Raw genomic sequence first — 455,980 nt, 5'->3', positions numbered from 1 at the left:
ATTTAAAGGTAAGTATATATATCCTCTATTCCCTTCCAGTTCTAATTTTCTCGCATACATTTGCAGTGTTGTTGTTTTTCCAGCCCCAGCGCTGCCATATACAGCTATATCATGCTGGCAATCAAAAAGTCTGAATGGTGATGTCGAGAGACCATCTATAAGTCCCATGCTATCCATAAGTATCTCTTTAGAAAATACCTTCTCACTATCCTCCAGTTTGTTTACAAGTATATCAAGTACATTTAATGTAGTTTGTGTGTCATTAAGAAACCGGAATATATCAATACTATTATTGCCAGAATTTATAGCTTGTATATCAAATTTATATTTTTTACATCTTTCACTCAACCATGAGTTGATCAGTTCACTATTAAATTCATACTCAATTTTAGGTTCTTCTTTATACTCATCTTTCAACTTACGTATTTCTATACTTTGCAACTGCGAGGCTTTGACCTTCTTAAAACACTCGACTATTTTTGGCAATAAACTTCTCGCATTCACTTTTGCAATCTCCTGAAGTTTACTTGCACTTACAAAGCTAGTAAAATCGTTGATAATTTTTTCTTGAAAGTTTGTTTCTAAACATTCTTTCAAGAAAGTCACGCTATTAATCATTATACCAAGGTTAGCGTTCTCTAACTTATATGTATTTATATTGTTAATGCTTGTATCTAGTTCTGAAATTACTTCCCTTATAAATGAGATATTGCCAGCCAACAACTGATTAGCTTGATTTATGCCACTCTTAATTTCCCTATTCTGTTTTGATGTAAAAACACTTAACTCATTGTTGTATTTTCTTAGGACCGAAGCGGCATCTTGCATTAGAGGTTCGATAGTAGTCAAAGACTTTAATGGCTTATATACTGTTCGCTCAAACCATTCCCATTTACTTTGAGTAACATAAAATCTCTCTGACTTGATAGTAAATCTACTATTTATCAATACGTTACTATCTATTGTCCCCATGAAAAATGCTAGATCGCTATAGCAATCAAGTTTGTGTATTGAATCTTTTTGATTTAAAGCAGACATCAGTTCTATATTGCACAATTGACTAGTGTCTTGTGTGCTGAATATATCATCTACAGACAGTAGTTTCTCAAGTAACGTTGGTTTATATTTTTTCAATAAGTTAATAACTAATGGGCCATCCAACACTTCAATTTTTTTACCATCTATTTTTAGCATCCCATGAATTTCATCAATTAAACGAATGCTTATTTGATATGGGCTTGCTAAATATACTTGATCAGGAATTATCTCTTCTCCATTATGCAACTTGATTGAATTTGTGAAACATTGTCTTAACTGAAAAACAAGCTCCCCAAGAATTGCTTTTTCTGATGTATTAGACTCTTCACCAATTTTTTTTGATTGGATGGCGTAACTCAATGTTTTGTTCACCGGGACTTCAACAAATGCTATTAAGTCTTTGCCTGATTCATAGGGCCCACCGTAGAAGTCAACACGGTAAAAACCCATAGATTCAAACAGTGGTTTTATAAGATATTTCGAAAAATCATCTTCCTTCATTTTTTGCATAGCTTTCAGGTACAGTTGCTGGCTAGTATCTTCCATATTCATTTACTCTGTATTTTTTGATGTAGACGATACTCCTCATACTAATCATAAAGTACGCTAATGGTCTATCTCTTTATGTGAGATGTATTAACAATCTCTATAAAAATTATACATTATTAAAATGTACGTTTGAAAAAGTAAACTTTCTGCGGTACGTTCTGACGGTATCATTTAGCCCGATTTTTCACGCAAAGCGCCGGACGGTTTCCGGTCAGGACGAAGTCCTGAATGACACTGATGCTTGATGATGATCCGGATCTGATCATGTCGTCAGCAGTCATTATGCTTGTAAGTATCCTTGCAAAACGAACCATCAATTTTTATAGAGTCTCTGGCCCCTCAACGTCCGCTACTGGCACAAAGCGGACGTCATGTTTTACCAGACAGCCTTAAATCAGGTGTCGCCATTTACTCATCAACATGAACTCGCTCGCAGAGCAAATCCCTTACGGGCGCTTAGCCATGCGAGAAACGCTAATCCGAGCGCGATAAACGACAGGATTGCCCCCGCCCAGTTTGGCGAAACCAGACCAAAACCGGCAGCAATAGTGGCTCCGCCAGCCCATGCGCCTAAGGCATTTCCCAGATTAAACATGCCGATATTCACGGAAGCGGCCATCGTCGGGGCTCCGGCCTGGCTGGCGCGATCCATGACCAGTTTCTGAATGGGTGAGACGGTAGCAAAACCGAATGCGGCCATCAGGAATACCGACGCGCCGGCAATGAACGGGTTTTCAACGCCAGTCCAGAAGACGAGCAGGACAATCCCTTGTGCAGCCAGCGTGACGAACAGGGTGCCAAACAGCGAGCGATCTGCGAAGCGCCCGCCAATCCAGTTGCCGACTGCCAGTCCCAGGCCAAAAAGAACCATTAACCATGCAATACCTGCATCTGAGAAACCTGCCAGCCTGGTCATCATCGGCGCGATGTAGGTGATTGAGGTAAAAAATGCCGCCGGACCAAAGACCGTAATGCCCATAACCAACAGAACCTGAGGGTCAACAAAAGCACGGAGTTCCGTCCGTAACGCTATGGGTTTTCCCTTTTCGATAGGTGGCACAAGCAGGGCGATAGCGGCGATCGTAAGCAGGCCTATACCGGCAATCACCCAGAAGACAAGCCGCCAGTTAAAGGCCTGAGCGAGCCAGGTTCCTGCGGGTACGCCAACCAGATTGGCCAGCGTCAGCCCGGAAAACATAAAGGCAATAGCGCTGGCCTGGCGACCAGGTGCAACCAGCGAGGCCGCGATAATGGATCCAATACCGAAGAAGGCGCCGTGATTAAAGGAGGTGATGATACGGCCTGTAACGGCAACAGCCAGTGACGGTGCTGTCGCGGTAACGAGGTTACCGAGGGTAAAAATTATCGCCAGCGTTATCAACATGGTCTTGCGAGGTATTCGTGCGCCTAACACCGTCATAAGCGGCGCGCCGACAAAAACACCCAGCGCATAGGACGTGGCCATGGTGCCGGCTGATGGGATACTGACGGCGAAATCATCGGCTAGCTGGGGGAGAATTCCGGCGATAACGAATTCGGTCAGACCGATACCGAATGCGCCGACGGCGAGTGCTAAAAGTGCGATGGGCATGGAAACTCCAGTTGCTGTTCTTGCTGAATTTTATTAGGTGAAATAAATTATATTCATACTTTTATTCAGTCAGGAAAGGCTTGTGAGTGCATTTGATAAAGAAAAAGATGGTATTAGGCAGGCAAGACATAAACCTGTTGAACTCGACGCGATTGACCGAAAAATATTAGGTGCACTGGCAGAGGATGCCGGTCGCAGTTACTCCGAACTGAGTGAGATTGTGAACCTATCGGCGCCGGCGGTGCACGATCGTGTAAAGCGGCTAAAACGTGATGGCGTCATAAAAAGGACGGTGGCGATACTCGACGGCTGCCGGCTTGGCAGAACATTGCTGACGTTTCTTGTGGTGGATACCAGCAGCTACCAGGCGACGCGCGCGCTGCTGCAATTTACCAACCGACGGGAAGTTGAAGAACTACATACCGTAGCAGGTGACGGATGCGTACTGATTAAGGTTCGTGCCGCAGATACCGAATCGCTGGAAAATTTTCTGATGGAAATTCAAAGCGTGGATGGGGTGCGATCGGTGCGAAGTTATATTGCACTCTCTACCTTTTTAGAACGTGGGCCATCGCCGGACTGAATCACGGGTCGAGCATAATATTTCAGTTATACGGACGGAGTGGTCATTAAAGGCGAGCGTGCTGGTTCCATGGATAGCCATAACACAGTCACGCCGGCCTGTTGTCCTGGCGTAGACCGCATGATATCAACACGTTAATCTGGGGGTAATTTAGGGGGACGGAGAAGGTATATGGAAATTATTTTAATGCGTCATGGAAAACCCAGCTTCATTGGCAATTCGAAAGTGACCAGCCGTGAAATGACAGACTGGATTACACAATATAACCTCTCTGAGATTGGTCGTGATACGCCGCCAGAATCAAGTGTTGCATTGGCCTTCAGTGCATTATGTGTCATCAGCAGCCCTCTGCCGAGAGCTATTTCATCACTCAATGCCTTGGGCTGTCATACAGGTTTAACCGATGACATATTCCGGGAAGCAGACCTGCCGGTATACTGTATTCCTGGGATGCGGTTATATCCTGCGCATTGGGCGATTTTATTTCGCATAATGTGGTTCTGCGGCATGTTCCGCGAGGTTGGAAGCCTGGCGATGGCGAAAAGGCGTGCCCGCCAGGCCGCCGATATACTGATAGATCTGGTGCATAAAAATAACGGCCCGGTATTGCTCATGGGCCACGGTATAATGAACCGGCTAATCGCGAGAGCCCTTATGTCGAAAGGCTGGAAGGAGCATCGCCGTGCCGGAAACGCATACTGGAATGCCGGTGTTTATCACATTGAGTGAATGAATAGCGTGTTGCGTCCGCCCCAGGCATGGTGCGGACATTCACCCTCATGCCACTCTCACTGCATTATTAACGAGCCTCAATCATCAGATCCAGATTCTGCACGGCGGCGCCGGAGGCCCCTTTGCCCAGGTTATCGAAGACCGCGGTCAGCAGTATTTGCCCGTTGTCGGGGTTTGAAAACACACCTAATTCCAAGTCGTTGGTGCCATTCAATCGCTCAGGATTGAGGCGCTGCGCGTCGTCGGCGCTAAAGGATTCCAGCACCCTGACGTGGCGGCTCTCGCGGTAATGCTGCGTGAGGCAGGCATGTATCGTGGCGGCATCGGCGTTTTTTGCCAGCAGGTGCTGTTGTAACGGCACGCTCAGGACGATCCCCTGGCGATAGGCGCCGTAGGCGGGCAGGAAGAAGGGCGGGGCAGAGAGCCCGGCGTAACGCGCGATTTCCGGCACGTGTTTATGCTTCAGGCCCAGGCCATACACCTGAAACGCAGGCCCGGCGGCCTCGCTTTCGTAACTGTCCACGGCGGCCCGTCCACCACCGGAATAGCCGGAAACCGCATGAATGCTGACAGGGTAATCGGCGGGCAGCAGTCCGGCGCTCACCAGCGGGAACAGCAGACCAATCGCACCGGTGGGATAACAGCCCGGATTAGTCACCCGTTTTGACGCCCTGATGCGATCCGGCTGGTCGGCGCTCAACTCCGGGAAACCATAGGTCCAGCCGGGCGTGACCCGGTGCGCTGAACTGGCGTCGATCACCCGGACATGCGGGTTCTCAATCATCGCCACTGACTCGCGCGCCGCCTCATCCGGTAGACAGAGGATCGCAATATCGCAGCTGTTCAACATCTCTGCCCGCAGACGCTTGTCTTTACGTTGCGAAACCGGGAGCGTCATGAGGGTGATGTCTGACCGGTGGCGCAGACGATCGTGGATTTGCAAGCCTGTCGTACCCTGCTCGCCATCAATAAACAGCTGGGTCATCGTTCACTCCTGTGATCGGGTTGTCGGTGAAAACCATGATGTTGTGCCCGCTTTAAGAATTGGTAAAGTTGAATTACTCTAACGTCAAATTCAGTTTTTCTGAGGTACGTGCATGCGTGAGATCAACCTCGATCAGCTCCGCACCCTGATGACCATTGCCGAGACCGGTTCGTTCAATGAGGCCGCCCAACGGCTGCACCTGTCGCCGCCGACGGTCAGCCTGCATATTTCTGAACTGGAGCAGCGGGTGGGGGCGAAACTGCTGTCACGCACTCGCGGAAATGTCAGGCCCACGGCCATTGGGGAAAATCTGGTCACCCATGCCCGCCGCCTGCTGGCGGACGCCGCCTACGTGCTTGAGGATATCTCGCGCCAGGCGAAAGGGTTAACCGGGCGCGTCAGATTTGGTGCGTCAACCGGCGCTATCGCCAACCTGTTGCCGCGGGCGATTGAAAAACTGGCGCAGTCGCACCCCGGTATCGATGTCCATATCGCCGTGCTTACGTCGCAGCAGACCCTTGAACAACTGAAGTCCGGGGCGCTGGATATCGGTATTGTGGCGCTGCCGCAACCGCGCTGTGCCGGCCTGAATATTGATGCGTGGCGTCGCGATCCGGTGGTCGCTTTTCTGCCGGAAAACTGGCCGGCGCCGGAGGTGGTGACACCTGCGTGGTTGAGCGAAAAACCCCTGATTTTGAACGGTTCTGGCACCCATTTATCGCAACTGACCGGGAACTGGTTTGCTGACTCGGGCCATCGACCTACGCCGCGGATCACGCTCGATTACAACGATGCGATCAAAAGCCTGGTGGGGGCCGGGTATGGCGCGACCTTGTTACCACTGGAGTCGGGGACGCCTGCTTCCGGGGATAGCCGCATCGTCACTCGCGCCTTAAAACCAGCACTATGGCGAGAATTAGGTCTGGCTTATCGCCAGAGCGATAACGAACAATCTACGCAGCATTTACTCAGCGTACTGCGTGAACTTACGCAAGCCTGACGAGAGCTAGACATGCAGTTCCTGCCGCGCCGCAGCGTGGACGCACTCGCTCAGCTGTTCTAATAACGTGAGTTTCAGGCTCCAGCGATGCCAGTACAGGCGAGTATCAACGCAATGATCCGCGGCGATGTCGACGAGGCGGCCCTGTTCACACAGCGGCGCCGAGAGATGTTCGGGGAGCATTCCCCAGCCCAGTCCGCGTGAAACGGCGAGAAGATAGGCGGAGGTCGAAGGGATAAATTGCGCAGGCGGCGTAATATCCGAGGAGAACAAGCTCTGAATAAATTTGTTCTGCAGGTCATCCTTATGATTAAACATAATCACCGGCGCATTTCTTAATGCGGCTTCGCTGACGCCGTTGCGAAAATAGTCCTGATAATAGTCGGGGGAGGCGTAGGCTTTATATTTCATGGTGCCGAGATACTCCACTTTGCATCCCTGAAGCAGGGCGTCATCGGCGCTCACCGCAGCCATCACTTCACCGCTCTGGAGCAATGAGGCGGAAAAATCCTGATCTTCGATTCTGACATCCACCACGATGCCATGTTCGTGAAAAGCGCTGGAAATGGCGGTTAAAAACCAGCCGTCAACGGAGTCGGCATTCACTGCTACCACGGCTTTACCCTGATGCTTTTTTTCCTGAACGGAGAAAAAGTCATTTTCCAGAAACTCTATTTTTTCCGCATAGCGGTACAGTTCTGTCCCCGATTGTGTTGGTCGGCACGGGCTGCCTCTGACGATGAGCACCTGGCCAATCTCTTCCTCAAGCGCGCGAATTCTCTGGCTTACGGCGGAAGGGGTGATATGCAACTTTCTGGACGCCATATCAAAACTGCCGCAGCGGATGATTTCCATAAACGTCTCTAAGAACGAGTAATTTAATTTCATATTAAGCAAAACTTACGTATCGTGATTTTAATTAATTTGCCTTACTTTGAAATATTCATCAACCTGTCTGCGGTGAATATCTGACAACACAGGACGGCATAATGACGACAACACTTACCTGTTTTCAGGGACGGGCGGGCGACCATAACGATCTGGCGATGCCGGGGGCCCGCTCGCTGGCAGATTGTCTCTCCCGCATCACGGATTTACCGCCGGTTGGGATTGGTGAGCCGGAACCGGCGCTGAACCGAGACTGGTCAACCGAACTCCAGGCGGCTTTACCGGCATTAAAAGAGATGCAAAACCATATGACGGCTATCTACGCCGCTGGTGGGCGTTCGCTCGCCGCCACCAGCCGCTGCGCGGTTTCGCTGGCGACCCTGCCGGTGGTGGCGCAGCACTATCCCGAGGCCTGCGTGGTCTGGTTTGATGCGCATGCCGACCTCAACACGCCGGCATCCAGCGCGTCGGGATATCTGGGGGGATTAGCGTTATCAGGCCCGGCTGGCCTGTGGCAGTCCGGGCTCGGTGACGGTCTGGCGCTGGGGTCGATTATTCTCGTCGGGCAGCGCGATCTCGATCCCTTTGAAAAACAGCTGATCGCTGAGCAGGCCATCACCTGTATTCCCTTCGCCGCCGGTTACCTTGAACGATTACGCGAGGCCATTAACCAGCGTCCCGTCTATATGCATCTGGATTGCGACGTGCTTGAACCGGGGATTGTGCCGACCGACTATAACCATCCGGGCGGCATGGGGCTTGGCGATCTGCAACAGGCCTGCGCGGTGCTGGCAGAGTCCGAAGTGGTCGGCGTGGAAATCGCTGAGTTTCAGAATGCCTGGGCAGGGCAATCGGAACCGGTTTCGCCTGCGGAGTTAATTCGCGCGCTACGACCGGTCATCGATAAACTGCTGGAGTAACGTGGGGAAGCGTTAGCTTACCTGGTTCATCCAGCGATAAATCGCACCCAGTTGATTAATCTGGTCACGGAGCGTCTGTTCATCAGCATTATTTAAGGCAAATGATGACCAGATGGTTAAATGAGGTGACACTTGCATGGTCCGTATCTGATGGCTGCCGTCTTTTTTGATAACGGTGACATCCTGCTGGTTGCGTTTTTGATAATGGTGCGTTTTATCCAGGCACTCCAGCGCCTCTTTTAATACACGTTGCCATTGCTCTGCGGTTAATTCGCTCAGCGTAAAGGATTTGCCGCCGATATATTTCTCTTTGATGTCAGGTCTTGAGGCAACCTGCCAGGCATCTCGCGCAAATGTCATCGACACTTCACTCGCAGAACCCAGTTCCTGGATAACGTTTAACAGCCGGGGCGTTGATAATTCTGACTGGATAAGCCGGGAGACAGGCCAGTTATTGTACATTAACCCTTCAAGATTCACGCCGACCCGGGCAATATTCTCCTGAGGCCGCAAAGAAATATTCCACTGGACGCCCTCATGACCATCGCTCATGCCAAAATACGGCTTATTCAACTGGCCAAAAGGCCGGCCTTTTATTCCCAGGATGGTGCAAAAAGACTGCAGTAAGGCGCTGTACTCGGTTGCATCATGCCGGCCGGAGAAGGCATGTTGCGGGCTCTTTTTCTTTTTGGTTTTCAGCCCAGGACGCTGTACTGCTGAGGTATCTGGGTCGGTGGGTGTGATGATTTTTATGTCTTGTTGAGACGCCAGGATCGACACCACTGCTTTACAGGCATCTTCAGCCCCGAGGTTAAAAAACTCTCTTCTCTTCTGGCGTAAGGGCGTTAGCTTGTGATGAATCAGGCTCTCAAATTTTTGGCAGTCATTAACCGCAAACGAATAGGCCACGGACCAAATAAAATCGCCGGTAGAGCTTTTATTTATTTCCTGACAGCGGGAAACCGGGTCTCTGGTGGTCATGCCAATTTTGCATACCGGTAAGTCTATATCCGCAACTTCGAGGATATAGACGTAACCACTGAGTTTATTCGTCATGTTATTCCGTGTTAATAGCGCGTTATATTCGCCTGCGTTTTTATTGTGCAATATAATAACAGCGTATTTTTCGCAAGTAAAAATCCTTTATTAACGGTCAGTGGCATTGGCGTATCTCGCCAGGGTCACCGATAGCGGCTGGCCAGCGCGGGAGACTGCCCCTTAAAAGCGGCCAGGATTGCGCTAAGGGCATTATCAATAAGCTGCTTATCTTCCACGCCGGGTGAGCAGATGACCTCGCCCAACTGCAACGAGTTAAGGCTGGCTTTGACCACGTCTTCAGCGCTCATGCGAGGAAATGCGCTCAAGTCCATGCCCTGGCGTTGATGAAACTCCGTTGCCACCACGCCCGGGCACAGCACCTGGAAGCGCACGGCGGACGATGCGTACTCTTCCTGCAAAGCCAGTGTGAGCGATACCAGATGAGAGAGCGTGGCGACATAGGTGGCGCGCCCGGCAGCCTGACCAAGTGACGCGGTGGCGCCAAACGCCAGCATACCCGCGACATTGACCACCGTTCCCTGACCCCGCGAGATCATTCCCGGCAACGCCGCCTGCGTCAGCAGGGTTGGGGCTAGCACTTTAACGCTCATCAATTCGCGCGCTTTATCAACGGGCAGGTCGGTAAACCCCATGTAGTGCGACACTCCGGCATTGTTGACCAGCAGCGTCAGTGGTTCGTTTTGACAGATCGTGGAGAGCGTCTGTATGCCTTCCATAGTGCTGAGATCGGCCACCACCGCCTCAACACGACGTTGTGGGAAGGCATCCACCAGCACCTGCAGACGCGCCTGCCGCCGACCCACGGCAATCAGATCATAACCTTGTTCCAGCAACGCGCGGGCATAGGCCATCCCGATACCCGAGGATGCGCCGGTGACCAGGGCTAATGCAGTAGATTTTTTCATGATTATTTTTCCTCAAAAGTGAACGTAGCTGCTCAGTGGGAGACATCTTACGTCCGGGATACGGCGCTGATAATCCAGCCAGTGGCGTACAGGTTGTACGTTAAAATGTACAATAAAGACGGTGACGTTCAGTCCCCGATGCATATATCGGGGCAGGTAACAGACAGCGCGGCGCGCTGAAGAGAGTGATGTGGTGAAAAAATTATCTGATGAACTTGGGGAACTGCGGGCATTTTCCATGGTGGCGACAAGCGGCGGTTTTCGTGAGGCCGCCAGGCACATGGCGGTGAGCGCATCTGGCCTGAGTGATGCGGTCAGGCGGCTGGAAAGTCGGCTTGGCGTCAGGCTGCTTCATCGCAATACCCGCAATATTCTGCTCACCGACCAGGGCCAGCACCTGCTTGAGCGAATTGCTCCCCTGATCGCCGAGCTGGATATTGCGCTGGCGATGACCATGAGCGGTGGCAATCAACCGGCCGGTACGCTGCGTCTCAATGTCCCGGTGAATACCGCCCGCCTGTGGCTGCCGAAAATACTCCCGGCATTTTTGCAGCGTTATCCGGCAATCAATGTTGAAATTATCGCCCAGACCGATGCCGTCGAGTTGTTTGCCATGAACTGCGATGCCGGCATTCGCTATGGCGAACTGCTGGAGCAGGACATGATTGCGGTTCCGGTCGGTCCGCGAGTGCAGCGCTTTGCCACTGCGGCATCTCCCGACTATCTTGCGCGCTACGGGCGCCCGACGCACCCATCAGAACTGCTTGAGCATGTCTGCATTCGCTCCCGGTTTGCCAAAGGCCGCCTTGAGCCATGGGTGTATGAGCAAGCGGGGGAGTCAGTCACAGTTGATCCGCCGGGAGGGATCATCGTCAGCGCCGGTACGGCAAGCGACCTGGCGGTGGCGTCGGCGCTGAGCGGGCTGGGGGTGATTTATCTGTTTGAAGAGTGGCTCGAACCCTATCTGAGCAGCCAGCAGTTGGAGCCGGTATTACAACCCTGGTGGCAACCTTTCCCTGGCCCATACCTGTATTATTCGGGCAGAAAACATGTGCCTCCGGCATTGCGCGCTTTTATCGATTTTGTAAAAGGTGCATAACCGATATCGACACCGGCCATTGCGAACAGAGGCATGCCACTGTCGTGTCCGGCAAGGCCACAACAGCAAATACGCGCGGTGCGTATTTGCTGCACCTTATTAGATGAATACCGGCTTGCGCCGTTGTTAGCCCAGATGGGGCCAGAGTAATATGGCCGCCATATAAACGACCCCCACCCACATCATCATGACCACGGTGTAGCCCATAATGCTCTGTAATTTCAGTCTGGAAATGGCCAGGGCTGGCAGCAGCCAGAACGGTTGAACCAGATCATTCCAGGCATTACCCAACATCACGGACATCGATGTCTGGGCCAGAGAGGCCTGCATCGACTGCGCCGCGTCAATCATAAATGGCCCTTGCACCACCCAGTGGCCGCCGCCGGAAGGGGCAAAGAAATTAATAAAGAAGGAGCTGATCAGACCCCAGAACGGCAATGTCTCCGGCGTTGAAATCTGGACAAACAGTTCCGCAATGGTTTTTACCAGTCCCGAAGCCGCCATAATCGCCATGATCCCGGCATAAAACGGGAACTGCAGAATAATGCCGCCAATTGTCCGGATACCTTCGTTGAGCTTTTCGACATAGTTGAGGGGCGTCCCCAGCAGGATCACGCCGAGGAACAGAATGAAGTAATTGATAATGTTCAGGTCCAGCACGCCGCCGCTGACGAAATGCCCGACCACATACACCATTCCCACCGTGCCGATGGTGTAGCTGGTGAGCTTGCTGTGGTTTAGCTTCGCCGCGAAAGTGGTATGGCCCGCCAGGTCGTCATGCATACTGCTTGTGGGGGCGGTTGGCGCTTCTGGCTCGTGGTATTCGGCGATCTTTTCCCCGTTACGCGGATGGAGTGATGCATTGAGCAGGGGCAGCGTCACGAGCAACACACCGGTGGTCAGCAACATCGGCAGTGAAAATATCGTTTCACGCAATGAAATGATGCCCATTTGCGCTTCCAGAGCGTGGCTCTGCGTCGATATCAGCAACGGGATGGTGGCGGAAAATCCCAGCCCATAAAAAGTGAATCCGCTGTAGGCGGCCGCAATAATCAATGGGTAGTGTACGCCAGGAATACTGCGGGCCAGCTTTTTGGCAATAATGCTGCCGATCACCAGACCGAATCCCCAGTTGAGATAGCTACCGATGGAGCCGACCAGGGTCGCAACAATGATTGCCGTGCGCGGGGTGTGAACGTGACTGACGATCCGGTTCAGAAAACGGTCCACCAGCGGGGCGGCAGCCAAAACGTAACCCATGGCCAGAATCACCGCCATTTGTGTGGTGAAGCTTAATAGCTGCCAGAAACCGTTGCCCCAGTCCATTGTGGTCTGAAAGGGCGTACGGCCTTCAACTACAAAAGCCAGCACCATGGTCAGCAGCGTTAACAGGATGGCAAAGACAAAAGGGTCGGGCAGATAACGGCGCATCAGTTCTGTGAAAAAGTGGGTTATTTTACTCATGTGTGTTTACCGGATTTCCCGGCGGCTCCTTGCAATATCAGGTGTTTTTATCTGCCAGGCAGGTCTGCCGGATAGCGGCCTGGTTGGCAGCGCGCATGGCGTTTCTTGTTGTGTTTGAGCTGCAGTCGCGATGAGTCCACGAGCGATGACGTCAGTCATTCATTTTCAGAGAGAGGGTGACTGACGCGGGTTTGCACCCGCGCCCAGGGCCCGGCGTTAACCTGTAGGGTAATGGGCTCAAAACCGGTACTGACAATAGGAGGGCGAGAGAGAGGTGGTCAATGGCGATAATCGAAAATACGTGCGATTATCGCCCTAAGTGACGGCTTTCACTGAAATCTGTGATCCGACAAGGACAATATGAATACGGTGGCCGGTTGGCGATGGTCTGTACCGAGCGCCGCTAAGATCGGTTTATGTTCCCGGCACAAAAGCTGATAAAATAAGGAAAACTTTAACGACCGTGAAGGCTTATGCTCAGGAAAAAATTGCATCTGCGCACTCTGATGCTGATGTTGTCAGTCGGAGGGATCCTGCTCACATCTATGCTGCTGCTCAGTGCCTTGACGCTTTTCCAGAAGGGTAACATCGAAGACCGGTTACTCGAGAATAACCTTGCATACGCCCGCAAACTGGCCGACACCACGGACCGCTACCTGGTGACCGCACAACGCGAACTGGGCTACAGCGCGAGCCAGATCAAAGGCCTCACTGATACGCAATATCTGAGAAACGAAGTAGACCGACTACGGTTGCAATCTGGTTTTTTCAACTCGGTGGTGATTGTGAACGCCAACGCGGTGATCGCCGCTGCATCTCCTGAAAGCCTGAAGCTGATAGGGGTGAAACTCCATTCTAACGCCAGCCTCAAAGCCATTGCGGAAAAGAAACTGTTTATTTCAGAGCCGTTCATTTCGGCCGCCGGTAACTATGTGGTGTTTGTTTCTCAGCCATTATTTAACCAGGCTGGCGAGTACATCGGGTTTATTGGCGGCAGTATTTATCTGCAAAAAGAAAGCATGCTCAGCGATATCCTCAGCATGCATTTTTATGACAAATCCACCGATGTCAGCGTGATTAATAATGACGGGAAGATAATCTTCAATCGTGATCCCAAATTAGTCGGGGGTGGCTATCAGTCGGTCCCCGGCCTGCAGGAGCAGGTGGTCAGGGAACAGAGTGGGCACTTTTTTGGCGATGATAAACGCGGCGGCAGCCTGGTCGGTTATGCCAGCCTGAAACAGGCCGACTGGAAGGTCGTGATTTCGGGCGCCTCTGAAAGCGTGTCGCGTATTCTGATGCAGACGGTGGTCAATGCCTTCTGGTTTACCCTGGCGATCGTCCTGCTGACGGCGACGGTGGTGACGCTGTTTGCGGCCAGAATCTCCACCCCTCTGGAGAAGCTGGCGGAGTTTACCCAAACAGACGACAGCGAAGCCACCCTGAAAAAACTGGCGAACATCAGCGTGTGGTACAAAGAGGCGGAGCGTCTTAAAGAGGCCCTTAGCCTGCATCTGCAGACCATGACCCGCAGGGTCAATGCCCTCAGCGATGAAACCATGACCGACCCGCTGACCGGGTTGTACAATCGCCGGGGTTTCAACGCGCTGCTTAAGCAGTTCAACCCGTCGGCGGAGCAGTGCATCATCGCCATTGATATCGACCATTTTAAAACCATCAATGACCAGTATGGGCATGATGGCGGCGATGCGGTACTGGTGACATTCAGTGAAACCTTACGCCAGCTCGCCACGCGCGGGCAGATTGTCAGCCGCTTTGGTGGTGAAGAATTTATCATCCTGCTGCCGGATACCGGGGTGGACGAGGCGGCCGAGGTGGCCGAACGTATCCGTACCGCGATCGAAAATGCCGACTTCCCGCATGGCGAAAAGGTCACTATTTCGCTGGGTGTCGCGGGATTCAATGACAATGGGAATGATGTTTACACCGTCCTGCGTAAAGCGGATCTCGCGTTGTACGAAGCCAAACGCAAGGGGCGAAATACCGTTGTCGTTAGTCTGGCGCAGAGGCTGTTCGACGTCTGATACGTCAGCGTGCGCAGGCCTGGTGTTGCAGAGCGCGCAGAAAAAAACTAACAGGAATGCTATGATCGACGCCCGATAATAAAGGCTGTCACGCACACCGGTAATAAACCAGGGGCTAGTTATGAATAATGAAATACCACTCAAATATTATGACATCGTTGACGAGTATTCGACGGAAACCGCCAACCCGGTCAGCGAGACGGAACGTGATTCCCTGGCGCGTTACTTTCAGTTGCTGCTCACCCGGCTAATGAATAACGAAGAGATCGATGAGGCGGCGCAGCATGAGATGGCCCTTGAAGCGACCATTGATGCAGCGCGTATCGATGAGATCGCGAACTTCCTCAATCAGTGGGGCAATGAGTAGCCGCTAACGGGGCACATCAGCATAGCCAATGAAAATCCTGTTGGTCAGACATGGCGAAACGGAATGGAATCGCGTCAATCGTCTCCAGGGCCAGCTTGATAGCCCGGTCACCGAGCGCGGACGCGGTCAAATTGCGGCGCTGATCGGCGCACTGGCTGATGAAAAAGTTGAGTGGATCGTCTCGTCCCCCTCTGGCCGCGCCGTGGCGGCGGCCAGACAGCTCGCCGACCATTTTTCCTGCCCTACGCGCCTTGATGCCCGGTTGAATGAACGGGGATTTGGCGTGCTGGAGGGGAAAAGCTACCCCCAGCTAAACCCGGAAGAGCGACGGTTGTTTGAGCGTATTTATTCTGCTGATCCTGATGTTACGCCGCTGCACGGCGAGTCTCTTGCGGCTGCGGCCAGCAGAACCCTGGCGGCGCTGCTGGCAACTGGCGAGTCGGCCGACCGCTGCGTCTGCGTGGTGTCCCACGGGCATGTGATTCAGGCGGCTATCTCCTGCCTGAACCATGCAGGCCCCGAACGCTTTCAACACTATGCCCATCCCAACGGCAGCTACTCGATTCTCGACTATGCCGAAGGGACGCTCTCTCTGGTGAAATGGGGCATTGCCACGCATTTGTTAAAACAGCGATAAATATCTATCGCCGTCTGGCCGTTATCCTGCTTTCAACATGCCGAAGCTGACGATTCGGGAACGCCCCTGTTCTTTGGCCCGGTACAGCGCCGCATCGGCGGCCCGTAGCAGGCTATCGCTCTGGGTATGCTGCGGGAAGCTGGCAATGCCAATGGAGACGTCCACCTGTCCAAGATCGGTCGGACCATAGCGCAAGGTCAGGCTGCGCACGTGGTTATAAATCTCCTGCGCGCAGGCCCGGGCGGACTCTTCATTGCTGCCGCCCAGCAGCACCAGAAACTCTTCGCCGCCATAGCGGAATGCCATGCCGATATCACGGACCTCACGTTGAATAATCGCGGCCACATTTTTGATCACCAGATCGCCGGCTTCATGGCCGTATTGATCGTTGATCGCTTTGAAATGATCGATATCGATCATCAGGCAGCTCAGCGGGGTATGGTTGTTCACCGCGAGGCTGATTTGCGTATGCAGGGCATCATCCAGATGGTGACGGTTGCGCAGCCCGGTGAGCGAGTCGAACAGCGCTTTTTCCAACAGCGCGCTGCGCAGGCGCTGGTTTGCCAGGGCCAGGCCCAGTGCTTCGGCCATCACTTCCAGATAGGCGCGAGACGGAGCGGATTCAGCCGTCACTTTACTAAACGTGAGCAGGCCGATGGCTTCCCCCTGGGCAATCAACGGTACACACAGCGACTGGCCGACAGACGACGCATGCAGGTGGTCGCAGGCGACATCAGGCTCACCGTTAACCGGAGGATGACTCTGGCCACGCCGCACTGCCCAGCAGTTGTCGGGATAGAACATTTCAGGTTCATCTGGCGGAGAAAGCCACTGCGCAGCACAGCGCAACTGCCAGGGATCGGTCTCCAGAATATACAGTCGCCCGGGGATCCCTGGGGCTACGTTAGGGGCAAACAGCTCGGCGACCTTAACCACATCGTCGAAAGACTCACAGCCCTGCAAACGTTGTGTCATACGGGCCAGAAGTTCTCTGATGGCCCAATCGGCATCGCGCTCTTGCTCAAGACGCTGACGTGCCAGACCATTTTCACGGAAGATGCGAATCGCCTGGGCCATGTCGCCAATTTCATCGATCTGAGAAAACTGAGGCGCTTCGACGGCGTAATCCTGTGAGGCAAGGCGCTGCACCACATCACTTAAGCGAACGACCGGATACAACACCCGCCGTTGCAGGATAAAACCAAGGACAAACAGAAACATCAATGCCGTCAGTGCGACCATCACTTCTGACAAGGTACGCCAGGTATGCGATTTTTCCGTCGCCTCGGCGATAGCGTTGTTGGCCCGCCCTTCGAGCATCAAGCGGAAATGATCGATCTGGGTCTGCACCCGATCCAGCTCCTGTTCAAAGGTGTTGCCGTAGAGCAGGTTGATCGCTTCTTTATCTGCCCCCCGGTCGATACTGGCAAGCGCGCTTTGCTGCTCGTCCTGAAGCTCATCGGCAATCTGTAGCCCCTCGCGCAACAACGCGAGTTCCTGGGCGGTAGCGCCCTGATCTTTCAGCTTCGTCAGGCGCTGCTCGATGGTGGTGAGCGCTTGCGCTTTCTGCCGATATTCTTGCAGCACTTCCGGGTCTTTGTTGATGACGAACGCGCGGGCGAGGTCAGAGAGGGCCCAGGTGTCGGTTTCCACCGCTTCGGTTAAGCGATCGAATTGTTGCCTTTGTTGAACGGCCTGGCGTTCGCTTTTCTCCGCGTTTGAGGCCATCAGCATGGCAATGCCGGAGGTAATAGTCAGACACACGGTGATCCCGTACGCCCAGTTGGTCATGGTGGCGATTCTCACCGGAATATTCCTTGCGTGCAGATGAATAAATGATTTTATTTATTATAGACCCCCGACCCATCCACTCGCGGGCAGGGGATTAGCGGCGCTGCTTACTGATAATATTACGATGCAGAGCGCCGGCATGCTGGCGTAAGGTGCAGAAGACATCCTTATCCAGCGCGCCCTTTATAACATCATTTTCGATCAGCTGTAACGCATCCTGGTAGCACATGGCGACGCGGTAGGGACGGTCTTCAGTCAGCGCGGTGAAAATATCGGCAACGGCGATGATTCGGTCTGGCAGATGCAGGTAATCCGCATTCAGGTGCAGGGGATAGCCACTGCCATCGAGTTTTTCATGATGGTTAGAGGCCCAGTTTATGATTTCGCCGAGTTCGCTAAAGGCGCTGAGAATGGCACCGGTCATATAGCTATGTTCACGAACCTGCAGGAGTTCATCGCCGGTTAGCTGGCCCTGTTTTTCCAGAATCGCCAGCGGGATATAAATTTTACCGATATCGTGCAGATAGCCCGCTACTTCGATTTTTTTACACTCAATTTCTGGCAACTGCATACAGGTAGCGAGCTGGCGGGATATTTCCCCAACCATAATACTGTGGCTGGCGGTGAAACTGCTGTAGGTATCGACAATTTTGGCAATTAATAAGCAAATATCTTTCAGGCCATCAATATCGATGTACAGCTCGTTAATCGGACCGATGATTTCCAGCATCCGCTGGATATGCCCGGGATGCAGGTGCAGCCAGAAATGCTCTTTCTCTGCAAGCTGACACAGGGTGTGACAGAGCATGGGGTCAATCTGATAATACAAGGCGCGGAAGGTATCGACGATCGTGTCGGGTCGCTGGTCGGTGGTGATATTGCTGGTGGATAACAGTCGTTCAAACGCATCGGCAAAAAAGACGATGTGCTCTTCCTGGCTCCCTTTGTGGTCAGGGCTAAAATGATGGTGGCGAACGATCGGCAGCAGCGGCGCAAGCGAGGCTAATCCTTCAAGCATCTCAGCCCCCCGGTGCTGGTGGGGATCTTCGATATTATCAATATCATTGAGGGTAGTGACGACCCGCTTGTCACCGAGCACCCCGATATCATGAAGCAATGCGGCACAGAAGATAGTTTGCTGCTGTGGACGCGGCAATTTTAATGCCAGCGACAGTTCAAGGGCAATTAAGGCCGTACGTTGCATATGCAGTTGCAATGCCGGGTTGATCACCTGGATAACGCGCGTGGTAAGCATTAACGCTGATTTTAAGGCGAGACGCATCGTTTTGCTCCCTTCGCGGGCCCCGGAAAAATAGCTTGGTTCTGGTTGTCAGTATCCTGATAACGTCGCTGTTGTGCAGGATGAAAGGCAAATGGGTGAATACCAGAGTGTGTACCTTTTCACCCACGCTCAATACCGACGCGCATTGTGCCAAAACGCGTGTCATGGCGAAAATCTGTGAAGGCCGCTAGTTAATCATTTTGTCCATAAAAAGAAAATAAACGGCGAGGGGTCATGGTATTAATTTAGCGTCACTTTGATACATATCTATTTTCACCATAAGCCCTTAGCTATTTTAGAACAGAATTGGCGATCGCTGCACACAGAATAACTATTTCAGATTCTTCGCGTGGCCCACGGATAATTAGTGCCGGCAGCGACAGCTGTTGGCTATTTCACCACACACATCGGGTGATGCGAAATCGGGTCGGGGTGGACTTCGGCATCGAGACTGAAAACGTCGCGTAGCATGGCGGGCGTCATGACTAACCCGGGCGAACCCTGGGCCTGCACTTTACCGCTGTTCAGCACTACCAGATGATCGCAGTAACGGCTGGCCTGATTCAGGTCGTGCAGTACGGTGACGACGGTTTTACCTGCCTGCTGTAGCTGGCGCATCAGCTTCATCAGTTCAATCTGGTGGTTGATATCCAGCCAGGTAGTCGGCTCATCCAGCAATACCAGCGGGGTATCCTGGGCGAGGATCAGCGCCAGAAACGCCCGCTGCCGCTGGCCGCCTGACAATGCGCTGAGCGGTTGTTCAGCAAACGACGCCATCCCGGTTTGCTCGAGGGCGTCGCTGACAAGACGCCGATCGCGCTCCGAGAGCCGTCCCCACAGCGGCAACCACGGGCTGCGACCATAGCCGACCAGTTCACGGACGGTGATCCCCTCAGGCACCTGATGTTGCTGGGGTAGTAGCGCCAGATGGCGAGCCAGTTGCCGGGAGCTTAAGGTTGTCAGCGGCTGTTCATCCAGCCATATTTTGCCTGTTGTCGGAGTCAGTAAGCGCGAAAAACACTTCAGTAGCGTCGATTTACCGCAGCCATTTGGCCCCAGCAGGGCGGTGATTTTCCCGCCAGGGAGCGTCAGATTGAGTCCGTTAAGGATCTGTTTTTCGCCATATGCGGCATGCAGATTTTCCGTTCTTAGTTCCATTTAGCGCATTCTCACCAGTAACCAGATAAACCATGGGGCGCCGATAATGGCGGTTAATACCCCGGCCGGAAGCTCCATTGGGGGATGAATCGTCCGCGCCAGCAGATCTGCCAGCAGTAGAACCAGCCCGCCCACCAGGGCGGAAAGGGGCAGCACAAAGCGATGGCTTCCCCCGGCCAGGCGACGGACCAGATGCGGCACTACCAGGCTAATAAAGGCAATGGGGCCGCATACCGCGACGCTCACCGAGGCCAGTGCCACTGCCAGCGTCAGGCCAAACCCGTTGATCTTCCAGATATTAACCCCCAGGGTGCCAGCGCGTTCGTTGCCCAGAGCCAACAGGTCCAGGTCACGACTTAGCAGCAGGCTCAGCGGCAGCAACAGCGCAAGAATCGGCAGAGCCACCATGACGAAGGTACTATCACGCGCCCATAAACTCCCCGTCAGCCATAACAGCGCATTGTTGATCTCCTGAGGCTGTGATAACAGCAGGTAATCGGTGATGCTGGCCCAGCACGCGGAGAGCGCGACCCCGGTTAACGCCAGGCGCATCGGACGAGCGAAACCCGCCAGGACAATCAGTACCAGCATGGCCGTCATGCCGCCGACAAAAGCCAGTACCGGCAGCCACAGCAGCGGCAGCGTCGGCAGGAAAGCGAGTGCCGCCACAGAGGTCAGGCTGGCCGCGTGGTTGACGCCAAGAATGTCCGGCGAGGCTAGCGGATTGCGCACGATCCCCTGAATCACTACCCCGGAGACGGCCAGCGCCGCACCGATAATCAGCGCCAGCACCACACGTGGCAGGCGATATTGGGTGAGGACATAATGGTACTCGCTGTTACTGCGCCAGCCGTCGAGCAGGGCATGCCAGGGCAGGGCAATCGCCCCCATCCGCAGCGACAGCACGGCTAAGATAACCAGCAGCAACAGCAGGCTGAACAGCCGTCGTTTCATCCCCGCCTCCTGACCAACCAGACAAAGCACGGCGCGCCAGCCAGCGCCAGCACCACTCCAGCCGGCAGCTCGCCGGGCCAGGCCAGGGCGCGGGCAATCACATCGGCCAGCAGCATAAACATCGCCCCGAGCACAGCGCTCATCGGAAGCAGGACCCGGCGATCGTGACCGACCCACAGGCGGGCCAGGTGGGGCATCAGCAGGCCAATAAACGCCACTGGACCGGCAACGCTCACGCAGGCGCCGGTCAACAGCAGCACCGCCACGTGAATGAGCAGCCGCAGACGCGGAAGATTTATGCCCAGCGAATGGGCGGTGGTATCGCTGACGTTGAGCAAGTTCAATGAATGGCCGAAGAGGCAGGTCAGAGGAATAATCAGCAGCGCAAAGGGAAACAGTTGCCAGAATTCCGCCCAGCGCACATGCGATACGCCACCGGCCAGCCAGTATAAAATGCCGTAGGCGTGATCCTCTGTCAGCAGAAGCGTGATGCGGGTGAGCGCCATAGACAGTGCCGACAGTGCGATCCCGGCCAGAATCAGGCGGTTGCGATCCAGCTCATGACGCCAGCCGCCGCCGGCGGTCATCACCAGCAGCCAGCTGACACCGCCGCCGCAGGCCGCGATAAACGCCAGCGAATAGCCGGTCAACGGCGCCGGGCTGAACGCACTGGTGAGGGCCATGGCCAGCGCCGCGCCGCTGTTAATACCCAGCAGCGACGGCGAGGCCAGCGGATTGTGGGTCAGCGTTTGCAGCAAGGTGCCGCACAGCGCCAGGTTGGCGCCTAACAACAGCGCGACCAGGCTGCGCGGCAGCCGAATATTCAGCACCAGCGCCTGGGGCAGGGAGGGTGATTCGGGAGCGAGCAACGCGCGCAGCGCATCCTGTGGCGTAATCGGGATCGCGGAATAGCAAAACAGGCTCAGCCAGAACAGGCCGGCCAGTATCAGCAGCGGCGCAAGCCAGCTGAACAGGACACCACGAGAACGCTTCATTGTTGCACGTCAACCGCCTGGTGGTGAACAACCTTAACTACATCGCTGGCAATGCGTTCGGCGGCAAAAATGCCGCGCATCCGCGCCCAACTGTTGCTGTCCACGGCGACGACCTGATGCTGCTGCTGCGCCTGTAGCATTTGCCATAGCGGGTCCTGCTGCCATTTGCGCACGATGCTTTCCGCCCGATAGTGGGCCACCAGCAGCCACTGTGGGTTAATCGCCAGCAGTTGCTCGAGGTTGATGGTCGCCATCGGTGCATCCTTGATGGCCTGTGGGACGTTTAGCCCCAGCGCAACCAGCACGCTGCCGGTATAGGTGTCGCGGGAGTGGAGCGTAAACTGCTGCTCGCGGGAGGTGCCAAAAAGGACGTTTGCCCCCGCCGGAAGTTGACGAGCAAAATCGGCCATCCGCTGATGGTGCAGCGTCAGACGCTGGGCCATGGCTGCGTCTTTACCAATCACTTTCCCGATAATGGCGGCTGCATGCAGGTTCTCTTCGTAGGTTTCGTTGCGGGATTTCAGCAACAACACCGGGGCAATTTTCCGCAGCGCGGCATAGATACCGCGGTGGCGGCTACTGTCAGCAATGATCAGGTCCGGGTGTAGGGCGCTGATGGCTTCCAGTGAAGGCTGCGCGCGGGTGCCGACCGACTGCCATGGTGTCAGGTGCGCGCGGACTTCCGGCAAAATACGTGATGGGTCGTTATCGTCGGCAATCCCGACAGGGGAGACATCCACCGCTGCCAGCGCATCGGCGAAGGAGAGCTCCAGCACCACGATACGCTGAGGAGTGCTATCGAAGGTTACGGTCCCATGTTCATCCTGAACCGTGACGGCGAAAGTCGGGCCGCTGAACACCAGCAGCATGGCGATGAAAAGGCGAAAAACGGACGTCATAGGTGCTCCTGTAAATGACAAGGCCCGGCGGAGGCCGGGCAAGCAAAAACACCCCGCAGCGCCGCAATATCACGACGCTGCGGGCGGTGGGTCAGAACTTCATTGACCCCTGCAGATACACCGTGCGCGGCTGACCGGCATAAATGCCTTTGTTGTTATCGTCGTAAGAGCGGGTGTAATAGTCGTGATCGAAGAGGTTTTTCACCCCCAACGCGAGGTTGAGATTGGCCATCTGTGGGCCAAAATCGTAGCCGACGCGCGCGCCCCACAGCATATAGCCGGGGATCCGCCCGGTACTGCCGTCGGCGCTCTCTTCCACGGTATTGGCGTTATCGGCAAACTGGCTGGACTGGAACTCGCTGTTGAGGTTAAAGGTCCAGTGGCCCGGTTGGTAGTCCACACCGAGAGTCCCTTTATGCTTCGGTGAAAACGGTACCTGGTTGCCGTAGGTGTCGCCCTTTTCCCGGATGACGGCGTTGACGTAGGCGTAACTGGCGTAGACCGACAGGTTTTCCAGACGCGGGCTGAGATCCCCAAGATCGTAGCGCGTCTGGGTTTCCAGGCCGCTGTGTCGGGTTTTGCCGCGGGCGGTTACGGTATCGTTGGTCTGGTTGGAGTCGTACTGATTATTAAAGTTAATCAGGAACAGCCCCATTTCAGCGCTTAACGCGCCGTTGTCGTAGCGGGTACCGAGCTCCCAGGTGCGGGCTTTTTCCGGCTCCACATTGCCGCTTTGCACAGCCTTGCCAATTTGGCTGTACTGTACGGTTCCGAACGATCCTTCTGTGTTGGCATAGAGATTCCAGCTGTCGTTGAGGTGATACAGCACGTTCAGGGCCGGCAGCGGTGCGTTGTAGCTGACCTGCTCGTGAGTACCTTTCAGGTTATTGTCCTGGTAGGATTCGATGTGCTCAAAGCGCATTCCAGGGGTGATGGTCCAGTTGCCAATATCAACACGATCGTCGATGTACCAGGCGTGCGCCTCGGTGCCGGAACGTGTATCGCGATCGTACGGGCTGGCGGTGGTCGGCAGTTCGCCACTGGCGGTGGTGGTGTAGTAGCGCATTTCGTGAGTGGCTTCATTCACGTAGCGGTAACCAACGCCGACTTCATGGGCGGAAGGGCCAATCATAAAGCTCTGGCTGTAGCGTGGCTCGATCCCGCGTACCCAGTATTCGCGCGGGGAGAGGGTGGTACGCTTTCCTTGCTCCAGATAGCCGCTGCGCAGGGTGTGGGTGTAGAAACCCTGAATATTAAATTTATGCTGGGCATCCGGCTGATACTGATAGCCGAGGCTGGCGAGCTGACGACGGCCCCAGAAACGGTCATAGGGGCGGGTAGACTGCCAGCGGTCGGCGTTATAGTCGGCGCGGGAGAGGCCGCCTGGCATATCCGCTTCGCCATCGTAGTATTGCAGCAGGCTGTTAAAGGTATGCACCTCGTTTGGTGCATATTTGCTTTTCAGCATCACGTCATCGATGCGGGTGGCGCTGTGTTCGCGCCAGTCGCTGCCGCGGGTGCCGGAATAAAGCAGGGCACTGCCGAAACCGTTATCTGCGGTGCCGCCGATCATCAGGTTGTGCGTCTCCTTCGGATTGTTTTGCGAAGAGGTCGGGCTGAGCTGACCTTCAACACCGGCCTCCATACCAAAATCCTGTGGAATGGCGCGGGTCACGAAGTTCACCACGCCGCCGACGCTCTGCGGCCCGTAGCGCACCGCGCCGCCGCCGCGTACCACATCGATAGCATCCATGTTGCCGAGCGACACCGGGGCCAGCGACAGCTGCGGCTGGCCGTAAGGGGCGAACGGAACCGGAATACCGTCCATCAGTACCGTGGAGCGACTGGCAAGGCGCGGGTTGAGCCCACGAATACCAAAGTTCATCGCCAGATCGTGGCTGCCGGTACCGTTGTTTTCCGGGGCGTTAACGCCAGGGATGCGGTTCAGCACCTCGCGCATGGTGGTGGCACCGGTTTTGGCGAAATCATCCCGACGAATAACGTCGCGGGCGCCGGCATGTTCAAACACATCGTTCTCCCGGGCGTCGCCCAGCCAGTCGCCGACCACCGTCAGCGTCGATTCCGTGCTGACGGGGGCGGGTTCCAGGGTCCAGGCATTATTGCCCAACGATTTAAACTGCAGGCCGCTGCCGTCGAGCAGGGTTTGTAGGCCCTCTTCAACGTCATAGCTGCCGTGCAGCCCGTTGCTGTGTTTTCCTCGCGTCAGGCCGGCATCTGCCGATAAGGCGATGCCACTGCGCGCGGCATATTGGTTCAGTGCATTGTCTAAATCCCCGGCGGCAATGTCATACTGGGCAGCGGCAAATGCCGGTGCCACGGTCAGCCCCACGAGCGGCAGCAAGCTTAAACGGATGGCCATCACCAGAGGCATCGGTTTGCGTAAAACGCGGAAAGGCGTCATGTGTTCTCCATGATCGTTTTTGGTTGTCTTCATCTGTTAAGTCGTACGAGAAGATGAAAAGGGACAATGGAGAATGAGAATTTTTTGTATTTTTTTTCTCAGGCGGCGACGACGGTGACCCAATAGCGGGTAGCAAACTGCAGTTTCACCGGCAGCGTTTGGGCAATGATGTGCAAAATCGTGTCGGTATTGCCCAGCGGGAAGGTACCGCTCAGCCGTAAATCGCCGACCGCAGGATCGCAGCGCAGAATGCCGGGCCGATAGCGGGAGAGGGTAGCGATGACCTCACGCAGCGGCCGGTCGCGGAAGCTGAGTACGCCGTCTGTCCAGCTCTCTTCGCTGTGGTTTACTGGTTGCAGGGGGGAGAAGCTCTGGCGGGTAAAGCGCTGGCTTTCGCCGGCGTGAATAATGGTGTTCAGGCCGTTGGGCAGGACGACTGCTACCGCGTGCTGTTGTACCGTCAGGCTTGTGTCGGCAGCAAACTGGCGGACGATAAACTCGGTCCCCAGCGCGGTGAGTAAACCATCGCGAGTCTGCACGCGAAACGGTCGCTGCAGTGTATCGCGGGCGGTGGTAATGGCAATTTCGCCGTAGCGCAGCTGGACCAGCCGCTGACCGGCATCAAAGCGGACATCGGCGGCGCTGTCGGTATTCAGCGTGAGCAGGGTGCCATCATCGAGAGTATGGCGCACCGGCATGCCTTTGGCCGTACGGTAATCGGCACGGTACCCGGTGGCCAGATCGCTGCGCCATATCTGCCAGCCGCTGCCGCCGGCAATCAGCAGCATCACACCTTTTAGTACCTGACGGCGGGTCAGACGACTGTCGTTGAGGGTGCGGTTGGCAAGCGTGCCGGGCAGTTGTCCCATCTGCTGGCGCAGGTTTTCCACCTGTTGCCACGCCCACTGGTGGTCGCGATCCTGTTCATACCACTGCTGCCAGCGCGCCTCCTGCTGAGGATTGGCCCGGCCATCGCTCAACACCGCGTACCACTGTGAAGCTGAACGTAGCGCCTGACGACGGGAGTCGGTTAATGACGTGTTCACAGGCCATTCTCCAGGCGGAAAAGCAGGCAGTGTTCGGTTGCTCTGGCGATATATTTTTTGATAGAGCTGACGGAGACCCCCAGCCGAACCGCAATCTCAGCGTAGGTCAGGCCCTCAAGCTGCGATAGCAAAAAAGCCTCGCGGGCTTTGCTGCTCAGACCATCGAGCATGGCATCGATCTGCTGCAAGGTTTCCAGCTGGCTTTGCTGTAATTCCGGGGAAGGGGCCAGCTCTTCAGGTAACTGGGCCATCATCTCCAGCCAGGCGCGTTCCAGTGCGTTACGGCGGAACAGATCGATCATCACCCGTTTAGCTACGGTACAGAGGAAGGATTTTGGATCGCGGATAGTGGCGAGCGCGTCGCCACCCATTACGCGTAAGAATGTATCCTGGGCAACATCGTCAGCGTCATGAGCGGATTGTAGCTTCCGGGTAAGCCAGTTTTTCAGCCAGCCGTGATGGGCCTGGTAAAGCGACGCAAGCGTCAAAGGTGTGCTGGTGGCGGAAAGCTGAGACATGACCGGGTTCGAAGCAAGTTATCAATAAGGTTTATGTTAATATGAGAATGGTTCTCATTACAATTAAAATAGGGCTAAAATGCCGCGAACGGGCAATAATTTCAATAAGTGATTGTTGCGATTGATAAATTGTCCTGCATTCGGTGTATCAGACCAGGAAGCGCAGCGTCAGCAGGGCATCATCGCTGGTTCAGGATAAAGAACGATAATTATTCGTTATAATAAGATGGTGAATCATTTATTTTGTGAAGGTAAAAGCATTAGTAAAATTTATAAAATTGAGTAGATTCTTATTTCATAGATTAAAAAAGAATGAAAAGATCGGTAGCCTGAAATTTTCAAATGTTATTGGTACGACGAGAACCCATCGCTATATTCTTCCGCCATTTGATGGCGACCCTTTATTGTTTTTATGATCTGGCGCATCGACAATGGTGAGGGCAAGGCGTTTCGCGCGTTAGCCTAGTAATAGCAGGGCCTGCGCCTGGGGGCCATCGCTGAAGATGCCCGTTGATTTAATAATGCGCAATCAGATTAACAGCATAATTAGCGGAAAAAGTATTGCCATGGTAAATAATTGTAATCAGCGCTTCTTTTTTATTTTACATTCTGTTACAGTTGTGGCGTTATTATGCTTTTTTCATGTCAGCGGCGTTTTTTACTTGCCCCAGTGAATTTAGCCGGATTACTATTGTCAAAGTTGCTATACGTACCGCCTAACGACTGATGAAGGGACTTCGTTTTTTCCTTAAGCGTTACCCCATTTATAGACGTTTACAGGAAAAATCATGCCTTGCGCTTTTAATAAAAGTCTACTGCACCCTCGCAACTGGGGGACCTGGTTTGGCCTCGCCATACTCTGGTTAATCGTGCAATTACCCTATCCACTTCTTCATACTATTGGTACCAGCGCGGGTAAGGCCTCACGCCGTTTTCTCAAGCGTCGGGAGCATATTGCCCGGCGTAACCTGGAACTGTGCTTCCCGGACATGTCCGCCGAAGCGCGGGAAAAAATGATTGAACAGAACTTCATGTCGTTGGGTATGGGACTTATCGAAACCGGCATGGCCTGGTTCTGGAGCGACGAGCGGGTTAAAAAATGGTTTGACGTTGAAGGTTTCGAGAATCTTAGCAAGGCGCTGAGTGCCGGGCAGGGCGTGATGGTGGTTGGCGTGCATTTTATGTCGCTGGAACTTGGCGGTCGTACTATGGGCCTGTGTCGGCCTATGATGGCGACCTATCGTCCGCACAACAGTCCGCTGATGGAGTGGGTACAGACGCGCGGACGACTGCGTTCGAATAAAGCGATGATCGATCGTCGTAATTTATCTGGCCTGGTGCATGCGCTGAAAGCCGGTGAAGCGGTGTGGTTTGCCCCTGATCAAGACTACGGCCCGAAAGGCAGCGTGTTTGCCCCGTTCTTCTCTGTCCCTCAGGCGGCTACCACTAACGGTACCTATGTCCTTTCTCGTCTGTCAGGGGCGAAGATGCTGAGCATCAGCATGGTGCGCAAAGCCGACAGAAAAGGTTACACCTTATATATCAGTGATGTGCTGAACGATTATCCTGGTGAAGATAAGCAGGATGCCGCCAGCTATATCAATAAAGTCATCGAAAAAGAGATTCTGCGCGCACCGGAGCAGTATCTGTGGGTGCACCGCCGTTTCAAAACACGTCCGCTGGGTGAAGGCTCGCTCTACTAATTCAACAAGCACCGTAAGCGCTTTCAAAATCGCAGCAGTTGCGTTAACGTGAGCGCGATCATGTTTTTTGTTGAAAGCGAAGGAGTGCAGCGTGTTCGCTGAGTTTGGTGTACTGAATTATTTGACCTACCTGGTCGGGGCTATTTTTATCATCCTGGTTCCCGGCCCTAATACCTTTTTTGTCCTGAAAACCGGTATTGCTCACGGCGTTAAAAAAGGTTACCTGGCGGCAGCTGGGGTGTTCATCGGTGATGCGGTGCTGATGATGCTGGCTTTTGCCGGTGTCGCGACGCTCATTAAGACCACGCCGGTGTTATTTAACATCGTTCGTTATCTGGGCGCGATTTACCTGCTATGGCTTGGTGGTAAAATGCTGTACGCCGTGCTGACCCAGCGGGACGGACATGCCAACACCAGCGCCGAGCCGAGGAGTGCGATCCTGAAACGCTCGCTGACATTGAGCCTGACCAATCCGAAAGCCATCCTCTTTTATGTCTCGTTTTTCGTGCAGTTTATTGACGTGAGCGCGAAAACGCCGGGACTGGCATTCTTTATTCTGGCGCTGACGCTGGAGGTCATTAGCTTTATGTATATGAGCTTCCTGATCCTCTCCGGTTCATTCGTGACGCGCTATGTGAAAACGAAAACCAAGCTGGCAAAAATCGGTAACAGCCTGATTGGCCTTGTTTTCGTCGGTTTTGCCGCGCGACTGGCAACCCTGCAATCCTGATCCGCTGGCCGGTAATCATTCCGGCCAGGCAGTGTTAATCACTGCGATGTAACAAAATCCCTTCAATTTTTATTGCATTGGTGTTACATATACAGCCGATTATCGGTCAGTGAAAAGGGAACCCGGATGATTCTGCAAAAACTCATCAGCAATAAAAACAGCAAGAAATTTTTCTTGTCGGTAGGGATTGTGTTTGCCATCGCGCTTACCGTGGTAGGACGCGCGACGTTCGGCGGCGTGGTCAGCGAATACAATATGCCGTATTCGGAATGGACAGTGTCGATGTTCTTCCTGCAAGGAGCGATGGTGACCGTTTACAGCACCGTGTTCACGCTGCTGTTTTCTATTCCGCTTGGGTTCTTCTTTTTAGGTTCTGACCGTCAGGACTGATGGACTGATCGTCAACTGCTATAAAACGGGGCGAACCGACGTTCGCCCAGCGTGATCCTTCGCTCGCCTAATCCCTCAATTACCACCCGCGGCCGTCATAATGATGGTGGTGGCGCCCGTGATGATAGCCATCATGCACGATACAACCCGATAACAGCGTGCATAGCGTAAGCAGCAACGTTAACACGATCGGTTTTTTCATTTCTCACTTCTCCACTGGTCCACCGTCCGCGGGCAAAGGGCCTGCGGAATCGGCTGATGAAGTGAGTGTATAGCGTTAAGTTATTGAGTGGATAAGACAACTCTGCAATTTTGGCATGGTCAACATTGCGCTTACCACCAGCCGAACTGTACGCCGGCCAGCGCAATAATGGCGACGATAAGCATAATAATGGTGCTTTTTTTCATCACGCGCCTCCCGGCGACGCGTAACCGCCGACAAAAAACCAACCGAGAAAAATAACGGCGACGATAAAGATGGCCACCGGGAAAAGAATACCCAATCTCATTGTGTTACCCCTGGGGCGAAACATGGTGCCCGCGATAAAAGAATCCATTACATATGCAGCTTGAAGTATGACGGGCATAAGCCTCGCTATCATACCGGATATTACCCGGCAGTTTTAATCAAGATGCAGGAAGGTTGCTTTGCGTCGGGATTTTTTATCCTGATACATAGCATCATCAGCGGCACGTAAAGCGCTTTCGACATCCTGGTGCTGAGGATTGACGTCAATGACGCCAAAGCTCGCCCCTGGATAGTTAATCCGGCGGCCGGCGAGATGATACACCCCGCTTATGGCCTGGCGCAGCGTGGCGACAAAGGCCTGCTGCTGTGCGGCATCCCGCTCGGCGCCAACCACTAAAAATTCATCACCGCCCAGCCGCCCCACCAGATCGCCAGGCTCAAGGTGAGCCGTTAAGCGTTCGCCAATCTGAATCAAGAAACTGTCGCCGCACTGGTGGCCGAAGCGATCGTTTATCGCTTTAAAATCGTCAAGGTCGATAAAGACCATCAGGATATTGCGCTGCAGCTCACGCGCGCGGGGAAATATCGACGTCAGGTGTTTAAATAGCGCGCGACGGTTTGCCAGGCCCGTGAGTTCATCGGTATAAGAGTGCATCTCTAACGCGACGTTGGCCTCACGCAGTTGGTCAACCAGCGTCTCTTTTTCAATATAGTGAGAGATTAAATTCGCAAACAGGCCCATGACCTGCTCGCCCTCGAGGTTGTAGGGCTGTTTATCACGGCTGGTGGCGCACAGCGTGCCGTACAGCGAGCCGTCGGCAAGGCGCACGGGGATGCTGAAAAAGGTCATGATCCCCAGATCCTGAGCGGCAATACATGAACGCCAGCGATGGTTGACATCATTGCTGAACTGGCAGTTATCGTCGATGGCCCGCTTGCACAATGAATCATTCCACGGCACGGAAAACCCTTCCGGGATCTGCATGACGCTGCTGTTATGCGCATACAGAATCAGCTGACGCTGTGCTTCAAAATCAATACGAGTCAGATAAGTCGACTCCATTCTGGTCACCAGCTCCAGCATCTCAAGCAGCTGCCGAACTAATAATTCCAGTGAATGTTCGTTGGCGAGTGTTTGCGAAACACGAGCAAGAATAAAATCTGACATGAATGTACGGCTCCCGATCGCGAGTGGAGACAACCAGCAGATCCGGCTGGGGACAGCTACTCACGAAAAGTAAACATAGATACGTCAAATTTAACACATTAATACTGGGAATACCTGTGATCTGTATATCTCCCGCGCAACGTGGAGCATTCACTTTCAGCGCTCCTCAGACACACTGAGCCTGTAACTGCAGCGTTGTGCCAGAAGGGCGTCACTTAAGGCGTCCCAATCACCCAGGGCCTATTCGGTATCGCCAATGGACAAAAAGAAAGGCACTGAATCTCAGTGCCTTTTTCATGATTAGCGTTTGTCCCGATAACTCATCGTGGGGCGCTATTTACTCGCTCGGCCCATTCTTCTTGTTCAACAACGCGCGAACATCGGAGACGGTAAATGAACCCGGCTCCTGACGCGGTGGGAAATCTTTAAAGCTGCTGAGCATATCCTTAGCATATTTTTGCGCACCGCCGAGCAGGAAGGCGTGGTCATGTAGCCACATACTGTAGCCCGCGCCCACATCACCGCGCTCATACGGATCCACTTCCAGGTCGAAAATCTTCGGTACGCGAAGTTTGGTGAACGGATATTGCCATACGTCCATGCCGGTATGTTCCTGGATCATGAAATGGGCTTTCCACCGGCCAAAGCGCATTGCGAGAAGATCGCCATCGTCGCTCCAGTAGAAGAACTCATTACGCTGGTCTTTGCCCTGGCCTTCAAGGAAGTTGAGCTGGTTATAGCCATCCAGGTGGACTTTATAAGTCATCGCTGTCGTTTTATAACCTTTCAGCAGTTCCTCTTTGACATTGTTATCACCTGCAGCAGCCACCAGTGTTGGGAACCAGTCGTAACTGGCAAACATATCGTTGATGGTGGTGCCCGGTTTGATATGGCCCGGCCATTTGACCATCGCTGGAACACGGAAACCGCCTTCCCAACCGGTAGCTTTTTCACCACGATACGGCGTCATACCTGAATCTGGCCACAGTGCCAGGCTTGGGCCATTGTCAGTGGTATAGATAACGATGGTGTTATTTTCAATGCCCAGATCTTTGATTTTCTTAAGTACTTCCCCGACCATTTTGTCGTGTTCGACCATGCCGTCCGCATACGTTCCTAAACCAGTCACGCCGACGCTGTCAGGTTTCAGGTGGGTTTTGAAATGCATGCGGGTGGTGTTAAACCAGGTAAAAAATGGTTTTCCGGCTTTAACCTGACGTTCCATAAAGTCATTATTTGCTGCCAGGAATTCTTCATCAACGGTTTCCATACGTTTTGACGTTAATGGGCCGGTGTCTTCAATTTTGCCATCAGCGGTGCTTTTAATGACGCCACGCGGGCCAAATTCTTTACGGAATTCTGGGTCTTTTGGATAATCCGGATGCTCTGGTTCTTCCTCTGCATTCAGGTGATAGAGATTACCGAGAAATTCATCAAACCCGTGTGCCGTTGGCAAAAACTCATCGCGGTCGCCGAGGTGGTTCTTACCGAACTGACCGGTGGCATAACCCAATTGCTTCAGAATATTGGCGAGGGTCGGGTCAGACTTCTGAATACCTTGTGGTGCACCCGGCATGCCGACTTTACTCAGGCCAGTACGGAAAGGCATTTGTCCGGTGATAAAGGCAGAGCGTCCTGCAGTTGAACTCTGTTCAGCATAGTAGGAGGTAAATTTCGCACCGTCATTCGCAATACTGTCAATGTTTGGGGTCTTATATCCCATCACACCTTGGTTGTAGGCGCTGATGTTGGAGTAACCGACATCATCACCGAAAATGACAACAATGTTGGGTTTGCCACCGTCTTGATTTGCGGGAGTCGTCGCTGCGTTGTCTGCTGCATGCACTGTGCCACACGCAATAGCCATTGCATTGGCAAGTAATGTCATGCAAAAAGCTCTGTTCTTCAGCATAGATTTACCATTGAGTAAAGTGGGGTTAAATAATTCTAGAACAAACGGTGTTGAGTGGGCTGCAGAAAGCATCGCATCAAATATCATCGTCTTTGAAGGTATGGCGATTATCTGTTTGATCATGTTATTTGATGAGAAACGACAGCCAGAAATCACGGCGCCAACATCTTCAACAAGCACCGGACACAACATTTTGCTCTGAAAAAAGCCGATGAATGGTAAAGCGGGGAATCAGTGCATGTCTGTGAGGAGTCCGTTAAAGGACTCCATTAAAGGACTCTGGCAGGGGGCGCATTTCGATAAGGTACTTTCTATGGAGCCTGGTGAGGTACGCAGTTGAGGCATATAAAAGGCAAAAAAAAGCCCCGTCGGGGGCGACGGGGAAAAACTCATTGATTATGGAATGATCTGTTCTCTGGTCAGTTCGAGAACAAGGGCTACTCTACCGGGCAAAAGTGTAGGTAAAATGGAGAAACCATGAAGAATCAGGGCGAATACGCGCTCTGTGCAAAGAAGGAACAGACATGAAGTGGATGACGATTATGCTGCCGCTGATCCTGGCCGGCTGTGCTCAGCAACAGGATGCGCCGCCACCGCCGCAACAGATTGGTATGGCCAACCCGGCAGCCGTTTACTGTACGCAGAAAGGGGGGGCGCTGATCCCGGTGCAAACCCCACAGGGCGTGCGTTCAGACTGTAAACTGCCTAGCGGTGAAACGATCGACGAATGGACGCTCTGGCGTCGCGATCATCCCACCAGGTCCTGATAAACCGCTTTCAGACCAGCGTCTCCAGCCACTGGGCCAGCACCAGCGCATGGTTTTGCCGGGTATCTTTGGCGCCATACAGCAAGGTTAGCGGCTGCTGGCGAGCCAGCGTGGCAAGGCGCAGTCCCTCGTCACGCTGGGCGTCGAGTTCTTCGCGATATTGCTGACTGAAATGGGTAAAGTCGATAGCCCCGCCGTGCAGCGCTTTACGCAACGCCGCGGACGGGGTTAGCGTTTTACACCACTCATCGTGCAGCAGGGCCTCTTTTTTGATCCCGCGTGGCCAGAGTCGGTCCACCAGCACACGATAACCATCGCTGGGGTCTGCCGGATCGTATACCCGTTTACAGTGGATCATTGCTGTGCTCTCTTGCTGTCATCCAGGCGAGGAGTTGCGGAACCTGCCTGTCGGAAAAAACCGTAATACCGTGCTCGCGCAGCAGGGCTGCGGCCACGCCTGAGCCCGCTTTTTGCTGTCCGCTAAAGGTACCATCATAGATAAACTGGCTGCCGCAGGTTGGGCTACCGTCGGTTAACAGCGCGGCGTCGCAACCGGATTCCTGGGCGGCCCGCAAAGCCAGCCAGGCGGCAAGCTGATAATGCGCCGTGACGTCCTGGCCGTTGCTTTCAACAATCTGCGCACGGCCTCGCATCACCTCGGCTCCCTGGGCGCTGACAATTTCTGCGGGAAGCCGCGGAACTGGCAGACCAGCGGCCAGCTCAGGGCAGTGGATCACCAGCCGGTTATCGCGCTGCCAGCGCGCCAGCATCCCGGCAAGCTGGGCCTTTTCACTGCCGTTATAACGCACCTGAAACCCCATCAGGCAGGCGCTGACCAGAATCTTGCTTTTCATATTCCGTCCGTCGGTGTTGCTCTGTGCTATACCATAGCGCCTTCAGGTGAAAATTACCCGCAGGAAAGCGCCGCAAAAACGGCAGGATCTCCCCGCAAAAATAGGGATTGTGTTCTGCACCGGAGATCGCTAACCTGAGCTTCCTTGTGTTACCCGAAAACCGCTATGACATAAGGAACCTGCTATGAACTCCCCCCTGCGTATTGCCCTGGTTGGCGACTACAATCCTGACGTGATTGCCCATAAAGCGATTCCCCTTGCTATCGATGATGCCGCCGCCGTACTGGAACTGCCGGTACGCTATGACTGGCTGGCAACTCGCGATATCCATGATGCCGATGCGCTCGCCGACTACGATGCGATTTGGGTGGTGCCCGCCAGCCCGTACCAACATGCCGAAGGGGCGTTTACCGCCATTCGCTATGCGCGTGAAAACAGCGTGCCGTTTCTCGGAACCTGCGGTGGTTTTCAGCACGCGATTATCGAATATGCCCGCAATGTCCTGGGCTGGCAGGACGCGGCGCATGCGGAAACCGACACCGAAGGGCGGATGGTCATTGCGCCATTAAGCTGCTCGCTGGTGGAAAAATCGGACACGATTGAATTGCGCGCCAACACCCTGATTGCGCGCGCCTATGGCCGCGATAATATCGAAGAGGGCTACCACTGCAACTATGGCATTTCTGAGAGCTTTGCGGCTGAACTCGAGCAGGGCGATCTGCGGGTTACCGGCTGGGATGACGAAGGAGAAATCCGGGCAGTAGAGCTGGTCACCCACCCGTTCTTCGTGGCGACCTTGTTCCAGCATGAACGTCATGCCCTGGAAGGCCGACCGTCGCCGCTGGTGCAGGCGTTATTATATGCGGCGAGCCATTAACACCGCCATCGGGTGTGAAGATGCCGCCAGCGTGCTGGCGGCGTAGCGGTGCAGTGGCAGGTTATCCGGCGATCTCCCGGTTACGGCCGGCGAGGGCGCCAAACACCGCCATCACCAGCGAAATCAGCGCCACGGCGAGCAGCGGGATCTGCCAGTTGCCATTGGCGTCATGTATTCTCCCCATCAACGGTGGTCCGCAGGCTGCCAGCAGATAGCCGACCGCTTGCGCCATACCCGACAGCGCCGCCGCCTGATGCGCGGAACTGGCGCGCAGGCCAATAAAAGTCAGTCCGAGGATCATCGTAGCACCCGAACCAAAGCCAAAGATCAGCGTCCACAATATCGCCTGTCCGGGCCAGAACCACAGACCGCCGGCGCTGATGGCGCACAGTAAAGCCACCAGAATTGCAATTCCGCGCTGGTCCTTCAGCCGATGGAGAATCAGCGGAATCGCCAGGCCTGGTACGGCGGTGGCCAGTTGCAGCAAGCCATGCAGGGAGCCTGCCTGTGCCTCGCTGTAGCCGAGGCTCTGCAAGATGGCGGGCAGCCAGCCAATAATCACGTAATACACCAGCGAGTTGATACCGAGGAAAAGCGTCACCTGCCACGCCAGGGCGGAGCGCCAGATCCCGCGATGATGTATCGCGCCAGAGCCGGTCAATGGTGAGACCGTAGGCTTACGCGATTGCGGTAGCCAGAACAGTAATGCCAGCAGCGGGAATACCATCAACATCAGGAGCGCACCGCGCCAGCCATAGCCGGCCATGGCCAGCGGAACCACCATCGCCGATCCCAGCGCCGCCGCGCCGCCCATGGTAAGTGAATAGGCGCCGGTCATTCGGGCAACATGCCCGGAGAAATCACGCTTGATTAAGCCCGGCAGCAGCACGTTGCCGAGGGCAATGCCGCAGCCGATGATTGCCGTCCCGCCAAACAGCAGGAAGGTTGAAGGTAGCGAACGCAGGCCGATACCGAGGCAAATCAGGATCAACGCGACCAGCAGGCTACGCTCAATGCCGAAGCGTCGGGCGACACCCGCCGCCAGCGGTGAGATCAGGCCAAAGGCCAGCAGCGGGAGCGTGGTGAGCATCCCGGTTTGCGCGGTTGTCAGCGCATATTCAGCGCGAATGGCATCCAGCAGCGGAGCAGTGCCGGTAAAGGTGACCCGCAGTGTGGCGGCAATCAATAAAATACCGGTAATCAGCAGCAGATTGCGGCGGCCGGTGGCAGAAGACAAAACAGAACTCATGGCGTTCTCTGACGAATAAACAGGGCGCTTACCATAACGCGTTTGTCCTCTGTTTAAATCAAGCTAAAATGACAGATTATCGCTAATATCGGACAAAATGATGATTGGACTCGGTCTTGACGGCTACGACCCCGACAGCGGTCACGAGGCGGCCCTCGCATTTCGCATTCAGGTAGTGGAAGACGAACAGTTCATTCCGTTGCATCAGCACCGTAAAGGCCAGCTGATTCTTGCGCTGCACGGCGCGCTCACCTGTGAGGTGGAAAACGCCATGCTGATGGTGCCGCCGCAGTATGCGGTATGGGTTCCCGGGCAGATGCCCCACAGCAATCGCGCGACGCCCGGGGCGCAAATCAGCTTTCTGTTTATTGAGCCCGAGGCGGCAGCGATGCCGCAGCATTGCTGTACGCTAAAAATCTCGCCGCTGGTCCGCGAGTTGATTCTGGCGCTTGCCGGTCGGAGTGGGGCGGAATTAACCCATCCGACGACGCAGCGGCTGGTACAGGTGTTGTTTGATGAGTTACCGCAACAGCCACAGGAGCATCTTCAGCTACCGGTTTCTGCCCACCCCCGGATCCGGCAAATGGCAGAGGTGATGGCGGTTGATCCGGCCCGCTGGCAGACACTGGGGCAGTGGGCCGCAGAGTTTGCCATGAGCGAACGCAATCTGGCACGGCTGGTGGTGCGTGAGACCGGGCTGAGCTTTCGCCGCTGGCGGCATCAGCTACAGCTGATTCTGGCTCTGCAAATGTTAATTCGCGGCCAGACGGTGCAGCAGACGGCGCAAACCCTGGGCTACGACTCGACCACCGCCTTTATTACCATGTTCAAAAAGGGGCTGGGGCAGACGCCAGGACGCTACCTGGCGAGTCTGACTACGACTTCCCGATAAACAGCGAGATAATCCCGGCGGCAATCAGCGGGCCAACCGGTACGCCGCGGAACAGCGCCACCCCCAGCACCGTACCGACCAGCAGACCGGCCACCAGCTGCGGCTGTGAGCCCATCAACGCAACGCCGCGCCCGCCGAGCCATGAAACAAATACCCCGACGGCAATGGCAAGCAGCGACTTCCAGTTTACGAAAGAGTGAAGGAGCGTAGACGGTGGCAGGGTGCCGCTGGCAATCGGTGCCATCACCCCGATGGTCAAAATGATAATGCCGATCGTCAGACCCTGTTTTTCAATCCACGGGAAAAAGACGTTGAGCGGCGTGACGCGGACAATAATTAACACGAGGATAGAAATGGCGACGGTGGTGTTATGGCTAACAAAACCCAACGCTGCCAGCCCCAGAAGAATAAACAGGGTGGTATCGAACATAAAAAGGGATCCTTGCCAACAGAATAAGCCTGTCTACTTTACGCGTAATAGCGTGAGTAAACAGGCTTTTTTTGCTTTCCGGCGGCGTATTCATGCATCTGCATAATAATCACCAGCGGCACGCCAGAGGCAAACGTCAGTCCTCGCGACGAAACGCCAGTAACTCCGGACGGGCAATGCGCAAATAGTCGGCGGTGTTGAGGATGATCGACTTCTCGAGCAGGCCGGCATTAAAGGCGATTTCAGCGTAGCGGTCGAACAGCAGCGGGTCGGCGATCAGCCGTAACGCAGGATGAAAGCTGAAAGGTGGAATGGCGCCAAAAACACAGGCGGTAAGGGTATCGACTTCGGCCGGGCTGGCCAGTGAGGCTTTGCGTGCGCCAAGATGCTGTGCCAGACGCGACAGGTCGGCCTGCTGGTCGGCGGCGAGGATCGCCAGCACATGTTGATTCACGCCGTTGCCTTTGACTTTGCAGACCAGCGCTTTTGCGCCCTGGCCCAGCGCGGTGCCGCGAATGTCTGAAACGGCTTCGCACTTGCCGACGGCCTCATGTTCTACCACGCGATAGTGCGCCTGATTGTTATCAAGCAGTTCGAGCAACTGACGATGGGTATCCTGTTTTTGCGGATCGTTCATCTTATGACTTCCACCATGGCAAAACTGTCAGCATAAGCTTCTTCTTAAGAGATGAAAACCGTTGGTGACGATGAATTGCCAGTCTGTGCAGGTCGGCGTTAATGACCTACGGTATTATCCGTAATTAATCCATAATTTACTCATTTTGTCTCCAAAGGAAAGTGCTGGAATGTTCCTGGTGTAAAGATTTATATTACGCAATCGAACTTTTCTTATTTTATTTAGTCCTTAACAAAACCAGCAGGAATGTTATTGATTGTGGTTACGAGGTTATGATGAAAGCAAACACCGCGGTGCGCGTATCCCCCCGAAAATTCAAAAAAATAAGGGAGTTGAACAGGCGCCGTAATTACTTTACTAAGAAAATCCGCAATGTTATGCGTGTTTATATTGCGAAAACATTATGGGACAACAACAAGCGCAGTGACACCGCGTTATCCTCGGCAAAAACGGTGCTGCTGATGCGCAATGAAGGTGCGATAGGCGATGTCGTCGTTGACTCGGCGCTGGTGAAATGCCTGCATGAGTCGGGTTATATCGTCGATTTTCTGCTGACCAAATCGAACAGCCTGGTCATGAAAAATCATCCAGGCATCCGCCGGATCTATGAAGCAGAGAATGTTTCCTCAAGCGATTTTCTGCGTAAATTTACCCATAACGTTCCTAAGTCTGTTATTAATGAGCTGGCGAATAATAAGTACGATATTGTTATTGACCCTTCGCTTTTCGATATGCCCATACACCGCATGTTGTTACTGCGACAAATAAAAGCAAAATCGGTGTTGGGCTTTAATAAATGGGCATCGATTAACCATTACACCAAATCTTTTGCATTTGATTGTGAACGCTGGCACGTCAGCAAAACCTTTACCTTTATTGCCGACTATCTGCATCTTGATGCCAGCCACCTTGAGGGATATGACCTGCATATTCCAGCGGATATTGATCAACAAGTCCGTGCCTATCTCGGCGGGTTGGCCGGGAGAAAGATCGTTATTAATATTTTTGCAGGCCATGCGGACCGCAGTTTGTCGCAGGAGCAACTGTCGACCATCATCGACAGGCTGCGCGAAGCCTACTCTGACGTGCACATTATTTTGCTCGATCACCGGAATGAAATCCGCCTCCCGTTACCGGAAGGGGTTAGCATCAACCCGTTTAAGACTCTGCATCATGCGATGGCACTCATTGCCGGTGCCGACCTGATTATCTCGCCTGATACCTCAGTTGTGCATATGGCGGCAGCGTGGAAGAAACCACTGATTGCCATCTATAAAGACGTGCTGTTGAATAACCGACTGTGGGCGCCGGGCTACGACAATGCACGACAGATCATTCTGCAGTGCGGCAAGGTGCATCAGCACGCCGACATCGCTGGCCTGGTGATGGCGGAGATGAAGACCGGGGTGCTACCAGAAAGCGCCTGTGTCGAAACGGCCTGACGCCCGGCGACTTCACTAACGGCTTGTGCTCCGTCGTCAACGGCTCGCGGTATTGCACCGTGGGCCGTTTTTGTTAATGGGGGTTCAGCGCGCTATAGAGTGAGCAGAGCTCCTGCAGGCTTTTCGTACCCGTGCGTTTCATCAGGCCATTGCGTTGGACGCTGACCGTGGTCGGGCTGACGCCCCGAATCCGGGCTATGTCTCCCAACGAGTGCCCGCGTACGAGCAGCCTCATGATCTGTTGCTCCGCGGTGGTAAATTTGAAGGGGCGGGGCAGATAGTCCGCCATTTTGTTTTGTTGCCCTAACAAGCGTATAACCCACAGTGCCTGCCGTAATGCTTCGACGCCCAGCCGCTCCGGCAGATATAATTTTATTAATCCCGGAAAAAGTTGGTTTATCGTATCCAAATAACGCTCAGATGTTATAAATACAGAGTGGTGCACCGGCGGCCTGGTCAATAACAAAGAGTATATTTCATGCACCTCCATGCCGGCGGTGACATACACATATGGTTGTTCACTATTATTTTTTGTATTCCCTTCAGGATGTAACTCTTTCAGAATTTTCTCTATCCCATAGAGGTAAAAACTGTCCTTTCCATAGATAGTCATCGTGAGACTCCAGCGGTCGTGATGCGGTTATTTTCTGCGTGCATCGCAGATGTTTCTCTGAGTGTTGTGTCGCGGTCCCAATAAATCAACCATGTCAGTAAATTGGTTTGTCTTTTGTTTAGCCTGCAGCCGCTGTCAGTCGCAAAATTACCCGGCAAGCTTACGGTATTTTATTGCTCACATCTTATCTTTTCTCCAGGTCGATTTTTAATTTACTTTGGGTTTATGGCCTGGTTTTTTCAGACAATTAAATGCTCAGTTGCCGGTGATTTTATATAACTTGTTGTATTTACTGGGGTGATTTTTTAGGAATTTCTTTAATAAATGTATTTTAATAAATTTTAATTTGTCGATAAATAATTGGATCTCGATCTCAAAACGATATTTCAATTTATGTGAAAGTGTAATCCATAAAATCATTTAATCATTAGTTGTTGTTTTTAATGCATGTGACGGAATTATGTGTGGTGAATCCCCCTATGCGGAGGGGTCATGCTGACATGAGAGTATCCTCTGATGATGTTTCTATTTTTATGGACGGATTGGTGTTTCAGCACCCAATTCACCGGGAGGCACCCGGCACCACACACCCATTATTAAAATGATTTTATTTATTCCCCGGCTATACCTTTCTTTCTTCAAGTTGATTGGGGATTGGCGGCCTTGTCGTCTACCAGCAACTTGAATTCTTTGGGGGGTAATGCGCAGGGAATTTCCTTACCTTTGGAATATAAAAATAGAGGGTTATATGTTACGTCCAATTTTATTACTTACAGCTTCACTTTTAAGCATTTCAGCTCAGGCGGTGACTTTCGATTATCGTCACGAAATTAACGACAGCGGCGGTAATAACCATAAAGACAGATTGCTAATGTCTCATCGCTTCGCCAATGGTTTTGGCCTGTCGCTGGAAGGCAAATGGAAGGGATCACAGAAGAAAGATAAGGCCTGGCATGAGACCGTCAGTAACGGGACAGAAGCGATCGCCAGCTATGTCTATAAAATCAATGACACCTTTCAGGTTGAACCGGGTTTTTCGCTGGATAGTAGCTCAACCTCAAACAACTATCGTCCTTATCTGCGTGGCAAGGTCAACCTGAGTAAGGATGTCAGCGCCACGCTGCGCTATCGCCCGTACTTCAAGCGTAACTCTACCAATATCGGCTCCAAAAAGGACACTTCAGAGAACGGCTATAACCTGACCAGCGTTCTGTCGTGGAAGTTCTTCAATGACTATCAGCTGGACTATGAGTTTGACTATAAAAAAGCCAACTCTGCTGGGGTGATTCTGTCAGACAATGAAAGCTATGAATGGACCCATGATTTCAAACTGACCTACAAAATCGATAAGAACTGGTCGCCGTATATGGCTATCGGCAATATCTCGGGCAGTAAAGTGACGGATGAGCGACAAACGCGTTATCGCGTCGGTGTGAAATACAACTTCTGATGCGCAATGCCGCATCAAGGCGTTAAATCCCATGGTCTGCCGGTGCAGGCCATGGGGCGTTCATCAAAGGTGAATGTTGCCGGGGGAAGGGGAAGGCAAAAAATCAGCCAGAAACGTCGCGTCGCTGACTGATTTATCTCTAAAACTCGTCCGCCAAACGATACGTAAAATATATCAGATGTGGTGTTATAACATTAAAAATTGGATAGTTAATGGTGTTATGAGCAGGTATTCATTGCCTTAATATTGATATTACTTAGCTGAGAGTCACTCCAATGGCATCACATCTTAGGCAAGTGAAGGGGAAAATGAGCATAAAAATCCCGCCGAAGCGGGATATGTTGACAGGAGTATATCCGATGAAATCAATTATGGGCGTCTCTTTCTGAAATTCTCATCGTTTTGGACATACTGTAAAGAATCAAGAATTAAACCCGAAATCCTTAACACATCCTCAGGGTTTTCTATGAAGATCCTATTGTTATCATATTCAAGACCAGCTCTTTTAATTTCATTGCCCGTTATCTCATTTATATCAATAGGCAATTGAATTGATGAACGACTCTTCTTGTCGTAGTAACGAACCAACCAGCGATTAGTCTTACCTTGAAAAAGTATAGAGTAATATGACTCTGTATCTTTTGCTTGCAGCTCGTATGCAGGGCCAGTTATTGAAGTGATTTTTTCAAGTAAAATCCGCTCATTGTAGGTTGTTACTATGTTCGGGTTTTCTGCATCAACAATATCTGCACGTTCATCAACTACAGTGTTCTCAGTGCTACTATCATTGTCGGAGGCTTCAACGTTAGCGGAAGATGTTCTCGATGATAGCCCAGAGACAACCATTTCACTTACTGATCTCTCAACTGCTTGCCTGACTAGAGGTGTGATGGTTTCAATAAATCTTTGATTTAACTGGCGGCCGATATTAGCACGTCCTGCAACATACCGGACGAATTCATGATCAACTTCACGAAGGCTAGCACTTACAACTTTTACAAAAGCAGATATATATACACTTTCTTCTGCCAGGGTTCTTAGTGCTTCTGGTTTGAATTTATCGTGTCGAAATCTGAATAGCTGTTCTGCGTCAGAGTCTTTTATATCATCCATCATGATACGCAGAAATGGCGTTGAATCCATTATGTTTTTTTCATTAAGATCTGTGAAAAAACGCCATTCAATGCCATTGGTGATAGCTGAGATTGTAACTTCTGGTGTAGAATTAAAATATCTTGATAGTTGCGGGCAATGGTTATCGATTTTCTCTTTACAGCCTTTGGCTTCAATAAACATGACGGGTACCCCTTGGCAGAACAACGCATAATCCACTCGTTCTCCAGATTTTACGCCAGGAAAGTCTGCACCATATTCTGCCTTAACCTTTTGTGGGTCATAGGCGTTAAAGCCTAATATGTCCAAAAAGGGAAGTATCAAAGCCTGTTTTGTTGTTTCTTCAGTAGTACAGTGCTCTCTAACGTTTTTAACGTGCTCTATATGATTTTTAAGACGCGCTTTGAAGTTTTCCATGTAATCTCCATGCAAAGATAAAACCTGCTGTTACATCAAAGAAAATCTGAATCCGAGATAGGTTAATGTAACCCGTCTCCCCACAGGGATTAAGATATGTGAATGATTTGGAGCTTAGGCCCGCATAGACGGAACATACAACATTTTTTCATTTGATCATATAAGTCTAAGCTCTGGATTTAGTCTGTTTATTTAAGTCATTTGTATGTTCTGACCATCTCCTTACTTTCATTTCAAGTGAGTCAACGTATGCTCTGGCATCGCTATCTGCCCAATCTGGGAAGTCATTTCCTTTTTTTAGAAGGATGAAGTCAACTATAGCTTTTTTTTCATCAGAAGCTTGGTTGTAGAGGTAAGAAAAAGATCCGTCATTGATAACTCCTTCGTCCGTTGGATTGTGTCCACTAGAGTCCGGGTATCCGTGTAACCCCCAATGCTCAGGACCGACTACATCGGAAAAGTAATTCCAAAGTTCAGGTAATTTATCCTTTGATATAGAACCCTTGTTGATCCAGTCGTGGATTGACGGGGGCTTGATTTTAAAATGGCGTGCAATTTCCGCCTTACTTTTGGCAGAGCCTGTTGAAAGCTTCTTGTTTATGGCCTGCTCAATGGCTCGGCCCAATACTTTACCGCTAAGCATTGCCTAATAATCCTCTTAACAATTAGCTTAGGCAATTCCTATTTTATTTTTGATAGGTGTAGCCTAATGCGTATGTGAGTCGAAACCATAGAAACTCTATTCATGGAACAAAAAAAGCCTTGAAGCGATCTGAGATGCTTGTTGGTTTTTTTGGGGCAAGTTGCAATATCCCAGAATCTAGACGTTTCGTCACTTACTGTTGAGTAATGGATCACTGGCACAAGGCAAACTCCACCTGAACGATATCCCGAGATAAAAAAATCACCACAGGGACCGTTACATGTAAAGAACTGAGGCCCGATATCGACTGTGCCTAATGAAAGGGTATGGGAATCGAGAAGGTTAATGGCTGAGCTTCAAACCTGTAACTATCAACAGAATTTTAAAGGGGTAAAAATAGCAAATACTATGGCATATGATGTGATTTTTTGGTAGCCAGGAGAGGATTAGTACCTCTGTTCCCTCACGTTATGGCCGGTATTTAGCAAGATGATGTCTACTCACTTTCCCCAAAATGAAATGCAACACATTGAAAGTAATGAAATAAATATAATATAGGAAACAAAAGAAAATCAGTCAGATACTGTAAGTAACTGACTGATTTAAATGAGTTAATCGGTTGTGGTGGTACCCTGCTTGTGGAACAGTTCACGGAAGACCGGGTAGATATCTTCCTGATCGCGGATATGCTGCATAGCGAAGTTATCGAACTTCTCCTGCAGATGCTCGTATTCACGCCACAGCGTCTGGTGCGCGCGGCGGGTTATCTCGATGTAGCTGTAGTAACGCACCACCGGCAGGATGTTTTTCGCCAGCAGTTCATGACACAGCGGTGAGTCATCGGCCCAGTTATCGCCATCGGACGCCTGTGCCGCATAGATATTCCACTGTGATGGGTCATAGCGCGCTTTCACTACCTCATCCATCAGCTTCAGGGCGCTTGAGACGATCGTGCCGCCGGTCTCCTGTGAATAGAAGAATTCATGCTCGTCGACCTCTTTGGCCTGGGTATGGTGGCGAATATAGACCACTTCGACGTTTTTATAAGTCCGGCTGAGGAACAGATACAGCAGGATGTAAAAACGTTTGGCCATATCCTTAGTCACCTGATCCATGGAACCCGACACGTCCATCAGGCAGAACATCACCGCCTGGCTGGAAGGTTCAGGCCGTTTTTCGTAGTTCTTATAGCGCAAATCAAAGGTATCGATAAACGGTACCCGGTCGATTTTGGCCCGCAGCTCGGCGATCTCCTGGCGTAAACGGTCTTCCTCCAGCAGTTGCGCCGGCTCACTTTTGCTGATGGTGTCGAGATCTTCTTCCAGAGCCCGTAGCTCGCGGCGTTTGCCGGCGGTCATGGCGGTACGCCGCGCCAGCGAATTCTGCAGCGAGCGGACGACGCTAATGTTGGCCGGCACCCCGTTAGCGGTAAAGCCGGCGCGGTGGGTTTTAAACTCGGTCAGCTGGCGTTGCTGGTTTTTTTTCAGATTCGGCAGGGCGAGGTCCTCAAATAGCAGGTCAAGGTACTCGTCTTTGGAGATCTGAAAAACAAACCCGTCCTGGCCTTCACCATCGGCGCTGGCTTGCCCCTGACCGCTTCCGCCGCCGCCCCCGCCGCCCTGAGGACGTTCGATACGGTCGTTCTGAACGAAGTGATCGTTGCCGGGATGCACGCGGCTGCGCAACCCCCCGCGACCCTGATGAAACATCGGTTCGTTGATATCGTCCGTTGGGATGGAGACGGACTCTCCGCTGTCAATATCGGTGACCGAGCGCTTGTTAATTGCCTCGGAGATCGACTGTTTTATCTGCGCCTTATAACGGCGCAAAAAGCGCTGGCGGTTCACCGCACTTTTATTTTTCCCGTTCAGGCGCCGGTCTATGAACCAGGTCATATGCCCTCCTGTACCGCAATTGCCAACTCTGCCGTTCATCACTCAAGCCATGGCGGTCTGCTTTGCAGGCCGCTGTCCCTGGGCTGTTCCCACGCCCATCGCCGACTGATTCGGGCATACGCAGTTGTTATATACCCGGCAGTGACCTCACTGCCGGGCTGCTCCGTCAGGACGATTTACGTACACGCAGATACCATTCGCACAGCAGACGGACCTGCTTGCGGGTATAGCCTTTCTCCATCATACGGTCGACAAAATCGTCGTGTTTTTTCTGCTCGTCGGTTGAGGTTTTGGCGTTGAACGAAATGACCGGCAACAGCTCTTCGGTATTCGAGAACATTTTCTTCTCGATAACCGTGCGCAGTTTTTCGTAGCTGGTCCAGTTTGGATTGCGGCCATTGTTGTTGGCCCTTGCACGCAGCACGAAGTTGACGATCTCGTTACGGAAGTCTTTCGGGTTGCTGATCCCGGCAGGCTTCTCAATTTTTTCCAGCTCCCCATTCAGGGACTCACGGTCGAACAGCTGACCGGTATCCGGGTCACGATACTCCTGATCCTGGATCCAGAAGTCCGCATAGGTGACATAACGGTCGAAAATGTTCTGCCCGTATTCGGAGTAGGACTCCAGGTAGGCGGTCTGGATCTCTTTACCGATAAACTCGGCGTATTTCGGGATCAGATAGCCTTTGAGGAACTCCAGATAGCGTTCCGCTTGCTCCTGCGGGAACTGCTCACGCTCAATCTGCTGCTCCAGCACATAGAACAGATGCACCGGGTTGGCGGCGACTTCTGCGTGGTCAAAGTTAAACACGCGTGACAATATTTTGAAGGCGAAGCGGGTGGACAGACCATTCATACCTTCATCAACGCCGGCGTAATCGCGATACTCCTGGTAGGATTTCGCTTTCGGGTCGGTGTCTTTCAGACTCTCACCGTCATAAACGCGCATTTTGGAGTAAATGCTCGAGTTTTCCGGTTCTTTCAGGCGCGAGAGAATAGAGAAGCGGGACAGCGTCTCCAGGGTGCCGGGCGCGCAAGGCGCATGGGTCAGCTCACTGTTATTGAGCAGTTTTTCGTAAATACGCATCTCTTCGGAAATGCGCAGGCAATAAGGCACCTTGACGATATACACACGGTCGAGGAAGGCCTCATTGTTTTTATTATTACGGAAGGTCACCCATTCCGATTCGTTCGAGTGGGCGAGAATAATGCCGTTGAACGGCAGGGCGGAAATACCTTCGGTACCGTTATAGTTACCTTCCTGGGTCGCCGTCAGCAGCGGATGCAGCACCTTAATTGGCGCTTTAAACATCTCGACGAACTCCATAATCCCCTGGTTGGCACGGCACAGGGCGCCGGAGTAGCCATAGGCGTCCGGATCGTTCTGGGCGTAGTGCTCCAGTTTACGAATGTCCACTTTACCGACCAGTGCCGAGATATCCTGGTTGTTTTCATCACCGGGTTCAGTTTTGGCGATGGCAATCTGCTCAAGGATGGAGGGCCAGACTTTGATGACGCGGAATTTGGTGATGTCGCCGCCGAACTCATGCAGACGTTTTGCCGCCCACGGCGACATAATGGTGCCGAGGTAGCGGGTCGGTACGCCATACTCTTTATCCAGAATCTGCGCATCTTCCTGCGGGTTAAACAGGCAAAGTGGATGGTCATTGACCGGGCTACGTTCACCGTTAGCGCTGAGGACGTAAATCGGTACACGCTGCATCAAGGACTTCAGCCGTTCGGCCAGCGATGATTTACCCCCCCCGACCGGCCCCAGCAGATACAGGATCTGTTTCTTCTCTTCCAGGCCTTGCGCGGCATGTTTCAGGTAAGAAACGATCTGCTCAATAGCATCTTCCATACCGTAAAACTCTTCAAATGCCGGATAGCGTGCGACTACCCGGTTTGAAAAGAGACGGGACAGCCGTGGCTCCAGGGCCGTATCGACCATAACTGGTTCACCAATAGCCATCAGTAGCCGTTCTGCCGCGTTGGCATAAGCACTGCGATCTTGCCGGCAGATGGTCAGAAATTCCTGCAGTGTGAACTCTTCGTCCTTGGCAGCTTCATAACGCTGGCGATAGTGATCGAATATATTCATGGCATGCCGTCCTTTCGTTTTTAGCACAAGTTGAGAGCCGTTCATATGAATAGTGGGAGCTCCCGGAAGAGGTAAACTGCACGACGTTCACTGATTCTCCAGCAACCCTTATGCCAGGTTGTTGGGGGGATAAAGATCGCGTGCGGCAGAAAGACGTCTTCTAAATTAAAGCGTAGATGCATTTAGAAAACTTGCATGCAGCCAAAATACAATTTCAATGACATATCAATAACTCATCCGGAAAAGCACGGCGATTTCGCATCTATTGCCAGGTGCTGTCACCGTGGTGTCATTTCACTGCAAGCGAATGGTCACAGGTTGCTGCCAGATTGGATGGTTTTATGTAATGACGGGTAAAGAATTTGAGGCATGAGGTCTACGACGTTAAACTGCCGGGGCGTATTATTTGACAAACGGGAAAATGGATTGTGAATAAGATCAAACCGCTGGCACTCAGTGTGTGCCTTGCAGCATCTGTTTCAGCGGCCCACGCTGAAGGGAAATTTACGTTAGGGGCCGGCGTGGGTATCGTCGAGAGCCCGTATAAACAATATGATGCCGATGTCTATCCGGTCCCGGCTATCAGCTATGAGAGCGACAGCTTTTGGTTTCACGGCTTAGGTGGCGGTTACTATTTATGGAATGACAACAGCGACAAACTGTCTATTACCGCCTACTGGTCGCCGATGTACTTCAAGCCGGGCGACAGCGACAGCGAGCAAATGCGCAAGCTGGACCGTCGTAAAACCACGATGATGGCCGGGCTGACCTATATCCACAACACGCAATATGGCTTTCTGCGCACCACTCTCGCGGGCGATACGCTGGATCAGAGCAACGGTATCACCTGGGATGCGGCCTGGTTGTATCGCTATACCAACGGCAACCTGACCGTGACGCCGGGCATTGGCCTCGAGTGGAACAGCGACAATCAGAACGAATACTACTACGGTGTGTCACAGCATGAGTCAAATCGTAGCGGTATGCGCAGCTACGACCCGGACAGCAGCTGGAATCCCTACCTTGAGCTGTCAGCAAACTATCGTTTCCTCGGTGACTGGAGCGTCTATGGCGTCGCGCGCTACACCCGCCTGGCCGATGAAATTACCGACAGCCCGATGGTGGACAAATCCTGGAGCGGCCTGATCTCTACCGGGATCACCTATACCTTCTGATTGGCAGTCGTTGTGCACCACAACGAAGAAATTCATGCATCATAACGGGGCGTTACGCCCCGTTTTGCATTACGGTGGTGCAACAACATAACCCGAGGAGTCGATGATGGGAAAAACAGTGTGTTTTGGCGAGGGTGCGGTGGTTCCGGCTATCGGGCAGGGCACCTGGTTTATGGGCGAAAACAGTGCCCGGCGCGCGCAGGAAGTCGCTGCACTACGTGCGGGCGTAGAGCAAGGGCTGACGTTGATCGATACCGCCGAAATGTACGCCGATGGCGGGGCAGAAGAGGTGGTGGGCGAGGCGATTCGTGGCCTGCGTGACCGGGTGATGCTGGTTTCCAAGGTCTATCCGTGGAATGCCGGCGGGCAAAAAATAGTGGCCGCCTGCGAGGCCAGCCTGCGCCGTCTGCACACCGACTATCTCGATATGTATCTGTTGCACTGGTGCGGGGAGTTCACCTTCGCCGAAACCGTTGAGGCAATGGAGAAGCTGGTCGCGCAGGGAAAAATACGCCGCTGGGGCGTCTCAAATCTCGATGTGGACGAGATGCAGGCGCTGTGGCAGGTGGCTGACGGCACCCGCTGTGCCACCAATCAGGTGCTCTATCACCTCGCGTCACGCGGCATTGAGCACGACCTGCTGCCGTGGTGCCAGCAACGGTCGCTACCGGTGATGGCCTACAGCCCGCTGGCCCAGGCAGGTCGCCTGCGCAATGGCTTAATGAGTCATCCTGTGTTGAACCAACTGGCGATACAAAAAGGCATCACCGTAGCCCAGCTGTTATTAGCGTGGGTCATCAGTCATCAGGGCGTGATCGCGATTCCAAAAGCCAGCAGTGTGTCCCACGTCGAAGAGAACGCCGCCGCGCTTGATGTGGTACTGGATGAGCACGATATCGCACTGATGGAACAGGCTTTTCCGGCGCCGGGCTATAAAACGCCGCTCGACATGGTGTAAAAGAGAACTATTTAGCCAAAAAAACGTTGGCGCTTTGTTGATGAGAATCATGGCTCAGTCGTGAGTATCCCCTTAAAGATACAAGAAAAAGGAGATGCATATGACTGAACCTACTCAGCCTCTGGATGTGAAGCTGGCTTTCCCGCTGTGGAAAGCCGTTCTGACAATACTCTTCGGTGTAATTATCTGGTATACGCCACCGCCCGATGGGCTCACCCTCCACGCCTGGCAGATGTTTGCCATTTTTGCCGCCACTATCTTTGCCATTATTCTGAAGGTGCTCCCGATGGGAGCGGTGACGATGATTGCGTTGATCGTCTCTGCCTTTTTGGGGGTGACGCCTCTCTCGCCGGGTAAGAGCGACAAAGTCGCGGCGTTATCCGGGTTTGCCAACGGCACTATCTGGCTGATTGGTATCGCGATGTTTATCTCCCGGGCGGTGATCAAGACCGGGCTGGGGAAACGGGTAGCGCTGTGGTTTATCTCTAAATGCGGATCCAGCATGCTGGGGGTAGCCTATGGCCTGGCCCTGTCGGACGTGGTGCTTGGGCCGGGGATTCCCTCGGCGTCTGCGCGAGGGGGCGGAATTATGTACCCCATTACCCAGTCCATCGCCACCGCCTACCAGTCCGAACCCGGGGCGACGGCGAGAAAAGCCGGGGCGTTCTTGATGATCTGCGTGTCGCAGATCGATGCTATCGTCTGTACGATGTTTTTAACGGCCATGGCCGGCAATCCGCTGGTGGCTGAGCTGGCGAGAAGTCAGGGAATCGAAATTACCTGGACGACCTGGTTTGTTGGGGCCATCGTGCCGGGGATTGCCTCACTGATCCTGCTGCCGCTGGTGATCTACGCGATTTATCCGCCGCAGCTGAAGAAAACGCCGGAGATCCCCGCCATTGCCCGCGATGAGTTGCGCAAAATGGGGCCGATGTCGCTGGCAGAGAAAATCCTCGCCTTTGATTTTGTGCTGCTGATTTTGCTCTGGACCGTCGGGGACATCTTCTTTTCCATTCCCGCCACGCTCTCGGCGTTTATTGGGCTGATGGTGCTGTTGATCAGCAACATCATGTCGTGGAAAAACATCATTGAAGAAAAAACCGCCTGGGACACCATGTTCTGGTTCGCGGTGCTGGTGATGATGGCTAACGCGCTCAACAAATATGGCATGATCAAATGGATATCGGAGCGCATTGTCGGGTATGTCGGGCACTTTGAATGGATCACCGTGTTCTTACTGCTGGTGGTGGTCTATTTTTATACCCGCTATTTCTTCGCCTCGGCGATGGCACATATTTCCGCGATGTATCTGGCTTTCCTGGCGGTAGCGGTTTCCGTCGGCGTACCGCCGCTTTTCGCCGCGCTGGTGCTTGGGTATACCTCTAATCTGTCTATGGGGCTGACGCAATACTCGGGTGGCCCGGGGCCGGCGCTGTTTGGTTCGGGCTATAACACCACCGGGCAGTGGTGGAGCGTCAGCTTTGTGGTTTCGCTGGCATCTATTGCTATCTGGTTAGTACTGGGCGGTGCGTGGATGAAGCTGGTGGGTTTCTGGTAACGGACGGTCGTCGGTTAAAAAAACAGGGCGCTAGCGCCCTGTTTTTGATCCGGCTTGTCCCGCCTCGCGGGAGGGCAGGGGTTATCCGCGTTTCACGACACGGATAGTTTGCGCCAGGCGAGAAGGCTTCTCTTCGCTGGTTTTCTGCGGTTCGGTAACGCAGCAGGTTTCCACGCAAACGAAGGTCTTGTAACCATCATCCGGCATATCGCCCATGCTCACGGACAGCGCCGGGCCTGGGTTCCAGCCCACCACGTTGCTGTGATGATGATGGACAACGTCGATATTACGGTTCAGCGCATCGTCGTGGATCACGCTGCAGGCTTCGGCATTGAGGTATACGCGGTCGGTACGATCCGGGAAGGTTTGTACGCCGTCGTTCAGCACGCCTTCTTCAGCGTTTTGTACTTTATCGATGTAGCGATCGCCCAGGCCGCTCACTTTAACGGCTGCGATATCGCCAACGTTGAAGTAAGTGTGCAGCGCGGAGGTGGTTTCAAACTCGCCGTGTGCTTCCAGTTCGATCTCGCAGGTTTTACCCAGTTTGAAGCGCGCATAGAGGGTGAAGTCATGCGGCCAGTATTGACGGGTCTCATCGCTGCTTTGCAGTTCGAAGGTCAGCATCACGCCACTGTCATCTTCATCATGGCCTTTCAGCGTCCACGCCAGGTTACGGGCGAAGCCGTGGGAAGGCAGACCTTGCTGTGCCGACGGGCCGAACCACGGCCAGCACACCGGTACGCCGCCGCGCAGCGCGACGCCGGTTTTGAACGGTGTATTCCCGCTCAGCCACAGGACTTCTTCTTCTCCGGCAGGTTTCCACGACAGCAGATGGGCGCCCTGGAAGGCGACGGAGGCTTTGACCTGCGGATGGTCAACAACGATCAGTTCCAGCTCATCGAGCTGACGGCGGGACAGAACAGGCGAGATTTCTTCAATAACCGGGAGAGCAAAAATTTTAGTAATCATGGTGCAATCCTTCGTTAGCGTGACACCCCCATCCCGTCGGCGGCATTCAGGCCCGGGATGTTTCGACAGTCGAGAAGGCAACTGACCGAAGCTCACCAGGGCAGCCAATGCACAGGCAGCGTGCGGGGTGGCGTGTACATAAAAAAAGGCGACCGAAGTCGCCTTTTTGGATCAGATTCTCATCTCAACTTATTTGGAGATGTGAGCGATCAGGTCCAGAACTTTGTTGGAGTAACCAGTTTCGTTGTCGTACCAGGAAACCAGTTTCACGAAGTTGTCGTTCAGTGCGATACCAGCTTTAGCATCGAACACGGAAGTGCAAACTTCACCGTTGAAATCGGTAGATACAACGTCGTCTTCGGTGTAGCCCAGAACGCCTTTCATTGCGCCTTCGGAAGCAGCTTTGATTGCTTTCTTAATTTCTTCATAAGAAGCAGCTTTTTCCAGACGAACGGTCAGGTCAACAACGGATACGTTCGGAGTAGGAACGCGGAACGCCATACCAGTCAGTTTGCCATTCAGTTCTGGCAGTACTTTACCTACTGCTTTAGCAGCACCGGTAGAGGACGGGATGATGTTCTGAGCTGCGCCGCGGCCGCCGCGCCAGTCTTTGTGAGACGGGCCATCAACGGTTTTCTGAGTTGCGGTGGTCGCGTGAACAGTTGTCATCAGACCTTCGATGATGCCGAAGTTGTCGTTGATAACTTTAGCCAGCGGAGCCAGGCAGTTGGTGGTGCAGGATGCGTTAGAAACGATGTCCTGGCCTTCGTATTTGTCAAAGTTAGCGCCTTTAACAAACATCGGAGTGTTGTCTTTGGACGGGCCAGTCAGAACGACTTTTTTCGCGCCAGCAGTGATGTGTTTACGAGCGGTTTCGTCAGTCAGGAACAGACCAGTTGCTTCTGCAACAACGTCAACACCTGCTTCGTTCCACTTCAGGTTAGCCGGATCACGTTCAGCGGTAACACGGATTTTTTTACCGTTAACGATCAGATGACCGTCTTTCACTTCAACGGTACCGTTGAAACGGCCGTGAGTGGAGTCATACTTCAGCATGTATGCCATGTAGTCAGCGTCTAACAGGTCGTTGATTGCAACGATCTCGATGTCAGAACGTTCCTGAGCAGCACGGAAAACAATGCGACCGATACGGCCAAAACCGTTGATACCTACTTTGATAGTCATATATTCCACCAGCTATTTGTTAGTGAATAAAAGGTTGCCTGTAAAATTACAAAAACCTTACGCAGCGTCAAGCGGAATCGTGTCAATCATTGCGACAAATCAATACTGAGCATACCTTCGCACCATTGATCTGCCTCACTCTCCCTTTGAGCCCAATTCCATATTGGGGCTGCGCGCGGAATTTTAAAGGTCGGGAAAGATAAAAATGTGATGTATATCACAATTATCTGGGCTGCCTTTTGGCATCGAATAAGTTTAGAACAAAAGTCCACGCTTCATTGTTAATGTTTTGTTAGAATCGCCCGATAACGTTGTCCTTTCACAGTGAGATGCATGCACATGGCGAATAAACCCTCCTCAGACGAACTCAAAAAAAACTTGAGTGAGATGCAGTTTTACGTGACGCAGAATCACGGTACTGAGCCGCCGTTCACCGGACGACTGCTCCACAACAAGCGCGACGGCATCTACCACTGCCTGGTATGCGATGCGGCGCTGTTTCGCTCGGATTCGAAGTACGACTCTGGTTGCGGCTGGCCGAGCTTCTACGAGCCGGTCAGCGATGAGGCAATTCGTTATCTGAACGACTACTCGCACGGTATGCAGCGCACCGAAATTCGCTGTGGAAATTGCGATGCCCACCTGGGGCATGTGTTCCCCGACGGTCCGCAACCTACCGGCGAGCGTTTTTGCGTAAATTCGGCGTCATTAAGCTTCAACGACGACGATAACGGCGAGCAAATTAAAGGTTAGAGAAACGATTCAGCAAATTATTCCAACGTGGAGTCGAGCGGACCATGGAAATCGAGCAAATGATAGACAGCATGACCCCCGAAGTTTACCAACGTCTGGTGACCGCGGTGGAGCTGGGAAAATGGCCGGATGGCGTGGCGTTAACCGAGGCACAGAAAGAGAACAGCCTGCAGCTGGTGATGCTCTATCAGGCGCGGCATAACAGCGACGCTCAGCATATGACCATCGATACCAACGGTCAGATGGTGATGAAGAGCAAGCAGCAGCTGAAAGAAGATTTCGGCATCGTACCCAAGCCGATCTCCACGTTTAAACTGCAGTAACCGCCCGAACGATCGGTTACGGTCTGCACAAGTCCACTCCCCGGTCGCGCGTTGCCTACCCGGGGTGGACTGATGAGCGCATTTTACTGTCAGGATTAAGGCTGCGTTTCCAGCCAGTCGTCAGCGGTATACAACGTGGCGCCAGCGGCCGCCATTTCCATAAAGGCGTGGGCGCTGTCCTGCGGCTCGAGGTTGACCCCGCGGCAGCCGTCAGCGATCACGTTTACCGTATAGCCAAGCGCCAGGGCGTCCAGCACGGTAAATTTGACGCAGTAATCGGTCGCCAGACCAAGGACGATGAGTTCGCGGATGTCACGTTCCCGCAGCCACGCATCGAGCAGGGTTTTGTGGCGATGTCCGTTATCAAAAAAGGCGCTGTAGCTGTCGATCGCCGGGTTTTCACCTTTATGGAACACCTCGCTGATAGCCTGCTGCTGAAGCAGCGGATGCAGCGCTGCACCTTCGCTGTTCTGCACGCAGTGATCTGGCCAGAACGTCTGCGCCAGGCCGTCAAGCTGGCCCTGTGAGTAGGGCTCGACCTGGTGTTGGCTGGCGAAGCTACCATGATTCGCCGGATGCCAGTCCTGGCTGGCGACGACTGCTTCACCCCGGGCCAGGCAAGCGTCGATCAGCCGGTTGGCGACATCAATCGTGCTGTCACCCTCCGGCACGGCCAACGCGCCGCCGGCGCAAAAATCATTCTGTAAATCAACCAACAAAAGTGCGCGATGGGTCATCGGTTCTCCTTACTCGTCAGGGGTCAGTTCGCCGCGCAGATTTTCCTGCATTAACTGGCGGATGGCCTCGACACTCAGATTCTGGCTCAGCAGGTAGTGTAGCTTAGTCAGCGTCGCTTCAACGGTCATATCAAAGCCGCTGATGACACCGGCCTGGGCGAGGGCGTTACCGGTGGCATAGCCGCCCATATTAACTTTACCCGACATGCATTGGGTCAGGTTGATCACCACGATCCCACGTTGACTGGCTTCCGCCAGTACCTGGATAAACTCGCCGTTTTGCGGGGCGTTACCGACGCCGTAAGAGCGCAGGATCAGTGCTTTAACCGGCTGGCGCAGGAAGTTACGCACCACATCGGCAGAAATACCCGGGTAGATGGTCACCACGCCGATGGGCTGCGGGGTGATCGGGTGGACAATCAGCTCCCCCTGGCCCTGTGGCGCAGGCGGCGTCCCGAGGCGTCGAATGTGGATCCCGGCTTCCAGCAGCGGGGCCAGGTTCGGGGAGGCGAAAGCATTGAAACCGTCGGCATGGGCTTTGGTGGTGCGGTTGCCGCGGTACAGTCGGTTGTTGAAAAACAGCGATACTTCATTGATGGGATAATTGGCGGCAACGTAGAGGGCATTCAACAGGTTGATTTGTCCGTCAGAACGCAGCTCGGCCAGCGGAATTTGTGACCCTGTCACAATAACCGGTTTCCCCAGATGCTCCAGCATGAACGACAGTGCCGACGCGGTGAACGCCATGGTATCGGTGCCGTGCAGAATCACGAAGCCATCGTACTCGTCATAATGGGCGCGAATATCGTCAGCAATATGCTGCCAGTCTTCCGGTGTCATATCGGAAGAGTCCATCAGCGGCTCATATTCATGAATCGTAAAATCCGGCATCTCCGGACGGTGGAACTCAGGCATCAGCGCAAGCTGGCGCTGCAGGTGGCCGGAAACGGGAATATAACCGTGTTCAGAGCGCTGCATACCGATGGTCCCACCGGTGTAGGCAACGTAAATCGATTTCTTTTGCATATCATCGCTTAGGTTGTACGTAGACAGGCGCAGTATAAAGTGACGTACCGAAAATTACACATACTTAAGGTCGCAGCTGCGTTGGCCGGGGGAGTTCTGACTAAGATTGTTGGAGCGGGTTCGCCCCGCTGACATCAACAACAACGTCAGCGGGGCGTATCTGCCGGGAAGGGATTAACGAATGTTGGCGCAGGTCAGGCAGAAGGCGTAACGGTTTTGTGGATCGTTGAACGCGGCAAGCTTATCGCTTTCCGCTTTGACCACATTGGCCGCGGCGGCGACTGGCGCCGGCAGCCAGGCCTGTATCGCGGCCGGCAGTGAAGCACGCACTGAACCGGTCAGGCTATCAACCACCATTGAGAAGAAGGTCGGGTCTTCCTGGTAGTAATCGATATGCCACTGCTTCAGCTTCGCCAGTTCAGCCGCTTTAGCCACCGCATCGTCAAAGTCGCCGAGGCTATCGACCAGCCCGTTGGCCTTCGCATCTTCACCCGTCCAGACGTGACCCTGAGCAATCTGATCGATTTTCTCCGGCGTACTGTTACGTGAGTTAGCCACCAGCGTGATAAAGCGCTTGTAACCGTTCTCGATGCTCAGCTGCATCAACTGCTGCACTTCAGGCGGCAGGGATTTGGTGGTGGACACATCCGCCAGCGCGGAGGTCGCCACGCCATCGGTATGCACGCCAATCGAATCCAGCGTATTTTCAACGGTGTTAATCACCCCGAAAATACCGATGGAGCCGGTGAGGGTGCTCGGGTTCGCCACGATGTAGTTAGCCGGCGTGGAGATCCAGTAACCACCTGATGCAGCCATGCCACCCATGGAGACCACTACCGGTTTACCGGCTGCTTTCACCGCCGCCAGCTCTTCACGAATGACTTCCGATGCGCTAACGCTACCGCCAGGGCTGTTCACCCGCAGGACGATCGCTTTCACTTTCGGATCGAGACGGGCATCGCGGATCTGTGCCGCGGTGGTGTCACCGCCGACGTTGCCTGGGGTCTCTTCGCCATCCATGATCGCGCCGTTAGCAAAGATCACCGCAATAGAGGCGCCCTGATCGGCCGGCGTTTTGACGTTGTAATCGTAATAGCTGATGGCGCGATAGTTATTATCCGCTTTGCTCCAGCCAAACTGTTTGGTGAGCGCTTTCTCCACCTCGGTGGAGGTGCCCAGTTCATCAACCAGTTTATTGTTCAGCGCGTATTGAGCGGTGTCGCCATCCACCTTACGCAGGCCGTCCAGCAGGCCCTGAGCGCCAGGGAACAGCTGCTGCGCCGTGATTTGACGGTTAGCCGCAATGGTGTTGAGGTAGTTCTGCCACAGTTCGCCAATCCAGCGGCTATCGGCTTCACGGGCGGCCGGTGACATATCGTCGCGGATAAACGGCTCAACCGCTGATTTATAGGTGCCGACGCGGAATACATGGGTCGACACTTTCAGCTTATCGAGCAGTGATTTGTAGTACAGCCCGTTGGTGGCAAAACCGTGCAGGTCGACTTCACCCTGTGGTGACAGCCAGATTTTATTGGCGAAACTCGCCAGATAATACTGCCCCTGGCTGTAGCTGCTGCCAATAGCATAAACCGGTTTACCGCTGTCGCGGAATTCGCGCAGGGCTTTACCGATGTACTGCATCGACGGTTGATCGCCGCCGGCAAAATTTTTCAGATCCAGCACGATACCGGTGATGTTGCGGTCATCTTTGGCCTGACGAATGGTTTGTACGATATCAAACAGTGAGTTTTCCTGCAGGCGGTCGGAGCTGGCACCAAAAATCTGACGACCGATAACGCCGAGCTTGCTGCTGGCGGATGGTTTATCCACCACCACGCCGGTAATATCCAACAGCAACGCGCCGCGTGCGGCATGTTCCGTTGTGGTGCTGCTGAACTGCGCCCAGATACCAACACACACCAGGACCAGCAGCAGGAATACCAGGTTCAGTGCGAGCTGGCGAATAAAGTTGAGTACCCGCCATGTACATTTAAAAAATCCGGCGAGCAGCCGCCAAAGAGTTCGCATGTATTCTCCCTAACATTGTTAAAAATGGGCTAACCGCTGGGGTTGCCGCGTCTGGTTATCCTAAAGAGACGACTGGCGGTTGTCAGCAGGAATCACCGGTCGTGCTGTAACAAAATTCTCGCGCATGTTAATTTTATGAAAAATGACATCACAGGAGTTATACAGATGGATGCTCTCGAACTACTGGTTAATCGCCGCAGCGCCTCACGCCTGGCCGAGCCGGCTCCGGCCGGTGAACAGCTGGAAAATATTCTCCGTGCTGGTCTGCGTGCCCCGGACCACGGCACGCTGCAGCCGTGGCGCTTTTATATTATTGCTGATGATGGTCGCGAACGCTTCAGCCAACTGCTGGAAAAAGGGGCGATTGCCGCCGGGCAGGATGAAAAAGGGATTGAAAAAGCCCGTAGCGCGCCGTTCCGTGCGCCGTTGATTATTACCGTCGTCGCCCGTTGCGAAGATCATCCGAAGGTGCCTAAGTGGGAGCAGGAGATGTCGGCGGGATGTGCGGTGATGGCCATGCAGATGGCGGCAGTCGCGCAGGGCTTTAACGGCATCTGGCGCAGCGGCGCCCTGACCGAAAGCCCGGTGGTTCGTGACGGGTTTGCCTGTCGCGAGCAGGATAAAATCGTCGGTTTTCTCTATCTCGGTACGCCACAGCTGAAAGCTTCAACCACCGTTTCGCAGCCTGATACCGCACCGTTTGTGATCCGTTTCTGATCGCCATCTGATAGCCCGGCAGGTATGACATGCCGGGAGAGTGTTGAAACGCTCTCTTCTGAATTGGCACGGAAAATGTGCCATTTGCGATAAATGCAGCAGAACTTGTATTTGTCACGCCCTCCAGCGGTAAAATCGGACTTTTGTCTGCTTAATGAGCAACCACTCGCGATTTAAGACTGACGGACTTACTACCTTGGCGTTTGAGCGCTACCATAGCGGGATTGCAATGACAGGAGATGTCCATGAGCGAGCAAGCTATTCGTTTAACGCAATACAGCCACGGAGCCGGTTGTGGTTGTAAAATTTCCCCTAAAGTGCTGGAAACGATCCTCAAGAGCGATCGGGCGAAGTTTATCGATCCGAACCTGCTGGTCGGCAATGAGACCAGCGATGACGCTGCGGTCTACGACCTGGGCAACGGCACGTCCATTATCAGCACCACCGACTTTTTTATGCCGATTGTCGATAATCCGTTCGACTTTGGGCGTATTGCCGCCACCAACGCCATCAGCGACATCTTCGCGATGGGTGGAAAACCGATCATGGCGATTGCCATTCTGGGCTGGCCGATCAATACCCTGGCGCCGGAAATTGCCCGCGAAGTGGTTGATGGTGGGCGTTTTGCCTGTCAGCAGGCCGGTATCTCTCTGGCAGGGGGCCACTCCATTGACGCCCCGGAACCTATTTTCGGCCTTGCGGTGACCGGTGTCGTACCAACGGAGCGAATCAAGAAAAACAGCACCGCCCAGGCGGGCTGCACCCTCTACCTCACCAAACCTCTCGGGATTGGCGTGTTGACCACGGCAGAGAAAAAATCGCTGCTGAAAGCCGAACACCAGGGACTGGCAACGGAAACCATGTGCCAGATGAACCTCGCCGGGGCGGCCTTTGCCAACATTGCAGGGGTCAAAGCGATGACCGACGTCACCGGTTTTGGTCTGTTGGGCCACCTGAGTGAAGTGTGCCGTGGTGCTGGCGTACAGGCGCTGCTGAACTACGCCGATATCCCGAAACTGCCGGGCGTGGAAGCATATATTGCGGCGGGCGCGGTGCCTGGCGGTACCGGTCGCAACTTTGCCAGCTACGGTCACCTGATGGGCGAAATGCCGGCTGAGTGGCGCGATCTGCTGTGCGATCCGCAAACCTCTGGCGGCCTGCTGCTGGCGGTGACGCCGGATGCGCAGGCCGAAGTCTGTGCCGCTGCGCAAGAGTTCGGCATTCAACTGGCCGCCATCGGCGAGCTGGTGACCGCCCGGGGCGGACGCCCAATGATCGAGATCCGTTGATTACATGCGGTTGTTTATAGCGGAAAAACCCAGCCTCGGGCGTGCCATCGCTGAAGTGCTACCCAAACCGCACCGGAAAGGTGATGGCTATATCGAGTGTGGCAACGGCCAGGTGGTCACCTGGTGTATCGGCCATCTGCTGGAGCAGGCACAACCGGACGTCTATGACGGCCGATATGCGCGCTGGAACCTGCTCGACCTGCCCATCGTGCCGGAAAAATGGCAGCTGCAACCAAAACCGTCGGTCACCAAACAGCTCAACGTGATCAAGCGTCTGCTTGGTGATGCGCAGGAGGTGATTCACGCTGGTGACCCGGACAGAGAGGGGCAGCTGCTGGTAGACGAAGTGCTCGACTACCTGCAGCTGGCGCCGGAAAAACGTCAGCAGGTGCAGCGCTGCCTGATTAACGACCTGAACCCACAGGCGGTAGAACGGGCGATTTCGCGTCTGCGCGCCAACAGCGAATTTATTCCGCTCTGCGTGTCGGCTCTGGCGCGTGCCCGTGCCGACTGGCTGTATGGCATCAATATGACCCGCGCCTATACGCTGCTGGGCCGTAATGCCGGCTATCAGGGCGTGCTATCGGTCGGTCGCGTACAGACGCCGGTGTTGGGGCTGGTGGTGCGGCGTGACGAAGAGATCGAGAACTTCGTGGCCAAAGATTTCTTTGACGTCAAAGCGCATATCGTGACGCCGAAAGAGGAACGTTTCGTCGCCACCTGGCAGCCAAGCGAGGCCTGCGAACCCTACCAGGATGAAGAGGGGCGTTTACTGCATCGTCCGTTGGCTGAGCACGTTGTGGCGCGCATTGAAGGCCAGCCGGCGCTGGTGACCGCCTATAACGATAAGCGGGACTCCGAACCAGCACCGCTGCCGTTTTCGCTCTCGGCGCTGCAGATTGAAGCCGCGAAACGCTTTGGTTTTAGTGCGCAGAACGTGCTGGATATCTGCCAGAAGTTGTATGAAACCCACAAGCTGATCACCTATCCGCGTTCAGACAGCCGCTACCTGCCGGAGGAGCATTTCGCCGGTCGTCATGCGGTACTGAATGCTATCGCGGTGCATGCCGCCGATCTGCTGCCGCAGCCGGTGGTTGACCCGGAGATCCGCAACCGCTGCTGGGATGACAAAAAGGTTGATGCCCACCATGCGATCATCCCGACCGCCCGTAGCAGCAAGGTGAAGCTGTCGGATAACGAAGAGAAGGTCTATGGCCTGATTGCCCGCCAGTATCTGATGCAGTTCTGTCCGGATGCGGTGTTCCGTAAGTGTCAGATCGATCTCGACATCGCTAACGGCAAATTTGTTGCCAAAGCGCGCTTCCTGGCGGAAGCCGGCTGGCGGACGTTGCTCGGCAACAAAGAGCGCGATGAAGAGAACGATGGTACGCCGCTGCCGGTCGTGGCGAAGGATGATGAACTGCTGTGTGAAAAGGGCGAAGTCGTCGAACGCCAGACCCAGCCGCCGCGCTACTTCACCGATGCGACGCTGCTGTCGGCGATGACCGGGATCGCCCGCTTTGTACAGGATAAAGATCTGAAAAAAATCCTGCGCGCGACCGACGGTCTGGGAACGGAGGCAACCCGAGCCGGGATCATCGAGCTGCTGTTTAAGCGCGGTTTTCTGGTTAAAAAGGGGCGCTATATTCACTCTTCCGACGCGGGGCGCGCGTTGATCCACTCGCTGCCGGAAATGGCGGCCCGTCCGGATATGACCGCCCACTGGGAGTCGGTGCTGACGCAAATCAGCGAAAAGCAGTGCCGTTATCAGGACTTTATGCAGCCGTTGGTCGGCACGCTGCACCAGCTGATTGAGCAGGCCCGAAGCTCGCCGGTGCGCCAGTTCCGCGGTATCGTCGCCCCAGGCGATGGCAAAAAGAACTTCAGCAAGGGTAAGGCTAAAGCTAAACCGAAAGCGCGAAAACCGGCGGCAGATCCGGCGCCTGACAATCCATAATGAAAAACCCCGGCTGTCCGGGGTTTTTCATAACGTTGATATCATTAACCGAAAGTATAAGTTATTGGCTTGTCTTATTACGATAAATGTCTGGTCGATTGATCTGCCAGACAAAATCTGTCCGGTTCAATGGGCTATACCCTAACTTCTGGTATAGCCAGGGCGCGCTGTCGGTGACCAGCATTATCCGTCGCAGACGTGACATCAATGGATGGGCATGACAGCATTCAATCAGCCAACGGCCAAGACCCCCTTTCTGATAATCGTTCAGTACGTAGACGTCGCACAGATAACCAAAGGTGGCATAGTCGGTGACCAGGCGGGCGAAGCCGATTTGTCTTGTTCCATCCAGAAGCGCAAAACAAAGGCTGTTCTGGACTGATAACCTGACCGTATCGATATCAATCCCAGGCGCCCATGACGATTGCGAGAGATAATCTTGAATGGCTTCCAGCTGGAAAAAAGAGGGATCGGTTGTGACAGTAAAATTATCTTTAGTAAAACGCAGATGCTGATTATTCACTGAAAATATCCTTCTGGACTTACTGGTGATGAGACAGCCTTACTGGTCAGGACTGGCCGCTATATTGGGTAACGCTCAGGACGCTTTTTCGTTTACTGTCATGATGAAAACCAGCGGCTGCTCCCCGCGGTTTTCATAGAAATGAGGAACGTCCGTTCTGGCGGTTGCCGAACAACCGGTCTTGACCAGATAGAGGTGATCCTGAACGCCGAGTGTGAGCGTGCCTGTTTGAACATAAAACAATTCAAGCGTCCCTTCCGTGTGGCCGGGCGAAGCAAATTTTTCCCCCGGTTGCATTTCCCACATCCAAAGCTCTGTCATATCAGGTCCACCGGACCCTGCGAGCAGCCTCGCTCTCCCGCCTTTTTCGCCTTCCCACAATTCAGGGATCTCATCTTCAGCAATGAGATGCACAGTCGGTTTTGAACTGACATCCACAAAGTCGGCCACTGAAACCCCCATCGCGGCAGCCAGGCGACATAGCAGGGCAATGCTGGGATTCGCCCGGCATCCCTCAATCTCAACCAGTGCCCCCTTACTGACGCCCGCCCTGCGGGACAGTTCATCGAGTGATATTTTCTTTTGCTTACGGTACAGCTTTATGCGCTGAGACACCGCTTCATTCACGGTGCTGACAATCGAACTGGCATCGGTCATTAAATTGACTTTTTTGGTCATCGGTCATTATCATGGAGTAAATTGGTCATTACAGGATTATCCCGTGTTCACAGTCTCTCCGTCAATTGCCCCTGAAATTTATCGTATCGCACCCGGCTTCCGGGCACTGAGTCTCTATGTAAAAGCCGCGCCGGTGCAGAACCCTGAGGTTGGAGAAACAGCGCTGCGAGAAGCATGCGCCGCGGTTCTGGCCGATAAGCCTGAATGGGCGGAGTCCCATCTGGCCGCATGGGCTGAGGTTTTTCAACAGTTTGGCGCTAAACCCAAACGCACTCCTTGTTCAGCAGATGCGTTACGTAAGCGCGTGTTACGTGACGGTTCCATGCCTGCGCTCGATCCAATCGTTGATCTTTATAACGCAGTTAGCCTCCGTTACGCCGTACCGGTGGGTGGCGAAAACATTGCTGTCTATCAGGGGGTACCACGTCTGGTTGTGGCAAAAGGGACTGAGCCTTTTGATACTGTGAAAGAGGGGAAAACCGTCGTTGAATATCCTTCACAAGGCGAAGTTATCTGGTGCGATGATTCAGGCGTAACCTGCCGCCGCTGGAACTGGCGACAGGGGATCAGAACTCGATTAAGTGTGGAGGCTCAGGAGATGTGGTTCATTCTGGAGAGTCTGCCGCAGATGCCGCTGGAGAAGCTTCACGAAGCCGGGGCGATGCTGACCGATGGTCTGGAAAAAATGATGCCAGGTCTGGGGTTTGACGTTGCGCTCATAGAAGAACAACACCAGTAATATCATTCAGGAGAAACACCATGTTTACCGGCCTGTCTGCGTTCCCATTAACCCCAATCACCGCCAGTGGCGTGGACGAAAAGGGTTTCAGTCGTATTCTTTCCCGTCTGACAAATGCCAGGGTTGATTCTATGGGGATCCTGGGATCAACCGGAAGCTACGCATACCTGACCCGCGAGCAACGCCAGCGCGTCGCTACTCTGGCAAAACAGCTTGCCGGGGATATTCCTGTCATGGTGTGCGTGGGGGCAGTCAGCACGGATGCCGTTCTGCAACTGGCTGACGATGCGCAAACCGCTGGCGCAGATGCCTTACTTGTTCCGGCGGTCAGCTATCAATCGCTTCGTGACGAAGAAGTCTTCGCACTATTTGAGACCGTTACCCGGCGCGTATCTGTACCGGTTTGCATCTACGATAATCCTGGCACCACGCATTTTACTTTTACGGATGAACTGCACGGTCTTCTCTCATCACTGAAGGGGGTTCATTCGGTTAAGATCCCTGGCGTCCTGGATAATCAGGCAGCAGCGACTCAGCGGGTGCAGGCATTACGCAAACAGCTTTGCCCAGGCGTCACCATCGGCATTAGTGGAGATGCTTATGCCGGACTGGGATTAAACGCTGGCTGTGAAGTCTGGTATTCCGTGTGCGGTGGTTTGTTCCCTGAGACGGCGAAACAGATCACTGAAGCAGCGGCGGCGAACGATCATGAGCGCGTTACGGCCCTGACAGACCGCCTTAAGCCTTTGTGGGCGCTTTTCCGTAAACATGGAGCAAGTATACGGGTTATTGCGGCTGCCGCCGGCGTACTTGGGCTGACTGATACAGATTGTTTACCTCGACCACTTCAGCCGCTCCCGGCAGGTGACATCGCGGAAATTGCCAGCGTGATTAACGCGCTGGAGCTGAAATAACCCCTCCAGACGGACTGTTAGATATGATTGCATGCGTGTAGAGCAATGAGTCAGACCGAATCTGAGCTAATCCCTGTAAGAGACAAAATATGCGGATAGCGGGAAAAACAATCCGTTAAAATTCACATGATTAAATGTCATAAAAAACCCCGGCTGTCCGGGGTTTTTTTATAGGTGCTACCCAGCGCCTTTTACAGCGGACGCCGGGCAAGCGGTGGGCGTTAGATAACGCCCTGCGCCAGCATGGCGTCAGCCACTTTGACGAACCCGGCGATGTTGGCTCCACGGACATAGTTGGTCTGCTGAGCTTCGCCACCATATTCAACACAGGCGTGGTGAATGTCGAGCATGATGTGATGCAGACGCGCGTCGACTTTCTCGGCTTTCCAGCTCATGCGCGCGGCGTTCTGCGCCATTTCGAGCCCCGAGGTAGCAACGCCGCCGGCGTTGGCCGCTTTACCCGGTGCGAACAGGACGCCGGCCTCGAGGAACAGGTCGGTGGCGGCGATAGTGGTCGGCATATTGGCGCCTTCAGCGACGGCCTTCACGCCGTTTGCAATCAGCACGCGCGCGGCATCGGTATCCAGTTCGTTCTGGGTGGCGCATGGCAGTGCGATATCAACCGGAACGGACCACGGCTGCTGGCCTTCGAGGTAAACCAGGCCGTATTCGCGCGCGTAATCGGCAACCCGACCGTCGCGGCTGGCTTTGATTTCGCACAGACGGGCCAGTTTTTCCGGCGTAAAGCCGGCTTCATCAACCACGGTACCGCTGGAGTCGGAGGCGGTGATGACACGAGCGCCCAGCTCCATCGCTTTTTCGATAGCGTACTGCGCTACGTTGCCGGAACCGGACACCGCAACGCGCATTCCTTCAAAGCCCAGACCGTGACGCTTGAGCATCGCGTCGGTGAAGTAGACCAGGCCGTAGCCGGTTGCTTCAGGGCGGATCAGGCTGCCGCCAAAGGAGAGACCTTTACCGGTGAAAACACAGGCGCTGTTGTTGGAGAGCTTACGCATCATCCCGGCCATAAAGCCGACTTCGCGACCGCCAACGCCAATATCACCCGCCGGAACGTCAGTATCCGGGCCTAAGTGGCGATACAGCTCGGTCATCAGCGCCTGGCAGAAGCGCATCACTTCACCATCACTTTTGCCTTTAGGATCGAAGTCGCTACCGCCTTTGCCGCCGCCCATTGGCAGCGTGGTGAGGGCATTCTTGAAAGTCTGTTCAAAGCCGAGGAACTTGAGAATCGACAGGTTAACCGACGGGTGGAAGCGCATCCCGCCTTTGTACGGGCCAATGGCGGAGTTGAACTGCACGCGCCAGGCACGGTTAACCTGAACCTGGTTGCGGTCATCGACCCAAACCACACGGAACTGAATAGCACGTTCTGGTTCAACCAGACGTTCCAGCAGCGAGAGCTGGCGATAGCGCGGATTTTCCTCAAGGAAAGGCCACAGCGTGGTCATGACCTCGCGGACGGCTTGAGCAAATTCGGTTTGCTGAGGATCGCGCTGTTGAACGCGGGTGAGAAAACTTTCCAGAGTGCACATCTGATCCATAGATATAATTTCCCCTTATGGTTGTGGTTGCATGTATTCGCGTCACATTTCAGATTGTCTCGTCACCAGCGTCAAAGCGTGTTAGCGGCCGTCACGCGGCAATCTGAATGATTTTGGGTCTGTTTTTTTATTATGCGGCCCTTGAAAAGGCCGGTTTTCCGACTATACCACCGGGAATCGTTAGGCAAGCAAGGAAAAATTAACCAGACAGGAAAATTTATAATCTGGCGCCTGTCATAACTAAAACCGATGACACCAGATGGAAGAATCAGCGAGGGAAATCGGTCGTGCGTTGAGCGATAAAGGCATGGAGCAGCGGAATATCCGCCGGGGCGAGGGGGAAGGTTAACGCTTCCTGCGAGGTGCACCAGTGCAGTTGCTGGTGGTAGCGCGCGGTGAGAAGCCCGCTAAAACGTGGCACCCACCAGGCGTGCAGGTGAATCAGGCGGCCGGAAACCTCACGCTGATGGCTGGCGATGTAGCGTTCCACCTCGGCGGTGATGCCGAGCTCCTCCTGCAGTTCGCGGACCAGCGCCTGGGGCTGGCTCTCCCCAGGCTCGACTTTGCCACCGGCAAACTCCCATAATCCAGGCTGATCGGCGTGGGCAGGGCGCTGCGCCAGCAGAATTTTGCCATCCTGTTCAATAATGGCTGCGACCACATCAAGCGTTTTTTGCATCTGAATCATCGTTCCTTGCGGGATAATGGCCTATTATCACCGTCTTTGTCTGTACCAGACAACCTTTAGCCCGCTGGAGATATGTCGTGCTCGATCGTCATCTGCACCCCCGCCTGAAACCGCTACTCAATGTCTGCGCCGCGCGTCTGGAGCGCATCGGTGTGACCGCCGATGGCGTCACGCTGACCGGCTTCGCTATTGGCGTGCTGGCACTGCCGTTTCTCGGGTTAGGCTGGTACGGCGCGGCACTGGTGGCGATTGTGCTGAACCGCCTGCTGGACGGCCTGGATGGCGCGCTGGCGCGTCGTCGGGGATTGACCGATGCCGGTGGGTTTCTTGATATCGCGCTCGATTTTCTGTTTTATGCGCTGGTGCCGTTTGGTTTTATTCTCGCCGATCCGGCACAGAACGCGGTGGCAGGCAGCTGGCTGCTGTTTGCCTTCATCGGCACCGGCAGCAGTTTCCTCGCCTTTGCTGCGCTGGCGGCAAAGCATCAGATTGATAACCCGGGCTACGCCCACAAATCTTTTTACTATCTGGGAGGGCTGACGGAAGGGAGTGAAACGATCCTGTTGTTTGTGCTCTGCTGCCTGTTTCCGGCGCACTTTGCGTGGCTGGCATGGCTTTTTGGTGCGCTGTGCTGGCTGACGACCGCCACCCGGATTTACAGTGGCTACCTGACGCTGAAGCAGCTTCAGCGTCAGGCGTAGAGGATTACAGGCTACTCTGGGGGCCGCGTTCGCCGCGCTGTACCGGGTTTTTCGGGTTGCTGCTCCATTCGTACCAGCCGCCATCGTACACCGAGACATTTTTCCAGCCCATGGCCCGGGCATACATGAAGGTTTCAGAGGCGCGCCAGCCGGTACCGCAGTAAAACGCCACCTGCTGATCCGGGCGGATGTTCCACTGCTGCCACATGGCGGCGATATCGTCGGCGCTGCGCATGGTGCCGTCCGGGTTATGGAAGTCTTCCATGTGGGTTGAGTCGCTTCCGGCGTGTCCCCAGCGGGCGCCCGCGATCTCACCTTTAGGCTTGATATAGCTGTAACCGCTGGTGGTGCCGACAAACTCGGGCCAGGAACGAATGCTGACCAGCGACGCGTCCTGGCGGTGCAGCAGCGCGCGCGCCTGCTGCTCATTGAGCATCAGCTGCGGCTGACCGGGAATCGGCGCGCCGAAGTCCGGCGCCGGCTTCGGCTCAGATGGCGTCCCTCGTTCTACCGGCAGGCCCGCGTCGGACCAGGTATTCCAGCCGCCATCGAGCAGGCGAACGTCTTTCACGCCGGCATACAGCAGAATCTGCGCCACGCGGGCCGCCGCATACACGTCACGGCCGTAGAGAATCACCGTGGTGTCGTGGCGAATCCCTTGTTTTGCCAGCAGTGCCTTCAGCTTGTCATCAGAGACCTTGTTCCACAGCGGTTCGCTCTCCACCTCGTTGGTGTCGATGTACCCGGCGCCGGGTATATGACTCAGCAGATAAAACTTCGGCGCCCCCCAGGCGGCCTCCAGCACTTTCCACTCTCCGGCCGGGGCAGCGGTGACCGCTTTGCCTTGCTGGAGATCGTGCAGCCACTGCGGGTAAACCAACTGCTCAAAATGCGGCAATTTCTGCAGGCGGTCGGCCTGGGTAAGCGCATCGCTCAGCGTACTGAGATGGGTAAATCCGGCGGCCTGCAGGCGAGTCGCCACTTTGCGGTTGTCCGCTTCGCTACCGTACAGCGCTACCGGGGAGGTCGCCCGCAGCTGGTGCTGTTTCGCCCAGGCGCTAAGCTGGTCGTCGCTCATGGCGCTGAGCCAGCTGGCGGAGAGGTTCAGCGCCTGGGGTTCATGGCCCTGGGGACCGTTAGCGGACTGGGGCCAGCCGTTGTAGAACGCGCTCAGACGGGTATCGATAGCGACACCGTGCTGTTGTTGCAAGGCGGAGAGCGTCAGCGTTGGCATGGTTTCAGCGGCGGAGGTGGTAGAAGCAGCAAGCCCAATCAGCAGGGCAAGTGCGGTCAATTGAGAAACACGTTTCATCGAAATGCCCGACAAGAGAAAATTGAGCGCACATTCTCCACTGCGGCGCTGGCGAATTCTTTGCGGTAACGCAGGTTAGCCGGGGTTTCATTGCCAGTCGCTCATTTTCAGACAGCGACCACGCTCGGGGATATCGTGGCTGTCGTGAGTCACCAGTACGGCGGGGATCGCCAGTCGCGCCAGCTCATCGAAGACCCACTGGCGAAAATCGGCGCGCAGTTCGGCATCCAGGCGGTTAAAGGGTTCGTCCAGCAGCAGCGCCAGCGGCCGGGCCAGCAGCGCCCGCAGCAGGCTCACTCGCGCACGCTGACCACCGGACAGGGTAGCTGGGTCGCGGGAAAAGAACCCGGCCAGCCCGGCCCGCTCCAGCGCTTGTTGCACCTGGTGTTTACGCTCGCCGCCGCGCACCTCAGCCGGCAGCGCCAGCAGCAGATTTTGCCCGACGCTGAAATGGTCAAACAGCAGCGCATCCTGAAATAAAATCCCGATTCGGCGACGCTCGGTGGGCAGCGTATCGCAGCGGCTGTCGGCCAGCCACAGCTCGCCGTGGGCCTGAAAATGTTCCGCCAGCGCGCCCACCATCCAGGCAAACAGCGTAGATTTCCCGCTGCCGGAGGGGCCCATCAGCGTCAGCACCTCTCCGGCACGCACGGAAAACCCGACCTCGCGCAGCAGCGGCTGATGGTGTTGTGTCAGAGTCAGATTTTTGACGGTGAGCACTAGCGTAATCCTCGGCGATAGCGGCCTGCCAGAAAAGCCAGCAGCGCCGTCAGGCTAAAACAAAATGCCGGCAGCAGCAGTTGCCATAAGGCTTGCGCGGCAAGGGTTTGTGTATCGCCACCAGCGCTAAGCGCCACGGCTTCACTGGTGAGGGTGGTCATCCGCCCGGCGCCTAGCCACAGCGTAGGCAGATATTGCGCGATGCTCACCGAAAAACCGACCGCCAGCGCGGCCAGCAGCGGGCGCAGCATCAACGGCAGCGTGACCCGGCAGAATATCTCCAGCGTCCCCAGCCAAGGGTGCGGGCGACCAGCACCATCCGCGGATCGCGCTGCCGCCACGCCGGTCGCAAAATAAAGAGCATCCATGGGATCACCCACAGCAGATGACCCCACAATACGGTCATCAGCTGGCCGTCCAGCCAGGCGTACAGCGCCAGTTGATACTGTCCGTCCGCCAGCGGAAGGGCGGGTAAGACCAGCGGCAACCAGACCCAGCTATCGCCGCGAGACGGCCCGCACTCCAGCCACAATAGGCAGAGCGCGCCGCCGATCACCGCGGCCAGCAGCGCCAGCGTCAGGCTGGTGGTGAGGCTGCCGCTGACCGGCGCGGCGCCGTATGCCAGCCAGACCAGAAACAATGCACAGCCCAGACCGCACAACGGCAGAAAGCCTGCCAGCAGCCGACCGGCGCGCGCTTTCGGCCGCGGACGACGAATACCGCGCAGATCCGGGGGCTGCCGCTGCCAGAGACGCCACAGACACCAGACGCCAGCGATCAGACCCACGAGGATCAGCAACAGGAGCAGGCTGGCGAGGGCCCCTTTTACCTGCTGGAGTTCATCGCCTTGATTTAACCATTGCCAGGCCAGCACCGCCAGCGTCGGCGGGTTTCCCGGGCCAATCACCAGCGCCACATCGACCACCGACAAACTCCACGCGGTGGTCGCAATCAGCACCAGCACCATCGCGGGCAGCAGCGTCGGCAGAATAAGCCATTTCAGACACTGCCAGCGGCCATAACCGAGGCTTTTCATCACCGTAACCTGCTCAGCCAGCCGCTTTTCTCCCAGCAGGCCGTACACCACCCACAGTAAAAAACCACTTTCTTTGACCGCGAGAGTGAGCCCCAGACCGATGCCGTAGCGGTCAGCGAAGGGCGAACACTGGGTGCAGACACGATAGAACCAACCGCCCTCGGCAAACAGCAGCAGCGCCGCGGTAGCGAATGCGACATGGGGCACAGCCAGCAGCAGCGGCAGACGGGATGCCAGCCGCTGCCAACTCCGAGAGGGCCACAGCGCGCTAACAATCGTCAGGGTGATCAGTGCCGCGCCCGCCACCGCCAGCAGCGTTGAAACCAGAGTGGCGGCCAACGCCTGCCACAGTTGTGGGTCAGCAAACAGCGTCTGCCAGTTGGTAAGCTGAAGCGCTGGGGCGATCATCAGCGCGATGCCGGGGAGCACGGGCAGATAAATCAGCACCATGCTTCCCCATGCCAGCAGGATCAGTGCGTACCGTAACGCCGCAGCCATTCCTGCTCCAGCGCATCAACCCAGGCCGCGTGGGGTTCCGCCAGCACCGGCGGTCTGTTTTGCGGCATCAGCACCTGCAATGCTTGCTGCTGCTGGGGGGAGAGCGATTCGGGATTTAACACGCTCGGATCGCCCCAGATAGCCGGGTCGGCTTTGCGCAACTGTGCCGCGGGCGAAAGCAGGAAATTGGCGACCACTTTGGCCCCGGCAGAGGCGCGGGCGCTGGCCGGGATCGCCACGAAGTGGACGTTGCCGAGCATGCCGCGTTTGAAGCCAAAGCTGTAGCTGTCAGGCGGCAGTTCGCCGCTGGCGGCTTTCTGCAGAGCGTGCAACGGGTTAAAGGTCATTGATAATGCGAGGGTGCCGTTAGTCAGCATCGCATCCATTCGCGAGGGGGACGCGGGGAAGTCCTGTCCTGCGCGCCATAGCTGAGGATGGAGCTGATCGAGATAGTGCCAGAGCGGCGCGGTGACCGCGGCATAGCTTTTGGCGTTCGGCGGTTGACGCAGCGCCTCCGGCCGTTCCGTCAGGTTAATCAGCAACTGTTCGAGAAAAGCGGTTCCGGTGAAGTCTGGCGGGCGCGGGTAAGTAATGGTGCCAGGATGCGCGGTGGCGAAGTCCAGCAGGGCCTGCGGATCGCCAGGCGGCATCGGCGTTTGTGTGCGGCGGGCAATAAAGGTCAGCTGCGCGCCACCCCATGGCGATTCGGCGCCATCGGTGGGGACGGAGAAGTCTTCCCGGACCGGCAGACGGGTATCGACGTAACGCCAGTTAGGCAGCGACTCAGCCCAGCCGGTTTGCAACAGCCTGGCGGCTTTCAGGCTATGAAAGTTTTCACCATTGATCCACACCAGATCCACCGAGCCGTTATGCTTGCGCCCGGCCCGGGCTTCGCTTTTCAGGCGTTTGACGGTATCGGCGGCATCGGCGATATGCACAATCCGTAGATCGACGGCATAGTCGCGTTTCACTTCGTCGCTGACCCAATCGAGGTAACGATTCACCGCCGGGTCACCGCCCCAGGCGTTAAACCACACGGTCTGGCCGCGAGCCTGCTCTTTGATGAGCTGCCAGCTTTCACCGGCGTTGGCGATGGTCGGCGCGAACAACAGCGCCGCCAGCCAGAGTAAACAATAGCGCATACCCATATCCTTATGATCTGGTGTCGGAAGAGGTGGCCGTGGGGATCTGACACAAACCTTGCGCCGGGATCGCCATGGCGGAATTAAAGCGGGCGGAGAGATTTTGTAAACCGATCAGCGCCGTCAGTTCGGTCAGGGCCTGAGGGTCGAAGCTGTCGGCCAGCCGGGCGCGCAGCGCATCGTCAACGGTGGGCGGCGTGAGGCTGGCGGCCTCGGCATAGCTCAGCGCCAGCCGCTCCTGCTCGCTAAACAGCGGGCTATGACGCCAGTCGGCTACCGCCTGTAGTTTATCGACGCTACCGGTGCGTTCCGCCAGCTTCATGCTGGTGATATCCACGCAGAATTCGCACAAGCACATCTGGGCAATGCGGGCACTGACCAGCGAGCGCAGCACCGGGTCGAGCGGCGAGCGTTTACGTTCCAGATAGCCGACGAACATCGATACCAGATAAAACACCAGCGGGATACGTCCCCACCAGCGGATGGGGCTGAGCACCTCGCCGTAGTGGCGACGATGGAGCCACGCCTGCGGGCGCAGGATCAGGGGGATAGTGTCGAGCGGCGGCAGTCGCATCAGGACTTCCTCTTATGTCGTTCGAGATAACAGGCTTTGGCGATAAAGATAATCAGCGCCAAAGCAATCAGAACCGATAGTGTGGTGACCAGCCAGAAGGTGCCTCCGGTCAGCATACTGCCCGCCCAGGAGTATACGATAGTTGCTGGCAACTGGCCGATGCCGGTGGCGAGCAAAAACGGGCGAAAGCGAATAGAAGTCAGGCCGGCCGCGTAGCTGATAGGATCAAAGGGGACGAACGGCAAAAGCCGGCAGATTAAAATCGTATGCTTGCCGTAGCGCTCGAAGAAGCTGTCCATCCCATGCAGTACCGTTTTGCCGGTGAGTTTTTCCACCGCTTCGCGACCGAGAATTCTGGCGATATAAAAACACAGTGCTGCGCCGGCCATGGCGCTGGTCCAGGAGAGTAGCCCGCCCCAGAAGGCGCCAAACAGCGAGGCGTTAGCAAAAGTGATCAGAAAGGCGGGCAGCGGGGCTACCACCGCCTGCAACAGCATTAAGGCGAAGGAGACCAGCGCCGCCTGAGCGCCATACGAGTCAATAAAGCGCTCAATAGCCTGCTGATCTAACGCGGAAAATGCCGCCAGGCTGTGCTCAATAAAGGCGTTGACGCCGGGGATCAGCCACCAGGCGAGCAGCGCAATTATCCCCGCGACGATGAGCGTGGTGCGCCCGTACCAGACTAAAGACCCGCTATTTTTCGCCATCGTTCACCTGTAACCCGTCGGCAGAAATCTGCCGCTGGCGGGCAAAGATTTTTGCCCCCTGAATGATGCCAAACAAGGCCAGACCGGCGAGGCTCAGCTTCAGCACGAACCCCAGGGTGATCCCCTCCCGGACAAGCTCGCTGGCCATCAGGGTGTAGATGAACAGCCCCGGCAGAGTGGTCAGCGCGGAGATCAGCGTGAATGACCAGAACGGAATAGCCGTCAGGCCATAAGCGTAGTTCTGGATATTGTAGGGAAACAGGGGAACCAGGCGGGTCAAAATTAAAAAGTCGCTGCCGTTACGGGCCATGCCGCGCTCGATTGCATGAAAGGTGGCGCTATGGCCGGCATATTTCAGCAGCAGATCGCGCCCCAGCCAGCGGGCCAGCAGGAAAGAGAGCGCCGATGCCGTCGTCGCCGCGCACAGCGAGAGCATCGTCCCCCAGAGCGGGCCAAAGATCACGCCGCCCACCATCACCAGAATACTGCCGGGGATCAGGCACAGGGTGGCGACGATAAACAAGGCGATGTACAGCGCCCAGCCCAGGGCACCGCTTTGACGGATGAGGGTTTGTAGATGATGAAAATGCGTAATCAGATCGGCGAAGCCGGAAAAGGTGATAACGACGGTCAGAACAGAGAGCAGAGCGATAATAATCAGCAGCTTATATTCTGCCGGGTAACGGCTTCTTTTGCATTGCGGAGTCTCCTGTATCAACCCTGTGTCGCGCGCGCTTTCCCACCGGGAAAAGTGGGCGAGACAGTATTACAAATGACGAATCACAACAATGTCTTACCACTGATTTATTGATGTTGCTCAGGAAAACGCGACTCTCCGCGACCGTCAGGGCCGGGAGAGTCGGTAGTGCGATGGCGTTACGGTTTAAAGGTGGCCCAGATCGGCGCATGATCCGATGGTTTTTCCATACCGCGGATCTCGTAATCGATGCCGGTTTCAACGCAGCGCTGGGCCAGTGGTTCGCTGGCCAGCAGCAGGTCAATACGCAGCCCACGGTTATCGTCGAAGCCTTTAGAGCGGTAGTCAAACCACGAGAAACGATCGTTAGTTTGTGGGTTGGCGTGGCGCCAGGTATCGACCAGCCCCCAGCCCATCAGGCGATCCATCCACTCACGCTCTTCCGGCAGGAACGAGCACTTGCCGGTGCGCAGCCAGCGCTTGCGGTTCTCTTCGCCGATACCGATGTCCAGATCGGTCGCGCTGATGTTCATGTCACCCATGATCAGCACCGGATTATCTTTATTCAGCGCGCTCTCGAGGTAGTTTTGCAGGTTCTGATAAAACGCTGCTTTGGCCGGGAATTTGGTTTCGTGGTCGCGGCTTTCCCCCTGCGGGAAGTAGCCGTTAATGACCGTTACGTTACCGAACGCCGAGGGAATCTCCGCCATGATAATGCGGCGCTGGGCTTCTTCGCCATCATCAGGGAAACCGCGACGCACCGAGACCGGTGTCTCTTTGGTCAGCAGCGCCACGCCGTAGTGGCCTTTTTGCCCATGGTAGAACACGTTGTAGCCGAGCTTTGCGACCTCTTCGAGAGGAAACATGTCGTCGTGCACTTTAGTTTCTTGTAAGCCGATCACGTCGGGCTGGTGCTTGTCGACGATGGCGGCCAGCTGGTGAGGACGGGCACGCAGGCCGTTGATATTAAAAGAGACAAATTTCATAGTCGCTGCCACTGTGCAAGGTGAATAGTGCAGGGATGGTAGCAGAATTTCGACGGGCTGGCTGCCGGAAGGCATTTTATTGTGCCTGTTAGTGTTATAGGCGCAGCGTGGGTTGCTATTGCGCACCATGCTGGCGCAAGTTGCGCCAAAAAAGGGCGTATTTTTACGATAAATTTCGTATACGATCACAAATGCAGAATTATATCTCCCTAATGCATAACACTCCTGTTTTATTCACTGCCTGTGGCGCTATGTAAGATAGTTATTCACTAAATATGCATTTAATGTGAATAACAAGCTTTTGTAACTCCTTGATATTCCGTTATCGACCCCGGTTTATGCACTTTTACTGCTGGCTGGCACGAAGTGTGCAATCTACATTTACAGCGTAACAACTCATAATATTTAACATTATTCATACTTTTTATTTACCGGAAGAGGTCGATATGTCTCAGTCAATTACGCGTAGCAACTTTGATGAATGGATGATGCCGGTCTACGCGCCGGCGGCTTTTATTCCGGTACGTGGTGAAGGGTCGCGCCTGTGGGATCAGCAGGGCAAAGAGTACATCGACTTTGCCGGCGGTATCGCGGTTAACGCGCTCGGCCATGCTCACCCGCGGCTGGTTAAGGCGCTGACGGAACAGGCCGGAAAATTCTGGCATACCGGCAACGGCTACACCAATGAGCCGGTCCTGCGTCTCGCGAAACAGCTTATCGACGCCACCTTCGCCGACCGGGTGTTCTTCTGTAACTCCGGCGCGGAGGCCAACGAGGCGGCGCTGAAGCTGGCGCGCAAATACGCCCACGATCGCTTTGGTAGCCAGAAAAGCGGCATCGTGGCGTTCAACAACGCTTTCCACGGTCGCACCTTGTTTACCGTCTCCGCCGGTGGACAACCGGCTTATTCTCAGGATTTCGCGCCGCTGCCGCCGCAGATCCAGCATGCCGCCTATAACGATCTCGACGCCGCCCGTGCGCTGATCGATGACAACACCTGCGCGGTGATTGTGGAACCGATGCAGGGTGAAGGTGGCGTGGTGCCCGCCGACCCGGCGTTTCTGCGCGGCCTGCGGGAGCTGTGCGATGCCCATCAGGCGCTGCTGATTTTTGATGAAGTCCAGACCGGCGTGGGGCGTACCGGCGAACTGTACGCCTACATGCACTATGGCGTGACGCCGGATCTGCTGTCGACGGCGAAAGCGCTGGGCGGTGGTTTCCCGATTGGCGCGCTGCTGGCGAGCGAAACCTGCGCCAGCGTCATGACGGTGGGGACCCACGGGACCACCTACGGCGGAAACCCGCTGGCCTGCGCGGTGGCGGGTGAAGTGCTGTCTATCGTCAATACGCCGGCGGTGCTGAACGGCGTTAAACAACGTCATCAGTGGTTTAGCGAACGACTGCATGCCATTAACGCCCGTTACGGCCTGTTCAAGGAGATCCGTGGCATGGGGTTGCTGATCGGCTGTGTGCTGAACGATGCCTGGGCCGGTAAGGCGAAAGCCATCAGTACGCAGGCGGCGGAAGACGGGCTGATGGTTTTGATTGCCGGTGCCAACGTGGTGCGTTTCGCCCCGGCGCTGATTGTGAGTGAGGAAGAGGTGAACATCGGGTTGGATCGCTTTGAGCTGGCCTGCCGCCACTTCCTTGCGGGAGCGTCATCATGATGGTGATCCGTCCGGTTGCGCCAGACGATCTGTCCGGTCTGATGACCCTCGCCGGGGAGACCGGCGGCGGGCTGACGTCGTTGCCGGCGGATGAAGCCACGCTGGCAGCGCGTATTGAGCGCTCAATGAAGACCTGGCGTGGGGAACTGCCGAAAAGTGAGCAGGGCTACGTGTTCGTGCTCGAAGACAGCGTCAGCGGCAAGGTGGTGGGGATCTGCGCCATTGAAGTAGCGGTAGGGCTGAACGATCCCTGGTACAACTACCGCGTGGGCACGCAGGTGCATGCCTCGAAAGAGCTTAACGTTTATAACGCGCTGCCGACGCTGTTTCTCAGCAACGATCACACCGGCAGTAGCGAGCTGTGCACGCTGTTCCTTGACCCCGCCTGGCGTAAAGAGGGCAACGGCTACCTGCTGTCGAAGTCGCGCTTTATGTTTATGGCCGCGTTTCGTGACCACTTTAATGAAAAAGTGGTGGCAGAAATGCGCGGCGTGATTGACGAGAATGGCTACTCGCCGTTCTGGGAAAGCCTCGGCAAACGCTTTTTCGCCATGGAGTTTTCCCGCGCCGACTATCTGTGCGGCACCGGGCAAAAAGCCTTTATCGCTGCCTTGATGCCGAAACATCCGCTGTATATCGACTTTTTATCCGACGAAGCGCGTGCGGTGATTGGTGAGGTGCACCCGCAAACCGCACCGGCTCGCGCGGTGCTGGAGAAAGAAGGGTTCCGTTACCGCAACTATATCGACATCTTCGACGGCGGGCCGACGCTGGAGTGCGACATTGAGCGGGTAAGGGCGATTCGTAAAAGCCGACTGGTGACTGTGGCTGAGGGACAACCTGCACCAGGGGAGTGGCCGCTTTGCCTGGTGGCCAATGAACAGTATCAACAGTTTCGCGCCATGCTGGTTCCGGCCGATCCACAGACCGATCGCCTGCTGTTAAGCGCCCGTCAACTGGATGTCCTGAAATGCCACGCCGGCGATCGGCTACGGCTGGTCCGGCTGATCCCAGAGGAGAAAAAATCATGAGTTTATGGATTAACGGCGACTGGCAGAGTGGGCGTGGCCCGGTGCGCACGAAAACCGACCCGGTGAGCCAGGTGCTGTTGTGGCAGGGTAATGACGCCGATGCACAACAGGTCGCCGAGGCGGTGGAGGCCGCTCGCCGCGCGTTCCCGACGTGGGCCAGACAGCCATTGAGCGCCCGGCAGGCGATCGTCGAAAAATTTGCCATGCTGCTGGAGACGCATAAAGCGGCGCTGACGGCGATTATCGCGGCGGAAACCGGCAAGCCGCAATGGGAGGCCGCCACGGAAATCGGCGCGATGATCAACAAGATTGCCATTTCACTGAAAGCCTACCATAGCCGTACCGGTGAAGCGCAGACCACTATGAGCGATGGTGCCGCGACGCTGCGCCATCGGCCGCACGGAGTGCTGGCGGTATTTGGCCCCTACAATTTCCCCGGCCATCTGCCCAATGGCCATATCGTGCCGGCACTGTTGGCCGGGAATACGCTGGTGTTCAAGCCCAGCGAACTGACGCCCCACAGCGGTGAGGCGGTGGTGAAACTGTGGGCCGAAGCGGGGCTGCCGCCGGGAGTGTTGAACCTGCTGCAGGGCGGTCGGGAAACCGGTGAAATGCTCAGCGCTAGGCCGGATATTGACGGACTGTTGTTCACCGGAAGTTCGGCGACCGGTTTTCAGCTGCATCGCCAGCTGGCCGGGCAGCCGGAGAAAATTCTGGCGCTCGAAATGGGGGGCAACAACCCGCTGATCGTTGATGAACCGCAGGATATTGATGCGGCGGTGCATCTGACGATTCAGTCGGCCTTTATCACCGCCGGGCAGCGCTGTACCTGCGCGCGTCGGCTGCTGGTGAAGCGGGGCGAAATCGGCGATCGTTTTCTTAGTCGATTGGTGACAGTGTCACAACATTTGATTCCTGGCGCCTGGGATGCGTCTCCCCAACCGTTCATGGGAGGATTGATCTCTGCCCAGGCGGCGCACAAGGTTCATCAGGCCTGGCTCAAACTGGTTGCCAGTGGCGGCATCACGCTGCTGGAACCCCGGCTGCTGCAGGCCGGTACCTCGCTGTTAACGCCGGGAATTATCGAGCTGACAGAGGTGGCTGATGTAGCCGATGAGGAGGTCTTCGGCCCGCTGCTTGGGGTCTGGCGTTATGACGATTTTGATCAGGCGATAGCGCTGGCAAACGCCACCCGCTTCGGCCTCTCATGCGGGTTGATTTCGGCCGACCGGGAGAAGTTTGACCGCTTGCTGCTGGAGGCGCGGGCCGGGATCGTCAACTGGAATAAACCCCTGACCGGCGCGGCCAGTACCGCGCCTTTTGGCGGAACCGGTGCCTCCGGCAACCATCGCCCGGGAGCGTGGTACGCTGCCGATTATTGCGCCTGGCCGATGGCCAGCCTCGAAACGCCCACGTTGACCATGCCGGAAACCCTCAGCCCTGGCCTCGACTTTTGGCGGAGTACGACACGATGAAAGCCTGGGAGCTGAACCTTGACGGGCTTCCGGGCCTGACCCATCACTATGCCGGGCTATCCTTTGGTAATGAGGCCTCGACCCGACACCGCTATCGGGTCTCCAGTCCGCTGCTGGCGGCACAGCAAGGGCTTAAGAAGATGAAAGCGTTAGCGGATGCCGGATATCCGCAGGCGGTAATGCCGCCGCAGGAGCGGCCGAATGTGCCGCTGTTGCGCCAGTTGGGGTTCAGCGGCAGCGACCCGCAGGTTATCGAGAAGGCAGCCCGGCAGGCACCGGATCTGCTATCTGCTGTCAGTTCAGCTTCCTCGATGTGGGTGGCTAACGCGGCCACGGTGTCGCCATCCGCCGATTCCCTCGACGGTCGCGTGCACCTGACGGTTGCCAATCTTAACGATAAATTCCATCGCGCCAGCGAAGCGCCGACCACGGAGGCGCTGCTGCGGGCGATATTTCCCGACCCGCAGCATTTTGCGGTCCATTCGGCGCTCCCGCAGGTAGCGCTGTTCGGTGATGAAGGGGCGGCAAACCATAACCGGCTGGGCGCGGAGTATGGCGCTCCTGGCCTGCAGCTCTTTATCTATGGCCGTCAGCAGGGTGGCAATGGCGATCGCCCACAGCGCTATCCGGCGCGACAGACCCGCGAAGCCAGTGAAGCAGTGGCGCGTCTGAATCAGGTTAACCCGCGACAGGTGATTTTTGCCCAACAGAACCCGACGATCATTGATAAAGGCGTGTTTCATAACGATGTGATTGCGGTCAGCAATCAACAGGTGCTGTTTTGCCATGAGCAAGCGTTTGTCGACCAGCCTCGGCTGATGCAGCAGCTGGCCGGGCAGGTGGTCGGTTTTATGCCGTTAGTGGTACCGACCCGCGCCGTCAGCGTCGAAGATGCGGTGGCGACCTATCTGTTTAACAGCCAGCTGCTGAGTAAGCCATCTGGCGCGATGCGATTGATTTTGCCTCAGGAGGCACAGGAGCATGCCGGGGTCTGGCGCTATCTGAACCAGTTGTTGGCGGAAGATAACCCGATTGATGAGCTGCAGGTGTACGACCTGCACGAAAGTATGGCCAACGGCGGCGGTCCGGCCTGTTTGCGGCTGCGAGTGGTGGTGTGCGAAGAGGAGCTACGGGCCGTCAACCCGGCGGTCATGATGAACGACGCGCTATTCGCCACCCTCAACGACTGGGCTGAGCGCTACTATCGCGACCGTCTGACCCAGGCGGATCTGGCGGATCCGCAGCTGCTGAGCGAAGGCCGCGAGGCGCTTGACCGGTTGACGCAAATCCTGCAGCTCGGCTCCGTCTACCCGTTCCAACAATAGCTGTAGTTGTGTTTATCTTTTCAAGGAGGCGTCGTGGACGACTTTCTGGCATTAACCCTGGCGGGGCGCCTGCCCCATCATTTTCATGGCGATACCGCCCATTTTCGCTGGCACTGGCTGGATTGCGGCGTGCTGCAGCTGACTCCACACGCCCGTTGTGAGCGTTCGCTGGTGCTCTCATCAGGCCTGCACGGCAATGAAACCGCGCCGGTAGAGATGACGCATGATCTGCTCCAGCAGCTGTTTACCGGCGAGCTACCGCTGCGCTGGCGGCTGCTGGTGGTTTTTGGTAATCCTGGCGCATTACGAGCGGATAAACGCTACCTCGATAGCGATATCAACCGGATGTTTGGTGGGCGCTGGCAGCAGTTTCCCGCCGGTGAGGAGACCCGCAGAGCGCGTCTGCTGGAAAAGACGCTGACCCGATTTTATGCCGCCTCTACGGGACTGCGCTGGCACCTGGATTTACATACGGCCATTCGCGGGTCGCGGCATACACGCTTTGGCGTGCTTCCGGCGCGGGAAACACCATGGGACGAGGGGTTCTTACACTGGCTCGCAGGAGCCGGGCTGGAGGCGCTGGTGTTCCATCAGCAGCCGGCGGGCACCTTCAGCCATTACAGCAGTGAACATTTTGATGCGCTCTCCTGCACGCTTGAACTGGGTAAGGCGCTGCCGTTTGGCGAGAATGACCTTACGCAATTCGCCGTCACTCGCACGGCCTTAATGCGTTTGCTGGTGGGGGATCTGACGGTGGTCGACAGCGCCGCGGCGCCGCTGCGCTACCGGGTGGTGCAGCAGATTATCCGTAAGAGTGAAAATTTCCAGCTGCATATGTCGGCGCAGACCCTCAACTTTACCGCCTTCACGGCGGGCACTCTGCTGGCAGAAGATGGCGAGACGCGTTACACGGTAGAGAAGGCTCTGGAGTACGTGCTGTTTCCTAACCCTACGGTGGCGACGGGCCTACGCGCTGGGCTGATGCTGGAGCGCATGACCTGAACCCGCGCCTGAATATCATCGCCGCTCAAGCGAGCGGCTTTGTTAATTGTCGGCAGCTATTTTTCATTTCCGTTCTTATTTTTTCGTGCTTTGAGATTTGATTGCGGATTATTCCTGGATAAATGCTTTGTTTTTAATCTGAGTTGCTTTATAGTTTTATCGAATGTCATTAAAAACAGCCTGTTAAATAACATTTGTTGCAATTATTTTCCTCCCTTCCTTATTTTCTCCATAATTGGCGAGAAACTGTTTTTTACACTTTCATTGTTTTACTCTTACTCTGACTAATTGACGATAAACGTCGTAAAGTTTATCTCGTCAACACGGCAAATCGCCGTAAGAATAACGTAAAGTAAGGACTGAATATGAAGAAGATTACTGCTCTGTTTGTTGCCTCTACGCTGGCTCTGGGTGCCGCTAACCTGGCCCACGCTGCCGATACCACTGCAACACAAACCGATAGCAAACCGATGATGCATCATAAAGGGATGCATGGCGGCCCGCATGAGATGATGTTCAAAGGTCTGAACCTGACCGATGCCCAGAAACAGCAGGTCCGCGACATTATGAAAGGCCAGCGCGACAACATGAAACGTCCGTCACTGGACGAGCGCCGCGCGATGCATGACCTGATTGCCAGCGATACCTTTGATAAAGCGAAGGCGGAAGCGCAGATTGACAAGATGGAAGCCCAGCACAAAGCAATGGCGCTTTCCCGTATGGAAACCCAGAACAAGATTTACAACATCCTGACGCCGGAACAGAAAAAACAGTTCAATGCGAATTTTGAGAAGCATCTGACAGATCGCAAAGCGCCAGAAGGTAAAATGCCTGCACCAGCTGAGTAATTCAGCGCCCTGAATGAAGACCGCCGGTCTTGCCCAACACTGCCGTATGGCTTTGGGCAGGACCGGCGGTTTTTTCGTTTATGCAGTGCATGGTTTCTGGTGTTTGCCACAAAAAATAACCCCGGCAGAGTCCGGGGTTACGTGGTAAACAGGGGCGGCGCTATTTTTTCCAGAAATCGTCGAAGACGGTGATCGGTGGGCGGCGTTTGTGCTCGGTTTTCAGATACCAGCCTTCAATAATGCCAGCGGTTTTTGCATCCAGCGTTTTGCCTTCCAGATAGTCGTCAATATTTTCGTAGGTCACACCAAGGGCTACTTCATCCGGCAGGGACGGGCGATTGTCTTCCAGATCGGCGGTAGGGAGTTTCTTATAGAGATGCTCCGGGCAGCCTAAGTGGGTCAGCAGCTGTTTACCCTGGCGTTTGTTGAGGCGGAAGATCGGGTTGATGTCCGTGCCGCCGTCACCGTATTTGGTGAAGAAGCCGGTAATCGCCTCTGCGGCGTGGTCGGTACCGACCACCACGCCGTGAGTCATGCCGGCAATGCTGTACTGGGCTTTCATGCGTTCACGGGCTTTCTCATTGCCGCGAACAAAGTCGCTAAGCTCGATGCCGGCTTCACGTAGTGCCTGCTCGCTGGCCAGTACCGCACCTTTAATATTCACCGTCAGCACGCGATCGGGCTGAATAAAGGCGATGGCGTCCTGACAGTCCTGCTCATCCGCCTGAACGCCGTAGGGCAGGCGCACGGCGATAAACTGCAGGTCCGTCTTTCCGGTTTCGGCACGCAGTTCATTGATAGCCTGCTGGCACAGTTTGCCGGTCAACGTTGAGTCCTGGCCGCCGCTGATACCCAACACCAGGGACTGTATAAAAGGATAGGTCTGCAAATAGGATTTCAAAAAATCCACGCTGCGGCGGATTTCGCCTTCAGCATCAATCTGGGGCTTAGCACCCAGCGCCTGAATAATTTCGTGTTGTAGCGTCATCGCGCCCTCCGGGAAGTGAATCTGTTTGGCTGCCAGTTAGGGTTTAAGCTACCTCTTTGACGGTAAAACGACAAGGATCACAGTTTTGACTGATGCAAAAGAAGGCAATCAACGACATAGGTATTTTTTATTAGAAAGATCTTAAATTTAGCCGATTTGGACCTTCAGCTTGAAAAATAACGGTTTTTATTCCAGGCTTATTAACACACGAATAAAAGAGGACGGAATATGAACAAGCATTTTGCAGGATTTTTAGGCGCAGCAGCAGTATTGACCATTCTGGCTGGTTGTACTGCCTACGATCGTACCGCTGACCAGTTCACGCAACCGGTGGTTAAAGATGTGAAAAAAGGCATGACGCGTTCACAGGTCCTGCAGATCGCAGGTAAACCAGCATCTGAGGTCACCATGATCCATGCTCGCGGAACCTGCCAGACCTACATCCTGGGTCAACGAGATGGTAAAATGGAGACCTACTTTGTCGCTCTCGATGAGACCGGTCACGTTATGAACTCTGGCTACCAGACCTGTGCCGAATACGATACCGACCCGCGCACCAGTAAGTAGTTCATCACGCTTAGATCTACGAAAGCCCGACCACCGGTCGGGCTTTTTCATGAGCGCTGATGCTTATTTAATTGCGCGAATTATTTGAGGGAAATGTGAAGGTTGTCAAAACGCGAGGTCAATGAGAGACAATTTTGATTAACCAGGAATTATCCAGGCCCCGAACGATGCCGTATACTCAATGCATAAACAATATTAATCGAATGACGACACGCCTTAGCCGGCTTTCAGACATAAGGTGGTTCTGAAGCCGTCAGGTCTTACAAATTGAGGAAGCGCTCATGGAAAAGAAACACATCTATTTGTTCTGTTCGGCTGGAATGTCTACATCACTGCTGGTCTCAAAAATGCGTGCACAGGCAGAAAAATATGAAGTGCCGGTCATCATTGAAGCCTATCCGGAAACCCTGGCCGGAGAAAAAGGCCCGCAAGCTGATGTCGTATTATTAGGCCCACAAATAGCGTATATGCTTCCAGAAATTCAGCGGCTGCTGTCGAATAAGCCGGTGGAAATTATCGACTCTACGCTGTATGGCAAAGTCGATGGTTTAGGTGTCCTGAAAGCGGCCGTTGCGGCCATTAAGAAAGCTGCTGCACAATAATTTTATTTTAAAACTCGATATCTTTTCGTGATTTCGCCGGGGAAATTGTCCGTTGCGGTAATATGGAACCTGCGAAAAATGAAAGGTGAGAGTTTATTTCCCGTCAAAGAGTAATTTCATACATCATGCCGTAATTATTCAATTACGGCTTTAAAGGGTATTTGATATGAGTAAAGTGATTGACTCGCTTGAAAAGGTACTCCTTCCTTTTGCTGTTAAAATAGGAAAGCAACCACACATCAATGCGATTAAAAACGGCTTTATTAAATTAATGCCGCTGACCCTTGCGGGGGCCATGTTCGTATTAATCAACAACGTATTTTTGAGTTTTGGTGAAGGTTCTTTCTTCTATTCAATGGGTATTCGCCTGGATGGCTCAACCATTGAAACATTAAACGGCTTTAAAGCCATCGGCGGTAACGTTTATAACGGTACGTTAGGCATTATGTCGCTGATGGCGCCGTTCTTTATCGGCATGGCGCTGGCCGAAGAGCGAAAAGTCGATCCGCTGGCGGCAGGCCTGCTGTCGGTCGCGGCATTTATGACAGTGACTCCCTACAGCGTGGGCGAAGCCTATGCGGTCGGTGCCAACTGGTTGGGTGGGGCGAACATTATCTCGGGCATGATTATTGGCCTGCTGGTGGCAGAAATGTTCACCTTTGTTATCCGTCGCAACTGGGTTATCACCCTGCCGGATAGCGTGCCGGCCTCGGTATCGCGTTCATTCTCGGCGTTGATTCCAGGTTTCCTGATCCTGTCCGTATTCGGCATTATCTCGTGGCTGCTGGCGAACCATGGCAGCAACTTCCACCAGATTATCATGGACTCCATCTCCAAACCGCTGGCGTCAATGGGCAGCGTGGTGGGCTGGGCTTACGTTATCTTCAACTCCCTGCTGTGGTTCTTTGGTGTACACGGTTCACTGGCGCTGACCGCGCTGGATAACGGCATCATGACCCCATGGGCGCTGGAAAACATCGCGCTGTACAACCAGTACGGTTCTGTTGAAGCCGCTATTGCCGCGGGTAAAGAGTTCCACTTCTGGGCTAAGCCGATGCTGGATTCCTACATCCTGCTGGGTGGTTCCGGGGCAACGCTCGGTCTGATTATCGCCATCTTCATCGGTTCACGCCGTGCGGATCACCGTCAGGTGGCTAAGCTGGCGCTGCCGTCAGGCATCTTCCAGATTAACGAACCGATTCTGTTTGGTCTGCCGATCATCATGAACCCGGTGATGTTCATCCCGTTCGTCCTGATTCAGCCGATTCTGGCGGCGATTACGCTTGCTGCCTACTCGATGGGGATTATCCCACCGGTGACCAACCTGGCACCGTGGACCATGCCTACCGGCCTCGGCGCGTTCTTTAACAGTAACGGTAGTATCGCTGCACTCTTCGTAGCGCTGTTCAACCTGGGTGTGTCGGTGCTGGTTTACCTGCCGTTCGTGGCGGTCTCCAACAAGGCGCAGGCGGTAATTGAAGAGCAGGAAAGCGAAGAAGATATCGCTAACGCACTGAAATTCTGATGTCGAGCGGTACGGGAGCACTCCCGTACCGCCTGAGAAACGAGGGAATAATTATGTTTGATCTGGACCATATCGACGCAGTTGCTGCACCTGAGAATGACCTCGAAGAGGTCGTGATGGGGCTGATTATCAATTCCGGACAGGCCCGCAGCCTGGCCTATGCGGCACTGAAGCAGGCAAAGCAGGGCGATTTCGCCGCCGCTAAAAACATGATGGAGCAGTCGCGCCTCGCGCTGAGTGAAGCACATCGTGTACAGACCCAACTGATTGAAAGCGATGAAGGTGAAGGCAAAATGAAAGTCAGCCTGGTGCTGGTTCATGCGCAAGATCATTTGATGACCTCAATGCTGGCACGTGAGCTGGTTGCCGAATTGATTGAGCTGCACGAGAAGGTACAATAGGCCATCTACACGATGAGGCAGCCAAAGATGATAACCACCGAGATCAGTACCGCCAGAGAACAGCAGCTTTTCAACGGCAAAGATTTTCATGTGGTTATCTACAACAAAACGGAAAGCGTAAGCGGGCTTCACCAGCATGATTATTACGAGTTCACCATCGTTTTAACCGGGCGGTATTACCAGGAAATCAACGGTAAACGGGTGCTGCTGGAGCGCGGGGATTTTGTCTTTATCCCGATGGGGTCGCATCATCAGAGCTTTTATGCTTTTGGCGCGACGCGCATTCTTAACGTGGGTATCAGCAAGCGATTCTTTGAGAAACACTATTTACCGCTGCTGCCGTTTGGACTGGTCGCTTCACAGGTCTACGCTGTCAAAAGCACCTTTCTTAGCTATATCGAGTCGGTGATTGCTTCGCTGAATTTTCGCGATACCGAATTTGACGAATTTATTGAGCTGGTGTCGTTTTATACCATTAACCGTTTACGGCATTACCGCGAAGAGCCGGTGCAGGATGTGATTCCGCAGTGGCTGAAAAATACCGTCGAGGACATGCACGATAAACTGAAGTTTGGCGAAGGGGCGCTCGAGAATATGGTCGAGCGTTCCGGGAAAACTCAGGAATATTTAACCCGGGCGACCCAGCGCTATTATGGTAAGACGCCGATGCAGATTATTAATGATATTCGCATCAACTTCGCAAAAAAACAGCTGGAAATCACCAACTATTCGGTCACTGATATTGCCTATGAGTCGGGATACAGTAGCCCAAGTCTGTTTATTAAAACATTCAAACGGCTGACCTCTTTTACCCCGAGCAATTATCGTAAAAAGCTGACCAGCATTAATTAATCCGGGGCGGAATGTTCCGCCTCCGACATTATTCAAGTTACTGTCCGTGTAGATGCGGAGGGTAGGCTACGTGCAATTCGCGATGCCATAAGGGAGAGTATAATGAGCCAGAAATTAAAAGTTGTCACGATCGGCGGCGGTAGCAGCTATACCCCAGAATTACTGGAAGGATTCCTGAAACGTTATCACGAACTGCCGATAACGGAACTGTGGTTGGTGGACGTGGCGGAAGGCCAGGAAAAACTCGATATTATTCATGCACTGTGCGAGCGCATGGTGGAAAAAGCCGGCGTGCCGATTAAAGTCTACAAAACGCTGGATCGCCGTGCCGCCCTCGAAGGCGCCCACTTTGTTACTACCCAGCTGCGCGTTGGCCAGCTTAAGGCCCGTGAAAAAGACGAGCGTATTCCGCTCAGCCACGGCTATCTGGGTCAGGAGACCAACGGCGCGGGCGGGTTGTTTAAAGGCCTGCGTACCATCCCGGTGATTTTTGATATCGTCAAAGACGTGCAGGAAATCTGCCCGGACGCATGGATTATCAACTTTACCAACCCGGCCGGTATGGTCACCGAAGCGGTCTATCGCCACACCGGCTTCAAACGCTTCATTGGCGTCTGCAACATTCCGATCGGCATGAAAATGTTCATCACCGACGTACTGCAGCTGAGCCCGAGCGATGAGCTGTCTATCGATCTGTTTGGTCTGAACCACCTGGTCTTCGTGCGCGATGTGCTGGTAAACGGCGTGTCACGTTTCGACGAACTGCTGGATGGTGTTGCTGCCGGTACCCTGAGCGCCAACTCGGTGAAAAACATCTTCGATCTGCCGTTCAGCGAGGGGCTGATTCGCTCTCTGCGCCTGATTCCGTGCTCCTATCTGCTGTACTACTTCAAGCCAAAAGAGATGCTGGCGATTGAAATGGGCGAGTATTACAAAGGCGGCGCCCGCGCCCAGGTGGTGCAGAAAGTCGAGAAACAGCTGTTCGAGCTGTATAAAAATCCGGATCTCAACGTCAAGCCGAAAGAGCTGGAGCTGCGCGGCGGGGCCTATTACTCCGACGCGGCCTGCGAAGTCATCAATGCCATCTACAATGACAAGCAGACCGAGCACTACGTCAACATTCCGCACCATGGCCATATCGATAACATCCCGGCCGACTGGGCGGTGGAAATGACCTGTACGCTGGGCCGTGAAGGGGCGACCCCGACGCCACGTATCACCCATTTCGATGAGAAAGTGCTGGGGCTGATTTATACCATCAAAGGGTTTGAAGTGGCTGCCAGCCAGGCGGCAATCAGTGGGGAGCTTAACGATGTGCTGCTGGCGCTGAATTTAAGCCCGCTGATTCATTCTGACCGCGATGCCGAACTGCTGGCACGTGAAATGATCCTGGCCCATGAAAAGTGGCTGCCAAACTTTGCGGCGACCATTGAAAAACTGAAACACTAACGGGAGCGGCCGATGGAACGCGTGTTAATCGTTAATGCCGACGATTTTGGCCTGAGCAAAGGCCAGAACTACGGGATTATTGAAGCCTGCAAAAATGGACTTGTCACGTCGACAACGGCGCTGGTCAACGGGGCGGCTATTGATCACGCCGCCCAGCTGAGCCGCAGCGTCCCGGAGCTGGGCATTGGGATGCATTTTGTCCTGACGTTGGGTGAGCCGTTATCGGCCATGCCGGGGCTGACTCGTGAAGGGCGCTTAGGCAAGTGGATCTGGCAGATGGCAGAAGAGGGTAGCCTGCCGCTGGACGAAATCGCGCATGAGCTGGCGTGCCAGTATAGCCGGTTTGTCGAGCTGTTTGGTTGCGAACCGACGCATATCGACAGTCACCACCACGTACATATGATTGCCGGGATTTACCCGATTGTCGCCGCGTTTGCCCGCGAAAAAGGGGTAGCGCTGCGTATTGACCGCCAGCTTGCTCAACGAGATGGCCTGGCGCAAGATGCGGCGCGCAGCAGCGATGGTTTCACCAGTGAGTTCTACGGTGAGGCCATTACTGAAGCACTGTTTTTGCAAACCCTGGATGACTCCATTCAACGAGATGAAGCATCGCTGGAAGTGATGTGTCACCCGGCATTTGTCGATAACACTATCATGGGGAGCGCCTATTGCTACCCGCGTCTGGCGGAGCTGGAGGTGCTGACGTCGGCGTCATTGAAATATGCAATTGCCGAACGCGGTTATCGTTTAGGCACCTATCGCGACGTGTAATCTGAAGCGTACAGGGGAGGCAAGTCCTCCCCTGATTTTATCTCTACCCACGCTCCGATCTTCCGCAAGCCGCACTGAACGCACACGTTAGGGGCGACGAAAGGGGCTGCAATCGGCTATCATAGCTGATTATGTCTCCCGCTTTGTTTAGTGAATCTATCGGTTATGAAAACACTTCGCCAACAAAATCGCCCTGTCATTAGCTACGTGCCTCGAGTGGAACCAGCCCCGCCGGAACACGCCGTCAAAATGGACGGTTTTCGTGATGTGTGGCTGTTGCGGGGGAAATATGTCGCGTTCGTGCTGATGGACGAGCACTTCCGGCGTTCACCGCCGTTCAGCCTGCCGGAGGCCGCACAGCGCTGGGCCGTGCAGATCCGCCAGGAAGGCGACATCGCCTCCTGACAGCCCGGTGAACCATAAAAAAAACCGCAGAGGGTTAACTCTGCGGTTTTTTTATACCTGCCCGGAACGAGCGGTTAGCGATGTGCCAGTTCGGCGTCTTCTTCGCTGTCGAGAATCGTTTTGTCGGTCTGGCGCAGCCACTGGCTGGTCAGGGTGCCGGCGGTCATCGAGCCGCTGACGTTGAGGGCGGTACGGCCCATATCGATCAGCGGTTCAACGGAGATCAGCAGTGCGACCAGGGTTACCGGCAGACCCATGGCTGGCAGCACGATCAGCGCGGCGAAGGTCGCGCCGCCACCGACGCCAGCAACGCCGGCGGAGCTGACGGTAACGATGCCAACCAGGGTGGCGATCCACAGCGGGTCAAGTGGGTTGATACCGACGGTTGGTGCAACCATGACTGCCAGCATCGCCGGGTACAGACCTGCACAGCCGTTCTGGCCGATAGTCGCCCCGAAGGAGGCGGAGAAGCTGGCGATAGATTCCGGTACGCCCAGACGACGGGTTTGCGCTTCGACGTTCAGCGGAATTGACGCGGCGCTGGAACGACTGGTAAAGGCAAAGGTCAGAACCGGCCACACCTTACGGAAGTATTTCAGCGGGCTCACGCCGTTGATCGCCAGCAGCAGACCGTGCACCACAAACATGATGCCGAGGCCAAGGTAAGAGGCCACCACAAAGCTGCCCAGCTTAACGATGTCCTGCAGATTGGAACCGGCCACGACTTTGGTCATCAACGCCAGCACGCCGTATGGCGTTAACTGCATCACCAGACGTACGAGCTTCATCACCCAGCCCTGCAGGGTATCGATGGCGGTCAGCACGCGTTGGCCTTTGGCGACGTCGTCTTTCAGCAATTTCAGCGCCGCGACGCCGAGGAACGCGGAGAAGATGACGATGCTGATGATCGAGGTCGGATTGGCACCGGTCAGATCGGCAAACGGGTTCTTCGGAATGAAAGAGAGGATCAGCTGCGGGACGCTGAGGTCAGCAACTTTACCTACGTAATTGCTCTGAATGGCGTTAAGGCGGGCGGTTTCCGCTGTACCCTGCACCAGACCTTCGGCAGTCAGGCCAAACAGGTTGGTCACCAGCACGCCGACCAGCGCGGCGATAAGCGTGGTGAACAGCAGCGTACCGATGCTCAGGAAGCTGATTTTGCCCAATTGAGAAGCGTTATGCAGACGCGCAACCGCACTCAGAATCGAGGCAAACACCAGCGGCATCACGATCATTTGCAGCAGCTGTACGTAGCCATTACCGACGATGTTAAACCATTGAATGGAGTCTTTCAGCACCTGGCTGTCAGAACCGTAAATCAGCTGCAGCGCCAGGCCGAAGACCACGCCGACCACGAGGCCGACCAGCACTTTTTTGGCGAGGCTCCACTGTTTATGCCGCGTTTGCCCCAGCGCAAACAGTAAAACCGCGAACACGATAACGTTCGCTATTAATGGAAAATTCATCCCCGTTCTCCTGATTTGTTTTTTTATCTGGCTGGTCTGTTACCAGCGCTATGGGCGCAAGGTTAGCAGAAGCGGAATTCATTACTTATATTCAAATGGAATTGATTATAACCAATCTGCGTTTTCCGCCTGTTTATCGTCCGCCCTGATGACTAATAAAGCGATTGAAGGTGATCTGCAGTGAATTAATCATCCCTGACGACCAGCGTACGGCGCTGTTTTCGGCGAAGGTTTGCGGCATCCAGACGGCATAAACAAACAGCGCCATACAGAGCGCGCGTTCCAACTGGTTGCCTTTACGTGGCGCGAGGATCGGCAGGCGAAAACGCCAGCGGCAGGGCCACAACAGCGGAACACCCGCCGGGGTCAGCATATCGGCAAGAATGTGGCTCAGATAACCTAGTACCAGCCCCTGTACCGCGTCGGCGGGTACAATCCAGCTTTCCGGCACTTTCAGATAAAACAGCGTCATGGCGCCGAAGACCGCCAGCAGGCTATGGGTAAATCCCCGATGGCCAAACGCCCGGGCAACCGGTTTGGCAATCCAGCTTAATCGCTGCCCGAGAAACGACTTCGGATGATCGATATCCGGCAGCAGGCAGGTCAGCACTGCGGAGGGGACAATATGCCACCAGTCACCCTGTGCCAGCACGGGAGTTAACTCTGCGTTTTTCGCAAATACCGCACAGGCGATAGAAAAGAGGAGATGGCCTTCCGCCGTCATGATAAAAACCCTAAACTGTCAATTCATACAGTATAGGGTTTTTATACAGTACACGGAAGAGGTGACGGTGTAACTCTATGTCACAAAAATGTCACCGTGCCAGCCAGCCGCCGTCGACCGCAAGGGTATAACCATTCACATAATCCGCCGCGCCGGAGGCCAGGAATACCACCGGGCCTTGCAGGTCATCGGCAACGCCCCAGCGACCGGCCGGAATACGGTCAAGGATCTCTTTACTGCGCTCGGCGTCATCCCGCAGTTGTTGGGTGTTATTGGTGGCCATGTAGCCCGGGGCAATGGCGTTGACGTTAATCTGATGCCCGGCCCATTCGTTGGCCATCAGGCGGGTTAGCCCGAGCACACCGCTCTTGGAGGCGGTATACGAGGGGACGCGGATGCCGCCCTGGAAAGAGAGCATTGAGGCGATGTTAATGATCTTGCCGCCGCGACCTTGCTGCATAAACTGTCTGGCGACCGCCTGCGATAAAAAGAACACCGACTTGAGGTTGAGGTTCAGCACATCATCCCAGTCCTGTTCGGTAAACGTCAGGGCGTCCGCACGGCGGATGGTACCGGCGTTATTGACCAGAATATCGATATGGCCCATGGCGGAGACCGCTTTGGCGACGATCCCGGTGATATCGTCCTGACGGCTGAGGTCTGCCTGAATGGCGGTGAACCGGCGGCCCAGCGCCTCGACTTTGGCGGCCGTTTTGTGGGGGATCTTCCGATTGACGCCGACGATATCACACCCGGCCTGCGCAAGGCCCAGGGTCATCCCCTGGCCCAGCCCCGTGTCACATCCCGTCACGATTGCGACCTTTCCCGTCAGGTCGAAGGCGTTTAGTACCATATTCACCTCTGTATGCCGATTGATATATACGTTAAACATCACCGTTAGGTTCAAGCATAGAGGCTGAGGCAGGAAAAAACAATGAAAAATGAAACGCTGTTTTATTTTTGTGATGGGCGGGTTGTTACCCGCTCATCACAAAGGGAGGCAAATCAGAGGCCGAGTTCAGCGGCGGTCAGCGAGGCCAGGGTGGTGAGGCGGACGTCAGCCAGCACAAAACGTGGGTCGTTGCGGTTTTCCTCTGCAGGTACCACGATTGAGCGCATCCGGGCGGCTTTGCTGGCGATCATACCGTTGACGGAGTCTTCCAGCGCGACGCAGGCCATGGGGTCGACGCCCAGGCTGGCAGCGCAGTTGAGATACACCTGAGGATGGGGTTTGCTGTAGGGTAACGATTCGGCGGAGGAAAGGGCATCGAACTGGTCGCGCAGATCAAACATGGCGAGCACTTTTTCCAGCATACGCAGCGGAGAGGCGGAGGCGAGGCCAATTTTCAGTCCCTGGGCTTTGCACAATGCAACGGCTTCACGGGCGCCCGGCAGTAACGGCTGTGAGGCTTCAACCAGCTGGATCGCGCGGTTGATAATCCGCGCGGTGACTTCGGCACGGTCCGGGCCTTGCCACGGCTGCTGGGCAAACCACAGGTCGACCACTAAATCGATACGCAGTCCCAGCATATCCGGCAGCTCATCGCGGCGGCCGATATCGACGCCAAGGCTGGCAATAACCTCCAGTTCCGCCTGATCCCATAGCGGCTCGGAGTCAATCAATAATCCATCCATATCAAAAATAGCGGCATGAATGTGTCGCTTTGCTGACATAAGTCCCTCTCCAGTAGCGTAAGTAGTATGAATATCTCCTCATGGTATATCATACCGCGCATTATTGGGCGAAATTCGCCACTGAAGGTAGACTTAGCAAGTGGTTAAGGCGTCTTAATTAAGGGGAATCGATGACGTATCAACAAGCTGGACGCATTGCAGTACTTAAACGCATTTTAGGGTGGGTGATTTTTATTCCCGCGGTGATTTCAACGCTGATTTCGGTACTGAAGTTTATGTACGAACACAGCGAAAAGAAGCCGGGCATTGATGCGGTACTGATGGATTTTGCCCACGTCATGATTGAAATGATACGTTTCAATACGCCGTTTCTTAACTTTTTCTGGTACAACTCGCCGCTCCCGGATTTTAGACATAGCCTGAATATCGGCTTCTGGATTATCTATATCCTCGTGTTTGTCGGCATGGCGTTACAGGCCTCGGGTGCGCGAATGAGTCGTCAGGCGAAGTTCCTGCGCGAAGGGGTTGAAGATCAGCTGCTGCTGGAGCAGGCCAAAGGGCCAGAAGGGCGCACCCGCGAGCAAATTGCGGGGAGTATCGTGGTGCCTCGTCATACCATCCTGGTGCAGTACTTTCCGCTGTATATTCTGCCGGTGATCGTGATTATTCTCGGCTATATTTTCTTTTCTCTGCTCGGTTTCCTGTAACAAAAACGGCCCGGTAATCCGGGCCGTTTTTGTTGTTACTCGCCAGGAATGGCGCGTGGTTTACCTTGGTTGTCGACCGCGACGTAGATAAACAGTGCTTCCGTAGCTTTATAGCGTTGACCAATCGGTTCCGAAGAGACTTTCTTCACCCACACTTCGATGTTGATGGTGATAGAGGTGTTGCCACGCTTCACGCAGCGCGCGTAACAGCACACCACGTCACCCACCGCGACCGGTCGTAAAAAGGTCATACCGTCCACGCGCACGGTCACCACGCGACCATGAGCGATCTCCTTGGCCATAATGGCACCGCCGATATCCATTTGCGACATCAACCAACCACCAAAAATATCGCCATTGGCGTTCGTGTCCGCCGGCATCGCCAGGGTGCGTAATACCATTTCGCCCTTCGGCGCGAGATCTGTTGTTGTCATTCTGTACTCTGTGCTGGTCAATGAAGATCAGCGCGATGCTACTATGAAAATGGCGGAGTGAAAACAGGGGAATGACCCGCTGGAGCGTGGGACGTCGTCGTGAGCATGAAGGCTCCCTCCTGAGGAGGTGTACGGCAGGAGGGAGGAAAGCGGAATGTTGTCACGCAAGAGCGTCTGAATATTTCATTAATTTCATTATCTTGTCTTTCATTATCCATTTCTGCTCAACGATTTTATCGTTAATCTGCGCCAGCCTTTTCTGGTCGGCACTGACGATGTTTGGCGTTAATTCGTTGATTCCAGAAGCTAAGTTTTTGTTGGTTTCGCATCGGTACCCACATTCATACAGTAACTCATTAAGCGCTTTTTCAGAGGCATTGAGATTTTCATAAGTACGTATGTAGGATGACACTTCAGCGGCACTGTTAAGCACAAAAAATCTTGATGGTACCGATGGGGATTTATCAATATCAATTGTGATTGAGTTATCAGGAAGAAACGTGGTGGCAAATGGTTTGTCCGAAACCGGCGATCTGGCCGTGACATCGAACAGCTCGCCATCGGCTGACATCAACACGGCATGATGAGTGGCCACGAGAAAACAGCCTGGCCAGCGATTTATTTCCCACCCCAGTGACATCTTACCGCCCACTTTTTTTATCGCTGCCGCGACGTTCCAGTAAGAATTCCCGTTCGGACCTGGCGTATCAATAACCGGTACCAATACCGGTTTTTGTGAAGGGCTCAGCAAGGACGAAAACTCCAGAAGCTGTGGATCATTTACAGGTACATGTTTATAGATAGAGCCGGACTTTACCATCTGTTTCTCCTCGCCATGTCGTGTCACATCATGTGTTTAGTGTATATCAGTAACCTGACAACACCAGGCGATATGGCCCATTATCGAAGTGACAGGAAGGAGGCAGGATCGATGATAAACAGGGACCTTTTACCTGGACGAAACCGGAGGAGGGGAAATGAACAAAGAGGGATGGCTATGATTTAACTTAGGGATTTAATGTTATTTATCTTCTGCGCGCTAAAAAAAAACACGCCTCGTGCTATACGGCCACGAAAGCGTGCTGTTTAGTTTACTTACCCACCTGGCCAGGACTGCGCATTGGCTGCCGTGAGGTTTTATTCTACGTCACTCACTTATCGTCCTGCGGCATATGGCGGTAGATATACACGCCGCTCAGCAGAGTGAAAACCAGCGTCAGCGCCGTCAGGCCGAAGACCTTGAAGTTGACCCAGATATTCTGTGGTAACCAGAACGCGATGTAGATATTTGCCAGCCCGCAGAGGATAAAGAACAGCGCCCAGGCAAGGTTCAGGCGCGACCACACCTGTTGCGGCAGGGTCAGTTCTTTACCCAGCATGCGCTGGATCAGCGGCTTTTTCATTACCCACTGGCTGAACAGCAGCGCACCGGCGAACAGCACATAGATGACGGTGACCTTCCATTTAATAAACTCATCGTTATGGAAGAAAATTGTCAGACCACCAAAAACGGCCACCAGCACAAAGGTGATCAGCGCCATTTTTTCAACTTTGCGATAGCGTACCCAGGTGTAGATCAACACGATAGCGGTAGCGACAATCAGCGCGGTGGTCGCGGCGTAGATATCATAGAGCTTGTAGAATGCAAAGAAGACTACCAGCGGTAAAAAATCCAGAAACTGCTTCATACATTGGATCCGTTGTTCAGATTTGGCCGGATGACTTCCGGCCAGGGTTAAATTTAGTGGCGAATAAGCATATACAAGCGGAACAAATAGATCAGCAGCAGGGCAGAAATCAGGTTGCTGATCGTATTGATGACCACTGCACCCACGTTTGGCGTCAGTACCGCGAAGCTGGATGCAAACAGCAGCAGCAGGGTTTTGGCCAGCAGCCAGCCGAGGATCACCGGTGCAACCAGACGCAAATTGGCCCACGCCAGACGAATACTGCTGCGCATGGCGTTGAAGATCCCCAGCTTATCCTGCACCAGCATGATGGGGGCAAAGGACAGCACGATGGCCAATAATACGCCAGGCACCAGAACCAGCATCATCCCCATCTGCACCACAAAGGTGGTGAACAGGATTAGCAGCAGCAGCTTTGGCATAACCGGCGCAGAAGCGCCAATCGCGCGCAGGGCGCTGACCCGCTGGCCTGCGGAAACCAGCTGAATCAACAGCAGCATGCCGCCGGCGAGAATCGCATTCCCGACCAGCCCGGAAAAGGTGGAGGCCGCCGAGGCCCGCAGCAGGATCTGCTGTTGCTCAGGGGTCATGTTCTGTACCAGTTCAAACAACCCAGCGCTACCCGCCAGATTGTCACCTTCACTCAGTATTGAGAGCTGCTCTTCACTGGGTGAAAAAGCATGGCCAAGGACTACCGTAATTAATGCGCACAACAAGGCAATCAGCAAAATGGTGACGAACTGATTACGAAAGAAATTTCCCGTGTCACGGTAGACGGACTTCGCCGTGATAGACATGCACTCTCCTTGAGTATTACTGGTGTTAGCTAGCCGGCGATTGTACCGCAAATCCCTTGCGCGTAGCACGCTCTGCTCACATCAGGCTAAGTATATCTTTGTAAAGACAGATGAAGAGAGAACCACCTGTGGGCGCGATTTTTTACCGCCGTTCGGTGAGTAAGCTGCCACTATCAACGCATCCGGGGTAAAACTGATGTAATCGGTAATGATTCAATTACAGTCATTTACAGAAAATTAATCTGGATCAATAAATGTTACATCTCATGACTTAGTGTGATCTATGTTGGATCAAATCTAACTCATTATGGGTATATTCACCGCGAAATAACCATAACGAGGAAGTGGATATGAAAAAATTAGCAGTGGCTGGCATTATTTTAAGTACCCTTTCTGGCAGCGTCTGGGCGCATGAAGCCGGGGAGTTCTTTATTCGTGCAGGTACGGCGACCGTTCGCCCGACGGAAGGCTCGGATAACGTGTTGGGGAGTCTGGGCGGGTTCAACGTCAACAATAATACGCAGTTGGGGTTAACCTTCACCTATATGGCGACGGATAACATCGGCGTTGAGCTGCTGGCCGCTACGCCGTTCCGTCATAAAGTCGGCACCGGTCCGACGGGCAACATCGCCACCGTCAATCTGCTCCCGCCAACGTTAATGGCCCAGTGGTATTTTGGCGACGCGCAGAGCAAAGTCCGTCCCTATATCGGTGCTGGTATCAACTACACCACCTTCTTTAATGAAGACTTTAACGATACCGGCAAAGACGCCGGGCTGTCGGATCTGAGCCTGAAGGATTCGTGGGGGGCGGCAGGTCAGGTGGGGCTGGACTACCTGATTAACCGTGACTGGCTGCTGAACATGTCGGTGTGGTACATGGATATCGACACCGACGTGAAATTCAAAGCCGGCGGCGTGGACCAGAAAGTCAGTACCCGCCTGGATCCGTGGGTGTTTATGTTCTCCGCCGGTTACCGGTTCTAAACGCGTCTGCACTGTCTGAGTGAAGCTGGTTGGCTATGACTAGCTTTGCTAATCCTGAGCCACGGGGCATGCCCGGCTAAGATAGTAGATGGCACAAGGCCAAAAAAAAGCCCGCACAAGTGCGGGCGAAAAATACTGGAAGCAATGTGAGCAATGTCGTACCGAATACCTGAGTGTTTTGCTCAACTATTCGGTAATGAGAAAGATAATAGTTCTCATCTAAGATATCAACCCCAACTTTTGTGCGGAAGCGATTTTTTTATTCGATCACAAAAACAGTGCGTTTCTGACTGTTATCTTGCGGCCAGGCGCTGGCCACGTCGGCTAACGGTAGCGGGGTGGTGGCGATAGTAAAACCACCCGTGGCGGCAGCCTGTAACATTTCGCCGGTGGCGGCAAGCAGCTGAGGCATCGACAGGCTGCCAATACCACTGCCCATCAGTTGCAACGGTGCGGAGCGCAGCACGGTGGCGTTAAGAGCAATATCGCTGCCGGCAAGAGAACCGACCTGAACATAGCGCACCGGCGCGCGGCCCGGGCTGTGTTTTGCCAGCGCGGGCAACATCACCTCAGCGCTGTGCCCCCATAAATAATCCACCACCACGTCTATTTGCTGCGCCGCCTGCTCGCTAAACCGGGCGTGTAACGTCGGCTCATCTTCCGTCAGGTTGATGCAGACATCGGCGTCGAGAGCGGCCAGCGCCTGCGCGTTGCGACCGGTGGCGATGATTTTTTTCGCCCCGAGAAAACGGGCAATTTGCACCGCCAACTGCCCGGCGCTGCCGGTGGCGCCATTAATCAAAACGGTCTCTCCAGCGGCCAGTCCGGCCCGCTTCACTAATGCGGCCCAGGCGGACATACCGGGATTTGCCATCGCAGCGGCGGTAATATCATCCAGCGCATCCGGTAAAGGCAGGCTATGTCTCAGCGCGACCGGGGCCCATTGTGCCATGCTCCCCCATGGCGCTGTCGGAAAGGCGAAGTAGACGCGCTGACCGTCGGCCAGGGTGCCGGTGCCATCGATACCGACGATAAACGGCAGTTGGCCATCATAACTGTAGTGCTTTCCGCTGGCACGGCTCTTCACCACGTGGCTGATGGCGGCAGCGTTCACCTTGACCAACGCATGCTGCGCATCGGCCTGAGGATCGTTAAAATCGGCCCATACGGGCCCTTGTTGCAGGTCAAAAACAACGGCGGCTTTCATAATGTTATCTCCTGAAGATGATTATGTGTAAAATGCACATATCTGATAACGGCACTATACCCGGTTAAAAAATATATGCAAGATGCACATAATAATTACGACATCACCGATTTCCACGGCGCACTGCTCGACATCATTAGCGTGATGAACCAGCCGGTGCGGGATGAGCAATTGCTGCAGGCGGCAGATGTCCAGCTCGATCACGTTCTGTTTCCACTGCTGGTGGCGATCAATCGCTACGGGCCAGTGGGGGTGGTGGAGCTGGCGGATGGCCTGGGGAGGGATTACACCACCGTCAGTCGCCAACTGAAAAAACTGGAAGCGCAAGGGCTGGCGATAAAGCAGCCGAATGCCAACGACCGACGGATCAGTGAAGTGTCGCTGAGCGAGCAGGGCATGGCGTTGATTGAACGGATTGCGGTAGCCAGAACGCGGCTGATGAATCAGGTACTGGCGGGGTGGGATGAAACAGATGTGCGGGCGTTATTTCGCCTGACGCGGCAATATGCCGATAGCCTGCAGCGAAAATAACCGCCTGGCGTGGTGCCAGGCGGCAGGTGCCGTTATGCCGCTTTGGTGGCGGCTTTCAGGCTCTGGACGAAGGTTTTCAGCTCGGCCAGCATGGTCTGCGGGTCGTTCAGGTTGCGTTCGATAATTTTGACGATCGCCGAGCCGGAAATGGCCCCGGCGGCGCCAGCGTCAAGCGCGGCAGTGACCTGATCCGGCGCGGAGATACCAAAGCCCTGCAGCGGCGGTGCGGCGTTGTATTCGGCCAGTTTAGCCACCAAATGATGCAGCGGCAGCGCGGCGCGGTTTTCCGCTCCGGTAACGCCGGCGCGCGACAGCAGGTAGGTATAGCCGCGTCCCCAGGAGGCGATCTGGCGTAACAGTTCGTCATCGGCGTTCGGCGGGCAGATGAAGATCGGCGCGATGTTATGACGCAGCGCGGCCTGACGGAAAGGCGCGGATTCTTCAATAGGAACGTCGGCGACCAGCACCGAATCGACGCCAACCCGCTGGCATTCGGCGTAAAACGCGTCGATCCCTGGGCTGAACACCAGATTAGCGTACATCAGCAGGCCAATCGGGATCGTCGGGTGCTTCTGGCGAATTGCCGCCAGCATCTCAAAACACTGCGCCGGGTTGACACCGGCGGCAAAGGCACGCAGGGTTGCTCCCTGGATGGTCGGACCGTCCGCCAGCGGGTCGGAGAAGGGGATCCCCAGCTCCAGCGCATCGGCGCCGGCTTCAATCAGCGTATCAATGATTTTTAACGACAGTTCCGGATTCGGGTCGCCGAGGGTGACGAAGGGAACAAACGCGCCTTCCTGGCGGCTTTTCAGTTGTGCAAACAGCGTCTCATAACGTTCCATCAGATTTCCCCTCGCGCTTTCAGAATGTCGTGTACGGTGAAGATGTCTTTATCGCCGCGACCGGACAGGTTAACCACCAGCAACTGCTCTTTTTCCGGGTTCTCACGCATCATTTTCAACGCATGGGCCAGCGCGTGGGAGGACTCCAGGGCCGGAATAATCCCTTCATGGCGGGAAAGGGCTTTAAAGGCGTCCAGCGCTTCGTTATCGGTGATTGAGACGTAATCGGCGCGCCCGGTGCTGTTGAGGAAGGCGTGCTGTGGGCCAACAGACGGGAAATCGAGACCGGCCGAAATGGAGTAGGACTCTTCAATCTGGCCGTCAGCGGTCTGCATCATCGGCGACTTCATGCCGAAATAGATTCCGACGCGTCCGTGTTTCAGCGGTGCGCCGTGTTCCCCGGTTTCAATCCCGTGACCAGCAGGCTCGACGCCGATCAGTCCGACGTTGGTTTCGTCGATAAAGTCAGCAAACATACCGATGGCGTTGGAACCGCCGCCGACGCAGGCGATAACCGCATCTGGCAGGCGTCCTTCTTTCTCCAGAATTTGCGCTTTGGTCTCTTCGCCAATCATCCGCTGGAACTCACGTACGATGGTCGGGAACGGGTGCGGGCCAGCCGCGGTACCGAGCATGTAGTGCGCGGTTTCGTAGCTGCCAGACCAGTCGCGCAGGGCTTCGTTACAGGCATCTTTCAGGGTAGCGGAACCGCTGTGCACCGGAATCACCTCTGCGCCCATTAAACGCATACGGAAGACGTTCGGCGACTGACGCTCAACGTCTTTTGCCCCCATATAGATGCGGCATTTCAGGCCGAGCAGGGCGCTGGCGAGTGCTGAGGCCACGCCGTGCTGACCGGCGCCGGTTTCGGCGATAATTTCGGTTTTACCCATGCGCTTAGCCAGCAGCGCCTGACCCAGGACCTGGTTGGTTTTATGCGCGCCGCCGTGCAGCAGGTCTTCACGCTTGAGGTACAACGTGGTGCGGGTACCTTCGGTCAGGTTACGGCATTTGGTCAGCGCCGTCGGACGACCGGCGTAGTTTTTCAGCAGATCGTTAAATTCGGCCTGAAACGCAGGATCTTTCTGCGCGCTGACGAACGCTTCTTCCAGCTGGCGCAGGGCAGGCATCAGGATCTGCGGGACGTACATACCGCCGAATTCACCAAAATAGGGGTTCAGTAAAGTACTCATTATTGCATTGCTCCTTAATATGCGCGCAGCGTCTGGAAAACCGAGGCCAGCTTGCTGGCATCTTTAATCCCCGGCTGCGACTCAACGCCTGAATTAAAATCGAGTCCGGCACAGCCGCTTTTGGCGGCGTCTACACAGTTATCGGCACCCAGACCGCCCGCCAGTATGACGTTACGCAGGTCCTGGCCTTGCAGCAGTGTCCAGTCGAAACGCTGGCCGCTACCGCCCTGGCCATTATCGAAAAGATACTTGTCGACGTGGTTGAGATTGCGCGGCGGCAGCGTGTCGCTGACGCTCAGGGCTTTCCAGATCTCAACGTTATCCGCCAGCGCCGCGCGCAGGGCGTCGATATAGGCCTGATCTTCATTGCCATGCAGTTGAATGGCGGCCAGTTGCAGATGCTCTGCCCGAGCTGCTACTTCGGCGATCGGTGCGTCGCGGAACACGCCAACGTAGCGCAGCGGCGCCGCCTGAATAATCTCTTTTGCCTGGGTTTCGTTGACCACGCGCGGCGAGGTAGGGACGAAGATCAGTCCGCCATAAATCGCACCGGATTCGCAGGCAATCTGCGCATCCTGCGGGCGGGTCAGGCCGCAGACTTTGTTTTCGCCAAGCAGTACGCGCTTCACTGCGCCATCGAGGTCGGCATGTTCCATCAGCGCGGAGCCGATCAGGAAGCCGTTGGCAAAATGGCTGAGCTCACGCACTTCGGCGTAGGTATGAATGCCGGATTCGCTGATCACCGTGACATCATGGCCCAGACGTGGTGCCAGCTGACGGGTGCGGTTCAGGTCGATCGACATATCGCGCAGGTCGCGGTTGTTAATTCCGACCACTTTGGCTTCCAGCGCAATGGCGCGCTCCAGCTCTTCTTCATTGCTGACTTCGGTCAGCACGCCCATATTCAGGCTGTGGGCGACGGCGGACAGCTGGCGATACTGTTCGTCATCCAGCACCGACAGCATCAGCAGACAGGCATCGGCCTGGTAGTAACGCGCCAGATAAATCTGGTAAGGATCGATGGTGAAATCCTTACACAGTATCGGCTGTGGCGCGATGGCGCTGACGATCGGTAGAAAATCGAAGCTGCCCTGGAAATATTTCTCATCACACAGTACGGAGATGGCTGAGGCGTAGTTTTTATAGACGCCGGCGATAGTTGCCGGGTCAAAATCCTGGCGAATCAGTCCTTTCGACGGAGACGCTTTTTTGCATTCCAGAATAAACGCGGTGCGGGTTCCGGCGAGCGCATCGTAAAAGTGGCGCTGTGTCGGAACGACCTCGTTCAGAAAACTGGCTAACGGTTGCTGTTGTTTGCGGGCTTCTACCCAAATCGCTTTGTCGGCAACGATTTTTGCTAAAACGGTCTGCATTATTTACCCTCTTGCCGCTAATGCGGTCACTCTGTCATAGGCCGCTCCGCTGCGCAGCACGTTGATTACCTGTTCAGCGTTGGCTTTCAGGTCTTCATGCCCGTGTAAACGCATCAGCATCGCAACGTTGGCGGCGACAGCGGCTTCATGAGCGGCTTCACCTTTACCTTGTAGCAAGCGCGTAAGAATGTCACGGTTTTCTTCCGGCGTGCCGCCAGCCAGTTGCTCCTGATGGTAAGGGGTCAGGCCGAAATCTGCTGCCGTCAGCTGATAGCTTTTGATTTCACCGTTGTTCAGCTCTGCGACTACCGTTGGCGCATGCAGCGACACTTCATCCATTCCGCCGCTGTGCACCACCGCTGCGCGTTGATAACCGAGCACCCGCAGGGTTTCGGCAATCGGCAGCACCAGTTCCGGGCTGTAGACGCCAATCAGCGCCAGCGGCGGATGCGCCGGGTTAATCAACGGCCCGAGCACGTTAAACAGCGTGCGGGTTTTCAACTGCTGACGGACCGGCATCGCGTGACGGAAACCGGTGTGATACTTCGGTGCGAACAGGAAGCAGACGCCCAGTTCATCCAGCGCGGCGCGGGATTTATCAGCATTCATGTCCAGGTTGATACCGAAGGCGGCCAGCAGGTCGGACGATCCCGATTTGCTGGAGACGCTACGGTTACCGTGTTTCGCTACCTTCAGGCCACAGGCCGCGGCGACAAAGGCGCTGGCGGTAGAAATATTGATGCTGTTGCTGCCGTCGCCGCCGGTGCCGACGATATCGGCAAACAGGTAATCCGGGCGTGGGAATGGCGCGGCATTTTCCAGCAGCGCGGTGGCGGCACCGGCAATCTCCTGCGGCTGCTCGCCACGCACTTTCATGCTCACCAGCGCAGCAGCCAGCTGCTCGGGCTTGACTTCACCGCGCACAACCGCGGAGAACAGCTGATGACTCTCCTGCTGGCTGAGGGGCTCAGCCTGATACAGTTTTTCCAGAATCGGCTGGATGGTGTTGGTTTGCTCCAGCTTCTGCAACGCCCATGCCAGCGTTTGTTCCAGCAGGCGTGCCCCCTGAGTGGTGAGAATAGATTCCGGATGGAACTGGAAACCGCAGACGCGATCCGCATCATGACGTACCGCCATCACCATGCCGTTAAAATTGGCGTTGATGGTCAATCCGGCGGGAATATTACTTCCGACCAGGGAGTGGTAGCGGGCAACCGGCAGCGGATTGCTCAGTCCGGCAAACATCGCCTGACCGTCATGCTCAATACTGGAGGCTTTACCGTGCAGGATCTCGCCGGCCTGGCCCACATAACCGCCGTAGGCTTCGACAATCGCCTGGTGACCGAGGCAGATACCGATGATCGGCAGCTTGCCGCGCATCCGGGTCAGCAGCTCTGGCATGCAGCCTGCTTCACTGGGAGTTCCAGGGCCTGGGGAAAGCATCAGTACCGGATTGTCCATGGTGCCGATACGCTCAATCAAGGTCTGAGCCGGGACGGAGTTACGGTAAATCACCACGTTATGGCCGTTAGCGCGCAGCTGGTCTGCCAGGTTATAGGTAAAAGAATCGATATTATCGAGCAGCAGAATGTCGGCCATCAGAAAGTCTCCTTAGCGTGGTGGGCCTGAGCGATTGCGCGCAGCACCGCGCGAGCTTTATTGCGGGTTTCATCCGCTTCGGACTGAGGCACGGAATCCAGAACGATACCGGCACCGGCCTGAACGGTGGCGATGCCATCCTGGACATAGGCAGAGCGAATGACGATGCAGGTATCGAGGTCTCCGTGGGCGGTAAAGTAGCCGACGGCACCACCGTAGCTGCCGCGACGCTTACCTTCGGCAGCGGCGATGAGCTGCATGGCGCGCACCTTTGGTGCTCCGCTAAGGGTGCCCATATTCATACAGGCGCGGTAGGCGTGCAGGACATCAAGGTCGCTACGCAGTTCACCGACCACCCGGGAAACCAGGTGCATGACGAAGGAGTAGCGGTCAACTTTGGTAAGGTCGGCCACGTAGCGGCTGCCCGGCGTACAAATGCGCGCCAGATCGTTACGTGCCAGGTCGACCAGCATCAGGTGCTCGGACATCTCTTTCTGGTCGGTACGCATTTCCAGTTCGATACGGCTGTCGAGATCGCGGTCCAGCGACCCGTCGGCACGACGACCACGCGGGCGGGTACCGGCAATCGGATAGATTTCAATCTGGCGGCTCAGCGCGTCATACTTCAGCGAGCTTTCCGGCGACGCGCCAAACAGCGAGAAGTCATTATCCTGCATAAAGAACATGTACGGGCTAGGGTTGCTCTTTTTCAACACATCATAGGCCGCCAGCGCCGACGGGCAGGGCAGTGAGAAGCGGCGTGATGGCACCACCTGGAAAATCTCACCGGCACGGATGGCGCGTTGCATTTTGCGCACCACCGCACCGTACTCCTCGTCGGTCTGATCGCAGTCGCAGGTCATCGTTTCGACTTTCGTGACCGGCAGCGGCGCAGGCGGCTCGTTAAGCTGCTGGCGCAGTTGGGCTATACGCTGTGTCAGGCGCTGTTTTTCACTCTCCAACGGGGTGAACAGGCTGGACTGAATGCGGGTGTTTTTGGTCTGGTGATCGATAACCAGCAGAGTTTCCGCTAAGTAGAAGCAGTAATCCGGGCAGGCGGTATCGCTCTCCAGCGGTGGCAGGTTTTCAAACCCGGCTACCAGGTCATAGGCAAACAGGCCGCCGAAGAACATCGCTTCACGCTCAGCTTGCGGAACGGTCACCAGCTCCTGCAGTAAGCGGAAGGCGTCAAAGACCGATAAAGAGCACAGGCGCGCGTCTTCATCCAGCAGTGCACTGATCGGCGGAAAGGTCAGAATTCTGCTGTTTGGCTGGCGCTGATTGTCGATGCCTGCGGGAAGTGCGTTATCCAGTAAGTCCAGCAGGGCCGCGCCGTTGGCGGAGAGCGCCTGAATAGTGACGGTGTCACTTAATGCGGTAATACGCAGCGCGCTGTCAACCAGCAGCAGGCTCTTTAAATCATCTTTACTATCAATATCTGCAGATTCCAGCAGCAGCGTGGCGGGACGCGCGCCGCACAGCTGGTGGAATAACGCCGTTGGGTTTTCGCGGTAGATGGCGTCGCTGGTGAGAAGCTCGAGTGCCGGTTTTGTGGTTTGCATTATTATTCTCGCCTTTCGGTATAATATTTTGTCCAATAAAAAGCCCGCTCATTGGCGGGCCGGGTATCTGTATGCTGAGTGCAAAACGCGATTACGCCGCCCGATATCAGGAGGTGCGCCACCAGCCGTGCAGAGTGATAGAGTGCGTTTTCATCGTGATACCCCTTCATGTGAACTTGCGTACTAGTTAACTAGTCCAGAGGAATAAAGTCAACCCTTGTTTGCAGATTTTCTCCGCGAGTCGGTATGATAATGCGCTAATTTAAGTCTATGTCCAGCAGGAGTCTCTTTGAGCGACAGTCAATACGCAGTGATTTACGATCTGCACAGCCATACCACCGCCTCTGACGGGCGGTTGACTCCAGAAGAACTGGTTCATCGCGCGCACCAGATGCGGGTCGGGACGCTGGCGATAACCGACCACGATACCGTCGCGGCGATCCCCGTGGCCCAGGCCGAGATTATCCGTGCCGGCCTGCCGCTGACGCTGGTGACCGGCGTCGAGATTTCCACCCTGTGGGAAAACCATGAAATTCACATCGTGGGCCTGAACATTGATATTGCCCATCCGGCGATGACCAGCCTCTTAGAGGAACAGAAAGCTCGCCGTATGCTGCGGGCACAGCTCATCGCCGAACGGCTCGATAAGGCACGGATCCCCGGAGCCTGGGAAGGGGCGCTCGCTCTTGCCGATGGCGGGGTGGTTACCCGCGGGCATTTTGCGCGTTTCCTGGTCGAAGCGGGACACGCCAGTAATATTGCCGATGTTTTCAAAAAATATCTCGCACGCGGGAAAACCGGTTACGTTCCTCCGCAGTGGTGTACAATAAAACAAGCGATTGATGTCATTCATCATTCTGGCGGCAAAGCGGTTATCGCCCATCCCGGGCGTTACGACCTCTCCGCCAAGTGGCTGAAACGGCTGTTGGCCCACTTTAGTGAGCAGGGTGGCGATGCGATGGAGCTGGCACAATGTCAGCAGGCGCCCCATGAACGTACGCAGCTTGCCGCGTACGCCGCACAGTTTGGTCTGCTGGGTTCGCAAGGCTCTGATTTTCATCAGCCTTGCCCGTGGATTGAGCTGGGCCGCAAGCTCTGGCTACCCGCGGGCGTAGAAGGGATCTGGCACAGTTGGGAAACGGCCGCAGAATAAAATTGAGAGGGAAATATGAGCCAGTTTTTTTATATTCATCCGGACAACCCGCAGGCTCGGTTGATTAACCAGGCGGTGGAAATTGTGCGTAAGGGTGGGGTGATTGTCTATCCCACAGATTCCGGTTACGCGCTGGGGTGTAAGATCGAAGATAAAGGCGCCATGGAGCGTATTTGCCGTATTCGTCAGCTGCCAGATGGCCACAATTTCACTCTGATGTGTCGCGATCTGTCTGAGCTGTCGACCTACGCGTTTGTCGATAACGTGGCCTTCCGACTGATTAAAAACAACACGCCGGGCAACTACACGTTTATCCTCAAAGGGACCAAAGAGGTACCGCGCCGTCTGTTGCAGGAAAAACGTAAGACTATCGGGATGCGTGTGCCGTCAAACCCGATAGCCCAGGCGCTGCTGGAGACGCTTGGCGAACCTATGTTGTCGACCTCGCTGATGCTGCCCGGCAGTGAATTCACCGAGTCCGATCCGGAAGAGATCAAAGACCGACTGGAGAAGCTGGTAGATTTGATTATTCATGGAGGCTATCTTGGGCAACAGCCGACGACCGTTATCGATCTGACCGAAGATGCGCCGGTGGTACTGCGTGAAGGCGTGGGCGATGTAAAACCCTTCCAGTAAATATCCTCGCCGGGCGGCATATTTCTGACCGCCCGGTATTCTGTCCCCACCATTGTTTATTTTAAGATAACTTTTTCATTGCGGCTGTTTTTTAACCTCGTTACTATCATTGCGCTTACGATGTCTGCTGAAGACAGCGCTTTAATAGAATCTTAATATTATGTATAAGCTGACAATTTATCCTTCTGATGGTTTTAAGAAGGATAACCCCCTGTTGAATACCGTTGCCCTTTTTAGTTTGACGGTGGCGCTGTATGCCGTTGGGCAATTTATTGGCCATCACGGTACGACGCTATTCTGGCCAATGAATGCAGTGCTGGCAGGACTATTCATTCGTCACCGGCCTCTGCGCCAGCCCTACTATTATACAATTTTTGTCCTTGCGGTTTTATTCGCTGGTTTGGTGCTTGATCACTATAATCTGATCGGCATTCTGATGAACATGTCTGATATTGCTTTCGTAGCGATATTAAGCTGGCTTATATTAAAAGAACGCCAGCCCGCTGAACCTCATTTAAAAATAACTATATTTCGGCTGTACAGTTATTGCTTATTGACCGGAATACTATGCGCCATTCCGGGCAGCTATTTTTACGCGCTGCTGCATCAGAGTGATTTCTGGCAAATCTATCCGGCCTGGTTGAGTGAAGAGTTTACTACCAGCGTGCTGGTATTGCCGGTCATCTTAATTCGTCGGGCGGAATGCACGCCGCGACGCATAACGCTGAGCCGGCCGTTACCGTTGGTCCTGCTGGTGTTGTCGCTGACGGTCTCGATCACCACCGGTACCCCGGAAAGTATGGGGACGCTGTCGATGATTCTGCCGGCATTAATCTGGTGCGCGATTGTTTACTCGCTACCGACGACCTGTGTCCTGACCTTGCTGGCCGGCGTTGTTGAAGTGCTGATGGTAAACCAAAAGGTCAGCGGGCTGCATCTGATGGGGCAAATCCCGCCGATCATTTCGGCGCGATTAGGTATCGCAGCCATTGCGCTTAGCCCGCTGATTGTGGCGGTCAGCGTTGAGGCGATAAATGCCCTCGTCAAACAGCTCTCGCATCAGGTCAGGTATGACTATTTGACCCGGGTCTATTCACGATTTGGCCTCTATGAACGGTTAAAAGAGTTGGATGGTAATGGCCATACTACCGCGCTCAACGTGTTGATTCTTGATATCGACCATTTCAAGCATATCAACGATACCTGGGGGCATGACTGCGGCGATCGCGTACTGACTGCCTTTGCGGGTCGAGTGAAGAGCGTCGTCGGTAAGCTCGGTATTGTCGCCCGTCTGGGAGGAGAAGAGTTTGCGGTCATTATGGCCGGCAAGCCCGGTGACGCGGGTTTACAGCTGGCGGAAGAGATCCGTCAGGCTGTTGAGGAGATGGAAGTCGAATGGGACAGTAAAAAGCTTTCGCTGACTGTCAGTATTGGACTGAGCTATGGAACAGCGATGCGGCAGAATATTGTCGATATCTTTGACAAGCTGCTATCAGAAGCAGATGGCTATTTATACCAATCGAAAAAAACGGGGCGCAATCGTACCAGTGCACCGTCTGCATTGGGAATTCGCTAGCCGATAGCTTCATTCTGATTGCCCTTGATGCGTCATTGTGGGGTGATATTTATTAAACGATTTCACCCACATGGGTATGATTAACGTAACGTGTCCTATGACCAAATCCGCTTATAAAACGTATCCGTTCACTTTATTAAAAAGTGTACTTCTGGTTTCTCTGATCTTATTGGTTATCATTATCGTCTGCCTGACGGGATTATTTAATTATCAGTCTCATCAGGTGGAAGAGGTGGTCAGTAAGCAATTGCTGCTGAGTAATAGCCAACTGGTGCAACACAAACTAGAAGATTTCTTCGAGCGCCCGCTGCAGGTTAGTAATCTGCTGCAGCAATATATTCAGGGTAGTGACGACAATATCCCTGAGCAGCAACTGGTGCCAGAGTTAGTCTATTTAACCGCTCATGCCCTGAATTCTACTCCGGCGTTCAAAAGCCTTTCCTGGGCTGAAACGAACGGCCGCTACTATTCCGTGGTGCGAAACGATCATAGCAATCAAATTTATTTACAACGCACGCTGGTCAATGAACCGCAACGGCTGGTGAGCTATAGCGGCATCACCAAAGATTCGACCATTGTCAAAGTTGACGAACATTTCGACCTTACCAGGCAGCCGTGGTTTGTGAAGGCGCGACAAAAAAATCAACCTTTCTGGAGTATCGAGCGTCTCTCAGGGAGCCCGACCATCATTTATCATCAGCCTGTTTTCAATAAGCAGGGGATGTTTCGCGGGCTGATCTCCAGTGGGACGATGCCTGCCGATATGAAAGGATATCTGCAAAGTATTCTTCCGGGCACCCGCTCAGCGCTGCTGATCGCTGATGAAGGCAACAATATCGTCGCCTCTTCAGGCGTCACTGCGGCGCTGCAACAAAGCTAGGCGGTGATTCACGAGATCCTGAAGACCAGTCGTCCACAGAATGTCACTTCCTTTGAGATTGATGGCCGTGAGTATCTGGCCACCGTCTTTGATGTCCAGGATCGCGATCGTGCATTGAAGTGGAAGGCGTTAATGATCGCGCCCTATAAGCAGGAGAATTCCGCGATGAACCAGCAGCGGCTGATGATGACTTTCAGCAATATGCTGTTCATCTTTGCGCTGATGGTCATTCTGGCGCTGATAATTTCTCACTTCACCGGCACGCTGAAAGAGGTGGCGGATAAAGTGCGTCCTGGCCTGATGCCGTGGACCAAACAACCGAAACGGCTGTTCCCGGAAATCGCCAATCTGGATGAGGCGCTGGATACCGTTTCGCAGACCCTGCCTGGGGCCTTCGAAAACAAGCGTAAGAAGTTAGAAGAAGATCCGGAAACCGGGTTTTTGAACCGCAACGGCCTGCTGCTGACCGAGTCGCTGTATGACAACCGCAACCTGCTAGCGATGGTGCATGTCAGTAACTATAACTCGGTGAAGAACGTGCTGGGCAATGAGCTGGCGCGCCAGTTTATTCGCCAGTTTGCCCTGCGCATCCGCGAGATCCTACCAGAAGGGGCGCTGTGCTGCCGCGATCGTGAAGATCTGTTTATCATCGCTTTTGCCGGCACCTATGAGAGCAAAGACGTGGCCTACTATAGCTCATTGCTCTCCTCCATTTTCCGCCTGGCGACAACCGAAGCATCTGGTGATGCGCATATTTTCACCGGCCACATCGGGATGGTTCAGGACACGCTGTCGCAGGAGAACATCAGTGAATGCCTGATGAACGTTAGTATTGCCTTGCAACATGCTCAACTCCAACGCAGCGGAGCCAGCGAACTGTTCACCTCACAAATGCGTGAAGAAGAAGTGAACAACCTTCGTCTGCACCAGGCGCTGTGCGATGACCTGCAAAGCGAAGGTTTCCACCTGGTATTACAGCCTATCGTCTCGTTTGAAGAAGGTAGCCACTGCAAGGAGGGCGAATGCCTGATCCGCTGGCAGTCTAACGTGCTGGGGTTTGTACCGCCGGATAAATTTATTGGTCTGGCCGAGCATACCGGCATGATTGTGCCGCTTGGCAAGTGGATCGTGGAAACCGCCTGTCGCGAGCTGGCGGCATTTATCGCCAATGGCGCCCCGCAAGACTTTAAACTGCATGTGAATATTTCTGCGGTGCAGCTACAACAGTCTGATTTCTCGACCCATTTGCTGGCTGCCATCCAGCGCTATGAACTGATGAACAGCAATATTTGTATCGAAATTACGGAGAGCGTCCTGCTGCATGACACCCACCGGGTGGTGAAAATCCTCGCCTATTTGCGCCGTCTGGGCGTGTCGGTGGCTATTGATGATTTTGGCTCAGGTTATTCCAGTCTCTCTTACCTGCACTCATTGCCGTTTGACTGCCTGAAAATCGATCGCGGGTTCGTGAAAAATGTGCTCGACGACAAGAAGAGTGAGGCGGTGATCGCATCCGTGCTGATGCTGGCGCAAAGCTTCGAGGTTCCTCTGGTTGCTGAAGGGGTTGAAACCGCCGAAATGGCGGCCAAGCTCAAAGCGATGGGATGTGACCTCGCCCAGGGCTATTACTATTCCCGACCGAAAGCCTTCGATCAATTCGCACCGGAAAACGGCATTTTGTTTGTCGAGCCGGACTAACGGCTGGACCTTCGGGGAGACTCGCTATGCAAATTCTCAAGAAACAGTTTTCGATCAAGAGCTATCCGTTGTCGCTGGCGCATATGATCCCGTTAACGCTGCTCGCCATGGTTATCGCAGTCCTACTGATCGTTTATACGTTTCTCTACTTCCAGGGGTCTGCTTTCATTGACGAAGTCAGTCAGAGCATTCTCAGCGCCAGGCGAATCGCGATCGAAGAGGCTATCCATAACTATATAGATGTGCCGATCCAGTCGAATGCGATTATTGTCCATGCCATTGGTCGCGAAGAAGACGATACCATTAAGGTACGTCATCTGGTCAACGATATTGCCAATACTCTCAACAACGTGTTTATCAACAAGCAGTACCTGAGCACCATTGAGTTCGGCGGAGTAAATGGTGACCTGGTTCAGGTGGCACATGATAAATTGCATTCGGATAATGACTATCTCTCGCTAAAGGATGCGCAAACGCAACATCAGCTGACGGTTTACAACCACCTCAGCGTGAACGCCAGCGTCGATAAAATTATCGCCAATGCGGATGTTTTGCAGAGCGCGTGGTTTAAGCCTGTCGCACAGAGCCAAAATGCTGGCTGGACAGCCCCTTTCCAGAACGATGAGCATCGGCAGGAGATTGCGGTCGCGTTCAGTTCCCCTGCGTTTAACCGTCAAGGGAAGTTTGTCGGCGTGGTCGCCAGCGAACTGCATCTGGAAGAACTCAATCAGCATCTGGAAAAGCTCAAACCATTTCCGGGCAGCGTTTTATTGATCGTCAACGAGCACCATCAATTAATCGCATCCTCCCTCCCGGCGCTGGCTCACGGCATGTTAAAAAGGCAAGGGCAGTCCACGCTGACGTTGCAAAAACTGGATTCTCTCGACAACCCGGTTATCGTCGCGGCGAATGACGCGATAAAACAGGCACAGCAACCGGGCCTGCAAGCAATAACGGTGAAGGGCAAAGATTATTACGTCGATGCTTTTCCGGTGCGGGACCGAGAGTCATTACTGCAATGGCAAGGGATCATCATCAGCCCGGCGAAGACCATTACCCACACGGTGGTGAAGTATTCGATGATGACGATGGCGGTCCTGTGTCTGGTCCTGATTACGGGTCTGCTGGTGGTGTTCTGGGTGTTGAAACGGGTCGCAAAGCCGCTGCAGGATATTGTCCGTAAGGCCGACCAGCTGGCGACACATCGCTGGACGCCGCCGGATAATAAGCGTCATTTCCCGGAGATTGTGTCCCTGGAAACCACCTTTATGGCGCTGTCGTACAAACTCGCGGAAAGCTTCGAAAGCCAGCGGCGGAAAATTGAAGAGGATGAAAGCACGGGGCTGTTTACCCGGGCGGGTCTGCTGCAACAAGATGCGCTCTACAGTCGCCGTAATCTGCTGGGGCTGGTGAGTATCAGCAACATGAACACCATTATTAACTCGTTAGGGGCCGAGTACGGCAATACCTTTATCAATGAGTTTATCCGCCGTCTGCAGACATTGCTGCCGACGGACACGCTACTTGCCCGCGATAAAGACGATAAGATCATTATTGTTTTCCCGGGGATAAATCAGCAAAAGGATTACCAACGCTACCGCGACATTTTGTCGTCACTGTTTATCAGCGAAGAGCTGGAACACTATCCGTCAGATAAAAAGTATGTCTATACCGGCAATGTCGGGATGGTGTTCACTGAGATCACGACGCTGAACGTGACTCAGGTGCTGCAGGAAGCGTGGATTACGTTGAAGCAGGCGCAAAAACAGGGCAATGGTGTGGTGGCGCTGTTCTCCAGCGACATGCGCGATCATGAACTGTTCAATATCCGCCTGCATGAGCACCTGAGCGATGCGATTCATCGCCAGGAGTTTCATCTGGTCCTGCAGCCAATAATCGATCAGGGTGATGAAGAACACTGCCGTGAAGGGGAGTGTCTGATCCGCTGGCATTCCGAGGTGTTAGGGGATGTTCCTCCCGACCGCTTTATTCCTCTGGCTGAAGAGACCGGGCTTATCATTCCGTTGGGTAAATGGATCATTGAGGAAGCATGCCGTGAGCTGGCGGCGATGATTGCCCGCGGTGCACCTGAAGATTTCGTTATCTATATTAATGTCTCGGCGATCCAAATTCTGCAGCAGGATTTTGCCTGGCACTTAATGGATTCTATTCGTCGCAATGGACTGTCAAATGCCAACGTCTGTATCGAGATAACCGAACGCGTGCTGGCCAATAACGTTGAACGTATTGGTAAGATGTTGAGCTACCTGCGTCGCCACGGCATATCCGTCTCGCTTGATGACTTTGGCGCCAATTTCTCCAGTCTGTCCTATTTGCATGCGCTGCCGTTTGACAGCATTAAAATCGACCAGCAGTTTATCAGTGATTATCTGGATGATGAGAAAGCGCAATCGGTGATTAACTCCCTGATCGTGCTGGCTCGCGGGTTTAAAGTGCCGCTGATTGCCGAAGGGATAGAAGATGAGGGCGTGAAGCAGCAGTTGCAAAAGCTGGGCTGCCAGAAGGCTCAGGGATACTATTTCCACCACCCGGCAGCCTTTTCCAGCTTCCGCTGTGAAACGGGGGCTTTCTATTACCAGGATGATTGCCCTGCGGAAGGCGAAAAAGAGGGTGAGCCGGCGTGAAATTGTGCGTAACAGAGAGGAGAAAGGCGGCAATCTGGCGCATAATCGATAAAGCCTGTACGGCGCTACAGCAGGCGAATGCAATGCAAAGAAGCATTCATTTTTTAGTTAGTGTAGAATAGCCGCCCACGTAGACGGGCGGGCCCGGCTTCTGTTGAAGATAACGCCCCCCTTTGATGTAAAAGCATCTACAAAACAATTGGTTATATATATCCGGTTGTTTTATAAAGTATACCAGACGCCTGGGAAGGCGACACCTTAAGGAAGCTCAATGAGCGAGAAACTACAGAAAGTGCTGGCCCGCGCCGGCCACGGCTCCCGCCGTGAGATTGAATCTAAAATCGAAGCTGGCCGTGTCAGCGTCGATGGTAAAATCGCCACCCTCGGCGATCGCGTTGAAGTTGTACCGGGTTTAAAAATTCGTATTGATGGTCATTTGATCTCGGTGAAAGAGTCTGCTGAGCAGATTTGCCGCGTCCTGGCGTACTACAAACCGGAAGGCGAACTCTGTACCCGTAACGATCCGGAAGGTCGCCCGACGGTGTTCGACCGTTTGCCGAAACTGCGCGGCGCGCGCTGGATTGCGGTGGGTCGTCTGGACGTCAACACCTGTGGTCTGCTGCTGTTTACCACCGATGGTGAACTGGCAAACCGACTGATGCACCCAAGCCGTGAAGTCGAACGTGAATACGCTGTGCGTGTGTTTGGTCAGGTCGATGATGACAAACTGCGTCAACTGTCTCGCGGCGTACAGCTGGAAGATGGCCCGGCGGCCTTTAAAACTATCAAGTTTGCCGGCGGGGAAGGGATCAACCAGTGGTATAACGTGACGCTGACCGAAGGGCGTAACCGTGAAGTCCGTCGCCTGTGGGAAGCCGTAGGTGTCCAGGTCAGCCGCCTGATCCGCGTGCGCTACGGCGATATTCCGCTGCCAAAAGGCCTGCCTCGTGGCGGCTATACCGAACTGGATCTGGCGCAGACCAACTACCTGCGTGAACTGGTTGAACTGCCTGCCGAAACCACGTCTAAAGTCGCGGTTGAGAAAGATCGCCGTCGCATGAAGGCCAATCAGATTCGTCGTGCGGTGAAACGCCACACTCAGGTCGGAAATAGCAGTAACCGCCGTTCTGGCGGCAGCCGTAACAACGGCTAATCTGATGCTGTCCGGCGGGCTCCCGCCGGACGCTGTTCCCACGCTTCTCCCTCATGTGACGCCTTTCACACTTCTGCATAAAGACAAAAAACAGGAAATGCCCGGACAAATAACGCAAAGTACCCTTGCTGCTAACGCCATATACTGTCGATACTGATTACAATAACAGGTAGCCAAAAATGGATACAGCAGGAAAATTATCGGCAAGCTATGTGGTTATCGGCGTGAAAGAGAAAATAGGTTACGGTTTCGGTGACTTTGCGTCCAATTTATCATTCGGGTTTGTTTCTCTTTTTTTACTGTTCTTTTATACCAATATTTATGGCATCAGCGCCGTACAGGCTAGCCTGATATTTGTCATTGCGCGGGTAGTTGATGCTATCTTTAATATTATTATCGGTTTTGCTATTGATAAAACTCACAGCAAATACGGGAAGTTACGCCCCTGGTTGTTATATGGGGCAGTGCCATTAGGATTTTTAACCGTATTGTGCTTTGTGCCGTTTGGCGGTGAGGCGAAGTTTTATTTTGCCTTGCTCTCTTATACCATCTACTGCCTGGCTTATACCGCAGTGAATACGCCATATTCGGCGTTAACTAATCGTCTGACGCAGCACGAAGCTTCCCGGTCATCGTTGTCGGTATATCGATTTGTGCTGGCGATTGTGGGCTATTTAATCGTTTCAACCACCGCCGACATGCTGATCTCGCCGTTTACGGATAAGCAGTCAGGCTATGTTTTTGCCGTCTCATGCTTTGCGCTGCTGGCGACGTTTCTGTTCCTTGCCTGCTTTGGGATGACCAAAGAGCGAGTGGGCGAAGAAGAGGAGGCCCCGGCACCAACGCTGCGAGAAATGCTGCGGGCGGTGATGGGGAATGCGCCGCTGCTTAATCTGTCGCTGTTTACGGTCTTCTTCTATATCGCCTACACCGTGTGGATGGCAATTGCGATCTACTTTATTAAATACATTATTGGCAGTGAAGGTTATACCGCAACATTTTTCCTGATTCAGTCTGCTGCATATATTGTCGGGACCGTTATTTCAGAAAAGGCGATCGCCCTGATGGGCAAAAAGAGAATGGCGCTGGTGGCGCTGCTGATTGGTATCCTGGGGGTGCTGATGCAGTATTTTGTGGCGGGGAATAATCTATGGCTCATTATGACCGGCGTGTGTCTTTATAGTATTACTCTGGGGATGGGGTTTGTTGCCATGTGGTCAATGATTGCCGATACGGTGGAGTATGCCGAATGGCATCACGGCGTGCGTACGGAAGGTGCAATTTATGGCTTCTTTAATTTTATCACCAAAATTGCGATGGCGATTGGTGGCGGCTGTGCGGGCTGGATGTTGGATTACTATCATTATGATGCGGCTAATATTACGGCCAGCGCAATTAACGGGATTAATATTTTGATGACGTTATTCCCAGGGGCCATGTTCACGATTAGCGCAATATTTGTGGCCTGTTATTCGCTGGATGAAAAAACCTATCGTGAGATTGTTCAGAAAATTAGCCTGCGTAAACAGAATGCGCTTTAGCCTCAGGGAGTCAGAGATGAATACTGAATTTAATACTTTAATTGCCGCGATGAGCGCAGAAGAGAAAGTGGCGTTGTTGACCGGAAACGGTCTGTGGCGAACGGCCTCGCTAGCGCAACATGGGATCAGCGATATCGTGATGACCGATGGCACCTACGGAGTGCGCTACAGCAGTGCGCAAATCGATGGCCACGAAAAGTGGAGCATGGACGACTTCATCTCGGTTATCACCCAGACGGCCGACCGGGCTGCGGTGGAAGAGCCGGTGGCGAAAGGTGGCAGTGAAGCCCTGTTCAGCGCCTCGCTGCCGGCAACCTGCTTTCCCAACGGTTCCAGCCTCGCCTGTAGCTGGGATGTGGAGTTGGTATTCCAGATGGGTCAGGCGCTGGGGCGCGAATGTCAGCAGATGGGGGTTGGCATTCTGTTGGGGCCTGGGATCAATATCCGTCGTACGCCGCTGGCCGGACGGGGTTATGAATATTACGCCGAGGACCCGGTGGTCAGCGGGGACATTGCCGCCGCGTTAATTAACGGGTTGCAGCAGGAGGGGGTAGGCGCCAGTCTGAAACATTTTGCGGCGAATAATTCAGAATACCGCCGCACGGAGATGGACTCGATCATCGATGAGCGGGCGCTGCGTGAAATCTATCTTGCCGGTTTCCAGCGGGCGATCGCTAAATCTCAGCCGTGGACCGTGATGTCATCCTACAACCGGCTTAATGGTGTTCAGACCTCGCAGGACCCCTTTTTACTCACTCAGGTTCTGCGTGAGGAGTGGGGCTACGACGGGCTGGTGATGTCCGACTGGTATGGCATCAAGGACCGTCCGGCTTCGTTGCTGGCGGGAAACGATCTGGCCATGCCGGAAACCCGTCGCGACAAGCAGACGCTGCTGGCAGCAATTAACGCCGGCGAGGTGCCGATGGCGGTGGTCGATCGCGCCTGTCAGCGGATGCTGGCGCTGCTGGATAAAGTTCAGCGCCACCGTCGCCCGCAGACTCAGGCTGATTTCCCGGGGCACCACGTGCTGGCGCAGCAGTTGGCGGCTGAATCTATCGTGCTGCTGAAAAACGAGGATAACCTGCTGCCGCTGCGGGCGGATCATACGCCACGGATTGCGGTGCTTGGTAAGCCAGCGCAGGAGCCGGTGATTCAAGGTTCTGGCTGTGCGACCACGGTTCCCTGGCTGCTGGATCGCCCGCTCGACGAAATTTTTGACCTTGCTGGGGATGATTTCAGTGTCTCCTGGGCCGTTGGCGCGCCGGACGATCTGCGCAGCGATCCGCAGGCGCTGGCTGAAGCCCGGGACGTAGCTCAGGCGGCGGACGTGGCCATTATCTTTGTCAGCACCGCCGTTGGTGAAGATGGGGAGAATGGCGATCGTCATGATCTGAATATTCTGGCGGTACATGAGCAACTGATTCGGGAAGTTGCAGCCGTTCAGCCTAATGTGGTGGTCGTACTGGCCAACAGCGATGCGGTGGTGATGCCCTGGCTTACGGATTGTAAAGCCCTTCTGGAGACCTTCTTTGCCGGGCAGGGCATGGGGCGGGCGGTAGCGGAGATTCTGTTCGGTAAGCGCAACCCGTGCGGCAAATTGACCGTGACGGTACCGAATACCCTTGAAGAGACTCCAGCCTGGCTTCACTATCCGGGGGAAAACCTGCGTCATCATTATGGCGAAGGGCTGTTTGTCGGCTACCGTTACTATGATAAACGCCGCCTGGCGCCGCAATTCCCGTTCGGTTTTGGCCTGAGCTATACCCGTTTTGTCTATCGTGATCTCCAGCTTTCCGCGCCGCGCGTGGGCGCCGACGAGACGCTGACCGTCTCATTCACACTCACTAATGCTGGCGATTACGCAGGGAAAGAAGTCGTTCAACTGTACGTCAGCGCGCCGGCCGGAGAGCTTATCCGCGAAGTCCGGGCGCTTAAAGCGTTTAGCAAAGTGTCGCTGGCCGCAGGCGAAACCCGCCACGTAAGCCTGCAACTGCCCATTGCGGAGCTGGCCTGTTATCATCCAGGGCTGGCCGACTGGGTTATTACGCCGGGATGCTGGCAGATTTGGGTGGGGAGTTCGTCCCGCGATCTGGCGCTGCAGGCTGAGGTCGAGGTAGATTGCCCGCCGCGCTACGTCCCGCTACGTGACGATAACTCGCTGCAGCAGTTGATTCAGCAGCCGGAAGCGCTCGAACGGGTTGTGGCCCTGATTGCCCGTAAAAGCCAACTGCCGTCGGCGCAAATCCGCGAACGGTTGATCCAACTGGCTCCCGATCTGTTCTGTGGGTTACTGATCGCGTTGACCGAGTTTTTAGCACTGGATATCGACCGCGACGAGCTCAATGATGTACTTGCCGGGCGTGAATAATCGTCCCGTCACAGGAGATGATGCGTGTTTCCATTTTCCGTTACTCATCCACGCCCGGCGACAGAGGCCGGGCGGCATATGGTAAACAGCGGCTATGAGCTGATTGCTTTTGATGCCGATAAGCTAAATGTCTTTGCCGCCGAAGTGCGCTATTGCGAACCCCACTGGCACCCGGCGCCAGAGTTAATCACCGTTCTGAGCGGGCGGTTTTCGATCGTCGTTGGCCAGCAGAACGTGGAATTGGTACAGGGAGACATGGTGTATATCAATGCCGAGGCGGTACATTCACTGTGTGCCGAAGAGCAGGGCAGTTCGTTGGTGACCGTCCAGTTCTCTCCCGGCCTGTTTGATGAACTGCACACCGCGCCGGAACTCCATTGGTGTACCCAGGGGCGTAGTAAAACCGTTGCGGACCAGCAGGTGTACCGGCGGCTCAGCGAACTGTTAGCACAGCTGATTGATAACCAGACCCCGTTCCAACGTATTGCGATGACTTACCTGCTGCTCGATGCGCTGGTACAGGCGGGAGAGCCGGCCCCGCACGTGGAAAGCTCATTGCGTGAAGAGGCGATGATCAAAAAAGGCATCGATTTTATTAACCAGCACTTCGATCAGCCGCTGACGCTGAGCGAGGTGGCAAACCATAGCGGTATGAGCTATTCGTGGTTTTCGCGGCTGTTCAAGAAGGTCAGCCGGCATAATTTTAAGGAGTATCTCACGCTGGTTCGGCTGAATAAGGCCAGAACGCTGCTGCGTGATACCCGTACGCCAATCACCGACATCAGCCACAGCTGCGGCTTTCAGGAACACAAATACCTGATTGCCGCCTTTAATAAATACTGTGGCCTGACGCCGACGGAATACCGCAAGCGTTTTGTCTCAAGGCAAAACAGGATGGAAAGCGCACTGGCATTGGGTGAGGACTGCCTGTGTTTACCGCTTAATCAGGTGCTGCTTGAGCGTCTGGCGCTTAGTAATCAATTCCCATCTGCGCTTTGATACCGGCATCGAAGGCGTGCTTTACCGGCCGCAGTTCGCTGACGGTATCGGCCAGCTCGATGATTTCACGATGACAGCCGCGCCCGGTGATAATCACCGTTTGCTGGGCTGGGCGGCTGCGCAGGGCAGACAGCACCTCTTCTAGCGGCAGATAATCGTAGGCCACCATGTAGGTCAGTTCATCAAGCAGAACCATGTCCAGCGTCGGGTCAGCCAGCATCCGTCGCGCGTGCTCCCAGACGGCGAGGCAGGCGGCGGTGTCGCTTTCACGATCCTGAGTATTCCAGGTAAAACCGGTCGCCATCACCTGAAATTCGACACCGTGGGGCTCCAGCAGGTTTCGCTCGCCATTAGGCCAGGTACCCTTAATAAACTGGATGACGCCGGCTTTTTTGCCATGCCCGATGGCCCGGGTGACGGTGCCAAAACCGGCGGTGGTTTTCCCTTTGCCATTACCGGTGAACACGATAACAATACCGCGTTCTTCCTGTGCTGCCGCCACCCGGGCGTCGACTTTATCTTTTACCCGCTGCTGGCGTTCACGGTAGCGTTCATCACTCATTGTGCAATTCCTGGTTTACGCCCGGGCTGGGCATCGAAGGTCATTCCCGTCTTACGACGGCTGTCATCGCCCATTAGCCATAAATAGACCGGCATGATATCGGCGGGAGTTTTCAGCTTTTGCGGATCTTCCGTCGGGAAGGCATTGGCGCGCATTTTGGTGCGCGTGCCACCTGGATTGATACAGTTTACCCGTAGGTGACGGCTCTGATACTCCTCGGCCAGCACCTGCATCATCCCTTCTGTCGCAAACTTGGAGGCTGCATAAGCGCCCCAGTTGGCGCGTCCCTGACGGCCAACGCTGGAGGAGGTGAAGACCAATGATCCCGATTCGGACTTCAGTAATAAAGGAAGCAGGGCCTGAGTCAGCATAAAGGTGCCGTTGACGTTGACCTGCATCACCTGCTGCCAGATTTCCGGTTTTTGCTGGTCCATCGGACATACGTCGCCCAGCAGGCCTGCGTTATGCAGTACGCCATCGAGACGCGGGTAGTGGACGCTTATCTGTTGCGCCAGTTGCTGACATGCCTGAGGGGTACAGGTGAGCAGATCCAGCGTAAACCACGGCGCGGGGATCCCACCGGCCTGTTGAATCTCGTGAGAGACGCTTTTCAGCTTCTCTTCGTTACGCCCGACGAGGATAACGCTGGCGTTGTAGCGCGCGTAGGTCAGCGCGGCTTCACGACCGATCCCATCGCTGGCGCCGGTAACCAGAATGATGCGATCTTTTAATAAATGACTCTGCGGCTGATAGTGCACGGCGACTCCTTGAGCAATCTACAGACGATCGCACGGTGTATTCGGTATCTCACTTTTGCGTTTTATGCCTGAAACAGGCGGCTATTGCAATCGGCGAAGGGGGAAACACGTATCGAAATGAATATCTTGCAACGTTTTCATCGTCGGCGAAAAAAAGAGGAAGGGGCGTCGTACCGCACACAAAGCTCAGAGACTTCCTGAATGCGGCTGATGTACACTGTGCTTCAACGTCAGTGGTTTACACAAGGTGAAAACGTGGAATTACTTGCTCAATATGGCCTGTTTTTGGCCAAAATCGTGACAGTGGTTGTCGCGATTGCGGCTATTGCCGCAATTATCGTTAACCAGGCTGTACGCAAGAAACAGCGCGGCGAGCTGCGGGTGACAAATCTTAGCGAGCAATACAAGGATATGCGGGAAGAGCTGGCGGTAGCGCTGCTGGATGGACCGCAGCAAAAGCTCTGGCATAAAGCGCAAAAGAAAAAGCTCAAGCAGGAGGCAAAAGGGGCCAAAGCGCGGGCGAAGCTTGGGTCCACGGAGCCAGACAGCAAACCGCGTGCCTGGGTGCTGGATTTTAAAGGCAGTATGGATGCACACGAAGTCGGTAGCCTGCGCGAAGAGATCACTGCAGTGCTGGCGGCGATAAAACCTCGCGACCAGGTTATTCTGCGTCTGGAAAGCCCCGGCGGTGTCGTCCACGGTTATGGCCTGGCTGCCTCGCAGCTGCAGCGTTTGCGTGACAAACAAATTCCGCTCACCGTAACGGTCGATAAAGTCGCGGCCAGCGGTGGCTATATGATGGCCTGTGTGGCGAACAAAATTGTTGCTGCTCCTTTTGCCATCCTTGGCTCGATCGGTGTTGTGGCACAGATCCCTAACCTCCACCGTTTCCTGAAGAGCAAAGAGATCGATATTGAACTGCATACCGCCGGGCAGTACAAACGGACCTTAACGTTGCTGGGGGAGAACACCGACGAAGGCCGGCGCAAATTCCGCGAAGACCTGAACGAGACCCATCAGCTGTTCAAAGATTTTGTCCATGAAATGCGGCCAACGCTGGATATTGAACAAGTGGCAACCGGTGAACACTGGTATGGCGTGCAGGCGCTGGAGAAGGGGCTGGTTGACGCGGTGAAAACCAGCGACGAGCTGCTTCTGGGCCTGATTGACAATCATGAAGTGATTGGCGTGCGTTACCAGCAGCGTAAAAAAATGCTCGACCGTTTTACCGGTAGCGCTGCGGAAAGCGCCGACCGGTTGCTGCTACGCTGGTGGCAGCGGGGACAAAAACCGTTGATGTAACCGGCTTATCAAAGAACAACGCGAGGCAAATGCCTCGCGTTGACATTATAGGCTTTGGATATACTACAAAGCTTAATCTGCCAGGTAGTATTTGTCTGACAGGGTATGCGCGAGATATTTGAACATATTAAATACTGCGGTGCTCTTAGGCGTTGGCAGACCTTGCTCATCAAGATAAAACTCGCCGCTGAAAACCAGTACGCCATTACGTTGAACAACGTCGGTCGCTTCGATTCCGGCGAGCGTGTCTTCATGTTCACGAATGAGTTTATTCGCTACTTCAAGTAGTGTCTGGCGATCGATAGGTTGGGTTGTATCTTGCATAACGGACTCCTGTGTTTCTTCTTGCGATAGTTTACGCCGCGTGGCGAGCGGGGGCAAATTTTCCATTTAGAATACAGGGATAATGGCAAGGGTCTAAGAAACATGACTTTACTGGCAGGATTTGCGTTTGCATGCTAATAAAGTTGCGTAACGAATTTTATCAGGTACAGTGTGACGCTTTCGGCGATCTGGCAACAGATTTGCTTGACATTCGGCCAAAAATTCTTCGTGCTATGTCACCTGACGGGCAAACGTCAGTAAACTCAGCTATCTGGTTTTATGGATGTGAAACCAGACGTGCAAAGGGTTGATATCCATCGACGGCGTCGCAACATTTGACGTACGCCACCCATGGATGGTGAATCAACATGTGCGATCTATTCCTGGATGAATCAAATTAGGTAAAGGTGAATATGGGTAAAGCTCTCGTTATCGTTGAGTCCCCGGCAAAAGCCAAAACGATCAATAAGTATCTGGGTAATGACTACGTGGTGAAATCCAGCGTTGGTCATATCCGCGATTTGCCGACCAGTGGCTCAGCCTCCAAAAAGAGCGCCGACTCTACCTCCACCAAAGGGGCTAAAAAGCCTAAAAAGGATGAACGTAGCGCTCTGGTCAATCGTATGGGCGTTGACCCATGGCATGACTGGGATGCACAGTACGAAGTACTTCCGGGTAAAGAAAAGGTAGTTTCAGAACTCAAACAGTTGGCTGAAAAAGCCGACCATATCTATCTCGCAACTGACCTTGACCGCGAAGGGGAAGCCATTGCATGGCACCTGCGGGAAGTTATCGGTGGAGATGAAAAACGCTATAGCCGCGTGGTGTTCAATGAAATCACTAAAAACGCGATCCGTCAGGCATTTGATAAGCCAGGCGAGCTAAATATCGATCGTGTTAACGCCCAGCAGGCGCGTCGCTTTATGGACCGCGTTGTGGGCTATATGGTTTCTCCGCTGCTGTGGAAAAAAATTGCGCGTGGCCTGTCTGCCGGCCGCGTCCAGTCCGTTGCTGTGCGTCTGGTGGTTGAACGCGAACGCGAAATTAAAGCCTTCGTCCCGGAAGAATTCTGGGAAATCGACGCCAGTACGACTACGCCGGGGGGCGATGCCTTACCGCTGGAAGTCACCCACAAGCACGACAAGCCATTCCGTCCGGTAAACCGTGACGAGACCATGGCCGCCGTTGCGTTGCTGGAAAAAGCCAGCTACAGCGTCCTTGAGCGTGAAGATAAACCGACCAGCAGCAAGCCGGGTGCGCCGTTTATCACCTCGACGTTGCAGCAGGCCGCCAGTACGCGCCTGGGGTTTGGGGTTAAGAAAACCATGATGATGGCGCAGCGTCTCTATGAGGCGGGCTACATCACCTACATGCGTACCGACTCCACCAACCTGAGCCAGGACGCGCTCAGCATGGTTCGCGGATATATCGACGATAACTTTGGTAAAAAGTATCTGCCGGAAAACGCCAACCAGTACACCAGCAAAGAAAACTCACAGGAAGCGCACGAAGCGATTCGTCCTTCTGACGTGAGCGTGATGGCTGAAGACCTGAAAGGGATGGAAGCGGATGCACTGAAACTGTATCAGCTGATCTGGCGCCAGTTTGTCGCCTGTCAGATGACGCCGGCGCAGTACGACTCCACCACGCTGACCGTGAAAGCCGGTGACTTCAAACTGAAAGCGCGTGGCCGTACGCTGCGCTTTGACGGTTGGACTAAAGTGATGCCGGCATTGCGTAAAGGCGATGAAGATCGCACCTTACCGGTAGTGAACCAGGGCGAGAGCCTGACGCTGGTTGAGCTGATGCCTGCGCAGCACTTTACCAAGCCGCCTGCACGCTTTAGTGAAGCCTCGCTGGTGAAAGAGCTGGAGAAACGCGGTATCGGCCGTCCGTCTACCTATGCGTCGATCATTTCGACCATTCAGGATCGTGGTTACGTGCGGGTGGAAAACCGTCGCTTCTATGCTGAAAAGATGGGTGAGATTGTCACCGATCGCCTCGAAGAGAACTTCCGCGATCTGATGAACTACGATTTCACCGCACAAATGGAAGACCGTCTTGACCAGGTGGCTAACCACCAGGCCGAGTGGCGTCAGGTGTTGGATCATTTCTTTGGCGACTTCACCACTCAGCTGGAAACGGCTGAGAAAGATCCGGAAGAGGGCGGCATGCAGCCGAACCCGATGGTGCTGACCAGCATCGACTGTCCGACCTGTGGCCGCAAAATGGGTATTCGTACCGCCAGCACCGGTGTGTTCCTTGGCTGCTCTGGCTACGCGCTGCCGCCGAAAGAACGCTGCAAAACCACCATTAACCTGGTGCCGGAAAACGAAGTGCTCAACGTGCTGGAAGGCGATGACGCCGAAACCAATGCGCTGCGTGCCAAACGTCGTTGCCAGAAATGCGGCACGGCGATGGACAGCTACCTGATCGATCCTAAGCGTAAGCTGCACGTTTGTGGTAACAACCCGACCTGCGACGGCTACGAGATTGAAGAGGGCGAATTCCGCATCAAGGGCTATGATGGCCCGGTTGTGGAGTGCGAAAAATGTGGTTCTGAAATGCACCTGAAAATGGGACGTTTTGGCAAGTACATGGCCTGCACCAACGACGAGTGTAAGAATACGCGTAAAATTCTGCGTAATGGCGAAGTGGCTCCACCGAAGGAAGATCCGGTCCCATTACCGGAACTGCCTTGCGAAAAATCGGATGCCTATTTTGTTCTGCGTGATGGTGCGGCAGGGGTCTTCCTCGCGGCTAACACCTTCCCGAAATCGCGTGAAACACGTGCGCCATTAGTTGAAGAACTGTATCGCTTCCGCGATCGTCTGGCTGAGAAGCTGCGTTACCTCGCCGATGCACCGCAGCAGGATCCTGAAGGCAATAAAACGCTGGTGCGTTTTAGCCGTAAGACCAAGCAGCAGTACGTGGCCTCAGAGAAAGATGGCAAAGCGACCGGTTGGTCGGCCTTCTATATTGACGGCAAATGGACTGAAGCGAAAAAGTAAGCGTATTACTCTCTTGAAAGGGCCGCATAGCGGCCCTTTTTCTTACTGATTTTCCAGCTAAAATGGCTTTTATTCTTCCGCCTGAACTCCGCCTTATAACCGGCTTATTATTTTTTGTTAGTGTCTATACACTGAAGGTATAAATGATATAGTGGTTATAGTTAATCTCTTTTTTATTATTAAATCGTCTTATACATCACCGTTTCAGCATGCCTGGTGGCGACATCTTTGCAATCCGCAGGGATCGTCGGGGCGCGCAACAGACCACAAGCGATTGAAACGTTCATGTATCAAGCTGGCTCATTTTACGCGTTAACGGATATCAGCCATGAAATTACAGCAGCTCCGCTACATCGTTGAGGTGGTTAACCATAATCTGAACGTCTCTTCTACTGCCGAAGGCCTGTATACCTCGCAGCCCGGCATTAGTAAGCAGGTTCGGATGCTGGAAGATGAACTTGGCATTCAGATTTTTGCCCGTAGCGGCAAACACTTAACTCAGGTCACTCCTGCTGGCCAGGAGATCATCCGTATTGCACGTGAAGTGCTGTCCAAGGTTGATGCGATTAAATCGGTGGCCGGAGAGCATACCTGGCCAGACAAAGGTTCATTGTACGTTGCGACCACACACACTCAGGCCCGCTATGCGCTCCCTGGCGTGATTAAGGGCTTTATTGAACGTTATCCTCGCGTCTCCCTGCATATGCACCAGGGATCGCCAACGCAGATTGCCGAAGCGGTCTCAAAAGGCAATGCCGATTTCGCCATCGCTACCGAGGCGCTGCATCTGTACGATGATCTGGTGATGCTGCCGTGTTATCACTGGAACCGTTCGATTGTGGTGACGCCGGAGCACCCGCTGGCATCCCGGGGCTCGGTGACGATTGAAGAGCTGGCGCAATATCCGCTGGTCACCTACACCTTTGGCTTTACCGGCCGCTCCGAACTGGATACCGCATTTAACCGTGCCGGGCTGACGCCGCGCATCGTCTTTACCGCCACCGACGCTGATGTCATCAAAACCTATGTGCGTCTTGGCCTTGGCGTTGGGGTGATTGCCAGCATGGCGGTCGATCCGGTCTCCGACCCGGATCTTGTTAAGCTGGATGCCAACGGCATCTTCAGCCACAGCACCACCAAGATAGGTTTCCGCCGCAGCACCTTCCTGCGCAGCTATATGTATGATTTTATTCAACGTTTTGCGCCGCATTTGACGCGTGATGTGGTTGATACCGCGGTGGCTTTACGTTCGAATGAAGACATTGAGGCGATGTTTAAAGATATTAAACTGCCTGAAAAGTGATAGCACTGCATATTTGGCATCCCCGGGTGGGATGCCAAATCCTATAATGGCCCCAAATTACAATTGTAAACCTCGTTCAAATCACAAAAATCATTATTCCTGGTAACACGAATGCAAATATACCCGGTGGGGTCAAAATATTAATCAATAACAACAAGCGAAGTGAGAATTTTCTGGATTAATTTATTATCACTAATTAAGCTTTAAGTGTACCTGATAATTTTAGCGATTGGTGGTGATAAAATGATTAGTGATATCGATTATATGAAGTTGGCGATGTCACAGGAAAGTGACAAAACGGAGATTGATCCTGTGTTGAGGAGTCGGGCCTGGAGTGCCGTACTCATTGGGTTAGCGATGTTCTGGAGTATCATCGCGCTCATCGTCTGTAACGTTTGGATCATCAGCTGAGCGTGCATTTTCTGGAAGGCGGTATGTTTCATTTTTATGACAGCGAAATCGTGAGAAATTATTATTAGCTAATAACCCGCGGCGACAAGGAGGATATATTTCGCGAGCAAATGTTTTAAACAATCATCCCTTCTGTTGAACTAATCGTCAGACACCTGGCGATTAGTTCTTTGTGTACTCATGTACTAATACGATTCCCTCCGACATATTCTCTTCTATCAATTTCATTCGACAATATACCCTGTCTTTATTCAGGTTTTTTGTTTTTAGCGCTTTTACCGATTTTAGCAATTTGGGTTGTTATCAAAGTGTTATGGCTGGGATGTGTTATCTTTATTATTAACCCTGAGGAGATTCAGGGCATGCCATCCCTGCAATAAAGGAGGAGCTATGTCGTCAACCCTACGAGCAGCCAGTAAGGATACGCTACAGGTCAAAAATAAAACCTACCATTACTACAGCCTACCGCTGGCCGCTAAACAACTGGGCGATCTGACCCGTTTACCCAAATCGCTCAAAGTACTACTGGAAAACCTTCTGCGCTGGCAGGACGGTGATTCCGTGACCGCCGAAGATATTCAGGCCCTCGCGGGCTGGCTTGAACACGCGCATGCTGACCGGGAAATTGCCTATCGCCCGGCGCGCGTGTTGATGCAAGATTTTACCGGCGTCCCGGCAGTGGTCGATTTAGCCGCCATGCGTGAAGCGGTAAAACGGCTGGGAGGAGATACGGCGAAGGTTAACCCGTTGTCGCCCGTCGATCTGGTGATTGACCACTCGGTGACGGTAGACCGCTTTGGCCATCAGTCGGCGTTCGAAGAAAACGTCAGCCTTGAAATGGAACGCAATCATGAACGTTATGTGTTCCTGCGCTGGGGTCAGCAGGCCTTCAGCCGCTTCAGCGTCGTGCCGCCGGGGACCGGTATTTGCCACCAGGTTAACCTCGAATACCTCGGTAAAGCGGTCTGGAGTGAAGAACAAAACGGCGAGTGGGTCGCCTGGCCTGATACCCTGGTGGGGACCGACTCTCATACCACGATGATCAACGGGCTGGGGGTACTTGGCTGGGGCGTCGGCGGTATTGAAGCGGAGGCCGCGATGTTGGGGCAGCCGGTCTCGATGCTGATCCCGGATGTAGTAGGCTTTAAGCTCAGCGGTAAACTGCGTGAAGGGATCACCGCCACTGACCTGGTGCTGACGGTAACCCAGATGCTGCGCCAGCATGGCGTGGTCGGTAAATTTGTCGAATTCTATGGCGATGGTCTGGATTCACTGCCTCTGGCTGACCGGGCTACCATCGCCAATATGGCGCCTGAATATGGAGCGACCTGCGGCTTCTTCCCGATTGACGCTGTTACCCTGAGCTATATGCGCCTGAGTGGCCGTAGCGACGAGCAGGTGGCGCTGGTTGAAGCCTATGCCAAAGCACAAGGTATGTGGCGCCAGACCGGGGATGAACCGGTGTTTACCAGCACGCTGGCGCTGGATATGGCTTCGGTGGAAGCCAGCCTCGCAGGGCCGAAGCGGCCGCAGGATCGGGTGGCGCTGGGCGATGTACCCAAGGCATTCGCCGCCAGCAGCGAGCTGGAAGTCAATCGGACACAGAACGCCCGTCAGCCAGTGGACTATACGCTGAACGGACACCATTACGCGTTGCCTGACGGCGCGGTGGCGATTGCCGCCATTACTTCGTGCACCAACACCTCCAACCCCAGCGTTCTGATGGCAGCCGGTCTGCTGGCGAAAAAAGCGGTGGAACGGGGTCTTAAGCCACAGCCGTGGGTCAAGGCATCGCTGGCGCCGGGTTCCAAAGTGGTATCTGATTACCTGGCGCATGCCGGACTGACGCCATATCTCGATGCGCTGGGTTTTAATCTCGTGGGCTATGGCTGTACCACCTGCATCGGTAACTCCGGGCCGCTGCCAGAACCGATCGAAGAGGCCATCAAAAAAGGTGATTTAACCGTCGGTGCGGTACTGTCGGGCAACCGTAACTTTGAAGGGCGCATTCATCCGCTGGTGAAAACCAACTGGCTGGCGTCGCCGCCGCTGGTGGTGGCCTACGCGCTGGCCGGGAATATGAATATCAACCTGACGAGCGACCCGCTGGGCACCAGCAAAGAGGGGCAGCCGGTCTATCTGAAAGATATCTGGCCGAGCGGTCATGAGATTGCACGCGCGGTGGAGCAGGTCTCTACCGAGATGTTCCATAAAGAGTATGCTGAGGTGTTTGAAGGCACGGCGGAGTGGAAAGCGATTGAGGTTGAGCGCTCCGACACCTATGACTGGCAGGACGACTCCACCTACATTCGCCTGTCGCCGTTTTTTGATGACATGGGGGTACAGCCGAAGCCAGTGGAGGATATTCACGGGGCGCGTATTCTGGCGATGCTCGGGGACTCGGTCACCACCGACCATATCTCCCCCGCGGGGAGTATCAAAGCCGACAGCCCGGCTGGACGCTATCTACAAGAGCACGGCGTGGCGCGTGCGGACTTCAACTCCTACGGTTCCCGTCGCGGTAACCACGAAGTGATGATGCGCGGTACCTTTGCCAACATTCGTATTCGCAACGAAATGGTGCCGGGCGTTGAGGGGGGAATGACCCGCCACCTGCCGGGCAGCGAGCCGATCGCTATCTATGACGCTGCTATGCAGTATAAACGTGAAGGCGTCCCGCTGGCAGTTGTGGCCGGGAAAGAGTACGGCTCCGGCTCCAGCCGCGACTGGGCAGCCAAAGGGCCGCGTCTGTTGGGCGTGCGGGTGGTGATTGCCGAATCCTTCGAGCGTATTCATCGTTCTAACCTGATTGGGATGGGGATCCTACCGCTGGAGTTCCCGCAGGGCGTCACGCGTAAAACGCTGGGACTGAGTGGCGAAGAGCGGCTCGACATCGGCAATCTTCAGGCGCTACAGCCTGGCGCGACGGTTGGGGTGGTCTTAACGCGCGCGGACGGCAGGCAGGAGGTGATTGACTGCCGCTGCCGCATCGATACCGCGACAGAGCTCACCTACTATCAGAACGATGGCATTCTGCATTACGTAATCCGCAATATGTTGTAAATGATATAAAAAAAGGGCCAGCAATCGCTGGCCCTCAATCTTTCCGACGCCTTACTTATTCAGCAGGTGCCCCATCTTCGCGGCTTTGGTATCCAGATAATGGGCATTCTTCGGGTTACGGCCCACAATCAGCGGCACGCGCTCGACGATATTGATACCGGCCTCGGTCAGAATTTCGACCTTCTTCGGGTTGTTGGTCAGCAGACGAACCTGGTCAACATGCAGAAGTTTGAACATATCGGCGCACAGCGTAAAGTCGCGCTCATCGGCGGCAAAACCCAACTGATGGTTGGCTTCAACCGTGTCGTAGCCCTGATCCTGTAAGGCATAGGCGCGGATCTTGTTCAGCAGACCAATATTACGGCCTTCCTGACGATGGTACAGCAGAATGCCGCGTCCTTCTTCGGCAATATGCGACAGAGCCGCTTCCAGCTGAAAACCGCAATCACAACGCAGACTAAAAAGGGCATCGCCCGTTAAGCACTCAGAGTGTACGCGAGCCAGGACGGGCTGCTGGCCCGAAATGTCGCCGAACACCAGCGCGACATGGTCCTGCCCGGTTGCCAGTTCTTCAAATCCCACCATCAGGAAATCGCCCCAGGGGGTTGGCAGTTTGGCTTCTGCCACACGTTTAAGCTGCATGTGATTCTCCAGATTCTGTCAGCACCTGAATGTGCTTTCTGTTTGCCGCTATTTTGCCACAATGCCGTGAGGTTCTCCTAATTACGCACGGCTGCCTGCGCGTAAAGCGCACAAACGAACCACTTTCCGTTATGATAGTCGGGAGATGAAATAAGGAGATAAGATGCTGTCGATAGCCAGACGAACTGCCGTTGCGGCGGCGCTGCTCATTGTTATGCCCGCTGTGGTCTGGATATCTGGCTGGAAGTGGCAGCCCGGTCTGCATGGTGCTGAGCTCAAGCTGCTGTACTGGGTGACCGAGAGCGTGACCCAGCCGTGGGGGATTATCACCCACACGCTGTTATGCGCCTGGTTCCTGTGGTGTTTGCGTTTTCGCCTGCGCGCGGCCGTCGTGCTGTTTATGATACTGGCGGCGGCAATATTGCTGGGGCAGGGCATTAAATCCTGGATTAAAGAGCAGGCGCAGGAGCCGCGTCCGTATGTGGTCTGGTTAGAAAAGAGCCAGCAGGTGCCCGTCGATCAATTCTACGCGTTAAAACGCAAAGAACGCGCTAAACTGGTGCATGAACAGCTGGCGCAGCAGCAGGATATTCCTAAATTTTTGCGTAAGCACTGGCAAAAAGAAACCGGCTTTGCGTTCCCTTCCGGTCACACTATGTTTGCCGCCAGCTGGGCGCTGCTCGGCGTGGGGCTGCTGTGGCCGCGCCGGCGTTGGTTCACCATGGCCGCTCTGCTGACGTGGGCGACGGCCGTGATGGGCAGCCGCCTGGCGCTGGGTATGCACTGGCCGCAGGACCTGATTGTTGCAACGCTTATTTCGTGGTTGTTGGTGACGCTGGCGACCTGGCTCACGCAGCGTCTGTGTGGCCCGCTCACGCCACCAGGCGAAGAGGCGCAGGATATTAAGAAACGGGCGATAAAACAGGAATAGCGTTGATTTTCGCACCAGCCGGACACATATCCTGACAGGGTGTCATGCTTTTCCATTTCACCACTGCAGCGAAAATGATACTTTATAGGGCTGAATGCGGGATTTTTTCGCTCAACCCACAAAACGGGAAGTAGTGTGAAATATTTACTTATTTTCTTACTGGTACTCGCCATCTTCGTCATCTCGGTGACGCTGGGCGCGCAAAATGACCAACAGGTCACCTTCAACTATCTGCTTGCGCAGGGTGAATTCCGTATTTCAACGTTGCTGGCGGTCCTTTTTGCCGCAGGTTTTGCGATTGGCTGGCTGATTTGCGGCCTTTTCTGGCTGCGGGTACGCGTTTCTCTGGTTCGCGCTGAACGTAAAATTAAGCGTCTCGAACATCAGATTGCTCCTGCCAGCACCACGCCGGCTGACGCAGCTGTTCCTGCGCTGAAGGAATAATCATTTATGCTGGAGTTGTTGTTTCTGCTTTTGCCCGTAGCCGCTGCTTATGGATGGTATATGGGGCGCAGAAGTGCACAACAGTCCAAACAGGACGATGCGAGCCGCCTGTCACGTGATTACGTGACCGGGGTGAACTTCCTGTTGAGCAATCAGCAGGATAAAGCCGTGGATCTGTTTCTCGACATGCTGAAAGAGGACACCGGCACCGTTGAGGCCCACTTGACGCTGGGTAACCTGTTCCGCTCCCGCGGCGAGGTAGACCGGGCAATTCGTATTCACCAGAGCCTGATGGAAAGCGCCTCGCTGACCTACGATCAGCGGCTGCTGGCCGTTCAGCAACTGGGCCGCGATTACATGGCCGCCGGCCTCTACGACCGTGCGGAAGATATGTTTAAGCAGCTGGTGGACGAGACTGATTTTCGCCTCAGCGCGCTACAGCAATTGCTGCAAATCTATCAGGCCACCAGCGACTGGCAGTCGGCTATTGATGTCGCCGAGCGGCTGGTCAAGCTGGGCAAAGAAAAACACCGGGGCGATATCGCCAACTTCTGGTGTGAGCTGGCGCTGCAGCAGATGGCGAACAGCGATATGGATAAAGCCATGACGCTGCTGAAAAAAGGCGCAGCGGCGGATCGCAACAGCGCTCGGGTATCGATCATGATGGGCCGGGTGTGGATGGAGAAGGGCGACTACGCGAAAGCGGTAGAAAGCCTCGAGCGGGTCATCAATCAGGATAAAGAGCTGGTGGGGGAAACCCTCGACATGCTGCAGACCTGCTACCAGCAGTTGGGTAAACTTGATGAGTGGGAGCAGTTCTTACGCCGTTGTGCTGATGAAAACACCGGCGCCACCGCAGAGTTGATGCTGGCGCAAATCCTTGAGCAGCGGGAAGGTATCGAATCTGCACAAAACTATGTGACCCGCCAGCTGGAACGTCATCCGACCATGCGGGTGTTCCATAAGTTAATGGATTATCACCTCAATGAAGCCGAAGAGGGGCGCGCGAAAGAGAGCCTAGGCGTGCTGCGCAATATGGTGGGTGAACAGGTGCGCAGTAAACCGCGTTATCGCTGTCAGAAATGTGGGTTCACGGCGCATACGCTCTACTGGCACTGCCCGTCCTGCCGCTCGTGGTCAACCATTAAACCCATTCGCGGCCTTGACGGACAATAACCGACGTTAAGGTCTAAAAAAACGCCCTTTTTAGTTACAACATACTAATGTGTTTTTCGCGTTTCGCCACTTCAGCTCCGTAGCTAACCTCGTCTGGCAGGGGACAAAAGCAGCCTGTCAATTTGTCGTTATCGCAGGTAGAATGCTGCCCGTTTACCTTTTTTGCGCCGGACGGCGCCTATCAACAATTAAGGTCTGGTCACGATGTCTACTGCTACCTCTTCTCCTCGCGTTGTTACATCCTCTCCGGTTGTTGTTGCGCTCGATTATGATAACCGCGACAAAGCGCTGGCATTTGTTGATCTCATCGACCCGCGCGATTGCCGCCTGAAGGTGGGCAAAGAGATGTTTACGCTGCTGGGGCCGCAGTTTGTACGCGACCTGCATCAGCGTGGCTTTGAGGTGTTCCTCGACCTGAAATTTCATGACATTCCGAATACTACCGCCCGCGCCGTGGCAGCGGCGGCAGAACTTGGCGTCTGGATGGTCAACGTACACGCCTCCGGCGGCGCGCGGATGATGACCGCGGCGCGTGAAGCGCTGCTGCCGTTTGGCAAAGATGCGCCGTTGCTGATTGCGGTCACCGTGCTGACCAGTATGGAAGCCAGCGATCTGCAGGATCTGGGGATCACCTTATCGCCTGCCGATCATGCGGCGAAGCTGGCGGCCTTAACCCAGCGCTGTGGTCTGGATGGTGTGGTGTGCTCAGCACAAGAAGCGGTGCGCTTCAAGCAGGAGCTGGGCCAGGCATTTAAGCTGGTCACGCCGGGTATCCGTCCGCAGGGTAGCGACGCAGGAGATCAGCGTCGTATTATGACCCCGGAACAGGCACAGGAAGCCGGCGTTGACTATATGGTTATTGGTCGCCCGGTCACCCAGTCTGCGGACCCGGCAGCGACCCTGCGCAGCATCAATGCATCACTGCACAAGGGGGCATAATGACTGATTCTAATAGCCGGCTGGTCTATTCGACCGACAGTGGCCGCATCGATGAACCCAAACAGGCCGTGGAACGCCCAAAAGGCGACGGCGTGGTGCGTATTCAGCGCCAGACCAGCGGTCGTAAAGGTAAGGGCGTATGCCTGATCACCGGTATCGACCTCGACGACGATGCGCTGGCGAAACTGGCGGCTGAGCTGAAAAAGAAATGCGGCTGCGGCGGTTCAGTTAAGGACGGTATTATTGAGATTCAGGGCGATAAGCGGGATCTGCTGAAATCGCTGCTGGAAGCCAAAGGCATGAAAGTGAAACTGGCTGGCGGTTAATATGACAAGGCCACGGTAAATACCGTGGCCTTGATACTTTGCAGGTGCGTAAGTCTGGTGATCTACATTATTTTTATAGGTTGTTCAGTTTAAAACTTATTTGCCAACCTGGTGGCCGATAATCCCGCCGACTGCTGCGCCACCCAGGGTACCCAGGGCGCTGCCATCGGTTAATACTGCGCCACCAATTGCACCCGCACCTGCACCAATAGCAGTATTACGATCGCGTTTTGACCAGTTAGAGCATGCGCTCAGAGACATTGCGACGGTGATAGCCAGTACTGCGGCAGCCATTTTTTTGCTCGTTGAAGTCATCATAATTTTTCTCCTGAATAATCTATTCATGGATCCAACTTCCCTTAAATCATAGCGTGATGCTCATGCTTTAGGGTTATTCCATGAAACTTAAGTTGCGCAGGTGTTACTTTAATCACGCGGGTGATAGTCACTTCCTGTTATATCGCTAACATTAATTCTACTTTTTTTAAATTTTACCGGCAGGTAAAAACTCTTAATTGCCGGCTCGGAAAACTCTCAGATAGGCCGCGTGGCGCCTGCGCCCACGACGGTGGGCGGCGAAAGGAGAAGCGAAGGAAGAAGGGGATGTCAGGGGTGAAATCAGCTGCAGCTGACGATATCAACGGTTAAACCATTGGCTGCCAGTTGCTGACGTGCGTCGTCATTAAGGTTTTCATCGGTGATAAGGCGGCTAAAGAGCGTCGTCGGGCCGAGCGGGTACGGATGCACCACGTTGAACTTCGAACTGTCGCTCAACACAATGGCTTCACAGCCCTTCGCCAGCACGGCGTTGACCACATCGGCGCGCATCATATCTTTCCCGGTAAACCCGGTCTCTGGCTGCCAGCCATCTATGCCGATAAATGCCTTGCCGAAATGCACCTGCTGAATAAATTGCCGGGTCAGGGGCCCGACCATGCTTTCGCTACGTTTCTGGTAAAGCCCGCCGAGCAGAATCACCTCGCCGGGGGTCTCTTTCAGCAGATGGGCAATATAGCTGCTGACGGTAATGATGGTGATATCACCACGTTCAGCCAGCGTACGGGCCAGCAGCGCGTTACAGCTGCCGTTTTCGATAAAGACCGTCTCTCCGGCATTGACCAGGCTGGCGGCCCGGCTGGCGAGCTCCCGCTTGATGGAGAAGTAGGTCATCATGCGGGTTTCGACATCTTCGCTATCCAGCGGAACGGCGAAACCATGGGTCCGGCGCAGATAGCTCTGCTTTTCCAGTAAATTTAAATCCTGGCGAATCGTAACTTCAGAAACACCGGTCATTTTGGCGAGATCGGCTACGCTCATGCGGCCTTTATCGATGACCATTTGCAAAATACTTTGTTGTCGGGCGTTCATAGCAACATCGCAGTTAGAGGACTATTTTGCCGACAATCGACTCCAGCGGATGATTGTGGCGATATGGACGTTCAGATTTCCCAGGGGGCTTTTGGCTGACCGGGCTTTGTTTCCGCTTGATCGTCAGTGAGCGCCTGAAGCTCTGCTTTCAGGATCTCCAGATTATGAATCGCAGAGTGATAATCTCCGGCAACCAGAATATCCAGCACGGTATCGATGCGTTGGGCGAGCAGGCGGGCATTCAATTCAGACATAGCATTATCCTGGTGACAAAAACGAATGAAATCAATGATGCAAAAAACGGAGGAAAAAGAGAAGTGAAAAAATAGCACAACATAATTCATCTGAGCATAAATGGCGGAGAAATGCGGTCAGATGCGGTGCTAAAAAGAGCGGCTCCTGGGGTCAGGAGCCGCTGAGGTGTGCTATCAGGCGAATGGACGCGCGATGACGCTGCGGGTTTCCATACGGACTTCAGCAATCTTGACGTCGATAACGTCAGTCACCTTGTAGACGGTCTCACCTTTGATCTGGACGGTGCCGTTTTCCTGGCTGCAGACCAGCTCATCGCGGACGGCGTGCAGGAACGGTGCCGGGATAAAGGCGACGGCGCCGTTATCCACCAGACGTACGCGCATACCGCCACGGCTGATATCAATGATTTCAGCGGCAAAACGGGTATCGGTTCCCGCCTGCGGATTGAGATAACGGGCATACAGCCAGTCACCGACATCGCGCTCGGCCATGCGGTTCAGGCGACGACGCTCGGCCATCTGAACGGCAACATCATCTTGCGGACGAGAGGCGTTTTCACCTTTGATTATCGCTTTCAGCAGGCGATGGTTAATCATGTCGCCATACTTACGGATCGGTGAAGTCCAGGTTGCATAGGCTTCCAGGCCAAGACCGAAGTGCGGGCCTGGTTCGGTGCTGATCTCTGCATAGGACTGGAAACGGCGAATGCGGCTGTCGAGGAAGCCTGACGGCTGGGCATCCAGCTCGCGACGCAGTTTGCAGAAACCGTCGAGGGTCAGGACTTCGACGGGATCAACATGCACGTCATGCGTTTTCAGCAGCGCAGCCAGCTGCTCGGTGTTCGCTGGATCAAAGCCGGTGTGGACGTTATAAACACCAAAGCCCAGCTTGTCGCGCAGAACGCGAGCGGCACAGATGTTTGCGGCAATCATTGACTCTTCGACGATACGGTTGGCGATGCGGCGCGGTTCGGCAACAATATCCAGCACTTCACCTTTTTCGCCCAGCACGAAACGGTAGTCCGGGCGGTCTTTGAACACCAGCGCATGGGTCTGACGCCATTGGCTGCGGCGCAGGCAAACATCCTGCAGCAGGTTAATCTGCTGTGCGATTGCGTCGCTTTCTGGCTGCCAGCTGCCGGTTTTTCCCAGCCAGTCGGAAACGTTGTCATAAGCCAGTTTCGCTTTGGACTCGATGGTCGCGGCGAAGAATTCGATGTCGTCTTCAATCGTGCCGTCGGCGGCCAGCGTCATGCGGCAAGCCAGAACCGGACGCACAACCTCGGGGCGCAGAGAGCACAGGTCGTCAGACAGTTCACGCGGCAGCATTGGGATGTTGAAGCCAGGCAGATAGTTGGTGAACGCGCGAGTTTTCGCGGTCTGATCCAGCTTGCTACCTTCGGCAATCCAGGCGGTCGGATCGGCAATCGCAACGGTCAGGTGCAGTTTGCCGTCTTCAGCGGTTTCGACATACAACGCATCATCCATATCTTCGGTGCTGGCGCTATCGATGGTGACGAAGTCCAGCGCCGTTAAATCACGACGTTCCAGACCTTCATCCTGCATCTCGGTAGCGACACCATCTGGGGCTTCTTTTTCCAGATTATGGCGTGCCAGCGTAACCCACCAGGGAACGAAATGGTCGTCACTGAAGGTAATGAACTGGGTTAATTCTGCATAAAAACCACGGTCGCCTTTCAGCGGGTGACGGCGCATTTCTGCTACGGCCCAGTCACCCTGTTGAAAATCATGGCTCACGCTACGATCGGCGCGGCAGGGGATGGCGTCTTTCAGCAGCGGATGATCGGGAACAATCGACAGGCGGTCATCTTTCTTATGCACTTTACCGACGAAACGCGTCAGGAAAGGCTCAATCAATGTTTCCGGCTCAGCGCTTTCGCGCTCTTTTTCTGTGTGGATCACGGCGCTGATACGGTCGCCATGCATCACTTTTTTCATTTGCGGCGGCGGAATAAAGTAGCTTTTCTGCGCATCAACTTCGAGGAAGCCAAAGCCTTTTTCCGTACCCTTTACGACCCCTTCAACACGAGGAGTCTGAGAATGCAGTTGCTGTTTAAGCTGCGCGAGCAGCGGGTTGTCCTGAAACATAATTAGGTATTTTCGTGGCTAAAAGAGCGGCTGACATTTTTACGCGATAATGCCTGTTGCAGCAAGCGATGTTTGGCATTTTAGGTCTGCTGATGCACATTCCCGAGCGCGATTTTCAGACGATTGATCCAGCCACACAAACCGCACCACGCCAGAATATCGATAATCTCTCGCGGCGAAAGCCCTTGCTCAATCAAAGGGGTTAATTGCGCAGCGCTTAACCGGGCGGGGGCGCGAGTCAAAAGCTGTGCCGCTTGCAGCAGCGCGTACTCATCGGGATGGATTTTCCCCCACTGTGCCAGCGCGTTATCATCGTGGCGCAGCAGTGCGGATAGTGCTGAGCTCTGTGCGTCCGTCTGCATCCAGGCGCTGAAACAGCTGGCGCTCCCGTTGATGCGGGCGGATAGCAATGCCATCGACGCGGCATGGGGTTGAAGGTCATGCAAGCGTCCCAACAGGGTATTCTGGGTTTTGAAGACCGCTTCGTGCGTCGCAAGCAGCGGCGCCAGTTCGGCAAAGCCAGAGTGTGGCTGACAGCTTGCTAACAGGGTCAGGCGCTCATCATCCGCATAACGCCATTCGGTTTCGTTTACATCGGGCTGCCAGCCGACCGGATCGGCAGAAAAAACCTCTGCCGGCGCATCGTCTTGCTGCGGCATTCCCGGCATCCAGCGCACCGGGAACCCTATTAGCGCATGAAATGTGGCAATGGTGCGCGCCTGAAAGCCGATAAAGCCAATAATTTGATTGATGAGGATGATATCACGCGGGGTTAATCCCACCTCATCAAGCTGGCTACGGGACAGCGCGGTAATCACCGACGGGGAACTGGCTAGCTGGCGGGCATATTGCGTAATTTGTGCCAGCCGGCGGTTGCTTTCTCGGGAGGAGTCCGGGCCAGACAGTGGCGCGAGGCGTGCGGCATAGTGATTGCACAGGCGCTGGACGCCATACACCTGGGCGACGGTCAGGGCGGTGCTCAGTCGGTCGTAGGCGCTCAGGGTATGTAATCGGTTGACCACCACGGAGGCGGGGAAAAAGGCATCGGCCAACCGACGTGCCGGGAGCAGCCAGCCCACATGCGCCTGGCACCATGCCTCCGGCAACGTCAGATCGAGTAAAAACCGGTCTTCGACATCGGCGGCTTCAGGGACGAGTGGCAGTACATCGACCGGGCAGATGGTTGACTGGGTTTCATGATACCAGTGGTTTTTGCCATAAACGCGGCGTTGCTCCATGGGCGTTCCTTGATAGGTATATGACTAGCCGCACTTTTGTGGGCCATATATGCATAACTATCCTGGCGTAACCCTGAGGCAGTAGAAAATATTGATCCGTGCTAACAAATAGCGGATTGGAATAACAGAAAGGGGAACAGGCGAGGGAGACCCCTCCTCAGAGACCCGAGGAGGGGAAGGAACTTATTTCAGTTCCAGCTCATTCATTGCCGCGATGCTGAAGCCACCATCGACGTGAACGACTTCACCGGAAATACCGGCAGACAGGTCAGAGCACAGGAAGGCTGCGCTGTTGCCGACGTCTTCGGTAGTGACGGTGCGACGAATCGGGGTAACCGCTTCGCAGTGGGCCAGCATTTTACGGAAATCTTTGATCCCGGATGCTGCCAGAGTACGGATAGGACCCGCAGAGATAGCGTTGACGCGCACGCCTTCCGGACCCATCGCGTTCGCCATATAGCGTACGTTAGCTTCCAGGGATGCTTTCGCCAGACCCATTACGTTGTAGTTCGGGATAGCGCGCTCTGCACCCAGATAGGACAGGGTCAGCAGGGCAGAACCCGGGTTCAGCATACCGCGACAGGCTTTCGCCATCGCAACGAAGCTGTAAGCGCTAATGTCGTGGGCAATTTTGAAGCCTTCACGGGTCACCGCGTTAACATAATCGCCGTCCAGCTGATCCGCCGGGGCGAAACCGATGGAGTGAACGAAACCGTCAAATTTCGGCCACACTTTGGTCAGTTCAGTGAACAGAGACTCGATGCTCTCATCTTCAGCCACGTCGCACGGCAGTACAATGTTGGAACCCAGTGCCGCAGCAAATTCTTCCACACGACCTTTCAGTTTTTCGTTCTGATAGGTGAACGCCAGTTCAGCCCCTTCACGGTGCATTGCTTGCGCAATACCGTAGGCAATGGACAGTTTGCTGGCAACGCCAGTCACCAGAATGCGCTTACCGGAAAGAAAACCCATAGCTTTAATCCTTATCGTTATTGCTTATTTTTACTTTAACAATCATGGGGTTAAGGTTGTTATTTCAAAATAACTCAAATTTAGCCGAGAATTATATCCCACTGACGACCCCTTGTGTCACGCTATTTTCGTGTCTTCACACGTAATGACGACCGGACACCCTCCAGTATATCACCGGATATCAGCCCCGTTTGACGTCATTCACCCGGTCAGTATCACTCGGGTGACGGGTGATTTGTGCCAGCAATAACAGGGCATCAGGGGAGTCCGGCGTCATGATGCCAGGCGACTGTCCCTGCCAGCCGACCCCTGAGCGGGCATCATAGCGCGCGCCAGCCATCAGCCAGCGTCCCTGCAGCACCCAGGCAATCCCTTCGCTGTCGGGCTGCTGTTGGTCGCTGACGATGCTAACCCTGGCGCTGGCCCGGCTGCGCTGGGTCATAATATTAAAATCCAACCCCGGAGCGGTGATGCCTTCGCTCCTGAGCGCCCATTCCCCGGGAAATGCCCACGGCTCCTGGTGTCTCAGCTGATGATGAATTCCGTCGCCCCGCAGCCACAGCGGCTCGCCCTCCAGCAGCATGATCACCCGATCGATGCCGATAAACTGGGAGAACGGACCGTCGCTTTGCAGCGTGGCGATGCTGGCGCGCCAGAGAAACGGCGCATCGGGATCGGGTGACGGAACGCAGAGGATTTCACGAGTCGTACCGCCGCCGTTTTTCCACGGCGTCATCGGCAAAGAAGAGAAGGTAAAGGAAGTCAGCATCGCAGTTTCACCATCAGGTCAGGGTATTTTTTGTGTCGCGCAGCGTCATCATTGTGAGCGATGGTGATCTTGTCAAGGCTTGTATAGACAAGCACTGTTGGCAAGTGGCGAACGCTCAAGGAAAATGCAGGGAAGAAAGGATAGTGAAGGGCGGTGCACTATCCCGGCAGCAGCGCCGCCGGGATAGCAAGACAGAAGGTTATTTCCCGTCTTTGCGCCAGGCATCGGCGGTGAGCGCTTCACCGAAGTGTCCGGCAATCAGACGTCTGGTGAGATCGTGCAGCGGCGAAGCCAGTACGTCGGCGGTGCTGCCGCGCTCGACCACTTCCCCCTGATGCATCACCAGCACCTGATCGCTGATATGTTTCATCATGCCGAGATGCTGGGTGACATAGATATATGAAATCCCCTGTTTTTCCTGAAGCTCAAGCATCAGATTAATCAGCTGCGAGCGCATCGACATATCCAGTGACGCGAGGGCTTCATCGCAGATGATCACCTTCGGGCGCAGGATCAGCGCCCGGGCCAGACCCAGACGCTGCTTCTGCCCCGGAGCCAGCATATGGGGGTAGTAGCTGACGTGATCCGGCAACAGGCCGACCATCCTCAGCGTTTCAATGATCTGCTTCTCCCGCGCCTCGGGTTCGAGGTCGGTGTTCAGGCGCAGCGGAAAGTCGAGGATCTGCGATATCCGCTGGCGCGGGTTAAGCGAAGTGGAGGGATCCTGGAAGATCATGCGAATACGCTGGCTTCGGAACGAGTAGTCGCCAAACTCCAGGGGGTGATCGTCGATCAGCAGATCGCCGGAGGTCGGTTCAATCATCCCCGCCAGCATTTTTGCCAGCGTTGATTTTCCTGACCCGTTCTCGCCGATGATCGCCAGGGTCTGGCGTTCACGCAGGGTAAAACTTAACGGTTTAACCGCCTCCACCGTCTGACGCCGAAACCAACCGGTACGGTAGCGAAAGGTCTTACTCAGATTGCGGACTTCGAGCAATGTTTCGACCATTTCACTCTTTCTCCATGTTCAACGGGAAATGACAGGCGTACAGATGCGTTCTGGCGCCGACCAGGCGCGGCGTCTCAATGCATTCACGTTGCGCGTACGGGCAGCGCGGCCCCAGGCGACAGCCGATCGGCAGTTGCTCAAGCAGGGGGATTGCGCCCGACAGGGTATTAAGACGGCTTTTATGCGGCAAGGCGCTGCCGAAATCGGGGATCGCGCGGATCAATGCCTGGGTGTACGGATGGTGAGGGGTGTTCACCAGCTCGTCGCTGAGTGCCGTTTCCACCGTTTGTCCGCAGTACATCACATTGATTTTATCCGCCCACTTGCTGAGCATCTGCATATCGTGGCTGATCAGCAAAATGGTGGTGTTATTGTTCTGGTTCAGGCGGGTGAGCAGACGGATGATCTGCGCCTGGGTCGTCGGCTCCATGGCGTTGGTCGGCTCATCGGCGATCAGCAGACGCGGCTGGTTGGCGAGGGCGATGGCAATCATCACCTTCTGACACTCCCCGTCGGTTAATTCGTAGGGAAAACTGCGCATCGCGTCTTTATGGTCTTTAATCCCGACGCGATGGAGCAGCTCGATGGCCCGGCGTTTTCGCCAGCCTATACGCTGCCACCAGTGGCCTTTAAAGGTCCAGCCGGGGATATTCTGCATCAACTGCAGACCGATGCGTTCAGACGGATCCAGACAGGATTGCGGCTCCTGGAAAATCATCGACACGTTGTGGCCAATAAGCTTGCGTCGTTCGCGGTTGGAGAGGCGCAGCAGGTCGATATCATCGAAGCGCATGCGGTCCGCGGTAACCCGCCAGTTATCTTTGGTCACGCCGCAGATCGCTTTGGCGATCAGGCTTTTGCCGGAGCCAGATTCCCCCACCAGACCACGAATTTCACCTTCTGCGAGGGTCAGGCTGACGCGGTCGACGGCTTTGACCCACCCTTCGTTGGTTTTGAACTCAATGGTTAAATTGCGAATATCGAGTAACGGCATTATTCCACCCCGGCGATGATTGCGCGGCGGATACCGTCGCCCAGCAGATTGACCAACAGCACGCTAATCATGATCGCCGCACCGGGCAGCATGACCGTCCACGGGGCCACGTAGATCAGCTCCAGGGCGTCGCCAAGCATCGCGCCCCATTCCGGGGAGGGGAGCTGGGCGCCAAGGTCGAGAAAACCGAGGGCAGCAATATCCAGAATCGCCATCGACAAGGCGCGGGTGATCTCCGTCACCAGCCCGGAGGCGATATTGGGCAGCACCGCAAACCACAAAATATTGAGGGTAGAGGCCCCGTCGAGACGAGCGGCAATGACGTACTCTTTTTCCAGCTCGTCATGCACCATGCTGTAGACCGAGCGGACGATGCGCGGCAGCAATGCCAGCCACACGGCAAACATCGCATGGCTCAGATGCGGTCCGGAAAAGGCGACGACGATAATCGCCAGCAGCAGCGACGGAATCGACAGCAGAGTGTCGAGGATGTGATTCAGCATCGCCGACAGCAGGCCGTGGGTCGAACCGGCGATGACCCCAAGCACCAGGCCGAACAACGTGGCCGCGAAGGTCACGACAAAAGCGCCGCCCACGGTGGGAGCCGCGCCGCTTAACAGCCGACTCAACACATCGCGACCGAGATCGTCGGTGCCGAGGAAGAACGACACTTCACCATAGCGCGACCATGATGGCGGCAGCAGCTGATAGCCGAGGAACTGCTGATCGATACCGTAGGGGGCAAACCAGCCGCCGAAAATACACAGCAGGATCAGACCGGCGCAGCCGTACAGGCCGATCATGGCGGTGGTATCGCCGTAAAATTTCCGCCATACGGTACGCAGCGCGCCAGGCGGGCGCTTTTCCAGATAGACGCTATCGTAGGGCATACCATTCCTTATGTTTCAACGGGTTAGCCATTGCTCCCAGAATATCTGATATCACGTTGACGGTAATCACCAGCGCGCCAATCACCATGACGCCCGCCGAAATTGCGGCGTAATCCTGCTGACGGATGGCATTAATCAGCCAGCGACCCAGACCCGGCCAGCTGAAGACCATTTCGGTGATCATCGCCAGGGTCAGCATGGTTGAAAACTGCAGGCCAAGACGCGGGATCACCGGCGGCAGGGCGTTGTGCAGTACGTGGCGGTGTAAAATAGTGCGTCGTGAAACGCCACGGGTGGCGGCGGCTTTAACGTAGTTGGTGTCGTACACCTCGCTGGTGCTGATGCGCATCAGGCGGATCACTTCGGTGGTGGGTGCCACCGCCAAAGTTAAGACCGGCAGGACCATATGGCGCGCGGCGCTCACGATCATCTCATGGCGCCACGGTGAATCGGAAAGCCAGGCGTCGATCAGTGCAAAACCGGTGACGGTTTTGACCTCATAGAGCAAATCGAAACGCCCGGAAACCGGGAACCAGCCGAGCGTCAGGGAGAAAAACAGCGTCAGCAGTAGCGCCAGCCAGAATACCGGGATTGAAAATCCCACCAGCGCGAGGGCGCTAATCAGGGTATCCGGCCACTTGTTGCGCATGATGCCCGCCAGCATGCCCACCGGGATACCGATTAACAGCGCAAAGCCAAACGCGAGGATGCACAGCTCCATCGTGGCCGGGAATACCTCTTTCAGTTGCTCTGAAATCAGCTGCCCGTTAATGCTGGAGACGCCGAAGTCCCAGTGCAGCAGTCCCGTGAACCAGAACTGCCAGGCATTCCACAACGAGGCGCCCTGTAGCGGGGCGTGAGGCGTGAAGTAGCTCAGGCTAAAGCCCACAAAGGTCAGGAAAAAAAGCGTGACCAGCAGGAGCAGCAGGCGGCGCAGGGTAAAAATAATCATGGTTTTTTCACCTCGTCTTTTTTCTCCCGCGAGACGCCCGCAAAAGAGGCGTTACCGAACGGACTCAGGATCAGACCTTTCATATCATAGCGGTAGGCCTGCAGGCGCAGCGATGATGCCAGCGGCAGCACCGGCAGGTCGCGAGCCAGGATATGCTGCGCTTCTTTATAGGCCTCAATACGCGAAGCCAGCTGCTGTGAGCGTAGCGCTTTTTGCAGCACCTCATCGAATTCGCGATTGCACCAGTGGGCAAAATTGGTCTGCGAGGCAATGGCCGCGCAGCTCAACAACGGGCGGAAAAAACTGTCCGGATCGTTACTGTCGGTAGCCCAACCGGAAAGGGTCAGATCGTGGTTCATGTCCATCAATCTGGCTTCCTGGAAACGGCCCTCCACCGGCACGATGATGACCTTCACGCCAATTTGCGCCATGTCCGCCTGGATAAGCTCTGCGGTTTTCAGTGGGCTGGGGTTCCAGGCCTGTGAGCTGGTCGGGACCCAGAGTTTCAGCGTCAGCTTTTCCAGCCCCAGCGCTTTAAGCTGGGCCCGGGCTTCCTTCGGATTGTATTCGGTAATTTTCGCGTCGTTATCGTAGGCCCAGGAGGCACGCGGCAGCATTGATGCTGCGGTTTCGGCGGTACCGTAATAAATGGACTGCATCAGACGCTGGTTATTAATGGCCAGCGCCAGCGCGTGGCGAACTTCGGGTTTATCCAGCGGCGGCCTGGCGGTATTAAACGCCAGCCAGGCGATGTTCATGCCCGGGCGCAGCGTCAGGCGCAGGCGCGGATCGTCGCGCAGGATCGTTAACTGGCTGGCAGCAGGCCAGGCCAGCACGTCGCATTCACCGGTTAATAGTTTCGACAAACGCCCCGTGCCGCCAGAGCCGAGATCGACCACCACCTGCGGCATCAGCGGCTTTCCGCGCCAGTAGCCGGGATGGCGCTGCAGGCGCACATATTGCCCCGCGCGGTACTCTTCTAGCTGGAATGGACCGGTACCAACCGGCTGGCGATCGAGCTGCTCCTGGCGATCGACTTTAGCCAACTGCGCGCCATATTCCGCCGACATCACCGAAGCATAGTGGGTCGCCAGGTGCCAGAGGAACGAGGCATCAGGTTGTTTCAGGCGAAATTCAACGGTTTGATTATCCAGCTTGCGCACGCTCTCAACGCTGTCGGCAAACTGCAAACTGTCGAAATAGGGGAAGCTGCTGCCGTTGACGTTGTGCCACGGATCGTCGCGATTGAAAATACGGTTGAAGGTGAAAATCACATCATCAGCATTAAAAGCACGGGAGGGTTTAAACCATGAGGTCGACTGGAAAGCGACGTGAGGACGTAGATGGAAGCGGTAAGTGGCACCGTTATCCAGCACTTCCCAGCTTTCTGCCAGCTGTGGCACCAGCCGGTAGGTATAAGGGTCGACATCCAGCAGGCGGTCGTAAAGCTGAGCCGCTAAAGTATCGACAATCAGCCCGCTGCTGACCTTCTGCGGGTTGAAGGTATTGACCTGGCCGCTCACACAGTAAACAAAACCACTGTCGCGGATGTCGGCATTTGGCGGCAACGTGGGCGCGGCCATTGCCTGCGTACACAGCAGCGATAGCGCCGCCAGCAGAGAGGAGAATTTCAGGCGCATAATATTTTTTGAGTTATAGAGCAGAGCTCTGTTTTATTAATGTTCAATGACATATTCCATCACCTTAAACGCTCACAGGGACCATCTCGTCAGTCGCTGCGTCATTGTGCGCGAGCACCACTCCTTCGAGTATACCTCGTAAACCCATCTGGCGTTTTTATCTGCCATTTCCCTGAATTAACGCGTAAAACCCACGGGGGCGCAAGCCGCGCCGATCGTGAGGCGTCCAAGGAGGTGATGGGTTGATATTCATCAAAAACCTGAGGGTATGGTGCTCTTTTAAACGCTTCTCAGCATATTCATGCGTTGTATGGAGAATAATGAAACATGGTATCTTTTTATGGCTGAATTCTCCAGTAAGCTTGGTGATTACAGCGGAAGCAGGCGGTTATAACGCCCGATATACTCCTTGGGTGTGATTTCAATTTCCGAGCCTTCACGATGGGTGGCTACGAAAGTCCGCAATACCATCCCGCTGCGTTTCTCGCTAATTTCCCAGCCTTGCTGGCGATAGGCATCAAGGGTTGAACGAATACACAGGTCTGAGAAAATCATCATCACCGACAGCGCGGGCGAATGATGATGCTTCATGGTGTAGGTTAAGCTGACATGGGCCGCATAGCGACTAAGAGTATGAATATTAACCGGAATCATGTGCGTTTTCAGTCCATTGAACGATGATGGCGCAGACTATAATTCACATTGACACATCTTGCCAGTTACAAATATTTAACCCCCAGAACGCTGAAAACACAGGGTAATCTGGCCCGCCAGGCTACGGTTGGTAAAATGCGGGTGACTGCTGCGAGTGACCCGCATGGCATTGCGAAGGCCGGAGTTATCAGTTGAGCGAATGGGCCAGCGTCGTCAGGGCAAACTGCAGTACTTTTTCGCCATCAAAGGCGGCGTAGGGCAGGCTTTCGATCACCGCAATCTGCTGGTTATTCTGCAACACGGCGGCAATCTCATCGGTCTTATATTGAATATGCGGCGCCACTAACACTGCGTGATAGGCGGGAGCTACGCTAAAGACATTCTCCAGACCGACGGCGCTAATCAGCATATTCATCCCCTGAGCATCCGCGATTTTTTGCATTTTCTTCGCTAAGAGGTTCGCGGTTTCCCCGAACAAGCAACATATCAGTAATTTTTTCACGGTGTGATCCTCGATGGAGTCCCGTGTCTACATTATGCCGCTGCGGTTGATGAAAATGCGCAGTGCATCAATTAGTGCAGCAATTAGTGCAGCAAATTGTCTGGTTAATCACCTAACGGGGTGAACTCGTAAAGCACCAGCGCATTGCTGTCCAGGGAGTCGACGATATGCCAGCCGCTCTCCGGAGTCTCTTGCGAAACGCTCAGCGCCGGGCGGGCCTTGTGCATCAGCCACTGATAATCTTCATCGTCCGGGCCGCTGTGGCTGCGAAAGGCTTCAAACAGTGGGAATAATGCCCCGTGATGCTGATCGAACAGATGCTGCTTCACCCGCCAGTGCCCCTCAAGTCCGGACAGCCGCACGCTGTAGGGCTGGCGAAAGCGCTGGATAAACGCCTCTTCGCTGGAGAGCCAGGGGTTGAACACCACCGTATTGCGCAACAAAAGCTGATACTGATTGCCGTGACGCAGCAGCAACATTTTTTTGTCGTTGACCAGCACGTCACCGCGCAATCGTCGCCAAAGCCACAGCACCCAGTAAACGGGACGAGGCAGGCCGTGGAGATAGTGCAACGCCAGGCTTGAGGTATCCAGCTTGCCGGTAACGCTCGATTCCCCTTGCAGACCAGAGTTGAGCCAGAAGCCCGCCAGCCATACCTGTTCCGCCAGCCCCAGCAGGTTATCCATCAGCAATGCGCCGCGGAAAAACCGGCCGTTGGTGTCGCGAGTGTTGCCGGTTAAGGTGTTCCATGACAATAGCCAGACCGGCAGCGACAGCTGACGCTGGCGTAGGGCGCTGTGGATCTGGCGCAGCTTATGTACCGGATAGTTTTCACTCGAGGCCAGCTTGCTGCTATCCAGTTGGGCCAGATCCAGCAGCTCATTGGTATCGGCCTGGCAGGCAAGAAAGCTTGCTTCGCTGAGAACAGGTGACTGCAGTAACGGGTCATCGCTAATGGCAAGCTCCGGGAAGCGGTGCCAGACTCCCAACTGCGGCTGTGGCAGATATGCCTGCAGCGTCTCACGCTGTTGCTGCCAGGCGTGCTGGCGGGCCGCTTCGGTCGCCTGGGGCGACCAGTGCCAGACAAATCGCCAGCTGGCCAGGGTTGCCGCCGGAAAATGGTTGGCCGCGAGGCGCAAAAAGCGCTGTAGTAAATCGCAACGGGTGGTCAGCCCGGTATGTAAGATCACCCCCCAGCCCATTTTCGCCAGCCAGCTGAAGATCTGTTGCAGGTTATACCAGCAGGCGTAGCCGGCCATTTGCGGATCGTCCCAACCGGTGGCGAACAGCCGGCTGCTGAGAAAGGGGTCGTTAATATCAATCGCGTAGACCGGCAGGCTGCGGTGCAGCTGCTCCAGCTCGCGTCGGACATCTTCCCGTAGTAAATCATCCAGTTCGCGGACGGTGACCACCATGCGGGTGTGGCGTAATGTGGCGACGCGGACCGGCAGCTGGCGCAGATCGATCTGCCGGGTTTGCTGTGGATTGAGCAACGGGGGCGGGTTGTCCCAGCCATTCTGTTCTGGCTCATTGAGCCGGGCATAGAGACGCTCGACGGCCACCGGCTGCCAGATATCCACCAGCCCGGCACGCGGGCGCCCGGATTCGCCGCTGGTTTGCGGGTGCTGCTGGCGAAACTGACGTGGCGTCACTTCATGAAAGCGTTTAAACAGATCGCTCATGATGCGGGTGCTGGCGAAGCCTTGCTCCTGGGCAATCTGCTGGACCGGTTTGCGGGTGGCGATCAGTTGCTCTGCCGCCTTGTTGAGGCGCAGGGCGGTAATGTACTGCACGAAGCTCATGCCCACTTCCTTGCGAAACAGGCGCGACAGCCAGGCTTCGGAGACAAACTCGGCGGCGGCGACATCGTGGAGCGAAAGCCGACGCTGGTAGTTCGCGTCAATACGTGCGACCACCCGTGCGATGCGTCGGCTCCATTTCTCGGCACCGCGTGCGGGGCTGGAAGCCAGCGGGCGGGAGAAGCGGGTGGAGAGCAGCAGGGCAATCTCGCTCAACCAGCGGTTGGCCTCTAGCCGGTAGCGGGCCTGATGATTCACCAGCTCTATCACCAGCAGCTGGCGCATTAACCGGCGCAGGTTGTCATCGGCGTCGCGGGTTTCGTCACTGACCTGGTAGCCCACGGCAAAGAACTCGCTATCGAGACGTGTCAGCCAGCTACAAGATAAGGTCAGGAGCATCACCGCGTTGCCGGCCGCCGCGTGCAGGTGCCACCGCCGGTTGCGATTCACGATGGCCAGCTCGTCAGGATGCAGGATCTGCTGCCCGTCACCGTCATGCAGCTCAACGCGGCCTTCCAGCACCCATATCAGAGTTAACAGCTCGCTCTCGGGTTGATTGAACTGCCGAATATCGCGGACCGCGACGCTAAAATCGCCTGAATGATGCTCCACCGTTACCTCTCTCCAGGACAAAAAGCAACATGTTGTTTTTTGTCATAACCGTTCAGTATGAAAAACACTCATGAATAATCCGTCAATATAAAACAAAAAACCGCACTTTAATGCTAATCGGACAGCATAAACTCGAAAGTGTCGCGCAAACACAATCAAGGAATAACAAAAATGACACATCCACTTATTGAGGCATTACAGGTTAAAGAAGCATCGTTTATTGAACTGCGCCGCCGATTCCACCAGCAGCCGGAAATTGGCTTCGAAGAACATAAAACCAGCGATGAGGTGGCTCGTCTGCTGACGGAGTGGGGTTATGAGGTACACCGCGGTCTGGCCGGAACCGGAGTGGTCGGAACCCTGAAGGTGGGCGAGGGTGAGCGTCGTCTGGGCCTGCGGGCGGACATGGACGCATTACCGATGCAGGAGGCCAGCGGCAAGGCCTGGGCCAGCCAGACCGATGGCCGTTTTCACGGCTGTGGCCATGACGGACATACCACCACGCTGCTCTACGCCGCCGAATATCTGGCGCGTACCCGGCAGTTCAACGGCACGCTGCATCTGATTTTCCAGCCGGCGGAAGAGCTGCTGTATGGCGGGCGGGTGATGGTTGAAGATGGCCTGTTCGATAAGTTCCCCTGCGATATCCTGTTTGGACTGCACAACATGCCGGGGCAGGCGCTGGGGAGAATTGGCCTGCGCGACGGCGCGATGATGGCCTCTTCCGATACGTTGCATATCGAAGTGAAAGGGGTTGGTGGACATGGGGCGGTACCGGAACACACCGTAGATGCGACGTTGGTCGCCTGCCATATCACCCTCGCGCTGCAATCTATTGTGTCGCGCAACATCACCCCCTTTGAACCGGCGGTGGTGACCGTAGGCAGTATCCAGGCCGGGCATGCGCCCAATATCATCAACGACAAAGTACTGATGAAGCTGACGGTGCGTACCCTCAACGAACAGGTGCGTGAAACGGTCCTCCAGCGGATCCACGACATTGCCGTCGCCCAGGCGGAAAGTTTTAACGCTACCGCCACCCTAAGCCACATCAACGGCAGCCCGGTGCTTAAAAACGATCCCGCTGCCAATGAGATGGTCCGCACAGTGGCAACCTCGCTGTTTGGCGAAGCGCTGGTGGGCGAGGTGAAACCCTTTATGGGCAGCGAAGATTTCGCCTTTATGCTGGAACATAATCCGCATGGTAGCTACTTCACCATCGGTGCCGGGGATGAAGCTGACCGCTGCATGGTGCATAACCCGGGCTACGACTTCAACGATGAGATCCTGCTCAAGGGGGCGGCGCTGTGGTGCGGCCTGACGGAACATTATCTGCGTTAACTACTCGCGCTGGGGAGGGCCCACTTATGAGTTCCGTATCTCTGACCGAAGCACCTTTTGTTGGTACCGACCGTCTGCTGGCAGGCATTGTGTTGAGCGTGTTGACCTTCTGGCTGTTTGCTCAGTCGGTGATTAACGTCGTACCGGCCATGAAAAACAGTCTTGATATCTCCCTTGAAACGTTGACGCTGGCGGTAAGCCTGAGCGCGTTGTTCAGCGGTTGCTTTGTGGTAGCCAGCGGCGGGCTGGCGGATAAATTTGGCCGGATGCGCATGACCCATATCGGCCTGGTGCTGAGTATTGGCGGCAGCGCTCTGCTGGTGCTGGCACAAGGGCCCTGGCTGTTTCTGGCCGGGCGCGTGCTGCAGGGGTTATCGGCGGCCTGCATTATGCCGGCCACCCTGGCGCTGATTAAAACCTGGTACGAAGGCAAAGCGCGCCAGCGGGCGGTGAGCTTCTGGGTGATCGGCTCGTGGGGCGGCAGCGGTTTATGCTCGTTTGTCGGCGGAGCTATTGCGACCGGACTGGGCTGGCGCTGGATCTTTGTCTTCTCCATTATCGTGGCGCTGGTGGCCTTGCTGCTGTTGCGCGGCACGCCGGAGAGTCGGAGCGCCAGCGCCCGGGAGCACAAGCTGGATATCAGCGGTTTGTTGAGTCTGATCGTCTCGCTGGTGCTGCTGAATTTGTTTATCAGCAAAGGCCACAGTTGGGGCTGGAGCAGCGGCCTGTCGCTGGCGATGCTCGCCGGCTCACTCGTATCGGGCGGGTATTTCATCCGCAGCGGGCTGCGTAAAGGGGAATCGGCGCTGATTGATTTTGCGCTGTTTCGCAACCGGGCCTACAGCGCCGCGGTACTGTCAAACTTTATGCTCAATGGCGCCGTCGGCACGATGATGATCACCAGCATCTGGCTGCAGAAAGGGCACAACCTGAGCCCGCTGGAAACCGGCGGAATGACGCTGGGCTATCTGGTCACCGTGCTGGCGATGATCCGCGTCGGTGAAAAGCTGCTGCAGCGCTACGGGGCCAGGCTGCCGATGATGACCGGGCCGGTCTTTACCGCAGTGGCGATCCTGCTTATCTCCTGCACCTTCCTCGATAAATCCGTCTATATCGTTACGGTCTTTCTCAGTAACGTGTTGTTTGGCCTTGGGCTGGGCTGCTACGCCACGCCGTCAACCGACACCGCGGTGGTGAACGCCCCGGAAAATAAAGTCGGTGTCGCTTCAGGGATTTACAAGATGGGCAGTTCGTTGGGCGGGGCGATGGGGATTGCCGTGACAGCGTCACTTTTCGCGCTGCTGTTACCGCTTGGCATGGCCAGCGCCGCGCAGTATGCCCTGTGGTTCAACGCGGCGATGTGCCTGGGCGCGACGGTAGTCAGCGCCCTGATGCTGCCACGTCTGACTCACAGTTGATGTTTTTTCAGCAGCGCCCGAAGCTGGTGGTAGGTTAAGCCGAGTAACTGTGCCGCCTGTTTCTGATTGAACTTCGCCTGCTGCAGGCTTGCCTGCAGCAGGTTTTTTTCTTGTTCATGCTGGAAGCTCCGCAGATCCAGCGGGAGCGCAGGCCCGGCCGTGTGCGGTTCGGCATCGGCGCGCTGAGGTGGCGGCGACGCCTGATGTTGATGAAAAGGGTTAATGATGATGTTGTCGAGTTCGCTGTCGCTGGAGCCATGGCGATACACCGAACGCTCCACCACGTTTTTCAGCTCACGGATATTCCCCGGCCAGCGATAGCCCAGCAGCGTGTCGCAGGCGTTTTCGCTGAAGCCCGGGAACAGTGGCAGGCCCAGCTCACGGCACATCTGAATGGCAAACTGATTCGCCAGCAGCATAATGTCGCTTTGCCGTTCGCGCAGCGGCGGCAGCTGCACCACATCAAAGGCCAGGCGGTCGAGGAGATCGGCGCGAAAATGGCCGCTTTCAACCATCGCAGGCAGGTCGGCGTTGGTGGCGCACACCAGCCGCACGTTGACCTGTAGCGGCTGGCTGCCGCCGACACGCTCAAGTTCACCATATTCAATGACCCGCAACAGTTTTTCCTGTACCAGCATCGGTGCCGTGGCCAGTTCATCAAGAAACAGCGTTCCGCCATCGGCGCGTTCAAAGCGGCCGGGATGACGTTTGCTGGCGCCGGTAAAAGCGCCGGCCTCATGGCCGAACAGCTCGCTATCCAGCAGGTTTTCATTTAACGCCGCGCAGTTGAGAGAGATAAACGGCCCCTGCCAGCGGGAAGAGAGAAAGTGCAGGCGGTTTGCGATGAGCTCTTTACCGGTACCGCGCTCGCCAATGACCAGCACCGGTTTATCGAGCGGTGCCAGCCGCGAAACCTGTTCCAGTACCTCGATAAAGCTGTTGGCTTCGCCGAGCAGGTTGTCCTTGTTATCCGCCATGATGAAATTCGCCATTTAATCGTGTGATTCACCAGGTTACTCTAGCAACCCGCTGTGCAGATAACAATCACTTCTTTTCAAATCAATAAGATAAAAAACTGGCACGCAACTTGTATTAGTACTCTCAGTATTGCCACAGGCCACCGCCTGATATCAGAACTATGAGGATTATTATTATGGGTATTTTTTCTCGTTTTGCCGACATCGTGAACGCCAACATCAACTCCCTGCTGGAGAAAGCGGAAGATCCGCAGAAGCTGGTTCGTCTGATGATTCAGGAGATGGAAGACACGCTGGTAGAAGTGCGTTCCACCTCGGCCCGCGCGCTGGCTGAAAAGAAACAGCTGAGCCGCCGTATCGAACAAGCCCTTGCCCAGCAGGCAGAGTGGCAGGAAAAAGCAGAACTGGCACTGCGCAAAGATAAAGAAGATCTGGCCCGTGCGGCACTGATCGAAAAACAGAAGCTGACCGACCTGATTGCCAGCCTCGAAAATGAAGCGCAGATGATCGATGAAACGCTGACGCGCATGAAGAAAGAGATTGGCGAGCTGGAAAACAAACTGAGCGAAACCCGCGCTCGTCAGCAGGCGTTAACCTTACGCCATCAGGCTGCCAGCTCATCCCGCGACGTGCGTCGCCAGCTGGACAGCGGTAAAATTGATGAAGCTATGGCGCGTTTTGAATCCTTCGAACGTCGTATCGACCATATGGAAGCGGAAGCAGAGAGCCATGGTTTCGGCAAACAGAAAACCCTGGACCAACAGTTTGCCGACCTGAAAGCGGACGACGAAATCAGCGAACAGCTGGCAGCGTTAAAAAGTAAAATGAACCAAAACAACTAATGGAATACGCCGACGCCTTCGGCCCATGCTGTGCAGTTCCAGCGGACTGAAGGCACAGGTGTTGCGGCGCGGTCATGCGCCGCCGTTCACTCACTGTAAGGAGTACACATGAGTACGCTTTTTATTGCCATTCCCCTGACGCTGTTTGTGCTGTTCGTATTACCGGTCTGGCTTTGGCTGCACTATAACAACCGCAGCGCCAGCGGCAGTTTATCGCAGAACGAACAGCAGCGTTTATTGCAGCTGACCGATGATGCGAAGCGCATGCGCGAACGTATCCAGACGCTGGAAGACATTCTTGATGCCGAACATCCGAACTGGAGAGAAAAATAATGGGCGGATTGGATCTGAACAAAAAACTCTGGCGCGTGCCGCAGCTTGGCATGGTCAAAGGGGTCTGCGCCGGTATTGCGCAGTACCTGGATGTACCGGTCAAACTGGTGCGCTTGATTACCGTGCTGGCGATGATATTTGGCCTGTTTTTCTTTGTGGTGGTGGCGTACATCATCCTGACTTTCGTTCTCGACCCGATGCCGGAAAGCGAGCTGCATGGCGAGAAAATGCCCACCAGCGGTGAACTGTTAGCTGTGGCGGACAGAGAGCTGGCAACCAGTGAACACCGCCTGCGGGAAATGGAACGTTACGTCACGTCAGATACTTTTACGCTGCGCAGTCGGTTCCGCCAGCTGTAGCTTAACGACGAGGTCACGCATGAACATCAAATGGCAGCAAACAGGACAAAAAATGAAGCCCGGTCTGAAAATCGTGGGCAAGCTGGTGCTGCTGACGGCGTTACGCTACGGGCCGGCCGGTGTTGCCGGCTGGGCGGTGAAGTCGGTGGCGCGCAGACCGTTAAAAATGCTGCTGGCGGTTGCCCTTGAGCCGGTGCTCAGTCGTCTGGCCCAGCGCTTTGCCCGCGGGATGAAATAAAAGGCCGGGCAGGCGTACCTGGCGTCTGCGGCACAGGCAGCAGAACTTTCTGCTTATCTTCACCTAATAGCTTATAATAAAAGCACTTTCCTTCAGCGCACGACAGGATGGCAATGAAGCGACTCAAAACAGAATTCAATGCGCTGGTCAACCGTGGGGTTGACCGGCATTTACGTCTGGCGGTTACTGGCCTGAGCCGAAGTGGTAAAACCGCCTTTATCACCGCCCTGGTAAACCAACTGCTCAATATTCACTCTGGCGCGCGGCTGCCGCTGCTCAGCGCGGTACGTGAAGAGCGTTTGCTTGGTGTCAAACGGGTGCCGCAACGTGATTTCGGCATTCCACGTTTTACCTATGATGAAGGGCTGGCGCAGCTGTATGGTTCACCGCCGGTCTGGCCGACGCCGACCCGCGGGGTTAGTGAAATTCGCCTGGCGCTGCGCTACCGCTCCAGCGAATCGCTGCTGCGCCACTTTAAAGAAACCTCCACGCTGTATCTGGAAATTGTCGACTATCCCGGCGAATGGCTGCTCGATTTACCGATGCTGGCCCAGGAATACCTTAGCTGGTCACGGCAGATGACCGGCCTGTTGCAGGGGGATCGTGCGGAGTGGTCAGCGCGCTGGCGTCAGCTGTGCGAAGGGCTGGATCCGCTGGCACCGGCGGATGAAAACCGCCTGGCGGAGATTGCCGCCGCGTGGACCGACTACCTGCACGCCTGCAAACGTGAAGGGCTGCACTTTATTCAGCCCGGCCGGTTTGTGCTGCCCGGCGACATGGCCGGAGCGCCCGCGCTGCAGTTTTTCCCGTGGCCGGATGTCGACGCGATCGGAGAAGCGAAGCTGGCGCAGGCCGACAGACACAGCAACGTCGGCATGTTGCGCGAGCGCTTTAAGTATTACTGCGAAAAAGTCGTGAAGGGCTTTTACAAAGATCACTTCCTGCGCTTTGACCGCCAGATCGTGCTGGTGGACTGCCTGCAGCCGTTGAACAGCGGGCCGCAGGCCTTCAACGATATGCGCCTGGCGCTGACCCAGTTGATGCAGAGTTTTCATTACGGCCAGCGGACCTTGTTCCGCCGCTTGTTTTCGCCGGTGATCGACAAACTGCTGTTTGCCGCCACCAAAGCTGACCACGTCACCGTCGATCAGCATGGCAATATGGTCTCTTTGCTGCAGCAGCTGATTCAGGATGCCTGGCAAAATGCTGCCTTCGAAGGCATCAGTATGGATTGCCTTGGGCTGGCATCGATTCAGGCGACGCAGAGTGGGTTAATCGAGGTTAACGGCGAGAAAATTCCCGCACTGCGCGGCGCTCGCCTGAGTGACGGTCAGCCCCTGACGGTCTATCCGGGCGAGGTGCCGGCCCGCCTGCCGGGTCAAGCGTTCTGGCAACAACAGGGGTTCCAGTTTGAGAATTTCCGTCCGCAGGTGATGGACGTTGATAAGCCGCTGCCGCATATCCGCATGGACGCAGCGCTTGAATTTTTGATTGGAGATAAGTTGCGATGAGCGAACCGATAAAACCGCGTATCGACTTCGACGGGCCGCTGGAAGCGGAGAAAATAGATGCTCTGAAATCGGCCCGCGCCTTTGATGGCGTCGAGGCGGAGAAATTTGCCCCGGCACGGATCGACGCGCTGGAAGAAGAAGAGGGCGCAGCAGAGGCGGTCGTTGAGTCGGTGCTGCGGCCAAAACGCAGCCTGTGGCGGCGGATGGTGAGCGCCGGGCTGGCGATCTTTGGCGTCAGCGTAGTGGCCCAAGGGGTACAGTGGACCATGACCGCCTGGCAGACGCAGGACTGGATCTCGCTTGGCGGTTGCGTCGCCGGGGCGTTGATTGTCGGCGCCGGCGTCGGCTCGGTAGCGACCGAATGGCGGCGCTTATGGCGTCTGCGCCAGCGCGCCCATGAGCGCGATGAGGCGCGAGACCTGATGCACAGCCATGCGGTTGGCAAAGGGCGCGCATTTTGCGAGAAGCTGGCCCAGCAGGCCGGCCTGGATCAGGCGCATCCGGCATTACAACGCTGGTATGCGGCCATCCACGAGACGCAGAATGACCGCGAGGTGGTCAGTCTGTACGCGCAGCTGGTGCAGCCGGTGCTCGACGCCCAGGCGCGTCGCGAAATCAGCCGTTCAGCGGCAGAATCGACGCTGATGATTGCCGTCAGCCCGCTGGCGTTGGTAGACATGGCGTTTATCGCCTGGCGTAATCTGCGGCTGATTAACCGCATTGCCACGCTGTACGGCATTGAACTGGGCTATTACAGCCGCCTGCGCCTGTTCCGCCTGGTGCTGTTGAATATCGCCTTCGCCGGGGCCAGCGAGCTGGTGCGAGAAGTGGGTATGGACTGGATGTCGCAGGATCTGGCGGCGCGGCTATCGGCGCGTGCGGCACAAGGGATCGGTGCCGGTTTGCTGACCGCACGGCTGGGGATTAAGGCCATGGAACTGTGTCGTCCGCTGCCGTGGATCGCTGACGATAAACCGCGGCTGGGGGATTTCCGCCGTGAGCTGATAGGCCAGCTCAAGGATACGTTGCAGAAGGGTAAACCTCAGACCTGATAGCAACGTCAATAGTCAGGGCCGTCGGGTAACCGGCGGCTTTTTTGTTTCCGCGCGCCGGCAAAGCGCCAGTGAGCGGATATCTTTACGCCATAACGGCGCTTTTTCCGCCATGCTGTCAATATTTGTTGACAGCTATCTTCACGCCAGCAAATAACTGTCCTATTATTCATCCGTCATTGGCCTTTTTAGGGTGAAAACTCCCATGCGTCTTGAAGTCTTTTGTGAAGACCGTCTTGGTCTGACCCGTGAATTACTGGATTTGCTGGTGCTACGCGGTATCGATTTACGCGGCATTGACATCGATCCTATTGGCCGAATTTACCTCAATTTCGCCGAGCTGGAGTTTGCCAACTTCAGCAGCCTGATGGCGGAAATCCGCCGTATTTCCGGCGTGACCGACGTGCGTACCGTGCCGTGGATGCCGTCGGAGCGTGAACACCTGGCGCTGAGCGCGCTGCTGGTGGCGATGCCGGAGCCGGTGCTGTCGCTGGATACTAAAGGCAAGGTTGAACTGGCGAACCCCGCCAGTTGCCAGCTGTTTGCGCAAAGCCCGGAGCGGCTGCGTAATCATCCGGTTGCGCAGCTAATTACCGATTTTAACGTCCAGCGCTGGCTGGAAAGCAGCCCGCAGGAGTCGCTGAGCGAACATGTGGTGGTGAACGGACAGAACTTCGTGCTGGAAATCACCCCGGTGTACCTCGAAGGTGAACACGGAGAACGGGTCCTGACCGGGGCGGTGGCGATGCTGCGTTCGACCGTGCGCATGGGGCGCCAGCTGCAAACCATGACCACCCAGGACACCAGCGCCTTCAGCCAGATTCTCGCCGTCGGCCCGAAAATGCGTCATGTCGTTGAGCAGGCCCGTAAGCTGGCGATGCTGAGCGCGCCGCTGCTGATTGTCGGCGATACCGGTACTGGCAAAGATTTACTGGCGCATGCCTGTCATCTGGCCAGCCCGCGGGCGGCTAAACCGTATCTGGCACTGAACTGCGGCTCGATTCCGGAAGATGCGGTGGAGAGCGAACTGTTTGGCGATGCCATTCAGGGCAAAAAAGGCTTCTTTGAGCAGGCCAACGGCGGCTCGGTGCTGCTGGATGAAATCGGCGAAATGTCGCCGCGGATGCAGACCAAACTGCTGCGTTTTCTCAACGACGGCACCTTCCGTCGCGTCGGTGAAGATCACGAAGTTCATGTTGATGTCCGGGTTATCTGCGCCACCCAGAAGAACCTGGTGGAGCTGGTACAGAAGGGGTTATTCCGCGAAGACCTCTACTATCGCCTGAATGTGCTGACCCTGAATCTCCCGCCGTTGCGCGACTGCCCGCAGGATATCATTCCGCTGACCGAACTGTTTGTCGCCCGTTTTGCTGATGAGCAGGGGATCCCGCGGCCGAAGCTCTCCGCCGATCTCAGTACCGTGTTGACCCGTTACAGCTGGCCAGGCAACGTTCGTCAGCTGAAGAATGCGGTCTACCGTGCGTTAACTCAGCTTGATGGCTACGAGATGCGTCCGCAGGATATTTTGCTGCCGGACCACGATGCGGCCTCCCTTCCGGTGGGCGAAGAAGCCATGGAGGGATCGCTGGACGATATTACCCGTCGTTTTGAGCGCTCCGTGCTGACCCAGCTGTACCGTAGCTTCCCGAGCACCCGTAAACTGGCGAAACGTCTTGGGGTATCGCACACGGCGATCGCCAATAAGCTGCGCGAATACGGTCTCAGCCAGAAAAAAGGCGAGGAGTAAGTCGGTCACCGGCTGCCCGGCAGCCGGTGAATGATGCCGAAGGGGCTGTCTTTCGCACCGTTCTGTATATACTCAGATTTTAATCATTTTATCAGGAATAGGGATGTCGACTTCGTCGGGTCATCTGCTTCAGTGGATGAAACTGCTGGCTCTCTCTGCCGGACTCTCATGGCTGCTGTTCTGGCTTCATCTGCCGGCGGCGCTGCTGCTGGGGCCGATGATCGCCGGGATCGCCCTGAGCCTGCGCGGGGCCAACATCCGGGTACCCCGTCCTTTTTTTATCGCCGCCCAGGCCGTTATCGGCTGTATGATCGCCCGCACGCTGACCCCCTCGATTTTTAGCGTGCTCATCGGGCACTGGCCGCTGGTGCTGTTCATTCTGTTCTCCACGCTTGCCGTCAGCGCCCTGACCGGCTGGCTGCTGGTACGTTATAGCTCACTCCCCGGCGCGACCGGAGCATGGGGTAGCTCGCCCGGCGGTGCCTCGGCGATGGTAGTGATGGCGCAGGATTACGGCGCCGACGTGCGGCTGGTGGCCTTAATGCAGTACCTGCGGGTGCTGTTTGTGGCCGGTGCCGCGGCGCTGGTGGTGCGCTTTACCCTCGGTGGAGAAGCGCAGGAGATGAGCCAGCAGATCGTCTGGTTTCCCCCCATTACGTGGCAACTGCCCTGTACGTTGTTGCTGACCGCCGCGGCAGGATGGCTGGGGCTGAAAATGCGTTTTCCTTCCGGTGCTATGCTCTTTCCGATGCTGGCTGGCGCGCTGGTGCAAGGTGAGGGCTGGTTGATGCTGGAGCTGCCGGAATGGCTATTGGCACTGGCTTATGCCGCGGTTGGCTGGAGCGTTGGTCTAAAGTTTAATAAGGCCATTTTTCTGCTGGCCCTCAAGACTCTGCCGCAGATTATTGCCTCGATTATTGGCCTGATTGTGGTCTGTGCGCTAATGGCGCTGGGGGTGACTCAGGTATTGCCGCTTGATTTTATGACCGCGTATCTGGCGACCAGCCCCGGTGGACTGGATACGGTGGCGATTATTGCTGCCGGTACGCGGGCCGATATGTCGTTTATTATGGCGATGCAGACCTTGCGATTGTTTACCATTTTGCTTGCTGGCCCGGCGATCGCGCGCTTTATTTCGCGCTATGCGCCGCAGAAATAGCGCCACAGAAACAAAAAAGCCCCCGTCACCGGAGGCTTGTGTTTCGCGGGCGATATTAGCCTTTCAGCGAAGCCAGCGCTGCATCGTAGTCCGGCTCTTCGGTGATTTCGTTCACCAGTTGGCTGTAGACAACCTGGTCATTTTCATCAACAACGACCACAGCACGAGCTGCCAGACCCGCCAGCGGACCGGCTGCAATGGCTACGCCATAATCAGCCAGGAACTGCGGAGCGCGCAGGGTGGAGAGGGTGACAACATTGTTCAGGCCTTCCGCGCCGCAGAAACGAGACTGGGCAAACGGCAGGTCGGCAGAGATGCATAACACAACGGTGTTATCCAGCTCGGACGCCAGTTGGTTGAATTTACGTACCGATGCCGCGCACACGCCGGTATCGATGCTCGGGAAAATATTCAGTACTTTACGTTTGCCGGCGAACTGGCTCAGCGCGACGTCAGAGAGATCTTTGGCGACCAGCGTAAACGGCTGCGCTGCGGCGCCTGCCTGAGGAATGGTGCCCTGAACAGAAACGGGGTTGCCCTGGAAATGCACGGTTTGTGACATGTTTATCTTCCTGTTTACATATAGTTAACGTCACCGGTAGTGTATGACATCCGTTATCGGCACGGCAAATCCTATTTACTGTTTCCCCTGGAGGAACCTGGGAATGCGAAATCTGCGAGTGTATGAAGAAGCCTGGCCCTTACACACCCCCTTTGTGATTGCCCGCGGCAGCCGCAGCGAGGCAAAAGTGGTGGTGGTGGAAGTGGAAGAGAACGGCGTGAAGGGCGTCGGGGAGTGCACCCCTTATCCACGCTATGGCGAAAGCATCGCTTCGGTGATGGCGCAGATCCTCGCCATTGGCGAGCAGCTGGAAAGCGGCGTCACCCGCGAACAGCTGCAGCAGCTATTGCCCGCCGGCGCGGCGCGTAATGCCGTGGATTGCGCCTTATGGGATTTGCAGGCCAGAAGCGTCGGGAAAACCATCCCGCAATTGTTGGGCGTGGGGCTGCCAAATCGGGTGGTTACGGCGCAAACCGTAGTGATTGGTAGTCCGGAGCAGATGGCGGCCAGCGCCGCTGCGCTGTGGGAAAACGGCGCCCGGCTGCTGAAGGTGAAGCTGGACAATCATCTGATCAGCGAACGACTGATTGCCATCCGTAATGCGGTCCCGCAGGCCACGCTGATTGTCGATGCCAACGAGTCCTGGCACAGTGACGGGCTGGCGGCACGTTGCCAGCTGCTGGCGGATATTGGCGTGGCGATGCTCGAGCAGCCGCTACCGGCGGACGACGATGCGGCACTGGAGAATTTTATTCACCCGTTACCTGTCTGTGCCGATGAAAGTTGCCATACCCGTGCCAGCCTGCCGCAGCTGCGCGGGCGCTATGAGATGGTGAATATCAAGCTGGATAAAACCGGTGGTCTGACCGAAGCGCTGTTTCTGGCTCAGGAAGCCGGGGAGCTTGGGTTTGAACGGATGCTGGGCTGCATGCTTTGCACGTCGCGAGCCATTTCTGCGGCGCTGCCGCTGGCACCGCTGGCGCGTTTTGCCGATCTGGATGGCCCAACCTGGCTGGCGGTAGATGTTGAGCCGGCGCTGCATTTCAGCACCGGCGTGCTTCACCTCTGAGGGTGCCAGTGCAGCAGGTCAGTCATCGCCGACAGATACTTTTCCGTCGCTTCGTCAGCTGAAACAGGCGGGAACTCGGCGGTAATGCAGGGCAGGCCGATATCGGCGCACCAGCTGCCAAAAGAGCCCGGCGTCTCGTAACCCACGCTGCTGACCAGCGGCAGCGTAAAGGCATCGGCCAACCATTGCCCCAGTTCACTGTGGCCGGGGTCTTCGATGCAGGCCAGCGGATCGTGAAACGAGACTACCCACGCCGGGTGGATCTGGTGGATCAGCTGGCACAGCGCCTGGGTTTCGGGTTCCGAACCGGGTTTTTCTCCGGTCAGTAGTACCACGTCACGCTGTTCCGCAGCGCTATTCCAGCGATACACCGTTTCCCCTTCTTTCCAGTTTGCCGCCGGGAAGTTACGGTTTAGATCGACGCCCCGGGCGTTGGCCCGCAGCCCCAACTGACAGCCGTCAGGGTTCACCGCCAGCACGACATGATGGCGCCGTAATTCTGGCTTTAGCGTGCGTAGCGCGCAGGAGAGCGTAACGATTGAAGCGTTTTCATCGCCATGGGTCCCGGCAAGAATCAACCCGCTGCGGCTCTCCGCCAGCGGGGCCGGGAACCAGAGCAGGGGCGCCCCAAGATGGGACTGGCCATAGCGTTGTGTGCCGGGCGGAAAGGCGCCGCGCAGTGGGCGAGGACGAGAAAGAGGCATAGGGCATCCTGTTAGCAGGTTATTTCCAGCAGTGTTGTGTAAAAGCGTCCCGGAATCAAATAGTTTCCTGTCGCCGTTAAAACAGAAGAGAGGTCAATTTTCTCTCATAAGCCGTTTGCAATTTTCGATGATGAAACAAATAATTATCGTTCTGCCAGCTTTGGTTCTTTTATTTTAAAGGGGATCTCATGAAGTATCCTGTCACATTGACATGCGGCGCGCTGTGGTTAGCCAGCGTTTCTTCTCTTGCCTGGGCGGCGGATGTCCCTCAGGGAACCGTATTAGCGGAAAAGCAGATGCTGGTACGGCACATTAAAGATGAGCCCGCGTCGCTAGATCCCGCCAAAGCCGTTGGTCTGCCGGAAATCCAGGTCATTCGCGATCTGTTTGAAGGTTTAGTCAACCAGGACGCAAAAGGCAATATTATCCCCGGCGTTGCAACCCGCTGGCAGAGCAACGACAACCGCGTCTGGACCTTTACCCTGCGTGATAATGCGCGCTGGTCCGATGGTTCGCCGGTTACCGCACAAGATTTTGTCTACAGCTGGCAGCGACTGGTCGACCCGAAAACCACGTCGCCATTCGCCTGGTTCGCCGCGCTGGCGGGGATCAGCAATGCCCAGAGTATTATCGACGGTAAGGCTGCGCCAGATACCCTGGGCGTCACCGCTGTCGATGCGCGTACCCTGCGCGTACAGCTCGACAAACCGCTGCCGTGGTTCAGTAATCTGACCGCCAGCTTCGCCTTCTATCCGGTTCAGAAAGCGAATGTTGAGAGCGGGGCCAACTGGACCCGGCCTGGCAGTTTGATCGGCAACGGTGCTTACGTTTTAAAAGATCGCGTGGTGAACGAGAAGCTGGTGGTCGTACCGAACAGCCATTATTGGGATAATGGCAAAACGGTGATCCAGCAGGTGACCTTTGTGCCGATCAACCAGGAGTCGTCGGCGACCAAGCGCTATCTGGCTGGGGATATTGATATCACCGAGTCCTTCCCGAAAAACATGTACCAGAAATTACTTAAAGATATTCCCGGTCAGGTGTACACCCCGCCTCAACTGGGGACCTACTATTACGCCTTCAATACCCAAAAGGGGCCGACTGCCGATGAGCGCGTACGTCTGGCGCTGAGTATGACCATCGATCGTCGTATCATGGCCGAGAAGGTGTTGGGGACCGGTGAAAAACCGGCATGGCACTTTACTCCGGACGTGACGGCTGGGTTTACCCCGCAGCCCTCGCAGATGGAAAGCATGAGCCAGGCCGAGCTGAACGCTCAGGCGAAAGCGCTGTTGCAGGCAGCAGGCTATGGTCCGGGTCGGCCGTTACAGCTGACGCTGCTGTATAACACCTCAGAAAACCACCAGAAAATTGCGATCGCGGTGGCGTCGATGTGGAAGAAAAACCTCGGCGTGGACGTGAAGCTACAGAACCAGGAGTGGAAAACCTACATCGATAGCCGTAACACCGGGAATTTTGATGTGATCCGCGCGTCGTGGGTGGGGGATTACAATGAGCCTTCCACCTTCTTGTCGCTGCTGACGTCGACCCATAGCGGCAATATTTCCCGCTTTAACGATCCGGCTTATGACAAAATTCTGAACCAGGCGGCGCTGGAAACCTCGGAAAAAGCGCGAAATGATGATTATAACGCGGCAGAAAAAATCATCATGAGTAAAGCGCCGATTGCGCCAATTTATCAGTACACCAACGGCCGCTTAATTAAGCCGTGGCTGAAAGGTTATCCGATCAACAACCCGGAAGACGTGGCCTATAGCCGCACGATGTATATCGAAAAGCATTAAGCTCAGGGTCAGCAGGGAATATCATAATGGCGCGATGAATCGCGCCATTTTTTTGCCTGTGTCGCCAGCGTGTTACCGCGCGGTCGCTCACACGGGCTTTGGTGTGGCAAAGCAGGGGGCTGGATCTGCAATGTAGAATTTATGGCGTCACTGTTCGGCGCAAACAGGTATTCTCCTGAGGTGCGGTAGCGGCCATTATTGTTTCCTGATGAAAGGAGAGAAAAATGGACACACTGTTTACACCCTTTACGGTGGGTGATACCACCCTGACTAACCGAATCGTCATGGCGCCCATGACGCGTTCGCGAGCGATGACTGATACTGCCGATGCGTTGACGGCAAGGTATTATCAGCAGCGGGCAAGCGCGGGATTAATTATCACCGAGGGCGCGCAGATCTCCGTACAGGGCAAGGGGTATCTGTTCACGCCGGGGATCTACAGTGATGAACAGGTCCGTGGCTGGGCGTTGACGACCAGGGCCGTCCACGACGCGGGGGGAAAAATATATATACAACTCTGGCATGTCGGGCGGATTTCCCATCCAGGGTTGCAAATTGATGGTCAGGATCCGGTCAGTTCCGTGGCAGTAGCGGCGCAAAACGCCACCTGTTACGCCTGGGATGAAAATGGTCATCCGGGGCCTGTTGCGGTGCAGAAACCGCGGGCGCTATCGATAGATGAGATTCAGGGTGTCATCGCTGATTATGTTCAGGCAGCAAAGAATGCCATCCGGGCGGGCTTTGATGGTGTTGAGATCCACGCAGCCAACGGGTATCTCCTTGAGCAATTTATCAATGGCGGGTTAAATACCCGTGATGATGCATACGGCGGGGAGAATCCACATCACCGTCTTCGTTTTGCACTGGAAGTCACCGATGCCATCGCCCAGGCCATTGGTAGTGGCAAAACAGGAATTCGTCTGGCGCCATTTGGCCGTCTTTTTGATATGCACGCCTTTCATGGTGAGGAGCAAACCTGGCTGCTGTTGGCGAAGGAACTCAGTCAACGCTCACTCTCCTACGTACACCTCAGCGATCAGAAAACATTAGGCGAACAGGCGATCCCTGCCGGATTCATTGACAAGTTTCGTGCAGTCTATGACGGCCCACTGATTATTGCTGGGGGATTTGACAAACCACGAGCCGAAACGTATCTCCAGCAAGGAAAGGCGGATTTAATTGGATTTGGCCGGCCCTATATCGCCAATCCAGACCTGGTGGAACGCCTGGCTAATCACTGGCCGCTCACGGAGATCGACCGGGCGACAATGTACGGGGGAGATGAAAAAGGCTATACCGACTACCCATTCTGGCCAGACAACTCACAAGGTCAGTAATCAGTCCAGCAAACCGTCCTCTGCTGCCTTAACCAGCGTATCCACCGCGTAGCGGATTTTGGGCAGTAGCTGGCGGTTTTTTGGCCATAGCGCATTGATTGGCATTTCTCCTCCGGAAAGGCCCGCCAGAACTTCTTGCAGTTCGCCGCGCTTGAGGTGTTCACTGACCAGCCATAGCGGCAACTGAGAAAGCCCACCTCCTTTCAACGTCGCGGCGAGCATTGCGTCGCCGTCGCCGAATTCATGTGTCGGTGGCGGTGTGAAGCGTACCAGTTGACCGTCGCTTTCTTTCAGCAACCATGAAATTGGCTGGTTTCGCCGAAAACCAACCACACACTGGTGCTGACTAAGCGCCTGCGTATTAACCGGCTCTCCGCGGAGTTTGAGATAATCAGGCGACGCGCAGATAACTAGCTTTTGTGTGGTCAGCCTTCTGGCGACCAGACCGCTGCTGTCTGCCAGTTCACCAATGCGAATGACCAGGTCGATACCCTCCTCGATAAGATCAACAAACCGTTCACTGAAGGTAACGGTCAGTGTCAGCTCAGGGTACTGCCGGGTAATTTCTAGCAGAATGGGAAGGATTCGCTGTCGACCAAAAGCTGCGGGCAAGTCAACTCTAAGCCGGCCTGAAGGCTGACGGATATGAGAGGTCAGTTCAGCTTCAGCCTGTTCCAGAATATCAATAGCGCTCTGACAACTTGCGAGAAACTTTTCACCATCGGGCGTCAGACTGAGGCGCCGGGTTGACCGTTGAAATAGCTTCAATCCCAGGCGGTCTTCCAGGCGTCCGACACTTTTCCCTACGGCAGATTTGGTGAGCCCCAGTTTTTCAGCCGCGGAAGTAAAACTCCCTTGCTGGGCGGTAGTGACGAAAGCGTTAATTCCGCCAAGGTGATCTGTTTTTCGCATAAATATCCATCTGATGAGTACGTGCCTTGCTCATAGGTAAGGGAAGATAGCGGATGCGCGCTCTGGTCTTTTCCTCCGCAGACCCACATGCAATGTGGTGCCGACCTGCATGATAAAGCCACTCAAAATAGCACAGCTATTGTTGAATTTAAGTCTACACACTGGCAATTAAAGGCGTATTTATCACTTAAAAGAAAACTCTCATACTCGCTGCCATCCTATTTACCCATCAGACTTACCGTTAAGGAATGAAAATGGCAGCAACAACAGGCTTTAAACATGTTGGTTTTCTTACCCGCAAAAAGGGACAAAGCTATGAGGCGTTCGTCAGACATTGGCAGGATATCCACACGGAAATCGCGCTGCAGCTTCCAGGCCTCAGAGGTTATGTTCTCAACCCTATCGATCGCGAAAAATACCCGGATTCTCCGGTAGATGGCTTCTCTGAACTATGGTTTGACTCCATCGAGGCTGCAGTGGCGGCTTTTGATTCCCCCATTGGGCAGGATGCTTACCGTGATGTGCCCAATTTTGTCGAACACGCGGCGATCGCCTATGTCACCGAAATCAGAAAACGCTAGTGTCCTGACTCCGTAATAGTGAACCGCAAGAACCCATAACGGATACACCATTTTCCTGGCTATCGAAGTTGCTACGGGTGGGCTACGCTGAATAAAGCCAGCATTTCAACATTGTTACTGACAGTATTTATCTCAACTCTTTAAAGTCAAAAGAGGGAACGGTATGAGATCATTGATATCACTTCCCCGAGTGTTCGTTATGGCGACTTTGTTGTTTTGCGCTTCATTTTCCCACGCAGCCGACACGGATCTGGGAAAATGTCTCGCTCCCCAGCGGGTCAAAGCGATGCTGGCGCATTTTAAGATCAGTGCGCAGGATGAAGAGGGCAAAGAGGTGAAGCAATACAGCGTTAAGGATAATTGCGATAAGGCCGATTTTGCCAAAGTTATTCTGGCGCTAGAGCAGATTAAAACCGTTTCAAAAATAAAGATCCCCTCAAAGAAACAGTCTGATACCGGCAAAGCACAGTCGTTTGAATATATTGCGAGCAGAATCAAAAATATTATTCTGTTGCCTCATAATGCGAACATCTGTGGGTTTCAGGAAGGCGGTGTGGTGTTGGATAGCGAAAAAGCGGACAAAACCATGCGCTTGTGCATATTAAATGGCGAGGCGTCGGTTTCAGGCCTCGCCATGACCCTTGTTCACGAAGCCCGCCATATGGATGGGTTTAAACATGTGAAATGTACCCATGGGATTTTCATGTCGTTATCCTATCCGGAGTGCGATAGCTCATTTGAAGAGCAGGGGAGTCATGCTTTTCAGCTTTCCTATTTATTAAAGCTCCACAGAACCTTAAAAAACGAGGGCGACAAATTTAAAGTGCGGATGCTGATCGTCCATACTCTGGAGTATGCTTTCAACGAAGCGCCCTTTGGCCTGAAGAAAGGCGGGTTGATTTTAGACAGCCAAAACAGAGTGCTGTTTTTTGACGGACAGCAGATGACGCTGATTAAAGCGTTCGACGATAACATCGTGGCGCTTGCTGTCTATAATGGCTACCCAGTTGCTTTTCATGAAAATGGTAAAGTCGAAGCCTATACCTTCTTACCCGCATGGGACTCGATAAAAGGGCCGATAGTCAGCCACTACCAGGAACTGTCGCCGCAGGAGCGTGCAGCCATCCTCGATGCTTACTTTGGTAATAAAGAACAGTGTTATCTGCTGCGGGCTAAGATAGCCTGCGTGCAGAAAGAAGCATTTAGCCACTTTGCTTTTGAAGGCATCACCCCGGTGGCGTTTTTTGACGAACCGGATATGAGTCAGTACTTTCTGATGCGAATAATGAGTGAGAGCGGAAGAATTTATAATATCCCGGGTTCAGTATTATTTACCAGCAAGGATAAAAACTTCAACTCGGCATTTGAGTTTAAGAAGGTGGTGTATCCGCAAGGGGTGTCATCTTATGCGGTGGATAATAGCGGTGGGCTTATCGGTATCAATCCGCAAGGTAGTGTAGTGTATAAAGCGAATAATGAGACAGGCTGGCTGGCAAGCCCGTTTTTTGACGGTATAACCGCCAAAAAGGTCATTCCTTATTACTGGTCACCACTGTTACAGGGGATGTTGAACTAATGCCGGAATGTAACTTGCAGACATCAGGTCATCGCCGTGTTCGGGATAAACAAACGTGATAGCGTATGACCTGATCCATTTTATTAGCCACCTGATAATTGAAAGCAAAATAATTTGGGCTGACGCAATAGACCGTACTTGACGCATCATAACGTCTCGAAGGTTCATAACGTGGCAGCACTATTATGTTATTAAATAGTTACTATGGTTGTTATATTATGTATTAGTCTTTCTTATGCTTTAACGTGTGATTAATGAGAAAAGTTTTTCCTGGTATGTCAGCGCTGTGGTTAACGACGCTTCTTGAACGTGAACTGCTGTTTTTTCCTGTCTCTGATATAAGAAACGAGAGAAAAAACAGCCACAAGAAGCAGTATTATTGCCAGAACTAAGAACAGTAAGTTCGCCATTGTTTTATTCCCCGAGATGTTCATGGATATTCTTGCTTTTATCAAATGCAATCTACTCCAGGGTTAAGAAAAATCCTAATTAAATATTTTGGGTTGTTTATAAAAATATGCTTTTATGCTGCATTGGAGGTTTTTTTAGAGATAAATACCAATAACAGATAAGTGGTATAGCATGTTATGGATACGATAGATGGATTTTTCACTTAAAAATTCCGGTCTAACTCGGCTTTAAGCAGCGTCAGTGCTGTACGATAAGCATTCAGGCTGGTTACGTATGTGCCTAAAAAATAACTAGAAATTGTCGTGTCACCAAACGCCTGCATTTGGGGCTAAAACGGGTGGTTGGCCGATGCTATAAGCCCCTCTGTAAGACGAATTGGGTAGCACGATACGCGCGTCGCTCGCGCTGATGATACCGAGGGGCTGCGATCATTGTCTGGGTAAAGCACCAGACGGTGCGAAAAAGCAGGATGGCGTTGCCGGGTGTTAATCCACGTTGTTGAAGTAGTCCCGGGCAACTACCTCGATGCCCTTAGCCTCGAGACCGGTCTTGTCGGCAATCATTTCAATGAACTGTTTGAATTTATCGGTCATCACGTTACCACCATCCCAGTGGGCGACGTAGAAGCGACATTGATAACGATAAAAGTGGAGGGTGGTATCTCCTAACGTGTAGTACATAAACATCTCCAGTTCAGTCTCTTGGAAAAACAGCCGTCGTAATAGCAATAACCTATACCGTGCAGGTTTGCCAGTCCATCCTCCTCCCAAATAGCGGAAATATCCAGAGATGTCTCTGGTGCAATAATAATTTATTACTCACGCGCGGATGAGTACGAACGTTCAATTTACGTTCAACAGGCTGGCGGCTAACAGAGGGCTAAAGAGGGGGAAAAGAGAATAACAAATGGCCTGCGAAGTGCGGCAGGCCATGAAATCAGACAAGGAAGATTACAGCGCAGCCCGCTCGTCGGCGGTCAGGGCGATGGTTTGCACCGTGCCAGATTCCGCTGACTGTACCGCCGCTTCTAATACTGCCATCACCGCGAGAGCCTGCAGCGGCGATACCGGGTTGTCAATCGCCCCGGTTAGGGCATCGCGCACGTTAATATAGTACTGACGCTGATCGCCGCGCGGCGTCTCGTGTTGCTGAGTCTGTCCGGCAGCGTCAAACGTCACCATCTTGTCGTCATCGTGGCCCCAGCTTTCGCTACCTGGGATCACCCCTGCCAGCAGCTGCGCTTCCTGCTGATCGGCTCTTTGTTTGACGACGCTGCCTTTATCGCCGTGCACGGTAAAGCGTGAAACGCCGCCGGCCACCAGCATGCTGCAATGCAGAATAACTTTGTGCTGCGGGTAATTCAGGACCACATGCGCCCAGTCGTTGATCTCCGCGCCTTCACGCAGGGTGGCGATATTGCCCTGTACCGACAGCGGCAGGCCGAAAAGCTGCAGCGCCTGGTCGATCATATGCGGCCCGAGATCAAACCATAAGCCGCTACCCGGGACGTTTTGCTCTCTCCAGCGCACGCGAACTTCCGGGCGGAAGCGGTCAAAATGCGATTCAAAGTGCTTCACCTTGCCGATCACCCCCTGCTCGATAACCTGTTTAATACCGAGGAAATCACTGTCCCAGCGGCGGTTATGGAACACCGACAGCAGCAGCTGCTTTTCCTGCGCCAGGGCGATCAGTTCGCGGGCCTCCAGCATATCCAGGGTAAAAGGCTTATCCACGACCACATGTTTGCCGGCATTCAGCGCCAGTTTGGCTAACGGCGCATGGGTAGCGTTCGGCGAGGCGATCACCACCACATCAACATCCGGGTGCTGAATAGCCTGCTCCGGTGAAGCGATGACCGTCACATCCGGCAGATCCTGCTTAACCTTCTGTTCATTACCGGAGGCGACCACTAACAGCTTCAGCCCGTCGACCGACTGGATGAGCGGGGCATGAAACGTTTTGCCGACGAAGCCATATCCGATCAACGCAATATTGATCTCTTTACTCCCACGAGCGATGACTTTATTCATTACCTTCTCCACGTTGTTGAGCGCCAACAATATTGACCTGCAGTGCGTTGTTGTCCCCCAGTTCTTCCCAGGGTCTGTCCAAAAAGAGTTGATCGATGTCGGCTAACCCGGCCACCAGATGTGGTTCACAGTGGTTTAGCTTCATATGATCGGCCACCAGCCAGTGTTCGGTGCTGGCGGCGAGCATCGCGCGTTTAATTTCCGCATCGGCTTCCTGGCTGGCGCTTAAGCCCAGCTGCGCATGGATGGCACAGGCTCCCAGGATAGCGATATCGGCGCGATAGCGGCCTAACAGCGCCAGAGTGGCGCTACCGGCAAACAGTCGTTGCTGGCAGTCCCAACTTCCCCCCAGCAGGATCAGCTGGATATCAGGGCGCGCACTGAAATGTGAAGCAATATCTAAAGAGGTGGTGATCACCGTCACCGGCACCGTAATCTGGCTGGCGACGGCCAGAATCGTACTGCCGGCGTCTAAAAAGAGCGTCGAGCCCGCCGGGATTTTGGCGGCGACCAGGCGGCCTAAACGTTGTTTGGTTTCCGACAGCAGGGCGTTTCTGCCCTGACGGTTCATCGCGGACAGGTCGAGGGCAATCGCGCCGCCGTGGTTCTTCTGCGCCAGCCCCTGTTTTTCGAGGTCACCAAGGTCGCGACGGATAGTGTCCGCGGAAACCTGCAGCTTCTCCACCAGCTCGCTGATGCTAACCTGTCCATTTTCACTAATAATATCAAGGAGATATTTTTGTCTGGCGGTTTTATGCATGATGTTGAAATCCAGCAAAATATTGCAATAAACAGCATAATACAGCAATTAGCAGCAAAGGGAACCTTGCAATACGCAGGGGTAACGGTGTGAAAGCGTAGGATAAAGCGAGCAGAAGCGGGGAACGGGCGCTGATCGTTATGGCTGGTGGAGGGGGAAATATAAAGCGGGATGGTGACATCCCGCTTCAGAGCCCGAGCGTCAGGCGTGGCTAGCGCATCACCCAGTGACGATCGCCCACCTGTTCGTAGCGGCGCTGAGGCGGCTGATACGCTTTATCGCGAAACGGCGAAGGCAGTTCGTCATTGCTGGCTTCACGCAACAAATGGCGGCGAGAGGGATCGGTTTTGGGGATCGCCGCAATTAATTTTTGCGTATACGGGTGCTGCGGATTGGCGAAAATCGCCTGGCGTGGACCGATTTCAACAATCTCCCCGAGGTACATCACCGCCACCCGGTGGCTGATGCGCTCAATGACCGCCATGTCATGAGAGATAAACAGAAAGGCGATCTGCAGGGTCCGCTGGAGTTCGATGATGAGATTCACCACCTGGGCCTTCACCGACACGTCAAGCGCCGATACCGACTCATCGGCAATAATCACTTTAGGGTTCATCGCCAGCGCGCGGGCAATGCAGATGCGCTGGCGTTGGCCACCGGAAAACTCGTGCGGGTAGCGGTTGAGCACCTGTACGCTAAGCCCAACTTTCTCGATCAGTTCCTGCGAGCGGGTCAGCGCCTGGCGGCGGGTGGCGAGGCCGTTTTCCAGCAGTGGTTCAATCAGTGCTTCCTGCACCTTCAGGCGCGGGTTCAGGCTGGCGAAAGGATCCTGAAAGATCATCTGAATATCCTGCCGCAGCCTTTTTTGCTGCGCCCGGCCGGCCTGCAGAACGTTATAGCCATCGAGCATGACCTCACCGGATTGCGCCTGAATCATGCGGATCAGGCTGCGTCCGGTGGTGGATTTGCCGCAGCCGGACTCGCCCACCAGCGAGAGCGTCTCCCCGGGCCACAAATCAAAACTGACGTTTTCAACGGCATGAATATGGCCGGTGAGCTGGTTAAAGAAGCCTTTTTTGACCGGAAAACGGGTCACCAGATTTTTGACCGACAGCACTGGCGGCGTGGTGGCATCGGCCAGCGGCGGCTCCGGTGGATAGCGCAGCGTCTCGCCGCTGTGCAGGTTGACCGACGGGAACTTGCACGGCGTGCTCATGGCGTCCATCTCTCCCGCCGCGGGCACTGACGCCAGCAGCGCACGGGTGTAGGGCTGCTGAGGTGAGGCAAACAGGGCGGTCGTCCGGGCGCACTCGATGGCATCGCCGCGATACATCACCAGCGTATGGTCTGCGGTTTCCGCCACCACCCCCATATCGTGGGTGATAAACAAGACCGCAGTATTGTTCTCCGCTTGCAGGGTTTTAATCAGATCGAGTATCTGCCCCTGGATCGTGACGTCCAGCGCGGTGGTTGGTTCATCGGCGATCAGCAGCTTGGGTTTGAGCGCCAGCGCCATAGCGATCATGGCGCGCTGACGCATGCCGCCGGAAAACTGATGGGGATATTCATCGAAGCGCTGCGCGGCATGGGGGATACGCACTTTCTCCAGCAGGGCGATGGTCTCCTGTCGGGCCTGACGTTTCGATAACCCCTGATGGTGAATAAAGACTTCTGCAATCTGCTGGCCGATGGTAAAGGCCGGGTTCAGGCTGGTCATCGGCTCCTGGAAGATCATCGCCACTTCCGAACCACGAATACGGCGCATGGCCTCTTCCGGCAGTGACAATAATGAGCGCCCGCAGAGTTCGACGCTGCCTTCGGTTCGGCTCTGGCGCGACGACAGCAGACGCATCACCGCCATGGCGGTGACGCTTTTCCCCGAACCCGATTCGCCGACAATGGCTAAGGTCTCGCCCGGATAGAGGCTAAAACTGATATTTCGTACCACTTTTTGCCAGCTTTCGCCGTGGCGAAAGGAGACCGATAAATTATCAACGCTTAGCACCGGAGAAGGGGTTGGGGTGATCATTAATCAGGACTCCTGGGAAAAAGGGGCTCTGGCGGAAACAAAAACCTGCGCCGTGAAGTCGAGGTCGCGGTCGAATGGCCAGGTGCGGGTCAGCATACGTTGACGTGGGACGCGTTCGATATCCTGATCGACCACGCCTTCCGAGAGCGCCATCAGATTTGGGTTGGCGATCGGCGCCAGCTCCGGGGAGAGATAGCCGGATTTGACCACCACAATCCTGAACGCCTGGGGATCTAACCCGAGCTGATGAAAATCGGCGATGTCGTGGTAGGGACGGCGGCGATCGGCGACCACCACGGTGATGCCCTCTATCTGCAATACCGCCTGACTGGCGCTGCTGTGTGGCCCGGCGGGCAGCAGGTTTTTCACGGTGAAGCGGCCGTTTACGCTTTCGCCCGCCGGGTCAAGCTGCCCACCGACGCTCAGCGTTAACTCCGCGCCGACGCCAGCGGCAAAGGCGGCCTGGGTTGCCGGCGCATCGGTAATCCCGGCAACGAGGGTCTCGGTTGCCCGTTGTCGCAGCAGTTCAGCAAGCACATCGCCACGATCGCCCACGCCGCCGCCGGTCGGGTTATCGCCAGAATCCGCTAGGATGACCGGGGAGGTGGGGCTGGCGATCGCCTCTTCGACACACTGGGCGACGCTGCCGGTACGGCAGCCGAAGACGAACGCTTCACGGGCGTCCCAGTAAGCCTGCGCCAGTTTCGCCGCCTGCTGTTTCAGGACTGCAACGTCGGTACCGGTGAAGATTGCCGCCGCAGTGGCGCGTGGCTCATCGGCCCAGACGTAGCCCACCATTAACGAACTGTCGAGCACCCCTGGGATCTGGTCGCTTTCCGCCAGAGTGGCGTAGAGGCTTTTAGCCGGTTCATCTTCGGTGCTGGTGCGCTCGCCGGGCAGGATCACCGGCACTGGCGCCCAGACCACGCCGGGGCGAACGCCACTTTGCAGGCTGTTTACCAGCATGGTGACCGCGCGGCGCATGGTCTCTTCGACATCAATATGCGGCGCGGTGCGGTAGGTCGAATACATGTCGATCGCGTCAATAATACGTTGCGTAACGTTACCGTGCAGGTCGTAGCTCACGGCGATCGGGCACTCCTCGCCAACGCAGGCTCTGGCGGCGGTGATCCAGTCACCTTCGGCATCTTCCAGTCCTTCAACATACATTGCGCCGTGCATTGCCAGATACAGGCCGTCGATGGGCAGCGAGGCCTGCAGGCGGGTCAGGAACTCGGCTTTAAAATTTTCGTAGGTCTCCCGGGCCACCGGGCCGCCCGGAATCGCGCGGGTATGCAGCGTTGGCAGAAACGTTGCCGGATAGTCGCCGAGAAACTGAAAGTAGGGCGCTGCCAGCAGGGCGTCACCTTTTACCGTTCGAAACTCGGCTTCGTGAGTCAATACGGGATTGAAAGTGCTGCATTCAATGTGTATTCCGCCAACGGCAATTCGCATAGAGACCTCGTTAATATCCGGGAAATAAAACGTGAGTAAGCGCCACGCTTGCGGCAGCGAGCGCCCAGCTGTCTTCGGCAAGGGGGCGATAAATAAGCGGCGTTTTGCCTGCCATACCGGGGAGCAGATAGGTTTCGATCGCCTGCTGCATCACGGTGTTCAACAGCCCCTGAAAACTCTCAGGTTGATGCGCCAGCATAATCGCCGCCGGATCGTTGTTCTGTATTTGGTGGGAGATGGCCATTCCCAGCGCATCGCCGGCCTGGTGCAGGATCTGGATCGCGCCGGAATGGCCTTTACGGGCCAGCGCTTCCAGTTCATTCAGGCTCCCAGCCTCAATGCCTTCCATGCGCGCCTGTTCAAAAATCGCGGTCAGTGAGGCAATGGTATCGAGGCAGCCGCGTTTGCCGCAGCGACAAGGTTTGCCGGCCGGGACGATGGTGCAGTGGGCTATTTCCCCGGCACCACCGTGGGCGCCGCGCCAGATGCGTCCGTAGATCACCGCCGCGCTACCAATACCGCTGCCGTGGGAGATAACCACCGCGCTCTCCTGTTTGCGCAGGTACCCGAAGGTTTTTTCGTAGGTTGCCAGCGCCCGGGTATCGTTTTCTACGATAACCGGGATCCCGCCGGTGGCCTCACTCAGCAGATGCGCTAACGGCACCTGATGCCAGCCCAGCAGTGCGGACTGCACGCAGACGGACTGGCCGGCATCGATAAAGGCCGAGAGAGCAAACCCGATCCCCACCAGACGCTGGCGATCGATAGCTGACTCCTCCAGCAGCAGGGCAACATCCTGCGCCAGCTGTGCAATCAGCTCCGGGATCTCGGTCGCCGGGCTGCGCTGGCGCTGACACACTTTGACGCCAATGGCGTTCATCAGTACCAGAACCAGCTGATGGTCGATCAGGGAAATACCGATGGCATATGCGGCATCCGGTGCCAGGGAGAGCGTGACGGACGGGCGCCCCTGGCCCACGGAGGCGGCAATATCGCTCTCCTGCAGGATGCCATCGCTCAGCAGTTCTTTGACCAGCGCGCCGATAGCCGCTTTGCTCATCCCGGTTAAGCGTGCGAGGTCAGCGCGGCTGGCCCCTTCTTCGCTACAGACCAGCTGGACGAGCTGTTGTTGGAGTTTGTTCAGCATAGTTACTCAGCCAGATGCTTTTTTTCTGAACATAATTGCGGGCTGGTGGTTTGGCAATCAGTTTCTTTCAAAAAATAACTAAATGCTCACATATAAGTTAAATTTATTACCTAATTAAGCGCTAACCATGGCTAATATCACATTTACGGAAATTTATTTTGGGTAAAAACAAAACTTAATAGCAACATAACAGCCACAACTGGCGACATAACATACAGGCAGGGGTTAGCAGATGAAGCGCTTTCTTTTGAATAAATATCGACTTGCCGTGCTGGCAGGCATGGTGGCAGCAAGCGGAACGATGTCATTGCAGGCCGCAACGCTCAACGTAATGCAGAACGAACCGCCGCGCAGTATGGATCCCGGCGATCAGACCGCGACCTTTACCGATACGGTCCTGCGACCGATGTATGAAGGGCTGGTCGGCCTGACGCCAGATAACAAAATCGCCCCCGCGCTGGCAACGGCCTGGCAGGTAAGCGATGACGGCAAAGTCTGGACCTTCACCCTGCGTCAACATGTCACCTTCCATGACGGCACGCCGTTTAACGCCGATGCGGTGGTGGCAAACATCCAGCGCCATATCGATCCCAAAGGCAGCCTGGCGGCCAGCTCGCGGATGCGCAACGTGATTGCCTCGGTGAAGAAAATCGACGACGGCAGCGTGGCGATCACCCTGAACAAAGTCTACCCCTCGTTCCTGAACCTGCTCACCGGCGGGGCGGCGAAAATGGTCAGCCCGGCGGCAGATAAAGCCGGCACCATTGGTCGCAAAGCCGACGGCACCGGTCCGTATATGCTGCAGGAGTATAAAACCGGGGAGTATGTGTTAGAGCAGAAGAACCCGCACTACTGGGGAGAGAATAAGGGCCCCGACCAGATTAAATGGACGTGGAGTTCTGAGCCCTCGGTGATGAACATGGCGCTGCTCTCCGGTCAGGTAGATGTGATTAACCCGGTCCCTCCGCAGTTTGGTCGCCAGCTGAAGAGCAATGCGCAGGTGACGCTGGAGCAGGGCGCAGGGGCCTCGGTGTTCTGGGTGGCGTTAAACGTCGATCGCAAACCGTTAAGCGATGTCCGGGTGCGCCAGGCGCTTAACCTGGCGACCGATAAAGAAGCGCTGCTGAAAGCGGTGATGTTCGGCTATGCCTCGGCGGCCAACTCGCCCCTCGCGCCGGTCAACGAAGGCTATGATAAGTCGTTGAATGAATACCCCTATAACCTTGATAAGGCCCGGGCGTTGCTGAAGGAGGCCGGTTATCCTGAAGGCTTTACTATGAACATTGCCGTGCAGGGGCCGGATGCCCGTACCGCTCAGATTTTGCAGGCCATGTGGGGCAAAGCCGGTATTAAACTCAATATCCAGCAGATGGAGAGCGGGGTGTGGAGTAAAGCGGCCTTTGCACCGGTAGCAGAAAAAGAGGCCAGCAAGACCGATGCAATACTCGCGTCATGGTCCTCCGGCCTGAACGGCTCAGACCTGCAGCTGCGTCCGCTGTACTACTCCCAGAGCGCGGCACCGGTTGGGGCGAATCTCGGTTTCTATAACAACCCGCAACTGGATCAACTGCTGGACAAAGCGGCCACCACGATGGACGACAAGACGCGTATTGCCGACTACGTGCAGGCGCAAAAAATCATTATGCAGGATGCCCCTCACGTCATGCTCTATTTCCAGGATGACCTCTATGCCACCCGCGCTGATATTAAAGGCGTACGCATGGAGCCGGGCGGTGAAATCATCGTGGTGGATGCGCAAAAACCGTAAAGCAGGGTCTTTTCTGGAGTCGTTATGAAAGCTTACGTCATCAAAAAACTGCTTTCTTTGCCGCTTATCCTGCTGGGCGCCTCCCTGATCGTCTTTCTGGCGATCAGGATGCTTCCGGGCGATCCCGCGCGTCTGATGGCAGGGCCTCAGGCAACGCAGGATGATGTGAGCCGGATGCACGCCCGCCTCGGGCTGGATGACCCGCTGGTGGTGCAGTACGGGCGTTTTGTCACCGGGATGCTGCAGGGGGATTTTGGCACCTCGCTGAAATCCGGCCAGCCGGTCTCCGCCGAGCTGGGCGAGCGAGCGCCGTACACCTTAGGGCTGGCGCTGCTGGCCTGGGTCATGGCGGTGGTGTTGGGGATCCCCATGGGCATGTGTGCGGCCATTTATCGTAACCATGTTGCCGACCATGTTCTGATGCTGGTGGCCATTGCCGGCGCGTCGATCGCCAACTTCTGGCTTGCGCTGATCGCCATGGACACCTTTTCGGTCAAGCTGGGCTGGCTGCCGTTACTGGGAGCCGATGGCTGGAAAAGCTACATCCTGCCGTCAATCTGCCTGGGGATTTTCCCTATGGCGGTGATGTCGCGCATGACGCGATCCAGCATGGTCGATGTCCTCGGAGAAGATTATATCCGCACTGCCAGAGCCAAGGGGTTGGCCCCGTTTTATATCTATTTCAAACACGCCTTACGTAATGCTCTGATTCCGATTGTGACCATCATCGCGCTGAACTTCGGTAGCCTGATTGGTGGGGCGGTGGTGACGGAGTCGGTGTTTAACTGGCCGGGCATCGGGCGCTATCTGGTGGATTCCGTGCGTTATCGTGATTATCCGGTGATTCAGGGGGTGACGATGATCACGGTCGCCAGCGTGGTGGTGATGAATCTGGTGGGCGAAATGATCATCGCCAGAATCAACCCGAAAATAAGGTTTGATTAATATGTCTGAACTCTCTCTCGCCAAATCGCGCAACAGCGTCATGCACAGTCTGCGCTGGGGGATGGCGCATCCCTCGGTGACCATCGGTGGACTCATCGTCGGCGTGATTATCCTGAGCGCCCTGTTCGCGCCGTGGATTAGCCACTATGACCCTTATGCTCAGGATCTGCTCAATATTCTGTCAGCGCCCTCGGCGGAACACTGGCTGGGTACCGATGACTACGGGCGCGATATTTTCTCCCGCATCCTGTATGGCGCCCGTATTTCATTAATTGAGGTGGTGGTCAGCGTGGCACTGTCGCTGCTGATGGGGCTGCCGTTGGGTATTATGGCGGCACTGTGCGGAAAAAGCGTCGACCACCTTATTATGTGGGTGATGGATGTCATCTTCGCTTTTCCCGGGATTGTGCTGGCGATTCTACTGGTGAGCGTGTTGGGGGCCGGGCTGATGAATATGCTGTTGGCGATCGCCATTTTCTCGGTGCCGGTGTACGCCCGGTTAAGCCGCAACCTGACGCTGGGCATTAAGAATATGGAGTATATGGAAGCGGCGCGGGCGTTAGGCATCGGCTACCGCCGGCAAATTATCCATTATATTCTGCGCAACACCCTTGGCCCAATTACGGTGCAGGCGACGCTGACCGGCGGGTCGGTGATTCTGGCGGCGGCCTCGCTCTCGTTCCTCGGCATGGGGGTTCAGCCGCCGATGCCGGAATGGGGCACGATGATGAGCGACGGGCGAAACTTCCTCGGCATTAGCCTTGGGATCTCCCTGTGGCCAGGACTGGCTATCGTCTTCTCGGTGCTGGGCTTTAACGTCCTCGGTGACGGGCTGCGTGACCTACTGGATACCCGCCTATGAGCCGCCGTGTGTTGTGTCTGGATATTGGTGGCTCGTTCATCAAAAGCGCGGTTTCTGTGGTGGCGGGGCGGATCGACGACATCCGCCAGCGACCGACTCCGACGCGTAGCTGGGACGATTTTAGCGCCGCAATTGTGCAGATTGTCGCCGGATATGGCGAGGCGCTGGCACCGGACAGCCCGGTAGCGCTCTCCTGTGCCGGGGTGGTGGATATCGCTACCGATCGCATTCTGGCCAGTAACGTGCCGCCGTTTCAGGGCGTCAATATTACCCGCACGCTCGGTGCAGCGCTGCGACGTCCGGTGGTGATGGCGAACGACGCTGACTGTTTTACCCTGGCGGAAGCCAGCTTCGGGGCTGCGAAAGATCTTCCCGTGGTGCTGGGAATTATTCTCGGCAGCGGCATTGGCGGCGGGATTGCCATCGCGGGGAACATTCATCATGGTCGCCAGGGCATCAGCGCCGAGTGGGGCCATGGCCCGATCCTCCAGACCACGCTGCAGGTGGGGCAGCAACACGTTAACATCCCGCGCCTGCCGTGCGGCTGCGGTCAATGCGGCTGTCTGGATACCTTAGGCGGGGCACGAGGCCTGGAGCGACTGCATCTGCTGCTGAGCGGGCAGGCCCTCGACAGCCGGAAAATTGTTGCCGCCGGCGTGCGCGGCAACGCCCAGCAGGCATTCACCTTAGCGGCGTGGGCTGAACTGGTCAGTGAGCCGCTGGCCCATACGGTTAATATTCTCGGACCGCATCGCATTGTGGCCGGTGGCGGGCTGGCCGCACAGCCGGAGCTGCTGACGTTACTGGACGAGGCGGTGCGGCGCAAGGTACTGATGAATACCGGGGAACCGCTGGTGGTGGCAGGCCAGTACGCTAGCGAGGGTGGTTTGATGGGGGCTTCGGTGCTGGGCCAAACGTTAGCGTAAATCAGGGTTGCAAAACGGCCGGCACGGTCTACGCTTATTCTGCTTATCACAATGGAGGAAATAAACATGTGTACCCATTTGCACGACTACGCGCGCCAGTACGCAGAAGAGAAAAAATGAACGGCTCCTGCCAGCCTGCCTGTCCGCCAGCACTCTTTCTGGCGGTGGTTAATCCGGCGGGTTGGACACACTATCGTTAAGCACACCCACGACCCGCCGCCGGCGGGTTCTTTATATCTGCCTTCGCTCCTTCCTCCCCACATTGCTTTTTCATCAGCAAATTCAGCACCCTGCTGCCATTAGCGCTTGATTAACCGAGGTGCCAGGCTAGACTAGCAAAAATACGTAATAACTGACGGAGGTCGGGTGGACGCCATTAAGGGAGCGGAGTTGAACGTACCGGATGCCGTTTTTGCATGGCAATTCGACGGGCAGGGCGGCGTTAAACCGCTGACTGACAGTGACGAGATTGATAAGGATCACCCTTGCTGGTTGCATCTGAACTATACCCACGCCGATAGCGCGCAATGGCTGACATCCACGCCGTTGTTGCCCAACAGCGTCCGGGACGCCTTAGCCGGCGAGAGTACCCGCCCGCGGGTGACCCGGGTAGGCGACGGCACCCTCATCACGCTGCGTTGCATCAACGGCAGTACCGATGAGCGGCCCGATCAGCTGGTGGCAATGCGTCTGTATATGGACGAGCGCTTAATCGTCTCGACCCGCCAGCGGCGGGTGCTGGCGCTGGATGACGTGCTTGGCGATCTGCGGGAGGGCACCGGCCCGGTGGATTGCGGCAGCTGGCTGGTGGAGATCTGCGATGCGTTAACTGACCACGCCAGTGAATTTATTGAGCAACTGCATGACCGGATTATCGATCTCGAAGACAACCTGCTGGACCAGCAGGTGCCGCCGCGCGGCTTCCTGGCACTGCTGCGCAAACAGCTGATCGTGATGCGCCGCTATATGGCCCCGCAGCGCGATGTGTACGCCCGTCTTGCCAGCGAGCGCCTGCCGTGGATGAATGACGATCATCGTCGGCGGATGCAGGATATTGCCGACCGGCTGGGGAGAGGGTTGGACGAAATCGACAGCTGTATTTCGCGTACGGCTATCATGAGCGATGAAATCGCGCAGATTATGCAGGAAGCGCTGTCGCGTCGTACCTATACCATGTCATTGATGGCGATGGTGTTTCTACCCAGCACCTTTTTAACTGGCCTGTTTGGCGTCAACCTGGGTGGGATCCCTGGTAACGCGTGGCATTTGGGGTTTTCTATATTCTGCATAATGTTAGTCGTTCTCATCGGCGGTGTTACGTGGTGGTTGCATCGTAGTAAATGGCTGTAAATAATCGTTTTTCATCGCCTGCCAGAACGTGAAAATCCGGTAATGTTTGAGCGAAATCAATAAACCATCTACCCATTCGGGGCAATATCTCTCTCGCAGGTGAATGCAACGTCAAGCGATGGGCGTTGCGCTCCATATTGTCTTACTTCCTTTTTTGAATTACTGCATAGCACAATTGATTCGTACGACGCCGACTTGATTAAGTCGGCTTTTTTTTGCTCTCTGGTTGCCAGCTTCTACGCTTAATGGGTACACCCGCACACAACCGGGAGAGTCGAAATGCAATACCAGCCCCTGACATCCATACCCATTTCACCTGAACCGAACGACCCGACACCGCAGCCCGATCCGCGCCCACGCCCGCATCCACTGCCAGACCCGCCGCCGGATGATGAACCGATTAAATTGTCGCATCAGAGCCGCAGATCTGCGAGGATACGCGCCTGCCCTTTATGTGCCCGTTAAATCGAGAAAACATTGTGACCGCTTTTTCTACATTGAATGCTTTACCTGCCGCCCAGCTCGCGAATCTCACGGAACTGGGTTATCTCGCGATGACGCCTGTTCAGGCCGCGGCCCTGCCCACCATTCTGGCGGGCAAAGATGTACGCGTGCAGGCAAAAACCGGCAGTGGTAAAACAGCGGCATTTGGTCTGGGGTTGCTTCAGCGTATTGAAGCGACTCTGTTCCAGACACAATCTCTGGTGCTGTGCCCGACCCGCGAACTGGCGGAACAGGTCGCGGGCGAGCTGCGTCGTCTGGCGCGCTTTCTGCCAAATACCAAGATTTTAACGCTGTGCGGCGGGCAACCCTTCGGTGCGCAACGTGATTCACTCCAGCATGCGCCACATATTATTGTCGCGACCCCTGGCCGCCTGCTGGACCACCTGCAAAAAGGCACCGTGTCGCTGGATGCCCTGCAGACGCTGGTGATGGACGAAGCCGACCGTATGCTGGATATGGGTTTTAGCGACGCCATCGATGAGGTGATCCGTTTTGCGCCCGCCGATCGCCAGACGCTGCTGTTTTCTGCCACCTGGCCACCGGCCATCGCGGCGATTAGCGGTCGCGTGCAACGCGATCCCCTCGCCATTGAGATCGACTCCGTCGATGCGCTGCCTGCCGTAGAACAGCAGTTCTTTGAAACGTCTCAACGCGGCAAGATCCCGCTGCTGCAGAAGCTGCTCAGTCAGCATCAACCGGCGTCCTGCGTGGTGTTCTGCAACACCAAAAAAGATTGCCAGTCCGTGTGTGATTCACTGAACGCCGCCGGACAGAGCGCGTTGTCGTTACATGGCGATCTTGAACAGCGCGATCGCGATCAGACGCTGGTGCGTTTTGCCAACGGTAGCTCGCGAGTACTGGTGGCTACTGACGTTGCCGCCCGCGGCCTTGATATTAAATCGCTGGAACTGGTTATTAACTATGAACTGGCGTGGGATCCGGAAGTTCACGTACACCGTATTGGCCGTACCGCCCGTGCGGGCGAGAGCGGTCTGGCGATCAGCCTGTGTGCGCCGGAAGAGGCACAGCGCGCGAACATTCTGTCCGAAATGCTGCAGCTGAAGCTCAACTGGATGACCGCGCCGGCAGGCGACAATATCACCCCGCTGCATGCAGAAATGGCGACGCTGTGTATTGATGGCGGCAAGAAGGCCAAAATGCGTGCTGGCGATGTGCTGGGGGCGTTAACCGGTGATATGGGCTTTGATGGTGCCGACATCGGCAAGATTAACGTTCATCCGGCGCATGTGTACGTGGCGATCCGTCAGGGCGTGGCGCAGAAAGCCTATAAACAACTGCTAAATGGCAAGATCAAAGGCAAAAATTGCCGGGTCCGTCTGCTGAAGTAAGTGGTATACCCAGCGCATCTGCAGCCTGAAGTATCACGGAGTTAAAAAAAACGCGTCTCAGCCACCAGGCCGAGACGCCGGTTTATTACTTCACTTCCACCACGTCTAGTCGCAGTTCTTCCAGCGGCGCAGCGTCTTCTTCCGGCTGCCAGCCCGCAGGCTGCAACGGAATATCTTCACGGTCAAAGGCCAGATCGCCGCCGTCTACTACCGCAGACTGGTGGTTAATCCCTTTAAAGTCGAACAGATTAATGTCGCTCAGATGAGACGGGACCACGTTTTGCATGGCGCTGAACATGGTCTCGATCCGACCCGGGTAGCGTTTATCCCAGTCGCGCAGCATATCGGCAATAACCTGACGCTGGAGGTTCGGCTGCGAACCGCACAGATTGCACGGGATAATCGGGTAGCCTTTCGCCTGGGCGAAACGCTCAATGTCTTTTTCGCGGCAGTAGGCCAGCGGGCGAATCACGATGTGTTTCCCGTCATCGCTCATCAGCTTCGGCGGCATGCCTTTCATTTTTCCGCCGTAGAACATGTTGAGGAACAGGGTTTGTAAAATGTCGTCGCGGTGGTGGCCGAGGGCAATCTTGGTTGCGCCCAGTTCGCTGGCGGTACGATAGAGGATCCCACGGCGAAGGCGAGAGCAGAGCGAGCAGGTGGTTTTGCCTTCAGGGATTTTCTCTTTCACAATCCCGTAGGTATTTTCTTCAACAATCTTGTACTCGACGCCCAGCTGCTCGAGATATTCCGGCAGAATATGTTCAGGGAAGCCCGGCTGTTTCTGGTCGAGGTTGACCGCCACCAGCGAGAATGAAATTGGCGCACTTTTCTGCAGATTGCGCAAAATTTCCAGCATGGTGTAGCTGTCTTTTCCGCCGGAAAGGCACACCATAATCCGGTCGCCGTCCTCAATCATGTTGAAGTCGGCAATCGCTTCACCTACGTTACGGCGCAGGCGCTTTTGCAGTTTATCGATGTTGTACTTTTCTTTTTTGCTAATATCTTGATTTTGCAGCATTTAATAGTGGCTCAATTCATAGTGTGACCCACGCACGATGCTTGCAGCATGGCGCGCGGGCGCAATTAATGATGTCTGACATTGATGAGTATATGCCCTAAATAATTCGAGTTGCGTGTAGGCGGCAAGGCCGTAAATCCCCAGCAGTTTACTCAGGTAAGTGACTGGGGTGAACGGGAGCAGCCAACACCCAGGCAACGTGAAGGATGAAGGGTATAAGTCTGTGGCGTGTATGGTACGGATTCACGGGGGGGATGTCAGCACATTTCCGGCGTTTAGCCCGACGGTAATGCAGATAAAAAACCCGCCGGGGAGGCGGGCTAATACATTAACGTACGACCAGCACCGAGCAGTCGGCGTGTCGTACGACGGCAGCGGCGTTAGAGCCGAGCAGATAGGTGGTGATGTCCGGACGGTGTGAGGCGATGATAACCAGATCCGCTGGCAGGGTTTTCGCCAGCTCCAGAATATTATCCTTCGGCGAGCCCTCTTTAACATGGAGATGCACCCGATCTTCCGGAATGGCAAACTGCGTCACGATCTCTTTCAGTCGCGTTTCCGACTCCGCCTTGAACTCATCCATCGGCGGCAGTTCAGTGGTGTAGGCCATCCCCAACGAAGCGTAATAGGGAAGGGATGGGATCACGGTCAGAAAATGCACCTCAGCATCATCAATACGCGCTTCTGCCTCAACGTGGCAAATAACGCGTTGAGTTAATTCTTTATCTGAAATATCAATGGGTACAAGAATTATTCTGGCCATAAAACCTCCTGTTTAAGTAACCGCTTAAAGTATATGCCATTACGAGGCGTCTTGTCTTATGACCGGGTCACACTTTGGGGTTAGTTCCCGCGACGTACGGTAAATTTTCCTTTGATCACGCCATCATAAAAACGCCCTTTAGAGACGACCTGCAGAAAATTATGGAATAAACGTTCTGGCACGTTCTCGTACTGCAGCGTGGAGTGGTCGCGAAAACGGATTTCGAGGGTGCCAGATGCATCGTCATAAGCGACGGAGGCGATTCGGGATGATCTCACAGGATGATGGTGCATGGCAGGCGTCCTTAACGACAGGCTTTACCGGTAATATATCATTCATCCGGTGACTATTTTAATACAGAAGATTTATTGTTTTGATTGGATGGCCGTTGTTGAAGATGCATTGAGCATACCCGTCATCGAACGGATACGGAATCGTGGCGTCGGACTGTTGTGCTGATATTGAGTCGGGCTGTTGATTGCGAGATATGTCTTCAGATATATTTTTTTGTCTCTGCCACACACGAATTTCATTTTAATTAAACGAACTATTAATACCGGATAAAAAGAGATTGTATAAGATATAAGACGTATTTAAATGAAGCTGTGAATTGGCGTTATGATGAATGATATGAATTCATCATGTTGATATATATGAAATAAAAATTATACACAACTGGATTTATGGCGTATTGTCTAGGTGTTAGATGCCTTTTAGTCGCTGCTGTTAATTATGACTGCCTTTTATTTAAGTACGATATTTTTGGTGGTGAAGGTGACAAGCCCGAATGGATATTCGGGCTTTTTTCTTAATGGGATTACGCGACGGTTATCTTAACTTTCACTGCCCGTCTTCTCCGCCTTGCCGGCCATTTGTGCCAGGAAGTCATAGCGTTTTTGCAGATCCGCCGCCGCATCTTTCCATAGCTGCTCTGCCACCTCCGGCTGCTGGGCGTTGAGGCGACGGAAGCGCTGCTCATTCAGCAGCGTTTCTGCCAGCGCATCTGACGGCGGGCGTGAGTCCAGCGCCAGCGGCAGTTTGCCTTCATCCTCACGACGTGGGTCAAAGCGGTACAGCGGCCAGAAGCCAGTGGCGGTGAGCTGCCGCATCTGGTCGTGACTCAGGGCCAGATCGTAGCCGTGTTCTTCACATGGGCTGTAGGCGATGATCAGCGACGGACCGGGGTAGGCCTCCGCCTCCTGAATCGCTTTCACCGTCTGATTGAACTGCGCGCCTAACGAGATTTGTGCCACATAAACATGCCCGTACATCATCATGCTGACGCCAAGATCCTTGCGCGCTTTACGCTTGCCATGCTCACCGAACTTGGTAACCGCCCCAAGCGGTGTCGCTTTCGATGCCTGGCCGCCGGTGTTGGAGTAACACTGGGTATCGAGGACCAGAATATTGACGTTTTCGGTCAGACTGAGCACGTGGTCAAGCCCGCCGAAACCAATGTCATAGGCCCAGCCATCGCCGCCGATAAGCCAGATGGATTTCTCCACCAGCGCGTCGGCATCGGTGAGCAGCTCCTGGGCGCCCTCAACGTTAGCCAGCGCCAGACGTAGCGCTGCAACCTGCTCACGGCGCTGTTCTGGGGTAGCCTCCGCCTGTAGCTCCTCGTTCAGCTCCGCCGGGAACTTATCGGCAAACTGCGTCAGCAGGCGCATTACCCGCTGGCGATGCTGATCGACAGAGAGCCGGAAACCGAGACCGAATTCGGCGTTATCTTCAAATAACGAGTTTGCCCACGCCGGGCCGCGACCGTTGGCGTCGGTGGTGTAGGGGGTCGAAGGCAGGTTGCCGCCATAAATCGACGAACAGCCGGTGGCGTTAGCAATCAGCATCCGGTCGCCGTACAGCTGGGTCAGCAGCTTAATATACGGCGTTTCGCCGCAGCCGGAGCAGGCCCCGGAGTATTCAAACAGCGGGCTGATCAGCTGCGAGGTGCGAATATCAATGCGTTCCAGTTTGCTACGGTCAATTTCCGGCAGGTCGAGGAAGTAGTCGTAATTGACTTTTTCTTCTTCGACGTGTTCAAGGCGCGACATCATGTTAATGGCCTTGACCTGCGGATCCTGACGGTCTTTCGCCGGGCACACTTCCACGCACAGATTACAGCCGGTGCAATCTTCCGGCGCGACCTGCAACACATATTTCTGTCCACGCATATCGCGGGATTTCACGTCAAGGGAGTGCAGGCTGGCAGGGGCATCAGCCATCGCTTCCGGGGAAACCACTTTGGCGCGGATTGCCGAATGCGGGCAGGCCGCTACGCAGTGGTTGCACTGGGTGCAAAGCGACTCTTTCCAGATAGGGATCGCTTCGGCGATATTGCGTTTTTCCCAGCGGGTTGTGCCCATCGGCCAGGTTCCGTCCGGCGGCAGCGCGGACACCGGAAGCGCATCGCCAAGTCCGGCCAGCATGGCGGCGGTAACGGTTTTAACGAAGTCCGGTGCGGCGTCAGAAACTACCGGCGGCCGGTTCGGGCTGGTGGCATCGACCGGCTGTAATGGCACTTCAGCCAGCGACTCGCGGGCCAGCGCCAGCGCCTGCCAGTTACGCTCAACCAGCTCCTGACCTTTGCTGCTGTAGCTTTTGGCGATTGCTCCCTGCAGCTCGCTCAATGCGCTGTCGCCAGGCAGAATGTGCGTTAAGTGGAAAAACGCCATCTGCATCACGGTGTTGATGCGCGCGCCCAGGCTGCAATCGCGGGCAATCTTCGCCGCGTTGATAATATAGAAGTGAGCTTTCTTCTGGTTTAGCGCCGCCTGGACTTCCTGTGGCAGGCGTGACCAGGCTTCATCTACCGCATAGGGTGTATTGAGCAGGAAGATGCCGCCGGGTTTGAGCCTTTCCACCATCTGATACTTATCAATAAACTGCAGCTGATGGCAGCCGACAAAATCGGCCTGGGAGATCAGATAGGAGGAGCGAATCGGTTTTTCACTCACCCGCAGGTGCGAGACCGTCAGTCCCCCGGCTTTTTTCGAGTCATAGACGAAATAGCCCTGCGAGAACCACGGAGTGGAGTTACCGATGATCTTAATATTGTTTTTGGTGGCCGACACGCTCCCGTCGCTGCCAAGGCCATAAAACAGCGCCTCGAGCTTGGCGTGCGACGGCAAAGTGTTCTCAACCAACGGCAGAGAAAGGTTGGTCACATCATCATAAATGCCGACGGTAAAACGCGGTTTAGGGCGGGCTTCATTCAACTCATTGAAAATAGCCAGCACGCAGTCCGGACCGAACTCTTTCGAGGACAGGCCATAGCGCCCGCCGATGGTCCGTGGCAGCGTTTCGCGCTCGCCGCGGTTAAAGGCTTCCGCCAACGCACTCATCACATCGAGATACAGTGGTTCTGCCTGGGCACCCGGCTCCTTGGTGCGATCCAGCACCGCGATGGCGCGGGCGCTCTCCGGCAGCACCGCCAGCAGATGCGCGGCGGAGAAGGGGCGATAGAGGCGCACTTTCAGAACCCCCACTTTTTCACCCCGGCTGAGCAGTTCGTCCACCACCTCTTCGCAGGTGCCGATGGCCGAGCCCATGATCACAATCACTCGTTCCGCCTGCGGATGGCCGTAGAACTCAAATGGCTTGTACTGGCGTCCGGTGGCGCTGGCGAAATCATCCATCGCCGTTTCGACATGGTCATAGACCGCGTCGTACCACGGGTTGGTCGCTTCGCGCGACTGGAAATAGGTATCCGGGTTTGCCGAAGTCCCACGGATCACCGGGTGTTCAGGATTCAGCGCGCGCAGACGGTGGGCGTCGATGTCGGCCTGCGGCAGCAGGCTACGCACGGTGTCATCCGCCAGCGGGATGATTTTGTTGATTTCGTGCGAGGTCCGAAAACCATCGAAGAAGTGAATAAACGGTACCCGACTTTTCAGGGTCGCAATATGGGAGATCAGCGCAAAGTCCTGCGCTTCCTGCACGCTGCTGGCGCACAGCATAGCGCAGCCGGTCTGGCGCACGGCCATCACGTCCGAATGGTCACCGAAGATAGAAAGCGCGTGGGTCGCCACGGTACGGGCGGCGACGTGCAGAACAAACGGCATCAGTTGCCCGGCCAGTTTGTACAGCGTCGGGATCATCAGCAGTAAGCCCTGCGATGAGGTAAACGAGGTCGACAGGGCACCGGTTTGCAGCGCACCGTGTACGGCCCCGATGGCCCCGGCTTCCGACTGCATCTCCACCACCCGAGGTACGTCACCCCATACGTTTTTTAGCCCGTTTCCCGCCCAGGCATCCGCCTGTTCCGCCATGGTTGAACTGGGCGTAATCGGGTAGATGGCGATAACCTCACTGGTGCGAAACGCGACTGAAGCGGCCGCGCCATTACCGTCGATAGTAATCATAAGAAGACACCCTAACATTGCGCAAAAGAAGGGACCCGACAAACAGCCACAGGTCCTGTAATTATAGTCGTTAGTATAAGAGCATTATCTATACCCTTGAAGTTATGAGGCTTTCGAGTGCACAAATTGATCCATGAAAAACAAGCGCAGCGGCAGGGAGCGCTGAGGTTATCGCTATGATCTTAAACCGGACTTGTCGTGGCCAACCGGTTCATCCGAGGGGCATGATCGCAGCGATAGTGTTGAGCGGTGAGGGGGTTCAGGCGCCTGGCGACATGACAAACCCGGTTGGGATCAAGGTTACGCCAGATATTTTGCTAAAAAATGTTAATGGGGCGCATAAATACGTATTTCGCCTCTCGACGTTCACGGCTGCGCTGCCTATTATTCTTGGGTTTGCTTATTTTTAGATATTGCTGAGGGGAAATCGATGCGAGCTGCGTTTTTAGTGGGGTGTGCCGCGTTATTATTGTCGGCCTGTAGTAGTGAACCGGTTCAACAGGCGACAGCGGCACACGTGCCGCCTGGCATGCGTGCCGCAATGAGCAGCACCGGGCAGGCGAACTGCGCGATGATTGGCGGCTCATTATCGGTGGCACGGCAGCTTGATGGTTCAGCGATTGGGATGTGCGCATTACCCAACGGTAAGCGTTGCAGCGAGCAAGCGTTAGCGGGCGGCAGCTGCGGGAACTACTAATTCACCAGATCCGCGAGTTTATAGACCAGCGTTTGATCGGCGGTGGCCAGCGTCAGCTGATTTTCCGTCAGGTCGACCTGCGCGCCGTCGCGTAGCATGGTGCTCAGCGTATGATCCAGCGTATTGCGCTGCGGATCGCTGCACAGCATACGGGTCATTGCCAGCGCTTTGACCTTCAGCTCGCCGCCGCTGATGCTGCCTTTGCCGCTAAAGCCGTTACACATATTGCCTGAGACATACATATTTTCGCCAAAACTCAGTTCCAGCGGCTTTCCTTGTGTGTTCAGCGCCTGGCCGTTGACGCTGGTCAACACAAAGCGGTGGTGCTGAAGTTGCTCGGCGCCCGTTGATACCTTGCTGTTATACACACATCCCGATAACAACATTCCCGTCGCCAGCAGTACAGCAAACTTATTCATTACTCCCCCAAATCATTAATGACGTTTATCCGATTTAGCCAACATTATTCGAGCCGCTTGCAGGCGGCAGGGCCATCAATCCCCATTGAGCTTACTCAGGTAAGCGACTGAGGTTAACGGATGCGGCCAACGCCGGGGCAACCTGAACGATGAATGGCATAAGCGATTGTTAACTTTACTGCGGACTTTTTCTGTGGGGGTTATCTGAAAGTGCCCCCCATGACAGGAGGGCACAAAAGGAAAAAGAAATCAGACCAGTGCGTTCGGGCAGGTTTCGCCGGCATCCACCTGGCGCAGGTTATCCAGCGTGGTTTGCGAAATACTGATCAGCGCTTCAGCGGTCAGGAACGCCTGGTGCCCGGTGAACAACACGTTGTGGCAGGCGGAGAGGCGACGGAATACGTCATCCTGAATCACGTCGTTGGATTTGTCTTCAAAGAACAAATCGCGCTCGTTCTCATACACGTCCATCCCCAAAGCGCCAATTTTCTGGTGTTTCAGGGCATCAATCGCCGCCTGAGAATCAATCAACGCGCCGCGACTGGTGTTGATCACCATCACGCCATCTTTCATCTGGTCGAACGCCGCATGGTTCAGCAGATGATAGTTCTCATCGGTCAGCGGGCAGTGCAGGGAGATCACATCAGACTGCGCGTACAGCGTCGGCAGGTCGACGTACTCTACCCCGAGGTCCAGCGCCGCTGCGCTCGGATAGGGATCAAACGCCAGCAGGCGCATGCCAAAGCCTTTCAGAATCCGCAGCGTAGCCACGCCAATTTTCCCGGTACCGATCACCCCGGCGGTTTTACCGTGCATGGTAAAGCCGGTTAACCCTTCGAGGGAGAAGTTGGCATCACGAGTACGCTGGTAGGCGCGGTGAATGCGACGGTTCAACGACATCATCATGCCGATGGCATGCTCGGCGACGGCTTCCGGCGAGTAGGCCGGTACGCGCACAACGCGCAGACCCAACTCTTTCGCCGCCTCGAGGTCGACGTTGTTGAAACCAGCGCAGCGCAGGGCGATGTACTTCACGCCGTGCGATTTTAACTCTTCCAGCACCGGGCGGCTTCCGTCATCGTTGACGAAGATGCACACAGCTTCACAGCCGTTGGCGGTTTTCGCCGTTTTTTCGGTTAACAGAAAGTCGAAAAATTCGAGTTCAAAGCCATATGCATCATTAACATGCTGAAGGTACTTTTTATCGTACTGCTTTGTACTATACACAGCGATTTTCATAAGACTTTTCTCCAGTGATTATACCGGCACGGTAGCATATTTAAAATAATCATACAAATATTAAAAATAAGTTTGCCTTAACGGTGATACAGATAATTCTAGAGCATATCGCGGTGTTGAGGTATCTCTTTAAAACACAATGTGTTTTACCAAAAACTGAGGCTAAACGCCCCGGGGGCCAGCAGCATCAGCGGCCACAGCAGTCCGGAACTGACGTTGGCCAGTTGAAATGGCCAGAACGCGGTGCCGCTGGCGCCGCTGGCCAGCGGAAGAGTGGCACGAAACGGCGAGAGAAAGCGGCCAAAAAACACCGCCCACGCCCCGTGGCGTTGCAGAAACACCAGGCTGCGGGCCAGCCGCTGGCCGCGCAGCCAGCGTATGTTCGTCAGGCGATGCCGGTTGCGCCGTCCCAGCCACCAGGAGAGCCAGAATCCGCCGATTGCCCCAAGGCTCGCACTGAGCCACATTAATAAGAAATGGTTAAGACTGCCGGAGGCCAGCGGGCCGAGCAACAACAATCCGGAGGTGCCCGGCACCAGCAGCGAAATCAGGGCGCAGGATTTACTCAGGGTCAGCAGAAACACCACGATCAGCAACCATGAATAGTGGCGCTGGGCGTGTTCAATAAGCAAAACAAAAAAATCCACGGGATCCACCGGCGTCGGGAACGAATACCTCGAGTGTGACAGGGGCCGATTAAATGGCGGCTTAACAGGCGAAAGGCATAAATTCACGGTGATGATGATGCCGAACCAACTATCCTTAGACTGGATAGAGCCTTTAACTCACTAGTCGAACGTGCCACAATATGCACATCTTTCGGCTTTTACTTTTGTTTAATCAGGATATTACTGCCCATGAAGGGTAAATATAAAGCCGCCATCGCGCTATTGTTAGCTCTTATTCTGTTACCGCTGGCCATGTTGTCGACGCTTACCCATTGGGTGCCAACGCTTGCAGGGATCTGGCTGCCAGAGGGCACCCGCATTGCGTTTTCCGACAGCCCGCGACTGACGCGTTCTGCTTTACGCATTCCCGAATTACGCTATCTGGTCGGCGATTGTGAGCTGGCCCGGATCACCAATGCCCAACTTTCTCATCCCAGCCGCTGGCGGCTGCACCTCGACGAACTTGATATCAATAGCGCCTGTCTGAGTAAACTGCCCGACAGTGAACCGACGGTAGGCGCGCCACGGACCCTGGCGGAGTGGCAGTCGATGCTGCCTTACAGCTGGCTGACCATTGAAAACCTGCGCCTCTCGCCATGGGAAAAGTGGCAGGGGCGATTGGTGATGTCGTTGACCCCGCAGCAGCAGGATATTGGCTATAGCGGCAAAGAGCTGACCTTGCAGGCGCGCCTGCGCGGGCAGGCGCTCACCGTCAGCCATTTTTCCGCCCAGCTGGTCGACGAGCAACCGCCGGTGAAACTGGCCGGCGAATTTCATATGCCGCTGGTCCCGGACGGCCTGCCGGTCGATGGCCACCTGCTGACCACCTTTGAATTTCCGCAAACCGGCGGGCTGGTTGACGCCGAGCTGGAGTGGCAGAAAAACCGCGGTCAGCTGGTGGTAACGCCACGCGGCGAAGTGCAGCCGATACTCGATCTCCCGTGGGAAGTGACCCCCGAACGCATTGCCATCAGCGATGGTCGCTGGAGCACCGAATACGCTGGCTATCCATTAAGTGGCCGTCTGGCGCTGTCGGTGGGCAACTGGCAGGAAGGCACTGAGCAGATGGAGGTGAGCGGTCGGCTCAACGTCCTGACCCAGGGGAAAGCCGGTAAAGGCAACGCTGTGCTGAATATCGGCCCCGGCAAACTGAGCATGGACAACAGCGACATGCCGCTGCAGCTGACCGGTGAGGCAAAGCTGGGGGATCTGATTGTTTATGCGGTACTGCCGGCTAGGCTCAGCGGCCCGCTGACCGCCCCGGCCCTGGCCTTCAACCCTGGTGCACTGCTGCGTTCCCGCGGACGGGTGGTTGATTCATTGAATATTGATGAAGTCCGTCTGCCGCTGGCGGGAGTCAAGGTGACCCAGCAGGGCGTGGACGGTCGCCTGCAGGCGATACTGCGCGCCCATGAACAGCAGATGGGTGACTTCACGCTGCACCTTGACGGCCAGGCCGATAACTTTTTGCCTGACAGCGGTCGCTGGCAATGGCGTTACTGGGGCGACGGTCACTTCACCCCGATGCAGGCGCGGTGGGACGTCAAAGGGGCGGGGGCATGGGTAGACAGTTCGATCGTCCTGAACAGCCTGTCGACGGGGTTCGATAAACTGCAATATGGCACCATGCTGGTGAGTGCGCCGCGCCTGACGCTGGATCAGCCGATCCACTGGTTGCGTAATGAGCAGCACCCGAAACTGACCGGCGCGCTGTCGCTGGATGCGGGGACCACCAGCTTTAGTCACGGCAGCGTGCTGCCACCCTCAACCTTAAAATTCACCATTGATGGCCGCGACCCGACCTGGTTTCAGTTTAACGGCGCGCTTCATGCCAACAAAATCGGTCCGGTTCGGGTCATCGGGCGCTGGGATGGCGAACGTCTGCGCGGCCAGGCATGGTGGCCGAAACAGTCTCTGACCGTGTTTCAGCCGCTGGTGCCGCCGGAGTGGAAAATGAACCTGCGTGAAGGAATGCTGTACGCGCAGGTGGCTTTCTCGGCGGCAGCCGGGCAGGGATTCGAAGCCGGGGGGCACGGCGTGTTAAAAGGCGGCAGCGCCTGGATGCCGGACAACCAAATCAACGGCGTCGATTTTGTTCTGCCCTTCCGCTTTAGCGAGGGGATCTGGCAACTGGGGACCCGCCGACCGGTTTCGCTGCGCATCGGCGAGATTGTCAACCAGGTGACGGCGAAAAACCTGACTGCCGATCTGCAGGGTGCCTGGCCGTGGAGCGAAAACCAGCCGCTGCAGCTGAGCAACGTCAGCATGGATATCCTCGGGGGCCAGGTGACCATGCAGCAGTTACGGATGCCGCAGCATGATCCGGCGCTGCTGCGGCTACAGCATATCTCCAGCAGCGAGCTGGTGAGCGCGGTCAATATCAAACAATTTGCCATGTCCGGCGCCTTTAACGGGGCGCTGCCGCTGTGGCTGAATAACGAAAAATGGATCATCAAAGATGGCTGGCTCGGCAACCCCGGCCCGATGACGCTTCGACTCGATAAGGACATGGCGGACGCGATGGTGAACGATAATATCTCCGCCGGCGCGGCAATCAACTGGCTGCGCTATATGGAGATCTCCCGCTCATGGACGCGCATCGACCTCGATAATCTCGGGATGTTAACTCTGAAAGCGACCATCAGCGGCACCAGCCGTGTTGGGGATCAGAGTAATACGGTGCATTTAAACTATTCTCATCAGGAGAATATTTTTGACCTGTGGCGCAGTTTACGTTTTGGCGACAATTTACAGGCATGGTTTGAGCAGAATGCCGTGCTCCCAGTGCGCAGCTGTACGGACAGTAAAAAGTGTAAGGAACAACAATGATGAAATTGCTAACGGCGGTGCTGGTGCCGATGCTGCTGGCGGGCTGTACGCCGCGCATTGAAATCGCGGCATCAAAGGAGCCGATCACCATCAATATGAATGTCAAAATTGAGCACGAGATTCATATCAAAGTGGATAAGGATGTTGAAGCGTTACTGAAGTCGCGCAGCGATCTATTCTGAGGTGGCGATGAGAAAACGACTGAAAATCGCGGCGCTGACGCTGGTTCTCCTCAGTACGCCGGCGCTGGCTCTGACGCTGAGCGAAGCCCGGGAACAGGGGCGGGTCGGCGAAACGCTGAAGGGCTATCTGGCGCCATTGCGGCAGGATCAGGAAACTCTGGCGCTGGTCGCACGGATCAATACGGCGCGCAGTGAAAGCTACCAGCAACTGGCGGATGAAAATAATCTGCCGGTGGATGAAGTGGCCAAAATGGCCGGGCAGAAGCTGGTCAACCGGGCGCAGCCTGGGGAGTATGTCCAGGGGCTGAACGGCAAATGGCTACGCAAATAATTAGCGGCAGCGCTTGCGGTATTCCCCCGGCGACACGCCAAAACGCTGCTTGAACGCGGTGGAGAAGTGGCTGTGGTCGCTGAATCCCCAGCTGTAGCCAATCCCCGCCAGCTTCTCATCGTCATGGGCGCTGCGCAGCGCCCGGGCGCAGAGGTCGAGCCGGCGGTTCTTAATATACTGAGCGACCACCAGTCCCTTGTCGGCAAACAGTCGGTACAGGCTGCGCAATGACATCCCGGTTTCGTTCGCCAGCCATTCCGGGCGCAGATGTTCTGCCTGAATCGACGCATCGATTAACTCAATAATTCTCTGGAACTGCTTCTCCCGGCGAGACGGCTGGGCTTCCTGCTGGTGCAGCATTGGGCGCAGCAGACAGACGATGGCCTCGAGCGCCGCTTCACTTTCGCTGTCCGACAGCTCCGGGCTGTTCATGCTTTCCTGCAGCAGGCGCTGGCTGAGCTGAACCATCGGCAGCGATTTTTGCAGGCGCGAGGCAATGCTGATTTCGCTGCCGCGCAGCTGGTGTTCGATCAGCTGCCGGGGCAGCAGCAGCGAGGCCTGGCGCGAGGTCTGCTGCCAGAAGATAGAGCAGGGGCGGGAGGCGTCAATCAGCGTGATATCGCCGGCTTCCAGCATCACCTGGCGATCGTCCTGCTCAATGGCCGCCTGGCCGGCGAGCTGGAAAACGGTATAAAACCAGTCGTCGTTGCTGCGCTTGATCTCGTTGCGGGTGCGGAACAAATTGACCCCGCAGGCGGTGACGGTGCTGACTTTCAGGTTCCCCGCGTAGCTGGCGTCAATCTCGCCGTGAAAGTTCCCCTCCAGCGGACGGGCGGCAAAATGGCCGCAGACCTGGTTGATTTTCGCCAACCAGCGTTGGTAATCCTGTCCGTGCTCCGCCGTCGCCATAATGATTCTCTTATCGATACAATGTTTCTGCATTGTTGCATTTACGTTGCGGCATACAAGAGCGGGAGCCGGAGTATATGAAAGAACTATTACCTGCGGCACACTTCTGGGTACGCAAAATGCTTAATTGCGGTGCCTGTCACAGCGGCACAAACGAATGTCACAGAGAAAAAAGCGCGGATGGCAACCTCGTCGTAGACTCAATTCACGACCCGAGAGGAATAAGGAAGCGATATGTCCACAGCACAGGTTGCGCTGCTCGCCAGCGTACAGCAGTTTTTAGACCGACAGCATGGTTTGTATATCGATGGTAGCCAGCAGCAATCGCAAAGCGAACAGCGGCTCACCGTCTGGAACCCGGCCACCGGTCAGGCCATTGCCAGCACGGCGGATGCCAATGCCGCTGATGTCGATCGTGCGGTGATGTCGGCCTGGCGGGCATTTGTTGCCCGCAGCTGGGCGGGGCGTACCCCTGCCGATCGTGAGCGGATCCTGCTGCGTTTTGCCGACCTGGTTGAGCAACATGGCGAAGAGCTGGCGCAGCTCGAAACCCTGGAACAAGGCAAATCCATCAATATTTCCCGCGCTTTTGAAGTGGGCTGCACGCTCAACTGGATGCGCTATACCGCCGGGCTGACGACCAAAATCAGCGGACGTACGCTCGATGTGTCGATTCCGTTCCCGCAGGGGGCACGTTACCAGGCGTGGACGAAGAAGGAGCCGGTTGGGGTTGTCGCCGGGATCGTCCCGTGGAACTTCCCGCTGATGATCGGCATGTGGAAGGTGATGCCGGCGCTGGCGGCCGGCTGTTCAATCGTGATTAAGCCGTCGGAAACGACCCCGCTAACCCTGTTGCGCGTTGCCGAACTGGCGACCGAAGCCGGGATCCCGGACGGGGTGTTTAACGTGGTGACCGGCAGCGGAAGCGAGTGCGGGGCGGCGTTAACGGCGCATCCGCAGGTGGCGAAGGTGAGCTTTACCGGCTCCACCGCCACGGGCAAGCATATTGCGCGGGTGGCTGCCGATCGCCTGACCCGGGTGACGCTGGAGCTGGGTGGCAAAAACCCGGCGATCGTCCTCAAAGATGCCAACCCGGAATGGGTGATTGAGGGGCTGATGACCGGGAGCTTCCTCAACCAGGGCCAGGTGTGCGCCGCCAGCTCGCGGATCTACATTGAAGCGCCGCTGTTCGATACGCTGGTGAGCGGATTTGAGCAGGCGGTGAAATCGCTGCAGGTCGGGCCTGGAATGCTGGAAACCACCCACATTAACCCGGTGGTTTCGAAGGCACACTGCGCCAAAGTGGCGGCCTATCTTGATGATGCCCGCCAGCACAATGCCGAACTGATCAGCGGACAGCTTGGGCCGGATAGCCAGGGCTACTACATTGCGCCAACTCTGGTGATTAACCCGGATGCCGGGCTGCGTCTGAGCCGCGAGGAGGTCTTCGGGCCGGTGGTGAATCTGGTGCGCGTTGCCGATGGTGAAGAAGCGCTGCGCCTCGCCAACGACAGCGATTTTGGTTTAACCGCCAGCGTCTGGACCGGCGATTTGACTCAGGCACTGAGCTACACCGAACGCCTGCAGGCGGGCACGGTATGGGTCAACAGCCATACGCTTATTGATGCCAACCTGCCGTTCGGCGGCATGAAGCAGTCCGGCACCGGGCGTGACTTCGGCCCGGACTGGCTGGATGACTGGTGCGAGACCAAATCGGTCTGCGTACGTTATTAATCGCTAAACCCAGCGCCTGGTTATGCTGTACCGGGCGCTGCTCCCACCTTTTCTGCTCATTCATTACCGTTTTGTCCATGCGGTTTTTTATTCATCAAAGAATCTAGCTGCTTAATGGACTCTGTTAACTGGGTTGACCATGATTGCGTTTCTTGTAGCTGTGCAAGGTGGATCGCATTAATAAACGCAGCAGCAATGTCGGTCGCCTGACGATAGTGCTCAGTTGGTTGCTGATGGAGAGTACCATCGTTTTTTATCCACTCCGCAATAAATCCCGCATGGCGTGTCTCGATGACCATCATGGTATTAATGTAATTCATCCATCCACCAGTAATACGAAATGCTCTGTCGGCAGTAAATAGCAATACGGCAAGCGTAAGTAGTCCGAGGGATATTTGGGTAAACAACAGCTTGTCTTTGATATCATGAATAAAAGGGAGCTTAAGGATCTGAATGCTACCGATGGCAACCATAATAACTAAAATTGCCGATAGCAGTAATATAGAGAGTATGCGTTTTCTCTTGACCTCTTTTTTATACCAGTTGGTAATATTTTGTTCATACAGGGTCGTAATGCGAAAAATAGTGCTCAGTTTTTGATCCGGGGGCAGTGAATGTAATTGAGCTAACTCGTTGAGAGCAAGGTGGTAGTGCGTATCGGTTATCATGATGATCCCCGTAATAACATTGACTTAAATATGGTACTCACCAAAAAAGTTCCACGAATGCCCACCAGCACCAGTTGATGCCGGGTATTACGGGCGTTTTTTCGTTTGAACTCCAGCTTCGATTACAGTCTGCTATTTTTAATCTGTCAATCCTGAGCGCTTTTAACGCAGCCTGTGAAGAGGTTCCTATGAACTTACTGGTGTTTTGCGACGGTACCTGGAATACACCGCAACAGCTTGATGACGGTAAACTGGCCCCGACGAATGTGGTGAAGCTGAGAAATGCGGTGGCAGAAAATAATAGCCAGCGCGTCTATTACCATACCGGAGTGGGCACCGACGGCGGGGCGGTCGAGCGCTACATCGGCGGCGGCATCGGTGAAGGTCTTGATAAGAATATCATTAGCGCTTATTACTGGCTGGCGACCAACTACCAGCCCAGCGATAAAATCTGGCTGTTTGGTTTTAGCCGTGGCGCCTATACCGTTCGCAGCCTCGGCGGAATGATTGCGCGCTGCGGTTTATTGAATGCTGCTCAGGCGGGAACCGGCGACGATAAAGTGTGGGAGGATATCAACACGCTGTTTGCCCATTATCGCCAGCCCGTTGGCAGCGTTCCTCCCATTATTGCCAGCGTGGGCCGTCCCTTTTATTCGGTGGCGACGGGGGACCCGACAAAAGGCAGTATCCCTGTCTATTTTATCGGCGTCTGGGAGACGGTAGGGGCGCTGGGTATTCCCGACGATATGGCGTTAGCAAATCAGCTGGACGATCCGAAAAAGTACGCCTTCCACGATACCTCCCTCAGTCCCATCGTGGAAAACGCCCGTCATGCTCTGGCGCTGGACGAACAGCGCCAGAGCTTTATCCCCACGCTTTGGGATAACGTGGAGGGTAACCCGCGGGTGAAGCAGCGCTGGTTTGTCGGCGTACATTCTGACGTTGGCGGTGGTTACGCACAATGCGGATTATCGGACATTCCCCTGCGCTGGATGATGTCAGAAGCCGAGGGCCTGGGCCTCGAACTGTTGCCGGGCATAGATTCACAGCTGGCACCCAACCCTCATGGATTACTGCACGATTCGGTGACCGGCGTGTTTACGCTGCTGCATACCTGCCCACGGGCGGTGCCACAGCTGGTGGCAGACGATCCCCGTGTCGATGACAGCGTGCTGCAACGTCAGAGTCTGCCCTCGCTGCTTAATGGGCGCTACCGCCCGGAGAAAACCTTGCTCGCAGGCCATTCGGCGACCGTTGACGTCTTTGCCCGTGAACGCTGGAATGCCACCGGCGTGTGGCTGGAGGCCGGCATTCAATATCGTTTTAGTGCTACGGGAAAATGGCTGGACAGCTCTATTCCCTGTGATGCGGGCGGCACCGATGACGGGAAATTTTATCCCGGTGAAGCGGCTCAGATTCTGGCTTCGGTCTCCGACAAACTGGAAACGTTGTGGAAAGGGGCCACCAAAAATCAGGATGTGGATTTTTGGCTGAGCAGACGTGTCGGCTCGGCACCCTGGTTCGCCCTCATCGGGGTGGTGGCAAATAGCGCCGCCGGCGCTTCTGCGGTACCTCAACAACAGCATCAGATTTTTGTTGTTGGTACCGAATGCCGTTTTACCCCGGCGAAAAGCGGCTATTTTTACGCCTGGGCCAACGACGCGTGGCAAATGTACGATAACAATCGGGGAAGCGTCTCCCTGACGATAACCCGCTGACGGCGCCCGGACTGCCGGGCTTGCCCAACGCTATCCTTTCTCGCTACTGTTGATTATTGCCCGCCAACGGGCGGAGACATCCTCAGGAGGCAGAAATGAGATCGCAAGAGCCAACCGTTGCCCTGATTGGGCCCGGCGCCATTGGTACCACCATTGCGGCGGCGCTGCATGAAGCCGGGCGTACGCCGCTGATCTGTGCCCGTACGCCCCATCCGCAACTGTCGCTGCGCTTTGACGGCGGTCAGATTAGCGTGCCTGGACCGCTGTTGTCCGATCCGGCGACGATATCCGGGCCGGTTGATGTGGTTTTTGTGGCGGTGAAGACCACCCAGATCCGCGCGATTGCGCCCTGGCTGGCGGTATTGTGCGATGACAATACGGTGGTGTGCGTCCTGCAGAACGGCGTAGAACAGCAGGAGCAGTTTGCCCTGTGGGTTGCCGGCTCCCCGGTGTTGCCCTCGGTGGTGTGGTTTCCGGCCTTGCGCGAATCGGAGACCTCGGTATGGCTACGGGCCGCGCCGCGCCTGACGCTACCTGATGTGCCGCAAGCCCAACGGATACAGCACGTGCTGCGGGGAACCCGCTGTGCGGTGGATCTGGCTGCCGATTTTACCTCCGTGGCATGGCGTAAGCTGCTGCAAAATGCCGTCGCCGGGCTGATGGTGCTAACCGGGCGCCGGGCCGGTATGTTCACCCGCGCCGATATCAGTGACGTTGCCCTGGCCTATTTGCATGAATGTCTGACCGTTGCCCGCGCCGAGGGGGCGTTACTGAACGACAGCGTCCCGCAGGAGATCCTCGATGGTTTCCACCGTGCGCCGCCCGACCTCAGCACCTCTATTCTGATTGACCGTGAAGCCGGGCATCCGCTGGAGTGGGAGATCCGCAACGCCGTGATACCGCGGCGAGCTCGCCGCCACGGTATTCCGACGCCGATGAGCGATCTGATCGTCCCGCTGCTGGCGGCCGCCAGCGATGGTCCCGGCTGATGGACCCGCTTTTGGCGGGAAATGGCCCCCTGAATCCTGTTATTATTGCGCTCCTGTTTTGCCGGAAGTGGTGAATTCGACGCTATGCTGAACCACGCGCTTTGCTATAACACGTACGGGGCGCCGACTGCAGCGCTCACGCTGCGTACCGCTCCCTTACCGCCGCTGGCGGCGGATAAGGTGCGGGTTGAGATGCGCTACGCGCCGGTCAATCCCTCGGATCTGATCCCCATCACCGGCGCCTACCGCCACCGCACCCGGCTGCCGGCGACGGCGGGTTATGAAGGCATTGGCGTCGTGGTGGAGGCGCCGTCCGGTGCCGGGTTTGCCCCCGGGCAGCGGGTGTTGCCCCTGCGCGGGGATGGCACCTGGCAGCATTATCTGGATATCCCCGAGCGCTGGCTGGTGCCGGTGCCTGACGCCATCGACGATCTGCTGGCCGCCCGCGCCTATATCAACCCGTTAACCGCGCTGCTGATGCTCAACCGCTGGCCGGTAGCCGGCTGCAATATTGTGCTGACCGCGGCGGGCTCCAGCTGCGCCAGCCTGCTGGCGCAGTGGGCACTGCTTAAAGGGGCGAGTTCGGTAAGCGGGGTTATCCGTTCGCCGCAGCATATTCACCGGCTGGAACAGTTGGGAGTTTACCCGCTGCTGGAAGCGGACCGACCGATGCTCGAACAGGTGGGGCAGAATGCCGACTGGGTGTTTGATGCAGTGGGCGGGGAACTGGCGAACACGCTGCTGTCGGTGCTGCCGGAGCGCGGCGGACTGATCTCCTACGGGCTGTTATCCGGACGGGCCTTGACCCAGACCCGGCTGCTTCCACGGGTGCATAAATTCCATCTGCGCGAGGCGCTGGCGACCCTGTCAGACGCGCAGTGGCAGGCGGCGTTCGCCGGGATCTGGCGTCTGTTGCCGACGACGACCTTACCGCCGGTGGAGGTGGTGCCGCTGCACCGCTGGCAGGAGGCTATCCGCGCCAGCAGCCACGGTAAATACCTTCTCGATTTCACCACCCTGTAGCCCGGATCAGGCGCTTGCGCCGCAATCCGGGGGGCGGCTAAAACGGCGGCTGGTCCGCCACTTGATCTATTGCACGAGATAACTACGCTAAATAAGAGCCTGCCCCATTAGGCTATTTTATTGTGGTTCTTCGTGCTCTCTATTTTTCTCCAGGCGCTGAATCTATAAATCGAGGAATAACATGATAACCCTTTTATGATGCTTATTTCTAAGGCAACTGTTTTGCGTTAAAAATAGCGAGCTAACATTCCTGGTTCTCAGGCGGTGACGTTAATTTTTTTATCTGTAATAGCCTGTAGTGCTTAGCATTACATTTATCGTGCGAATTGTTTCTTTATTAACTAACGTGAATATGACGGGGACGATATGCTTAAACTCGGTGATGAAGGCGGCGCGGTCGCGCAGCTGATAAATGATTTACGGAAATTATCTTTTGGCCTGGCAACCGGTAATAAATTTGACCAGGTGGTGAAAAAGTCGGTAGAAGCCTTTCAGGTAGCCAATCTTGATGCCTCGGGCCAGCCGCTGGTAGTCGATGGTAAAGTCGGTCCGCATACCCGCTGGGCGCTGGATGCGGCATTGGGCAAAAAACAGGTTGCGCCTGTGCCAGTAACGCCGCCGTTGGTGAACGTCAGCGGCGGCAGTCCCGCAGGCCAGGCGGCGCTCAAGGTCGCTCAGGGTGAGCTTGGCCACGGTGAGCAAGGCTCCGACAACCACGGGCCGGATATTATAAAGTATTTTTCCGGGCACGGTTCACAGGGCCAAAGCTGGTGTGCCGCCTTTGTCAGTTACTGTTTTAATCAGGCAGCACCGGCGGTATTTGGCTATCAAACATCCGCCCAGGCGCTGCATAATAAAATGAAATCATTGGGCTATGCCTATACCCCTTCATTAAACAACCCACCGCAACCGGGCGATATCATCTGCTGGCTCAGAGTGGATCCTAAAAACCCACAGAAGACCGCCTGGCAGGGCCATGTCGGTATTGTTCAACGCTATGCCGACGGTATTTTGTGGACTATCGAAGGTAATCGCGGCGCCTATCCATCGAAAGTGAATGTCTTTCATTATTCATGGTCAGTCTTAGTGGCGTCGGCAACCAATGATAAATATAAAGGGCTGTATGGCGTGTCTCGCCACCCATAATATACCCGTCGTCTTTCAACATGCAGGGGTGTTGGCTGCATCTTGAAATTCATTGATTATAAGCATAATAAATCTCAGGAAAATAAAAATGGCTAATAATAAAATGCCTTTTTTCCCTATTATTTACGTTCGTGGTTACGCGATGACGCAACGCGACGTTAATGAGACTACAGCAGATCCGTTTAATGGCTTTAATCTTGGGTCTACGATGCTACGTGCGTCGGCGAGCCAGAAAGATCGCCCCAGGAAATTTTTCTTCGAGTCCCCGGTGATTCGCCTCGCCACGGAGTTTGGCTATAGCGACGTGTTCGAGCAGGGCCTGGATATCATGGATGAGGGCTGGGAGACCGATCCGGAGGGGAAACCCACCGGCAATGTTCTGGATGATAAATCGGTGATCGTGTATCGCTATTATGATGACGCCTCCACGCTGCTCGGGTCCGGTAAGACGCCGTCAATCGAGGACGCGGCCATCGGGCTATCAAACCTGCTGGTCAAGGTGCGGACCTTACTGCTGGCGAATCCCAACAGCGGCGTGAAGGTGGCTGGTGATTTTCGTTGCTATCTGGTGGCGCACTCGATGGGCGGGCTGGTTTGCCGGGCGATGCTGCAAAATCCGGCGCTTGACCCGGGCAAGGTGGGGGCAACCGTCGATAAATTTTTCACCTATGCGACACCCCATAACGGGATTGAGTTCGCGGGGCTCAACGTGCCGGACCTGCCGTGGCAAAGTAGCGTCACCAATTTTAACCGCGATCGGATGGCGGGTTATCTTGACCTGCAACAGGCCTACCAACGCTATAACCGGGTTGATGTGATACCGGAATCCTGCCTGCCGTCCTCGCGGATTTTCACCATGGTCGGCACCAACCGCCTCGATTACGATGCCGCCGCCGCGCTATCGCGAACCTTTGTCGGCAACGGCAGCGATGGTCTGGTCAAAATCGAAAATGCGACCCTGAGCGGCCTGAATGCCGATGGTTCTCTCGGGGCGCCTTGTGCGAAAGCCTTCACCTACCGTTCGCACTCTGGTTATTTCGGCATTGTGAACAGCGAAGAGGCCTTCCAGAACCTGGCGCGTTTTCTGTTTGGCGATGTGCGGGTGGATATCTGGTTGGATATCGATGACATTCGCCTGCCGGAGGCGGCAATCAAAGCGGCGGGGGGCAATGCGTCGAAAATTGACGCCATCTATCAGATAGAGGCGATCGCGTCGCCGCGCGGCAAGCCGTGGTCTTTAACCCGTCGCGTCTCGGAGGAAGACTCCGTTGCCTGTCTGACGCAAAAAGAGTGGTCGGAGAAAAAACGTGCGTCGCAGTATCTCTCCAGCGTGTTCTTGTCGAAGAGCGCGCGCGTCAATAAAAACCGGCGTTCGCTGGCCTACAGCCTGATACTTGGGGTCAAAATGCCGGATTATGAAATTGAGAAGCGGTTCTGGTTCAACGAACATTATGAAGGCGGGTATCTGTTCCGTAATTCGCTGATCCTCGAGATTGTCCCGCCGGCCAACGATACCACTTCCTGGAAGATAAAATATGCCTGGCAGGACGCCGGATTTTCCAGCGCCGATATCGTTCTGCAACCGCAGCAAACGGCCGGTAAAGCCTGTGAGGTTATCATCCCTGTAGAAAGCGTCACGCTTGATGCCAACGGCAAAAAACGCCCTTCGGTACCGGGTATTTCGGGTCGGTTGCGCTTTGTGGTTCAGAGCTGGAACGATGCCTCGTGAAAACGCGAGCGCCACACGACGGATTGCCCTCGGTGGCGCTCACTTATCATACCATCACCGCACATCGTAGCCCGGACAGGGCGCTTCGCCGCTATCCGGGTTGACGCTCTGCAATGTGGCCTACTTTTTCTTCTCGCCGAGGGTCGGCGTTTCGTCAAAGAAGTTCCACGGTTTCAGCAGCGCGTGCGCCCATTCGGTCGGCATAATCGGCCACTCTTCGGCACGGGCCACGTGAGTGGTGCCGGTGGTGATCCACACGACGTCATCGTGATTGTTCAGCGACTCGTTATCCTTAGCGTAGGCGCCAAGACCAGTGTCATGGACCGAACGGTTCGGGTACTTGCCTTCAGGATAACGCTCTTCCTGATGATAACGGGTGACCCACAGCTGCTTATCCATAAAGCTCAGACGGTGATAGATCCACTCATCGGGGGCGAACTTGGCACCGGTTGCCGCCGGGTGAGTGCCGCCAGCATATGGGATTATCTGGTACGACACTGGGTTGCCCATCCGGTTTTCTTTAGTGGTGTTACTCAACAGGCGAATGGTGCCTGGGTCAAACTTCTGCGCCGCCTTCTGCTCGTTGTCGATGCTGTACTGATTCACCTGCATGGTACTGGTCCGCGGGCCACCGGCGGTATTTGGCTTCACTTCCGGGTCCATCGCCACCAGGCTGTTGTTCTCGCCATCGACATCAAGATCGAGGCGGAAGTTGTAGATATGCTGGTGGGTGGTGCCGACGATGTTATGGTCGATCAGCGTCCCGTAGCGGGTATCATCTTTGGCGCTCGGATCGTGCATGGTTTTCGCCATTACGCCTTTCACCGCTTCGATCCCGGTGGCACCCGCATCGATGCCGATGGTGCCGTTCTCGTGGAATACCCAGTCAAAGATATAGTCGTAGTTGCCCACGGTACTGATCCAGCGGACCACCAGTTCGCGGCGCTCGGTGCTGACGTTCGGCTGTCCCATTTCCTGGTGTTTGTACTCCGGCCCGGCATAGCGTTCAAAAATCGCAATGGCGTGCGGGATCGTGGTGGGTTTACCGGTGTAATCGGCGATGGTCTCATCCAGTAGCACCGAGTTTGCCGGCGCATCTTTGCCGCGCACGATAGGCGAGGTCAGGGTCCCCATGCCGTAATCGCCGGAGTCGAGATAGGCTTTAAAGTACCAGCCCACGTCCGGGTCACCGTAAGGCACGATCATGCCACCCAGCGAACCTTCATACATCACCTGGCGTTTCTTCCCGTTGTCGTTGTAGGTGACCGTCGAGAGGATCGGCCCGACGCGCGAGTTCAGACGCAGGTGGAAATCCCAGTTCTGCCAGTGAATGGTGTCGCCGGTGATGGTGTAGTTTTTGCCTTCCGGTTCGGTGATATCCAGTGGTTTCACCGCGGAGGCGACGCGGTCGCGGCCATCATACGGGCGCGCTTCCATCGGCACCGGGATCACCGGGCCTTCTTCGATTTTGATAATTTTCTTCTGCTCAAGGTCGACTACCGCCACCAGGTTTTCAATCGGGTGCGCCCAGTAGTTGCCATCGCCGGTATCCAGATAGCTCACCACTTTCAGCAGGCGCGAGTCCTGCTTCAGGCCATCTTTGCCGTCAAAGTAGCCCACGGTCAGCGGGGTGGTGATCACCTTTTTGGTATCGGTGATGCCGTGTTTTTTGAGGACCGCGGCAAACTCGTCGCTGGCGTTAATGATGTTCTGCACGCTGACGAAATCGTCAATCAGCACCATGCCGTGGGCATCTTTAATCGGCTGCCAGGAGAGGATTTTTTTGTTCTGTAAGTCGACTACGCTTTCAATAACGTGCTTGCCATCGAGCATGATGACGTCAGCGGTGCGCGGCGCCGACACGGCGGTGCCCTGCAACGCAAAGGCCCATACTGCGGCCTTATCCGGCTCGTGGAGCGAGATTTCGGTGAAGCGGGTATTGGGGCGGAACTCTGGCGACGCTTTGACGATGGTGACGGCTTCGCTGATTTCCGCCGCGGTCAATGAGTTGAGCGGGTGCGGGCGCTTCTCGACCTGGAAGGTCTGATCAAGCCCGGACTGGAAGACATCGTTGATAAAGGTCTCGGAGACCCACGCCTTGCCATTTTTCATCACCACCGGCACCTGCAGATTCAACGTTTTGCCGTTGACGATTGCCGTTTTGGCGCCGGGTTTCACTTTGACATAGGCCCCGTCCTTCATCAGGGTAAACATCTGGGCATAATCATCCCACTGCACATCGGCGCCAAATTCCTGCAGCGTTTTATCCATCGGAACCATATGCGCTTCACCGCCATGGGCGAAAACCGGGCTTTGCCAGGCGCAGAACAGGGCAACAGCCAGCGCCAGAGCCGTTTTGCGGGGGGAACGAATCGCCATTGTGACCTCACCTAATTGTTGTGTTGTGCTTCGCCGCTGCGAAAGTCGGCTTGTGTATCGTTAACCTAGCAGTGCGCGATGTCCGGGTGTTTGTCTGCTTATGCCAGGTTGTTTGTCAGTTTTGCCAGTTATAAAAAATGCCTCCGCAGAGGCATTGTGGTGGTGGCGATCGTGGCTGTGCCAACGAGGCTTACGCCGGGAAATCACCATGCTGGCGGGCTACCAGCGTCAGAATCGAGTAGAGCGCCACCGGCTGCTGATGCTGGTTCGCAATCTCGACCGCCCACTCCACGACGCCGGTCGCTTTTTCATCGGCGCTGCGCTGACGTTTCACGGTCTTGCGTTTACAGGTCAGGCGAACCTGGATGGTGTCGCCCGGCTTGACCGGTTCGATAAAGCGCAGATTTTCCATACCGTAGTTGGCGATGACCGGCCCGACGCCCGCATCGACGAACAGCCCGGCAGCGGCAGAAATCAGGAAATAACCATGCACCACGCGTTCGCCGAAAATCGACTCGGCGGCGGCGATTTTGTCCATGTGGGCGTAGAAGTGATCGCCGCTCAGACAGGCAAAATTAACGATATCCGCTTCGGTCAGGGTGCGGCGCGGCGTCAACAGGCTATCGCCGGGCTGGATCTCTTCGAAATATTTGCGGAACGGGTGGACCCGATCTTCGCTTACCTCGGCGCCGCGCACCCATTGCTGACCAATGGTCGCCAGCATCGTCGGGCTGCCCTGGATCGCGGTGCGCTGCATGTAGTGTTTAACCGCGCGCAGCCCGCCCAGCTCTTCACCGCCGCCGGCGCGGCCCGGTCCGCCATGGACCAGTTGCGGAAGCGGTGAGCCGTGGCCGGTGGACTCCACCGCCGACACCTGGTCGAGGACCTGGATACGGCCGTGGCAGCGGGCAGCCCCGAGAATAAATTCGCGCGCCAGTTCACCGCTGGCGGTGACCAGCGTGCCGACCAGGCTCCCTTCACCCGCGCGGGCCAGCGCCAGCGCGTGTTCGCGATGCTGATAGGGCATCAGGGTCGCTACCGGGCCGAACGCTTCGACGGCATGTACCGCCGGGGTTTCATCCGGCTGCGGGCAATACAACAGCGTCGGCGGGAAAAAGGCGCCGCTGGCGTTGAGATCGGCCTGACCGCCGAGCAGAACTTCACACCCGGCCTGAACCAGAGTATTAACCTTATCCTGAACGTCCTGCCGTTGGTCGTGGCTGACCAGCGCGCCCATCTTGACCCCTTCCTGTGACGGGTCGCCGACCACCACTTTTTGCAGGCGGGCAATCAGCGCCTCGCTGACGGCTTTCATCTGAGCCTGCGGCACGATAATCCGGCGGATAGCGGTACATTTCTGTCCTGCTTTGGTGGTCATTTCACGTACAACTTCACGGATAAACAGCGCGAACTCCGGCTGCTCCGGGGTGATGTCATCCCCGAGTACGCAGCAGTTCAGTGAATCGGCCTCCATGGTGAAGGGGATCGATTTTGCCACCAGATTCGGGTGTACACGTAGCTGTTGGCCGGTCTGGGCTGAACCGGTGAAGGTCACTACGTCCTGGCTATCAAGCTGGTCGAGCAAATCGCCCGCGCCGCCGCAAATCAGGCTGATTGCCCCCGGCGGTACCAGCCCGCTGTCGACAATGGATTTGACCATCGCCTGAGTCAACTGGGCCGTGGCGGTACCCGGTTTGACGATCGCCGGCATGCCGGCAAGCCAGGTAGGGGCCAGTTTTTCCAGCATCCCCCAGCACGGGAAGTTAAAGGCGTTGATGTGCACCGCGACGCCGGATTTTGACGTTAGCAGATGGCGGGCCGCGAAGCCGCCCTGTTTCGACAGGGGGATCAGTTCATCTTCCGGCCACAGCGTGTCGTCCGGCAGTTCCCGGCTGCCGAGGCTTGCGTAGGTAAACAGCGTACCAATCCCGCCTTCGATATCCACCCAGCTATCGGCTTTGGTCGCCCCGGTCTGCGCCGACAGCGCATAGAACGATGCTTTCTCTTCCAGCAGGTGCTTAGCCACCGCTTTCAACATTGCGCTGCGTTCAATAAAGGTCATGGCCTGCAACGCCTTGCCGCCGTGGTCGATGGCATAACGGCGCGCCTGCGCCATATCCAGCCCGTCGCTGGTGACTTCCCAAAGCACGTCACCGCTGATGGCGTGGCGAATAGTGCGGGCGCGGCCCCGGCCGGTCTGCCAGGTGCCGGATAAGAAGCTGGCTAACTGCTGCATTGCGACTCTCCAATGTGTTACGTGAAATCTCTATAAATAGTTATTTTATGAATCATAAAACGCAAGCTGATATTTAATAATTTATTAACATTGTGATCGTGGGCGCGAGACGGCACGGCGCTATGTCGTTGTCTTGCGGCGAATTTACGCAATATTTTGCGGTGGCTATCACAAAAAGAACAAACAAAATTTGTGGTTTTATTTAACCTGCATGTAACTTTTATAAAACAAAGTGATTCACAAATGATGATTTGTTGAATTTATCGGAATCATAAAGGTGATGACGTGACACAAGAACAACGCTTTGACCAGCGCATCGCGCAGGATACGGCCATCGAACCGCAGGACTGGATGCCGGAGGCCTACCGCAAAACGCTGATCCGCCAGATTGGCCAGCACGCGCACTCTGAAATTGTCGGCATGCTGCCAGAAGGTAACTGGATTACCCGTGCGCCGACGCTGCGCCGCAAGGCCATTCTGCTGGCTAAGGTGCAGGACGAGGCCGGGCATGGCCTGTATCTCTATAGCGCGGCGGAAACGCTCGGCTGCGCCCGGGAAGATCTGTATCAGAAAATGCTTGATGGCCAGATGAAGTACTCCTCGATCTTTAACTACCCGACCCTGAGCTGGGCCGATATCGGGGTGATCGGCTGGCTGGTTGATGGCGCGGCGATTGTCAATCAGGTGGCGCTGTGCCGGACGTCCTATGGCCCCTACGCCCGGGCGATGGTCAAAATTTGCAAAGAAGAGAGCTTCCATCAGCGCCAGGGTTTTGAAGCCTGCATGGCGCTGGCCCAGGGCAGCGAGGCGCAACGCCAGATGTTGCAGGATGCCATCAACCGTTTCTGGTGGCCGGCGCTGATGATGTTTGGCCCGAGCGACGATAACTCGCCGAACAGCGCCCGCAGCATGGCGTGGAAAATCAAACTGCACTCCAACGATGAACTGCGTCAGCGCTTTGTCGATAACACCGTACCGCAGGTCGCGATCCTCGGCATGACCGTCCCGGACGCCGATTTACAGCTGGATGAGGCCACCGGGCATTACCGTTTTGGCGCTATCGACTGGCAGGAACTCAATGAAGTGATTAACGGGCGCGGTATTTGTAACCACGAACGTCTGGCAGCCAAGCGTAAAGCCTGGGAAGAGGGGGCATGGGTGCGCGAAGCCGCCCTGGCGCATGCCCAAAAACAACACTCCCGCGACGCGGCATAAGGAGAAGCATGATGAGCAACGTTTACTGGCCGTTATATGAAGTGTTTGTCCGCAGCAAACAGGGGTTATCCCACCGTCACGTGGGCAGCCTGCATGCCGCAGATGACCAGATGGCTCTGGAAAATGCCCGCGATGTGTACACCCGTCGCAGCGAAGGCTGCTCGCTGTGGGTGGTGAAAGCCAGTCAGATCATCGCCTCACAGCCGGAGGACAGCGGCGAGTTTTTTGATCCGGCGGAGAGCAAAGTTTACCGCCATCCCACTTTCTATAACGTGCCGGACGGCATGGAACATATGTGAGGCAACGATGAATAACCTGAATCCCGTTGCAACCTATGCCCTGCGTCTCGGCGATAACGGCCTGGTGCTGGCCCAACGTTTAGGTGCGTGGTGCGGCCATGCGCCGGAGCTGGAAATCGACCTGGCGCTGGCCAATATCGGCCTCGACCTGCTGGGTCAGGCCCGTAATTTTCTCAGCTATGCGGCAGAGCTGGCGGGCAGTGGTGACGAAGACACCCTGGCCTTTGGTCGTGATGAACGGCAATACCGCAATTTGCTGCTGGTGGAACAACCCAACGGTAACTTCGCCGACACCATTGCCCGTCAGTGCTTTATTGATGCCTGGCACGTGGCGCTGTTTAGCCGTTTGACGGCGAGCCGTGATGCGCAGCTGGCCGCCATTGCCGCTAAGGGACTGAAAGAGGTGCGCTACCACCTGCGTTTTAGCCGCGGTTGGCTGGAGCGTCTGGGCAACGGCACGGCGGTATCGGCGCAGAAAATGCAGCAGGCGGTGGACGACCTGTGGCGCTTTACCGGCGAACTGTTCCATGCCGATGAACTGGAGCTTGCGCTGGTGGAACAGGGCATTGCCGTTGACCCGCGTGACCTGCAGGAAGAGTGGCAAAGCGCGATCCACACCGCGCTGCTTGAGGCCGGGCTGCAGATCCCGCAGGAAGCCGCGTTTCGTCACGGTGGCAAGCAGGGTTTGCACAGCGAACATCTCGGGCCGTTGCTGGCGGAAATGCAGTATCTGCAACGCGCTTATCCCGGTCAGCAGTGGTAACTGGAGGTGACTATGCAACGTCTCGCCGATATTGCTCCCGCCGAAATCCATGCGATTTGGGCGTTGCTCAGTGAGATCCCCGACCCAGAAGTGCCGGTACTGACCATTACCGACCTTGGCATGGTGCGCAGCGTCACGCCGCAGGGAGAAGGCTGGGTTATCGGTTTCACGCCGACCTACTCGGGCTGCCCGGCGACCGAGCATCTGCTGGGTGAGATCCGCGCGGCGATGACCCGCCACGGCTACACCCCGGTGCATATCGTCCTGCAGCTGGATCCGCCGTGGACCACCGACTGGATGAATCAGGACGCCCGCGAGCGCCTGCGCCAGTACGGCATCAGCCCGCCGCAGGGACACGCCTGCCATGCCGGGCTGCCGGGTGAGGTGGTTTGCCCGCGTTGCGGCAGCGTCCATACCACGCCGATCAGTGAATTCGGTTCCACGGCCTGCAAAGCGCTCTACCGCTGCGACAGCTGCCGTGAACCCTTTGATTACTTTAAATGTATTTGAGGTTGCCATGACGACGTTTCATTCGCTAACCGTGGCGAAAGTGGAGCCGGAAACCCGCGATGCGGTGACCATAACCTTCGCCATCCCCGACGCGCTACAGGCTGCTTATGCCTTCCGGCCGGGCCAGCATCTGACGCTCAAAACCCGCCTCGGCGGAGAAGAACTCAGACGTTGCTACTCTATCTGCCGCAGCCGCTCGCCGGCGGAAATCAGCGTGGCGGTCAAAGCCATCGACGGCGGTCGATTCTCCCGGTACGCGCAGAGCGATATCTGCCAGGGGATGGCGCTGGAGGTGATGGTGCCGCAGGGACACTTCGGCTACCAGCCGCAGGCCGGGCGCGAAGCCGACTACCTGGCCATTGCCGCCGGTTCCGGTATTACGCCGATGATGGCGATTATTGGCGCGACCCTCGCCACCGAAATGCAAAGCCGCTTCACCCTGATTTACGGCAACCGCAGCAGTAGCAGCATGATGTTTCGCCAGGCGCTGGCGGATCTGAAAGACCGCTATCCGCAGCGGCTGCAAGTGGTGCATCTGTTCAGCCAGGAGTCGATGGACAGCGACCTGCTGCAGGGGCGAATCGACGGCGACAAGTTGCATGCGCTCTCAGCAAAACTGCTCGATTTCAGCCGATTCGATGAGGCATTTATCTGCGGTCCGGCGGTGATGATGGACGAGGCAGAAGCCGCACTGCGTAAGCTGGGGATGGCGGATAACCATATTCATCTCGAACGTTTTAACACGCCGGGGAGCAGCGTTAAGCGGGCCACTGGCGTACAGGCCGAAGGCCGTACCGTGACGATTCGCCAGGACGGTCGCGACCGGTTGATTTCCCTCGGAGCGGACGATGACAGCATTCTCGATGCGGCGCTGCGCCAGGGGGCGGATTTACCCTTCGCCTGCAAAGGCGGCGTCTGCGCCACCTGCAAATGCAAAGTGCTGCGCGGTGAAGTGGCGATGGCGGCGAACTACAGCCTTGAAGCGGACGAGCTGGCGGCCGGGTATGTGCTGAGCTGCCAGGCGCTGCCGACCAGCGGCGATGTGGTGGTCGATTTTGATGCAAGGGGGATGGCATGAGCGATCTGCTGATAGCCCGCCAGCAGCATGTGCTGCACCTGACCCTCAACCGTCCGCAGGCGCGTAATGCCCTGAATAACGCGCTGCTGACCCAGCTTGCCGACGCGCTGGACGCGGCGGCCGTTGACCCGCAGATCAACGCCTGTGTGATTAGTGGCAACACGCGCTTCTTTGCCGCGGGCGCCGATCTCAACGAAATGGCAGAGAAAGATCTCCCCGCCACGCTGGACGATATTCGCCCTCGTCTGTGGGCGCGGATCGATGCCTTCCCGAAACCGCTGATTGCTGCCGTTAACGGCTATGCCCTTGGCGCGGGCTGCGAACTGGCGCTGCTGTGCGATGTGGTGGTGGCCGGTGATAACGCCCGTTTCGGCCTGCCGGAAATCACCCTCGGGCTGATGCCGGGAGCCGGTGGCACCCAGCGGCTGATCCGTAGCGTCGGCAAAGCGCTGGCCAACCGCATGGTGTTAAGCGGCGAAAGCATCGATGCCCAGCGGGCACAACAGGCTGGTCTGGTGAGCGACATCACGCCGGCGCTGTTAACCGACGAATACGCCCTGAAGCTGGCTGCGACGATGGCGAGCCATGCACCGCTGGCGCTGCGTGCCGCCAAGCAGGCGCTGCGTCAGGCCCAGGAAGTGAGTCTTCAGGCCGGGCTTCAGCAGGAGCGCCAGCTGTTTACGCTGCTGAGCGCCACTGACGACCGTCGCGAAGGGATTGCTGCCTTCTTACAAAAACGAACCCCGGAATTTAAAGGACGCTAATCGTGGACGCATTTATTCTCAGCGAAGTTGAACAGGGTGTGATGACGATTACCCTTAACCGCCCGGATCGTCTGAATAGCTTTAACGACCTGATGCATCAGCAACTGGCAGCCTGTCTGACCCAGGCCGAGCGCGACGACGCCGTGCGCTGCCTGCTGATTACCGGGGCCGGACGCGGCTTTTGCGCCGGTCAGGATCTCAATGACCGCAACGTCGACCCCAGCGGGCCGGCGCCGGATCTCGGCCTCTCCGTTGAGCGCTTCTATAACCCACTGGTGCGCCGCCTGGCGGCGCTGCCGAAGCCGGTGATTGCCGCCGTAAACGGCGTGGCAGCCGGGGCGGGCGCCACGCTGGCGCTGGGTTGCGATCTGGTACTCGCCGCGCGTTCAGCAAACTTTGTGATGGCTTTCAGCAAGCTGGGACTGGTGCCCGATTGCGGCGGTAGCTGGTTCCTGCCGCGGGTGGCCGGGCGCGCCCGGGCAATGGGGCTGGCGCTGCTGGGCGAAAAGCTCAGCGCCGAACAGGCCGCGCAATGGGGGATGATCTGGCAGCTGGTGGAAGATGCCGAACTGGCCGACACCAGCCGTCAGCTGGCGCGCCATCTGGCGACTCAGCCCACCTTTGGTCTTGGACTCATCAAGAAAGCGCTGCTGGCATCGGAAACGCAAGGTCTTGATGCACAGCTGGATCTTGAACGTGATTACCAGCGCCTGGCGGGACGCAGCGACGATTATCGCGAAGGGGTCAGCGCCTTCCTCGCCAAACGTCCACCACAGTTCAGCGGGAAATAAATCATGGGAAACGCACAACATACCGTCGCCGTGATTGGTGGCGGCACGATGGGGGCAGGGATTGCGGAAGTGGCCGCCGCCGCCGGGCATCAGGTTCTGCTTTACGATATCGCCGCCGACGCGCTGACCCGTGCCGTTGATGGCATTCGCCAGCGTCTGGCTTCCCGGGTGACGCGCGGCAAGCTGTCGGCAGCACAGGCCGAAGCGCTGATCGCGCGGATTGTACCGGTGACGGCCTTAACGGCGCTGTCTGATGCCTGGCTGGTGATTGAAGCCGCATCGGAGCGGCCGGACGTCAAAAAAGCGCTGTTCAGCCAGTTAGCGGAGATCTGCTCCCCGTCGACGCTGCTGACCAGCAACACTTCGTCGATCTCGATTACCGCTATTGCCGCCGACGTGAAACACCCTGAGCGCGTCGCCGGACTGCATTTCTTTAATCCGGCGCCGGTGATGAAACTGGTGGAAGTGGTCAGCGGGCTGGCCACCTCGCCGGAGGTGGTGGAACAACTGTGCCAGTGCGTCTCCGCCTGGGGCAAACAGCCGGTACGTTGCCGTTCAACGCCGGGCTTTATCGTCAACCGCGTGGCGCGCCCGTTCTATGCCGAGGCGTGGCGGGCGCTGGAAGAGCAGGTGGCGAGTGCAACGGTGATTGACGCTGCACTACGCGACGGCGGCGGCTTTCCGATGGGGCCGCTGGCTCTGACCGACCTGATTGGTCAGGACGTCAACTTTGCCGTGACCTGCTCGGTGTTTAATGCGTTCTGGCAGGATCGGCGCTATCTGCCGTCACTGCTCCAGCAGGAGCTGGCGCTGGCGGGGCGGCTGGGTAAAAAGAGCGGGCAGGGCGTCTATCGCTGGCCGGTCGAAGCGACATCTGACCCGGCGTGCGCCCTCGTGCCTGAAGCATGCGGAGCGCAAACCGTGCGCACAAAAGGTGACGGTGTCACCAACGTGGTGACAATTGAACTGGACGATGTCCGGCTGCTTGAAACCACCGGCGAAACTGCCCAGGCCCTGAGCGTGCAGTATGGCTGTCCGGTGGTGGTGTACGACTACTGCGCCGGCGAGACGGTGGTGCTGGCTGCGGCGGCTACCAACCCGGCGTCTGCGACCGACAAAGCAGTGCGCTATTTCCAGCAGCAGGGCAAAAAAGTACTGCTTGTTGCCGACTATCCCGGTCTGCTGGTCTGGCGCACCGTCGCCATGCTGGTCAATGAAGCGCTGGACGCGGTGCAAAAAGGGGTCGCCAGTCCGGCAGATATCGATACCGCGATGCGCCTCGGGGTTAACTACCCGCATGGCCCGCTGGCGTGGGGCGAAACGCTGGGCTGGCCGCGGGTGCTGCGCCTGCTGGAGAACCTGCAACAGCATTATGGCGAAGAGCGCTATCGTCCTTGTTCCTTGCTGCGCCAGAAGGCGCTGGAGAGTGCTCATGAGCAATGAGGCCTGGCGCATTGCGCGCGCGATGTACCAACACGACAGCTGTGCCAGAACCCTTGGCATCGAGATTATCGAAATGGACGACGGCTACGCGCAGATGAGCATGACCGTCTCGGCCGCGATGCTCAACGGGCATCAGACCTGCCACGGCGGGCAGTTGTTCTCGCTGGCCGATACCGCTTTCGCCTACGCCTGCAACAGCCAGGGGCTGGCGGCGGTAGCATCAGCGGCCAGCATCGATTTCCTGCGCCCGGCCTTTGCCGGCGACCGTCTGGTCGCCACTGCAAGGGTTAAGCAGCAGGGCAAACTGACCGGCGTCTACGACATTGAAATCGTTAACCAACAACAAAAGATTGTGGCCCTGTTTCGCGGCAAATCGCACCGCATCGGCGGCACAATCACGGGAGAAGTCTGATGCGTGACGCCTTTATCTGTGATGGGATTCGTACACCGATTGGCCGTTACGGCGGGGCGCTCGCTAGCGTTCGCGCCGATGATTTAGCCGCCATCCCACTGCGTGAGCTGTTAAGCCGTAACCCGGGGCTGGATCCGTCGTGTATCGATGACGTGATTTTCGGCTGTGCTAACCAGGCCGGGGAAGATAACCGCAACGTCGCGCATATGGCGACCTTGCTGGCGGGATACCCGACGTCGGTCTCCGGGACCACCATCAACCGCCTGTGCGGGTCCGGCCTCGATGCGATTGGCTTTGCTGCGCGGGCTATCAAAGCCGGCGATGCTGACCTGATGATCGCCGGTGGCGTGGAGTCGATGTCGCGGGCGCCGTTTGTCATGGGCAAGGCCAGCACGCCGTTCCAGCGCCAGGCTGACCTGTTTGATACCACCATTGGCTGGCGTTTTGTGAACCCGCTCATGCAGCAACAATTTGGCACTGACAGCATGCCAGAAACAGCAGAGAATGTAGCTGAATTGTTAAATATAAGCCGGGCCGATCAGGATGCCTTTGCCCTGCGCAGCCAGCGGTTGACGGCGCAAGCGCAGCGGGCGGGGATCCTGGCGCAGGAGATCGTCCCGGTACAGATCATCGGTAAGAAGGGGATGGTGAGCGCGGTGCGCGACGACGAGCACCCGCGCGCGGAGACCACGCTGGAGCAGCTGTCGCAGCTGAAGACGCCTTTCCGTAAAGGCGGCGTCGTGACCGCCGGCAACGCCTCCGGGGTGAACGATGGCGCAGCGGCGCTGATTATTGCCAGCCAGCAGCAGGCTGAGGCTCAGGGGTTAACCCCGCGGGCGCGCATTGTGGCGATGGCGACCGCAGGCGTTGAGCCGAAATTCATGGGGCTTGGGCCGGTGCCGGCGGTACGTAAAGTGCTGGAGCGCGCGGGTCTGAACATCAACGATATGGATGTCATCGAACTGAATGAAGCCTTTGCTGCCCAGGCGTTGGGCGTGCTCAGGCAACTGGGCGTCGCGGACGATGCCCCGCATGTTAACCCCAACGGCGGCGCCATCGCCTTAGGCCATCCGTTGGGCATGAGTGGCGCGCGGCTGGCGCTGAGCGCCACGCTGGAGTTGCAGCGTCGCAACGGGCGCTATGCGCTGTGTACGATGTGTATTGGCGTGGGTCAGGGCATTGCCATGATCCTCGAGCGAGTGTGAGCTAATTTACCTGCGAGTACCCTAAAATGATAACTACTACAAAATTAGATCCGATTGAAACTGCTTCTCGTGACGAATTACAGGCTCTGCAAACCCAGCGTCTGAAGTGGACGCTGAAACACGCCTACGACAATGTGCCAATGTACCGCCGTAAATTTGATGCGGCGGGCGTTCATCCCGACGATTTTCATGAACTGAGCGACCTGAGCAAGTTCCCGTGCACCACCAAACAGGATCTGCGCGATAACTATCCGTTTGATACCTTTGCGGTGCCGATGGAGCAAATTGTGCGCATCCACGCCTCTTCGGGTACCACCGGCAAACCGACGGTGGTGGGCTACACGCAAAATGACATCGACACCTGGGCCAATATTGTTGCCCGTTCCCTGCGTGCCGCAGGCGGGTCGGCAAAAGATAAAATTCACGTTGCCTACGGCTACGGCCTGTTCACCGGCGGTCTCGGCGCACACTACGGCGCGGAGCGCCTGGGGGCGACGGTGATCCCGATGTCCGGCGGCCAGACGGAGAAGCAGGCCCAGCTGATCCGCGATTTTAAGCCGGATATGATCATGGTGACGCCGTCTTACTGCCTCAATCTGATTGAAGAGCTCGAGCGCCAGATGGGCGGTGACGCCAGCGGTTGTTCTCTGCGGGTGGGCGTTTTCGGCGCCGAGCCGTGGACGCTGGCGATGCGCGCGGAGATCGAGCGTCGTCTGGGGATCTCGGCACTGGATATCTACGGCCTGTCGGAAGTGATGGGGCCGGGGGTGGCAATGGAGTGTCTGGAAACCGCCGATGGCCCGACTATCTGGGAAGATCACTTCTTCCCGGAAGTGGTTAACCCGAACGACGGCACGCCGCTGGCGGACGGAGAACACGGTGAACTGCTGTTTACCACGCTGACCAAAGAGGCGCTGCCGGTGATCCGCTACCGCACCCGTGACCTGACCCGTCTGCTGCCGGGGACCGCCCGCACCATGCGCCGCATGGATCGCATCAGCGGTCGCAGCGATGACATGCTGATTATCCGCGGGGTCAATGTCTTCCCGTCACAGCTGGAAGAAGAGATCCTCAAAGTGGAGCATCTGTCGCCGCATTATCAACTGGAGGTCAATCGTCGTGGCCATCTTGATTCGCTTTCGGTGCGCGTTGAGTTAAAAGAAAGCAGCTTATCGCTGAGCCATGAGCAGCGCTGCCAGATCTGCCATCATCTGCGTCACCGCATTAAGTCGATGGTGGGGATATCGACCGATATCAGCATCGTTAACTGCGGCAGCATTCCGCGCTCAGAAGGTAAAGCCTGTCGCGTATTCGATCTTCGCAAGGTTGCCGCCAACGGTTAATGTTTTACCCCGGTTTGCCGCGTTGTTCCCGGTGGCGCTTCGCTGACCGGGCTACAGAGAAGGTGGAATATTTACAGTCGCCAGCAGACCGGTAGCCCGGACAGGTGCGCAGCAGCGCCTGCGGGTTTTCCTGTGCTATGATTCGAAAAGGACAAAAACAACAACAGAATGAATCATATGAGTAAGCTTGACACCTTTATTCAACAGGCGGTCGAGGCGATGCCGATAAGCGGCACGTCGCTGATTGCTTCGCTGTACGGGGATTCACTGCTGCAACGCGGCGGGGAGGTCTGGCTCGGTAGCGTGGCCGCGCTACTGGAAGGCCTGGGGTTTGGCGAACGCTTTGTGCGCACCGCGCTGTTCCGTCTGAACAAAGAGGAGTGGCTGGATGTGGTGCGTATCGGCCGCCGCAGCTTCTACCGGCTGAGTGACAAAGGGCTGCGCCTGACGCGCCGGGCGGAGCATAAAATTTATCGCGCCAGCGCGCCGGAATGGGACGGCACCTGGCTGCTGTTGCTGTCGGAAGGGCTGGAAAAAAACCAGCTGGCAGAAGTCAAAAAACAGCTGCTGTGGCAAGGCTTCGGTGCGCTGGCTCCGAGCCTGCTGGCTTCGCCATCGCAAAAAATGGCCGACGTGCAGTCGTTGTTGCACGAAGCCGGGGTGGCGGAGAATGTGATTTGCTTTGAGGCGCATTCACCGCTGGCGCTCTCCCAGGCGGCGCTGCGCGCCCGGGTCGAAGAGTGCTGGCACTTAACCGAACAAAACGCGATGTATGAGACCTTTATTGCGCTGTTTCGCCCGCTGTTGCCGCTGCTGCGTGAGGCCGATGCCGACGAGCTGACGCCGGCGCGCTGTTTCCAGATCCAACTGCTACTCATCCATTTCTATCGCCGGGTGGTGCTGAAAGATCCGCTGCTGCCGGAGGAGCTGCTGCCTGCCCACTGGGCCGGGCAAACCGCCCGTCAGCTGTGTATCAATATTTATCAGCGGGTCGCGCCGGGTGCGCTGACCTTCGTCGGCGAAAAAGGCGAAAGCTCGGTGGGGGAACTGCCCGCGCCGGGACCGCTCTATTTTCAGCGTTTTGGCGGTTTGCCAGGCGCCTAAGGAGGCTCAATGCCGATTTATCAGATTGACGGTATGACCCCCGTCGTACCAGATGAAAGCTATGTCCATCCCACGGCGGTTCTGATTGGCGATGTGATCCTCGGCAAAGGAGTCTACATCGGTCCGAATGCCAGCCTGCGCGGTGATTTTGGCCGTATCGTGGTGAAAGATGGTGCCAACATTCAGGATAACTGCGTGATGCACGGTTTCCCCGGTCAGGACACGATCGTCGAAGAGGACGGGCATATTGGTCACGGGGCGATTCTGCACGGCTGCGTGATTGGCCGCAACGCGCTGGTCGGCATGAGTGCGGTGATTATCGACGGGGCGACGATTGGCGAAAACAGCATTGTTGGCGCGTCGGCGTTTGTCAAAGCCCGCGCGGAGATGCCGGCGAATCATCTGATTGTCGGCAGCCCGGCCAAAGCCATTCGTACTCTGAGCGAGCAGGAAATCGCGTGGAAAAAGCAGGGGACCCGCGAATATCAGGTGCTGGTGGAACGTTGCCAGCAGACAATGCATCAGGTGGAGCCATTAAAACAGCCGGAGCCAGACCGCAAACGGCTGGAGTTTGACGATAACCTGCGGCCAAAATCGCAGAGTTAATGCACTAAGCCCGTCTCGTCATCTCGCCCTGTAGCCCGGCTAAGCCTCGTGCCAGCCGGGATGTCGCACCTCATCGGGCAATCTGCATCTGCTGGGGCTTAATGCTCCGCCAGCACTTTTGCCGCCAGGCCTGTCGGGTTACGACGTCGGGATCCCCAGCTTTTGATCGTATCCACGCTGGCTCCCAGCGCTTTTGCTATTTCCGCCTGCGAAACGTTGAGCTGCGATCGAATGGCTTTCTTTAGAAGGCGGCGCGCAAACTGATGGTGAGAGGGATAAAAAAACTCCCACCGGGCGGTGGGAGTGAAATCTTATGCAGCGACGACGCTGTCGATGGCTGCTTTGGCGTCGGACTGGGCTTTCGCTGCCACTTCCGGACCATACGCGATGCCTTCGGCGAAGACAAAGTTCACGTCGGTGATGCCGATGAAGCCGAGGAAGGTAGACAGGTACGGGGTCACCAGGTCGGTCGGGGTATCTTTATGGATACCGCCACGGCTGGTCAGAACGACCGCACGTTTACCGGTCACCAGACCTTCTGGTCCTTTTTCGGTGTAGCGGAAGGTCACGCCAGCGCGAGCCACCAGGTCGAAGTAGTTCTTCAGCTGCGTCGGGATGTTGAAGTTGTACATCGGTGCGGCAATCACGATCACGTCATTGGCCTGCAGTTCAGCAATCAGCTCGTCAGACAGCGTCAGCGCTTCCTGCTGACGTGGGGTCAGCGGGGTGTCGCTCGGACGCAGCGCACCAACCAGTTCGCCATCCAGTACCGGGATTGGGTTCGCGGCCAGGTCACGCACGGTGATAACGTCATCAGCGTGCTGCTCACGCCATTGTTCAACAAAATAGTCGGACAGCTGACCGGATTGCGAGTAGCCTGCCAGAATACTGGATTTCAGAACTAATACTTTGCTCATGGGTGTTTCCTTATATGAGATTGACGGGTCAATGCCCTGGTGCTTGTTGACACTGTATTCACAATCATGCCGCAGAGAAAGCGCAATAAATCGAACCCTGTATTCAGTTTTTTTGAACAAGGCATGGGGTTCACAGATGTGGTAATATACAGCAATACATCAAAAGAGATTTTGCCCGGCAGTGCACTGCCCGATAACGCTATGACAGAACAACAAAAGTTCACCTTCTCTCAGCTATTCCAGCAGCTTGATGGCCTGATGCTGCGTGACAAATCACGCTTCTCCCGTCGCCTGCACGGCGTGAAAAAGGTTAAAAATCCTGAATCCCAACAGGCCATTCTTCAGGAGATGGCGCAAGAGATTGAACAAGCCGCAGGGAGAGTCCTGCTGCGTGAAGCCTCACGTCCGGCGATTACTTATCCGGAAAACCTGCCGGTCAGCCAGAAAAAACAGGAGATCCTGCAGGCCGTTCGCGACCACCAGGTGGTTATCGTCGCCGGGGAGACCGGTTCCGGTAAAACTACCCAGCTGCCGAAAATCTGCATGGAGCTGGGGCGCGGGGTGAAAGGGCTGATTGGCCATACGCAGCCGCGTCGTCTGGCGGCGCGTACCGTCGCTAACCGTATTGCCGAAGAGCTGCAAAGCGAGCCGGGCGGCTGCATCGGCTATAAAGTCCGCTTTAGCGATCACGTCAGCGACAACACCATGGTGAAGCTGATGACCGACGGTATTCTGCTGGCAGAAATCCAGCAGGACCGGATGCTGATGCAGTACGACACCATCATCATCGATGAGGCTCACGAACGCAGCCTCAATATCGACTTCCTGCTCGGCTATCTGCGCGAGCTGCTGCCGCGTCGTCCGGACCTGAAAGTGATCATCACCTCGGCGACCATCGACCCGGAACGCTTCTCGCGCCACTTTAACAATGCGCCGATTATTGAAGTTTCCGGGCGTACTTACCCGGTGGAAGTTCGTTACCGGCCGATTGTCGAAGAGGCGGACGATACCGACCGCGATCAGCTGCAGGCGATTTTTGATGCGGTGGATGAGCTGGGTCGCGAAAGCCCGGGCGATATTCTGATCTTTATGAGCGGCGAGCGCGAAATTCGCGACACCGCCGACGCGCTCAATAAGCTCAATTTGCGTCATACTGAAGTGCTGCCGCTGTATGCGCGGCTGTCGAACAGCGAGCAAAACCGCGTCTTCCAGTCCCATAGCGGGCGACGGATCGTGCTGGCGACCAACGTCGCCGAAACCTCGCTGACCGTACCGGGCATCAAGTACGTTATCGACCCCGGTACCGCGCGTATCAGCCGCTATAGCTTCCGCACCAAAGTGCAGCGCCTGCCGATTGAGCCGGTGTCTCAGGCCTCCGCCAACCAGCGTAAAGGCCGCTGTGGCCGTGTGTCGGAAGGGATCTGTATTCGCCTCTATTCCGAAGATGATTTCCTGTCGCGGCCGGAATTCACCGACCCGGAAATTCTGCGGACCAATCTGGCGTCGGTCATTTTGCAGATGACCGCCCTGGGGCTGGGCGACATTGCGGCGTTTCCGTTTGTTGAAGCGCCGGACAAACGCAATATCCAGGACGGCGTGCGTCTGCTGGAAGAACTCGGTGCCATCACCACCGATGAGCAGCTAAGCGCCTACAAGCTGACGCCGATGGGCCGTCAACTGAGCCAGCTCCCGGTGGATCCCCGTCTGGCGAGGATGGTGCTGGAAGCGCAAAAACATGGCTGCGTACGCGAAGCGATGATTATCACCTCGGCGCTGTCGATTCAGGATCCGCGTGAGCGTCCAATGGACAAACAGCAGGCTTCCGACGAGAAGCACCGCCGCTTCCATGATAAAGAGTCGGACTTCCTGGCGTTTGTGAACCTGTGGAACTACCTCGGCGAGCAGCAAAAGGCGCTCTCGTCGAACCAGTTCCGCCGCCAGTGCCGCACCGATTTCCTCAACTATTTGCGGGTACGCGAATGGCAGGATATCTATACCCAGCTGCGCCAGGTGGTGAAAGAGCTGGGGCTGCCGATTAACAGCGAGCCGGCGGAGTATCGCGAGATCCATACCGCGCTGCTGACCGGGCTGTTGTCGCATATCGGGATGAAAGACACCGACAAGCAGGAGTTTACCGGGGCGCGCAATGCGCGTTTCTCGATCTTCCCGGGTTCCGGTTTGTTCAAGAAGCCGCCGAAGTGGACGATGGTCGCCGAGCTGGTGGAAACCAGCCGTCTGTGGGGACGCATTGCCGCACGCATCGACCCGGAATGGGTCGAGCCGGTGGCCCAACATCTGATCAAACGTTCCTACAGTGAACCGCACTGGGAGCGGGCGCAGGGCGCGGTCATGGCCACGGAGAAAGTCACGGTTTACGGCCTGCCAATCGTTGCCGCCCGTAAAGTGAACTATAGCCAGATTGATCCGGCGCTGTGCCGCGAGCTGTTTATCCGCCACGCGCTGGTGGAAGGTGACTGGCAGACCCGGCATGCCTTCTTCCGCGACAACCTCAAGCTGCGCACGGAAATCGAAGAGCTGGAGCACAAGTCACGCCGCCGCGACATTCTGGTCGATGACGACACGATGTTTGAGTTCTACGACCAGCGCATCAGCCATGAAGTGATCTCGGCGCGCCACTTCGACAAGTGGTGGAAACAAGCCAGCCGCGAAACCCCGGATCTGCTCAACTTTGAAAAGAGCATGTTGATCAAAGAGGGGGCGGAGCAGGTCAGCAAGCTGGACTACCCGAACTTCTGGCACCAGGGCAACCTCAAGCTGCGGCTGAGCTATCAGTTTGAACCGGGCGCCGACGCCGATGGCGTGACGGTGCATATTCCGCTGCCGTTGCTGAACCAGGTGGAAGAGGCCGGGTTCGAGTGGCAGATCCCCGGCCTGCGTCGGGAGCTGATTATCGCGCTGATTAAATCGCTGCCGAAGCCGGTGCGCCGCAACTTTGTACCGGCGCCGAACTACGCCGAGGCCTTTTTAGGCCGCGTGACGCCGCTGGAGCTGCCGTTGCTGGATTCGCTGGAGCGCGAGCTGCGACGGATGAGCGGCGTGACCATCGACCGCGATGCCTGGCACTGGGATCAGGTGCCCGAGCACCTGAAAATTACCTTCCGCGTCGTGGATGACAAGAACAAGAAGCTGGCCGAAGGGCGTTCGCTGCAGGATTTAAAAGAGGCGCTGAAAGGCAAAGTACAGGAGACGCTTTCTGCCGTCGCCGATGACGGCATCGAGCAGAGCGGGCTGCATATCTGGAGCTTCGGGCAACTGCCGGAAAGCTATGAGCAGAAACGCGGTAACTATAAAGTGAAGGCGTGGCCGGCGCTGGTGGATGAACGTGACAGTGTCGCGATCAAGCTGTTTGATAACCCGCTGGAGCAGCAACAGGCGATGTGGCAGGGGCTGCGGCGCCTGCTGCTGTTGAATATTCCTTCGCCAATCAAATATCTGCACGAGAAGCTGCCGAATAAAGCCAAGCTGGGGCTCTACTTTAACCCTTACGGCAAAGTGTTGGATCTGATTGATGACTGTATCTCCTGCGGCGTGGATAAGCTTATCGACGAAGCGGGCGGCCCGGTGTGGAGCGAAGAAGCGTTCGCTAAGCTGCACGACAAGGTCCGCGCCGAGCTGAACGACACGGTGGTAGGGATTGCCAAACAGGTCGAACAGATTCTGACCGCGGTGTTCAACATCAATAAACGTCTGAAAGGGCGCGTGGATATGAGCATGGCGCTGGGCCTGTCGGATGTTAAAGCGCAGATGGGCGGGCTGGTGTATCGCGGCTTCGTCACCGGCAACGGTTTCCGACGACTCGGTGATACCCTGCGCTATCTCCAGGCCATTGAAAAACGGCTGGAAAAAATGGCGATTGATCCGCACCGCGACCGGGCGCAGATGCTGAAAGTGGAAAGCGTCCAGCAGGCCTGGCAGCAGTGGCTGAATAAGCTGCCGCCGGGGCGTCGTGGCGATGAGGATGTACAGGAGATCCGCTGGATGATCGAGGAGCTGCGCGTCAGTTTCTTCGCCCAACAGCTTGGCACACCGTATCCGATTTCCGACAAGCGGGTGCTGCAGGCGATGGAGCAAATCGTCGCGTAAGCGATGCCCGAAACCTGCGCACTTCCCCCGGTGGCGCTGCGCTGACCGGGCTACGGGTGCTGCATTGGCCTGTAGCCCGGACAGGTGCGAAGCACCGCCTCCGGGGCGCGTGGTGATGAGGAAGTGCAGGAGATCCGCTGGATGATTGAGGCGTTGCGCGTCAGCGATGCCCGAAACCTCCGCACTTCCCCCGGTGGCGCTGCGCTGACCGGACTACGGGTGCTGCATTGGCCTGTAGCCCGGACAGGTGCGAAGCACCGCCTCCGGGGCAAGGTTACTGAGCGTTCACCCACGCGAGGGTGAATCCGTCCCAGCCTTTGCTGCCTACCGTTTGCAGCGCAGTGACCGTCAGGCGCGGATCGCTGGCCATCATTTCAATAAAGCGCCGTACCCCCTGCACGCGATCGTCGTCGCTGTGCGGGTTCACCACCTCACCGTCGCGGACCACGTTATCCCCAATAATCAATGTCCCGGGCCGGGAATAATGTAGCGCCCAACGCAAGTAATCCGGATTACTGGGTTTGTCGGCATCGATAAAAATCACATCAAAAGGCGGACATTCCCCCAGCGACTCGAGGGTGTGCAGCGCCGGGCCTTCGCGCAGCGTGACCCGGTTATCGACCCCCGCCAGCCGCAGATTTTCCCGCGCCACCGCCGCATGGTGCGGGTCGGCTTCGAGCGTCAGCAGCTCACCATCTTCCGGCAGTTCGCGGGCCATCCAGATGGTGCTGTAACCCCCAAGCGTACCGATCTCCAGCACCCGCCGTGCCCGCACCATGCGCACCAGCAGCGCCAGGAACTGCCCCTGATTGGCAGCAACGTCGAAGGCGGGTAGCCCGGCGCGCTGGTTATTCTCAAGGACCTGCGCGAGCAGCGGATCGGTGGGAATTAAAGCATCAACAAGATAACTGTCTACGGCTGACCATTTTTGTTGCATAAGCGATTTCCTGCGTTACGTCCCTGATGAGTCAGACCAGCCACCTCCCAGTGCCCGGTACAAATCCACCTGTGCCAACAGCAGGTTGTTCTTCACCTGCACAACGCTAATCTGCGTGGCGAACAACGTTCGCTGGGCGTCCAGTACGTCAAGATATGAGGAGTAGCCGTTGCGGTAACGGTTCTGCGCAATACGGAGCGTTTCTTGCGCGACATCCTGTTGGCTGAGCAGCTCGGTTAACTGCTCGCCGTAGCGGGTGATGGCATCAAGGCTGTCATTCACTTCCCGAAATGCACCACGCACCGTTTTCTCATAACCGTACAGCGCCTGGTTGCGCTGCGCCATCGAAACATCCACCTGCGCATTCAGCGCCTGCCGGTTGAGCAACGGGGCGAGAATACTACCGCCGACGCTCCAGAGCCGCAGCGGGTTATCGAGCAGGTCCGGCAGCGTGCGGTCCTGCAGGCTCCCGGTGGCGGTCAAATTGATCGACGGCAGCAGCTGCGCCTGCGATGAGGCGAGCGTGGCATCGGCAGCAATCAGCTGTCGCTGGGCCTGGACGATATCCGGCCGACGGTTCAAAAGCGTAGACGGCAGCTGCGATGGCAGGACGAGGGGCGTCAGTTGGGCGAAAGTCTGCCGCTTAATGTTGCCGGGGTTGCTGCCGATCAGCACGCTCAGCGCATTCTCCTGCTGAGCAATCTGATGCTGTAGCGGCGGGATCTGCGAGCGTGTCGAACGCAGTTCCGAGTCGGCCTGCATCAATTCCAGGCGCGAGGTATAGCCGGTATCAAACTGGCGTTTAGCCAGCTTGTACGCATCTTCACGCGATTTCAGCGTCTGCTGCGTCACCTGCAGCTGATCGTCCAGCGATAGCAGGGTCAGATAGCCCACGGCCACCGAGGTGGCGACGGTGAGGTCGGCGGCCGCAGCGGCGGCTTTTTGCGCCTCCAGGCTCGCCTGTGCGGCGCTGGCTGCGTTGCGGTTAGCCCCCCAGAGATCAACATCGTAGCTGGCGGTTAACCCGCCTTTGTAGACCGTGCTGTGTATGGGCAGGCCGGTTGCTGCGGACTGCGCCCGCGCGCGGGTGCCGGTCAGTCCGGCATCCAGCGACGGAAACAGCGTGCTGTCGGCGGCATAGGCCCGGGCCTGATACTCGTTGACCCGTTCGCGGGCGATCAGGACATCGCTGTTGTAGCGCAGCGCCTGATCAACATAGTGGTTAAGCTGGCTGTCGTGAAAGTTGCGCCACCACACGCCTTCAACCAGGCTGGCTGGCCCGATAGCGGCGCGCCAGGCGGCCGGTATCTGTAATGACGGTTCGGCACGCTGAACGTCCGCTGATTGACAGCCGATCAGAGTGAGAGCCAGCGCGAGGGTGAGCGGGCGAATCATGGCTGCGTGCCCTCACGTGTATCAATAGTGACCTGCACCGACATCCCAGGGCGCAGCCGGGTGCTGTTTTTCTGCCCCTCACTCACGGCGATACGCACCGGAATTCGCTGCGCGATCTTGACGAAGTTACCGGTGGCGTTATCCGGGGAAATGGCGCTGAATTCAACCCCGGTCGCCGGGGAGATGCTCTGGACGGTGCCGTTGAACGTTTCGCCGTTTAGCGCATCAACGGTAAAGGTCGCGGCCTGGCCGATGCGAATTTGCGCCAGCTGCGTCTCTTTCATGTTGGCAATCACCCAGTGCTGCGGCGGCACCAGCGAGGTTAAGTGGGTACCGGCGCTGACGTAGGCGCCGAGGCGTACTGAAATCTGTCCGAGCTGGCCGGCGGTGGGCGCGACGATCCGGGTATTGTTCAGGTCGATCTCCGCCAGCTCCAGCGCGGCACGCGCGCTGGCAACATCGGCTGCCAGCGCATCGCGGTTCACGATGGTCGATTGCCGATCCTGGCGTGACATCTCCAGCGTCGCCTTTGCCTGTTCGATATCGGCGGTACCCTGCGCCGCGTTAGCCCTGGCGGAATCGCGTTCGCGAATGGATAACGAACCGTCGGCGGTCAAATCCTGGACGCGCTTTAAGTCTGCCTGGTTTTTCTGGTTCTGCGCCCGGGCATTTTGCAGCGCGGCTTCATTGCGCTGAATGACCGCCTCGGCACTTTTGCGTTGCTGAAGGTTGTTGTTTAACGCCGCCTCTTTCATCGCCAGCGTTGCCTGCGCCTGATGAACGCGTTGTTTATAGATCCGGTCATCAATCTGGAACAGCACCTGTCCCGGCTTAACGTATTCGAAATCCTGCACGTTGACCGCGGTCACATAGCCACTGACCTGAGGGCTGATAAAGGTAGTCTGCCCGCGAACATAGGCGTTATCGGTAAACTGACTGTGCCGGGTAAACGGCGGCAGTTGCCAGGCGTATAAAATCACCAGGACGCCGATGAGGCCGATGGCGGCGGCGGTAAAAATGGATACTACGCGGATATTGTTGCGGGTGTTGGCCTGTTGCCTGGCCGCATCCTGCTGACTCATAACGACTCCAGAGTAAAAATGATCGGTGTTATTTGCTTCCCGTTGCGCGTTTCAGCGCAATACGGGCGGTAATACGCAGTCTTATCAACCGCCAGAACACCCAGATTAGCGTCCCGGCGGAAATCGCTGCGGTCAAAAGATAGGTGTCATTGTAGGCAAGAATATTGGCCTGCAGCGTCGCGGCATTTTGCAGCAGCGTGCTGGCCTGTACGCTTAACAAGGTGCTGTCGCCAATCTGGTTTTGATACAGCTGGCTGTATTGCTGCAGGCGCTCGGTAATCAATGGATTCAGCGTGGTCAACTGGTCAGCCAACTGGCTGGAGTGAAATTTCTCCCGCCAGGTCTGAAAGGTCCCGAGAATTGCCGAGCCGAGCAGACCGCCGATGTTCTGACTCATACCAAACAGCACTGAAAAACTCACCAGGTTACGCGGGTCGGCAATGACGCCGCCGATCCCCGCCAGCATCGCCGGGGCGAGGAAAAAGGCGCTGCCGAAGCCGAGCAAGAACTGGCTGAACATCAGCTGCTCCGGGCGGGTCAGAATAGTGGACTGGCTGTCGAGCAGCGAAGCGACCATGATAAACGCCAGCGCGGTGGCGATGGGCCAGTAGAGCCGCTGCGGATTCAGGGTCAGGCAGCTGGCAACAATCCCGCTGAGAATACCGGCGAAAATCGACCAGGCGAGGGTGTTCATCTGCTCGTTTTGCAGACCTGCATACTGTAGCCAGCCGATAACCCCGGTGTTTTGCTCCGCCAGCACGATGCGAATCAGCAGCATAATCAGCCCCAGGCGCAGGATACTGCCGCTGGAGAGCCAGTGGGTGTTAAGCAGCGGGTTGCTGCGGTTGTGCTCAAAGACGATAGCCGAAACAATAAGCACCACCGCGCCGGCTAACGACCAGCCAATCCATGGGGCTTCAAACCACCAGTCAAGACGGCCCAGCGAGAGGACGGCGCAGACCAGTGCCATGCCGGGTGCCAGGAGCATAAAGGTGATGAAATCTTTTTTCTCAAACACCTTTTGGCGATCGCTGGGCGGCAGCTTCAGGGCGATGACGCAGGCAAGCGAGATCAGCGCCAGTCCCAGCTCAAAAAAGTAGAGCCCTCGCCATTCATCAATCTGTAGCAGCTCGGTAGAGAACAGGCGAGCAATAGGGATGGCCAGCGACGACCCGGTAATGCCAATCGTCAGCGCCTTCAGACGGTGGCGGGCGGGCCAGGCCTGAACCTGATAGTAGATGCCCAAAGAGCTAAGCGCCGCGGCCACCATGCCGTGGGCGGCCCGGACCATGATAGCCGAGCTGAGATCGTTAACGAAAAGGTGGAAAAAGGTCACCAGCACATAGAGCACCAGGAAGCCTTCGGTAAAGGCGCGCAGGCCGAACTGCTGGCGAAATTTCACCAGCAGCAGGTTGATCGATACGTTGGTCATAACGTAAACGGCGGGCAGCCAGGCTATCTCCGTCGACCAGGCGGCGAAAGTGCCCTGCAGGTTTTGCAGGTTGGCGGTGACCACCGCATTACCCAGAGCACCGGTCAGGCAGACCAGCAGCCCGACAATACCGTAGGCGACGCGCTTTGGGGTGCTGTGAATGGGCGTTGACGGCGAACCGAGCAGGGCGGGTTTTTCGTGCGCGGCCCAGTCGTGAGGCACATACGGGTTACTCTTGCGACGTGGCATTACTTTTTCTCCACTTCGCGCAGCAGTTTTTCCAGCACTCGCTGAGTTTGCTCGCGCTCCTCGGCGGTGAGGGTGCTGAGGATCTCTTCGCGCAACGCGTCCGCAACGGTCTTGACCTGGAGATAGACCTCCAGGCCTTTTTCCGTGGCGACCAGCAGACGCTTGCGTTTATCGCGCTCGGTGATGACGCGCTCGACCAGCCCCTGCTCGACAAGGCGATTGACCAGCGGGACCACGGTGGCGCTTTCTACGCCAAGCTCCTGGGCAAGCTCAATCTGCGAGAGCGGATCGGCGTTGCGGGCAATAGCCGCAACCGCGACCCAGCTCGCCTGGCTCATACCGAGGTCTTTTAAGCGACGATTGACCGCCAGTCGCCAGTGGTGGGCCGTGAGATACAGGAGATGGGAGAAGGTAAGCTGCCGGTTATCCATAGTGTCTTGATATCAGGTTATCGTAAAATCATTAGAGCTCTAACGATTCTATTCCTGATAGAAAGCGAAATTCAAGGGTGATGCTAAAAAATGGTTAACGCTGTGTGCGCTTAGCGGAAGGAATACACAATGACAGGGGGCAAAAAAAAGCCCGGGCCATGGCCCGGGCATTGATCAACGGGAGAACTTAACCCGGATAGATACCGCGATCTTTACGCGCCATCAGGATACGCTCACAGGCCACGATATAGGCCGCCGTACGCAGGGAACACTCTTTCTCAGACGCTTTCTCGCAAACGTGGATGATCGCATCGGTCATGATACGGTCCATTTTGGCGTTGATCTCTTCCTCGCTCCAGAAGAAGCTTGCCATGTCCTGCACCCACTCGAAATAGCTGACGGTCACGCCGCCGGCGTTACAGATAACGTCCGGCACGACGATCACGCCGCGTTCGGCCAGCACATCATCCGCTTCCGGATAGGTCGGGCCGTTTGCCCCTTCCAGTACCAGCTTACAGGTCAGCTTCTCGGCACGTTCGCGGGTGATCTGGCCTTCCAGCGCGGCCGGGATCAGAATATCCATCTGGGTGGTCCAGAAATCATCTTTATCGATTTCACGGGCGCCCGGGAATCCGGCAATCTGTTTCTTCTCGGCCTGCCATGCGGTCAGGGCCGCCATATCAATGCCGCCTTCGTTATACAGGGTGGCGGTGTGGTCCTGAATCACCACGATACGCGCGCCGACACCGGCAAACAGACGGGCGGCTTCGCTACCGACGTTACCGAAGCCCTGCAGCGCGACTTTTGCGCCTTCGATTTCAATGCCGAAACGACCGGCTACTTCGCGGCCGGTAATAAAGACGCCGCGGCCGGTGGCTTTTTCACGACCCAGGGAGCCGCCGAGGTGAATGGGCTTACCGGTGACTACGCCGGTAATCGTGGTGCCATGATTCATGGAGTAGGTATCCATCATCCACGCCATCACTTTACCGTTGGTGCCGACGTCCGGCGCCGGGATATCTTTCTGCGGCCCAATAATCAAACCGATCTCGCTGGTATAGCGGCGGGTCAGGCGTTCCAGCTCGCCTTCGGACAGGCTGAACGGGTCAACGCGAACGCCGCCTTTGGCTCCGCCATATGGAATATTGACTGCGGCACACTTGATGGTCATCCAGGCAGAAAGTGCCATCACTTCATTCAGGTCTACATCTGGATGGTAGCGAACACCACCTTTACCCGGTCCACGCGATAGATTGTGCTGTACGCGGTAGCCTTCGAAATGGCGGATGGAGCCATCATCCATCTGCACCGGGATATCGACGATCAGCGCGCGTTTTGGGTGGCGCAGGGTTTCAACCCAGTAGGCGAGATCGCCCAGGTAAGGCGCGACGCGGTCGATTTGGCGCAGGTAGGTTGTCCATGGAGATGTAGTACTTTCAGATGCGTAAGATAACTTTTCCATAAGAGTCCTGTTCTTAGTGTTATTTATACCTTCATTCTTCATGTTGCCTGGGTGTTGGCTACACCCGTTCACCCCGGTCACTTACCTGAGTAAGCTCCTGGGGATTTACGGCTTTGTCGCCTACACGCAACGCGAATTCTTTTGGGTATATGTCGTGTAAAACCGTGGAATGCATACAGCAGTAAACTCTGTGCAATGAATCTTATCACCAATTTTATAAACCGGTATTTGACCGCCGTTGCGAATTTTACATTTTTGTTAGAATTTTGGTTTTTTGATTGCATAAATAAGCACGGGAATGCACCACCATATCGTGCATTTATATGCATATTTTATGCAGTTAAGTGAATAGATAAATAATTTTTCTATATTTATCATTATCTTGATAGCTATCAAAAAGTGAATAAAATGCGGGTGGGTGTATTGACTTTATTGTGTGTCCCGGTCCAGCATGAGAGCACGCAACACACAAGGTATTAACTGTGAATTAACAAATGCCCACAAGTATAAAAAGGCTTTATTTGATTGCGGTGAATTTACATTCATCGCAACGGGCGCGCTCGTCATCAAATCAGGGCCGGGGAATTGTTAATGTCGACCATCCCTGACTGGCAAATAAATTCAGGCCAGTCATCGTTCCGGAGAATTGCTATGTCAGACTGTATGACTCGTGAAGATTTTAATGCGTATATGGTGCCCTGTTTTGCCCCGGCCCCGTTTATTCCGGTGAGGGCGGCGGGTTCAACCGTCTGGGATCAGCAGGGGAAAGACTATATCGATTTGGCGGGCGGGATTGCCGTGAACTCACTCGGTCATGCTAACCCGGCGCTGGTGGCGGCGCTGAAGTCGCAGCTCGATAACCTGTGGCACATCGGCAACGGTTACACCAACGAGCCGGTACTGCAGCTGGCCAAAACGCTGGTGGAGTCCACTTTTGCCGACAAAGTGTTCTTTTGTAATTCCGGGGCGGAAGCCAACGAAGCGGCGCTGAAGCTGGCGCGTAAATATGCCCACGATAAGTTTGGTGCTGATAAAAGCGAAATTATCGCCTTCCAGAATGCCTTCCACGGCCGCACGCTGTTTACCGTGACGGTCGGCGGCCAGCCAAAGTACTCCTGCGATTACGCGCCGCTGCCGCAGGACATTACCCATCTGCCGTATAACGATATTGCCGCCGTGAAAGCCGCGATCTCGGACCGCACCTGCGCGGTGATTGTGGAGCCGATTATCGGGGAAGGCGGTGTGAGACCGGCTGATCCGGCGTTCCTGCAGGCGTTGCGCGAGCTGTGCGATCGGCACAACGTCACCCTGATTTTTGATGAAGTTCAGACCGGCGCCGGACGTACCGGGTCGCTTTATGCCTACCAGCACTACAACGTGATCCCGGATATCCTCACCAGCGCGAAAGGGCTTGGCGGGGGCTTCCCGATTGGCGCGATGCTGACCAAAGAGGCCTGGGCGCAGGTTTTCCAGCCGGGCACCCACGGCACTACCTTTGGCGGTAACCCGCTGGCGGCCACGGTCGCCAATGGCGTGCTGGCGCAGATGGATGGCGAACTGCTGGCCGGGGTTAAGGTTCGTCACGATCTTATCGTTGAAAAGCTGAATGCCCTGAATACACGCTACGACCTCTTCAGCGCGGTACGCGGGATGGGGCTGTTGATTGGTGCTGGGCTTGCCAGCCACCTGCGCGGTCAGGCCAAAACGCTGACCAACCTCGCGGCGGAAGAGGGACTGATTGCGCTGATCGCCGGGCCTGATGTGCTGCGCTTTGCGCCGGCGCTCAATATTCCGCTGGCGGATATTGAGGAGGCTTTTGTGCGCCTTGAGCGCGCCGTCGCCCGCCTGACGGCCTGATCCGGGAGACGGTTTATGATGCTATTTCGTCCCGTTCGGGAAAATGATCTCGACGATATTATCCGCCTTGCGTCGCGGGCGGGTGTCGGTATGACCTCGTTACCCAACGATCCCGTGCGGCTGGCCGCACGGATCCAGCGCAGCGTGGAAACCTTTGACGGCAAACTGTCGCGGGGCCAGCAGGGGTTTCTGTTTGTGCTGGAAGATACCCTCATTGGGCGGGTGGTGGGCGTCAGCGCTATCGAGGTGGCGGTGGGGCTGGATGAGCCATTTTACAATTTCCGCCTGCAGCGCACCGTACGTGCCTCGAAAGAACTGGGAGTCTATAAAAACCAGGAACTGCTCAACCTGAGCTATGACCATACCGGCCATAGCGAACTGTGTACGTTGTTCCTCGACCCGGAATATCAGAAAAACCGTAATGGGCTGTTTCTTTCAAAGGCACGTTTCTTATTTATTGCCGCCTTCCGCGAGCTGTTCTCGCCCCATCTGTTTGCCGAGCTGCGCGGGCGCAGCGACGAGCAGGGCAATTCGCCGTTCTGGGACGCGCTGGGGCACCACTTTTTCGACATTCCGTTCGCCGATGCCGATCGTCTGACCGGCACCGGCATGAAGACCTTTATTGCCGAATTGATGCCGGCGTACCCGATCTATGTGTCGCTGCTGCCGGAAAATGCCCGGGCGGTGATTGGTGAAGTGCATGCTAACACCTCGCCAGCACGGGCGATTCTGGAAAAAGAGGGATTCAGCTGGCGCGGATCGGTGGATATTTTCGATGCCGGCCCGGTACTGGAGGCGGAAACCGACGCCATCAGAGCCGTCAGTGAGAGCCAGTTTATCCCGGCGATGCAGCTAAAGGCTTCGGGATCGTCGCCGCTGATTGTCGCCAATAACCAGTTTGCCCAGTTCCGCGCGGTGCTGTTATCGCCGGAAGACCACCCTGAACTTAACCAATCGATGCTGGATGCGCTGGCGGTCAATGATTCCGAGCGGGTCCATGCGGTGACTTTACACCCGGAGGCAAGAACATCATGGCGCTAAATGCACAGTTTATCGCAGGACAATGGTTGCAGGGCGCCGGCGCGCTGCTGACGAAACAAGCGCCAGATGACCAGTCGCTGTTGTGGCAGGCCGCCAGCGCGGGTGCAGCGGATGTTCAGGCCGTCTGTAGCGCCGCCCGAGGCGCATTTTACGCCTGGTCCCACCGGCCGGTGACGGAACGTATCGCCTGTGTTCAGCGCTTTGCGGCTCTGCTGGAGAGCGAAAAAGAGCGGCTGGCGACGCTGATTTCCCGTGAAACCAGCAAGCCGCTATGGGAAACCCGCACCGAAGTGCAGGCGATGATTGGCAAAGCCGCGATCTCGATTGAGGCCTACCACGAACGTACCGGTCAACGTGAAACGGCGATGCCGGACGGCAAAGCGCTGCTGCGCCATAAACCGCACGGCGTGATGGCGGTGTTTGGCCCCTATAACTTCCCCGGCCATCTGCCGAACGGCCACATTATCCCGGCGCTGATTGCCGGCAATACCGTGGTCTTCAAGCCAAGCGAACTGACGCCGGCCACCGCGGAACTGACGGTCCAGCTGTGGCAACAGGCCGGGATCCCGGACGGGGTAATCAACCTGATTCAGGGCGGTAAAGAGACCGGCCAGGCGCTGCTGGAAAACCGGGATATCGACGGCGTGTTGTTTACCGGTAGCGCCTCCGTCGGGTTCCATTTCCACCGCTACCTCGGCGGCCAGCCGGAGAAAATGCTGGCGCTGGAGATGGGCGGCAATAACGCACTGATCGTCGCCGACGTGACCGACAGCGACGCGGCGCTGCATGTCATTATCCAGTCGGCCTTTATCTCCGCCGGGCAGCGCTGCACCTGCGCACGCCGGTTGCTGATCCCACGGAATGCCGAAGGCGATGCGCTGCTACAGCGGTTGGTTGAGGCCAGCGCCCGTATTCGTGTCGGTAAATGGGATGCCGAACCGCAGCCGTTTATGGGCGGGGTGATCTCGCTGGCGGCGGCGCAGGGGATGCTGGCGGCGCAGGACAAGCTGGCCGGGTTGGGGGGGACGGTGTTACTGCGGATGCAGCAGCCGGATCCGCAATCGACAGCATTAACGCCGGGCATTATCGACGTCACCGGGATTAATGTTCCCGATGAAGAGTACTTCGGTCCACTGCTGACCGTTATCCGCTACGACGCGTTTGATGAGGCGATACGCATTGCCAACGACACCCGATACGGGCTGGCGGCGGGGCTGATCTCTGCCGACCCGGCGCTGTTTGAGCGCTTTGCTGATGAGGCGCGAGCCGGGATCGTCAACTGGAACAAGCCGCTAACCGGTGCCTCCAGTAAAGCGCCGTTTGGCGGCGTGGGCGCCTCGGGTAACCATCGCGCCTCGGCGTGGTATGCCGCCGATTACTGCGCCTGGCCGATGGCCTCGTTAGTCAGTGACACGCTGACGCTGCCGGCGACCACTTCGCCTGGCCTGCCATTCTGATAACGGATCCTGAGAGGACACTATGTCTGGTTTTGAAGCTAATTTTGATGGCCTGGTCGGGCCAACGCACCACTACGCCGGACTGTCGGTCGGTAATGAAGCCTCGCAAAACAACCGCGATGGGGAGTCAAACCCGAAGAAAGCGGCGTTGCAAGGGCTGTATAAAATGAAAACCCTGGCGGATAAGGGCTTTATTCAGGGGATTTTACCGCCACAGCCGCGACCGAATATGACCGCGCTGCGCGGTCTGGGTTTCCAGGGCAGCGACGCCGAGGTTATCCGAAGCGCTGCGGCACAAGCGCCGCAGCTGTTGTCCGCCTTTAGCTCTGCGTCATCGATGTGGACTGCCAACGCCGCGACGGTATCGCCTTCCGCCGATAGCGCCGACGGCAAGCTGCATTTTACGGTCGCCAACCTGAACAACAAACTGCATCGCTCGCAGGAAGCACCGACTACCGCGGCCATTCTGCGTGCCACCTTTGCCGATGAGGCTTGCTTCAGCCACCACGATGCGCTGCCGCAACATGAGTATCTGGGTGATGAAGGGGCGGCAAACCACAACCGTTTTTGCCGCGACTATGACCGTCAGGGCGTGCAGTTTTTCGTCTACGGTAAGCGCGCCAGCGGCGGCGTGGCACCGGTGAAATACCCGGCTCGTCAGACCCTGGAGGCCAGTGAGGCCATCGCCCGGCTGCATCAGCTGAACCCGGACTATACCGTTTTTGCCCAGCAGGACCCGGCGGCCATCGATCGCGGTGTGTTCCATAACGACGTGATTGCGGTCAGCAACCGTCACGTGCTGTTCCACCATCAGCACGCTTTTTTAAATCAGCAGGCCGTGCTGGATCAACTGCGGGAGAAAACGGCGCAGCTGGATATTCCGTTTACCAGTGTTGAAGTGCCGCAGGCGCAGGTCAGCCTCGACGATACCGTGGCCTCCTACCTGTTCAATAGCCAGTTGCTCAGTAAGGCAGACGGCAAAATGTTGATCGTCGTACCGGAGGAGTGCCGTCAGCGCAGCAACGTCTGGCAGTATCTGACTGAGCTGGTTAGCGATAGCGCGTCACCCATTAATGAAGTCGCGGTATTCGACCTGCGCGAAAGTATGCGTAACGGCGGTGGCCCGGCGTGTCTGCGTCTGCGGGTGGTGCTCAATCATCGCGAACTGGCGGCGGTCAACCCCCAGAGCCTGATGAATGATGAGCGTTACCAGCAGCTGACCCGTTGGGTGGAAAAACACTACCGCGACCGGCTTCATGCCCGGGACCTTGGCGATCCGCAGTTGTTGGGGGAGGTGTACCAGGCCCTTGATGAACTGACGCAAATTTTAGGTCTGGGGTCGGTCTATGACTTCCAGCGCTAAGGGGCCAGCAATGGAAAAGTGGGTAAACGATTTACGTCACTGCCGCCTGTCGAGATGGCCGTTTCCAGCAGATATCGAAGCGCGCTGGCTGGCGGATGGCGTACTTCAGTTGCTGCCGGTGAAGCCGTGGAGCCAGGCCACCGTGGTGTCGGCGGGGATCCATGGTAACGAAACCGCGCCGATTGAGATCCTGCTGCAGGTAATGCACGGTCTGAGCGAGGGCCAGCAGCCGCTACAGCATGCGCTGCTGCTGATCTTCGGTAACCTGCCGGCGATGCGCGCCAGCCGTCGCTACTGGCATAACGACCTGAACCGCCTGTTTGGCGGGCGACATCGGGCCGTGGCACCGGGCAACGAGTCGCGGCGCGCGCAGGAACTGGAAAGCGTCGTGGAGGCCTTTTTTAACACGGCCGATCGCCATGGCGCGGTTACGCGCCGGCATCTGGATTTGCATACCGCCATTCGCGGCTCGCGCTACCGGCAGTTCGCGCTGCTTCCGGCGCACGACGGCGACTACAGCGCCGATTTTTACCAGCTGTTGCAGGCCAGCGGGATGGATGCCATCGTGCGCCATACCGAACCGGGAGGCACCTTTACCCACTACACCAGCGAAGCATTCGGCGCGCAAAGCGCCACCCTGGAGCTGGGTAAGGTCATGCCGTTCGGCGAGAATGACCTCTCGCTGTTCGCCGCAACCGAAGCGGCGATCCGCGCGTTGATTGCCGATGCGCCGCTCCCCGCGAGGGCGAAAGCGCCGGCGGATTATTTTCTGGTGCAGGAGAGCATCATCAAGAGCGATCGCGAATTCACGCTCAACCTGGATCCGAAAATTGAAAACTTCACCGCGCTGCCCGCCGGGTATGAGATTGCCCGCCAGCCGGAAAAAACGTGGGTGGTTCAGGCTCACGCGCCGTACATCTTATTTCCGAATGCGGGAGTGGCGACCGGTCAACGTGCCGGGTTGTTACTGAAGTCTGCCGCGCCATGCCTTTCTTTGCCTGCCTGAAGGAATCGACATGACTCAACATCAACGCGAGGGGCAGACCACGTCTGCCATCGAGGGGGAGCGCCCGTCGCAGCTCAAACGCGGCCTTGGCGCCCGGCACATTCAGATGATTGCGCTGGGCGGGGCTATCGGGACCGGCCTGTTTATGGGGGCGGGAAGAAATATTGCCGTAGCGGGGACCTCGATCCTCGTCATCTATGTGCTGGTGGGCTTCTTTACCTATATGGTGATGCGGGCCATGGGCGAGGTATTGCTGACCCGGCTGGACTATCGCTCCTTCGCCGATTTTGTCGGCGAGTATCTTGGTCCGCAGGCCAGTTTCTATCTGGGCTGGACCTACTGGCTGAGCTGGGTGGTGACCTGCATCGCCGACGTGGTGGTCTGCGGCAGCTACATGCAGTACTGGTTTCCGGAGATGTCGGCCTGGATGCCGGCGCTCAGTACTCTCGGGATCCTGTTCCTGTTTAATCTGCTGTCGGTGAAAATGTTTGGCGAGGCCGAGTTTTGGTTTGCGCTGATCAAGGTGATTACGATTATTGCGCTGATCATCACCGGGGCGTGGATGATCGCCATTGGCTGGACGTCGCCCGACGGTGTGAAGGCCTCGCTGCACCATATCACCGACCCGGCCGTGTTTATGCCGCACGGCATCACCGGGTTCTTTGCCGGTTTCCAGATAGCCATTTTCTCCTTCACCGGGATTGAACTGCTCGGCACCATGACCGCCGAAACCCGCGATCCGCAGAAGATTTTACCGAAGGCGATCAACGCGCTGCCGCTGCGTATTATCATTTTTTATCTGCTGTCGATGGTGGTGATAATTGCTGTGGCCTCCTGGCCGGGCGTTTCGCCGGATGCCAGCCCCTTCGTGACGCTGTTTGCCAACGCCGGACTGCCGGCAGCGGCGGCGGTAATCAACTTTGTGGCGCTGACCTCGGCGATGTCGTCGGCCAACAGCGGGGTCTACTCCAGCACCCGTATGCTGTACGGTCTGTCGGTGGAAAAACATGCCCATGGCCAGTTCCGCATTCTGTCTCGCTCCACGCGGATTCCGGTGCGCAGCCTGCTGTTCTCCTGCTTCTGCATGCTCAGCGGTACGCTGCTGCTGTTCCTGGTGCCGAACGTGATGACCCTGTTCACCATTGTGTCGACGCTGGCGGCGATTATGGTGGTGTTCAGCTGGGGGATGATTCTGGTGGCCTATCTGGTGTATCGCCACAAGCGCCCGGATCTGCATCAGCAGTCGACCTTTAAGATGCCGGCGGGCGTGGTGATGAGCTGGGTAAGCCTGCTGTTTTTCGCTTTTGCCATATTCATCATGATTTTCGACCCGGATACGCTGAAAGCGTTGCTGGCGACGCCGCTGTGGTTTATCGCGCTGTGGCTGTGCTGGAAGATCAAGCATAAGCGGGAAGGGCAACGCCAGCTTGAGAGGCTTAACGCGTAGCGCAACGCCGGCAACAGAGGGACTGTTGCCGGCGTTTCTTTGATTCATTGATATTGTGTTATTGCCCTTGTGACAGCTGACCGGCCTGGGCAACCGGGGTAGCCGGGGTCTGCTTCAGACGACTGGCGCAGAAGATAGCGATCAGCGAAATCACCACCGTCCCGCTCAGATACCACGCCACCGGCACCCAGTCGCCGTCATATTTTGCCAGCAGTCCGGTAGCAATCAGCGGAGCCGTACCGCCCGCCAGCGCCGCGCCAAGCTGATAGCCCAGCGTAATCCCGGTGTAACGTACATTGGCACTGAAAATTTCTGAACACAGGGTTCCCAGAACCGCGGTCACCGGCGCCCACAGCACGCCGAAAGCAATCACCGTGGCTATCACAATGCCCCAGGTGGTTTGGGTATCCAGCAGCAGGAACCACGGAACAATAAATAACCCAAGCAGGAACACGCTGACGGAATACATCTTCTGACGACCGATCTTATCGGAAAGCAGCCCCATCAGCGGGATCATCACCGTTGCGACCAGCGCACCAAGGGTCACGGCCTCCAGTGCCTGGGATTTTTGGTAGGTCAGGGTGTTGGTGGCATAGCTGACAATAAAGGTGGAGAAAATATAGAACGGGGCGGTTTCGACGACTTTCAGACCAGCAGCAATCAGCACTTCGCGCCAGTGGAACCTGAGGGTATCGCGCAGCGGCGCTTTTGCCACCTGACCTGATTTTTTGACCTGTTTAAAGGCTGGTGTTTCATCGATATCTTTACGGATCCACAGGCCCAGCAGCACCAGCACTGAGCTTAACAGAAACGGAATGCGCCAGCCCCAGGAGAGGAACTGCTCTTCGCTAAACAGCGTCATCAGAGAAACGATAAAGGTCGCCATCAGCATACCGATGGTGACGCCGGCCTGCGGAATACTACCGAAAAAGCCTTTGCGCTTTTCCGGAGCATATTCGTAGGCCAGCAGCAACGCGCCGCCCCATTCACCGCCGATCCCCATCCCCTGGACGATACGCAGGGTAATCAGCAGCGCCGGCGCCCACAGGCCAATCATCTCATAGGTGGGCAGCAGTCCGATGGCCACCGTGGCGCCGCCCATCAATGATAGCGTCAGCACCAGCGTCTTTTTACGCCCAATCCGGTCACCAATGTGGGCGAAAAGCACCCCTCCGATAGGGCGAATAAAGAAGGTTAATGAGAACGAGAGCCATGAGAGAATCAGCCCGATGACCGGGTCGACCATCGGAAAGAAAATCTTATTGAACACCAGCGCTGCCGCGGTGCCATAAAGAAAATAGTCGAACCATTCAATGGCGCTACCCGTGAGGCTGGCAATCAGCACCTTCTTGTTTTTCTTGAGGATGGATGTGGTACTGCTATCGTGTATTGTCATTATTCACTCGACTCCGCCATGGTCATAACGTTCCAGGTAGCACCTGTGGTGATTTGGGTGCAACCTGGTACAAGAAAAGGTTGTGTAATTGTTAAGCAACTTAGGGTGGGGTGTTATTTTTGGCAAGTCATCAGATGAGTTAATTGAGTGAAAACAGCGGTTTTATGCCCTATATCACACGGTGTTTGCTCTGTATTGTGCGTGTTTACGCTAATTATTGGCATTATCGTGGTGAATTGTTCAGGTGCAACCCGATGATTTTTAGATGTTTCTTGTTATTTCTGTTTTGTTACACATTGCCGTCAATACACCGATGGCCCCAGGCAGGGTTTATGATGTGGTAACACGTCGTGACCCAATAAGTAGTCATAAAAAGGAGTGAGTATGACAGAGCAATTTCCAACCCTCTCGGAAGAGACACTCGCGGCGGCTAACCTTGTGGGACAATGGTTGGCGCTGGACGATTTCAGCGTGCAGCAACCGCAGCCCGCTGTTGATGTGGTGGTTCTCGCGGGTAATGCGGTGATCCCAACGATTGATACCGCCTGTCTCTTAGCGGTACAGAGTGGGGCGTCGCTGCTGATTAGCGGGGGGATCGGCCATTCAACATCCTTCCTCTATCACGCGGTACAGCAGGATCCGCGCTATCGCGAACTGCCGGTAGACGGTCGTCCGGAAGCGCATATCCTTGCCGATATCGCGCATCAGTTCTGGAACATTCCACGGGAACAACTGGTGGTTGAGGACCGCTCAACCAACTGCGGTGAGAACGCGCTATTTACCCGTCAGACCCTTGATGCACGCGGCATGAAGCCTCGTTGCGGCGTGGTGATTCAGGACCCGACCATGCAGCGACGCACCATGGCGACGTTTGCCCGCATCTGGCAGGGCGTACAGGCGGCACCGCGGTGGTTCAGCACGCCGGGGTTTACGCCGTGTCTGGGCAACACTCCACAAGGGGTTGCGTTTAGCCACGAGGCTGACGGCGTGTGGCCCGTCGGGCGCTACCTGTCGTTGATTCTCGGGGAACTGCCGCGCCTGCAGGATAACCCGCAAGGCTATGGCCCGCGCGGTAAAGGCTTTATCGTTCATGTGGATATCCCGGCGCCCATTCTGGCGGCCTGGGAACGTCTGCGGGCAGACAGCCTGCTGACTGACGCTCTGCAAGCGCGCACTCTGGCGTAATGACTGCCCGTTTGCGCGCGTTTTGTCGCAAACGGGCAGTTTTTGTTGCCAGAATGTAATTTTCTGGCCGTGGTGAACGGCCTTTTTCATGAACTGATTCACAAAATCGCGTACAGATGCTGGGTTTATCACGCTTCGTGGATAGATTTTTAACAAAACAATTACTTGTTAAAAACACTAAATCTACAGGAGCAGGCCATGACAGCACCCGTTCAGCATCAGATGTATATTGATGGTCAGTTTGTTGCCGGGAGCGGTGACGGCTGGATCGATGTGCACAACCCGGCGACCGAAACGCTGCTTTCGCGCATCCCTGACGGCACGGCTGACGATGCGCGCACAGCGATTGACGCCGCGGAACGAGCACAGCCGGCCTGGGAAGCGCTGCCGGCGATTGAACGTGCGGGCTGGCTGCGCAAAATTGCTGCCGGGATCCGTGAACGCGCCGACGACATTGCCGGGCTGATCGTCGCGGAAGGGGGCAAAATCCAGCAGCTGGCGGCGGTGGAAGTGGCGTTTACCGCCGATTACCTTGAATATATGGCCGAGTGGGCGCGCCGCTATGAAGGTGAAATCATCCAGAGCGACCGTCCGGGCGAGAATATCCTCGTATTCAAGCGCGCATTGGGGGTCACCACCGGAATTTTGCCGTGGAACTTCCCGTTTTTCCTGATTGCCCGCAAGCTGGCGCCGGCGCTAATTACCGGCAACACCATCGTCATTAAACCAAGCGAATTTACTCCCAATAACGCTATCGCCTTTGCACAGATCGTCGATCAGATTGGCCTGCCGAAAGGGGTCTTTAATCTGGTGCTGGGCCGCGGGGAAACCGTTGGCCAGGAGCTGGCGGCCAACCCGAAAGTGGCGATGGTCAGCATGACCGGCAGCGTCGGTGCCGGCGAAAAAATCATGGCCGCGGCGGCCAAAAATATCACCAAAGTGTGCCTTGAACTGGGCGGTAAAGCCCCGGCTATTGTGATGGATGACGCCGACCTCGAGCTGGCGGTAAAAGCGGTGGTCGATTCGCGGGTGATCAACAGCGGGCAGGTGTGCAACTGCGTTGAACGAGTGTATGTGCAAAAGGGGATTTACGATCGTTTCGTCAATCGTCTGGGCGAGGCGCTCAAAGCGGTAGCGTTTGGCGACCCGAGCGTGCGCAGCGATATCGCGATGGGACCACTGATCAATGCCGCCGCGCTGGAGCGCGTCGAGCAGAAAGTGGCGAAAGCGCTCTCTCAGGGTGCGCGTCTGGCACTGGGCGGCAAAGCTGTGGCGGGACAAGGCTACTTCTATCCGCCGACTCTGCTGCTGGACGTACGCCAGGAGATGGACATTATTCACGAAGAGACCTTTGGCCCGGTGCTGCCGGTGGTGGCGTTTGACACGCTGGAAGAGGCGCTGGCCATGGCTAATGACAGTGATTATGGCCTGACCTCATCTATCTATACCCGGGATCTGAGCGTCGCCATGAAAGCGATAAAAGGGCTGAAATTCGGCGAAACCTACATCAACCGCGAAAACTTTGAAGCGATGCAGGGCTTCCATGCGGGCTGGCGTAAATCGGGGATCGGCGGTGCAGACGGGCGTCATGGCCTGAATGAATACCTGCAAACTCAGGTGGTCTACCTGCAATCGTAAGCGTTGTGGGGTGGGAAAATAAAAGCGGATAGCCTGGCTATCCGCTTTTTGCTTTCAGGGCACGGCTAGCGGGCAAATTTATCCAGCACGCGAATCAACTGAGTGACAAAACCGTATTCGTTATCGTACCAGGCAACGGTTTTGACCAGCTGGACGTCGCCGGCTTCGGCGATTTCAAGCTGGGTGGCATCATAAATCGAGCCGAAATGGCTGCCGATAATATCGGACGAGACAATCTCTTCTTCGGTGTAGCCGAAAGAGTCGTTGTTCTCTGCCGCCTGCTTCATGGCCTGATTGACCTCCTCGGCGGTCACCTTTTTGCCGAGGATGGAGACCAGTTCAGTGACCGAGCCGGTTTTGGTCGGTACCCGCTGGGCGTGGCCTTTGAGCTTACCGCTGAGTGCCGGGATCACCAGCCCAATCGCTTTTGCCGCCCCGGTAGTGTGCGGAATGATGTTTTCTGCCGCCGCCCGTGAGGCGCGTAAATCTTTACCGCGTGGCCCGTCCACCAGAGACTGGGTGCCGGTATAGGCGTGAATCGTAGTCATGGTGCCAAGTTTGATACCAAAGGCATCGTCGAGCACTTTCGCCATCGGCGCCAGGCAGTTGGTGGTACAGGAGGCGACGGAAATAATCGTGTCATCGGCGGTCATGGTGTCATCGTTGACGTTAAAGACGATGGTTTTCATATCGCCGGCCGGGGCGGAGATCAGCACTTTTTTTGCGCCCGCGTCGAGGTGGGCCTGTGCTTTTTCGGTTGAGGTATAGAAACCGGTGCATTCGACAATCAGCTCTGCACCCACCGTTTTCCACGGAATATTCTTGGCCTCTTTTTCGGCATACACGGTGATGGTTTTACCGTTCACAATCAGGGCGCTATCCGTAAAATCAACGCTCCACGGGAACGGCCCGTAGTTCGAATCATGTTTTAACAAATAGGCCAGCACTTTCGGCGAGGTGAGATCGTTGATCGCCACCACCTCCAGCGGGCTGTCAACTTCCAGCAAACGGCGCAATACCAGACGTCCAATACGACCAAAGCCATTAATCCCAAGTTTGCTCATGTAAAGCCTCCTGACAGGATGGAGTGTGAGGTTGAGGGTATACAAGACACACCAGGCATACGCCAGGAATGACGAATCGGCAACCCGGCGCGTAAAGCGTTTGCCACCGTGCGAGGCTAAAGTGGCTGAATTTTCAGGGAAAGAGTCCATACGCGGGGCAGAAAATTTTTTTGTTGCCAGCTGAAACTCTGCTACCTGCTGGCGATCGTGACGGGGGAGGGCTGGGCCGCTTGCTAAGCGCCTGCTTCCCCCGTATTTTAAGTTTTTCCGGCCGCTTGCGGCATTGATGGTTGTGGTGAAGAGGGATAATGGAACGTTTATTTGTCTACGGGACGCTGCGTCCGGGTCACGAGAATGCCTTTATTCTGGAAAATATCGGCGGAGAATGGCTGGCGGGCCAGGTGAACGGCACTTTTTATGCGCGGGGATGGGGCGAGGCAGCAGATTTCCCTGGCATCGTGCTTGATGCCGACGGGATGCCCGTCGACGGCTATCTGTTTGTCTCCGATAATCTCACGGCGCACTGGCCGATGCTCGATGCATTCGAAGCGGGGTATGATCGTGTTGAGGTGCTGGTGACTACCCTAACAGGTGAGCAGGTGACCGCGTGGGTCTATCAGCTTCAGCCCCGGGTCGAATTTCCGCAGTAATAGTGAACGTTGCCTCCCGACGTGGCGTTGATGGCGGCAACGTCGCGTGGGTCCGTGAATACAATCATCATCAATGAGAATTTATTACCAACGTCCCATATAAAAAATAGATGGATATTGCTGTTTGCAGTATATAGCTCATCAACGTTAGCACAATTACTATCTGCACTATTCGAACGCCATGCTTACCACAACGGATGCAGTCCGAAATGTATTCTGAATAACCCATTTATCAATATAAAAATCATTGGGTGGCGTGACTGTTTTTAAATGTTGTATGCGTTAAATGAAGTTCGCAAATGTGCGTGCGCTGTTGAAAGGTTGTGATAACGTTAAATGCCTCTTTGTTTATTGATTGTGAGTGGATTCGGCTGGCTCACATTGTGCAAATTATTCACGTGGTTATTGGGAGAGGGGAAATTAGCCCCTTGTATCTTTGCATTTATATTTATTGTAATGGCCTGGTGCGTGTGGTTAGCCGATCCGGTTGCCGGGACGTTTATTTAAGGTAGTGATGAAATCATTAATGTTAACGCCTGAAGCCTCCGCGGCCTTTAGCTGGATGCTGGACAATATGCCCGACCGCTTATTCAACGTGTTTGCTCTGGAGCTGGAAGCATCGCTGCGCAATACGGCCCTACGATTTGGACTGAATGAGGAACTACTCAGGACTTTTAATGTGAATGCGCTGGTGGCGAGACGTGACGATCTGACGCTGGATGATGCCCACCAAACCCTTGAGGCAAATATCTACGCCGGCAGCAAACGCTACGCGGTCTTGAGCAGCGGCAGAGTTTACTGTCAGTGCCAGCGGGGCAGCTGGCGGCCTTCGCTGTTAACCCCCGATGATGTGAAAAAACAGAGCGTGACCTGCGAGTGTCTGCGCATAAAAATCAAACAAAAATATCTCTGAGTGGTCACTGAGCGCCATAGCTGCGGGTGTGTTAAACAAACATTTTTAGGAAATGGGTGACCGCTGGTGAACGTTCATTGGCTCTACTGACGATCGACAGCGGCACGTTGGCATTTTTATGGTTAATTTTCACAAAGGCGACATCAATTCCGGCGCTGGCGTTATTTTCCAGTGAAGAAGGGACGATTGAAATCCCAAGCCCCGCCGAGACCAGGTTGATAATCGAGGCCACCGTCGGGGTGGTGCGCTTGTAGGTAAGGGTAACGCCTTCCTCATCCGAGATGCGGCGGATGGTGTTGTGTAAAAAGCGGCTGCGCTCTTGCGGGCACATAATCAGCGGTTCTGAGGCGATTTCATGTAACGATATCTCGTTGCGTTGCGCCAGAGGATGGTCCATCGGTAATGCCACGACCAACGGCTCGTGCAGGATCACCTGCAGGCGCAACGCGGTTTCGGCAAGGTGTTCGGTTCTGACGAAAGCCACATCCAGCGTGCCATTGTTGACGCTGTTAATCAGCATATTGGTGTGGGTCTCTTCGAACTGCATTTCGAGCGACGGATACTTTTTGCTGAAGGTTTTCACGGACTGGGTGACCGCCCGGTTAAACACCGAAGAGGTCGTGAAACCCACTTTTAGGATCCCGGACTCACCGCGTGAGGCCTTGAGTGCTGCGGTTTTGGCGGTTTCTACCAGTCCGGGAATCGCTTTCACCACCTGATAGAACTCATTGCCGGCCGGGGTCAGCTCAACCCCACGGGCAACCCGGTGAAAAAGTTCGGTCCCGACCTCTTTTTCCAGATCGCGGATCTGCATACTGAGGGGCGGTTGACCAATGCCCAGGGCTTCTGCGGCGTGGGTAAAGCTTTTAGCATTGACTATCGCGAGAAAGTACCTGAGATGTCTGAGTTCCATTGTTTCCTCTAACACACTGAATCATGGGCAATAGATGGCAGCGACCCTGATAAGGGTGAAGCTCATAGATGAGCCGAATAATGAGCGCAGCCAACACCCAGGTAACTTGACGTATGACGGGTATATATATTTTATATATAACTTCTTACCTGGAAAGTGAATATCTCATCTCACGCCTCAGGAATATACTTTTTTATCGCGCTACATTGTACTTATTTTATTTTGGTGGTGCGGAAGGGCGAGCTGGCAACGGCGATGATGATGGTTATTACCGATCGGGCTTCTGGCTGATTAAATACGCATCAATTGTGCTCTTTTTTATAAGCAAGACTCACATTGTTTAACATATTAATAAACAGAATGCCCATTATTATGACGTTGTTAAATTCATTCACTCAGTTGAAAACCGTGCCCGGTTTACTGTTTCAGGAACTGGTTGACGGGGCGAGAAATAAAACCCGGGTGATTGATAGCGGTGAGGCGGTGGTCTCCGTGTTCTGCGCTATTTTTATGGCCCATCAACTCCAGCTTCCGCATGTTGGTTGGGCGGCATTCAGCGGCTATATGGTGATGCGCTCGCATGTCTGGATAAGCCTTGAACGCGGCGTGCTGCGGATTATGGGAACCCTTTCCGGGGCGCTGCTGGCTCAGTTTCTGGCCGTGGGCAGCCACGGCACGCTGTACAGCAGCCTGGTATTCGGTCTTGTGGCTACTGTAGGCCTCTATCTCGCGCTGACCACCCGACACGGCTATGCCTGGCTGTTTATGGGAATAACCTTCACCATGGTGAGTATGGACGGGATTGAGCATGGCATGCATACCGTTCGGTACTTTGCGCAGGCGCGTATTGTTGAAGTTAGCATCGGCACCGCCTGTTCTATAGTGGTGAGCGCGCTTTCCACCGCGCTGATCCGCCGGCGACTTTTTTCAGTGGCTGACGCGGGCAGGGTGCAAGCCAGCTCTGCCCCCTATTTTTGCTGGCATACAAAAGCCGGGTTTCATGCTTTGCAGGGCGGGATCGCGCTGGCGCTGGTGCCTCTCGCCTGGCGCGAGTTGAACATCGCCTCATTATCGCAAACGGTGATTACGATAATGGCGGTGATGACTATCCCACTCAACGCGGTCGATCGCTCCTGCCATCCTTCACGCATCAAAATTACCCATCGCTTTCTTGGCTGTCTGCTGGGGGCGAGCCTGGCGTTTATCGCCATTACCCTTGGTCAGATAAATCCCGGTTTGATATATGCGGTGCTGGTGTTGGGGATGTTTATCGGGCGTACGATTGAAAACAGCGGCACGCTGTCATTTAAGTATGTCGGCACGCAACTGACCCTGGCACTGTTGGTGTCATTGACCCCAGATCACTCGCATGTTATCAACGTCGACCCGGGGTTTAGCCGGCTGTCGGGGATCGTGATGGGGATAGTGCTGCTGGAGCCCACCCGGTTAATGACCCGTAAAGTGCGGGTGCTGTGCCGGAAATCTGGTTCGGGAGCGAGTGCAGAGTAACGCTCGTGATTGAAAATGCAGGGGTAAGCGCTGGTCATGATTGCGGCCGCAGGTTATCCCCCGGTACGAGTAGGGTAAACTTAGTGTTCTGAATCACACATATCTAACACTTCACCCACTTGATGTAACCTTTTGAGCATAAAAATGTATACTCTTATGAGTGATTTTTAGCTGGAAGAATTGAACGGATGCGATCGCCCGTTCAGGCCCTCAAAAGGATAAATGACATGCCCAGAACCAAAACCCCGTCTCGCTGGCAACATTCCGATCCCCGTTATCTTTATTCCTTAGTCGCCAGACGTTATTTCGCGGAGATGAAAACCAAGGTTGAAATCGCTGAGGAGCTGGGTGTATCGCGTTTCAAAGTCGCACGACTCATCGATGAAGCTATCCAGCAGGAGTATGTTAAATTCCTCTTTCCGAAGCAGCAGGCGCTGGATGAAGAGATTGCCCGGAATTTGTGTGAAAAATACCACCTGATGGAAGCAGTCGTCCTTCCGGCATCTGAATCCTGGTCGACGCAGGAACAGCTGAATGTGAAGCTGGGCGGGATCGCTGCGAATTATCTGAGCGAGACTCTGCAGGAAGGCATGAAATTTGGAATAGCGTGGGGAAGGGTATTATCCAGTACCGTCAGCCAGCTGGTTTCTTTACCGTCACTGGATGTTGTTCAGCTCTCAGGTGTTCATCCGGGGATTGAGTTCAGTCAGGGACCGGTGGATCTCATTCATAAAATTGCCGCTATCTCGCATGGTAAAGCCCATCCAATGTATGTCCCTATGTGGGTTGATGATGAAAGCCTGGCAGATAAATTATCGGGAGATCAGGCGGTCCTCGACACACAGAAATTTTATCCTGATATGGACGTGGTTATCACCGGTATTGGCGCCTGGAAAACCGGGTCGTCCAGCTTGTGTGATATCTTCCCAAAAGCCTGGCGTGAGTCGCTGATGAGCCAGGATATCACTGCGGACGTCTGTGTAACCCTGGTGAATAGCAACGGCGACGTTCTGGATTGTCCCCTCAATCGGTTGGGCTTTGGCATTACTACGGAACAGTTAAGAAACACCAAAAAATTGATAGGTGTTGCGGGTGGTGAAGAAAAATTCGAAGGCATTGTCGCTTCGTTAAAATCCGGGCTGCTTAAGGTGTTAATCACTGATTTTGATACGGCCATCAAGCTGCTGGAGTGATGGCCGTGCTAAACATATTCCGCGCCGACGTTACTCAATATCGGCGTGGCGTGCTTTCATCGTCAGGTTGGTTTGGTTGAGGTTTTCCATTAACGCTAACACCATGCTGTCGTATGTCAGTAGACTCGCCTGCTCAAAGAGAGAGCCCATAGGTTGCACGCTGTCATCGGTGGGGATGGTTAACACATAGTCAGCCAGGCTCGCCAGGGTTGAACCCGGTGCTGTCGTAATCAGGGCAATGTTTACTCCGTTCTTCTTAGCAATGTTAACCTGGTTGATAAGACGCTGCGTTTCTCCGGAGCCGGAACCCACGATCATCAGATCGTTTTGATGAGAATGAGGGGAGCTGATTTCACCCACCACGCTGACGGACAGACCCAGATGCATCAGCCTGTTGGTGAACGCGTTAATCATCTGTCCTGAACGGCCGGCGCCGGCAAGAAAAATATGGTTTGCGGTGGTCATCGCCTTGATGATGGCGTGAAATTCATGCTCATCAAATCTGTCGGCAAGCGAAGCTAATTCTTTTAAAACAAGAGTATAGTTTTTCATAGGGGCAAATCTTGTGTAAATAAAAGCAGATACTGAGGTATCTGCTTTTTGTTTATCAGGATGCGGAGAGCATCTCTTCAACATATTTCCCGACTTCATGCGTATGGAGATGGCGGCATGATTCGATGAACGTAATGTCCTGGAAAAGCGTGAAAAGACGACGCAGGACCGACATATGCTGATCGCTGGTTGCGAAGGCGAGGTTGAACATAATGCCGCATTCAACGGTCAGGTCAGCGTCCTCCATCTGACCGAAGAGCACTCCGTTGTCAAATCGCACGATGCTAATGCTGTTGGTCTTTACCAGGGTATAGTCCGCGTGAGGGATGGCAATACCCTGACCGTTAGCCATTAACAAGCCGGTTGGGTAAGTTTTCTCACGCGTCAGGCATGCCTGAATATACTCGGGTGTGATGTAGTCCTTCTCCAGCAGCTTCTGGCCAGCAAACTCAATAGCAGCATGCCAGTCAGCGATCGTACCCTCAACGTCGTTTACCAGAATCTCAAGTTTCATTGTTCACCTACTTCTGCATTTCTTCTTTAACAGCATCAAAGATTTCGTCTTCACCCAGCCCGGTTAACAGACCCGCACCCACGATGACACGGGTGGTGATGCCCGGATTGTCCAGTTTGGTGGATGACACGATGAGGTCGTAGCTGTTAAAGGTGTCAGTCGTGCAGGCCATTAAAGAGGATTTATCAACCTGAGCTTCAAGCTTCTGCTCTTTCAGATAGTCCTGCAGGACAGAAACCATGATGGAGGAAGAAGCAATACCATTACCGCAAACCACTAAGATCTTTTTCATTTTCAGTTACCTTATTGAATTATTAAGCCGTTTTTTCTGCTTCAGATTTTAACTGACGGCGTGACTTCTGTTTAAGCAAGTATCCCACTGATAACAGCAGAACAGCAGCAAGGGCATAACCTGCGATACCGACATGGCTGAGTGCGGCAAACAGGCCCGTGAATGGGTTAGCTGACGGGTTAAGTGATGAATACATCACGCTCGCATCAGGGTTAGTCCCGAATTTCTGGAATACTTCGTTGGTGGCCGGAGCCATCCAGGACGCGATATACAGGCCACCACCAAACAGGATGATTGACGTGACCCAGGTACGGATAATGTTGCCGTTGAAAACAGGCACCATGCACGCAATAAAGAAGACAAACTGCGACAGGTCACCCAGCGGCATAACGCGGTTACCAGGAAGTACCACCGCGAGGATGACAATGACCGGGATCAGCAGCAGGGCTGGGGCGATAACTGACGGGTGTCCGACAATCAGTGCCGTGTCCATACCGACGGTAATCTCACGATCTGGGAAGCGCTTAACCAGTTTCTTACGTGCGACGTTGGACAGCGGTACCAGGCCTTCCATCATAATGGAGGTCATGCGTGGCAGCAGAAGCATCACCGCAGCCAGATACATACCGAGCTGCAGGCTGGCGATGATCGTATGGTACGGTGATTCCCAACCATAACCGCAGAATCCAAGCAGAATACCGATGATGAAACCGACCATGGTTGGGTCGCCGAGAATACCAAAACGCTTTTGAATACTTTCAGCGGTGACGTTCAGATTGCGAAAACCTGGGATGCGATCGTAAACCCAGTTAAATGGATAGGCGAACAGCAGGTAGGTGTTGGCAACCGGGTGCGAGATAGCAACCCCTTTAGGCAAGTTGAAGAATTTTTCGTTATTCTTCGCGCCCAGGTCCGCCGCAATAAGCGCCCATACATGGAATAATGCCGCGGTCAGTACACCATATAAGAAACTGCCTGAGTAAACCCCGACAATTGCACCCATTGAGGCATTTTGGTGCAGGTTAAACACATCGACGTTCACGCAGTCCGTGAGGCGAGCAAACAGCATCGCGATGTTAACCGCCACGCACAGCGGAATGATAATCGCCCCCATGCTGGAGCCAAAACCCATGACTGCCGTTGCCGCACCGCCAACGTCAATAGCGCTGAGCGAAGAGCCTGTAGCCTCGGCAAGGCCGGTGACCGCAGGTTGCATTTTTTCAAGCATCAGCTTGATGGTCATGGTTAATGCAATAAAACCAATACCGACTTTGATGGCCGATGAAATACATTCGGATAACGGACGCCCCAGAAGTTTCATCAGTACAAGGAAGATAACCGGTATAAAAATAAAGTTACCCAGGTCATTGATAAACTGTGTGATCAGTTCCATTTTTTAGCCCTCAGAGCTCTCATCATCTGGTCTGAAACCCATATTCCAGCGAATATCATCCGGTTTTGTCAGCAGCAGGTTGTCACTGCGCTCAGCTTCCAGCAGGTTCTTTTTGGAATTCTCTCTTGCTGTTGCAAAGTCGAACGGATTGTCAAACCATGCATCGACGATCATTTTGGTGTACTCAAGATCATTCACCCGGCAGCCGAGACCAATGATCTGTGCATTGTTACTCAGCCGCGCGCGCTTTGCCGAATAGGGGTTAGTCACGGCGACAGCGCGTATACCCCAGTGTTTGTTCACCTGACAAGTAAATCCGATACCGGTACCACAGATGTAAATCCCCAGACGACACTCGTCACGTTGGATCACGCCAGCCATTTCGTCCGCCTGGCGAGCAAAATTATTGGCGCCGTCCTCTTTGCATTTCACAGGATCGTACACAATCTCGGCATTTTTCTCTGCCACGAGGTATTTTTTGATCTCCTCCTTACGATCAAATCCCACATCATCGCTTGCGATTGCAATCTTCGTCTTCATCTCAACTCACCTCATTAGTAACTTAAACCAAGTATGAGGTTGGTAAATGTTGGTTGTCAACTGAGATCGTCGTCACAAAATTCGTATATAATTGATATTTAAGAATTTAAAAACCAATAAAAACAAATAAAAGCTAACTAATCACAATAGTGGCTGGGTTTTGAAAGAGAAACGCCTCGATCGTTGGTCTGGATATTGGTTTGATTAAAAAAATTAAAAACCAATAAATATCATGTTGTTAGATTTGTTTTATTTAGCGGGAGGCTCTCTTGCTATCGTTCAAATGTCGTGCCCCACATTTGGCAGAGGTTTGCTTTTGTTTGCTTCTTCTGTGCTATGCTCTGTTCAAAATCACTCGCAATACGGTTCAGGAGGAAGGATGTACCTGGTTGAAGAAAGGAGAAAGCTAATACTTGAAGAGATTATTTCTGCAGGGACCGTGTATGTCAGCGACCTTGCGAAAAAGTATGAAGTTACCTACGAAACCATCAGAAAGGATCTGACTCATCTTGAACAAAAAGGATTGCTGGTTAAAAGCCATGGCGGCGCAACCTTAAAGCAGGGGGCAGTTGAGCATCCTTTTCAGGTCAGGGAAAAAGAGAACAGCTCCTTTAAACAAGCTATTGCCAGAAAGGCCCTCGAATTTATCCCGCCAAACAGCTCAATGATCATTGGTACAGGTAGCTCTAACTTTGAGCTGGCAAACCTGTTGTGTATGAAATCCGGCTTCAAAATTTTTACGGATTCGCTCCCGGTAGCCAGCGTACTCATCGAATCAGATAATCAGGTTTTCCTTTTTGGTGGGGAACTGAGGAAAAAAAGCTCTTCGGTGTTTGGTGGCTGGGCGGTATCAATGATTAACGATATCAACGTTGATCTGTGTTTTATCGGTACAGATGGCTTTAGCAAAATGAACGGTCCCTCGACACCTTCATCATCTGATGCGTTTCTGGACAGGACCATCATTGCCCGGTCGGAAAAAAAATACATTTTGGGTGACTACACCAAGTTCCAGCGCAGCAGCCTGTTCAAGATTTGCGACTGGTCGGAAATCACGGCTCTCATAACAAATGAGATCGCGGATAAAGACGGTATTGCAGAAGTCTCAAAGTTTACCACTGTCATAACGTGTTGAATCTGTTATCACTGACGGTGTGATATCGCACCGTCATGTCACATCGTATAACCCTCGCTGCTCATAAGAGCAATTAATGCAGATGCCATCAAAAACAGCACTCTGACGAGTTATTTCATCAAGTTTATTTTAATTCAATGAGTTAAATTGATTTCTTAGTGAGTCTTATTGGCGATATTGCTCATATGAGCGAAAAAGTATGTGCGCTAATGTGATTTATTGTGATCAAGTTATAACTTTTGAAACCTCTTCAGAATCCGACAAAAGCGATGTGCTATAAATGCTCACATGATAAATCGATAGCTCACATGAGCATATCATGTGTAGTGAGGAGAGGAAGACGTGAGCGCTATTACAGTCAAAGTCGCGGATGGTTCCGCATTCAAAAATTATGATGAGGTCCTGCAGCATATCCATGCAACACAAACTGCTGCGGGGATTGTGAAGGATTCCTACCTGAATGCCCTTCGTGAACGCGAAGCTGATTATCCTACCGGCATTCAGTTGGATGGCTACTCTGTCGCCATTCCGCATTGCGACAGTCAGCACGCAATTAAACCTGCCGTTTATATTATTCGTCTGCCTCAGGCCATTGAAGTTAATGAGGCCGATGGCGACGGAAAATTATGGGTAAACCTGGTCATTAATTTGGTTGTAACCGATCCGGCCGATCAGCTTCAGCTGCTGAAAGCTCTGTTTAACCATTTGCAGATAGTCGATTTTTACCATCAACTGCTGGCGCTTCCAATGGAAGAAGCAAAGGCTATGTTCATCAACAAAATAATTAAATAACAAGCATCCGGAGCCTTATTATGATTACTATCCTCGTAGCCTGCGGAAGTGGCGTTGCCACCTCAACCTTAGCCGCTGATGAAGTTAAATCGGTATGCGCTGAATATGGTATTGCAAACGTTAAAATCAATAAATGCAGCATGTCAGAGTTAGCATCTGAAATGCAAGGTGCTGACGTTGTGCTAACCACCAATAATTATAAAGGTGATATTGGAAAACCTCACATGAGCGTGGCTGGTTTTATTACTGGCATTAATGAAGCGGTGCTCCGGCAGAAATTAGGTGCATTATTAACTGAGATTTCCAAAAGCTAAAGTCTGAGAAACGACGGGGGTGGTTATATGGAAATGTTAAAAGATATTATCTTTACGATTACCAGCATGGGCGCCACAGCAATATTACCGCTGGTTATTTTTCTGTTAGGTTTGGTTTTCCGCATGAAAGTGGGGGCGGCCATTAAATCTGGTATCACCGTAGGTATCGGTTTTATCGGTCTGGGTCTGGTTGTTGGCCTGCTAAATACCTCACTGCATCCAGCCATCGAGTATTATTCAAAAATCGGTAGTGGATTCACGGTTGCTGATATTGGATGGCCTGCGGTAGGCGCTGCCGCATGGGTTGCGCCATTTGCGGCGATGGTTATCCCGATTGGTATCATTCTGAATCTGATACTTGTTCGCCTGAAACTGACCAAAACGCTGAATGTCGATATCTGGAACTACATGCACTTCCTGGTACCTGGTGCATTGGCATACTTTGTTTTCGACAGCTTTTTCCTTGGCCTGGGTATTGCTGTCGCACTGAGCGTTGTCGCGCTTTTTATTGGTGATCTGATTGCGCCAAGATGGCAGAAATACTATGGGCTGGAAGGCACGACCTGTACCACGATGATCCACATTGGCTGGACACTGCCATTTGCCTGGGTAGTTAACAAAATTATCGATTACATCCCTGGTTTAAATAAGCTGGATGTCGACCTGGAAAGTGTTCATAAACGGCTGGGGGTATTTGGCGAGCCAGCGATCATCGGCGTCATTGTCGGTTGCCTGCTGGGCCTGTTAACCAAACAGCCTGTCACCACGATCGTGCCGATGGCCATGGGGGTCGCTGGTGTGATGGTACTGTTGCCAAAAGTCGTTGGCGTGCTGATGGAAGGGCTCAATCCCATTGGTAAGAGCGCCAAAGAAATCATGCAAAAGCAGATGGGTAAAGATGCAGAACTGAATATCGGGATGGACTGCGCACTGGCGCTTGGCGACCCGGCGACGGTGACTGTCACGGTGATCACTATTCCACTGACTATGCTGTGTGCGCTGGTATTACCGGGGATTCAGATTTTCCCAATTGGTGTGCTGATGTCAATTATTTACATGACGACCATGACGGTCATGGTGAGTAACGGCAACGTTATCCGCTCGATTATCTCAACCTTACTGTTCTGTATTGTGGTGATGTACCTGGGTGGATATGTAGCCCCAGGCGCCACGCAATTCCTGAACGGTGCTGGCGTTGGCCTGAATGGTCAGGGTACGGACTTTGTATTAACCGGCCCATGGGAAATTCTGACCTACTGGATGAGTACAGTAACTCACTAATTAACGGAGTTGACGACAATGGCACAAATTTTACCTTCTATATTTGGAGCAAACTTCTTACGTTTGCAGGAAGAAATTCAGTTTCTGGAAACAGAAAAGACAGAAATTCTGCATGTTGATCTGATGGACGGAACCTACGTAAGCAATATCGCGTTCGGTCCTAACCAAATCGCCGCAATGAAAAAAGCAAGTTCGATGATTTTTGATGTGCATATGATGCTGGCAAATCCGGAAAGACATATTGATGATGTCATTAATACTGGTGCGGAAATGATTTCGGTGCACTATGAGTCCACGCCGCACGTGCATTATATTCTTCAGAAAATCAAAAAGGCTGGCCGTAAAGCCGGGGTGGTGCTTAATCCTGGCACCCCAGAAAGGGTGATTGAGTATCTCCTGGATGATATCGATTATATTCTCATTATGACCATCAATCCTGGCCAACCAGGTCAGACATTTATTGAAAAGAGTCTGGAGAAAATCAGGAATGCCAGAAAATTAGTCGCGGGACGTAATATCAAGATTGAAGTCGATGGTGGTGTGAACGCCGACATTGCGAAAAAGGTTAAAGAGGCCGGCGCTGATCTGATTGTTGTTGGTGGGGCACTATTTAATGCTGATCCAAAAGAAAGCTACCAGGCATTGAGAGCTTCAATTCAGTAAATATTAACGCACTGAATACCAGCCAGTATTTATTTAAAGTTTATGTAAATTACCACCTTGGGGAGGTCATCCTCCCCTTTGTTATAAGCTTTGAGGAGTAAATTAAGATGAGTAATTTTGCAGGTAAAGTCGCGTTAGTCACGGGCGGGGCACATGGAATTGGTAAAGGCATTGCCAGACAATTTGCGGAGCGTGGTGCTCATACGGTTATCGTCGATTACAACGAAGAAAATGGTAATAAAACGGCTGCAGAACTGACGTTTGGTCATGTGAAATCATTATTCGTTAAAACGGATGTCTCCGATCCCCAGGCGCTGGAAAACGTGCGTGAAAGGGTTATTGAAACGTTTGGCCGTATCGACATTTTAGTATTAAACGCCGGAGTGGCATTTGCCAATAAGGTCAATGACATAACATTTGAAGAATGGAATAAAACAATCGCAATCAATTTGACGGGGTTATTCAATACCGTTAAGGCGTTCTATAGCGATTTCACGACGAATAACGGCTCAATCGTGTATATCTCTTCTGGCTCGGCGCTTTCGGGTACCGGCGGTGGGGTCAGCTACCCGGCAAGTAAAGCGGGTGGCGAAGGGTTAATTCGTGGTCTGGCAAAAGAGCTGGGGCCAAAAGGCGTCAATGTTAACGCCATCGCGCCGCGTTTGATCGATACCGGTGAAATGATGCGAGTTAATTATCCGACTCAGGCCGACCTCGACGCGGTGCTGGAAAAAATCCCGGTGCGTCGCCTTGGCACTATTGATGATGTCGCGAACCTGGCGATCTTCCTGGCCGATAAGGACAACTCCTACATCCAGGGGCAGACAATTTTGATGGACGGTGGTCGCACCATCGCGTAAGAGGAGGGGAATCACATGAGCGTTCAACAGAACACCTTCGATATTCTGAGCGAGTTACAACAAAACGCCCTTAAAATTGACGATGCTCAGGCACAACAGTTTGTTGCGCAGATTAAGCAAGCAGGGCACATCTTTTTGCAGGGCGCTGGCCGAAGCGGCATTGCGATCCGTGGGTTCGCAAATCGGTTACTACACCTCGGCTTTTCGGTGAGCATCGTGGGTGAAATTTCATCCCCCCACACGAAGCCTGGCGATCTGGTGGTGATTGGCTCCGGTAGCGGGGAGACGGGGAGTCTGGTCAGTCTTGCGCAAAAAGCGGTTTCCAGTGGTGTTGACGTGGCGTTAGTCACCATGAAGGCGGAGTCTACCATCGGCAAGCTGGCCAAAAGTGTCCTGGTATTGCCCGGGACCGTGAAAGAAGATAACGACCGTGAGGAAGGGGCATTTTCTCAACCAATGGGGTCAGCCTTCGAACAGCTATGCTTTATTACCTATGATGCTATCGTACTTGAGCTGATGGCCCAGCTCGGCGAAACCAGCGACACGATGTTTAAGCGGCACGCTAATCTGGAGTAGCCGTCAGGAAGCGTCCCGTAAGGGGCGTTTCCTTTTCTCAATAAATCAGTGTGACTGTATGGCCCTCGTACGTTATCGACGTTCTCACTGCCGAGACACCATGAAGAACCTTTCCGAGTATTGCTGACGACTAAAAATCCCCCCCCTCATATATAAATAAATTTATATCAGATGAAATTTAGATTATTTTATTTATCGCTCTGACTTAATCAGACTGCATTCCTCACTTATATCAGGAGGCAGTCATGCCATTCGTTATTTATGTTTTCACTATCAGTGCCTTTGCGCTCGGGCTCGCTGAATTTGTCCCCATCGGGTTGACCGACGTCATGGCTGAGGGGTTAGGCGTGGGTGTGGAGCAGACCGGGGCAGCGGTTACCACCTATGCGCTTGGTGCGACCTTCGCCGCTCCGGTATTAGCTGCGCTGACAGCCAGCTGGAGTCGGAAGAATGTGATGCTTACAACCGCCGTTGTTTTTACCACAGGGAGTCTGGCGGCTGCATTTTCCGCAACATTACCTCAATTACTGTTGGCCCGCTTCATTGCCGGCCTGGGACATGGCCTGTTTCTGGCTGCCGCATCAAGCACAGCAGCTCGTTTGGCTGGTCCGGGTAAAGCTGGCAGAGCGGTTGCTGTGGTTTTTGGTGGCTTTACTCTGGCAATGGCGATAGGCGTGCCGCTGAGTACATGGCTGGGCGGTGTGGTGTCCTGGCGTCCGGTTCTCGGCGCGATTGCCGCTTTCGGCGCGCTGGGATTCTTTGGACTGCTGTTCGGCATGAAAGACCCGGTACGCAGCGTACCAGGCAAACATGGCGGCTCAGCCATGCAGAATATCAGCATGTTGTTTAACCGTAAGTTGCTTGCTGGTGCGCTGGTCACGGTGCTGGCGTATGCGGGTTCGTTTACCGCTTACACCTATATCGCGCCTGTTCTGACGCAGGTTACCGGGGTTTCTGGCAAGACGGTTAGTTTGTTTATGCTGGTATACGGGATAACCGCCGCAGTAGGTAATATTCTGGGTGGAAAACTTACCGATAGCATGGGGGTTAGTCGTGCAAATATTTTTATCATCAGCGGTATTGTTATTGTAGTGCTGGGTATGTGGCTGCTGGCATCTTCACCGGTAAGCATGGGTATTATGGTTGCGTTGCTGGGTATGCTGACGTTTGCCGCCGTGCCAGCGCTGCAGGCCCGTCTGATTGGCGTCGCTGAGGAACATGTACCTCATGCACAGGGCGTCGCTGCAGGTCTGAATATCGCGGGTTTCAACTCCGGCATCGCACTTGGTTCCGTGCTGGGTGGACTCACCATTACGCATGTTGGTATCGTGTATACCGGCATCAGCGGTGCGTTTGTTTCGCTGCTTGGCCTGCTGTTGTTACTTGCTCAAATCAAACGCAGCCAGAGCAGTAAATATCAGCAAGCTTAAATCGCGAGATGCGTGCGCAATACGGGTTGATTATGTGAGTGAGCGGACCCTGGTTCTGCAGGGGCTCACTTTAACCAAAAAACTTCATCAGCAAGGCGCTCCATTATGAGCCATCTTACCCATCTGCGAACGTTTCTTGAGGCCTATCGCTCTGGCTCCTTTTCAAAGGCAGCAGAGTTGCTGGGAATCACACAGCCGGCTGCGTCACAGCACATCCAGTCTCTTGAGGTGTTGGTTGGCAAACGCTTGTTCATCAGGCAGGCCAGAGGCGTATCAGCGACTGAAGCTGCAGATGAACTGGCACGTTCCGTTTCTCCTTTCATTGACGGTCTGGAAGAAAAGCTATCTTCCTTCCGTTCTGGCCCGGTTCATGGGGGGACCGTGAGCCTGGCCGGGCCACCTGATTTTATTCATTCCTGCCTTGGGGCAGTAATGGCTCCATTGATGGGGGAGGGATACCGCCTGCGTTTTCATACCGGTAATAAGCAGAGAATTTACTCGCTGCTACATGAAGGAAGCGTGGATCTTGCGGTAACCGCATCAATGCCCGATGAGCGCCTGTACGGCTACGCACATTTGCTGACAGAACGCATGCTTCTGGTTTATGCGCCCGCCATGTCGGAGGTGATCGGATCGTCGCCTGGCGCTGAAAAACTGGCCTCTTTACCGCTGATTGCTTACGACGAAGAGTTACCGTTGATCAGAGCGTTGTGGGCCGCCATGTTCCAGAAAGCACCTGAGATGCAGGCTGCATTCACCATTCCGGACTTGCGTATTATTCGCGATCTGGTCTGCGAGGGTCATGGGTGGACAGTGTTGCCGGATTACCACTGTAATGATGACCTTAAAAGTGGCCGCCTGGTTTCAGTCACACCTGCCGATCTTGCCCCGACTAATCATCTTTATCTGGCCTGGAATAAAAGGACGGCTAATAACAGTAGGACTGCCTACGTCCGGGATTTTATCCTTAAGGCGTTTCCGCGCTGAGGTATCGGCGGACAACCAGTTGTTGTGGGCCGGGCTGGCGGTAAGCCCTCCAGGGCTGTTTTGAGTGAGGAGGGGCTGTTCACAATTGGTGATGGCATTACTAACGTCGCGATGTATTAATCAACGGGGAACAGGCCAGACTTAACACAGTGGAATAACGAGTCATCGATTCCACGACACCCAACAACGGATTAAAGGACCAGGTCACGAAGCTGAAGGCCCGTTACGAGCGAAGAGCGGGCGTTTTCGTCTGGTGGACAGTCGTTCACTTAATTGTATACATCAGACCGCCTTTGTTCATAAGCTTGCCTGGTTTAATCGCAATGGCTTGTTTATCCGTCGTCATATCTGCCGTTTGCGCAATGTATTCTTTAAAGTGAGAGGTCAGGCGATGGGCCTGATACGCCTCTTCGCTGGCGTATATTTCATAGAAATACCAGCGATTAGGGTTATCTTTATCAATAGCGGCGTACATTGCCAGAACACCGTCTTCCTGCTTAATGGACTGTGCCATTTCGGGTAAAACAATATCGCGAAAAGCGTGCCCACACTCTGGCTTCACCACAACGATGACAAAGTTAGCGATCGTGCTATCACTCTGCACAATCTTTTTATCTGCCAGAAATTGCGGTACCACATCAATTCTGCGTTTTTGACTCGCTTCCAGAATATCTGGTGACTTGCGCAAAAACTCTTTATAGCTCGTTGAGTTCAGATGTTTGTCATAAGCATGGTTGTCAGCATAAATTTCAAAGACATAAGCAATTGCCGGGTTCGCTCTCTTGCTGGCTGAATACATCGCGAGCGTTCCTGGTTCGCCCGTTACCGACGCCGTAATATTCTTTTCAGCCAGGCTGTCGTATGCGGTATTGTTATCTTGCTTGATGGCGAGTTCAAAAATATTGAACACGGGCGCAACAGTTTCGTTTTGTCCGTGCGCAACAGCAGAACAACTCAGTGCCAACAGCAGTGGCAAAGCAACCCCGGCGTTCATCAATGACCTCTCTTTTTCGCTAACGTTAAAATTTATTTCACCATTCCTGATGAAGCGCATTAACCACGACATCATCACAATTTATTTCGTGACACCCGACTCCTGATTGATTCGCTGGCGTGTGAGCCGTGGCGCTTGTTCAGGCAGCGGCGGTACGATGCCATCAACAACATGAGGAACGTACGGTGCTTCCAGCGCGGCAATCTCTTGTGCTGATAATGTCAGGCTAAGTGCTTCCACTGCGGTGGAAAGGTGTTCCGCTTTTGTGGCACCGATTATCGGTGCGGTGATTGCAGATTTAGACAGTAGCCATGCAAGCGCAACATGTGCACGAGGAATGCAGCGCTCCGCGGCAATCTGCGCCACAACATCAACCACTTTTTGGTCCTGCCGCGCCGCATTTTCATACATTTTCAGTGCAAAACTGTCGTTCTGTGTTCGGGGGGTTGTTTCATTCCAGTCGCGCGTCAGCCTGCCTCGTGCCATCGGGCTCCAGGGAATAACGCCCACGCCCTGATCCTCACATAGCGGCAGCATTTCCCGCTCTTCTTCCCGATACAGTAAATTGTATTGCGGTTGCATAGAGACAAAGCGTGTCCAGCCATTACGTTCGGCCACATGCTGCATCTTCGCAAAACGCCAGGCCTCCATTGAGGACGCACCGATATAGCGAACTTTCCCGGCTTTCACTAAATCGTGAAGCGCTTCCATGGTTTCTTCAACAGGTGTGCCATGGTCAAAACGGTGAATTTGATACAGATCCACATAATCCATCCCCAGGCGGGTCAGGCTGTCATCGATGGACTGGAACAACGATTTTCGCGACAGGAAACCGGTGTTTGGTGAATTGCGCCATGGAAAGAAAGCTTTTGTTGCCACGACGATTTCATCCCGGTACGCCATATCGCGCAGCGCCCGACCGACGATTTCCTCTGAGCTTCCGCCGGAGTAAATATTGGCGGTATCAAAAAAATTTATTCCGGCTTCAAGTGCCTGATAAATCAACGGCCGAGACGCATCCTCATCCAACGACCACGGCTGAGGAAGACGTTCTGGCTGACCGTAACTCATGCATCCAAGGCATAGTCGTGAGACTTTCAGGCCGCTGCGCCCGAGGTTTACATATTGCATTGTTATCTCCTGACCTTGTTGTTGAATGGGAAATTGTCGCCACTTTTATTTATTGCCAGCTTCCCACCATTTTCGGGGTAAATTCGCGAATCTCATATTCAGCAAGATCAGGGTAATAGGCGTCCTCTCTCAGAATGCTTTCCAGCGTCTCCCGGTTTTCAGTCCGGGCAATGATTACCCCCGATCTTTTAGCATCGCTATAGGGGCCGATGAGAATAAACTTACCGGCGTCAAAATATTTCTGAAACCAATTTACGTGGTGCGTGAAAAGGGCTTCATGCTGCTCTGCCGTTATATCGTCATTCACTGTAATATTGATGAGATACATTTTTACCCTCTTTAGACAGCCATTTTTAAAGCTGGCGCATTATTCTTGATCGCGGTAATCAAGCGCCTGGCGTGATCTTTCGCCTGTATTATTTGTTCGCGAACTCTGGCTTCATCACGCCCTGCATAACTGAGCCCGAAGGTGTAAACCGGTTCCAGCATGTCCAGATTGCATAGCACTGCCAGCGTTTCAAACTGTGCCAGATACTGCTGAATATCGTGACCGAACAAGCCTTCAGGGGAATACAGGCTTTCCGGGGCACCGGCGGTAAATGACAGGAGTAATTTTTTGCCCCCCAGTTTGGCGGTGGAGCCATGGGCAAAACCGTGAACGAAAACGCGATCAATCCATAACTTCATTAGCCCCGGCACTGAATACCAGGAAAAAGGGAACTGCCAGACAATCACATCGGCGTTAAGTAAGGCTTCCTGTTCCTTTGTCACGTCGATCTGGTAGTCAGGATACAGCGCATCGAGAAAGCGAATTTTGGTTTCTGGCAGGGCTTTCGCGACTTCATCCAGGATAGTGGCATTGCCAATAGACTCATTAATATTGGGATGACCTGAAATAATCAGTACATTTTGCATTACTGGCCTCCTTCAACAGGGTGTTGTTTAACTGGATGTGAGTATAAACACCCTTGATTCTGATTTTTAGAGCAGTAATAGCTTATACACTATTAGCCAATAGCTAATAATATGGTTCTGTTTCTTTCCCAGGATGACGCCATGAACAATGCCATTTATAACCAGATCCGTATCTTTCAAAGCATCGCTCATGAGGGAAGCATCACTGCCGCTGCCAGAACGCTGGAGATAACACCGCCTTCCGTCAGCAAGGCGCTAAAACTTCTCGAACAACACATTGGCCAGCCTCTTTTTGTGCGTACCACGCGGCGTATTGAGCTGACGGATGCCGGGGAGCAGCTATTGCAGCAGACTTCGCTGGCCGTCGCGTCGTTGGAGAATGCGGTTGAAAGTCTCAAAGAGCTTCATCAGGAACCATCCGGGCTGGTCAGAATTACGCTGTCACGCTTTGCCTACCTGCTTATTTTAAAACCGGTCATGGCGGCGTTTTGTCAGAGCTACCCGGGAATACAGCTTGAAATATCCGTCTATGACGGGACCGTGAATATGATTGATGAACGTTTTGATTTGGGCATCCGTTTCGGCGATATCCTCGAAGAGAACGTTGTTGCTCGCCAGTTGTTGCAACCGTTTCGTGAGGGTTTGTATGCTTCTGCGGCCTATCTCGCAAAACACGGTATGCCTGAACGACCAACGGACCTGCATCAGCACCAGCTCATTGGCTATCGCTTTATCACTAATAACCGAATTCTCCCTCTGGTACTGGAAGATAAAGGAGAGCAATTAACCGTTGAGATGCCCGGGCAGATCATCAGCAATGATATTGATGTCATGGCTGATGGGATCCGCAGCGGCCTGGGAATCGGCAGATTGTTTGAGCCAGTATATGAGTTACAACCCGATAAAGCGCAGTTTATCCCGGTTATGGAATCTTACTGGAAGACCTATCCACCCGTTTATCTCTACTATCTGAAAAGCACGGGTAAAGCAAAGCGAGTCAAAGCACTGATTGATTTTTTAATAATGAACACGCCCGACATAACCTGTTAAACGTCTGCATCCGTAGATGCGCACCCTACTTATACTGGGAGGGGGGCATCCTCGCTTCATGGGAACGGCGAATGTTATCATGGGCCTCGCTTGATTTTCGCCATTGTGGCGGCTTTTGTTCATTTTCTTGTGGAGGAAATATGCACACAGTTGGCATATTCTGTGGCTCATCTGAGGGCAGTTCAGCAACTTACATGGATGCTGCTCGTCATACCGGTAAATGGTTGGCAGAGCAGGGGATACAAATCGTTTATGGTGGCGGACGTGTTGGTCTGATGGGTGCCATTGCTGATTCAGCTCTGGCGTGCGGTGGGCATGTCACGGGTGTGATTCCAAAATCGTTGCTGGAGCGTGAAATTGCCCATACCGGGTTGTCCGAGCTTCATGTCGTGGATAACATGCACCAGAGAAAAAACGTGATGGCAGAGTTATCGTCCAGTTTTATCGCGTTGCCGGGCGGGGCAGGAACTGCAGAGGAAATATTCGAACAATGGACCTGGGCGCAGTTAGGTATTCATCATAAACCCTGTGCGTTTCTGAACGTTAATCATTATTACAATCCACTAAGAGTGATGGTTCAGCAAATGGTAAGCGAAGGTTTTATGAAACAGAGCTACGCCGATATGCTGCTGTTTTCTGAAAATATACACGACATTATCGATTATTTTAATGCCTACACACCACCTGTTTCAAAATGGACAACCCTGAACGAGCCGCGCCATGACTGAATCCAAAACTATCCACATTGCTGCAGCCATCATTATGGATGGAAAAGGGCAGTTACTGTTGGTTAGAAAAAGAAACACCGTATATTTTATGCAACCTGGAGGGAAGATTGAACCAGGCGAAGACGCTAAATCTGCACTGATTCGGGAACTGAGGGAAGAGCTGAATCTTAAGCTAACGCCTGAGGAACTAACACCCTTTGGCGAATTTACGGATATAGCCGCTAATGAACCCGGTCATTTGCTACATGCCTGTCTGTTCAGCACAGAAAGATGCTTTGCAGACGTTCGACCCGCCGCTGAAATTGAGGAGATTCTCTGGTTATCTCCTGATGATATCGCTTCTAAACAACTGGCACCGCTAACCGCAAATAAAATTGTCCCACGCGTATGGTCATTGGCACGATAGAAAACCGGTTGCTGGCTGGTCGTTTGGCCCGTCCACTGACGGGGGAGTGACATAATTCTTATCATATTTTCCTGATAATGAACTTCCGGTCAGCTTCTGACACGAAGCAGACCGGAGTACAGGCCACCTATGCAATTGCTATAAACGCGCGCAGTCAGCGCTGCTTTTTTGGTATTTTTTGTTTTTATAAATAAACAGCGTGTTACATATTAATACGTTGTAGCAAGAATAGCGCATCTGCTTTACATATTGATTAACTGAATTTAAGAATGTGCAGAGAACCGGAGTCATTAACGATGAGCCTTGTTTCGGCGTTAATTTGAATAACGATATTGTTTGTGCTTTAATATCATTATATTAAGTTATTTCTCCGTAACTATTTCCATCGGGTATTATATTCAGGGCAAACCAGGAATTATCTATGTCAGAAAAGCATTGGTCGCAGGTCGAGTATCTCCATCAGACCGTCACTAATCCCAACATCCATATTAAAGGCACCCATAGTTATTATAGCCACTGCTGGGATCATGGTTTTGAGCGCTCCGTAGTCAGATATTTGCTTGGAGATCAGGTCAGCAGAGACTGGCAACCCTTGGGAGAGCTTGACCGCTTAATCATCGGCAATTTTGTCTGCATCGGAGCGGAGTCAGTGATCCTCATGGGAGGCAACAGTACCCATCGAATGGATTGGGTAAGCCTTTACCCTTTTATGGCATCAATAAAAGATGCATATCAATCTCGCGGCGACACGGTTTTGGGTGACGGTTGTTGGTTAGGGATGCGGGCAATGATAATGCCCGGAGTCACAATTGGAGAAGGGGCTGTTGTGGCGGCCGGTGCCGTGGTAACCAAAGATGTTCCTCCTTATGCCGTCGTTGGTGGTAATCCAGCAAAAATCATTAAATATCGTTTTGCTCACGCTGATGTGGACCGGATAAAATCATTGAATTTGTACGCGCTCCCTGAAAATAAATTAATTGAGTTACAACCACTGTTGTCATCAGGGGATATTTCAGCTCTCGAATCCATGTTGTTTTAATCATGCATACAAGATGAAACGAATTGCGCACCCGGTACCTCTCTCGGCTAACCGGCCTTGTGTGAGTCAGGAGATTTTGATTGCATGCAGATAGCGGTAATGACGTCGGAACTGAGCTGCACTAATCCCCTCCAGCCATAGTTATGCCCTGTTTTGTAGTGCCGTATTTTAATCTCGCGGATATGGCGGTTGGGGTTGTTATCCAGCATCTGCTGCGCCAGCGGCAAAATATCATCGCCGTAATCTTCGAACAGTTCACCGGTGGCAATGACCAGGCGAATATTGTGAATAGGCGCGGTGCAGCAAATGGCGAAATAGAGCGCACGAGCGGTCGCCTGTATACCGGTGGCAGCATTCGCCGGATCGACGTTAAATGCCGGTTCCAGCCCACCTTCATAGGGTAAGTGGACGATTTCTGGATAAAAACCGTTTTCACCCAGCCCCGGAATGCCGTTGGTACAGTAGCCGTAACCGAGGCTACCGAAGCCGGGCATAAACGCCACGTAAGAGCTCCCCGGCGAGCGTTTCGCCAGTAGATAATTGGTGCAGTGGGCGATGTTATAGATGCGAACCGGGATGCCGAGATGCTGTTCGAGCAGCGCCATCAGGTTGATATTGTTGTCGGCGAACAGCGGGCAATAGCGCACCACTCCGGTTGTATGTTCAATCCCGCCCTGCAGCGCCACGCTGACCACCTTAATTTGCGTCACCTTCAGTGAAGCCTGTTGGCATAGTGTCTGCAGACCTTCGGCAATGAACTGCGTCAACGTATCGGGGGTCATCTGCTCTGGCAGGCTGAACTGGTGGCTGGCCAGCGGCGCTTTCAGGGTATAGTAATCGTTGAGCGTGCCCTGGAAGCTGCCGCGACGCAGCATGATATTTACGCTCCAGGCATTGCCTTCTTTAACTGACAGACACTGCTGAGGCCGGCCAAAGGCCGCGTCTTTTATTTCTCGTTCTTCGATTAATTGCTCTTCCAGCAACCGGGCGGTGAGCTTGGTGGTATAGGCTTTAGTGACCCCGAGTCGCCGGGTCATCTCTGCCCGCGATTCGCTCTCGCTATGTAAAATATTGAGGATCTGCTGTCTGTAGTCCACGCCGTCACGCCCCTGTCACCGTTGAGTCAGGCGTTATCATACCATCCCGCCCGCGCAATTGCGGGCGGGAAAAGCGGCGGGTTACCACTCATGAGGATTATTTGACGTTGATAATGATACGTCGATAGGAGGTGAGTGACGGCGTGCCGTTATCGGTAATGGCGAGGATCAGGTGCTCGGTTCCCGTGCGCAGCGCCTTCACGTTAGCCTGGGATTGCGCGGCGTCGCTAAGCGCCAGCACCGCTGGTGCCTGCAGATTATCTTCGCCGCGACGGCCCTGCACGTCGCTAACCGCCACCGGCAGTGAGCTGGCGGAGCCCGCCTCCGGGTAGAGGAACCAACGATAGCTGAGCTGGTTGCCGTCAGGATCTTTACTGCCCTCGGCGCTGATTTTCAGCGTTTCACCGACGCTGGCATTCAAAAATAGTGCTTCTTGCCCGCTGTCGCCGTTCACCACCACCTGCGGATTGTGGTTGGCCGCAGCATAATCTTTAATCCCCCAGTCCATTCGTGCGGCGAAGTCGTGCTGGAAGGCCTCGCGCCAGCGCCAGATAGTGGCCTGGTTAGAAGTATACTGCTGGCCATCGATACCGGTGACCGTATCGGCGGCATTCGGGTTGCCCGGATAAAAATCGCCGCCGCTGCTCCAGAACGGGCGCGTCTCATGCTGCGGTTGACGAACAATGTAGCGTCCGCCCCAGCCGCCCCAGCCCGGATTGCGCTCGCTATTGAGGCCGTTGCGGATTAGCCCGAGGAACGCCGGCGTGTCGCCTTCCATAATGAACAGATACTGCAGATAGCCTTTACCCATCGGTCCCTTGCTGCGGATGTTGTCATCCAGCCAGTGCTGAGAAACGGTGGTGAAATCCGCGCCCGGGGCGTTGCGGTAGTAGCGATCGCCGCTGATGCCGGTCCAGGTGGCGCGGGCATAATCTTCACCGTTCTGGCTGGAAGGATCGCCAATCCAGGTGATCTGAGGATAGTTTTCTCGCACCCAGAACCCGGAATCGTCCTGATCGGAAATCGCGTATACCACCAGGTTTTGCGTTAACGCGTTCACCGTGCTTGCCGGATGTTTGGCGCTCAAGTCTTTCAATGCCTGCGCCAGGGTATTTGCGCCGCCCCACAGGTTGATGTACAGCGGCTGGCCGGCATCGGTGCTTCTCTCGATTGCTTTAACCAGCAGATCGGAACCGGCGGTATGTTTACCTGCGCCGGTCGCAGCCAGCCCATAACCCGCCACACCCGGCGCGACCACCGCGGCCAGTTGACTCCGTGTTGGGAAGCCGGCGGCGTGTTTGAGCAGGTTAGGCTGTACTTCACCGTAGTGGCTCAGCACCAGTTCAATCATATCGGTGTGCACTTTGTCCCGCTGCCAGGTAGACGTGGTCGCAACCAGTCCTTCGACGTTCATTTCATTGGCGTAAAGCAGAAAACGGGTCAGCGACATCTGGTCATCGGGTTCATTACCAATGTCGGTAAGAACGAAGACGCGCGGTTTAGCCTGATACGGTAGCGTTTTGGCCGCCATTTGCCCGATGGCGGTATCAGCATTGGCCGCCAGCGGTGCGGAGATAGCCAGCAGCCCGGCCATTGCCAGCCAGATGCCTTGAGCGAGCCTACTGCGTTGTGAATTGATCATGTTTATCTCGAGTATCCCTTGCCATAAAAGTGAATCCAATATAGTTAACTGTGGAAACAAAGTAAAAATAAAAACCAGCTGTGTGTGACAGGGCTCGTAGTTTCGCCTGTTTTGCGTAACGGTAAGACGGTAAGAAGCTAAATGGAGCTTGAATGACCAGAATGCTTTCTGACCCAGGGCGGTTGTTTGTTATAAGTACGTAAAAGTTAATGAATTTTTAATAAAAGGTCGTTATGTTGTCGACATCACTGTTTTATTAAGGGTTTATCATGCGCGATAAATATACTGGCCTGCAGATCGGCATCCACTGGCTGGTCTTTTTATTGGTTATTGGCGCCTATGCCAGCATGGAGCTGAGAGGCTTCTTCCCACGTAGCGACCGACCGCTCATCAACATGATCCACGTCTCCTGTGGCATCTCGATTCTGGTGCTGATGGTGGCGCGCCTGCTGGTGCGGTTGAAATACCCGGCGCCGCCGATTGTCCCGAAGCCTTCGCCAATGATGACCGGCTTTGCTCACCTCGGGCACCTGGTTATCTATCTGCTGTTTATTGCCCAGCCGATTATCGGCCTGGTGATGATGTATAACCGCGGCAACCCGTGGGTCGCCTTCGGCCTGACCATGCCTTTTGCCCCGGAAAGCAATTTTGAGCTGGTCGATACCCTGAAGGGCGTCCATAGCCTGCTGGCGAATGCCGGCTACTTTATTGTCGGGCTGCATGCCCTGGCCGCGCTGCTGCACCACTATCTGTGGAAGGACAATACCTTACTGCGGATGATGCCGCGCAAGCGCTAACCCCGGCACCATTGCTGCTTAAAACCCGCCTCCTGGCGGGTTTTTTTATCGCTTTTACCCTGGCCTGTGGTACATCTGGTAGGGACTGACACACAAGGAGCTCCGATGAATATCAGACTTGCCGTACCCGATGAAGCCCCCGCGCTGTGGGTCATCCGTAATCAGGCCATCCGCAGCGGCTGTCGCGAGAGCTATGGTGCCACCGTGGTCGATGCCTGGACACCGGACCGTATGCCGGAAGGCTATCGTGCGGCGGTGCAGGACAATCCTTTTTATGTGGTAGAAGACGAGGGCGGTAAACCGGTCGCCACCGGCTATCTCGATATCCATACCGCCAGCGTCGAAGCTATCTTTACGCTACCTGAATGGGGTGGGAAAGGCTGCGCCGGGATGATCATCAATGCGGTGATTGCCGAAGCACGCCGGCGCAAATTTCGGGTGATCACGCTGGAGGCCACGCCGAACGCGGCCGGTTTTTATCTGCGCCACGGTTTTGTCACGGTGCGCGAAAAGCTGCTGCCGTCAAAACTGGCGCAGGCGGAACTGCGCTGTGTGGAGATGGCGCTGGAGCTCGACTAAACTCAGTGACTGGACGCGTTACCACGGCGTTATACGACGTTTCAGTTTGCCTCATCCGTTAATAAAATATAGTATACCCCCCTATACGATATTGAGGGCAACGATGTGCCACATTCACCTGAAGACAAAAAACGCGCGCTGAGTCGCGTACGTCGTATTCGCGGGCAGGTTGAAGCCCTGGAAAGGGCGCTGGAGTCCGGCGAATCCTGCATGTCGATACTGCAGCAGATTGCTTCTATCCGCGGAGCCACCAACGGCCTGATGGGGGAGATGGTGGAAATCCATCTCCAGGATGAGCTGGTCAACGGCGAAACCACCCCGGACCAGCGTGCGGTCAGAATGGCGGAAGTGGGCCATCTGCTACGATCCTACTTAAAATAAATCACCACGAAGGAAGAGACGGTTATGAAATCACGTGCAGCTGTCGCGTTTGGCCCAGGCCAGCCGCTGAAGATTGTTGAGATTGATGTCGCACCGCCGAAAAAAGGCGAAGTGCTGGTCAAAATTACCCACACCGGCGTCTGCCATACGGATGCATTTACGCTCTCCGGCGACGATCCGGAAGGCGTGTTCCCGGCGGTGCTGGGTCACGAAGGCGGCGGTATCGTGGTGGAAGTCGGCGAAGGCGTTACCAGCCTGCAGCCGGGCGACCACGTGATCCCGCTGTATACCGCAGAGTGTCGCGAGTGCAAATTCTGTAAGTCCGGCAAAACCAACCTCTGCCAGGCGGTCCGCGCCACTCAGGGCAAAGGCCTGATGCCGGACGGCACCACCCGTTTCTCCTATAACGGCGAGCCTATCTATCATTACATGGGGACCAGCACCTTCAGCGAATACACCGTGTGCGCCGAGATTTCTCTGGCGAAGGTCAACCCGCAGGCGCCGCTGGATAAAGTCTGTCTGCTGGGCTGCGGCGTGACCACCGGTATCGGTGCTGTTCATAACACCGCGAAAGTTAAAGAGGGCGATACCGTTGCGGTCTTCGGCCTGGGCGGCATTGGTCTGGCGGTGATTCAGGGGGCGGTACAGGCGAAAGCCGGGCGTATTCTGGCGGTTGATACCAACCCGGAAAAATTCACCCTCGCAAAAGAGATGGGCGCGACCGATTTTATCAACCCGAAAGATTACGATAAGCCGGTGCAGGATGTGATCGTCGAACTGACCGACGGCGGCGTGGACTTTAGCTTTGAATGTATCGGCAACGTCAACGTCATGCGCGCGGCGCTGGAGTGCTGCCATAAAGGCTGGGGCGAAAGTGTGATTATTGGTGTTGCTGGTGCCGGGCAGGAGATTAAAACCCGTCCATTCCAGCTGGTGACCGGGCGCGTCTGGCGCGGGTCAGCGTTTGGCGGCGTGAAAGGCCGTACCCAACTGCCGGGGATGGTGGAAGACGCGATGGCCGGTAAAATTGACCTCGATCCGTTTATCACCCACCGCATGCCGCTGGAGCAGATCAACGAAGCCTTTGATCTGATGCACGACGGTAAATCCATCCGTACCGTGATTCACTTCGGCGACCAGTGATCGACAGGTGCTCAGTGCCGTCAGGCAGATGAGCACCGTTATCAATTCTGCTGAGCATACACCAGCGCAACCCTCTTACAGGTTGCGCTGGTTTTTTTACTTCTGGTCAGGCAGGGCGTAGGCGATGATGTAGTCGCCGCGGTCCGGAGACTGACGGGCGCCGCCGGCGTTGATGATAATGTACTGTTTGCCGGTTTTCGGCGAGACATAGGTCATCGGGCCAGACTGGCTACCAACCGGCAGACGCGATTTCCAGATCTCTTTCCCGTTAGCAGTATCAAACGCGCGCAGATAGAAATCCTGAGTACCGGCGAAGAACAGCAGGCCGGACTGGGTCGACAGCGACGCGCCGAGGGTTGGCATGCCGATAGGGATTGGCATATGCATACGGATCCCCAGCGGACCGGTGTCTTCTACGGTTCCCACCGGCACCTGCCACACCAGCTTACCGGTTTTCAGATCCACCGCGGACATGGTGCCGAACGGCGGTTTCTGGCACGGAATACCCAGCGGTGACAGGAAGCGCTCACGCATCGCGCCAAACGGCGTCCCTTCCATCGGGACAATCCCCATCTCAATGCCGCTGGCATTTTTGGCGACGTTTGCACGCGGAACCATATAGTTCGCCAGTCCCAGACGCATATCGTTGACAAACATCAGGCTGTTGTTCGGATCGACCGAGACGCTGCCCCAGTTCATGCCGCCCAGCGAGCCAGGATATTGCAGAGAACGGTCTTCGCCCGGCGGGGTGAAGATGCCCTGATGGCGCATGGCTTTAAAGGCGATCCGACACATCAGCAGATCCACCGGCGTGGCGCCCCACATATCCGACTCTTTCAGCGTATCGTTGCCGATCATCGGCATACCGACGGAGTAAGGCTGTGTCGGAGAGTAGCGCTCACCTTTAATATCACCAGCAGGTACCGGGCGTTCTTCCACTTTGGCCACCGGCTCACCGGTGGCGCGGTTGAGCATAAAGATCATGCCCTGTTTGCTGGTCTGCACCAGTACCGGCGTGGTGCCGCCTTTACCATCAGGCAGGTCATACAGCAGCGGCTGTGACGGCAGGTCGAAGTCCCACAGATCGTGGTGGGTGGTCTGGAAGTGCCAGCGCACCTGTCCGGTCGTGGCGTCAACGGCGACGATTGACGAGCTGTATTTATCATCCAACGCGGTACGTTCCCCACCGAAGAAGTCCGGGGTGGCGTTGCCGGTTGGCAGATAGATCAGATTAAGCTTCGCGTCATAGGACATGGCTGACCAGACGTTCGGTGTCCCGCGGGTATAGGTCTGGCCTTCCGGCGGCAGGCCAGTCAGCGCAGGGTTGCCCGGATCCCATGCCCATGCCAGCTTGCCGGTATGCACATCATAAGCGCGTACGACGCCCGGAGGCTCGCCGGTGGAGAAGTTATCCGCCACACGACCGCCGACGACCACGACGTTACCGGCCACCAGCGGCGTTGACGTTTGCTGGTAGTAGCCCGGTTTGATCTCGCCCATGCCGACGCTCAGGTCGACGGTACCGTGGTCACCAAAGTCTTCACAGGCTTTACCGGTGTCGGCGTCGATGGCGATCAGGCGGGCATCGGTGGTTGGCAGGAACAGACGGCGGGCGCAGGCGGCGGGCTGAGTCCCCGTCGTAGCTGCGGCCTGCAGGCTGTCTTCGGCATAGCCCAGACCCCGGCAGCGCTGCCAGTTTGGCGCGGTGGCTTTGGGATCGAAACGCCATTTTTCTTTACCGCTGTCGACATCCAGCGCCAGCACTTTGCTGTACGGCGTACAGACGTACAGGGTATCGCCGATTTGCAGCGGAGTGTTCTGGTCTTCCGCACCGGAGCCGTTGCTTTGCGGGATATCACCGGTATGGGCGATCCAGGCAACCTGCAGCTCGTTAATATTCTGCTTGTTAATCTGGTCCAGAGCGGCAAAACGATCGCCATGGGTGGTGTTACCCCAGTGCTCCCAGTTCTTCTGCTGCTCGCCAGGGGCGACCGGTTTAACCGGCACCGCTTCGGTGGCGCTCACCAACGGCTGCGATTTGAACATCCAGCCGAAGCTGGCAGCCAGCACCACGGCGAGGACCGCGGCCAGCGCAAAGGCCGGTCCTTTCTTCGCCGGCTGGGGCGAAAGGTAGGGCCAGACCAGCGCCGACAGGCAGGCCAGCGCGCCGAGAGCGAACAGGCGGGAGAACAGCGGCCAGTAGGTCCAGCCGGCGTCAGAGATCGCCCAGAAAATGGAGGCGATAAAGGCGATGGCGTACAGCACAATCCCGATCCGACGACGGCGGAAAATCAGCACCGAGGCGATGACCATCACCAGCCCCATGATGGCGAAATAGAGCGTACCGCCGAGCGTCGCCAGTTTAACCCCAAGAATTCCGATAGCCAGACCGATGATCAGCATCAGCCCGGCGAGCAGCCACTGCAGGATCCGGGGGAATCCGCGTGGTACAGCGAAAGTTGCCATTTTGTCTCCTTAACCATCTGTTGTCAGATGTGAACCAAATGAATCAATTGATAAAGTGTTATTCTTTGAGTGAAGGCAATCATGCCTTCGTTGTTGCAGCTTATGGGTGAGTTTCTGAATTGCGCGTGAACCATATGGTGAAATAAAGGCAATGATATGACTGTTAATGAACCTGATGCAATTGTTAAAAAATAATTGCGCATTAATTGATTGTTTTGATGGTTTCGCCATCACTTGTGGGCATGGGTTAAGGCAGTTTTAGGCGCGTTGGGGAAGCGCGAAGGGCAGGTTCGGAGAAGCCCGGATAAGGCGCAGAGCGCGTTATCCGGCGATCGTCAGGCAGGCATCGATTTGCGAATGGCGCTCAGTAAGGTTTGCGCGCCGGAGGAGAAGGTCGCGTCCACGCGGGTCAGAATACCAATGGGTTCCCCCGCCCCCTGGGTCGGGACAGGTAGGGAAGCCAGCAGGCCCCGGCGCAGGTCGTCTTTAACCGCACCAGAAGGGACGAACCAGATGTAGTCATAGTTGACGGTCAGCTGGCGCGATAGCGAAGCGGAGAGCGTCTCGATACAGCCGGCGGGGATTTTACACCCCTGGCTTTGAAGCAGGGTCTCGGCATTCTGACGCGGGATTGTGCCTTTTGGTGACACCACCACCGGCCACTCCATCACCCGACTAAGCGTAACCGTTTCCTGCAATAAAGGGTGTCCGGGACGCACCACCAGCTTCAGGGATTCGAGGAACAGCAGTTCATAGTTCAGGCCGCTCATCAGCTCCGGGTCAGACATCCGCCCGATACCAATGTCGATTTCACCGGATTTTAAGCCCGCCAGCAGCATGGTGTTATTCATGGTTGCGACCTGCAGGGTGATATCTTTTTGCTGCTGGTGGAACTGGCCAATCACCGTTGGCAGGATCCCCAGCGCGGCGGTGGGCAGCGCACCGATGCGCACCACGTCATTATTCAATCCCTCTTTACGATTGAGCGCCTGGCCCGCCGTATTGAGGGCGTCGAGGACTTTTACCGCATGGGTGAGGAACTGTTCACCGACCAGCGTTAGCTGAGCGCCTAACCGCCCGCGTTCAAACAGTCGCGTGCCGGTCAGCTGTTCCAGTTCATTGAGCGTTTTAGATAACGCAGGCTGGCTGAGATTGAGTGTTTCAGCCGCACGCCCCAGAGTTCCCTGTTGAGCGACGGCCACGAAGGTGTGTAGATGGCGCAAGCGAATGCGCTGACTGAAAAGACCATTTTTTTCCATAATCGATGTTAAAAACAGAGCAGCATAGGTGACAAGCGAAGTTATTGAATTTTGATAACCTGATAGCAAAATATTATTAACATTTCACCTTGATGTATTACAAGTTTTTTCATTTTGCACAAAAAACAGACGCCCCGACTGAGGTCGGGGCAAATCAGGCGGGTAATTGCTCAGAGATCAAAGAAGACCGTTTCGTTGTCACCCTGCAGGTGAATATCAAAACGGTAGACGATCTCGTTGCCGCGCACTTCGCGTTGAGCAATCAAGGTCTGGCGACGCACTTCCCACTCAATCAGATTGAGTACCGGGTCATTATGGTTGGCGTCCTGCTCGTCAGAGAAATAAAGCCGCGTGTTGAGGCCGATATTGATCCCGCGCGCCACTACCCAGACATTAATATGGGGTGCCATCATGCGGCCATCGCGACCGACCACGGCGCCGGGCTTGATGGTTTCAAAACGCCAGATCCCGCTGGCGAAGTCGGAGCAGCTGCGGCCCCAGCCGCGAAATGCCGGGTCGACCTTTTTGCTCTGCTGGCGGTCGTCAGGGTGGTGATAGCGCCCGGCGGCGTTGGCCTGCCAGATCTCCAGCAGCACGTCACGTACCGGGGTACCGGAACCGTCGATCACGCGCCCTTCAAGCGTAATACGTTCGCCTTCGGTATCGGCGGTAGTGAGGACCGGGCCGAAATTCTTTTCAAAGATATGAAACCCGGCGGCCTCGGGGGCCAGGCCAATATGCACGTACGGTCCGGCGGTCTGCGAGGCGGTTTCGGCTAAATATTCTTTCATCGGGCAGCCCCCTGAGTGCGGTTTTCGAACAGCGTGGCGCGGTGGCCGCGCAGCACAAGGTCAAAGCGATAGGCCAGGCAATCCAGCGGTACGGCGGCGTGGGTATCGAGTTCGGCAATCAGCGTGCGCACGGCGTCATCGTTATTAATGGTTTTGACGATCGGGCACTGCTTAATCAGCGGGTCGCCTTCGAAGTACATCTGGGTGATCAAGCGCTGCGCCCACGCATCCCCGGAGAGGGAAAAGTGGATATGGGCCGGACGCCAGTCGCTGACCTGGTTACGCCACGGATAGGGGCCGGGCTTGATGGTTCGGAAACAGTAATAACCGTTTTCATCCGTCAGCACTCGCCCGCAGCCGCCAAAGTTGGGATCGATGGGGGCCAGATACTGATCTTTTTTGTGCCGGTAGCGACCGCCGGCGTTCGCCTGCCAGACCTCCACCAGAGTATTTTTCATCGGCCGACCAAAGCCGTCGCGGACGTAGCCGTGAACGATAATGCGCTCGCCAATCGGCAGACCTTCTTTGGCATAGTTGAGGATCAGGTCATTATCCAGCGGACCGAGATCGTCATGGCTGAAGACCGGACCGGTAATTTCAGACAGCGAATTTTGCAACGAGATCAGGGCATTGCGCGGCGAGCGCAGTACGCTGGTTTTGTAGCCCGGTGCGTAAGCCGGGGGATGGTTATTATAGTCGCGATGAATAACCTCACGCGGTGACCATTTATCGTTCATAGGGTACGGACTCCGTATCTATCGGTAGAGGGGCTTCTTATTGTGTTATCGCCAGAAACAGTGTGTGTAAATGCATTGTTAATTTAAAGTGAAATTAAAGGGTGTTTAGCATAACTTTACGTTATGGAACAAAAGGCAGAAAAGCGGGAGGCAGGTTATCCTCATCACAATTTGTAAATTCTTCCCGCCGCCGCCATCGGCCTTCTCTACACTCCAGGAAGTATCCACTGGAGGTAAGGCATCATGGCGAACACCATCACGGCTGATGAGATTCGGGAAAACTTTTCGCAGGCAATGTCGGCGATGTACCAGCAGGAAGTTCCACAGTACGGGACGTTACTGGAGCTGGTGGCGGACGTAAATCTGGCGGTGCTGGAGCAGCATCCGAAACTCCATGAACAACTGGCTAACGCGGACGAACTAGCGCGGCTGAATGTGGAACGCCACGGCGCAATTCGCGTCGGCACGGCGGAGGAGCTGGCGACGTTGCGCCGGATGTTTGCCATTATGGGGATGTTCCCCGTGAGTTATTACGATTTATCGCAGGCGGGTGTACCGGTGCACTCTACGGCGTTTCGCCCGATTGATGATGCGGCGCTGGCGCGAAACCCATTTCGCATCTTCACCTCGCTGCTGCGCCTGGAGCTGATTGCCAGCGCCGAACTGCGTCAGCGTGCGGCGGAGATCCTGGCCCGACGCGACATTTTCACCCCGCGTTGCCGCGAGCTGATCGCCCGGCATGAACAGCAGGGCAGCTTTACCGCTACCGAAGCCCGGGAGTTTGTCCGCGAGGCGCTGGAGACCTTCCGCTGGCACAGCCATGCGACGGTCGATGCCGAGAGCTATCACGCGCTGAATAATGAACATCGCCTGATTGCCGATGTGGTGTGCTTCCCCGGCTGCCATATTAACCATCTGACGCCGCGTACTCTCGATATCGACCGGGTACAGTCGCTGATGCCCGAGTGTGGGATCGTCCCGAAAGCGTTGATCGAAGGGCCGCCGCGCCGCGAGGTGCCGATTTTACTGCGGCAGACCAGTTTTAAAGCCCTCGAAGAGCCGGTGATGTTTAACGGAGAGCAGCAGGGCACCCACACCGCACGCTTTGGCGAGATAGAGCAACGCGGGATCGCCTTAACGCCGAAGGGGCGCGCGCTGTATGACCGTCTGCTGAACGAAGCCGGGGTCGGCAAAGATAACCTGAACCACCAGCGCCACCTGCAGGAGGTGTTCAGCCAGTTCCCGGACAGCGAATTTCTGCTGCGTCAGCAGGGGCTGGCGTGGTTCCGCTACCGTCTGACGCCGGCGGGGGAAGCCCACCGTCAGGCATTCGGTCACGGTGACGATCCGCAACCGCTCATCGAACGCGGCTGGCTTATCGCCCAACCGATTATTTATGAAGATTTTTTACCGGTGAGCGCCGCCGGGATTTTTCAGTCGAATCTCGGCAATGAAACCCAGGCACGCAGCCACGGTAATGCCAGTCGCGAGGCCTTCGAAACGGCGCTCGGCTGCCCGGTGCTGGATGAATTTACCCTCTACCAACAGGCGGAGGAGCGCAGCAAACGCCGTTGCGGTCTGCTCTGAAACCGGTACTCTGCTGATATGAACCATTTACGACCGTAAAAGGAATCAGGTCATGCAGACGTTGTCGACTCCGCTGGTTAACACCCGGCAAGGGACGTTATCCGGAACCACCGAACAGGGGATCCACATCTGGCGCGGGATCCCCTTTGCCGCACCGCCGGTAGGCGCACTCCGCTGGCGCGCCCCGCAGCCTCCTGCGCGCTGGCAGGGCGTGCGCGATGCCACCACATTTTCTGCCGCCAGCTGGCAGGATATTGAATACTGCCGCGAGCTGGGCGGCGGCGATCCTGGCCGTTTCTCTGAAGACTGCCTGTACCTGAACGTCTGGGCGCCGGCGACGCGTTCGCAACCGCTGCCGGTCATGGTCTGGCTGCACGGCGGCGGCTTTACGATCGGCGCCGGCAGCCTGCCGCCGTACGATGGTGCCGCACTGGCGGGGCGCGACGTGGTAGTGGTGACCGTCAACTACCGACTGGGCCATCTGGGGTTCTTTGCCCACCCGGCGCTGGAAGGGGAAGATGGTGAGCGCGTCTATAATTTTGCCCTGCTCGATCAAATCGCGGCCCTGCAGTGGGTGCAGGAGAATATTCATGCCTTCGGCGGCGACGCCACTAACGTGACCCTGTTCGGTGAATCAGCCGGTGCGCGCAGCGTGCTGTCGCTGATGGTGTCGCCAAAATCCCGCGGCCTGTTCCATAAAGCCATTATTCAAAGCGGCTATACGCTACCGGATCTGCCGCGTGAAAAGGCGCTGGAGAAGGGGCAGCGGGTCGCCGAACACTTCTCGCTCCCTGATGCCAGCGCGCAACAGCTGCGGGCGATCCCGGCAGAGGCGTTCTGGTCGCTGACCGCGCCGTTGACCATCGGCCCTGCACCGATCGCCGGGGATGCGGTATTGCCCCAGCCGATGCTGGAGGCCTTTTTTGCCGGTCGCCAACATCCGCTGCCGGTGATGATTGGTTCGAACAGCGATGAAGCCAGCGTGATGGCAGTGTTTGGCGTCGATATCGCCGGGCAGATCCAAAAGCTGCGCCGCGAACGACGCCTGGGCCTGGGGCTGATCAAGCTGCTCTATCCTGGGGTAAAGGGGGATGAAAACCTCGGGCGTGAGGTGTGCCGCGATATGGCGTTCACCACACTGGGTTATGTGGTGATGCAGGCCCAGCAGCGCGTAGGTCAGCCGTGCTGGCGCTACTGGTTTGACTATGTTCCGCAGGCCGCCGAGGAAACCAGCCCGCACGGGGCCTGGCACGGCGATGAAGTACCGTATGTGTTTGATACCCTCAGGCTTTCCGAGCCGGTGCGTACCTATGCCAGCGATGACGATAACGCCTTTGCCGCCGAAGTTGCCAACTACTGGGTCAACTTTGCGCGCCTGGCGGGGCACCACTGTCGCGAACTGCCGGGTGTCGTGCGCTGGCCGGCCTGCCAGCGTGGGCGGGACCGACTGCTGCGCATCGGGCTGCATAAGCGCGCCGGTTTTAAACTGGAAAACCGTTTTATGCGCGCGCGGCTGGCGTTATTCCGCCGGGTCATGCGCCACCACGTTACGCTGGATTAAGCAACTCTTCACGAAAGCGCGTCAGCCCCTCGGCCTTACCTGGCACGTGGCGGAGTACCAGCCGGTAGCTGGCGCCGGTTTTCACACTTAAAGGGAAAGGGCGCGCCAGGCGACCCGCCCGCACATCTTCCGCTACCAGCGTGGCGTCCGCCATGGCAATCCCCAGCCCCTGCATGGCGGCGGTGATCGCCAGATCCATGGTGTCAAAGTGCTGATTTTTACGCATAGCCAGCGGCGTGTCCGGCGAAAAGGTGGTCAGCCACAGCGACCAGTCGGTCTTATCTCGCGTCGGGTGCAAAAAGGTGACGTCGCTGAGGGTGTTGTCGCAGGCAAGGTTACCGTTGCTCACCGGCGTCAACGCCTCCTCAAACAGCAGATCGCCAGCGCTGTGCTGGGTACCGAACACAATGGCCGCGTCGTAGGGTTCAGTTCTGAAGTTCACGCCATGTTCCGTGGTGGTAGTGAGCGCAATCTGCAGCTCCGGATGGCGCTGTTCGATAGCCACCAGCCGGGGAACCAACCAGCGAATGGCGCAGGTCGGTGCCTTCAGGCGCACCACGGTTTGTTGCTGCCGCGCCTGTTCCGCTACGGCTACCAGCTGGCTGAATGTCGACTGGAGTTCCGGGTAGAGGGCGCTGCCCTGGGGAGTCAGATGCAGCCCGCGGGCGTGGCGGGCAAAAAGCGCAAAGCCAAACCAGGCCTCCAGCGCGGCGATCTGGCGGCTGACCGCGCCCTGGGTCAGGCACAGCTCGCGCGCGGCGTGGGTCAAATTAAGATGCCGGGCGGTCACCAGAAAGGTTTCCACGGCATGAAAAGGCAGGGCGCTTCGCGACATCGTTGCTCCAGCTATGCAATTTGATCATAGGCAGTATGCCAGCTTCGTTCAGAGAATGGGACAATCCGTTCTGGTTTCGACGGCTAATCCTCCGCCAGTAACTGAACTATGATTTGCCATGAGTTGTAAGCATCTGCCAGCGCAGGAGTGCTGGCGGGGATAACCTGATAATTAGATGAGGAAGAGATCATGGCTAAACCCTACGTTCGTCTGGATAAAAATGATGCCGCTGTTCTGCTGGTGGATCATCAGGCCGGATTACTATCTTTGGTGCGCGATATCGACCCGGATAAATTCAAAAATAACGTACTGGCGCTGGGGGACATGGCGAAATACTTTGGCCTGCCGACCATCCTGACCACCAGTTTTGAAAACGGCCCCAATGGCCCGCTGGTGCCGGAGCTGAAAGCGCAGTTCCCGGATGCCCCTTATATTGCCCGCCCGGGAAATATTAACGCCTGGGATAACGAAGATTTCGTTAAGGCGGTAAAAGCCACCGGTAAAAAACAGCTGATTATCGCCGGGGTGGTCACCGAAGTTTGCGTGGCATTCCCCGCGTTGTCGGCGATTGAAGAGGGATATGAGGTCTTTGTTATCACCGATGCTTCCGGCACCTTTAACCCGATAACCCGTGACGCCGCCTGGGATCGTATGTCGCAGGCCGGGGTGCAGTTGATGTCATGGTTTGGTGCTGCCTGTGAGCTACATCGCGACTGGCGCAATGATGTGGAAGGGCTGGGGACACTTTTCTCTAACCATATTCCGGACTACCGCAACCTGATGACCAGCTTTAACACCTTAACCAGCAAGTAATTTTCCCCTCCGGCCAGCGTCTGCTGGCCGTCTCTTTTCTCAAGGTATGATCAAAATGCATGGCTACTATGACAACAATTCGTTTGTCGCCGGGTAGCGCTTTGGATTGAATGGTTATGCAATTAAAATGAGAAAGGATTAGCTATGAGTCTTACTTCCCCGGTGACAACCCGCTCCAAATTACCGGATGTTGGCACCACGATATTTACCGTGATCGGTCAACTTTCCGCCCAACATAAGGCCATTAACCTTTCTCAGGGCGCCCCCAATTTTGCCTGCGATGCCGGGCTGATCGCCGGCGTCACCCAGGCGATGGAAGCCGGGCACAACCAGTATGCGCCGATGACCGGCCTGCCGGTGCTCAAAGAGCGCATTGCCGAAAAAATCGCGACGCTGTACGGCACCCGCTACGATGTCGACAGTGAAGTCTTGATCACCGCCAGCGCCAGCCAGGGGATCTACTCGGCAATTGGCGGACTGGTGCATCCGGGTGATGAGGTTATCTACTTCGAGCCGTCTTTTGACAGCTATGCACCCATTGTTCGCCTGCAGGGGGCCACGCCGGTCGCCATCAAGCTGACGGTCCCGGATTTTAGCGTCAACTGGGATGAGGTGCGCGCCGCCATCACGCCGCGTACGCGGATGATTATCGTCAACACGCCGCACAACCCCAGCGGGCAGGTATTCTCCCGGGAGGATTTAAACCAGCTGGCGGCCCTGACGCGCAACACCGACATCGTGATTTTGTCCGATGAAGTGTACGAACATGTGGTCTTTGACGGCGAGCAACATCACGGGATGGCGACCCATCCGCAGCTGGCAGAGCGCAGCGTTATTATCTCTTCGTTTGGCAAAACCTATCACGTGACCGGCTGGCGCGTCGGGTACTGCGTGGCGCCGGCCGCGCTGATGGACGAGATCTGTAAAGTCCACCAGTTCCTGATGTTCTCCGCCGACACGCCAATGCAGTACGCTTTTGCCGGGCATATGACCGACCCGCAAAGCTGGCTGTCGCTGGCGGCGTTTTATCAGCAGAAACGTGATTTACTCCAGCGACTGCTGGCCGATTCGCCCTTCCGCCTGCTGCCGAGTGCGGGCTCGTTCTTCATGCTCGCCGATTACAGCCACTTCAGCGATGAAAGCGACAGCGAAATGGTCAAGCGACTGATCACCGATTATGGGGTGGCGACGATCCCCCTGTCAGCGTTTTATACTGATGGTACTGATAACAAACTGATTCGCCTCTCTTTTGCTAAAGATGAAGCCACATTACTGGCCGGTGCCCAGGCACTGTGTCACGTTAAGCCGCGTTAAGGAGCCCCACGATGAAATTTAAAGCCCTCACTCTTGCACTGGGGATGTTCTGTACCTTCTCTTCGCTGGCGGCCAGCGAGCTGCGCTACGGGGTGGAAGCCGAATACCCGCCGTTTGAAAGCCGTAACACGGCAGGGGAGCTGGTCGGTTTTGATATTGACCTCGGAAATGCGATTTGCCAGGCGGCCGGGCTGAAATGTCGCTGGGAAGAGACCTCGTTTGATGCACTGATCCCGGGGCTGGTGGCGAAAAAGTTCGACGCCATCAACTCGGCGATGAATATCACCGAGCAGCGGCGCAAAAGTATCGACTTCACCCAGCCGATTTACCGTATCCCTTCGCAACTGGTAGGCAAAGCGGATAGCGGTATGCAGGCCACGCCGGAAGGGCTGAAAGGCAAAACCATCGGCGTCCTGCAGGGGTCGATTCAGGAAACCTTCGCCAAAGAGCACTGGGAAAAACACGGCGTGACGGTGGTGTCGTACAAAGATCAGAACATGGCGTGGGCGGATCTGCTGAACGGTCGTATTGACGCCTCGCTGGTGATGTCTGCCGCCGGACAGGCCGGTTTCCTCAGTAAGCCGCAGGGCAAGGGGTTCGGCTTTATCGGTGAGCCAGTGGCTGACGACACCATTCTCGGCAGCGGAATCGGCTACGGTCTGCGTAAAGGCGATGAGGCCACTAAGAAGCAACTGGATGCGGCTATCGATAAGGTGCGTGCCGATGGCACCATCACCCGTCTGGCGGCCAAATATTTCCCGGGGATTGACGTCAGCGTCAAATAAACCGTCAGCCCCCGTGGCGTAAAAGCATCGGGGGCTTTGTCAGTTAAAATATTCATCATTTTTATACTTACAACAATTGGATTATCAATCGTTTTTGTCTAGAGTGGGCGAAATTCACGACGCATCTGTTTGTCGCGTTGCGTATCAATTGACACAACAGAAGGACGCTTTCTCAGGCATGAATCGCAGACGTTTTCTCAAATCTTCCATGGCTGTTGCCGCCGTATGCAGCACGTCAGGAGTTGCTTCACTTTTCTCTAACGCCGCGCTTGCCGAAGATTCGGGCATTGCTGATGGGATGACGCGCCGTTTTGACTTTTCCGTTTTGCAATCAATGGCGCACGATCTCTCTCGTCAGCCGTGGGGAGGCGCGCCGCGCGCGCTGCCGCCGACTTTGGCGAACCTGACTCCGCAGGCCTACAACAGCATCCAGTACGATGCGGGACATTCGTTGTGGAACAATATTGACGAGCGCAAACTGGACATTCAGTTTTTCCACGTTGGCATGGGCTTCCGTCGCCGCGTGCGCATGTTCTCGTTAGATACGCAGACCCAACAGGCGCGGGAAATTCACTTCCGCCCGGAGCTGTTTAACTATAACGACGCCGGCGTCGATACCTCGCAGCTGGTGGGACAGACCGACCTGGGCTTTGCCGGATTCCGTGCGTTTAAAGCACCGGAGCTGGCGCGTCGTGATATCGTCGCTTTCCTGGGGGCGAGCTACTTCCGTGCGGTTGACAGCACTTATCAGTATGGGCTCTCCGCACGTGGCCTGGCGGTCGATACCTTTACCGACACCCCGGAAGAGTTCCCGGACTTTACCTCCTTCTGGTTCGAAACGGTTAAACCGGGCGCCACGGTCTTTACCGTCTACGCGCTGCTTGATAGCCCGAGCGTCACCGGGGCCTATAAGTTCGTCATCAACTGCCAGGAGACGCAGGTGATTATGGATGTGGAAAACCACATCTATGCCCGCAAAGATATCAAACAGCTGGGCATCTCGCCGATGACCAGTATGTTTAGCTGCGGCAACAACGAGCGCCGGATGTGTGACACTATCCACCCACAGATCCACGACTCCGATCGCCTCGCGATGTGGCGTGGCAACGGCGAGTGGGTCTGCCGTCCGCTGAATAACCCGCAAAAGCTGCAGTTCAACGCCTTCCAGGACAAAAATCCGCGGGGCTTTGGCCTGCTGCAGCTCGACCGTGATTTCACGCATTATCAGGACATCATGGGCTGGTACAACAAACGTCCGAGCCTGTGGGTCGAGCCGCGCAACCAGTGGGGCAAAGGGGCCGTCTGTCTGATGGAGATCCCGACCACCGGTGAAACTCTCGATAATATCGTCTGCTTCTGGCAGCCGGAAAAAGCCATCAAAGCTGGCGATGAGCTGGACTTTAGCTACCGCCTGTACTGGAGCGCGCAGCCGCCGGTGCGTTCACCGCTGGCCCGCGTGATGGCGACGCGTACCGGCATGGGCGGTTTCCCGGAGGGCTGGGCGCCGGGCGAACATTACCCGGACAAGTGGGCGCGTCGTTTTGCCATCGACTTTGTCGGCGGTGACCTCAAAGCCGCGGCTCCTCGAGGCATTGAACCGGTCATTACGCTCTCTAACGGTGAAGCGAAGCAGGTTGAGATTCTGTACGTTGAGCCGTTCGACGGTTATCGCATTCAGTTTGACTGGTATCCTACCAATGACTCCACCGACCCGGTGGAAATGCGCATGTTCCTGCGCTGTCAGGGTGCGGCGATCAGTGAAACCTGGTTGTATCAGTATTTCCCGCCGGCACCGGATGAACGACGTTACGTTGATGACCGGGTCATGAAATAATCGCAGGTACCTCCGCTGCGGCGCGATGCCGTAGCGGAGGTACCTTGCCGTGAGAGAGCGCTATGTCTGACCAAACCCCTCCCATCCCTGAAGAAATCCCGGTAACTGACCAGCTGACGCTGCGCGCGGTGGATGAACGCTACGTCAGCGAATTACACCAGCTGGTTGAAAAAAATAAACACTGGTTGCAGCACGCTTTAAGCTGGCCCGCGGCGGTGAGCAGTGAGGATGAAACCCGCCGTCATGTGCAGGGTAACGTCATGCTGCATCAGCGTGGCTACGCCAAAATGTTCTTGCTGTTTGTCGGGAATGAGATGGTCGGCGTGCTGTCATTCAACCAGATTGAACCGCTGAATAAGACCGGCTATATCGGCTACTGGATTGATGAACATCACCAGGGACAGGGGCTGCTTTCGCAGGCGCTGGAGGCCTTTATCCAGCATTATGCGCGCCGCGGCGAAGTGCGGCGTTTTGTGATTAAGTGCCGGGTGGCGAACCACAAGAGCAATCAGGTGGCGCTGCGCAACGGTTTCAGCCTGGAAGGGTGTCTGAAGCAGGCGGAGTACCTGAACGGCGCCTACGACGACCAGAATATCTACGGGCGGATTGTCGATAGCCTCGGGGAGTGAGGGCGGTTTCCCCGGCTGGCGGCATGTTGCCTTCGCCGGGTGACTGACTATAGCGAGCCGAGCAACGGGGTGCGGGTGATGTGGCTGCTGCCGTTGATCACTTTGCGGCCGCGCAGGTGGATGGCATCGCCGTGGCGTGCGTCAATGTGGGCGCTGTCGCCAATTTCAACCTGGTGTTCGATCACCACATCGCCGCTGATGCAGGCGTGGCCCTGAATCAGCACCTCATCATCCAGCAGGATCGGGCCGCCGCAGAGCCTGGCGTGACCGCCCACCATTACCCGATGTTTCAGCACACAGTTTCCCTCGACCACCGCATTCTCCGCCACCTGTGAACTGTAACGCAGGGTTGGAATAGCATCGTCGTCGCGCCCGGCGATGATCCGCGCATGGTCATAAACCCGGGCGTTATCGCAGATCCAGACATCGTTGTCATCGTTACCTTCCAGCCGCGCATGGTCAAAAATCTCCGCCCGATGTTCGACAAAGGCGTGCTCGACAAAGGCATCTCCGTAAATTTGTGCCTGATGAACGATACGTGAGGCGCTGACGGTGGCCCGCTGATAAATTTGCAGATACTTGTCGCGGTCGGCGGTCAGACCCTGGGCGGCAACGATCAGGCAGTGGGGGAGAATACGTGCGCGATCGGCCAGACGACAGTAGCCGCGGATGTGCGAATGCTCAACCGTGACGTTGTCACTTATTTCTGCGTGATGGCTGACCTCGGCGTTATCAACCCACGCCTCGCCACGGATCCGCGCGCCATGGCTGACGATACAGGTGCCGGTGAGCCGCGCGTTGCCTTCCACCCGCGCCCCGGCAAATACCGCACTGTTGGGGTCATAGATCCAGCAGTGGCCCTCATGACTGAGTGCCGACTCCTCGTCCAGCCAGCCGCCTTCGCTTCCGGCCTGCACGTCGGCAAAATCACGTAAGGCCACAATTTGCCGTAGATTTACGCTATGTTTAATGCCGTCTTCTTGATAGTGAAACAGGCGAACGTGCTCGCTGAGTCGATATTTGTTCATCAAGGCTTCTCTTTACTTTTGCTTAACATAAACATAGCAAAAAATGCCGTAGCGCGTTTTATAAGGTTCTTTTAAAATGCACCTTAAAGATAAATTGAAAAATTAAACAAAATGAATAATAAACAGCAGGGGCAGCAGGCCCTGAATTTACCTGCAGGCTATTTCGGGATGGTACTGGGCATTATTGGGATGGGTTTCGCCTGGCGTTACGCCAGCACTATCTGGCCAGTGAGCCGGGCTGTCGGAGATGGCCTGGTGGCCCTGGCGGCGGCGATCTGGGCGCTGCTGGCGCTGGCATTTATTCTGCGCGCGCTGCGCTTTCCGTGGAGCGTCCTGCAGGAGGCCCGGCACCCGATCGCCGGCAGCTTCGTCAGCCTGTTCCCGGCCACCACCATGTTGGTGGCAATCGGCTTTGTGCCGTGGCTGCGCCCGCTCTCGCTGGTGCTGTTCGCCATCGGCGTGGTGCTGCAACTGGGGTACGCCGCGTGGCAAAGTGCCGGGCTATGGCGGGGCAAGCATCCGGCAGAAGCGACGACGCCGGGTCTTTATCTGCCGACGGTGGCCAACAATTTCATCAGTGCGATGGCCTGTGGCGCGCTGGGTTTTACCGACGCCGGACTGGTCTTTCTGGGCGCCGGCGTTTTCTCCTGGCTCAGTCTGGAGCCGGTAATCCTGCAACGATTGCGTAGCCACAACGAGTTGCCGGCCGCCCTGCGGACCTCGTTGGGTATTCAACTGGCCCCGGCACTGGTGGCCTGTAGCGCCTGGCTAAGCGTCAACGGCGGGGAGGCGGATACCTTCGCCAAACTGTTGTTCGGCTATGGACTGCTGCAGCTGCTGTTTATGCTGCGATTGATCCCATGGTATGTCCGGCAGCCGTTTAATGCCTCTTTCTGGAGCTTCTCATTTGGTATTTCCGCGCTGGCCAGCACCGGGTTGCATCTCGGGCATAGTCACCCGGACGGCTTTTTCCATTACCTGGCGATCCCGCTGTTTGTCTTCACCAATCTGGTGATTGGGCTGCTGCTTGTTCGCACCGCTCTGCTGCTGGTGCAGGGCAAACTGCTGATTCGCGTCGACCGGGCGAGCTTATTAAAAAACAAGGACTCATTATGATTATCCGTGACGAAAACTACTTTACTGACAAATACGGCCTGACCCGCACCCACTCGGAAGTGCTGTACGCCGCCAGCCAGGTTGCGCCTGGAAAGACGCTCGATCTGGGCTGTGGCAACGGGCGCAATAGCCTGTACCTGGCGGCCAACGGCTACGACGTGACCGCGTGGGATAAAAACGCCATGAGCATCAGCACGCTGGAGGGGATCCGCGAAGCGGAAGGGCTGAACAATTTACAGACTGCGGTGCAGGATCTTAATACCCTGAGTTTTGACGGCGAGTATGACTTTATTCTCTCCACCGTGGTGCTGATGTTCCTTCAGGCGGAAACCATCCCAGGCTTGATCGCTAACATGCAGCGCTGTACCAAACCGGGCGGCTCCAACCTGATCGTTGCGGCGATGGATACCGAGGATTATCCCTGCACCGTTGGCTTCCCGTTTGCCTTTAAATCCGAGGAACTGCGGCGCTATTACGCCGGCTGGACGTTCCTCAGATATAACGAAGAGGTGGGCGAACTGCACCGCACCGACGCCGACGGTAACCGCATCAAGCTGCGTTTTGCCACCATGCTGGCGCAAAAACCGGCTTAACGGGCCGCCAGCAGGCACAGCTGCATCGCGGTCTGGTATGACGCTTCGAAGGCGCGCAGCGGCAGAAACTCAAATTTTGAGTGGAAGTTATGCGCGCCAGTAAAAAAGTTTGGCGTGAGCAGGCCTTTGGCAGATAGCGCCGCACCGTCGGTGCCGCCGCGCATCGGCGTGGGCTTCGGCGTGACGCCAATGCTCTCCATCGCTTCAAACATCAGGTCAATGGCCCGGCGGTCGTCGCCAATGGCATTGCTGATATTGCTGTAGGTGTCGCTGATGGAGAATTCAACGTTGGCGGTCGGGTAGCGGGCGGCAATGATTTCGGCGACCTCGCCGATCTGCTGTTTACGGCGTAAAAAACTGTCACGGTCGAAATCACGGATGCTGGCCTGCAGCAGGGTGCGGTTTTGGTCACCCTGAATCCCATTGAACCACACGTAACCCTCGCGCCCGGCGGTATGCTCCGGCGTTTGCTGACGGTCAAAATGGCTGATGTAATCGGCGGCCATCAGCAGCGGGTTAACCAGCACGCCTTTCGCCGACATCGGATGGGCAGTCACGCCGGTAAAGCGGATCTCTGCCGCAGCGGCATTAAAGTTTTCATAGACAATTTCCCCGAGCTCGCAACAGTCGATGGTCCAGGCAAAATCGACAGCAAAACGTTGGAGGTCCAGCGCTTTCGCCCCCCGCAGCCCGACTTCTTCATCCGGCACAAAGGCTACCACGATATCGCCGTGGCGATGGTCTGCCGTCAGGTTTTCCAGCACCGTCATCACCACAGTCACCGCGGATTTATTATCGGCGCCCAGCACGCTGGTGCCGTCGCTGAAAATAATCTCTTCATTCGGGTAGGCGAGGATTTCCGGGTGCTCGCTCACGCGCAGCCAGATCTCTTTTTCAGCATTCAGGCACAGGTCTTCCCCAGTGAAACGCAATATTTGCGGATGGATATCTGGTGAGAGCCCAACGTCAACGGTGTCGATATGGGTAATAAAACCAATCCGCGGCGCGCCCGGAACATTGCCTTTTTTCACCGCCGTGACGGTGGCATGTTCATCGATCACGATATCGTCCAGTCCGAGACGCTGTAGCTCATCGGCCAGTTCGCGGGCCATCTCAAGTTGCCCCGGCGTGGTGGGCAGCGTGGTCGCGCGCGCATCGCTCTGGCTGCTGATGGCGAGATAGCGGAAGAAGCGCTGGGTCAGTTGGTGAGCGAGAGGAGATGACATAGTGATTCCTTCTTTATTTATATTTTCAGGTGTTTGCAATCTGGCTTTAGTGTTATGTATGGGATGGAAAACAACAAGCTATTCATTAGCTGACAAATTAAAAAAGGAAACGTTATGCAACGCAAACTCACCACGCTTGCTCTGACATTAACGGCGCTCACGTTCGGTTCCAGCGTGAGCGCAAAGACGCTGGTTTACTGCTCCGAAGGATCGCCGGAGAATTTCAATCCACAACTCTATACCTCGGGTACCAGCGTTGATGCTAGTGCGGTGCCGGTTTATAACCGCCTGGTCGACTTTAAGGTCGGCACCACCGAATTACAGCCGAGCCTCGCGGAAAGCTGGGAGGTGAGTGAAGACGGCAAGGTCTATACCTTTCATTTACGTAAAGGGGTGAAGTTTCAAAGCAATAAATATTTCACGCCCACTCGCGATTTTAATGCCGATGACGTGATTTTCTCTTTTATGCGGCAAAAAGATCCGCAGCACCCTTATCATAATGTCTCCAACGGTAACTATTCGAATTTCGAAAGCCTCGAGTTTGGTCAGTTAATTACCGCAATTGATAAGCCTGATGAATATACGGTGCGCTTCACCCTGGCCCGTCCTGAAGCACCGTTTGTCGCCGACCTGGCATGGTATTTCGCCTCTATTTTGTCTGCGGAATACGCTGATGCGATGCTAAAAGCCGGTACGCCGCAGCGTGTCGATTCCGACCCGATTGGTACCGGGCCGTTTAAGCTGGCGCAATACCAGAAAGATTCCCGTATTTTATTTACGGCCTTTCCCAATACTGGCAAGGGAAAGCGAAAATTGATCGCCTGATATTTAGCATTACCCCGGATGCATCGGTGCGTTACGCCAAACTGGAGAAGAACGAATGCCAGGTGATGCCGTTCCCGAACCCGGCCGATTTGCCGCGAATGAAAGAAAATACCAACATTACGCTGCTGAGTAAGGCGGGTCTGAATACCGGTTTCCTGGCATTTAATACCCAAAAACCGCCGCTGGATAATGTCAAAGTTCGTCAGGCGCTGGCGCTGGCGATCAATAAACCGGCAATCATTGAAGCGGTGTTCCACGGGACCGGCAGCGCCGCGAAAAACCTGCTGCCACCGGGGGTGTGGAGCGCCGATAGCGAGTTAAAAGACTACGATTACGATCCGCAAAAAGCGAAAGCGCTGCTGCAGGAAGCGGGTATTACGGGGCCTGTCACCATTGACCTGTGGGCGATGCCGGTGCAGCGTCCGTATAACCCCAATGCCAAACGTATGGCCGAGATGATTCAGGCCGATTGGGCTAAGATTGGCGTGCAGACTAAGATCACAACCTATGAGTGGGGTGAATACCTCAAGCGTGTCAAAGACGGTGAACACCAGGCGGCGCTGATGGGCTGGACGACCGCCACCGGCGATCCGGACAACTTCTTCGGACCGTTGTTTACCTGCCAGTCGGCGAACGGTGGATCGAATTCGGCAAAATGGTGCTATCCGCCATTTGACCATATTATTGCCGAAGCGAAATCGATTACCGATCGGCAAAAGCGAGAAGCGCTGTATAAACAGGCGCAGCAAATGATGCATGATCAAATGCCGGCGGTGATGATTGCTCATTCAACAATCTTTGAGCCGGTTCGCAATACGGTTTCTGACTATGAAATCGATCCTTTTGGCAAGCATATTTTCTATCAGGTCGATATAAAATAATCTGGAAATGTGAATCCGCCCACCGTGGCGGATTTATTTTTGCAAACGTTTGACGAACCCCTTTTTTTGTCACAAAACTTAGTCCGGTAGTTTGCTATAAATCGCGCCGACAACTGCATTTACAGGGATTCACACATGCGTACTCATTTCATTTTTAAAATAGCAGCCCTTGCTGGCCTGTTAGCACTGACGGGCTGTGCCTCAAAAATTGCCTCCCCGGAAAAATATTCTGGTTTCTTAAAAGACTATTCAAATTTAAAAGAAACAACGTCGGCTTCTGGTAAACCGGAACTGCGCTGGATTTCTCCGGATTACAATCCTAAAAACTATGACAACGTTGTCTATAACCCGATCACCTATTATCCGATTCCTAAACCGTCTACTCAGGTGGGAGAAAAAGCGCTGCGCGATATTCTCAATTACACCAACCAGCAGATGAAACAGGCGATTTCCGAGCGTAAGCCGTTGGTGACAAAACCTGGTCCGCGCAGCCTGATTTTCCGTGGCGCCATCACCGGTGTGGATTCGAGCAAAGAAGGGCTGCAGTTCTATGAAGTGATTCCGGTCGCCATGGTAGTGGCAGGTACGGAGATGGCCACCGGGCATCGCACGATGGATACCAGTCTCTATTTTGAAGGTGAGCTGATTGACCCGAAAACCAACAAACCGGTAGTTAAAGTGGTGCGTAAAGGCGAGGGGAAAGCGCTGGCTAACGAAAATACGCCGATGACAGCCGATACCCTGAAGCAGGTGATTGATGATATGGCGATCGACGCCGTGAAATTTGACCCGACACAGAAATAGAAATCCTGGCCTGACGGTCAAAAAGGCGCCTTTCGAGGCGCCTTTTTTCAGTCGAGAATCGCGAGATTACGCCAGCCTGCGGCGCAGGAACCACTGCTCGGGGCGGGCGAACATGACCAGATTACCCACCAGAATCAGCGCCAGCCCGACCACCGCGTTACCGTGCCAGACATAGCCTTCGTAAAAGGTTGAGATTGTCAGGGCAACCAGCGGGAACAGCAGCGTGCTGTAGGCGGCCTTACCGGCGCCAATCCGGCCAACAAGCGTGAAATAGGCGCCAAAAGCAATCACCGAGCCGAACAAGGCCAGGTACAGCAGCGCCCCCATATAGCTCAACGTCCACTGTGGGGTGAAATCATCACCACGCAGCAGGGCGATGGCGCCCATGACCAGCGTGCCGTACAGCATCGCCCAGCTGTTGGTAGTCAGGGTTTCCAGACCGCGACGCTGGTGGCGCATACTGAGCATATTTCCCAGCGAAAACCCGTAGGTCCCCAACGCGCTCAGGCCGATGCCCCACAGCAGCGATGCATTAAGCCCGTTGCGCAGCAGATCGTCCCAGAACAAGGTCACAATCCCGGCCAGACCGAGAACGGCGGCGAGCCAGAAACGTGCCGGAGGCTGCTGGCGGAAGAAAATAAAACCGTTTATGGCGTTAAACAGCACCGCCATGGAAAAAATGACTGACTCGAGGCCGGTATTGATGTGCGCGGCCGCAGTGTAAAAACACCAGAAGTTAAAGCAGAATACGCAGCAACCCTGCAACACGCAGAACAGGTGATCGCGTAGGGCCAGCGGACGCAGGCGACGGGTGACCAGCAGAATCGCCAGCATCGTGACGCTCGCGACAGCAAAGCGCCAGAAAATAGACACCGGGGCAGCGACAGGCCCTTGTTGTAAAAAGATGGCAATCCACGTGGTGCCCCAGATAATCACGACCAGTCCGTACAGTAATGCGTTCAACTTCTCTCTCCCGTAAACACGCCAGCGGGTAGTGTGTCACCGGTTTAGCGCCTGCGCTGTCATCTGTCGGGGAGCCACTTGCAAATTCTTGCGCTTATTTTTGCCCAGGGGCGGGAGAGATCTGGTATCTGGCGCCGACTCTTCATAGACTAGAGGTTTACGGAATCGGATGTGTAAAGGCTATGGCTTACGGGACTTTCGAAACATTACGTCGACAAAATGCCGTCCTGCGGGAGACGGTAGAGCTGAACTCCGGTATTCAGCTGGCGGCGTGGTATAACAATCTCGATACGGTGACCGTTCGCAGCAACCATCACACCCTGAGCCTGTACGTGGCCGACGGCTACGAAAGTTATCAAAAAACGCCGCAGGGCTGGAAAAACGGCGGCGGTCCGGATCGTTTCTGCCTGATGCCAAAAGGGGCGGAGAGCACCTGGGATATCCGCGGCGACCTCTCTTTCGTCCATCTCTACTGTACCGATGAGCATCTGCGTAAGGTCGGGGAGCAGATCTGGGATCGCAGCCCGGCGTCGTTTAGCCTGCAGGAACAGACCTTCTCGCAGGATGACAAAATTACCGCCGTCTATCGCCAGTTCCTGCTCGATTACGACTGGCAGCAGCAGGCTAACCAGCTGACGTTAAGTTCCGCCAGCACGCTGCTGCTAACCCACCTGATACAGCACTATTCAAATGTGCAGTGGCGTTTACCAACGGTCTCCGGTGGCCTGGCGCCGCACGTGCTGCGTAATCTGCTGGCGCGGATTGAAGAGCAGTTGGATCAGCCGCTCACCCTGGCGGACCTGGCGCAGGAGGCGGCGCTCAGTGAGTATCACTTCGCGCGAATGTTCCGCCAGTCAATGAACATGGCGCCGCATCAGTATGTGATGCAGCGGCGAATGATAAAGGCGCAGGAGCTGATCTGCCGTAGTGCCCGTTCGCTGACCGATATCGCTATGGCCTGTGGCTTTAGTTCTGCCAGCCATTTTAGCAACCGGGTGAAGCGCGCCACGGGCCTGACGCCGTCGCAGCTACGTGCGGCGCAGCGTTGACAGCAGGGCGAAGCTCACTCCCCCCAGCACCAGTCCCCAGAAGGCAGAGCCAATTCCAGCCAGGGTGATACCGCTGGCGGTCACCAGAAACGTCACCACCGCCGCATCCCGTTCATTCTCCTGATTGAGCGCCTGAAACAGGCTCCCGCCAATGGTGCCGAGCAGCGCCAGCCCGGCAAGCATCTGGATCCACGCCGTCGGAAGCGCCGCCATCAACGCGGTGATCGAACCGCCAAACAGTCCGGCAAGGAGATAAAAACCGCCTGCTGCTGCCGCAGCCAGCCAGCGTTGTTGCGGATCAGGATGTGCCTCGGGGCTTTGGCAGATGGCCGCCGTAATGGCGGCAATGCAGATTGAATAGACCCCAAAAGGCGACAGAATCAGCGCCAGCGCGCCGGTAGCGACAATCAGTGCAGACGTCGGGACCCGATAGCCGGAAGCCTGCATGGTGGCGAAACCGGGGGCATTTTGTGAGGCCATCGTGACCAGGAAGAAGGGCAGCCCGACGCTGAGCAGCAGAGAAGGGGTAAACTGCGGCGCGATATACTCCGGCAGGACCCACAGTTGTGTAATATGTCCGCCGACGATCTCACCGGACAACCCGGCGATAGCCCCACCAACCAGCAGCGCCGCAATCACCGCGAAGCGCGGGTACCAGGCTTTGCACAGCAGCCAGGCGGCGAGCATCCCGCCGCATAGCAGCAGGTGCCCCTCAAGGGTGGCGAAAGCCTGAAGACCAAAGCGCAGAAGGATCCCCGCCAGCATCGCTGCCGCCAGCGAATGCGGGATGATTTTCATCAGCCGGGCAAACAGACCGGTGATCCCACACAGCACAATCAACGCATTGGCAAAGATAAAGACGCCAACCGCCTGGTTCAGTGTGACCCCTTGCAGCCCGCTGACCAGCAGTGCCGCGCCGGGCGTCGACCAGGCGGTGAGGATCGGCACTTTGCGCCACAGGGTCAGGGCCAGCGTGCTGACCCCCATGCCCAGCCCCAGCGCCGTCATCCAGCCGGCTATCTGGTGGGCGTTGGCCCCGGCGGCGGCGGCGGCCTGCCAGATAATGGCGGCAGAGCTGGCATAGCCCACCAGCACGGCGATAAAACCGGCGAGCAGCGTCGGCAGAGGGAATGAAAACGAGCGCATAGTAACCTCTTGTGCGTTATAACATCCGAAATACTATAGCATTGGACGTTATAACGCACAATCGTCTTCCGACGGCTGTACTCATCCCGATGCTGACCGTTGAAAAATGTGATCGCTATCGACTCCCTATAGCGATAGCAGATTGCTCTATGTTGCTAGCAGCTAATTTCATCCGTTCCCGATGATTCTGCGTTATGTTTCCGGTAACACAGAGGAGCGGATAATGAATCAATTTTGGTATGGTGCAGCGTATTATCGGGAATATTTAGTAGCAGAGCGGTTGCAGGAAGATATTGCCTTAATGAAAGCGGCAGGTATTAACTATGTGCGTATCGCGGAAAGTACCTGGAGCACCTTTGAACCACGGGAAGGCGAGTTTGATTTTAGTTCGGTAACCACGGTGCTGGATGCGATGTACCACAATAATATTGCGGTAATTATCGGTACGCCGACCTATGCGATCCCCGCCTGGCTTGCCAAAAAATATCCCGATGTGATGGCAACGACCCCTCAGGGGAAAAATATGTATGGCCACAGACAAAAAATGGATATCACCCATCCGACCTATTTGTGGTATGCCGAGCGAATTATACGCCAGTTATTAAAGGCGACGGCACAGCATCCCGCTGTTATCGGCTTTCAAATTGATAATGAAACAAAATACTACGATACCTGCTCTGAAAATGTACAAATAGAATTTGTGCAAGCATTAAAAAAACGCTTTGCCAATAATCTTGATGAACTTAACTCTGCCTTTGGCCTTGATTACTGGAGTAACCGCATTGGCGCGTGGGAAGATTTTCCGTCGATGAACGGTACAATAAACGCCAGTCTCGGGAGCGCGTTTAAAGCGTTCCAGCGATCGCTGGTCACGCGTTTTCTTAGCTGGCAGGCTGAGCTGGTCAGAGAATATAAAAATGACCGACAGTTTATTACGCATAATTTTGATTTTGACTGGCGCAACTGGTCGTACGGGATCCGCGCAGAAGTCGACCATTTTAAAACCTCGGCGGTGGTCGATATTACCGGCGTGGATGTTTATCATCCCAGCCAGTTTCACCTGACGGGTGCCGAAATTGCCTTTAGCGGCGATATCGCGCGGGTGACAAAAGACCGCCGCTACATGGTGCTGGAAACTCAGGCTCAGGCATTTAAAGACTGGACGCCGTTCCCCGGCCAGCTACGGCTGCAGGCCTGGAGCCACGTCGCCAGCGGCGCCTGCCTGCTGGGGTACTGGCACTGGCACTCTCTGCATAATTCCTATGAAACCTACTGGAAAGGGATTTTGAGCCATGACCTGAAAGCCAATCCGATATATCAGGAAGTGTGCCAGACAGGGGCAGAGCTGCGGGACTTTGCGCCGCAGGTGATGGCCTATGCCCGCAAAAGCCGTATCGCCCTGGTGGTCAGTAATGAATGCCTGACGGCGATTGACTGGCACCCCTGGCGTGGGCATCAATTTAGCCGGGATACCCAGCATCAATATAATGATATTTTCCGCCAGTACTATGACACGTTGTACCGCATGAATATTGAAGTCGACATTCTGGCCATCGACGATCCACGAATATTCAGCTATGAAATGCTGATCTGCCCGCTGCTTTATACGGTCAGCGATGAGATTCTGCATCAGATTAATAATTACGTTAAAGCGGGTGGCCATGCCATTTTCTCCTTTAAATCGGCATTTGCGGATGAAAATATGAAGGTGAGAACCTGCGAGCAGCCGGGGATTATCTCTGCGGCGGTAGGGGCGAGTTATCAATTATTTGTTGAACCGGATCGCACGACGTTGACCTCGGACTGTTTATCGTTGTCCGGGCTGGATACCGTCGTTGACGACTGGATGGAATTACTGGTGCCGGAAGATAACGCGACAGTCCTGGCTCGCTACGAACATCCTTACTGGAATAAATATGCTGCCGCCACATTTAACCGTTATCAGCAGGGTAGTGCGGCGTATATCGGCTGTCATTTATCGACTGAGGTATTACGTGAAATGATGCGCTATATACTGCAAGAAACGCTGCCGACGGCAGTACCAGACGACAATATCACCTTCCCGATTATTATGCGTCATGGCGTTGATGAGAATAATAAGGAGCTGATCTATTTCTTTAATTATAGTGCGGAACCGCAACAGGTAACATTTAACTGGCCTCACGGGCGAATGCTCTTTAATGGCGATGAGATTAAGGCCGGAGATAACATTCTCTTAAGTGATTGGGATGTGCAAATTATTCTTCTGGAGAACAGAGCATGAGTTCCTTATCAATAACGCAGGTACAGACAACCAATGAACAGCCCGGTTTTCGTGAACGGTTGGCATTTGGTTTAGGGGATTACGGCACCAACCTGACCTATACCATGATGGTGACATTCCTGGCCTGGTTTTATACCGATATCGTCGGTATCTCGGCCGCCCTGATAGGCTCGTTAATGTTTTTTGCTCGCGTTGTGGACGGTGTGATCTGCGTATTCGTCGGGATCCGCATTGATAAAACCGATACCCGGCTAGGCAAAGCGCGGCCATGGGTGCTGTGGACCGCGGTGCCATTTGGCTTATCGGCGTTTTTGATGGCGACGGTTCCCGGCATTGGCGACAATGGCAAAATAATTTATGTCTGCGTAACCTACCTGCTGGCGAATATTTTCTTTACCGCCAACAATATTGCCTATGGCTCATTACTGGCACTGATCACCCGCGATACCTGGCAGCGTGGAGTGCTTAGCGTCTTTCGTAAAGGGCTGTCGACCTGTGGTTCGTTGACCGTCGGCGTCTTTACGCTGCCAATGGTGGCGGCATTGGGCAATAGCCAGACGGCGTGGATTATTGTCTTTGCTATTTTTGGCTTCTTCACCGCCTTGTGTTTGTTGCTCACCGGCGCCTGGACTCGTGAACGTATCAAACCGGTTAATCAGGAAAACCGTCACCATATCCAGACCCGGGAAGTGATCCGCTCGATAGCCGGTAATCGTTACTGGTTGATGATCTTCTTCTATCTGCTGATTACCTTTACCAGCCTGACCGCGCTTTCCACGGTAAGCGTCTACTACTCACGCTATATCCTGCAGGACGTCTCACTGATGTCGTGGATCAGTCTGGCGCAATATACTCCAGGGCTTATCACGCTGCTCATTATCCCGTGGCTTATCAGACGGCTGGGAAAACGTAACCTGGCGTTGCTGGGGTTGACGGTGTGCAGCATCGCCTATTTGCTGCCGTTATTTGATAAAACCAACTCGCTGTACATCATTCTGGCGACAGCAGTGCGCAGCGTCGGTTTCTGCGGTATCGGCGCGACGATGTTTGCCTTCCTCGCGGATACCATCGATTACGGTGAATGGAAAACCGGTTTGCGGATGGAAGGGATCCTGTTTAGCGCGGGTACGCTGGGGCAGACGCTGGGAATGGGACTGGGTAGCGCAAGTGTCGGCTGGATGCTGGGCGCTGCTGGTTTTGTCAGCGGCGGCAATGCGGTTCAGTCACCGCAGGTGATCGCGATGATTGAGTTCTTGTTTATCGCCTTTCCCTTTGCACTGGCGTTAATCAACATGGTCATCATGTATTTCTACCGGCTGGACGGGCTGTACGAGCAGGTCGCAGCCGATCTTTCACAAGGGAAGCTGGCGCAATAACCGGGCGGGCGCAATCCTGGGGTTGCGCCATCCACTCAACCAGGCAAAATGGCAGAATGGTCTAGAAAGCAATGTGGTTGCCAACAATGAATAGCGAAATGGCGGATGATGATCTGGTTATCTATTCGCCACTGATGCGCAGCTTTACCTTTAACGCCTGGCTGGTGGCAGGCTATACGCCGATCGTACAGGGCAATAAGCTGGACACCTTTATCCAGCGAGAGCTGGGCATGAAAGGCTATATCATTAATATCACGCTCCGTGGAGCCGGCGTCGTGCATCGCAATAATGAGACCTTTATTTGTCGTCCCAACGATGTCCTGCTGTTCCCTCCGGGCTGCCCTCATCATTATGGCCGCGAGCCGATGAGCGATAGCTGGCAGCATCTGTGGATCTATTTTATGCCCCGGCCGTACTGGATTGACTGGCTGAAGTGGGATCGACAGTGGCATGACGTGGGGATAACGCAAAGCGTCGATGATGAGTTTTTGCAGCGCTTAAAGGCTGACTTCAAAGAGGTTATTCGGCTGTACTCGTCGTCAGACCGCCTGGATGCCATTCTGGCGGTGAATTGCCTCGAGCGGATCCTGCTGCACTGCTTTAAATTGCAGCCGGGCAGTAACTGCGTCTCGCTTGACCCGCGGATCATCGCTATCTGTCAGTTTCTTGATGAGCACCTCGAAGAGAAAATCACCATTGATACGCTGGCGGCACGGGCATTTTTGTCGCCATCCCGGTTGGCGCATCTGTTCCGCCAGGAGACCGGCATGACGATTTTCGCATGGCGGGAAAAACAGCGAATGAACCGCGCCTCGCTGCTTTTACAGCATGCGCAACTGACGATAGCGCACATCGCCCAACTGGTGGGATATGACGATGCGCTCTATTTTTCACGTTTGTTTAATCAGCAGTTTGGCGTCGGGCCACGCGAGTACCGTAAACGGTTTTCGCAATTAAATGCCCTGTAGAATCATATCAATGTGCGTATAATTTCCCCTGAGATAATCTGGAGGTGGAATGAATATTGCGCAACATCTGGCGACAACCTTGAAATCACTGCGCCAACAGCGCGGCTGGAGCCTGTCGCGGTTGGCGGAAGAGACCAGCGTATCCAAAGCGATGCTGGGACAGATTGAGCGGAATGAGTCCAGCCCGACGGTAGCCACGTTGTGGAAAATCGCCACCGGCCTGAATGTGCCGTTCTCGACTTTTATTGTGGCTGACGAATCAACGACGCCGTCAGCTTTTGACCCGCAGCAGCAGGCGATGGTGGTAACCCCGGTTTTCCCGTGGGACCCGGAGCTGCGCTTTGACCATTTCTCGATAACCCTCGCCCCCGGCGCGCTGAGCGAATCAACGCCGCACGAAAAAGGGGTCATTGAACACGTGGTGGTGATCGACGGGGTGCTGGATCTGTGTCTGCTGGGCGAATGGCACACCTTAACGCCGGGAGAGGGACGTCGGTTTGCCGGCGATCTGGCGCATGCCTATCGCAACAGCGGCGGGCAAACCGCCCATTTTCATTCGCTGATCCATTACCCAAAAGAAAAAGCCGCAGGGGGTTAGCCTGCGGCCAATCAAAACGATCGATAATAACCACTCACAACGTGACGAGGAAAATCCGGAATACGTGATGAGCGTAACGTCGCTGGTTTTGAGAGGGAAATACCTTTTTCTTCAATGCTTTGCCGGGAAGTGAAAATTCACACACTGCGGGTGGTGGAAAATGTTTTCGTCTCCGCCCACTTCTGACTACAATAGCCGCCATTTCGACCCCCTATAACGGATAACAACGAGCGTATGCGCCTGCAAAACCATCATCTTGAACTTCTTAGCCCAGCCCGCGACGTCGGGATCGCCCGTGAAGCGATTTTACACGGTGCAGATGCGGTCTATATCGGGGGGCCGGGCTTCGGCGCGCGTCACAATGCCAGCAACAGCCTCAGCGATATCGCGGCGCTGGTGCCTTTCGCCCATCGCTATGGCGCGAAGATCTTTGTGACCCTGAACACGATCCTGCACGATGATGAACTGGAACCGGCGCAGCGTATGATTACCGACCTGTATGAAACCGGCGTTGATGCGCTGATCGTGCAGGACATGGGGGTGATGGAGCTGGATATTCCACCGATTGAGCTGCATGCCAGCACCCAGTGCGATATCCGCAGCGTGGAGAAAGCGAAGTTTCTCTCCGACGTGGGATTCAGCCAGATCGTGCTGGCGCGCGAGCTGAATCTGCAGCAGATCAAAGCGATTTACGACAATACCGATGCAACCATCGAGTTCTTTATTCACGGTGCGCTGTGCGTGGCTTATTCCGGGCAGTGTAATATTTCGCACGCGCAGACCGGGCGTAGCGCCAACCGCGGCGATTGCTCTCAGGCCTGTCGTTTGCCTTACACCCTGAAAGACGACCAGGGACGGGTGGTGGCCTATGAAAAGCACCTGCTGTCGATGAAAGACAACGATCAGACGGCCAACCTGGCGCAGCTGATTGATGCAGGCGTGCGTTCCTTCAAAATCGAAGGGCGCTACAAAGATATGAGCTACGTGAAAAATATCACCGCGCACTATCGCCAGATGCTCGATGCCATTATTGAAGATCGCGGCGACCTGGTGCGCTCGTCTGCCGGACGCACCGAACACTTCTTTGTGCCTTCAACCGATAAGACTTTCCATCGTGGCAGCACCGACTATTTTGTCAACGCGCGCAAAGGCGACATTGGCGCCTTTGACTCGCCGAAATTTATCGGCCTGCCGGTGGGGGAAGTACTGAAAGTGGGCAAAGACCATCTCGACGTTGAGGTGAGCGAAGCGCTGACCAACGGCGATGGTCTGAACGTGATGATTAAGCGCGAAATCGTGGGCTTCCGCGCCAATACGGTAGAAAAAACCGCTGAAAATCGCTATCGCGTGTGGCCAAACGAGATGCCGGCAGATCTGCATAAAGCGCGGCCGCATCAGGTGCTGAACCGAAACCTCGATCATAACTGGCAGCAGGCGCTGCAAAAAACCTCCAGCGAACGCCGAATTGCGGTGGATATTACCCTCAGCGGCTGGCAGGAGCAGCTGGTGCTGACCATGACCTGTGAGGACGGCGTCAGCGCGACCCACACTCTGGACGGCGAGTTTGCCGAGGCGACTCAGGCCGACAAAGCGCTGGCGAACCTGCGCGACGGAATCGCGAAGCTGGGCCAGACCATCTATTTTGCCCGCGATGTGCAGGTTAATCTGCCCGCTGCGCTGTTTGTGCCAAACAGTCTGTTGAACCAGTTGCGCCGGGAAACGGCAGAATTGCTCGATGAAGCACGTCTCAACGCCGCTCCGCGTGGCCAGCGTAAAGCCGTTTGCGTGCCGCCGCCGGTCTACCCTGAGACCCATCTGTCGTTTCTTGCCAACGTCTATAACCATAAAGCGCGTGAATTCTATCAGCGCTATGGCGTGAAGCTGATCGATGCGGCCTATGAAGCGCATGAAGAGAAGGGGGACGTGCCGGTGATGATCACCAAGCACTGCCTGCGTTTTGCCTTCAATCTGTGCCCGAAACAGGCAAAAGGTTCGATTAAGAGCTGGAAAGCCACGCCGATGCAGTTAATTCATGGCGATGAAGTATTAACGCTGAAATTTGATTGCCGTCCTTGCGAAATGCATGTGATCGGCAAGATGAAAAATCACATCCTCAAGATGCCGCTACCGGGAAGCATTGTGGCCTCCGTCAGTCCGGATGACCTGCTGAAGACCTTACCTAAGCGCAAAGGCGCGTGATCGCCGACGATCGCTACTGGGGAAAGAACGTTTGCGGCTTGCGCGCGTTCTGCCAGTGGTGACGTTCACGAAGATCGGCGGCGGCCTCGTCACACTGGCTGCGCAACTCATCACTATCGGCCTCGTGCAGCAATTGCTGTTCGAGGCTCTGCACCGGAAAGTATTCGTGTCCCTGTTGCCGGGCCAGCAGGTGGCCGGAAAATAACGCGCACATCAGTACCAACGTCGAAACGCATCTCTTAAGCATATCCTGTACCAGTGGCAGGTGAGTGAGGCTACTATGCCTCTGATTTTTTGAGCTTTATTGTTGGCTTATCAAAGAAGGGCAAAGATTTTGTCAGGTTGTACTGACGAAAGGCGAAAAAAAGCCCGGCGTTGTGAATTGCCGGGCAGAGCCGTTATTTTTTCGGCGGTAACGGTTTGCCGTTGTGCTGGCCGTCTTTGGGCGGCTGCTTGCCGTTGTGCTGGTTGTTTTTTGGTGGCTGTTTGCCGTTATGCTGGCCGTCTTTTGGTGGCTGCTTACCGTCGTGCTGACCGCCTTTTGGTGGCTGCTTGCCGTTGTGCTGGCCGTCTTTTGGTGGCTGCTTACCGTCATGATGCTGACTGTTTGCTGATTTTCCCGGCGGCGGCGGCGGGTTATCGGCCGCAAACGCAAAAGAAGAGAGCGCAAACGTCATCGCGGCAGATAACAAAACAATTTTTTTCATCACTACATCCTTTATTTTTATGTGCCTTAAGATTTCAGCAAAAAAATGTGGAGACAAAATGGAGGTTCTGTTATTCAGAATCGTCTCATTCGTACAGGATTAAACTTTCAGTCCTGCCGCAGTCATTAGCAGTCTAAAAAGCATGCTGATTGCCGCCAGCGCCAGTACGCTTCCTCCCCATAACGCGACCATCCATAATAATTGTTTGAGCCTGGATTGATTCATCAATGATACCCCTCACCATGTTGGACCTTGCCGCGAAAGACGTAATAACTCCAGAAGGTGTAGCCAAGGATCACCGGAATAATGAGCAGCGCGCCCACTAGCATAAAGCCCTGGCTTTGCGGCGGAGCGGCGGCCTGCCACAGCGTAATATTCGGTGGAATAATATAGGGCCAGATGCTGATCCCCAGGCCGCTGAACCCAAGGAACACCAGCCCCAGGGTCAGGATAAAGGGCCGGGCGTGGCTATTGCGGTTGCCCAGCGTTTGCCACAACCAGAATCCGATCGCCGCCACCAGCAGGGGGACCGGCAGCAGGAAAAACAGATCCGGCAGGCTGAACCAGCGGGCGGCGATGGCCGGCTGCGCTAGCGGGGTCCACAGGCTGATAATGGCGATGGTCGCCAGCAGTGCCAGCAGCAGGCCGCGCGAGGTGCGACGCATCTTGTCCTGCAGCGGATTTTCGCTTTTCATCACCAGCCACGTCGCGCCGAGCAGCGCATAGGCCACCGTCAGTCCCAGGCCGCAGAACAGAGTAAACGGCGTCAGCCAGTCGAACATCCCGCCGCTGAAGGCGCGTCCGCTCACTGAAAAACCGTTAATGACGGCCCCGACGACGATGCCCTGCGTAAAGGTGGCCAGCAGCGAACCGCCAAGGAAGGCCGAGTCCCAAAACGGGCGGTGCGACGGCGTGGCCTGGAAGCGAAACTCAAACGCCACGCCGCGGAAAATCAGGCCGATCAACATCAGCGTCAGCGGGATCGCCAGCGCATCGATAATCACCGCATAGGCCAGTGGAAAGGCCCCGAATAGCGCAGCGCCACCGAGCACCAGCCAGGTTTCGTTGCCATCCCAGACCGGCGCGACGCTATTGACCATCACGTCACGGTCTTCGCCATCACGGGTGGTGCTGAACAGGATGCCGATCCCTAAATCGAAACCATCCATTACGATATACATCAGGGTGGCGAAGACGATGATCACAAACCAGATAACCGATAAATCGATCCCCATTAGTGGGACTCCTTATGCTGAAAACCTTCCGTTGCGGCGGAGAGTGGGCGAGCCGGGGTGCCGGAATGCGGCGGATTGACCGCCTGCGGGCCTTTGCGGATCAGGCGCAGCATATAGCTGTAGCCGACGCCGAACACCGCGCTGTAGACCACGAAAAAGGTCAGCAGGCTGACGGTCATATGCAGGTCGCCGTGAGCGGAGACCGCATCAGCGGTTCGCTGTACGCCATAGACCACCCAGGGCTGGCGGCCCACTTCGGTGGTAACCCAGCCGGCCAGAATCGCGATAAGCCCGGATGGCCCCATCCAGAGCGCGAAGCGCAGGAACGGTTTTGACTGGTACAGACGATGGCGGTAGCGCAGCCACAGCGCCATTACCCCAAGCAGGATCATCAGCATGCCGAGGCCGGCCATCAGGCGAAATGACCAGAAGACGATGGTTGAGTTCGGGCGATCTTCCGGCGCGAACTCTTTCAGGGCGGGCACCTGTTTATCCAGACTGTGGGTCAGGATCAGACTGCCGAGCGCCGGTATTTCCAGGCCATAACGGGTACGTTCCTGCTCCATATCCGGCAGGCCAAACAGCAGCAGCGGGGTGGGTTCTCCCGGACGGTTTTCCCAGTGGCCTTCGATGGCTGCAATTTTCGCCGGCTGATGCTTCAGGGTGTTCAGGCCGTGCATATCGCCAATCATCGCCTGAATGGGGGCGACGATAAGCAGCATCCACAGGGCCATGGAGAACATCGCGCGGATCGCCGGGGTGTTATTACCGCGCAGCAGGTGCCACGCCGCCGAGGCGCCGACAAACAGCGCGCTGCTGAGAAAGGCGGCGACCGTCATGTGCAGCAGGCGATAAGGGAACGACGGGTTAAAGATAACTTTAAACCAGTCGACCGGGACCACCTGGCCGTTGACGATCTCGAAGCCCTGCGGGGTTTGCATCCAGCTGTTAGAGGCGAGTATCCAGAAGGTTGAAATGATCGTCCCGAGGGCCACCATGCAGGTGGCGAAAAAGTGCATTCCGGGGCTGACGCGGTTCCAGCCGAACAGCATGACCCCGAGGAAACCGGCTTCAAGAAAGAACGCGGTCAGGACTTCATAAGTCAGCAGTGGGCCGGTAATGCTGCCGGCAAATTCAGAAAAACCGCTCCAGTTGGTGCCAAACTGATAGGCCATGACGAGGCCTGACACCACGCCCATGCCAAAGTTGACGGCGAAAATCTTCGACCAGAAGTGATACAGCGAGCGCCAGACCGGATTTTTTGTTTTTAGCCATAATCCTTCCAGCACCGCCAGATAGCTGGCCAGCCCAATGGTGATGGCGGGAAAGATAATGTGAAAAGAGACGGTAAAGGCGAACTGGATTCGCGCAAGGTGGAATGCATCAAGACCGAACATGCAGTACTCCGCAAGAAAATTGATTCAGCGCAATTTTAAAGGGCAGCGGCAGGGGGTTGCAGAGGCAGAAGCGGGCTTTTTTATGATAACAGTTGTGTGACTGTTATGATTTTACGCGGGTGCTAACGGTGGCGGTGCGCCCGCGTCGGACGTGAGCGAGTAGGGCGTCAGACAGCGGCAGGGCCCCAGGCATATAGCCAGTATCCGCCCACCAGCACGACAATGTTCAGTACCACGCTGATCATAAAGTAGGTTTTAAAGGGCTGTTTTTGGGTTTTATGGCGAAAACACTGCTGACCCACGATTGCGCCGGGCCATCCCCCGACGAGGCCAAACACCAGCAAGGTGGATTCAGGGACCCGTCGCCAGGCCTTGCGGGCCGCGGTTTTATCCATCCCGTAGAGCGCCAGCGTCAGCAGATTGATCAGCAGGAACCACATGACGAGCGGGTGGGGCAGAAGCAGGCTGCCAGCCGCCGCGAGGCCCAGCAGAAGATAACAGAAGCGATTGAGTTTCATAGGCTGAAGCAATATGGGCCGAAGTGAAAGAGGGCCAGTATACCCGAATCTGGCGAGGCGGTGACGAGGGCCTGTCTGACAAAACTGCTCGGGTTATCTCGTTATACCCGAAAACGTATACTATACAGGTGGTGGTTTACAGGTGATGGTTTCGATATATGGGTCAGAACGTAGATATGTCAGGAATAGCGGAATCCCCGATGGCTGGCGACTGGATAGATTTTCGTCGCGATTCGGAGACCGGGATCGAGAGCGTCAACGCCCATTTCAAAGGGCACGCATACGATGACCACGATCATGAAGAACTGCTGCTCGGGGTGACCTTGCAGGGGTCGCAAAGGTTCAGTTGCCATCGGGCCGTCCATACCAGCACTCCCGGTAAAGCCATTTTGATTGAGCCGGGTGCCGTGCATGATGGTTATGCAGCACAGCCGACAGGGTTTACCTATGCCATGTTGTATATCCCACAGAAATACGTCGCGGATAGTCTTAACCGGTACGGAATGGGGGATATCTCGGTCGTTCAGGCCGCATTTCGCCATACGCTGACCGAGGATCGCGCACTGATCGTCGCTATTTCTCAGGCGTTTGACGCCATTCACAACAATGAAGGCCGGCTCGCGCGTGATGAAGGTCTGGATCGCCTGCTGGCGCACCTTATGCCGCATGTCGAACGGAAACCGGCCATCGAGCTCACTGAATCACTGCTGAAGATGAACCGGGTCCGGGACTATCTGCATGAACATCTTGCCTGGAACCCGGGGCTGGATGAACTGACCCACATCAGCGGTATCGATCGCTTCCGGCTCAGCAGGCAGTTTAAGGCCGCTTTCGGTCAATCACCCCATGCCTACCTGGTTCGGCTACGTTTGCGTACCGCCCGCCAGCTGTTAGCCAGCGGTCTCTCCCCGGTGCTGGTTGCCTCGCAAACTGGTTTTGCCGATCAGAGCCATTTGGGACGCTGGTTTAAACGCGCCTACCGGATCACGCCGGCCACCTTCCAGAGCAGCTGCACAAACGTTCTATACTGACCCCCGGTCCCTGAGCGAAGATATTTTTTCGTATGACAGACGGGACTTTTTAAACATGTTTGATACTAAGATTGCCTATATTCTGCGCGACGATTTGCCAACCTGGCAGCGTCTTAATGTGGTCGCTTTTCTGGCCACCGGGATCGCATCTGCGGCGCCGGAGATACTGGGTCAACCCTATATTGATTCTCTGGGACGGACCTACGGCAATATGTCCGGGCAGCCGATGCTGATATTTGAAGCGAACCTCGACAAGCTGAAAACGGTGCACCGTAAAGCACTTGAGCGCGGCGTAACCCTTATTCCTTACATTCATGCGATGTTTTCCACCGGCCATGATGAGGCTAACCGGGAAGTATTTCGCGCGGCAGATGGCGATAATCTGGATCTGGTAGGAATTGGTCTGCGTGGCCCCAAAAGAGAGGTCGATAAGGTGATTAAAGGGATCGCTCTGCACAAATAGTATTCCCACCCGGCGGAGTCTGACCGCCATATTTATCCTGGTCTTCTGTCTATTTTCAGAAGGCCAGCACCGCATACTTGCTTCGTTTCACTCCATCAGCTAATTTCCTCTGAGGCTAGTGCTGCCTGCCGCTCGCGTCCTCACGGAAAGGTGAAAGCACGTCATTATCCCGGTTTTGCTTTCTTCATCTTTTTTGACGATCGGGGTCTGGTAATGCGAGCACCGGTGTGCCCTGACGACAGGAGAGAACATGTTTTCTATTGCACAAGCAAAACTGATGGCCACAAAATTACGCGCTGAGCTGGCCTCACGCGACCTCACCATTTCCCACTCAGCCGCTCTCGAAATCGTATCTCAGCAACTGGGTTTTAAGGACTGGAATACAGCATCGGCAAGGCTAACGCCTCAGGTCGCGGACGCGGCGGTATCGTTTGAAAAGAACATTCCGATATTGCGCATGTTTGATGAACGCAAGGCCCGGGAGTTTTATCTCGATTTCCTTGGATTCACGGTGGAATTTGAACACCGTTTCGAAGCGGACCTGCCGCTGTATATGGGAATTAGCCGTAACGGCTTGCAGATCCACCTCAGCGAACATCACGGCGACGCCAGTCCGGGGGCCACGCTATTCGTCCCCATGCATCACATTGCGTTATTCCGGGATGAGCTAAATCTTAAACAATACGGCTACGGCCGGCCCGAAATCGTCCAGCAAGCGTGGGGCAAAATTCTCGAGGTGTACGATCCGTTTGGCAACAGAATACGTTTCTGCGAGAGCTGAATTAACGCCACCGCTGACGTGACTGCCCGCGACAGAGCGGGCAGTATTTAACCACTGGATTATTGGCAGCCAGCGCTACCCACCGTGTTCTCATCGCTGATATCTAACAGCGCGCTGCGGAAAGAAGCGGTGAACATCGGGCCATGGCCCAGACCGGGGAAATCCCAGTAGGCGCTATTGACGCCTTTATCTTTCAGCGTGGTGAGCGAAGCGTGAATTTTGGTCAGTATCCCGTCGAGGTGCTTTTCCCGGTTATCGTTCGGCATCGCCGATCCTTCCATGATCGACAGGTGTTTTGTGCAGTATTGTGACGGATTGACCGCCGTAATATGGCTCAGCAGGGCGTCATTGCCTCTGCCCAATGACGGGCTGGCGCTGTAGTACCGCTGAAACAGAGAGGACGACAGCCAGGCATCCAGGACGAACAGGCCGCCGAAGGAGTGCCCCCACAGGCCGCGGCGCTGGGGATCGATGTTCAGTCCTTGTTCTGCCTTCGCGACAATACGCGTTTCGAGTAACTGGCGGAAGTCGTTGCTACCGCCGCTCTTGCGATTCGCGCGCTCGCCGCTGGTACTGGCTTTGCCGCTTTGTACGCCTGCTGGCGTATAGTCGTAGGCGCGGGCGTTGAGGTCGAAGGGGAGATTGGTTTGATAGCCGACCGCCACGATCACCGGCGGTGATTTGTCTGCCAGCTGCCGGAGCAGGGCTTCATCCAGACGGTCCATGACCGCATTGCCGTCGAGCATATACAGCACCGGGTAGCCCGACGCCGGCGCGGCTTTGTTCGGCACGGCGGTCCAGACCCGGTAATGGCGGGAGCCATCGGCAGAATCGAACTGGTTGACGCTGAAGTGGTAAACCGCGGAGCCCTTATCAGCAATACTCGGTCCCAGCGGTTGCATATCTGGTCTTGCCAGACTTTGCGTGCTGACGACAAGGGTGAAACAAGAAACAAGAGAAAACAACGCCTTGCTCGGGCGTGTTGCACGATACTCACGGGCATACATCTGATGATTATTCCTTTTCCGCTGGTGGTATCGCCGTTCCGGCCATGTGGTGTTCCCCTGCGACGCCGGTATACCGTACCAGATAACGCATTAATGCAAATGATAATAATTACCAATATCATCAGATGATTGCAACCCTAATTAAAAATGCAACCACTAGGGAAGAGTGGCAGGACTGAACGTTGCCGGTGATATTGCCTTCACACCGCCAAATAAAACTGTGGCGCCGGGATAGCGTTACGCTACTCTCAGCAGGCAGAACCGAATTATTTGAACAGGGAAAATCATGACGCATCAGGAGATAGTGCAGCGCATATTGGCAGATGACCCGCTGAGAATGGCGGCCCTCCGCGCCGTGCAGGCGTTGCAACTGCCTGACGGCTGGATCGGCGCGGGGTTTGTGCGAGATGCCGTGTGGGATCATCTGCATGGATACGGGCAATGCCCGATCGCCGGGGATGTCGATGTGGTCTGGTTCGACGTGGCACAGCGCGATCCTGAGCAGGACTACGCCCTGGAAGCGCAGCTCAATCGGCAGCAGCCAACCTTTAACTGGTCGGTGAAAAACCAGGCCAGAATGCACCTACGCAACGGTCACGCTCCGTATCGCTCAACGCAACATGCCCTGCAGTTGTGGCCGGAGACCGCCACGGCGGTGGCGATCAGGCTCGGGGAGATGACAGGTATCGAGATGATTGCCCCCTACGGGCTCGACGATCTGTTTGCCCTGCGTCTACGGCCAACGCCGTCATTTGAACATGAGAAGCTGCCGGTTTTCAGGCAACGCGTCATCGCAAAGCGCTGGATGGAACGCTATCCTGAATTGCAGCTGCTCATCCCCCGTTAGAATTACTTATCCCGGCTTTAAGCCCCGCTTATTGGCTAAAAAACCAGCAGGCGATATCTTTCATAACATCAACTGCATGAGGTTATTTATGAAAGACACCTATTTTCAGGCGAAAGTCGAAATGGCAAAAACGTTGTGTACCCATGGCGTCGGCTTGCCGTTAATATCAACCGCAACGGGCCTGACGTTGCATCAAATTAAGTATGAATTAAAAAAAGCATCAAAATTTAAAAGACGCAGTCGCTAAATATTCTTCTTATTATTCTGACGGCTTATTTTAGCTATCTCTGTTTTCATTCTTCAGCCTGTCTGAAGGAGAGGGCCTTATTATGTACACTACTCCCACACCGCTATCGCCCGTTTCCGCTACAGAAAAAATGCGCAATACCATTGCGGATAAACTGACCTATGTTATTGGCAAAGATCCGGCGATTGCCACCCAGCGTGAATGGCTAAACGCCGCGCTCTATGCCGTACGCGATCGCATGGTTGAGCACTGGCATCGTTCGAATCGGGCGCAGTTTTCGCAAGACGATCGCCAGGTATATTACCTCTCAATGGAGTTTCTGATCGGCAGAACGCTGTCTAATGCGCTATTGTCGCTGGGTATTTATGATGAAGTGAAAGGCGCCCTTGATTTAATGGGCTTAGATCTCGAAGCGTTAATTGACGAGGAAAATGATCCCGGACTGGGTAATGGTGGCTTAGGACGCCTGGCGGCCTGTTATCTTGATTCGATGGCGACTCTGGGATTACCGGGCTGCGGTTATGGTATCCGTTACAATTACGGTATGTTCCGCCAGAATATCGTCGACGGACGGCAGAAAGAGACCCCAGACTACTGGCTGGAATATGGTAATCCATGGGAATTTAAACGCCACAATACCCATTATAAAATTCGGTTTGGTGGACGCGTACAGCAGGAAGGAAATAAAACCCGCTGGATTGATACCGAGGAGATCCTGGCGGTTGCCCATGACCAGATTATTCCGGGATACAATACCGAGACCACCAATACCCTGCGTCTGTGGAATGTGCAGATGAACAGTGAAGTTAATACTGCACGATTAAGTGTGGATGGTAGCGACCTGTCCGGGGGGAACCAATATCATTTTGAAAAGATCTCGCGGGTGTTATATCCGGACGACAGCACCAATGAAGGCCGCGAATTACGTCTGCGACAGGCCTGGTTTCTGGCGTCAGCAACAGTGCAGGACATTCTTAACCGTCACTATATGTTGCATCACACCTACGATAATCTGGCGGAGAAGGTGGCGATCCATCTGAATGATACCCATCCGGTGCTGGCCATTCCGGAATTAATGCGCTTGCTCATCGACGAACATCGCTTTAGCTGGGATGGGGCGTGGGATATTACCCGCCGGGTGTTCTCCTATACCAATCATACGTTGTTAAACGAGTCGCTTGAGACCTGGCCGGTGGCCATGCTCAGCCGTATTCTCCCGCGCCATCTGCAGATCATTTTCGAGATCAACGATCGCTTCCTGACCCGGGTGCATGAACAATTTGGTGATGTAAGCGGATTGCGTGAGCGGGTATCGCTCATTGATGAGTCTCATGGCCGCGTAGTGCGCATGGCGTGGCTGGCGGTGGTGGTGAGCGACAAAGTCAACGGCGTCTCCGAACTGCATTCAAATCTGATGGTACAGTCGCTGTTTGCTGATTTTGCGCGTCTCTTCCCGCAGCGTTTTACCAACGTGACCAATGGGGTGACCGCCCGACGCTGGCTGGCGTTAGCTAACCCGGCGCTGTCCCATGTGCTGGATGCCAATATTGGTAGCGAGTGGCGAACCGACTTAAGCCAGCTCAACGGTTTGCTGGACTATGCCGATTATCCGAGCGTCAACGAGGCGCTGCGTCGCGCAAAACAGGCCAATAAAGTACGCCTGGCACACTATATCGCGACACATTTTGGCGTGGTGATCGGCCCCCATGCATTATTCGATGTGCAGGTGAAACGCATTCATGAATATAAGCGCCAGCTGATGAATATTCTCCATGTGATCACCCGTTATAACCGCATCAAGGCCAACCCGGACGCGCATTGGGTTCCGCGGGTGAATATCTTCGCCGGGAAAGCCGCATCGTCCTATGCCATGGCGAAACAGATCATTCGCCTGATTAATGACGTGGCGGAAGTGGTCAATAATGATCCACACATTGGCGGCCGGCTCAAAGTGGTGTTTATCCCGGATTACAGCGTGAGTCTGGCGCAGTTGATCATTCCCGCGGCTGACCTCTCCGAGCAGATCTCGCTGGCGGGAACCGAGGCCTCAGGAACCAGTAATATGAAGTTTGCGCTCAATGGCGCACTGACTATCGGTACGCTGGATGGTGCGAATATTGAAATTCAGCAACGTGTCGGGGCAGAGAATATCTTTATTTTCGGCCATACCGCTGAACAGGTAGAGGCGCTGCGCGCGGGAAGCTATAACCCGCACGATCTCTTTATGCAGGATGACGAGCTGCATCAGGTGCTGACCCAAATCGGCACGGGGCTCTTCAGCCCGCAAGAACCCGGGCGTTACCATAACCTACTGGATGCGCTAATAAACTATGGCGACCATTACCAGGTGCTGGCGGATTATCGTAGCTATATCGACTGTCAGCAGCAGGTGGACGAACTCTATCAGCAGCCGCTGGCGTGGACCACAAAAGCGCTGCATAACATCGCCGCGATGGGACATTTCTCGGCGGATCGCGCGGTGCAGGAATACGCCGAACGGATCTGGCGTATTAGCAAGACTCGCCTGTAATGGCGTGGTGTCCCCGTCATCAGGTCGGGGATACCACCTGCAGATCGTCGAGTATCCGGGAGATCAGTTGCTGGCTCTCTTTCCTGAACGAAGCGTAGATACTGAACTGCGGCAGCGGGAAGGGGGCGGCCACCCGTTTTAGCTGATAGATCCCGGAGTAGGTTGCAAATGCGCTTTCCGGGATAATGCCCAGACAGCTCGATTTCGCGACAATCAGCAGTATTGAAGCAAACGAGGTGGTGAGCAGGCAGCGCTCGCGGGCGCGAAATCGTTTATCGACATGACTGCGGTGGTAGATGATTTTTTCATTTTTGGTGTTGTAGCCCACCAGGCTGGCATTTCTGAACTGCTCCTCGCTAATCGTATCGCCGTACAGCGCATTATCTTGCGCGGCAACCAGCACCAGCTTCATTTCACATATTTTCTGGCAGGTAATATTGCTGTGCTCCAGCGAAGAGGTGGAAAAAATGATATCGGCCTGGCGCATATTCAGCAACTCCGTGATGAATGGCGCGCTAAGATCCGCCGTGCGATGTAACAAACTGATCTCTGGGGTGGTTGCCATCAGCCTGGCGGTTAATTCCGGCACGATCAGCGGGGAGATGAAGGATTCGGTATAAAGGGTCAGTCTTTTCTTCACTGACGGTGCCAAACCCGGCAACAGGGTTGAAAGTCGGTCAATAATCGAAATGGTATTGTCGTAGAGTTCATCAGCGAGGACCGTGGGCTGCAGCATATTGCCGCTGCGAACGAAAAGATTATCTCCCATCAGTTCCCGCAGTTTTCGCAGCGACTGGCTAACCGCTGACGGCGAGATATCCAGCCTGTCCGCCACTTTTGAAATACTGCCCATGCTGTAGATCAGGCAGAAGAGGGTGAGTAAATTCAGATCAACCTTTGATAGCGAACATATTTTGTCTGAAATTGGCAGTGTAGACATACAACCCTCAGCGTCATTGACCTGTGAAAAAAGTAGCACAGATGGTATGCCTGCGCCGTGCTGGCGGCCAACTCATTGAGAGATAATATCTTTGCTTTCTTTTTCAAAGAGATGCTACGGGCAGCAATAAACGTGATGTAAACACAGTGGAGGGATAGCATTCAGCCATTTCTTGCCGGTCGCTCAGTTCATTTCATCGCCATATCATGTATAAGATTGTGGATATTGTTGCTGGCAAACAGGTGTCTTCACAATGAATGGCTATGAAAAGGAATATCGTCAATTGATAGCAAATGGGGCTATCGCGTGGGCAGGTGAAGGGTATCACCGGGCAAAACAACAACAGCAACTCATTTTTGAGTGGCTCAATGCAGCACAATATCTTCCGTCTCCGGGGGCGGCGGTACTTGAACTGGGGTGCGGAAATGGCGCAATGGCAGCGCAGCATCTCGCGCATCAGGGATATGCTGTGTGGGGAATTGATATATCAGAAACCGCGATTCGCTGGGCAGAAGAACGCTTTCGGCAAGCCGGTCTCCCGGCCCACTTTCTGGTCGGTGATGTCGGTCATATTGAACACTGCAAAGACGCCACCTTTGAACTCATCATGGACGGCAGCTGTTTACATTGTCTGATTGATGACGCCCGGGCTCGCTGCTTTACAGAGGTGAGAAGATTGCTAAAGCCTGGGGGACGGTTTGTGATCGGTTCCATGTGCGGTACCCCTCGGTATGCCCAGGATATTGCGGAGTACGATCCAGTCCGCCAGCATTTGCTGAAAAATGGGCAACCCTGGCGTACGCTGAAACCCCTTCAGGCGTTAATTGATGAGATAAAAGACGCTCAGTTTAACGTGCTGGCAGTCCGGGTGAATCACAATCCGTGGTGGGATCATGCCACTGTGGTCTGTACAGCCGCTTCATCGTCGGTGTGAGGGCGTTAGGGATAGCGTCTGAGCTATAACAGTTTTTATAAACGACTATTTTTTTATGGCTGATATACTATCAGGCATATTAGCTCTCCCGGACAACGCCATGAAAAAATACCAGCAGCTTGCGCAGCAGTTAACCGAACAGATGGCGCTTGGCGTCTGGCAACCCGGCGACCGTCTGCCGTCGCTGCGTGAACAGGTGGTCAGCAGTGGGATGAGTTTTATGACCGTCAGCCATGCTTATCAGTTGCTGGAGAGTCAGGGGCGAATTATTGCCCGGCCGCAGTCCGGTTACTATGTCGCACCAAAGCCGGTCAAGCTGCGCCAGCCGGCACCGCCTGCGCAGGTGACGCGTGACGAAGCGGTGGATATCAATACCTACATTTTTGAGGTGCTGCAGGCCAGCCGCCGGGCCTCGATGCTGCCGTTTGCTTCGGCCTTTCCCGACCCGCGCCTGTTCCCGCTCCAGCAGCTTAACCGCTCGCTGGCGCAGGTGAGTAAAACGGCGACGGCGATGAGCGTCATTGAAAATTTACCGCCGGGAAATAGCGAACTGCGCCACGCGATCGCTCGCCGCTATGCCCTGCAGGGGATGAATATCTCGCCGGATGATATTGTCATCACCGCCGGCGCCCTGGAGGCGCTTAATCTCAGCCTGCAGGCGGTGACCGAACCGGGCGACTGGGTGGTGGTGGAAAACCCCTGTTTCTACGGTGCATTGCAGGCGCTGGAGCGATTACGCTTAAAAGCGCTGTCGGTGGCGACGGACGTAAAAGAGGGCATCGATTTAGACGCCCTTGAGCAGGCGCTGCAGAACTACCCGGTCAAAGCCTGCTGGTTGATGACCAACGGGCAAAACCCGCTCGGCTTTACTCTCAGCGCTGACAAAAAAGCCCGACTGGTTGAGCTGCTGACGCGTTATAACGTGGTGCTGATCGAAGACGATGTCTACAGCGAGCTCTATTTCGGCCGGGAAAAACCGCTGCCGGCGAAATACTGGGACCACAATGAGATGACGCTGCACTGTAGCTCGTTTTCCAAATGTCTGGTGCCGGGCTTTCGTATTGGCTGGGTGGCCGCAGGTAAACACGCCCGACGCATTCAACAGTTGCAACTGATGAGTACCCTCTCAACCAGCTCGCCGATGCAGCTGGCGCTGGTGGATTATCTCTCTACCCGGCGCTATGACGCGCATCTTCGCCGTCTGCGCCGCCAGCTTGCCGAGCGCAAACAGCTGGCCTGGCAGGCGCTGCTGCGTCATTTACCCGCCGAAGTGAAAATTCATCATAGCGATAGCGGTTATTTTCTGTGGCTGGAGCTGCCGGAAGGCGCTGATGCCGGCGAGCTGAGCGCCCGTGCGCTGCAGGATAATATCAGCATTGCGCCGGGGAAAATGTTCTCCACCACCGCCAACTGGGCTTCATTCTTCCGTTTTAATACCGCGTGGGGATGGGGGGAAAGAGAAGAGCAAGGGGTGAAACGCCTCGGTGAACTTATTCGCGAGCTGCTGAGCTGAATCCCAGCCAACCCCCTGTGTTTTGAAAGACGAGGGGTATAAATAATATTATCAAAGCCTGCCGGTACATATTTTACCGGCACCAGCCATAGGAAATATGCATAGTCGTATTCTGTCCCTAACTCCTTGTCTATAATCCATATTGTTTCCCAGTATTCGCGGACTTTTTGCGGAATGCGCCCCTTGTCACAACCTGAATAAATTTCTCCAGGAGGCAGCAGGGCGCCGTCTAGTGTTATTAAGGGAGATATTTTTACGGCATGGCTGCCGCTAATTTTATTGTGACAGGAGTAACACCCAATGAGCAAAAAAATAGCCCGTGGCAGCCTTTATGCACTGGGTATGGCCTGCCTGACCGTGCAGGCCGCGCAACCACCTGCTTCGCTGGATAAAGGAGAAGGTCGGCTCGATATTATTGCCTGGCCGGGCTATATCGAGCGCGGTCAGACCGACAAAAACTATGACTGGGTGACCCAGTTTGAAAAAGAGAGCGGCTGCCAGGTGAATGTGAAAACCGCCGCGACCTCTGATGAAATGGTCAGCCTGATGGCGAAAGGGGGTTATGACCTGGTCACCGCCTCCGGTGACGCCTCTCTGCGCCTGATTATGGGCAAGCGAGTGCAGCCGATTAACACCACCCTAATCCCTAACTGGCACACCCTGGACCCACGGGTCGAAAAAGGCGCCTGGTTTAACGTCGACGGTAAAGTTTACGGCACGCCGTATCAGTGGGGGCCGAACCTGCTGATGTACAACACCCGGGTCTTCCCGACTCCGCCGGACAGCTGGAACGTCGTCTTCGTCAAACAGGATCTCTCTGACGGGAAAAGCAACAGCGGACGTGTTCAGGCCTACGACGGGCCGATCTATATCGCCGATGCGGCGCTGTTCGTCAAAGCGACGCAGCCGCAGCTGGGCATCACTGACCCCTACCAGTTAACCGAAGAACAATATCAGGCGGTGCTCAAGGTCCTGCGCGATCAACGCAAACTGATCCACCGCTACTGGCATGACACCACCGTGCAGATGAGCGACTTTAAAAACGAAGGTGTGGTCGCCTCCAGCGCCTGGCCGTATCAGGCCAATGGTTTAAAAAGTGAAGGTCAGCCGATCGCTACCGTGTTCCCGAAAGAGGGGGTAACCGGCTGGGCGGACACCACGATGTTGCACAGCGACGCCAAACACCCGGTGTGCGCCTATAAATGGATGAACTGGTCGCTGACACCGAAGGTGCAGGGCGACGTCGCGGCCTGGTTTGGCTCGCTGCCGGTGGTACCGCAGGGCTGCAAAGCCAGCACGCTATTGGGGGATAAAGGCTGTGAAACCAATGGCTACAACGAGTTTTCGAAAATCGCCTTCTGGAAAACACCGGTTGCCGAAGGGGGCAAATTTGTGCCTTACAGCCGCTGGACACAGGATTATATCGCCATTATGGGCGGTATTTGACTGGCCGGAGGCTGAGCATGACCTATGCAGTAGAGTTTCATAACGTCTCGCGTTTCTACGGCGATGTCCGCGCGGTGGATGGCGTCAGCATGGGGATCCGTGATGGCGAGTTTTTCTCAATGCTGGGGCCGTCAGGCTCCGGCAAAACCACTTGCTTGCGACTGATCGCCGGTTTCGAGCAGCTCTCCGGCGGGGAGATTTCAATTTTTGGCCACAAGGCCAGCGAGCTGCCGCCGTGGCAGCGTGATGTGAATACCGTCTTCCAGGATTACGCGCTGTTTCCCCATATGACCATCCTCGACAACGTCGCCTACGGGCTGATGGTGAAAGGGATCGGTAAAAAAGAACGTCATTTTCGTGCGCAGGAAGCGCTGGAAAAAGTTGCCCTCGGGTTCGTCCATACCCGTAAGCCTTCACAACTCTCCGGCGGCCAGCGCCAGCGGGTGGCGATTGCCCGGGCGCTGGTCAACGAGCCGCGGGTCCTGCTGCTTGATGAGCCACTGGGGGCGCTGGATTTAAAACTGCGTGAACAGATGCAGCTGGAGCTGAAAAAGCTCCAGCAGGCGCTAGGGATTACCTTTATTTTTGTCACCCACGATCAGGGTGAAGCGCTGTCGATGTCGGACCGGGTGGCGGTGTTTAACAACGGGCGCATCGAGCAGGTGGATGCACCGCACGACCTCTATTTACGCCCCAAAACTGCTTTTGTCGCCGGATTCGTCGGCACCGCCAACGTGTTTGATACCGAACTGGCTTCGCGGCTGTGTGGGATGCGCGGCGTCTGGTCTCTGCGCCCGGAACATATCTGCCTGAACCGGGAAGGGGAAGTGCAGGTAGAGGGGACGGTGCAGGCGGTACAGTACCAGGGCGCCGCCACGCGGATCGAACTGAAGCTGGCAGGCGGCGGTAAGCTGTTGGTCAGCCAGGCGAACAGCGATAGCAGCATGGCGCTCGGCGTGCCGCAGGCCGGGCAAACGGTACTGGCCTCGTGGTCGCGGGCGGCAATGGTGCCGCTGGAACGGGGAGGCTGATATGACGATGGTTATTCCGCGCCCCCCCTCAGGGCGCTTTTCCGGATTGTTCTGGCGCAAGCCGTCCCTTGGCCTGTTTTTGCTGCTGCTGGGGCCGCTGATGTGGTTCGGGATTGTCTATCTGGGATCGTTGCTGACGTTGCTGTGGCAAAGCTTCTATACCTTTGATGATTTCACCATGTCGGTCACCAGCGACCTGACCCTCGCGAACCTCAAGGCGCTATTTAACCCGGCAAACTACGACATCATTATCCGTACCCTGGTGATGGCCCTGTCGGTGACCGTTGCCAGTGCCGTGCTGGCATTGCCGATGTCGTGGTATATGGCACGCTATACTCACGGCAAAATGAAAGCCTTTTTTTACATCGCGGTGATGCTGCCGATGTGGGCGAGCTACATCGTTAAAGCCTACGCCTGGACGCTGCTGCTGGCGAAAGATGGCGTGGCGCAGTGGTTTCTCGGGCATTTGGGGCTGGAAGGGCTGCTGAATATGGTGCTGACGATCCCAGCCATCGGGGGCAATACGCTATCGACCTCCGGTCTGGGGCGCTTCCTGGTGTTCGTCTATATCTGGCTGCCGTTTATGATCCTGCCGGTACAGGCGGCGCTGGAGCGTTTGCCTCCCTCTTTACTGCAGGCATCCGCCGATCTTGGTGCCCGCCCGCGCCAGACCTTCCGATACGTGGTGCTGCCGCTGGCGATCCCCGGCATTGCCGCCGGTTCGATTTTCACCTTTTCGCTGACGTTGGGGGACTTTATCGTGCCCCAGCTGGTGGGGCCGCCCGGTTTTTTCATCGGCAACATGGTCTATTCACAACAAGGGGCAATAGGCAATATGCCGATGGCTGCCGCCTTTACCCTCGTCCCGATTGTGCTGATTGCCCTGTATCTGGCGTTCGTGAAACGCCTGGGAGCGTTTGATGCACTCTGAACGCGCACCGTTATTTCTGAAAATCGCCACCTGGGGCGGGGTGATCTTCCTGCATTTCCCGCTGGTGATCATCGCGCTGTACGCTTTCAATACGGAAGATGCCGCCTTTAGTTTTCCCCCGCAGGGGCTGACGCTACGTTGGTTCAGCGAGGCCGCCGGGCGCAGCGATATTATCGAATCTGTGACGTTGTCACTAAAAATTGCGGCGTTGTCTACCACCATCGCGCTGGTACTTGGCACGTTGGCTGCAGGAGCACTATGGCGCAGCACCTTTTTTGGCAAGAATGCCGTGTCGCTCTTGCTGCTGCTGCCGATTGCGCTGCCGGGCATTATTACGGGCCTCGCGCTGCTGACGGCGTTTAAGGCGGTTAATCTGGAACCCGGCCTGCTGACTATTGTGGTGGGGCATGCCACGTTTTGCGTGGTGGTCGTGTTCAACAATGTAATTGCCCGCTTTCGCCGGACCTCGTGGAGCCTGGTGGAGGCGTCAATGGATCTAGGGGCAACGGGCTGGCAGACCTTTCGCTATGTGGTGCTCCCCAATCTGGGGTCGGCGTTGCTGGCGGGCGGCATGTTGGCATTTGCTTTATCGTTTGATGAAATTATCGTCACCACCTTTACTGCCGGACACGAGCGTACGTTGCCACTGTGGCTGCTCAATCAACTGGGACGCCCGCGCGATGTCCCGATCACCAATGTGGTGGCGTTGTTGGTCATGCTGGTGACGATGATCCCTATTCTGGGGGCCTGGTGGCTCACCCGTGACGGCGATACTCATGCTGAAAACGGCAAATAACTCTCATGTACAGGATAATACTATGCAACATAACCTTTTGATTAACGGTGAGTTAGTGGCAGGTGAAGGCGAAATGGTGCCGGTATTCAATCCTGCCAGCGGCGAGGTGATCCTTGAGATCGCCGAAGCGACTGAAGCACAGGTCAATGCGGCAGTTGAGGCGGCGGACCGGGCTTTTGACAGCTGGAGCCAGACCACACCGAAGAGCCGGTCGGAATATCTGCTGAAGCTGGCGGATGCCATCGACGACCATGCCGAGACCCTGGCAAAACTGGAATCCTTAAACTGCGGCAAACCGCTGCACTGTGTCATTAACGACGAGCTGCCCGCCGTCGCCGATGTGTTCCGCTTTTTTGCCGGTGCAGCCCGCTGTTTGCCGGGGATGGCGGCCGGGGAATACCTCGAAGGACATACCTCGATGATCCGCCGCGACCCGGTTGGCGTCGTTGCCTCTATCGCGCCGTGGAACTACCCGCTGATGATGGCGGCGTGGAAACTGGCGCCCGCGCTGGCCGCCGGCAACTGCGTGGTGATCAAACCTTCAGAAATCACGCCATTAACGGCGCTGAAACTGGCGGAACTGACCAAAGACATTCTGCCGCCAGGCGTGCTGAACGTGCTGTTTGGCCGCGGACAAACCGTGGGCGACCCGCTAACCGCGCACCCGAAAGTGCGGATGGTGTCCTTGACCGGCTCGATCGCTACCGGGGCGCATATTATTGGCCATACCGCAGCGTCGATAAAACGCACCCATATGGAACTGGGTGGTAAAGCACCGGTGATTGTCTTCGACGACGCGGATATCGACGCGGTGGTGGAAGGGGTTCGCACCTTCGGTTTTTATAATGCCGGGCAGGACTGTACGGCCGCCTGTCGGATTTACGCCCAGCAGGGGATTTATGATCGTCTGGTCGAGAAACTGGGCGCCGCGGTAGCCAGCCTCAACGTTGGCCAGCCGGATGACCCGGCAACCGAACTGGGGCCGCTCAGCTCGCTGGCCCATCTGGAGCGGGTTAGCGCTGCCGTTGAGGCGGCACGCGGGCTGGCACACATTAACGTGGTGACGGGCGGTAGCAAGGTGGACGGAAAAGGCTACTTCTACCAGCCGACGCTGCTGGCCGGGGCAAAACAGGAAGATGCGATCGTCCAGCGGGAAGTCTTTGGTCCGGTGGTTAGCGTGACGTCATTTAGCGATGAAGATCAGGTTCTGGCATGGGCTAATGATTCGCAGTATGGCCTTGCCTCATCGGTGTGGACGCAGGATGTGGGAAGAGCCCACCGGTTGAGCGCGCGTTTACAGTACGGCTGTACCTGGGTAAACACCCACTTTATGCTGGTGAGCGAGATGCCGCACGGCGGGCAGAAGCTCTCCGGCTACGGCAAGGATATGTCGATGTATGGTCTGGAAGACTATACGGTGGTGCGCCACGTGATGATAAAACACTGATGAAGTGATAAGTGGCTGTAATGTGATGCATTGATATTTCAGCCGCTGCATTGCGTGGCATAAGTGGAGCACTGAAGCTAAGATCGCGCCGCAAGATCAACCGCAAAGAGTACCCGTCAGGCACCTGGCGGGTTTTTTGTTTATGAAAACAATTTTCGGAGGGGAAATGTAAACACTGATCTAAATCAAAATGATACGCATCCAACTTAAGGAAGATTAAGGAACGGTAAATATTCCTTATGAGTGGTGGCGTTATGGCAGTAAGAGACTTTTTTGTACAGACTGAACCTCGCAGACGGCGTTATGGTGTTGCGTTGTTTATTGGGCTTATCTCGGGCGTGGTGTCGGCATTTGTCAAATGGGGTGCTGAAGTTCCCCTTCCTCCGCGTAGTCCTGTGGACATATTTACGAGTGCGTGTGGGCCAGAATCATTAATTCGGGCTGCCGGACAAATCGATTGCTCCAGGAACTTCCTCAACCCTCCATATATTTTTCTACGCGACTGGCTGGGGCTCGCAGACCCTAATGCCGCGGTCTATACCTTTGCTGGGCATGTATTTAACTGGGTGGGCGTAACGCACATTATATTCTCCATAGTGTTCGCCGTTGGATATTGTGTCGTTGCTGAAGTGTTCCCTAAAATTAAGTTATGGCAGGGGCTGTTAGCGGGTGCACTTGCGCAACTGTTTGTCCATATGATTTCATTCCCGCTGATGGGCTTAACTCCGCCTCTTTTCGACCTTCCATGGTATGAAAACGTTTCAGAGATAGTGGGGCACTTAGTATGGTTTTGGTCTATTGAGATAATTCGCCGGGATCTCCGAAACAGAATTACGCATGAACCTGATGCAGAAGTTCCTGTTAACACTGCATTTAGATGAGCGAATAGTTTTGTTCATTATGGCTCGCATTAGCGGGCCATTTTTATCAATGACAGATAATCTGTTGCGGGACTTATTGTATAGTGGCGGTATCGCTAATTATCTTTTCCTACCGATCCTTATCATTCGTTATTTCGTCATCCTCGGCAGGAGGTGTGCGGTCTGTTTCATGGTCATTCACCGAGTAGCAACGGACTGGGGAGGTATCTGCTGGCCTGTCTTTATCAGATATGGTGCTTATTTTACACACCTCACCATCAGCGGTATTAAATAAAAGAACCTCAGTGACGTCGCCGTTGAGGTCTTTCTTTTTATCAATGAGTTGCCATGTTCCTGTTTGATTTTCGAATTTACTATGCAGTTCGTTTGGAAACGGTGGCGGGGATTGTCTGGCATCATCGCATCCAGAGACGCCAATAATGGCAAGAATCGGGAAAATAAATCTCATGAGATTAAACCTGCTTTGGTTGAGTTCATCGGTCAGACGTTAGATGCCCATGAAAGTTCACTGCACATGCCCCCAAATCTTTATAGGGCCAGCGCTGTTGCAGGATTTTGGCGTAGGGAGTAAGCGGTCGTGGCTGACGGGTTAGGTACAGACCCGTCAGTTCCGAAGATATCCCTGTTCTGGTTTACCGTGTATGAGCAGGAGGGTGACGACATGCCAGCAGGTGAGACAGGCTACATCGGCAGGACGCTCATCATCAGGTAGGCCATCAGAATACAGATCAGCGTCATATACCAGACAAAACTCATTTAATTACCTTAACTATCCATGATTCGCAGACGGCTAATGCTGCCGGGTCCGCACTACAGCGAGTGGCCAACGATCGTGTTAACGACGCCTGAAGCCATCAATACCCTACCTATGATAAGGCATGTTTGTTCTCATCTGAAAGCCCCCAGAACCAGCAACGTCACTGCAACTGAAAAAAGAGGGGAGCAATGATGCTGAAGGCGCGCAACAGACTTCCGGGCCAACATTTTGTCATTAGTGAGACTATCACACACCACGCTCATTAGCTTGCTAATAATCACAATGGCAGTTATTGCTAAAACAAATGTGAAGAGATATGAGATGATTCTTATGCCCCTTCAAGAGCTAAGCCAGAGTGAGTGCCGGAGATAAGCGCCGGGTGGGGCGCGTAACTTAATTCAAGGTTGCCAGAACTACGACCTGTATAAGAACCCTGCATATGCTGCAGGGTTTTTTTTGCCCTTCAGGAAGACCTGCTTTACGGGGATAGCGTCCCCTGAAAGGATGCTGACGCGAACAATGAGTAGAGCTTCATGGATAACGTTCTGATTTATTGTGGTTGAAGGGAACGAGGCAATATGAGCTCGCCAGGCGTGAGACAATAATAACGTTGTGGGTATTTCTCGCTAGCGTTTATGTTTTTTTGTCGGCAGACTGGAGTGACGACGATCGCGAATGTATGAATAAAGATTGTACACTGCAAGAACCAGCAATATTAGCGCCGCTACCAGCGCAATAATTCCTGACATGGACCACCTCAAAATAAAATGAACAATAAAGAAAATGCAAAAAGACGCATCCGAATATAAATTCACAAGTGGAATAACGCAAATATTATTTTGCGCTATTCTCATTACAACATTTGATTAATAAGGCGGTATTAACTTGTTGCTTTGTATGGTTTTTATTGTGATGGTTTGTATCACGATATCAACAGCGAGCGCCGCACGCGGTTATGGATACTAAATAACCCTTACATTTGTCATTGCCATTAGTTTGTGTCAACGTCCATGACGTTAATGTGGCGTAATTTAGAAATTACATACCCATTTTCATATTGCATCATGTTGACGCTATTGCTTTTAAACTAAAAAAACCAATAGCGCACAATTTCATTAAATCTTACAGATTATTCGCATTACATAATTAATTGAAAATGGCTAGCCGAGAGAAAATAGTGAGGGCGGTTGGGCACTGGGCAAAAAAGAAAATGTAGATGAAATGTTAAAAATATCTGGTCGGTGCGCTACTGTAGCGGAAAGAGCGCGTTTGAGGTTTGACTTTGTACGCACCCGCGTGCGACCATTTATCATAATTTGTTACTTTAACGTTGAACTTGTTTTGAAAAAGATAGTATTTCTCCTGTCGGTGGCCTGCGCCACGGCACTGCTATACGGTTATTCACCGGCACAGCATATTCGGGGTTGTGAACAGCAAGGGGCCAGTGAAGCCATTTGCGTTGCAGCGGAATGGGATAGCGAAAAAGTTAATTTGCTACCGGAATATGACCCTGATTATAACCGGGTTATTGCTGTGCAACAGACCCAGTCTCAGACCCGTATTGATAAAACAGCCGCGATAAAATCGTAAAAAAGCAGCCCATAGAGGCTGCTTTTTTAGGTTTCTTTGCTGAGTAAATCAGTAAAACCAACCAAAACGAACAGATAACAGGCTGATAAGCGCAAACGCTGCACCGACATTAATCAGAATTACGGTTTTGCTGGAAACATCCATAACGCCACCTTTATGAGTAAGCCTCTACAGGTATAGTACGAGGTGAAAGGAAGTGCTATCAGACAAGGATGAATTGGGCGTTAAATACCGTGGTTTTTATGTGGTGTTGTGAACTGTCTTGTACCGCTTTGAGAATATAAAGCAGGTACCTTGATGGGCTTGTCAGGGAAGGAATAAGAATGACCCTATACCAGAAAATGCTGGTTTTTTACGCAGTTATGGGATGTATCTGCGCAATAATAAGCTGGTTTTTAACCAAAGAAAGCCGACTTATCCGCCTGCTGGCGGCATTGTTGATCGGCGCCACATGGCCATTTAGTTTTCCTATGGCTCTGCTGGTCTCTCTGTTCTGACCTTATAAAGTCGCTGGCAATTGGTATATTGCTACTGTATAAAAACACAGTTAATGCTGATGGAGCGACGTTATGAATGGCTTTTTCTCCTCACTGGCTGGCGCGACCGTGCGCTGGCTCGATCTCCCTGGGCGCGGTGTACCGGTGGTCTTTATTCATGGCCTGGGCTGCGCGTCATCCTACGATTACCCGCGCGTGGTGACCGACCCGGCGTTTCATGGGCGACGGGCGCTACTCATCGATCTGCCGGGATACGGCTACAGCGATAAGCCTGCGCAGTATAGCTACAGCACCAGCCAGCAGGCTCAGGTGGTGGTTGAACTGCTCGAACATCTTCAACTGAGCCGCTGCTATCTGTACGACCATAGCATGGGCGGCAGCATCGCCATTGAAGTCGCTGAGTGTCCTGGCGATCGTATTCTGGCGCTGCTGGTGGCGGAGCCTAATCTGTATGCCGGGGGAGGAATGTACAGCCGGGCTATCGCCACTCAACCGGAGGCCGAATTTGTCGCCAGCGGTTATGCCGGGATGCTGGCAGCAGAGACCTCTCCCTGGGCCGGATGCCTGCAAAACAGCGCCCCCTGGGCAGTATGGCGCGGGGCCAGCAGCCTGGTCGCCGGCGTGGCACCGTCTTGGTTCAGCCGTTTTCAACAGTTAACCTGCCGCAAGGCCCTGATATACGGCGAGCTGTCATTACCCGCGCAGGAAGCCAATGACGTCCAGGCCGAGGGTATTGCGTTGCTGACGGTACCGGATGCCGGGCATTCGATGGCCTGGGAAAACCCCGCGGCGTTGGCTGACAGGATTGCCAGTTTCTGCGCACGGGTGGAAGCAGAAGCGTAAAGCGTGATCGTGGCATGATTAAAGAAACGGTATTTCATTATTATTGGTTTATCATTCCAATAACATGTGGTGCCCGATAAATGCCGAAGATCCCGATGCCTGCGCTTTCCCTGTTGCTTAGCATGTCATTCGTTATGCAAGGTTGTTCAACCCCGACACTACGCGGAAGTGAAAGTGGAGGTGGAAGTGGAGGTGGAAGTGAAACGCGTCCGTTACTCACGGCCGCAGAAGCGAGCACCTTTACCCAAGCGAACTATTTTTCGCGCGGTGGGTTATTAGCATCCCCTGACGGCCCGTGGACGCCGTCGGCGGAGATCCTGAAAACGCGCGACACACTATGGCGGGTGGCCCATAGCGGCGCCCCGTACACCAGCGTTCAGCAGGCGTTAAATGCGGCAATCCGCCAGCAGGCGGGGGATCGCCAGCGCATAATCATTCGGGTGGAGCCGGGCGTCTACCGGGAAACGGTGTACATTCCGGCCGATGCGCCGCCGGTGACTATTTACGGTAGCGGGGCCGATCCCGAAGCGGTGAGAATCGAACTGCCGCTGGATTCACAATTCTCGCCGCAACGCTATCGTCAGGTGGTGAACGCGCAGCAGCAATACCGTCCGGGAGATCCCGCCTGGTATCAGTACGCGCTGTGCGCCGGGCGTACCACCCCGATGATAGGGACCAACTGCGCAGCGGTGATGTGGGCGCAAAGCGCCGATTTTCACCTGGCGAACATCAGCATTGTGAACAGCCTGCTCGACAACGTGGATGGCGGGACCCATCAGGGCGTGGCGTTGCGCACCGATGGCGACCGGGTCCAGTTGCAGAACGTCCGCCTGCTTGGACGTCAGGATACCCTCTACCTTAATACCAGCGATCAACGTAACGCCGCCGTCACCGACCGCATCAGCCGGGTCTATATCAAAGACAGTTACGTCGAAGGGGATGTTGATTACGTCTTTGGGCGGGCGAACGCGGTGTTTGACCAGGTGCATTTCCATACCGTTTCTACGCGTCATTCAGCGGAAGCCTATGTGCTGGCTCCCAATACCTTGCCGGATAACCCCTATGGTTTCCTGGTGTTGAACAGCCGCTTTACCGGCGATAGTGGTTATCAGGGGCAGTTCAAAGCGAAGCTGGGGCGCGCCTGGGATCAAGGAGCGGGGAAGACCGGCTATCTGCCGGGCAACACGGCTAATGGCCAGTTGGTCATTGCGCACAGCACCATTGACGGCAGCTACGATAAGCTTGCGCCATGGGGCGCCGCCGCAACCACGTCGCGACCGTTCCGCGGCAATATCACCGCAGAACGCCAGCTGAATGATGTGGCCTATAACCGCTTATGGGAATTTGCTAACCATACGCAGCCATAATGATTAAAACGGCAGTTCGCGCGGGCGGGTCTGTAGGGTTATCCAGCGCAGTTCGGTAAACTCAGCGATGCCCGCCCGGCCGCCGAAGCGTCCGTAGCCCGAAGCTTTACAGCCGCCAAACGGCATCTGGGCTTCATCGTGTACGGTGGGGCCGTTAATGTGGCAGATACCGGTTTGCAGCGCCTGAGCCACGTTCCAGGCCCGGGCGCTATCACGGCTGTAGACCGCAGAGGAGAGCCCGTATTCGCTTTCATTAGCGACATCTAACGCCTCCTGTTCACCCTTGACGCGAATAATCGCTTTCACCGGCCCGAAGGATTCCTCCTGCCAGATGCGCATCTCGCGGGTGACCCCATCAAGCAGGGTGGCGTGCATCTGTGTCGAGTCAGCCTTGCCGCCGGTTAACAGCCGCGCGCCTTTTGCCAGCGCATCGTCAATCAGCGCATTACAGCGCACCACGGTTTTCATATCGACAACGGGGCCAATCAGTCCGGCGGGCAGCGTTGCCGCCCGGCGGCTTAATCGTGCGATAAACGCCTCGGCAATTGACTCATCAACGATGATCCGCTCGGTCGACATACAGATCTGCCCGGCGTTGGCAAAGGCGCCGAATATTGCCCCAGCCGCAGCCTGGTCGAGATCGGCATCGTCGAGCACCAGCAGCGGGGCTTTGCCCCCCAGTTCAAGTACCGCCGGTTTTAGATACTGACCGCAGGTGCGGGCGATAATACGGCCCACCGCGGTGGATCCGGTGAAGTTGACGCGGCGCACCGCCGGGTGGGCGATCAGCGATTCGACCAGCGCCGGGGCATCCGCCGGCGCGCAGGTCAGATAGTTCACCACCCCGGCCGGCAACCCGGCTGCCGCCAGCGCGTCGACGATCAGCGCCTGGCTGGCAGGTGATATTTCTGCGCCTTTAAGAATTACCGTGTTTCCGCACGCCAGCGGCGTGGCAATAGCGCGGGTGGCGAGGATCAACGGCGCGTTCCACGGCGCCATGCCCAGCACCACGCCAGCGCCCTGACGTACCGCCATCGCCAGGTTGTCCGGCACGTTCGAGGCAATAACCTGGCCCTCGATTTGGGTGGTGAGGGCGGCTGCTTCACGCAGAATATCGGCCGCCAGATGGACGTTAAAGCCGGACCAGTGGGCCGTGGCGCCGGTTTCTGCGGCCATGGCGGCGATAAACTTCGCCTCACGTAGTAGCAGCTGTTCCGCCGCCTCCAGCAGCAGGCGCCGCCGCTCTACGGGGGCCGTATCACGCCATTGCGGGAAGGCTGCCGCTGCGGCCTCGACGCTGCGTCGGGCGTCGGCAAGGCTTGCCGCAGAGGCAACGGAAGCCGCCTCTTCGTTCAGCGGATGGTGGCGACTAAAGGTGGCATGACCTTCGGCATCATGCCATTGGCCGTTGGTGTATAACGTGCAGGTTATTGTCATGGGAAGCCTCACTGGTCTGCGGTTTCCCGAGTGTACCGGGTGGCACAGGCGTGCGGTAAAAGCAGGGCGGTAATCGCACGTTTTTTTCCCGGTTTTGTAGGCAGTTCACAACTTCTGGGAGCGGGGGAGACGGGGTGCTGAATAAATCAACGAAAACACCCGTTTGCGCATAACCTGATGCTAATTGATTATTTGCCGGTTGAATCCTGCTGTGCTGTTATTAGTGCACATATAACAAATTGATAAGGTTTATAACCATGTCTACAGGGAAAACGTTACTTGCGCTGGCGTTAAGCGCATTACTGCCGGCAGGTGCCGCGTGGGCGGCCGGAAACGACACGCTGGTTTATTGCTCCGAGGCCTCACCGGAATCATTTAACCCGCAAATTGCCAGCTCCGGCCCCTCCTTTGTCGCCAGCTCTCAGGTGCTGTATAACCGCCTGATTACCTTCGATCCGCTGAAAAACACCCCGGTCCCGTCGCTGGCGACCGCGTGGAGCGTTTCTCCCGATGGCAAAACCTGGACCTTCACCCTGCGTCAAGGCGTGAAGTTCAACAGCAACAAATACTTCACGCCGACCCGCGATTTTAACGCCGATGACGTGCTGTTCTCCGTGCTGCGCCAGCAGGATGCCAAACATCCGTATCACAACGTGTCGCAGGGGCAGTATGAATATTTCCACGACGTCGGGCTGGATAAGCTGATTAAAGAGGTGAAAAAGCTCGACGATTACCACGTCCAGTTTGTGCTGGCGGAGCCGAATGCCGCCTTCCTCGCCGACTGGGGGATGGATTTTGCCTCTATTCTCTCGGCGGAATATGGCGATGCCATGCTGAAAAAAGGTACGCCGGAGTACGTTGATACCTGGCCAATAGGCACCGGGCCTTACGCGTTGCAGCAATATAAAGTCGACTCGCTGATTCGCTATATTGCTAACCCGCACTACTGGGAAGGCGAGGTGCCGACAAAACACCTGATCTTCTCCATTACCCCGAACGTCGAGACGCGTCTGGCGAAGCTGCAAACCAACGAATGCCAGATTATCCCGGCGCCTTCACCGGTTCAGTTCCCGGTGATCAAAGGGAATAAGGATCTGGCGCTACATGCAGTGGAAGCACTCAACGTCGGCTATCTGGCGTTTAATACCGAGAAAAAGCCGTTTGATAACGTGCTGGTGCGTCAGGCGCTGAATTACGCGACTGACAAACAGGCCATCGTCCGCGCGGTATTTATGGATTCCGGCGCCGTCGCCAAATCGCCGCTGCCGGCAAACATGCTCGGCTATAAAAAAGATCTGCCGGATTACGACTACGATCCGCAAAAAGCTAAAGCACTGCTGAAACAGGCAGGGCTGGAAAAAGGGGCTGAAGTGACCCTGTGGTCGATGCCGGTGCAACGCCCGTACAACCCCAATTCGCGGCGCATTGCTGAAATGATCCAGAGCGACTGGAGCAAAGTGGGGATCAAGGCCAACATCGTGACCTATGAATGGGGTGAATATCTCTCCGGCATGCGCAAAGGGGAGCACGACAGCGCGCTGTTTGGCTGGATGTCGGACAACGGCGACCCGGACAACTTTGCTGGTACCCTGCTGAGCTGTGATAATATTAAGACCGGCTCTAACGTTGCCCGCTGGTGTGATAAGTCCTATGACGCGCTGGTCAAAAAAGCGATTCTGGTCAGCGACCCGCAGCAGCGCGCCGCACTGTATGGCCAGGCGCAGGAGATCTTTTATCAGCAGGCACCATGGATCACCCTGGCCACCGGAAAAACCTTCTACGCCACGCGCAGCAACGTCACTGGCTATAGCGTGAGCCTGATGGGCAGCGATTTTTCTAAAGTAAAACTGAATTAAAGCGAAAGGAGAACAGAATGGCGCATCTGGATGACGTTATCGCCCGCGTGGACGCGGCGATTGCCGAAGGGGTAATAACCCATATGAATGAACTGCTGATCGCCCTTAGCGATGACGCTGAGCTGGGGCGCGACGAGCGCTTTACCCAGCAGCAGCGGTTACGCACCACCATTGCGCATCATGGTCGTCAGCACCATGAGGAGCAGGAGGCGCGCCGCGAGCAGTTAAACAAGGGTGGCGCCATTCTCTGACCGACCGCCTCAGAACTGGCGTCTGGCGACCAGCCAGGCGCCTGCTACCAGCATCACTGCGCCGCAGACCGGCCCCAGCAACGCCCGCCATGGCACCCCGTGTGCACGAATAATATCGATGACTAATCCGCCCACCAGCTGGCTGGCAATCAGCACCGCAATAGTGGTGGCCGCGCCCACGCTTTGGTAGCCGCTGATACTGGCGAAGACAAAAAATGACCCCAGCAGGCCCGGAATCAAGGTCCACCATTTGATGCTGATCGCCAGCTCCTGAAATCCTGCCGCTCCGTGGCGCAGCAACAGGATCGTCACGAAAATAACAATCCCGACCAGCGAGTTAAGCAGCATGGCAATCAGGATAGTCGACGCGGACTGGGTGATGCGCACCATCAGGGTATTCTGCACCACCAGCCCGATGCCCGCGGCAATCAGGCAGGCGAGGGTCAACGACTGGTTCATGCACGGCCATCCGGATCGCGGCGATCGTCAAGCTGTAGCTGCATAAAGGTCAGATCTAACCAGCGACCAAACTTAGTCCCGACCTGCGGCATCTGCCCGGTGGTGACAAACCCCAGCGTTTCATGGAGATGCAGCGAGGCCTGATTTTGTGCTTCGATCCCGGCTACCATTACATGTTTATTGAGCCGACGGGCTTCGTTAATCAGCGCCACCAGCAGGGCGCGCCCCAGCCCTTTACCCTGATGATCGGGGTGCACATAGACTGAATGCTCGACGGTATGACGAAAACCGTCAAAAGCGCGCCAGTCGCCAAACGAGGAGTAACCGGTGACAACGCCATCCTCTTCGCTGACCAGGATTGGAAAACCGGCAAGTTGTCTGGCTTCAAACCACGCGAGGCGGTTATGGGTATCGACGGTTTTGTCATTCCAGATAGCGGCGGTGTGCAGCACCGCGTGGTTGTAGATTTCGGCGATGGCGGCGCAATCTTCTTTACAGGCATGGCGAATGGACATAGCAGACCTCAGTAATTGTTCACTATAGTAGTACGATATTATTACAATAATGTACGTAACGCTGTCATCTGTTTTAGCGAAAAATTTATTATTCCCTGTTATGCGAGGAATTCTGCGGTGTTGAGCAGAGTGTGGATTTGCGGGCCATCTCCTTGTTGCAGGACGATTCATACACTATAGTACTACGCTATGAATACTATTGAAGACAATATGAATCAGCGCATTAGCGCACGCATACGCATCGAACGCGAATCTCGCGGCTGGTCCCTTAGCGACCTGGCCGAGCGCGCCGGCGCCTCTCGCGCGATGATCCACAAGATTGAACGCGGCGAAAGCAGCCCTACGGCCTCGATGCTCGGGCGGCTTTCCGGTGCCTTTGGCATCAGTATGTCCACCCTGATCGCCAGGGCCGAGATGCAGGAAGGGAAACTGTTGCGTTTTGCCCAGCAGCCGGTCTGGCGCGATCCGCAAAGCCACTATCTGCGGCGCCACGTCTCTCCGCGTAGCGATCTGCCGATCGATCTGGTGCAGGTAGAGCTGCCTGCGGGCAGCGATGTCCCGATGCCGGCATCGTCATATGTGCTGGCGCGTCAGCTTATCTGGCTGCAGCAGGGGGAGCTGGTGTTTGTCGAAGGCGCCACCCGGCATGAAATGCGGGCCGGAGACTGTCTTGAACTGGGGCCGCCAAACGACTGCCGGTTTATCAATGAATCCAGCGCATCGTGTACCTACCTGGTGGTGCGGTTAAATCAATCTGCCTCATAATGCCAATGTGCGTGGCGTCAATTGCGACTAGCCTTGGTACAGGCTTTTAACTGGAGGAGTTTGCTATGGCTTTTCATCCACAGCGTCATCGTCGACTGGTGTTGGCTTCCCGCCCACACGGCGAGCCGACCGGGGATAATTTCCGTCTGGAAGCGGGCGATGTGCCGACCCCAGGCCCGGGCCAGCTGCTGTTGCGCACGGTGTATCTCTCATTGGATCCCTATATGCGTGGCCGGATGAGCGATGCGCCATCCTACTCGCCGCCGGTGGAGATTGGCGCGGTGATGGTCGGCGGTACGGTGAGCCGGGTTGAAGTCTCCCATCACGCCGATTTCAAAGCTGGCGAATGGGTGCTGGGCTACAGCGGCTGGCAGGACTATGAGCTTTCCGACGGCAGCGGGCTGGTGAAGCTGGGCACCGACCCGCAGCATCCTTCCTGGGCGCTTGGAGTACTGGGAATGCCTGGGTTTACCGCCTATATGGGCCTACTGGATATCGGTCAGCCGAAAGCCGGTGAAACGCTGGTGGTGGCTGCCGCGACCGGGCCGGTCGGCGCCACGGTCGGGCAGATTGCCAAACTCAAAGACTGCCGTACAGTGGGGGTTGCCGGAGGCAGCGAGAAATGCCGCTACGCGGTAGAGACGCTCGGGTTTGATGTTTGCCTCGATCACCATGCGGATGATTTCGCCGCGCAGCTGGCGGCAGCCTGCCCACAGGGGATTGATATCTATTATGAAAACGTCGGTGGTAAGGTCTTTGATGCCGTTCTGCCGTTGCTTAATACCTCGGCGCGGGTGCCGGTCTGCGGCTTAGTCAGCGGCTATAACGCCACCAGCCTGCCGGAGGGACCGGATCGCCTGCCGCTGCTGATGGGGACGCTGCTGAAAAAACGCATCCGCATGCAGGGTTTTATCATCGGTCAGGACTACGGTCATCGTATTGCCGAGTTCCAGGCTGAAATGGGTTGCTGGGTGCAGGAAGGCAAAATCAAATATCGCGAGCAGCTAATTGATGAGCTGGAGCGTGCACCTGAGGCGCTAATCGGCCTGCTGAAGGGCAAGAACTTCGGTAAAGTGGTGGTCCGCGTTTCCCCTGACGATTAATTTCGCTCCAGGTTTTACTGAACCACGATAATTATCACCCGGATAGCGCATAGCTATCCGGGTTTTTTATGGGTATCGACGCGGGTACTTCACCCGGTGACAAAAGGCGTTACTCAAATCGCCAGGCGAGGTTCAGGCCGACGCCGTAGTTACGCCCAGGTGCTGGCTCGTAATAGCGGCCGTTGGACTCGTTGACGATAACCGAACCGACGTAACTGCGGTCAAACAGGTTGTCGATGCGGCCAAACAGATCCATATCCATCTTGCCGTAGCTCCATTTATAACCAGTGGTGAGACCGACTACCGTCCACGACGGTGCTTTGGCAGTGTTCTCATCGTTGGCCATAATATCGCTCATATACCGGATATCGCTGCCGGCGTACCAACCGCGATCCGGCTGATAGCCGAATGAGGCGTACCCCATATTGCGCGCGATGCCCGGAATACGATTGCCGTTGCAGTTACTGTCGTCACAGACGTTGGTCCGGTAGGTCGCGTCCAGCCACGTCCACGCGGCTTTCAGGCGCCAGTTCTCCGCAAACTGCTGATCCAGACCCAGTTCCATCCCCTGACGCCGCGTCTTACCGGCGTTCTTATAGCTGGTACGCCCGCCGCTGCTGGCATCCACCACAATCTCGTTATCGGTATTGGTCTGGAACAGGGCCGCGGTAAACAGGCCGTTGCCGATCCGCGTCTTGCTGCCAATTTCGACGGTTTCATTAGTCGATGGCTGCAGGCCGAAGTTCAGGCCGCTCTGATTATCCGAACGGTAGGAGAGCTCGTTAATGGTCGGGGTTTCAAAACCGCGTCCGGCAGAAAGATAGACGTTCCAGGCATCGGTCACCGCGTACTTCAACGAGCCTGCCGGCAGCCATTTGTGGTAGCTGGCCTCGCCGCTGTCATCGCCATTGCCAGTCGTAATGTACTGATCGTTTGAGTCAAACCACACCGAACTGTAGCGCACCCCGGCATCGAGGGAGAGCTTCTCCGTCAGCTGCCACTGGGTCTGCAGATAAGGGTCAAGGTTCCACATCAGATTACGTTCATTGCGACGCAGGCTGCCTTCTTCACCGTACTGCGGTGCGCCGTTGACCATCACATAGTTTTCGTATCCTTTACGGCGCTCGCTCATGTTTTCATAGTCGAGCCCGGTGGTGAAGGTGACCGGCACCAACAGTTCGCCGCGGTGGGTCCAGCGGGTATCAACGCCTTGATAATGGCGCGTCAGATCGATAACCCCACCCGCATGAGCGGGGTTAAGCTGCGGTGCCCGCGGAATCGACTGATATTGCGTGGTCTCGCGCTCTCCGGCGTACATCATGACGCTCAGGTCGTCCTGCTCGCTGAGCGCTCTTTCATAGCGCAGCCCCGCCTGGGTCTGTTTCGTCGACTTGCGAGTATTGTACTGATCGCCGCGAGGCGACTGGCGCGGATTACTCTGCCACTCATCGTAGCTCAGTCCACCGGCGTCATTGGCTTTGATATCTACGCTGTTAAACAGCAGGGTCAGTTTACTGACGTCATTGATGCGTACGCCCAGTTTGGCATTGGCCAGATTTTTGCGCGCGCCGCTGTGGTCGCGATAGCCGTGGGTAGTGAAACGGTTGGTCGACACGGTGTAATCGACGTCACCGGCGTGGGTTCCGTCGCCGACGGCCCCGGTGGCCTTCAGGCCGTAGTGCCAGGTCCCGAAACTGCCGTAATAACTGCTGGCTTCGATGGTCGGCGGCTGGCTGCCGGTCTGGGTCGAGACATTGATCACCCCGCCGGAGGAGTTACCGTACAGGGCAGAGAAGGGGCCGCGTAGAACTTCAAGGCTCTCCACGCTGCCAATATCTATATTCGAGGTTTGCCCCTGGCCGTCGGGCATGGTGGCCGGAATACCGTCAACGTAGATGCGCAGCCCGCGCACGCCATAGGTGGAGCGGGAACCAAAACCGCGAATCGACAATTGCAGATCCTGGGCGTAGTTCTGCCGGTTCTGCACCTGCAGCCCCGGCACCGCACCCAGCGATTCGGAAAGGTTCACCCGCGGGGCGGCCTGGCGCATCTCATCCCCGTTGACCACGCTGACGGCGGCGGGGGTATCAAGTTCGGACACCGTGGTAGGCGCGGCGGTCACGACCATGGTTTGCTCGTCGCTCTCGGCCATGGCAAAGAGAGGTAACAGAAGGGCAGGAAGCGCAACCGTGCGCACGGAAAGGATTTTCATGACAGCTACTCGTAAAACGAACCAAACGGAACATATGCGCACATGTTAATCCTTTTGTAATTTTTTGAAAATTATTAACAGCATTTTAGTTAAATAATGGCACCGAATGACTATTTTCGCGTCGTGGATGTAGAAATAGCGCTCCACTTTACCTGAAATAATGATTACTATTCGCATTTGAAAATAACGCAAAGCCATGACTTTGCGTCAAGGAAGCAATGTCGAGCAGGCACATAGTTGTTTTATCAAAGGGAGTCGTCATGTCATTACGTCATCTGTCCGCGCCGCGTCTGCGCCGTTCACTGTTATTAACCTCTTTACTGCTGGCGGGGAGCTTCAGTGCTCATGCGGCAGAAGAAATGTTGCGCAAGGCGGTCGGTAAGGGCGCATACGAAATGGCTTACAGCCAGCAGGAAAATGCGCTGTGGGTCGCTACTTCTCAAAGCCGTTCGCTGGATAAAGGCGGGATTGTTTATCGTCTTGATCCGACCACGCTGGAGGTGACTCAGGTTATTCATAACGATCTGAAACCGTTCGGCGCGACGATCAATAACGCGACGCAAACGCTGTGGTTTGGCAACACCACCGACAGCACCGTCACCGCCATTGACGCGAAAAGCGGCGCGGTGAAAGGCCGTCTGGTGCTCGACGATCGCAAACGCAGCGAAACCGTGCGCCCGCTGGCACCGCGTGAACTGGCGGTTAATGAAAAAACCAACACCGTCTATATCACCGGTCTGGGTAAAGAGAGCGTGATCTGGGTCGTGGATGGTGAAAAGCTGACGCTGAAAAATACCATCACCAATACCGGCGCGATGGCAACCGGTCTGGCGGTGGATGCTGATGCCAAACGTATTTACACCACCAATGCCGATGGCGAACTGCTGACCATCGACAGCGACAGCAACAAAATTATCAGCCGCAAAAAGCTGCAGGATGACGGGAAAGAGCACTTCTATCTGAACCTGAGCCTGGATACTGCCGGTCACCGCGCCTTTATCACCGATGGCAAACAGCCGGAAGTTCTGGTGGTCGATCTCCGCGATGGCAAAGTGCTGCAGAAAATTGCCGCCCCGGAATCGCTGGCGGTGTTGTTCAACCCGACGCGTAATGAAGCCTATGTGACGCATCGTAAAGCCGGTGAAGTGAGCGTGATTGACGGCAAAACCTACAAGGTCGTTAAAACCTTCAAAACCCCGACTCACCCGAATAGCCTGGCGCTCTCCGCCGACGGTAAAACGCTGTACGTCAGCGTGAAGCAGGAATCCAGCCGTCAGAAAGAAGCCACCCAGCCGGATGACGTTATCCGTATTGCGCTGTAAATCGTTTTTGAGGAGGGGGCGACCCCTCCCACCCGCCTGAATCACCCTCTGTTACAAACAGCGATTGGCCTGAAGAATGTAATGACATTACAATCAATACTTTCCCCGCCGTTGCGGGGCGATGGTAATCATTCCGGAGGATGTATGAATAAGCCATTTATGGTGCTGTGCGCTGGCGCGATGCTGGCACTGCTCGCAGGTTGTAGTTCAAACTACGTCATGACAACAAAAAGTGGGCAGACCATTGTGACTCAGGGCAAGCCGCGTCTGGATAAAGACACCGGTATGACCAGCTATGTCGATGAATCTGGCAACCATCGTCAGATTAACAGCAGCGACGTGTCGCAGCTGGTGGAAGATAATTAAGTGACAGCAGGTGGTTTGCCCGTTTCCGGGCAAACCACGATACGCTTACTTCTGTGACGTCTGCACGCCAGGCGCTTCACTATGAATGGCATGAACGCGTTTGCGTACGCCAAACCAGCCGGCCACCAGCAGCACGGCAATCAGCGGAATCGAACCGATGGTATAAGTACCGTTCGGGTAATCGAAAGCCATCAGTACCAGCACGCTGAGCAGGAACAGCAGGGTCAGCCAGGAGGTAAACGGCGCCCCTGGCATTTTGAAGCTCACATCCGCCGCTTTCCCTTCCTTAATCGCCTGACGCAGCTTCATCTGGCACACCACGATAAAGGCCCATGAGGCGATAATCCCCAGCGACGCCACGTTCAGTACGATCTCAAAGACCTGTGACGGCACCAGGTAGTTCAGAAACACCCCGAAGACATACACCACCAGCGTCGCCAGAATCCCGGCGTACGGCACGTGATGACGGCTCATCTTCGACATGAACTTCGGCGCAGAACCGCCCATCGACATCGAACGCAGAATACGTCCGGTGCAGTACAGGCCGGAGTTCAGGCTGGAGAGCGCGGCGGTCAGTACCACGATATTCATCACGCTACCGATGTACGGCACGCCCAGCTTGCTGAAGAAGGTGACAAACGGACTTTGCCCGGCCTGATAGGCATTCCACGGCAGCAGCAGCACCAGCAGCACGACTGAGCCGACGTAAAACAGACCAATACGCCAGATCACGCTGTTAATGGCGCGCGGCACCACGGTCTGCGGATCTTTACACTCACCGGCGGCGGTGCCCACCAGTTCGATAGAGGCAAAGGCGAACACCACGCCCTGAACCAGCACCAGCGCCGGCATCAGGCCGTGCGGGAACAGGCCGCCGTTATCGGTGATCAGATGGAAACCGGTGGCGTTGCCGTCCAGCGGTTTACCGCTGCCGAGGAACACCGTCCCCACCACCAGGAAGGCGACAATCGCCAGCACCTTGACCAGCGCAAACCAGAACTCCATTTCGGCGAACCACTTCACGCCGATCATGTTCATGGTGCCGACGATCGCCAGCGCGCCGAGGGCGAAGACCCACTGCGGGACATCGCCGAAGGCACCCCAGTAGTGCATATACAACGCCACGGCGGTGATATCGACAATCCCGGTCATCGCCCAGTTAACGAAGTACATCCATCCCGCCACGTAGGCCGCTTTTTCACCTAAGAATTCGCGGGCATAGGAGACGAAACTGCCGCTGGAGGGGCGATGCAATACCAGTTCGCCGAGGGCGCGTAAGATAAAGAATGAGAACAGGCCGCAGACCAGATACACCAGCGCCAGGGCGGGCCCGGCCATCTGTAAACGCGCACCTGCGCCGAGGAACAGACCGGTACCGATAGCCCCGCCGATGGCGATCATCTGTACCTGACGGTTACCCATCGCTTTGTGATATCCCGATTCTTGAGAGTTTAGCCAGTGACGCTTGGCGGCGTGGTGTTCCGCCGCTGTGTTTTGCTTAGTATTCATTGTGGTACCCATTTTCCTGTCAATGTCCATGAGTGGTTCTGCGCACTGCTGAGACGCAGTACGTTATGCTGGCTTTCCCATCATTCTGACGTAGGAGATAAGCAGAGCATGGCGCAGCATCCTACACGTAACGAGATAGTCACGCACGTAAAACATCACTGCACCGCACTTGCTTATATATCAATGAGTTCAATGACGAAGGTGGGCTAACAACAGGCTAAAGGCGGTGGTATGCTGCCGACGCCCAGGGTAATAGAGGTGATAACCGGAGAACGACGGGGTCCAGCTCTCGAGCACCCGAACCAGTCGTCCCTTCGCCAGCGCCTCTTCGATGCTGTCCTCAGGAACGTAGGCCAGACCCAGCCCGGATTCAGCGGCATCGATACGCTGCGGTAGGCTGTTTAAAATGATTTGCCCCTCAACGCGCACGCGGACTTCGCGACCATCCTGCTCAAACTCCCAGGCATAAAGCCCGCCAAGCGTCGGCAGACGCATATTGATGCAGCGATGCTGTTCAAGATCGTAGGGCGTCTGCGGCGTACCATAGCGCTGTAAATAGCCCGGGGAGCCGATTACCGCCATGCGCATATCGGGGGCGATACGCACGGCAATCATATCTTTGGCCACCTGTTCGCCGAGGCGAACCCCAGCGTCAAAGCGGCCATCAACGATATCGGTCAGGCCGTTATCCACGGTAATTTCGATATTGATATCCGGGTATTGCAACATAAAGGTTTTCAGCGCCGGCCACAGCAGGGCGCTGGTGGCATGCTCGCCAGCGGTCAGGCGAATATTACCTGCCGGCTGGTCCCGGGTATCGCGCAGGGCGGCCAGCTCCTGCTCAATCTCCATCAGGTGCGGGCTCAGGCGCTGGAACAGTCTTTCTCCCGCTTCCGTTGGGGCGACGCTGCGGGTTGTGCGGGAAAGTAGACGCACGTCGAGGCGGGCTTCAAGATTGCGCATCGCGTGGCTGAGGGCCGACTGCGACACGCCAAGCTGGGCAGCTGCGCGGGTAAAACTGCGTTCGCGGGCCACCACCATAAACGACAGCAGGTCGTTAACGTTATCTTTTAACATCGGTTTTCCAGATTAATGAATTTTGCTCATGGTTACTTTCTTATTTAGTAGTCTAATCAGCGTCGTGATTTTGCGCTACTTTCAACACACACCCTATGTTGAGAGGAACGATCATGAATATTATTCGCAGCGGTTCACTGCCATCCCGCAAAGGCCCGGATACCTGGTTTACCGGCGATGTTCGCATTGATGCACCGTTTCAGGCCACCGAACCGGCTAAGGTGGGCGGCGCCACGGTGACGTTTGCACCCGGCGCCCGTACCGCCTGGCATACCCATCCGCTCGGCCAGACGCTGATTGTCACTCAGGGACGCGGCTGGCTGCAGGAGTGGGGTCAGGCGCCGCAGGTGCTGAATCAGGGCGATATCGCTTGGATCCCGCCGGGAGTGAAACACTGGCACGGTGCCTGCGCCCAGACGGCGATGGTCCATATCGCGATTGCCGAATCTGAAAACGGCAGCCCGGTTACCTGGCTTGAACAGGTCAGTGACGAGCAGTACCCCGCCAGCTAATCGCGTCTCGCCCGGTGAATACCAACCAGCACGGTATTTCTGCGGGCGAGGTAATAGCGCATATTTCCCTGCCAGGCTAAAATATCCGGCCCCAAAATGGCCGGGAGACAGCCATGAAGATCAACATAGTGGGCACCAGTGGTTCAGGCAAAACGACCCTGGCGCGCCGACTGGCGCAGATGCTATCCGTTCCCTGTATTGAGATGGACACCCTGTACTGGCAGCCGCACTGGCAGGGCACGCCGGATGAGGCTTTCTTTGCCAAACTGGCGGCGGCCATCGACCGACCCGGCTGGGTGCTCGACGGCAACTACAATCGCAGCCGTCCGGTGAAGTGGCGTGACGTCGACATGGTCATCTGGGTCGACTACGGCTTCTGGCGGACCCTCAGGCAGGCCGTTTGCCGGGCCGTCGCGCGCGCGCGTTCACAGCAGGAGCTGTGGCCCGGTACCGGCAACCGCGAAAGCTTCCGCCGCTCCTTTTTTAGCCGCGAATCCATTCTCTGGTGGACCATCACCACCTGGAGAAAGAACCGCCTGCGTTATCAAATGGATATGGCCGACCCGAGCTGGCAGCACATCCGCTTTATTCGTCTGCGCAATCAGCAGCAGACCGAGGCCTTCATACATCAGCTGCAGCAGCAGGTTGCTTCGCCCCCGGCGCCAGAGTGATCCGCCGACTGAGACAGGTGCGACGCGGCATATCTATTTTCCGGCAGAGCACATGTAAATAAATTGTTTCTCAACGGCCGCGGCTGATTCTAATAATGCAGGCATGTTTGTTAATACGAGCCTGCGAAATGTCTTATCGAATCAGTATTCTGGATAAAAGTCCGCTGGCGGCGGGGGAAACCGCTGCACAGGCGCTGACGCGTACATTAACGTTGGCGCAACAGGCCGAAACCTGGGGCTATCACCGCTTCTGGGTTGCCGAACATCACAACACCGATCAACTTGCCAGCCCGTCACCGGAAGTGGTGATCGCCTGGATCCTCGGCCAGACCCGACAGATTCGCGTCGGTTCCGGCGGCGTCATGCTGCAACACTACAGTCCGTATAAAGTGGCGGAAAACTTTAACCTGCTGGCCTCGCTTGCGCCGGGCCGGGTAGACCTGGGAGTAGGTAAGGCGCCGGGCGGCCTGCCGCTGTCGACCCGGGCGTTACAGCAAGGGGTTCACGCCGAAGAGAAAGGGACCTTTGCCGATAGCCTCGCCCAACTGGATAACTGGCTGTCGCTGACCGAGGACACTGGCGAAGAGAGCCTGCGTGCGACGCCGGTTCCACCGCGTCGCGCTGACGGCTTTCTGCTGGGCGCCAGCCTCGAAAGCGCGGAACTGGCCGCCCGGCTGGACTGGCATTTCGTGTTTGCCGCCCACCTGAACGGAGACAAAACCCTGCTGCGCGATGTGCTGACCCGCTGGCGGACGCTGAGCCGCCGCCAGACTATCGTGGCGGTGCAGGCGATCGTCGCCGCAGACCGCTCCACGGCGCTGGCGCTGGCAAAACAGGTCGAGGTCTGGGGCGTGGCGCTGGAAAACGGCCAACGGGTAACCGTCGGGAGCGAGGCCCAGGCGCTGGCCTTTGCCCGCCAGGCCGGAAGTCCGCCGACGCACATTGCCCGTCGCGAATCATCGCTGCTGGCCGGCACCGCCGACGAGGTGAAAGCCCAGCTCGATGCGCTGCATGCCGCCTGGCAGATTGACGAATTTATTATTGATACCCCGGTGAGTGAAGGGCAGGCCCGGCTGGATTCGTTACGCCTGCTGGCTCAGGCCCACCACCGCGCGGAGGTGCTGTCATGAGTTTTGAACAACAGCTGATTGGCTGGCGCCGCGAACTGCATCAGTTCCCGGAGCTTTCGCTGCAGGAGGTGGCCACCACCGCCCGCATTCGTGACTGGCTGGAAAGCGGTGGCCTGCGGGTGCTGCCCTATGAACTGAAAACCGGACTGGTGGTGGAGGTGGGCAGCGGCGACAACATTGTCGCCCTGCGGGCCGATATCGACGCCTTGCCCATCGAGGAGAACACCGGGCTACCTTACCGCTCGCAGCACGAAGGCGTGATGCATGCCTGTGGCCACGATATTCACACCAGCGTGATGCTCGGTGCCGCACTGCTGCTGAAAGAGGCTGAAGCACAGCTGCCAGGTCGGGTGCGGATCCTGTTTCAGCCCGCAGAGGAGAACTTCGGCGGCGCGAAAACGTTGATTCGTGCCGGGGCGCTGGAAGGTGTGAGGGCGATTTTCGGCATGCACAATGAACCCGGCTTGCCGCTGGGCGAATTTGCCACCCGCGGCGGCGCTTTCTACGCCAACGTCGATCGTTTTGTCTTTAAGGTGACCGGCAAAGGTGCTCACGCCGCCCGTCCCCATGAAGGCAAAGACGCAATTCTACTGGCCAGCCAGCTGGTCACCGTGTTGCAAAGCGTCGCCAGTCGCGAGGTGAATACCCTCGATTCGGTGGTGCTCAGCGTGACGCGGATTCAGGGAGGCAATACCTGGAACGTGCTGCCGGAAAGCGTGGAGCTCGAGGGTACCCTACGGACCCACAGCAGTGAGGTACAGCAGCGCGTGAAGGCGCGAGTCAGCGAGATCGCCGCCGGGTTTGCCAGCGCTTTTGGCGCCCAGATTGATGTGTTCTGGTATGCCGGTCCGACGGCACTGGTCAATGATGCCGGTTGGGCGGCGTTTGCCAGCGAGGTTGCCGCAGAGTCCGGTTATCGTACTCATGACGCCGACTTACATATGGGGGGCGAAGATTTCGCCGTCTATTTGCAGCATATTCCCGGCGCCTTTGTCAGCATCGGTAGCGCCAGTGAATATGGCCTTCACCACCCGGCCTATAACCCGGATGACCGCTTAATTGCCCCGGCGGCCCGTTATTTCGCGGCGCTGGCACAACGGGCGCTCCAGCAGATTTAAACGTTATTTACCGCGCCCTGTCAGGGCGCGGCCCAGGATGGGCTGGGGTATATAGCCAGAGTTCATGCAGCTTGCAGTATGGCGGGTAGATTATTATTTTCGGCAAGAGAAGGGGTTATTATGTCTGAAAAACGACAGTTGCGTCTGGGAACCATATTACATGGCGCATCAGGGAATATGTCCGCGTGGCGTCATCCGGCCGCTCAGGCCGATGCCAGTATTAATTTTGACTTCGTCAAACAAACGGCATTAAAAGCGGAAGAGGGGAAACTGGACTTTATATTTGTCGCCGACGGTTTATATATTAATGAAAAATCTATTCCGCATTTTTTAAACCGTTTCGAACCCCTGACGGTATTATCGACGCTGGCGGCGGTGACCCGACATCTCGGGCTGGTCGGGACTTTATCGACCTCCTACAGCGAGCCTTTCACCACCGCGCGGCAGTTTGCCAGCCTCGACCATCTGAGCCAGGGACGAGCCGGCTGGAACGTGGTGACCTCGCCGCTGGAAGGCTCGGCAAAGAACTTCTCGCGCGCGCAGCATCCTGACCATGCGCTGCGCTATCGTATCGCCGATGAATATTTACGGGTGGTGAAAGGGCTCTGGGACTCCTGGGAGCAGGACGCTTTTATCCGCAACAAAGCCACCGGACAGTTCTTTGATAACGCCAAACTGCACACCCTTGACCATCACGGTGATTTTTTCCAGGTCGCCGGGCCGTTAAATATTGCCCGTACGCCGCAAGGCCGTCCGATTATCTTTCAGGCCGGCGCTTCGGATGACGGGAAAAAACTGGCGGCAAGCCACGCCGACGCCATCTTCACCCATCAGGCCACCCTGGCGGAAGCCCAGCTGTTTTATCGCGATGTTAAACGTCAGTTGGTGGAGCACGGGCGGCAGGCGGACCAGCTGCACATCTTCCAGGGCGTCAGCGTGATTGTCGGCGATGACGCCGATGACGTGGAACAGCAGTACCAGACTACCGCCGCGCTGGTGTCGATCGATGATGCCCTGAACTATCTCGGGCGCTATTTCGAACACCACGACTTTAGCCAATACCCGCTGGATGAACCGTTCCCGGATATCGGCGAGCTGGGTAAAAACAGCTTCCGCAGCACCACCGATGAGATCAAACGCAACGCCCGCGAACGGCATTTGACCCTGCGCCAGGTGGCGCTGGAAGCAGCCAGCCCGCGCCCGCTGTTCTCTGGTACGCCAGACGAGGTCGCCGACGGCCTGCAGCAGTGGTTTGAACAGCATGCGGCGGACGGTTTTATCATCCAGGGCGGTACGCCGGATACCTTCCCGCGCTTTGTTGACCAGGTGGTGCCGGTGCTGCAGGCTCGCGGGCTGTTCCGTGATGAATATCCCGGCACGACCCTGCGCGACAGCCTGGGGCTGGCGCAGCCCGTTAACCAATTCCAACAATAAAAACAGAGAACACCGCTATGCAGAAAAAGTCACTTTTACTGGCGCTGGCGCTGGCCTTTAGCGCCCCGTCATGGGCACAGGATGTTAATATCAACGGCACCGGCGTGAGCCTGGCCGCCAATAAAGCGCCGATTCATACGGCGAAAAACCCGCAGGCGATTGCGCAACTGCCTGCAAATTATCACTTCGCGGTGCCGGGAAAACTGACCGTGGCGGTGGCGGCGCTGAACTCTCCGCCGTTGACGGTGTTTTCCGACGATAACAAAACCCTGCTCGGCAGCGAGGTGGATATCGCCCGCCTGGTGGCCGACAGTCTGGGACTGGAGCTGAACGTTGTCCCGACCTCCTGGGAAGACTGGCCGCTGGGAGTGGCCTCCGGCAAATATGATGCCGCGATCAGCAATATTACTGTTACCAAAGAGCGCAAAGAGAAGTTCGATTTTGCCACCTACCGTAAGGATTCGCTGGGCTTTTACGTCAAAAGCACCAGCCCGCTGCAGCACATCGACAAAGCGGAAGATATTGCCGGGCTGCGCATTATCGTCGGCTCGGGTACCAACCAGGAGGCCATCCTGCTGGCGTGGAATGCTGAAAACCTGAAAAAAGGGCTGAAGCCTTTTACCCCGGTCTACACCAAAGATGATGCCGCCCAGACGCTGGCGATTCAGTCCGGTCGCGCTGACGCCTTCTTTGGCCCCAACGTAATTGGTGCATGGAAAGCGGCGCTGACCGGCAAAACCAAACTGGTGGGCAGCGTGGATGGCGGCTGGCCGAAAGCGGCGCATATCGCGGTCACCCTGAAAAAGGGTAGCGGCCTGGTGGAGCCAGTGCAGACGGCGTTGAACGGCGTTATCAGCAACGGCGATTATGCCAAAGTCCTGAACCGCTGGGGCGAAGGGGTCGAGAGCATCCCGCAATCAGAAGTTAACCCGGCCGGTCTGGGCGATTAACAGGAGGCAACATGAGCGACGCATTCCGCGATATCTCTCCCGAAGCACCGGAACTTCAGCCGATTATTAACGGCCTGTTCGCTGAATATGCCTCGCGCTATGGCGACTACTTTTCCCGTGACGCGGAGGTTGAACTGACCGAATGGTATCTGGCGCCACAGGGGCTGTTTATCGTCCTTGAACGCGACGGCGAGATCATCGCCACCGGGGCCTATAAACCGAAAGATACTCACACCGCCGAGATCAAACGTATCTGGACCCACCACCGCCTGCGCCAGCAGGGGCTGGCGGCGAAAGTGGTGCAGGAGCTGGAACGGCGGGCCGTACTGGCGGGTTACAGCCATATTTATCTGACGACCGGCTTTCGCCAGCCGGAAGCCGTGAAGCTCTATCTGAGCCAGGGCTATGACGCGCAATTTGATCTGACGCGCAACCCGGAAGAGTACAGCCAGCCGCCGTTTGACGGACGGCTGCGCTTCAGCAAAGCGCTGTCGGTCAGCGCCCTGAGCCAAAGCGCCTGAGGAGGCCACATGACGCATTCCGAAACGATTAAGGTGGTTCCGGCGCGCTACCCGCTGCGCGCCATCGGGGCGCTGCTGGCCCTGCTGGTGCTGGCGGGTGTGGTGCAGTCGGTGGCTTTTAACCCCCGCTGGGAGTGGTCAGTGTTCGCCCGTTGGTTCTTCGATCCGGTGATCCTGGAAGGGCTAGGGCATACTCTGCTGTTGACACTGATCGGTACCGTTCTGAGCGTGCTGTTTGGTGGCGTACTGGCGCTGGCCAGGCTCTCTTCCTCCTGGCTGTTGAGCAGCCTTGCCTGGGGCTATATCTGGCTGTTCCGTTCGCTGCCGCTGATTGTGGTGCTGATCATCCTCTACAACTTTTCCTATCTGTACGACACGCTGTCGATTGGCATCCCGTTTACCACCTTCAGTTGGGGGAGCTACCAGACCATCAACGTGCTGGGGCAATTTTCGACGGCGGTGGTTGGTCTGACGCTGGTGCAGAGTGCCTACACCGCCGAGATTATTCGCGGTGGTTTTCTTGGGGTCGATCACGGGCAGTATGAGGCGGCAGCGGCGCTGGGGCTGCCGGCATGGCGCCGGACGCTACGGATTATTCTGCCGCAGGCGCTGCGCACGATTTTACCCGCCGGCTTTAACGAAATTATCAGCCTCGCCAAAGGTACGGCGATGGTTTACGTGCTGGCGATGCCGGAGCTGTTTTACACCATTCAGATGATCTACAACCGCACCCAGGAGGTGATCCCGCTGCTGATGGTCGGTGCCGTCTGGTACCTGGTGATCACCAGCGTGCTGTCACTGATCCAGTATCTGGTGGAACGCGCTCTGGCCCGCAGCGAACGCCGCTCTGCGGTGAACTCGCCGCGTCGTCGTCAGCTTCAGGAAACCGAAACCCAGCCGCAGCAGAAACCGCAGGAGGCCATTCATGCCCAACTCTCTTAACGGCCATATTTCGATTACCGGGGTGAGTAAATACTTCGGTCGCCATAAGGCGCTGGACGATGTATCGCTGGAGATCCCCCCCGGCACCGTCACGGTGATCCTCGGCCCTTCCGGCTCGGGCAAGTCCACGCTGCTGCGCACCATAAACCATCTGGAGCGGGTGGATGAAGGGTTTATCCAGATTGACGGGGATTACATTGGCTATCGCCGCGAGGGCGACAAACTGTATGAGCTGAAAGAGAAAGCGATCCTGCGCCAGCGCGTCAACGTCGGTTATGTCTTCCAGAACTTCAATCTGTTCCCGCACCTGACGGTGCTGGAAAACCTGATTGAAGCGCCCATTGCTCACAAGCAGGCGACCCGCAAAGAGGCGATAGCCCGTGCCTATGATCTGCTCGATGTCGTCGGCCTGCGGCACAAGGCTGATGCCTGGTCGCGGCATCTGTCCGGCGGGCAGCAGCAGCGCATCGCCATTGCCCGGGCGCTGGCCCTTAACCCGAGGGTGATCCTGTTCGATGAACCGACCTCGGCGCTCGATCCTGAGCTGGTGGGTGAAGTACTGGACGTGATTAAAAAGCTGGCGCGCTCCGGCACTACGCTGGTGGTGGTAACCCACGAAATCGGCTTCGCCCGTGAAGTGGCCGACAAAGTGGTGTTTATGGTCGAGGGCAAAATCATCGAGCAGGGCAGCAGCGACGAGGTGCTCAACCATCCGCAACATCCGCGAACGCGGCAATTTTTATCGAAGGTGCTGGCATGAAACTAAGGATAACGGGGCTGGCATTCGCCGCCATTTCAGCGGTTATGACCCCCGACGCACAGGCAGACATCGACCTGAAGGCCAACGAAACGCCGCTGCCGGTGACGGCGGATCCTGCGGCGATTGCCAGGATCCCTGCCAACTACCGTTTTGTGGAGCCCGGCACGCTGACGGTGGCGATTTCAGCGCTGAATTCACCGCCGCTGGCGCTGCTGGCAAGCGACAACCGCACGCGCATCGGCAGTGACCCGGATATCGCTCGCCTGCTGGCAGGAAGCTTAGGGCTGAAGCTTAAACTGGTGCCTACGGCATGGGAAGACTGGCCGCTAGGGATCACCTCCGGGCGCTATGACGTGGCGCTGGTCAATATTGCCGTCACCGAACAGCGTAAAACAAAATTCGACTTCGCGACTTACCGCGTCGATTCCCTGGCGTTTTCCGTGAAATCGACCAGTAATATTGCGCAAATCAGCGGTCCGGCGGACCTCTCGGGTCGCAAGGTAATCGTCGGTTCTGGTACTAATCAGGAGCGTATTTTACTGGGCTGGAACGAGGAAAACAAAACGGCAGGGCGTCCGCCGGCGCTGCCGGTTTATCTGACCGATGATGCCTCCGGCAATCTCTATATCCAGTCCGGGCGCGCCGATGTCTTCTTTGGCCCGCAGTCGACGGCGGCTTACAAAGCGGCGCTGAGCGGCACCACCAAAGTGGTGGGGCTGGGGCCGAAAAAAGCCTGGGTGGCGACCACCACTAAAAAAGGCAACGGCCTGGTGTATGCGCTACAGGCAGCGCTGGACGGCGCCATCACGCGCGGGGAGTACCAGCAGGTGCTGGCGCGTTGGGGAGAGCAGGGAGAGGCGGTGGCACAATCAGCGGTGAATCCGCCGGGTATTACCTACTAAAAAACCGCTGCTTCGCAGGAGTGTGTTGCGAAACAGCGGAGGCGATATTCGCCAGGGATTGACCATCAGGCAATGCGTGGCGTGAGGGTAATACGGTCCAGCGGACCGACCACAAACAGGTAGGAGAACAGCCCCAGTACGCCCATGGAACCGACATACAAAATGGCGTAATCGAACGACTGGGTGTTGGCAAGGATCACGCCAATCACCAGCGGGGTTATGATGCTTGCCAGGTTACCGCACATGTTAAACACGCCGCCGGCAATGCCGAGCATCTCTTTCGGCGAGGTATCGCTGAGAATGCACCAGCCAAGGTTGCCAAAACCCTTGGCGAAAAAGGCCAGGCTCATGGCGGCGATGACGACCACTTCCGAACCGGTATAGTTAGCCACGACAATGACGCAGGAGAGCAACATGCCGCAGATCACCGGCAGTTTGCGGGCGGTGGTCAGGCTGTAGCCCTGTTTCAGCAGCCAGTCGGAAAAGACGCCCCCCAGCAGGCCGCCGATAAATCCGGCTATCGCCGGGATACTGGCGACGAAGCCGACCTTCAGAATCGACATCCCCTTGGCCTGATACAGATAGGTGGGAAACCAGGTCAGGAAGAACCAGGTAATCGAGGTTACGCAGAACTGACCGATATAAACGCCGATCATCATCCGGTTGACGCAGACGCTTTTGACCTGCGCGAGGGTTAATTTCTGCTGCATTTTACGACTACCCAGCTCCGGTTCGCCGCCGCCGTCACGGATATAATCGATTTCCTGTTGATTGATTCCTGGGTGTTGCAGCGGATCTCTGACTTTAATCAGCCAGAATATCCCCAGCACGACCCCGATGGCACCAATATAATAAAAGACGTAATGCCAGCTCAAATTATGCAAAATAATGGTCATCAGCGGCGTAATAATACCCAGAGAGATATATTGTGCCGCCTGGTAAACCGAGGTGACGAACCCGCGCTCTTTATTCGGGAACCACTGGACGCTCAGGCGGCTATTGGCAGGAAACGCCGGGGCTTCAATGGCACCCATCATCAGGCGCAGAATAATCAACACGATCAGCGGACTGGCGTACAGGTAGATGGTGCCCTGAAACATGGTGACCACCGACCAGCCAATTAATGCAAAGCCGTAGACCAGACGGGAGCCATATTTATCGAGCAGCCAGCCGCCGGGGATTTGCATGACCACATACGAGATCCCGAATACCGAAAAAGCCAGCCCCATAGCTTCGGGGTCGAAACCTAATTCTTGACTCATCATCGGCGCGACGACGGACAACGTTGCCCGGTCGGCATAATTAAACACGGTGGCGAGAAACAGAAATATCAAAATACCATAACGCACATTGCTTGGTTTTATTGACGTTGTCATGTTATTCAACTCCTTTGCAGGGTTGTATTGTGGGTACAGCGGATTTCAGCCGTGCATCGGCCGGTAGCCCGGATACGGCGCTTGCGCCGCAATCCGGGGCAATCGATTAAGGGCGCTGACCAAACTCGCAGCTGTGTTGGGTCCAGCGGCGGGCCTGTTCGCTGAGGGTGAAGCCCAGACCGTGGCGTTCAGATACCCACATCCGTCCGTCGCGCAGCTCCAGCTGTTCGTTAAACAGCGGGTTCAGCCATTCGAAATGCTCCAGCCACGGCTCCAGCGGGTAGGCGGCGGCCAGATGCAGGTGGACTTCCATGGCAAAATGCGGTGCCAGCTTGCGGCCATGCTTCGCGGCGAGATCCATAATTTTGAGGAACGGCGAGATACCGCCCACGCGCGGGGCGTCGGGCTGAACCACGTCGCTGGCGTTACCGAGGATCAGCTGTTCATGTTCACGGAAGCTGGTCAGCATTTCACCGGTGGCGATAGGGGTGTCCAGCGCCGCGGCAAGCTGGGCGTGGCCTTCGACATCGTAGGCGTCCAGCGGCTCCTCAATCCACACCAGATTGAACCCCTCCATTTTGCGCCCCATACGGATGGCGGTTTCACGATCCCACTGCTGATTGGCGTCGACCATCAGCGGGAAATCATCCCCCAGCACCTCCCGCACTGCCGTCAGACGGCGAATGTCTTCGGCGGTGTTGGGCTGGCCGACTTTGAGTTTGATCCCGCCAATGCCGTTTTCCCGCGAGATAGCGACGTTCTTCAGTACCTGATCCAGCGGGGTATGCAGGAATCCACCCGAGGTGTTGTAGCACTGCACGGAATCACGGTGGGCGCCGAGGAGTTTGGCTAGCGGCAGCCCGGCGCGTTTGGCTTTCATATCCCACAGCGCAATATCAATAGGCGAGATAGCCTGCACCGCCATGCCGCTGCGGCCTACGGAGGCGCCGGCCCACAGCAGTTTGGTGTAGATCTTATCGATATCATTCGGATCTTCGCCGAGCAGGTTATCGGCAATCTCTTTGGCGTGGGCGTAGATCCCCTGGCCGCCGGCACGTTTCGAGTAGCTAAAGCCAACGCCTTCATAGCCATCACGGGAGCGGATTTCGGCAACGATAATTGCCACTTCGGTCAGCGGTTTTTGTCGGCCGGTAAGTACCTTGGCATCGCTGACCGGCGTGGCCAGTGGTAAAAAGGCCAGCGACAGTTTGACGTGGGCAATACGGTCGCCGGTTTCAGCCGCGGTTTTTGCGCCGAGGGTTTTGGCGTAGCTCACGGACTCAGAATTTGCGCTAAAGGTCATGGTGGGTTCCTTTCAGGTTATAAAATGTTTGCGCTAACATTTCTAATCCTGAACGCCGTCTTGCGCCATCACGCTGGCTTTAATTTGTACAAACGATCACAACTGGCGATTATTTAGGGTGAAATTATGCAGGTAGCATCACGATCCAAACAGGTTTGTGAAAAAGCACAATAATGAATGATAGCGATAACATTTGGTGATCCACAATACTGATTGTCAGGGGCTGAGCGCGGCAGAGGCTGGCAATTGCGTGGGGCATCATCAATAATGCCCACAGGAAAACGACTCAACACAGGGGCTTCGTCGTGAAAAGCAGAAAACCGTCGCGGGCGCCGACGCTGGATGATGTCGCGCGTAGCGCTGGGTTATCATCGATGACGGTCAGCCGGGCGCTGAACACGCCGCAGCTGGTGCGCCCGAAAACGGTAGATAAAGTGATGCAGGCGGTGCAGGCCACCGGCTATATCCCCAATGCACTGGCGGGCGGACTGGCGTCCCGGCGAAGCAAACTGATTGCGGTGGTGGTGCCGCAGATTAACAACAATATGTTTGTCGATACCATCCAGGCGCTCAGCGATACCCTGGCGGCGCGCGGCTATCATATGCTGCTGTGCGTGGCGGGCTACAGTCGCCAGACCGAAGCAGAACTGGTGGCGACCTTACTCTCACGACGCCCGGACGGCGTGGTGTTGACCGGCATTCAACACGCTGCGGCGCTGAAAAAAACCATCCTTAACGCTGCCATTCCGGTGGTGGAAATCTGGGACCTTACTCCCACGCCGCTGGATATGCTGGTGGGTTTTTCGCATGAGAAAGTGGGCGAAACGATCGGCGAGTTTCTGCTGCAGCAAGGCTACCGACGTCCGGGACTGCTGTGGGCCGGGGATGCGCGTGCGGCACTGCGTAAACAGGGGTTGTGCGCCACGCTCCGTAAAAATGGTATATCCGCGGCGCCGCAGAGTGAAGTGCCGCTGCCGGCGTCACTGGCGCTGGGACGTCACGGCCTGGCGCAGCTGCTGGATGCAGCCTCGTTTGATGTGATCGTCTGTAGCTCGGACACGCTGGCACAGGGGGCAATCATGGAAGCAGAAAGCCGCGGCCTGCGCGTGCCGCACGATCTGGCGGTGATCGGCTTTGGCGATCTGGATTTCGCCGCCAGCAATCGCCCGGCGATCACTACGGTCAGCGTTGACCGCCACGCCATAGGCGAACAGGCGGCGACGCTGCTGGCCGACCGCATCGAAGGCTGCGGGGAAGGCGAGGTGATTATCGATATCGGTTTTCAACTGGTGGTGCGCGAATCGGCATAAACGAGAGCGCAATGCTTCAGGAACTGCGGGGTGGATTTTGTATCCGCCACCGCAATATATATTGCTACGCAACTCTGTTTTATACATTCCTAATTGGAAAAGAGTCATGGCTATCTTGATTTTTATCAAAATGCTATCTTTTGTTATGCGATTAATATTTGCGCGCAACGATTAAATAAAACTATCTTTAAGCATCATATATTATCAAGGGACCGTAGTGAAAATATTATCAGAAGTGATTATCCCCGTATCGGGTGTGGTTGTACCTGTTCTTGTTATGGTAGTTAAAACACTTTATAGCCGCTGGGTAGAGGGCCGTAAGAACCGTCGTGATAGTCAGTTTGATAAACTCAGTGCCGAAAAACGCCTGGCTACCTTTCGGCGTATCAATCAACTGAACAATAAGGATAATATTACGACCTTTGATTTACTGGCCATCAAGGCTCTGTATGAAGGGATTGGTATAAGATATCCGATTGCTGTCAGTCACAAAGTTCTGGAATATATTGCAACTAACAATATTTCCTTCAACGATCCTGCTATGAATAGCTTTCTTCGAAAGATTAAGCTGCTGGAAATTACTGATTCTGGTATAACGCAACCGTCCAGTAAAAGGAAAAAAGCGCGCCGGGACATTTCTGTTTTTGCCATAATTATGATTGCGGCCATCATTTACGGATTTTTTATGTCGGTGCCCGATCTCGTCGTCGAAATGTCAGGTGTGGCAGCAGTAGCCAGTTTTGTGGTTTTATTCCTCGCTTATTTCGGGATGTTTGTCCTGGTTATCAATGCGCTGGTTAACGAGTTATATGATATCCAGTATGCCAAAAAATTCTGGCAGGGATTCTCGCCATTTATCAACCGGCCAGACACCGATAATGCAGACAGCGCCACCGGGGAATGACGCCGAACCGCCAGTTTGTGCCTACACTTAGCGTTTAACGTGGAGGCTGAATATGATCACCGTTTATGGCGCACCCGGCTGGGGCTCGGCAATTAGCGAGCTGATGCTGACGCTGGCCGGGATGCCTTACCAGTTTGTTAACGTTGCAGGCTTTGATCAACCCGGCCCGCAACGTGAGCGCCTCAAACAGATAAACCCGCTGTGTCAGGTACCAACGCTGACGCTCGATGACGGTAGCGTGATGACCGAGTCCGCGGCGATCGCCCTGATGATCCTTGACCAGCATCCGGAGCTGGCTCCCGGACCAGGTATGCCGCAGCGCCACCAGTTTCAGCGCCTGCTAATCTGGCTGGTAGCGAATGTTTATCCCACCTTTACCTACGCCGACTATCCGCAGCGCTGGGCCGCCGATGCGCCCGGGCAACTGCAGGAAAACTGCATTCAGTATCGACAATCACTCTATTTGTGGCTGGAGCAGCAGCTGGCCGCTGCGCCGTACGCGCTGGGGGCGGAGATAACCCTGCTGGACTGCTATATTGCGGCAATGTATTCGTGGGGGCCCCGGCAGGCGTGGTTTGCCGGACATACGCCGAAGTTTGCCGCGGTGGCGGAAAAGGTCTATCAACGGTCTGAGCTTCAGCAGGTGCTGCGTGACAACGGATTGATTTAAGGCACAAATAGCGAACCGACACCTCGGGGCTATGCTAATTTATCGCACTGACACTAAGGAGCCTGCTATGCCACATGTTGATATTAAATGTTTTCCCCGTGAACTGACCGATGAACAAAAAACCGCGCTGGCGAGCGACATCACCGAGGTGCTGATTCGCCACCTCAGCAGCAAGGACAGCGCGGTGAGCGTTGCTCTGAACCAGGTTGAACCTGGCGACTGGCAGCAGGTCTGGGACAGCGAAATCGCCCCGCAGATGGAACAGCTGATTAAAAAGCCCGGTTACAGCATGTAATCATCGCCCGATCCCGGATAGCGGCGCGGTGCGCCTTATCCGGGCTACGGGATTGTGCGGCGTGTATCCCCGGCAAACGCCACCGGGGACAGGTGCCTGACTTAGAACCAAATCTCCGTCTGTACGCCGAAGTTCCAGTTCCCCCCGGCGGTAAAGCCTTTGCTGCCAAAATCATCGTTAATCGCGTAACGGTCCAGGTCTTTATCCCAGTTCATCCAGGTGACAAAGAAACGGATTTCCGGCCGCGCTTTGATATCAAAGACGTCGCCAACTTTAAACGTCGGGGCGAAGGTTAGCTTGTAGAAATCACCGCTCACCGCCTGGTACTGATAGACATTACTGTCATAACGGTAGCTTCGTCCGTTCGGATTCAGGTCCATATACTGCCAGGACGCCTCATACAGCAGGGCAAAGTTGCGGGTGATGGCCTGAGAAACCCGCAGGTTGAAGGTCGCCCAATCGTAACGGTCGCCGTCACGATAGCGGTCTTCGCTGTGCTGGGCGATAACCGATGGCGCCAGTTCCCAGTTTTTCCCCAATGGTAAAATACCGTAGGAGGCAAAGCGCAGAGATTTAGCGTTCTCGGTCAGGTCGCCATCGCTGCCGGGCTGGCGGGCTTCAGCACCCAGTCCGTGGCCGTACTGCAGGGCACTTTCCGATACGCCAGGCGCCAGGCCATAAAACTGCTGTTTGTCGTGCAGGGCCAGCATCGCGTAATAACCACTCTTCGCGGTATTGTCGCTACGTAGCGCGTAGCTGCCGGTGGTCGAGGTATTATCCTTCAGATCGTCGTTGCCTTGAGCGGTCATGGCGGTGGTCATTAACTGCCAGCGGTCCCAGAAGTGGTTGGCGGTGAACATCAGATTCTGAACATCGTTATCTTCATAGTTATCGCTCCCCAGATCGCCGAAGTTACGCGCATAAACCGAGTAATCGCCGCGCAGGCTGTTGTTCCAGTTGACGTCGTTGATCCCACCCCCGGTGCCGCCAAGGAACATAATATCGCTGTCGGTAAAATGAATATCAAAGTTATCCCGGTCGAAACGCTTACCTGCCCAGACAGAAGCGTCTTTAAACGGCCCGTTGAAGTCGGCGAAATTACCCATTTCAACATACAGCTGGCGCACGTTCAGATGGTGGCTGTCGTTATCCTGTACCCACGGGTCCGGATTGGTGGCGCCGTCGGCAAGCATGGTTTTAAAGTGCGCCCATGAGCCGTCGCTGAAGGTCATCTTTTTGCCGAAGCTCAGTTCCACATAGTTATCTTTCTCGTTGCCGAGACGGCCAACATGGGCATCGCCGTTGAGTGAACTGGCAGGGGAGATCCCCGGTCCGCCACGCGCGCCTTTACCGTGGCTATCCACCAACATCCCGGAGCGGGCATAGGCATTAAATTCAAAGCCGTCGCTGAGGCTGGATTTTGCCAGCTGCTGGTCGGTCGCCTGCTGTTTTTGTTCGGTCACGGTGGTTCGTTGGCTCAGGGTCTGGACCTGTTTTTCTGCTGCCGCCGCGCGTTGTTCTGCCGCGCTGGTACGTTGCTCCGCCTGCTGCGCACGACGCTTAGCGTCTCCCGCTTCTTGCTCGGCATGGTTAAGCCGGGCCTCCAGTTGTGCCAGCCGTTGTTCCACGCTGAGCTGTGCGGCGCTCGCTCCGTAAGCCGAAAAAAGGGCGCAGCAAACCGCTGCGCTAATCAAAGAGATACGCATATCAATCCTTATTATTTCATCGGTAAATACCCGTCAGACTTCAAGCTGTATGAGCGTTGGCTTGCCTCGTTCACCCCAGTCACTTACTTCAGTAAGTTCCTGGAGATTCACTGCGTCGCCGCCTTCCTGCAACTCGAATTATTTAGGGTATTAAGAGGGGGACTGCACCTTACAGGGCGTGGTTTTCTCCAGCGACTGACGACGTGTCCGGCGGTGCGCGGCGCCCGGCGTCGAGGTCGGCGCGGATGTGCTCGTAGTGGTCATCGAGGCGGTAGAAGCGGCCAATCCACAACATTGAGGCGACAATCAGCAGCGCCGGGATATAGAGATAGCAGGCTTTAATCGCCAGCATCGCGCTCTCGCTTTGGCTCTGGTTTGCGATATAGCCGCCGGAAGAGAGCAGGATGCCGGTAATCGCCCCTGCGCCGGCCATGGCGACTTTGCCCAGGAAGCCGTTGATCGAGGTTAAAATCCCGGCGGTATTGATACCGGTTTTCCACACCCCGTAATCCACCGGGTCGGCCTGCATCGAGAAGTAAATGGCCGTCCGTTGCCCGGCGCCCAGCGATAAGACAATGGCACCGGCAATCAGCCCCCAGCTATTGACGCCTGCCGCCATCATCATGCCCATGCCGACAAGGTTTATGGCGCTGGCGATCAGATAGACGTGGCGCTTTTTCAGGCGGCTGGCGAGCAGTGGCACGGTGAGGGTGCCGAGCAGCGGCACAAAGGTGGAGATCCCGGCGACGATCGCCGTCAGATCGTTGTTACCGACGTAATAATGGAAGAAGTAAACCAGCGCACCGGTCTGGAAAAAGAACGCTCCCCACATCAGGAAAATATTGATAGCGAAGACCAACCACGGTCGGTTAGCGCGCAGGCTGACCCACGCGCGTTTCAAGGTCATTCGCTCCTGGGTGATGCTGATATTTTCTTTGACGTTACGGAAACTCACCAGCAGAAAGAAAGTGGCGATCGCGCCGAAAATGACTGCGGTATAGAAGAAGCCATGCTGCTGATGGCCTTTCCCCAGGGCGCCGACTAACGGCAGGGTAGCGACGGCGACAATGGTCGCGCCTAATGAACCGAGCAGAATGCGCACCGCAGAAAGAGTGGTGCGCTCCCGCGAGTCGTTCGTCAAAAACGGCAGCATCGCGCAGAACGGAATGTTGACGATGGTATAGAGAAACGACAGACACAGGTAGGTGATAAAGGCGTAAATCAGCTTACCGGTGGTGCCAAAATCCGGTACGTAGAAGGCCAGAACACATAGCAGGCCGAAGGGGATCGCCCCGATCAGCAGGTAGGGACGACAGCGCCCCCAGCGGGTGCTGGTATTATCGATTACCAGCCCCATCAGCACATCGGCGACGCCGTCAACCAGGCGGGTGACGAGAAACATCAAACCAACGTAATAGGCGGGCAGGCCCATGACGTCGGTGTAAAAGAACATCAGATAAAGAGAGATCATCTGCCACACAAGGTTGCAGGAGAGGTCGGCGATGCCATAGCCAAGGCGCTGCCGCCAGAGAGTAAAAGTTGTATCTGCCATAAAATTACGCTCGCTTATTGTTGTTGTTACAGTCCGTACTGGCGAATAAACCAGGCCGGGGTGCAGCTCCACGCATGGCAGTAACTGTTTATCAGTTTGCTGCCATAAGGGGAAAAGTCAGGCTGTTGCGGGTCGAAAATTTCCCAGAAGGTATCGGCACCGTAATCCACCATTGCCCCCCAGTAGGCTTTGATCTGCGCAATCGCCTCGTCGCGTAGCCCACACTGCAGCAGGGCGGCAATATAGTGGTGACGCAGATACGGCGTGTTCATGGCGACGGCGGGGGGATTGGTGGCCAGGTTATGCATGATCTCGCGACGCTGCTGAGGGCCGCCGACTTCCGCCAGTACCAGCCAGATTTGCGAGGCCCAGGAGACCTGACGCTGCTCACCGCTGACGTAAAAGCCCTGCTGGCCATCCCATAACGCCTCTGCTGCCGCTTTGCAGTGCTGTAGCGCGCTGCGCCAGGTGGCCACCCGCTCAGGTTCAAACCGTTCGGCCAGCCAGATTGCCCGTTGCAGGCAGTAAATCAGTACCCCCTGGGCTGCAGCCTGCTTATTCAGCGATTCTTGCCAGTCGATAAACACCCACCAGTCTTCGCTGTCGCGCACCAGGCCATTCTCATCGCAGCGGGTTAATGCCAGCTCGACCTGACGCCGCGCCGTGGGCCAGAGCTCACGGGCGCTCTCAACATCCTCGGCGCTCTGCAAATAGTTGTAGAGGACATCGGTAAAAAACAGCGAATAATCAAACAGAAACGTGTCATCTGCAAGCACATCTGGCTGAACGAAAACGTTAGCCGACACCATGCCATCTTCGCGGGTGTGACCGGCGAAGAGATACAGGCAGCGGCGGACCAGATCGTGATGCGCGAAAGTGACATCGTTCACCAGCGCCTGCAGGCGTAAATCACCGAGCCACAGCCGGCGGTCACGCTTGGGACCATCTTCAAAAACCTCCTGCATGCAGTTTTGCAGGGTCAGGACCGATACCTTGTCGATGGCCTGGAGCTGCGGATCGCGCGTTGTGGTCGGCGGGCAGGCGTTGCTGGCGGAGGTCACGGCATTCACCCGAATCTGGTCGAGTTGCAGGCGGAACTTGCTTGAAACGGCTTTGACTTCCACTTTGAGATAGCGGAAGCAGTAGCGTCTTGGCAGGTCAATCTGCGCAGGCAATACATCCAGCCACAGGTCCTGCTGCTGTAACCAGCTGCTGCTGAGCCAGCCCCGATAATCGCTGAACGGCTCGCAGACTTCACTGAGCGTCTCGCCGAAGGTCAGCTGCAGGTGTGCCGGGGCGTCAGGTGGACTCCCGGCGCTGTGGCAGACGAAATGCAGGTAGCCCACATAGTGACTGCCAAAATCGATAATCACGCTATCGCCGCTGGTCAGTTCCCGTCGGGATAGCGCGGCCAGGGTGCTCACCGGTTCGGCGCGCCAGCCAAACACCGCGTCGGCATCGGCAAATACCTCCACTACCGCCAACGGTGAGTGGGGCTGGCTGCGCAGCTCAGGTCGGAGTGCCTCCGCGGTGCGTAAAAATGCCGGGTGGCGGGTCATCGAGATGTGCATATTCTGCTGAATAGCTTGTGACATACTGCGTCCTCTGTGTTTATTTGTGCGCAGCATAAGACGCCGCTTTGTACGTCAACCACTCTGGCAATGCCAATGCATTTGCCAAAATGGCAGTGATGAAGGGATGGGCCGGTTGGCGATCACAAATCCATAAATCTTGTTCGTGGCGGTCAGTAAAATGGATTATCGTGCCACTGCGCCGTATGTCGTTTTGGACTGAAGAAATGATGATGTTGACCGTTGAGTATTATTTCACCGACCCGCAGGATAAGCTGGGGATGTACGCCAGTGACCCCGAAGATAATAGCCATGAACATAGCCACGAGTTTGCTGAGCTGGTGATTGTTGAAGAGGGGCACGGACTGCACGTTATTAATGGCCGCCCATTATATATCCAACAGGGAGACGTTTTTTACGTCCAGCCGGGTGATGTGCATTATTATGACGAGCTCGGAACGCTCAAGTTAATTAATGTGCTGATTAATCCGCAGGTGGAATTTCATTATTTACGCCATCTTGAGGCGCTATTACAAAAATTCTCAGCCCGGCAGGCCTCTTGCTACGGGTGGCTTGCCCCGGACCCCCGACATCTCTGCAAAGAGCTGGTGGATAAAATATTTTCTCCCGAGCTTCAGCAGGCGCAAAATAGCGCCCTGCGTGAAGCCGCTTTTTTCCAGTTGATCACCACGATCCTCCATGCCGAGACCGAAGCCGAATATAGCAACACCAAATATAAGCTGCATAAACTGTTGACCTGGTTACAGGAGCACTGTTTTGAGGAGCATAACTGGGGGCAGCTGGCGGAGAAATTCCATCTGACTACCCGCACTGCCTTTCGCCATATTAAAGAAGCCACCGGGCTGACGCCGGATAATTATTTAAAACGCCTGCGTTTAGTATCGGCACGGGTAAAATTACGCGAAACCGATATGACGATCACCGAGGTGGCGTATTTATGTGGTTTTGCCAATAGCAATCACTTCACCACCTTATATAAAAAGGTGTTTGGCCTGACCCCCAGCGAAGACCGGCGCCGGGTACAGCGTTAGGAGACCCCCGGGCTACAATATTGTGCGGTGGATGACTCCCGGATGGCGGCGCAGGACGCCTTATCCGGGCTACAGTATTGTGCGGTATGTAGCCCGGTCAGCGCAGCGCCACCGGGGAATACCCCAATATATCCCTCGCAAAAGTTGCCGCGTCGCTGGGGAGATTATTTCAAGGGAATATTCTGCTCTTTTGCCCATTTACGCAATCGGACACAAGCGTTAGCGTAGGGTGACGAGGTGTTTAGTGAAATCATCCGCCCAAGCGTCCATTTGCCGTACCACGGGCGACCGTACAGTGCCTCGTCGTCACCGGTCGCGATTTGGACCATTATCTTCTGCTTAACCTCATGTAGGTCAGCCAGTAAACAAGTGAAGTCCCGCGAAGGATAATCGCCATAAAACTTTTGTGCCAGATGCCCAAGCTGATTCCATTTAAAACCGGTTTCTGGAAGGTCTACAGGCGTTTGCGCTTTGTCGAGAGTAATCCATTTAAGCACCAGTTCATTCCATCCCAACAGATAACAGACCAGATCGCGTACGCTCATGACTGTGCCTTGCGCATGACCCGGTAAGTTTTTTTCAGCTGCTTTTTCCTTGGGGACATGCGCAAGGTAATTGGCTAATGTGGTGAAGTTTTTGTCAATGGCTTGCAGAAGCTGAATCTGGGTTTGCGGTATGCTCATCGTGAGTTCCTTTCTGAGATGATATGGATGACTCCCGGATGGCGGCGCAGGACGCCTTATCCGGGCTACAGTATTGTGCGGTATTTAGCCCGGTCAGCGCAGCGCCACCGGGGAGTTGGCCGCAGGATATTATCCCGCCAGCGCCTGCAGATGCTGCTGCATATTACCAGTCTCTGCGGCGGCATTAATGTGGTCAAAATAACCATACCAGCCACTGGCGGCAATGCCGGCCAGCAGCGCGTCGCGGGCCTGGGCGTCAGGAAAACGCCAGATCCCCAAAAAACGATGCGAGGCGGCGTTGTCGATGGTCGTATCGGTTTCCGCCAGCGTCAGCAGTTCAACTCCCCATTGCGCAAGGCTGCCCATACCGGACTGAATGCCCTGAATAAACGCGCTACGTTGCGCCTCTGATAGCGCGTGCCAGGCGGCGTTAGGGGTGTAGAGTTCGACTAAATAATGAGGCATGTTTGTAGCTCCTTTACGTTGTTTTTTAACACGAATCAGATGCGGCTTTTCCCAGCCAGCGTACCGGCGGACACCTTCTCCAGCAGGCCAGCCAGTTGGCTGCGCTCTGACGCTGAGAGATGACTGAACAGGCCGGCAATCCAGCGACTGTGCTGGGTAAAAACCTTGCCAATAAGCTGTTTGCCTTCAGGGGTTAATCCAATACGCATCGCCCGGCCATCAAGGTGGTCGGCATGACGTTCAATTAACTGGTCGCGCTCGAGGCCGTTAAGCAGGCCGGTAATTGTCGCTCGGGTGACGCCGGCCCTTTCCGCCAGCACGTTTGGAGCCAGACCGTCAGATGCGGCATCAAGCAAAAACAGTAGTACGAAACGCCCCTCGGATAACCCCCAGGGCGCCAGTAACGTTGCGCAATCGCGATCGATCGCAGCGGCTAACGACAAGGTCTGAAAACAGAGGCGGATATTGTCCACATCGGCAAGCTGATGGCGTTCGGCTTCCTGCAGTAGCGATAGGTATTTTTGTTCGAGCTCCATAGTGGCCTCTTTCAGATAGTATGGCGGCTAACTATATGTCTGAAGCAATGAACGGTCAACCTGCTAAAAAGAGTGAGAACCGCGGGGGATAAGGCAGGCTTAGTGCCTGCCTCGGTAAAGAAAGGTTACTCTTCCGGCATATTAGCCTGCACGTGGCGGCCGCTGGCAACAAAATTACCGGTGCCAAGATGATGCAGAGTATTGAGCTTATCGTCGTCGAACTGCCAGCGACCGGTGGCGAATGCGCGCTCATCGGCAGCGGCAGAAACCACCTCACCAAACAGAGTGTCGTACTGCTCCTGGGCTATCCCTGACGGCAGCAGGCGGCACTCCATCCACGCCAGACATTTCTCTTCGATTAACGGTAATCCCAGGGCCGGGCCGGTGACCACCGGGATACCGTAGGCATTGAATTTATCCTCGTCGCGCCCGCTGATGCTGCCAACGGCGTAGGTCCAGCTGGCTGCCGCCACCCCGGGAACCACGATGCCGAAGGTGCCGTTGTGCTCGATAATTTCCCGCGTCCAGGCGCTTTTATCCACCACGATCGCCAGACGGGGCGGTGCGAATTCGACGGGCATCGACCATGCGGCGGCCATCACATTGCGGCGTTGCGTCTGGGCGTCATAACTGGTGATCAGAATGGTTGGGCCATGATTAAGCAGGCGACTGGCGTACTGGAGTTCCACGTGGCGAAAACGGCTCATAAGCGTTCCTTGGTAAATGGGTCTGATGCCTGACAACACGTTAATCCGCAATGAAAACGTAATCAATACGTCATACAGGCTCCCTATAGTCGGCACCACTAAATCCCAAAGAGGATCACAACATGGTAGCTCTCCTGTCTTTATCACAGGTGAGCGCGGCCCGTCAGGTGTTGACCGCGGGCAGAGCATCGCTTTCCCAACGGGGAGGGCGATAATGCACGCGCTGACCAGCATCACACTCGATGGCGTCTCGTTCGCCTTCGGTCCCCAGACCATTCTTCATCAGATAGACCTGCAGATCGACGCGGGCAGCATTGTGGCGCTTTTAGGGCCATCAGGCTGCGGAAAAAGCACCTTGCTGCGTCTGCTGGCCGGGCTCACCGTGCCTGCCAGCGGCGAAATTCGCTTCGGCGACCGGCTGGTGGCAAAACGCGGTTGGGCAATGCCACCGGAACAGCGTGATATCGGCATGGTGTTTCAGGATTATGCCCTGTGGCCGCATATGACGGCGGAGCAAAACGTCGCCTTTCCGCTGCGCATGCGCGGCGTACCGCGTCAGGACCGGCAAAAGCGGGTTGCTGAGGCGCTGGCGCTGGTGGGCCTCAGCGGTTTCGCCGGGCGTAAACCTTCCGGGCTGTCCGGCGGGCAGCAGCAGCGCGTCGCCCTGGCGCGCGCTATTGTCGCTGAACCTCGGGTTCTGTTATTCGATGAGCCGCTCTCCAATCTCGATAGCGAACTGCGGGAATCACTCTGCGTGGAAATGAGCCGACTCCTGCGACAGTTGGGGATCACCGCCGTGTACGTCACTCACGATCGCCGCGAAGCCGAGCTGCTGGCCGACAGAATTGTTCATCTCTCGGCGGGCGCCATCGCCGCCGTGCGCACCGTTACTTCATCCTCAGGGGAACTTGCATGAAAACCGTTATGACCATTAAGAAAGGAGCTGTGCTCGCGATGCTGTTGTCCGCCACCATGATGTCCAGCGCCCACGCGCTGACCGTATATACCGCCGGTCCCGGCTCGCTGGCGAAGAGCCTTGCCAGCGGCTATGAAAAGAAAACCGGGGTGAAGGTCAATATTTTCCAGGCCACCACCGGCAAAGTGATGGCCCGTCTCGAAGCCGAGCAGGCCAACCCGCAGGCAGATGTGCTGATCTCCGCCTCCTGGGACACCGCTGAGGATTTACATCACCGCGGCTGGCTGCTGCCGTATCAGAGTGCCAACGCCGATAAGGTCCCGGCGAACCTGAAAACGGCGGATTATGTTGCGCAGGGGATCTCGGCGCTGGGGATCGTCTGGAATACCAAAAGCGGGACCCCGGAGCCGAAAGAGTGGCGTGATCTGACCGAAGCGGCGTTCAAAGACAAAGTGACCACGCCGGACCCGGCGCTCTCCGGCGCATCGCTGGATTTGCTGATCGGGTTACAAAATGGCATGGGCGATAAAGCCTGGGCGCTGTTTGACGACCTGAAGCGCAATGGCATGGTGGTCAGCGGGCCGAACGCCCAGGCCGTCACCCCGGTGATGCAGGGGGCGAAGGCGGCGGTATTCGGTGCGGTGGATTATGTCTCCTACGGCAACATCCATCAGGGCGAATCTCTGAAGGTGATTTTCCCCGCCAGCGGCACGGTCATTGCGCCGCGTCCGATGATGATCCTCAAGACCAGCCAGCATGCTGACGATGCGAAAGCCTTCGTTGATTATGTCCTGTCGCCAGAAGGTCAGGCGCTGGTTGCCGACGCCTGGCTGATGCCGGCGCGAAGCGATGTCCAGGCCAAACGTCCGTTGCTTAATGAGCTGAAGATCCTGCCAACCACCAGCGATGGAAACAGTGAACGTAGTGCGGTGCTGTCCCGCTTCAATACGCTGTTCGTACAGTAAATCGATCTTGCCCGGGGGATGGCTTGCGCCTAACCCGGGCGACAGGACCGCCGATAGATCGCGGGCGGTGGTTTTTCAGGAAAATGTCGTGAAACAAACACTGATATCCGGGTTTACGCTGACAGCGCTGCTGGTGCTGGTGGCGTTACCGCTGTTATTTATCGTCCTGCAGGCAGTCTTTCCGCACTTCAGCGCCGGTTCGCTGGACGGGGCATTGAGCGGCGTATCGACGCTGGCTCACGACCCGCAGCTACTGTCGATGCTCGGCGGCACCTTGTGGGTCGCCGGTGGCGTGGCGCTGATGAGCGTGCTGATTGGCCTGCCGCTGGGGGTATTGCGCGGTCTGTTTACGCTGCCGATGCCGCGCCTGTGGGATCTGCTGTTGCTGATCCCGTTTCTGACGCCGCCCTATATTTCGGCCCTGTCGTGGATGCTGGTGCTGCAACGTAACGGCTACCTGCAACAGCTCACGGGCTGGGATCTTAACGATCTGCTGTTCAGCCGCAGCGGGATCGTGCTGGTGATGACCTTTAACATCTTCCCGGTGGTCTACTTTGCTGTTTCCCGCAGCCTGCTGGCGAGCGGACAACGGTTGGCTATGGTGGCGCGAGTGCACGGCGCCAGCGCCTTGCGGGCCTTCTGGCATATCACGCTGCCGATGCTTTCGCCAGCGCTGGCGGCAGGGATGCTGCTGGCGTTTACGTTGGCGATTGAAGAGTACGGCGTTCCGGCCGCGCTGGGCTCGCGGGCCGGGCTGACGATGCTCACCGTCGGTATTGAGAAAAAACTCGCCGACTGGCCGATTGATTTGCCCGGCGCCTCGCTGCTGTCGCTGCTGCTGATCGCGGTCGCGCTGCTGGCCTGGTGGCTGCAAAAACGACTCACTGGCGATAAAGAGGTCACCAGCGTGACCGGCAAGCCGGGAGAGAACAGCGGTACCAGCCTTGGCTGGCTGGCAGCGCCTGCGGTGCTGCTGATGGCCGGTATCGGTGGACTGGCGGTGCTGCTGCCGGGGGCCTCAATGGTGCTGACCAGCCTGATGGGCACGCTGTCCGGCGGTCTTCACAGTGATAATTTTACCTTGCGTCATTTTTCCGCACTGTTTGCCCAGCAGGGCGATGCGCTGTCGGCGCTGGGAACCAGCCTGTCGCTGGCGCTGGCGTCGGCATTGATTGTCGGGCTGATTGGACTGCTGGCGGCCTGGCTGGTATTGGTGCAGAAAATCAAGGGCAGCGCTCTGGTTGATGCTTTATCGCTGATGCCAGCGGCGCTCCCGGGCGTGGTGGTGGGCGTGGGGTTGATTCTGCTGTGGAACCAGCCGTTCTGGCCGGTTTCGCCCTATAACAGCTGGTTTATGCTGCTACTCTCCTATTGTTGTCTGCTGCTGCCGTGGCCGGTGCGCTATGTCGGCAGCGCGCTGCGCCAGCTTGGCCATAACCTCGAGCCAGCCGCACGGGTGCACGGCGCCACGCCTTTGCAGGCGCTGCGGTTGATTGTTCTGCCGCTGGTGTTTCCGGCGCTGCTGGCCGCCATGCTGATGGTGTTTGCGGTGGCGTCGCGCGAGCTGGTGACCTCGCTGCTGCTGGCACCGGCGGGTACCCAGACCGTAGCGGTGTTTATCTGGCGCCAGTTTGAGCAGGGCTCGGTCGGGCAGGGAATGGCGATGGCTTCGCTGACGCTGTTGACCGGATTGGTATTGATGCTCAGCGCGCTGGCGTTAATGCAGCGGAGCACACGCGAATAAATACGACCGCACAAAATAGACGGTCAAACGGCAAAAATAGGCTATAAATGTCGGACACCGATTGCTGGAGGCATTGATGAGTCCATTTTTAAGCGCCTATTTTTCCCGTCTGGGTTGGACGGGAACCCCTGATGTTACGATCGACACCTTGCGCGACCTGCATATTCACCACAACAGCGCCATCCCGTTTGAAAATCTGGATGTGTTGTTGCCCCGGGAGATCCACCTCGACGATCGGACGCTGGAAGACAAGCTGGTGAACGGTCGGCGTGGCGGCTACTGCTTTGAGCAAAACGGCCTGCTGGAAAGAGCGCTGCGCGAGCTGGGCTTTACAGTCCGTAGCCTGTTGGGAAGAGTGGTGCTGGCGAATCCGCCGCAGATGCCGCCGCGTACTCACCGTTTGCTGCTGGTGGAAGTAGAAGGCGAGCGCTGGATTGCCGATGTCGGTTTCGGCGGGCAGACGCTAACCGCGCCGATCCGTCTGCTGGCTGATGTAGAGCAAGCCACCCCGCACGGTGAATATCGCCTGCTGTGTGAAGGAGAGACCTGGACGCTGCAGTTCAGCCACCATGGTCACTGGCAGTCTATGTATCATTTTGACCTCGGGCATCAGTATGCGTCCGACTATATAATGGGCAATTTCTGGTCAGCCCACTGGCCGCAGTCGCATTTTCGTCACCATCTGCTGATGTGCCGTCATCTGCCTGACGGCGGCAAAATGACCTTAACCAACTTCCACTTCACCCACTGGGATAAGCACCATGTGGTCGAGAAGGTTGATTTCCCGGACGTTCCGGCACTGTATGCTGCGCTGCAGTCCCGCTTCGGCCTTGGCGTCACGGATGCCAAATATGGCTTCAGCGAAGCGGAGCTGGCGGCGGTAATGGCGGCGTTTGATACCCATCCGGAAGCGGGTAAGTAGCGCAATACGGTACACCCACATAGCGGCTGACCGTGTAGATGGAGCGCATGTCACGCATCGGCGGGCTCAGGCATCGCCGATGCGGGTTAGCTGCCGCATCTGAAGTTCTCTCCGAGCTTTTCTCCCACAGAGTAGTAGTGACGAAAAATATAGTAGAGCGGCTGCCATTTCTCGGCCCTAAAGCGGGGGGACCCGCAGCGGCTGTCCAGAAGCTCTTCCGCTATGTGGACCCGTAAGATACGTGCTTCCATCGCCGTCAGCTCATCACCCGACTCTCCCAGGGACATCTGTCGGCTCACTCTGGCCTCGATTTGTACCGGACACTCTTTTACGCGTCCCGGTGAGACGCAGATACTCTCCATTTCATTGAGGTGACTTCGTGAAAATTTGTCTTTTTCAAAGTCATAGCCCATCTTTTTCTTCTGCTCCGGAAGCGGGTTTTTCGCACTGGTGGCCGCTATCGCCTCAATGTTTTTCCACAGGCGACTGTCCGGAATGTTAAGCACGAGTTCGGATTGATTAATGAGGTTCTCGTAACATTGATTCATGGTGCCAATCCCGAAAACAAGGCTTTTATCGAGGATCCACCATGAGGATATGGGGCTCAGGTTGGTGGTGCCGTCCGGGTTGCGGGTGGATAATATGGCGACAGGTGTACCAAAATATAATGATGAAAAATTGACTGGTTGCATGTCCAATAACTCTCCTTGTGCCTGGTCGGAGTCAGTACTGTGTTCCTTTCTGCTGGGTTATGCTTCGCTATACGGCGAAGTGTCGGTGTAGTGTGCGGGTATTTATCAAGGGAGAGGGCCGGCAAGCTATCAATTGACCCTCTCGTATTCATTACGGTCGCGTTACCGCGCGGGAGGAATATCCTTTAAACAGAACATCTTGCCGCCGCTAAATGACCAGTCTTCCGGCTCGGTAAAGCCGATCACCACCATCACCTCATGCGGGCTGATGCCCAGCGACTGCTCAAGTCGCGTCACTAAATCCTGATAAAAACGCTGCTTTTGCAGACGGCTGCGCGGCTTACCGGCGGTTATCTGAAACAGCAGGAAATCATCGCTGCGCCCGGCTTCAGCCGCGCAGAGATAGTGCGGGTTAACGAGCCGCCGCCCCTGGCTGTAACAATCGAACAGCTGAAAGCAGTCACCGGCCGGGACCGAAAAATGGCCTTCCAGCGCCTGCTGTAACGCGGCGCTTATGGCGGCGTGCCAGGGGTCGAAGCGTTGCTCAGAAATCGCAATGCGGGTCACAGGCATCGTCGTCTCCTTATTCTGCGTTGAGCTGGTGCAGTACGTTTAACGCCGACACCGCGGCAGGCCAGCCGGCATAGAACGCCAGATGGGTCATCAACTCGGTGATTTCGCTCTGGCTGACGCCGTTTTTTTCAGCAAACTGCAGATGCCAGCTGAGCTGTTCCGGGCGGTACAGGGCGACCAGCGCGCTCAGGGTGATCAAACTTCTGTCGCGCGCAGAGAGCGCCGGGCGCTGCCAGATATCGTTAAACAGCACCTCTTCGCTTAGTGACGCCAGTTTTGGTGCCAGTTGCGCCAGGTTTTCCCGTGTCAGATGATCGTTACTCATGTTCTTTGCCTTTATTGTGAAATCCAGTGGGGTGTCACAGGGACGATATCCGGTTATGATGATTTCGATAATCATATAATTCATGACTAATGGTCCTGAAAAACGGGATGATTGATGATGACCAGACGACCACTGACTTTTGATGCTGATGCACTGCGGGCTTTTGTCACCGGAATGGAGCTTGGCAGTTTTGCCCTCGCGGCGGAGCGCCTCGGGCGTTCAACCTCGGCAGTCAGCGCGCAGCTAAAAAAGCTGGAGCAGCAGGCTGGTATGGCGCTGGTGCAGAAGGCGGGCCGCCATCTGGCATTGACGCCTGAAGGTGAAATCATGCTGGGTTACGCGCGACGGATCCTGAGTCTCAATGACGAAGCCAGTGCCGCGTTGCAGGCCAGAGGGGTGAGCGGCGAGGTGCGCCTCGGGCTGCAGGAGGATTTTGGTGAGGTGCTCCTGCCGACGATCCTTGGGCAGTTTGCCCGGGCCTGCCCGGAGGTCGAGATCGCCGTGACCGTGACCCGAAACGCGCCGCTGCAAGAGGCGATGCTGCACCAGGAGCTTGACCTGGCGTTGAGCTGGGAAGGGCGCGAACAACCGGCCTTTGACCGGACGCTGGGGAGGGTGCCGCTGCGCTGGATTGCGGTGCCAGAGTTTGAACTCGCCACGTATCTTGCCAAAAAACAGCCGTTACCGCTGCTGGCGTTTGAAGCGCCGTGTGTGATGCGTACGGCCGCCACGACGGCGTTAGATAATGCGGGTATTCCGTGGCGCATCGCGTTTACCAGCCGCAGCCTGAATGGCATCTGGGCCGCCGCTACTGCCGGGTTAGGGGTCGCGCTGCGCACCACCATGGGCATGCCGGCGACATTGCAGGTCATCCAGGCCACAACGCTGCCCGACGCAGGAGATATTGGCGTCGGGCTATATGGCGATGAACGTCGCCTTTCTGCGCCGGCAAAGTTGCTGCTTGATACCATTATTGACTGCTTTGCGCTGCATCTGCCGCCGACTCAGGCCACGCTATAGCAGCCGAAGTGGCAATGGCCACGTAATACCGATGGGCTAAGGTTCGGTTCACCGAACGGCCAGTTTGCTGAAAAGTTTTCAGCAATGATATTGCGACAGAACAGCCACGGTATGACAGCGCGGGGGTTAAGGCGCGTCAGGAAAACGGGCGGGAACGCAGGTGCACATCCAGGACTGACCACCAGGACGGTGGTCAGAGGGTCGGTCGAGACAGGGACGTCGAGTCCGGCCCGGTCCGCCAGATGAAGCCGGAGTGGAGCATACCGCGCAGCGGCCGTTTTCAGCGCAATGCCGGGGGTCATGGGGGGCGAGCGAAACGCCCCCCGTGCCGTTCACCCGCTGCGGGTGTGAGAGAAGTGGCGGATTGATCGTGAACGGAACATTCCACCGCTCAGGCAACACGAAATATTCGCGAAAACCACGGTCTACCGGTATCATGCCGACGGGTGATAACCCATAAACTCATGGTTACTGGTATTTGTATTCATCCGGCGCTATCAGTCCCTATATTCATGCAAACAGCCAAATAATAAAACCGAACAACATGATGACGCCGACAAATATAATGTTGCCGGTATAGTCTTTTACTTCCTGCATATATTCATCATTAAATTGATTTAACGCCATAACGGCCTGGGTCTCGTTCTCGGCGTCCACTTCAATATGATGTTTTCTAAAGCCTTTATCCTTCATATCATTGATCAATGCACGCGTAACCTGTTCTTTTGGAAACGCTTTACCACCGCTGGTGCTGATAAAAATGACATATTTACTCATGGTTCCCTCACAGGAAAAATCGCTTCCGTTGGCGTCAATGGCGTTAAGGCAAATACGGCAATAATGCGAGAAGAGTATAAAGCATGGCGTGGATTGACGACAGATTAACCGCTGTCTTGTGGTGCAATAAATACGCCCGGTTCCAGAACTGGAGGCCGGGCGCTTGTTTTTAACAATGAGTCAAAGCGGGCAGGGATGAAATCCGTCACGTCCTCAACGCCGGGACCGCACCAGCTGATAGCGACGGGTTAAATATTCGATCGGTGCGCTCCAGACGTGCACCAGGCGGGTGAAGGGGAAGATCAGGAAAATGGTCATCCCGAGCACCAGGTGGACGCGGTAGATAAACGCCACGCCATCAAGATGCGCCGAGGCGCCGCCGTGGAAGGTCACTACCGCCTGGGCCCAGTCCACCAGCTTTAACATCTCGCTGCCGTCGGGATGCTGGGCCGAGAAGGGAATAGTGGTTAAGCCCAGAATGCACTGAATCAGCAAAATGCTGAGGATCACAATATCCGCCGTCGATGAGGTGGCGCGAATACGCGGGTTGGTCAGACGACGGATCAACAGCCCGGCGCCGCCCACTAACGTCAGTACGCCACAGACGCCGCCGAGGATCATCGCCATCAGCTGCTTCTGTGACATCGGCAGGAACCATGAGTAGACCCAGTGCGGGGTCAGCATGCCAAAGAGGTGGCCGAAGAAAATCCCCAGAATGCCGATATGGAAAAGATTCGACCACAGTACCATGCCACGCTTGTCGAGCATCTGACTGGAGGAGGCGCGCCAGCTGTACTGCCCGTAGTCATAGCGCAGCCAGCTGCCGATGAGAAACACCGTCCCGCAGACGTAGGGGTAGATGTCGTAAAAAAAGACGTTCAGGTATTGTATCATTTCGGGCCTCCGGCACGGACGTCAACGTACTGCGGCGCGACGTCCTGGCTAAAGCGTCGTTGATAATGTTGCATCGGCGAACTGTCGCAGGCGGTGGCATTATCTTCGATAAATTTCACCTGCTCCTCTTCCCACACGGCATCCAGCGCCTGGCGGGTATCATCGCGTTTCTCACCTGCCACCTGTTTTGTGACACTGTCACTATTGAGCAGGCTGCCGGCCAGCGCCAGCAACGTGTCAAACAGCTGATAGTAATCGCACTGTCGTTGTTTCAGACGGCCGCCCAGCAGGGCAAGGATCGGCGCGACGTTTTGCAATCCCTCCCTGGCCGCGTCCGCCTCGAGCGTGCTGAGGTACTCGAGATAGAGCGGCAGATGGTCCGGCAGTTCCCGACAGTCGAGCTGCAGCCCGGCCTGCTCGTACTGGTTCATCAGATTAACCATCGCCTGGCCGCGATCGCGGGACTCCGCATGCACATGTTCAAACAGCAGTAGCGAGGTTGCGCGCCCGCGCTCAAACACCTCGCACCATTCGGCCTGGCGGTCGAGCAGCGGCGCGGCCAGCAGCGGGGCGGCAAACGGCAGCAGCGGCGGCGCATCGGCGCGGACCAGCGCCAGCGCCTCCTCGCGGTTGTCCCACAGCAGGGCGTCCGGGTACTCCAGCAGCAGACCAATGACTTTAAGAATCCGCATTAGTCCTTCTCCCCGATGTTGATCGCATCGATTCGCTGGCTGTTAAACAGGTTGAATTTGGTATCCGACCCATGGCAACCGTCGCCGAAAGTAAACCCGCAGCCGTTGCGTTCCGGGAAGGCATCTTCCGCCATTTCACGGTGACTGGTCGGGATCACAAAGCGGTCTTCATAGTTGGCGATAGCCAGATAGCGGTACATCTCTTCAACCTGCTCGACGCTTAAACCTACTTCCTCGATCGCCCGGGTATCGGTGACCCCTTCGACGGTCTGAGAGCGTTTATAGTGGCGCATCGCCATCATTCGTTTCAGGGCGCGCAGCACCGGGCCGGTGTCGCCGGCGCTGAGCAGGTTCGCCAGGTATTGCACCGGAATGCGCAGGCTCTCCACCGCAGGCAGGATCGTGCCTTTATTCGGCAAACCGCCGGCATCGGCGACCGACTGAATCGGCGACAGCGGCGGCACGTACCAGACCATTGGCAGGGTGCGGTATTCCGGGTGCAGCGGCAGCGCCAGCTTCCAGTCCATCGCCAGTTTATACACCGGCGATTTTTGCGCCGCGTCGATGACGTTATGAGGAATGCCCTGTTTCAGCGCCTCTTCAATCACCGCCGGGTCGTGCGGGTCGAGGAACACATCGCACTGGCGTTCATAGAGGTCGGTTTCATGTTCGGTGCTGGCCGCTTCCTCAATCCGGTCGGCGTCATACAGCAGGACGCCGAGGTAGCGAATGCGCCCGACGCAGGTTTCCGAACACACCGTCGGCTGGCCAGATTCGATGCGCGGATAGCAGAAGATGCACTTCTCCGATTTGCCGCTTTTCCAGTTAAAGTAGATTTTTTTGTACGGACAGCCGCTGATGCACATGCGCCAGCCGCGACACTTATCCTGATCGATCAGCACAATGCCATCTTCTTCGCGCTTATAGATGGCGCCGCTCGGGCAGGTGGCGACGCAGCTCGGGTTGAGGCAGTGTTCGCACAGGCGTGGCAGATACATCATGAAGGTGTTTTCAAACTGGCCGTACATCTCTTTCTGCATCGCTTCGAAGTTACGGTCATGGGCGCGTTTTTCAAATTCGCCGCCCAGCAGCTCCTCCCAGTTTGGCCCCCAGCTGATTTTATCCATTCGCTTACCGCTGATCAGTGAACGCGGGCGTGCGGTCGGTAGATGCTCACTTTCCGGCGCGGTGTGCAGATGTTGATAATCGAAGGTGAAGGGTTCGTAATAGTCGTCGATGCCCGGCAGCTGCGGGTTGGCGAAGATTTTTGATAGCACGCCCACTCGGTTGCCGAGGCGCGGCGTCAGCTTGCCGGTGATCCCACGGATCCAGCCGCCTTGCCACTCTTCCTGATCCTCCCAGTTTTTTGGATAGCCGATGCCGGGTTTGGTTTCCACGTTATTAAACCAGGCGTATTCCATCCCTTCGCGCCCGGTCCAGACGTTCTTACAGGTGACCGAACAGGTATGACAGCCGATGCATTTGTCGAGATTTAGCACCATCCCGACCTGTGAGCGTATTTTCATTTTTTCGCCTCCTGTACCTGATCGCGACCTTCGTCATCCAGCCAGCTGATGTTTTTCATTTTACGAATCATGATGAACTCATCGCGGTTGGAGCCGACGGTACCGTAATAGTTAAAGCCGTAGGCCAGCTGCGCATAGCCGCCAATCATATGGGTCGGTTTGGGGCAAATACGGGTCACGGAGTTATGGATCCCGCCGCGACGACCGGTCACTTCGGAGCCGGGAATATTCATGATGCGTTCCTGCGCGTGGTACATCATGGTCATCCCCGGAGGAACGCGCTGGCTCACCACCGCGCGGGCGGTAAGGGCGCCGTTGGCATTAAAGGCTTCGATCCAGTCGTTATCTTCAATGCCGAGCTCTTTGGCGTCGGTTTCGCTGAGCCAGACGATTGGCCCACCGCGCGACAGGGTCAGCATCAGCAGGTTTTCACTGTAGGTGGAGTGAATCCCCCATTTCTGATGCGGCGTGAGGAAGTTGAGCGCCTTTTCCGGGAAACCGTTGGGCGGGATTTCGCGCATGTGGCTGACGCTGCGGGTATCTATCGGCGGACGGTAGACCACCAGACTTTCGCCGAAGTCGCGCATCCACGGATGGTCCTGATACAGCTGCTGGCGGCCGGAGAGGGTACGCCACGGGATCAGCTCATGGACGTTGGTGTAGCCGGCGTTATAGGAGACGTGTTCGCTCTCGAGACCGGACCACGTCGGGCTGGAGATGATTTTGCGCGGCTGCGCCTGGATATCGCGAAAACGAATCTTCTCGTCTTCTTTGTTGATCGCCAGATGGGTATGGTCGCGCCCGGTAAACTCGCCGAGCGCTTGCCAGGCTTTGACTGCGACCTGACCATTGGTTTCCGGCGCCAGGCTGAGGATCACCTCGGTGGCGTCGATGGCGCTGTCGATACGCGGGCGTCCTTTGGCCGGGCCGTCGGGCTTGACGTAATTGAGTTTGCCAAGGAATTCGACCTCATCCTCGGTTTTCCAGTTGATGCCTTTGCTACCGTTGCCAAGTTTATCCAGCAGCGGCCCCAGCGAGGTAAAGCGCTCGTAGGTCGCCGGATAATCACGCTCCACCACCGCGATGGTTGGCGCGGTTTTTCCGGGGATCAGATCGCATTCGCCTTTATGCCAGTCCTTCACCTCAAATGGCTGGGACAGCTCGCCCGCCGAATCGTGCTGCAGCGGCAGGAGCACCACATCCGTTTCGCTATCGAGATGCCCCACGCAGACCGTCGAGAAGACGCGGGCAATTTCTTTATAAATCTCCCAGTCGCTTTTGGCTTCCCAGGCCGGGTCAACCGCGGCGGAAAGCGGGTGGATAAACGGATGCATATCCGAGGTGTTCATATCGTCTTTTTCATACCAGGTGGCGGTCGGCAGAACGATATCGGAGAACAGGCAGGTGCTGGACATACGGAAATCGAGGGTCACCAGCAGGTCGAGCTTGCCTTCGATGGCGGCGGTCTGCCATTCCACCTCTTCCGGTTTCACCTCGTCCGTGGCCCCCAGTTCATCGCCCTGAATGCCGCTGTCGGTGCCCAACAGGTATTTGAGCATGTACTCATGCCCCTTACCGGAGGAGCCCAGTAGGTTAGAGCGCCAGATAAACATATTGCGTGGATGGTTTTTCCCGTTATCCGGCTGCTCGCAGGCGAAGCGAATAGTGCCGGATTTTAGCGCCTGGACGGTGTAGTCGGCCGGTGAGAGTCCGGCGGCGTCGGCCTGCTGTTTGATGGTCAGCGGGTTAACGCTGAGCTGGGGGGCGGAGGGCAGCCAGCCCATTCGTTCTGCCCGGACGTTAAAATCAATCAGGTGGCCGGTATAGCGGCTGGCATCCGCCAGCGGAGAGAGCAGTTCCTGCGCGGTGAGCTTCTCGTAACGCCACTGGCTGGAGTGGTTGTAAAAATAGGAGGTGCTGTTCATCTGCCGCGGAGGACGGTTCCAGTCAGTGGCAAAGGCCAGCGGCAGCCAGCCGGTCTGCGGACGCAGCTTCTCCTGGCCGACATAGTGCGACCAGCCACCGCCGCTCTGTCCGACGCAACCGCAGAACACCAGCATATTGATCATCCCGCGGTAGTTCATGTCCATGTGATACCAGTGGTTCACCCCGGCGCCGAGGATGATCATCGACCGGCCGTGGGTCTTATGCGCGGTGTCGGCAAACTCCCAGGCAATTTGCTCAATGTGCTGGCGCGGGACGCCGGTGATCTGCTCCGCCCAGGCCGGGGTATAGGCTTTGATTTCGCTAAAATCGCTGGCCGCATTGCTGTCATCAAGACCGCGGTCGAGCCCGTAGTTAGCCAGCACCAGGTCATAGACGCTGACCACCAGGGCGCTGTCGCCGTTCGCCAGCGCCAGCCGTTTTGCCGGCAGTTGGTGAATGATTACCGGTTGCTGGGCCACGCTGCGGAAGTGGGGGTTCTCATTGCCGCCGAAGTAGGGGAAACCCACGGGGACCACGGCGTCGTTAAAGGGCAGCAGGGAGAGCGCCAGTTCGGTCTCTTTTCCGGCGGCCAGCGATTCGAGGTTCCATTTGCCTTTTTCACCCCAGCGAAAACCAATGGAGCCATTGGGGGCCACCAGTTCACCGGCGCTGCTGAACGCCACGGTTTTCCACTCCGGGTTGTTACTTTCACCCAGCCCGTCCAGCAGGTCGGAGGCGCGGACCATCCGGCCCGGTACCAGACTGCCGTCAGCGCGCTCCTCGAGCATCACCAGCATCGGCATGTCGGTATAGTGGCGACAGTAGTTGAGGAAGTAATCGCTTGGGTTATCGAGGTGGAAACGCTTTAAAATCACATGGCCCATGGCCATGGCCAGCGCGCTGTCGGTACCCTGTTTCGGCGCCAGCCACTGGTCGCACAGTTTCGCCACTTCCGAATAGTCCGGCGTGATGGCGATGGTTTTGGTGCCTTTGTAACGGACCTCGGTAAAAAAGTGAGCGTCCGGGGTGCGGGTCTGCGGTACGTTCGACCCCCAGGCGATGATGTAGCTCGAGTTATACCAGTCGGCGGATTCCGGAACATCGGTCTGCTCGCCCCAGGTCATCGGCGAGGCCGGCGGCAGGTCGCAGTACCAGTCGTAGAAGCTCAGGCAGGTGCCGCCAATCAGCGACAGATAACGGGTGCCGGCAGCATAGGAGACCATCGACATCGCCGGGATCGGCGAGAAACCCACGATGCGGTCCGGGCCATACTGTTTGATGGTCCAGACGTTGGCGGCGGCAATCAGCTGGTTCAGCTCTTTCCAGGTTGAGCGAATAAACCCGCCTTTGCCGCGCATCTGTTTGTAGCTGAGGCATTTCTGCCGGTCCTGCATGATGCTGTCCCAGGCATCGACCGGGTCCGGATGCCGCGCCAGCGCTTCGCGCCAGAGCTCAATCAAGCGCTTGCGCGCCAGCGGGTATTTCAGCCGGTTGGCGCTATAGAGATACCACGAGTAGCTGGCGCCGCGCGGGCAGCCCCGCGGCTCGTGGTTGGGCAGATCCGGGCGGGTGCGCGGGTAGTCTGTCTGCTGAGTTTCCCAGGTCACCAGCCCGTTTTTGACATAAATTTTCCAGCTGCAGGATCCGGTACAGTTTACCCCGTGCGTTGAGCGGACGATCTTGTCGAACTGCCAGCGCTGACGGTAGCTATCTTCCCAGTCGCGGTTGGTGTCCAGCACCTGACCGTGGCCGTTGGCAAAGGTCTCGCGTTTCTGCTTAAAGTAGCGAAAGCGATCCAGTAGTTTGCTCATGACATTATCTCCTGACGGAGGCAGGCGCCTCCGTGGTTACCGTGCTCAGCATGGTTGTGATTATTTTGTGGCGGGCTTGCGACGGCCGTAGACCAGCCAGGTCACCAGTACGCAGACGACATAAAAGACAAAGAACACCTTCATGGCGCCGACCGGGGAGCCGGTCATGGCAAGCGAAGTACCGAAGGCTTTGGGAATGAAAAAGCCGCCGACCGCGCCGATGGCGGAGATAAACCCGAGCGCGGCGGCGGTATCGGTTACCGCTTCATGCTGGGCTTGCTCATCGCTACCGCCACGCTTCTTGACGCTGTCGATGGTGATCTGGCGGAAGATGACGGCGATCATCTGGAAGGTGGAGCCGCTGCCAAGACCGGCGGTGAGGAACAGCCCCATAAACACGATGTAGAAGGCGAAAAAACTACCGGAGCCGGAGCCCGGCAGGGTCAGAAACAGCAGGCCGGTAAACAGCGCCATCAGGATAAAATTCACCAGCGTCACTTTGACACCGCCCAACCGGTCGGAAATGATGCCGCCGAATGAGCGCGCCAGCGCCCCGATAAACGGCCCGAAGAAGGCCAGCTTGAGGATGTTAACGTCGGGAAACTGGGTCTTCGCCAGCATGGCGAAGCCGGCAGAAAAGCCGATAAAAGAGCCGAAGGTGGCAAGATAGAGCAGACTCAGCAGCCACATATGCGGGCGTTTTAATACCGGCAGCTGATCGCGGATCGCCGTTTTCGAACCGGCGATATCGTTCATGCCGAACCACGCGGCCAGGGTGGCCGCCAGCAGCAGCGGCACCCAGATCAGTGGGGAGTTACCCAACCACAAGGTGGATCCATCCCCTTGATCGACGCCGCGTACGCCGAGGAAGGTGAAGATCGGCAAAAAAATCACCACCGGCGACAGCAGTTGCATCACGCTGACGCCGAGGTTGCCCAGACCACCGTTGACGCCAAGGGCGCTGCCTTGCTTCGCTTTGGGGTAGAAAAAGCTGATGTTGCCCATGCTGGAAGCAAAGTTTGCTCCGGCAAAACCGCAGAGCAGGGCGATGATGATAAACATCCAGAACGGCGTCGCTGGGTTTTGTACCGCTATCCCAAGCCACAGGCAGGGGATCACTAATATCACCGTGCTGATCACCGTCCAGTAGCGCCCGCCAAATATCGGCACCATAAACGAATAGGGCACTCGTAATATTGCCCCAGACAGCGAAGGGAGCGCGGTTAATAAAAACAGCTGATCGGTAGTGAAATTAAATCCGACTTTATTAAGATTGACCGCAACGGCGCTGAATAACATCCAGACGCAGAAGGCCAGAAGAAGGCAACTGACTGATATACAAAGATTCCTCCGTGCTATAGCCTTCCCTTTATTTTCCCAGAATGCCGGGTTTTCTGGTCGCCACTCTTTTAAAAGGTAATGATTGTCTTTCTCATTTTCTCTCGACATATTGCCCTCGAATACCCAGTAACCAAAGGAAAATTAAATTTGAGAAAACAGCAAATTAATCAGAAGAGGTGATTCAGGATGGCAGATCTTATTATTGTCGTGATTGAAGAATAGATAAAAAAATAGCCGAGGCAGAATGCCCGCTGCGAATAGGGTTTTATTATTTGTTACTAAATGTAAATGAGGGAGGCCGTGACGGCGAAGAAAACGTTGCTGTTTGTAACAGCTCAGCGCCCGACAGGCGGGGCTTGAGCAGGGTTCTGCCGTGCTCGGTAATAGCTGGGTTCAGGGGCGTAATAGCTCCATCGCTATATTATTATTTATATAGCGGGTAAAGGTGCTATCGTCAATGACATCCATTCCCAACACATAAATCCCGTCCAGACCGCAAACCAGCGAAATTAAGCGCCAGGCAATATCTTCAGGGCTATCGGCAGGGTGGAATTCGCCGCTGTCGACGCCGTCGCGAATAATATTCACGGTCTCCGTGTGCCACATCGTCATGGTCAGCAGATAGGCCGCTTTGATATCACTATCGCTACCGGCAAGCAGTTGCCCCTCGCGCCACAGGCGGATATAGGGTTCCAGCCGGCGGTCTTCGCTGCCGAGCACCGCGAACAATCGTTCCTGGCAACTGCTCTGCGGGGGCACCAGCTGAATATCCATCATCTCGCGGATGAGACGGACAAAAACCTGGGCTTTCAGCTCACCGGTAGAGCTGAAATGGTGATGGAGCTGGCCGGTGGAAACTTGTGCCTCTGCGGCGATCTGCCGCACGGTCATGGCCGCCAGTCCGCCCTGCAGCGCCACGCGCATGGCCGCCTGCATGATCACTTCCCGCCGTGCTTCCCGATTTAAGTAATGCATATTTCCCCGCTGAACCGTGGTGTCGATGGATAGTAACAAAAAGTTGGACAGTCGTTCAACAATCCGGCAGGATCGCATTCCTGAACAACTGTTCAATTTGGAAATGTGAGGAAGAAAGAGATGTCCCGGCAATGGTTAACGCTCGTGGCGATTCTGTTGGTTTATCTGCCGGTGGCGATCGATGCCACCGTGCTGCATGTCGCTGCACCTACGCTCAGCATGTCGCTGGGCACCAGCAGCAATGAGCTGCTGTGGATCATTGATATTTACTCGCTGGTGATGGCCGGCATGGTGCTGCCGATGGGAGCGCTTGGCGACAAAATCGGCTTTAAACGCTTGTTGCTGCTTGGAAGCGCTATTTTTGGCGTCTCATCGCTGGCGGCGGCATTTGCACCTAACGCACCGGCGCTGATTGCTGCCCGGGCGCTGCTGGCGATTGGCGCGGCGATGATTGTCCCGGCGACCCTGGCCGGCATCCGCAACACCTTTTCTGAGGCCCGTCATCGCAATATGGCGCTCGGCCTGTGGGCGGCTATCGGCTCCGGCGGCGCCGCCTTTGGTCCGCTGGTGGGGGGGATCCTGCTGGAACATTTTTACTGGGGGTCGGTGTTCCTGATCAATGTACCGATCGTGCTGGCGGTGATTGCCTTCTGCGCCCGGATGGTGCCATCGCAGCCCGCGCGGCGCGAACAGAAGCTCAATATTACCCAGGCGTTAATGCTGATTGCGGCGATCCTGATGCTGATTTTCAGCGCTAAATCCGCGCTGAAAGGCCAGATAGAGCTGTGGATCACCGGGCTGGTGGCGCTGGCGGGTGCGGCGTTGCTGACCTGGTTCGTACGCCAGCAGCTCTCCAGCAGCAACCCGATGGTCGATATGCGGTTGTTTACCCATCGCATTATATTGAGCGGGGTAATGATGGCGATGACCGCGCTGATCACCCTGGTGGGCTTTGAACTGTTGATGGCCCAGGAGCTGCAGTTTGTCCACGGTAAAACGCCGTTTGAAGCCGGGCTGTTTATGTTGCCGCTGATGCTGGCGAGCGGGTTTAGCGGGCCGATAGCCGGGATGATGGTGTCGCGTCTCGGTCTTAGACAGGTGGCAACCGGCGGCATGCTGCTCAGCGCATTCAGTTTCCTTGGATTATCGGTCACGGATTTCAGCACTCAACAGTGGCAGGCGTGGGGGCTGATGATCCTGCTGGGCTTCAGCGTCGCCAGCGCGCTGCTGGCATCCGGCGCGGCGATTATGGCGGCAGCGCCGAAAGAGAAAGCGGCAGCCGCGGGGGCCATTGAAACCATGGCCTATGAACTGGGAGCGGGTCTGGGGATCGCGCTGTTTGGCCTGATCCTGACCCGCAGCTACAGTTCATCGATTGTGCTGCCCGCCGGGGTGGAAGGCCAGGCGGCGATCCAGGCCGCATCGTCCATCAGCGAGGCCATTGCGCTGGCCCAATCAATGCCCGCCATTCCGGCTCATTCGCTGATTGAGGCCGCCAAAACCGCGTTTATCAGCGCCCACAGCGTGGTGCTGTTGACCGCCGGGGTGCTGCTGCTTTTGCTGGCGACCGGTATCTGGCGCAGCCTGGCAAAAGCGCCGGAGATGCAATAAGCCTACAGCTGGAGAGACAGCTCCATCGCCGCCCGCCGCAGCGGGGCCAGCGCTTTCTCCCGCAGCGCGGCGGCGCTCATGGCGGGGGCGGGGGCGCCAACGTTCAGCGCCGCCACCACCTGACCGCTGCGCGACAGCAGCGGGACCGCCAGCGAACAGAGTCCTACCTCAATTTGCCGGTCGGCCAGGGCATAACCCTGCATCCTGACCCTGGCAATTTCCTCGCGTAATCCCGGTAAATCGCAGACGGTGTGCGGGGTGTAGCGTATTAAATTAGCACGTGACAATGTCACTTCTAGTTGATCTTCCGGCAGAGCGCTGAGCAGCACGCGACCCATCGACGTGGCCCACGCGGGAAGGCGACTGCCGCGCCCGATGTCGACGCTGAGCAGATTGTTGACCGCCGCTCTGGCGATATACAACACGTTATCCCCGTCGAGGGTTGCCGCAGAGCAGGATTCGCCTAGCGACTTGCCGAGAGTATCCAGCGCGGTTTGCGCCACCTTTGCCAGCGGCGTGCCGGCCAGATAGGCGTGACCTACCGCCAGCACCCGCGGCAGCAGTTCGTAACTCCGTCCGTCCGGGCTGTGCACCATCCCGAGCGCCGCCAGGGTGTACAGGCAGCGACGGACAGCGGCGCGGGAAATTTGCGTTTTCTGACTGAGCTGCGAGATGGTCAGCCGCTGACGCTGGGGAGTAAAGGCATTGAGAACTTCCAGCCCGCGCGCCAGCGACAGCATAAAATTGGGGTCATGTTCGGCCTGCCTGGCGCTGAGGGTGGTTGGCGGTGTAGCGCTCATTGAATTCCTCTCCATTCGAAGACAAAAGCTCACGGGGCACCACTATACCGCGCGTAAAAATGGCGGTGATGGAATGTGCCTGTTTTCCCACTCGGATCACATTATTAACCTCAATTTAACAAGCGCGTCGATAATCGCACAACATTTCGATTATCGCCGTTGACCATTTCACTGGCTCCCCCCTATTGTCAAAGGCATCGTCACCCCTCGTTATGAATGGGGGTACAAAAAGTTATGTATTTAACTCTCAGGAACAGAACATGAGCGCAACCGTAGAACGCATTGAAAGCTGGCTGGTTGACCTGCCGACCATTCGTCCGCACAAACTCTCCATGACCACCATGGGTTGCCAGACGCTGGTGATTGTCCGCATTACGCGTTCTGACGGCATATGTGGGATCGGCGAAGCGACCACCATCGGCGGCCTGAGCTACGGCGTAGAAAGCCCGGAGGGGATTGCCTCGGCCATCACTCATTACCTGACGCCGCTGCTCAAGGGCCAACCGGCAGATAACCTCAACGCTCTGACGCAGCGTATGAACGCCGCCATCAAAGGTAACACCTTTGCCAAATCAGCGATTGAAACCGCGCTGCTGGATGCCCAGGGCAAGGCGCTGGGGCTGCCGGTGTCGGCGCTGTTAGGTGGCGCGTTGCAGACCTCGCTGCCGGTGCTGTGGACCCTGGCGAGCGGCAATACCGATAACGACATTGCCGAAGGTGAAAGACTGCTGGCCGAGCGCCGTCACCAGGCGTTTAAGTTAAAGATTGGCGCCAGAGATCTCGCGACCGATCTGCGTCACACCCGGGCGATCGTCGAAGCGCTGGGCGACCGTGCCAGCATCCGCGTCGATGTCAATCAGGCCTGGGACGCCACCGCGGCGGCGAAAGGCTGTCGTGAGCTGGCGGCCATGGGAATCGATTTAATTGAGCAACCGGTCAGCGCGCAGGACAACGCGGCGCTGGTGCGCCTCAGCCATCATGTTGAAACCGCGATCCTCGCGGATGAAGCGGTGGCGACCCATTACGATGGTTATCAGCTGGCGCAGCAGGGCTTTAGCGGCGCCTACGCGTTGAAAATCGCCAAAGCGGGCGGCCCGGCCAGCGTATTAGCGCTGGCACGTGTGGCGCAGGCGGCGGGTATCGGCCTGTACGGCGGCACCATGCTGGAAGGGACTGTCGGCACGGTGGCCTCGCTCCACGCCTGGTCGACGCTGCCGCTGCAGTGGGGCACCGAAATGTTTGGCCCGCTGCTGCTGAAAGACGACATCGTCAGCGTACCGCTCTCGTTTGTGGACGGTCAGGTCGCGCTGCCGCAGACCCCAGGTCTGGGCGTCACGCTGGATGAAGATAAATTGCAGTTCTACGCCCGCAAAGCGTAGCGCATCACAGGAGAAAACCGATGCTGTTTAAAGTGGATATGACCGTCAATATTCCGCTGGGCTATCCGGCCGATGAAATTGACGACATTAAGCAACGTGAAAAAGCCTATTCGCAGCAATTACAGCGTGAGGGCAAGTGGCGCCATATCTGGCGAGTGGCAGGGCTGTACGCCAACGTCAGTATATTTGATGTGCGTGACGCCGAAGAATTGCACCAGATTTTAATGGGTTTGCCGCTATACCCGTTTATGGAAATACGCGTCGAGGCATTGTGTCGCCATCCCTCCTCAGTACGCGAAGACGATAGCTAATAAATAATAAGAAACCTCACGCCGGTTATTCCGGCGTATACCCTACAAGCAACCTGCAAGCAATAAGTGAGAATCACAATGAAAAATTCTTTCGTACAACAAGACGCCGTGCAGAAATTATTACGTGAAAGTGCCGGGTTAAATGTACCTGGTGGTAATGAGCGCTTTAAAGCCATTGTGCACCGGGTGCTGGAAGATATGTGTAGCCTGATCGACGATTATAATGTTACCCAGGAAGAGTTCTGGCATGCGGTGAATTATCTGCATGAGCTGGGTGGTCGTCAGGAGGCCGCACTGCTGGCGGCGGGTCTGGGTCTGGAGCATTTCCTCGATCTGCGTCAGGATGCCATTGAAGCCGCTGCGCACCAGGAAACCGGCACGCCGCGGACCATCGAAGGGCCGCTGTATGTGGCCAACGCTCCGCTGGCCGACGGGCACACGCGGATGGATGACGGCAGCGATGCCGGCGAAGTGATGTGGCTCCACGGCCAGGTGCGTGATACCCAGGGGCGCCCGGTCGCTAACGCGATCGTTGATATCTGGCACGCCAACACCCTCGGCAACTATTCATTCTTCGATCAAAGCCAGGGGGAATATAACCTGCGCCGCCGGATCCGCACCGGTGCCGATGGCCGCTACAGCGTGCGCAGCATTATGCCTTCCGGCTACGGCTGCCCACCGGACGGCCCGACCCAGAAGCTGCTCGACCAGCTGGGGCGTCACGGTAACCGCCCGGCACATATTCACTTCTTCGTCTCCGCGCCGGGCCACAAGCATTTAACCAGCCAGATTAACCTGAATGGTGATAAGTACCTGTGGGACGACTTTGCCTTTGCGACCCGCGACGGCCTGATTGCCGACCCGGTGAAAATCACCGACCGTGAGCTGATTTCCCAGCGCAAACTCGACGGCGAGCATACCGAAGTGTGCTTCGACTTTACGCTGTGCAAGGCGCAAAACGCCGACCAGGAACAGCGTATTAGCCGCCTGCGCGCGCAGGAGTAACTGCCGGCACACCCCGGGCCGCTGCGCCCGCTGGTGAATCTTGTTATCGCCCGGCCCATATTGCGCGGCCGGGGATATTCCCGAATGAATTATTCTCTCTGAACTCATTGATTCCTGAATTCTGCAGGAGGGCGAAGCTCATGCAAAAAACATTCACCCTGTTAAAAGATAAAATCAGCAACGCTTTAATTGTTGACCGCCACAATCATATATATCGCTGCCACCGTTCGATCTTTACCGACGAGCAATTATTTGATTTTGAAATGAAGCATATATTCGAAGGCAACTGGGTCTTTCTCGCCCATGAAAGCCAGATCCCGGAGCCGGGCGATTATTTCACCCTGACGCTGGGGCGCCAGCCGGTGATTATTACCCGGGATAAAAAGGATCAGCTGCATGCTTTAATTAACAGCTGCGCCCACCGTGGCGCGATGTTATGCCGGCGCAAAACCGGCAATAAAAACTCGTTTACCTGTCCATTCCACGGCTGGACCTTCAGCAATAACGGCAAATTGCTGAAAGCCAAAGATGAAAATACCGGCGGCTATCCCGACAGCTTTAAACATGAAGGATCGCACGATCTTAAAGCCTTGCCGCGCTTCCAGTCGTATCGCGGTTTCTTATTCGGTAGCCTCAGCGAGGACGTGCAGCCGCTGGAGCAGTATCTCGGCGAAACCTGCAAAATTATCGACCTGATGGTTGACCAGGCCGAAGAAGGGCTGGAGGTCCTGAAAGGCTCCTCGAGCTATGTCTACGAGGGCAACTGGAAGCTGGGCGCGGAAAACGGCGCCGATGGCTATCACGTCAGCGTGGTCCACTGGAACTACGCTTCCACCATGTCGCGCCGCAACTACGAGGCGGAAGGTACCCATTCCGTCGATGCCAACGGCTGGTCGAAGAGCCTTGGTGGCGGTTACGGCTTTGAAAACGGCCATATGTTGCTGTGGACCCGGGCGCTGAACCCGGAAGTGCGTCCGGTGTTTGCCCATCAGGCCCGCTTACAGGCTGAATTTGGCGAGCTTCGCGCCGACCAGATGGTCAATGAAACCCGCAACCTGTGCCTCTATCCCAACGTCTATTTAATGGATCAGTTCTCGACGCAGATCCGCGTGATCCGCCCGATTGCCGTCGATAAAACCGAAGTCACCATCTGGTGTTTCGCCCCCAAAGGGGAGTCGGACCAGGCGCGGGCGTTGCGTATCCGCCAGTACGAAGATTTCTTCAACGTCAGCGGTATGGGTACGCCGGACGACCTCGAAGAGTTCAGCGCCTGCCAGCGCGGCTATCTTGGCGAGAACCTGGCGTGGAGTGACCTCAGCCGCGGGGCGCTGCACTGGGTCGATGGCCCGGATGAGCACGCACAGCACGCCGGCTTTACCCCGCTGCTGAGCGGCGTCAAATCGGAGGATGAAGCGTTGTATATCGCCCATCATCACCACTGGCAAAACGTGATGCTGGCGGCGCTGGATAAAGAACAGCAGCGCTACGAGCAATCCATTACCCAACGCGTGGAGGTGGTGTGATGTTGAGCCTCGAACAAGTACGCCAGTTCCTCTATTACGAAGCCCGATTACTGGACGACCGTCAGTGGGACGAGTGGCTGACCTGCTACAGCCCGAAAGTGGTGTTCTGGATGCCGGCCTGGGGCGACGACGATAAGTTGACCCGCGACCCGCAGCGCGAAATCTCGCTGATCTACTACCCGAACCGTGACGGGCTGGAAGACCGCGTGTACCGCATTAAAACCGAGCGCTCCGGCGCCAGCACGCCGGAACCGCGGACCACCCATATGATCAGCAACGTGGAGCTCCTTGGCGAGAATCCGCAGGGCATCGAGGTGCGCTACAACTGGGTGACCTACAGCCACCGCTACCAGCACACCGATGCCTATTTTGGCTCGACCTGCTGCACCCTGACGGAAGTGGACGGCAAACCGCAGATCCTGCGCAAAACGGTACGTCTCAACAACGACTACATCCGCCAGGTGATTGACGTTTACCATATTTAAGAGGTGGTTATGTTTACTATCGCACTCAATTTTGAAGATGGCATCACCCGCTTTATCCACTGCAATGCCGGGGAAAAGGTGTTGGATGCCGCCTATCGTCAGAAGGTCAATCTGCCGATGGACTGCTCCGACGGGGTCTGCGGCACCTGTAAATGCCATTGCGCCAGCGGCGAGTACGGCATGGGCGATGACTATCTGGAGGAGGCGCTGAGCGAGGACGAGGCTGATGCTCGTCAGGTGCTGACCTGCCAGATGGTGCCCACCAGTGACTGCATCATTGATGTCCCGGTGGCGGCGGCGCAGTGCAAAACTGCCCTGACCAGCACCGGCGCTGAGGTTGTAGAGGTCAGTCTGCTGTCGGATACCGCCATTGAACTGGTGGTGCAGCTGGACGAGGCGCTGGCCTTTTTACCGGGGCAATACGTGTCGATTCAGGTGCCGGGGACGCCCCACAGTCGCGCCTATTCCTTCAGTTCGCTGGCCGGGGAACGTGAAGGGCGCTTCCTGATCCGTAATGTGCCCGGCGGCATGATGAGCCAGTGGTTGACCCAAAAGGCACAGCCGGGCGATCGCCTGACCCTGAGCGGCCCGATGGGCAGTTTCTACCTGCGCAACGGCGAGCGTCCGCTGCTGCTGCTGGCGGGCGGTACCGGCCTGGCGCCGCTACTGTCAATGCTGCACACCCTGGCGCTGCAAGGTAATCCCCGCCCGGTGACGCTGCTGTACGGCGTGACCCGGGACTGTGACCTGGTGAAAACCGAGGCGCTGGAGGCGTTTGTCGGCCAGCTTCCGGGCTACCGTTGGCTGCCGGTCGTGGCCGATGAGCACAGCGCATGCCCGCAGCGTGGCTTCGTCACCGAGCATCTTGATGACGGGCTCCTCAACGATGGCGATGTGGATATTTACCTGTGTGGCCCGCCGCCGATGGTTAACGCGGTGTCCACCGCGCTGCGTGAACGAGGGATTAACCCTGCCGGTTTCTGGTACGAGAAATTTAACGCCAGCCAGAGTGCGGCGGCATAAGGAGTGGGTATGCGTTTTGAAGATAAAGTGGTGGCGATCACCGGCGCCGCTCAGGGTATCGGGCGCCAGACCGCCGAGCAGGCCGCTCGCGAAGGGGCGAAATTGTTGCTGATTGACCGTTCGGGCTATGTCCACGAGCTGGCGGCCACGTTGGCACAGCAGGGCAGCGAGGTGCTGGCCCTGGAGGCAGACCTTGAGCAGTGGGAGAGCACCGAACAGGCCTTTTCCAGCGGCGTCGCCCATTTCGGTCGCCTCGACGTGGTGATCAACAACATCGGCGGCACGATTTGGGCGCGACCGTTTGCCGAGTACCAGCCGGAACAGATCGAAAAAGAGATTCGTCGTTCGCTGTTTCCCACATTATGGGGCTGTCGGGCTGCGCTACCGTGGATGCTAAAACAGGGGAAAGGCAGCATCGTCAACGTGTCGTCTGTGGCCACGGCCGGGGTTAACCGGGTGCCATACTCCGCGGCGAAAGGCGGCGTGAACGCGCTGACCCGATCCATTGCTATGGAGTACAGCCACCGCGGGATCCGTATCAACGCCGTGGCGCCGGGCGGTACCGATGCCCCGGCGCGGGTGACGCCGCGCAACAGCGAAACGCCGACGGCGCAGGAGCAGGCATGGTATCAGCAGGTGGTCGATCAGACCGTCGACAGCAGCCTGATGCATCGCTACGGAACGCTGGCGGAACAGGCTAACGCGATCCTGTTTCTCGCCAGCGATGAGGCCAGCTATATCACCGGCGTGACGCTTCCGGTGGCCGGTGGCGACCTCGGCTAGCGCCGGGTGGCGGACCAGCAGAGCAGGGAGCCGGCGCAGACCATGCCGGCCCCTTGCCAGAATGACCAGGATAACGCCGCGCTGAGCAGCACCGCCGCCAGCGCCGACGAAAGCACCGGTGTGAAATAGGAGGCGGCGGCCAGCAGGCTGACGTTGCCATTGAGGATCCCGACATTCCAGGCCGCATAGCCGAAGCCCAACGCCACGGCACACATCACCAGCTTAATCACCACCGGCCAGCTGAACAGCATCGGTGGCTGATCGCTGAACAGAAATTTCAGCCACAGGGTCAGGGCGGTTAATAAGACAAACAGGGTAATGCCGTTGTGACCTTCCGCATATTTGGCGGTGACCGTGCAATAGGTCGCCCAGATAAAGGCGCCAATAAACGCCAGAATATAGCTCAGGGGGCTGGAAATCACGTTGCGGGAAATTTCATCAAGATTCAGGCCGTGCTCACCGCCTAATACCCAGACAACCCCAAGTAGCGCCAGGAGTAAGCCGGGCAGAATCAACCAGTTTGTTTTTTGGCGGTTAAACAGGATGGCGAATAAAATGGTCAGGCTCGGCCAGAGATAATTCACCATGCCCACTTCAATGGCCTGCTGGCGGCTGCCGGCAAAGCCCAGTGACAGTGCCAGACACAGCTCATAGCTGACGAAAAGCACGCTGCCAGCCAGCAGATAAGGGCGCGGGATCTGCCGCAGTCGGGGAAAACCGACGGTCACCAACAACAATAATCCGCTCAGCGTATAAATCATTGCTGCACCGCCCACCGGGCCTAACCCTTCGCTGACCCCACGAATTAAACCGACCATCGTACTCCATAGCACAATGGCGGCCAGGCCAATCAGCGTTGCTTTTTTCTTTTCCATGTCCAACCAGACAGCAATATTTATCAAGAGTCGATTTATAACATTTTTTTATTCGCGGTGGTCCCTATTTTCCATTCGGCGTAATACCTAGGGAGTAAGCAACTCCGACGCCCCTGACTATTAAGGGGGCGTCGCTTTTCGACATTGATTTGACGCAAAAAAAACGCCGGCATTGCTGTTAATTTCCCTGGCGATAAATATGCATCCTGAAGGGAGAAAACCAATGGACGTCAGCCGCAGAAGGTTTTTCAAAATCTGCGCAGGCGGTATGGCCGGAACCACCGCTGCTGCGCTGGGCTTTGCACCCAAAATGGCACTGGCTCAGGCGCGAAATTATAAATTATTGCGCGCTAAAGAGATCCGCAACACCTGCACATACTGCTCCGTGGGCTGCGGGCTATTAATGTATAGCCTGGGCGACGGCGCGAAAAACGCCAAAGAAGCGATTTACCATATCGAAGGGGACCCGGATCATCCGGTCAGCCGGGGTGCGCTCTGTCCGAAAGGTGCGGGGCTGCTCGATTACGTGCACAGCGAAAACCGTCTGCGTTACCCGGAATATCGCGCGCCAGGCTCAGATAAATGGCAGCGTATTTCGTGGAATGAAGCTTTCGATCGCATCGCAAAATTGATGAAGGCCGATCGCGACGCCCACTTTATTGAGAAAAACGAGCAGGGCGTGACGGTCAACCGCTGGCTGTCTACCGGGATGCTGTGCGCCTCGGCGGCCAGTAATGAAACCGGCATGCTGACGCAGAAGTTTGTGCGTTCGCTCGGCATGCTGGCGGTAGACAACCAGGCGCGCGTCTGACACGGACCAACGGTAGCAAGTCTTGCTCCAACATTTGGTCGCGGTGCGATGACCAACCACTGGGTTGATATCAAAAACGCTAACGTCGTGATGGTGATGGGCGGCAACGCCGCTGAAGCCCATCCGGTAGGATTCCGCTGGGCGATGGAAGCGAAGAACAATAACGATGCCACGCTTATCGTCATCGACCCGCGCTATACCCGCACGGCTTCGGTCGCCGATATCTATGCGCCCATTCGCTCCGGTACCGACATTACCTTCCTGTCGGGGGTGTTGCTGTACCTGATTGAAAATAACGCCATCAATGCCGAGTACGTCAGACATTACACCAACGCCAGCCTGCTGGTGCGCGATGATTTTGCCTTCGACGATGGCCTGTTCAGCGGCTATGACGCGGAAAAACGCCAGTACGACAAAGCCTCATGGAACTATCAGTTCGATGAAAACGGCTATGCCAGACGCGATGACACCCTGACGCATCCACGCTGCGTGTGGAACCTGCTGAAAACGCACGTTTCCCGCTACACGCCAGAGGTGGTGGAAAACATCTGCGGCACGCCAAAAGCCGATTTCCTTAAAGTGTGCGAAGTGCTGGCCTCCACCAGTGCGGCGGATCGGACGACCACCTTCCTGTATGCCCTTGGCTGGACGCAGCATACCGTCGGGGCGCAGAACATCCGCACCATGGCGATGATCCAGCTGCTGCTAGGCAACATGGGGATGGCGGGGGGCGGCGTCAACGCGCTGCGCGGACACTCCAATATTCAGGGTTTAACCGACCTCGGTCTGCTGTCGACCAGCCTGCCGGGCTACCTGACGCTGCCGTCGGAAAAACAGACCGATCTGCACAGCTGGCTGACGGCCAATACCCCCACCGCAACCCGGGCCGATCAGGTGAACTACTGGAGCAACTATCCGAAGTTTGCGGTCAGTCTGATGAAATCGTTCTACGGCGATGCGGCGCAGAAAGACAACGACTGGGGCTTTAACTGGCTGCCGAAATGGGACCAGGCCTACGACGTTATCAAGTACTTCAACATGATGGATAACGGCGACGTGTCGGGATATATCTGCCAGGGCTTTAACCCAGTGGCTTCCTTCCCGGACAAAAACAAGGTTGTGCGCAGCCTGAGCAAGCTGAAGTTCATGGTGGTTATCGACCCGCTGGTGACCGAAACCTCAACCTTCTGGCAGAACCACGGTGAGATGAACGATGTGGACACGGCGGCGATTCAGACCGAAGTGTTCCGTCTGCCTTCCACCTGTTTTGCCGAAGAGGACGGTTCGATTGCCAACTCCGGTCGCTGGCTACAGTGGCACAGGAAAGGTCAGGATGCACCGGGCGAAGCACGCAACGACGGCGAGATTCTGGCCGGTATTTACCACCGTCTGCGCGAGATGTATCGCCATGAAGGCGGCAAAGGCGCCGAACCGCTGCTGAAGATGAGCTGGAACTATCACCAGCCGGATCATCCGCAATCGGAAGAGGTGGCGAAAGAGAACAACGGCTACGCCCTGGCAGACCTCTACGACAGCAACGGCACGCTGTTGGCGAAAAAAGGCCAGTTGCTGAACAGCTTCGCGCTACTGCGTGATGATGGCACTACTGCGTCATCATGCTGGATTTATAGCGGCAGCTGGACGGCGCAGGGCAACCAGATGGCGAACCGCGATAACGCCGACCCGTCGGGACTGGGCAATACTCTGGGCTGGGCGTGGGCCTGGCCGCTCAATCGTCGGGTGCTCTACAACCGCGCCTCGGCGGATATCAACGGCAAGCCGTGGGACGCCAAACGGATGCTGATCCAGTGGGACGGCAGCCGCTGGAGCGGCAACGATATTCCGGACTTCAATAACGCCGCGCCGGGCAGCAACACCGGGCCGTTTATCATGCAGCCGGAAGGGCTGGGGCGTCTGTTTGCTCTCGATAAACTGGCAGAAGGGCCGTTCCCGGAACACTACGAGCCGATGGAGACGCCGCTGGGCACCAACCCGCTGCATCCGCAGGTGGTCTCCAGTCCGGTGGTGCGTCTGTATGAGGAAGATGCCCGACGGCTAGGCAAGAAGGATCGCTTCCCGTATGTCGGGACTACCTATCGCCTGACCGAGCATTTCCACACCTGGACCAAGCATGCGCGGCTCAACGCTATTGCCCAGCCGCAGCAGTTCGTGGAAATCAGCGAAGGCCTGGCGAAAGCGAAGGGGATTGCCAACGGCGATCGTGTGACGGTCAGCAGCCAGCGTGGCTTTATTCGCGCGGTAGCGGTGGTGACCCGGCGTCTGCGGACGTTGCAGGTCCACGGTCAGGAGGTCGAAACCGTCGGCATCCCGCTGCACTGGGGTTATGAAGGGGTGGCGCAAAAAGGCTATATCGCCAATACCCTGACGCCAAACGTCGGCGATGCCAACTCACAAACGCCGGAGTATAAGGCGTTTCTGGTCAACATCGAGAAAGCGTAAGGAGCGACTTTATGGCGATGGAAACACAAGACATTCTCAAACGCTCCGCCACCAACCCGATAACGCCCGCGCCTCGTGCGCGGGACGATAAGGCGGAAGTGGCCAAGCTCATCGATGTGTCCTCCTGCGTGGGCTGCAAAGCCTGCCAGGTGGCCTGCTCGGAGTGGAACGATATCCGCGATGAGGTGGGGCACTGCGTCGGGGTATACGATAACCCCGCCGATCTGAGCGCCAAATCCTGGACGGTGATGCGTTTTAGCGAAACCGAGCAGAACGGCAAGCTGGAGTGGCTGATCCGCAAAGACGGTTGCATGCACTGCGAGGATCCCGGCTGCCTGAAAGCTTGCCCGTCCGCCGGGGCGATCGTGCAATACGCCAACGGCATTGTCGATTTTCAGCAGGATAACTGTATCGGCTGCGGCTACTGCATTGCCGGCTGCCCGTTCAACGTGCCGCGCCTGAATAAGGCCGATAACCGGGTCTATAAATGTACCCTCTGCGTGGATCGCGTCAGCGTCGGTCAGGAGCCGGCCTGCGTGAAAACCTGCCCGACCGGAGCCATTCATTTCGGCAGCAAAACAGAGATGCTGGAGGTGGCGCAGGCGCGGGTCGATAAGCTTAAAAAACGCGGCTATTTGCAGGCCGGGCTGTACAACCCGCCCGGAGTGGGCGGTACGCACGTGATGTATGTGCTGCACCACGCCGACCAGCCGGAGCTGTACCACAACCTGCCGAAAGACCCGCAGATTGATACCAGCATCAACCTGTGGAAAGGGGCGCTTAAGCCGCTGTCGGCGGCGGGCTTTATCGCCACCTTCGCCGGGCTTATCTATCACTACATCGGCATCGGCCCCAACAAGGAAGTGGACGACGATGAGGAGGAACATGATGCATAAATCGAAAATGATAGTGCGCACGAAATTTATCGACCGCGCCTGTCACTGGACGGTGGTGATCTGCTTCTTTCTGGTCGCGCTGTCGGGAATTTCGTTCTTTTTCCCGACGCTACAGTGGCTGACGGAAACCTTCGGGACGCCGCAGATGGGGCGCATTTTGCATCCTTTCTTCGGGGTGGCGATCTTCCTGGCGCTGATGCTGATGTTCGTGCGCTTTGTGCAGCATAACATTCCAGACAAGCAGGATATCCCGTGGCTCAAGGGTATCGTCGAGGTGTTAAAGGGCAATGAGCATAAGGTGGCTCGCGTAGGCAAATATAACGCCGGCCAGAAGATGATGTTCTGGACCATCATGAGCATGATCTTCGTGCTGCTGGTGACCGGGGTGATTATCTGGCGGCCTTATTTTGCCGCTTATTTCCCGATCCAACTGATCCGCTACTGCCTGTTGATCCATGCGACCTCGGCGATTATTTTGATTCATGCCATTCTGATCCATATGTATATGGCGTTCTGGGTCAAAGGGTCGATTAAGGGAATGGTTGAAGGGAAGGTGAGCCGCCGCTGGGCGCAGAAGCACCACCCGCGCTGGTACCGTGACGTCGAACGTCTGGAGGCGAAAAAAGAGAGCAGCGAAGGGATCGCCCGGCGTTCCTGATATTTCTGCTTCGGCTTCTCCGCCGCGCGTCCCGCCTCAGGTGCTAACCTTGAGGCGGGACGTCGTCGCGGAAACCGTCAAAAAGTCTCGCGAATAAAGCGGAAAGGATAGTCGGCGGTTTTCACTTTGCCGATTTTGCGTTTGGGTAATTTTACCGGTTCCGGATGCAGGCTTTTGTAGGGGATCTGCGACAACAAATGGGTGATGATATTCAGCCGGACGCGCTTTTTCTCTTCCGAGCGGGCGACAAACCACGGCGCCCAGGCGGTGTCGGTGGCGGCAAACATCGCATCCCGGGCCAGGGTATATTCGTCCCAGCGGTTAAACGACTTGATATCCATCGGCGACAGCTTCCAGATTTTACGCCCGTCATCGATGCGGTCGCGTAGCCGACGCTCCTGCTCTTCCGGGGTCACCTCCAGCCAGTACTTCAACAGGATAATCCCTGATTCCACCATCGACCGTTCTACCAGCGGCGCGCCCTGCAGAAACTTCTCCACCTCCTCGTCCGTACAAAAGCCCATCACTCGCTCGACGCCCGCCCGGTTGTACCAACTGCGGTCGAAAATCACGATTTCCCCGGCGGCCGGCAGGTGTGGAATATAGCGTTGAAAATAGAGCTGGGTTTTTTCTTTGTCAGTCGGTGCCGGGAGCGCCACCACCCTAAACACGCGCGGGCTAACCCGTTCGGTGATTGCCTTAATGGTGCCGCCTTTACCGGCGCCGTCACGGCCTTCAAAGACGATACAAACCTTGAGACCCTGGCTGACCACCCATTGCTGCAGTTTAACCAGCTCAACGTGAAGTTTCCGCAGCGCCTTTTCATAGGTTTTGTCGTCGAGAGGTTTCATGTTGCTGGCGCCGGCAACGCCTTCGGTCTTCTTTTTGTTTCCCATGGTTATCGCTCCATCAGGTGAGGGAATGGGACAGGTATTGTGTAAAGTGTAAACAGCAATGGCGATTTGCGCGGACTTTATTAGATTTCCGCAGCTTAGCCTACATGCCGGACCCACAACGACGGGTGTGAAAGTCCAGAATTGGACAAGTTAGTGCTTTTTATTGGTCTGGACGGCGCATACCGTGAGCATGACGTATTGATTGTGGATCGCACTAATAAGGAACTGACTGATGAAATCAGCACAAGGTATGGCTATTTTTCTGGGTTGTGCACTGGCCTTTTCCGCCAGCGCTATGGACAAAACGGCCGGTGGCGCCGCAGCAGGTGCCGCCGTCGGGGCATTAACCGGTAAAAGCGTGCGTTCGACGCTGCAGGGGGCGGTGGTCGGCGGCGGCGTCGGTGCGATGACCGAGCACGGCGACAAAGGCAAAGCGGCGCGTACCGGTGGAGCCATCGGGGCGGCGGTTGGTGCGGGTGCCGCAGTGGCAACCGGCAACAGTGCGCTGAAAGGCGCGGCGCTGGGCGCCGGTGCCGGCGGGATGATTGGTAAAGCCTCCGATTAATTCGACTCCAGCCGTATGGCTTCGGCGATACGGTTGCCTGGTCTGTTTCCCCGCCTTATTTCCTCACCGTTCGATCTTTACGGGCCACTGCGTGCATGCAGGGATTGGGCCATTTGATGGACAATCGGGTCACTACGTGTTTTTGTCTGGTCTGCCACTACGCGATGGTCAATAATGCCGGTCGCAAATCCAAAAACATGTGATGACCTGAATGAAAAAGACGATTTTTTCGCTGGCGCTGGGCACCTTTGGCCTGGGGATGGCGGAATTTGGCATTATGGGCGTGCTGCCAGAAATTGCCCATGATGTCGGGATATCGATTCCCGCTGCCGGGAATATGATTTCGTATTATGCGTTTGGCGTGGTTATTGGCGCCCCGGTAATGGCGCTATTTTCCAGCCGTTACTCCTTAAAGTCGGTCATGCTGTTCCTCGCCGCGCTGTGCATTATAGGGAATACTCTGTTTACCTTCTCTTCCAGCTATCCAATGCTGGCGCTGGGTCGTCTGGTGTCGGGCTTCCCGCACGGCGCCTTTTTTGGCGTCGGCGCGATTATTCTGTCGAAGGTCGCACCGCCGGGTAAAGTGACCGCGGCGGTTGCCGGGATGATTGCCGGGATGACGGTGGCCAACCTGATCGGCGTGCCTGCCGGTACCTGGCTCGGGCATCAGTTCAGCTGGCGCTATACGTTTATGGCCATTGCCCTGTTTAACGTGGCGGTGCTGGTGTCGATCCTCTGGTGGGTTCCGACTATTTTCGACCGCTCGACGGCGCGGCTGCGGGAACAATTTCATTTTCTTAAATCACCGGCACCGTGGTTGATCTTTGCCGCAACCATGTTCGGTAACGCCGGGGTATTCGCGTGGTTCAGCTATATCAAGCCGTTTATGATCAACGTCGCCGGGTTCTCTGAAAACGCGATGATCGCCATCATGATGCTGGTGGGGCTGGGGATGGTTATCGGCAACCTGCTGAGCGGTAAAATATCCGGCCGCTTCAGCCCACTGCAGATTGCCACCGTCACCGACGGCGGTATTGTCTTACTGCTGTTGCTGATCTTCCTGTTCGGCGGCGTGAAAACCGCCTCGCTGCTGTTGGCCTTCCTGTGCTGCGCCGGGTTGTTTGCGCTGGCCGCACCGCTGCAAATCTTGCTGCTGCAAAACGCGCGCGGCGGCGAAATGCTCGGCGCCGCCGGTGGGCAAATCGCCTTTAATCTCGGTAGCGCCATCGGCGCATTCTGCGGCGGGATAATGATCACCTATGGCTATGGCTGGAACGCGGTGACGCTACCGGCGGCCTTGCTGTCATTCCTGGCGATGACCTCGTTGCTGATTTACGCCCGCTACCAGCGGGTACGCCTTGCGGCGGGCGCGGTAGGTTAAGCCGTCTTCCACGGTTCGCCGAGGGTCAGCATCAACCGGTTGGCCCAGGCGAAAAACGCCGCCGATTGCAGCACATCCAGCTGAGCCAGGGTGTCCAGACCTTGCTGCTCCAGACCCTGAAGATGCGCAGCGCTCAGGGCCGGTGGCGTCACGGAAATGGCGGCAGCAAACTCGATTTGCGCCTGCCAGCGCGGCGACTGACCGTCGCTCAACCGTTCCCCCGGCGTCACCGCCAGCAGAGTGTCAATCGCCGTCTCTTCTTTTGCCAGCTGCGCCGCCTTGCGGGCATGTACCGACGCGCAATAGATACAGCCGTTCACCTTACTGGCGACCGCGGCGGCCAGCTCACGTTCCGCACGCGGAAGGCCGCCTGGGGTATAGAAGATGCCTTTGTCGGTCAGGGTGCGCTGCTCCAGCACCGGCTGATTGCGCGCCAGCAGGCAAAAATAAGGGGAGTCGGTATGGCCGAATTTCGCCAGCGTTTGCTGCTCGGCATCGCTGAACTCCGCCAGCGGTTTGGCGTCCAGCCAGGGTTCCCAGTTAAGTTCCTCGCGAGTGAAACGCACCGGTGCCGGTTTGCCGCTGACAGTGTGTGGCGTGGTGTGCCAGAAACCGGCGGCTACCGGGGTCACTGCGCTGGCACTGGTTTTGCCGTTCAGCAAGCGCAGGCCGTTAAGCAGCCGGCTCTGGAAACTGACGAATGCAATCAGCTGGGCGAGAGTCACGATACCACGCGGGGTCCAGCCGGCGCGGGTTAGCGCCTGTAGCGCCGCGGGCGTGGCCTCTACTGGCGTGAAGGTTAGCAAGCGGGCGAACGCCAGCGCCGGCGTCAACCGTGCCGAGGTGGGGTCGGCGAGGCCAAACCCGGCATAGTGGGCGGCCAGCGCATCGGCCTGATGCAGCTTCGCCACTTTGGCCGCGATGGCGAAGCGCTCGTCTGGCGGAAAATCTTCATCCTGCTGGCTGAATAACACTTCATAGCTGCCCTGGGCGTGGCGGGTTGCGGCATCGCGCGCGGCCCGGGCCTCGGCTAATGGGGAATGCGGGGCGATCTCTGCCAGTTCGGCCAAAATATCCTGACTCAGTGTCATGGTGACTCCTACCTTAGTTGCGGGGCGATATGCTGAGCGATCAGCTCAATGGAACGCAGGGTGTCGCGGTGCGATGGCTCAACGGAGTGCACCTGGAACGAAATATCGGTTACGCGAGCCAGGACACTGTCCTGTGCCAGCGATGCCTGAACATGGTCGACATCACCGACGTGGGCGTCGAACTGTGACAGATGTTCTGTGACAGTGTCACCAATGACCTGGTGGCCCGCAGCGCGATGGGCCGCCGCCTGCTGGCGCAATCCCGGTTCGGCGACCTGCAGGGCGTAGTCCTGGCTGTCGGCCACAAAGGCGGTGCGCGAGGCGAGGATCCGCGGCGCGATACCGGCGGGCAGCGCCGCAAGATAGGCATCGATCAGCGGATTCTGGATCGCATCCAACGTTAAGTCCGGCTGTCCGGGCGGGCGTGGCTGGGTCCGGGAGAGCATCAAACCGTGACCTGCCTTGCCGGCACGAACGGCGCCGTCTACAGAAAAGGTAGCTATCCAGATCCGTTGTGCCAGCTGTGGTGCGGGCGGATAGAGATGATTATCGGGATGGGCGAGAGAGTCGCCGCGCCAGGCGCTGAGGATTTGATGCAGGTTATCGGCAAAGGCCGCCCCGCGCTGTTCGCTGGTTAAGCCGAATGGCAGAAATGAGGTTGGCGTACCGCCGGAACCAAAACCAATTTCAAGGCGCCCGTCGGCTAATAAATCCAGCACCGCCGCGTCCTCGGCGACCCGCAGCGCATTTTCCATCGGTAGCGTAATAATGGCGGTGCCCAGACGGATCCGTTCGGTCTGTGCCGCAACATGGGCGAGAAAAACCAGCGGTGAAGGCAGGCCACCTTCCTGTTCGTGGAAGTGGTGCTGCGCCACCCACGCGCTGTCAAAACCGAGGCGCTCGGCGTGACGAATCTGCTCGGTTGCCAGCCGGTAGCGCGCTTGCGGGGTGGCATGGTCCAGCAGGCGGGTGAAAAAACCCAGGCGTTTACGCGTCATGCGATCTCCTTGCTGAGGGTGGATACGTGTGGAATGGCGGCGATGAGCTCGCGGGTATAGTCGTGCTGGGGCTGGCTGAACAGGCGGCTGACCTCGCCGGATTCCACCACCTGACCGGCGCGCAGCACCGTGACGCTCTGGGCGATGCGGCGTACCGTCGCCAGGTCGTGGGTGATAAACAGGTAGCTCAGCCCCAGCTGTTGTTGTAATTGCTGAAGCAGGGCGAGGATCTGCGCCTGCACCGTGACGTCCAGCGCCGACGTCGCTTCATCGAGGACCAGAATCGTCGGCTCCAGCACCAGCGCACGGGCAATGGCCACCCGCTGGCGCTGGCCGCCGGAGAGTTCGCGGGCGGTTCGCGTCAGCAGTTCCGGAGCCAGCGCGACCCGGGCGGCAACCGCCTCGACCCGGGCTCGGCGAAGCGCCGGCGGCAGCGGCTCAAAATTCTTCAGCGGTTCTTCGATAATCGCAAACAGCGTCTGGCGCGGGTCGAGCGAGGCGAACGGGTTCTGATAGACGAACTGAATTTTGCGTCGTAGCTGACGCTGCGCCTCGCGGCTTAAATGACCGGCGTCGATCCCGTCAATGGCGATGTGACCGCTGTCGGCGTGCTCAAAACCCAGCAGGATCCGCGCCAGCGTGGTTTTGCCGGAACCGGATTCGCCCACCAGGGCGTGAGTCGTACCGCGTGTGACCACGAAGCTGACCGCATCCAGCGCCTGCAGCTGTCCGTTCCCGAGCGCAAAACGTTTACTGATATCAACAGCGCGGATCGCCGGGGTGCCCAGCGTATGGCGGCCCTTCGCGCCGGTGGTCAACCGTTCGCCCTGCAGGTCGCTCAACAGCTGGCGAGTGTAGGCGTGCTGCGGGGTGCGTACCACATCCGTCGTCAGCCCTTGTTCCTGAATTTCCCCGTGGCGAAAGACCAGCAGTCGGTCGGCGCGCTGGGCCGCCAGCGCCAGATCGTGGGTGACAAACAGCACCGCCGTCCCGGACTCCCGGCGCAGGGCATCAAGCAGGTCGAGAATGCGCTTTTGTACGGTCACATCCAGGGCGCTGGTCGGTTCATCGGCAATAATCAAATCCGGTTTAAGGGCCACGGCGATGGCGATTAACACCCGTTGCTTCATGCCGCCGGAGAGCTGGTGCGGATACTGATTGAAGCGTTGTTCGGGGTGACTGAGGCCAACTTTCGTTAACAGCGCCAGAACCTGCTGTTTGCGCTCGGCGGCGCTGGTTTTCTGATGCAGACTCAGAATTTCAGCGACCTGTGTCCCGATGGTTTGTACCGGGTTCAGGGCATTACCGGGGTCCTGCGGGATCAGGCTGATACGCGCGCCGCGCAGGCTATCGAGCCGCTTGCCTGACCAGCGGCTGATATCCTCGCCGTTGATCTCAATGCGCCCGCTGTCGCGCCGGGCGTTGTCTGCCAGCAGGCCGATAATCGCCTGGGCGGTGGTGGTTTTACCGGAACCGGATTCACCGACCAGGGCCAGCATTTCGCCGGGGTTGAGGGTGAAGCTGACGTTATGCACCACTTCCTGCCAGCGTTGGTGTGAACGGTAGCTGATGCGCAGATTTTCCACGCGTAATACGTTCATGGGCGTTCTCCGGTGAATTGACGGCTGATGCGGTTTGCCGCCAGTACCACGGCGATCACCGCCACGCCGGGGAAGGTGGTCAGCCACCAGGCGGTTGACAGATAGTTCCGTCCTTCGGCAATCAGCAGGCCCCATTCCGGCACAGGCGGTGGCGTGCCGTAGCCGAGAAAGCTCAGGGTGGAGAGGGCGAGGATCGCCTGACCAAACTGCAGGGTCGCGAAGGCCAGCACGGCGGTCAGGGAGTTGGGCAAAATATGCCGCCAGAAGACGGCAAAGAAGGTGCCGCCGCTGCCGAAGGCCGCTTCGACGTAGTCGCTGTGGCGCACGCGGACCACTTCCGCGCGCGCCAGACGGGCAAAACTGGCCACGCTGGCGATCCCGACGGCCACCGCTGCGTTGACGGTACCGAAGCCAAGCAGAATGATCACCGTTAATGACAGCAGCAGCGATGGGATTGCCAGCAGCACGTCTACCAGGCGCATCACCAGCGATTCAACACGTCCGGCCGCAGCGCCGGCCAGGGTGCCGAGGGTCGTGCCGATCAGCAGCCCAATGGCGACCGCCGCCAGCGCGGCGGAAAGGGATTGCACCGCGCCGTAGACAATTCGCGTCCACAGGTCGCGCCCGAGCTGGTCAGTGCCCAGCCAGTGCGCCGCCTGCGGTGGCAGGCGCTGGGCACCTGCTATGCCCTCCAGCGGATTTCCGGTGCTGAACCACTGTGGTGCCAGCGCCATCAACAACGCAACGATCATCACGCTCCAGGCCAGCCATAATCCCGGACGCCAGCGTAGAGGCTGGCGGTGAGGCGCCCGTCGACGGGCGGCAGTGGCGTAATCAACAAGGCTCATATCGCCCCTCCGGTAACGGTGTTCAGACGAGGATCGAGCAGCGGCATCAGCAGATCCACCAACAGGTTAATCAATACAAAGGCGAGGGCGGAAATCATCACCACCGCCTGTAGCACGGCAATATCCTGATTGTTGACCGCCTGCTGGGTCAGTTGACCGAGGCCGCCGCGGCCAAATACGGTTTCGGTGATTAAGGCACCGGCAATCAGCTCTCCCAGCAGCAATCCGGCAATATTTAACACCGGCAGCAGGGCGTTGCCGGTGACATGTCGCCACAGGACGGCGGTTTCGCTCATTCCTTTGGCGCGGGCGACGGCGACAAACGGCAGGGCGGCTACCTGATCCATACTGCGCATCAGGATCTGCGCCAGCGGGGCTGAAATGGGCACCGCGACGGCGATAACCGGCAGAATCAACCCCTGCAACGGCCCCGGGTTGATCACCGGGATCCAACGCAACTGGAAGGAGAAGAGCTGAATCAGCGCGATGCCTAACCAGAAGGTCGGCAGCGAGATAAACAGCACCGGTAAGGATTGCAGGGCATTGCTCAGCCAGCGCAAACCCGGCAGGCGGGCGGCAAAGGCCAGACTAAATGCCAGCGCGATGGCGAGGATAAACGCCGGGACCGCCAGGCTCAGCGTATCCGGCAGGTTGCTGGCAAGCAGCGTGCTGACCGCAATCCCCGCCTGTAACGAATAGCCGAAATCCCCCTGCAACATCGCCGTTAAGGTGTGAAAATACTGGGTCCAGAGCGGGCTGTCGGCCCCGTAGGCCATGCGCATTTCGGCGATTTGTGCCGGGCTGAGGCCGAGATCCGGATTCTGGAACTTGATCAGCACCGCGTCACCCGGCAGCACCTGCAGCAGCACGAAGGAGAGGGTAAACGCCGCCCATAGCACCAGTAAACCGGAGCCGAGACGCCGCAGGAGATGGTAGCTCATTCGCGGCTCCTTAGTGCTTTTCCAGCCACGCGCCATAGAACGACGGGCGACCTACGGCTTCGAAACTGACACCTTGTACCCAGGGCGCACCGGCAAAGACCTGCGGCTCTTCAAAGATTGGGATCACGTAGGCGTTATCCAACAGATAGCGTTGGGCATCTCCGGTCAGCTGTAGCCGTTTTGGCGTATCGACTTCGGCGGAAATGGCGCTCAGCAGATCGTTGAGCTTATCGTCACGGAACTGTTGCACTTTGTCGCTGGAGCCACCCCGTTGCAGCAGGGCGTCGCGGTTGGCCGGGAAGAACATGCTTTTCACCACGTCCGGGTCCGCGCGGCCGACTTCCGAGACGGTCAGCGGGGTCTTCAGCGGGTCAAGATTATCGATAACCCGACTGCCGGCGTCGCCGGCTTTCACGCTCAGCGCGACGCCGACCTGACGCCACTGCTGGGCAATCAGCTGTAGCACCTCTTTGTTTTGCGGCTGCGGCAAAGATTCATAGACCGTCAGCGCCAGGCGCTGGCCCGCTTTCTCCCGGATGCCGTCGGCAGCCGGTTTCCAGCCAGCGTCATCAAGCAGTTGTCGGGATTTGGCCTGATCGAAGGTCAATTTGTCGCTGAGGTTAACGTAGCCCGCCGCCGTGCTGGCGAGCACCGAGGTCGCCTGCGGATAGTTAGCTGAGAACAGGGTATCGACCACCTGTCTGGCGTTGGTGGCGTGCAGTAACGCCTGACGCACGCGCAGGTCTGAAACCAGCGGGTTATCAGGGCGGAAGCTCAGGCTGTCGTTAACCCCGCGGGTTGGCGCGGCGTACACCCGCAGGCCCTGATCGGTGGTCTGTTTCTCATCGTAGGCCTGAACCTGACGGATAAAACCTGCCTGGCCCGCCAGCAAGGCGCCAATACGTACGCTGTCTTCCGGCGTGACGATAATGGTGATGCCGTCGAGGTTGGCTGGCCCTTGTTGCGCGAGGTTTTTCGGCCCCCACTGATAATCTTTGCGCGCAACCAGCGTCAGTTCGCGGCCCGGTTTTTCATCTTTGACCACAAAGGGCCCGGACCCAATGATATGGCGCGCATCGCCAAGCTCGTCGAAATTGCGCTGTAGGGTGCTAAGGGAAACCAGCCCGGAGCCGATAGTGGCGGTGCCCTGCAGGAAACCGGGTGACGGTTTTTTGAAGTAGAACCTGACCGTCAGCGGATCGATAACTTCACTGTGGTCATAATTGTTGATGACTTCAGAGACCGGCAGGCGCTGGGCCTTATTGCCGAGGCCGTAGGTATCGAAATTTTTGGCGACCGCGTTAGCGTCCAGCGGCGTGCCGTCGGAGAAGGTCACGCCGGGGCGCAGGGTAAAGGTATATTCGGTTTTGTCGGCGTTGGTGACCCAGCTTTGTGCGATCCACGGTTCGACTTCCAGGGTCTTCGGGTTTTGCCAGGTCAGCTTATCGGTTATCTGGTTCAGGATCCCGCCGTTGGGGTAGAAACCACCGGCTGGCGGATAGAGATTGGTATGCGGCTGTTGCTCCAGATAGACTAATGTTCCCCCTTTGACCGGTGTATCGGCGCCCCAGGCGGAAAAAGCAGCGGAGAAAATAAGGGCTGCCAACGCGGGCAGGCGAACACGGCTTTGCATGGTGAATTCCTTTGTTATCTATTGTGTTGCCATCATCAGGTGCGGCTAAAAACAAAGGAACCAAGGAATTGCGCTAAGCATTTGCGGAAAAGGCATTTGCCGTGCCGGGGAAAAATCTGCGGTGAGGTAGGAACGACGCTGTGGGGTAAAACGGCCCCTCCCGAAGGGAGAGGCGCGAGGATTAGCGGCGGAAGTCGATGACCATACGGCCGCGGATCTGTCCCTGTTCCATCTCTTTAAAGATAGCGTTGATATCGCCCAGCGGGCGCAGGGTCACTTTCGGTACCACTTTGCCTTCGGCGGCGAACTGGAAGGCTTCGGTCAGATCCTGACGGGTGCCGACCAGCGAACCAACCACTTCAATACCATCCAGTACCAGGCGCGGAATATTCAGGCTCATGGCTTCCGGCGGCAGGCCGACGGCGACCACGCGGCCACCGGCGCGTACCGCGTCAACGGCGGAGTTAAACGCCGCTTTGGCCACGGCGGTGACGACCGCAGCCTGCGCGCCACCGGTTTTTTCCTGAATGATCTTCGCCGCATCTTCATTGCGGGAGTTGATGGTCAGGTCTGCGCCCATCTCGGATGCCAGCGCCAGCTGCGCATCGTTAACGTCGATGGCGATAACTTTGGCATTAAACACGTTTTTCGCATACTGCAGCGCCAGGTTGCCGAGGCCGCCGAGGCCGTAGATTGCGATCCATTGGCCCGGTTTAATGTGGGACACTTTCACCGCTTTATAGGTGGTGACGCCCGCGCAGGTGATGCTGCTGGCGGCAGCAGAGTCGAGACCGTCCGGTACTTTGACAGCATAGTTAGCGGTCACGATGCACTCTTCGGCCATCCCGCCATCGACGCTGTAACCGGCATTTTTTACCGAGCGACACAGCGTTTCGTTGCCGCTGTTACAGTAATCACAGTGTCCACAGCCTTCGAAGAACCACGCCACGCTGGCACGGTCGCCTGGTTTCAGGGAGGTGACGCCTGGTCCTACCTGCTGAACCACCCCGACCCCTTCATGGCCGAGAATGATCCCGGTGGTATCGCCAAAATCGCCGTTTTTCACGTGCAGGTCGGTGTGGCACACGCCACAGCACTCCATTTTCAGCAAAGCCTCTCCGTGTTGCAGAGGGCGCAGTGTTTTTTCCGTTACATTGACCTGATGATCGTGGGTGACAACGGCTGCCTTCATATCTACTCCTTGAAATTTGAGGAAAAAATTGTGGTATTACCTAAGAATAATACTCATTAAGGATTAACCCATATGGCAAGGAATGCAAGTGAGGTAGTCAAATGTGTGGAGTTTGTCAGCACGGATAGTGAAAAAGATGGTTATATTCCGCTCGCATGGCTGTTAATAATGGTGAAACACAAATGTCATTATTCTTTCATGGCTTATCGGCACGCTGTCAGCGACAAATTTCTTATAACGACAGAGTGATACAACAATGCATCTGGTAAAAACCATCTTCAGCGCCGCACTTTTCCTGTCTGCTGCCGTTCAGGCTGACAACGTCCTTGATTTTCCACAGCCGGATAACAACCCGGAAGAGTTCTACGCGGTCACTGAGATCCCGACGGGTGGGATTATCAAGTACGAGACCGACGCCAAAACCGGTTTTATTATTGCCGACCGTTTCCAGTCAATGCCGGTAGCCTATCCGGCTAACTATGGTTCACTGACCCAGTCGCTGGCGGGGGATGGCGATCCGCTGGACGTGGTGTTCTACACCCGCGCACCGATGGCACCAGGGACGCTGATCAAACTGCGGGCCATCGGCGTGCTGAAAATGATCGATGGTGGGGAGAAGGACGATAAGATCATTGCGGTCCCGGCCAGTAAAATCGACCCGACCTACGACGATATCAAAAACATCAGCGACCTGCCGAAAATTGAGCAGGAACGCCTGCAGGCTTTTTTCCGCGTCTATAAGCAGTTACCGGATGGCCGCAAAAAAGTGGAGCTGAACGGTTTTAATGATGCTGACGTGGCGAAGCAGGAAATTAAACAGGCCTGGGATGCCTGGAAAGCCAAAAAAGCGCAATAAGATAAAAACAGGCGTCAGACGGCGCCTGTTAACCTCTCAATCTGCAAAGATTACCGCCTGCCATTTTTTCTCCTGACTCGTTGGCGATAAGCCAGCATTTCCCGCCAGTGCTGGGCCTGGCGTCATCAGGCCCGGCGGTTGACAGGGCAATATAAATAATGGTTGTATTGTGCAACTATCAATTGCCTTGCCACTACGCCAATGACCAATACACCGCTGATCGATGATATCCGCCGCGCGTCCCGCTTGATGGTTCGCGAACTCGGCTTTATGAATTCCACCCTTGCGGCAACCGAGTATTCACCCTCCGCCGTCCACACGTTGCTGGAAATCGCCGGACACGGGGCGATGACCGCCGCGCAGCTGGTACAGATTCTGGGCCTTGAGAAATCGAGCGTCAGCCGCATGCTATCGCGGCTACTGGCGGCGGGGGAAATCGAGGAGAAAACCGCCGATAACGATGCCCGCTATAAGCAGCTTGAGCTAACGGACAAGGGCCGGGCAACGGTGGTCAGGATCAACGAATACGGCGCGATGCGGGTGGTTGATGCGCTGGCGCATCTCGATGCCGAACAGCAGGCCAGCGTGGCGCAGGGGCTCAACGCCTACGCGCAGGCGCTGGCACAATGCCGCGACCGGCCGCTGCCGGAGGCGGGAAAGCGCATTGAGATCGTCACCGGCTATCATCCCGGGATGATTGGCCGTATCGCGCAGATGCACGGTGAGTACTACGCCCGGAACTATCAGTTTGGTCATTTTTTTGAGGGCAAAGTCGCCAGCGGCGTGGCGGAGTTTGCCCCACGGCTTAGCGCCGAGCGCAATCAAATCTGGCTGGCGCTACACAACGGCACTATTGTCGGCTCGGTGGCCATCGATGGTGAAGATCTCGGCGACAACCAGGCCCATCTGCGCTGGTTTATCCTTGATGACAGCTGCCGGGGCAGCGGCGTCGGACGGCGCCTGTTGGCGGAGGCCATGGCCTTCTGCGATCGCCACGCCTTTGCGGGGGTACAGCTATGGACCTTCAGCGGTCTGAACGCCGCGCGCAAGCTGTATGAATCCTTTGGATTTACGCTGTCTAAAGAGTGGCAGGGCGATCAGTGGGGGATGATGATGACCGAACAGCAGTTCAGCAGAATAACCCCTTCAATCGTTGCTGATGAAAAGCCGGCTAAGGGGTGACCTTAGCCGGCGGTCGTGCGGGATTATTGCAGTCTGGCATGAAGCGCTGCGATAGCCTCTCGCCATTGTGCCTGAAGCTGGGGCTTCTGGTGCTTCGGTTTGCGCGACAGATCTTCCGCCAGCCGTTGCTCCAGCACAATCAGCTGTTCCAGCAGCTTGTCCTCATCTTCAGCAGGCGCCGCGGGTGCCGTCGCGCTATCAACGTGCATGACGGGCTGGCGCGTCGTCTCGCGTAGCTGCGCGTAAATCTCGTCCGCGCTGTACCATTCGCTCAGTCCGTTTTCGTCAATCAACCAGAAGCGGTTACAGCTCTGGTCAATCAGCTGACGGTCGTGACTGACCAACAGCAGGCCGCCGGGATAGTCCCGCAGGCAGCCTGCCAGCGCCTCTTTACCTTCCATATCCAGATGGTTGGTCGGTTCATCCAGCAACAACAGACTGTAGCGAGCCAGCGACAGGCCGACAAACAGCAGCCGCGATCGCTCGCCGCCGCTGAGGGTACTGACCTTTTGTCCGTGACGACTCCAGCCAAATCCGGCGCCGATCAGCGCCCGTTTGCGGGATTCCGCGGCGGGTTCAAAAGGTTCCAGCGCCTCCAGCAAAGTGGCGGTATCCGGTAGCTGATGCAACGACTGGTCATAGTAGCCGGGCTTCAGCCGGGGATGCAGACAGAGTCCGTCAACCACAACCGTCTCCTGCATCTGCCGCCACAGCAGGCGCAGCAGCGACGATTTACCGCCGCCGTTACGCCCCATGATGGCCACCCGGTCGCCGCTGCGCAGGCGCGCGTGTTCGGCGGTGAACAGAGCAGGCAGGCCAGGGGCCGGAGCGACCGGGAGCTGGTAGATCTCAAGCAACCGGTCAGCGCGCAGGGCATCGCCGTTTAACGCCAGTCGCCACGGGGTGCCGCTGGTCAGTTCGGTCTGGCTCTCCTTCAGGCGGGTGACCTGCTTTTCCATCTGCTTGGCTTTGCGCGAGAGATCTTCGTTGTCATAGACCTGTCCCCAGGTCGCCAGCCGTTTGGCGCTGGCGCTGACGCGGTCAATTTCTCGTTGTTCAGCCTTATGACGCAGCGCGTCACTTTCATCCCGTTCCGCCAGCGCCTGACGGGCGGCGGTGCAGGGCAGAGAGAAGGCATGCAGGGTGTTGTCGCGCAGGATCCAACTGGTATTAGTTACAGCATCCAGTAAGAGGTTATCGTGCGACACCACAACGAAGCTCCCCTGCCAGGTTTGCAAGAAGCTTTCCAGCCACAGCAAGGTCGGGAGATCGAGATGGTTGCCCGGCTCGTCCAGCAGCAACAGGTCCGGTTGTTGAATCAACGCCCGGGCCAGCAGCAGGCGAGTATGCTGACCGCCGCTCAGCGTCGCGGCGCACTGGCTGAATTCCGCGGCGACAAACCCCATCTCCGCCAGCAGTCGTTCGGCCTGCCAGCGCTGGCGTTCGCGTTCGGCGGCGGGCAGGCGTGCCAGCACCACCTCAACCAGAGGATGTTGCAGCAGATCGGCGGCGATATGTTGTTCAACCCGCGCCAGCAGGCAATGGTGCGCCAGCGCCACGCTGCCGGAATTTGGCGTCATTGTGCCGTCCAGCACCTGTAGCAGGGTGCTTTTGCCACAACCGTTGTGGCCTATCAGGCCGATGCGGTCGCCTTTTTTCAGCGTAAAAGAGAGGTCGATGAAAAGCGGCCCGAATGCCGTTTCAACATGCAGGGATTGTGCGGTAAATAATGTACTCATCGTGAACTTACTCAAGAGTTACAGGCATAGAAATGCCTCGTCAAACATCGCTGACGATAACCCGGTAAGCCCGAGGGAAGGGAGTTAGTCTCTGGTGTCTTCGCTCAAGCCGAAGTTATCGCAGCACGATATCGATAACGCTTGAGCGGGTACGATGACCAAATGTCAGTGAAAAAGTCGATATTTCACGTAACAGCATGGGGTCCTCCTTATTTTATCCAGTAGGTTGATGGGTACAGGCAGTGTAGAACCCTTGCCGGGATTTGGCTAGCAACAAAAGATGGTGGGGGCGGGCACAAAAAAAGGGCCTGCAAGCAGGCCCGTTAGGCTTATCGAACGAGTTCAGCCAACAATCAGATCGAGGTCCGGCGGTAGTTACGGTACTCCGGCAGCCAGAAGTTATCGCTGATTGACTGCAGCAGCGCTTCGGCCGAGGTCTTGACCGCAACACCTTGCTCCTGGGCGACTTTCCCGACCGCAAAGGCGATGGCGCGCGAAACGGTCTGGATATCTTTCAGCTCCGGCAGCACCGGGCCTTCGCCGTTATTCACCAGCGGCGAGTGTTTTGCCAGGGTTTCGCTGGCGGCCATCAGCATATCTTCCGTGACCCTGGAAGCGCCCGAGGCAATAACCCCAAGACCGATACCCGGGAAGATATAGGAGTTGTTGCACTGGGCAATCACATACTGCTTGCCTTTCAGGGTGACCGGCGCAAACGGGCTGCCGGTGGCAACCAGCGCTTCGCCGTCGGTCCAGCTCAGGATGTTCTGCGGCGTCGCTTCCACCCGTGAAGTCGGGTTCGACAGCGGCATCACGATTGGACGCGGGCAGTGCTTATGCATCTCGCGAATAATCTCTTCGGTGAACAGGCCCGGTTGGCCAGACACGCCGATCAGAATATTTGGTTTGACGTTGCGCACCACATCGAGCAGGGACAGGACTTCGTTGGTGGTATCCCACTGCTGTAGGTTGTCGCGCTTTTGCACCAGCTTGCTCTGGAACGGCAGCAGATTAGGCATCGCGTCGGTCAGCAGGCCGAAACGGTCAACCATAAACACGCGCTGGCGTGCTTCTTCTTCGCTGAGTCCTTCACGCTGGATCTGCGCGATGATCTGCTCGGCGATACCGCAACCGGCAGAACCGGCGCCGAGGAAGACAATTTTCTGTTCGCTCAGCTGGCTTCCTGCGCCGCGGCTGGCGGCAATCAGCGTTCCGACGGTAACCGAGGCAGTACCCTGAATATCATCGTTGAATGAGCAAATTTCATTACGATAGCGGTTAAGCAGCGGCATGGCGTTCTTCTGCGCGAAATCTTCGAACTGCAGCAGTACGTCCGGCCAGCGGTGTTTAATCGCCTGGATCACGTCATCGACAAACTGGTAATAGTCGTCGTCGGTAATACGCGGATGACGCCAGCCCATATACAGCGGATCGTCGAGCAGCTGCTGGTTGTTGGTGCCGACATCCAGCACGATCGGCAGCGTATAGGCCGGGCTGATACCGCCGCAGGTGGTATACAGCGACAGTTTGCCGATTGGGATCCCCATCCCGCCAATACCCTGATCGCCAAGACCGAGGATACGTTCACCGTCGGTGACGACGATAACTTTGACGTTGTGGTTGGGGACGTTTTGCAGGATGTCGTCAAGGTTGTGGCGGTTCTGATAGGAGATGAACACCCCGCGTGAGCGGCGGTAGATCTCGGAGAAACGTTCACAGGCCGCGCCGACGGTCGGGGTATAGATAACCGGCATCATCTCGTCGAGATGGTTGCCAATCAGGCGGTAAAACAGCGTTTCGTTGGTGTCCTGAATGTTGCGCAGGTAAATGTGTTTATCGATCTCAGTTTTAAATCCCTGGTACTGGATCCAGGCACGTTCAGCTTGCTCTTCGATGGTCTCAACGACTTCTGGCAGCAGGCCCAGCAGGTTAAAGCTGCTGCGCTCTTCCATACTGAAGGCGCTACCTTTGTTGAGAAGAGGGAATTCGAGCAGAACGGGGCCAGCGTAAGGGATATACAGAGAACGGTTTTTCTTATGGGTGAATTGCATCGCACTAACTCCTTGATGTTCACTTCAGACCGGGCGCGGCGATAAGCGTGCGGGCTGGCAGGGAAAGCAGCGGGGCAGATTATAGAGCAGATGCTATCAAAGAGGGGGAATTGTGTTAAAAAAACACCATCCTGACGAAAGGACGGTGTTTTTATCATCACTCAGCTGAAGAGTTAGCCAGCGCGGCGTTTGCGTCCGGTGGCATGAGCATGGTTAATGGTGGTTTCACTCTCGCCGTCCAGCACCACTTTTTTCTGCTGGGAGAGCTTATAGTTCAGGCCGAGAAGATGACGTGCATGGTGGTTCGATTTCATTCTTACTCCTTAATCCACTTCTGTTTCAAGGACAAGCCCGGCGTTACCGGACGAAATGTAACCCTAAGAACGGCACCCGTTGGATACCGTGCTATCTATCGTGGTCTATTTTGGCGGCAATGGCAACCTCATCAGTCTGAATGTGGGCACCAACAGCCCAAAGGCAAACAGAGGCTCAGATATAGGGATGCAGGGCAGAAATGAGGAGACCTGCAGCAAAACACATGAACACCATCCCGCCGGTTTTATTGAGTTTGCGAAAGAGGTTACCGGAAGACATCTTCTTCTTTACCGAGTGCGCGAAAAGGGCGTAAAGAGAATGGATGGTCATTACCAGCAGGCAGAAGATCCCAGACAGCAGCGAAAACTGGGGAACAAAGGGCTGCTGCGGATTAATGAACTGGGGAAACAGCGCCATAAAGAAGACGATAGGCTTGGGATTGAGCAAGGAAACCAGCACTCCCTGGCGAAAGCGCTGAGTGGTGGACGGCGGGGTGACTGCCTCTGGCGTATTGGTGTGCTGGTTCAACACCCGCGGAGCGGAACGATATAATTTGATCCCAAGATAAATCAGGTAAGCGGCCCCGACGATCTTCACGGCCAACAAGGCGAAGGGTGACGTCGTAATGAGCACGCCGACACTGCTGGCCGCGATAATCGATATCACACCCATGCCAACGGCGACGCCGACGATCCCGGCCATGGCATTGCGAAGGTTATAATTAAGAGTGTTGGTCAGGGTGAGTAACACGCCCGGTCCAGGGCTGGCAATGGTCAGGCTGGCAATAAGAATATAAAACGCAATTTGTTGCATCTGGGATATCCTGTAAGTCAGCGAGCGCACCCGGCGTACAGCAAAACAGTACGCAAAACGGTCTGCGCTATCTCCTTCAGTTTCAGTGATATTTTACTTTATAGTCCCATTTAATTATTGTCATTAATTATTGCCGCGTTTTTAATATCAATTAAAAGAGCCGAAGCCGTCTTAATTAACCACAATAATATTATGGCTTCAGGTTCATCCAGCATCAGAATAACCTTGGCTTTTCAGGTTAATTCTCTTAGCCCCTCCGTTTGCGCAACCATCTGCTTTCCGGGTTAATCCCCGACCATGAAAATGGCTCATGTTGTGATGAAATTAAGTCGCTTTCTCTGCTCTAAGGGCTCTGGCATAAAATATAACTCATCAACGGTAGCCAAAATGAAAGCCCCTAAATGGGAAAGCCCGCAGATAATAAGTGGTTATTCCCGTTGTTCAAGCAATAACTTCAGCTTTCATCGCAGAACGCAGGTACAAGACATCATGAGCAAAGACTTCAGCTTCACCATTAAAAGCAGTTGTTTCGATGAGAATTATAACCCTTCGGACAATACGCGTATTACCACTAACTTCGCCAATTTGGCCCGGGGAGAGAATCGTCAGGAGAACCTGCGTAACACCCTGGTGATGATGAACAATCGTTTTAATACCCTGGCGTACTGGGATAATCTTAAAGGCGACCGTTATTCTGTTGAGCTGGAAATCATCTCGGTTGATATGAGCGTTGAAGCGCAGGGCGATGCGTTCCCGGTCATTGAAATACTGAAAACCAATATTATTGATAAAAAAACCAACGAACGTATTGAAGGCATCGTCGGCAATAATTTCTCGTCTTATGTCCGTGACTATGACTTCAGCGTGTTGCTGCTGGAACACAATAAAAACAAGCCTGAGTTTAGTATTCCTGAAAACTTTGGCGAGCTACACGGCAATATCTTCAAGCATTTTGTCAATTCAAATGAATACCGCCAGCAGTTCAGCAAAGCGCCGGTGATCTGCCTGAGCGTGTCCAGCAAAGATATCTATCATCGCACCGGGAATCAGCATCCGGTACTGGGAGATGAATATCAGCAGCAGGACTCTTCGCTGACTGAGCAGTATTTTAAGAAAATGGGCTTGCAGGTTCGTTATTTCATGCCGAAAAATAGCGTTGCGCCGTTGGCATTCTATTTCGCCGGTGATTTACTGAGTGATTACACCAGTCTGGAACTGATCGGTACCATCAGTACCATGGAGACCTTCCAGAAAATTTACCGTCCGGAAATTTACAATGCCAACACCGCCGCCGGGCAATACTATCAGCCAAACCTGAGTAACCAGGATCATTCGTTAACCAAAATTGTTTACGACCGCGAAGAGCGGAGTCACCTGGCGATTGAGCAGGGCAAGTTTACGGAACAGAACTTCATCCAGCCCTATAAAAAAATTCTTGAACAATGGTCCGCTAGCTGCGCGCTGTAATTAACAAAATAACAAGGCTCTCTATTATGAAAATATTATTACCAACGTCAACAGCGGGCAGTTTACCGAAACCTTCGTGGCTTGCGCAGCCCGAGACTCTGTGGTCGCCGTGGAAATTGCAGGATGAGATCTTAGTTGAGGGGAAACAGGACGCCCTGCGTTTGGCGCTGCAGGAACAACAGCTGGCGGGTATTGATATCGTCAGCGATGGCGAGCAAACGCGCCAGCATTTTGTCACCACCTTTATTGAACACCTTGATGGCGTGGATTTTGAGAACCGTCAGGTGGTTAAAATCCGTAACCGCTATGAGGCCAGCGTACCGAGCGTGGTGGGTGAAGTTGCCCGTAAAAAGCCGGTATTTGTCGACGACGCGCGCTATTTACGTCAGCTCACCGACCAGCCGATTAAATGGGCCTTGCCGGGGCCGATGACGATGATCGATACGCTGTATGATAACCACTATAAAAGCCGCGAAAAACTGGCATGGGAATTTGCGAAGATCCTCAATCAGGAAGCCAAAGAGTTAGAAGCGGCCGGGGTGGATATTATCCAGTTTGATGAGCCAGCATTTAATGTGTTTTTCGATGAGGTTAATGACTGGGGTATCGCCGCGCTGGAAAGAGCGGTCGAAGGGCTGAAATGTGAAACCGCGGTGCATATCTGCTACGGATACGGCATTAAGGCTAACACCGACTGGAAAAAGACGCTGGGTTCAGAGTGGCGGCAATATGAAGAAGCGTTCCCGAAACTGCAAACCTCAAAAATCGATATTATCTCGCTGGAGTGCCATAACTCGCGGGTGCCGATGGATCTGCTGGAGCTGATTCGCGGTAAAAAAGTGATGGTCGGGGCAATTGACGTGGCAACCAACGCCATTGAAACGCCGGAAGAAGTGGCCAACACTCTGCGCAAAGCATTGCAGTTTGTTGATGCCGACAAACTCTATCCGTCAACCAACTGTGGCATGGCGCCGCTATCGCGTCAGGTCGCCAGAGGCAAGCTGCAGGCGTTAAGCGCCGGCGCCGAGATAATCCGCAAGGAACTGTTGGCGAAATAATCCCGAATAACGTTGACCTGCAAGGTTAAGCTATCCGAAGAAGGCGATCTCAACGATCGCCTTTTTTTATTTTTGACTGTTTTTGTTCATCATCTCTTTAAGCTCACTCTCTTTCATCTTTTTGTCCATGACATAAATAAAAGAGCGGAACATAAAACCGCTGACGAATGTGGCGAGGGTGATGGTGAAAAACAGAGTAATAACGAGGTCAATATAAATATTACCACTGCTGATAATCAGCGGGCGATAAATGAGAACCCCGGCAAGGACTACCCAGTGACTCATGCAATAAAAACAGTGGAACAGATAGCCGGTCATATGGCCGATTTTATTGGCAAAATTACGCAGCGGAACAAAAAGTTCGGTCTGGGTGATGGTAAATGAAATGCTGGCAGCAGCAACGCTGAGCACGATGCAGGACCATAACGCCTGAAGGGTAGATGGATCAATAATCTGTTGCACAATAACTCCTGATAGTGTGAGTAACTCATGTAACAACAAAAGGTACGATCTAAATCAGACAAAATCAACACGACGCTCTGGGCATCGTGAAAACGAAAGCACATATCGATAAATGTCGGGTGGGGAAACGCTGGTGAATAACGCGCTTAGCGATTGTTTTCTTTAAACTTATCGCAAAGGAAGCTGAGTGTTATTTCATTCAGGCGGTTCATGAGCAGTAATTCTGCCTGGTTTAAGGCGTCGTCCAGTTCTGCATTAACGGTATTTTCAATCAGACAATGGGGGTTATCCCGGCTAATTCCAAGGTTATAAAGATGGGTAATCCCCAGGGCTTTATAAATATCCAGCAGGGTGACCTGGTGCGGGTCGCAACTTAATGACCAGCCGCCGTTATGCCCTTTTTCAGAACGTACATAACCGGCTTCGCGCAGCCCGGCCATAGTCCTGCGCACCAGAACGGCATTGGTATCCAGCATGTCAGCCAGCTGTTGCGAGGTATAGTTTGCGGAGTCACAGGCCAGATGAACCAGTATGTGCAAAACGCGTGATAACCGTGTGTCGCTTCTCAAGTTTCCTCCGACGGGCGGTGTGCGGTGGCCGTCTGTACTCGACAGCCACCTGAAGCCTGGCATCATAACGCAACCCGGCAGGATACTGAACTGCCTGATGAACGATCCTCATGATGCTCGTCGCCGGTGCAGAATGACGGCGCGATTGCCCCGTCAGCCTGGGGCCTGTTACCACTTCATCTCGCCGGTATTCACCTTCGCGCTCAGCTCCAGCGAACTCTCTTCCGCCAGCCCAGGCCAGCGCTGTTTCATTTCGCCGATCACGCCAGCGGAATCGTGATGCGTCTTCAATGCCTGCTCAAACTGCTGCAGATAGTCGTGGGTGAAGGTAATCGCGCGGTCACCGGCCGGTAGTGGACCGAGGTAGTGGCCCGGGATCACCCGCTGCGGATGCAGAGCGGCCATATCGTTGAGGGTTTGACGCCATTGCTGGCGGCTTTCTGCGCTTTGGGTATCTGCGGTCCACACGTGCATCCCCCAGGCAACGCCGGTTCCCCCGAGGAGGGTCTTGTTGCCCGGGATCCAGACGAAAGCAGCATAGTGCTGCGGCTGGCGGAGCTCCACTTTTTCGCCGTCAATGGTGAAGGTGGTGGCGTCGATCACCTGCGGGGTGTACAGCTGCTTCGGCGCGCCATCTTTCATCTGCGGACCCCACCAGGCGAGCTTCGCCGCTTTGGTGGCGTTAATATGGTTCACCACTTCGGCGGTGGCGACTACTTTCGCCTGCGGGAAGGCCTTCACCAGCGGCTCCAGACCAAAATAAAAATCCGGGTCACCGGACGTTATCACGATACGGGTCAACGGTTTGCCGTTGCTGCGGATCATCTCGACCAGTTTTTCACCGTCCTTCACGCTAAATTGCGCATCAAACAGCACCGCTTCATGGGGGCCAGAGACCAGCGTCGAGTTAACGGCGAAAATCCCTTTATCCTGCGGGTTGTAGGTCTCGAGGGTTAAGGGCGCGGCAAACGCGGCGCTGCTGAACAGGGCGGTGGCAATAGCAAGGGCAGATAATTTCATGGTGGTTTTCTCAGTATCAGGTGAATGACGCTATTTTACGGATTTCCTGATTTGCGAAAATTCCTGAAAAAAGAGATGCTGAGTTTCATAAATCGTGCAGATGGAAGTGTCAGATGGACAGAATTATCGCCGCGCAGGTCTACATGCGGATCTGCGAACTGGGTAGCCTGAGCGCCGCCGCCCGCGCGCTGGGCATGTCGCGGCCTATGGTCAGCCGCTATCTGGAACAGATGGAGCACTGGGCGGGGACCCGGCTGATCCACCGTTCAACCCGTAAACTGACGTTAACCGCCGCCGGTGAGAAAGTGCTGCAAAAAACCCGCAGCCTGACCCAGCTTTCGGACGAAATTGCCGGTCAAACCGAACGGGCGGTGCCCAGCGGGACGCTGCGTGTTGCCTGCGCTCACTTTACGGCAATGCAGCTGATTTCGCCGCTGTTGCCAGATTTTCTCGCCCGTTACCCGCAGCTTCGCCTGGAGCTTGATATCAATAACCATCCGGTGAGCCTGATTGGCGAGCGTATTGACGTGGCCATTCGCATTACCGACAACCCGGAGCCTGGCGCCATTGCTCGCCGTCTCGGAGTCTGTCGCTCGGTCCTGTGTGCCTCCCCGCGCTGGCTACAGCTGCACGGACAGCCGCAGACTCTGGCAGAGTTGAGCCAGCACAACTGCCTGCATTACAGCCATTTTGCCGCCCCGCAGTGGCAGTTTACCGACCCCGAGGGGGAGGCGGTGTCGGTGGCGGTCTCCGGTAATCTCAGCGCCGGGATCTCTTCATTACTGCTGGACGCGGCGGTGGCCGGATGCGGCATTGCGATGCTGCCGGTACTGGAGGCGCAGCGCGCCCTGAACAGCGGGGCGCTCAAGCCGGTACTGCCCGCCTGGACCCCGAAAGCGCTGAGCGTCTACGGCATTTACCTTTCCCGGGATTACCAGCCCAGCGCGCTGCCGCTGTTCCTCGATGAGATCCAGCAGCAGCTGGCGCAAATCAGTTAACCACAGCTTCTCCCTCACCCCGAACCTGATAATACCCTGCGGACCCCACATCATGCGGTCTGCAGGCCGGTTCCTGTCCGCAATCTGGTGTAACGGGTATTTTCTGTACGGTTCTCTTTCGTGAGCCATCTCCGACTTTCATTCTAATCCTCCCGGCAAATCTAGACATATCGCAATTTGAGATATATCAATATATGTACATTATTTTACCAATGATTAACATTCAGGAGCGGAGAATGGATCTGGGGATTGCCGGCAGGCTGGCGTTTGTCTGCGCATCATCACAGGGGTTGGGGCTTGCCTGTGCGACGGCGCTGGCGGCGGAAGGGGTAAACGTCGTTCTTAACGGGCGTCATGAAGAGAAACTGGCGCGCGCGGCGGCGGCGCTGTGCGCGCGTTTTCCGCAAATCGCGGTAACGACGATCGTCGCCGACCTGACGCAGCAGGAAGGCAGGGCAGCGATCCTTGCGGCTTACCCGCAGATTGACATTCTGGTCACCAACAACGCCGGGCCGCTGCCCGGGGCGCTCACCGACTGGCATGAAGAGGCGCTGCTGTCGGCGATGGCGGCCAATTTCATTCCAGCGGTGCAGCTGATCCGGGCCTGGCTGCCGGGAATGCAGCAGCGGCGCTTCGGACGGATCGTCAATATCACCTCGGCCATGGTTAAGGCACCGCACTACATGATGGGGCTTTCCACCTCGGCACGCACCGCGCTGACGGCGATCTGTAAAGCGATTAGTCGTGAGGTGGTCGCCGACAACGTGACCATTAATAACCTGCTGCCGGAGCGTATCGATACGCCACGCCAGGCATTTATGCTGGAGCGGCTGATGGCCAAAGAGGGCATTAGCCTGGAAGAGGCGCGCCGCCGTAATGAAGCCACCATCGCCGCCGGTCGTTTCGGTCGCCCGGACGAGTTTGCTGCCGCCTGCGCCTTTTTGTGTAGCCATCAGGCCTCCTACATTTCCGGGCAAAACCTGCAGCTCGACGGCGGATCCTACGAGGGGCTGCTATGAACGCCGATATCCAGGCGTTGCTGGCGCTGGAGACGGAACGCCAGCGGGCATTGGTTGCCGGCGATCGTGAACGTCTCGCACCGCTGCTGGCTGACGATCTGTTGCATATTCACAGCACCGGGATGGCGCACAGTAAAGACGCTTTCCTCGAACATGTGGCCAGAATGGGTGGTTTTGTCGCTATTGAGCGGCCAACGCCGGAGATCCGGCTGCTGGGCGATATTGCCATTATCAGCGGTGAAACCTGCAATATCGTGCGTTCGTTGAGCGATGGCACCGAACGGGTTCGCCACGGTTTTTCCACGCTGGTGCTGCGTCGTACCCCGCAGGGCTGGCAGATTGTGCTGTCACAAATGACGCCCTTTGCGGCATAAAAAGGAGTGATATGAAGCTCGTGCGCTATACCCACCAGGGGCGAACTCGTCTCGGAAAAGTTGTCGGTTCCACGGTTGTCGATCTGTCCGAAGTTGCCGGTATCGAGCATTCGATGCGCCAGTTGCTCAACGATCTGCCGGCGCTCCGCGCACGGCTCGAACAGGCGAGCGGCCCGGCGGTGGCGCTGGAGGATGTCCACCTCGAAGCGCCAATTATCGATCCGCAAAAATTTCTCGGCATCGGCATGAACTACCGCAAGCATGCTGAGGAGGCGCGGCAGGCGGGCATTGCTATCCCGTCGTCGCAGCTGTGGTTTAACAAGCAGGTGTCCTGCATCAACGGCCCCTTCGACCCGGTGGTGAAGCCGCGGCTAAGCGAGCAGATGGATTATGAAATCGAACTTGGTGTCGTTATCGGTCGGCGCTGTCGCCACGTCCGCGCCAGTGAGGCGCAGGGGGTGATTGCCGGCTACCTGATCGTCAACGATCTCTCTGCCCGGGACTGGCTGAAAAAATCGCCGACCTTCACGCTGGGGAAATCCTTTGATACGCACGGCCCGCTGGGCCCGTGGCTGACCACCGCCGATGAGATCGCCGACCCGATGGCGCTGAACATGACGCTGACGGTGAACGGTGAATGCCGCCAGCAGGCCACCACTGGAGATATGATTTACGATATCTATCAACAAATTGAATATCTTTCCTCGGTGATGACGCTGGAGCCGGGTGACGTGCTTGCCACCGGAACGCCTTCCGGTATTGGCGCGCCGTGCGGCTGTTTTTTGCAGCCGGGAGATGTGATGCAGCTGACCATCGATGGCCTGGGGTCAATGAGCCATCGCGTTGTCGCCGACGATAGCGCCGACGATAGCGCTGGCGATGACGTCGCGGCAGGAGGGGCAAGATGAGTCGACACCCGTTTCGCGACTATCTTCTGCCCGCCGACGCGCCACGGATCCTGGCGGCCCGCAATGTCGACGTTGCCACCTACGGCGCAAGAATGCTGGCGACGGACAAAGCCCGCGACCTGCAGGCCCAGTGGCAGGCGAAACTGAATGAGACGTTTCGCGGGATCACCACTGACGGGGCAGTTCGCGAGGGATTGTTCCCGTTAGCGGATGAAGGTTTTGCCGTGGAAGATGCTGTTGCCGCCGCCACATTGCTGCTGGAGACACTGGATGCTAGCGCCCGGCAGCGCGTCTGTCAGCCCATTGACGCCCCGCAGTGGAGAGCGTGGTACAACCCGGAAATTCCGTTCAATGACTATGGCGTGCGCCTCGAAGATACCGGCCCGGCGACGCGCGAGGCGTTTCTCGGACTGCTGGGAGCCTGTACCAGCGACAGTGGGTTTAGCAAAGTCACCCGGCTGATGGATGCCAACCATTTTCTCGGCGAGCTGTACGATCTTAACAACATCATGAATCGCTGGAGCTTTCACTTCATGCTGTTTGGCGAACCTTCCGTCTATAAGCCCTGGGGCTGGAATATATACGGCCACCACGTCGCCTTTTGCTGCTTTATCATCGGACGTCAGTTGACCATTGCTCCGACCTTTATGGGCGTGGAACCCAACGTTATCGACCGCGGCGATGACAGCGACGGGGCGTTGTTTACCGAAGAGGAACGCTGCGGCCTGCAATTAATGCAGGCACTGACGCCAGACCAGCAGGCACGGGCGACCATTTTCCAGCACATGGAAGACCCGGCGATGCCGGCGGAACGCTTTAATTTTGCCGACCAGCGTCATCTTGGCGGCGCATTCCAGGATAACCGCATTATTCCCTATGAAGGGATTTGCGCGGCGGAATTTACCCCATCACAGCGGGCGCTGTTAATGGCGACGGTGGCCTGTTTCCTGGATTTTCTACCCGATGCCCCTGCAGAGCACCGGCTGGCCTTAATCGAGCAGCACCTGGCGGACACCTGGTGGTGCTGGATCGGCGGCTGCGGCGATGACGACGTTTTTTATTACCGCATCCAGAGTCCGGTGGTGATGCTGGAGTTCGACCACCATAGCGGCATGTGGCTGACCAACGAACAGCCGGCGCGTTTTCATATCCATACGATCACACGTATTCCTAATGGTAATGATTATGGCAAAGCATTATTGAAACAGATTCCGCCCTCGTCCATATAACGTAAAGTATGACGGGTATAGTTTATTTCAGTCAATATCACCTGTCGCCGTGACGTTTATTCACGGCGCGGGTGGGCGCACTGACGCGCCACTCACTAAGCGGTAATAAGCGGTAAATAAAAATATCTCTGTCCCCTGTAATGAGGTTATCTGGCAATGGAATTAAACGGTTCATTCAGAGTCCCGACGCGGGCGTTATTTCCGTTGGCGTTATTATGCAGTAGCGCTTACGCTAACACCGCCCCCATCGGCAATGATTCTGATTCATTCAACGACTGGCTCGCGCAAGGTAATATCTATGGCGAAGTCAAAACCATGCAATTTTTTAAGGAGTATAGTGGCACCGTCGCCGACAAACAAACCCACGCCTTCGGTGGTGATATTCAATATGTCAGCCCCGAGTTTTATGGTTTTAGTTTTGGCGTCGCGGAATATGGTTCATGGAACCTGGGGTTGAATCCCGATAATAGTGAAAAAACTGAAGGCTATTTGCCAGCGGATAATATTAATGTGCTGGGTAAAGCCTATTTACGCTACCGCGGATATGGTTTTAATCTGCAGGGCGGGCGCATCGCCCTGGATACGCCTTTTGCCAACGGCGGTGAAGGCCGGACGATGATCCCGGCATTGTATGAAGGCTTTGGCGGCGATTACAGCTTGTTGGATAAGCAGCAGCTGAAGCTGTATGGCTACCGGATATATCGCTTCAAGCCCTTTAGTTCCGATACCTTTGGCAAAGGCGATACCGGCGCGCCTGAAGTCGATGACACCACCATCCCGTCGGTGGACAGCGATGGTTTTTCCACCTTCGGGCTGCGTTATGGTCATCTGTATGATGCTCAGGCCGAAGCCTGGTATTATCATTTCGATAAGCGGGCGCAGATGGCGTTCGCCGGGACGGAACTGCCGGTACGTGGCTTGAGCATCGGCGACTGGACGCCGTTTTTCGGTGCGCAGTATCTGCATGAATGGGATGCCTCCGATCAATCCTGGCCGTATAAAAACATTGATACCGACCTCTATTCCGCGCGCATCGGTATTCGTTCACGACAGCACAGTTTCTCGATAATTGCGACTCATGTGCCCAGCAAAGATGACGCCTTTTTAAATGGTGCCTATTTTGCGCCGTATAATTTCGGTATTTATGACACCACGCCCATCGAGGCCGGGCAGCCATTGGCATCGATGATCACCAGTAATCAGCCCGGCGATGGGTTGGCACTGCGCTATGTTTATCATAATCAAAATGCGCTGGCGGTTATCGGCTATACGCGGCTGGATTTAAAAGACTCCAGCGGTATTTATTATCCGATTGCCGCCAAGGACATTAATGCCGGATTTATGATTTTAGGCTATAACCTGACGCCGCGTTTACATGCCGAGTTTGAATTTGATTATATTGACTCACCGTCGCCGGTTACCGGTGATTATCATGCCGAACGTCTGCGCCTGGTCTATAAATTCGGGGCGATGATGCCGGATAACGATTATTAATTGTCAACAGGATCTGCCGGTGCGGCAGATCCTGACAGGAGAATAAACATGAGTGACCGAACCAGTATTTATAGCCAGGGCTTTGTGCACAGTAATCCCGTGCCGGCGGCCTGTCGGATTGGCAATATGGTGTTTTCCGGCGTGATTTATGGCCGCGATCCGCAAAGCCGGGTCGTCCCGGACGATATCGATGCCCAGTGCGCGTTGATGTTCGCTAATCTCAAAACCGTGATTGAGGACGCCGGCGGCTCGTTGGACAATATCGCCCGGCTGACGCTATGGATGGCGGATAAAAGCGAGCGGGAGCGGGTTAACCCGCATTGGCTACGCTATTTTCCTGATCCGGCATCGCGCCCGGCCCGCTACGCCATTGATGCTGTACTCAGCGGCAACATTCGCGTGCAGTGCGATTTTATTGCCGTACTTTAACCACCTTATCACTGACATTTTCTCCGCAGGACCCACTCTTATTCCGTACGCGAACAAAATTCAGACCGGCATCATCGCTTTACGATATATTTAAAGTTTAGTTATGTTGCAGTGGATGAAAAAATGGAGTCGACGATGGAACAAACACAACGCTCCGGAAAAAAGTCCGCCGATACCAAAACCTCGGCTGTCCCGCAGAATGCGGGGCAGACCGGGCGTCGTGGGCGGGTATTCGATTACGGTGAGCTACGCGTGCTGCTCCTGGCGATGCTGTCTGAACAGCCGAGCCATGGGTATGAACTCATTCATGATATTAAAGAACGTTTCGGCGGGTTGTATAAACCAAGCCCTGGCGTTATCTATCCGACTCTGACCTGGTTGTACGACCGTAACTATGCGGTGATCGACCTGGAAAAGGGCGGTCGCAAACGCTACAGCATCACCGATGAAGGGCAGGCCTGGCTGACCGCCAATCAGTCGGTGATGGATATGCTTAAGTCGCGGGTGGCGCCGCAGGCCAGCCGCGAATCACCGCCGGCGATGGTTGAAGCGATGGATCATCTGAAGCGGGCGCTGAGCCTGCGGATTAAGTATGAGCCGCTGCCTGCCGGGATGATTGACAGCCTGGCGCAGGCTATTCATCTGGCCGCCGAGCGGATTGAGCATCTGCTCACTACCCCGGTACCTGCTGAGGGGCTGCATTCGAGTATTGCCCATATCACGACGCCAAATGCGCCGCGCTTTATGCGCCGACTGTGCAGCCATTTTCAGCACCGTACGCCGGTGGTCAGCGATGAGAACAGCGGGCAGTTTCGCCTGAGCATCGGCGATGTGCGGCTGGATGTGCTGGATAATGCACTGCAGATTACGCTGACCGCCTCGGAGACCGACGATCTCGCGGAGATGGAAACCATTCTGGAACGCCATCTGGCAGAGGCGGCGGTGCGTGAGGCCTTAGATATTCGCTGGCAGCGGAGCTGATGTTAGCGGTGTAGCCTGATCGTCGCGCACGTAAAAGGGTTCATATTGTTGATGAACCCTTTTTTTATGGTGTGGTGTAGGGACCGGTGGTTTGGTTGAAAATGGCGGGTCCAGGATGGTCTGTGGGGTATTCCGTTCACGATAAGTTCTGCGTCATTTCTCAATGTCGTTGTGGGTGAACGGCCTGGGGGGCGTTTCGCTCGCCCCCAGGACCCCCGGCATTGCGCTGAAAATTGCCGCTTCGCGGTGTGCTCCACTCCGGCTTCATCTGGCGGACCGGGCCGGACTCGACATCCCTGTCTCGACCAGCCCTCTGACGGCCGTCGTGGCCGTCAGTCCTGGATGCGCACCTGCGTTCCCGCCAATTTTCTTGATGCGCCTAACCCCCTTGCTGCCAGCCCGTTGTCGACAGAACCTTCTGCTGTAGCGAAGCAGATCTATGGTGAACGATTAGTCGAGATGGAACATCCGCGCCGCATTACCGCCGAGGATATTGGCTTTATCTTCCGCTGAAATATCCAGGCTCTGAATGGTATCTACCCCCTGGAAGAACCAGTCTTTACGGATCGGGTAGGAGCTACCATAGATAATATTTTTGCCGCCGATCACCTTCACTGCGGCTTCCAGCTGGGCTTTACCCCATTGCGGTGCGCCGGAAGTGTCAAAGAAGATATTGTTGCTTAACTGCGCGCGCAGATTGCCGGTCCCGGTCTGGAAACGATCCACCGCATCGTTGAACTGATGCTGCGGCGGCACCAGCATATCGGCGAAGGCGTAGAATGCGCCACCCAGCATGGAGTGGATAAAGCGCAGGTTCGGCAGCTCATCAAACATACCGCTGAACAGTTCGCGCCCGACGGCGGTGGCCTGGTCGATACAGCGGCCAAACTGGCGACGCTGGTTGGTGTACGGCAGCACGGAATTGTAGTCCACCGGCAGCGGCGTATGGTGAACCACCACCGGCACTTCCAGCGAGTTCAGGTAGCGCAGGTAAGGGCGGAATGCCGGATCGTCAAGGTAGATTTGCCCGTAGTGTGCGACAATCTGCGCCCCGCGAAAACCCAGTTCATTCAGGCAGCGATCTACTTCACGCAGGCAATCTTCGGTGCCCCATGGCGGAACCACTGCCAGCGCTGACATCTTGCCGCCGCTGCGTTTTACATACTCGGCCATCCGGTCGTTGACCTTTTTGCAGGTCTCAAGATCCAGCCACTCCTGCCACACCGGCAGACGGAAAATCGCATGGTCAATACCCGCTTTTTCCATGTCCGCCAGCTGGCTTTCAAGGGTGTACTGGCCTTCGGCGTAGTTAAGGTTCACGTAGCCTTTAGGCTGTTCGATGATCAGCTGGCGCAGCGGTTTGCCTTCAATCTGCTCAACCCGGGTGTGCACGCCGTACTGTTTCGGCACGCAGTCGAGAAACGCGTTCAGCAGTTTCTGGTCAGAAAACAGGTCGCCTGGCAGCCAGTGCATGTTGGCATCGATAATTTTACTCATCTGTACTTTCCTTTTGTTTTTGATATGACGTTGGGGTGTTGTTATTTCTGTTCTGTTGCAAAAACGGACTGATATTTTCCGGGCGCCGCGTTCTCTTTCTGTCCGGGGATCCGCATCCCGGCTTTGGCGTGATATTCGCTAAAAATCGCCAGTGCCTCTTCATGGGGGAAAATAGCTTCGATATCGTCAAACGGCTTACCGCCGCTGCGTTCCTCGACAATCCGGCGTACCACTTCCGGACCTTCGCCACGGGAAGCCAGCACCAGCCAGTTCACTTTTTCGCGGCGCTCTTGTTCGTAGGCCTGAAGGGCGGCGACCGGGTCGCTGATGGCGCTCAGTTTTTCCGCCAGCACCCGGGCGTCTACGAACGCCTGGCACACGCTGTTACCGCCGCGTGGATACATCGCATGGGCGGCATCGCCGAGCAGAGTGATCCGGCCAAACGACCACTGGGGGAGTGGGTCATGATCGATCAGCGGGAACAGGTAGCATTCACGGGCCTGGCGGATCATCTCGCTGACGTTGAGAAAACCGAGCTGGCAGTCGTCGAACACATGCTCAATCTCTTTCACGCCGGTTTGCTGGTTCCAGTCCTCTTCGCTTTGCGGTTTTTCCGCCTGCTCAATCACCCAGTTGACCAGTTGATTGCCCTGACCATCGACGTTGTCCTGAATGGGGTAGACGATCAGGGTGCCCTGACGGATCGGGTCGCCAATGTGCAAAATTGAACCACCGGTTTTGATTGGTGGCATCACCGTGACGCCGCGATACAGCGTCAGGCCGGAAAAGTGGCTGCGCTCGGATGCCGGCAGCAGCTGGCTGCGTACCACAGAACGAATGCCGTCGACGCCAATCACCACATCGGCGCGTACCTGTTGCGGCGCGGCGGGGTTGTGGCGGTTATCGAAGTTCACCGTCACGCCGTGATCGTCCTGGGTGAAATCCACACAGCGGCAACCGAGGGTAATGGCGTCGGGGCCCAGACGTTCTTGCACCGCACGGTAGAGCATCATCTGCAGATGACCGCGGTGAACAAAACGCTGGTCATGCTCATAACCCATATGGCGACCGCACTGTTCACCGAAAATCTGCTGACCGTAGCCGGTGTAGAAAATGGACTCCTGGGCCTCGACGGAGATCGCGCAAAACTCCTCGTAAAGCCCCAGCTCTGTTAACTCTTTCACCGCATAAGGTTTGATATCCACGCCAACGCCCAGCGGTTTAATTTCCGGTACGGCTTCAAATAAACGTGGGGTAAATCCCTGCTGGTGTAAGCGCAGGGCTGCAGCCAGCCCTGCCGGACCGGCACCAATAATGACGATATCCAACATAATGACTTCCTCAGTGTGTTTTATCGGCAGGCCTGATGGCCTGCCATCGTTAGTTCACAAACGGTTAGTTCACGGACGATTTGTTAATGCCTGCGCTTTCGGTGGCGCGATGTTCAACGGTGGATTTATGGTTCGGATCGCGTAGCCAGACGGGGATACCGACCAGGCACACCACTAATCCCCCCATTACCAGCAATGAAAGCGAGTGACCGGTATGGTTGTGCAGCGCATTGAAGAACAGCGGCGGGCCGAGAAAGACGCCGATTAATGTCAACTGCGTAATCAGCCCGCTGGTTGCGCCTATGCTGTCCCGCGAAGGGGCCACCACCGGAGCCAGCGCCCACATGCCCACCAGCAGCCCGCTGCCGAAGGTAAAGACCCACGACGCCACCAGCGAGGGCCACAGCCCCAACTGCAGGCTGAAGATCATCAGCGCCGGTAGCCCCGTGAGGACGATCCCCAGCGCGCCGATCAGCGTCGCCCGGACCCCGCGATTGAGCAGGGCGCCAACCATCAGGCAGCCGATACCGTTACAGACCATCGCCGCCACGTTCCAGCGCGATACCGCCAGTACATCCACGCCATAACTCTTCGCCAGCCATGGTGCGAGGGTGGTGATAACGCCCGTTTGCAAAAATGCATCAGCACCGAAGGAGATCCCCAGCAGCCACGGCAGCGGGCTTTTCAGAACATCGCGCAGGCCCCGGGTGCGGGAGAACATGACCTTTTCTTCCGCACTGCGTCGCGGCAGGCACAGTTGCGCCAGTACTACCAGCAGCAGCGTCAGTATCGAGTGGGCCAGGAACGCCGCCCGCCAGTCAGCAAAGTGCTCAGCCAGGCCGGCGGTCAGAAACGGCAGCAGGAAACTGGCGGGGACAAAAGTCGACCACAGCGCCATGGCCATCGTTCGCTGTTTGCCGGTGGTAATACGGATCAGCAACGTCACTGCGGCCACCGCCGTCAGGACGTAGCCGACGCCGGTAATTGCGCGGCAGATAAGCAACAGCTTGAAGGTGGGAGAGGCAACCACCAGCAGATCGCCGGTGACGATCGCCAGTGCACCAATCAGCAGTACAGCCCGGTCACCGAAACGGTCGACGGTGTAGCCCGCCAGCAACGCGCCGAGGGCGACCATTAAGGAAGGGAGTGACATGATAAGCCCCACCTGGCCGTGCCCGTTGATCTGAAACTCTCTGGCAATGGCGCCCAGTTCGGTTACCGCCTCGCTGACGGTCATTGCCGCCATCACGCCGAGGGCGTAGGTCACCAGAATTCTGAGGTAAGCATTTTGAAAAAATGTAGCCACAATCGTACTCCTGGATGCTGTTAAGTTTGCTCTCAGGCCGCGTGCGGCGCCGGGAGCGATGAGGTACAGCGTGTGACGATGTGCAAAATCAGGCGTCGTTGGCCATGGCCAGGAAGCGTTCCAGGTCCGGCGGCTCCACCCGCAGGCGCGGCGGCTGCGGGGTGACCCCAACGAAGGTGGTAGCTTCGGTAAACCACTTGTTCTGTGCCGGCAGCCCCCACTGGTCGGCCCGTTTCGGGTCGGCGAGATCCCAGCCGATCGCCGGTTCAGGATCGATATGCTGGTAGTGGGTGTTGAACAGCTCGATGCGATGGCCGTCGGGGTCGCGGAAATAGATAAACAGCGCGCCGCTGATCCCGTGGCGTCCTGGGCCGCGCTCCAGCTGCGGGGCATAACCCAGCGCGCCGGCCACATCACAGGCGCGGATCATGTCGTTGGTGTCCGGGATGGTGTAGGCAAAGTGGTGCAGACGCGGGCCGACGCCGTTGGTAAAGACGATGTCGTGCGGATTGCCTTTGCGCTGCATCCAGACGCCCCACAGCTGCGTTTCACCTTCCAGTTCGGACCAGGTGTATTCGCTGGTGCGAAATCCCAGGCGCTGATAGAAGTCGAAGGCGGTACGCACGTTGCTGGCCTGCAGCTGATAGTGGTCGAGCCGCTGAGCGCAGGCGCCGCGATAGCGATCGTACTGTTTGAACATCCGCTCCCGCGGCTCCATGCTGGCGCAAAATTCCAGCGGGACACCGATGCTGTCATTGACGTGCAGCGTTAATCCCTGCCAGGGCACATCCACCAGTCGGGCCTCGATGCCCTGGTCGTTGAAATAGGCCATTGCCCGCAGGATATCGTCATCGCTATGGACCCGCATGCCGATACGCGCGCAGCCCGGTTGCGTACTTTTACGCAGTACCAGACTGTGGTGACCGCGCTCTTCCAGGCCACGTAACCAGACGGTGGATGCATCTTCATCGCTGACGATCAGGCCAACCAGCTCGCTATAGAAATGTTTACTTGCCTCCAGGTCCCGTACGTTCAGAACCACATGGCTGGCCCGCGTCACGTTGAAGGGGGGCTGGCCGACGATCTCATTTATGTGCTGCATTGTAGGGTTCTCTCTTTCAGTCATCACTTCAGGTATCGGATACGTGGCGACTCTGCGGTCGCCTGTGCTGATCAAGACAATGCTCAATTGAGATATATCTTTTATTACGATATATCGCGTAATGAACTGATAGTAGATGAGCGGAAAAAATTCGCTATCTCGCAATGATGAAAATGTGATCTGTTGCGCGAATGTTAATCATTGTCATTAGTCTGTTAAAACCTGGCCCGCGGCGTGCGCTGAGTTAACGTTTTGTTTTAGAAGGAATTGTCTGAATCGGGACCCAGGTTCGCCCACGCCATCTATACTGAGGTTTCGACATCTCAACAGGAGCGAATAGATGGCAATCCATAAGAAAGGTCAGGCGCACTGGGAAGGGGATTTAAAAAACGGGAAAGGGACGGTATCGACCGAAAGCGGTGCGTTGCACCAGCAGCCTTACGGTTTTAATACCCGTTTTGAAGGGGTGAAGGGGACCAACCCCGAAGAGCTGATTGGCGCGGCGCATGCCGCCTGTTTCTCAATGGCGCTGTCGCTGATGCTGAGCGAAGTAGGGTATACGGCCACGTCGATCGACACGGTTGCCGTGGTGACCCTGGATAAATCCGGCGGTGGTTTTGCCATTACTCAGGTGGCGTTACAAAGCAAGATAGTCCTGCCGGGCGTTGATGCTGCAGCCTTTGATGGCATTATTCAGAAAGCGAAAGCCGGCTGCCCGGTATCGCAGGTGCTCAACGCCGAAATTAGCCTCGACTACCAGCTCAATCCTTGAGCCTCAGGTGCCCGTTTTCCGCGGGCACTCTCTTCACCGCGTTTCACAGAATATCTTCATTCGGGTTAAATTTCGGGCCAGTTTCGGGCCAGATAATGGTATCTTTTGCCGTCACGGACAGCATCAGGCATAGCATCAGGCAAAGCAATGACCCGCATACGAGAAACGATCGAAGCCCAGGTTCTGGGTCTTACCGGTATGGCATTAAAAGAGATTGATTTTGAGAAGCCGAAAGGGGAGCCGGGGCTGTTCGGTCCGTCCTCTGCCATCTGGCAGGTACACGGTGATTTCACGTCAATGCTGTGTGGCGGCATCAGCGCCTTGCTGTTACAGATGCTGCACCCGCTGGCGCTGGCCGGCGTCTGGGATCACTCCAACTTTCGTGACGATATCTTTGGCCGCCTGCGGCGCACCAGCCAGTTTATTTCTGCCACCACCTTTGGCACCACGCCTGACGCCGAGCGCCTGATTGCCAAAGTGCGCGGCATTCATCTGCGGGTCAGCGGCTGGGACAAAGACGGTACCGCGTATGAAGCCAGCGATCCGGCGCTGCTGACCTGGGTGCATGTGGCAGAGTGCAGCAGTTTTATGGCCTCGCACCTGCGCTATAAGCGCACCGTGGTCAGCGAGGCGCAGCAGACGCAATATTTTCATGAGGCGGCGGAAATAGCCCGTCGTCTGGGGGCGCGGGATATTCCGTTGACCCCGCGCCAGGTGGCGGAGTATCTGCAGGATATGCGCCCGTCGCTGCGCTGCGATGAACGCACGCGGGAAGTGGCAGAGGTATTGCTGAACACCCGATTACCCAGCCGCCTGAGCCAGCCGGTGGGGCAGTTGCTAATGCGTGCCGGGATAGACCTGCTGCCGCCCTGGGCGCAGGAGATGCTGTCGCTGCGCCAGCATCCTCTGCAGCGACACACCGCAAGGATGGCGGTGCATGGGGTGGCTAAAGTCTTGCGCGCGTCGGTGCGCAATGGGGCTTATCATTGCGCGATGCGCCGCATGAACAACTAATTTCCTTCATCCTGCAAGCTGTCTGGGTGTTGGCTGCACTCAGGCACCCCAGTCGCTAACCTGAGCAAGCTTCGGTGGATGATGAGGCTCAGGCTTCGGGCCAGCGCTTGCCACCTACAAGCAACTCGAATTATTTTGGGCATATAACGGAATATATTTATTGTCCACAGACGGTTATTTTCTGGCGTGGACCGTACCATTGTGATGCTATTTTTCCGGTGCCGTGCTTTATTTCGTTAGCATATATTTCGGGCGCCTGGGGAATAATATTCCAGGTGCCGCAGTGCGCGCTTGGTGTATTTTCTGCACCGGGTAAAAAATAGCCGTTCATTCCTGCCTGTCGCTAACACGGCGCCCGATGCCGCATGATAGCTGTTCCCACGTGCTGCTGGCGGAGGATTGCCTGAAAGTGAAAAAAGGACCATACTTGATTCGCCATTATTCCATCGCTGGTTTATGGTTATTCACCAACGCGCATGCAACGTGCAGTATGCCGGGTATCTGTCAATACAATAAGCCAATCGGTTAATAGCATCAGGCTATTACCAGAATCGGCATTCAGGAAGTTATCTCATGATCATCAGACCAGAACAACACTGGTTTCTTCGCCTGTTTGACTGGCATGGTTCCGTGCTGTCAAAAATCGTTTTTCGCCTGCTGCTTAATGTCCTGATGTCGATTACCGCCATCATCAGCTATCAGTGGTATGAACAACTGGGGATCCACCTGACCGTGGCGCCGTTTAGCTTGCTGGGGATTGCCATCGCCATTTTCCTCGGCTTTCGTAACAGCGCCGGCTACAACCGTTTTGTCGAAGCGCGTAATCTGTGGGGCACGGTCTTGATCGCCGAGCGCACCCTGATACGGCAGCTGAAAAACATCCTGCCGGCAGAGCATCAAACCCATCAGAAAATCGCCAGCTATCTGGTTGCCTTCGGCTGGAGCCTGAAACACCAGCTACGGAAAACCAATCCCCAGGCCGATCTCAACCGGCTGCTGCCCCCGGAGACGGTCGCGGAGATCCTCCGCAGCGCAATGCCGACTAACCGCATCCTGGTACTGGTGGGGCACGAGCTGGGCCAGTTGCGGGCCGCGGGTCAGGTGAGCGATATCACTTACGGCCTGATGGACAATAAGCTCGACGAGCTGGCCCATGTGCTCGGCGGTTGTGAGCGGTTGGCCGGTACGCCGGTGCCGTTTGCTTACACCCTGATTTTGCAACGTACCGTGTATCTGTTCTGCTCGTTGCTGCCGTTCGCCCTGGTGGGGGATCTGCACTACATGACCCCGTTTGTCTCGGTATTTATCTCGTATACCTTCCTGTCCTGGGATTCACTGGCGGAAGAGCTGGAAGATCCCTTTGGCACTGCGGCGAACGATTTACCGCTCAACGCCATATGTAACACCATTGAGCGTAACCTGCTGGATATGACCGACCAGGGGCCGCTGCCGGAGCCGCTGCGTCCCGACCGCTACTACAACCTGACCTGATCGTCTGCCGGGCGCGGCTGTTAAATAAGTTAAATCTAACGCGTGATAGATAACATTGATTATACAGTTCTGCGCCTGATTGTTATGCTTTCGTTAACAAAACGTCCGCCTGCGGTTATCGCGGCGGACGTATCGTTTTTACGTCGACCCGCCGTTCGACGGGCATTCAGGAGCAGATATGAACATGAAAAGACGCGCAGTGCCTGGCGTGCATCCCTATGACGGTCCGGCCGGCGGCTGGGGCGCGCTGAAAGCGACCGCCATCGCTGTACGTACTCAAATGGATGCCCTCGTTGCGCCGCAAACCCTGCTTCGCACAAACCAACCGGATGGTTTTGATTGCCCCGGCTGCGCGTGGCCGGACAAAGAACACAAGTCAACTTTCCAGTTTTGTGAAAACGGCGCCAAAGCGGTGACCTGGGAAGCGACCAGCAAGCGCGTGACTCCGGCGTTTCTGGCGGCGAACACGGTCAGTTCGCTGCTGGCAAAAAGTGATTTTGAACTGGAAGGCTACGGGCGTATCACCACGCCGTTGGTCTACGACCGGGACAGCGATACGCTGCGTCCGACCTCGTGGGAGCAGGCTTTCGCGCGTATCGGCGAGGTGGTCAGCACCATGGCGCCGGACGAGGTGGAGTTCTATACCTCCGGCCGTGCCTCCAACGAAGCGGCGTATCTGTTCCAGCTGTTTGCCCGCGAACTGGGTACCAACAACTTCCCGGATTGCTCCAATATGTGCCATGAATCGACCAGCGTCGGGCTGCCGCAGTCGATCGGGATTGGCAAGGGAACGGTATCGCTGGATGATTTTGACACTACCGAACTGGTGATTTCTATCGGTCATAATCCCGGCACCAACCACCCGCGGATGATGGGGACACTGCATGAGCTGTCGCGTCGTGGGGTGCCGATTATCGTCTTTAACCCGTTGAAAGAACGCGCGCTGGAGCGCTTTGCCGATCCGCAAAACGTTATCGAAATGGCGACCTACGGCTCCACGGATATCGCCTCAACCTATTTCCAGGTCAAAGCAGGCGGTGACGCCGCAGCACTGAAGGGCATTGCCCGGGCGCTGCTGGAGATGGAAGAGGCGCAGGGTAACGTTCTCGACCGCCAGTTTATCGCCGAACATACCCAAAACTTTCAGGCCTTTGCCGACGATTTACTCGCCACCCGGTGGCAGGATATCGAGCGTGAATCTGGCCTGACCCAGGCGGACCTGCAGCGGGTGGCGCAAGCCTATGCAGCGTCGAAGGCGACGATCGTTACCTACGGCATGGGGATCACCCAGCACAATAAAGGGACCTCAAACGTCCGGCTGATCGCCGACCTGCTGCTGATGCGCGGCAATATCGGTAAGCCCGGCGCCGGGATTTGCCCGTTACGCGGTCACTCAAACGTTCAGGGAAACCGCACCGTTGGCATTACCGAGAAACCGAGCGCCAGCTTCCTTGCGAAGTTGCAGGCGGAATTTGGTTTCGTGCCGCCGCAGGAACATGGCCATGATGCGGTGAAAGCGCTGCAGGCGATGATCGAGGGTAAATCGAAGGTGCTGTTGTGCCTCGGCGGTAATTTTGCGGTGGCGATGCCCGATCATGAGCGGGCCTTCCCGGCGATGCGCGGGCTGGATCTCAGCGTACATGTTGGCACCAAACTTAACCGCTCGCATCTGCTGGTGGCAAAAGAGACCTTTATTCTGCCGTGCCTGGGGCGTACCGAGCTGGATGAGCAGGAGAGCGGGCGTCAGTCGATCACCGTGGAAGATTCGATGTCGATGGTCCACGCCTCGTCGGGCAAGCTGAAACCGGCCTCGCCGCACCTGCGTTCGGAGCCGGCGATTGTGGCGGGCATGGCGATGGCGGTGCTGCCCGCCAGCAAAATCGACTGGCTTGCACTGGTGGCGGATTACGACCGTATCCGCGATCTGATCGAACGGACCATCCCCGGTTTTGATAACTACAACCAGCGGATTCGCCACCCGGGTGGTTTCCGGATGCCGTTGCCGCCAACGGAGCGTATCTGGCCGACCCCAAGCGGTAAAGCAATGTTCTCAGTATTCCACGGGGTCCATGAAAATGTGCAGGTCGAAGGCGAAGAGGTCATGCGGCTGGTGACCTTGCGCAGCCACGACCAGTACAACACCACCATTTACGCTATGGATGACCGCTACCGCGGTATTTTCGGTCGCCGCGACGTGCTGTTTATGAACGAGCAGGATATGGCAAAGCAGGGGCTGGAGCATGGCGACCGGGTGGATATCACCACTGCCTTGCCGGACAGCGATCTGCGGCTGGAGGATATTACGCTGGTGGCCTACAGTATCGCTCCCGGTACCGTCGGTGCCTATTATCCGGAAGCTAACGTGTTGGTTCCGCTGGACTATATCGATCAGGAAAGCGGCACGCCGTCTTATAAGTCGGTGCCGATTCGTCTGACTCTGCGTTCGAAAGAGATCCTGCCGCTTGCCGGTGTGCGTTAACCCCTTACGTCCGGCCGCCGGGAGACACCGGCGGCCGGATGGTCACTGTTTTACGCCCGCACTCAACTTCCCCAATCACCGAACTGCTGCCATTCCCGAATGGCACTGCATCGCATGACCGGCGTGTCTTGTATTTGCCCGATGCGGAACGTAACATTTAGCTAACATGTTTTTTCCGCGACGAACGAGGTCTGCATCGTCGCGAGGTTCGTCATTAGCGGACGGTTCTACACCGGGTCAACCATGGATATCAAACAGCTCAAATACCTGATCGCTCTCGATCAAACCCGTCATTTTGGCCAGGCCGCGGCGCTTTGCCATATCACGCAACCCACCTTGTCCATGCGTATTCGCAGTCTGGAAGAGGAGCTGAATCTGGTACTGATTCAGCGAGGACAGCGCTTCGAGGGCTTTACGGCGGAGGGCGAGCGCATTCTGGCGTGGGCGCGGGCGCTGCTGGCGGCCCATGACGGGCTGGAAGCGGAGGCAGCGATTTGCCGCGGTCAGATGGTGGGGCAATTGCGGGTCGGGATGGTGCCGCTGGCCAGCCTTAACCCGATGCAGTTGATTAAACCGCTCAGCGAGAAATACCCTGAGCTGCAGTTCAGCCTGCTGTCGCTGACTTCTGAGCAGATTATCGACGGCGTGAGCCGCAACCAGCTCGATCTTGGGATCTGTTATCTGCACCATGTCGACAGCCAGCTTTTCCATGTGCAGTGGCTCCCGACCACGCGGATGGGGTTGCTGCACGATAAACGCCACTTTCAGTTTGCCCAGGGCACCCCGGACTGGGAGGCGCTGGCCGCGTTGCCGCTCGGTTTTCTTACCAAAGGGATGTACTACCGCGAATCTATCGAGATGAGCTTTAAGGGCAAAGGACTGACGCCGAAAACGGTGTTTGAAAGCGACTCGACCTTTCAGATAATCCAGGCGGTACAGGCCGGGATCTGCTGTGCGATTATGCCGCTCAACAATGGGCTGGAGGCGCTAAGCGATAATCTCGACATTATTCCCATCGCCGAGACAGAAGTGGATTCCATGCTGGCGCTGATTATGCGTAATAAAGAGCCGGTATCGTCGCTGGCGGAAAAATGTTTTGCCGATGCCCGGCAGATTTTTAAGGTGTAGCCTTTAGCATACCGACGACCTATTTGCAGCCATCCTGATTGAGACGGGTAAATAACGTTTCAAAGGATCCTTCATGCAGAATATCGCCTTGCAGTACCGAGACCCTGAGAGTAAATGAGGGCGCAAACAGGGCGTTGAGATCGGGGTAGTTGAGCTGGCGCAACCCGCAGGCGGCGTACAGTTTGCCGGCTGGCGTGGTGGATCCGCTCCGGGCCACCGTCTCCAGAGTATTGACGGCATCAGCAGACGCAACGATGGAGGCCAGCGCCTGTTGTTCATCATTGTTATGCGCCATAAAACCGTTAGCACCGCGGGAGAAATAAACGGCGGCACTGATTATATCGCTCGGCAGCGGTGCTGATTGTGCCGCGAGAGCAGGCGTTGACAGAATGGCGATTAACGCCAGAACCAGCCGGTTGGGAAGTGTGGCGGACTTTCTTTTTCCATTGATAAACATGATGACGCTCCTTGTCATGGGGATAAAACAGCTGACAGGAGTAATAACATGGGGATCGGTATCGCGCAATGAAGCTACTTTGCTTTCTGGCAGCGCGCCGCCAGGAATTACCCGGCGGCACGGCACGCGGTTATCAGATATCTTCCAGCTGAATGCCGCGGGTTTTCGGGCCAAAAATACCCACCGACAGCATTACCATCAGCATGCTGACCACGATAAAGCTAATCACCCCCGGCGCCCCGGCGTATTGCAGAATAATACCGATCAGAATGCTGGTTATCGCCGTTGACAGGCGGCTGAAGGAGTAGCAGAAGCCAACCGCGCGGGCGCGAATATGGGTCGGGAACACCTCGGCCTGATAGGCGTGGTAGCTGATGGTCAACCAGGCGTTAGACCAGGTGATCATAAAGCCGCAGATCACCAGCATCACCGGGTTGTTCTGCAGGGCAAACAGGGTACCGAACACCACCGTCATCAGGGCCGAAAGCACGATTTGCCATTTGTTCTCAAAGCGGTGAACAAAACGGGTGCAGAACAGGCAGCCAATCGGGTAGGCGAGGGTGATGAAAAAGGCGTACAGCAGGCTGTGGGTAATGCTGGCGCCCTGGCCGGACAGCAGCGCCGGCAGCCAGTTGCCGAAACCAAAGAAGCCAATCGCCTGGAAGAAGTTCATCACCATGAGCATGATTGTGCGTCGGCGATACTCCGGCGCCCAGATGGCTTTAAAGGAGCCGGTTGTGCGCTGGGTCTGGCTGGTGTCGGGTTGATGCCGTGCCGAAGGGGCGATGCCGCAGCGTTGTTCCATTTCACTCATCACCGCGTGGGCGTCCTGATGGCGGCCTTTGACCTCCAGCCAGCGGGCGGACTCCGGCAGTTTTTTGCGAATCACCCAGATGATCAGCGAACACAGGGCGCCGAAAATAATCACCCAGCGCCAGCCGGTCAGGCCGAAGAGGGTGATAGGCACCAGCATCCACGACATTAACGCCACGGCGGGCACCGACAGAAACTGAATAAAGAAGGCGAAGGCAAAGGCTTTGTTGCGCAGGTGCGTCGGCACCCATTCGCTCAGGTAGGTATCGATGGTGACCAACTCAATGCCCAGCCCGATGCCCACCAGGAAGCGGCAGAAGATGACCCCTTCGGCGCTGTTCTGAAAGGCCATCAGCAGCGAAAACACGCCATACCACGCCAGCGCAAACATAAAGGTCAGGCGGCGGCCTAATTTGTCCGCCAGCGGTGCCAGCAGGCTGGCGCCGATAAACAATCCGAAGAAGGTGGCTGAGGCAAACGCGGCCTGATCCGAGATACCAAAAATCCCCTGTTGGCCGGTATGGAAGATGTTTTCGGCCAGCAGTCCGGTACTGATGTAGCCGGTCTGGAACAGATCGTAGAGTTCAAAGAAGCCGCCCAGCGCCAGGAGCGTAATAAACGACCACAGGCCAAATGAGGCAGGCAGGGCATCAATACGCTGGGTTAAGCTGGTGTGGGAGTGTCCTGGGGACGCAAAAGGCGCATCTCCCAGAACCTGGGTGGTAGACATATTATTATTTTCCTCAGATAAAATGTTTGCCTGCTAATGTTATTGGATTGTTAATGGTTTTAAATTTTTAATTCGGGCTTCCAGCGGAGTTGTTCAGCAAAAAATCTCGCACATGAAAAAAGCGCCTGTTAAAAAAACTGGTTTTCACCGCAGGCAGGCGCAGGATCTGAAGTAAATGACCATGCCATAAGATTCAGGAATGATTGCAGGTGAGTTCGCGGAGACGCAAAGGGCTTTAATCCTGAGGGTATAAATGTGGGCAGAGAAATTGCCTGATGGCGCTGACAGCTGACCGATAGTAATAACGTGGGGGATGACTATCGGCCTGCTAACGGGTTGAACGTATAAACAAAATTTGCGTTAAAAATTAACCCGGCGTAGATTGTGGACGAAATAACAAGAACGCGTAATTTATACCTGACATGGCGGAACACCAGTAATGCAGACGGTATTTATCGTCGGACCGGAAGGGGAATTGACCCCCGTTACTCCCCCCGACGAAGTGGTTTTAATTGAGGGTTTTTACAGCCTTCTGAATTCATTGACAATGAACAACACGGGGCCGATCACGGAAGATAAAGGGGCATTAACGGAGGGAATCGCCGGGTCATCAGACTGAAGCAGGCAGGTATCAGGCTCAACCCCTTCCTTGAAACGCCAGACCGACACTCGATGATGGCGTTCCACCACCACATAATCATTCATCCCCGGCACTTTGCTGGTGTCAATCACCACGATTGACCCTATGGGTGCCACATTCACCATACCATCCCGGTCCATAATATAGGCGCGCCACTCGGGTTCTGAGCGGGTTACCGGTGAAGTAATCACGTCCCCGGTTTTGCCATCGACATCATAAACCGGCACGATTTTGGACTGATCAAGCGCCTCTGTTTCGCCGTTCTCACGGCCGGTAATGGGTTCAGTGCCGTTGGCCAGCCAGGCGAAGTTCACCCCCAACGCCTGGGCGATAGCGGGCAGTTCGCGCGACTTCTTAGAGTGGCCGTTGATGATCTTCCAGATGGTGGGTTGGCTGACACCTGCACGTGTGGCCAGTTGCGTCTGGGTTACCTGTTTCATGTCCATTATGTAGGTCAAACGTTCTGAGACCGTTTTCATCAATACTCTTCCTTTGTTCAATTCACCACGCACCCACGCTATCGCCGCGTTGACGCCTGACGGGGATATGCACGGCCCACGACCAGGTCGTATCCAGCGAAGGAACGGTCTTAACCTACCGGCCCCGATGATGTGTCTGACACCGAAAATCTCAATTCATTACCAAGGTATAAAATAACAACCTGAAATTAACAATGATGCATCAAACAAGCTGAATTATGCCTGATATAGTCTACAGGGAAACTAACGGGTATGACACAGGGGAATGTCCGATTATGAGGGTGGGAATGATACATCGGCGTTATTGATGTCAGGAATAACGAACCTGCTTGTCATGTTTTGTTTTCCTGCTGGTAAGCAGAATGTTACATCCGCACCGAGCGGAAAAAGGCATTGCAGCAGGCAGATACGATATTTTTTAACACAGCATACGTTATACAACATCGTGGGTGCTTCTGAGATGCAAAAAGCTGCTTCGGTAGTTCAGCCGCATTCCGTGGGTCTTTTTTTTGTCAAAATACTCATTCTATTGAGTAAGCAAGCATAACGTCTTTCAGGCATCATCCCGTCACTCTCAGTGCATCGACTTTACCCACGACCAGCCGCATTGTGTTTGCTCACCGCGCGCCGATTTATACCCAAATGCATAACAAACACACTACAGGAAAAACAAGTTCATTGATCAAAATGAGGCTTTCTGACGAAAAAACAACAATTGAAAACAGGCTTCAAACAATTAAATAGAATAATAAAAACAAATAAATGACCTGTTTCGGACCAGCGTTTCAATGTACGGTAAATGCCGCCTTTATTTGTCATACAAATAATTCAGAATAAATCAAAGACATAGAATAATAACCGATAGAATCCAAATAATTATTCTTTACAGAATAATTGTATGTTTGTATCTTGCAGCGGTCCTCAACGAGACGGGGACACCGGGTTTCAGGGGATCACTATGCAATACACCCAGAAAAATGCGTCCGGTGGAAACGATGGACTGGTGAAATTACAGGCGAGAGTTGCAAAAGATTCTGCCGAATACGTCAGACGATTGGCCTTTCATCGGGAACAGAAAAAGCAGGATTTAGTCAACCAGATTATTCAGGACTATATGAGTCGCAATCCGCTTCCCATATAAAAAGAATAGGTGGCGTGAAAGTTTGCAGACCTTCACGCCGGTACTACTCACGGGGTTGCAGCCCCGCAAAACTCACTTACAAGGGTATTTTAGATGTCTAAGAAAATTTTTGCATTAACAGTTTGCGCTTTACTGGTTTCATCCGTAAGTGCCGCCAATGCCTCCAGTACTTTTGGTCGTCAGTACATCGACGCTAAAAACGAAGTCACTACCGTTGACGGCCCGACCACGTCTGATGCCGATAATGCTACGCTGTATCGCAGCAATGTGAATGCCGCCGTTGCCGCTCAGGTGCAGCAGCAGAGCCACCTGCTTTCTCACCCGGTGAACAGCGTTCCGGCGAACTTTGGCCAGTCCTATATTGATGCAAAAAACGAACAACAGGCTCATACCATCGGTGAGCACCTCGACGCACCATCCCATATCGTCAGCGAACCGGGCGCACATCTTGATGCAACCAGCCATGTTGCGATTGAACCCGGTTCACACCTCGATAGTTCCAGTGCAGATCGTAAAGCGAGCCAGCGCGCAGAAGGTGAAGCCCGCATTGCCGCTGAACGCATTCGTACCAACAGCCAGGTGAGCGCGCTGCAGCAGGCAGAAGGCGAGGCAAAAGTGATTGCCAACCAGCGTCGTACCGCTTCGCAGCAGGCAAATCCTGAGCAATCCGTTCTGGATGTGCGTAGTGATTTAGCGGCTTCTCAGGCTGCTATCGATGCCAACAGCCAGGCAGTGGCGGATGCTAATCAGAATCTGGCGGCCAATCGTCAGGCGCTGGCGGAATCCAACCAGCGGGTAGCAGCGAACAGCAAAGCGATTGCCGATCAGGATCAGAAGATCTCCAGCCTCAGCAAGCATTACGATGACCTGAATAAAACCGTTAATGACAACCGCAAAGATGCTTCTGCCGGTATCGCTGGTGTGGCGGCAATGGCTAACATCCCGCAGGTTACTCAGGGGCAAACGTTCGCGGTCGGCGCGGGCGTTGGTAACCATGACAGCGAATCAGCGCTGGCGGTGGGTGCTTCCGCTCGTATCAATGATAACTGGGTGGTTAAAGCGTCCGTCTCTGATGATACTCAGTCCAACTTCACCGTCGGTGCAGGCGCATCCTACGGTTGGTAATGTCTCCCACCTGATGTGCCTTTAACTTTCATTTTGACAGACTGATTTGATTGATTTGCCCGGGTCGCCCGGGCTTTTTTCCCCTCCGCCATGCTAACCCGCATACGCCTGATCATGTATTCGCAGGGGAAACCTGAATGCTGTGTTATGACGTAGGGTGCGTGCAAAGAGAGAGAAACCCCGGCGGGCAAGGCGCCGGCCGGGGAGGGAGATTACAGATCGTAACGGTCGAGGTTCATCACTTTGGTCCAGGCGGCAACAAAGTCTTTCACCAGTTTCTGCTGTGCATCCTGGCAGGCGTAAACTTCCGCCAGGGCGCGCAGTACCGAGTTGGAGCCGAAGACCAGATCGGCACGTGTCGCGGTGTACTTGCTTTCACCGCTCTTACGATCGCGACCTTCAAACAGTTCACCCTGTTCGTCGGTGGCGTTCCAGACGGTCGACATGCTGAGTAAGTTCACGAAGAAGTCGTTGCTCAGAACGCCGACGCGGTCGGTAAAGACCCCATGCTGACCGCCGTCATAGTTGGCACCCAGCACCCGCAGGCCGCCGACCAGTACCGTCATTTCCGGCGCGGTCAGGGTTAACTGCTGTGCTTTATCCAGCAGTAAGGTTTCGGTCGATACACCACCTTCAATGCGGCGATAGTTACGGAAACCATCCGCCAGCGGCTCCAGCAGATCGAAAGATTCGATATCGGTCTGATCCTGACGAGCATCTACGCGACCCGGTGCAAAAGGTACGCTGACCTGAACCCCGGCGGCTGCCGCCGCTTGTTCAACGCCCACCACACCGGCCAGCACGATGATATCCGCCAGCGACGCTTTGCCTGAGGCTTTCTGAATCGCCTGCAGTGTCGGCAGTACGCGTGCCGCAACGGCGTTGACCGGCCAGTCTTTTTGCGGTGCCAGTGCCAGACGCGCGCCGTTGGCTCCGCCACGTTTATCACCACCACGGAAGGTGGAAGCGGAGGCCCAGGCCACGGATACCAACTCGCTCACCGACAGATTCGCATCAGCGATAGCGGTTTTCAGCGTCGCAATATCTGCCGGCGTTGGGTTATGGCTGGCTGCCGGTAACGGGTCTTGCCAGATCAGATCTTCTTTCGGAACTTCCGGGCCGAGGTAACGGGATTTTGGCCCCATATCACGGTGGATCAGTTTGAACCAGGCGCGGGCAAAGGCTTCATTGAAGGCCTGCGGATCGTTCAGGAAACGGCGGGAAATCTTGCCAAATTCCGGGTCGAAGCGCAGCGTCAGGTCGGTGACCAGCATCGTCGGCTTACGTTTTTTCTCCGGATCGAACGGATCGGGGATCAGATCCGGCGCGTCTTTGGCTTCGAACTGGATAGCGCCAGCCGGGCTACGGGTCTGGACCCACTCGTATTTGAACAGGTTCTCGAAGAAGTAGTTGCTCCACTGGGTCGGGGTCTGGGTCCAGACCACTTCAAGACCCGAGGTGATGGCATCGGCACCTGCGCCGCTACCGAAGCTGCTGCTCCAGCCGAGGCCCTGGGCCTCAATCGGTGCGGCTTCCGGCTCCGCGCCTACGTGGCTGGTTACCGCGGCACCGTGGGTTTTACCCAGGGTATGACCGCCGGCGATCAGGGCGACGATCTCTTCATCATCCATCGCCATGTTGCCAAAGGTTGCACGAATGGCGGCGGCGGCGGAGAGTGGGTCACCGCTGGCGTTCGGGCCTTCCGGGTTAACGTAGATCAGCCCCATC

The 455,980-nt window shown here is 55.7% G+C and carries 422 protein-coding genes, 5 pseudogenes and 1 other annotated feature (2 of these 428 only partly in view); of the genes and pseudogenes, 231 read left to right on the top strand and 196 right to left on the bottom strand.

What is annotated here, in order from left to right; genetic code table 11:
- Both ACMYSP_RS02360 and ACMYSP_RS02355 read right to left on the bottom strand, forming a co-directional pair.
- On the bottom strand, nt 1-1,584 hold the 5' portion of the coding sequence (locus tag ACMYSP_RS02360; RefSeq protein ID WP_434585368.1) for an NACHT domain-containing protein. The gene continues 1,125 nt to the left of window position 1, outside the view; only the first 1,584 of its 2,709 coding nucleotides appear in the window; it begins with the start codon at nt 1,582-1,584; its stop codon lies off the left edge, out of view.
- Nucleotides 1,585-2,002: 418 nt separating this feature from the next.
- Nucleotides 2,003-3,178 carry an MFS transporter gene (locus ACMYSP_RS02355; protein WP_434585367.1) on the bottom strand — a complete coding sequence of 392 codons (1,176 nt, stop codon included), beginning with the start codon at nt 3,176-3,178 and terminating at the stop codon, nt 2,003-2,005.
- Between the two features lie 82 nt (nt 3,179-3,260).
- On the opposite strand from ACMYSP_RS02355, the gene ACMYSP_RS02350 reads away from it, so the two are divergent.
- Entirely contained in the window at nt 3,261-3,761 is a 501-nt protein-coding gene (locus tag ACMYSP_RS02350; RefSeq protein WP_434585366.1) for an Lrp/AsnC family transcriptional regulator, read from the top strand.
- 171 nt (nt 3,762-3,932) lie between these two features.
- Nucleotides 3,933-4,490, top strand: a complete 558-nt coding sequence (locus tag ACMYSP_RS02345) for a histidine phosphatase family protein (RefSeq protein WP_434585364.1) — start codon at nt 3,933-3,935, stop codon at nt 4,488-4,490.
- Between the two features lie 70 nt (nt 4,491-4,560).
- Here ACMYSP_RS02345 and argC read toward each other — a convergent pair whose 3' ends face one another.
- Nucleotides 4,561-5,478, bottom strand: a complete 918-nt coding sequence (gene argC / locus ACMYSP_RS02340; RefSeq protein WP_434585362.1) for an N-acetyl-gamma-glutamyl-phosphate reductase — start codon at nt 5,476-5,478, stop codon at nt 4,561-4,563.
- A gap of 112 nt (nt 5,479-5,590) precedes the next feature.
- Between argC and ACMYSP_RS02335 the strand changes: the two genes are divergently transcribed.
- The gene (locus ACMYSP_RS02335; RefSeq protein ID WP_434585360.1) at nt 5,591-6,478 is read left to right on the top strand and encodes a LysR family transcriptional regulator; all 888 of its coding nucleotides are present in this window, start codon (nt 5,591-5,593) and stop codon (nt 6,476-6,478) included.
- Nucleotides 6,479-6,484: 6 nt separating this feature from the next.
- Here ACMYSP_RS02335 and ACMYSP_RS02330 read toward each other — a convergent pair whose 3' ends face one another.
- A complete protein-coding gene (locus ACMYSP_RS02330) occupies nt 6,485-7,333 on the bottom strand; it encodes a LysR family transcriptional regulator ArgP (RefSeq protein ID WP_434585359.1) in 849 nt (282 codons plus the stop codon).
- 134 nt (nt 7,334-7,467) lie between these two features.
- On the opposite strand from ACMYSP_RS02330, the gene ACMYSP_RS02325 reads away from it, so the two are divergent.
- A complete protein-coding gene (locus ACMYSP_RS02325) occupies nt 7,468-8,286 on the top strand; it encodes an arginase family protein (protein ID WP_434585358.1) in 819 nt (272 codons plus the stop codon).
- 12 nt (nt 8,287-8,298) lie between these two features.
- On the opposite strand, the gene ACMYSP_RS02320 is transcribed toward ACMYSP_RS02325, so the two are convergent.
- Nucleotides 8,299-9,342 (bottom strand): GIY-YIG nuclease family protein, encoded by a 1,044-nt coding sequence (locus tag ACMYSP_RS02320; protein ID WP_434585357.1) that lies wholly within the window; start codon nt 9,340-9,342, stop codon nt 8,299-8,301.
- A gap of 125 nt (nt 9,343-9,467) precedes the next feature.
- Entirely contained in the window at nt 9,468-10,250 is a 783-nt protein-coding gene (locus ACMYSP_RS02315; protein ID WP_434585356.1) for an SDR family NAD(P)-dependent oxidoreductase, read from the bottom strand.
- Nucleotides 10,251-10,443: 193 nt separating this feature from the next.
- Here ACMYSP_RS02315 and ACMYSP_RS02310 point away from each other — a divergent pair, with 193 nt between their 5' ends.
- A complete protein-coding gene (locus ACMYSP_RS02310) occupies nt 10,444-11,349 on the top strand; it encodes a LysR family transcriptional regulator (RefSeq protein ID WP_434585355.1) in 906 nt (301 codons plus the stop codon).
- 126 nt (nt 11,350-11,475) lie between these two features.
- On the opposite strand, the gene ACMYSP_RS02305 is transcribed toward ACMYSP_RS02310, so the two are convergent.
- Nucleotides 11,476-12,813 (bottom strand): short-chain fatty acid transporter, encoded by a 1,338-nt coding sequence (locus ACMYSP_RS02305; protein ID WP_434585354.1) that lies wholly within the window; start codon nt 12,811-12,813, stop codon nt 11,476-11,478.
- 473 nt (nt 12,814-13,286) lie between these two features.
- On the opposite strand from ACMYSP_RS02305, the gene ACMYSP_RS02300 reads away from it, so the two are divergent.
- From ACMYSP_RS02300 to ACMYSP_RS02290, 3 genes are all read left to right on the top strand, one after another.
- A complete protein-coding gene (locus ACMYSP_RS02300) occupies nt 13,287-14,858 on the top strand; it encodes a sensor domain-containing diguanylate cyclase (protein WP_434585353.1) in 1,572 nt (523 codons plus the stop codon).
- Between the two features lie 121 nt (nt 14,859-14,979).
- Nucleotides 14,980-15,225: a DUF2543 family protein gene (locus ACMYSP_RS02295; protein ID WP_434585351.1), complete on the top strand. Its 246-nt coding sequence runs from the start codon at nt 14,980-14,982 to the stop codon at nt 15,223-15,225.
- Between the two features lie 28 nt (nt 15,226-15,253).
- The gene (locus ACMYSP_RS02290) at nt 15,254-15,862 is read left to right on the top strand and encodes a histidine phosphatase family protein (protein WP_434585350.1); all 609 of its coding nucleotides are present in this window, start codon (nt 15,254-15,256) and stop codon (nt 15,860-15,862) included.
- A gap of 21 nt (nt 15,863-15,883) precedes the next feature.
- On the opposite strand, the gene ACMYSP_RS02285 is transcribed toward ACMYSP_RS02290, so the two are convergent.
- The 9 genes from ACMYSP_RS02285 to fecI form a co-directional block, all read right to left on the bottom strand.
- On the bottom strand, nt 15,884-17,668 hold the full coding sequence (locus ACMYSP_RS02285; protein ID WP_434585348.1) for a diguanylate cyclase: 1,785 nt from the start codon (nt 17,666-17,668) through the stop codon (nt 15,884-15,886).
- Between the two features lie 79 nt (nt 17,669-17,747).
- Entirely contained in the window at nt 17,748-18,935 is a 1,188-nt protein-coding gene (locus ACMYSP_RS02280; protein WP_434585347.1) for an HD domain-containing phosphohydrolase, read from the bottom strand.
- A gap of 390 nt (nt 18,936-19,325) precedes the next feature.
- Nucleotides 19,326-20,093 carry a Fe(3+) dicitrate ABC transporter ATP-binding protein FecE gene (fecE, locus tag ACMYSP_RS02275; RefSeq protein ID WP_434585346.1) on the bottom strand — a complete coding sequence of 256 codons (768 nt, stop codon included), beginning with the start codon at nt 20,091-20,093 and terminating at the stop codon, nt 19,326-19,328.
- Nucleotides 20,094-21,047 (bottom strand): Fe(3+) dicitrate ABC transporter permease subunit FecD, encoded by a 954-nt coding sequence (fecD, locus tag ACMYSP_RS02270; protein ID WP_434585345.1) that lies wholly within the window; start codon nt 21,045-21,047, stop codon nt 20,094-20,096.
- Complete coding sequence (gene fecC, locus ACMYSP_RS02265; protein WP_434585343.1) at nt 21,044-22,042, bottom strand: iron-dicitrate ABC transporter permease FecC; 999 nt, start codon at nt 22,040-22,042, stop codon at nt 21,044-21,046. Before fecC ends, fecD begins: the two co-directional genes overlap by 4 nt.
- Nucleotides 22,039-22,941 (bottom strand): Fe(3+) dicitrate ABC transporter substrate-binding protein, encoded by a 903-nt coding sequence (locus ACMYSP_RS02260; protein ID WP_434585342.1) that lies wholly within the window; start codon nt 22,939-22,941, stop codon nt 22,039-22,041. The genes fecC and ACMYSP_RS02260 overlap by 4 nt, the downstream gene beginning before the upstream one ends.
- A 91-nt stretch (nt 22,942-23,032) precedes the next feature.
- On the bottom strand, nt 23,033-25,363 hold the full coding sequence (gene fecA / locus ACMYSP_RS02255) for a TonB-dependent Fe(3+) dicitrate receptor FecA (RefSeq protein ID WP_434585341.1): 2,331 nt from the start codon (nt 25,361-25,363) through the stop codon (nt 23,033-23,035).
- A gap of 98 nt (nt 25,364-25,461) precedes the next feature.
- Entirely contained in the window at nt 25,462-26,409 is a 948-nt protein-coding gene (fecR, locus tag ACMYSP_RS02250) for a ferric citrate uptake sigma factor regulator FecR (RefSeq protein WP_434585340.1), read from the bottom strand.
- Nucleotides 26,406-26,927 (bottom strand): ferric citrate uptake sigma factor FecI, encoded by a 522-nt coding sequence (gene fecI, locus ACMYSP_RS02245; RefSeq protein ID WP_434585339.1) that lies wholly within the window; start codon nt 26,925-26,927, stop codon nt 26,406-26,408. The genes fecR and fecI overlap by 4 nt, the downstream gene beginning before the upstream one ends.
- A 788-nt stretch (nt 26,928-27,715) precedes the next feature.
- Between fecI and lpxP the strand changes: the two genes are divergently transcribed.
- The 3 genes from lpxP to ACMYSP_RS02230 all read left to right on the top strand — a co-directional run bounded on the left by lpxP (nt 27,716) and on the right by ACMYSP_RS02230 (nt 29,750).
- Entirely contained in the window at nt 27,716-28,630 is a 915-nt protein-coding gene (gene lpxP, locus ACMYSP_RS02240) for a kdo(2)-lipid IV(A) palmitoleoyltransferase (RefSeq protein WP_434585338.1), read from the top strand.
- Between the two features lie 91 nt (nt 28,631-28,721).
- On the top strand, nt 28,722-29,360 hold the full coding sequence (gene leuE / locus ACMYSP_RS02235) for a leucine efflux protein LeuE (RefSeq protein ID WP_434585337.1): 639 nt from the start codon (nt 28,722-28,724) through the stop codon (nt 29,358-29,360).
- Between the two features lie 126 nt (nt 29,361-29,486).
- The gene (locus tag ACMYSP_RS02230) at nt 29,487-29,750 is read left to right on the top strand and encodes a DUF2534 family protein (RefSeq protein WP_434585336.1); all 264 of its coding nucleotides are present in this window, start codon (nt 29,487-29,489) and stop codon (nt 29,748-29,750) included.
- Nucleotides 29,751-29,829: 79 nt separating this feature from the next.
- Here the strand turns inward: ACMYSP_RS02230 and ACMYSP_RS02225 are convergent, their stop codons facing one another.
- The 4 genes from ACMYSP_RS02225 to ACMYSP_RS02210 all read right to left on the bottom strand — a co-directional run bounded on the left by ACMYSP_RS02225 (nt 29,830) and on the right by ACMYSP_RS02210 (nt 33,299).
- Nucleotides 29,830-29,952 (bottom strand): hypothetical protein, encoded by a 123-nt coding sequence (locus ACMYSP_RS02225; RefSeq protein WP_227540094.1) that lies wholly within the window; start codon nt 29,950-29,952, stop codon nt 29,830-29,832.
- Between the two features lie 205 nt (nt 29,953-30,157).
- A complete protein-coding gene (locus ACMYSP_RS02220) occupies nt 30,158-30,259 on the bottom strand; it encodes a YoaK family small membrane protein (protein WP_123755447.1) in 102 nt (33 codons plus the stop codon).
- A gap of 114 nt (nt 30,260-30,373) precedes the next feature.
- Nucleotides 30,374-31,387 (bottom strand): sensor domain-containing diguanylate cyclase, encoded by a 1,014-nt coding sequence (locus ACMYSP_RS02215; RefSeq protein WP_434585335.1) that lies wholly within the window; start codon nt 31,385-31,387, stop codon nt 30,374-30,376.
- A gap of 337 nt (nt 31,388-31,724) precedes the next feature.
- Nucleotides 31,725-33,299, bottom strand: a complete 1,575-nt coding sequence (locus ACMYSP_RS02210; RefSeq protein ID WP_434586997.1) for an arylsulfatase — start codon at nt 33,297-33,299, stop codon at nt 31,725-31,727.
- 524 nt (nt 33,300-33,823) lie between these two features.
- Here ACMYSP_RS02210 and ACMYSP_RS02205 point away from each other — a divergent pair.
- Nucleotides 33,824-34,066 carry a putative hemolysin gene (locus ACMYSP_RS02205; RefSeq protein ID WP_434585333.1) on the top strand — a complete coding sequence of 81 codons (243 nt, stop codon included), beginning with the start codon at nt 33,824-33,826 and terminating at the stop codon, nt 34,064-34,066.
- Nucleotides 34,067-34,076: 10 nt separating this feature from the next.
- Here ACMYSP_RS02205 and ACMYSP_RS02200 read toward each other — a convergent pair whose 3' ends face one another.
- Both ACMYSP_RS02200 and ACMYSP_RS02195 read right to left on the bottom strand, forming a co-directional pair.
- Nucleotides 34,077-34,424 carry a DUF488 domain-containing protein gene (locus tag ACMYSP_RS02200; RefSeq protein ID WP_434585331.1) on the bottom strand — a complete coding sequence of 116 codons (348 nt, stop codon included), beginning with the start codon at nt 34,422-34,424 and terminating at the stop codon, nt 34,077-34,079.
- Nucleotides 34,411-34,920 carry a DUF523 domain-containing protein gene (locus tag ACMYSP_RS02195; protein WP_434585330.1) on the bottom strand — a complete coding sequence of 170 codons (510 nt, stop codon included), beginning with the start codon at nt 34,918-34,920 and terminating at the stop codon, nt 34,411-34,413. The genes ACMYSP_RS02200 and ACMYSP_RS02195 overlap by 14 nt, the downstream gene beginning before the upstream one ends.
- A gap of 184 nt (nt 34,921-35,104) precedes the next feature.
- Here ACMYSP_RS02195 and ACMYSP_RS02190 point away from each other — a divergent pair, with 184 nt between their 5' ends.
- Entirely contained in the window at nt 35,105-35,797 is a 693-nt protein-coding gene (locus ACMYSP_RS02190) for a CTP synthase C-terminal region-related (seleno)protein (protein ID WP_434585329.1), read from the top strand.
- Between the two features lie 61 nt (nt 35,798-35,858).
- Here ACMYSP_RS02190 and ACMYSP_RS02185 read toward each other — a convergent pair whose 3' ends face one another.
- Entirely contained in the window at nt 35,859-37,046 is a 1,188-nt protein-coding gene (locus ACMYSP_RS02185; protein WP_434585327.1) for a CynX/NimT family MFS transporter, read from the bottom strand.
- Nucleotides 37,047-37,143: 97 nt separating this feature from the next.
- On the opposite strand from ACMYSP_RS02185, the gene ACMYSP_RS02180 reads away from it, so the two are divergent.
- Entirely contained in the window at nt 37,144-37,938 is a 795-nt protein-coding gene (locus tag ACMYSP_RS02180) for an AraC family transcriptional regulator (protein ID WP_434585326.1), read from the top strand.
- Here ACMYSP_RS02180 and ACMYSP_RS02175 read toward each other — a convergent pair.
- The gene (locus ACMYSP_RS02175) at nt 37,922-38,368 is read right to left on the bottom strand and encodes a DUF441 domain-containing protein (protein ID WP_123753972.1); all 447 of its coding nucleotides are present in this window, start codon (nt 38,366-38,368) and stop codon (nt 37,922-37,924) included. The genes ACMYSP_RS02180 and ACMYSP_RS02175 overlap by 17 nt on opposite strands.
- A 136-nt stretch (nt 38,369-38,504) precedes the next feature.
- Complete coding sequence (locus ACMYSP_RS02170; RefSeq protein ID WP_434585324.1) at nt 38,505-39,005, bottom strand: YbaK/prolyl-tRNA synthetase associated domain-containing protein; 501 nt, start codon at nt 39,003-39,005, stop codon at nt 38,505-38,507.
- Nucleotides 39,006-39,280: 275 nt separating this feature from the next.
- On the opposite strand from ACMYSP_RS02170, the gene ACMYSP_RS02165 reads away from it, so the two are divergent.
- Entirely contained in the window at nt 39,281-40,447 is a 1,167-nt protein-coding gene (locus ACMYSP_RS02165) for a glycosyltransferase family 9 protein (protein WP_434586996.1), read from the top strand.
- Between the two features lie 73 nt (nt 40,448-40,520).
- Here the strand turns inward: ACMYSP_RS02165 and ACMYSP_RS02160 are convergent, their stop codons facing one another.
- The gene (locus tag ACMYSP_RS02160; RefSeq protein WP_434585323.1) at nt 40,521-41,060 is read right to left on the bottom strand and encodes a helix-turn-helix transcriptional regulator; all 540 of its coding nucleotides are present in this window, start codon (nt 41,058-41,060) and stop codon (nt 40,521-40,523) included.
- 748 nt (nt 41,061-41,808) lie between these two features.
- Here ACMYSP_RS02160 and ACMYSP_RS02155 point away from each other — a divergent pair.
- Nucleotides 41,809-42,510: an oligogalacturonate-specific porin KdgM family protein gene (locus tag ACMYSP_RS02155; RefSeq protein WP_434585322.1), complete on the top strand. Its 702-nt coding sequence runs from the start codon at nt 41,809-41,811 to the stop codon at nt 42,508-42,510.
- A gap of 369 nt (nt 42,511-42,879) precedes the next feature.
- On the opposite strand, the gene ACMYSP_RS02150 is transcribed toward ACMYSP_RS02155, so the two are convergent.
- The 4 genes from ACMYSP_RS02150 to yeaG form a co-directional block, all read right to left on the bottom strand.
- Nucleotides 42,880-44,040 (bottom strand): type I restriction endonuclease, encoded by a 1,161-nt coding sequence (locus tag ACMYSP_RS02150; protein ID WP_434585321.1) that lies wholly within the window; start codon nt 44,038-44,040, stop codon nt 42,880-42,882.
- A gap of 166 nt (nt 44,041-44,206) precedes the next feature.
- On the bottom strand, nt 44,207-44,683 hold the full coding sequence (gene racR / locus ACMYSP_RS02145) for a DNA-binding transcriptional repressor RacR (protein WP_434585320.1): 477 nt from the start codon (nt 44,681-44,683) through the stop codon (nt 44,207-44,209).
- 611 nt (nt 44,684-45,294) lie between these two features.
- Nucleotides 45,295-46,578: a YeaH/YhbH family protein gene (locus ACMYSP_RS02140; RefSeq protein WP_434585319.1), complete on the bottom strand. Its 1,284-nt coding sequence runs from the start codon at nt 46,576-46,578 to the stop codon at nt 45,295-45,297.
- A gap of 166 nt (nt 46,579-46,744) precedes the next feature.
- The gene (gene yeaG, locus ACMYSP_RS02135; RefSeq protein WP_123753978.1) at nt 46,745-48,679 is read right to left on the bottom strand and encodes a protein kinase YeaG; all 1,935 of its coding nucleotides are present in this window, start codon (nt 48,677-48,679) and stop codon (nt 46,745-46,747) included.
- Nucleotides 48,680-49,107: 428 nt separating this feature from the next.
- On the opposite strand from yeaG, the gene ACMYSP_RS02130 reads away from it, so the two are divergent.
- The 3 genes from ACMYSP_RS02130 (at nt 49,108) to ACMYSP_RS02120 (ending at nt 52,370) form a co-directional block, all read left to right on the top strand.
- Nucleotides 49,108-49,854: a MipA/OmpV family protein gene (locus ACMYSP_RS02130; protein WP_434585318.1), complete on the top strand. Its 747-nt coding sequence runs from the start codon at nt 49,108-49,110 to the stop codon at nt 49,852-49,854.
- Nucleotides 49,855-49,957: 103 nt separating this feature from the next.
- Nucleotides 49,958-50,812 (top strand): aldo/keto reductase, encoded by an 855-nt coding sequence (locus ACMYSP_RS02125; RefSeq protein ID WP_434585317.1) that lies wholly within the window; start codon nt 49,958-49,960, stop codon nt 50,810-50,812.
- A gap of 100 nt (nt 50,813-50,912) precedes the next feature.
- On the top strand, nt 50,913-52,370 hold the full coding sequence (locus ACMYSP_RS02120; RefSeq protein WP_434585315.1) for an anion permease: 1,458 nt from the start codon (nt 50,913-50,915) through the stop codon (nt 52,368-52,370).
- An 81-nt stretch (nt 52,371-52,451) separates the two neighbouring features.
- Here ACMYSP_RS02120 and ACMYSP_RS02115 read toward each other — a convergent pair whose 3' ends face one another.
- Together ACMYSP_RS02115 and gapA are read right to left on the bottom strand one after the other, a co-directional pair.
- Nucleotides 52,452-53,339 carry a D-hexose-6-phosphate mutarotase gene (locus ACMYSP_RS02115; RefSeq protein ID WP_434585314.1) on the bottom strand — a complete coding sequence of 296 codons (888 nt, stop codon included), beginning with the start codon at nt 53,337-53,339 and terminating at the stop codon, nt 52,452-52,454.
- A 189-nt stretch (nt 53,340-53,528) separates the two neighbouring features.
- Complete coding sequence (gene gapA / locus ACMYSP_RS02110; protein WP_004860805.1) at nt 53,529-54,524, bottom strand: glyceraldehyde-3-phosphate dehydrogenase; 996 nt, start codon at nt 54,522-54,524, stop codon at nt 53,529-53,531.
- Between the two features lie 339 nt (nt 54,525-54,863).
- On the opposite strand from gapA, the gene msrB reads away from it, so the two are divergent.
- Nucleotides 54,864-55,277 (top strand): peptide-methionine (R)-S-oxide reductase MsrB, encoded by a 414-nt coding sequence (gene msrB, locus ACMYSP_RS02105; RefSeq protein WP_123753983.1) that lies wholly within the window; start codon nt 54,864-54,866, stop codon nt 55,275-55,277.
- 44 nt (nt 55,278-55,321) lie between these two features.
- Nucleotides 55,322-55,600: a YeaC family protein gene (locus ACMYSP_RS02100; RefSeq protein ID WP_434585312.1), complete on the top strand. Its 279-nt coding sequence runs from the start codon at nt 55,322-55,324 to the stop codon at nt 55,598-55,600.
- 95 nt (nt 55,601-55,695) lie between these two features.
- On the opposite strand, the gene pncA is transcribed toward ACMYSP_RS02100, so the two are convergent.
- From pncA to sppA, 3 genes are all read right to left on the bottom strand, one after another.
- The gene (gene pncA, locus ACMYSP_RS02095; RefSeq protein WP_434585311.1) at nt 55,696-56,337 is read right to left on the bottom strand and encodes a bifunctional nicotinamidase/pyrazinamidase; all 642 of its coding nucleotides are present in this window, start codon (nt 56,335-56,337) and stop codon (nt 55,696-55,698) included.
- Nucleotides 56,338-56,346: 9 nt separating this feature from the next.
- On the bottom strand, nt 56,347-57,363 hold the full coding sequence (gene ansA, locus ACMYSP_RS02090; protein WP_434585309.1) for an asparaginase: 1,017 nt from the start codon (nt 57,361-57,363) through the stop codon (nt 56,347-56,349).
- A 174-nt stretch (nt 57,364-57,537) separates the two neighbouring features.
- A complete protein-coding gene (sppA, locus tag ACMYSP_RS02085; RefSeq protein WP_434585308.1) occupies nt 57,538-59,391 on the bottom strand; it encodes a signal peptide peptidase SppA in 1,854 nt (617 codons plus the stop codon).
- 165 nt (nt 59,392-59,556) lie between these two features.
- On the opposite strand from sppA, the gene ACMYSP_RS02080 reads away from it, so the two are divergent.
- The 3 genes from ACMYSP_RS02080 to ACMYSP_RS02070 all read left to right on the top strand — a co-directional run bounded on the left by ACMYSP_RS02080 (nt 59,557) and on the right by ACMYSP_RS02070 (nt 63,354).
- The gene (locus ACMYSP_RS02080; protein WP_434585306.1) at nt 59,557-60,108 is read left to right on the top strand and encodes an NAD(P)H nitroreductase; all 552 of its coding nucleotides are present in this window, start codon (nt 59,557-59,559) and stop codon (nt 60,106-60,108) included.
- 245 nt (nt 60,109-60,353) lie between these two features.
- The gene (gene selD, locus ACMYSP_RS02075) at nt 60,354-61,397 is read left to right on the top strand and encodes a selenide, water dikinase SelD (protein ID WP_434585305.1); all 1,044 of its coding nucleotides are present in this window, start codon (nt 60,354-60,356) and stop codon (nt 61,395-61,397) included.
- A 4-nt stretch (nt 61,398-61,401) separates the two neighbouring features.
- Nucleotides 61,402-63,354: a DNA topoisomerase III gene (locus tag ACMYSP_RS02070; protein WP_434585303.1), complete on the top strand. Its 1,953-nt coding sequence runs from the start codon at nt 61,402-61,404 to the stop codon at nt 63,352-63,354.
- 61 nt (nt 63,355-63,415) lie between these two features.
- Here the strand turns inward: ACMYSP_RS02070 and ACMYSP_RS02065 are convergent, their stop codons facing one another.
- Together ACMYSP_RS02065 and ACMYSP_RS02060 are read right to left on the bottom strand one after the other, a co-directional pair.
- The gene (locus ACMYSP_RS02065; RefSeq protein WP_434585301.1) at nt 63,416-63,877 is read right to left on the bottom strand and encodes a GNAT family N-acetyltransferase; all 462 of its coding nucleotides are present in this window, start codon (nt 63,875-63,877) and stop codon (nt 63,416-63,418) included.
- 75 nt (nt 63,878-63,952) lie between these two features.
- On the bottom strand, nt 63,953-64,555 hold the full coding sequence (locus ACMYSP_RS02060; RefSeq protein ID WP_434585300.1) for a helix-turn-helix domain-containing protein: 603 nt from the start codon (nt 64,553-64,555) through the stop codon (nt 63,953-63,955).
- Nucleotides 64,556-64,598: 43 nt separating this feature from the next.
- Here ACMYSP_RS02060 and ACMYSP_RS02055 point away from each other — a divergent pair, with 43 nt between their 5' ends.
- The gene (locus ACMYSP_RS02055) at nt 64,599-65,294 is read left to right on the top strand and encodes a B3/B4 domain-containing protein (protein ID WP_434586995.1); all 696 of its coding nucleotides are present in this window, start codon (nt 64,599-64,601) and stop codon (nt 65,292-65,294) included.
- Between the two features lie 20 nt (nt 65,295-65,314).
- Complete coding sequence (locus ACMYSP_RS02050) at nt 65,315-66,208, top strand: dihydrodipicolinate synthase family protein (RefSeq protein WP_434585299.1); 894 nt, start codon at nt 65,315-65,317, stop codon at nt 66,206-66,208.
- Nucleotides 66,209-66,429: 221 nt separating this feature from the next.
- On the opposite strand, the gene gdhA is transcribed toward ACMYSP_RS02050, so the two are convergent.
- Nucleotides 66,430-67,773, bottom strand: a complete 1,344-nt coding sequence (gene gdhA, locus ACMYSP_RS02045; RefSeq protein ID WP_123753991.1) for an NADP-specific glutamate dehydrogenase — start codon at nt 67,771-67,773, stop codon at nt 66,430-66,432.
- A gap of 268 nt (nt 67,774-68,041) precedes the next feature.
- On the bottom strand, nt 68,042-68,452 hold the full coding sequence (locus ACMYSP_RS02040; RefSeq protein ID WP_434585298.1) for a pyrimidine (deoxy)nucleoside triphosphate diphosphatase: 411 nt from the start codon (nt 68,450-68,452) through the stop codon (nt 68,042-68,044).
- 86 nt (nt 68,453-68,538) lie between these two features.
- On the opposite strand from ACMYSP_RS02040, the gene ACMYSP_RS02035 reads away from it, so the two are divergent.
- Nucleotides 68,539-69,162: a CDP-alcohol phosphatidyltransferase family protein gene (locus ACMYSP_RS02035; RefSeq protein ID WP_434585297.1), complete on the top strand. Its 624-nt coding sequence runs from the start codon at nt 68,539-68,541 to the stop codon at nt 69,160-69,162.
- A gap of 4 nt (nt 69,163-69,166) precedes the next feature.
- Here the strand turns inward: ACMYSP_RS02035 and ACMYSP_RS02030 are convergent, their stop codons facing one another.
- The 8 genes and pseudogenes from ACMYSP_RS02030 to xthA all read right to left on the bottom strand — a co-directional run bounded on the left by ACMYSP_RS02030 (nt 69,167) and on the right by xthA (nt 76,834).
- Nucleotides 69,167-70,474, bottom strand: coding sequence for a sulfurtransferase (locus ACMYSP_RS02030; protein ID WP_434585295.1), 1,308 nt, complete (start codon nt 70,472-70,474; stop codon nt 69,167-69,169).
- A gap of 87 nt (nt 70,475-70,561) precedes the next feature.
- Nucleotides 70,562-71,194, bottom strand: coding sequence for an ATP-binding cassette domain-containing protein (locus ACMYSP_RS02025; protein WP_434585293.1), 633 nt, complete (start codon nt 71,192-71,194; stop codon nt 70,562-70,564).
- Nucleotides 71,194-72,728 (bottom strand): annotated as a pseudogene (locus ACMYSP_RS02020) (ABC transporter permease subunit). Before ACMYSP_RS02020 ends, ACMYSP_RS02025 begins: the two are co-directional and overlap by 1 nt.
- Nucleotides 72,701-73,870 (bottom strand): ABC transporter substrate-binding protein, encoded by a 1,170-nt coding sequence (locus ACMYSP_RS02015; RefSeq protein WP_434585291.1) that lies wholly within the window; start codon nt 73,868-73,870, stop codon nt 72,701-72,703. Before ACMYSP_RS02015 ends, ACMYSP_RS02020 begins: the two are co-directional and overlap by 28 nt.
- A 10-nt stretch (nt 73,871-73,880) precedes the next feature.
- A complete protein-coding gene (locus ACMYSP_RS02010; RefSeq protein ID WP_434585290.1) occupies nt 73,881-74,444 on the bottom strand; it encodes a carboxymuconolactone decarboxylase family protein in 564 nt (187 codons plus the stop codon).
- Nucleotides 74,444-75,151 (bottom strand): TVP38/TMEM64 family protein, encoded by a 708-nt coding sequence (locus ACMYSP_RS02005; protein WP_434585289.1) that lies wholly within the window; start codon nt 75,149-75,151, stop codon nt 74,444-74,446. The genes ACMYSP_RS02010 and ACMYSP_RS02005 overlap by 1 nt, the downstream gene beginning before the upstream one ends.
- Nucleotides 75,138-75,803 (bottom strand): TVP38/TMEM64 family protein, encoded by a 666-nt coding sequence (locus tag ACMYSP_RS02000; protein WP_434586994.1) that lies wholly within the window; start codon nt 75,801-75,803, stop codon nt 75,138-75,140. Before ACMYSP_RS02000 ends, ACMYSP_RS02005 begins: the two co-directional genes overlap by 14 nt.
- A 224-nt stretch (nt 75,804-76,027) precedes the next feature.
- Nucleotides 76,028-76,834, bottom strand: a complete 807-nt coding sequence (gene xthA, locus ACMYSP_RS01995; protein WP_123753999.1) for an exodeoxyribonuclease III — start codon at nt 76,832-76,834, stop codon at nt 76,028-76,030.
- A gap of 446 nt (nt 76,835-77,280) precedes the next feature.
- Between xthA and astC the strand changes: the two genes are divergently transcribed.
- The 6 genes from astC to spy all read left to right on the top strand — a co-directional run bounded on the left by astC (nt 77,281) and on the right by spy (nt 84,182).
- Nucleotides 77,281-78,501, top strand: a complete 1,221-nt coding sequence (gene astC, locus ACMYSP_RS01990; protein WP_434585287.1) for a succinylornithine/acetylornithine transaminase — start codon at nt 77,281-77,283, stop codon at nt 78,499-78,501.
- Nucleotides 78,498-79,532 carry an arginine N-succinyltransferase gene (gene astA / locus ACMYSP_RS01985; protein WP_434585286.1) on the top strand — a complete coding sequence of 345 codons (1,035 nt, stop codon included), beginning with the start codon at nt 78,498-78,500 and terminating at the stop codon, nt 79,530-79,532. The genes astC and astA (ACMYSP_RS01985) overlap by 4 nt, the downstream gene beginning before the upstream one ends.
- Nucleotides 79,529-81,007 (top strand): succinylglutamate-semialdehyde dehydrogenase, encoded by a 1,479-nt coding sequence (gene astD / locus ACMYSP_RS01980; protein WP_434585285.1) that lies wholly within the window; start codon nt 79,529-79,531, stop codon nt 81,005-81,007. The genes astA (ACMYSP_RS01985) and astD (ACMYSP_RS01980) overlap by 4 nt, the downstream gene beginning before the upstream one ends.
- Complete coding sequence (gene astB, locus ACMYSP_RS01975) at nt 81,004-82,332, top strand: N-succinylarginine dihydrolase (protein WP_434585283.1); 1,329 nt, start codon at nt 81,004-81,006, stop codon at nt 82,330-82,332. The genes astD (ACMYSP_RS01980) and astB (ACMYSP_RS01975) overlap by 4 nt, the downstream gene beginning before the upstream one ends.
- 33 nt (nt 82,333-82,365) lie before the next feature.
- Complete coding sequence (gene astE, locus ACMYSP_RS01970) at nt 82,366-83,334, top strand: succinylglutamate desuccinylase (protein ID WP_434585281.1); 969 nt, start codon at nt 82,366-82,368, stop codon at nt 83,332-83,334.
- A 365-nt stretch (nt 83,335-83,699) separates the two neighbouring features.
- Nucleotides 83,700-84,182: an ATP-independent periplasmic protein-refolding chaperone Spy gene (spy, locus tag ACMYSP_RS01965; RefSeq protein WP_434585279.1), complete on the top strand. Its 483-nt coding sequence runs from the start codon at nt 83,700-83,702 to the stop codon at nt 84,180-84,182.
- Between the two features lie 160 nt (nt 84,183-84,342).
- Here spy and nadE read toward each other — a convergent pair whose 3' ends face one another.
- Nucleotides 84,343-85,170 (bottom strand): ammonia-dependent NAD(+) synthetase, encoded by an 828-nt coding sequence (gene nadE, locus ACMYSP_RS01960; protein ID WP_434585277.1) that lies wholly within the window; start codon nt 85,168-85,170, stop codon nt 84,343-84,345.
- 228 nt (nt 85,171-85,398) lie between these two features.
- Between nadE and osmE the strand changes: the two genes are divergently transcribed.
- From osmE to cedA, 8 genes are all read left to right on the top strand, one after another.
- Nucleotides 85,399-85,737 (top strand): osmotically-inducible lipoprotein OsmE, encoded by a 339-nt coding sequence (gene osmE, locus ACMYSP_RS01955; protein ID WP_434585275.1) that lies wholly within the window; start codon nt 85,399-85,401, stop codon nt 85,735-85,737.
- Nucleotides 85,738-86,018: 281 nt separating this feature from the next.
- On the top strand, nt 86,019-86,339 hold the full coding sequence (gene chbB, locus ACMYSP_RS01950; protein ID WP_434585274.1) for a PTS N,N'-diacetylchitobiose transporter subunit IIB: 321 nt from the start codon (nt 86,019-86,021) through the stop codon (nt 86,337-86,339).
- Between the two features lie 166 nt (nt 86,340-86,505).
- Nucleotides 86,506-87,864, top strand: coding sequence for a PTS N,N'-diacetylchitobiose transporter subunit IIC (gene chbC / locus ACMYSP_RS01945; protein WP_123754009.1), 1,359 nt, complete (start codon nt 86,506-86,508; stop codon nt 87,862-87,864).
- A gap of 53 nt (nt 87,865-87,917) precedes the next feature.
- Nucleotides 87,918-88,265 carry a PTS N,N'-diacetylchitobiose transporter subunit IIA gene (gene chbA, locus ACMYSP_RS01940; protein ID WP_123754010.1) on the top strand — a complete coding sequence of 116 codons (348 nt, stop codon included), beginning with the start codon at nt 87,918-87,920 and terminating at the stop codon, nt 88,263-88,265.
- Nucleotides 88,266-88,292: 27 nt separating this feature from the next.
- A complete protein-coding gene (chbR, locus tag ACMYSP_RS01935) occupies nt 88,293-89,117 on the top strand; it encodes a transcriptional regulator ChbR (protein ID WP_434585273.1) in 825 nt (274 codons plus the stop codon).
- 102 nt (nt 89,118-89,219) lie between these two features.
- Entirely contained in the window at nt 89,220-90,566 is a 1,347-nt protein-coding gene (locus ACMYSP_RS01930) for a 6-phospho-beta-glucosidase (RefSeq protein ID WP_434585271.1), read from the top strand.
- A 12-nt stretch (nt 90,567-90,578) separates the two neighbouring features.
- Nucleotides 90,579-91,337: a chitin disaccharide deacetylase gene (chbG, locus tag ACMYSP_RS01925; protein WP_434585269.1), complete on the top strand. Its 759-nt coding sequence runs from the start codon at nt 90,579-90,581 to the stop codon at nt 91,335-91,337.
- A 165-nt stretch (nt 91,338-91,502) separates the two neighbouring features.
- Nucleotides 91,503-91,742 carry a cell division activator CedA gene (gene cedA / locus ACMYSP_RS01920; protein WP_434585267.1) on the top strand — a complete coding sequence of 80 codons (240 nt, stop codon included), beginning with the start codon at nt 91,503-91,505 and terminating at the stop codon, nt 91,740-91,742.
- A 74-nt stretch (nt 91,743-91,816) separates the two neighbouring features.
- On the opposite strand, the gene ACMYSP_RS01915 is transcribed toward cedA, so the two are convergent.
- From ACMYSP_RS01915 to hxpB, 4 genes are all read right to left on the bottom strand, one after another.
- Nucleotides 91,817-93,208 (bottom strand): L-cystine transporter, encoded by a 1,392-nt coding sequence (locus tag ACMYSP_RS01915; protein WP_434585265.1) that lies wholly within the window; start codon nt 93,206-93,208, stop codon nt 91,817-91,819.
- Between the two features lie 133 nt (nt 93,209-93,341).
- Complete coding sequence (locus ACMYSP_RS01910) at nt 93,342-93,932, bottom strand: metal-dependent hydrolase (protein ID WP_174508930.1); 591 nt, start codon at nt 93,930-93,932, stop codon at nt 93,342-93,344.
- Between the two features lie 91 nt (nt 93,933-94,023).
- Nucleotides 94,024-94,785, bottom strand: a complete 762-nt coding sequence (kduD, locus tag ACMYSP_RS01905) for a 2-dehydro-3-deoxy-D-gluconate 5-dehydrogenase KduD (protein ID WP_434585263.1) — start codon at nt 94,783-94,785, stop codon at nt 94,024-94,026.
- A 152-nt stretch (nt 94,786-94,937) separates the two neighbouring features.
- Nucleotides 94,938-95,606: a hexitol phosphatase HxpB gene (gene hxpB / locus ACMYSP_RS01900; protein ID WP_434585261.1), complete on the bottom strand. Its 669-nt coding sequence runs from the start codon at nt 95,604-95,606 to the stop codon at nt 94,938-94,940.
- A 131-nt stretch (nt 95,607-95,737) separates the two neighbouring features.
- On the opposite strand from hxpB, the gene ACMYSP_RS01895 reads away from it, so the two are divergent.
- Nucleotides 95,738-96,274, top strand: coding sequence for a YniB family protein (locus ACMYSP_RS01895; RefSeq protein WP_434585259.1), 537 nt, complete (start codon nt 95,738-95,740; stop codon nt 96,272-96,274).
- Between the two features lie 35 nt (nt 96,275-96,309).
- On the opposite strand, the gene yciA is transcribed toward ACMYSP_RS01895, so the two are convergent.
- The 4 genes from yciA to ACMYSP_RS01875 form a co-directional block, all read right to left on the bottom strand.
- Complete coding sequence (yciA, locus tag ACMYSP_RS01890; RefSeq protein ID WP_095096945.1) at nt 96,310-96,708, bottom strand: acyl-CoA thioester hydrolase YciA; 399 nt, start codon at nt 96,706-96,708, stop codon at nt 96,310-96,312.
- A 160-nt stretch (nt 96,709-96,868) separates the two neighbouring features.
- Nucleotides 96,869-97,528 (bottom strand): hypothetical protein, encoded by a 660-nt coding sequence (locus ACMYSP_RS01885; RefSeq protein ID WP_434585257.1) that lies wholly within the window; start codon nt 97,526-97,528, stop codon nt 96,869-96,871.
- 331 nt (nt 97,529-97,859) lie between these two features.
- Nucleotides 97,860-98,396 (bottom strand): septation protein A, encoded by a 537-nt coding sequence (locus tag ACMYSP_RS01880; protein WP_123754020.1) that lies wholly within the window; start codon nt 98,394-98,396, stop codon nt 97,860-97,862.
- A 53-nt stretch (nt 98,397-98,449) separates the two neighbouring features.
- Complete coding sequence (locus ACMYSP_RS01875) at nt 98,450-99,193, bottom strand: YciC family protein (RefSeq protein WP_123754021.1); 744 nt, start codon at nt 99,191-99,193, stop codon at nt 98,450-98,452.
- A gap of 350 nt (nt 99,194-99,543) precedes the next feature.
- On the opposite strand from ACMYSP_RS01875, the gene ompW reads away from it, so the two are divergent.
- Nucleotides 99,544-100,179, top strand: coding sequence for an outer membrane protein OmpW (ompW, locus tag ACMYSP_RS01870; RefSeq protein ID WP_123754022.1), 636 nt, complete (start codon nt 99,544-99,546; stop codon nt 100,177-100,179).
- Nucleotides 100,180-100,438: 259 nt separating this feature from the next.
- Here the strand turns inward: ompW and ACMYSP_RS01865 are convergent, their stop codons facing one another.
- Nucleotides 100,439-101,386 carry a quinone oxidoreductase family protein gene (locus tag ACMYSP_RS01865; protein WP_434585254.1) on the bottom strand — a complete coding sequence of 316 codons (948 nt, stop codon included), beginning with the start codon at nt 101,384-101,386 and terminating at the stop codon, nt 100,439-100,441.
- Between the two features lie 75 nt (nt 101,387-101,461).
- On the opposite strand from ACMYSP_RS01865, the gene ACMYSP_RS01860 reads away from it, so the two are divergent.
- Nucleotides 101,462-101,917, top strand: coding sequence for a MarR family winged helix-turn-helix transcriptional regulator (locus tag ACMYSP_RS01860; protein ID WP_434585252.1), 456 nt, complete (start codon nt 101,462-101,464; stop codon nt 101,915-101,917).
- 32 nt (nt 101,918-101,949) lie between these two features.
- Here the strand turns inward: ACMYSP_RS01860 and trpA are convergent, their stop codons facing one another.
- The 5 genes from trpA to ACMYSP_RS01835 are packed head-to-tail and all read right to left on the bottom strand — an operon-like array spanning nt 101,950 to nt 108,486.
- Nucleotides 101,950-102,759, bottom strand: a complete 810-nt coding sequence (gene trpA, locus ACMYSP_RS01855; RefSeq protein WP_434585250.1) for a tryptophan synthase subunit alpha — start codon at nt 102,757-102,759, stop codon at nt 101,950-101,952.
- Entirely contained in the window at nt 102,759-103,952 is a 1,194-nt protein-coding gene (gene trpB / locus ACMYSP_RS01850; protein WP_434585248.1) for a tryptophan synthase subunit beta, read from the bottom strand. Before trpB ends, trpA begins: the two co-directional genes overlap by 1 nt.
- Nucleotides 103,953-103,966: 14 nt before the next feature.
- Nucleotides 103,967-105,325 carry a bifunctional indole-3-glycerol-phosphate synthase TrpC/phosphoribosylanthranilate isomerase TrpF gene (gene trpCF / locus ACMYSP_RS01845; protein ID WP_434585246.1) on the bottom strand — a complete coding sequence of 453 codons (1,359 nt, stop codon included), beginning with the start codon at nt 105,323-105,325 and terminating at the stop codon, nt 103,967-103,969.
- A gap of 3 nt (nt 105,326-105,328) precedes the next feature.
- Complete coding sequence (gene trpD, locus ACMYSP_RS01840) at nt 105,329-106,924, bottom strand: bifunctional anthranilate synthase glutamate amidotransferase component TrpG/anthranilate phosphoribosyltransferase TrpD (protein WP_434585243.1); 1,596 nt, start codon at nt 106,922-106,924, stop codon at nt 105,329-105,331.
- Nucleotides 106,924-108,486, bottom strand: a complete 1,563-nt coding sequence (locus ACMYSP_RS01835; RefSeq protein WP_434585241.1) for an anthranilate synthase component 1 — start codon at nt 108,484-108,486, stop codon at nt 106,924-106,926. Before ACMYSP_RS01835 ends, trpD begins: the two co-directional genes overlap by 1 nt.
- Before the next feature lie 34 nt (nt 108,487-108,520).
- Nucleotides 108,521-108,616 (bottom strand) — a sequence feature (Trp leader region).
- Nucleotides 108,617-108,775: 159 nt separating this feature from the next.
- Between ACMYSP_RS01835 and rnm the strand changes: the two genes are divergently transcribed.
- The 10 genes from rnm (at nt 108,776) to ACMYSP_RS01785 (ending at nt 123,135) form a co-directional block, all read left to right on the top strand.
- Nucleotides 108,776-109,639 carry an RNase RNM gene (gene rnm, locus ACMYSP_RS01830; RefSeq protein WP_434585239.1) on the top strand — a complete coding sequence of 288 codons (864 nt, stop codon included), beginning with the start codon at nt 108,776-108,778 and terminating at the stop codon, nt 109,637-109,639.
- A gap of 15 nt (nt 109,640-109,654) precedes the next feature.
- A complete protein-coding gene (locus ACMYSP_RS01825) occupies nt 109,655-110,275 on the top strand; it encodes an L-threonylcarbamoyladenylate synthase (RefSeq protein WP_032695873.1) in 621 nt (206 codons plus the stop codon).
- Between the two features lie 553 nt (nt 110,276-110,828).
- On the top strand, nt 110,829-111,851 hold the full coding sequence (locus ACMYSP_RS01820; RefSeq protein ID WP_434585236.1) for a GGDEF domain-containing protein: 1,023 nt from the start codon (nt 110,829-110,831) through the stop codon (nt 111,849-111,851).
- A 97-nt stretch (nt 111,852-111,948) separates the two neighbouring features.
- A complete protein-coding gene (locus ACMYSP_RS01815; RefSeq protein ID WP_434585234.1) occupies nt 111,949-112,731 on the top strand; it encodes a PDC sensor domain-containing protein in 783 nt (260 codons plus the stop codon).
- A 3-nt stretch (nt 112,732-112,734) separates the two neighbouring features.
- Complete coding sequence (locus ACMYSP_RS01810; protein ID WP_434585232.1) at nt 112,735-114,429, top strand: EAL domain-containing protein; 1,695 nt, start codon at nt 112,735-112,737, stop codon at nt 114,427-114,429.
- A gap of 26 nt (nt 114,430-114,455) precedes the next feature.
- Entirely contained in the window at nt 114,456-117,074 is a 2,619-nt protein-coding gene (locus tag ACMYSP_RS01805) for an EAL domain-containing protein (RefSeq protein WP_434585231.1), read from the top strand.
- Nucleotides 117,075-117,345: 271 nt separating this feature from the next.
- Nucleotides 117,346-118,227, top strand: coding sequence for a 23S rRNA pseudouridine(2605) synthase RluB (gene rluB, locus ACMYSP_RS01800; protein WP_434585229.1), 882 nt, complete (start codon nt 117,346-117,348; stop codon nt 118,225-118,227).
- Nucleotides 118,228-118,406: 179 nt separating this feature from the next.
- Nucleotides 118,407-119,768, top strand: a complete 1,362-nt coding sequence (locus tag ACMYSP_RS01795; protein ID WP_434585227.1) for an MFS transporter — start codon at nt 118,407-118,409, stop codon at nt 119,766-119,768.
- Between the two features lie 16 nt (nt 119,769-119,784).
- Nucleotides 119,785-122,136 (top strand): beta-glucosidase, encoded by a 2,352-nt coding sequence (locus ACMYSP_RS01790; RefSeq protein WP_434585225.1) that lies wholly within the window; start codon nt 119,785-119,787, stop codon nt 122,134-122,136.
- Between the two features lie 24 nt (nt 122,137-122,160).
- Complete coding sequence (locus ACMYSP_RS01785; protein WP_434585223.1) at nt 122,161-123,135, top strand: AraC family transcriptional regulator; 975 nt, start codon at nt 122,161-122,163, stop codon at nt 123,133-123,135.
- Here the strand turns inward: ACMYSP_RS01785 and cobO are convergent.
- On the bottom strand, nt 123,107-123,697 hold the full coding sequence (cobO, locus tag ACMYSP_RS01780) for a cob(I)yrinic acid a,c-diamide adenosyltransferase (RefSeq protein ID WP_434585221.1): 591 nt from the start codon (nt 123,695-123,697) through the stop codon (nt 123,107-123,109). The two genes, ACMYSP_RS01785 and cobO, sit on opposite strands and share 29 nt — an antisense overlap.
- Nucleotides 123,694-124,455, bottom strand: coding sequence for a YciK family oxidoreductase (locus tag ACMYSP_RS01775; RefSeq protein WP_434585219.1), 762 nt, complete (start codon nt 124,453-124,455; stop codon nt 123,694-123,696). Before ACMYSP_RS01775 ends, cobO begins: the two co-directional genes overlap by 4 nt.
- A gap of 255 nt (nt 124,456-124,710) precedes the next feature.
- Here ACMYSP_RS01775 and sohB point away from each other — a divergent pair, with 255 nt between their 5' ends.
- Nucleotides 124,711-125,757: a protease SohB gene (gene sohB / locus ACMYSP_RS01770; RefSeq protein ID WP_434585217.1), complete on the top strand. Its 1,047-nt coding sequence runs from the start codon at nt 124,711-124,713 to the stop codon at nt 125,755-125,757.
- A 72-nt stretch (nt 125,758-125,829) separates the two neighbouring features.
- On the opposite strand, the gene ACMYSP_RS01765 is transcribed toward sohB, so the two are convergent.
- On the bottom strand, nt 125,830-126,081 hold the full coding sequence (locus ACMYSP_RS01765) for a YciN family protein (protein WP_434585216.1): 252 nt from the start codon (nt 126,079-126,081) through the stop codon (nt 125,830-125,832).
- A gap of 413 nt (nt 126,082-126,494) precedes the next feature.
- Between ACMYSP_RS01765 and topA the strand changes: the two genes are divergently transcribed.
- The 4 genes from topA to acnA all read left to right on the top strand — a co-directional run bounded on the left by topA (nt 126,495) and on the right by acnA (nt 133,869).
- Nucleotides 126,495-129,092, top strand: coding sequence for a type I DNA topoisomerase (gene topA / locus ACMYSP_RS01760; RefSeq protein ID WP_434585215.1), 2,598 nt, complete (start codon nt 126,495-126,497; stop codon nt 129,090-129,092).
- Nucleotides 129,093-129,420: 328 nt separating this feature from the next.
- Nucleotides 129,421-130,395, top strand: a complete 975-nt coding sequence (cysB, locus tag ACMYSP_RS01755) for an HTH-type transcriptional regulator CysB (protein WP_004861036.1) — start codon at nt 129,421-129,423, stop codon at nt 130,393-130,395.
- Nucleotides 130,396-130,638: 243 nt separating this feature from the next.
- On the top strand, nt 130,639-130,806 hold the full coding sequence (locus tag ACMYSP_RS01750; protein ID WP_434585214.1) for a YmiA family putative membrane protein: 168 nt from the start codon (nt 130,639-130,641) through the stop codon (nt 130,804-130,806).
- 390 nt (nt 130,807-131,196) lie between these two features.
- Nucleotides 131,197-133,869, top strand: a complete 2,673-nt coding sequence (acnA, locus tag ACMYSP_RS01745; protein WP_434585212.1) for an aconitate hydratase AcnA — start codon at nt 131,197-131,199, stop codon at nt 133,867-133,869.
- Between the two features lie 51 nt (nt 133,870-133,920).
- Here the strand turns inward: acnA and ribA are convergent, their stop codons facing one another.
- Nucleotides 133,921-134,511: a GTP cyclohydrolase II gene (ribA, locus tag ACMYSP_RS01740; protein WP_123754042.1), complete on the bottom strand. Its 591-nt coding sequence runs from the start codon at nt 134,509-134,511 to the stop codon at nt 133,921-133,923.
- Nucleotides 134,512-134,674: 163 nt separating this feature from the next.
- On the opposite strand from ribA, the gene pgpB reads away from it, so the two are divergent.
- The 5 genes from pgpB (at nt 134,675) to yciH (ending at nt 138,327) form a co-directional block, all read left to right on the top strand.
- Nucleotides 134,675-135,442 carry a phosphatidylglycerophosphatase B gene (pgpB, locus tag ACMYSP_RS01735; RefSeq protein WP_434585210.1) on the top strand — a complete coding sequence of 256 codons (768 nt, stop codon included), beginning with the start codon at nt 134,675-134,677 and terminating at the stop codon, nt 135,440-135,442.
- Nucleotides 135,443-135,577: 135 nt separating this feature from the next.
- Nucleotides 135,578-135,886 (top strand): LapA family protein, encoded by a 309-nt coding sequence (locus tag ACMYSP_RS01730; RefSeq protein ID WP_434585209.1) that lies wholly within the window; start codon nt 135,578-135,580, stop codon nt 135,884-135,886.
- Between the two features lie 6 nt (nt 135,887-135,892).
- Nucleotides 135,893-137,062 carry a lipopolysaccharide assembly protein LapB gene (lapB, locus tag ACMYSP_RS01725; protein ID WP_434585208.1) on the top strand — a complete coding sequence of 390 codons (1,170 nt, stop codon included), beginning with the start codon at nt 135,893-135,895 and terminating at the stop codon, nt 137,060-137,062.
- 204 nt (nt 137,063-137,266) lie between these two features.
- A complete protein-coding gene (pyrF, locus tag ACMYSP_RS01720; RefSeq protein WP_434585207.1) occupies nt 137,267-138,001 on the top strand; it encodes an orotidine-5'-phosphate decarboxylase in 735 nt (244 codons plus the stop codon).
- Complete coding sequence (gene yciH, locus ACMYSP_RS01715) at nt 138,001-138,327, top strand: stress response translation initiation inhibitor YciH (RefSeq protein ID WP_434585206.1); 327 nt, start codon at nt 138,001-138,003, stop codon at nt 138,325-138,327. Before pyrF ends, yciH begins: the two co-directional genes overlap by 1 nt.
- Nucleotides 138,328-138,423: 96 nt before the next feature.
- Here the strand turns inward: yciH and osmB are convergent, their stop codons facing one another.
- The 15 genes from osmB to ACMYSP_RS01640 form a co-directional block, all read right to left on the bottom strand.
- Nucleotides 138,424-138,642 carry an osmotically-inducible lipoprotein OsmB gene (osmB, locus tag ACMYSP_RS01710; protein ID WP_434586993.1) on the bottom strand — a complete coding sequence of 73 codons (219 nt, stop codon included), beginning with the start codon at nt 138,640-138,642 and terminating at the stop codon, nt 138,424-138,426.
- 303 nt (nt 138,643-138,945) lie between these two features.
- On the bottom strand, nt 138,946-139,695 hold the full coding sequence (gene yciT / locus ACMYSP_RS01705; protein WP_434585205.1) for a DNA-binding transcriptional regulator YciT: 750 nt from the start codon (nt 139,693-139,695) through the stop codon (nt 138,946-138,948).
- A 71-nt stretch (nt 139,696-139,766) separates the two neighbouring features.
- The gene (locus ACMYSP_RS01700; protein ID WP_123754050.1) at nt 139,767-139,949 is read right to left on the bottom strand and encodes a YciZ family protein; all 183 of its coding nucleotides are present in this window, start codon (nt 139,947-139,949) and stop codon (nt 139,767-139,769) included.
- 174 nt (nt 139,950-140,123) lie between these two features.
- Nucleotides 140,124-142,058, bottom strand: a complete 1,935-nt coding sequence (locus ACMYSP_RS01695; protein WP_434585204.1) for an exoribonuclease II — start codon at nt 142,056-142,058, stop codon at nt 140,124-140,126.
- 80 nt (nt 142,059-142,138) lie between these two features.
- Entirely contained in the window at nt 142,139-143,296 is a 1,158-nt protein-coding gene (locus tag ACMYSP_RS01690) for a CMD domain-containing protein (RefSeq protein WP_434585203.1), read from the bottom strand.
- 183 nt (nt 143,297-143,479) lie between these two features.
- The gene (gene fabI, locus ACMYSP_RS01685; protein ID WP_434585202.1) at nt 143,480-144,268 is read right to left on the bottom strand and encodes an enoyl-ACP reductase FabI; all 789 of its coding nucleotides are present in this window, start codon (nt 144,266-144,268) and stop codon (nt 143,480-143,482) included.
- Nucleotides 144,269-144,449: 181 nt separating this feature from the next.
- Nucleotides 144,450-145,037: a HutD/Ves family protein gene (locus ACMYSP_RS01680; protein WP_434585201.1), complete on the bottom strand. Its 588-nt coding sequence runs from the start codon at nt 145,035-145,037 to the stop codon at nt 144,450-144,452.
- Between the two features lie 199 nt (nt 145,038-145,236).
- Nucleotides 145,237-146,046, bottom strand: a complete 810-nt coding sequence (gene sapF, locus ACMYSP_RS01675; protein WP_434585200.1) for a peptide ABC transporter ATP-binding protein SapF — start codon at nt 146,044-146,046, stop codon at nt 145,237-145,239.
- A 1-nt stretch (nt 146,047) separates the two neighbouring features.
- The gene (gene sapD, locus ACMYSP_RS01670; protein ID WP_434585199.1) at nt 146,048-147,040 is read right to left on the bottom strand and encodes a putrescine export ABC transporter ATP-binding protein SapD; all 993 of its coding nucleotides are present in this window, start codon (nt 147,038-147,040) and stop codon (nt 146,048-146,050) included.
- Complete coding sequence (sapC, locus tag ACMYSP_RS01665; RefSeq protein WP_434585197.1) at nt 147,040-147,930, bottom strand: putrescine export ABC transporter permease SapC; 891 nt, start codon at nt 147,928-147,930, stop codon at nt 147,040-147,042. Before sapC ends, sapD begins: the two co-directional genes overlap by 1 nt.
- Nucleotides 147,917-148,882: a putrescine export ABC transporter permease SapB gene (gene sapB, locus ACMYSP_RS01660; protein WP_123754060.1), complete on the bottom strand. Its 966-nt coding sequence runs from the start codon at nt 148,880-148,882 to the stop codon at nt 147,917-147,919. Before sapB ends, sapC begins: the two co-directional genes overlap by 14 nt.
- Nucleotides 148,879-150,522: an ABC transporter substrate-binding protein SapA gene (gene sapA, locus ACMYSP_RS01655; RefSeq protein ID WP_434585196.1), complete on the bottom strand. Its 1,644-nt coding sequence runs from the start codon at nt 150,520-150,522 to the stop codon at nt 148,879-148,881. The genes sapB and sapA overlap by 4 nt, the downstream gene beginning before the upstream one ends.
- Before the next feature lie 369 nt (nt 150,523-150,891).
- Nucleotides 150,892-151,176, bottom strand: coding sequence for a hypothetical protein (locus ACMYSP_RS01650; protein WP_434585195.1), 285 nt, complete (start codon nt 151,174-151,176; stop codon nt 150,892-150,894).
- Nucleotides 151,177-151,363: 187 nt separating this feature from the next.
- Nucleotides 151,364-151,678 carry a PTS sugar transporter subunit IIB gene (locus ACMYSP_RS01645; protein WP_434585194.1) on the bottom strand — a complete coding sequence of 105 codons (315 nt, stop codon included), beginning with the start codon at nt 151,676-151,678 and terminating at the stop codon, nt 151,364-151,366.
- 104 nt (nt 151,679-151,782) lie between these two features.
- Nucleotides 151,783-154,089 (bottom strand): helix-turn-helix domain-containing protein, encoded by a 2,307-nt coding sequence (locus ACMYSP_RS01640; protein WP_434585193.1) that lies wholly within the window; start codon nt 154,087-154,089, stop codon nt 151,783-151,785.
- A gap of 171 nt (nt 154,090-154,260) precedes the next feature.
- Between ACMYSP_RS01640 and ACMYSP_RS01635 the strand changes: the two genes are divergently transcribed.
- Together ACMYSP_RS01635 and ACMYSP_RS01630 are read left to right on the top strand one after the other, a co-directional pair.
- Nucleotides 154,261-155,430: a M20 aminoacylase family protein gene (locus ACMYSP_RS01635; protein WP_434585192.1), complete on the top strand. Its 1,170-nt coding sequence runs from the start codon at nt 154,261-154,263 to the stop codon at nt 155,428-155,430.
- Between the two features lie 26 nt (nt 155,431-155,456).
- Complete coding sequence (locus ACMYSP_RS01630; protein ID WP_434585191.1) at nt 155,457-156,848, top strand: MFS transporter; 1,392 nt, start codon at nt 155,457-155,459, stop codon at nt 156,846-156,848.
- Here ACMYSP_RS01630 and pspF read toward each other — a convergent pair.
- The gene (gene pspF / locus ACMYSP_RS01625; RefSeq protein WP_434585190.1) at nt 156,839-157,840 is read right to left on the bottom strand and encodes a phage shock protein operon transcriptional activator; all 1,002 of its coding nucleotides are present in this window, start codon (nt 157,838-157,840) and stop codon (nt 156,839-156,841) included. The two genes, ACMYSP_RS01630 and pspF, sit on opposite strands and share 10 nt — an antisense overlap.
- Before the next feature lie 161 nt (nt 157,841-158,001).
- Between pspF and pspA the strand changes: the two genes are divergently transcribed.
- The 8 genes from pspA to ACMYSP_RS01585 all read left to right on the top strand — a co-directional run bounded on the left by pspA (nt 158,002) and on the right by ACMYSP_RS01585 (nt 165,066).
- A complete protein-coding gene (gene pspA / locus ACMYSP_RS01620) occupies nt 158,002-158,667 on the top strand; it encodes a phage shock protein PspA (protein ID WP_123754066.1) in 666 nt (221 codons plus the stop codon).
- 108 nt (nt 158,668-158,775) lie between these two features.
- Nucleotides 158,776-159,000 (top strand): envelope stress response membrane protein PspB, encoded by a 225-nt coding sequence (pspB, locus tag ACMYSP_RS01615; protein ID WP_123707669.1) that lies wholly within the window; start codon nt 158,776-158,778, stop codon nt 158,998-159,000.
- Nucleotides 159,000-159,359, top strand: a complete 360-nt coding sequence (pspC, locus tag ACMYSP_RS01610) for an envelope stress response membrane protein PspC (protein ID WP_434585188.1) — start codon at nt 159,000-159,002, stop codon at nt 159,357-159,359. Before pspB ends, pspC begins: the two co-directional genes overlap by 1 nt.
- A 19-nt stretch (nt 159,360-159,378) precedes the next feature.
- Nucleotides 159,379-159,597: a phage shock protein PspD gene (gene pspD, locus ACMYSP_RS01605; RefSeq protein WP_174508883.1), complete on the top strand. Its 219-nt coding sequence runs from the start codon at nt 159,379-159,381 to the stop codon at nt 159,595-159,597.
- 113 nt (nt 159,598-159,710) lie between these two features.
- Nucleotides 159,711-161,108 carry a YcjX family protein gene (locus ACMYSP_RS01600; RefSeq protein ID WP_434585187.1) on the top strand — a complete coding sequence of 466 codons (1,398 nt, stop codon included), beginning with the start codon at nt 159,711-159,713 and terminating at the stop codon, nt 161,106-161,108.
- Nucleotides 161,105-162,160 (top strand): TIGR01620 family protein, encoded by a 1,056-nt coding sequence (locus ACMYSP_RS01595; RefSeq protein WP_434585186.1) that lies wholly within the window; start codon nt 161,105-161,107, stop codon nt 162,158-162,160. Before ACMYSP_RS01600 ends, ACMYSP_RS01595 begins: the two co-directional genes overlap by 4 nt.
- Before the next feature lie 205 nt (nt 162,161-162,365).
- Nucleotides 162,366-163,907: a transcriptional regulator TyrR gene (gene tyrR / locus ACMYSP_RS01590; protein ID WP_123754071.1), complete on the top strand. Its 1,542-nt coding sequence runs from the start codon at nt 162,366-162,368 to the stop codon at nt 163,905-163,907.
- 103 nt (nt 163,908-164,010) lie between these two features.
- The gene (locus ACMYSP_RS01585; RefSeq protein ID WP_434585184.1) at nt 164,011-165,066 is read left to right on the top strand and encodes an AbrB family transcriptional regulator; all 1,056 of its coding nucleotides are present in this window, start codon (nt 164,011-164,013) and stop codon (nt 165,064-165,066) included.
- Between the two features lie 55 nt (nt 165,067-165,121).
- On the opposite strand, the gene tpx is transcribed toward ACMYSP_RS01585, so the two are convergent.
- Complete coding sequence (tpx, locus tag ACMYSP_RS01580; protein WP_123754072.1) at nt 165,122-165,628, bottom strand: thiol peroxidase; 507 nt, start codon at nt 165,626-165,628, stop codon at nt 165,122-165,124.
- 103 nt (nt 165,629-165,731) lie between these two features.
- Between tpx and ycjG the strand changes: the two genes are divergently transcribed.
- On the top strand, nt 165,732-166,697 hold the full coding sequence (ycjG, locus tag ACMYSP_RS01575; protein ID WP_434585182.1) for an L-Ala-D/L-Glu epimerase: 966 nt from the start codon (nt 165,732-165,734) through the stop codon (nt 166,695-166,697).
- Here the strand turns inward: ycjG and mpaA are convergent.
- Entirely contained in the window at nt 166,688-167,401 is a 714-nt protein-coding gene (mpaA, locus tag ACMYSP_RS01570) for a murein tripeptide amidase MpaA (protein WP_434585181.1), read from the bottom strand. The two genes, ycjG and mpaA, sit on opposite strands and share 10 nt — an antisense overlap.
- A gap of 188 nt (nt 167,402-167,589) precedes the next feature.
- On the opposite strand from mpaA, the gene ACMYSP_RS01565 reads away from it, so the two are divergent.
- Both ACMYSP_RS01565 and ACMYSP_RS01560 read left to right on the top strand, forming a co-directional pair.
- Nucleotides 167,590-169,206: a peptide ABC transporter substrate-binding protein gene (locus ACMYSP_RS01565; protein WP_434585179.1), complete on the top strand. Its 1,617-nt coding sequence runs from the start codon at nt 167,590-167,592 to the stop codon at nt 169,204-169,206.
- Between the two features lie 224 nt (nt 169,207-169,430).
- Entirely contained in the window at nt 169,431-170,543 is a 1,113-nt protein-coding gene (locus tag ACMYSP_RS01560; RefSeq protein ID WP_434585177.1) for an alkene reductase, read from the top strand.
- On the opposite strand, the gene ACMYSP_RS01555 is transcribed toward ACMYSP_RS01560, so the two are convergent.
- The gene (locus tag ACMYSP_RS01555) at nt 170,544-171,455 is read right to left on the bottom strand and encodes a LysR family transcriptional regulator (protein WP_434585175.1); all 912 of its coding nucleotides are present in this window, start codon (nt 171,453-171,455) and stop codon (nt 170,544-170,546) included.
- Nucleotides 171,456-171,709: 254 nt separating this feature from the next.
- On the opposite strand from ACMYSP_RS01555, the gene ACMYSP_RS01550 reads away from it, so the two are divergent.
- Nucleotides 171,710-172,036 carry an EthD family reductase gene (locus ACMYSP_RS01550; RefSeq protein ID WP_434585173.1) on the top strand — a complete coding sequence of 109 codons (327 nt, stop codon included), beginning with the start codon at nt 171,710-171,712 and terminating at the stop codon, nt 172,034-172,036.
- 199 nt (nt 172,037-172,235) lie between these two features.
- Entirely contained in the window at nt 172,236-173,612 is a 1,377-nt protein-coding gene (locus ACMYSP_RS01545) for a hypothetical protein (protein ID WP_434585171.1), read from the top strand.
- Nucleotides 173,613-173,902: 290 nt separating this feature from the next.
- Here the strand turns inward: ACMYSP_RS01545 and ACMYSP_RS01540 are convergent, their stop codons facing one another.
- The 7 genes from ACMYSP_RS01540 to ACMYSP_RS01510 form a co-directional block, all read right to left on the bottom strand.
- Complete coding sequence (locus ACMYSP_RS01540; protein WP_174508874.1) at nt 173,903-174,022, bottom strand: small membrane protein; 120 nt, start codon at nt 174,020-174,022, stop codon at nt 173,903-173,905.
- Nucleotides 174,023-174,508: 486 nt separating this feature from the next.
- Nucleotides 174,509-174,703, bottom strand: a complete 195-nt coding sequence (locus ACMYSP_RS01535; protein ID WP_174508873.1) for a hypothetical protein — start codon at nt 174,701-174,703, stop codon at nt 174,509-174,511.
- Between the two features lie 270 nt (nt 174,704-174,973).
- The gene (locus ACMYSP_RS01530; RefSeq protein WP_434585169.1) at nt 174,974-176,053 is read right to left on the bottom strand and encodes an oxidoreductase; all 1,080 of its coding nucleotides are present in this window, start codon (nt 176,051-176,053) and stop codon (nt 174,974-174,976) included.
- Nucleotides 176,046-176,813, bottom strand: coding sequence for a DeoR/GlpR family DNA-binding transcription regulator (locus tag ACMYSP_RS01525; protein WP_434585167.1), 768 nt, complete (start codon nt 176,811-176,813; stop codon nt 176,046-176,048). Before ACMYSP_RS01525 ends, ACMYSP_RS01530 begins: the two co-directional genes overlap by 8 nt.
- A gap of 211 nt (nt 176,814-177,024) precedes the next feature.
- Nucleotides 177,025-178,842 (bottom strand): ABC transporter ATP-binding protein, encoded by a 1,818-nt coding sequence (locus tag ACMYSP_RS01520; protein ID WP_434585165.1) that lies wholly within the window; start codon nt 178,840-178,842, stop codon nt 177,025-177,027.
- 3 nt (nt 178,843-178,845) lie between these two features.
- A complete protein-coding gene (locus tag ACMYSP_RS01515) occupies nt 178,846-180,297 on the bottom strand; it encodes a M81 family metallopeptidase (RefSeq protein ID WP_434585163.1) in 1,452 nt (483 codons plus the stop codon).
- Nucleotides 180,298-180,307: 10 nt separating this feature from the next.
- A complete protein-coding gene (locus ACMYSP_RS01510) occupies nt 180,308-181,444 on the bottom strand; it encodes an ROK family protein (protein WP_434585161.1) in 1,137 nt (378 codons plus the stop codon).
- A gap of 232 nt (nt 181,445-181,676) precedes the next feature.
- Here ACMYSP_RS01510 and ACMYSP_RS01505 point away from each other — a divergent pair, with 232 nt between their 5' ends.
- From ACMYSP_RS01505 to dbpA, 7 genes are all read left to right on the top strand, one after another.
- Nucleotides 181,677-183,212 carry an ABC transporter substrate-binding protein gene (locus ACMYSP_RS01505; protein ID WP_434585160.1) on the top strand — a complete coding sequence of 512 codons (1,536 nt, stop codon included), beginning with the start codon at nt 181,677-181,679 and terminating at the stop codon, nt 183,210-183,212.
- 24 nt (nt 183,213-183,236) lie between these two features.
- A complete protein-coding gene (locus tag ACMYSP_RS01500; RefSeq protein WP_434585158.1) occupies nt 183,237-184,157 on the top strand; it encodes an ABC transporter permease in 921 nt (306 codons plus the stop codon).
- 1 nt (nt 184,158) lies between these two features.
- Nucleotides 184,159-185,019, top strand: a complete 861-nt coding sequence (locus tag ACMYSP_RS01495) for an ABC transporter permease (protein ID WP_434585156.1) — start codon at nt 184,159-184,161, stop codon at nt 185,017-185,019.
- Complete coding sequence (locus ACMYSP_RS01490; RefSeq protein WP_434585154.1) at nt 185,016-185,945, top strand: ROK family protein; 930 nt, start codon at nt 185,016-185,018, stop codon at nt 185,943-185,945. The genes ACMYSP_RS01495 and ACMYSP_RS01490 overlap by 4 nt, the downstream gene beginning before the upstream one ends.
- A 366-nt stretch (nt 185,946-186,311) precedes the next feature.
- Entirely contained in the window at nt 186,312-187,295 is a 984-nt protein-coding gene (zntB, locus tag ACMYSP_RS01485) for a zinc transporter ZntB (protein WP_434585152.1), read from the top strand.
- A gap of 279 nt (nt 187,296-187,574) precedes the next feature.
- A complete protein-coding gene (gene ynaL, locus ACMYSP_RS01480) occupies nt 187,575-187,760 on the top strand; it encodes a proline-rich small protein YnaL (protein ID WP_434585150.1) in 186 nt (61 codons plus the stop codon).
- Nucleotides 187,761-187,774: 14 nt separating this feature from the next.
- Nucleotides 187,775-189,148 carry an ATP-dependent RNA helicase DbpA gene (gene dbpA, locus ACMYSP_RS01475; protein WP_434585148.1) on the top strand — a complete coding sequence of 458 codons (1,374 nt, stop codon included), beginning with the start codon at nt 187,775-187,777 and terminating at the stop codon, nt 189,146-189,148.
- 85 nt (nt 189,149-189,233) lie between these two features.
- Here dbpA and ttcA read toward each other — a convergent pair whose 3' ends face one another.
- From ttcA to nifJ, 4 genes are all read right to left on the bottom strand, one after another.
- A complete protein-coding gene (ttcA, locus tag ACMYSP_RS01470) occupies nt 189,234-190,169 on the bottom strand; it encodes a tRNA 2-thiocytidine(32) synthetase TtcA (protein WP_123754087.1) in 936 nt (311 codons plus the stop codon).
- A 328-nt stretch (nt 190,170-190,497) separates the two neighbouring features.
- Complete coding sequence (gene uspF, locus ACMYSP_RS01465) at nt 190,498-190,932, bottom strand: universal stress protein UspF (RefSeq protein WP_434585146.1); 435 nt, start codon at nt 190,930-190,932, stop codon at nt 190,498-190,500.
- Between the two features lie 80 nt (nt 190,933-191,012).
- Nucleotides 191,013-191,225 carry a KTSC domain-containing protein gene (locus ACMYSP_RS01460; protein ID WP_434585144.1) on the bottom strand — a complete coding sequence of 71 codons (213 nt, stop codon included), beginning with the start codon at nt 191,223-191,225 and terminating at the stop codon, nt 191,013-191,015.
- Between the two features lie 540 nt (nt 191,226-191,765).
- The gene (gene nifJ, locus ACMYSP_RS01455) at nt 191,766-195,293 is read right to left on the bottom strand and encodes a pyruvate:ferredoxin (flavodoxin) oxidoreductase (protein WP_434585143.1); all 3,528 of its coding nucleotides are present in this window, start codon (nt 195,291-195,293) and stop codon (nt 191,766-191,768) included.
- Nucleotides 195,294-195,723: 430 nt separating this feature from the next.
- Here nifJ and ACMYSP_RS01450 point away from each other — a divergent pair, with 430 nt between their 5' ends.
- A complete protein-coding gene (locus ACMYSP_RS01450; RefSeq protein ID WP_123754092.1) occupies nt 195,724-195,990 on the top strand; it encodes a putative hemolysin in 267 nt (88 codons plus the stop codon).
- Here the strand turns inward: ACMYSP_RS01450 and hslJ are convergent.
- The 3 genes from hslJ to ACMYSP_RS01435 all read right to left on the bottom strand — a co-directional run bounded on the left by hslJ (nt 195,987) and on the right by ACMYSP_RS01435 (nt 198,295).
- On the bottom strand, nt 195,987-196,409 hold the full coding sequence (gene hslJ, locus ACMYSP_RS01445; RefSeq protein WP_434585141.1) for a heat shock protein HslJ: 423 nt from the start codon (nt 196,407-196,409) through the stop codon (nt 195,987-195,989). The genes ACMYSP_RS01450 and hslJ overlap by 4 nt on opposite strands.
- 249 nt (nt 196,410-196,658) lie before the next feature.
- Complete coding sequence (locus ACMYSP_RS01440; RefSeq protein WP_434585139.1) at nt 196,659-197,648, bottom strand: 2-hydroxyacid dehydrogenase; 990 nt, start codon at nt 197,646-197,648, stop codon at nt 196,659-196,661.
- Between the two features lie 146 nt (nt 197,649-197,794).
- Nucleotides 197,795-198,295 (bottom strand): DedA family protein, encoded by a 501-nt coding sequence (locus tag ACMYSP_RS01435; protein WP_434585136.1) that lies wholly within the window; start codon nt 198,293-198,295, stop codon nt 197,795-197,797.
- A gap of 210 nt (nt 198,296-198,505) precedes the next feature.
- Between ACMYSP_RS01435 and ACMYSP_RS01430 the strand changes: the two genes are divergently transcribed.
- The 3 genes from ACMYSP_RS01430 to ACMYSP_RS01420 are packed head-to-tail and all read left to right on the top strand — an operon-like array spanning nt 198,506 to nt 201,658.
- Nucleotides 198,506-201,145, top strand: coding sequence for a YdbH family protein (locus ACMYSP_RS01430; RefSeq protein ID WP_434585134.1), 2,640 nt, complete (start codon nt 198,506-198,508; stop codon nt 201,143-201,145).
- On the top strand, nt 201,142-201,327 hold the full coding sequence (locus ACMYSP_RS01425; protein ID WP_123754097.1) for a YnbE family lipoprotein: 186 nt from the start codon (nt 201,142-201,144) through the stop codon (nt 201,325-201,327). The genes ACMYSP_RS01430 and ACMYSP_RS01425 overlap by 4 nt, the downstream gene beginning before the upstream one ends.
- A gap of 7 nt (nt 201,328-201,334) precedes the next feature.
- Nucleotides 201,335-201,658 carry a YdbL family protein gene (locus ACMYSP_RS01420; RefSeq protein WP_123754098.1) on the top strand — a complete coding sequence of 108 codons (324 nt, stop codon included), beginning with the start codon at nt 201,335-201,337 and terminating at the stop codon, nt 201,656-201,658.
- Here ACMYSP_RS01420 and feaR read toward each other — a convergent pair whose 3' ends face one another.
- Nucleotides 201,659-202,570 (bottom strand): transcriptional regulator FeaR, encoded by a 912-nt coding sequence (feaR, locus tag ACMYSP_RS01415; RefSeq protein ID WP_370462485.1) that lies wholly within the window; start codon nt 202,568-202,570, stop codon nt 201,659-201,661.
- Between the two features lie 231 nt (nt 202,571-202,801).
- Between feaR and ACMYSP_RS01410 the strand changes: the two genes are divergently transcribed.
- Nucleotides 202,802-204,301, top strand: coding sequence for an aldehyde dehydrogenase family protein (locus tag ACMYSP_RS01410; RefSeq protein ID WP_434585132.1), 1,500 nt, complete (start codon nt 202,802-202,804; stop codon nt 204,299-204,301).
- A gap of 56 nt (nt 204,302-204,357) precedes the next feature.
- Here ACMYSP_RS01410 and ACMYSP_RS01405 read toward each other — a convergent pair whose 3' ends face one another.
- Nucleotides 204,358-204,969, bottom strand: coding sequence for an SLATT domain-containing protein (locus tag ACMYSP_RS01405; RefSeq protein ID WP_434585130.1), 612 nt, complete (start codon nt 204,967-204,969; stop codon nt 204,358-204,360).
- 188 nt (nt 204,970-205,157) lie between these two features.
- On the opposite strand from ACMYSP_RS01405, the gene ACMYSP_RS01400 reads away from it, so the two are divergent.
- From ACMYSP_RS01400 to ACMYSP_RS01380, 5 genes are all read left to right on the top strand, one after another.
- A complete protein-coding gene (locus ACMYSP_RS01400) occupies nt 205,158-206,687 on the top strand; it encodes a DUF2235 domain-containing protein (RefSeq protein WP_434585128.1) in 1,530 nt (509 codons plus the stop codon).
- Nucleotides 206,688-206,782: 95 nt separating this feature from the next.
- Nucleotides 206,783-207,676, top strand: a complete 894-nt coding sequence (locus tag ACMYSP_RS01395) for an oxidoreductase (RefSeq protein ID WP_434585126.1) — start codon at nt 206,783-206,785, stop codon at nt 207,674-207,676.
- An 84-nt stretch (nt 207,677-207,760) separates the two neighbouring features.
- Nucleotides 207,761-208,699, top strand: a complete 939-nt coding sequence (locus tag ACMYSP_RS01390; protein WP_434585124.1) for a zinc-dependent alcohol dehydrogenase family protein — start codon at nt 207,761-207,763, stop codon at nt 208,697-208,699.
- 366 nt (nt 208,700-209,065) lie between these two features.
- A complete protein-coding gene (locus tag ACMYSP_RS01385; RefSeq protein WP_434585122.1) occupies nt 209,066-209,845 on the top strand; it encodes a CHAP domain-containing protein in 780 nt (259 codons plus the stop codon).
- Nucleotides 209,846-209,933: 88 nt separating this feature from the next.
- Nucleotides 209,934-211,574, top strand: a complete 1,641-nt coding sequence (locus ACMYSP_RS01380; RefSeq protein WP_434585120.1) for an esterase/lipase family protein — start codon at nt 209,934-209,936, stop codon at nt 211,572-211,574.
- A 120-nt stretch (nt 211,575-211,694) separates the two neighbouring features.
- Here the strand turns inward: ACMYSP_RS01380 and tynA are convergent, their stop codons facing one another.
- Both tynA and paaZ read right to left on the bottom strand, forming a co-directional pair.
- Complete coding sequence (tynA, locus tag ACMYSP_RS01375) at nt 211,695-213,953, bottom strand: primary-amine oxidase (protein ID WP_434585118.1); 2,259 nt, start codon at nt 213,951-213,953, stop codon at nt 211,695-211,697.
- A gap of 190 nt (nt 213,954-214,143) precedes the next feature.
- Nucleotides 214,144-216,189: a phenylacetic acid degradation bifunctional protein PaaZ gene (gene paaZ, locus ACMYSP_RS01370; RefSeq protein ID WP_434585116.1), complete on the bottom strand. Its 2,046-nt coding sequence runs from the start codon at nt 216,187-216,189 to the stop codon at nt 214,144-214,146.
- 285 nt (nt 216,190-216,474) lie between these two features.
- On the opposite strand from paaZ, the gene paaA reads away from it, so the two are divergent.
- The 13 genes from paaA to paaY all read left to right on the top strand — a co-directional run bounded on the left by paaA (nt 216,475) and on the right by paaY (nt 227,722).
- On the top strand, nt 216,475-217,404 hold the full coding sequence (gene paaA / locus ACMYSP_RS01365) for a 1,2-phenylacetyl-CoA epoxidase subunit PaaA (RefSeq protein ID WP_434585114.1): 930 nt from the start codon (nt 216,475-216,477) through the stop codon (nt 217,402-217,404).
- An 11-nt stretch (nt 217,405-217,415) separates the two neighbouring features.
- A complete protein-coding gene (paaB, locus tag ACMYSP_RS01360; RefSeq protein WP_434586992.1) occupies nt 217,416-217,703 on the top strand; it encodes a 1,2-phenylacetyl-CoA epoxidase subunit PaaB in 288 nt (95 codons plus the stop codon).
- Between the two features lie 7 nt (nt 217,704-217,710).
- Nucleotides 217,711-218,466 carry a 1,2-phenylacetyl-CoA epoxidase subunit PaaC gene (gene paaC / locus ACMYSP_RS01355; RefSeq protein WP_434585113.1) on the top strand — a complete coding sequence of 252 codons (756 nt, stop codon included), beginning with the start codon at nt 217,711-217,713 and terminating at the stop codon, nt 218,464-218,466.
- Between the two features lie 12 nt (nt 218,467-218,478).
- Nucleotides 218,479-218,976, top strand: a complete 498-nt coding sequence (gene paaD / locus ACMYSP_RS01350) for a 1,2-phenylacetyl-CoA epoxidase subunit PaaD (protein ID WP_434585111.1) — start codon at nt 218,479-218,481, stop codon at nt 218,974-218,976.
- Between the two features lie 7 nt (nt 218,977-218,983).
- Complete coding sequence (paaE, locus tag ACMYSP_RS01345) at nt 218,984-220,054, top strand: 1,2-phenylacetyl-CoA epoxidase subunit PaaE (RefSeq protein ID WP_434585109.1); 1,071 nt, start codon at nt 218,984-218,986, stop codon at nt 220,052-220,054.
- Complete coding sequence (gene paaF / locus ACMYSP_RS01340; RefSeq protein ID WP_434585107.1) at nt 220,051-220,818, top strand: 2,3-dehydroadipyl-CoA hydratase PaaF; 768 nt, start codon at nt 220,051-220,053, stop codon at nt 220,816-220,818. The genes paaE and paaF overlap by 4 nt, the downstream gene beginning before the upstream one ends.
- Nucleotides 220,819-220,820: 2 nt before the next feature.
- A complete protein-coding gene (paaG, locus tag ACMYSP_RS01335; protein ID WP_174508848.1) occupies nt 220,821-221,609 on the top strand; it encodes a 2-(1,2-epoxy-1,2-dihydrophenyl)acetyl-CoA isomerase PaaG in 789 nt (262 codons plus the stop codon).
- A 3-nt stretch (nt 221,610-221,612) separates the two neighbouring features.
- Entirely contained in the window at nt 221,613-223,052 is a 1,440-nt protein-coding gene (gene paaH, locus ACMYSP_RS01330; RefSeq protein ID WP_434585105.1) for a 3-hydroxyacyl-CoA dehydrogenase PaaH, read from the top strand.
- Nucleotides 223,042-223,464, top strand: coding sequence for a hydroxyphenylacetyl-CoA thioesterase PaaI (gene paaI, locus ACMYSP_RS01325; protein WP_434585103.1), 423 nt, complete (start codon nt 223,042-223,044; stop codon nt 223,462-223,464). Before paaH ends, paaI begins: the two co-directional genes overlap by 11 nt.
- Nucleotides 223,464-224,669, top strand: coding sequence for a 3-oxoadipyl-CoA thiolase (gene pcaF, locus ACMYSP_RS01320; RefSeq protein ID WP_434585101.1), 1,206 nt, complete (start codon nt 223,464-223,466; stop codon nt 224,667-224,669). The genes paaI and pcaF overlap by 1 nt, the downstream gene beginning before the upstream one ends.
- 26 nt (nt 224,670-224,695) lie before the next feature.
- A complete protein-coding gene (paaK, locus tag ACMYSP_RS01315) occupies nt 224,696-226,012 on the top strand; it encodes a phenylacetate--CoA ligase PaaK (RefSeq protein ID WP_434585099.1) in 1,317 nt (438 codons plus the stop codon).
- A 177-nt stretch (nt 226,013-226,189) separates the two neighbouring features.
- Nucleotides 226,190-227,116, top strand: coding sequence for a phenylacetic acid degradation operon negative regulatory protein PaaX (gene paaX, locus ACMYSP_RS01310; protein WP_434585098.1), 927 nt, complete (start codon nt 226,190-226,192; stop codon nt 227,114-227,116).
- A 9-nt stretch (nt 227,117-227,125) separates the two neighbouring features.
- Complete coding sequence (paaY, locus tag ACMYSP_RS01305) at nt 227,126-227,722, top strand: phenylacetic acid degradation protein PaaY (protein ID WP_434585096.1); 597 nt, start codon at nt 227,126-227,128, stop codon at nt 227,720-227,722.
- 98 nt (nt 227,723-227,820) lie between these two features.
- Here paaY and nadS read toward each other — a convergent pair.
- Both nadS and azoR read right to left on the bottom strand, forming a co-directional pair.
- Nucleotides 227,821-227,961, bottom strand: a pseudogene (gene nadS / locus ACMYSP_RS01300) (NadS family protein); the annotation flags it as partial.
- A gap of 72 nt (nt 227,962-228,033) precedes the next feature.
- Nucleotides 228,034-228,639, bottom strand: coding sequence for an FMN-dependent NADH-azoreductase (gene azoR / locus ACMYSP_RS01295; protein ID WP_100685176.1), 606 nt, complete (start codon nt 228,637-228,639; stop codon nt 228,034-228,036).
- A gap of 258 nt (nt 228,640-228,897) precedes the next feature.
- Here azoR and hrpA point away from each other — a divergent pair, with 258 nt between their 5' ends.
- A complete protein-coding gene (gene hrpA / locus ACMYSP_RS01290) occupies nt 228,898-232,743 on the top strand; it encodes an ATP-dependent RNA helicase HrpA (protein WP_434586991.1) in 3,846 nt (1,281 codons plus the stop codon).
- Nucleotides 232,744-233,017: 274 nt separating this feature from the next.
- Here hrpA and ACMYSP_RS01285 read toward each other — a convergent pair whose 3' ends face one another.
- From ACMYSP_RS01285 to ACMYSP_RS01260, 6 genes are all read right to left on the bottom strand, one after another.
- Nucleotides 233,018-233,680: an O-methyltransferase gene (locus ACMYSP_RS01285; protein ID WP_434585094.1), complete on the bottom strand. Its 663-nt coding sequence runs from the start codon at nt 233,678-233,680 to the stop codon at nt 233,018-233,020.
- Nucleotides 233,681-233,695: 15 nt separating this feature from the next.
- Nucleotides 233,696-235,075 (bottom strand): efflux transporter outer membrane subunit, encoded by a 1,380-nt coding sequence (locus tag ACMYSP_RS01280; RefSeq protein ID WP_434585092.1) that lies wholly within the window; start codon nt 235,073-235,075, stop codon nt 233,696-233,698.
- On the bottom strand, nt 235,072-236,157 hold the full coding sequence (locus ACMYSP_RS01275; protein WP_434585090.1) for an HlyD family secretion protein: 1,086 nt from the start codon (nt 236,155-236,157) through the stop codon (nt 235,072-235,074). Before ACMYSP_RS01275 ends, ACMYSP_RS01280 begins: the two co-directional genes overlap by 4 nt.
- A 28-nt stretch (nt 236,158-236,185) precedes the next feature.
- Complete coding sequence (locus tag ACMYSP_RS01270; protein WP_434585088.1) at nt 236,186-237,838, bottom strand: MFS transporter; 1,653 nt, start codon at nt 237,836-237,838, stop codon at nt 236,186-236,188.
- On the bottom strand, nt 237,838-238,269 hold the full coding sequence (locus ACMYSP_RS01265) for a MarR family winged helix-turn-helix transcriptional regulator (protein WP_434585086.1): 432 nt from the start codon (nt 238,267-238,269) through the stop codon (nt 237,838-237,840). Before ACMYSP_RS01265 ends, ACMYSP_RS01270 begins: the two co-directional genes overlap by 1 nt.
- A 187-nt stretch (nt 238,270-238,456) precedes the next feature.
- Nucleotides 238,457-239,731, bottom strand: coding sequence for a Glu/Leu/Phe/Val family dehydrogenase (locus ACMYSP_RS01260; RefSeq protein WP_434585084.1), 1,275 nt, complete (start codon nt 239,729-239,731; stop codon nt 238,457-238,459).
- Nucleotides 239,732-240,382: 651 nt separating this feature from the next.
- On the opposite strand from ACMYSP_RS01260, the gene ACMYSP_RS01255 reads away from it, so the two are divergent.
- Genes ACMYSP_RS01255 through ACMYSP_RS01230 form a run of 6 tightly spaced genes read left to right on the top strand, consistent with a single transcriptional unit; the run spans nt 240,383 to nt 247,902 of the window.
- A complete protein-coding gene (locus tag ACMYSP_RS01255) occupies nt 240,383-241,588 on the top strand; it encodes a bifunctional succinylornithine transaminase/acetylornithine transaminase (protein WP_434585082.1) in 1,206 nt (401 codons plus the stop codon).
- Between the two features lie 18 nt (nt 241,589-241,606).
- Nucleotides 241,607-242,629, top strand: a complete 1,023-nt coding sequence (gene astA / locus ACMYSP_RS01250; protein WP_434586990.1) for an arginine N-succinyltransferase — start codon at nt 241,607-241,609, stop codon at nt 242,627-242,629.
- Nucleotides 242,620-244,086: a succinylglutamate-semialdehyde dehydrogenase gene (astD, locus tag ACMYSP_RS01245; RefSeq protein ID WP_434585080.1), complete on the top strand. Its 1,467-nt coding sequence runs from the start codon at nt 242,620-242,622 to the stop codon at nt 244,084-244,086. The genes astA (ACMYSP_RS01250) and astD (ACMYSP_RS01245) overlap by 10 nt, the downstream gene beginning before the upstream one ends.
- A gap of 22 nt (nt 244,087-244,108) precedes the next feature.
- Complete coding sequence (gene astB / locus ACMYSP_RS01240; RefSeq protein WP_434585078.1) at nt 244,109-245,449, top strand: N-succinylarginine dihydrolase; 1,341 nt, start codon at nt 244,109-244,111, stop codon at nt 245,447-245,449.
- Nucleotides 245,450-245,459: 10 nt separating this feature from the next.
- Complete coding sequence (astE, locus tag ACMYSP_RS01235) at nt 245,460-246,455, top strand: succinylglutamate desuccinylase (RefSeq protein ID WP_434585076.1); 996 nt, start codon at nt 245,460-245,462, stop codon at nt 246,453-246,455.
- A gap of 10 nt (nt 246,456-246,465) precedes the next feature.
- The gene (locus ACMYSP_RS01230) at nt 246,466-247,902 is read left to right on the top strand and encodes an amino acid permease (RefSeq protein WP_434585074.1); all 1,437 of its coding nucleotides are present in this window, start codon (nt 246,466-246,468) and stop codon (nt 247,900-247,902) included.
- Between the two features lie 58 nt (nt 247,903-247,960).
- On the opposite strand, the gene ACMYSP_RS01225 is transcribed toward ACMYSP_RS01230, so the two are convergent.
- Complete coding sequence (locus ACMYSP_RS01225) at nt 247,961-249,298, bottom strand: MFS transporter (protein WP_434585072.1); 1,338 nt, start codon at nt 249,296-249,298, stop codon at nt 247,961-247,963.
- 384 nt (nt 249,299-249,682) lie between these two features.
- Here ACMYSP_RS01225 and ACMYSP_RS01220 point away from each other — a divergent pair, with 384 nt between their 5' ends.
- Both ACMYSP_RS01220 and aldA read left to right on the top strand, forming a co-directional pair.
- Nucleotides 249,683-250,483, top strand: a complete 801-nt coding sequence (locus tag ACMYSP_RS01220; protein WP_434585070.1) for a YdcF family protein — start codon at nt 249,683-249,685, stop codon at nt 250,481-250,483.
- A gap of 198 nt (nt 250,484-250,681) precedes the next feature.
- Complete coding sequence (gene aldA, locus ACMYSP_RS01215) at nt 250,682-252,121, top strand: aldehyde dehydrogenase (protein ID WP_434585068.1); 1,440 nt, start codon at nt 250,682-250,684, stop codon at nt 252,119-252,121.
- 65 nt (nt 252,122-252,186) lie between these two features.
- Here the strand turns inward: aldA and gap are convergent, their stop codons facing one another.
- Complete coding sequence (gene gap, locus ACMYSP_RS01210; RefSeq protein WP_434585067.1) at nt 252,187-253,185, bottom strand: type I glyceraldehyde-3-phosphate dehydrogenase; 999 nt, start codon at nt 253,183-253,185, stop codon at nt 252,187-252,189.
- 308 nt (nt 253,186-253,493) lie between these two features.
- Here gap and ACMYSP_RS01205 point away from each other — a divergent pair, with 308 nt between their 5' ends.
- Together ACMYSP_RS01205 and ACMYSP_RS01200 are read left to right on the top strand one after the other, a co-directional pair.
- Nucleotides 253,494-253,835 carry a gamma-glutamylcyclotransferase family protein gene (locus ACMYSP_RS01205; protein ID WP_434585065.1) on the top strand — a complete coding sequence of 114 codons (342 nt, stop codon included), beginning with the start codon at nt 253,494-253,496 and terminating at the stop codon, nt 253,833-253,835.
- Between the two features lie 514 nt (nt 253,836-254,349).
- Entirely contained in the window at nt 254,350-254,748 is a 399-nt protein-coding gene (locus ACMYSP_RS01200; RefSeq protein ID WP_434585064.1) for a hypothetical protein, read from the top strand.
- Between the two features lie 31 nt (nt 254,749-254,779).
- Here ACMYSP_RS01200 and ACMYSP_RS01195 read toward each other — a convergent pair whose 3' ends face one another.
- The gene (locus ACMYSP_RS01195) at nt 254,780-255,661 is read right to left on the bottom strand and encodes a LysR family transcriptional regulator (RefSeq protein WP_434585062.1); all 882 of its coding nucleotides are present in this window, start codon (nt 255,659-255,661) and stop codon (nt 254,780-254,782) included.
- Between the two features lie 372 nt (nt 255,662-256,033).
- Here ACMYSP_RS01195 and ACMYSP_RS01190 point away from each other — a divergent pair, with 372 nt between their 5' ends.
- Nucleotides 256,034-257,170: an FUSC family protein gene (locus ACMYSP_RS01190; RefSeq protein WP_434585060.1), complete on the top strand. Its 1,137-nt coding sequence runs from the start codon at nt 256,034-256,036 to the stop codon at nt 257,168-257,170.
- Nucleotides 257,171-257,397: 227 nt separating this feature from the next.
- Nucleotides 257,398-258,363, top strand: a complete 966-nt coding sequence (locus ACMYSP_RS01185; RefSeq protein WP_434586989.1) for a sugar-binding transcriptional regulator — start codon at nt 257,398-257,400, stop codon at nt 258,361-258,363.
- A 30-nt stretch (nt 258,364-258,393) separates the two neighbouring features.
- Here ACMYSP_RS01185 and hxlB (ACMYSP_RS01180) read toward each other — a convergent pair whose 3' ends face one another.
- The 5 genes from hxlB (ACMYSP_RS01180) to ACMYSP_RS01160 are packed head-to-tail and all read right to left on the bottom strand — an operon-like array spanning nt 258,394 to nt 261,654.
- On the bottom strand, nt 258,394-258,915 hold the full coding sequence (gene hxlB, locus ACMYSP_RS01180) for a 6-phospho-3-hexuloisomerase (protein WP_434585058.1): 522 nt from the start codon (nt 258,913-258,915) through the stop codon (nt 258,394-258,396).
- A gap of 55 nt (nt 258,916-258,970) precedes the next feature.
- Nucleotides 258,971-259,429: a PTS sugar transporter subunit IIA gene (locus ACMYSP_RS01175; RefSeq protein WP_434585057.1), complete on the bottom strand. Its 459-nt coding sequence runs from the start codon at nt 259,427-259,429 to the stop codon at nt 258,971-258,973.
- 7 nt (nt 259,430-259,436) lie between these two features.
- The gene (locus ACMYSP_RS01170) at nt 259,437-259,721 is read right to left on the bottom strand and encodes a PTS sugar transporter subunit IIB (protein WP_434585055.1); all 285 of its coding nucleotides are present in this window, start codon (nt 259,719-259,721) and stop codon (nt 259,437-259,439) included.
- Nucleotides 259,722-259,743: 22 nt separating this feature from the next.
- Nucleotides 259,744-261,114, bottom strand: a complete 1,371-nt coding sequence (locus ACMYSP_RS01165) for a PTS galactitol transporter subunit IIC (protein ID WP_434585053.1) — start codon at nt 261,112-261,114, stop codon at nt 259,744-259,746.
- Between the two features lie 3 nt (nt 261,115-261,117).
- On the bottom strand, nt 261,118-261,654 hold the full coding sequence (locus tag ACMYSP_RS01160; RefSeq protein ID WP_434585051.1) for an RpiB/LacA/LacB family sugar-phosphate isomerase: 537 nt from the start codon (nt 261,652-261,654) through the stop codon (nt 261,118-261,120).
- A gap of 379 nt (nt 261,655-262,033) precedes the next feature.
- Here ACMYSP_RS01160 and ACMYSP_RS01155 point away from each other — a divergent pair, with 379 nt between their 5' ends.
- The 9 genes from ACMYSP_RS01155 (at nt 262,034) to ACMYSP_RS01115 (ending at nt 269,692) form a co-directional block, all read left to right on the top strand.
- A complete protein-coding gene (locus ACMYSP_RS01155; protein ID WP_434585049.1) occupies nt 262,034-262,789 on the top strand; it encodes a DeoR/GlpR family DNA-binding transcription regulator in 756 nt (251 codons plus the stop codon).
- Between the two features lie 342 nt (nt 262,790-263,131).
- Complete coding sequence (gatA, locus tag ACMYSP_RS01150) at nt 263,132-263,581, top strand: PTS galactitol transporter subunit IIA (RefSeq protein WP_434585048.1); 450 nt, start codon at nt 263,132-263,134, stop codon at nt 263,579-263,581.
- A 20-nt stretch (nt 263,582-263,601) separates the two neighbouring features.
- Complete coding sequence (locus tag ACMYSP_RS01145; protein ID WP_434585046.1) at nt 263,602-263,895, top strand: PTS sugar transporter subunit IIB; 294 nt, start codon at nt 263,602-263,604, stop codon at nt 263,893-263,895.
- Between the two features lie 27 nt (nt 263,896-263,922).
- On the top strand, nt 263,923-265,176 hold the full coding sequence (locus tag ACMYSP_RS01140; RefSeq protein WP_434585044.1) for a PTS transporter subunit IIC: 1,254 nt from the start codon (nt 263,923-263,925) through the stop codon (nt 265,174-265,176).
- 18 nt (nt 265,177-265,194) lie between these two features.
- Nucleotides 265,195-265,839 carry a ribulose-phosphate 3-epimerase gene (gene rpe / locus ACMYSP_RS01135; RefSeq protein WP_434585042.1) on the top strand — a complete coding sequence of 215 codons (645 nt, stop codon included), beginning with the start codon at nt 265,195-265,197 and terminating at the stop codon, nt 265,837-265,839.
- A gap of 107 nt (nt 265,840-265,946) precedes the next feature.
- Complete coding sequence (locus ACMYSP_RS01130; RefSeq protein WP_434585040.1) at nt 265,947-266,699, top strand: SDR family NAD(P)-dependent oxidoreductase; 753 nt, start codon at nt 265,947-265,949, stop codon at nt 266,697-266,699.
- Nucleotides 266,700-266,714: 15 nt separating this feature from the next.
- Nucleotides 266,715-267,275, top strand: a complete 561-nt coding sequence (hxlB, locus tag ACMYSP_RS01125; RefSeq protein ID WP_434585038.1) for a 6-phospho-3-hexuloisomerase — start codon at nt 266,715-266,717, stop codon at nt 267,273-267,275.
- A gap of 245 nt (nt 267,276-267,520) precedes the next feature.
- Nucleotides 267,521-268,705 (top strand): MFS transporter, encoded by a 1,185-nt coding sequence (locus ACMYSP_RS01120; protein ID WP_434585037.1) that lies wholly within the window; start codon nt 267,521-267,523, stop codon nt 268,703-268,705.
- Nucleotides 268,706-268,810: 105 nt separating this feature from the next.
- A complete protein-coding gene (locus tag ACMYSP_RS01115) occupies nt 268,811-269,692 on the top strand; it encodes a LysR family transcriptional regulator (protein WP_434585036.1) in 882 nt (293 codons plus the stop codon).
- Between the two features lie 265 nt (nt 269,693-269,957).
- Here ACMYSP_RS01115 and ACMYSP_RS01110 read toward each other — a convergent pair whose 3' ends face one another.
- The 4 genes from ACMYSP_RS01110 to ACMYSP_RS01095 are packed head-to-tail and all read right to left on the bottom strand — an operon-like array spanning nt 269,958 to nt 272,732.
- Nucleotides 269,958-270,761, bottom strand: coding sequence for a putative quinol monooxygenase (locus tag ACMYSP_RS01110; protein ID WP_434586988.1), 804 nt, complete (start codon nt 270,759-270,761; stop codon nt 269,958-269,960).
- A gap of 6 nt (nt 270,762-270,767) precedes the next feature.
- A complete protein-coding gene (locus ACMYSP_RS01105; protein ID WP_434585035.1) occupies nt 270,768-271,817 on the bottom strand; it encodes an aldo/keto reductase in 1,050 nt (349 codons plus the stop codon).
- A gap of 49 nt (nt 271,818-271,866) precedes the next feature.
- Entirely contained in the window at nt 271,867-272,145 is a 279-nt protein-coding gene (locus tag ACMYSP_RS01100) for a YciI family protein (RefSeq protein WP_434585033.1), read from the bottom strand.
- 11 nt (nt 272,146-272,156) lie between these two features.
- Nucleotides 272,157-272,732, bottom strand: a complete 576-nt coding sequence (locus tag ACMYSP_RS01095) for an NAD(P)H-dependent oxidoreductase (protein ID WP_434585032.1) — start codon at nt 272,730-272,732, stop codon at nt 272,157-272,159.
- Nucleotides 272,733-272,873: 141 nt separating this feature from the next.
- Here ACMYSP_RS01095 and ACMYSP_RS01090 point away from each other — a divergent pair, with 141 nt between their 5' ends.
- From ACMYSP_RS01090 to ACMYSP_RS01075, 4 genes are all read left to right on the top strand, one after another.
- On the top strand, nt 272,874-273,782 hold the full coding sequence (locus tag ACMYSP_RS01090; protein WP_434585030.1) for a LysR family transcriptional regulator: 909 nt from the start codon (nt 272,874-272,876) through the stop codon (nt 273,780-273,782).
- A gap of 140 nt (nt 273,783-273,922) precedes the next feature.
- A complete protein-coding gene (locus ACMYSP_RS01085; protein WP_434586987.1) occupies nt 273,923-274,510 on the top strand; it encodes a TIGR00730 family Rossman fold protein in 588 nt (195 codons plus the stop codon).
- Complete coding sequence (locus ACMYSP_RS01080) at nt 274,503-274,916, top strand: NUDIX hydrolase (RefSeq protein WP_434585028.1); 414 nt, start codon at nt 274,503-274,505, stop codon at nt 274,914-274,916. The genes ACMYSP_RS01085 and ACMYSP_RS01080 overlap by 8 nt, the downstream gene beginning before the upstream one ends.
- Before the next feature lie 421 nt (nt 274,917-275,337).
- Nucleotides 275,338-275,955: a CatB-related O-acetyltransferase gene (locus ACMYSP_RS01075; RefSeq protein ID WP_434585026.1), complete on the top strand. Its 618-nt coding sequence runs from the start codon at nt 275,338-275,340 to the stop codon at nt 275,953-275,955.
- Nucleotides 275,956-276,002: 47 nt separating this feature from the next.
- On the opposite strand, the gene ACMYSP_RS01070 is transcribed toward ACMYSP_RS01075, so the two are convergent.
- Together ACMYSP_RS01070 and ACMYSP_RS01065 are read right to left on the bottom strand one after the other, a co-directional pair.
- Complete coding sequence (locus ACMYSP_RS01070) at nt 276,003-277,052, bottom strand: ROK family protein (protein WP_434585024.1); 1,050 nt, start codon at nt 277,050-277,052, stop codon at nt 276,003-276,005.
- Nucleotides 277,053-277,149: 97 nt separating this feature from the next.
- The gene (locus ACMYSP_RS01065; protein WP_434585022.1) at nt 277,150-278,694 is read right to left on the bottom strand and encodes a DUF1593 domain-containing protein; all 1,545 of its coding nucleotides are present in this window, start codon (nt 278,692-278,694) and stop codon (nt 277,150-277,152) included.
- 269 nt (nt 278,695-278,963) lie between these two features.
- Between ACMYSP_RS01065 and cybB the strand changes: the two genes are divergently transcribed.
- The 4 genes from cybB to ACMYSP_RS01045 all read left to right on the top strand — a co-directional run bounded on the left by cybB (nt 278,964) and on the right by ACMYSP_RS01045 (nt 281,594).
- Nucleotides 278,964-279,491, top strand: a complete 528-nt coding sequence (gene cybB, locus ACMYSP_RS01060) for a cytochrome b561 (RefSeq protein WP_434585020.1) — start codon at nt 278,964-278,966, stop codon at nt 279,489-279,491.
- 105 nt (nt 279,492-279,596) lie between these two features.
- Complete coding sequence (locus ACMYSP_RS01055; protein WP_434585019.1) at nt 279,597-280,070, top strand: GNAT family N-acetyltransferase; 474 nt, start codon at nt 279,597-279,599, stop codon at nt 280,068-280,070.
- Nucleotides 280,071-280,175: 105 nt separating this feature from the next.
- Nucleotides 280,176-280,451 (top strand): metal/formaldehyde-sensitive transcriptional repressor, encoded by a 276-nt coding sequence (locus tag ACMYSP_RS01050; protein ID WP_123754148.1) that lies wholly within the window; start codon nt 280,176-280,178, stop codon nt 280,449-280,451.
- A gap of 24 nt (nt 280,452-280,475) precedes the next feature.
- Nucleotides 280,476-281,594 (top strand): S-(hydroxymethyl)glutathione dehydrogenase/class III alcohol dehydrogenase, encoded by a 1,119-nt coding sequence (locus tag ACMYSP_RS01045; RefSeq protein ID WP_434585018.1) that lies wholly within the window; start codon nt 280,476-280,478, stop codon nt 281,592-281,594.
- Nucleotides 281,595-281,690: 96 nt separating this feature from the next.
- On the opposite strand, the gene ACMYSP_RS01040 is transcribed toward ACMYSP_RS01045, so the two are convergent.
- From ACMYSP_RS01040 to pcaH, 4 genes are all read right to left on the bottom strand, one after another.
- Nucleotides 281,691-284,060, bottom strand: a complete 2,370-nt coding sequence (locus tag ACMYSP_RS01040) for a membrane-bound PQQ-dependent dehydrogenase, glucose/quinate/shikimate family (RefSeq protein WP_434585017.1) — start codon at nt 284,058-284,060, stop codon at nt 281,691-281,693.
- A gap of 335 nt (nt 284,061-284,395) precedes the next feature.
- Complete coding sequence (locus tag ACMYSP_RS01035; protein WP_434585016.1) at nt 284,396-285,319, bottom strand: LysR substrate-binding domain-containing protein; 924 nt, start codon at nt 285,317-285,319, stop codon at nt 284,396-284,398.
- Between the two features lie 170 nt (nt 285,320-285,489).
- Nucleotides 285,490-286,110, bottom strand: a complete 621-nt coding sequence (pcaG, locus tag ACMYSP_RS01030) for a protocatechuate 3,4-dioxygenase subunit alpha (RefSeq protein WP_434585015.1) — start codon at nt 286,108-286,110, stop codon at nt 285,490-285,492.
- The gene (gene pcaH / locus ACMYSP_RS01025) at nt 286,107-286,847 is read right to left on the bottom strand and encodes a protocatechuate 3,4-dioxygenase subunit beta (RefSeq protein ID WP_174508820.1); all 741 of its coding nucleotides are present in this window, start codon (nt 286,845-286,847) and stop codon (nt 286,107-286,109) included. Before pcaH ends, pcaG begins: the two co-directional genes overlap by 4 nt.
- Nucleotides 286,848-287,090: 243 nt before the next feature.
- On the opposite strand from pcaH, the gene hglS reads away from it, so the two are divergent.
- Nucleotides 287,091-288,434, top strand: coding sequence for a 2-oxoadipate dioxygenase/decarboxylase HglS (gene hglS, locus ACMYSP_RS01020; protein WP_434585014.1), 1,344 nt, complete (start codon nt 287,091-287,093; stop codon nt 288,432-288,434).
- A gap of 52 nt (nt 288,435-288,486) precedes the next feature.
- Nucleotides 288,487-289,995, top strand: a complete 1,509-nt coding sequence (locus ACMYSP_RS01015) for a carboxylesterase/lipase family protein (RefSeq protein WP_434585013.1) — start codon at nt 288,487-288,489, stop codon at nt 289,993-289,995.
- Here the strand turns inward: ACMYSP_RS01015 and ACMYSP_RS01010 are convergent.
- Nucleotides 289,982-290,830: a LysR family transcriptional regulator gene (locus tag ACMYSP_RS01010; protein WP_434585012.1), complete on the bottom strand. Its 849-nt coding sequence runs from the start codon at nt 290,828-290,830 to the stop codon at nt 289,982-289,984. The two genes, ACMYSP_RS01015 and ACMYSP_RS01010, sit on opposite strands and share 14 nt — an antisense overlap.
- 189 nt (nt 290,831-291,019) lie before the next feature.
- Between ACMYSP_RS01010 and ycaC the strand changes: the two genes are divergently transcribed.
- From ycaC to rimL, 5 genes are all read left to right on the top strand, one after another.
- On the top strand, nt 291,020-291,643 hold the full coding sequence (gene ycaC, locus ACMYSP_RS01005) for an isochorismate family cysteine hydrolase YcaC (RefSeq protein WP_123754157.1): 624 nt from the start codon (nt 291,020-291,022) through the stop codon (nt 291,641-291,643).
- Nucleotides 291,644-291,787: 144 nt separating this feature from the next.
- Nucleotides 291,788-292,957, top strand: coding sequence for a pyridoxal phosphate-dependent aminotransferase (locus ACMYSP_RS01000; protein WP_123754158.1), 1,170 nt, complete (start codon nt 291,788-291,790; stop codon nt 292,955-292,957).
- Nucleotides 292,958-292,968: 11 nt separating this feature from the next.
- Nucleotides 292,969-293,742, top strand: coding sequence for an ABC transporter substrate-binding protein (locus ACMYSP_RS00995; RefSeq protein ID WP_434585011.1), 774 nt, complete (start codon nt 292,969-292,971; stop codon nt 293,740-293,742).
- A 178-nt stretch (nt 293,743-293,920) separates the two neighbouring features.
- Complete coding sequence (locus tag ACMYSP_RS00990; protein ID WP_123754160.1) at nt 293,921-295,576, top strand: glucan biosynthesis protein D; 1,656 nt, start codon at nt 293,921-293,923, stop codon at nt 295,574-295,576.
- Nucleotides 295,577-295,638: 62 nt separating this feature from the next.
- Nucleotides 295,639-296,205, top strand: coding sequence for a 50S ribosomal protein L7/L12-serine acetyltransferase (rimL, locus tag ACMYSP_RS00985; RefSeq protein ID WP_434585010.1), 567 nt, complete (start codon nt 295,639-295,641; stop codon nt 296,203-296,205).
- A gap of 47 nt (nt 296,206-296,252) precedes the next feature.
- Here rimL and ydcK read toward each other — a convergent pair whose 3' ends face one another.
- Nucleotides 296,253-297,233, bottom strand: coding sequence for a YdcK family protein (gene ydcK, locus ACMYSP_RS00980; protein WP_434585009.1), 981 nt, complete (start codon nt 297,231-297,233; stop codon nt 296,253-296,255).
- 111 nt (nt 297,234-297,344) lie between these two features.
- Between ydcK and tehA the strand changes: the two genes are divergently transcribed.
- Nucleotides 297,345-298,349, top strand: a complete 1,005-nt coding sequence (tehA, locus tag ACMYSP_RS00975) for a dicarboxylate transporter/tellurite-resistance protein TehA (RefSeq protein ID WP_434585008.1) — start codon at nt 297,345-297,347, stop codon at nt 298,347-298,349.
- Nucleotides 298,346-298,942: a tellurite resistance methyltransferase TehB gene (gene tehB / locus ACMYSP_RS00970; RefSeq protein WP_434585007.1), complete on the top strand. Its 597-nt coding sequence runs from the start codon at nt 298,346-298,348 to the stop codon at nt 298,940-298,942. Before tehA ends, tehB begins: the two co-directional genes overlap by 4 nt.
- Here the strand turns inward: tehB and pepT are convergent.
- Nucleotides 298,939-300,168 (bottom strand): peptidase T, encoded by a 1,230-nt coding sequence (gene pepT / locus ACMYSP_RS00965; protein ID WP_434585006.1) that lies wholly within the window; start codon nt 300,166-300,168, stop codon nt 298,939-298,941. The two genes, tehB and pepT, sit on opposite strands and share 4 nt — an antisense overlap.
- A 114-nt stretch (nt 300,169-300,282) precedes the next feature.
- On the opposite strand from pepT, the pseudogene ACMYSP_RS00960 reads away from it, so the two are divergent.
- Nucleotides 300,283-301,874 (top strand): annotated as a pseudogene (locus tag ACMYSP_RS00960) (ABC transporter substrate-binding protein).
- A 135-nt stretch (nt 301,875-302,009) separates the two neighbouring features.
- Nucleotides 302,010-302,678 (top strand): DUF3313 domain-containing protein, encoded by a 669-nt coding sequence (locus ACMYSP_RS00955; protein WP_434585005.1) that lies wholly within the window; start codon nt 302,010-302,012, stop codon nt 302,676-302,678.
- A 66-nt stretch (nt 302,679-302,744) separates the two neighbouring features.
- On the opposite strand, the gene ACMYSP_RS00950 is transcribed toward ACMYSP_RS00955, so the two are convergent.
- Nucleotides 302,745-303,641 (bottom strand): DMT family transporter, encoded by an 897-nt coding sequence (locus tag ACMYSP_RS00950; protein ID WP_434585004.1) that lies wholly within the window; start codon nt 303,639-303,641, stop codon nt 302,745-302,747.
- Nucleotides 303,642-303,823: 182 nt separating this feature from the next.
- Between ACMYSP_RS00950 and ACMYSP_RS00945 the strand changes: the two genes are divergently transcribed.
- Nucleotides 303,824-304,690 carry a helix-turn-helix domain-containing protein gene (locus tag ACMYSP_RS00945; protein ID WP_434585003.1) on the top strand — a complete coding sequence of 289 codons (867 nt, stop codon included), beginning with the start codon at nt 303,824-303,826 and terminating at the stop codon, nt 304,688-304,690.
- Here the strand turns inward: ACMYSP_RS00945 and ACMYSP_RS00940 are convergent.
- Complete coding sequence (locus ACMYSP_RS00940) at nt 304,670-305,836, bottom strand: benzoate/H(+) symporter BenE family transporter (protein WP_434585002.1); 1,167 nt, start codon at nt 305,834-305,836, stop codon at nt 304,670-304,672. The two genes, ACMYSP_RS00945 and ACMYSP_RS00940, sit on opposite strands and share 21 nt — an antisense overlap.
- 223 nt (nt 305,837-306,059) lie before the next feature.
- Between ACMYSP_RS00940 and ACMYSP_RS00935 the strand changes: the two genes are divergently transcribed.
- From ACMYSP_RS00935 to ACMYSP_RS00915, 5 genes are all read left to right on the top strand, one after another.
- Nucleotides 306,060-308,099 carry a beta-galactosidase gene (locus tag ACMYSP_RS00935; protein ID WP_434585001.1) on the top strand — a complete coding sequence of 680 codons (2,040 nt, stop codon included), beginning with the start codon at nt 306,060-306,062 and terminating at the stop codon, nt 308,097-308,099.
- Nucleotides 308,096-309,475, top strand: a complete 1,380-nt coding sequence (locus ACMYSP_RS00930) for an MFS transporter (protein ID WP_434585000.1) — start codon at nt 308,096-308,098, stop codon at nt 309,473-309,475. Before ACMYSP_RS00935 ends, ACMYSP_RS00930 begins: the two co-directional genes overlap by 4 nt.
- Nucleotides 309,476-309,573: 98 nt before the next feature.
- On the top strand, nt 309,574-310,443 hold the full coding sequence (gene araC / locus ACMYSP_RS00925) for an arabinose operon transcriptional regulator AraC (protein WP_434584998.1): 870 nt from the start codon (nt 309,574-309,576) through the stop codon (nt 310,441-310,443).
- Between the two features lie 49 nt (nt 310,444-310,492).
- On the top strand, nt 310,493-311,041 hold the full coding sequence (locus ACMYSP_RS00920) for a helix-turn-helix domain-containing protein (RefSeq protein ID WP_434584996.1): 549 nt from the start codon (nt 310,493-310,495) through the stop codon (nt 311,039-311,041).
- A gap of 234 nt (nt 311,042-311,275) precedes the next feature.
- Nucleotides 311,276-313,240, top strand: coding sequence for a peptidase U32 family protein (locus tag ACMYSP_RS00915; protein ID WP_434584995.1), 1,965 nt, complete (start codon nt 311,276-311,278; stop codon nt 313,238-313,240).
- A 13-nt stretch (nt 313,241-313,253) separates the two neighbouring features.
- On the opposite strand, the gene ACMYSP_RS00910 is transcribed toward ACMYSP_RS00915, so the two are convergent.
- The 6 genes from ACMYSP_RS00910 to ACMYSP_RS00885 all read right to left on the bottom strand — a co-directional run bounded on the left by ACMYSP_RS00910 (nt 313,254) and on the right by ACMYSP_RS00885 (nt 317,097).
- Nucleotides 313,254-313,487, bottom strand: coding sequence for a DUF2554 family protein (locus ACMYSP_RS00910; protein WP_434584993.1), 234 nt, complete (start codon nt 313,485-313,487; stop codon nt 313,254-313,256).
- 151 nt (nt 313,488-313,638) lie between these two features.
- The gene (locus ACMYSP_RS00905; RefSeq protein WP_434584992.1) at nt 313,639-313,947 is read right to left on the bottom strand and encodes a hypothetical protein; all 309 of its coding nucleotides are present in this window, start codon (nt 313,945-313,947) and stop codon (nt 313,639-313,641) included.
- A gap of 99 nt (nt 313,948-314,046) precedes the next feature.
- Entirely contained in the window at nt 314,047-314,172 is a 126-nt protein-coding gene (locus ACMYSP_RS00900; protein WP_123754177.1) for a DUF2474 domain-containing protein, read from the bottom strand.
- Nucleotides 314,172-315,182, bottom strand: a complete 1,011-nt coding sequence (gene cydB, locus ACMYSP_RS00895) for a cytochrome d ubiquinol oxidase subunit II (protein WP_434584991.1) — start codon at nt 315,180-315,182, stop codon at nt 314,172-314,174. Before cydB ends, ACMYSP_RS00900 begins: the two co-directional genes overlap by 1 nt.
- On the bottom strand, nt 315,182-316,579 hold the full coding sequence (locus tag ACMYSP_RS00890) for a cytochrome ubiquinol oxidase subunit I (RefSeq protein ID WP_434584990.1): 1,398 nt from the start codon (nt 316,577-316,579) through the stop codon (nt 315,182-315,184). Before ACMYSP_RS00890 ends, cydB begins: the two co-directional genes overlap by 1 nt.
- Before the next feature lie 167 nt (nt 316,580-316,746).
- Nucleotides 316,747-317,097 (bottom strand): DUF1294 domain-containing protein, encoded by a 351-nt coding sequence (locus ACMYSP_RS00885; protein ID WP_434584989.1) that lies wholly within the window; start codon nt 317,095-317,097, stop codon nt 316,747-316,749.
- A 158-nt stretch (nt 317,098-317,255) separates the two neighbouring features.
- Between ACMYSP_RS00885 and ACMYSP_RS00880 the strand changes: the two genes are divergently transcribed.
- The 3 genes from ACMYSP_RS00880 to ACMYSP_RS00870 all read left to right on the top strand — a co-directional run bounded on the left by ACMYSP_RS00880 (nt 317,256) and on the right by ACMYSP_RS00870 (nt 319,372).
- Nucleotides 317,256-318,128, top strand: coding sequence for an AraC family ligand binding domain-containing protein (locus ACMYSP_RS00880; protein WP_434584988.1), 873 nt, complete (start codon nt 317,256-317,258; stop codon nt 318,126-318,128).
- Nucleotides 318,129-318,183: 55 nt separating this feature from the next.
- The gene (locus tag ACMYSP_RS00875; protein WP_434584987.1) at nt 318,184-318,591 is read left to right on the top strand and encodes a DUF2000 family protein; all 408 of its coding nucleotides are present in this window, start codon (nt 318,184-318,186) and stop codon (nt 318,589-318,591) included.
- A gap of 250 nt (nt 318,592-318,841) precedes the next feature.
- The gene (locus ACMYSP_RS00870; protein WP_434584986.1) at nt 318,842-319,372 is read left to right on the top strand and encodes a glyoxalase superfamily protein; all 531 of its coding nucleotides are present in this window, start codon (nt 318,842-318,844) and stop codon (nt 319,370-319,372) included.
- A 59-nt stretch (nt 319,373-319,431) separates the two neighbouring features.
- Here ACMYSP_RS00870 and ACMYSP_RS00865 read toward each other — a convergent pair whose 3' ends face one another.
- Nucleotides 319,432-320,379, bottom strand: coding sequence for an alpha/beta hydrolase (locus ACMYSP_RS00865; RefSeq protein WP_434584985.1), 948 nt, complete (start codon nt 320,377-320,379; stop codon nt 319,432-319,434).
- A 286-nt stretch (nt 320,380-320,665) separates the two neighbouring features.
- On the opposite strand from ACMYSP_RS00865, the gene ACMYSP_RS00860 reads away from it, so the two are divergent.
- From ACMYSP_RS00860 to glgP, 3 genes are all read left to right on the top strand, one after another.
- On the top strand, nt 320,666-321,226 hold the full coding sequence (locus ACMYSP_RS00860) for a nucleotidyltransferase family protein (protein WP_434584984.1): 561 nt from the start codon (nt 320,666-320,668) through the stop codon (nt 321,224-321,226).
- Between the two features lie 88 nt (nt 321,227-321,314).
- Complete coding sequence (locus ACMYSP_RS00855; protein WP_434584983.1) at nt 321,315-321,473, top strand: hypothetical protein; 159 nt, start codon at nt 321,315-321,317, stop codon at nt 321,471-321,473.
- Nucleotides 321,474-321,555: 82 nt separating this feature from the next.
- Nucleotides 321,556-324,003 carry a glycogen/starch/alpha-glucan family phosphorylase gene (gene glgP / locus ACMYSP_RS00850; RefSeq protein WP_434584982.1) on the top strand — a complete coding sequence of 816 codons (2,448 nt, stop codon included), beginning with the start codon at nt 321,556-321,558 and terminating at the stop codon, nt 324,001-324,003.
- Nucleotides 324,004-324,022: 19 nt separating this feature from the next.
- On the opposite strand, the gene ACMYSP_RS00845 is transcribed toward glgP, so the two are convergent.
- Complete coding sequence (locus ACMYSP_RS00845) at nt 324,023-324,943, bottom strand: LysR family transcriptional regulator (RefSeq protein ID WP_434584981.1); 921 nt, start codon at nt 324,941-324,943, stop codon at nt 324,023-324,025.
- 253 nt (nt 324,944-325,196) lie between these two features.
- On the opposite strand from ACMYSP_RS00845, the gene ACMYSP_RS00840 reads away from it, so the two are divergent.
- From ACMYSP_RS00840 to ACMYSP_RS00805, 8 genes are all read left to right on the top strand, one after another.
- Nucleotides 325,197-325,877 (top strand): class I SAM-dependent methyltransferase, encoded by a 681-nt coding sequence (locus ACMYSP_RS00840; protein ID WP_434584980.1) that lies wholly within the window; start codon nt 325,197-325,199, stop codon nt 325,875-325,877.
- 100 nt (nt 325,878-325,977) lie between these two features.
- Nucleotides 325,978-327,390, top strand: coding sequence for a PLP-dependent aminotransferase family protein (locus tag ACMYSP_RS00835; protein ID WP_434584979.1), 1,413 nt, complete (start codon nt 325,978-325,980; stop codon nt 327,388-327,390).
- Nucleotides 327,391-327,690: 300 nt separating this feature from the next.
- Nucleotides 327,691-328,836, top strand: a complete 1,146-nt coding sequence (gene ydcS, locus ACMYSP_RS00830) for a putative ABC transporter substrate-binding protein YdcS (RefSeq protein ID WP_434584978.1) — start codon at nt 327,691-327,693, stop codon at nt 328,834-328,836.
- Nucleotides 328,837-328,853: 17 nt separating this feature from the next.
- A complete protein-coding gene (locus ACMYSP_RS00825) occupies nt 328,854-329,867 on the top strand; it encodes an ABC transporter ATP-binding protein (protein WP_434584976.1) in 1,014 nt (337 codons plus the stop codon).
- A gap of 1 nt (nt 329,868) precedes the next feature.
- Nucleotides 329,869-330,798: an ABC transporter permease gene (locus ACMYSP_RS00820; RefSeq protein WP_434584974.1), complete on the top strand. Its 930-nt coding sequence runs from the start codon at nt 329,869-329,871 to the stop codon at nt 330,796-330,798.
- Entirely contained in the window at nt 330,788-331,594 is an 807-nt protein-coding gene (locus ACMYSP_RS00815; protein WP_434584973.1) for an ABC transporter permease, read from the top strand. The genes ACMYSP_RS00820 and ACMYSP_RS00815 overlap by 11 nt, the downstream gene beginning before the upstream one ends.
- Nucleotides 331,595-331,616: 22 nt before the next feature.
- Nucleotides 331,617-333,041 (top strand): aminobutyraldehyde dehydrogenase, encoded by a 1,425-nt coding sequence (gene patD / locus ACMYSP_RS00810; RefSeq protein ID WP_434584971.1) that lies wholly within the window; start codon nt 331,617-331,619, stop codon nt 333,039-333,041.
- A 254-nt stretch (nt 333,042-333,295) separates the two neighbouring features.
- Entirely contained in the window at nt 333,296-333,922 is a 627-nt protein-coding gene (locus ACMYSP_RS00805) for a YagU family protein (protein ID WP_434584969.1), read from the top strand.
- A 109-nt stretch (nt 333,923-334,031) separates the two neighbouring features.
- Here the strand turns inward: ACMYSP_RS00805 and ACMYSP_RS00800 are convergent, their stop codons facing one another.
- Nucleotides 334,032-334,370 carry a hypothetical protein gene (locus ACMYSP_RS00800; protein WP_434584968.1) on the bottom strand — a complete coding sequence of 113 codons (339 nt, stop codon included), beginning with the start codon at nt 334,368-334,370 and terminating at the stop codon, nt 334,032-334,034.
- 935 nt (nt 334,371-335,305) lie between these two features.
- Nucleotides 335,306-335,428 (bottom strand): small membrane protein, encoded by a 123-nt coding sequence (locus ACMYSP_RS00795; protein ID WP_434584967.1) that lies wholly within the window; start codon nt 335,426-335,428, stop codon nt 335,306-335,308.
- 592 nt (nt 335,429-336,020) lie between these two features.
- Between ACMYSP_RS00795 and ACMYSP_RS00790 the strand changes: the two genes are divergently transcribed.
- Nucleotides 336,021-336,269: a hypothetical protein gene (locus ACMYSP_RS00790; RefSeq protein ID WP_434586986.1), complete on the top strand. Its 249-nt coding sequence runs from the start codon at nt 336,021-336,023 to the stop codon at nt 336,267-336,269.
- Between the two features lie 48 nt (nt 336,270-336,317).
- On the opposite strand, the gene yncL is transcribed toward ACMYSP_RS00790, so the two are convergent.
- Nucleotides 336,318-336,413 carry a stress response membrane protein YncL gene (yncL, locus tag ACMYSP_RS00785; RefSeq protein WP_071844919.1) on the bottom strand — a complete coding sequence of 32 codons (96 nt, stop codon included), beginning with the start codon at nt 336,411-336,413 and terminating at the stop codon, nt 336,318-336,320.
- 179 nt (nt 336,414-336,592) lie between these two features.
- On the opposite strand from yncL, the gene ACMYSP_RS00780 reads away from it, so the two are divergent.
- The 3 genes from ACMYSP_RS00780 (at nt 336,593) to ACMYSP_RS00770 (ending at nt 338,976) form a co-directional block, all read left to right on the top strand.
- Complete coding sequence (locus ACMYSP_RS00780; RefSeq protein WP_004861568.1) at nt 336,593-336,766, top strand: GhoT/OrtT family toxin; 174 nt, start codon at nt 336,593-336,595, stop codon at nt 336,764-336,766.
- A gap of 72 nt (nt 336,767-336,838) precedes the next feature.
- A complete protein-coding gene (locus ACMYSP_RS00775) occupies nt 336,839-337,609 on the top strand; it encodes an alpha/beta fold hydrolase (protein ID WP_434584965.1) in 771 nt (256 codons plus the stop codon).
- Nucleotides 337,610-337,689: 80 nt separating this feature from the next.
- Nucleotides 337,690-338,976, top strand: a complete 1,287-nt coding sequence (locus ACMYSP_RS00770; protein ID WP_434584964.1) for a putative acyl-CoA thioester hydrolase — start codon at nt 337,690-337,692, stop codon at nt 338,974-338,976.
- A 3-nt stretch (nt 338,977-338,979) separates the two neighbouring features.
- Here ACMYSP_RS00770 and ACMYSP_RS00765 read toward each other — a convergent pair whose 3' ends face one another.
- On the bottom strand, nt 338,980-340,413 hold the full coding sequence (locus tag ACMYSP_RS00765) for an aldehyde dehydrogenase family protein (protein ID WP_434584962.1): 1,434 nt from the start codon (nt 340,411-340,413) through the stop codon (nt 338,980-338,982).
- A gap of 257 nt (nt 340,414-340,670) precedes the next feature.
- Between ACMYSP_RS00765 and ACMYSP_RS00760 the strand changes: the two genes are divergently transcribed.
- Both ACMYSP_RS00760 and ACMYSP_RS00755 read left to right on the top strand, forming a co-directional pair.
- Nucleotides 340,671-342,269 (top strand): ABC transporter substrate-binding protein, encoded by a 1,599-nt coding sequence (locus tag ACMYSP_RS00760; protein WP_434584961.1) that lies wholly within the window; start codon nt 340,671-340,673, stop codon nt 342,267-342,269.
- Nucleotides 342,270-342,286: 17 nt separating this feature from the next.
- The gene (locus ACMYSP_RS00755; protein ID WP_434584960.1) at nt 342,287-342,520 is read left to right on the top strand and encodes a YdcY family protein; all 234 of its coding nucleotides are present in this window, start codon (nt 342,287-342,289) and stop codon (nt 342,518-342,520) included.
- A 9-nt stretch (nt 342,521-342,529) separates the two neighbouring features.
- Here ACMYSP_RS00755 and ACMYSP_RS00750 read toward each other — a convergent pair whose 3' ends face one another.
- Both ACMYSP_RS00750 and ACMYSP_RS00745 read right to left on the bottom strand, forming a co-directional pair.
- Entirely contained in the window at nt 342,530-342,979 is a 450-nt protein-coding gene (locus ACMYSP_RS00750; RefSeq protein WP_434584959.1) for a DMT family transporter, read from the bottom strand.
- Nucleotides 342,976-343,494: a GNAT family N-acetyltransferase gene (locus ACMYSP_RS00745; protein WP_434584957.1), complete on the bottom strand. Its 519-nt coding sequence runs from the start codon at nt 343,492-343,494 to the stop codon at nt 342,976-342,978. The genes ACMYSP_RS00750 and ACMYSP_RS00745 overlap by 4 nt, the downstream gene beginning before the upstream one ends.
- A gap of 189 nt (nt 343,495-343,683) precedes the next feature.
- Here ACMYSP_RS00745 and ACMYSP_RS00740 point away from each other — a divergent pair, with 189 nt between their 5' ends.
- Both ACMYSP_RS00740 and ACMYSP_RS00735 read left to right on the top strand, forming a co-directional pair.
- On the top strand, nt 343,684-344,259 hold the full coding sequence (locus tag ACMYSP_RS00740) for a helix-turn-helix domain-containing protein (RefSeq protein WP_434584956.1): 576 nt from the start codon (nt 343,684-343,686) through the stop codon (nt 344,257-344,259).
- Nucleotides 344,260-344,324: 65 nt separating this feature from the next.
- Nucleotides 344,325-345,362, top strand: a complete 1,038-nt coding sequence (locus ACMYSP_RS00735) for an NADP-dependent oxidoreductase (protein WP_434584955.1) — start codon at nt 344,325-344,327, stop codon at nt 345,360-345,362.
- Nucleotides 345,363-345,471: 109 nt separating this feature from the next.
- Here ACMYSP_RS00735 and pqqU read toward each other — a convergent pair whose 3' ends face one another.
- A complete protein-coding gene (gene pqqU / locus ACMYSP_RS00730; RefSeq protein ID WP_434584954.1) occupies nt 345,472-347,574 on the bottom strand; it encodes a TonB-dependent receptor PqqU in 2,103 nt (700 codons plus the stop codon).
- Nucleotides 347,575-347,834: 260 nt separating this feature from the next.
- On the opposite strand from pqqU, the gene ACMYSP_RS00725 reads away from it, so the two are divergent.
- Together ACMYSP_RS00725 and ACMYSP_RS00720 are read left to right on the top strand one after the other, a co-directional pair.
- Nucleotides 347,835-348,896: a YncE family protein gene (locus ACMYSP_RS00725; RefSeq protein WP_434584953.1), complete on the top strand. Its 1,062-nt coding sequence runs from the start codon at nt 347,835-347,837 to the stop codon at nt 348,894-348,896.
- Nucleotides 348,897-349,040: 144 nt separating this feature from the next.
- On the top strand, nt 349,041-349,262 hold the full coding sequence (locus ACMYSP_RS00720; RefSeq protein ID WP_434584952.1) for a YgdI/YgdR family lipoprotein: 222 nt from the start codon (nt 349,041-349,043) through the stop codon (nt 349,260-349,262).
- 45 nt (nt 349,263-349,307) lie between these two features.
- Here ACMYSP_RS00720 and ansP read toward each other — a convergent pair whose 3' ends face one another.
- Entirely contained in the window at nt 349,308-350,771 is a 1,464-nt protein-coding gene (ansP, locus tag ACMYSP_RS00715; RefSeq protein WP_434584950.1) for an L-asparagine permease, read from the bottom strand.
- A 189-nt stretch (nt 350,772-350,960) separates the two neighbouring features.
- Nucleotides 350,961-351,848, bottom strand: a complete 888-nt coding sequence (locus ACMYSP_RS00710; RefSeq protein WP_434584949.1) for a LysR family transcriptional regulator — start codon at nt 351,846-351,848, stop codon at nt 350,961-350,963.
- Between the two features lie 113 nt (nt 351,849-351,961).
- On the opposite strand from ACMYSP_RS00710, the gene ACMYSP_RS00705 reads away from it, so the two are divergent.
- From ACMYSP_RS00705 to ACMYSP_RS00665, 9 genes and pseudogenes are all read left to right on the top strand, one after another.
- Nucleotides 351,962-352,360, top strand: a complete 399-nt coding sequence (locus ACMYSP_RS00705) for a (R)-mandelonitrile lyase (protein ID WP_434584948.1) — start codon at nt 351,962-351,964, stop codon at nt 352,358-352,360.
- 113 nt (nt 352,361-352,473) lie between these two features.
- Nucleotides 352,474-353,031: an adenylate kinase gene (locus ACMYSP_RS00700; RefSeq protein WP_434584947.1), complete on the top strand. Its 558-nt coding sequence runs from the start codon at nt 352,474-352,476 to the stop codon at nt 353,029-353,031.
- A gap of 128 nt (nt 353,032-353,159) precedes the next feature.
- The gene (locus ACMYSP_RS00695; protein ID WP_434584946.1) at nt 353,160-354,161 is read left to right on the top strand and encodes an LLM class flavin-dependent oxidoreductase; all 1,002 of its coding nucleotides are present in this window, start codon (nt 353,160-353,162) and stop codon (nt 354,159-354,161) included.
- A complete protein-coding gene (locus tag ACMYSP_RS00690) occupies nt 354,158-355,279 on the top strand; it encodes an amidohydrolase (protein WP_434584945.1) in 1,122 nt (373 codons plus the stop codon). The genes ACMYSP_RS00695 and ACMYSP_RS00690 overlap by 4 nt, the downstream gene beginning before the upstream one ends.
- Nucleotides 355,280-355,399: 120 nt before the next feature.
- Nucleotides 355,400-357,663 (top strand): annotated as a pseudogene (locus tag ACMYSP_RS00685) (NtaA/DmoA family FMN-dependent monooxygenase).
- An 11-nt stretch (nt 357,664-357,674) separates the two neighbouring features.
- Nucleotides 357,675-358,184, top strand: a complete 510-nt coding sequence (locus ACMYSP_RS00680; RefSeq protein ID WP_434584944.1) for a GNAT family N-acetyltransferase — start codon at nt 357,675-357,677, stop codon at nt 358,182-358,184.
- Nucleotides 358,185-358,193: 9 nt separating this feature from the next.
- A complete protein-coding gene (locus ACMYSP_RS00675) occupies nt 358,194-359,126 on the top strand; it encodes an amino acid ABC transporter permease (RefSeq protein WP_434584943.1) in 933 nt (310 codons plus the stop codon).
- Nucleotides 359,110-359,886: an amino acid ABC transporter ATP-binding protein gene (locus ACMYSP_RS00670; RefSeq protein ID WP_434584942.1), complete on the top strand. Its 777-nt coding sequence runs from the start codon at nt 359,110-359,112 to the stop codon at nt 359,884-359,886. Before ACMYSP_RS00675 ends, ACMYSP_RS00670 begins: the two co-directional genes overlap by 17 nt.
- A 44-nt stretch (nt 359,887-359,930) precedes the next feature.
- Nucleotides 359,931-360,788, top strand: coding sequence for a transporter substrate-binding domain-containing protein (locus ACMYSP_RS00665; protein WP_434586985.1), 858 nt, complete (start codon nt 359,931-359,933; stop codon nt 360,786-360,788).
- Nucleotides 360,789-360,853: 65 nt separating this feature from the next.
- Here the strand turns inward: ACMYSP_RS00665 and ACMYSP_RS00660 are convergent, their stop codons facing one another.
- Nucleotides 360,854-362,164, bottom strand: coding sequence for an MFS transporter (locus ACMYSP_RS00660; RefSeq protein WP_434584941.1), 1,311 nt, complete (start codon nt 362,162-362,164; stop codon nt 360,854-360,856).
- Nucleotides 362,165-362,270: 106 nt separating this feature from the next.
- Nucleotides 362,271-363,467, bottom strand: a complete 1,197-nt coding sequence (locus ACMYSP_RS00655; RefSeq protein WP_154143768.1) for an L-talarate/galactarate dehydratase — start codon at nt 363,465-363,467, stop codon at nt 362,271-362,273.
- A gap of 305 nt (nt 363,468-363,772) precedes the next feature.
- On the opposite strand from ACMYSP_RS00655, the gene ACMYSP_RS00650 reads away from it, so the two are divergent.
- From ACMYSP_RS00650 to pptA, 4 genes are all read left to right on the top strand, one after another.
- Nucleotides 363,773-364,777, top strand: coding sequence for a LacI family DNA-binding transcriptional regulator (locus ACMYSP_RS00650; protein WP_434584940.1), 1,005 nt, complete (start codon nt 363,773-363,775; stop codon nt 364,775-364,777).
- 217 nt (nt 364,778-364,994) lie between these two features.
- Nucleotides 364,995-365,681: a hypothetical protein gene (locus ACMYSP_RS00645; RefSeq protein ID WP_434584939.1), complete on the top strand. Its 687-nt coding sequence runs from the start codon at nt 364,995-364,997 to the stop codon at nt 365,679-365,681.
- A gap of 52 nt (nt 365,682-365,733) precedes the next feature.
- A complete protein-coding gene (locus ACMYSP_RS00640) occupies nt 365,734-366,351 on the top strand; it encodes a glutathione S-transferase family protein (protein WP_434584937.1) in 618 nt (205 codons plus the stop codon).
- A gap of 67 nt (nt 366,352-366,418) precedes the next feature.
- Nucleotides 366,419-366,646: a tautomerase PptA gene (gene pptA, locus ACMYSP_RS00635; protein ID WP_434584936.1), complete on the top strand. Its 228-nt coding sequence runs from the start codon at nt 366,419-366,421 to the stop codon at nt 366,644-366,646.
- A gap of 101 nt (nt 366,647-366,747) precedes the next feature.
- On the opposite strand, the gene ACMYSP_RS00630 is transcribed toward pptA, so the two are convergent.
- The 3 genes from ACMYSP_RS00630 to ACMYSP_RS00620 all read right to left on the bottom strand — a co-directional run bounded on the left by ACMYSP_RS00630 (nt 366,748) and on the right by ACMYSP_RS00620 (nt 371,499).
- Entirely contained in the window at nt 366,748-368,352 is a 1,605-nt protein-coding gene (locus ACMYSP_RS00630; protein ID WP_434584935.1) for a carbohydrate porin, read from the bottom strand.
- 169 nt (nt 368,353-368,521) lie between these two features.
- Nucleotides 368,522-369,904: a glycoside-pentoside-hexuronide (GPH):cation symporter gene (locus ACMYSP_RS00625; protein WP_434584934.1), complete on the bottom strand. Its 1,383-nt coding sequence runs from the start codon at nt 369,902-369,904 to the stop codon at nt 368,522-368,524.
- A 26-nt stretch (nt 369,905-369,930) separates the two neighbouring features.
- The gene (locus tag ACMYSP_RS00620; RefSeq protein WP_434584932.1) at nt 369,931-371,499 is read right to left on the bottom strand and encodes a sugar hydrolase; all 1,569 of its coding nucleotides are present in this window, start codon (nt 371,497-371,499) and stop codon (nt 369,931-369,933) included.
- A gap of 203 nt (nt 371,500-371,702) precedes the next feature.
- Between ACMYSP_RS00620 and ACMYSP_RS00615 the strand changes: the two genes are divergently transcribed.
- On the top strand, nt 371,703-372,527 hold the full coding sequence (locus ACMYSP_RS00615) for a helix-turn-helix domain-containing protein (RefSeq protein WP_434584931.1): 825 nt from the start codon (nt 371,703-371,705) through the stop codon (nt 372,525-372,527).
- Between the two features lie 164 nt (nt 372,528-372,691).
- Here the strand turns inward: ACMYSP_RS00615 and ACMYSP_RS00610 are convergent, their stop codons facing one another.
- From ACMYSP_RS00610 to ACMYSP_RS00590, 5 genes are all read right to left on the bottom strand, one after another.
- Complete coding sequence (locus ACMYSP_RS00610) at nt 372,692-373,210, bottom strand: ClbS/DfsB family four-helix bundle protein (protein ID WP_434584930.1); 519 nt, start codon at nt 373,208-373,210, stop codon at nt 372,692-372,694.
- A 65-nt stretch (nt 373,211-373,275) separates the two neighbouring features.
- Entirely contained in the window at nt 373,276-373,395 is a 120-nt protein-coding gene (locus ACMYSP_RS00605; protein WP_434584929.1) for a hypothetical protein, read from the bottom strand.
- Nucleotides 373,340-373,675, bottom strand: coding sequence for a DUF6616 family protein (locus ACMYSP_RS00600; protein WP_434584927.1), 336 nt, complete (start codon nt 373,673-373,675; stop codon nt 373,340-373,342). Before ACMYSP_RS00600 ends, ACMYSP_RS00605 begins: the two co-directional genes overlap by 56 nt.
- Nucleotides 373,676-373,710: 35 nt before the next feature.
- Entirely contained in the window at nt 373,711-374,211 is a 501-nt protein-coding gene (locus tag ACMYSP_RS00595; protein ID WP_434584926.1) for a MarR family winged helix-turn-helix transcriptional regulator, read from the bottom strand.
- Nucleotides 374,212-374,336: 125 nt separating this feature from the next.
- Nucleotides 374,337-374,918 carry a flavin reductase family protein gene (locus tag ACMYSP_RS00590; protein ID WP_434584924.1) on the bottom strand — a complete coding sequence of 194 codons (582 nt, stop codon included), beginning with the start codon at nt 374,916-374,918 and terminating at the stop codon, nt 374,337-374,339.
- A 211-nt stretch (nt 374,919-375,129) separates the two neighbouring features.
- Between ACMYSP_RS00590 and ACMYSP_RS00585 the strand changes: the two genes are divergently transcribed.
- The 4 genes from ACMYSP_RS00585 (at nt 375,130) to nhoA (ending at nt 379,465) form a co-directional block, all read left to right on the top strand.
- Nucleotides 375,130-375,834 (top strand): ABC transporter ATP-binding protein, encoded by a 705-nt coding sequence (locus ACMYSP_RS00585; RefSeq protein WP_434586984.1) that lies wholly within the window; start codon nt 375,130-375,132, stop codon nt 375,832-375,834.
- Nucleotides 375,831-376,799, top strand: a complete 969-nt coding sequence (locus ACMYSP_RS00580; protein ID WP_434584923.1) for an ABC transporter substrate-binding protein — start codon at nt 375,831-375,833, stop codon at nt 376,797-376,799. The genes ACMYSP_RS00585 and ACMYSP_RS00580 overlap by 4 nt, the downstream gene beginning before the upstream one ends.
- Before the next feature lie 88 nt (nt 376,800-376,887).
- The gene (locus tag ACMYSP_RS00575) at nt 376,888-378,543 is read left to right on the top strand and encodes an ABC transporter permease (protein ID WP_434584922.1); all 1,656 of its coding nucleotides are present in this window, start codon (nt 376,888-376,890) and stop codon (nt 378,541-378,543) included.
- Nucleotides 378,544-378,619: 76 nt separating this feature from the next.
- Complete coding sequence (gene nhoA / locus ACMYSP_RS00570; RefSeq protein WP_434584921.1) at nt 378,620-379,465, top strand: N-hydroxyarylamine O-acetyltransferase; 846 nt, start codon at nt 378,620-378,622, stop codon at nt 379,463-379,465.
- Nucleotides 379,466-379,551: 86 nt separating this feature from the next.
- Here the strand turns inward: nhoA and ACMYSP_RS00565 are convergent, their stop codons facing one another.
- From ACMYSP_RS00565 to ACMYSP_RS00555, 3 genes are all read right to left on the bottom strand, one after another.
- Nucleotides 379,552-380,157 (bottom strand): flavin reductase family protein, encoded by a 606-nt coding sequence (locus ACMYSP_RS00565; protein ID WP_434584920.1) that lies wholly within the window; start codon nt 380,155-380,157, stop codon nt 379,552-379,554.
- A gap of 162 nt (nt 380,158-380,319) precedes the next feature.
- Complete coding sequence (locus tag ACMYSP_RS00560) at nt 380,320-380,730, bottom strand: tautomerase family protein (protein WP_434584919.1); 411 nt, start codon at nt 380,728-380,730, stop codon at nt 380,320-380,322.
- 10 nt (nt 380,731-380,740) lie between these two features.
- Nucleotides 380,741-381,055, bottom strand: coding sequence for a carboxymuconolactone decarboxylase family protein (locus tag ACMYSP_RS00555; RefSeq protein ID WP_434584918.1), 315 nt, complete (start codon nt 381,053-381,055; stop codon nt 380,741-380,743).
- A gap of 117 nt (nt 381,056-381,172) precedes the next feature.
- Here ACMYSP_RS00555 and ACMYSP_RS00550 point away from each other — a divergent pair, with 117 nt between their 5' ends.
- Nucleotides 381,173-382,075 carry a LysR substrate-binding domain-containing protein gene (locus tag ACMYSP_RS00550; RefSeq protein WP_434586983.1) on the top strand — a complete coding sequence of 301 codons (903 nt, stop codon included), beginning with the start codon at nt 381,173-381,175 and terminating at the stop codon, nt 382,073-382,075.
- 510 nt (nt 382,076-382,585) lie between these two features.
- On the opposite strand, the gene ACMYSP_RS00545 is transcribed toward ACMYSP_RS00550, so the two are convergent.
- The 7 genes from ACMYSP_RS00545 to ACMYSP_RS00515 form a co-directional block, all read right to left on the bottom strand.
- Nucleotides 382,586-382,852: a hypothetical protein gene (locus ACMYSP_RS00545; protein WP_434584917.1), complete on the bottom strand. Its 267-nt coding sequence runs from the start codon at nt 382,850-382,852 to the stop codon at nt 382,586-382,588.
- A 213-nt stretch (nt 382,853-383,065) separates the two neighbouring features.
- Entirely contained in the window at nt 383,066-383,746 is a 681-nt protein-coding gene (narI, locus tag ACMYSP_RS00540) for a respiratory nitrate reductase subunit gamma (protein WP_434584916.1), read from the bottom strand.
- Nucleotides 383,743-384,438 carry a nitrate reductase molybdenum cofactor assembly chaperone gene (gene narW / locus ACMYSP_RS00535; RefSeq protein WP_434584915.1) on the bottom strand — a complete coding sequence of 232 codons (696 nt, stop codon included), beginning with the start codon at nt 384,436-384,438 and terminating at the stop codon, nt 383,743-383,745. The genes narI and narW overlap by 4 nt, the downstream gene beginning before the upstream one ends.
- Nucleotides 384,438-385,964 carry a nitrate reductase subunit beta gene (gene narH / locus ACMYSP_RS00530; protein WP_434584914.1) on the bottom strand — a complete coding sequence of 509 codons (1,527 nt, stop codon included), beginning with the start codon at nt 385,962-385,964 and terminating at the stop codon, nt 384,438-384,440. The genes narW and narH overlap by 1 nt, the downstream gene beginning before the upstream one ends.
- Nucleotides 385,961-389,701: a nitrate reductase subunit alpha gene (locus tag ACMYSP_RS00525; RefSeq protein WP_434584912.1), complete on the bottom strand. Its 3,741-nt coding sequence runs from the start codon at nt 389,699-389,701 to the stop codon at nt 385,961-385,963. The genes narH and ACMYSP_RS00525 overlap by 4 nt, the downstream gene beginning before the upstream one ends.
- A 60-nt stretch (nt 389,702-389,761) precedes the next feature.
- Nucleotides 389,762-391,150 carry a NarK family nitrate/nitrite MFS transporter gene (locus ACMYSP_RS00520; protein ID WP_434584911.1) on the bottom strand — a complete coding sequence of 463 codons (1,389 nt, stop codon included), beginning with the start codon at nt 391,148-391,150 and terminating at the stop codon, nt 389,762-389,764.
- A 285-nt stretch (nt 391,151-391,435) separates the two neighbouring features.
- Nucleotides 391,436-392,017, bottom strand: a complete 582-nt coding sequence (locus ACMYSP_RS00515; protein WP_434584910.1) for a TetR family transcriptional regulator — start codon at nt 392,015-392,017, stop codon at nt 391,436-391,438.
- Between the two features lie 120 nt (nt 392,018-392,137).
- Here ACMYSP_RS00515 and ACMYSP_RS00510 point away from each other — a divergent pair, with 120 nt between their 5' ends.
- On the top strand, nt 392,138-393,628 hold the full coding sequence (locus ACMYSP_RS00510) for a SmvA family efflux MFS transporter (RefSeq protein WP_434584909.1): 1,491 nt from the start codon (nt 392,138-392,140) through the stop codon (nt 393,626-393,628).
- Nucleotides 393,629-393,630: 2 nt separating this feature from the next.
- On the opposite strand, the pseudogene ACMYSP_RS00505 reads toward ACMYSP_RS00510, so the two are convergent.
- Nucleotides 393,631-394,519: pseudogene (locus ACMYSP_RS00505) on the bottom strand (IclR family transcriptional regulator domain-containing protein).
- A 121-nt stretch (nt 394,520-394,640) separates the two neighbouring features.
- On the opposite strand from ACMYSP_RS00505, the gene ACMYSP_RS00500 reads away from it, so the two are divergent.
- From ACMYSP_RS00500 to benD, 7 genes are all read left to right on the top strand, one after another.
- Complete coding sequence (locus ACMYSP_RS00500; RefSeq protein WP_434584908.1) at nt 394,641-395,807, top strand: muconate cycloisomerase family protein; 1,167 nt, start codon at nt 394,641-394,643, stop codon at nt 395,805-395,807.
- Nucleotides 395,808-395,827: 20 nt separating this feature from the next.
- Nucleotides 395,828-396,118: a muconolactone Delta-isomerase gene (catC, locus tag ACMYSP_RS00495; protein ID WP_123754244.1), complete on the top strand. Its 291-nt coding sequence runs from the start codon at nt 395,828-395,830 to the stop codon at nt 396,116-396,118.
- Nucleotides 396,119-396,196: 78 nt separating this feature from the next.
- Complete coding sequence (gene catA / locus ACMYSP_RS00490) at nt 396,197-397,123, top strand: catechol 1,2-dioxygenase (protein WP_434584907.1); 927 nt, start codon at nt 396,197-396,199, stop codon at nt 397,121-397,123.
- A gap of 140 nt (nt 397,124-397,263) precedes the next feature.
- Nucleotides 397,264-398,646 (top strand): Rieske 2Fe-2S domain-containing protein, encoded by a 1,383-nt coding sequence (locus tag ACMYSP_RS00485; protein ID WP_434584905.1) that lies wholly within the window; start codon nt 397,264-397,266, stop codon nt 398,644-398,646.
- Nucleotides 398,646-399,131: a benzoate 1,2-dioxygenase small subunit gene (gene benB, locus ACMYSP_RS00480; RefSeq protein WP_434586982.1), complete on the top strand. Its 486-nt coding sequence runs from the start codon at nt 398,646-398,648 to the stop codon at nt 399,129-399,131. Before ACMYSP_RS00485 ends, benB begins: the two co-directional genes overlap by 1 nt.
- Before the next feature lie 9 nt (nt 399,132-399,140).
- Nucleotides 399,141-400,154, top strand: a complete 1,014-nt coding sequence (benC, locus tag ACMYSP_RS00475) for a benzoate 1,2-dioxygenase electron transfer component BenC (RefSeq protein ID WP_434584903.1) — start codon at nt 399,141-399,143, stop codon at nt 400,152-400,154.
- Between the two features lie 9 nt (nt 400,155-400,163).
- A complete protein-coding gene (gene benD / locus ACMYSP_RS00470; RefSeq protein ID WP_434584902.1) occupies nt 400,164-400,937 on the top strand; it encodes a benzoate diol dehydrogenase BenD in 774 nt (257 codons plus the stop codon).
- Here the strand turns inward: benD and yddG are convergent.
- Nucleotides 400,934-401,812 (bottom strand): aromatic amino acid DMT transporter YddG, encoded by an 879-nt coding sequence (yddG, locus tag ACMYSP_RS00465; protein WP_434584900.1) that lies wholly within the window; start codon nt 401,810-401,812, stop codon nt 400,934-400,936. The two genes, benD and yddG, sit on opposite strands and share 4 nt — an antisense overlap.
- A 223-nt stretch (nt 401,813-402,035) precedes the next feature.
- Between yddG and fdnG the strand changes: the two genes are divergently transcribed.
- From fdnG to fdnI, 3 genes are read left to right on the top strand one after another with little or no spacing between them, the layout of a single operon-like run.
- Nucleotides 402,036-405,083 carry a formate dehydrogenase-N subunit alpha gene (gene fdnG, locus ACMYSP_RS00460; RefSeq protein ID WP_434584898.1) on the top strand — a complete coding sequence of 1,016 codons (3,048 nt, stop codon included), beginning with the start codon at nt 402,036-402,038 and terminating at the stop codon, nt 405,081-405,083.
- A gap of 11 nt (nt 405,084-405,094) precedes the next feature.
- Nucleotides 405,095-405,979 (top strand): formate dehydrogenase subunit beta, encoded by an 885-nt coding sequence (fdxH, locus tag ACMYSP_RS00455; RefSeq protein WP_434584897.1) that lies wholly within the window; start codon nt 405,095-405,097, stop codon nt 405,977-405,979.
- On the top strand, nt 405,972-406,637 hold the full coding sequence (gene fdnI / locus ACMYSP_RS00450) for a formate dehydrogenase-N subunit gamma (protein ID WP_434586981.1): 666 nt from the start codon (nt 405,972-405,974) through the stop codon (nt 406,635-406,637). The genes fdxH and fdnI overlap by 8 nt, the downstream gene beginning before the upstream one ends.
- A 77-nt stretch (nt 406,638-406,714) precedes the next feature.
- Here the strand turns inward: fdnI and ppk2 are convergent, their stop codons facing one another.
- On the bottom strand, nt 406,715-407,533 hold the full coding sequence (gene ppk2, locus ACMYSP_RS00445) for a polyphosphate kinase 2 (RefSeq protein ID WP_434584896.1): 819 nt from the start codon (nt 407,531-407,533) through the stop codon (nt 406,715-406,717).
- Between the two features lie 232 nt (nt 407,534-407,765).
- Between ppk2 and ACMYSP_RS00440 the strand changes: the two genes are divergently transcribed.
- Together ACMYSP_RS00440 and araJ are read left to right on the top strand one after the other, a co-directional pair.
- Nucleotides 407,766-408,098, top strand: a complete 333-nt coding sequence (locus ACMYSP_RS00440) for a glycine zipper domain-containing protein (protein ID WP_434584895.1) — start codon at nt 407,766-407,768, stop codon at nt 408,096-408,098.
- A 211-nt stretch (nt 408,099-408,309) separates the two neighbouring features.
- The gene (gene araJ, locus ACMYSP_RS00435) at nt 408,310-409,479 is read left to right on the top strand and encodes an MFS transporter AraJ (protein ID WP_434584894.1); all 1,170 of its coding nucleotides are present in this window, start codon (nt 408,310-408,312) and stop codon (nt 409,477-409,479) included.
- On the opposite strand, the gene ACMYSP_RS00430 is transcribed toward araJ, so the two are convergent.
- The 7 genes from ACMYSP_RS00430 to adhP all read right to left on the bottom strand — a co-directional run bounded on the left by ACMYSP_RS00430 (nt 409,476) and on the right by adhP (nt 417,783).
- Nucleotides 409,476-410,570 carry an alkylhydroperoxidase domain protein gene (locus ACMYSP_RS00430; RefSeq protein ID WP_434584893.1) on the bottom strand — a complete coding sequence of 365 codons (1,095 nt, stop codon included), beginning with the start codon at nt 410,568-410,570 and terminating at the stop codon, nt 409,476-409,478. The genes araJ and ACMYSP_RS00430 overlap by 4 nt on opposite strands.
- 8 nt (nt 410,571-410,578) lie before the next feature.
- Nucleotides 410,579-411,568, bottom strand: coding sequence for a putative FMN-dependent luciferase-like monooxygenase (locus tag ACMYSP_RS00425; protein WP_434584892.1), 990 nt, complete (start codon nt 411,566-411,568; stop codon nt 410,579-410,581).
- The gene (locus ACMYSP_RS00420; RefSeq protein WP_434584891.1) at nt 411,565-413,169 is read right to left on the bottom strand and encodes a dipeptide ABC transporter ATP-binding protein; all 1,605 of its coding nucleotides are present in this window, start codon (nt 413,167-413,169) and stop codon (nt 411,565-411,567) included. The genes ACMYSP_RS00425 and ACMYSP_RS00420 overlap by 4 nt, the downstream gene beginning before the upstream one ends.
- Nucleotides 413,166-414,017, bottom strand: coding sequence for an ABC transporter permease (locus ACMYSP_RS00415; RefSeq protein ID WP_434584889.1), 852 nt, complete (start codon nt 414,015-414,017; stop codon nt 413,166-413,168). The genes ACMYSP_RS00420 and ACMYSP_RS00415 overlap by 4 nt, the downstream gene beginning before the upstream one ends.
- Entirely contained in the window at nt 414,014-414,958 is a 945-nt protein-coding gene (locus ACMYSP_RS00410; protein WP_434584888.1) for an ABC transporter permease, read from the bottom strand. The genes ACMYSP_RS00415 and ACMYSP_RS00410 overlap by 4 nt, the downstream gene beginning before the upstream one ends.
- A gap of 10 nt (nt 414,959-414,968) precedes the next feature.
- Nucleotides 414,969-416,591 (bottom strand): TIGR04028 family ABC transporter substrate-binding protein, encoded by a 1,623-nt coding sequence (locus ACMYSP_RS00405; protein WP_434584887.1) that lies wholly within the window; start codon nt 416,589-416,591, stop codon nt 414,969-414,971.
- 181 nt (nt 416,592-416,772) lie between these two features.
- Nucleotides 416,773-417,783 carry an alcohol dehydrogenase AdhP gene (adhP, locus tag ACMYSP_RS00400; protein WP_434584886.1) on the bottom strand — a complete coding sequence of 337 codons (1,011 nt, stop codon included), beginning with the start codon at nt 417,781-417,783 and terminating at the stop codon, nt 416,773-416,775.
- A 256-nt stretch (nt 417,784-418,039) separates the two neighbouring features.
- Here adhP and ACMYSP_RS00395 point away from each other — a divergent pair, with 256 nt between their 5' ends.
- On the top strand, nt 418,040-418,639 hold the full coding sequence (locus ACMYSP_RS00395) for an inorganic diphosphatase (RefSeq protein WP_434584885.1): 600 nt from the start codon (nt 418,040-418,042) through the stop codon (nt 418,637-418,639).
- Nucleotides 418,640-418,840: 201 nt separating this feature from the next.
- Nucleotides 418,841-419,821, top strand: a complete 981-nt coding sequence (locus ACMYSP_RS00390) for a bifunctional helix-turn-helix transcriptional regulator/GNAT family N-acetyltransferase (RefSeq protein ID WP_434584884.1) — start codon at nt 418,841-418,843, stop codon at nt 419,819-419,821.
- A 23-nt stretch (nt 419,822-419,844) separates the two neighbouring features.
- Here the strand turns inward: ACMYSP_RS00390 and ACMYSP_RS00385 are convergent, their stop codons facing one another.
- The 4 genes from ACMYSP_RS00385 to ACMYSP_RS00370 all read right to left on the bottom strand — a co-directional run bounded on the left by ACMYSP_RS00385 (nt 419,845) and on the right by ACMYSP_RS00370 (nt 424,739).
- The gene (locus ACMYSP_RS00385) at nt 419,845-421,560 is read right to left on the bottom strand and encodes an ABC-F family ATP-binding cassette domain-containing protein (RefSeq protein ID WP_434584882.1); all 1,716 of its coding nucleotides are present in this window, start codon (nt 421,558-421,560) and stop codon (nt 419,845-419,847) included.
- A gap of 353 nt (nt 421,561-421,913) precedes the next feature.
- Nucleotides 421,914-423,611, bottom strand: coding sequence for an NAD-dependent malic enzyme (locus tag ACMYSP_RS00380; RefSeq protein WP_174508716.1), 1,698 nt, complete (start codon nt 423,609-423,611; stop codon nt 421,914-421,916).
- Nucleotides 423,612-423,784: 173 nt separating this feature from the next.
- Nucleotides 423,785-423,925 carry a stationary-phase-induced ribosome-associated protein gene (sra, locus tag ACMYSP_RS00375; protein ID WP_123754269.1) on the bottom strand — a complete coding sequence of 47 codons (141 nt, stop codon included), beginning with the start codon at nt 423,923-423,925 and terminating at the stop codon, nt 423,785-423,787.
- Between the two features lie 175 nt (nt 423,926-424,100).
- Nucleotides 424,101-424,739 (bottom strand): LysE family translocator, encoded by a 639-nt coding sequence (locus ACMYSP_RS00370; RefSeq protein WP_434584881.1) that lies wholly within the window; start codon nt 424,737-424,739, stop codon nt 424,101-424,103.
- Nucleotides 424,740-425,228: 489 nt separating this feature from the next.
- On the opposite strand from ACMYSP_RS00370, the gene ACMYSP_RS00365 reads away from it, so the two are divergent.
- Together ACMYSP_RS00365 and ACMYSP_RS00360 are read left to right on the top strand one after the other, a co-directional pair.
- Nucleotides 425,229-426,206, top strand: a complete 978-nt coding sequence (locus tag ACMYSP_RS00365; RefSeq protein WP_434584880.1) for a DUF1852 domain-containing protein — start codon at nt 425,229-425,231, stop codon at nt 426,204-426,206.
- Between the two features lie 26 nt (nt 426,207-426,232).
- Nucleotides 426,233-427,264 carry a methionine synthase gene (locus ACMYSP_RS00360; RefSeq protein WP_434584879.1) on the top strand — a complete coding sequence of 344 codons (1,032 nt, stop codon included), beginning with the start codon at nt 426,233-426,235 and terminating at the stop codon, nt 427,262-427,264.
- A gap of 66 nt (nt 427,265-427,330) precedes the next feature.
- On the opposite strand, the gene ACMYSP_RS00355 is transcribed toward ACMYSP_RS00360, so the two are convergent.
- The 3 genes from ACMYSP_RS00355 to ACMYSP_RS00345 form a co-directional block, all read right to left on the bottom strand.
- The gene (locus ACMYSP_RS00355; protein ID WP_434584877.1) at nt 427,331-427,726 is read right to left on the bottom strand and encodes a DUF1360 domain-containing protein; all 396 of its coding nucleotides are present in this window, start codon (nt 427,724-427,726) and stop codon (nt 427,331-427,333) included.
- Nucleotides 427,727-427,872: 146 nt separating this feature from the next.
- Nucleotides 427,873-428,265 carry an Rrf2 family transcriptional regulator gene (locus ACMYSP_RS00350; RefSeq protein WP_434584876.1) on the bottom strand — a complete coding sequence of 131 codons (393 nt, stop codon included), beginning with the start codon at nt 428,263-428,265 and terminating at the stop codon, nt 427,873-427,875.
- Between the two features lie 198 nt (nt 428,266-428,463).
- Nucleotides 428,464-429,315, bottom strand: a complete 852-nt coding sequence (locus ACMYSP_RS00345) for a Vmh family MBL fold metallo-hydrolase (protein WP_434584875.1) — start codon at nt 429,313-429,315, stop codon at nt 428,464-428,466.
- A 113-nt stretch (nt 429,316-429,428) separates the two neighbouring features.
- On the opposite strand from ACMYSP_RS00345, the gene ACMYSP_RS00340 reads away from it, so the two are divergent.
- From ACMYSP_RS00340 to ACMYSP_RS00305, 8 genes are all read left to right on the top strand, one after another.
- Nucleotides 429,429-430,313, top strand: a complete 885-nt coding sequence (locus ACMYSP_RS00340) for a LysR family transcriptional regulator (RefSeq protein WP_154143800.1) — start codon at nt 429,429-429,431, stop codon at nt 430,311-430,313.
- A 236-nt stretch (nt 430,314-430,549) separates the two neighbouring features.
- Complete coding sequence (locus tag ACMYSP_RS00335) at nt 430,550-431,332, top strand: SDR family oxidoreductase (protein WP_434584873.1); 783 nt, start codon at nt 430,550-430,552, stop codon at nt 431,330-431,332.
- A complete protein-coding gene (locus tag ACMYSP_RS00330) occupies nt 431,329-431,706 on the top strand; it encodes a nuclear transport factor 2 family protein (RefSeq protein ID WP_434584872.1) in 378 nt (125 codons plus the stop codon). The genes ACMYSP_RS00335 and ACMYSP_RS00330 overlap by 4 nt, the downstream gene beginning before the upstream one ends.
- A gap of 11 nt (nt 431,707-431,717) precedes the next feature.
- Nucleotides 431,718-432,614 carry a fumarylacetoacetate hydrolase family protein gene (locus tag ACMYSP_RS00325; protein ID WP_434584871.1) on the top strand — a complete coding sequence of 299 codons (897 nt, stop codon included), beginning with the start codon at nt 431,718-431,720 and terminating at the stop codon, nt 432,612-432,614.
- Nucleotides 432,611-433,843 (top strand): DUF3500 domain-containing protein, encoded by a 1,233-nt coding sequence (locus ACMYSP_RS00320; RefSeq protein ID WP_434584870.1) that lies wholly within the window; start codon nt 432,611-432,613, stop codon nt 433,841-433,843. The genes ACMYSP_RS00325 and ACMYSP_RS00320 overlap by 4 nt, the downstream gene beginning before the upstream one ends.
- A 315-nt stretch (nt 433,844-434,158) precedes the next feature.
- The gene (locus tag ACMYSP_RS00315; protein WP_434584869.1) at nt 434,159-435,337 is read left to right on the top strand and encodes a hypothetical protein; all 1,179 of its coding nucleotides are present in this window, start codon (nt 434,159-434,161) and stop codon (nt 435,335-435,337) included.
- Between the two features lie 48 nt (nt 435,338-435,385).
- Nucleotides 435,386-435,766 (top strand): RidA family protein, encoded by a 381-nt coding sequence (locus ACMYSP_RS00310; RefSeq protein WP_434584867.1) that lies wholly within the window; start codon nt 435,386-435,388, stop codon nt 435,764-435,766.
- Nucleotides 435,767-435,901: 135 nt separating this feature from the next.
- Entirely contained in the window at nt 435,902-436,747 is an 846-nt protein-coding gene (locus tag ACMYSP_RS00305; protein WP_434584865.1) for a DUF2218 domain-containing protein, read from the top strand.
- A 450-nt stretch (nt 436,748-437,197) separates the two neighbouring features.
- Here ACMYSP_RS00305 and ACMYSP_RS00300 read toward each other — a convergent pair whose 3' ends face one another.
- The 4 genes from ACMYSP_RS00300 to hpaD all read right to left on the bottom strand — a co-directional run bounded on the left by ACMYSP_RS00300 (nt 437,198) and on the right by hpaD (nt 441,983).
- On the bottom strand, nt 437,198-438,244 hold the full coding sequence (locus ACMYSP_RS00300; RefSeq protein WP_434584864.1) for an amidohydrolase family protein: 1,047 nt from the start codon (nt 438,242-438,244) through the stop codon (nt 437,198-437,200).
- Nucleotides 438,245-438,285: 41 nt separating this feature from the next.
- Nucleotides 438,286-439,575 (bottom strand): FAD-dependent monooxygenase, encoded by a 1,290-nt coding sequence (locus ACMYSP_RS00295; RefSeq protein WP_434584863.1) that lies wholly within the window; start codon nt 439,573-439,575, stop codon nt 438,286-438,288.
- Between the two features lie 64 nt (nt 439,576-439,639).
- Nucleotides 439,640-440,881 (bottom strand): MFS transporter, encoded by a 1,242-nt coding sequence (locus ACMYSP_RS00290; RefSeq protein ID WP_434584862.1) that lies wholly within the window; start codon nt 440,879-440,881, stop codon nt 439,640-439,642.
- Between the two features lie 88 nt (nt 440,882-440,969).
- A complete protein-coding gene (gene hpaD / locus ACMYSP_RS00285) occupies nt 440,970-441,983 on the bottom strand; it encodes a 3,4-dihydroxyphenylacetate 2,3-dioxygenase (RefSeq protein WP_434584861.1) in 1,014 nt (337 codons plus the stop codon).
- Between the two features lie 340 nt (nt 441,984-442,323).
- On the opposite strand from hpaD, the gene ACMYSP_RS00280 reads away from it, so the two are divergent.
- From ACMYSP_RS00280 to ACMYSP_RS00260, 5 genes are all read left to right on the top strand, one after another.
- Nucleotides 442,324-442,755, top strand: a complete 432-nt coding sequence (locus ACMYSP_RS00280; RefSeq protein ID WP_434584860.1) for an OsmC family protein — start codon at nt 442,324-442,326, stop codon at nt 442,753-442,755.
- 147 nt (nt 442,756-442,902) lie between these two features.
- Nucleotides 442,903-443,769 carry an oxygenase MpaB family protein gene (locus ACMYSP_RS00275; RefSeq protein ID WP_434584859.1) on the top strand — a complete coding sequence of 289 codons (867 nt, stop codon included), beginning with the start codon at nt 442,903-442,905 and terminating at the stop codon, nt 443,767-443,769.
- Between the two features lie 573 nt (nt 443,770-444,342).
- Nucleotides 444,343-445,260 (top strand): bestrophin family protein, encoded by a 918-nt coding sequence (locus tag ACMYSP_RS00270; RefSeq protein ID WP_434584858.1) that lies wholly within the window; start codon nt 444,343-444,345, stop codon nt 445,258-445,260.
- A 178-nt stretch (nt 445,261-445,438) separates the two neighbouring features.
- Nucleotides 445,439-447,739 (top strand): FdhF/YdeP family oxidoreductase, encoded by a 2,301-nt coding sequence (locus ACMYSP_RS00265; protein ID WP_434584857.1) that lies wholly within the window; start codon nt 445,439-445,441, stop codon nt 447,737-447,739.
- A gap of 243 nt (nt 447,740-447,982) precedes the next feature.
- Nucleotides 447,983-448,867: a LysR family transcriptional regulator gene (locus ACMYSP_RS00260; RefSeq protein WP_434584856.1), complete on the top strand. Its 885-nt coding sequence runs from the start codon at nt 447,983-447,985 to the stop codon at nt 448,865-448,867.
- Nucleotides 448,868-448,886: 19 nt separating this feature from the next.
- Here ACMYSP_RS00260 and ACMYSP_RS00255 read toward each other — a convergent pair whose 3' ends face one another.
- The 3 genes from ACMYSP_RS00255 to ACMYSP_RS00245 form a co-directional block, all read right to left on the bottom strand.
- Entirely contained in the window at nt 448,887-449,324 is a 438-nt protein-coding gene (locus ACMYSP_RS00255) for a hypothetical protein (RefSeq protein WP_434584854.1), read from the bottom strand.
- Between the two features lie 133 nt (nt 449,325-449,457).
- Nucleotides 449,458-450,867: an MFS transporter gene (locus tag ACMYSP_RS00250; protein WP_434584853.1), complete on the bottom strand. Its 1,410-nt coding sequence runs from the start codon at nt 450,865-450,867 to the stop codon at nt 449,458-449,460.
- A 522-nt stretch (nt 450,868-451,389) separates the two neighbouring features.
- The gene (locus ACMYSP_RS00245) at nt 451,390-451,986 is read right to left on the bottom strand and encodes a helix-turn-helix domain-containing protein (protein ID WP_434584852.1); all 597 of its coding nucleotides are present in this window, start codon (nt 451,984-451,986) and stop codon (nt 451,390-451,392) included.
- Nucleotides 451,987-452,944: 958 nt separating this feature from the next.
- Here ACMYSP_RS00245 and ACMYSP_RS00240 point away from each other — a divergent pair.
- Together ACMYSP_RS00240 and ACMYSP_RS00235 are read left to right on the top strand one after the other, a co-directional pair.
- On the top strand, nt 452,945-453,127 hold the full coding sequence (locus ACMYSP_RS00240; protein WP_434584851.1) for a hypothetical protein: 183 nt from the start codon (nt 452,945-452,947) through the stop codon (nt 453,125-453,127).
- 93 nt (nt 453,128-453,220) lie between these two features.
- Nucleotides 453,221-454,252, top strand: a complete 1,032-nt coding sequence (locus ACMYSP_RS00235) for a YadA-like family protein (RefSeq protein WP_434584849.1) — start codon at nt 453,221-453,223, stop codon at nt 454,250-454,252.
- A gap of 212 nt (nt 454,253-454,464) precedes the next feature.
- On the opposite strand, the gene katG is transcribed toward ACMYSP_RS00235, so the two are convergent.
- On the bottom strand, nt 454,465-455,980 hold the 3' portion of the coding sequence (gene katG, locus ACMYSP_RS00230) for a catalase/peroxidase HPI (protein WP_434584848.1). The gene runs 662 nt beyond the window's last position; 1,516 of the gene's 2,178 nt are visible here — the last part of the coding sequence; its start codon lies off the right edge, out of view; the stop codon is at nt 454,465-454,467.

The organism is Klebsiella sp. R390, assembly GCF_051131745.1.
Taxonomy (GTDB): domain Bacteria; phylum Pseudomonadota; class Gammaproteobacteria; order Enterobacterales; family Enterobacteriaceae; genus Klebsiella.
This window is presented reverse-complemented; position numbering and strand designations above follow the sequence as displayed.

Excerpts from the sequence above, each read along its gene's own strand:
- ACMYSP_RS01405 (WP_434585130.1), bottom strand. The coding sequence starts at position 204,969 with ATGATAACCGATACGCACTACCACCTTGCTCTCAACGAGTTAGCTCAA.
- ACMYSP_RS01080 (WP_434585028.1), top strand. The coding sequence starts at position 274,503 with ATGACTGAATCCAAAACTATCCACATTGCTGCAGCCATCATTATGGAT.
- kduD (WP_434585263.1), bottom strand. The coding sequence starts at position 94,785 with ATGGTACTAAACGCCTTCGACCTGACGGGAAAGGTCGCAATCGTGACG.
- ACMYSP_RS01395 (WP_434585126.1), top strand. The coding sequence starts at position 206,783 with ATGAGATCGCAAGAGCCAACCGTTGCCCTGATTGGGCCCGGCGCCATT.
- ACMYSP_RS02150 (WP_434585321.1), bottom strand. The coding sequence starts at position 44,040 with ATGGAAAACTTCAAAGCGCGTCTTAAAAATCATATAGAGCACGTTAAA.
- ACMYSP_RS02070 (WP_434585303.1), top strand. The coding sequence starts at position 61,402 with ATGCGGTTGTTTATAGCGGAAAAACCCAGCCTCGGGCGTGCCATCGCT.
- paaE (WP_434585109.1), top strand. The coding sequence starts at position 218,984 with ATGACGACGTTTCATTCGCTAACCGTGGCGAAAGTGGAGCCGGAAACC.
- sra (WP_123754269.1), bottom strand. The coding sequence starts at position 423,925 with ATGAAATCGAACCACCATGCACGTCATCTTCTCGGCCTGAACTATAAG.
- ACMYSP_RS02050 (WP_434585299.1), top strand. The coding sequence starts at position 65,315 with ATGTTTACCGGCCTGTCTGCGTTCCCATTAACCCCAATCACCGCCAGT.
- ACMYSP_RS02335 (WP_434585360.1), top strand. The coding sequence starts at position 5,591 with ATGCGTGAGATCAACCTCGATCAGCTCCGCACCCTGATGACCATTGCC.
- ACMYSP_RS02260 (WP_434585342.1), bottom strand. The coding sequence starts at position 22,941 with ATGACGTCCGTTTTTCGCCTTTTCATCGCCATGCTGCTGGTGTTCAGC.
- yciH (WP_434585206.1), top strand. The coding sequence starts at position 138,001 with ATGACTGATTCTAATAGCCGGCTGGTCTATTCGACCGACAGTGGCCGC.
- ACMYSP_RS02225 (WP_227540094.1), bottom strand. The coding sequence starts at position 29,952 with ATGAAAAAACCGATCGTGTTAACGTTGCTGCTTACGCTATGCACGCTG.
- argC (WP_434585362.1), bottom strand. The coding sequence starts at position 5,478 with ATGACCCAGCTGTTTATTGATGGCGAGCAGGGTACGACAGGCTTGCAA.
- paaH (WP_434585105.1), top strand. The coding sequence starts at position 221,613 with ATGGGAAACGCACAACATACCGTCGCCGTGATTGGTGGCGGCACGATG.
- gap (WP_434585067.1), bottom strand. The coding sequence starts at position 253,185 with ATGAGCAAACTTGGGATTAATGGCTTTGGTCGTATTGGACGTCTGGTA.
- ACMYSP_RS02200 (WP_434585331.1), bottom strand. The coding sequence starts at position 34,424 with ATGATCCACTGTAAACGGGTATACGATCCGGCAGACCCCAGCGATGGT.
- ACMYSP_RS00245 (WP_434584852.1), bottom strand. The coding sequence starts at position 451,986 with ATGAAAACGGTCTCAGAACGTTTGACCTACATAATGGACATGAAACAG.
- ACMYSP_RS00545 (WP_434584917.1), bottom strand. The coding sequence starts at position 382,852 with ATGAGTAAATATGTCATTTTTATCAGCACCAGCGGTGGTAAAGCGTTT.
- lapB (WP_434585208.1), top strand. The coding sequence starts at position 135,893 with ATGCTGGAGTTGTTGTTTCTGCTTTTGCCCGTAGCCGCTGCTTATGGA.
- paaY (WP_434585096.1), top strand. The coding sequence starts at position 227,126 with ATGCCGATTTATCAGATTGACGGTATGACCCCCGTCGTACCAGATGAA.
- trpCF (WP_434585246.1), bottom strand. The coding sequence starts at position 105,325 with ATGCAGACCGTTTTAGCAAAAATCGTTGCCGACAAAGCGATTTGGGTA.
- ACMYSP_RS00680 (WP_434584944.1), top strand. The coding sequence starts at position 357,675 with ATGAGCGACGCATTCCGCGATATCTCTCCCGAAGCACCGGAACTTCAG.
- yciA (WP_095096945.1), bottom strand. The coding sequence starts at position 96,708 with ATGACAACAACAGATCTCGCGCCGAAGGGCGAAATGGTATTACGCACC.
- ACMYSP_RS00945 (WP_434585003.1), top strand. The coding sequence starts at position 303,824 with ATGGCTTACGGGACTTTCGAAACATTACGTCGACAAAATGCCGTCCTG.
- topA (WP_434585215.1), top strand. The coding sequence starts at position 126,495 with ATGGGTAAAGCTCTCGTTATCGTTGAGTCCCCGGCAAAAGCCAAAACG.
- ACMYSP_RS01090 (WP_434585030.1), top strand. The coding sequence starts at position 272,874 with ATGAACAATGCCATTTATAACCAGATCCGTATCTTTCAAAGCATCGCT.
- ACMYSP_RS01190 (WP_434585060.1), top strand. The coding sequence starts at position 256,034 with ATGACGTTGTTAAATTCATTCACTCAGTTGAAAACCGTGCCCGGTTTA.
- ACMYSP_RS01260 (WP_434585084.1), bottom strand. The coding sequence starts at position 239,731 with ATGGAAAAGTTATCTTACGCATCTGAAAGTACTACATCTCCATGGACA.
- ACMYSP_RS00510 (WP_434584909.1), top strand. The coding sequence starts at position 392,138 with ATGTCCCGGCAATGGTTAACGCTCGTGGCGATTCTGTTGGTTTATCTG.
- sapB (WP_123754060.1), bottom strand. The coding sequence starts at position 148,882 with ATGATTATTTTTACCCTGCGCCGCCTGCTGCTCCTGCTGGTCACGCTT.
- ACMYSP_RS01195 (WP_434585062.1), bottom strand. The coding sequence starts at position 255,661 with ATGGAACTCAGACATCTCAGGTACTTTCTCGCGATAGTCAATGCTAAA.
- ACMYSP_RS00340 (WP_154143800.1), top strand. The coding sequence starts at position 429,429 with ATGGACAGAATTATCGCCGCGCAGGTCTACATGCGGATCTGCGAACTG.
- astA (WP_434586990.1), top strand. The coding sequence starts at position 241,607 with ATGCTATTTCGTCCCGTTCGGGAAAATGATCTCGACGATATTATCCGC.
- catA (WP_434584907.1), top strand. The coding sequence starts at position 396,197 with ATGAAAAATTCTTTCGTACAACAAGACGCCGTGCAGAAATTATTACGT.
- ACMYSP_RS00630 (WP_434584935.1), bottom strand. The coding sequence starts at position 368,352 with ATGCGTATCTCTTTGATTAGCGCAGCGGTTTGCTGCGCCCTTTTTTCG.
- ACMYSP_RS01200 (WP_434585064.1), top strand. The coding sequence starts at position 254,350 with ATGAAATCATTAATGTTAACGCCTGAAGCCTCCGCGGCCTTTAGCTGG.
- sapF (WP_434585200.1), bottom strand. The coding sequence starts at position 146,046 with ATGGTCGAAACATTGCTCGAAGTCCGCAATCTGAGTAAGACCTTTCGC.
- ACMYSP_RS00655 (WP_154143768.1), bottom strand. The coding sequence starts at position 363,467 with ATGACCTTTAGCGCAAATTCTGAGTCCGTGAGCTACGCCAAAACCCTC.
- pspD (WP_174508883.1), top strand. The coding sequence starts at position 159,379 with ATGAACATCAAATGGCAGCAAACAGGACAAAAAATGAAGCCCGGTCTG.
- ACMYSP_RS00420 (WP_434584891.1), bottom strand. The coding sequence starts at position 413,169 with ATGAACGTATTACGCGTGGAAAATCTGCGCATCAGCTACCGTTCACAC.
- ACMYSP_RS01085 (WP_434586987.1), top strand. The coding sequence starts at position 273,923 with ATGCACACAGTTGGCATATTCTGTGGCTCATCTGAGGGCAGTTCAGCA.
- ACMYSP_RS01795 (WP_434585227.1), top strand. The coding sequence starts at position 118,407 with ATGGATACAGCAGGAAAATTATCGGCAAGCTATGTGGTTATCGGCGTG.
- ACMYSP_RS02005 (WP_434585289.1), bottom strand. The coding sequence starts at position 75,151 with ATGGCGAAAAATAGCGGGTCTTTAGTCTGGTACGGGCGCACCACGCTC.
- ACMYSP_RS00255 (WP_434584854.1), bottom strand. The coding sequence starts at position 449,324 with ATGTTTATCAATGGAAAAAGAAAGTCCGCCACACTTCCCAACCGGCTG.
- ACMYSP_RS02080 (WP_434585306.1), top strand. The coding sequence starts at position 59,557 with ATGGATGCTCTCGAACTACTGGTTAATCGCCGCAGCGCCTCACGCCTG.
- ACMYSP_RS02155 (WP_434585322.1), top strand. The coding sequence starts at position 41,809 with ATGTTACGTCCAATTTTATTACTTACAGCTTCACTTTTAAGCATTTCA.
- ACMYSP_RS01790 (WP_434585225.1), top strand. The coding sequence starts at position 119,785 with ATGAATACTGAATTTAATACTTTAATTGCCGCGATGAGCGCAGAAGAG.
- ACMYSP_RS00295 (WP_434584863.1), bottom strand. The coding sequence starts at position 439,575 with ATGTTGGATATCGTCATTATTGGTGCCGGTCCGGCAGGGCTGGCTGCA.
- catC (WP_123754244.1), top strand. The coding sequence starts at position 395,828 with ATGCTGTTTAAAGTGGATATGACCGTCAATATTCCGCTGGGCTATCCG.
- trpA (WP_434585250.1), bottom strand. The coding sequence starts at position 102,759 with ATGGAACGTTATGAGACGCTGTTTGCACAACTGAAAAGCCGCCAGGAA.
- ACMYSP_RS01380 (WP_434585120.1), top strand. The coding sequence starts at position 209,934 with ATGGCTAATAATAAAATGCCTTTTTTCCCTATTATTTACGTTCGTGGT.
- ACMYSP_RS01535 (WP_174508873.1), bottom strand. The coding sequence starts at position 174,703 with ATGTACTACACGTTAGGAGATACCACCCTCCACTTTTATCGTTATCAA.
- gapA (WP_004860805.1), bottom strand. The coding sequence starts at position 54,524 with ATGACTATCAAAGTAGGTATCAACGGTTTTGGCCGTATCGGTCGCATT.
- ACMYSP_RS00395 (WP_434584885.1), top strand. The coding sequence starts at position 418,040 with ATGCATCTGGTAAAAACCATCTTCAGCGCCGCACTTTTCCTGTCTGCT.
- tehB (WP_434585007.1), top strand. The coding sequence starts at position 298,346 with ATGATTATCCGTGACGAAAACTACTTTACTGACAAATACGGCCTGACC.
- ACMYSP_RS00595 (WP_434584926.1), bottom strand. The coding sequence starts at position 374,211 with ATGGAGCTCGAACAAAAATACCTATCGCTACTGCAGGAAGCCGAACGC.
- ribA (WP_123754042.1), bottom strand. The coding sequence starts at position 134,511 with ATGCAGCTTAAACGTGTGGCAGAAGCCAAACTGCCAACCCCCTGGGGC.
- ACMYSP_RS01390 (WP_434585124.1), top strand. The coding sequence starts at position 207,761 with ATGCTGAACCACGCGCTTTGCTATAACACGTACGGGGCGCCGACTGCA.
- nhoA (WP_434584921.1), top strand. The coding sequence starts at position 378,620 with ATGAGTCCATTTTTAAGCGCCTATTTTTCCCGTCTGGGTTGGACGGGA.
- hxpB (WP_434585261.1), bottom strand. The coding sequence starts at position 95,606 with ATGTCAGCAAAGCGACACATTCATGCCGCTATTTTTGATATGGATGGA.
- ACMYSP_RS00260 (WP_434584856.1), top strand. The coding sequence starts at position 447,983 with ATGGATATCAAACAGCTCAAATACCTGATCGCTCTCGATCAAACCCGT.
- ACMYSP_RS00440 (WP_434584895.1), top strand. The coding sequence starts at position 407,766 with ATGAAATCAGCACAAGGTATGGCTATTTTTCTGGGTTGTGCACTGGCC.
- ACMYSP_RS01515 (WP_434585163.1), bottom strand. The coding sequence starts at position 180,297 with ATGCGAATTGCCGTTGGCGGAATACACATTGAATGCAGCACTTTCAAT.
- ACMYSP_RS01205 (WP_434585065.1), top strand. The coding sequence starts at position 253,494 with ATGGAACGTTTATTTGTCTACGGGACGCTGCGTCCGGGTCACGAGAAT.
- ACMYSP_RS01410 (WP_434585132.1), top strand. The coding sequence starts at position 202,802 with ATGTCCACAGCACAGGTTGCGCTGCTCGCCAGCGTACAGCAGTTTTTA.
- ACMYSP_RS00590 (WP_434584924.1), bottom strand. The coding sequence starts at position 374,918 with ATGAGCCGTTTTCGCCACGTGGAACTCCAGTACGCCAGTCGCCTGCTT.
- ansA (WP_434585309.1), bottom strand. The coding sequence starts at position 57,363 with ATGCAAAAGAAATCGATTTACGTTGCCTACACCGGTGGGACCATCGGT.
- ACMYSP_RS00835 (WP_434584979.1), top strand. The coding sequence starts at position 325,978 with ATGAAAAAATACCAGCAGCTTGCGCAGCAGTTAACCGAACAGATGGCG.
- ACMYSP_RS01595 (WP_434585186.1), top strand. The coding sequence starts at position 161,105 with ATGAGCGAACCGATAAAACCGCGTATCGACTTCGACGGGCCGCTGGAA.
- astD (WP_434585285.1), top strand. The coding sequence starts at position 79,529 with ATGAGTTTATGGATTAACGGCGACTGGCAGAGTGGGCGTGGCCCGGTG.
- ACMYSP_RS01875 (WP_123754021.1), bottom strand. The coding sequence starts at position 99,193 with ATGTCTATCACGGCGAAGTCCGTCTACCGTGACACGGGAAATTTCTTT.
- pncA (WP_434585311.1), bottom strand. The coding sequence starts at position 56,337 with ATGACCCATCGCGCACTTTTGTTGGTTGATTTACAGAATGATTTTTGC.
- ACMYSP_RS02210 (WP_434586997.1), bottom strand. The coding sequence starts at position 33,299 with ATGCTGAAGAACAGAGCTTTTTGCATGACATTACTTGCCAATGCAATG.
- ACMYSP_RS00305 (WP_434584865.1), top strand. The coding sequence starts at position 435,902 with ATGGAACAAACACAACGCTCCGGAAAAAAGTCCGCCGATACCAAAACC.
- osmE (WP_434585275.1), top strand. The coding sequence starts at position 85,399 with ATGAACAAGCATTTTGCAGGATTTTTAGGCGCAGCAGCAGTATTGACC.
- tyrR (WP_123754071.1), top strand. The coding sequence starts at position 162,366 with ATGCGTCTTGAAGTCTTTTGTGAAGACCGTCTTGGTCTGACCCGTGAA.
- ACMYSP_RS01000 (WP_123754158.1), top strand. The coding sequence starts at position 291,788 with ATGAGTCTTACTTCCCCGGTGACAACCCGCTCCAAATTACCGGATGTT.
- ACMYSP_RS01865 (WP_434585254.1), bottom strand. The coding sequence starts at position 101,386 with ATGAAAGCCGCCGTTGTTTTTGACCTGCAACAAGGGCCCGTATGGGCC.
- ACMYSP_RS02315 (WP_434585356.1), bottom strand. The coding sequence starts at position 10,250 with ATGAAAAAATCTACTGCATTAGCCCTGGTCACCGGCGCATCCTCGGGT.
- racR (WP_434585320.1), bottom strand. The coding sequence starts at position 44,683 with ATGCTTAGCGGTAAAGTATTGGGCCGAGCCATTGAGCAGGCCATAAAC.
- ACMYSP_RS00280 (WP_434584860.1), top strand. The coding sequence starts at position 442,324 with ATGGCAATCCATAAGAAAGGTCAGGCGCACTGGGAAGGGGATTTAAAA.
- ACMYSP_RS01815 (WP_434585234.1), top strand. The coding sequence starts at position 111,949 with ATGACCAAATCCGCTTATAAAACGTATCCGTTCACTTTATTAAAAAGT.
- fecE (WP_434585346.1), bottom strand. The coding sequence starts at position 20,093 with ATGGAACTAAGAACGGAAAATCTGCATGCCGCATATGGCGAAAAACAG.
- fecD (WP_434585345.1), bottom strand. The coding sequence starts at position 21,047 with ATGAAACGACGGCTGTTCAGCCTGCTGTTGCTGCTGGTTATCTTAGCC.
- ACMYSP_RS01015 (WP_434585013.1), top strand. The coding sequence starts at position 288,487 with ATGCAGACGTTGTCGACTCCGCTGGTTAACACCCGGCAAGGGACGTTA.
- paaC (WP_434585113.1), top strand. The coding sequence starts at position 217,711 with ATGAATAACCTGAATCCCGTTGCAACCTATGCCCTGCGTCTCGGCGAT.
- ACMYSP_RS00335 (WP_434584873.1), top strand. The coding sequence starts at position 430,550 with ATGGATCTGGGGATTGCCGGCAGGCTGGCGTTTGTCTGCGCATCATCA.
- ACMYSP_RS01500 (WP_434585158.1), top strand. The coding sequence starts at position 183,237 with ATGAAAGCTTACGTCATCAAAAAACTGCTTTCTTTGCCGCTTATCCTG.
- yncL (WP_071844919.1), bottom strand. The coding sequence starts at position 336,413 with ATGGATGTTTCCAGCAAAACCGTAATTCTGATTAATGTCGGTGCAGCG.
- ACMYSP_RS01420 (WP_123754098.1), top strand. The coding sequence starts at position 201,335 with ATGAGAAAACGACTGAAAATCGCGGCGCTGACGCTGGTTCTCCTCAGT.
- ACMYSP_RS00890 (WP_434584990.1), bottom strand. The coding sequence starts at position 316,579 with ATGTTCGGTCTTGATGCATTCCACCTTGCGCGAATCCAGTTCGCCTTT.
- ansP (WP_434584950.1), bottom strand. The coding sequence starts at position 350,771 with ATGAATACTAAGCAAAACACAGCGGCGGAACACCACGCCGCCAAGCGT.
- ACMYSP_RS01540 (WP_174508874.1), bottom strand. The coding sequence starts at position 174,022 with ATGGCGAACTTACTGTTCTTAGTTCTGGCAATAATACTGCTTCTTGTG.
- ACMYSP_RS02330 (WP_434585359.1), bottom strand. The coding sequence starts at position 7,333 with ATGGAAATCATCCGCTGCGGCAGTTTTGATATGGCGTCCAGAAAGTTG.
- ACMYSP_RS00900 (WP_123754177.1), bottom strand. The coding sequence starts at position 314,172 with ATGAATCAATCCAGGCTCAAACAATTATTATGGATGGTCGCGTTATGG.
- paaK (WP_434585099.1), top strand. The coding sequence starts at position 224,696 with ATGATAACTACTACAAAATTAGATCCGATTGAAACTGCTTCTCGTGAC.
- narI (WP_434584916.1), bottom strand. The coding sequence starts at position 383,746 with ATGATACAATACCTGAACGTCTTTTTTTACGACATCTACCCCTACGTC.
- ACMYSP_RS00940 (WP_434585002.1), bottom strand. The coding sequence starts at position 305,836 with ATGCGCTCGTTTTCATTCCCTCTGCCGACGCTGCTCGCCGGTTTTATC.
- acnA (WP_434585212.1), top strand. The coding sequence starts at position 131,197 with ATGTCGTCAACCCTACGAGCAGCCAGTAAGGATACGCTACAGGTCAAA.
- ACMYSP_RS01880 (WP_123754020.1), bottom strand. The coding sequence starts at position 98,396 with ATGAAGCAGTTTCTGGATTTTTTACCGCTGGTAGTCTTCTTTGCATTC.
- ACMYSP_RS00920 (WP_434584996.1), top strand. The coding sequence starts at position 310,493 with ATGAATATTGCGCAACATCTGGCGACAACCTTGAAATCACTGCGCCAA.
- ACMYSP_RS00865 (WP_434584985.1), bottom strand. The coding sequence starts at position 320,379 with ATGTATGCCCGTGAGTATCGTGCAACACGCCCGAGCAAGGCGTTGTTT.
- cysB (WP_004861036.1), top strand. The coding sequence starts at position 129,421 with ATGAAATTACAGCAGCTCCGCTACATCGTTGAGGTGGTTAACCATAAT.
- ACMYSP_RS00265 (WP_434584857.1), top strand. The coding sequence starts at position 445,439 with ATGAACATGAAAAGACGCGCAGTGCCTGGCGTGCATCCCTATGACGGT.
- ACMYSP_RS01385 (WP_434585122.1), top strand. The coding sequence starts at position 209,066 with ATGCTTAAACTCGGTGATGAAGGCGGCGCGGTCGCGCAGCTGATAAAT.
- ACMYSP_RS00820 (WP_434584974.1), top strand. The coding sequence starts at position 329,869 with ATGACGATGGTTATTCCGCGCCCCCCCTCAGGGCGCTTTTCCGGATTG.
- ACMYSP_RS00515 (WP_434584910.1), bottom strand. The coding sequence starts at position 392,017 with ATGCATTACTTAAATCGGGAAGCACGGCGGGAAGTGATCATGCAGGCG.
- hrpA (WP_434586991.1), top strand. The coding sequence starts at position 228,898 with ATGCTGCGTGACAAATCACGCTTCTCCCGTCGCCTGCACGGCGTGAAA.
- ACMYSP_RS01170 (WP_434585055.1), bottom strand. The coding sequence starts at position 259,721 with ATGAAAAAGATCTTAGTGGTTTGCGGTAATGGTATTGCTTCTTCCTCC.
- nifJ (WP_434585143.1), bottom strand. The coding sequence starts at position 195,293 with ATGATTACTATCGACGGTAATGGCGCGGCCGCTTCAGTCGCGTTTCGC.
- ACMYSP_RS01530 (WP_434585169.1), bottom strand. The coding sequence starts at position 176,053 with ATGAATAAAGTCATCGCTCGTGGGAGTAAAGAGATCAATATTGCGTTG.
- ACMYSP_RS01105 (WP_434585035.1), bottom strand. The coding sequence starts at position 271,817 with ATGCAATATGTAAACCTCGGGCGCAGCGGCCTGAAAGTCTCACGACTA.
- ACMYSP_RS00860 (WP_434584984.1), top strand. The coding sequence starts at position 320,666 with ATGACGCATCAGGAGATAGTGCAGCGCATATTGGCAGATGACCCGCTG.
- ACMYSP_RS02140 (WP_434585319.1), bottom strand. The coding sequence starts at position 46,578 with ATGACCTGGTTCATAGACCGGCGCCTGAACGGGAAAAATAAAAGTGCG.
- ACMYSP_RS00385 (WP_434584882.1), bottom strand. The coding sequence starts at position 421,560 with ATGAGTACATTATTTACCGCACAATCCCTGCATGTTGAAACGGCATTC.
- pspF (WP_434585190.1), bottom strand. The coding sequence starts at position 157,840 with ATGGCGAATTTCATCATGGCGGATAACAAGGACAACCTGCTCGGCGAA.
- ACMYSP_RS02100 (WP_434585312.1), top strand. The coding sequence starts at position 55,322 with ATGGAAATCGAGCAAATGATAGACAGCATGACCCCCGAAGTTTACCAA.
- ACMYSP_RS02345 (WP_434585364.1), top strand. The coding sequence starts at position 3,933 with ATGGAAATTATTTTAATGCGTCATGGAAAACCCAGCTTCATTGGCAAT.
- ACMYSP_RS00780 (WP_004861568.1), top strand. The coding sequence starts at position 336,593 with ATGACCCTATACCAGAAAATGCTGGTTTTTTACGCAGTTATGGGATGT.
- ACMYSP_RS02290 (WP_434585350.1), top strand. The coding sequence starts at position 15,254 with ATGAAAATCCTGTTGGTCAGACATGGCGAAACGGAATGGAATCGCGTC.
- ACMYSP_RS01520 (WP_434585165.1), bottom strand. The coding sequence starts at position 178,842 with ATGATCACCCCAACCCCTTCTCCGGTGCTAAGCGTTGATAATTTATCG.
- ACMYSP_RS01120 (WP_434585037.1), top strand. The coding sequence starts at position 267,521 with ATGCCATTCGTTATTTATGTTTTCACTATCAGTGCCTTTGCGCTCGGG.
- ACMYSP_RS01560 (WP_434585177.1), top strand. The coding sequence starts at position 169,431 with ATGGACACACTGTTTACACCCTTTACGGTGGGTGATACCACCCTGACT.
- ynaL (WP_434585150.1), top strand. The coding sequence starts at position 187,575 with ATGCAATACCAGCCCCTGACATCCATACCCATTTCACCTGAACCGAAC.
- spy (WP_434585279.1), top strand. The coding sequence starts at position 83,700 with ATGAAGAAGATTACTGCTCTGTTTGTTGCCTCTACGCTGGCTCTGGGT.
- ACMYSP_RS02190 (WP_434585329.1), top strand. The coding sequence starts at position 35,105 with ATGAACTCCCCCCTGCGTATTGCCCTGGTTGGCGACTACAATCCTGAC.
- trpB (WP_434585248.1), bottom strand. The coding sequence starts at position 103,952 with ATGAGTACTTTACTGAACCCCTATTTTGGTGAATTCGGCGGTATGTAC.
- adhP (WP_434584886.1), bottom strand. The coding sequence starts at position 417,783 with ATGAAGGCAGCCGTTGTCACCCACGATCATCAGGTCAATGTAACGGAA.
- chbA (WP_123754010.1), top strand. The coding sequence starts at position 87,918 with ATGTTTGATCTGGACCATATCGACGCAGTTGCTGCACCTGAGAATGAC.
- ACMYSP_RS02320 (WP_434585357.1), bottom strand. The coding sequence starts at position 9,342 with ATGACGAATAAACTCAGTGGTTACGTCTATATCCTCGAAGTTGCGGAT.
- astA (WP_434585286.1), top strand. The coding sequence starts at position 78,498 with ATGATGGTGATCCGTCCGGTTGCGCCAGACGATCTGTCCGGTCTGATG.
- ACMYSP_RS02115 (WP_434585314.1), bottom strand. The coding sequence starts at position 53,339 with ATGATTACTAAAATTTTTGCTCTCCCGGTTATTGAAGAAATCTCGCCT.
- tynA (WP_434585118.1), bottom strand. The coding sequence starts at position 213,953 with ATGGCGATTCGTTCCCCCCGCAAAACGGCTCTGGCGCTGGCTGTTGCC.
- ACMYSP_RS01220 (WP_434585070.1), top strand. The coding sequence starts at position 249,683 with ATGACAGAGCAATTTCCAACCCTCTCGGAAGAGACACTCGCGGCGGCT.
- gdhA (WP_123753991.1), bottom strand. The coding sequence starts at position 67,773 with ATGGATCAGATGTGCACTCTGGAAAGTTTTCTCACCCGCGTTCAACAG.
- ACMYSP_RS01255 (WP_434585082.1), top strand. The coding sequence starts at position 240,383 with ATGTCAGACTGTATGACTCGTGAAGATTTTAATGCGTATATGGTGCCC.
- ACMYSP_RS02180 (WP_434585326.1), top strand. The coding sequence starts at position 37,144 with ATGATGATTGGACTCGGTCTTGACGGCTACGACCCCGACAGCGGTCAC.
- ACMYSP_RS01555 (WP_434585175.1), bottom strand. The coding sequence starts at position 171,455 with ATGCGAAAAACAGATCACCTTGGCGGAATTAACGCTTTCGTCACTACC.
- ACMYSP_RS00705 (WP_434584948.1), top strand. The coding sequence starts at position 351,962 with ATGAATATTATTCGCAGCGGTTCACTGCCATCCCGCAAAGGCCCGGAT.
- ACMYSP_RS00880 (WP_434584988.1), top strand. The coding sequence starts at position 317,256 with ATGGGTCAGAACGTAGATATGTCAGGAATAGCGGAATCCCCGATGGCT.
- ACMYSP_RS00755 (WP_434584960.1), top strand. The coding sequence starts at position 342,287 with ATGGCGCATCTGGATGACGTTATCGCCCGCGTGGACGCGGCGATTGCC.
- ACMYSP_RS01835 (WP_434585241.1), bottom strand. The coding sequence starts at position 108,486 with ATGCAAACCACAAAACCGGCACTCGAGCTTCTCACCAGCGACGCCATC.
- ACMYSP_RS00525 (WP_434584912.1), bottom strand. The coding sequence starts at position 389,701 with ATGAGCAAACTACTGGATCGCTTTCGCTACTTTAAGCAGAAACGCGAG.
- uspF (WP_434585146.1), bottom strand. The coding sequence starts at position 190,932 with ATGGCCAGAATAATTCTTGTACCCATTGATATTTCAGATAAAGAATTA.
- ACMYSP_RS00915 (WP_434584995.1), top strand. The coding sequence starts at position 311,276 with ATGCGCCTGCAAAACCATCATCTTGAACTTCTTAGCCCAGCCCGCGAC.
- fabI (WP_434585202.1), bottom strand. The coding sequence starts at position 144,268 with ATGGGTTTTCTTTCCGGTAAGCGCATTCTGGTGACTGGCGTTGCCAGC.
- ACMYSP_RS00250 (WP_434584853.1), bottom strand. The coding sequence starts at position 450,867 with ATGTCTACCACCCAGGTTCTGGGAGATGCGCCTTTTGCGTCCCCAGGA.
- hxlB (WP_434585058.1), bottom strand. The coding sequence starts at position 258,915 with ATGAAAAACTATACTCTTGTTTTAAAAGAATTAGCTTCGCTTGCCGAC.
- pcaG (WP_434585015.1), bottom strand. The coding sequence starts at position 286,110 with ATGAAAGAATATTTAGCCGAAACCGCCTCGCAGACCGCCGGACCGTAC.
- ACMYSP_RS00320 (WP_434584870.1), top strand. The coding sequence starts at position 432,611 with ATGAGTCGACACCCGTTTCGCGACTATCTTCTGCCCGCCGACGCGCCA.
- ACMYSP_RS02220 (WP_123755447.1), bottom strand. The coding sequence starts at position 30,259 with ATGAGATTGGGTATTCTTTTCCCGGTGGCCATCTTTATCGTCGCCGTT.
- ACMYSP_RS01065 (WP_434585022.1), bottom strand. The coding sequence starts at position 278,694 with ATGATCAATTCACAACGCAGTAGGCTCGCTCAAGGCATCTGGCTGGCA.
- benC (WP_434584903.1), top strand. The coding sequence starts at position 399,141 with ATGTTTACTATCGCACTCAATTTTGAAGATGGCATCACCCGCTTTATC.
- ACMYSP_RS02295 (WP_434585351.1), top strand. The coding sequence starts at position 14,980 with ATGAATAATGAAATACCACTCAAATATTATGACATCGTTGACGAGTAT.
- cybB (WP_434585020.1), top strand. The coding sequence starts at position 278,964 with ATGCGCGATAAATATACTGGCCTGCAGATCGGCATCCACTGGCTGGTC.
- ACMYSP_RS01160 (WP_434585051.1), bottom strand. The coding sequence starts at position 261,654 with ATGAAGACGAAGATTGCAATCGCAAGCGATGATGTGGGATTTGATCGT.
- ACMYSP_RS00360 (WP_434584879.1), top strand. The coding sequence starts at position 426,233 with ATGAAAATATTATTACCAACGTCAACAGCGGGCAGTTTACCGAAACCT.
- ACMYSP_RS00905 (WP_434584992.1), bottom strand. The coding sequence starts at position 313,947 with ATGAAAAAAATTGTTTTGTTATCTGCCGCGATGACGTTTGCGCTCTCT.
- ACMYSP_RS01185 (WP_434586989.1), top strand. The coding sequence starts at position 257,398 with ATGCCCAGAACCAAAACCCCGTCTCGCTGGCAACATTCCGATCCCCGT.
- araC (WP_434584998.1), top strand. The coding sequence starts at position 309,574 with ATGGCGGATGATGATCTGGTTATCTATTCGCCACTGATGCGCAGCTTT.
- pcaF (WP_434585101.1), top strand. The coding sequence starts at position 223,464 with ATGCGTGACGCCTTTATCTGTGATGGGATTCGTACACCGATTGGCCGT.
- ACMYSP_RS00620 (WP_434584932.1), bottom strand. The coding sequence starts at position 371,499 with ATGTCACAAGCTATTCAGCAGAATATGCACATCTCGATGACCCGCCAC.
- ACMYSP_RS01585 (WP_434585184.1), top strand. The coding sequence starts at position 164,011 with ATGTCGACTTCGTCGGGTCATCTGCTTCAGTGGATGAAACTGCTGGCT.
- tpx (WP_123754072.1), bottom strand. The coding sequence starts at position 165,628 with ATGTCACAAACCGTGCATTTCCAGGGCAACCCCGTTTCTGTTCAGGGC.
- ACMYSP_RS02300 (WP_434585353.1), top strand. The coding sequence starts at position 13,287 with ATGCTCAGGAAAAAATTGCATCTGCGCACTCTGATGCTGATGTTGTCA.
- ACMYSP_RS00270 (WP_434584858.1), top strand. The coding sequence starts at position 444,343 with ATGATCATCAGACCAGAACAACACTGGTTTCTTCGCCTGTTTGACTGG.
- ttcA (WP_123754087.1), bottom strand. The coding sequence starts at position 190,169 with ATGCTGCAAAATCAAGATATTAGCAAAAAAGAAAAGTACAACATCGAT.
- ACMYSP_RS02165 (WP_434586996.1), top strand. The coding sequence starts at position 39,281 with ATGAAAGCAAACACCGCGGTGCGCGTATCCCCCCGAAAATTCAAAAAA.
- ACMYSP_RS01630 (WP_434585191.1), top strand. The coding sequence starts at position 155,457 with ATGAGTTCCGTATCTCTGACCGAAGCACCTTTTGTTGGTACCGACCGT.
- msrB (WP_123753983.1), top strand. The coding sequence starts at position 54,864 with ATGGCGAATAAACCCTCCTCAGACGAACTCAAAAAAAACTTGAGTGAG.
- narH (WP_434584914.1), bottom strand. The coding sequence starts at position 385,964 with ATGAAAATACGCTCACAGGTCGGGATGGTGCTAAATCTCGACAAATGC.
- pyrF (WP_434585207.1), top strand. The coding sequence starts at position 137,267 with ATGTCTACTGCTACCTCTTCTCCTCGCGTTGTTACATCCTCTCCGGTT.
- ACMYSP_RS00800 (WP_434584968.1), bottom strand. The coding sequence starts at position 334,370 with ATGAGATTTATTTTCCCGATTCTTGCCATTATTGGCGTCTCTGGATGC.
- ACMYSP_RS01750 (WP_434585214.1), top strand. The coding sequence starts at position 130,639 with ATGATTAGTGATATCGATTATATGAAGTTGGCGATGTCACAGGAAAGT.
- ACMYSP_RS01040 (WP_434585017.1), bottom strand. The coding sequence starts at position 284,060 with ATGGCAACTTTCGCTGTACCACGCGGATTCCCCCGGATCCTGCAGTGG.
- glgP (WP_434584982.1), top strand. The coding sequence starts at position 321,556 with ATGTACACTACTCCCACACCGCTATCGCCCGTTTCCGCTACAGAAAAA.
- ACMYSP_RS01805 (WP_434585231.1), top strand. The coding sequence starts at position 114,456 with ATGCAAATTCTCAAGAAACAGTTTTCGATCAAGAGCTATCCGTTGTCG.
- ACMYSP_RS01450 (WP_123754092.1), top strand. The coding sequence starts at position 195,724 with ATGCGAGCTGCGTTTTTAGTGGGGTGTGCCGCGTTATTATTGTCGGCC.
- ACMYSP_RS02060 (WP_434585300.1), bottom strand. The coding sequence starts at position 64,555 with ATGACCAAAAAAGTCAATTTAATGACCGATGCCAGTTCGATTGTCAGC.
- ACMYSP_RS01225 (WP_434585072.1), bottom strand. The coding sequence starts at position 249,298 with ATGACAATACACGATAGCAGTACCACATCCATCCTCAAGAAAAACAAG.
- ACMYSP_RS02010 (WP_434585290.1), bottom strand. The coding sequence starts at position 74,444 with ATGCGACTGCCGCCGCTCGACACTATCCCCCTGATCCTGCGCCCGCAG.
- ACMYSP_RS02205 (WP_434585333.1), top strand. The coding sequence starts at position 33,824 with ATGAAGTGGATGACGATTATGCTGCCGCTGATCCTGGCCGGCTGTGCT.
- ACMYSP_RS02215 (WP_434585335.1), bottom strand. The coding sequence starts at position 31,387 with ATGTCAGATTTTATTCTTGCTCGTGTTTCGCAAACACTCGCCAACGAA.
- yciT (WP_434585205.1), bottom strand. The coding sequence starts at position 139,695 with ATGAACGCCCGACAACAAAGTATTTTGCAAATGGTCATCGATAAAGGC.
- pspB (WP_123707669.1), top strand. The coding sequence starts at position 158,776 with ATGAGTACGCTTTTTATTGCCATTCCCCTGACGCTGTTTGTGCTGTTC.
- trpD (WP_434585243.1), bottom strand. The coding sequence starts at position 106,924 with ATGGCCGACATTCTGCTGCTCGATAATATCGATTCTTTTACCTATAAC.
- ACMYSP_RS00555 (WP_434584918.1), bottom strand. The coding sequence starts at position 381,055 with ATGAGTAACGATCATCTGACACGGGAAAACCTGGCGCAACTGGCACCA.
- ACMYSP_RS01700 (WP_123754050.1), bottom strand. The coding sequence starts at position 139,949 with ATGTCTGAATTGAATGCCCGCCTGCTCGCCCAACGCATCGATACCGTG.
- paaF (WP_434585107.1), top strand. The coding sequence starts at position 220,051 with ATGAGCGATCTGCTGATAGCCCGCCAGCAGCATGTGCTGCACCTGACC.
- fecC (WP_434585343.1), bottom strand. The coding sequence starts at position 22,042 with ATGAAGCGTTCTCGTGGTGTCCTGTTCAGCTGGCTTGCGCCGCTGCTG.
- ACMYSP_RS01115 (WP_434585036.1), top strand. The coding sequence starts at position 268,811 with ATGAGCCATCTTACCCATCTGCGAACGTTTCTTGAGGCCTATCGCTCT.
- ydcK (WP_434585009.1), bottom strand. The coding sequence starts at position 297,233 with ATGAACAAATATCGACTCAGCGAGCACGTTCGCCTGTTTCACTATCAA.
- ACMYSP_RS01650 (WP_434585195.1), bottom strand. The coding sequence starts at position 151,176 with ATGATTCCGGTTAATATTCATACTCTTAGTCGCTATGCGGCCCATGTC.
- sapD (WP_434585199.1), bottom strand. The coding sequence starts at position 147,040 with ATGCCGTTACTCGATATTCGCAATTTAACCATTGAGTTCAAAACCAAC.
- ACMYSP_RS01505 (WP_434585160.1), top strand. The coding sequence starts at position 181,677 with ATGAAGCGCTTTCTTTTGAATAAATATCGACTTGCCGTGCTGGCAGGC.
- paaD (WP_434585111.1), top strand. The coding sequence starts at position 218,479 with ATGCAACGTCTCGCCGATATTGCTCCCGCCGAAATCCATGCGATTTGG.
- pptA (WP_434584936.1), top strand. The coding sequence starts at position 366,419 with ATGCCACATGTTGATATTAAATGTTTTCCCCGTGAACTGACCGATGAA.
- ACMYSP_RS01275 (WP_434585090.1), bottom strand. The coding sequence starts at position 236,157 with ATGAGTCAGCAGGATGCGGCCAGGCAACAGGCCAACACCCGCAACAAT.
- ACMYSP_RS00910 (WP_434584993.1), bottom strand. The coding sequence starts at position 313,487 with ATGCTTAAGAGATGCGTTTCGACGTTGGTACTGATGTGCGCGTTATTT.
- ACMYSP_RS02230 (WP_434585336.1), top strand. The coding sequence starts at position 29,487 with ATGATTCTGCAAAAACTCATCAGCAATAAAAACAGCAAGAAATTTTTC.
- fecA (WP_434585341.1), bottom strand. The coding sequence starts at position 25,363 with ATGACGCCTTTCCGCGTTTTACGCAAACCGATGCCTCTGGTGATGGCC.
- ACMYSP_RS01430 (WP_434585134.1), top strand. The coding sequence starts at position 198,506 with ATGAAGGGTAAATATAAAGCCGCCATCGCGCTATTGTTAGCTCTTATT.
- ACMYSP_RS00995 (WP_434585011.1), top strand. The coding sequence starts at position 292,969 with ATGAAATTTAAAGCCCTCACTCTTGCACTGGGGATGTTCTGTACCTTC.
- ACMYSP_RS01270 (WP_434585088.1), bottom strand. The coding sequence starts at position 237,838 with ATGCCACGTCGCAAGAGTAACCCGTATGTGCCTCACGACTGGGCCGCG.
- ACMYSP_RS00500 (WP_434584908.1), top strand. The coding sequence starts at position 394,641 with ATGAATGGGGGTACAAAAAGTTATGTATTTAACTCTCAGGAACAGAAC.
- fdnI (WP_434586981.1), top strand. The coding sequence starts at position 405,972 with ATGCATAAATCGAAAATGATAGTGCGCACGAAATTTATCGACCGCGCC.
- mpaA (WP_434585181.1), bottom strand. The coding sequence starts at position 167,401 with ATGCCTCTTTCTCGTCCTCGCCCACTGCGCGGCGCCTTTCCGCCCGGC.
- ACMYSP_RS00750 (WP_434584959.1), bottom strand. The coding sequence starts at position 342,979 with ATGAACCAGTCGTTGACCCTCGCCTGCCTGATTGCCGCGGGCATCGGG.
- ACMYSP_RS01130 (WP_434585040.1), top strand. The coding sequence starts at position 265,947 with ATGAGTAATTTTGCAGGTAAAGTCGCGTTAGTCACGGGCGGGGCACAT.
- xthA (WP_123753999.1), bottom strand. The coding sequence starts at position 76,834 with ATGAAATTTGTCTCTTTTAATATCAACGGCCTGCGTGCCCGTCCTCAC.
- ACMYSP_RS01155 (WP_434585049.1), top strand. The coding sequence starts at position 262,034 with ATGTACCTGGTTGAAGAAAGGAGAAAGCTAATACTTGAAGAGATTATT.
- ACMYSP_RS00875 (WP_434584987.1), top strand. The coding sequence starts at position 318,184 with ATGTTTGATACTAAGATTGCCTATATTCTGCGCGACGATTTGCCAACC.
- cedA (WP_434585267.1), top strand. The coding sequence starts at position 91,503 with ATGAAAACACTTCGCCAACAAAATCGCCCTGTCATTAGCTACGTGCCT.
- osmB (WP_434586993.1), bottom strand. The coding sequence starts at position 138,642 with ATGACTTCAACGAGCAAAAAAATGGCTGCCGCAGTACTGGCTATCACC.
- ompW (WP_123754022.1), top strand. The coding sequence starts at position 99,544 with ATGAAAAAATTAGCAGTGGCTGGCATTATTTTAAGTACCCTTTCTGGC.
- astB (WP_434585078.1), top strand. The coding sequence starts at position 244,109 with ATGTCTGGTTTTGAAGCTAATTTTGATGGCCTGGTCGGGCCAACGCAC.
- ACMYSP_RS01490 (WP_434585154.1), top strand. The coding sequence starts at position 185,016 with ATGAGCCGCCGTGTGTTGTGTCTGGATATTGGTGGCTCGTTCATCAAA.
- ACMYSP_RS00315 (WP_434584869.1), top strand. The coding sequence starts at position 434,159 with ATGCAATTTTTTAAGGAGTATAGTGGCACCGTCGCCGACAAACAAACC.
- nadE (WP_434585277.1), bottom strand. The coding sequence starts at position 85,170 with ATGACGCTACAACACGAAATTATTCAGGCGCTGGGTGCTAAGCCCCAG.
- pepT (WP_434585006.1), bottom strand. The coding sequence starts at position 300,168 with ATGTCATCTCCTCTCGCTCACCAACTGACCCAGCGCTTCTTCCGCTAT.
- ACMYSP_RS00410 (WP_434584888.1), bottom strand. The coding sequence starts at position 414,958 with ATGAGCTACCATCTCCTGCGGCGTCTCGGCTCCGGTTTACTGGTGCTA.
- chbB (WP_434585274.1), top strand. The coding sequence starts at position 86,019 with ATGGAAAAGAAACACATCTATTTGTTCTGTTCGGCTGGAATGTCTACA.
- ACMYSP_RS00550 (WP_434586983.1), top strand. The coding sequence starts at position 381,173 with ATGACCAGACGACCACTGACTTTTGATGCTGATGCACTGCGGGCTTTT.
- rimL (WP_434585010.1), top strand. The coding sequence starts at position 295,639 with ATGTCTGACCAAACCCCTCCCATCCCTGAAGAAATCCCGGTAACTGAC.
- pspC (WP_434585188.1), top strand. The coding sequence starts at position 159,000 with ATGGGCGGATTGGATCTGAACAAAAAACTCTGGCGCGTGCCGCAGCTT.
- ACMYSP_RS00325 (WP_434584871.1), top strand. The coding sequence starts at position 431,718 with ATGAAGCTCGTGCGCTATACCCACCAGGGGCGAACTCGTCTCGGAAAA.
- chbG (WP_434585269.1), top strand. The coding sequence starts at position 90,579 with ATGGAACGCGTGTTAATCGTTAATGCCGACGATTTTGGCCTGAGCAAA.
- aldA (WP_434585068.1), top strand. The coding sequence starts at position 250,682 with ATGACAGCACCCGTTCAGCATCAGATGTATATTGATGGTCAGTTTGTT.
- ACMYSP_RS00930 (WP_434585000.1), top strand. The coding sequence starts at position 308,096 with ATGAGTTCCTTATCAATAACGCAGGTACAGACAACCAATGAACAGCCC.
- ACMYSP_RS01550 (WP_434585173.1), top strand. The coding sequence starts at position 171,710 with ATGGCAGCAACAACAGGCTTTAAACATGTTGGTTTTCTTACCCGCAAA.
- paaX (WP_434585098.1), top strand. The coding sequence starts at position 226,190 with ATGAGTAAGCTTGACACCTTTATTCAACAGGCGGTCGAGGCGATGCCG.
- ACMYSP_RS00365 (WP_434584880.1), top strand. The coding sequence starts at position 425,229 with ATGAGCAAAGACTTCAGCTTCACCATTAAAAGCAGTTGTTTCGATGAG.
- lpxP (WP_434585338.1), top strand. The coding sequence starts at position 27,716 with ATGCCTTGCGCTTTTAATAAAAGTCTACTGCACCCTCGCAACTGGGGG.
- ACMYSP_RS00840 (WP_434584980.1), top strand. The coding sequence starts at position 325,197 with ATGAATGGCTATGAAAAGGAATATCGTCAATTGATAGCAAATGGGGCT.
- ACMYSP_RS01100 (WP_434585033.1), bottom strand. The coding sequence starts at position 272,145 with ATGTATCTCATCAATATTACAGTGAATGACGATATAACGGCAGAGCAG.
- ACMYSP_RS01175 (WP_434585057.1), bottom strand. The coding sequence starts at position 259,429 with ATGAAACTTGAGATTCTGGTAAACGACGTTGAGGGTACGATCGCTGAC.
- ACMYSP_RS01565 (WP_434585179.1), top strand. The coding sequence starts at position 167,590 with ATGAAGTATCCTGTCACATTGACATGCGGCGCGCTGTGGTTAGCCAGC.
- ACMYSP_RS01145 (WP_434585046.1), top strand. The coding sequence starts at position 263,602 with ATGATTACTATCCTCGTAGCCTGCGGAAGTGGCGTTGCCACCTCAACC.
- ACMYSP_RS00485 (WP_434584905.1), top strand. The coding sequence starts at position 397,264 with ATGCAAAAAACATTCACCCTGTTAAAAGATAAAATCAGCAACGCTTTA.
- ACMYSP_RS01635 (WP_434585192.1), top strand. The coding sequence starts at position 154,261 with ATGACACATCCACTTATTGAGGCATTACAGGTTAAAGAAGCATCGTTT.
- ACMYSP_RS01910 (WP_174508930.1), bottom strand. The coding sequence starts at position 93,932 with ATGACGGCGGAAGGCCATCTCCTCTTTTCTATCGCCTGTGCGGTATTT.
- ACMYSP_RS01010 (WP_434585012.1), bottom strand. The coding sequence starts at position 290,830 with ATGTCGCGAAGCGCCCTGCCTTTTCATGCCGTGGAAACCTTTCTGGTG.
- hpaD (WP_434584861.1), bottom strand. The coding sequence starts at position 441,983 with ATGCAGCACATAAATGAGATCGTCGGCCAGCCCCCCTTCAACGTGACG.
- ACMYSP_RS01680 (WP_434585201.1), bottom strand. The coding sequence starts at position 145,037 with ATGCTGACTTCCTTTACCTTCTCTTCTTTGCCGATGACGCCGTGGAAA.
- ACMYSP_RS00955 (WP_434585005.1), top strand. The coding sequence starts at position 302,010 with ATGCGTACTCATTTCATTTTTAAAATAGCAGCCCTTGCTGGCCTGTTA.
- ACMYSP_RS02355 (WP_434585367.1), bottom strand. The coding sequence starts at position 3,178 with ATGCCCATCGCACTTTTAGCACTCGCCGTCGGCGCATTCGGTATCGGT.
- ACMYSP_RS01110 (WP_434586988.1), bottom strand. The coding sequence starts at position 270,761 with ATGATGTCGTGGTTAATGCGCTTCATCAGGAATGGTGAAATAAATTTT.
- ACMYSP_RS00660 (WP_434584941.1), bottom strand. The coding sequence starts at position 362,164 with ATGACAACGTCAATAAAACCAAGCAATGTGCGTTATGGTATTTTGATA.
- ACMYSP_RS02030 (WP_434585295.1), bottom strand. The coding sequence starts at position 70,474 with ATGAAACGTGTTTCTCAATTGACCGCACTTGCCCTGCTGATTGGGCTT.
- ACMYSP_RS01885 (WP_434585257.1), bottom strand. The coding sequence starts at position 97,528 with ATGGTAAAGTCCGGCTCTATCTATAAACATGTACCTGTAAATGATCCA.
- ACMYSP_RS00640 (WP_434584937.1), top strand. The coding sequence starts at position 365,734 with ATGATCACCGTTTATGGCGCACCCGGCTGGGGCTCGGCAATTAGCGAG.
- ACMYSP_RS01425 (WP_123754097.1), top strand. The coding sequence starts at position 201,142 with ATGATGAAATTGCTAACGGCGGTGCTGGTGCCGATGCTGCTGGCGGGC.
- ACMYSP_RS00415 (WP_434584889.1), bottom strand. The coding sequence starts at position 414,017 with ATGAGCCTTGTTGATTACGCCACTGCCGCCCGTCGACGGGCGCCTCAC.
- paaB (WP_434586992.1), top strand. The coding sequence starts at position 217,416 with ATGAGCAACGTTTACTGGCCGTTATATGAAGTGTTTGTCCGCAGCAAA.
- astB (WP_434585283.1), top strand. The coding sequence starts at position 81,004 with ATGAAAGCCTGGGAGCTGAACCTTGACGGGCTTCCGGGCCTGACCCAT.
- ACMYSP_RS00670 (WP_434584942.1), top strand. The coding sequence starts at position 359,110 with ATGCCCAACTCTCTTAACGGCCATATTTCGATTACCGGGGTGAGTAAA.
- rluB (WP_434585229.1), top strand. The coding sequence starts at position 117,346 with ATGAGCGAGAAACTACAGAAAGTGCTGGCCCGCGCCGGCCACGGCTCC.
- ACMYSP_RS01600 (WP_434585187.1), top strand. The coding sequence starts at position 159,711 with ATGAAGCGACTCAAAACAGAATTCAATGCGCTGGTCAACCGTGGGGTT.
- ACMYSP_RS00240 (WP_434584851.1), top strand. The coding sequence starts at position 452,945 with ATGCAATACACCCAGAAAAATGCGTCCGGTGGAAACGATGGACTGGTG.
- ACMYSP_RS00795 (WP_434584967.1), bottom strand. The coding sequence starts at position 335,428 with ATGTCAGGAATTATTGCGCTGGTAGCGGCGCTAATATTGCTGGTTCTT.
- hxlB (WP_434585038.1), top strand. The coding sequence starts at position 266,715 with ATGAGCGTTCAACAGAACACCTTCGATATTCTGAGCGAGTTACAACAA.
- chbC (WP_123754009.1), top strand. The coding sequence starts at position 86,506 with ATGAGTAAAGTGATTGACTCGCTTGAAAAGGTACTCCTTCCTTTTGCT.
- pqqU (WP_434584954.1), bottom strand. The coding sequence starts at position 347,574 with ATGAAAATCCTTTCCGTGCGCACGGTTGCGCTTCCTGCCCTTCTGTTA.
- ACMYSP_RS01495 (WP_434585156.1), top strand. The coding sequence starts at position 184,159 with ATGTCTGAACTCTCTCTCGCCAAATCGCGCAACAGCGTCATGCACAGT.
- paaZ (WP_434585116.1), bottom strand. The coding sequence starts at position 216,189 with ATGCAGCAGTTAGCCAGCTTCTTATCCGGCACCTGGCAGACCGGCCGG.
- ACMYSP_RS00520 (WP_434584911.1), bottom strand. The coding sequence starts at position 391,150 with ATGTCGAGAGAAAATGAGAAAGACAATCATTACCTTTTAAAAGAGTGG.
- ACMYSP_RS01045 (WP_434585018.1), top strand. The coding sequence starts at position 280,476 with ATGAAATCACGTGCAGCTGTCGCGTTTGGCCCAGGCCAGCCGCTGAAG.
- ACMYSP_RS01525 (WP_434585167.1), bottom strand. The coding sequence starts at position 176,813 with ATGCATAAAACCGCCAGACAAAAATATCTCCTTGATATTATTAGTGAA.
- chbR (WP_434585273.1), top strand. The coding sequence starts at position 88,293 with ATGATAACCACCGAGATCAGTACCGCCAGAGAACAGCAGCTTTTCAAC.
- ACMYSP_RS01055 (WP_434585019.1), top strand. The coding sequence starts at position 279,597 with ATGAATATCAGACTTGCCGTACCCGATGAAGCCCCCGCGCTGTGGGTC.
- tehA (WP_434585008.1), top strand. The coding sequence starts at position 297,345 with ATGAATAATAAACAGCAGGGGCAGCAGGCCCTGAATTTACCTGCAGGC.
- ACMYSP_RS00565 (WP_434584920.1), bottom strand. The coding sequence starts at position 380,157 with ATGCAACCAGTCAATTTTTCATCATTATATTTTGGTACACCTGTCGCC.
- ACMYSP_RS00615 (WP_434584931.1), top strand. The coding sequence starts at position 371,703 with ATGATGATGTTGACCGTTGAGTATTATTTCACCGACCCGCAGGATAAG.
- ACMYSP_RS02120 (WP_434585315.1), top strand. The coding sequence starts at position 50,913 with ATGACTGAACCTACTCAGCCTCTGGATGTGAAGCTGGCTTTCCCGCTG.
- patD (WP_434584971.1), top strand. The coding sequence starts at position 331,617 with ATGCAACATAACCTTTTGATTAACGGTGAGTTAGTGGCAGGTGAAGGC.
- paaI (WP_434585103.1), top strand. The coding sequence starts at position 223,042 with ATGAGCAATGAGGCCTGGCGCATTGCGCGCGCGATGTACCAACACGAC.
- ACMYSP_RS00275 (WP_434584859.1), top strand. The coding sequence starts at position 442,903 with ATGACCCGCATACGAGAAACGATCGAAGCCCAGGTTCTGGGTCTTACC.
- hslJ (WP_434585141.1), bottom strand. The coding sequence starts at position 196,409 with ATGAATAAGTTTGCTGTACTGCTGGCGACGGGAATGTTGTTATCGGGA.
- astC (WP_434585287.1), top strand. The coding sequence starts at position 77,281 with ATGTCTCAGTCAATTACGCGTAGCAACTTTGATGAATGGATGATGCCG.
- ACMYSP_RS01695 (WP_434585204.1), bottom strand. The coding sequence starts at position 142,058 with ATGTTTCAGGACAACCCGCTGCTCGCGCAGCTTAAACAGCAACTGCAT.
- ACMYSP_RS00870 (WP_434584986.1), top strand. The coding sequence starts at position 318,842 with ATGTTTTCTATTGCACAAGCAAAACTGATGGCCACAAAATTACGCGCT.
- ycaC (WP_123754157.1), top strand. The coding sequence starts at position 291,020 with ATGGCTAAACCCTACGTTCGTCTGGATAAAAATGATGCCGCTGTTCTG.
- ACMYSP_RS01230 (WP_434585074.1), top strand. The coding sequence starts at position 246,466 with ATGACTCAACATCAACGCGAGGGGCAGACCACGTCTGCCATCGAGGGG.
- ycjG (WP_434585182.1), top strand. The coding sequence starts at position 165,732 with ATGCGAAATCTGCGAGTGTATGAAGAAGCCTGGCCCTTACACACCCCC.
- ACMYSP_RS00425 (WP_434584892.1), bottom strand. The coding sequence starts at position 411,568 with ATGACGCGTAAACGCCTGGGTTTTTTCACCCGCCTGCTGGACCATGCC.
- fecI (WP_434585339.1), bottom strand. The coding sequence starts at position 26,927 with ATGTCTCAGCTTTCCGCCACCAGCACACCTTTGACGCTTGCGTCGCTT.
- ACMYSP_RS01825 (WP_032695873.1), top strand. The coding sequence starts at position 109,655 with ATGAGCCAGTTTTTTTATATTCATCCGGACAACCCGCAGGCTCGGTTG.
- ACMYSP_RS00600 (WP_434584927.1), bottom strand. The coding sequence starts at position 373,675 with ATGCCTCATTATTTAGTCGAACTCTACACCCCTAACGCCGCCTGGCAC.
- ACMYSP_RS02305 (WP_434585354.1), bottom strand. The coding sequence starts at position 12,813 with ATGAGTAAAATAACCCACTTTTTCACAGAACTGATGCGCCGTTATCTG.
- fdxH (WP_434584897.1), top strand. The coding sequence starts at position 405,095 with ATGGCGATGGAAACACAAGACATTCTCAAACGCTCCGCCACCAACCCG.
- ACMYSP_RS00430 (WP_434584893.1), bottom strand. The coding sequence starts at position 410,570 with ATGACACTGAGTCAGGATATTTTGGCCGAACTGGCAGAGATCGCCCCG.
- astE (WP_434585076.1), top strand. The coding sequence starts at position 245,460 with ATGGAAAAGTGGGTAAACGATTTACGTCACTGCCGCCTGTCGAGATGG.
- ACMYSP_RS01035 (WP_434585016.1), bottom strand. The coding sequence starts at position 285,319 with ATGGAAAAAAATGGTCTTTTCAGTCAGCGCATTCGCTTGCGCCATCTA.
- ACMYSP_RS01140 (WP_434585044.1), top strand. The coding sequence starts at position 263,923 with ATGGAAATGTTAAAAGATATTATCTTTACGATTACCAGCATGGGCGCC.
- ACMYSP_RS00330 (WP_434584872.1), top strand. The coding sequence starts at position 431,329 with ATGAACGCCGATATCCAGGCGTTGCTGGCGCTGGAGACGGAACGCCAG.
- ACMYSP_RS01095 (WP_434585032.1), bottom strand. The coding sequence starts at position 272,732 with ATGCAAAATGTACTGATTATTTCAGGTCATCCCAATATTAATGAGTCT.
- ACMYSP_RS01440 (WP_434585139.1), bottom strand. The coding sequence starts at position 197,648 with ATGAAAATCGCTGTGTATAGTACAAAGCAGTACGATAAAAAGTACCTT.
- ACMYSP_RS00690 (WP_434584945.1), top strand. The coding sequence starts at position 354,158 with ATGAGTTTTGAACAACAGCTGATTGGCTGGCGCCGCGAACTGCATCAG.
- hglS (WP_434585014.1), top strand. The coding sequence starts at position 287,091 with ATGGCGAACACCATCACGGCTGATGAGATTCGGGAAAACTTTTCGCAG.
- ACMYSP_RS00760 (WP_434584961.1), top strand. The coding sequence starts at position 340,671 with ATGTCTACAGGGAAAACGTTACTTGCGCTGGCGTTAAGCGCATTACTG.
- ACMYSP_RS00770 (WP_434584964.1), top strand. The coding sequence starts at position 337,690 with ATGCCGAAGATCCCGATGCCTGCGCTTTCCCTGTTGCTTAGCATGTCA.
- sppA (WP_434585308.1), bottom strand. The coding sequence starts at position 59,391 with ATGCGAACTCTTTGGCGGCTGCTCGCCGGATTTTTTAAATGTACATGG.
- ACMYSP_RS01765 (WP_434585216.1), bottom strand. The coding sequence starts at position 126,081 with ATGCAAGATACAACCCAACCTATCGATCGCCAGACACTACTTGAAGTA.
- ACMYSP_RS00310 (WP_434584867.1), top strand. The coding sequence starts at position 435,386 with ATGAGTGACCGAACCAGTATTTATAGCCAGGGCTTTGTGCACAGTAAT.
- ACMYSP_RS02015 (WP_434585291.1), bottom strand. The coding sequence starts at position 73,870 with ATGCGCTATTGTTTACTCTGGCTGGCGGCGCTGTTGTTCGCGCCGACC.
- sapC (WP_434585197.1), bottom strand. The coding sequence starts at position 147,930 with ATGCCCTACGATAGCGTCTATCTGGAAAAGCGCCCGCCTGGCGCGCTG.
- ACMYSP_RS01930 (WP_434585271.1), top strand. The coding sequence starts at position 89,220 with ATGAGCCAGAAATTAAAAGTTGTCACGATCGGCGGCGGTAGCAGCTAT.
- ACMYSP_RS00855 (WP_434584983.1), top strand. The coding sequence starts at position 321,315 with ATGAAAGACACCTATTTTCAGGCGAAAGTCGAAATGGCAAAAACGTTG.
- ACMYSP_RS01860 (WP_434585252.1), top strand. The coding sequence starts at position 101,462 with ATGCAAGATGCACATAATAATTACGACATCACCGATTTCCACGGCGCA.
- ACMYSP_RS00300 (WP_434584864.1), bottom strand. The coding sequence starts at position 438,244 with ATGAGTAAAATTATCGATGCCAACATGCACTGGCTGCCAGGCGACCTG.
- ACMYSP_RS00345 (WP_434584875.1), bottom strand. The coding sequence starts at position 429,315 with ATGAAATTATCTGCCCTTGCTATTGCCACCGCCCTGTTCAGCAGCGCC.
- ACMYSP_RS02195 (WP_434585330.1), bottom strand. The coding sequence starts at position 34,920 with ATGAAAAGCAAGATTCTGGTCAGCGCCTGCCTGATGGGGTTTCAGGTG.
- ACMYSP_RS00235 (WP_434584849.1), top strand. The coding sequence starts at position 453,221 with ATGTCTAAGAAAATTTTTGCATTAACAGTTTGCGCTTTACTGGTTTCA.
- ACMYSP_RS00735 (WP_434584955.1), top strand. The coding sequence starts at position 344,325 with ATGGCTTTTCATCCACAGCGTCATCGTCGACTGGTGTTGGCTTCCCGC.
- ACMYSP_RS00405 (WP_434584887.1), bottom strand. The coding sequence starts at position 416,591 with ATGCAAAGCCGTGTTCGCCTGCCCGCGTTGGCAGCCCTTATTTTCTCC.
- ACMYSP_RS02170 (WP_434585324.1), bottom strand. The coding sequence starts at position 39,005 with ATGAACGATCCGCAAAAACAGGATACCCATCGTCAGTTGCTCGAACTG.
- ACMYSP_RS02125 (WP_434585317.1), top strand. The coding sequence starts at position 49,958 with ATGATGGGAAAAACAGTGTGTTTTGGCGAGGGTGCGGTGGTTCCGGCT.
- ACMYSP_RS02175 (WP_123753972.1), bottom strand. The coding sequence starts at position 38,368 with ATGTTCGATACCACCCTGTTTATTCTTCTGGGGCTGGCAGCGTTGGGT.
- ACMYSP_RS01285 (WP_434585094.1), bottom strand. The coding sequence starts at position 233,680 with ATGCAACAAAAATGGTCAGCCGTAGACAGTTATCTTGTTGATGCTTTA.
- pcaH (WP_174508820.1), bottom strand. The coding sequence starts at position 286,847 with ATGAACGATAAATGGTCACCGCGTGAGGTTATTCATCGCGACTATAAT.
- ACMYSP_RS00675 (WP_434584943.1), top strand. The coding sequence starts at position 358,194 with ATGACGCATTCCGAAACGATTAAGGTGGTTCCGGCGCGCTACCCGCTG.
- ACMYSP_RS00605 (WP_434584929.1), bottom strand. The coding sequence starts at position 373,395 with ATGCCGCCGCAGAGACTGGTAATATGCAGCAGCATCTGCAGGCGCTGG.
- narW (WP_434584915.1), bottom strand. The coding sequence starts at position 384,438 with ATGCGGATTCTTAAAGTCATTGGTCTGCTGCTGGAGTACCCGGACGCC.
- ACMYSP_RS00990 (WP_123754160.1), top strand. The coding sequence starts at position 293,921 with ATGAATCGCAGACGTTTTCTCAAATCTTCCATGGCTGTTGCCGCCGTA.
- ACMYSP_RS00610 (WP_434584930.1), bottom strand. The coding sequence starts at position 373,210 with ATGAGCATACCGCAAACCCAGATTCAGCTTCTGCAAGCCATTGACAAA.
- ydcS (WP_434584978.1), top strand. The coding sequence starts at position 327,691 with ATGAGCAAAAAAATAGCCCGTGGCAGCCTTTATGCACTGGGTATGGCC.
- ppk2 (WP_434584896.1), bottom strand. The coding sequence starts at position 407,533 with ATGGGAAACAAAAAGAAGACCGAAGGCGTTGCCGGCGCCAGCAACATG.
- ACMYSP_RS00665 (WP_434586985.1), top strand. The coding sequence starts at position 359,931 with ATGACCCCCGACGCACAGGCAGACATCGACCTGAAGGCCAACGAAACG.
- ACMYSP_RS00710 (WP_434584949.1), bottom strand. The coding sequence starts at position 351,848 with ATGTTAAAAGATAACGTTAACGACCTGCTGTCGTTTATGGTGGTGGCC.
- ACMYSP_RS01545 (WP_434585171.1), top strand. The coding sequence starts at position 172,236 with ATGGCGACTTTGTTGTTTTGCGCTTCATTTTCCCACGCAGCCGACACG.
- ACMYSP_RS00380 (WP_174508716.1), bottom strand. The coding sequence starts at position 423,611 with ATGCAATTCACCCATAAGAAAAACCGTTCTCTGTATATCCCTTACGCT.
- ACMYSP_RS01895 (WP_434585259.1), top strand. The coding sequence starts at position 95,738 with ATGACGTATCAACAAGCTGGACGCATTGCAGTACTTAAACGCATTTTA.
- ACMYSP_RS00560 (WP_434584919.1), bottom strand. The coding sequence starts at position 380,730 with ATGCCTGTGACCCGCATTGCGATTTCTGAGCAACGCTTCGACCCCTGG.
- ACMYSP_RS00845 (WP_434584981.1), bottom strand. The coding sequence starts at position 324,943 with ATGTCTACACTGCCAATTTCAGACAAAATATGTTCGCTATCAAAGGTT.
- ACMYSP_RS00745 (WP_434584957.1), bottom strand. The coding sequence starts at position 343,494 with ATGTCCATTCGCCATGCCTGTAAAGAAGATTGCGCCGCCATCGCCGAA.
- yddG (WP_434584900.1), bottom strand. The coding sequence starts at position 401,812 with ATGGAAAAGAAAAAAGCAACGCTGATTGGCCTGGCCGCCATTGTGCTA.
- ACMYSP_RS01165 (WP_434585053.1), bottom strand. The coding sequence starts at position 261,114 with ATGGAACTGATCACACAGTTTATCAATGACCTGGGTAACTTTATTTTT.
- selD (WP_434585305.1), top strand. The coding sequence starts at position 60,354 with ATGAGCGAGCAAGCTATTCGTTTAACGCAATACAGCCACGGAGCCGGT.
- pspA (WP_123754066.1), top strand. The coding sequence starts at position 158,002 with ATGGGTATTTTTTCTCGTTTTGCCGACATCGTGAACGCCAACATCAAC.
- benD (WP_434584902.1), top strand. The coding sequence starts at position 400,164 with ATGCGTTTTGAAGATAAAGTGGTGGCGATCACCGGCGCCGCTCAGGGT.
- ACMYSP_RS02160 (WP_434585323.1), bottom strand. The coding sequence starts at position 41,060 with ATGACTATCTATGGAAAGGACAGTTTTTACCTCTATGGGATAGAGAAA.
- ACMYSP_RS01460 (WP_434585144.1), bottom strand. The coding sequence starts at position 191,225 with ATGCACCATCATCCTGTGAGATCATCCCGAATCGCCTCCGTCGCTTAT.
- azoR (WP_100685176.1), bottom strand. The coding sequence starts at position 228,639 with ATGAGCAAAGTATTAGTTCTGAAATCCAGTATTCTGGCAGGCTACTCG.
- ACMYSP_RS00815 (WP_434584973.1), top strand. The coding sequence starts at position 330,788 with ATGCACTCTGAACGCGCACCGTTATTTCTGAAAATCGCCACCTGGGGC.
- yeaG (WP_123753978.1), bottom strand. The coding sequence starts at position 48,679 with ATGAATATATTCGATCACTATCGCCAGCGTTATGAAGCTGCCAAGGAC.
- cobO (WP_434585221.1), bottom strand. The coding sequence starts at position 123,697 with ATGAGTGATGAACGCTACCGTGAACGCCAGCAGCGGGTAAAAGATAAA.
- ACMYSP_RS00370 (WP_434584881.1), bottom strand. The coding sequence starts at position 424,739 with ATGCAACAAATTGCGTTTTATATTCTTATTGCCAGCCTGACCATTGCC.
- ACMYSP_RS01075 (WP_434585026.1), top strand. The coding sequence starts at position 275,338 with ATGTCAGAAAAGCATTGGTCGCAGGTCGAGTATCTCCATCAGACCGTC.
- ACMYSP_RS01280 (WP_434585092.1), bottom strand. The coding sequence starts at position 235,075 with ATGATTCGCCCGCTCACCCTCGCGCTGGCTCTCACTCTGATCGGCTGT.
- benB (WP_434586982.1), top strand. The coding sequence starts at position 398,646 with ATGTTGAGCCTCGAACAAGTACGCCAGTTCCTCTATTACGAAGCCCGA.
- ACMYSP_RS00765 (WP_434584962.1), bottom strand. The coding sequence starts at position 340,413 with ATGACAATAACCTGCACGTTATACACCAACGGCCAATGGCATGATGCC.
- ACMYSP_RS00885 (WP_434584989.1), bottom strand. The coding sequence starts at position 317,097 with ATGAAACTCAATCGCTTCTGTTATCTTCTGCTGGGCCTCGCGGCGGCT.
- pgpB (WP_434585210.1), top strand. The coding sequence starts at position 134,675 with ATGCTGTCGATAGCCAGACGAACTGCCGTTGCGGCGGCGCTGCTCATT.
- ACMYSP_RS01915 (WP_434585265.1), bottom strand. The coding sequence starts at position 93,208 with ATGAATTTTCCATTAATAGCGAACGTTATCGTGTTCGCGGTTTTACTG.
- ACMYSP_RS02325 (WP_434585358.1), top strand. The coding sequence starts at position 7,468 with ATGACGACAACACTTACCTGTTTTCAGGGACGGGCGGGCGACCATAAC.
- ACMYSP_RS01265 (WP_434585086.1), bottom strand. The coding sequence starts at position 238,269 with ATGGATAACCGGCAGCTTACCTTCTCCCATCTCCTGTATCTCACGGCC.
- ACMYSP_RS00625 (WP_434584934.1), bottom strand. The coding sequence starts at position 369,904 with ATGGCAGATACAACTTTTACTCTCTGGCGGCAGCGCCTTGGCTATGGC.
- ACMYSP_RS00580 (WP_434584923.1), top strand. The coding sequence starts at position 375,831 with ATGAAAACCGTTATGACCATTAAGAAAGGAGCTGTGCTCGCGATGCTG.
- ACMYSP_RS02185 (WP_434585327.1), bottom strand. The coding sequence starts at position 37,046 with ATGAGTTCTGTTTTGTCTTCTGCCACCGGCCGCCGCAATCTGCTGCTG.
- araJ (WP_434584894.1), top strand. The coding sequence starts at position 408,310 with ATGAAAAAGACGATTTTTTCGCTGGCGCTGGGCACCTTTGGCCTGGGG.
- ACMYSP_RS00725 (WP_434584953.1), top strand. The coding sequence starts at position 347,835 with ATGTCATTACGTCATCTGTCCGCGCCGCGTCTGCGCCGTTCACTGTTA.
- ACMYSP_RS00935 (WP_434585001.1), top strand. The coding sequence starts at position 306,060 with ATGAATCAATTTTGGTATGGTGCAGCGTATTATCGGGAATATTTAGTA.
- ACMYSP_RS00805 (WP_434584969.1), top strand. The coding sequence starts at position 333,296 with ATGGCAGTAAGAGACTTTTTTGTACAGACTGAACCTCGCAGACGGCGT.
- cydB (WP_434584991.1), bottom strand. The coding sequence starts at position 315,182 with ATGGGGATCGATTTATCGGTTATCTGGTTTGTGATCATCGTCTTCGCC.
- ACMYSP_RS01400 (WP_434585128.1), top strand. The coding sequence starts at position 205,158 with ATGAACTTACTGGTGTTTTGCGACGGTACCTGGAATACACCGCAACAG.
- astD (WP_434585080.1), top strand. The coding sequence starts at position 242,620 with ATGGCGCTAAATGCACAGTTTATCGCAGGACAATGGTTGCAGGGCGCC.
- ACMYSP_RS00390 (WP_434584884.1), top strand. The coding sequence starts at position 418,841 with ATGACCAATACACCGCTGATCGATGATATCCGCCGCGCGTCCCGCTTG.
- ACMYSP_RS02280 (WP_434585347.1), bottom strand. The coding sequence starts at position 18,935 with ATGCGTCTCGCCTTAAAATCAGCGTTAATGCTTACCACGCGCGTTATC.
- ACMYSP_RS00825 (WP_434584976.1), top strand. The coding sequence starts at position 328,854 with ATGACCTATGCAGTAGAGTTTCATAACGTCTCGCGTTTCTACGGCGAT.
- ACMYSP_RS00740 (WP_434584956.1), top strand. The coding sequence starts at position 343,684 with ATGAATACTATTGAAGACAATATGAATCAGCGCATTAGCGCACGCATA.
- ACMYSP_RS00695 (WP_434584946.1), top strand. The coding sequence starts at position 353,160 with ATGTCTTATCGAATCAGTATTCTGGATAAAAGTCCGCTGGCGGCGGGG.
- ACMYSP_RS00775 (WP_434584965.1), top strand. The coding sequence starts at position 336,839 with ATGAATGGCTTTTTCTCCTCACTGGCTGGCGCGACCGTGCGCTGGCTC.
- ACMYSP_RS01510 (WP_434585161.1), bottom strand. The coding sequence starts at position 181,444 with ATGCTGAACAAACTCCAACAACAGCTCGTCCAGCTGGTCTGTAGCGAA.
- ACMYSP_RS01690 (WP_434585203.1), bottom strand. The coding sequence starts at position 143,296 with ATGGAGCAACGCCGCGTTTATGGCAAAAACCACTGGTATCATGAAACC.
- rpe (WP_434585042.1), top strand. The coding sequence starts at position 265,195 with ATGGCACAAATTTTACCTTCTATATTTGGAGCAAACTTCTTACGTTTG.
- ACMYSP_RS02040 (WP_434585298.1), bottom strand. The coding sequence starts at position 68,452 with ATGCAAAAAACGCTTGATGTGGTCGCAGCCATTATTGAACAGGATGGC.
- sapA (WP_434585196.1), bottom strand. The coding sequence starts at position 150,522 with ATGCGCCTGAAATTCTCCTCTCTGCTGGCGGCGCTATCGCTGCTGTGT.
- ACMYSP_RS00720 (WP_434584952.1), top strand. The coding sequence starts at position 349,041 with ATGAATAAGCCATTTATGGTGCTGTGCGCTGGCGCGATGCTGGCACTG.
- ACMYSP_RS00700 (WP_434584947.1), top strand. The coding sequence starts at position 352,474 with ATGAAGATCAACATAGTGGGCACCAGTGGTTCAGGCAAAACGACCCTG.